This window comes from Methyloradius palustris, from assembly GCF_019703875.1.
GTDB classification, from domain to species: domain Bacteria; phylum Pseudomonadota; class Gammaproteobacteria; order Burkholderiales; family Methylophilaceae; genus Methyloradius; species Methyloradius palustris.
Map to the genome: position 1 here is coordinate 1205244 of NZ_AP024110.1, position 461373 is coordinate 1666616.

The window sequence follows — 461373 nt, forward strand, 5'->3', positions numbered from 1 at the left end:
GATTTTTACGCTTGCTGTTTGTTTACATTCTGATACACAATCGATTCATTCTAATCCGCCCAATGACGACATGATGAGTTTGCGTTTTCGCTTGAACCTGTTGATTGCTTTGCTGCTGCTCGTCTTTATGTCGGCGGTAGGTTTTGTGGTGATTAAGGGTATGCGAAGCACTATACAGGAGGGCGTTGAATCGGCTAATCGCGTTTCAGTGCAGTTGCTGGACACCGTGATTCTCAGTGCTTACCAAAACCCTGAATGGGGATTTCCACATGAAGTGTTACAACGCTTTTTGTATTCGCTTGGCCATGTGCGTAGCAGTGAAATCACGCTTGCTGACGTTCATGGGAATGTCCTCTATCAATCTCCTCATTCTACTTATCATTCCGACCAGACCCCGCCTGAGTGGTTCGCAGAAATGTTAACGCCAGAAAAAGAAGTGGTTGAGCGCCGCATCAAATTTGCCATCTTGACCATTACCTCTAACCCAGGCGGGGCAATACGTGAGGCTTGGGGCAGGTTCAAGAACTTGATGTGGATAGGCATCAGTTTTTTTGTGGGTTTGAATATCGTGGTGTACTGGATGCTAGGCCGCTGGTTGAAACCGATTCAGCCGATGTTGGTCGCCATTAACCAGATGGAAAAAGGCGACTTAAGCATACGACTGCCAAATTTTGATTTGCCTGAATTCTCGCAAATTGCGCATAGCTTTAACCAGATGGGTGAATCATTACAGGCCAGCACCGAAGAAAGCTACAGGCTAGCCTTGATCGTGAAACAGACTGCCGACGCCATCATGATTCACGACCTCAATGGCAATATTTCATTCTGGAACCCCGCAGCGCAGCGCATGTTTGGTTACGCGCCTGAAGATATTATCGGTAAGTCTGCCTCATTGCTCATGCCAGCCAATACTGAGGCTGAATTGGCCAAAGACTTGGCGACCATCGCAGGTAAAGAGAAAATTGAGCAGTACGATACCCAGCGCATAACGCGTGAAGGTGCTCTGAAAGACATTTCACTCTCTGCCGCCCCATTGATAGACCCCAGAACAGGTGCGGTGATCGGTGAGATATGCAGCATGCGCGACATCACTGAGCGCAAAGAGGCAGAAGCCGCAGCACAAGAATTGGAGGCTAACCGCCAATTAACACAACTGATACAGCGCCACATAGAGGATGAGCGCCGCAGCCTCGCGCGTGAGTTGCATGATGAATTGGGGCAATATGTGACTGCAATCAAGACTTTTGCGGTGGGCATTTCCAATAAAACTGAAACAAAAATGCCAGATATTGCGGCCAATGCACAAACCATAGTAGCCGCAGCGAATCATATCTATGACGGCATGCACAACATCATCCGCCAGCTGCGCCCTGGCTCGTTGGATAACCTAGGCTTGTCCGAGACTTTGCGTGACAGTATTAATATCTGGCAGACCCAGCATCCCGAGATTCAATACACTATTGAACTGAATGGCGAATTGAACGGTCTGGGTGAAACAGTGAACATCAATATTTACCGCATTGTGCAGGAGTCAGTCACCAATGCCTTGCGACATGCGCAAGCGACTGAGATTGCGATTAGCCTCAATAGAACTGATGACAATACGCTAGTGCTTGCCATCAAAGATAACGGGGTTGGCATGAATATCTGCAATGTTGATCAAACCCAGCATTTTGGCTTGCTCGGCATGCGTGAGCGCGCGCAGGCGCTGGACGGAAAATTTGCTGTGGATTCTGCACTTGAGCAAGGCTCTGTGATTACCGTGACTATTCCTGTGCAGCCAACGCAATCCATATAACAACAACTGAAACCTAAAGATACGAGTACAACAGATGAGTAATGTAATCAACGTGATGCTGGTCGATGACCATGCAGTCGTGCGCATGGGCTTCAAGATGCTGCTTGAATCAGCTTCTGATGTGAAAGTGGTGGCCGAGGCAGAGAATGGCGAGCAAGCCATTAAGCTGTATATGGAACATCATCCAGACGTTGTTGTGATGGACATCACCATGCCTGGTATAGGCGGTATGGAAGCTATCGAGCGCATTATGGCCAAAGATAACAATGCACGTATTTTGGTGCTCTCTGCACATGAAGATTCAGTGCACCCTAAGCGTGTATTAAATGCAGGTGCGTTGGGATACCTGACCAAGCGCAGTGCGCCAGAAGAGTTGATTAAAGCCATTAGAACTGTGGCAACGCGCAAACGCTATCTTGAAGCCAATATTGCCCAGCAAATGGCGATTCAGCAATTGTCGGGTGAAGCCAACCCAGTGGATGTACTTTCAGCTCGCGAGTTTGAGGTATTCATGGCGCTGGCAAAAGGCAAAACCACGAATGAAATTGCTGATACTTTGTGTCTTTCACCACGTACCGTTGGTACCCATCTTTACAATATCAAGCAAAAATTGAATGCCAATAACTCGGCTGAGATTGCGCTGATTGCAATGCGTTCGGGTCTTATAGACCCTTAAGAAGCCTTACTTGTAGGCTTGCGAAGCAACAACAGGGTTGTTGCTGTGACTAGTGACTAAACGTTGGTTACTCGGATTGCTAATTTGATAACGCGCGATACTCAGTTCTCCAGCCCCTGCAATTTCTACTACAGTGCGTTCTCCGCTTCTTAGTCGACCAAAACTTGGTGGTATCAGAAATACAATCTGTTGCTTGTTATCACCGTTAATCGCCCCAGTGCCGAGTTGCCAGCTTGCCCACTCATCTTGCGGCGGCAGGTTGGTGGCACCTAGCATGCGGGCTTTTTGTAGCACATCTTGTTTTTCATCGCCAATCAATAAATTCCAGAGCTCCACTTCAGCTAACTGGTTACCTTGGATTTTGTTGGTTCTTGGCGCTGTTTCTGCGAATTGGGTTTTGATGCTGTCTGGCACAGCTTCTTGAACAGGTTCTACTTTATTGAATCCAGCAGTGATGAATGCGGCCCAATATTTATCGGGCTGCCTGCTATTCATTTCTCTATCGCGGTCTGCTTGTGCTTCTTTGATTAGTTGCGCGTCATAAGCATCAGAGGTGGCTTGGCTGGCAACGCTTGATGCTAGCGAGCTAGCGATTTGTTGCGCGATTGGCCCACCTATACATCCAGAGAGTGAAAGGCTCACTATCAGCGCCAGAGCGAGTCTGGCCGCAGTTGTTTTTAAGCAATGTGTCAGCATAAAAGATAGCGGGGCTTAACCTGTACATTTTGAGCGCGGGAAGTGAAGATTATTCTTTCTTTAAGTGCTTGTCTATGTGAAACAAACGCTTAAATTAAAGATGGCTCAAAACTGTTGTATTTTTGCAAATGAGCGCTGTATTCGTGAGTGAGTAGGGCGCCAATAATCAGAGCTTAGGTGTAGCACGTACGCTAATAATGCCACTCAGGATAATCAGGCCAACCGCCAGCCAGCGATCAAGTGACAGGGTTTCACCCCAGAGGATAATTCCAAAAATACTGGCTAGTACCACTGTGGTGTAAGCCAAGCTACCTACTACCAGCGGGCTACCAGTTCGATAAGCCCGTGTTAAGGCCAGTTGCGCGATGGTTGCTGAGATACCTATGCCCAGCAACAAAGGTAAATCGCGCCAAGCCAGCCAGCTAAAATCATGCAACAGCATCCATAAAGCACCGCCGATGGTGCACACCAGCGTGAAATAAAATACCGTCCGCCAATCGGGCTCACCTGCGCGCCCAAGTTGCGCGACATGAATGTAAACAATACCCGCCAATATGCCAGATAGCAGTCCAGCGCCACCAGCAATCAACTCATCAATATGCAGGCTTGGCTTGAGTAGCAGAATGACGCCGATGAAGCCAATCACAATAGCCATGATCAGAATCTTTTTTGGCCGCTCATGCAGCATGAACGGCAAGAGGCTGGCCATGAATAAGGGGGAGGTATAGTTCAAAGTGACGGCTGTTGCTAAAGGTAGTTTGCCGATGGCATAGAAGAATAAAACCAGTGAGATGAAGCCAAGGATAGAGCGCTGCATGTGTTTGCCCATGATGGGCGTTGCCAGTGAAAGCCCACGAGCCCGCGTAATGGCAAAAATGAATACCAAGCCAAAGAACGAACGATAAAACACTAATTCAGGGCTGGAGAACTTGTGAGAACCGATTTTGACCAGCACGCCCATAATGGAAAAAAAGAATGCCGCTACCAACATCCACAAGCTGCCGAGTTTAAGTTGGTTGATGCGCCTGAAATAGCTCACAGATGTGGGTCAAGCTGCTTGCGCAGCCAGAGATGAAAATGCTCAAGGCCTGTTTCCATTGGGTGCTGATAGGGCCCGCGTTCATCTTCATTAATGGAAAATAAAGCTTTACGGCCATCATGCATGCGCTGGCAGATTTCTTCGTCTTCAAGCGCAGTTTCTTCATAGGCGGCTTGATGCGCCTCAACGAAGGCTTGCTCGAACAGTGAAATGTCTTCGGGATAGTAAAACTCCACAACATTGGTGCAAGCATCTACCCCTCGCGGAATGATGTGTGAAACGACCAGTACATTGGGGTACCACTCAATCATCAGGAATGGGTAATATACCATCCAGATCGCGCCGTATTTAGGTGTCGCGCCGCCTGTGTGTTCGAGCACCTGTTGTTGCCAGCGCTGATATGTTGGCGACCCTGACTTTTCTAATCCATGTTTCACACCGACTGTTTGCACGCTGTAATGCTCGTTGAACTCCCATTGCAGCTTATCGCAGTCTACAAATTGGTCGAGCCCAGGGTGAAAAGGGCCTACGTGGTAGTCTTCAAGATAGACTTCAATAAACGTTTTCCAGTTGAAAGCATACTCTTCAACTTTCACTCGATTCAGATGATAGCCAGTAAAGTCAAAGTCCTGCTTGCAACCAAGCTTGGCAAGGTCTTTGGCAATATCACGCTGACTGTCGAATAATAAGCCGTTCCAGTTTTGTAATGGGGATTTGTTCAGGTGCAGGCAAGGATTTTCATCAAAATGCGGCGCGCCTAATAACTCGCCCTGCAGGTTATAAGTCCAGCGATGCAAAGGGCAAACGATATGCTTGGCTGTGCCGCTACCATTGAGCATGATGGCCTGGCGATGTTTGCAGATGTTATTAATAAGGCTGATGTCCTTGCCATTGTTCACCAGCGCTTTTGCGTTTTGCATCCATTCCAGCGTATAAAAATCGCCTTGGTTTTGTGCCATCAGTGTATGGCCTGCATATTTGGGCGCATTGGCAAATAATACTTTTTGTTCCAATGCATAAATGTCGGCATCTACATACCATGCAACTGGCAATTGCGGCGCAGATTGCTGATGAATGCGGGTGACAGATGCGGACTGCTTGGATAGTATTGATGCCATAAATGCGGTAATTTTAGTAATGATTATTGGTGTGGATTTAAAAGCTGGAAATCATGATTTATTCACCATGATGGCTAAATGCTTAATGGGCATAAGATTTTGCCCGATTCGGATTTTTTTTCAAGTGATATTTCAAGCGAAATATTGGCTAATGCCAGTTTAATCCATGCGGCAAAATATCAAGCTGAAGCCTTGCGCTACTTGCCAAATAGAGGCTTTTGCTTTACCCTCAGCACTCTTGGCGAAACCTTAATTCTTTTGAATATTAAAGCTGAAATATGAAATTGATACGTCGCACATTTAATTATTTGCCAGCCATTAGCCGCAATATTGCGATTGGTTTGTCATAAAAGGTAATTAAGCTGCAACAGGCGGCAATTGCCGCCTTTTCTTTTTTTTGGCTGGCGAAGCTTAATTTGGTTAGCGCAGTGCTTTTATTAACACTTCAGTTTTTAACTGAGTTTATTGGGTAATATCAAACCAACAATGTCCGAACACTTAATGAATACTTACGCAAGGCAACCCGTAACCTTTGTTAAAGGCGAGGGCGTGTGGCTTTGGGATGACAAAGGCGAACGCTATCTGGATGCCTTGGCTGGTGTCGCAGTGAATGGCTTGGGCCATTCGCACCCTAAATTTGTGGCTGCCTTGGGCGCGCAGGTGTCCAAACTTATCCATGTGTCAAATAACTATCAGATTGCAGAGCAGTCGCAACTGGCTGATAAGCTTTGCGAAATTGCTGGCATGGATCGCGTGTTTTTCTGTAACTCAGGCTGTGAAGCTAATGAAGCCTCTATCAAGCTTGCGCGCTTGTATGGCCATCAAAAAGGCATAGAAGCGCCTGAAATCATAGTGATGGATAAGGCATTTCATGGCCGTACGCTGGCAACCTTATCCGCCACTGGTAACCGTAAAACGCAGGCTGGTTTTGAGCCGCTGGTGAGCGGGTTTGTCCGCGTACCTTTTGATGATCTTGAAGCCGTCAGGCAAGTCGCTGAGCATAACCACAATGTGGTGGCGGTGCTGGTTGAGCCTGTGCAGGGTGAGGGCGGCGTCAATATTCCGCATGACGCCAAGGCTTATCTGCAAGGCTTGCGTGAAATTTGCGATGCAAACGGCTGGTTGTTGATGCTGGATGAAGTGCAAAGTGGCATAGGCCGCACTGGCGCTTGGTTTTCCTTTCAGCACACAGGTATTACGCCAGATGTAATGTCTCTTGCCAAAGGTTTGGGGTCAGGTGTGCCGATTGGTGCCTGTGTAGCCAAAGGCAAAGCAGCCGACGTATTCACCTACGGCAAACATGGCTCAACATTTGGTGGAAACCCATTAGCTTCAGCTGCTGGCTTGGCAACTTTGAAGATCATCGAAGAAGAAGGTTTGCGTGACAACGCTGATATTTTGGGCAATTGGATCAATAAAGAATTTGCAAAACAGCTTGCTGGTATTGCTGGTGTTGTCGTCATCAGAAATGCTGGCTTGATGATTGGTATTGAGCTTGATCGCAGTTGTGGGGAATTAGTCAAAAAAGCCCTTGAATCTAAAGTGCTGATTAACGTGACGGCTGATACGGTTGTTCGACTGTTACCACCATTGGTGATAAGCCAAGCTGAGGCGCAGCATTTGGTTGATACCATTGCTGCCTTGATCAAAGATTTTTTGGCTAAATAAAGTTTAATTAACCCTACTGATTAAGTCATGTCGATTAAACACTATCTGCAATTCAAAGATTTCACCCGCGACGAGTACGATTACATCTTCGCGCGTGCGCGCTGGATCAAGCAGCAGTTCAAGACTTACCAGCAATACTGGCCGCTCACCGATCGTACTTTAGTCATGATTTTCGAGAAAGCTAGCACGCGTACACGGCTGTCATTTGAGGCGGGCATACAGCAATTGGGTGGCTCGGCAATTTACTTGAATACGCAGGATTCACAGTTAGGTCGCGGCGAGCCAGTGGAGGACGCAGCACAAGTCATCTCTCGCATGAGCGACATTGTGATGATTCGTACATTTGAACAAAGCATCATCGAGCGTTTTGCTGCTAACTCTCGTGTGCCAGTGATTAATGGCCTGACTAACGAATATCATCCTTGCCAGATTCTGGCGGATATTCTGACCTTTATTGAGCACCGCGGCCCGATTCAAGGCAAGACTGTGGCCTGGATTGGTGATTCTAACAACGTCTGTAATACCTGGTTGCAAGCGGCCGAAGTGCTAGATTTTAACGTGCATGTTTCTACGCCTCCTGGCTATGAAGTTGAGCCGGAGCGCGCCGGGCTGTATGGCCATGCCCATTATGAAGAATTCGCAGATCCAATGGATGCTGCTCGTGATGCCGATTTAGTGACCACTGATGTTTGGACATCAATGGGCTTTGAGGCGGAAAACGAAGAGCGCATGCGCGACTTTGCTGATTGGCAAGTAGATGCAGAAATGATGAAGGCCGCAAAAGCTGATGCCTTGTTCATGCATTGCCTGCCAGCACATCGCGGTGAAGAGGTCGCAGCAGAAGTCATTGATGGGCCACAGGCCGTGGTTTGGGATGAAGCTGAAAATAGGCTCCATATACAAAAAGCCTTGATGGAATACCTGTTGTTAGGACGTATTGAAAAGCCTTGATGGAAAGCGTTAGTTAGTTGTCGGATAATCAAGAATTAGATGAAGGCCGCAATAGAGGGGTAATTCATCATATATTGCCCGTATCAGCGACCATGGTCGGCGTATGCATGACGGTTATAGGTTTGATGCAACTGCTACCAAAAGGTGGTCAATGGTTAGACGATTTGATCGCGTTTGATAGCTTGGTATTCATCACCAGTGCTTTATTGTCATACACATCAATACGAACCAAAAGTAACACGGCGCAATTGGAGCGATGGGCTGACGTGGTGTTTATCGTTGGTCTGGTTATGATGGTAGGCATCAACTTCTTGCTGGCGTTTGATCTTTTAAAGCATTGATTTATTTAATATTATTATAGTTGAAGTGAATAATGGATAAAATTAACAAAGTAGTATTAGCATATTCAGGTGGCCTTGATACATCAGTCATTCTTAAGTGGCTACAGGATGTTTACCAATGTGAGGTAGTGACTTTTACTGCCGATATTGGCCAAGGTGAAGAGCTTGAACCAGCGCGTGAAAAAGCTAAAAAATTTGGCGTAAAAGAAATCTATATTGATGATTTACGCGAAGAGTTCGTGCGTGATTTCGTGTTTCCTATGTTCCGTGCGAACACGGTGTATGAGGGCGAATATTTACTCGGTACTTCCATTGCGCGCCCGCTGATTGCTAAACGATTAATTGAAATTGCGGCAGAGACTAATGCTGATGCAGTTTCGCACGGCGCCACTGGTAAGGGTAATGACCAGGTACGTTTTGAGTTAGGCGCTTATGCACTTAACTCTAATATCAAGATTATCGCGCCATGGCGTGAGTGGGATCTGCTCAGCCGTGAGAAATTGCTGGCGTATGCTGAAACCAATGGCATTCCTGTGGAAATGAAACACAAGCAAGGTGGCAGCCCATATTCTATGGATGCAAACTTGTTGCACATTTCTTTCGAAGGCCGCCATCTGGAAAACCCTGCCGCGGAAGCTGAAGAAGACATGTGGCGCTGGACGGTTTCACCTGAAAAAGCACCAGATGCCGCTGAGTACTTGGATATTGAATACCGAAATGGCGACCCAGTTGCATTAAACGGACAGGAAATGAAGCCACACGAATTGTTAGCTCAGCTTAACAAGCTCGGTGGTAAGCACGGTATTGGTCGCCTGGATCTGGTTGAAAACCGCTATGTGGGCATGAAGTCGCGTGGCTGTTATGAAACCCCAGGCGGTACGATCATGTTGAAGGCACATCGCGCAATTGAGTCTATTACGCTAGATCGCGAAGTCGCACACCTTAAAGATGACCTCATGCCGCGCTACGCTAGCATGATTTATAACGGATATTGGTGGAGCCCTGAACGTGCAGTGCTTCAAACCCTAATAGATAACACTCAAACGACCGTGAATGGTTGGGTGCGCTTGAAGTTGTATAAAGGCAACGTCATCGTCACTGGCCGTGATAGTGCAACGGATTCATTATTCGATCCAAACATCGCGACTTTTGAAGATGATAAAGGCGCTTATGACCAAAAAGATGCAGGTGGTTTTATCAAGCTGAATGCGCTGCGTATGCGCATTGCAGCGAATTTACGTAACAGAACCAAATAAGCAGTGTGCATTGCTAGCCTTGTTGGTATTGGCTTGCCTAGATATTATTGGGCAAATATTTAGCATTAATATTGCGGTCTTAGCCTAGCTGGCTAAGGCAGCATCTCAATCTGCACATCCCTGCTAGCACTGCGTCCTTTATCGTCTACAACGGTTAGATTGTGCCATCCTGATGTACTTGGCCTCCAAGGCTTGCCCCCACTATTCGCTGCTACATTTCCCAAGTAGTCTTTATCCGAAAACCAGTACAACAACCTTGCATCGCCGCTGGCGGTGGCTTGCAGGGCGATGGTTTCGTCGAGCCTCGAAAGCCGTAAGGTATAGCTGACTGAGCTCAGTGGTGAGGTAATGTGGGGTATATCGCCTTCCGTGTTTTGCGCATCGCTCCCGCAATGTGCAGTGGGTGGCGCCCGACGCGGCATGCCAGCCTCGCGGAACAGCCGCATCATGTCCGAAGGCCAGAATTCGAATATCTCCTGATGTGTGCTAGAACTGTCGTAAGGCGTGCAGGCAGCCTGGCCGGTCAGGTTGTTTATCATTACAGGTCTATGCAGCGTGCTGACCTTGATGGGGGATTTACCGGGGATGAACCAGGTAGATGCCAGCTGCGGGCACCAGGCATTGGGCAGGTCACCGCTGGCGGCGCACACGCTGACATGCTTTAAGGTGCGCGGTGGCAAGCGCACAGGGTCATGCTCAGTAGGCATGGTGATGGGCAGCGCATCGGTGATGCGAAAGAACAAGGGCGCGGCCGCTTCTATGCCGACGAATGCGGGGTTGGAAGCACCATCGAAATTACCTATCCATACCGCCAGCACATACGGCCCGGTCACGCCTACCGTCCACGCATCGCGGAATCCCCACGAGGTGCCGGTTTTCCACATGGTGGCCCAGCTACGGCCATTGGCGGCGGGGATGCCATCCGGGCGTGGGTTGGCGGCCAGCATGTCTAGCACTAGGTAGCTTGCTTCCGGGCTGATGAGTTGCATACCGGGCAAACTCTTGCTTGCTTCTTCATTAGCCAGATAGCGCAAGGGTTTGAGCTGCCCTTGATTCGCCAGCATGGTGTAGAGCGTGGCGAGCTCTTCCAAGGTCACTTCGCCACCACCTAATACCAGCGCCAGGCCATAGTGGTCTTCGGATTGCAGTTTAGTGATACCCGCATTTTTCATGAAGTCATACAGACTGGGTTGCTTGAGCTTGCTGGCGAGATACACTGCAGGGATATTACGGCTACGGATCAGCGCATCACGCGCCGTCACCGGGCCCACAAAACGCCCATCGAAATTCTCCGGCTGAAAAGGGCCGAAAGCCGTGGGTGCATCCTTGAGGATGGTCAATGGATGGATCAGTCCCTGATCCAGCGCCATGCCGTAGATGAAGGGTTTGAGCGTGGAACCGGGCGAGCGTTTACCCTGCGAACCGTTTACCTGGCCGTCGATCGAGGCATTGCCGAAATCGGCCGAGCCTTGTAGCGCAACGACCTGCTGGTTGCGCGTATCGACCAGCATGGCGACGGCATTGCGTATCCCGCGTGCGCTGTTTTGCGCCACGTATTGCTTCACTTGGCGCTGCAACAGCGCTTGCAAGCGAGGTTGCAAGGTGGTCTGGATAGTGCGGCTGTGAGTTGAGGAGGAATCCTGGTTATCCGCCAGCACCTGATCGACAAAATGTGGCGCGGCAAATGGCAGCTGATTCAGGCTGCGTAGAGGTACTGCCACATGCGCCAACTGTTCATCCGTCATACTACTAGGGTGGCTGGCTTTCCAGCGTTCAAATAAGCGCATTCTGGCCTGATCGAGCGAGCTGGTCTGGCTGGCATGGTGTTTGGGGCGCTGCGGAATGACTGCCAGCGTCAGCGCTTCCGGCATGGTCAACTTGTCTGCGGTCTTGCCAAAATAGATCAGGCTCGCAGCGCCCACCCCCTGGATATTACGGCCATACGGCGCCAAGTTTAAATAGGCCTCCAGAATGTCATGCTTGCTATAGCGAGCCTCCAGCCAAAGCGCTAGTGCCACCTGCTTGAACTTGCCACTCGGCGAGCGCGTATTCAAGCCATACACCAGCCGTGCCAGCTGCATGGTCAATGTCGAACCGCCCTGGCGGTTGCCCCCAGAGTAAGTCTGCCAAGCCCCGCGCAGCAAGGCTAAAGGGTTGACGCCGATATGCCAGTAAAACCACTGATCCTCCTGCAACTTAACGGCATCAATCAGCGTAGGCGACATCTGCTTGAGCGGCACCCACAGACGATATTGCTCATCAGCCGCGAGGGTTAGCCTGAGTAAAGAACCATCTGCTGCTAGTACCGCGGTGGAAGAGGGGGCGTAGGAGGAGAGTTGTGTATGCGGGAGGAAACGGATTATGAGTAATACGCCAACAAGAAATAATGCTTTAAGAAGATTTTTTCTTGGTTTTATATGCCACATATGTGTACAAAAGAATAAAAAGTTGCAGTTAGAAATCGCATATCTACTCTACCCAAACTAATTCCCTAGCCATTTCATTGTTGCGGCACTTACCAATTCGTAGGTGCAGTGCATACATATAATTTAATTCACTCAAGAAAGCTTTGAGTTTCCTAATATCGTAACTTGAATCAATTGTGGATGAGCCTTTTTTCATTTCAATAACTAATAAGTTACGGTCTTTTGTCCCGCGTTGATGAATAATGATGTCAGGAAAAACAGTCACTGCTTCGATATCATCATCAACAATAGCCATTCTTTCAGGTAACTGAAGACGTTTAACATCGAAGCCATCTCTGTTGTACTCACAGTCAACATCGTAATCAGGTAGTTCTGACATTAAATGAATTGCAAGCCGATGGGACATGCTTCGCTCACTGGAATCAATATCAAGAAGATATGCATCCAACTCAAAGAGTTTATCGAGTGCCCGGTTTATACAAATTTCTAATTCTTGTTTGGTCATTTAGCTATACAGCCTTAAGGCTTTGTAATCTCCAACTTACCACCAGCCCCACGCCCCTGTAGCTTGCGGTCATACATGCCCTCGGCAAACGGGGCAGGTATCTGGAATTTCCCAGCGTTAGTCGCCCTTACTCGATACACAAAGCTGCCGATATTCCGGCCTAGTGTGCCGTAGAGCACCACGCGGTCTTCGCGTATATCGGCGTATTCGGGTTGCCAGGTAGTGTAGTTGGCTTCGCCAAGCGGGGCTTGCCAAGTAGAGACATTGGCAGTTTCTCCGGTGCCTTCGCTGTAGCCTTCTTCGCCCTCGTTATATTGAGGGGTTTCTGTCGGTGTGCTTTCCGCACGGACATTGAGCACGGGCTCGATGCCGCCGGGCAGGATATCGACGATGGCGATTTGCGAGGCGTTGTCCCTGTCTGTGCTGCGGAAACTCAGCTTGACCAGGAACTCTTCGCCTACCTTGGCACTGACCAGCGGCTTGCCGTCTATCGTCGTGAATTCGCGCGAGATTTCCAGGCCATCGGAGCGCTTTTCTGTGGGCGGCGTTTTGTCATAGCCATTTTCTGAGAGCAGGTAGAAAGCGGGCAGGTCACTCTGTTTGCCAAATTGCAGCTTGGCCGCGTTGATTGAGACATTGCCTGTTTTGACGATGCCACCGGTAAGTGGCAGTGCGGTGCTGGTGCCGCCTTTGGTCAGCTCGGTGATGGTGAGCTTGTCAGCATCGTTACCGCCTGCCCTGGCATAGGCGTCAAAGCCCATGATGAGGTAAGCCGCTGAGAGCGAGTTGTAGCGGGTTTCCGAGACGGTCTCGCCCAGTTTGACCAGGACTTTTTCCGGGATGCCTTTAACCTTATCTGCGAAATGGCGCGAGATCAGGTAGATCATCTGTGCATCCTGCACAGTAGGGTCAAAATAGAAGTCATCTGCGGAATATGACTCGGTATCGCGATTCCATTTTTTGAGCGAGGCCCAATCCACCTGCTTGAGCAGCTTGGCTGCCAGTGCATCCTGCTGCATCAGCTTGTAGCTAGCTGCTAGGTAGCCTGCGGTGAGGTCTTGCGGCCATTGCTTGCTGTAGCGCTCATCTAGCTCTTTTTGCAGGGTCGCCAGCATGCCGCTGGTGACAATGCCCTGACGCGTGAGCAGGTAGATGGCATAGGCGCGGTTACGCACGCCGGAGAGGCCATTGCTGCCGCCCACGGCGTATTGCTGCAGCCATTGGTTGGCGCTGTTGAGCATGTCGGCAGGCACGGCCATGCCGCGGTCTTTGGCTTCCAGCAGGTAGTGGATAGCGTAGATGGAAGCGAAAGGCGATACCTGCATATTGGCCGACCACAAGCCAAAGCTGCCATCCTCGTTCTGGCGCTCGCGCAGGGTTTGCACCACTTTCTGCAAGTCGCCGCGCGTGACGGCAATATCCTGCTGGCTATTGAGCAGCAGGGCAGGGATGCCCTTGCTCACTAGCTGCTCCGTGCACGAGTACTGGTAGTTGCCCAGATAGCTGCTCAGGCCCTGTGCCCACACCAGCGGCGTGGTGGAGATACCAGCTTCTACCTTGCGCTTTTCTGCGTACAGGCTGCGGTTGATGTCCTGCGTCTTGCTGTCGCCGCTGAACTGGCCTGCGGTCAATAATGTTCTGAACGGCACGGCAGGGCGGATGCCCACTGTGTCGCTCGCCTTGCCCTGTTTGTCGCCAGTCGTCGCCACAAACTTGAGGTCGGCCGAACCCAGCACGTCGTTGGCACGGATACGGAACTCGGCTACGGCTTCCTGCTGTGGCGCGATATCCAGCGTCACTTTCTGCGCGGAAACCACAGCCAGCGCCTTGCTTGGCGCCATGCTCAGGCTCACAGGCGCTTTACCGCCGGCACCTCGCAGATTATTGAACACGCTGACGCTGACCATGAACTCATCGCCCGGCGATACGCTGACGGGAACATTTGGCGAAAGAATCAGGTCGCCGCGTGACTCCACGCCGCCATCGAACACCCCGATACGACCGGATGTCACCGCCACTGCGTAGATGTGCAGTTTGCCGTTGAAGCTATCCGGCACCTGGTATTGCAGTGTTTTACCATTAGCGCCGACGTCGATGATGCCGGACCAGTAGGCCACTGGCGGCTGACGTTTTTTCTTGAATGGGTTGAGGTGGCGACCCAGCATGGCATCGCCATCACCGCCAGGCGCAGCGGCATTAAGCAGGCGCTGGAACTCCGGCAGTATCAAGTCAAGTATCTGCGTGGTGCCAACCTGTAGCGCACGTTTCTGGAAGAAGAAACCGATAGGGTCGGGCTGCTTATAGCGTGCTACTTGTAAAATTCCCTCATCCACCGCAAACACCACCACACGAGCGGGTGACTGCGTGGAGACTTTCATCTCCAGCATCTGGCCCGGTTTGATGATGTCCGGCATGACGACCTTGATGGGCTCGCGCCGCGCGTCCATATTCACCACGAACGGCACCACGCCATAAGACAGCGGGCTCATGAATATTTCGTCGGAAGTCGGGTCACGCACGAACTGCACTGATACGTAGCCGTTGCCTTCGAAATCCTTTGGCAACGTGATCTTCTGTACCGAGCTGGTGGTTGTGGTCTTAAACCAGACATGCTGGTACACCTTGTCACGCTCAATGGTGATCAGGCCAGCACCCACGTAAGGCGCACGGATGCTGATCTCCATGGTGTCACCCGCCGTGTAGTCGGCTTTGTTGAGCGATAGCTGCAGCTCAGCGTTGCGCTCCAGCGAACGTGACAGGTTAGCCTGGCCGGCCACACTGTATTCGATGCGGTTAAGCTCCGCGCCTTCTGCATTCTTCAGCACCAGTGCAAAGTCGCCCGGTTCGCTGGTATTCAGTGCCAGTTCGGCACCGCCTGCAGGCAAGGTGTAGGGCGTGCTTTCACGCACGGTTTCCTTCTTGCGAGATTCGTAGTGGTAAGTACCGTTGGCTTGTTTGACCAACACGGAGACGAACTTGCGCTCTATCCATAACTGGGTGAGTTTGTCAGCAGCTACAGGCTTGAGGCTGCTATCGATGGCCAGCCAGTTGCTGTTACGCGGTGTTTTGAGCGGAATGTAGTTGAGTGCGCCATCGGTTTTCACGCCGACCAGGTAAGGTGCGGCTGAGACCAGTGTGGCGGCTTCGGCCGCGACGCTGCGCCCGCCAGCGGCTTCGAATACCTTGGCAGATAAATATAGGCGATAGGTCGCACGTGCAAAGCGTTGCAGGTTAAGGTTGATCTCGGCTTCACCGTTGGTGTCGGTGGTGGCTATCGGTAGTTTTTCGTTGAATGGCTCTTTCAGCTTGAACCTATCCTGGAAGGTGTAATCCTTGTATTTGGCAAAGGCGGGCAGCGATGGCGTGAGCGTCATTTCGGCTTCCACGCGCCTGTCGTTGGCCGGGCTGCTGAACAGGTGCATGGCCTTGATACGCGCCTTGGCTTCTTCCGGCTTGATCCAGCCTTCTACCACGTGGTCAGCCAGCGTGGCGGTGACCTTGATGCGGTCAGGCTCGAAATCGCGCACCTTGAAGCTGGCGCTGCCGATCTGTTGCTGGCGCTGGTCGTTGGTGACCAGGTAGATACCGACCTGGTAATCACCAGTGGCGGAAGTCTCACGACTGGCAAAATCAAAGCTCTCAAAACCGCTGGGGCTGAGTTTGATGCGTTGTTTGTAAACCGGTAAACCGCGTGGGTCGGTCACTTCGGCTTCCAGCGGTACGCCATCCAGTTCGCCGCTCCAGTTGGCAGTGCGCGCGATCATGGCGATATGGGCAGTTTCGCCGGGGCGGTAGATGCCGCGGTCAGTAAACGCATAGGCCGATAGTTGCTGACCGGAGATGGCATTGTCGATGCCGCCGATATCGAAGCGCGACAGGTTGAGCTGGCGGTCGTAGCGGTTGATGGGCAGGAAGGACATGTCACTGTCTTTAGTGACCAGATACATGATGGCCTGCTTTTCGCGCTTGAGGTCCCGCAGGTGGTCGAAATGCACGTGGCCGGTGGCATCGGTGGTCTGCGACATGGCGGGTTCGCCGTTACGGCCGATCACGTCGACCTTGGCGTTGGCGACAGGCTGACCGGTGGCGATGGATTGCACGAATACATCCTGGCTGCCATCCACACCCTGCTTGGCGATGATGCCTATATCGGTGACCAGGATAAAGCGCGTGTCCGGCGTAGCATCGACTTCGTTATCCGGGTTTTTGGGGTCATAGCCTTGCAGCTTGATCATGAACACGCCGCCGCTATGGCTGGATTTTTCGCGCAGGTATTTGCCGAAATCCAGGCTGTCATAGCTGGGCTTGCCGAATTCGCTTTCAGCCAGTGGGCGTTTTTCCTCAAAGCGTTCGACCAGGGTATCGAGCACATCATCGTAAACATTGGGCTGCGCGAAGCCGCTGTAATTCTGGTCCACCAGGTGATGCAGCTGGTTGGGCAGCATACGACCTATCTCGATCTTCACGCCATTGAGGCCACGCGTCATATAACCCAGCTTGCGCTCACCGCTTAATGACAGCAGGGCGCCCTGTGATAACAGCTTGACGGCTTTAGGGTAAGGCTGGACTTCGATCACGGCCAGCGCGGGGTTGCGCGATACATAACCGCCAAAGGCCTGCAAGCCAGCATCTACCTTGATATAGAGGCGACGGCCTACTGGCGCCTTGAATTTATAGCTATGCAACGCTGAGTATTCATCTTCACCCGCGACTGACTTCAAATCCACGGGCGTGGCAGTTGCCAGGATGTCCTTGGTGACTTCGGTTTCATACCAGCGATAGGCTTCGGTGCGATTCGCTTCTTCTGTCTTTGGGTTGAATTCCGGTAACAACCAGGCATGCACTTTGCCCGCCAGTGCGGTATCGCTGATATTGGCGCTACTGCCCAGCAATAGAATCTGCTCGGGCTCAAAGCGTTCGTTATCCACCAGCGTCATGCTGATGTCATTGACTCTCAGGCTGTAGAGCCCCGGTACGGTAATGGCTTTGCTGATCTCGTTTTCAGTCTTGTTGCCGCCGCGTGTCGTGCGCACCCCTTTATCCAGCTTGACGGTGAGCTCGGTGTCTTCCTTGGGGATGGAGAGCGGGGCAGAGTGAATGTAAGCGTTGAGCTTGAGTTTGTCATAGCTCACGGTGAATTTTGGCGCTTCGCCCAATCCAAGGAAATCCAGCCCGCCACCCAGCTTGATGCTGATACGGGCTTTTAAGTCATCGGCATCCACGGGGTGGCTAAAATGTACAGTAGAGACCAGTTTCTTCAGGTTGGGGTCTATCGGGTCCTGGTAGAAATCAGCCTGCTGGAACTCGGCGCTGAAAGGGGCGGTACGGAATTCAACATCGTAATCGTCCAGTTTTACCTGCTCGGCCAGCAGCTTCTTTTTATCCATGCTGACATCAAACTTGGCATCTACCGGCCAGTCTGCCTTGGGACGGAATACCAGTGTTTTTTCATCATCCCATGCCCATTCGCCCGCAATCTTGGGGGAGAGCTTGATGCCCTCGGTGACAGGCTTGCCGATCAGGTTGACTGGCGCCACTGACTCCGCAAAGGCGATCTGGAATGGATAGACGATAGGCTTGTTGTTCTCGTCATAAATAGTGACGCTGGGTGGTTTGACTTCATAAGCGGTCAACACGGGCTTGGGTAGCTGCTGATACCAGTGCCAGCCGAAGTAGCCGCCTGCGACGACGATTAGCACTGGCAGAATAGTGCTCAGGGCACGTTTGCGCGTAGCGAATACCCAGCCTGCACCTTGTTTAAGCTTGTTTGCCGACCATACTGACCAACGTGGTGCCTGCCATGACAATGAGCCAAAAAGCTGCTTGAATATCCAGCCTAAAATCACCCTGAATATGCCTGTCACCTTGAGAATTAGGCTGGCTATAAGATTCCAGATGATAAGAAGGCGAGCTGGCATGAGTAATCCCCTGATGTGTTTTTGGTTTTGTGGTGATGCGTTGTGGATTATTGCCTGAAACTTTAATTGGTGGAATAGCAATCGGTGGAATGGGTAAAAAATGGTTCTCGCATAAGTTTTCTGGGATAATGCAGAGCTAAAGGCTTAATTTAGAGCCAAGGCGGATTTCAAAGCCAGTCTATTAAATAATGAAGTAACTAAAGATGTTTGGAGGAGTTGTCATGGCCCAGTTTGATAATGTTAGTGTCAAGAAAAAAGCAAATGTGTATTTCGATGGAAAATGTGTCAGCCACACCGTGCTGTTCCCGAACGGAACCCGTAGCACGATTGGTGTGATTTTCCCTAGCTCATTGACGTTTAACACGGCTGCGCCAGAGCTGATGGAAATCAATTCTGGTATATGCAAAGTGCGTTTGCATGGTGAAGAAGACTGGAAAGAATACAAAACAGGTGAAAAATTCACCGTCCCTGGTAATTCCAGTTTTGAGATTGTAACGTTGGAAACGCTGGATTACGTTTGCCATTTCGAGTAAACGATACACCCTAGTTTTAGACTTAAGGAACCAACATGCCATCTTTTGATATTTCATCTGAAGTCGATATGGTCGCGCTGAAAAACGCGATTGATGTAGTTGCGCGTCAAATTACCAATCGCTATGACTTCAAGGGCACCAGTGCTAATGCGGAGCTGAATGAAAAAGACAGCCTGATTACCTTGCACGGCGATTCTGATTTTCAGCTGGATCAGATTAAAGACATCTTATTGCCAGCGATGGAAAAAAAAGAAGCCGATAGCGCCAAACGTCTGGATCATCAGGATGTGCAGAAAATCTCTGGTAACAAGGTCAAGCAGGTTCTCAAAATTAAAGCGGGCATTGATACCGAGTTGGCCAAGAAAATCGTCAAACTGCTGAAAGATAGTGGTTTGAAAGTACAAGCCAGTATTCAAGGCGATACGGTGCGAGTGACTGGTGCAAAGCGCGATTTGCTGCAAGATGCAATTGCATTTACCAAGAAAAGCATCACGGATTTTCCTTTGCAGTTTGGTAATTTCAGGGATTGACCCCAAATAGAGTTACCTAATAAATAGGGTTCACCCAATAGGTTTTTAAAATGGCAAAAACGCTTTACGACAAATTATTCGATAGTCATGTGGTGTCCGAAGAAAATGGCACCGCGCTGATTTATATCGACCGTCATCTAGTGCATGAAGTCACCAGCCCACAAGCTTTTGAAGGCTTGAAGCTGGCTGGCCGCAAGGTATGGCGGGTCAATTCCATACTGGCCGTGCCTGACCATAATGTGCCAACCACTGATCGCAGTAGCGGCGTGGCTGGTATTGCAGACCCTATTTCACGTTTGCAGGTACAAACGCTGGATGAAAACTGTGTAGATTTTGGCGTGACCGAATTCAAGATGAATGATCACCGCCAAGGCATCGTTCACGTGATCGGCCCAGAGCAGGGCGCTACCTTGCCTGGCATGACGGTTGTTTGTGGTGACTCCCATACCAGCACACACGGCGCTTTCGCGGCTTTGGCACATGGTATCGGTACGTCAGAGGTTGAGCATGTGATGGCCACCCAGTGTTTGGTGCAAAAGAAATCTAAAGCCATGCAGATCAATGTGGAAGGCAAGCTTGGCAACGGCGTTACTGCCAAAGATATTGCTTTGGCCATTATCGGCAAGATAGGCACTGCAGGCGGTACAGGCTATGCGCTTGAGTTTGCGGGCTCAGCCATTCGCGATTTGAGTATGGAAGGTCGCATGACCTTGTGCAATATGGCCATTGAAGCTGGTGCGCGTGCAGGCATGGTGGCTGCTGACCAAACCACTTTCGATTACATCAAGGGGCGTCCATTTGCGCCTCAAGCCGATCAGTGGGAAGCCGCGTTAACGTATTGGCGTACTTTGCATAGTGATGAAGGTGCAAAGTTCGATGCGGTCGTTAACCTTGATGCAACAACTATATTGCCGCAAGTGACTTGGGGTACCTCGCCTGAAATGGTGATTGATATCAATGGCAGCGTGCCAGACCCACAAAACGCGCCTACTGAAGTACAGCGCCATGATTGGGAACGTGCTTTGAAATACATGGGCTTGAATGCAAACACGCCTATTGCCGATATCACGATCGACAAGGTGTTTATCGGTTCGTGTACCAATTCACGCATTGAAGATTTACGTGCCGCCGCCAACATCGTCAAAGGCAAGCATGTGGCGCCTAACGTCAAGTTAGCTTTAGTCGTGCCTGGCTCTGGCTTAGTGAAGTCGCAAGCTGAAGCTGAAGGCTTGGATAAGATATTCATCGATGCAGGTTTTGAATGGCGCGAGCCAGGCTGCTCGATGTGCCTTGCTATGAATGCCGATCGCTTAGAGCCGGGCGAACGCTGTGCCTCAACCTCAAACCGCAATTTTGAGGGGCGCCAAGGTCAGGGTGGGCGTACACATTTGGTGGGGCCAGAAATGGCTGCTGCTGCTGCCGTAGCGGGGCATTTCGTTGACGTAAGACAGTTAATCAATTGAGGGGGTTAGTGAATGAATAAGTTAATTGCATTTTGCTTGTTGGGCTGTGTAATCAGTATTGCTGGCTGCAATACCATGTCTGGTTTAGGTAAAGATGTATCCAAGCTTGGCGACAAAATTGAGCAGAAGGCTGACGAGAAAAAGTAGTCATGGATAAATTTACCCAATTGACTGGTTTGGTTGCGCCATTAGATCGTGCAAATGTCGATACTGATGCCATTATTCCCAAGCAATTCCTGAAGTCCATCAAGCGTTCAGGCTTCGGCCCAAACGCGTTTGATGAATGGCGTTATCTCGACCACGGCGAGCCTGGCATGGATAACAGCAAACGCAAGTTGAACCCCGGTTTCGTGCTGAACCAGCCGCGCTATCAAGGTGTGTCTGTGTTGTTAGCGCGTGAAAACTTCGGTTGTGGCTCAAGTCGTGAACATGCACCTTGGGCGCTGGAAGATTTTGGTTTTCGTTCTATTATTGCGCCAAGTTTCGCCGATATTTTCTACAACAACTGCTTCAAGAATGGCATGTTGCCTATCGTCTTGCCGGCAGATGTGGTGGATAGATTGTTTGCGGAAGTAGAGGCTAATCCAGGCTATCAACTTAATGTCGATTTGCAAGCGCAAACCGTGACTACACCAAGTGGTGCTGTGCATCCATTTGAAGTTGATATGTCGCGCAAACATAATTTGCTCAATGGCTTGGACGATATTGGTCTGACCATGCAGAAACAAGATAGCATCAAATTATTTGAAGTAGCTCATAAGGCATCCCAGCCCTGGCTATTCAACTAGTTCTGGCGCACACAAAACATCGTTTTTTACCGTTAATTCAGGAAATTTGAAGGTTATGAAAATCGCAGTCTTGCCAGGGGATGGCATAGGTCCAGAAATCGTCGCTCAAGCGCTTAAAGTTCTAAAGGCATTAAATCTGAAATTAGATTTGAAAGAAGCACCAATTGGTGGTGCTGGCTATGATGCTGAGGGTGATCCTTTGCCAGATAGCACTTTGAAGCTGGCGCAAGAATCAGATGCCGTATTACTAGGGGCAGTCGGCGGCTGGCAATATGATACCTTGCCACGTGACAAGCGCCCTGAGCGCGGACTTTTACGCATTCGCAAAGAACTCAACCTGTTTGCCAACCTGCGCCCTGCATTGCTTTACGATGAATTGGCAGATGCTTCAACATTGAAGCCTGAAGTAGTTTCTGGCCTGGATATCATGATTGTGCGTGAGTTGACTGGTGACATTTACTTCGGCCAGCCGCGTGGCATTTCCACCTTGCCTAATGGCGAGCGCGAAGGTATCAACACCATGCGCTACACGGAATCCGAAATTCGCCGTATTGGCCATGTGGCGTTCAATATCGCCATGAAGCGTAACAAAAAGGTGTGCTCGGTAGATAAAGCCAACGTGCTTGAGACAACAGAATTGTGGCGCCAAGTCATGATTGAAGTGGCTAAAGAATATCCAGAAGTCGAACTCAGCCACATGTATGTCGATAACGCGGCAATGCAATTGGTGCGCGCGCCCAAGCAATTTGACGTGATGGTCACTGGTAATATCTTTGGCGATATTCTTTCTGACGAAGCTTCAATGCTGACGGGATCTATCGGCATGCTGCCATCAGCATCGCTGGATGCGAATAACAAGGGCATGTACGAGCCTAGCCACGGCTCTGCGCCTGATATTGCTGGCAAGGATATTGCTAATCCACTGGCGACCATACTTTCTGTCGCCATGATGTTGCGTTACACCTTCAATGATGAAGCTAATGCAGTGCGCATTGAAAATGCAGTGAAGAAAACGTTGTCTCAAGGTTATCGTACAGGTGACATTTATACAGAAGGCTGCAAGCGCGTGAAGTGCAGTGAAATGGGCGATGCAGTCACTGCCGCCTTGTAAATTTTAGAGAATAATCATGCTTAGAGTAGGTTTTATCGGTTGGCGCGGTATGGTGGGCTCAGTGCTCATCCAGCGCATGCGTGAGGAGCAGGATTTCGATTTGATCGAACCTGTATTCTTTACCACGTCTCAAGCAGGCGGTAGCGGCCCAGCTATTGGTAAAGAGATTCCCGCGTTGAAAGACGCCAAGAACATCGCTGAATTGAAGGCGATGGATGTCATTATTTCCTGCCAGGGAGGCGATTACACCACCGAGATTTTCCCGCAATTGCGCGGCGCAGGCTGGAAAGGTCACTGGATTGATGCGGCTTCTACCTTGCGTATGGAAAATGACGCGACGATCATTCTTGACCCAGTGAATTTGAACGTGATTCAGGGCGCGCTGGCAAATGGCGGTAATAACTGGATTGGTGGTAACTGTACCGTTTCCCTCATGCTGATGGCTTTGCACGGCCTATTCAAGGCTGACTTGGTCGAATGGGCAACTTCCATGACCTACCAGGCAGCATCGGGTGCGGGTGCGCAGAATATGCGCGAACTGCTCAAACAGATGGGCGAGGCGCATCGGGTTGCTTCTGATCTATTGTCAGACCCCGCTTCCGCTATTCTGGATATAGACCGTGAAGTCGCTGGCATTTTGCGCGATGAAAAATTCCCTACTGCGCATTTTGGTGTGCCGCTTGCAGGCAGTCTGATTCCCTGGATAGACAAAGATTTGGGCAATGGCCAGAGCAAAGAGGAATGGAAGGGGCAGGTTGAAACGAACAAGATACTTGGTCGCCAGTCACAACCTATCCCTATCGATGGTCTGTGCGTGCGCATAGGCGCTATGCGTTGCCATTCCCAGGCCTTGACCATCAAGCTTAAGCGAGATGTGCCGTTAGATGATATTAACGGCTTGCTTGCTGAGGCTAACCCTTGGGCAAAAGTAATACCAAACGAGCGCGAAATCAGCATGCAGCAATTAACACCAGCTGCAGTGACTGGTAAATTACATACGCCCGTTGGGCGTTTGCGCAAGTTGAGTATGGGTTCTGAATACTTATCAGCCTTTACTGTTGGCGACCAATTATTATGGGGTGCCGCAGAGCCATTACGTCGTATGCTGCGCATTTTGGTAGAACAATAAGTGTTGCATAGATATAGCGCTTAAATATAAAGTGTGGCATGAGCTTGCATCTGTAACTGATTGATGTTAATTTAATAATGCAACTATCATTAGTCGATAAGGGTTGAATGGTGCATAAGACGAAATTAAAGCGAATTTCGCTCGCAGTATGTTTTGCATTGATGTCTTTGGGGGCGGAAGCAGCTGGCTTAGGTAAGCTAACTGTACTATCTGGTCTTGGTGAGCCATTAAATGCAGAAATTGAGTTATTGGCGGCGGGCCCAGATGAGCTTTCTTCATTAAGTGCAATCATTGCACCAGAAGAAGCCTATAAAGTTCAAGGTATTGAACGCCCTGCGTTGCACAGTACAATCAAAATTGAGATCAAGAAAAGTCCAAGTGGCTCTGCTTATCTCAAGTTAAGCTCTAATCTGCCAGTATCAGACCCGTATCTTGATATGCTGATTCAAGTCGATTGGTCTAGCGGTCGTTTGTTGCGTGAATACACGCTGCTGCTTGACCCGCCAGGTTATTCACAGCCGCCTGTCAGTTTGCCATCAGCGAGCAAGCCAACCATTAGTAAGCCAGTTGTTGTATCACCTGCCAGTATGGCGGATGCTCCAGTAGCTACTTCAAGTAGTAAACCTGCAAAAGGGGCTAAAAAAAACAGCGCCGCTAGCGCTGCTCCAGTAGCTACGCAGGCAGATGCTCCGCCATCGGATGAATCTAAAGTAACAACAGCAAAAGGCGACACGCTTTACAGTATTGCCCGCAATGCAAATGTACAAAATGTTAGTCTGGATCAAGTCCTTGTTGGCATATACCAAGCTAACAAAGATGCATTCATTGGTAATAACATGAACCGTCTTAAAGTCGGTCAAATCATTCGCGTACCAAGCAGCACAGAATTAGCGGCAATACCGAAAGCAGAAGCCGCACAAGAGATCAAAGTTCAATCGTCCGATTTCCAGTCCTATCGCAATAAGCTGGCAGGCACGGTTGAAGCAGCCCCAGCAATGTCCGATGATGAAGGCAAGAAATCATCAGGCGGCAAAATCACTAAGGCTGCAGAAGATAAAGCCACTCCTGTACCAACCGCTCCAAAAGATGTAGTCAAACTTTCAAAAGGTGTCTCAGCTGATACCAAAGTGTTGCAAGATAAAGTGACTGGCTTGCAGGAAGAAGCAACGGCTAAAGAAAAGACCATCAAAGAATCAAACGACCGTGTCGCAGCGCTAGAAAAACAAGTTGCTGACATGCAAAAATTGCTGGTCATGAAAAATCAAGCCATGGCTGATGCGCAAAAAAATGCGGCTGCCAATGCGCCATCACCAGCATTGCCAAGCAAGCCTGAAGCTACCCCTGTGCCAACTCCAGCAGCGCCAGTCGTTGCGGAGCAGCCAGCCCCGGCGCCAGTAGAAGCACCAAAACCAGCAGTTCCTGCAGAAGCAGAGAAGCCAGTTGATACAACACCTGCCGCAGTGCCAGCACCAGAAAAGAAACCTGTTCCTGTTAAAAAGTTCACTCCACCTCCACCGCCAGTTGAAGAGCCAGGGTTGTTTGATGATGTCAACCTACCACTAGTGGGTGGAGCGGGCGGATTCCTAGCCTTGTTAGTAGGCGGTTGGTTGTTCTTGCGTAATAAGCGCAGGCGCAGTTTGGATGGTTTCGAAAAAGACATACTGACTTCTGGTGGTCTAAAAGCTAATACGGTTTTTGGTAACACACTTGGCGGTACGGTCGATAGCGGTGATACCTCATTCTTGACTGACTTCTCGCCAGGTACAGGCATGATCGACACGCATGATGTTGATCCAATCGCTGAAGCTGAAGTCTACATGGCCTATGGACGTGACTCACAGGCTGAAGAAATTCTTAAAGATGCTATTGTAAAAGAGCCGAAGCGCTATGAATTGCATCTTAAGTTGCTAGAGATGTACGCTGCACGCAAAGATTCATCAGCATTTGAAACGGTTGCTGGCGAACTGTATTCAACGCTAGGCACCACTGACCCAACATGGGCCAAAGTGGCTACGTTGGGCAGAAGTTTTGAGCCTGATAACCCTCTATATGAAGCTACTGAAGTGTCTGAGTCGCAAGAACTGGGCGTTTCTACCGCTGTTGCTGCAGGTTTAGTAGCAAGCGAAGTAGCTGTGGCATCTGAGTTGGCGGAAGATACTACACTTGACTTCTCACTAGATTCACCAGAAACCGACTCTGCTGAGACTTCAGCAGATGCAGTAGAAGATAATGTGCTGGATTTTGATATAGGGACTCCATCAGCTGAAGCTGAGGCAATTGCCGAGTCACATGCTTCGACGATGGAAATGCAAGCAAGCAAGGCTGAAGAAGACTTCAGTTCCGATGCATTTGATTTAGATATTGGCGAACCAGCAGAGAAACCTGCTGAAAGTAATGATGACTTGGATTTCCAGTTAGACTTACCTGAAGATGCCGCAACAGATACTGTGCAGCTCGATATGGCAAGCTTTGCGCCAGAAACCTCATTAGATATCGCTTCTGACGTTGTGGAAGAGCCAAGTCTCGACTTTGATAAGACCATGGTATTGGGCGTGCCAGATTTGGTAGAGGCTGAAAGTAGTCCTGAAATTGACTTTTCTGCCAATCAGATCAGTTTTGATCTGCCAGAAATTAAAGAGGCTGAGCCTGAAGTTCAGTCGATTGATGTTAGTGCAGAAACGTTAGATTTGCCTGAGATTGCTGAAGTCTCAGAACCTCTAGAGTTATCAGTACCAGACTTTGAGAAAACGACGATTACCAGCCTAGATGCTAATGAAATTGATTCCAGTGAAATTAATTTTAGTTCAGCAGAACAAGATCAGGCTTTCGATTTAGATTTGGATGTGGATTTTGCTAACCTTGAGACTGAAGAAATTACTGTGTCTGAGCTTGCTGAATCTGAGCCAGCTACAGTAGAGGATATTGCAGTTCCTGAGATTGATTTGTCAGGCATTAGCCTTGATTTGGATGCGGCGCCTGAACTATCAGATGCGATTGCAAGTTCAGAGTCATCTGAAGTAGATACCAAGCTGGATTTGGTGACTGCTTACATGGATATGGGTGATAACGAAGGTGCCCGTGAATTGTTGGATGAAGTGCTGAAAGAGGGCGGTGTGCAACAACGCTTAAAAGCACAGGAAATATTGAAGAGCCTGAGCTAATTAAACGCAATATTGAAAAAGCCGGGCTTAAGAGCCCGGCTTTTTTATTTTTCAAAGTACAAATAATAAATTAATGAACAGTGATCAAGAGGCTAAATAGATAATGCGGATCGCTTTATGTCTTGAATATGATGGCCAGCACTTCTGCGGATGGCAGAGTCAGCCTTCTGGCTGTGGCATACAGGATGCCCTTGAAAAAGCATTAGAAGTCTTAGCGTTACATAAAGTCAGGGTAATTGCAGCAGGGCGCACTGATACTGGCGTACATGCACTATCGCAAGTTGTGCATTTTGATACCGAAACTATGCGCGCCGAAGACTCTTGGGTGCGCGGTGTGAATGCGCACCTGCCTAAAACATTGCGGGTTCAATGGGCAAAAGAGGTCGATGCCAGGTTTCATGCGAGGTTTGATGCGCAGGCGCGCAGTTATCAATATTTATTGATTAACCAAGCAACAGCACCTGCAATCATGTCTGGTAAAGCGGGCTGGTTTCATTTTCCGTTGAATTTAAACCTGATGAGAGAGGCTACAGGTTATTTAATAGGGGAGCATGATTTCAGTGCTTTTCGGGCCGCAGATTGCCAAGCTAAGTCTCCAGTCAAACATTTATATAATGCAGATATACACGTCGATGGTACTAGCCTGATTTTTAGTTTCTCTGGCAATGCGTTTTTACATCACCAAGTGCGTAATATGATGGGTGCGTTGATATATGTGGGCAAAGGGAAGTATCCGCCAGACCACATCAAAACTTTGCTAGAAGCCCGCGATAGAACAGCTTCGCCACCTACATTTTCACCAGATGGCTTATATCTTACAGGCGTTAAATATGACCCCATTTGGAATTTGCCTAATACTCATCGTCAAATAAAGACCGTCATTTAGAAATTCAATACAAATGTGTGACAGCCATATAGCTTTCGGTTACGCTAGCCATCCTTATTGCAGTCGCAACATCAAATCAAAATGAGTCAACGAACACGAGTGAAAATCTGTGGCATTACGCGCTTAGAAGACGCCCTCTCTGCAATTGAGCAAGGTGCGGATGCTATTGGGCTGGTCTTTTATGCTGCGAGCCCGCGTCATGTCAGCATAGCTCAGGCAAAATCAATTGTTGAAAATTTACCGCCATTTATTACCACTGTAGGTTTGTTCGTGAATGCAACAGAAGCTGAGATTGTAAAAACAATTGAAGCTGTCGGACTCAATTTGATTCAATTTCATGGTGATGAAACCCCTGAGCAGTGTAAGCAATTTGCATTACCTTATATCAAAGCAATACGCGTCAAATCGGATACAAATTTGGTACAATATGAGGCTGATTTTGAAGACGCCAAAGCACTTCTGCTTGACACCTATACCGAAGGTTTGGTGGGTGGTACAGGGCAAGTATTTGACTGGTCTCTGATACCAAAAACATTACAGAAACCAATCATACTGGCGGGTGGTCTTAACTCACACAATGTCAGGCAAGCCGTCGAGCAGGTGCATCCCTATGCAGTTGATGTGAGTGGCGGTGTGGAAGCAAGCAAGGGAATAAAAGATGCAGCTAAAATCGCTGCATTCATACGAGGAGTAAACGATGCAGTTATATGACATGCCAGATGCGCGCGGCCACTTTGGGCCCTACGGTGGCACCTTTGTCGCAGAGACATTAGTTGAGGCGCTTGAAGAATTGCGCGTGATGTATGAAAAATATCGTCACGATCCTGAGTTCCTTGCCGAATTTGCCCATGACCTAAAACATTTTGTCGGTCGTCCAAGCCCTATTTATTACGCAAAGCGCTGGTCTGAGCGAGTAGGCGGTGCACGCATTTATCTTAAGCGTGAAGATTTAAACCATACTGGTGCCCATAAGGTCAATAATACTGTGGGCCAAGCTTTATTAGCTAAACGCATGGGTAAGCCTAGGGTAATTGCTGAAACAGGCGCAGGGCAGCACGGTGTGGCTACAGCGACGATTGCGGCGCGTATGGGCCTCAAGTGTGTTGTTTATATGGGTTCTGAAGACGTTAAACGTCAAGCGCCTAACGTATTTCGTATGAAATTACTGGGCGCTACTGTAGTGCCTGTCGAAAGTGGCTCCAAGACCCTTAAAGACGCTTTGAATGAAGCAATGCGTGACTGGGTCACCAATATTGCTGATACTTTTTACATTATTGGCACTGTTGCAGGCCCGCATCCTTACCCGATGATGGTGAGAGATTTTCAGTCTGTGATTGGTATTGAAGCCAAACAGCAGATGCAAGAGATGATTGGCCGCCAGCCAGATGCGGTATTGGCCTGTGTAGGCGGTGGTTCTAACGCCATGGGTATTTTCTACCCATACATCAATGAGAAAAATGTGCGCTTGATTGGCGTGGAAGCGGCTGGCCATGGAATTGAAACAGGCATGCATGCTGCGCCATTAACCGCAAATAGCCCGGTTGGCGTTCTGCATGGCAATCGTACCTATCTTATGCAGGATGAAGATGGTCAGATTATTGAAACGCATTCTATTTCTGCTGGTCTGGATTACCCTGGTGTAGGCCCAGAACATGCATGGTTGAAAGATATTAAGCGTGCTGAATATGTAGCCGTTACCGATGATGAAGCGATGGCCGCATTTCATAATTTGTGCAGAACAGAGGGCATTATCCCTGCGCTAGAAACCAGCCATGCGCTGGCTTATGCCGAGAAATTAGCTGCAACCATGTCGCCTGATCAGGTGATATTGGTGAATCTCTCAGGCCGTGGGGATAAAGACATCAACACAGTCGCAAACATCTCTGGCATTACGCTTTAATCTAAAATCATTAGTTATTTACACTCAAAAGTTTTCATTTCATGTCACGTATAAAAACATGCTTTGCCAATCTGAAACAAACAGGTAAAAAAGCACTTATTCCTTACATTACCGCTGGCGATCCACATCCAAAGCATACAATTGATTTAATGCATGCGATGGTTAAGGCTGGGGCAGATATCATTGAACTTGGCGTTCCATTTTCTGACCCAATGGCAGATGGCCCTGTGATTCAACGTGCCAGTGAGCGGGCTTTAGTACATAAAGTAGGTTTGCGCTCGGTACTTGGCTTTGTAAAAGAATTTCGTACGCAAAATGCGATTACCCCAGTAGTGTTGATGGGCTATGCGAACCCTATAGAAGCGATGGGTGTTGAGAAGTTTGCAGATATGGCGCAGTCTGCAGGTGTTGATGGCGTGCTAACTGTGGATTACCCACCAGAAGAATCTGTAGATTTCGTTACTCTGCTTAAAGCACGTGATATAGACCCTATCTTTTTATTATCGCCGACCACTGAGCCAAGCCGCATTGATACAATCGTGCATCAGGCCAGTGGTTTTGTTTACTATGTCTCCCTCAAGGGCGTAACTGGGGCAGGTAATCTGGATATCGCTGAGGTGGCCGATCGAGTTGCAGCAATTAGATTAAAGACTGATTTGCCAATTGGGGTAGGCTTTGGTGTGCGTGATGCAGCCACTGCTAAACTGGTTGGTAAAATTGCAGATGCTGTTGTGGTAGGTAGTCGCATGGTGCAGGCTGTTGAACAATCAACCGAAGATAATTTGCTGGAAAATGTAAGCACATTGGTTGCTGAGTTGCGCCGTGCCATTGACGAGATTTAATAAAGCTTGAAATCAACAATACATGCACGCAGTAATGAGAATGCATAAAGGATAAAGCATGAGCTGGTTACAAAAATTACTACCGCCCAAAATTAACCGCGCCGAAGGGCCGGGCAGAAAATCTGTACCTGAAGGTCTCTGGAGCAAATGTCCCTCATGCGAGGCTGTCCTCTATCGCACGGACTTGGAAAGTAATGCCGAAGTGTGCCCTAAATGTAGTTATCACAATCGCATTTCTGCACGGGCTCGCCTCCATCTTTTGTTGGATGAGGAAGGTAGGTTTGAAATTGGTGCTGAAGTACAGCCAATAGATCCACTAAAGTTTAAAGATACTAAAAAATATGCGGATCGCCTGAAATCAACACAGGCGGACGTGGGTGAAACCGATGCCCTGATTGTGATGCAAGGTAGTATGAATGCAGTGCCAGTTGTCATTGCTGCATTTGAGTTCAAGTTCATGGGCGGCTCTATGGGCTCTGTGGTCGGTGAACGATTTGTACGCGGCGTATTAAATGCCATTGAGAATAAAACACCGTTTATCTGTATCGCAGCGAGTGGCGGCGCACGTATGCAAGAAGGCTTGTTTTCATTAATGCAGATGGCGAAAACGAGTGCTGCGCTGACTGCGCTTAGTAAAGCTGGTTTACCTTATATTGCCGTACTGACTGACCCAACCATGGGCGGTGTTTCAGCGAGCTTTGCCATGTTAGGTGATGTGATTATTGCTGAGCCTCAAGCTCTGATCGGTTTTGCGGGCCCGCGTGTGATTGAGCAGACCGTACGTGAAACGTTGCCAGAAGGTTTTCAGCGCTCTGAGTTTCTGGTGGAGCATGGCGCAGTTGATATGATTGTTGACCGCCGTGAAATGCGCGACAGAATTGCTAAATTGGTCACTGGATTGATGCGCAAGCCTGCTATCACTACAACTTCTATTTAATCGACCATTCCTAACCCTCAAACGCTCGCTGTGGTATCACCTTCAAAGCTGCCAACTGACTTGGTGGGATGGCTCGCCTACATTGAAGCTCTGCATCCAAAATCCATCGCCATGGGCTTGGACCGTGTAAATAGTGTCAAGCAACGCCTGAATCTTACCAAGAAATTTCCAATTATTATCGTCGGCGGTACTAATGGCAAAGGCTCTACCTGTGCCATGCTGGAGCGCGTGTACAGTGCGGCTGGTTATCGAGTTGCTTGCTATACATCACCCCATCTATTGGCCTACAACGAGCGCGTACGCGTTGCTGAGAAGAACGCCAGTGATCAGGACCTATGCTCGGCGTTTGCTGCGGTAGAAGCTGCTAGGCAAGACACGGAACTCACCTACTTTGAATTTGCGACATTAGCTGCTTACTGGCATTTTACCCAGTCAACTATTGATATTGCCGTGCTGGAAGTCGGCTTGGGTGGCAGGCTAGATGCCGTGAATGTGTTTGATCCAGACTGTACCATCGTCACCAGTATTGATCTTGACCATATGGATTTTCTTGGCAATAACCGTGAAAGCATTGCCTATGAAAAAGCGGGTATATTTCGCAAAGGTATTACTGCTATTTGTGGTGAACCGAATCCGCCCCATACTCTTATTGAACATGCGGAAAAGATACAGGCTGATCTAAAACTGATTAATCAAGATTTTTCATTTCAGTCAAAGGGGCAGTCTTGGATTTACAGCGATTTGCTGGAAGAAGTCACGGACTTACCATTTCCAGCCTTGGCGGGAGACTTTCAGCTGTATAACGCCGCCTGTGTGATAGCGGCTGTACACGCCATGCAAGACCAGTTATTTGTTCCTATTGATCATATTATTGAGGGTTTGAAAACGGTTGGCTTGGCTGGACGTTTTCAGAAATTCAATCAGCAACGTACAGTGATTTTAGATGTCGCACACAATCCACATGCCGCTGCTGGCTTAGCACTTAATTTAAGTCAGAATGCTTGCAAGGGTCGTACGTTGGGTGTGTTTGCGATGTTGGCAGATAAAGATGTCAGCGGCGTCGTGGAGATACTAAATTCGAAAATTGACGTCTGGTATCTAGCTGGCATCAACCAAAAGCGTGGTGCGACTGCTCAACAGTTACAAGCAATCGTTCAAGAGCAAAGCAGTTCAGCTGAGGTACATAATTTTGTCGATACCACTGCGGCTTATCGACAAGCCTGTATCGATGCCACTGAAAATGATAGAATTGTCGTATTCGGTTCATTTTTCACAGTGGCCGATGTCATGAGAATGTTGCCCAGTGCTTCGTAGTTGTTTTATGGGCATGACGATAGCCCTAGTATAGCTATCGTAACGTTATATCCCGCCAAGAATTAGGACGATTTAGATGCCGCCAGACAATGTGAACGAGCAAGAAATCCAGTTTAAAAAGCGTGCGCGCAGGCGCTTGGTGGGTGCAATAGCCTTAGTTTTGCTGATGATCACCATCTTGCCGATGGTGTTAGATGACCACAGCAGCAAGCCGCCACAGCAAGAAATCGCGATTACTATTCCTAGCCAAGATGGCGAATTTACCTCCAAGATTGTGCCAATTGCACCTGAAACAGCGCCTTTAGAACAGCCGTCATCTAATAACCAGCAAGTGATTGAAACGCCAGTTGACCAGACAACGCTAGCTAAGCCCGAAACACCTAAAGTAGAAGCACCAGCTAAAACTGAAATGGATAGCCCAGTTAGTTTAACCACCACTGAAGCAGCGAAACCCACAAAGCCTGAACCTGCTGTAAGCAAACCACAGCCAATTAAAGAGCCTGTCAAAAAAGAAGTTGCAGTAAAAGTAGCACCAGTTAAGGCAGTGCCAGAAAAAGTGACTCCAGCTAAAGTCGCTGAAGACAAAACTGTGAAGCCAGCCAGTGTCGAAAAACCTGGCACATTTTCACTACAAATTGGCGTGTTCTCTGATGCCGCTAATGTCAAGCAGCTACAGGATAAGCTGGCCAGCCAAAACTTGAAGTCTTACACTGAAAAACTGCCAACACCAACGGGCGATAAAATCAGGTTACGTGCGGGACCATTCAAGACCAAAGCAGACGCAGACAAAGCCTTTAGCAAGGCAAAAGACGTTGGTTTAGTCGGCATGATTGTGGCGAATAAGTAGCATTGCAAACGTGTGAATCACGATGACTGCGTTTGATTATGTAGTGTTAGCTATTCTAGGTATCTCTATATTACTTAGCATGATGCGCGGATTCATAAGAGAAATATTGGCTTTAGCGGGCTGGATTGCAGCATTTTATATTGCCAGGACATACACCTTGCAATTTGCGGAATTGCTACCATCTAGCATACCAAGTGAGTCATTAAGATTTTTAGCTGCATTCGTTATTCTGTTTTTAGCTGCTTTGCTAGTTTGTAGTTTGCTGGCCATAGGGTTGTCGCAACTCTTCAAGACTATAGGTTTGAGCTGGCTAGACAGAGGCCTGGGCGCTGTTTTTGGAATTGCACGAGGCATAGTGATTGTTGGTGTACTGGTGCTATTGGCAGGATTAACCAGTGTGCCCAGAGATATTCGTTGGCGTAACGCAATGTTCAGTGCGCCTCTGGAAGCCATGGCGGTGAGTATTTTGCCCTGGTTTCCAAATGACATTGCAAAGCACATCAAATACGACTAAATTGGTTGGCAATTGATTCGTAAGCCAAGCAGTTTAGTGCCCAAGTTTTAGTGGATAGACCATCAGGCTTGGTAAACGCAGGTTTTAGTTATTAGGATGCTCACTTTATGTGTGGAATCATCGGTATTGTAGGTAAAAATCCAGTCAATCAATTACTTTACGATGGGCTGCTCGTGCTACAGCATCGTGGGCAAGATGCCGCAGGCATCGCCACCTGTGACGGCAATACCTTCTTCATGCATAAAAATAACGGTCTGGTACAAGATGTTTTCCAAACCAGACATATGCGGAGTTTGCATGGAAATGCTGGCATAGCACACGTTAGATATCCAACCGCAGGGTCATCTTCAGCGGCAGAAGCCCAGCCTTTCTACGTTAACTCTCCATTCGGCATTGTACTTGGCCATAACGGCAATCTGACCAATTCAGATCAACTCAAGCAAGAGATGTTTCGCCAGGATTTGCGCCACATCAATACCAGCTCAGATTCAGAGGTATTGTTGAATGTATTGGCGCATGAGATCGAGCATACAGCCCACAGTGCAGTGCTTGATACAGATGTGATTTTTGAGGCGGTAACAGGCGTCCACAAACGTTGCAAAGGCGCTTATGCGGTCGTAGCCATGGTGGCTAATTTTGGTTTGTTGGCATTTCGCGACCCTAATGGTATTCGTCCTTTGGTGATTGGCAAGCTTGAGTCGGCAAAAGGAGTTGAATACATTGTGGCCTCTGAAAGTGTGGCGCTTGATGTACTTGGCTTCAAGATGATTCGCGATGTAGAGCCAGGCGAGGCTATCTTTATTGATATGGATGGCAATTTCTTCTCTCGCCAATGCGCAGAAGCACCTAAGTTATCTCCCTGTATATTTGAGTATGTTTACCTGGCCAGGCCGGATTCAGTGATTGACCATGTGTCTGTTTACCAAACCCGTTTGCACATGGGCGAAAGTCTGGCGAAAAAGATTGCTGAAGAATGGAAAGACTTAAAGATTGATGTCGTTATCCCGATTCCGGATACCAGTCGCCCAAGCGCTCTGCAACTGGCCAACGCACTCAATCTCACATACCGCGAAGGTTTTATTAAGAATCGTTATATTGGCCGTACTTTTATCATGCCAGGCCAGGCTTTACGTAAAAAATCAGTACGACAAAAGCTCAACCCGATTGGCATGGAATTCAAAGGCAAAAACATATTGCTGGTTGACGACTCTATCGTGCGCGGTACAACCTCCAAGCAAATCGTACAGATGGCCCGTGATGCTGGCGCAAATAAAGTGTTCTTTGCTTCTGCTGCGCCTCCAGTCAGGTTTCCTAATGTCTATGGTATCGATATGCCGACGCGCGATGAATTGCTTGCAACAGGGCGCACTGATGCTGAAATCTGCGAAGAAATTGGCGCAGATGCATTGATCTATCAAGATTTAGATGCGTTAGTGCAGGCCGTGCAATTGAGCAACCCGGATATCAAGCAGTTTGACTGCTCATGTTTTGATGGCAACTATGTCACGGGCGATATTGATGAAAATTATCTCAACAATATTGAATCAGCCCGCGGTGATGGCCAGAAATCAAACAAGCCTGCCAACTCAAGTACCCAGCTTGATTTGAATCTGGTGACCGTCAAAGAGTATGAAGAAGAAGCTGCTTGACCACCTAAGTTACTGAAGCGTATTATTTGACGGGTATTATCTAAGCTAGGTTACAAAGCGCCGATTTGAGATTATTCAATTAACTCAGCTTGCGGGCGCATAATAAATACAGCTAAAGCGAGCCAAGAACCCGTTTTAGCAAATGCTATGGCGGGTTTTTTTTATGCCCGTGAATTTTGATGATTTTCAAATTTGATTTTATGGATAAGCAATAAGGATATATCGATCATGACACATGAATGGCAACCAGAAACTCTAGCTGTAAGGGCCGGTAGCGAACATACTGCCTATGGCGAGAATTCTGAAGCGATGTTTCTGACATCCAGCTTTGTATTCGAAAATGCGGCGCAAGCCGCTGCAAGATTTGGTGGGCAGGAGCCAGGCAATATCTATTCACGCTTCACTAACCCTACAGTGACCATGTTTCAAAATAAGCTTGCAGCACTGGAGGGTGCTGAGTCTTGCGTTGCCACATCATCTGGCATGGCCGCGATTCTGGCGGCTGTGATGGGCTTATGCTCGGCAGGCGATCATGTGGTTGCCTCGCGTAGTATTTTTGGTACATCGGTACAGTTATTTGCCAATATATTAACTCGCTGGGGTTTAGAAACGACCTTCGTTTCTTTGACGGACCCAGATGCCTGGAAAGCGGCAGCTAAAGCAAATACCAAGCTATTTTTCGTTGAGACACCATCAAACCCGTTGACCGAAGTCTGTGATATTAATGAGCTGGCTGATATTGCACATAATGCAGGTGCGTTGCTGGTTGTCGATAATTGTTTCTGCACCCCAGCTTTGCAGAAACCGCTCGATCTAGGTGCCGATATTATTATTCACTCTGCAACTAAATACATAGATGGGCAAGGGCGTTGCTTGGGCGGTGCGGTGTTGGGTAAAAAGGCAGTGATTGAGCCCGTTTATGGATTCTTGCGTACCGCTGGCCCAACCATGAGTGCATTCAATGCATGGGTGTTTCTGAAAGGTCTTGAAACCCTGCATGTACGTATGGAAGCGCATGCGCGCAACGCCCTAGCGCTAGCAACATGGCTTGAGCAGCAGCCTGGTGTTGAGCGTGTGTATTATCCTGGCCTTGCATCGCATCCGCAGCATGCGCTTGCGCTTAAACAGCAGAAGAGTGGCGGTGCCATACTGTCATTTGATGTGAAGGGTGGACAGCAAGCTGCTTGGCGCTTAATTGATGCTACTAAAATGATTTCAATCACGGCCAATCTGGGTGATGCTAAAAGCACGATCACACATCCGGCTACCACCACCCATAGCCGCGTCTCACCAGAGGCAAGAGCCGCTGCAGGTATCGGTGATGGTTTGGTGCGCATTGCGGTAGGCTTGGAACATATCGATGACTTGAAAGCTGACTTGGCATTGCTTACCCAGTAAGTTTGATACTTTAGGGTGTTTGATGTCGTCAAAGTATGGGATGATTGATAAATGCTTTTGCCACATTATTTATGAGTAAGTTACCTTTGTTCAATTAACTATCAGGAGTGTTGCCATGAGTTTGAAAGATGAGTATTTAGAGAAATTAAAAGTGCAATTAGATGAGTGGTCTGCGGATATTGATGTGCTTGAAGCGCGTGCGAAACAGGCTGAAGCTAATGCGCGCGTTAAATATGACCAGCAATTGACGATACTCAAAGCCAAGCGTGATGAGGCTAAAGCTAAAGTGGCTGAGATTCATGGTTCTACTGGCGAGGCTTGGCAAGAACTGAAAAAAAGTGGTGAAGAAGCTTGGGAAGTGCTCAAAAAAGGCTTTGAAGAAGCCCGTAAGAAATTCAAAGAATAGTCACAATATTACTGAGGAGAGATATCCATGAAGTCATCACTTATTATCGGCTTGTTGTTAATAGCACTAGGTGCTGCATCATTAGTGTACAAGCAGATTAGTTTTACTACCGAAGAAACTGTTGCCCAGATTGGCCCACTTAAGGCGACTGCGGAAACTGAAAAGAATATCCCTATCCCTGATATTTTGGGCGTGATTGCCATAGTCGCTGGTGTATTGGTGATAGTGATCGGCCGTAAATAACATCTAAGCAAGCAATAAAAAAACGGGGCTTCAAGCCCCGTTTTTTATTGCTAAATTGCTTAATCCAATTACAAGCTAGCTGCGTTTTCTGCCAGATATTTCGCCACACCTTCGGTCGAAGCATTCATGCCAGCCTTGCCCTTTTTCCAGCCTGCTGGGCATACTTCGCCGTGCTCTTCAAAGAATTGCAACGCATCAACAATACGTAGTGTTTCGTCAATGTCACGGCCTAGTGGCAAGTCGTTGATGACTTGGTTAACTACAACACCAGCCTTGTTAATCAGGAATGTGCCGCGATAAGCAACGCCACCTTCAGCTTCAACATCATAAGCTTTTACGATTTGGTGATTGATGTCAGCAATCATTGGGTAACCAACTTTGCCGATACCACCATTATTGACTGGCGTATTTTTCCAGGCTAAATGGGTGAAGTGTGAATCAATAGAAACGCCAATCACTTCAACACCGCGTTTTTTGAATTCTTCAAGACGATGGTCAAAAGCAATCAGTTCAGAAGGGCACACGAAAGTGAAATCCAGTGGCCAAAAGAAAATAACGGCTGGTTTACCTTTGATATGGGCATGAAGGTTGAATGATTCATTGATCGTGTTATCATCCAGTACGGCCGCTGCGGTGAAGTCTGGTGCGGGTTTACCTACGAGTACTGCCATGGTATTTCTCCTTTGGTATGTTATTGAATACGTGAAAACATCTTATGCCTGAATCAGGCGATAGCGTAAATTAACTTAAATTAATTTTCTAATCAATTCTTACTATAGTGCTGATTTATTATCGCTATGGGTATTTTGTATTCACTATTTTAAATGATATTTATGACAGGGTATTTACCATGTCAGCAAGCATGATTTGAGCGCTTTATCATGTTAAAATCATAGTCTTTAAGCCACTTCCGACAGAATAATTACATGGATCAGTTCGCAAAAGAAACCCTCCCGATTAGCTTAGAAGATGAGATGCGCCGTTCTTACCTTGATTACGCCATGAGCGTGATTGTAGGGCGCGCCTTACCAGATGTAAGAGACGGTTTAAAGCCCGTGCATAGACGTGTTTTATTCGCTATGCATGAGCTTAGTAATGACTGGAATCGACCTTACAAGAAGTCTGCTCGTATCGTCGGTGATGTCATCGGTAAGTACCATCCACATGGTGATACCGCTGTGTATGACACCATTGTTCGTATGGCGCAGAATTTCTCATTGCGCTACATGTTGGTGGATGGTCAGGGTAACTTTGGTTCGGTTGATGGTGATAACGCTGCGGCCATGCGATATACCGAAATCCGTATGTCACGTATTGCGCATGAGTTGCTTGCTGATATTGACAAAGAAACGGTAGATTTTGGGCCGAACTATGATGGCTCCGAGCATGAGCCGCTCATCATGCCTGCGCGCATCCCCAATCTGTTGATTAACGGCAGCTCTGGTATCGCGGTAGGTATGGCAACAAACATTCCGCCACATAACCTGCATGAAGTGCTGGATGCCTGTGTGGCCTTGCTGCAAAACTCAGATATCACAATTGATGAACTGATTGATATTGTGCCTGCACCTGATTTCCCAACCGCTGGCATTATCTATGGCACAGTTGGTGTGAAAGAGGGTTATCGCACTGGTCGTGGTCGTGTGGTGATGCGTGGTCGTACCCATGTGGAAGATATGGAAAAGGGCAATCGCCAAGCGCTGATTGTTGACGAGTTACCGTACCAGGTGAACAAAAAGACCTTCGTTGAGAAGATCGCCGAACTGGTCAACGAGAAAAAGATTGAGGGTATTTCTGATCTTCGTGACGAGTCCGATAAATCAGGTATGCGCGTGGTGATTGAACTCAAACGCGGTGAAGTGCCAGAAGTCGTTCTGAACAACCTCTATAAACAAACCCAATTGCAAGACACTTTCGGCATGAATATGGTGGCCTTATTAGATGGTCAGCCACGTCTGTTGAATCTCAAGCAGATGCTAGAGGCTTTCTTACGCCATCGTCGTGAAGTGATTACGCGCCGTACCGTATTTGAGCTCCGTAAAGCGCGCGAGCGTGGCCATGTGCTCGAAGGTTTGGCCGTTGCTTTAGCAAACGTTGATGACATGATTGCGATTATCAAAGCCGCACCAACGCCACCAGAAGCAAAGAAAGACTTGATGGCGAAGATATGGAAATCGCCAGTAGTAGAAGAAATGCTCAAGCGCGCGGCCATGGAGGCTTCACGCCCAGAAGGCTTATCTGTAGATTTTGGTTTAAGCCCTGATGGCTACAAACTATCTGACGTGCAAGCGCAGGAAATCTTGCAGATGCGTCTGCAACGCTTGACTGGTCTTGAGCAAGATAAGATTGTCAGCGAGTACAAAGAAGTGATGGATGTGATCGCCAATTTACTGGATATCCTGGCAAAAGCCGAGCGCGTAACACAGATGATTACCGAAGAGCTTGCCGCAATACGTCAACAGTTTGGCGACAAACGCCGCAGTGAGATTGTGCATAATGCGCAAGATCTATCGATTGAAGATTTCATCACGCCGCAAGACGTAGTCGTGACTTTATCGCACACTGGCTACATCAAATCGCAACCGCTCGAAGAATACCGTGCGCAAAAGCGCGGTGGCCGTGGTAAGCAAGCAGCAGCAACTAAAGAAGATGACTTTATCGATAAGATGTTCGTGGCGAATACCCATGATTACATTTTGTGCTTCTCCAATCGTGGTCGCGTGTATTGGCTGAAGGTATATGAAGTGCCACAAGGCAGCCGCATCAGCCGTGGCAAGCCTATTGTTAATTTGTTCCCGCTAGAAGAAGGCGAGAAAATCAACGCCATTCTGCCCGTCAAAACGTTTGATGAAGATCACTACATTTTCATGGCAACCGCTCAAGGTACAGTTAAGAAAACATCGCTGGTTGAATTCTCTAACCCACGCAAGTCGGGCATTATCGCGATCAATTTAGATGATGGTGATTACCTGATTGGCGCTGAAGTCACCAATGGCGCACATGACATTGTACTGGTTTCTAACGGCGGTAAAGCAGTGTGGTTTGACGAGGAAGATGTACGTGCTATGGGTCGTAATACCCGCGGTGTGCGTGGTATGAAGCTTGCCGCCAAACAGCAGGTATTGTCATTACTGGTAGCCGTAGATGACAAACAGACAGTATTGGTAGCCACCGAAAATGGTTATGGTAAACGTACTGTGCTTTCTGATTTTCGCCATTCTGGTCGTGGTACGCAGGGTGTTAAGGCAATCGCGATCAGTGAACGTAATGGTTTGGTAGTGGCTGCGCGCTTGGTCAATGATGAAGATGAAATCATGTTGATCACAACTGGTGGTGTGCTGATCCGTACTCGCGTGAAAGAGATTCGCGAGTTAGGCCGCGCAACACAGGGCGTAACGCTGATTAACCTGAGTGCAGGTGAAAAATTATCTGGCCTTGAGAAAGTAGTCGAAACTGACGATGTTGAAGCTGACGCTGATCCAGTATAGACATATCAATATTGCCTTGGCATCAATGACTCATTAGCAAAGTTACCGTATGACGCATATCTATAATTTCTCTGCAGGCCCTGCAGTATTGCCTAAAGAAGTGCTGATTCAGGCACGTGATGAGATGTTGGATTGGCATGGCTCTGGCATGTCCATTATGGAAATGAGCCACCGTGGCAAAGAGTTTATGGCCATTGCTGCTGAGGCTGAAGCTGATTTTCGTGAGCTATTAGCAATCCCTGCAAATTATAAAGTCCTGTTTTTGCAGGGTGGGGCCCACGCGCAGTTTTCTATGGTGCCACTCAATCTTTTGCGTGATAAAAAAACGGTGGATTATGTTGATACAGGTATCTGGTCGCGCAAAGCGATTGATGAGGCCGCAAAATATTGCCAGGTGAATATCGCGGCATCTTCTGCGGCAGATCATTACACCTATGCGCCAACGCAAGATGAATGGCAGTTGAACAAAAATGCTGCTTATGTGCATTACACCTCAAATGAAACCATAGGTGGCGTCGAGATGTTCTGGACGCCAGAAGTAAGCGATGTGCCGCTGGTGGCTGATATGTCGTCGCATATTCTATCTCGGCCGATAGACGTGAGTAAGTTTGGAATCATTTACGCAGGCGCACAAAAGAATATCGGTCCTGCAGGCCTGACCATCGTGATTATTCGTGATGATTTAATCGGCCATGCCAGCAGCTACACGCCTAGCATGTTCGATTATAAAATCCACGCAGACAATGGCTCTATGTATAACACGCCGCCAACCTATGGCATCTACATTGCAGGATTGGTGTTTAAAGGCCTGAAGGCAAAGGGTGGTCTGGCAGCGATGGAACAAGCCAATATTGCAAAAGCCGAATTGCTCTACGGCTACCTGGATAGCTCAGACTTTTACAGTTCGCCAATTGCGGTAGAAAATCGCTCACGCATGAATGTACCGTTTACGCTCAAAGACGCTAGTCTAGATGAATTGTTCTTGAAAGAGTCTCATCAGCAAGGCCTTTTGCAGCTTAAAGGCCATAAGTTAGTGGGCGGTATGCGGGCATCCATCTATAACGCAATGCCGATTGAAGGTGTGCAGGCATTGGTTGATTTCATGCAAGAATTCAAACGAGTGCACGGCTAATGACTATTAATCCAATGTGCCGCTAATAATAGAACTGATATAGTTGTGCCATGAGCGACTTACTTAAACAATACCGAGACCAGATTGACGCCATTGATGAGCAGATGCTAAAGCTCGTTAATCAGCGTGCGCAGCTTGCACGTGAGATTGGCAATGTTAAAAATGGCGGGCCGATTTACCGACCAGAGCGCGAAGCTCAGGTCTTGCGTCGCCTCACAGAGCACAATGAAGGCCCGCTATCTGGCGATGCAGTGACTGCGATATTTAGAGCCGTTATGTCTAATTGCCGCGCGCTTGAAAAAGAACTTTCCGTAGCATTTCTTGGGCCATTAGGCACATTCAGCGAAGAAGCTGCGAATAAGCAGTTTGGCGGTCTTTCAGCACCCGTGCAATGTAGTTCTATTGATGAAGTTTTTCGTATGGTTGAGTCTGGCCAGGTGGACTATGGTGTGGTGCCCGTAGAAAATTCCACAGAGGGCGCAGTTGGTCGTACGCTGGATTTGCTGATGGCTACCAAACTGAACATATGTGGCGAGATTGCCTTGCCCATCCATCATAATCTGCTCTCAAAATCAGACTCTGTCGACCAAATCAAAACGGTGTATGCGCACTCGCAATCACTTGCACAGTGCCATCAATGGCTCAATGCGCATCTGCCAAATGCAGATCGCCAACCTGTTGTGAGTAATGCCGAAGCAGCCAATATTGCTAAAAATAATACTAACGGTAGTGTGGCTGCAATAGCCAGTACGCGCGCTGCAGAGCTTTTCAGCCTGAACAATTTGGCTAGCAATATTGAAGATGACCCTAAAAACACTACACGATTCCTGATTCTGGCCACGCACGATGTCGCGCCTTCAGGTAAAGATAAAACTTCTCTGGTAGTGGCTACCAAAAATGTCCCCGGCGCTATTCTGGAACTATTAAAGCCTCTGGCTGACGAACAAGTAAGCCTGACGAAACTTGAATCACGTCCTTCAAAAATCGGCTTATGGGAATATGTATTCTTTGTAGATATTGAAGGGCATCATCAGGATGCTGCAGTCTCTAAAGCATTAAAAGAGTTAGAAGCGCGTTCTTCGCTACTCAAAGTGTTGGGTTCATACCCTGTCGCTATTATATGAACTAGCAACTATGAGTTAGTAAGTGGCTAAATGACACGCCCTAATGGCTGGCAATTAAACAAAAAAGAATGACTCTCTCTTTGCGAAAATTATTCTATGTCTACCATTAGAGATTTACTTCAAACTGCCAAACTCAAAAGTATCACGCTTACTTTTGCCAATAAGCGCTTAGAGCAGATATACCGTAGGCATGATTTAATCAGGCTGCGTCGTCAATCCAGAATAGCTTTATTGGTAGGGAGCATACTGTATGGCTCTTATATCATCATGGATTTTCTCTTCATTCCACCCCAGCATCTGATCAAAGCTCTGTACTTGCATACCATGGCAATGATGATTGCCTTCTCGGTTTTTGCGATCACTTTTACAAAGTATTTTAATAAACATCATCAACCATTGTTGATGATGACCGCTATTTTCGCTGGTTTATGCTTACTGGGCATCATGAGTTATTTGCCAGAAGCTTCCATCAGCCTGTTTTCTGCAGCGATTATTTTGCTTACCTTTTGGTGCCATTACTTCTCTGGTTTACGCTTTATTAATGCCACCGCAGTTGGCATTATCTTATTGATATTGTTTAATATAATGTTCAATAATTTGCAATTCTGGACTTTATTTAGCATCAATTACTTTGTAGTTTCGGGCAATATTCTGGGCAGTTTTGCCAGCTATATCGGTGAAAAACAGAACCGAATGTTGTTCCTACGAGAGCGAGAGCTTGATAGCGAAAGACGCTTACAACATGAACGTGCATTGCATGACAGGCTGACAGGTTTGCCTAACCGCGAGTTGCTGCAAGATCGGGTAGAGCAGGCAATTACCTTTGCCAGTCGTCAAGACCAAGTTAGTGCAGGTTTGTTTATTGACCTAGATAAATTTAAACCGATTAACGACATTCATGGCCATGCAGCGGGCGATTTTGTGTTGCAAGAAGTCGCTAGAAGATTGCAACATGTAGTGCGTGAAGCAGATACCGTGAGCCGACTAGGCGGCGATGAGTTTTTTATTCTTGCTGAAAATATACAAACAGAAGCTGCCGCTGTCACACTTGCCAATAAGCTCCTGCAGCAATTGCAACTGCCATTCAAGGTGAGTAATGAAATTACCATTGATGATGTCTCTGCGAGCATAGGCATATGCATGTTTCCATACAAGAATGTGACTGCTGTTGATGTCGTGAGACGTGCTGACCATGCAATGTACGATGTGAAAAATGCAGGTAAATCGGGAGTTTCAGTCGCCAAGATTATCTAACTTGGCTGTAGGTTTTTATAAAATGTACACTGAAATGTTAACATCTAGTTTTAAGGCGGCTTATGCCGCTTCATTTTTTTCTTGAGAGGTAGTTTGTGAGTAAGTTGTCAGAATTAGCACCATCGTATATCCGTTCAATTGCGGCTTATCAACCTGGTAAGCCGATTGCTGACTTGGCTCGTGAAATGGACTTGCAGCCCGAGCAGATTGTGAAACTCGCATCGAATGAAAACCCGCTAGGTGTTGGACCGAAAGCAGAGGCTGCGATGCATGCCGCATTGACAGATATTGCGCGCTATCCAGACGGTAATAGCTTTATTCTCCGCGATGCCGTCTGCGCGAAATTTAATGTAAAGCCCGATCAACTAATATTTGGTAATGGCTCAAATGACATTCTTGAGCTTGCTGCCCGTGCATTTTTAACAGCAGGGGATGAGGCAATTTATGCGCAACATGCCTTTGCTGTATATGCCTTGGTTACACAGGCAGTAGGTGCAAAAGGGGTGGTGATTCCAGCTAAAGAATATGGCCATGACTTGCCCGCTATGCTTGCAGCAATCACAGCAAAAACACGCATTATTTTTGTGGCGAATCCAAATAACCCGACAGGTACGCTGTTGCCTAAAGATGAGCTGTTCGCGTTTTTAAAGGCTGTGCCGAGCAATATTTTAGTTGTTCTGGATGAAGCTTATGATGAGTATCTATCTGATACGTACAAGTCTGAAGCGATTAAATGGCTAGCAGAATTCGATAACCTGATTATTTCACGCTCATTCTCCAAAGCCTATGGCTTGGCAGGTTTGCGTATAGGTTTTGGCGTTACATCTACCGATATAGCAGACATCATCAATCGCGTCAGACAGCCATTCAATGTGAACAGCGTCGCGCAAGCTGCTGCAGCGGCTTCATTAGAGGATGATGAGTTCGTTGAGCGTACCAGAGCGCTTAATCAGGCAGGCATGCTGCAAATCACTCGAGGTCTCACGCAACTTGACTTAGATTACATTCCGTCATTCGGTAATTTCGTTAGTTTTCGAGTGGCTAATACAAAAGAGGTGTATCAAAAGCTGCTGCAGAGCGGCGTGATTGTTCGCCCGATTGCTGCATATGAGATGCCAGAGTACCTGCGGGTGAGTATTGGGCTTTATTCTGAAAATGAAAAGTTCTTACAGGCGCTTAAAGCAATTCTATCTAGCTAAAAGTCTTGCTAGCTAAAAACTATGTACAAATTGCAGGCTAAACACATCCACCTGGTTATCGTATGCGCCACGTAATGTATCTTTAAGCGCACTAACGCTAGCATCGTTGGTTTTATTGAGGGTAGTCTCTTTCACAAAAACATGGCTGTAAGCTATATCAATGCTGTTGTCGTCACTTAATTTGTAATTGGCGCCTGCAGATAGCCAATAGCGGTCATTATCAGGAATACGTGGCGTGCGGTAGGTATCACTAACTGGGCTTTCATCATAAGCAATGCCAGTGCGTAATTTTAGGTGCTGGTTGTAATGGTAATTAGCCCCGAATGCGAGCCTGATTGTGTTACTCCAATTCTCTGCAGTATCCGCAGCTATGCTGCCAGAATCGCGCACTACGGTGAGATTTTTAAACTTCTTCCAGCCTACCCAAGTGATGTCAGCGAGCAGATCCCATTCTTCATTGAGTTGATGGAATAGTGAGGCGGATAAGCTATCTGGCGTGGTGAGTTTTGCGCTGATATTGCCATTAGGGAAACTTGTTGCCAATGCGCTAGGCACATTACTGAAGCCTATATTGCCATCTAAAGTCAAATGGACTTGAGAGCGGTAGGCTAGACCCAACCTTGTTGCGTTGTTTATCTGCCAGATTGCGCCTGTATTCCAGCCAATTCCCCAGCCATCACCATGAATGCTCGCGACGCCATCCCTGCTTTGTGGTGTGCCGCAGCCTAGTCCTAAACCAGTGCATAGTGTACCAAAATCAACTGCGCTACTCAGGCTAGCCTCTGCACGCATGGCTAAAATGCCAAAGCCTAAAGACAGCTGATCATTAGCCTTGAATGCAACAGAGGGATTGATGTTGGTGGTTTTGAGTTCTGATTTAATGGCTTGGTAACGACCCACCCAATCACTGTCATATTCAGTTTTAAGCCCGAAGGGTACGTTAATCCCCAAACCTATACGAATATCTGGTGTGATTGCATTAGTCAGGTAGAAGTTGGGAATGAACGTGAGGTCGCCAGCATCACCGCCATTATTGCCAGTCGTGCCAGCACCAAATGCAGTAGTTGAGCCATTGTTGTTAAAGCTAGCAGAAGGCAAGATAGCATGCGCCCCAATCACTAGCTGGTTATCAGGTAGATACGTCATGCCAGCTGGGTTCTGATATACCGTGCTGGCATCTTCAGCGCTTGCCGCGCCACCTGCATAAGCATTGCCACCAGCGCTAGCACTTTGCTCTATTAAGCCATAACCAGCAGCATAAGCTTGGCTAGTCAGCAGCCAACATGAAAATATGACGAACCGTATGATTGCGCTATTTTTCATCAATTGCCACTTCATCCCAAGCTGGTTTCTTGCATTAACCAATCTGCAATGCTGTGATCTGAAAGTTTGTTTTCGAAAGTGGCAATATCCATCGGTTTACAGAACATATAACCTTGATAAGCTCTACAGCCGATTTGCTGCAGAAATCTAAGTTGCTCAATCGTCTCAACGCCTTCTGCAATCACTTCAAGCTCCAAGCTTTTACCCATGGCAATAATCGTCTCAACAATCACTGCATTATCGTGTCTTTCCAGCGCATCTAATACAAAGCTTCTATCAATTTTCAGTTCATCTAGCGGGAGGCGTTTTAATACTGAAAGTGACGAATAACCTACGCCAAAGTCGTCCAGTGAGAGCGATACGCCAATCTGTTTTAATCGCTGCATCTTGCTGACAATGTCGTCAATATTCTGTAGCACCAAACTTTCTGTCAATTCAAGAACGAGCAATTTTGGATTGCAGCCACTCTCTTTAATGGCCGTTTCAACCTGTTTTGTAAAGCCTGGCTCACTAAATTGCAGGGCACTTACGTTTACTGAAAGCTTAAGCTCCGATTGAATTGGGAACTGCTCCCATTCTTTGAGTTGCTGGCATGCCTGCCTAAGCACCCAATTGCCTATTTGAATAATCAGGCCTGAAGACTCTGCAATTGGGATAAATTCAGCAGGTGACACCATGCCATGCTCGGGGTGTTGCCAGCGCAGTAATATTTCAGCGCCTTTAATTTGATAATTGTGATTCACTTGCGCCTGAAAAAAGAGCATCAACTGGTTTTTTTCAAGCGCCACAAACAGGTCATTTTTAAGGCTTGCTCTTAAATCCAGCTCTGGTTTGATACTGGTATTGAAAAACTTGAAGTTGTTCCTGCCCGCTTTTTTAGCCTCATACATGGCGGTATCCGCCTGTTGCAGGATGTCATCGACAGTAACATCCTGGCCTCGAAACAAGGTCACACCCAAGCTACAGGAGTTGTAATGATTGTATTGCCCAAGGTTAAAGGGCTGGTTGACGCATTTAATGAGCTTATGCGCAATATTGTGGCTTGCTTCAACGGCTTTCTGATAATCGTCACTGAGGTCTTCAATCATGATGACGAACTCATCACCACCTATGCGCGCAACGCTGTCGTTTTCCCGCAATGCATTTTGCAATCGTCCTGAAACCTCTTGTAGCAATAAATCACCTACGCCATGCCCCTTAGTGTCATTGAGTGTTTTGAAATCATCCAGATCAATAAACATGGCGGCACCATAGGCCCCAGTTCGCTTGCTACTCACCAGCGCTTGGTTGAGTCTATCTGTCATCAGGCGGCGATTAGGCAGGTTGGTCAGTGCATCAAAGAAAGCCAGGCGTTGAATCTCTTCCTGTGCTTTTACATGATCCGTAATGTCCTGAACGATTGAGGCAATACCAATTGGATTATTCTGGCTATCACGCAGTGTAGTATTAAACCATTCGCATTCAATCAAAGTGCCATCTTTCCGGATGTTGAGATTGCGCGAGCGTTCGCCACCAGAATCTGAAATCAAAGAGTTCATGACCTCATTCACTTGTTCTATGGCTACGTTGGGAATAATCAACTTGGCATGCTGATGAATGGCTTCGGCAGCACTATAGCCAAATATTTTTTCTGCAGCAGGATTCCAAGAGGTAAATCTGAATTCTGTATCGAACTCGATGACCCCCATGGGCGTCTGTTCGAGGTGCAGCTTTTGTTTTTGTGCCAGAGCCGCGATCGATTCTCGGCTTTTGTCTGCCACAATTTTCAGTCGGATATTATCGCCTATCATCCTGGTCAATCGGCTGCCTGAGACCGAAACATACAGCAGGAACAGCATGAGGAGGGCGCCCATCTGGAAGGAAATGCCCTTTGCCAGCAAGAAATTAGGCACGGTTAGCAAAATGATGCTGTAAACAAACCTTCTTAAAGTGACATCATCATAAGCAAAAGAAACTGAGGCGCCAGCAATGACACCAGCGATGGACATGACGAGAAAGGTTTGGTGTGCAATATCATGTGGTGCAAATAGTAGTAAGCCGATAATGCCCCAAGAGATGCCGCAACTGGTGGCAGCAATACGATAGCGTTTTAACCAGGGGGTATAGTCTGTGATTTCGTTTCTGGCTGCGGTCGTATGATAGGCAATGGCCAGCAGATAACGCCCAATATAAGTGGCAAAAATAGCTGTACTGGCAATCACAATACTTTTTTGATCAACGACTTGAGATTCAAAATTGATCAGAATGCAGGCGAGTATCAATTGCACAAACAGCATGTTGACGAATGCTGTCTTAAGATTGCTGGAATATAGGTTTTTGACTATTTCTGCTGTGAGTTCAGCATTATTGATTGTTGCTGAGTCTTTTGCTGCTGCAAGCAGACCATATTCAGCAAGTCCATTTTTTTGATTGTTATTATCTGCCAGCATGAGAATCCCCGCTCATCCTAATTTGATTGCAAACCAAATCTACCCCGTTTGCGAAAAGTATACTCTGTACTATTGCTATCATGATAATCATGAGTAGTCTTTACAAGTTTTCGCAGTGTTGCCAGATGCTGATTGCGCCCACAATGCGTCCACGTTATGAGTTTATTGAAATCATAACGGCTTAAACTTTCAACAATTAAGGAGATTCATCATGTGGACCAAACCAGAAGTTACAGAAATGCGTTTCGGCTTTGAAGTTACAATGTACGTTTGCAATCGTTAATTGATTGTCAGCTATCTGGCTATGGCTTAAACGGCATAGTCAGATCGAACGAAATAGGGTGACTGAGAGCCGCAAGCTCACAAGCACCCTATGTTTTTTGCATCAAAGGTTTAATCTATTGTTTTTGTTCATTGCTTAATCGAAAGTAGTTAGTTATTTATGCATATTCATGTTCTGGGTTCAGCAGCAGGTGGCGGTTTTCCACAATGGAACTGCAACTGTTTTAATTGTGATGGCCTGCGTAAAGGCACTATCAAAGCCACCAAGCGCACGCAGTCTTCCATCTGCGTGAGTGGTGATGGAGTTAACTGGGTATTGTTCAATACTTCGCCTGATGTACTCCAACAGATACAGGATTTCGCTCCCTTGCAGCCTGGCCGTGCCATCCGCGATAGCGGCATTGTCGGCATTGTGCTGATTGATGCGCAGATTGACCACACGACTGGCTTGCTGATGCTGCGTGAAGGCCAAGTGAAACGTGAGATTTACTGCACTGATATGGTGTACCAAGACCTGACCACTGGTAATCCACTACTGAATATTCTCGGGCATTACTGCGGTATCAATCGCCATGATGTGCCGCTCGATGGCACCACGTCATTTGAAGTGCCGGGTGCTGCTAATTTGCGCTTTACAGCCGTTGCGCTGAAGAGCGCTGCGCCACCATATTCCCCACACCGCAATAACCCGCACCCTGGCGATACCATCGGTGTGCTGATTGAAGATACTAAGACTGGCAAAAAAGCCTGGTATTCCCCAGGCCTAGGTGAGATAGAGCCACATTTGCCGCCATTCTTTGAGCAGGCTGACTGCATCATGGTCGATGGCACGTTCTGGACCAACACTGAAATGATTGATATGGGCCTGATGACGAAAAAAGCCCGCGATATTGGCCACAATCCACAATCGGGTGAAGCTGGCATGATGGAAGTGCTGTCAGCGTATCCAAAAGCACGTAAGGTGCTGATACACATTAACAATACCAACCCGATTTTAAGGGAAGATTCTGCCGAAAGAGCCGAACTGACCCGCCATGGTATCGAAGTTGCCTACGATGGCATGGATATTATCCTCTAGGAGAAGATGATGAATGCAGTCACTAATACAGATCTACCCTGGACTCGCGAGGAGTTTGAAGAAAAGCTGCGCGAAAAGGGTAAGGGCTACCATATCTACCATCCTTTCCATGTGATGATGTATGAAGGCAAGCTGACTAAAGAGCAGTTGCAATCATGGGTGGCCAACCGTTTTTACTACCAGATTGGTATTCCGCAAAAAGATGCCGCCATCCTTTCTAACTGCCCAGATAAAGAAGTGCGCAAGGAGTGGATTGTTCGCATTACCGACCACGATGGCGATGGTGTAAACGAAGGCGGTATTGAAGCTTGGATCAAGCTAGGGCAGGCGGTAGGCTTAACTCGTGAGGATGTGACTTCACTTAAATTAGTGAGCCCAGGCGTGCGTTTTGCGGTAGATGCCTATATTAACTTTGCACGCCAACGACCATGGCAAGAATCTGTTTGCTCGTCTCTCACTGAACTGTTTGCGCCGCATATCCATCAACAGCGCATCAGTTCCTGGCCGACGATGTATCCCTGGATCAAGGAAGAAGGTTTGGTCTACTTCAAAAAACGCCTGACCGAAGCCCGCCGTGATGTAGAGCAAGGCTTGGGCGTAACCCTGGACTATTTCAGTACCTCACGTGCAATGCAAGAAAGAGCGCTAGAGATTCTGCAATTTAAGCTTGATGTACTTTGGGTGATCGCAGATTCGATCATGCTTGCCTCAACAACAATAAAGGTTGAAGACCGTGACTACCTCCGTCAACCACGCTGATATTTATAAACTCGCTCGCCACTATCGTTTTCAGTGGGAAGAAGCGCAGCAATGCTATGTGCTACTTTTTCCTGAAGGCATGATCAAACTCAACGGCGGGGCAGGTGAGGTGATTAAACGCGTCGATGGTAACAAAACCGTGGGCGATGTTGTCCAAGAATTAGAAACTGCATTCCCAGATGTACCTGATATACAAAAAGACATTTTGGCGATGTTTGATCTGGCGGTAGAAAAAGCATGGCTAGAAAAGACCGATTAGTTATCAAAGCTAATCAGCAATTATAAGTAGCTAGCAAAAGCATAAGTAGTAACCCGAGGAGTAGCACAATGACACAAGCATCGTTAGGTGAATCAGTCGTACAAAAGGTAGTACATGCCCAGAACAATGGGGTGGACGCATCCAAGACCCATACCCAACCGCTCTGGCTGCTGGCAGAGGTGACCTATCGCTGCCCGTTGCATTGTGCTTTTTGCTATAACCCGACCGATTACGATAAACATACTAAAAATGAGCTGACCACTGAGCAATGGATAGATGCCTTGCGCGATGCACGCAAGCTGGGTGCTTTGCAGCTTGGAATTTCAGGTGGTGAGCCTTTGTTGCGCGATGATATTGAAGACATCGTCATTGAAGCACGCAAACTGGGTTACTACAGCAACCTGATTACTTCAGGTGTTGGCCTGACCGAAAAACGTATTACTGCATTTAAAGAAGGTGGGCTTGATCACATTCAGCTCTCCATGCATGACATCACTGAAGAAATTAATAACTTCATCACCAATACCAAAACGTTTGAGCTCAAGAAAAAAGTCGCCGCCATGATCAAGAATCATGGCTACCCGATGGTGTTGAACGTTGTGATTCACCGGTACAACATCGGCCATATTAAAGAAATCCTGGAAATGGCTGAAGCCCTGGGTGCGGATTATGTAGAGTTGGCGAATACCCAGTACTACGGCTGGTCATTGATTAACCGTAATCAGTTGATGCCGACTAAAGAACAGATAGACCATGCAGAAGCTGTGACCAATGAGTTTCGCGCTAAAGTCGGCAAGAAGATGCAGATTTTCTTTGTCGTGCCAGATTACTTTTCTGACCGTCCTAAAAAGTGCATGAATGGCTGGGGCGAAGTGTTCATGATTGTGACCGCCAATGGTGACGTATTGCCTTGCCACTCGGCGCGCGTACTGCCGAACATGCAGTTCCCCAACGTTAAAGAGCGCGGCCTTGAATGGGCATGGAAAGACTCTCCTGCTTTCAACAAGTACCGTGGTGACGATTGGATGAAATCACCATGCCGCACCTGTCCTGAAAAAGAAAAGGATTTGGGCGGCTGTCGTTGCCAGGCATTCATGCTAACTGGCGATGCTGAAAGCGCTGACCCAGTATGTAGCCTTTCGCCTAACCACCACATTATTGAAAAAGCGATTGAGGATTCAAAAAACCCTCAATTGCAGGCGCAGCCTATCGTGTTTCGTACTGATAAAAACTCTAAAAAGTTCGTCAATGACGAGTTGCCTGAACTCATTAAGGAGTTTCATGCATTGCCTTAACTCCGTTGAATAAGGCTATTCGTATGGTTTAATAAAGTGCGCATGCTGATAAAATTCAGTGTGCGCTTTTTATTTGATCGCGTTATCTAATCAGAAGTTATCCCACTCATGCATAAACACTCTCCGCTGTTGTTATCGATGGTGCTCGCCGCTCTTGCCGCGCTTGCGCCGTTTGCCATCGATACCTATTTGCCTGCGTTTCATGTGATGGCGCAAAGCCTGAATGGTACGAATCTTCAATTACAACAGAGCCTGACCGCTTATTTGTTGCCTTATGCGTTGATGACCTTATGGCATGGGCCTATCTCTGACTCAATTGGCCGCATCACCACCATCCGCTGGGGATTGGGGTTGTTTGCTTTAGCTTCCATTGGCTGCGCTTTTGCGTCCAATGTAGAAACGCTCTGGTTCTTCCGTGCGCTGCAGGGCATATCAGGCGGGGCAGGTAATGTGGTGGCAAGAGCAATGGTGCGTGACCTATTTGAAGGCGTTGCGGCGCAGCGTGTGATGGCGCAAGTGCAGATGTTGTTCGGCCTTGCACCTGCTATTGCGCCTATGATTGGTGGCTTACTACTCGGCATACATTGGCAGGCGATTTTTATCTTTTTATTCCTGTATGCCAGCGTGACACTATTTTCAGCGCATAAGCTCTTACCTGAAACAGTCCCTGTTGAAAAACGCCAGCCACTGTCTGCGACTAGAGTCTTTAGCAACTATCGTCAGTTATTCGCAGACATGGAGTTTGTAAAGCTGGTTGTGACTGTGGGCGCCAATTTCTCTGGCTTCTTTCTGTACGTGCTTGCCGCCCCCGTTTTCCTGATTGACCATCTTGGGCTTAACGAGCATCAGTTTGGTTATATGTTCATTCCAACCGTATGCGGCATGGTATTGGGTTCTTATCTGGCCAGGCAAACCGCTGGTAAATTTTCAACCTATAAAATTATCAGGTTTGCATACTGCTGGATGGCGGCTGCAATAATGCTGAATATATTCATATGCTGGCAATTACCTTCGAGTCCATTCTGGAATATTTTACCCATCGCGCTTTATAACGTTGGCATGGCTTTAACCACCCCCATACTCTCAATTGCTGCATTAGACAGATTACCCAAGCTAAGGGGCACAGCTTCTTCTGGGCAGGCATTCGTGCAAATGGTGCTTTCTACGGTATCTGCTGGTTTACTGATTCCGCTGATTTGGTTCAGTCCATTAGGCTTGGCATTTGGTATGGCTGGCTACTGCTTGCTGGCTATCTTGTGCGTCAGTAAAACCAAAGTGTGGAAAACTGCTCAATAAAAAAGGGAGCATAAGCTCCCTTGGTTTGCTGGCTAAACAGTTAAATTACTCTGCTAGTAAAGCGCGTTTACCTTTAGCGCCATTATTGGCATCAGCATCTGGCAGAGGTGTCTTTCTTGTTGTAATCGCAGGCCATAACTCAGCAAAGCGGGCATTTAGGGCAATGTATTCCTGCTGGTCTGCTGGTACATCATCTTCGGCGTAAATAGCTTCAGCTGGGCATTCTGCCACGCACAAGGTGCAATCAATGCACTCATCAGGATTGATGGCGAGGAAGTTAGGGCCTTCAACAAAGCAGTCGACCGGGCATACATCCACACAATCTGTGTATTTGCATTGGATGCAGTTTTCAGTCACAACATAAGTCATATTTAGTCCTTGAATTTCTTGAGTATTAGCTAATTTCGATATTTTAATGGAATTTACGCGCTTGATAAACGCCTATGCTTCAATCATTCCTGCACCGACTGTGTTATTGGTTGCTTCATCAATCAGGATGAATGCGCCAGTAGCACGGTTTTCTGTATAGGGATCAACCATTAATGGCTGTGCCAGCTTGAAACTGATGCGTGCAATATCGTTAGTGACCAAACCTTGCGCAGGTAGTTCTTCCAACGTATTCACATCAACCTTATAAGCGATTTCACCCACCTTAGCTTTGGATTCGCGTGTGGTGTGGCGAACGATATAGGTGCGTGCGGTGGAGAGAGGTGTTTCTGATAACCAGCATACCATGGCAGAGATTTGTTTTACTGGCTCAATTGACTGGCTGGATTTGACAATCATATCACCACGAGAGGTATCAATCTCGTCTTCCAGCAACAGGGTGATAGATTGTTCCGTAATGGCACTTGGGAGTTGCTCATCGCCAATCTGAATGGCTTTCACCTTTGAAGTATGGCCAGAAGGCAGCACTGTGACTTCTTCACCCACTTCAATTTCGCCAGACTCAATACGACCCATGAAGCCACGGAAGTCATGTAATTCAGGGTCGTCAGAAGCGTGTGGGCGGCAAACAAACTGAACTGGAAAGCGGAATGGTTCACCTTTTTCAGAATGTGCAGGCGGCGCTGATTCAAGAAACTCAAGCAGGGTAGGGCCTTGATACCAGTCCAAGCCATCGCCACGGTCAACTATCATGTCGCCATTCAGTGCAGACATAGGAATGAAGCTGATTTGGTGGCCAGCGCGATGCAAGCCAATATGCTCAGCAAATGCTAAATAATCTGCGCAAATTTTCTCAAATTCAGCTTGGTCGTAATTCACCAAGTCCATTTTGTTGATTGCCACTACGATATGGGTGATGCCAACCAGATGTGCCAAGTAAGAGTGGCGTCGTGTCTGAGTCAACACGCCTTTGCGAGCATCAATCAGGATAATCGCCAAATTAGCGGTGGAAGCGGCAGTCACCATGTTGCGAGTGTATTGCTCATGGCCAGGGGCATCGGCAATGATGTACTTGCGGGTACCCGTGCTGAAGTAGCGGTAGGCCACATCAATGGTAATGCCTTGCTCGCGCTCAGCTTGCAGGCCATCGGTCAGCAGAGACAAATCAACTGCTTCCATGCCGCGTTTTTTTGACGTGCGTTCAATCTGGGTCAGCGTATCAGCCAAGATGGTTTTGGTATCAAATAGCAAGCGGCCAATCAGCGTGCTTTTGCCGTCATCGACGCTGCCGCATGTCATGAAGCGTAAAAGGCTGTCGTTATCTGGTGTATTCATAGTGCTCATTAGAAATATCCCTCCTTCTTGCGCTGTTCCATCGAAGCATCGGAGGTTTGGTCATCAAGGCGTGTTGCGCCGCGCTCTGTAATAGTAGTAGTGGCAGTTTCCAAAACGATTTTGGCCACATTGTCTGAATCGCTGATGACAGGGGCAGTGCAGGTGATATCACCAACCGTACGGAATCGCACTTGCATATTGATAATTTCTTCACCAGGTTTTGGCTGGTTGATAACTTCACCACTTGCTAGCGGTACGTTAACCGGCATAATAGCGCCGCCGCGCATGACGATATCGCGTTGATGCGCAAAATAAATGCTCGGCAATTGCAGCTTTTCACGCTCGATATATTGCCAAACATCCATCTCAGTCCAGTTGGATATTGGGAAGGCACGAATATTCTCACCCTTGTGTGAACGTGCGTTATACAGATTCCACAATTCTGGGCGTTGGTTCTTAGGGTCCCACTGACCAAACTCATCACGGAAACTCATGATGCGTTCCTTGGCGCGAGCTTTTTCTTCGTCACGACGTGCGCCACCGATGCAGCAATCGAAACCGAATTCTTCAATCGCTTCCAACAAAGTGACTGATTGATGTTTGTTACGCGGCTCATCGGCTGACTTCAGCACGACACTGCCACGTTTCATAGAATCTTCAACAGAGCGCACAATCAGGCGCTCACCAAGCTCGGCAGCGCGCTGGTCACGGAAGTCAATGACTTCCTTGTAATTGTGGCCAGTATCAATATGCATCAGCGGGAAAGGGAAGCGACCTGGACGGAATGCTTTTTCAGCCAGCCTGAGGATACATAACGAGTCTTTTCCGCCAGAGAACAGCAGAACTGGATTGGAACATTGGCCTGCAACTTCACGGAGAATATAGATGGCTTCAGATTCAAGCCAGTCGAGATGGCTGAGAGTTTCTTTGGTTAACGAGGTCATAAACGGTTTCTAAAATTTCATCTCTTAAGTTATTTGGCGAAAACCAGATAACGGTTCACTCTAATATTTTTCTATTAGGACTTAACATGCAAGCCACATTCTTTTGATGCAGCGTCTTCCCACCACCAACGCCCAGCGCGAACATCTTCACCCATGGCCACAGCACGCGTGCATGGTGCACAACCTATACTGGGGTAGAAGGCATCGTGCAATTTGTTATATGGCACTTCATGCATACGGATATATGCCCAGACTTCTTTTTCAGTCCAGTCGGTCAGCGGATTATATTTTTCTAGGCCATTACCTTGGTCGAATTCACGGATAGGCAAATCGCTGCGAGTAGCCGATTGTTGCGCGCGCATGCCACTGATCCAGGCTTTTTTACCTTTTAGGGCGCGTCCCAATGGCTCAACTTTGCGCATATGGCAGCAGGCTTTGCGTAGTTCGATGGATTCGTAAAAGGCGTTGATACCTTTGGTCTGCACGTAATCTTCAACTGTGGCTGCCTGTGGGAAGAAAATCTTCAGCTTAGTGCTGTAGGTCTGTTCTACTTCAGCGATCAGGTCGTAGGTTTCAACGGGCAGGCGTCCGGTATCCAGCGAGAAAATCTCAATAGGCAGCTGTTCACGTAGAATGATGTCGGTCAATACCATGTCTTCCGCGCCCATGCTATTGGCGAAAGTGATGGCATTTGCGTCACCATGTTCTGCCACAGCAGCTTTCAATGCTATCAGTAATTGCGTGCGTTTCTGGTTGACCGATTCACGTAAGGCATCGGTCAATTCAGGACGGGTCGCTGGATTGCTGAAAGCAGGGCGTAGCATTGAGACTTCACCGTTCATAATGCTTAAACGTGCTCTCGATGAACTCGGCGCCACACTGGCTGATTATTATCAACCGCGCCTTGGTATGGTTCACTAAAGTCTTGCAGGCTGGCCAAAGCCTCTTCAGCCGAGCGATCTGCACGGATAAGGTAGCTATTGAAGCCACAGCGTTTCAGAAAAAATAACTGGTCGCGCAACACGTCGCCAAAGGCACGTAATGTATTTTTAAAGCCATAGCGTGTGCGCAGAAGATTGCCAATTGAGAAAATCCGCCCATCAGCAAAGCGCTCTACATGGATCGCTATCAACGGAAACACGTTTAAGTCTGGCTGGTTTTCAACTAAAGTTTCGAGCACTTCATGCGTGGCAAGCCAGATTCCGATTTCGCCATTCGCCAAACGAGCAGATAAGGCTTGTTTGCGAGCAATCCAAACAGTGAGTGGAATTAACACTTTGCCTGTTTGCGGGATTTCTGTTGCAGTGATTTGCTCATCGCTATAACTTGCTTCACCCGTGAGTTTGAATAAAACCACCTTACCCGCCTGCTTACGGACAACAGCCTCTTCAACGGTAGGTGGCGTCACCAACTGCCATGTATCTTCAACGATATTATGGTCTAGAATCAAGTTAGACATGAGCATCTGCCTTTTCAACAGCCTTGCCGTACACATGGGCTTTGAATGGCGGTATGCCGATACGGCGCACGGTGTCAATGAAGCGTTCTTCGGGCGTGCGTTCAGCGATATATACGTCAATTAGCTTCTGTACGACGCCTGGCATTTCTTCAGCGGCGAATGATGGTCCAATGACCGCGCCGATGCTGGCGTCATTACCTTGCTTGCCACCGATGGTGACCTGATACCACTCAGAGCCATCTTTATCTACACCCAGAATGCCGATATGGCCGACATGGTGATGCCCGCAAGCATTCATGCAACCTGAGATGTTGAGTTCAAGCTCGCCGATATCATGCAGGTAATCCAGGTTGTCAAACTGCATCTGGATCGCTTCAGCAATCGGGATGCTCTTGGCATTTGCCAGCGAGCAAAAGTCGCCGCCTGGGCAGCAAATAATGTCGGTCAGCAGCCCGATATTCGGGGTTGCCAGTTCATTGGCGCGGGCTGTTTCCCACAAGGCATAGACGTCACTCAATTTGACATCAGTCAGTATTAGATTTTGCTCATGTGAAACGCGTAGCTCGCCGAAACTGTAGGCATCCGCCAAATCAGCTACGGCAATCATCTGCTCAGAAGTGGCGTCACCAGGAGCTTTGCCATGTGGCTTCAGCGATAAGGTCACTGCACGGTAGCCTGATTTCTTGTGTGCATGCACAGACCGTTTAACCCATGCCGCAAAGGCCGGATTGCTGGCGATTGCGTTGTCAAAGCCAGCATCATGTGCAGGCAGGCTCTCGTATGGCATTTCAGTGAAGTAGGTGGCTACACGGCTCAACTCAGCTTCAGTGATGGTATTTGGGTTATCTTTCAGGTGCGCCCATTCGGCTTCTACTTGTTCGCGGAATTCATCAATGCCCAGCGCTTTTACCAAGATTTTGATGCGCGCTTTATAGGCATTGTCACGACGACCATGCAGGTTGTAAACGCGGATAATTGCTTCGCAATAGGTCAGCACATGTTGCCACTCAAGATGTTCACGAATCACAGAACCAAGGATAGGTGTACGGCCCAGACCGCCGCCAACCCAGACCTTGATAGCCATCTTGTTTTGTTCGTCGTAATAGAATTCGAGCCCGATATCATGGGCTTGCACAATTGCACGGTCTTGTTTTGTGCCTGATACTGCAATCTTGAATTTACGTGGCAGCAGGGCGAATTCTGGATGGAATGTGCTCCACTGACGCATGATCTCGGCCACAGCGCGTGGATCAATAATCTCGTCAGGGGCTACACCAGCAAACTGGTCAGTGGTGATATTGCGGATGCAATTGCCAGAAGTCTGGATCGCATGCATTTCAACCGTTGCAAGCTCTGCCAAGATATCTGGCACATCTTCGAGCTTTGGCCAGTTTAATTGCAGATTTTGACGGGTGCTGAAGTGGCCATAACCACGGTCATAGCGTTTGGAAATTTCGCCAAGCTTGCGCAACTGTGCGGATGACAAGGTGCCATAAGGCACGGCAATGCGTAGCATAGGCGCATGGCGTTGAATATATAGGCCGTTTTGCAGGCGCAAAGGGCGGAACTCTTCATCAGATAGCTCGCCAGCAAGATAACGGCGTGTTTGATCGCGATATTGGCTCACGCGCTCATTAACAATAGCCTGATCGATCTCGTCGTATTTATACATATTTGTGTTTAATTCTTGTTTTGTTAAATCTTAAAGCGAGGCAGTATTTTAATTGAAAACCCGCTTTGCTTCACGGTTTAATTATGTTGTAAGGTTTTAATTAAAGACAAGTTTAGTACCCACAAAAATCAGTATGCCTGCCAAGGCAATTCGTAACCAATGCTCAGCTACTTTAGAGCTCATATGGCTACCCAGATAAATACCTGGGATAGAGCCAATCAACAATGTGCCTAACAGGCCATAGTTGATAGTACCTAGCGATGCATGACCTAATCCTGCAACTAATGTCAGTGGCACTGCATGGGCAATATCGCTACCAACGATGGTGGTGATTTTTTCGCGTGGATACAACATGATCAACGCAGTAACACCAAGTGCCCCCGCACCGACTGATGTTAATGTCACCAGGGCACCAAGAATCATGCCCAGTAATATTGTGCCTGGCGCTACGTATTGTTCTGACAACCAACGCCCATTTTGCGCTAACTGCATCAGTTTATTGCGTAACAACACTGCGACTGAGGTCACAATCAGGGCAATACCGAGCCAGAACTTAATGGTTGATACCGCACTGCTAGATTGCACATCAATCGTTTTTAAAAACAGGATGGTTGCGATTGAGGCTGGAATGCTACCAGCAGCCAATAGCTTTACCATGCGCCAATCAATATTGCCCAGTTTGCCATGCGCAAAAATACCGACCGATTTAGTGAGCGATGCATACAGTAAATCTGTACCTACAGCCACGGCTGGCTTGATGCTGAAAAACAGCAGCAAAATTGGTGTCATCAATGAGCCACCACCTACGCCAGTTAAACCAACCAGAGCACCTACGATAAAACCTGCAACGATGTATCCGAATTCCACGTGGAGTATCCGATAAAAATTAATACGAAAATAAGGCCGCAATTATAGCAGCAGGTAAACAATATAATTAGAATATGTTATTGTGCATGTATAACTCGAAATTATAAGGATATGCAATATGAAGTTTCATCAACTTCGCTATATTCATGAAGTCGCCAAGCAGAATCTGAATATTTCTCAAGCTGCTGATGTTCTGCATACATCACAGCCTGGTGTTAGTAAGCAGATTCAATTACTAGAAGAAGAACTCAAACTCCAGATTTTTTTTCGTAACGGAAAACGCTTAATCGGCGTTACTGAGCCAGGCCAAATCATACTTGACCTGGCTGAACGCGTTATGCGCGAAATGAACAGTATCAGGAGTGTGGGTGAAGAATTTACCCAGAAGCAAACGGGCGCGCTGACCATTGCTACTACCCATACCCAGGCCAGATATCGATTGCCTATGGCAGTTAAAGCTTTTATGGAGCAATTTCCCGATGTGCGACTTACCATTCACCAGGGAAACCCAACGCAAGTGGCTGAGCAAGTGGTCTCTGGTGAGGCGGATATTGGAATTGCGACAGAATCTATCAGTGATTACGAGAAGCTTGTGTGCTTGCCTTGCTATGAATGGAATCGCTGCGTGGTCACGCCTCACGGCCATCCGCTTCTCAGCGATTTACCACTTACCCTCGAAAAGATTTCGCGTTTTCCATTAATTACTTACGACTTTGCTTTTACGGGTGGTTCCTTGGTAAGTCGTGTGTTTGGTAAAGAAGATTTAGAGCCTAACGTGGTATTAACCGCGATTGATGCGGATGTGATTAAAACCTACGTAGGGCTTGGTTTGGGCATTGGTTTGCTAGCGAATATGGCGTATGACCCAGTGCGCGATGCTAACCTGGCAGTGATAGATGCCAGCCATTTATTTCCACCCAGTACAACATTTTTGGGTTTCAGGCGCGATGCTTATTTACGTGGCTATGTGTATGACTTTATCAAGCTGCTTGCACCAGATTACGATCGCAGAGCCGTGAATGAGGCAATTAGGCTTAGTGAAGCCAGAATATAGTGAGGCCAGAATTTAACATGCACTCTGGATTCGCACGCAAGGCTATTGGTTGGCTGTTAATGCTTTCTATGGGGCTTATGTCCGATATAGCTCTGGCTGCCAGCGCAATGCCGAAAATTGATCCCAGCAGTGCCATTTATGAAGTGCCAGTTGAGTCTGGCGTCAGCTATGACGATGTAGTCTTAAGTCTTAAAACGGTTTCGGAGGGCATGAATTTTGTGAATCCCGCCAATTTCCCTATTGGCGAACACATGAAGAGCCGCGGGCAGAATCCGCAGGGAATATTAGAGGTGCGCGCTTTTTGTAATCTGGGGTACGGCGCTGAGATCATGCTGGATCACCCCGAGTTTGTGGTATTTGCGCCTTGTCGGATTGCTATTTATGAAAGGCAGCATCAGCTTTATCTTGCGATTGATCGACCCACTTACGATCTAAAAAGCATTAAAAACCCAACAGAGCGTGCACAAAAAGCTGCACAAGCTTTAGAAGATGCCCTGATTCAAATACTGGATAAAGCCCGTAAAGGCGATATTTAGCCAGATTGGTATGATCAATGTTTTGGGTAGGTGTCTTCTGCGGGTGGAAAGCGTTTACTAGAATTATCTGGCTTCGGTTTTGGGGTATCCACAGGATTGCTTGGGCTATGTTGTTGAGACGGATATGTCGGTAAATGTGAGCCATAGGTTGGCATGCCCTGATTATGAGGATACCCATAAAACCTGGGCGTTGGATTGCTATAAATCACAGGCTCTGGCTCTTTTACGCCACAGGCCGTCCGCATTAAACTGGTTTTAGCAGCAATTTCATTGCTATCTGGAAAGCCATCAGCTGCGGTTTGTAATGCCTGTTTTGCATTTTTGCAGTCGGAAGAGGCTGCTTTTTCTGCCATCAAATCAGCCTCTGTTCTGCCTTGCAACGCTTTCTTCTCTTCTTTTTGCGCCTGATTTACCCAGCCGCGCTGTTCATCAGTAGATGCCAATGCCGATGCCCGCACTAAATCTCCATTGGCAATGGCTGATTTCACGGCGCCATCCAGTTGCTTGTTCAATGCACTGATTTTGCCTTGCTGCTTTGGAGTTTCGGCAGGGTTATCTGACGCATCATTGTTATCAGCATCACGGTTGGTATCAATATCGGTAATCGTCTGCTGTGTATTCACAGCACAAGGTTTGTCCGAATACACCGTTTTTTTACCTGATTGGCATTTGTAAACTTCAGCGTATACGTTGTTAGCGCATATAGTCATCATTACCATTAAAAAAATGGAATAAATGCGGTAAGTATTTGAAATTTTGTGTAAATTCATATGTTGGTACGACCGAATCGACGCAGAATAATTCCGTTGCAATCTCTTATTAAGTCTTAATCTTGAATCCAGCTAATCTCATTGAGTAATCACCTGAATAGTTTAGAACGATTACGTTATAAAATCTCGTTTGCCATTATCAACAATTCATTTAGGCCATCATTTGCAGCGCATTACACAATCAGGTCAAGCCGAACAGACCATCAACAAATCCAGATTCATTGCCGCCGCCGATTATTGCGATAGTGAGCGTATGGTTGGGCTGGCCTTACGTCGCTTGGCCAGTGGTCATGCTGGAGCACATCATCTGGCTTATGCTTTTCGTATCAAAACCGACCAAGGCATAGTCCAGCGCTTTCACGATGCTGGCGAACCTTCGGGCACAGCGGGAAAACCAATACTGCAACTATTAGAAGGCAGGGATTTGGTGAATGTGTGTGTGGGTGTGATTCGATATTACGGCGGTATCAATCTTGGCACAGGTGGATTAGCGCGTGCCTATGGCGGCACGGCTAAACTCGCATTGGAAAACGCACATCATGCGCCTTATGTGGAAATGAGCAATATCACGCTGAAAATGGATTACTCACGTTTCGATGAGTTTTGTCGCGAGCTTGGTAAGCTCAATGGTGAAGTGCTGGATAAACAATTTGGCCAGCATGTAGAGGTGATTGCCTCTCTACCTGCCAGCCAAATTTCTTTGGTAATGCAGCGTTTTGCCATCGCCTAACGTTTGAATTTAAGAGACGCCATTAGGCGTCCCGCTTGAATGATAGGTTAGGTTTTGACGGTGTGAGCATAGACGCTACCAAATGTATTTATACAAATAACATTGCCTATAGGGACAAATAAAAAACCGTCCGCTTTGTCTGAGGCAACTCGCTGCTTTTCTTCAGGAACACCAACCCATAGCGGAACATCGGTTAAATAAAAAACTACCCCTTCAGCAGTAACTCTGGAAATAGATAAAGCATCTTCTACTTGTGAAAGATAAGCTAAAACCTGAGGTGTGTCTCGAAGTTGAATTTCAATCACTCCAATATCGTAAACCTGCTGCCAAGTTTCAACTTCAGCTAGACCAGACCTGTTTAGCCAATCAATTGTACTAACGACATCTTTTGTGTCTGGTGAGAATCGAGCTTTGATGGTCATAAAAACCTAACTTGTTAAGTAATTAAACCAGTACGAGGATTTCGCCTTTGCCCTCATTCGCAATATCGCCAGCATAACGTTGAACGCGGTTTTTGCTGATTTGTGCGAACTTGCTTGGCAGTGCTGCGAATGATTTGAACATCAAGTTCAGGTAGGGCAGGGTATGCGTGCCGCAGTCTTGGATGGTCGTATGCAGTGTTGGTTTTTGTGTCATCAGCACGGTGCCGCGGCGCATGCCATAGCCTATATATTCCCCAGCCGTGCCCAAGATGCCGATCGTGCCAGCCAGCATACGGGATGCGCAGTAGCTGCCAACATTGCCTTCAATCAGGATTAAACCGCGACGCATTTGGTCGCCAACTCGTTCGCCAGCATTGCCCGTGACAATTACAGTGCCACCTTTCATACCTTTACGGTCGCCGAAGTAAGCTGCACCAAGGAAATCGCCCACATTGCCATTGATGTGAATTAGTCCATCAGCCATGCCGCTTGCAGTGTAAGCATCGGCATTGCCATGCAGGGTGATTTCGCCTTTTTTCATCTGGAAGCCTAGGTACGAGCCGACATCGCCATGGATGGTGATGCGGCCAGTTTTCATGCCATGGCCGATTGAGTCCAGTTTCCCATTGCTGTTGTTGAATACGATGTCGCTGGCGTCATCGCCGCTAATGTCGAATACCTGATCTGTGCGCAATTGCACTTTGCCGCTTAGCAGCGATATTGCTGCAATATCAGCGACTGATTTGCCGGCCAAGGTATCTGGCGTCAGCGGACTTAAGTCTATGCGCTGCTGTGGCTGAATTTTCAGGGTAAAGGTTAAGGCGCTCATGCTGTTGCTCCCGCCAGATTGCTTAATGAATCATCTTCCATGATTTCGCGTAACTTGAAATGATAAGGGCCGAGCTTGCCGCCATAGTTGCCTGCAGATACACGCTTGATGCCGTTTTCAGCGCCAAGTGCACAGGCTGCTGCTATCCCAACGCGGGTAGCCTTGCGGATATCCAGTTCGGTCAAGCCATCAATCACGATTTCCATCACCGATTCAATCTCGGGTGAGAGTTCGGTCTTGGTAATGCCTTTGAGTGTTGGGCAGAAGGCATCATTGGTAGATGCAATTAGTGTTTTATATTTTGAGCCAACCTTGGAGCCAGAACGCACGACCCCGCCCGGGAAAGGCATGATGACATTCGGAATCTTCTTCATGGCTTCAATCGCTGCTTCACAGGCAGCCAGTGCTTGCGGTTGGGATTCAGCCAAGATCAAAAAGTTACCACCACCAACACTGCGTATCATGCCAGTAGTTTCTTCAGTGATGAACTCTCCATCCATCACTGGTACGCGCCAATAACGCTTGCCGCCGAATTTCTTGGAGATTTGGAAACCATCACCAAAGAAGCGCAGGTTTTTGCCAAGATTAATTCGAGTAATTTCTGGATAGCCGCTGTCGATGCCTGAGAATGCAGCTGCGGTAGGGCAAGTCAGCACACATTGACCAAGTCGCGTTTCTAGTTGCTTCATCAGCACAGCACTGCCCATGGCGAACATGAGGATGCTATAGCCTGGGCGACCATCTGGCGTCTCGTCACCACTTAGCTCGCGCTCAATAGCAGCTTCTACGCCGCAGGCGATTACTGATGTGGCAAAGCCCGTCATGGCATTCGCTGCATTGAATGCCCATTTATGGTTTTGTGCCGTGATAATAACGCGAGTGCCGCGCATGCCGAAGGCTTCGGCAAAGGTATCGTCGATTGATACACCGTTAATAATCATTCTGTTCTCTCCCGACGGCCTTCACAGGCATGGACTACAACACCGCCACGCCCACCTTCTGCGATTTCATCTTCACTCACTTTGAAGTTTTCCATATTCATGGTGTGGTACTTGTCGAAATATTTTTTGATCTCTTTTTCTATGCCGCGATCAAACTCTGGCTTCACGGTGTGCGTGTGGCCCCAAGTCACTTTAACGACTTCACCATTACGTACAACAAGCTCACCATCTTTGAACACGTAATCTGGTTTGGCAAACATGACTTCGCGGTCAGGATTATCGGTATACACCGTAATATCAGCCCCAGCCCCCGCGCCAAGATGGCCTCTGTCATGCAGGCCAACGAGCTTAGCAGCGCCAGCACGGGTCATGATGGCAATCTCATACAGGCTGTATTCACGGTCAATAGAAGCCAATGTACTCATACCTTGCGCATCCAAGTTGAGCCTAGCAAAGGTCTCGTTACGGAACGATTTATCCATCAGCAGCTTGATCAGGTGTGGATAACTGGTGAACGGTGCCCCATTTGGGTGGTCAGTGGTGAGGAAAATACGCCATGGATCATCACTGAGCAGGAATATTTCCAGGCCGATTGCCCATTGCAGCGCATTCACAAAGTTCTGGTCTTTATATTTGAATGGCACTACACCGCAACCGGCATCGCACTCGATGTCCATGATTACAGATTTACGCGGGCTACCAAGGCCAGCGTTGGCGTATTGGCGCATATTGTCGCCAGAGCAGGTCACAGTCTGGCCAAACAGAATCTGGCCAACGTCGGCAGAAACGTTCTTATGCTTGTTCAGGGCTTCGGCAATAACGGCTGCGCCCGAGGAGAATTTGCGGTCGCCTTCAGTACCATAGCTGTGGAACTGAATATGCGTCAGATGGACTGGATAACCTTCTACCGCGCCCATAGTCTTCAATGTAGTTTCTACGTTGCCAGGCACACCAAGATTGTTGCCGTGTACGTGCAGTGGATGTGGAATGCCGAGTTCATGCACCGCGCGTGAGAGGCTTTTAAGCACTTCACGCGGCGTTACCTGATAGTGCACATTCTGCTCATCTAGATCCAGTGCGCGCTGGTTAAATTTGAACGCGCTGATACCACCTGGGTTCACTACCTTGATGCCCATGGTCTGGCTGGCATGCAGTATCCAGGCGACATAGTCGTTGATCGCGTTCTGGTCCTGCTTGGCGGTGAGCATGCGCAGGAAGAAATCATCGCTGCCGATCATGGCGTAGCCGCCTTTGTCGATAATCGGCGTGTCGCCCATCTCTAAGTGCGACTGGCGAGCATTCACTGGCATCAGCGCTGGTTCAAAGCCTGCGGTATAGCCCATCTCGGCGTAGCGGTAACCTGTGGTCAAAGTCGATGGCGCTGCATGGCCGCAACCAGCACGGCAGAACTCGCTGTGAACGGCTGGGTCGGAGCGGTGGTCTTCTGGCAGCATCATGCGGGCAATATTGACCTTGCCACCACCAATGTGGGTATGCATATCAATCGCGCCAGACATCACGACCTTGCCGCGTATATCGTATTCCTGATTAATTGGTTCATCGTCACGCGGACGATCGACGATACGGCCGTCACGGATGTAGATGTCCATGACTTTGCCATCAACCTGGTGGGCGGGATCATAAACCTTGCCGCCGGTGAGTTTGGTTAACATATTTCTTATTCCTTAATTCCGCATCGTTCTAAAAAGCGCTTTAAGCGGCTATTAAACAGTGAGCACACCAGCTTCAATTGCTGAGAGCACTTCGGTCAGAGTGGGTAAGCCAGTTTCGCGCAGTTTTTTCAATGGCAGGGCAACCGAGCTATCGCTTCTGAATTGGGTGCCGGTAATATCCAGCCCTGGCGTTGCCACTGGGATGAATACAGCAGGCGTTTGCTTGAATTTCATCGCAGGATGGCCGATGACGATTGTGGGTACATCGGTTTCTGGCGGCAGGCGATCTGGGTTGTAACTATTGACCCAAATCATGATGTCAGCTTCATGCTCTTCTAGCATACGTTCGGTGCTGTAATGGTAAGGGTCATAATCAGGGTGCGCACGGCGGTAAGAGCTGCGAAACGGATAGCCGCTGATCCAGCTACTAGTGTTATAAGCGCCGACATCGCCATCATTGCCGCTCAAAGGCAAGCCAGATGAGCGGGTGGTCTGGTTCAGCTTTTCTACGGTGCCCGTAATATTCTGTATGGTCAGTTCGGCATGTTTGATATCTAGCGAGCTGGCCACCCACGCCATCACGCTGTATTTTGCTGCCTTCAAACGCTCTGCGAGTTTTTGTAAATCACTAACCGCGATGCCAGCGACTTCGGTTGCAACCAGATGCTTGCCGCTGACAAGCGCGCGCAGGGCGGCTGTGACTTCAGGTAGCCTGTCCATATCACAGGGTAATACTGTTGGTTTAACACCTTTGGGTGAAATGCCAGCAGAGGTATCAAGATTCTGCCCACCCAGATAGACCACTTCACGTGCAGAAGTATCCTGGTCAAACATGGATTCGCTATTCCAGATCATGCGTTCAAAAAAGCGTGAGAAGTAACTAACGATGTCGGTACCAACCACTACTAATAGATCAACACGGTTTCGCACTTCGGTCAGCGTGGTGACTTGCCAACCTGAGTTCTGAACAACATACAAGTTGCGCATGCTGCTTTTGCCATTCATGTGATCGATAGTCGCACTGGCTGATTCCGCCAGATTCATGACGGCGCGCATGCCCTGAATATCGGTGCTCAGGCCACTAATTAGGGGGTGTTTAGCCTTGCTCAGCAGTGCGATTGCTTCTGCAATAGCAGCCTTAAGATCGCTTGCTTGCCCTGCAATCTGCGGTTGACTGGGCTTGTACGGGCGCTCAAAAAATGCCACGCTTTTCGCACAGTTTTTCTTGACTACATTGAGTGAACCACTGGCGCTGCGCTCTATGCTCAAGTCATCACAGAGCAGACCACAGGCGGGGCAAGCCACGGCATTGATCGTGGCAGCTTCGGCAAAATTCTCCATGCTTTAAACCTTCTCGTGTTTCAGGCCTGGCTTGCGCTAAAGCCTGAATGATTGTGCGATATCTATGCTGATATCTGGTTATTGAATGCTTGAGTTTGGAGCTAAGTTTTAAGTGGTGAAACTCAAATTAATTGCGTTTTTACTCATGCATAAATCAGAAAATCATTATGCTGTTTTAGCAAAGCCTAAGTCAAGGCAAAGGCTAGCGCAATGACAGAAAATGCATCACATCATTAATATTGCAAAGCTCAATTTTAAAAGCAGCTTGGCTCGGCTACAATATCGCTTTTGCAGGACTAGGCACTTATGCTTCTGCTATATCTCGTACACGTCTATCAATCACAGGCTGAATTAAGACCAACTTCATGACTGCAGAAATACTCCCAAATAACCGCAATGGCGTACACGTGATAACCACTGCGCGCCTGCATATGGGGTTTTTCGATTTGAATGGCGGCTTAGGCCGCAAATTTGGCAGTATTGGCGTTTCACTCAGCGAGCCAGCCACTGAGTTGCAAGCCTTCAAGGCGGATGGCTTCAGTGTTGAGGGGCAGGCAAGCGCGCACCAAGCAGGTCAACGTGCGTTGAGCATGGCAAAGCATCTAGCAACATCCCTTGATTTAGAGGGTGGTGTGCATTTAAACATTCAGCAATTAATTACAGAGCATGCAGGATTGGGCTCGGGTACACAGCTCGCATTGGCGGTTGGTTTGGCAATGAGTCAACTCTACAGCCTCGATTTGACTATCAAGGATATTGCCTTGATGACGCAGCGTGGCGCACGGTCTGGTATAGGCTTGGGAACGTTTGCCGCTGGAGGCGTCATTATTGATGGTGGGCGCGCTGAAAAGACCGAGATCCCACCGGTGATTGCCCGCGCTGAATTCCCTGAAGAATGGCGCATTATCCTGATTTATGACCATGGCTTGCGCGGTGTGCATGGTAATCAGGAGGTCGAGGCGTTTCGAAGCTTGCCAGAGTTCTCCGCAGAGAGTGCAGCAAAGCTCTGTAGATATGTCTTGATGCAAGCGTTACCTGCCTTGGCTGAAAAAGATTTGCACAGCTTTGGCTTGGCCATTCGTGAGTTGCAACAGCGTACAGGTGATCATTTCGCGCCTGCGCAGGGTGGGCGCTATGCCAGCAAAAAAGTCAGCCAGATATTGGAGTGGCTGGAAACGCAAGGTGTGCAATGTATGGGGCAGAGTTCTTGGGGGCCTACAGGTTTTGCGATTTTTGCCGATGAACTCAAGGCGTCGCAATTGCTAGCGGACTTACAGAATAGATATACTGATAGCGATTTAGGCTTTATGCTTTGCAAAGGCCGCAATGAAGGGGCATTAGTCACCAGTTTTTAATTCTTTATTTGGAGTTGACTTGAAAACATCCGACAAGGATTTAAAAGCAATTCTAAACAAAACGCCAATTGTTGAGCGCAAGACAATTGCCAAGCAAAAATTTACTGCCAAAGAAAAACTTACTGAAAGAGGAGTAGTCATGGAAGGAACAAAAGTGGAAAAACCGTATATCTTGCATTTCATCACACCAGCGAAGAATGCAAGCCCATTTGACGTGAATATGGCGTATGACGCAGGTTATGACGCGATTGCCCAGTACACCAATGTGCAGCCAAATGAAGTGACTGGCTTGGTACAGGATGCAATTTTCTCACGAGGCCCACGCGGTGTTTGGCGCACGGGCATGTTGATTGGCGGTCGAGACGTAGATCTAGCCATGGACATGTTAGAGACTGCCAGAAAATCCATGGTGCCTCCATTTGAAATATCTGTATTTGCTGATCCATCAGGTGCATTTACTACATCTGCCGCAATGATGGCACGTGTTGAACAGCTGTTGGAAAAGCATTTTGGTGGCGATTTGAATGGTCGCAAGGTGAGTGTATTTGGCGCTACTGGGCCAGTCGGCGGCTGTTCAGCAGTGATTGCAGCTAAATACGGCGCTACAGTTGAATTAGTAGCGCATAAAACGCTTGCAGATGTGCAAGCTAAAGCTGACGCTTATAACGCTCGTTATGGAACAAATATTCAGTATGTGGACGGAAGTACTGACGAACTGAAACAAAAAGTTCTGGAAAATACAGATGTAGCACTATGCTGTGCTTCTGCTGGTGTGCGCGTATTAACCATTGATCTGATGAAATCCTCTAAGAGCCTTAAGGTAGTGGCCGATGTGAATGCTGTCCCTCCTACTGGTGCTGAAGGTGTGGGCGTCATGGCTGATGGTGTCTTAATTGAAGGTACCAATATCTACGGTATTGGCGCGCTGGCCATTGGCAATATCAAGTACCAGACTCAGCAACGCCTGTTCAAGCGCATGCTTGAAGGCCAGAGCCATGTTTACATTGACTTTATTACCGCGTTTGAGCTGGCTCGTAAAGATCTGGTATAGACGATTAGCAAACTGGCAATAGCGGCGGCTAATGCCCGCCCTTATGTAGTATCTGCATCGGCAGCAGGGCATACAGTGCTTGCTGCCGATGTTTTTGGTGATTGCGAAACGCGCGATGCTGCGCATGATGTGCTGGTGCTTGATTACCAGCATGGTGGATTTCTCGCGGAAGACATACACAGCAGGTTGCTACCTGCTATTGAAAGCTTTGCCCCAGATTATTTTCTGTATGGAAGTGGTTTTGAAGTCCAGCCCGACTTGCTTAATGAAATAGCAAGGCACACGCTAGTTTTGGGCAATACAGCGGATACAGTTGCCGCAATTAAAGACCCTGAAGAGTTTTCCAATGCTTGCCAGGCGTCAGCTATTTCTGTTCCTCAAATCATGCGCAATCCACCTGACAATAAGAAGGATGCTTGGCTAGTCAAACAAATTGGTGGCTCTGGCGGTATGCATATCAAGGGTTACAGCAATGACATGCACTTGATACCTCATGCACATGTTTATTATCAAAAACAATCGCCAGGTATTCCGTTTTCCTACCTGTTTCTGGCGAATGGCCAAGAGATCAAAACCGTATCATTCCAGCGCCAATTATTAGCGCCGCAGCTCGATATCTACTCTTATCGTTATGGCGGATTGGTTTATGGCATTGAGTTCTCTTCCGAATTGCAAAGGAGCATAGCGGACGCAGCGCTCAAGTTGACCAAGTGGTTTGGTCTTGTAGGTTTGAATAGCCTGGATTTTTTATTGCAAGATGAGTCTTTTGATGTGCTGGAAATCAACCCACGGCTGAGTGCTAGCTTCAGTCTCTATCCAGATGGCCCGGATTTACTCAGGATGCATATGTTGGCCTGTCAACGCCTTGATTTGGATTTGATGGGTTTCCCAGACCAGGAAGCCGCTTCAGAATCGATAATTCATCTGGTGGTATATGCCAAGCATGATCTGGTAATTCCTGCCCAGTTTGACTGGCCTCAATGGGTTATGGATAGGCCGCTACCAGGTTTCTTCGTGTTGGCAGACACACCATTATGTACCGTGTTGGCTTCTGCAGAAGATGCAATAAAATCAGAAAAACTGGCACGACAACGTGCGATAATATTGCAAGATGAATTGAGTCATTTCGCTACAAAGCGTAATTACAATAACTAGATAATTGTGGATGAAGGAGCCGTAAATGAGTGACGTGCAAATTGATAGTAGCAACTGGCCTAGTGTTAATAAACTAACTGCCCCTCTGGTGCAATATCTCGTGGACAATGCCGCCGCGTTGCGCGTTGGCGTAGAAAAGCATGCAACAGGTGCGACCATTATTGATGCGGGTATCAAATCAGCGGGCGGACTTGAAGTAGGGCGCCTAGTTGCGGAGATCTGCATGGGCGGCTTGGGTCACGTTAGTTTGCATAATTCGGCGACGTTTGCCCACTGGCCATGGATGCTATCTGTCCACTCGAATAATCCTATCCTCTCATGCCTGGGTAGCCAGTACGCTGGCTGGAGTCTTTCGCACGAAAAATTCTTTTCATTAGGTTCAGGCCCAGGCCGCGCCCTTGCTGGTCGTGAAGAGTTATATAAAGAGCTTGGATATAAAGATAAGTTTGATTCAGCTTGTCTGGTGCTTGAAAGTGATAAAGCGCCGCCGACTGAGGTGATTGAAAAAGTATCACGCGATACTGGTGTGGCGGCTGACAAACTAACCTTCATTCTGACCCCTACACGCAGTCTTGCTGGTAGCGTGCAAATCGTTGCCCGTGTACTTGAAGTCGCAATGCACAAAATTCACACCCTGCATTTCCCGCTGGATCACGTGGTTGATGGCATGGCCAGTGCACCAGTGCCGCCACCAGCCCCTGATTTCCTCATCGGCATGGGGCGCACCAATGACGCTATTTTGTTCGGTGGCCATGCGCATATTTTTGTTAAGGGGTCTGACGAAGCGGCGGCTAAGCTGGCTGTTGAATTGCCTAGCAGCTCTTCGCGTGATTATGGCCGCCCATTCGCTGAAGTGTTTAAGAGCGTCAATATGGACTTCTATAAGATTGACCCTCTGTTGTTCAGCCCAGCCGCTGTCACTGTAACTGCTGTCGATTCTGGCAAGAGTTTTGTTGGCGGTAAGTTAAACGAAAGTCTTATTGATCAATCATTTGGTTATTCTTCTTAATATACTGCTTTAATATTTAAGCATGAAGTTCTGAATTGAATAATCACCCTCTAAGCCATCGCGTTCCAGTTTTTACGGATGATCCGGGCTGGCACGGTAAACGCCTGCAAAAGGCGTTTGCCGTGCGCGGTTTTGAGGCGGTATTTGTTTCGCTCAAAGATTGCCAAATTTTACTCGATTCATCTCAAGAGCCTTCACAACCCATTATTCGCATCCCTGGTTTCGAACAGCAACTGCCGGATTATGCTTTTGTCCGTGGCGTCCCTGGCGGTACTTTGCAACAAGTGATAGTCAGGCTGGATATTCTGCATGCTATGAAAATGCTAGGTATCAGGGTCTATAACGATGGCCGTGCAATTGAGCGCACCGTCGATAAAGCCATGACCAGTTTTTTGCTACATTATCATGGCGTGGCAACCCCTGCGACATGGATATGCGAATCGCGGCAGCAAGCGCATGAGGTGATTGCAGAGCAGATTAATGCAGGCCACCAACTCGTGATCAAGCCTTTGTTCGGCTCGCAGGGCAAAGGCGTGCGTAAGCTTGTTGCTGGCGATAGCTTGCCTGTACCTATGGATGAACATGTTGATGGTCTCTATTACCTACAGCGTTATATCGATAGTGGGGAAGGCCGCTGGCACGATCATCGTGTTTTCATTATCAATGGCAAGGCCATCGGTGCCATGGTCAGGCGCGGTAGTAGCTGGGTCAATAACATGGCGATGGGTGCGCGTAGCGAAGCCATTGCCAATGCCACTGAACTCAATGAATTGAACACGCTAGCAGAATCTGCCGCCCGTGCAGTTGATATTGATTATTGTGGCGTCGATATTATCCGCGACCGTGATGGCAAACTTTATGTGCTGGAGGTTAATAGCATTCCCGCCTGGCGCGGTTTGCAAAGCGTGGTTGAGCTGGATATCGCGCAGGTGCTGGTTGATCACTTGCTGAATGTTGACCAGAGCAATAACGTGATTCCGCTCTATGCTTCTGCTTGACGCTAGAATAATGTCACTGGCTGATTTTGCAGTAGAAGTCGCTCAAGCTTATCAAGATGCCTGCCTTGCTGAATTAAGTGCGCTCAAGCCCGGCAATGTGCATATCTTTGCCGATGGCCACGGTATGGTGGTCAAAGATTTCATTCTAAGCGCTGAAGTTTCTGCATCAGTCATGGCGCAGCTAGATATTGGCGTAGGCCAGCGCATTAAGGCGGCCGTGCAAGCGACTTGGCAATCGGTTAACTGCAACACTAACCTTGGCATCATTCTCTTAGCTGCTCCTATGATTCAAGCCAGCCTGCTTGCTTATACAGATGGCATGCATTTATCGCTAAGGGAATCCCTAGCAAAAGTATTGCAAAACCTCAGCTTGGAAGATGCAGTGCTAGCCTATCAAGCAGTAGAGCAAGCTTCGCCCGCTGGTTTAGGTAATGCCGATGAACACGACATACACGCGCAACCCACTGTTACCTTGTTATCCGCCATGCAGGCTGCTGAGCAACGCGACTTGATAGCAAGGCAATACAGCAATGGTTTTACTGATATTTTTGATGTCGGCTTGGCGCAGTATGAATCAGCAATAGCGCGCTGGAATAATGAATCTTGGGCGGTGAGTGCGGTGCATCTGGCGTTTATGGCTGGCTTTCCAGATAGCCATATTGTGCGCAAATATGGCGCTAGCAAAGGCGCTGAAATTCAGCAGCGAGCGGCTGAATATTTATACGGCTTGCTGGAGCAAGAAAATCCAAAACTATATCAACGTGCTTTACTCGAATTTGACGCAGCGCTCAAGGCTGAAAGAATCAATCCTGGAACCAGTGCAGACCTCACTGTAGCCACAGTGCTCGCCAGTTACTTGCAAAATGTATTGAAGCAGGCTTAGCGACTCACTCCAGCCCGATTGCTTGCTTAGGGTATAGTAATCATCGATTTTCGGTTATACTCAGTGGATAGCTTAATAATCGTTTCATGAGTAGGAATTGGATTATTAGCTCATGAAATATCGTTGCCCATATCGCAACTCTATTTGCAGGCTGCATTCACATGCAACTCCCTCAAAAGGGGACTGTGCCTCAGCAAATAATCGTATTCATTCAAATATAGTTAATTTTGTTTATATAGATCGTTTAAGGAGCAGCATTAATGTCTAATCTGTTAGATCAATTGAAGGCCATGACCACTATCGTTGCAGATACTGGTGATGTTGAAGCTATTAAGTCTGTTAAGCCAGTCGATGCTACAACCAACCCATCTTTACTGCTTAAGGCAAGCACTTTGCCTCAGTACGCACACCTGATTGAAGAATCAATTGCTTATGCAAAAGCACAAGGTGGCAGCAAAGAAGCGCAAATCGAAAACGCAGCAGACAAGCTGGCAGTACTGATTGGTATTGAAATCTCTAAGGTTGTGCCAGGCCGTATCTCAACTGAAGTTGATGCACGCTTGTCATTCAATATCGATAAAATGGTCGCCAAAGGCCGCAAGCTGATTAAGTTTTACCAAGAAGCAGGTGTTGGTAAAGAGCGCGTGCTGATTAAGTTGGCTTCTACCTGGGAAGGTATCAAAGCTGGCGAGATTCTGGAAAAAGAAGGCATTCAGTGTAACCTGACATTGCTGTTCGGTTTTGGCCAAGCGCGTGCTTGTGCTGAAGCGGGCGTATTCCTGATTTCTCCATTCGTTGGTCGTATTCTTGACTGGTACAAGGCTAAGAATCCAGGCACCGAATACACACAGGAAACAGATCCAGGTGTGGTTTCAGTTCGTCAAATCTACGCATACTATAAAGAACATGGCTACAAAACAGTGGTGATGGGTGCTTCATTCCGTAACACTGGTGAGCTGATTGCTCTGGCTGGTTGTGATCGCCTGACCGTTTCACCTAATCTCTTGCAAGATCTGGCCGCTACCGAAGGTACTTTGGTTCAAGTACTAAAAGACGGTGGCGCAAAATCTGCACCTCCAGCAAGATTGACTGAAGAAGAGTTCCGTTTTGCGTTGAATGAAGATGCAATGGCTACTGAAAAGCTCGCTGAAGGTATCCGTGGTTTCGTAGTAGATCAAAATAAGCTTGAAAAAGCTTTGGCTGAAAAGCTGTAATACTGTTGACTTAAATAGCGCTGTATAATCATTGGTTTACAGCGCTATTTGTTTCGGTAGTAGTTTTAATGCAGCAATTTCAAATGTAGTCCCGCTGTGATGGAATCAACTCTTGAGGTTGACACAACATTTAGTTACAAATTAAGATAGATTTCCAACACATAAAGCAATTAACTTTTTAACCAAACTGGAGAAGTATCATGGCAAAACCATTAGTTCAAATGGCTTTAGATTCATTAGATTTTGACGCAACCGTAGCGCTGGCTACAACCGTTGCTCCACACGTAGACATCCTTGAAATCGGTACCCCATGCATCAAGCACAACGGTATCAAGCTTCTTGAAACTCTGCGTGCAAAATTCCCTAACAACAAGATTCTGGTTGACTTGAAGACAGCTGATGCTGGCTACTACGAAGCTGAGCCTTTCTTCAAGGCTGGTGCTGACATTGTTACCGTTCTTGGTATTTCAGACATCGGCACCATCAAAGGTGTAGTTGATGTTGCTAACAAATACGGTAAAGAAGCTCAAGTTGACTTGATCAATGTACCTAACAAGGCTGAAGTTGTTAAAGCTGTTGCAGCTGTTGGCGCGCACATCATTGGTGTTCACACTGGTTTGGATCAACAAGCTGCTGGTCAAACCCCATTCACCGACTTGGCTTTGGTTGCTGGTTTAAATACTGGCCTGAAGATCTCTGTTGCTGGTGGTGTTAAGCCTGCTACAGTTCGCCAAGTAGTTGATGCTGGTGCAACCATCGTTGTTGCTGGTGCTGCTATCTACGGTGCTGCTGATCCTGCTGCTGCTGCTGCAGAAATCACAGCATTGGCACGTGCTTAATTTTTAAGCGCATGTAGTGATACACAAAACCGACCCATATGGGTCGGTTTTGCTTTATGCCTATAATTCATCCTATTTTCATTTAATCAATTAATTAGAGGTTTCTATTATGTCTTCTCAGCAACTCATCTTAGATAAAATCACCAACGTGCTTAAAGCAACGCCAACCAATCTTGAAGCAGATTTGCTCAAGATTGTTGATGAAGCTGGTCGTATTTTTATCGGTGGCGCAGGACGTTCAGGTCTAGTTTCACGTTTCTTTGCGATGCGTTTGGTGCACAGTGGCTACAAAGTGAGTATGGTAGGTGAGATCGTTACACCAAGTATTCAAAGCGGTGATTTATTCATCGTTATTTCTGGTTCAGGCGAAACAGAAACCTTGTTGCCATTGGTTAGAAAAGCAAAATCACAAGGTGCAAAACTCGTTGTCATTTCCATGAAGGCTAAATCAACAATGGCTGACTTGGCTGACTTAGTAGTACCTGTTGGTGCTAACAATACAGATTTGTTCGCTAAAACGCATGGTATGCCGATGGGCACTACGTTTGAGCTTTCAACCTTGATCTTCCTTGAATCTGCTATCGCAACTTTAGTGGATCAGAAGGGTTTGACTGAAGAGGGTATGCGTGCGATTCACGCAAATCTTGAGTAATCTGGTTAAATCATATCATCGTCATATTAAATTGATAGATTAAGCAAATAAAACCGTAACTTACACATTATTCCGATGTGATAATTTACGGTTTTATTTTGGCTACTTTTATTGAGTACCACTTACATACTTAAGCCATGCGCAATTAATGTCATGTATTGAATATGGAATCGATTACCCTATAAAATTAGTCAGATATATGTAATAATCTAGCAAATTTTTCGCGGCTCAACGTTAAACAGACGGGAGCCTTTTTCGGCGGCGCTAATCAAGCAAAGCTACAATTGTTTCTATAATTCAACTTGTGGAAACTTAAATATTTGGAGAATGAAATGGCTGTTATTGATCGTGTTTTAGTGGGTGAGGCGCTTGTTATTGACAATCGTCCAGACGGCAGTGGTCTTGATCTTTTGAACGTTGCCCATATCGACCTGATCATCGGACCACGTGGTAGCGCAGCAGAAGATGCTTTTGTGCGTACACTGACCGATCAAAAAGAAGGTGTAAATGGCCTGTTGGCTGTTGTTGCTCCTAATCTGATGACCAAACCAGCAACTGTAATGTTTAATAAAGTAACCATTAAAAATGGTAAACAAGCAGTTCAAATGTTTGGCCCAGCGCAACGCGGTGTTGCAATGGCGGTGATGGATTGTGTTGCTGATGGCACCATTCCTGAAGCTGAAGCTGAAGATGTATTTATCTGCGTTGGCGTATTTATCGATCACAAAGCTGATATTGATGAGCGTATCCAAGAGTGGAATTATCAAGCAACTAAGCAAGCTATCAAGAGCGCTGTCGCTCGCGAGCCTAAGGTTGCTGATGTATTGAAGGCTTATAAAGAGTCATCACACCCATTCGCTGCAAAATAATTCAGTTTTAAACTGAGTTTAATAAATAACGCCTCTTTCAGAGGCGTTATTTATTTGTGCGAAGGGTTTTCAATTACCGCAGTAGGCTGGTTTCATTGATGCTCTTTTGATTGAGCAAGCCAGAGTGGATTGCGCTTGCAACAAGAGCGCCTTGGATGCCGAGTTTGTGGAGTTCTAACAAATCTTTTGCATGACGCACACCTCCTGCAGCATAGAAGTGATGCTGAGGATTCTTGATAACGAACTCGCTAAGTTTCTTAATGTCTGGCCCCAAGCCGCTGCCGACTTTGGGCAAACTCATAATAATCACATTTTTTGGCCACAATGAAGGCTCATGCAAAAGCGCTAATGGGCCGTGATAGCCGTCTTGCTTGAAGTCTAGGGACAATACGATCTCTTTGGCCGCATCATCTTTCATGATGGCGTGATAATCCGCTATATCTATCAAGCTTTCGGTGCCTACGACCAACCTGATGTCCAAATCAGCCCATACAAATGTGGCTTCAAGCACACTAAATCCAGCGTCTAACCAGATTTCCAACTTCGGGTAATGATGTTGAATTTCTGTGATGATCTGGAGATGGTTGCCGTGCTTTTGTATGGCATTCAAGTCAGCGATATACAGGCGATCAAATCGGTATAATCTCATTAGTGCATGCACAATATCCAGCGGCTCGCTTGAGTCGCATAATGTCGAGATGATAGCTTGATAGTTTTGCCTATCCCCAAGTTTGGCATGCACGACTTGGCCATCAAGTAAGTCAATGACAGGGATAATCTTCAATTGAATTCCATGAGTAAGGTCTGTGTTTGAAAATCTTTGTATGTGAATTTATCACTGGCGGTGGATTATACCGCGAGGCACTAACCGTATCGTTAGCGCTGGAAGGTGAATTGATGCGCGATGCATTGCTTCATGATTTATCAGAAATTGATTACGTTCAAGTGCTGACTACTTACGATGCTCGGCTTGCCATGCCAAATCAGGCTCACAAGGTGATACCTATATCCTTTAGAGATGATGTTTGGCAGTCTTGGCATCAATGTATTGCTGAGTCAGATGCAGTCTGGATCATCGCCCCAGAAACCAATGGCATATTGGCCAAACTTAGTGAAATGGTTGAACAGCAATATAAGAAATTATTAGGCTGTGGTTTGGATTCCATCAAAGTGGCAACCAGCAAATGTGCTACTTACCAAGCATTTGCTGCTGCAAATATTCCCACCATTCCAACGTATAAGTTTTCAGAGTTTAAAGATCAGCAACTAGGTCAGTGTGATGGTTGGGTGGCAAAGCTTGATGATGGGGCAGGTTGTGAAGATAGCGCCTATTTTAAAGATAGCCTCAAGTTGGTCGACTGGATAGAAGCTGGGGAAAGAACTCATAGTCATATTGTGCAACCCTATCAAGAGGGCACCGCGGCCAGTATTTCCATGCTTTGCAAGGATGGCAAGGCATGGTTGTTAAGTTGCAACAGTCAAAAAATTGAACTGGATAGAAAACACGATACAACTCCTTTTAGCTATGCTGGTAGCAGCATCAATGGCATGGCTAAGTATTGGCAAGCGTTTGATACCATCGCCCAGCAAGTGGCTACTGCCTTACCAACCTTGGCTGGTTATGTAGGCATAGACTTGATTGTGGATAATAGTGGCGAACACACTGAAGACCCCGCGATATACGTGCTAGAAATCAACCCACGCTTAACCACGTCTTATGTTGGCTTGCGTGAAGCCACAGGCGTCAATGTTGCAGCGCTTATACTCCAATTGTTCAGTGCAGACTTAGACTATAATCAATCTTTTACGCAGCCTTTTTCATTGCCCGCTATCTCGCGCAATATTGTGGATATTTCCCTTCATGCTTAATTCATCAGCTACACCGAAAACCATTCTAGGTTGGGATGTCGGTGGAGCACACCTGAAAGCAGCCCTAGTTGATGCTGATGGTGTTGCAATTCAGGTGATTCAGGTGGCTTGCCCGCTTTGGCGTGGCATTGATAAGCTTGAAGCCGCAATTGATCATATCCTCAGCCAGTTAAAACAAAAGCCTTCGAGCCATGTAGTTACCATGACGGGTGAGCTCGCCGATATATTTCCTGACCGCCATGCAGGCGTAGTCAACATTGCAGAATGCATGCAACAGCGTCTATCAGGTAATGTTAGTTTTTATGCTGGGCCAAAAGGCTTCGTTGATTTTTCGAGTATAAAAGCATCTGTACCTGTAATCGCGTCAGCCAATTGGCATGCCAGTGCCAGCTTTATTGCCAAAAAAGTTGAAGAGGGAGTTTTTATTGATATTGGCAGCACAACAGCCGATATTATTTTGCTTGCCAGCAACAGTCCGCAACATCGCGGATTTAGCGATGCTGAACGCATGCAATATGAAGAGTTGGTTTACACAGGCGTGATTCGTACGCCCTTGATGGCAGTCACGACGCAAATCCCATTCGCTGGCGAGTGGCGTAAGCTAGCCGCAGAGCATTTTGCAACTACAGCTGATGTTTACAGGTTAACTGGCGATTTGAACGAAGCTGAAGACATGGCAGAAACAGCCGATGGCACAGGTAAAACTCCACATGAAAGCGCACGCCGATTGGCGCGCATGATTGGGCAAGATGTGAGTGATGCCAGTATGGATGCCTGGCTTAGCCTAGCACTAGCATTTAAACACGAACAAATAGACAGCTTGAAGAGCGCAGTGCTACGCTCGCTCTCTCGCAATCTAATCTCTACAAACGCACCCATCATAGGCGCTGGCGCAGGTAGCTTTCTGGTGCGAGAACTGGCCAGGCAGCTAGATCGATCATATATAGAAAGCAGTAGCTTGGTTAAAGGTAACTCATCTGATGATCAGCGTTGGGCAGCGGTCTGCCTGCCAGCATACGCAGTGGCTGCTTTAGGCAGAATTGATTGATGGGCGCACTATTGAAACATCAAATAGCCTATACCAGCGACAGCGCTACTTTGTTTGCGCGCATTGTGCATATGCCCTGGGCCGTTTATTTAGATAGCGGGCAGCCGCAGAGCCAATATGGCCGTTACGACATCATGAGCGCTAACCCATTTATAACCATTACCTGCAAAGACGGTGGTACCGAACTCACAGACAAAACGGGTGTGCGGGTTTCTACTGATGACCCATTTACTATTCTTAAAAATATACTCAGCGCATTTCATATCGAAAACACCGAGTTGCCTTTTGAAGGCGGTGCGATAGGCTATTTTGCTTATGATCTGGTGCGCAGTATTGAAGTCCTCCCTGAACTTGCCTTGGATAGCGAAAACATTCCACAGATGATGGTCGGTATTTATGATTGGGCAGTGGTGGTCGATCACCGAGAGCAAAAGACCTGGCTAGTCAGCCATGAGTTTGATGCTGATACTCGAGAACAATGGCCTGAGCTATGCGAGCTATTTGATGTAGAGAGTCAGCCCGCTGAGCCAGAAAAAAAGAGCTTCAAAGTGAGCTCTGAGGTTAAATCCAATATGGATTTACCTACTTATGCAAAGGCATTTGTTCGTATTCAGCACTACATTCACGAAGGTGATTGCTATCAGGTGAACCTTGCGCAACGCTTCAGTGCACAAGCGACAGGCGATGCATGGCTGGCCTACCAGCACTTGCGCAAAATCAGCCCTGCGCCATTCCTCGCTTATATGCAGCTGCCCGAATTACAGATTTTATCTGCTTCACCAGAACGCTTCTTGCAGGTGAAGGGCGATCATGTTGAAACGCGGCCCATTAAAGGTACACGTCCACGATCGGCAGATAATACTCAAGATAAGCAAAATTCGGATGACTTGAAAGCCAGCCTCAAAGACCGCGCAGAAAACCTCATGATTGTTGATCTGCTGCGTAACGACATTAGCAAAACCTGCGTGATAGGTTCTGTAAAAGCAGACCGCCTTTTTGCGCTGGAAAGCTTTGCTAATGTGCACCATTTAGTCAGCACTGTGACAGGGCAATTGGCGCCAGACAAAACCGCCATAGACCTTCTAAAAGGCTGTTTTCCAGGCGGTTCAATCACTGGCGCTCCTAAGCTGCGTGCTGCGGAGATTATTGAAGAGCTGGAGCCAAACAAGCGCGGTGTTTATTGCGGGGCTATCGGCTATATTGGGTTTGATGGCAATATGGATACTAATATTGCCATACGCACTGCAGTTTACTCTAAAGGTGAGATTCGTTTTTGGGCGGGTGGTGGAATTGTTGCAGATTCGGAAATGCAAAAGGAGTACTGCGAAACCTGGGATAAAGCTTCATCTATGCTAGAGTTGATGCAGCATTTCAGTATCATTTAAGCGAGCTCTTATTAAGCAAATTGTTACACTTAATACATCACCGTAATACACTACAAAAACAATACAGAAAGGCTTTGCATGTGGATTGTTAAATTAGGCGGCAGCCTCTTGGGTTCGCCAGAGTTAAAGCAGTGGCTTGAAGTGTTCGCGCAGCACGGTGATGGCAAGATTGTGATTGTTCCAGGCGGCGGAATACTGGCCGATGCGGTCCATGAATCCCAAGTGATTAGTGGCTGTAGCGACGCAGTGGCACACCAGATGGCGGTGATGGCGATGGATCAATTTGGCGTACTTATGGCAGGCTTAAACCCCAAGCTAGTGACTGCTGAAAGTGAGCTTGAAATCGCGGAACGTGGCTGGCAACATCGCGCGATTGTTTGGCTACCCTCAAAAATGGTCTGTGCTGACGACACCATTCCCACTACGTGGCAGGTGACGTCCGATAGCCTCGCTGCCTGGCTGGCCAGCAAACTCAATGCAGAACATCTGATTCTTGTTAAATCGGAGCGCCCACAGGGCGTAGATCAAGTATCGCTTGAACGCCTGACTAAAGATGGTTATGTGGACGACCATTTTGGCGATTATATCGTCGGTAGAAACTTCAATACATGGGTAGTTGGCCGTCAGGATTACACAGCATTTAGCGAGAAGATTTCGGAAGAGATATTGGTTGAAACAGGTTTGCCCGTTCGATGTTCTTGGAACTAATGCTGGGAGTCTAATATGGCTGAGTCAAGCAATGAACGTACATATACTGAAGCGGAAATAAACACCAAGATCGCCGCTGAATTTCCACACTGGTATTTTGAAGATGGCTGGATACGTCGCAAATACAAAACCAGCGGATGGAAAGGAACGTTAATGGTGGTTAACACCATAGGCCACCTAGCAGAGGCAGCTTGGCATCACCCGGATCTCACCGTTTCTTATGCCTTTGTCATCGTGAAACTTTGCACCCATAGTGCTAAAGGGATTACTGATAAAGATTGGGAGCTGGCAAAAAAGATTGAAGATGTGATTCAATGGCAGCCAGGTAAAGATGGCGGTTCTTTGGAAGGTACGCCAAATGAGGACGCACGATTTAAATACATCAAATATGATAATTAATTGTTAATTATCTTCCCGTTTTTCAAATCTTCCGAAGTGCAACATAATCGTCGGCAAAATTAGTAAGTTGAGTATCGTCGAAGTGATCAACCCACCCACAATAATAGTTGCCATTGGGCCTTCAATTTCACGCCCTGGCTGACCGCTACCAGCGGCTAAAGGTAGCAAGCCTAGTGCTGTAACCAGTGCAGTCATTAAGATTGAAGGTAAGCGCTCTGATGCGCCTCTAATCGCCGTTTCCAGCCCCCAAATCATGTTCTCTTCATCCACCAAGTGTTGGTAGTGAGAAACTAGCATGATGGAGTTGCGTAGCGTAATGCCGAATAAAGTGACGAAGCCTACTAAAGAGCCGAGTGAAATCCAGCCGCCTGTGAACATAGCGGCAAGTACGCCGCCGATGAGTGCAAAGGGTAGGTTGGCAAAGGTTAATAAGAGGTTACGCAAGCGGCCAAATGCGATATACAGCATGAGGAATATGCCTACCCCTGCCAGCACGGAGTGGATAATCAAATCATCACGGGATTGCGCATCAGCCTCAGCTGCACCGGTAAAAGCCAGATAGTTGCCAGGAGCGAGCTGTACCTCTTGTTTAATCCGCGCTTTCATCTCATCGGTAAAGGTCTGGATGTCACGATCAACGATATTGGCAGTCACGGTTTGAATGCGCTTAGCGCCGGAGTGTAATATTTTGGAGCGGCCATTTTCCTGGCTGATATCCGCCACATCACTTAGATGTAGCACCTTGCCTTCGCTATTGATGATGGGCAATTTGCCGACTTGGGTAATATCTTGGCGCGAAGCTTTATCCATAACTACGCTCACACCAATCACGCGATTTCCTTGATACACCTGGGTTACAGGCACGCTTTCGTAAGCGGCACGTATGGTGTCTAGCATATCGGTAGCACTTAATCCATATTGCAGCATGCGCTCTTTGCTTAGCCTGATGACGAGTTGTGGCGTACCAGGCGGTGATTGCACCAGAATATCTTTAGCGCCTTTTATGCTGCCTAGTACACCCGCAATCTTTTGGGCATCGTAGTCCAGAGTGTCCAGGTTATTACCATAGATGTTGATGACGACTGAGGCGGCGTAGCCTGAAATGGTTTCTTCTATGCGTTCAGTCAGAAAAGTATTGATGGCAAAATTGACGCCAACGAAACCTGGTGGAGCGGGGCCGTCATCGTCATAACCCGAAATTTTCTCGCGTATTTCTTCCAGTATGCGTTTTTGTTCTTCACCTGAAAGCGTACCGATTTCAATCTCAAACTCGCTGTAATGCGTGCCAAAAGTATCCGCGCCATTCGGTGCGCGGCCTACCCACTGGGCTACGGAGCGCACACCTTTTATGCCTTTGATGACTTCCGTTACTTTTTTGCCTATGCGCAATGACTCCTGCTCCGAAGTGCCAGGCACGGCTGTCATGTGCATGATGTAATGGCCTTCGTACAGGTTGGGTATGAACTGGCTTTTGAATAAAGGCAATATGCCTAACCCAAGCGCAATCACCATCAGCGATGATGCAATGACCACTTTGTAATGTTTTTCAATACGGTACAGCCATTTGACATACACCTTTTTGATGGCACGTATCATCGGTGAGTCTTCGCTATCTAACTTGGCATTACCAAGCAGCAGGTAGCAGAGCGCAGGCGTGAGGGTCAATGCAACGCCTAAGGACGCGATAATCGCTGCAATGTATGCAAACCCCAAGGGGGCAAATAACTTGCCTGCAACGCCGCTTAGTGTGAGTAATGGGGCAAATACCATGGCCACAATCACGGTGGCATACACCACAGAGCTTCTGACCTCCATCGAAGCATTGAATACCACCTGATAAATAGGCGCTGGCACTGCCAATGACCGATTTTCGCGCAGCCGGCGGAAGATATTTTCTGTATCAATAATTGCATCATCAACTACTTCACCCAGCGCAATTGCCAGGCCACCCAACACCATGATGTTAAAGCCGATGTTGAACTGGTTTAAGACCACAATCGCGCTTAATAGCGAAAGAGGGATGGCGGTGGCAGAAATAAAGGCGGTACGGGCATTAAACAAAAAGAGGAACAGTATGCTGATGACCAATATTGAGCCAATCAATATGTCGGTCTGTACGCCACTAATGGCGGTTTCAATAAAGTTAGCTGGGCGGAAAAGGCCGCGATGCAAAGTGACATGCTCAGTTTTTAATGACGGCTCGAGCTGGGTTAAAGCTTTCTCAATGGCTTTTGTTACGCCATTAGTATTAGCACCCAACTGACCTTGAACCGATAGATAAACGCCAGTTTGGCCATTGATTTGCGCCGCACTAATTGAAGGCGCTGGCGCTTCGATAACAGTACCAATGTCTCCGAGCCTGATGGTTTGGCCATTACGATGAATAAGGGTGGTTTGCGCCAATTGTTGAGGCGTGAGTGACTGACCTTCGCTGTTAATGACAATGCGCTGGTTATTATTTTCGATGAAGCCTGCACCACGCACGCCTGTGGCTTTTTTAGTGGCATCCATCACATCTTGAAGCGACACGTTGTAACGGATCAATGCATCAGGATTCACCTGCACCTGGAACTGTTTGACCTCGCCACCGAACACATTGACATCAGCCACACCGGGTACAGCTAACAAATGCGGGCGTATCGTCCAATCGACCAATGTACGCAATTCCATCAGGGTGCGAGTTTTTGAGGTAATGGCGATACCCATCACTGTGCTTGCTGAAGAGGTCAGCGGTGTGATATTCGGCGTAATGCCTTGCGGTAGCTGATTACTCAGGGTGGTAAGGCGCTCTGCGACTACCTGACGATTGCGGTAAATGTCTGAGCCTTCTTTAAATGTCACGCTCACTACAGATAAGCCAGGAATGGACTGCGAGCGGATGACATCAATACCTACCGTGCCTGCAATACTATTCTCAATTGGTTGCGTAACAATGCTCTCGACTAGTTCGGCCGATAAACCTGGCGACTCGGTCTGAATGACTAATTGAGTGGGAGAAAACTCAGGGAATACATCCAGATTGCTATGGGTCAGGCTATAAATCCCATAAATAACAATCACCGCCGCAAGGCCGATAATGACACCACTGAAGCGAATGGAAAATCTGACGATGGCGGACATCATGATTCTGTTGCCCCTGCCGAATGAAAGATCAACTTATCCAAGTTAATCTCCGTTCTCATTTTTGATCTGATATTTAAATTCTTCTGATAGCAGTAACTGCGCGCCATTCACCACAATCTCATCTTGCGCTGTAATTGAGGTGACGCCTGCTGGATTAAACCAACCATCATCGGTTTCAGTATCTGCGCTCACTGGCTGGCGGCTGAAATGATCACTGTCTATTTTTTTATAAACCCATGCTTTGCCACCGTACCAAACAACAGCTGACTTGGGAATCAATACCCCAGATAGATGGCTGTTTTCTGCCAGATCCACCTTGATGCGCATACCAGCGCGCAAATCGTCGGCTGCGGCACGGTAGTAAAATGTTTTACCAAGACTACTATTATCTGTAGTGGGGGAAACAGAAACAAAGCTGGCGACAATCGATTTGGTTTGTGTGCCAGTCGGGGTAATGTTGATGGTGCTACCTGCTTTGGGGAGCGCGGCTGAGAAAGGTAGGGTGACTTGCACTAATACTTCTTGATAGCTCAATAAACCCTGAAATAAAGGCTTGGCTGGTTGTGCTGTGGCTTCAAGCGTTAGTGTTTCTCCCCAGCCTTGGCGTATGGTGTCGCGAATATTGTTCGCTGCATTTTCCGCGGCGGCGAGTTTGGCCTGGTCAGCCTTATACAAAGCCTCGGAGGCAATGACTGCGCGGTCTGATATGTTGTGGTTATCCTCATTTAATTTCGCCAGACGCTTGTATTCCTGCTGACTGTTGATGAGCGATGCACGTGCAAGCTCGGCATCTGCCGTTGCAGCAAAGTAGCGGCTGCGCAACTCAATCAGGGTATCGAGATTCACTACCGTGCCCAGCGCAGTCAATGTAGCTTGATGCTTGCTGGCCTTGGGTGTGCTGGTTGTGATGTCACTTTGTTTTTGTGTATCTGGGCTGAGAGTAACAACGGTAACACCAGATTCAGCACTGACGCGGTTAGGCGTTTCAATCTCTTCTTGTTGATCACGTGAATACGCTTCGTATTCATCTTTGCCGTAAAACACAATCACCCAGAACATCAAGATAATAATGAATGCCTGCAAACCAATAATAAGCGCTATTTTTCTATTCATAATTAAGTCCTAGCTTCTGTTACGGCTTTATGGCGTATTAGGAGTGGTCGGTTTTTGGGTGAGTGTTTCAATGTTGTCTGGCACTGTGTTTGTATCAGAGATTGGCTTCTGCAATACATCTTCAAGTGCAGCAGTAGCCCTTAGCGAGGTATATTCAACATTGATGATATTTTGGGTCGCCAACAAGTTTTCTAGTTTTGATGTTGCAAATTCAAGCCGGTCCGCATAGCCGCTATCAAACTGCTTTTGTATTTGTGATGTACGTGCTTCGCTATCTTTTTCTAGTTTTTCTGCTTGGTTTAATGTGGTGTATGCGGCTTGGTAAGATGCTTTAGCCTGTGCCAGATTAGTCAGTACATTTGCTTGTAAGACTTCAAACTGTGCCGCCTCAACCTCACGTAAAGCACGAGACTCTTCTATTAAGCCTTTATTTTTATTTATAAATGTCAACAGCGTATTAATCCCTAACGACCAGATGTTATCGCCTTGGTCATAGCTGTAGCCAGGTGACAGGGTAACGTCAGGATATTGCTTGCTGATTTCTAGCCTTAGTTTTGCTTCAGCCGCCGCATAGCGAGCAAGGGCTGCGCGAATGTCGAGTCGATTAAGCAGCGCGGTTTGCTGCATATCTGCGCTGGTTTGAGCATCAAAAGCCAATGCATGGTCATTGATGGCAAGCCTATCTAGTGTGAGCTGATTTAATGTTTCAAGACTAAGTCCAGCATTGCTCGCCAGCGCGACCTTCAATGCTGGCAGGTTATTCTGTTCGCTAGACAGTGCCTGCTGGGCTTTCAGCAGCAGCAAGCGCGCATTACTTAATTCAATGCTTGAGATCATGCCAGCCTCTAGCCTTGCTTGCAGCATGGCGACTATTTCGCTACGCAGGTCGACTTCTTTTTGCAGGATTTCTGTCAAGGCAACGGAGTTTTGGTAATCAATCAGGCTGTTGAATAAACGGCTACGCACTTGCCATGCGGTCTGTGCAATATCAATACGCGCGGCTTCAGATAAGCTAACCGCTCGATCTATCCTAGCCTGGCGCTTGCCTGCGGTTTCGACGGGAATGTCTATGGAGAGTCCATAAGTCCAGGGCGAGACACCACCATCGGTATTACTGTGTTTTTCTAGGTCGCCAGATATGCCGGGAATAGGGCGCTGCCCTGCAGAAATTTCACCCGCAACAGCAGCGCGCCATTGCGCGCGGGCTACATTGAATTGCGGATGAAAATATAAAGCGCTCAAAGTAAGCTCGCGCAAACCCCAGTGTTGAATCGGTATCTGTGCTTCGGGGTAGCCACTGGTGATTAAAAACTCGCGGAAAGCTGGGCTGTTGGGGTCATGGGCGAGGTAATTGGATGCCAGTTTTTCTGGCTGTAGCGGTTTTGGCTGATAAGTCTGAAAGCCACATCCAGCAGTCATGCCTGCTAGAAACAAAGTCATCCATTTGATGGATATTCTTTGATGCTTAGGCATGGCTATACTGCGGAATGGTTTTACTTACCCAACAATAGCCGCATGCACAGCATTGAGGGCATCTTGCAAAGTTTCTTCTGTCAGGCTGTTTATGCTTGTAGCTAGCAGCTCAGCGGCTTCAACAGTGCCTTGTGGTAAGTCGTGGCTATCTAGTTCAGCCACTAGGCCAGCGGCGGCGCCTGTGACTTTAAGTAGGGCATGGCGTTCTTTCATCAGCAATTCGACTTCTGAACGCAGCATGTTGATTTCTTCTTGATTGATAGAGCTTTGCATATCATTTTCTTTCGTAATCTTCTAGCGGCTATTAGGCCGCTAATGTAGTCGCATAACTAAATATATAGTCGGCATAAAATAGAAAGCTATCATCCTATCTTAGGTGGGCAGGCGTCAATGCTTAAATGATATTGGCAACAAGATTGCAGCTGCATGCCATTAGTTAAGCTGAATCTTGAATTTGCAGTTCTCTCAACATGCAGAATCAGTTATAATTCTTTGCTGCAATTTATTTAGAGTCATTACTAGTTAATGAATGATTCTAAAAATATACCTGCGAAAGTGGCGGAATTGGTAGACGCACTGGATTTAGGTTCCAGCGCCGCAAGGCGTGAGAGTTCGAGTCTCTCCTTTCGCACCATCTTAAAGTAATATGACCCCCCCTCAATAAGCCTATGCAAACTTCGGGTTATATTTACGCATCTGCTATGATAAAATCACTATTGATTTGGCTGGGCTTAAGTTTTAATTGTTAACACTTGTAATTAAAAGCTACGGCCTAATATCTGAATAAATAACCGTATGAGTCATCCATATTTCTGTGTGTTTGAAAAAACGGTTAATAGCGTCAATGTATTTGCATTCAATAAAAACTATTTAAAGTCATTTCGGGTCAATTTAACAACACACTATAAAAATTTGGTGGCGAAGTTCTGGCGACAAAATGTTAGTCCAACTTCGTAAAGCCAATTTTAGAAGATTTAAGGAATAAAGCATGGCTGCAACCGTTGAAACCATCAGTAATCTTGAGCGTCGCATCACTATTTCAGTGCCACTTAAACCACTTCAAGATGAAGTATCACAGCGTATTAACCGCTTGGCACGCACAGCTAAATTACCTGGCTTTCGCCCAGGCAAGGTGCCATTGAAGCTGGTAGAGCAACAATACGGTGCGCAAGTGCGTGATGAAGTCTTTTCAAATACCGTTGAGCGTACTTTTTCTGATGCTGTTGAAGAAAACAAGCTGCGCGTGGCAGGCTTCCCTAATATCGAGCACAAACCTTTTGGCGAAGCTGCTGAGGCCTTTGAATACACTGCAACCTTTGAAGTATTCCCTGAAATTAAAATCGGTGATCTAAGCAAGGCTAAGATTGAGCGCCCAGCGCTTGAAGTGGGTGAAGCTGATGTGAAGAAAACCATCGATGTGCTGGTTAAACAACGCGCTACTTATGAGCCTGTAAAACGCGCTGCAAAAAAGGGTGACAAAGTTGCTATCAAGTTGATTGCATCGATTGATGGCGCTGAAGTTGAACGCTCTGGCGATGAAGGCATCCAACTGATATTGGGTGAGGGCGGTCGAGTGCCTGAGTTTGATGAAAGCATCCTTGGCAATAAAGCAGGTGCCAGCAAAACATTTGAAATTAACTATCCTGCAGACCATAAGCCAGAGCAGTTGGCGGGAAAAACAGTGGCTTATGACGTAACTGTTGTTAGTGTTGAACAAGCTATATTGCCAGCATTAGATGCTGATTTCGCTCGCACCTTGGGTGTTGAAGATGGCGATGTTGAAAAGATGCAGGCTGAAATCAAACAAAGCTTGGAGCAAGAAGTTAGCAAACGTGTGCGTGCCAATGTTAAAGAACAGGTATTTAAAGCCTTGCTTGAGAATGTTGAAATTGAATTACCTAAAGCAATTATTAGTGCCGAAATTAATCGCCTGATGCAATCTACCAAGAATGATTTGGAGCGTCGTGGTGTAGATTTAAGCAATGTAACACTTGAACCTAGCATGTTTGAAGACCAAGCCAAGCGCCATGCAAGTTTGCGTTTGATTCTGTCTGAACTAGTTGTTAAGAATGAGCTGCAAGCCAACCCAGACCAGATCCGTGCAATGGTTGATCAATTCGCACAAAGCTTTGAGCGACCAGCTGATGTAGTACGTTGGTACTATGAAGATACCAAGCGTCTGGATGAGCCAGCAGCGTTAGCAACAGAAGAAAACGTAGTCACTTGGGTACTTGCCTCTGCAAAAGTCAGTGACAAAAAAGTCAAATTTGATGAATTGATGGGAAATGCTTAATGCAAATGCATAACAGTACAGAATCACAAAGCCAGTGGGAGCCACAAGGTCTAGGTTTAGTCCCTATGGTGATTGAGCAGAGTGGTCGTGGCGAACGTGCTTACGACATCTACTCGCGCCTGCTTAAAGAACGCGTTATTTTTCTGGTTGGCCCAGTGAATGATATGACAGCCAACTTGGTTGTTGCGCAATTGCTATTCCTTGAAGCTGAAAACCCAGATAAAGATATTTCGCTTTATATCAATTCGCCAGGCGGCTCTGTGACTGCTGGTATGTCGATTTATGACACCATGCAGTTTATCAAGCCTGATGTGAGCACCTTGTGTATTGGCCAAGCAGCCAGCATGGGCGCATTTTTGTTGGCCGCTGGCGCTAAAGGTAAGCGTTTCTGCCTGCCGAATTCACGCGTGATGATTCACCAGCCTTCTGGTGGTTTCCAAGGCCAGTCTAGTGATATTGAAATCCATGCAAAAGAGATCATGTATCTGCGTGGACGCTTGAATACTATTCTGGCGCACCATACTGGTAAAACCGCTGAAGAGATTGATCGTGATACTGAACGCGATAATTTTATGAGCGCAGATCAATCAGTGGCGTATGGCATGATAGACAAGGTGATTGCAAACCGTACTGATGCCGCATAACATGGCATCAAACATGCTAGTAAAAAGCTAGCAGCAATTATTAAGTTGTAAATTAATTTAGGGTTGAACTGGAACATACATGAGCGACAAAGCAGACAGCGAAAAATTACTTTATTGCTCGTTTTGTGGCAAAAGCCAGCATGAAGTCAGAAAGCTTATTGCAGGTCCATCCGTATTCATTTGTGATGAATGCGTTGATTTATGCAATGACATTATTCGCGAAGAAGTGCAGGGCGAAAATGGCCTAAAACCACGTGATGGTGGTTTACCTACCCCCAAAGAAATTTGTGACATTCTTGATCAATATGTTATTGGTCAATCACAGGCCAAAAAGAACTTGGCTGTGGCCGTTTATAACCACTACAAGCGCCTTGATCAATCAAAGGGTAAAGAAAAAGACGAAGTAGAGATCGCAAAAAGTAATATTTTGCTAATTGGCCCTACTGGTTCAGGTAAGACACTGTTGGCGCAAACCCTTGCTCGCGTACTTGATGTGCCTTTCGTCATGGCAGATGCAACCACGCTCACTGAAGCTGGCTATGTCGGTGAAGATGTAGAAAACATCATGCAGAAGTTACTGCAAAAATGCGATTACGATACTGACAAGGCACAGCGCGGTATTGTTTATATCGACGAAATTGACAAAATTTCACGTAAATCAGATAACCCATCGATTACTCGCGATGTATCGGGTGAGGGCGTGCAGCAAGCGTTACTCAAGCTGATCGAAGGTACTATCGCGTCAGTGCCCCCACAAGGCGGCCGCAAGCACCCAAATCAAGAGTTCGTGCAGCTTGATACCACTAATATCCTGTTTATTTGTGGTGGTGCATTCGATGGTCTGGATAAAGTCATTCGTCGCCGTTCAGAAAAAGGTGGTATTGGTTTTGGTGCGGAAGTTAAAAGCAAAGATGACGCAAAATCAATTGGTGAAGTACTACGTGAAGTAGAGCCAGAAGATTTGATTAAATTTGGTCTTATTCCTGAGTTTGTAGGGCGTTTGCCATCAGTGGCTACGCTTGAGTCTCTCGATGAAGAGGCTTTAATGAAGATTCTGGTTGAGCCCAAAAACGCATTGACTAAGCAATATGCCAAGCTCTTTAAAATGGAAGGTGTTGATCTTGAGTTTAGAGATTCAGCGCTGGAAATGATCTCTAAAAAAGCGTTGGAAAGAAAAACAGGTGCACGTGGTTTACGCTCGATTATGGAGCATTCATTGCTCGAAATCATGTTTGACCTGCCATCCATGCACAATCTGACTAAGGTTGTTGTGGATGAAGGTGTGATTACAGGCAACAATCCTCCTATATTGATTTATTCAGATGAGCCGCGTGTTGCAGAGTCTGCAAGCGGTACATAGCTTTTAACTCGTAGAATTGGCTTAATAGCTAATTCTACGAATCCAAGTAGTTAGATGTAGCAGTAAATGTAATTTGAGCGCTTACACTTGAAGCGCCAGTGTTTGCCCCCATTTTCTTAACATACGCGCATAGTATGTTGCTATGCGCGGCTAACACTGAAAGTTTTTCCATGACCGAGCCAACGCTACCCGTTTTCTCTTCAGAATCTGGATTGATGCCACTGTTGCCATTGCGTGATGTGGTCGTTTATCCTCATCTTGTTATCCCTCTATTTGTTGGTCGCGCCAAGTCTGTTAAGGCTCTAGAGCTTGCCTCTGAAAATGGCAAACAGATCCTGCTGGTTGCCCAGAAATTCCCTAATAAAGATGAACCTGACGCCTCTGATTTGTATGAGGTAGGCACCATTGCGACTGTTTTGCAGATGCTGAAACTGCCTGATGGAACAGTCAAAGTCTTGGTAGAAGGCGTTGATCGCGCAAAAGTTATTGAATTCGTTGAAACTCAGGATTGCTTTGCCGCACGTGCAGAGCGTATTGAAAATGCCACTGATGAAGACAGTGAAACGCAGGCTTTAATGCGCACTGTATTTACCCAGTTTGACCAGTACGTCAAACTGAATAAAAAAATTCCTCCTGAAATCCTGACTTCGCTTGCTACGATTGATGATGCAGGCAGGCTTGCGGATACTATTACCGCGCACCTTACCCTTAAGCTTGAAGAAAAACAGAGCATTCTTGAGATGTTCAGCGTATCTGAACGCTTGGAACATTTGTTGAGCTTGCTCGAAGCTGAGATCGATATATTGCAGGTTGAGAAACGTATCCGTGGCCGTGTTAAACGCCAGATGGAGAAAAGCCAGCGCGAGTATTACCTGAATGAACAAGTGAAAGCTATTCAGAAGGAACTTGGCGAACAAGATGAAAGTGCCGAGATTGATGATCTAGAGCGTCGCATCAAGCTCGCACACTTACCTAAAGATGCTACGGCTAAAGTTAACTCAGAGCTTAAAAAGCTCAAAATGATGTCGCCAATGTCTGCTGAAGCCAGTGTAGTCAGAAATTACATCGAAACTTTGATCAACCTGCCTTGGAAGAAAAAAACCAAGATCAGCAAAGATTTGTTGGCTGCTGAAGCTATTCTGGACGAGGATCACTACGGGCTGGATAAGGTCAAAGAGCGCATTATTGAGTATCTTGCTGTGCAACAGCGTGTTGATAAGCTCAAGGCGCCAATCCTTTGCTTGGTTGGCCCCCCTGGCGTTGGTAAAACATCGTTAGGCCAAAGTATTGCCAAGGCCGTGAATCGTAAATTTGTGCGAGTCGCCCTGGGTGGCGTTCGTGATGAATCCGAGATTCGTGGTCACCGCCGTACTTACATTGGATCAATGCCAGGAAAAGTGCTGCAAAGCATGGCTAAAGTTGCGGTGAAAAACCCATTATTCTTACTCGATGAAGTCGATAAGATGGGGCAGGATTTTCGCGGCGATCCATCTTCAGCATTGCTTGAGGTGTTAGATCCAGAGCAAAACCATACTTTTGTTGATCACTATGTGGAAGTAGAATATGACTTATCAGACGTCATGTTCGTCGCCACCTCTAACTCGTTGAATATCCCTGCGCCGTTATTGGATCGCATGGAAATTATTCGCTTGGCAGGGTATACAGAAGCCGAAAAAGTGAATATCGCCATGCGCTATTTGTTGCCAAAACAGCTCAAAACGAATGGCCTGAAAGAAAATGAAATTAGCGTTTCAGAGTCTGCCATTCGTGATGTAGTACGTTTCTATACCCGCGAAGCTGGCGTACGTAGTCTGGATAGAGAAATCTCAAAGATCTGCCGTAAGGTGGTTAAAGAGTTACTAACCGCCAAAGCTAAATCTAATAAAGCTGCACGTAAAATCGCAGTGACCCCAAAAAATCTCGATAAATATTTAGGGGTTCAGCGTTTTGATTATGGTGTTGCTGCTAAAGAAAATCAGGTAGGGCAGGTCACTGGCTTAGCTTGGACTGAAGTCGGCGGCGAGTTATTAACGATTGAGGCTGTTTTATTGCCAGGTAAAGGTAAGGCAATCACTACTGGTAAGCTTGGTGAAGTGATGCAGGAATCTATACAGGCTGCCATGAGCGTTGTGCGTAGTCGTGCGAAGCTGCTCGGTATCCCTGTCGATTTTTATGAAAAGAATGATATTCACGTCCACCTACCAGAGGGTGCAACACCAAAAGATGGCCCAAGTGCGGGTATTGGTCTTTGTACTGCTTTAGTTTCTATTTTGACCAACATCCCCGTGCGAGCAGATGTGGCGATGACTGGTGAAATCACTTTACGCGGTGAAGTCTTGCCAATTGGCGGATTGAAAGAAAAGCTTCTGGCGGCTCATCGCGGTGGTATTAAAACGGTATTGATTCCAGAGCAGAATCTAAAAGATTTGACAGAGATTCCTGACAATATTAAAGATCAACTTGAGATTCATGCGGTGCGCTGGATAGACGAGGTCTTGGAGTTTGCGTTGGAGAGAATGCCACACGCAGATGAGGCCTTGATCGTCCCAGTGCCAGAAGCTACTGATGGAAAAACTGCCGAATCTACAGTCATCACTAAACACTAAAGCAGAAATCAGCGGGAAAAGCCTTGACAGAGGCTTTCTCTGCTTGATATAAAGATTATCACAGGAGAGTCCTGTCACTTCAAATAATGTCCAAAGGGGATATACAGATGGCAAATAAAGCTGAATTGATTGATCAAATAGCAAAAGCTGCTGGCATTTCAAAAGCTGCGGCAGGTCGTTCTTTAGATGCAACAACTGCTGCAATTACCAAATCATTAAAAAAGGGTGACTTAGTTACCTTGATTGGTTTTGGTACATTCTATGTTGGTAAGCGTGCTGCGCGTAATGGCCGTAACCCACGTACTGGCGCAACTATCAAGATCAAGGCTGCAAATTCTCCTAAATTCAGGGCTGGCAAAGCGCTTAAAGATGCTGTAAACTAGCGTTCTTTCTTGATTGAGCAACTTGTTGTGAAATCAAGGCTGATGAAGCAAATGGGTGCTTAGCTCAGTTGGTAGAGCGTCGCCCTTACAAGGCGAATGTCGGCGGTTCGACCCCGTCAGCACCCACCAGTCATCAGTATGTAGTTACAGTATTTGAAGCATTCAAGTATTAGCTGCCAGCGTAGTTGTTATGCGCAAGTTTTAGGAGTGGTAGTTCAGTTGGTTAGAATACCGGCCTGTCACGCCGGGGGTCGCGGGTTCGAGTCCCGTCCACTCCGCCAATGATGTTTTCCAAAGGTGTTCAAAACCTTCCAGAAGCGTCCAAAAATTAACCCAGGAATCCCAATTTATCGGGGTCTCCTGGGTTTTTTATTTCCAATTCCGTCCAAATCATTCCATATATTTCCATATCTATCCGAGCAAATAATGTGTAACTTCTGAGGAAGTTACACATGGGCTACGGAAAGTTACCCGCGATGGTAAAAAGAATTACTGATGTTGAATGTCGAAATGCAATAAGCAGAAAAGGAGTGCGGAAACTATCAGATGGCGATGGTTTATATTTGCTCATCTATGAAACTGGAAAGAAGTATTGGAGATTTAGATACAAGTTGAAAGGTAAGGAAAATAGTTTAAGTGTTGGTGTTTATCCAAAAGTCAGTCTGCATAATGCCAGAATAGTTGCGAGGGAGTTAATGGAACTGATTACCTCCGGTATTGATCCTTCAGCGCATAGAAAGGCTATAAAAGAAAAAAAGTCAGTGACTCCAACTTTTCAAGAAGTTGGTACTGGGTGGCTAGAAAATAAGATGAAGACGAATGTTTGGAAATCTTCAAAACATGCAGATGATGTCCGTAGAAGACTCACCTTAAATATTTTTCCCCATATAGGTAAACGTCCAATTGCTGAAATTGATGGCCCAGAACTGTTAGCAGTCATAAAGCTGATTGAAAAACGCGGTTCAACTGATTTATCACACAAGATAAATGGTAATTGTGGTCAGATATTTAGGTATGGTATAGCCCATGGACTTTGTAAATATGATGTGTCAGCGGGCATTAGGGATGCCTTAATGCCGCACGTCAGCAAACACCAGCCAGCCGTTAAGCCAAATGAAACAAAGAAGCTCATACAGGCGATAGCAACCTATCATACGATAGGAGATGAACAGACTGAGCTAGCTTTAAAAATGTTGGCTCATACCTTTGTTCGCGCAAACGAATTTCTTGAGTCTGAGTGGACTGAATATGATTTTGAAAAAAGGGTATGGGAAATACCAAAAGAAAGAATGAAAATGGGAACGGATCATGTTGTACCACTAACTGATCAGACTATTTCATACCTAATACTCCTTAAAAAGTATTCTGATCGTAGTCGATACGTTGTCCCAAGTAACAATAAAAATAAAACAATGACGACTAATACTCCGTTATTTGCCCTTTACCGATTAGGGTACAAAAGCAAACAAACAGTACACGGTCTAAGAGCGATTGCCTCGACCATGCTAAATGAAATTGGATTTAATCCAGATGTCATTGAAATGCAACTTGCACATGTGGAGAGAAACAAGGTGAGAAAAGCATACAACAGAGCTTTATACCTCAAAGACAGAAAAGAGATGATGATCTGGTGGTCTTATTATTTGGAATGTCTTGAGAAGGATATTGAACCAGCGATGCCTTCATTTTATTCGGGCATTTGATATAGCCAAGCCGCATTTGCATATAATAGAGCAGTTAAGATTTTTAGGTTTCTTCAAGCTTAGTTAGATAATCAAGCATCTTAGCTTTACTCATGCTCCTAAAATGGCCGCACAGTATATGGGACAATTCGGATTGAGGAATGTCCAGAGCATCTGCCACTTGCGGCTTGCTCCACTTCCGTCTTTCAATCAATTCACCAATTTTAGTTACAAGCTGTGCTTTGAGTATCATGTCGCCTGCATCGGCCATACCCAAATCTGCGTAGACATTTTTGGAACCTTCTTCAATTTCGATCATTTATTCCTCCTTGAGCTAGACTAAACTTCATAAGCGTCTTTTTTACAGGCATTACAATCCGTAATAGGCTGCTATAGAATATCGCTCAAAAACCAAGCATAAAAAGCGAGCTAGTCATTGAGTCCAAATAATAATCAGCAGAGTGTGCATACTGCCTCAATATGCTCGTTTACTCAATTTAAGCGCATTACCGTTATTGTTATATTAGGCACTAATAGCTTATTTGCCCAGGCTGCCGACCTGATCGAAGTCTACCGCTTAGCCCAAACCAACGACCCCACTTTTGATTCAGCCCGCTATGCACTTCAAGCTGCTGAACAAAAGCTTCCACAAGCAAGAGCTGGCTTATTACCAGTCATTAATATCAACGGTAATGACAATGCCAACCATGCATCGACTGAATACAGTGCTGCTACAAGCACCACTCAGGTCAAACGTTCCACACAGTCTTGGGCATGGAATCTACAACTCACCCAGCCACTATTCCGATTACAAAACTATGTTGCCTACCAGCAATCTGAATATCTGGTTGCCCAGGCACATGCTCTGTATACCCAAGCGGAACAAGACCTCATATTAAGGCTGACCCAAGCCTATTTTGATGTGTTAGTGGCGGATGAAACGATTGCCGTTGCTGAATCACAAATGAATGCGGCTACGGAACAAATGGGGCAGGCTCAGGCAGGTTTTGAGCACGGTACTAATGCAATCACCGATGTGCATGAAGCCAAAGCCCGTATTGATCTTGCCCGTGCTCAAAAACTTGCCGCCCTCAATGATTTAGAAGCCAAACGTGCCGAACTGGAGAAGATTGTAGGTGAAGCTCCAGAGGCTCTAGCTTCACTCAAAGAAACCGAAATCATCCCCAAACCTCAACCTGAAGATGTTAACGCCTGGATTGACCAAGCGCGTATTAATAACCCCGCAGTACTAGCACCGGAAGCTGTTGTTAAAGCATCGGAGTCAGAAGTGAATCGTAACCGTGCTGAGTATTTACCCACTGTAGATATTGTTGCCTCCTACGGACAGAACTACACCTCAAACAACCTCACACTCCCCAGTGATTACTCCACCAATGCCACTACCAGCAGTGCAGGGGTGCAAGTGACAGTCCCATTATTTGCAGGCGGCTCCACCAACTCAAAAGTCATAGAGGCTATCGCCAACAAAAACAAAGCACAGGCACAATTGGAAACAGCTAAACGCCAAGCCGCTACCGACGCCCGTCAAGCATACTCTGGCATTATTAATGGATTAGCCCAGATAGAAGCACTGGAATCTGCTGTAGATTCCAGTGCCATTGCTGTTGAAGGCAACAAGCAAGGCTATAAATACGGCATCCATATCAATATCGATATCCTCAACGCGCAACGCCAACTCTACAGTGCAAAACGCGACCTCATTAAAGCCAGATACGACACCCTAATTCAGGGCTTAAAACTCAAAGCTGCGGTTGGCACGCTTGGTGAAGCTGACCTTAATAGCATCAATCAACTGCTTATCAAGTAACAAGCGCTGCACTAAAACAGCCATCTAAAGCTCGATTCTGGGCAGACTAGAAAATCAAAAATTGCATATAGGTTAAAAAAATTAACCTATAGTAAACAAATAATTAGAGAAAGAAATAATTATTGGTTTTGTAATACACATCAGCTACATTATCGGAAGTAATGAAATGTAAGGAAACTTGGTATTTTTTCAAGTGCTTACGCTAAAACAGAAGAAAATGTAAATTCATAGAAAGTAAAAGTTTGCATTTGACGAGGGCGAATCCTTGGGAGTGTGGCATAACAATTGCTGTTAGCTTTCCTCAACAAAGCCGTAATAACTACATAAAAAACGGTATAAATAAGTCAGTAAAACTTAATTATGATAGTCAGATAAATACTGACTTAACAAATATAAAACAGGCGTGCATTGTGAATCGCATGAAATATGAAGGTGGTCAAGTCGGGGTTAATGGCACCGCAGGTACTTCCGCCAACCTTGTCCACGGCGCCTTGATCACCTAATTTACTGACTATATTCTCCTTACTACAATTTAAATAGAGATGGAAACAAAGTTTATGAATTTTAAGCAGTTTTTTTATAAATATTTGGGTGAAGATGATTTAAGGAATCAATCACAGTCTAGTGATAAATATCATTCTCTAAAGTCTGGACAAACATTAAAAATGTCAGTTCTTTTGGGAGTTGGTTTTTATTTTTTAATTTATTTTATTTTAGGTAAAAACAATATTTATATTATTCAGCTTAAAAATGACTTTAGAAGTAGCCTGTTATGGGTAATTCCTCAAATGATTTTTTTTAGCTGCGCGCTTTTAATTATTCTAATTGGTGTTTTCTTTGGTAGTAAAGATGGTGAAGGCAAATATATTTATGAGAAGAAATATATTTGGATACCTGTGGTTTTGAAAGTAACAACAGTTATGGTAATGGCAACTTTAGGATTTTTAGTAGCGCTTTTATTTTTTAGATAAAAAATTTTAAAGCTAATCATTCAAAGAATAGGAAATATAAAGCATGGATTACCAAGATTTCGGAGATTTAGTAAATAATATAAATGGCATATTTGATGTTGCTAAATCAGCAAATACTCCAGGAAGAAGCGATGCTCAGCAAGCTGCTGATGCACTGGAAGCAGCTTCAGTTATATCCACGACAATGTCTTTACTTAGTACGTTTAATCCAATGATTCCAGGGTTCCCTCTCTCAAATGGAGCAATAAATTTATTAAATCTAGAGGCACAAGGGCGTCTGATGGATGAAGCAATAGCGTCTGGTGATCAAGAGGCTATTATTCAAACATCTTTAGATTTTGGTGCTGCTATAGCAGGAGCGCTAGGAAGTGTGCCCACTCCAATAGCTGGATATTTAAAAGTTATTAGCTTAGATTTTGCGGCTGCTTCTGCCCTCTATAAAAATCGCCAAGCAATAGAGGATTTTTTCCATGACTTAGTTAATCCTAATCCAGCTACCCCAAGTAAGCCCCCATTAATACCCATTCATTTGCCGATGGGAGATGCTGATGGGAATGGCATTCCCGATATACACGAAGGCCACTGGATAAATGTCAAAACCTCGTTCGACAATCTCGCCAACTCCCCGCAACGCAGCGACCCCTTCACCCTAGATTTAAACGGCAACGGCATAGACACCGTAGGCATCAGTACCACCAATCCCATTCTCTTTGACATAGACGCCGACGGCGTAAAAACCAGCACAGGCTGGATCGCTGCGACTGATGGTTTGCTGGTTCTGGACAGAAATGGCAACGACACCATAGACAACGGCCGTGAACTCTTTGGTGATGCCACCCTTAAAACCAACGGCCAACTCGCCGCTGACGGCTTTGACGCCATTGCTGACCAGGACACCAATCACGACGGCATCATCAGCAACCTAGACGCTAACTGGAACAACCTCCGCGTATGGCGTGACCTCAACCAGGACGGCATCAGCCAGGCCAACGAACTCGTCACCCTGAATAGCCTCGGTATTGCCAGCATCAATGTCACAGGCCAGGATCACAGTACGCTGCTGAATGATGGCAACGTCCTCGCCGACCTCGGCACCTTCACCTATGCCAATGGCACCAATGGTACCGCAGGCACCGCCGCCAATCTTGCTGATGTCAATCTGGTACAAGATACCTTCACCAGTCAGTTCACAGACCACATCCCCCTGACTACACAAGCAGCCACACTGCCTAACCTGCAAGGCAGTGGACAAGTACGCGATCTTCAAGAAGCCGCCAGCCTCTCACCAACACTTGCTAATTTGCTCACCCAGTTCGCTACAGCCAGCCGAGCCGACCAACATGCCCTGATGGATCAAATCCTCAAAGCCTGGTCAGATACCAGCACCATGGCGACTACCTTCACGGGTGCTTATGCTGGCCACACCCTTACTGTAGATATGCAAGCAGCTTATACGGGTCTAGCAGTGGGCAGCGCAGGTTACCAAGCCATGGCGGACAAACTCACCGTCATGGAACACTTCAATGGTAGAACCTACCAACCTATTCCTACGGGCACAGGTGCCGTCACGCTCACTCTTTGGCATGTCGCACAAGATTTACTCAACCAGAGTTACGATGTACTTAAACAATCGGTGTATCAAAGCCTGCATCAGGCCGCAATCTATGACACCCTAGTGAAACCTCTATTGGATGAAGTCCAACTCAGCATTACTGATGCTGGTATTTCATTAGATTTCACTGCTCTGAATGCCGACCTCAACGCTCGCATCACTGCGAATTCAACAGCAGGCATCCAGGATTTACTAGACTTCTACATTGGCACCAAAGACACCCTGAAAGACAGCGGATGGCAGGGGCAGCAGATGATCGTGGATTTCTTAGCGAGCCATACGATAACTCCTGATATCAATACGGCCCTGCTAGATGCAGGATTTTCTGTGAAAGGCTATACCGGCTGGAATAATGGCTATGGTTCAAGTGCAGATGACTTTATGGTGGCAGATGACCAGGCTGATACGCTGAATGGTGGGGCTGGAGATGATGCGTTATTAGGGATGGGGGGCAATGACCAGCTATCTGGAGGCGATGGCAATGACACACTAGAAGGCGGAGCTGGCAATGATGGCTTGGCTGGTAGTGAAGGCAATGATGTTTTACTGGGTGGCAGTGGTGATGACGGCCTCAATGGCGGAAACGGCAATGACACCCTGATAGGCGGGACTGGTAACGATTACCTGTTTGGTGGTGATGGTGCTGATGTTTACCAATTCAGCACAGGCGACGGTGCGGATTACATCCTTAACAGTGATGACGGCTATGGTGCAAGTGTAGACACCATTAAATTCACGGATGTGACCTCGACACAATTGAGATCAGTAGTGCGCAGTGGATACGATCTGATCTTGAATTATGGTACGAGCGACAGTATTACGGCAGGCAACCATTTCAACAATTCATTCTGGTCGATTGGCCAGGTACAGTTCAGCGACGGCGTGACCATGAACATGGCCCAGTTGTTCGAGGCCTATGCCCTCAACCTGACCGATGGCGCAGACAACGTCACTTTTAATGGTGCTACTAGTAACCTCCACATCTTGGGTGGAGATGGAAATGACCAAATATCAACGGGTTTGGGCAATGACACACTAGAAGGCGGAGCTGGCAATGATGGCTTGGCTGGTAGTGAAGGCAATGATGTTTTACTGGGTGGCAGTGGTGATGACGGCCTCAATGGCGGAAACGGCAATGACACCCTGATAGGCGGGACTGGTAACGATTACCTGTTTGGTGGTGATGGTACTGATGTTTACCAATTCAGCACAGGAGATGGTACGGATTACATCCTTAACAGTGATGACGGCTATGGTGCAAGTGTAGACACCATTAAATTCACGGACGTGACTTCGACACAACTCACTTCATTAACCCGTGTGGGCAATGATCTGGTCATCAACTACGGCGTCAGTGACAGCATTACGGCAGGTAACCATTTCGCAAATACATTCTGGTCGATGGGTCAGGTCCAGTTCAGCGACGGTGTCACCATGAGTATGGCGCAACTGTTTGCTGCCTATGCCATCAACCTGACCAATGACGCAGACAATGCTAGCTTTGGTGATATTAGTAATCTCCACATTCTTGCTGGAGACGGAAGTGATCGAGTCACAACGAGTTCAGGTAATGACACGCTGGACGGCGGGAATGGGGATGACATTCTGAGTAGCGCTGCTGGTAATGACATCTTACTGGGTGGCAGTGGCAATGACCAACTATCTGGAGGCGATGACAATGACACATTGATAGGAGGTACTGGCGACGACAATCTGAATGGCGGAAACGGCAATGACACCCTGATAGGCGGGACTGGTAACGATTACCTGTTTGGTGGTGATGGTGCTGATGTTTACCAATTCACCACAGGAGATGGTACGGATTACATCCTTAACAGTGATGACGGCTATGGTGCAAGTGTAGACACCATTAAATTCACGGATGTGACCTCGACACAATTGAGATCAGTAGTGCGCAGTGGATACGATCTGATCTTGAATTATGGTACGAGCGACAGTATTACGGCAGGCAACCATTTCAACAATTCATTCTGGTCGATTGGCCAGGTACAGTTCAGCGACGGCGTGACCATGAACATGGCCCAGTTGTTCGAGGCCTATGCCCTCAACCTGACCGATGGCGCAGACAACGTCACTTTTAATGGTGCTACTAGTAACCTCCACATCTTGGGTGGAGATGGAAATGACCAAATATCAACGGGTTTGGGCAATGACACACTAGAAGGCGGAGCTGGCAATGATGGCTTGGCTGGTAGTGAAGGCAATGATGTTTTACTGGGTGGCAGTGGTGATGACGGCCTCAATGGCGGAAACGGCAATGACACCCTGATAGGCGGGACTGGTAACGATTACCTGTTTGGTGGTGATGGTGCTGATGTTTACCAATTCAGCACAGGCGACGGTGCGGATTACATCCTTAACAGTGATGACGGCTATGGTGCAAGTGTAGACACCATTAAATTCACGGATGTGACCTCGACACAATTGAGATCAGTAGTGCGCAGTGGATACGATCTGATCTTGAATTATGGTACGAGCGACAGTATTACGGCAGGCAACCATTTCAACAATTCATTCTGGTCGATTGGCCAGGTACAGTTCAGCGACGGCGTGACCATGAACATGGCCCAGTTGTTCGAGGCCTATGCCCTCAACCTGACCGATGGCGCAGACAACGTCACTTTTAATGGTGCTACTAGTAACCTCCACATCTTGGGTGGAGATGGAAATGACCAAATATCAACGGGTTTGGGCAATGACACACTAGAAGGCGGAGCTGGCAATGATGGCTTGGCTGGTAGTGAAGGCAATGATGTTTTACTGGGTGGCAGTGGTGATGACGGCCTCAATGGCGGAAACGGCAATGACACCCTGATAGGCGGGACTGGTAACGATTACCTGTTTGGTGGTGATGGTGCTGATGTTTACCAATTCAGCACAGGAGATGGTACGGATTACATCCTTAACAGTGATGACGGCTATGGTGCAAGTGTAGACACCATTAAATTCACGGACGTGACTTCGACACAACTCACTTCATTAACCCGTGTGGGCAATGATCTGGTCATCAACTACGGCGTCAGTGACAGCATTACGGCAGGTAACCATTTCGCAAATACATTCTGGTCGATGGGTCAGGTCCAGTTCAGCGACGGTGTCACCATGAGTATGGCGCAGTTGTTTGCAGCGTACCCATTTAGTTTTACATTGACGACTGGTAACGACAATGTAAGTTTCGCTGGCTATGGTAGTGTTAAAGTCTATGCAGATGCTGGCAATGACACGATCATTGGCACCTCAGGCAACGACACCCTGGATGGAGGCACAGGTGCTGACTATCTCTACGGCGGTGCAGGCAACGACACCTACGTAGTGGACAACATTGGTGATGTTGTGTCTGAGAGTGCGAATGCAGGCATAGATACAGTGCAATCCAGCATTACCTACACCTTAACCGATAATGTCGAGAACCTCACCCTTACTGGCACCACAGCCATTAATGGCACGGGCAATGCCCTTGATAACTATCTTACCGGCAATAGCACTATCAACATCTTAACTGGTGGTGCAGGCAACGATACGTTAGATGGCGGTCTTGGTAACGATACTCTCATTGGCGGTATCGGCGACGATACTTATATCATTGATACTAAATATGATGTCATCACCGAGAATGCAGGTGAAGGTACTGACACCGTCCAAAGTAATTTTAGCTATACCATCGGCAACAATCTAGAGAACCTTACCCTGACAGGTACTGCTGCAATTAACGGCACTGGCAACAGCCTCAACAACGTGCTCATCGGCAACGCCAACTACAACGTCCTGGATGGAGGCGCCGGTGTAGATACCATGATTGGTGGATCAGGCAACGACACTTATGTGGTGGACAATGCAGGGGACGTGGTGATCGAGAATGCAGCCGAAGGTACGGATACTGTGCAATCCAGTATCACTTACACTCTTGGTGCCAATGTCGAGAACCTCACCCTGACTGGCACTCTCGCCATCAATGGCACTGGTAACGAACTCAACAACATCATGATCGGCAATAGTGCAGCTAACATCCTCATTGGCGGTGCAGGTAACGACAATATCAACGGCGGCACAGGCGCAGATACCTTAATCGGTGGCACTGGCAATGATACCTACGTGGTGGATGATGCAGGTGACGTAATCACCGAATACGATGCTGAAGGCACTGACCTTGTTCAATCCAGCATCAATTACACGCTGACTGCCAACGTCGAGAACCTCACCCTGACTGGCACTGCTGCGATTAACGGCACTGGTAACGAACTCGCCAATACCCTCACTGGCAACACAGCGGCCAACATCCTGAATGGTGGTGCTGGCAACGACACCCTTAACGGTGGTGCAGGGACTGACACGATGATAGGCGGCACGGGTGATGATACCTATATCGTGGATAACACAGGGGACGTCATTACAGAGAATGCAGGTGAAGGTACAGACAATGTGCAGGCTAGTGTTACCTACACACTCAGTGCCAATCTGGAGAATCTTACCCTCACAGGGACGGCAGCGATTAACGGTACAGGCAATGACCTCAACAACCTTCTGGTCGGTACTACTGCTGCCAACTACCTGCAAGGTGGGGCTGGCAATGACACACTCCAGGGTAATTATGGCTATGACACTCTGGATGGGGGCTTGGGAATCGATACGGTGACCTATGCGGGCACTTGGACAGGCATCCAGATCAATCTCGCTGCTGGCACTGCCACGGGAGGTGCTGCAACGGGTAATGTACTCCTCAATATTGAAAACATCATCGGTTCAGGTGCCAACGACCTAATCACGGGTGACGCAGGTAATAACGTACTTGACGGTTCTCTAGGGGCTGATACCCTTATCGGAGGACTGGGGGATGATATCTATTACCTGGATTCCACTGGGGATGTTGTCACAGAAAACGCCAACGAAGGCACTGACAGCGTATTCTCCACGTTTAGCTATACTCTGGGTGCCAATGTTGAGAATCTCACCATTATCTATAGTTCCAACCAGAATGCCACTGGTAACGAACTCAACAACATACTGACGACCACGCTGGGCAACAACACCCTGGATGGCAAAGCGGGTGCCGACACCATGAGCGGCGGTATCGGCAATGACACCTATGTTGTGGACAACGCTGGAGACCTCGTGATCGAAAACGCAGGTGAAGGCACTGACTTGGTTCAATCGAGTATCACCTACACCCTCACCGACAATGTTGAGAACCTCGCACTCACCGGTACTGCCAATATCAACGGCACAGGCAACACCCTCAATAACACGCTCACTGGCAATGCAGGCAATAACATCCTCGATGGTGGTTTAGGTGCAGATACCATGAGTGGTGGTGCAGGCAATGATACTTATATCGTCGATAATTTAGGTGACGTAGTGACTGAAGCTGCCAACGCAGGCACCGACACCGTCAATGTAGCCCTTGCCACGGTAGGCGGTACCTATACGGTGGTAACGAATGTCGAGAATGCGACCTTGATCAACACTGTTGCCTACAACCTCACTGGTAACTCTGGCAACAATGTCCTCATTGGCAACGCCAGCAATAACATCCTCAATGGCGTTGCAGGTGCTGACAGCATGTTGGGTGGTTTAGGTGACGATACCTATGTGGTCGATAATGTGGCCGACGTGGTTACAGAGTACGCAGGCGAAGGTACCGATACCGTGCTATCCAGCATCACCTACACCCTGGGCAACAACCTGGAAAACCTCACCCTCACTGGCACGGCTGCACTCAATGGGACTGGCAATAGCCTGGACAATGTGCTGACAGGTAACAGCGGTGCTAACAGCCTAACAGGTGGCGCAGGCAATGATACGTTCATCGGCGGCCTAGGAGCAGATACCTTAACGGGTGGTACAGGCAACGACACCTACCAGTTCACCCGAGGTGATGGCGCTGACACCATTGTTGAAAACGATGCTACTGCGGGTAATACTGACGTACTCAAATTCACCTCAGGCACCAGTTACGATCAGCTCTGGTTTAAACATGTGGCCAATAATCTGGAGATCAGCATTATCGGTACCACCGATAAGACCATCATCAAGGACTGGTACACAGCCACTGATAACCATGTAGAACAAATCACGACAGTGGATGGTAGCCATACCTTGCTGGACACACAGGTACAGAATCTGGTCAACGCCATGGCGGGATTAACCCCGCCAGCCGCTGGACAGACCACCCTGCCAGCAGCGTACCAGACCCAACTCGCACCGGTGCTGGCTGCTAACTGGTCGTAAATTCAAGTAAGAGTAAAGTAATATAAAAGATACAAAAGTAACTAGCAACAAATCATTACTTAAAGGGGAAACGGCAGGCCGACATCATCTCACACATGATGTCGGCCTTGCTTTGCATGAATGTCAGAACAAGAACCATCACAACCAAGACTAGAAGGCCCTGCGGCTTCATCGTCTGACCCGCAATCACGAGTCGCTATTGATACAGGCCTCTCATGCCTGCTATTGCTCGCCCGTTACCATGGGGTAGCCGTTGAAGGTGATCATCTTCGTCATGAGTTCGGTACTGAAGCAAAGCCGTTTGGTATTACTGAAATCCTGCTCGCAGCAAAAAAATATAAACTGACCGCCAAACAAGTCAGGGTTAGTCCAGATCGCTTAGAACGCACTCCCATGCCTGCGATTGCTATCGATCAGCATGGAGAATTTTTTGTCATTGCGCGATTGCAAGATGAACAAATACTGATCCATGATCCAGTGGAGGAACGTCCGCAGCTAATTGCGCTGGATGTATTGCAAGCAAGATGGTCTGGTGAACTGATACTGATTACTTCCCGTGCTTCTCTAGCCGCAGAACTATCCCATTTTGACTTTACCTGGTTTATTCCGGCAGTCATCAAATATCGTCATTTATTGCGTGATGTACTGATAGCCTCGTTTGCCTTGCAGCTATTTGCATTGGTGACACCATTATTCTTTCAGGTGGTGATGGATAAGGTGTTGGTACACCACGGCCTAAGTACGCTGGATGTGATCTGTTTTGGCTTGCTGATTGTATCGATATTTGAGATTGGGCTCTCAGCATTACGGAGTTATGTTTTCTCCCACACGGCCAGCCGTATCGACGTGGAATTAGGTGCCAAGCTATTCCGGCATCTACTAGCTCTACCTGTTGCATGGTTCGGAGCGCGTCGAGTGGGTGATGCAGTTGCCCGTGTACGAGAGTTAGAAAACATCCGCTCATTCCTAACGGGCAATGTCATTACTGTCATTCTGGATGTGCTGTTCTCAGTGGTATTCATTGCCGTGATGTTGTTTTACAGTGGTTGGTTAACTTTGGTCGTGGTCCTTTCCCTACCTTGTTACTTCATTCTTTCACTTGTAGCTACGCCGTTGTTACGAGCGCGATTGCATGAGAAATTCAATCGCGGCGCTGAGAATCAGGCTTTCTTGGTTGAGACTGTGACAGCGATGGATACAGTGAAAGCCATGGCTGTTGAACCCCAATTTACACGTCATTGGGATAATCAGTTAGCTGGCTATGTCTCAGCAGCTTTCAAGTCGAATGTAGTAGGCAGCCTAGCGCACGAAGGGGTGAACCTGATTGGTAAAATAGTTACAGTAGTGACCTTATGGATGGGTGCTCGCCTGGTAATACAAGGTGATTTAAGCGTAGGTCAGTTGATTGCATTTAATATGCTCGCCGGCAGAGTGGCTCAACCTATCATGCGTCTTGCACAACTCTGGACAGACTTCCAACAGGTAGGTATTTCCATGCAGCGTCTGGGTGATATTCTCAATACCCCTATGGAAGCTGGCCAAGCGAGTCGCATGAGTTTGCCGGCGATTGTAGGCCGAGTTGAGTTTGAGCGCGTGAGTTTTCGTTACCGCCCAGACGGGGCGGAGATATTGCGGGATATTTCCCTGATAGTTGATCCAGGGCAGATCATCGGTATTGTTGGCCGCTCAGGCTCTGGTAAAAGCACGCTCACTAAACTCATGCAGCGTTTGTACTCGCCAGAGAGAGGCAGGGTAATGGTTGATGGTGTTGACCTTGCATTGGCAGACCCAGTTTGGCTGCGTCGCCAAGTAGGTGTGGTGCTTCAGGAGAATATGCTGTTCAATCGTTCTGTTCGCGACAATATTGCATTGAGCGATCCTGGTACTTCTCTCGATAGGGTAATGGCGGCAGCCAAGCTTGCTGGCGCACATGATTTCATCCTGGAACTCCCTAATGGCTACGACACGCCAGTCGGGGAACATGGCGCCTCACTTTCTGGAGGTCAGCGCCAGCGCATTGCCATTGCCAGAGCCTTAATCACCAATCCACGTATCCTGATCTTCGATGAAGCGACCAGTGCCTTGGATTATGAATCTGAAAGCATCATCCAGAACAATATGCGCGAAATCTGTAAAGGTCGCACTGTGTTTATCATCGCGCATCGTCTATCTGCTGTACGACATGCCAATCGTATCGTGGTGGTTGAGCGTGGTCAGATTGTTGAATCAGGTTCTCATGATGAGTTATTACAACATCAGGCAGGTATCTATACCCGTCTTTACAAGTTACAGCAGGGCTGATTATGAATAATCGCTGGTTTGCCTTATTTAGCCGTTATGTCTCTGTGTTTAAAGCGGTATGGAAACAACGTTTTTCATTAGACAGTCCTAAGCGGATGACACATGAATCGGCATTTCTCCCTGCCGCCCTTGCGTTACAAGAAACACCAGTCTCACCGTTGCCGCGTATCCTTGCCTACCTATTGATATCGTTTGCGCTGATTGCATTAATTTGGTCTATCTTTGGTCAGATCGAGATTGTGGCTGTCGCTCAGGGCAAGATCATTGCCACTGGTCATACCAAAGTCATTCAGCCCTTAGAGACTTCAACTGTTAAGGCCATTTATGTTATTGATGGCCAGGCAGTCAAGGCTGGAGACCCATTGATTGATTTAGATGCGACTCAATCGGCAGCGGATCTTTCCCGCGTTACGGAAGATTTACTGACTGCAAGACTTGAAGCAGCACGTGCCCAAGCATTTCTGGATATAGTTCAAAGGCGTAAAGCCGCCAGTCTTTCTGTTGTAGGAGCTGATGCAGAACACCTACAGCAAATACGTCTCAGGCTAGAAAGTGACCTTGCTGAGTACCATGCAAAACTCTCGAAACTGGATGCCGAAATCTTGCAACATCAATCTGAGATACAAACCACGCAGGCATTGATAGCTAAACTAGAGCAAACACTGCCGATTGCCAAACAGCAGGCGGGTGATTATCAAAGTTTGCTGGATAACAATTATGTCTCCAAGCATGGCTACCTTGAAAAAGAACAAGCCATGCTTGAACAACAAGGTGACCTGGCTGCCCAACAATCACGTCTGAAAGAAATCAATTCAGCAATTGAAACTGCTAAAAGAGAACGCACGTCGTTCGTCGCAGAATCAGCAAGAGCACATTTCGATGCACTGAGTGATGCGCAGGTCAAGATTGGTCAATTGACCCAGGAAAAACGCAAGAATGACCAACGTAACAGATTGATGCGACTGACCGCTCCCGTAGATGGTGTTGTGCAGCAGTTAGTGATTCATACCATTGGTGGTGTCGTAACTCCAGCACAGGCATTACTCGCAGTTGTCCCGCGTGAAAATGCGGCTGAGATAGAAGCCAATGTGGAGAACAAGGATATAGGTTTTGTGACTGCGGGCCAGGAGGCTACGGTTAAACTGGAAACCTTCCCTTACACTAAATACGGGACTATTGAAGGCAAGGTCACCTTTGTATCCAATGATGCAGCCAATGACGAGAAAAAAGGCTTGATCTATCCAGTGCGTATCCTGTTGGCAAAATCACAGATGCGCATTGACAACAAACTCGTCAACTTAAGCCCAGGCATGGCCGCTACTGTAGAAGTCAAAATCGGCAAGCGGCGAGTCATTGAATATTTCCTGAGTCCATTGCTTCAGTACGCTAATGAGAGCTTAAGGGAGCGATAGGAACCTATTGATAAGTCCTATAGCCATTACTTTACCTCTGGCAAAGACTTGGCCATTGTCGTAATCATAATTGCCATCATGCTCAAACCCGTGGATTACAGAGCCAAGTCATACTAAATTATCAGGGAAATATAGATATTTTATGCATTCTTACAAGCTATTATTTCCAATATTATAAAATGTGTAAGATATCGGGTAACTTTTTATGGATAATTTAATTATCCTATATTAATCAATAATGTAAGAGTTATTTAAGGATGCCGTCCACTCCGCCAATGACACTAAAGCCTGTTAAGTCTTCGACTTAGCAGGCTTTTTGTTTTGTTCTTGCTGTATCAAGACTGATAAATATTTCCTTAAACACCCATGTTTTGCGCGAATTTTTAAAAGTATTCCAAAGCGGATTTATTTGTTTATATGCAGGTCAACTAAACTTCAATATTTTTCGTGTCAAATCTAATCCCAGCCTTACACTCCAAGCCTGTCCGCTCAAGTCTGAGTGTGGTATATTGCTTGGCTGAATTATTTGTAGTTGATGCGCAAAATCGCTATGAACTTTCTGATATATATGCTGTGTAATCACTAAATAAATATAAAGTTTAATGAGAGAGTAAAGTTATGTTGGATGCAATTCGTGAACATACCCAAGGCTGGTTGGCAAAGGTTATTCTTGCTGCCATTACCATTCCTTTTGCATTAGTTGGTATTGACAGCTATTTGAGGCAGGCTGGTTCAAATGTGCCGATTGCTAAAGTGGGTGAAGATACGGTTTCTGTGCAAGAGTACGGTAGTGCGCTGCAAAATTTAAGAAATCAGTTGATCTCCGAAGGAAAAACGGATCCATCCGTAATAGAAAAGCCTGAAGTGAAACAGTCGGTATTAGATCATCTGATTACTAATCATTTATTAAGCCAAGAAATCAAGCGCGCTAAATTCATCATTAGTGATGATCAACTAAGCCAATACATTATTGCTTTACCTGACTTTCAAGAGAATGGTAAGTTTTCTCAGAAGGTGTATGACGAGTTACTGGCTAGTAATCATTTAACGCCTTCAAAGTTCGAGGCGAAAATGCGCGCTGATTTACTTGCGCAGCAGGCACGTCAAGGCTTGGCGCGACTTTCCTACATGCCACAACCATTGCTTGAGCAAACATTAAAAACCGAACATCAGCAACGTGAAGTCACTACTGCTGAAATCAAGACTAATGATTTCGTATCGCAGGTGAAAATTGATCCAGCTGAGGTTACGGCTTATTACGAGAAACACAAAGAGAGCTTCCGCGTGCCAGAGCAAGTAAAGCTGGAGTTCGTGCTGATGTCAGTGACATCTCTGATTCCTGGTATTCAGGTGAGTGAAGATGAGGTAAAGAAGTATTACGAAGATAACGCTTCTAAATTCCAGGGTGATGAACAACGTCGTGCTAGCCACATACTGATTACGTTTGGTGTGAACCCGACCCCAGAGGCTAAAGCAGCAGCAAAGAAAAAGGCTGAAGATATCTTGGCTCAAATCAAAAAGAATCCAAAATCCTTCGAAGAGCTGGCTAAGAAATACTCTCAAGATCCAGGCTCTGCTGAAAAGGGTGGTGACCTTGGTTTGTTTGGGCGCGGCGCCATGGTTAAGCCATTTGAAGACACTGTTTATGCGATGGCCCCTGGCACTGTGAGCGATTTGGTTGAATCAGAATTTGGCTATCATATTATCAAGCTAACTGAGATATCTGGCCACGCGCAAGACTATGACACTGCAAAAGCCCAGATTAAAGCTGACATCATTTATCAGAAAGCCTTAGATAAGTTTGCTGAACAAGCTGAGAATTTCAATAATTTGGCTTATGAGCAATCAACCAGCCTCAAGCCTGTGGCTGATGCATTTGGCTTGCAAGTTCAACCAACGGGTTGGTTAAGTCGTGCAGATGGCGCTAAGTTCTTCAAGAGTGATAAGTTCATCAACAGCGTATTCAGTGATGAGGTGCTTAAAGAGCACCGTAACACTGAGGCTGTAGAGGTGTCGCCTAATAACCTTATATCTGCGCGCGTAGTTGATTACAAGCCAGCTGCACCACGTACTTTTGATGAAGTGAAGGGTGGTATTGAGGATTATCTTAAGCTGGAAAAAGCCGCCCAGCTTGCTGCTAAGGCTGGCGATGCAGCGCTTGCAAGCTTGCAACAAGGTAAAGAGGTTGCTTCACTTGAGTGGATTCCATCTGTGACTGTGGATCGCAAAGATGCACAAGGATTGACTGATTTAGCTATGTCCAACCTGTTTAAAATCAATACAAGCAAACTGCCTGCCTATGCGGGATTGGTGGACGGCAATAAGGGTTATTTGTTGGTTAAAGTAATCAAAGTAAATGATACTGCCGCAACAGATGACGCTGGCAAGAAAGCACAGGAGCTGGAGTTGAAATCAGCATTGGCTTCAGAGTATGTAGCCGCATATGTGAGTTCGCTGAAAGCTAAAACCAAGATCGAAGTGAATCAGCAACTGCTCAATGCAGGTACCTTGAATAACTAGTATCAGATAAGTCAGGGCAAAATAAAAAAGGCGGATTATCCGCCTTTTTTATTTTTAATTATCTGCTTAGTGTTTTAGTCTATAACACCCGCTGCGGTGATGTTCATGCCGCCATCAACGTAGGTGATTTCCCCAGTAATGCCAGAGGCCAAGTCGCTACAGAGAAACGCTGAAGCATTACCAACTTCTTCAATAGTGACATTACGGCGCAAAGGAGCATGCTTCACATTGAAGCCTTGCATCTTATCGAAGTCTGCAATGCCAGAAGCTGCAAGCGTTTTGATTGGGCCTGCAGAGACTGCATTAACACGAATGCCTTTAGGGCCAAGACTTTGTGCCATATAGCGTACATTAGCTTCTAAGCTCGCTTTTGCTACGCCCATGACGTTGTAGTTGGGCAATGTGCGTTCAGCGCCTAAATAGCTCAGTGTCAGCAGGCTTGCATTGCGGCCTAGCATCATCGGTAAGCCTGCTTTTGCGAGCGCAGCAAAGCTGTATGAGCTCACATCATGTGCAATGCGGAAATACTCGCGGGTGACTGCATCCAAGTAATCGCCATCCAGCGCGACTTTAGGTACAAAGGCTACGGAGTGAACAATGATGTCCAAGCCATCCCAGTGCTTAGCCAGCGCAGGGAATAGGGCATCTATTTGCGCATCATCAGAAACGTCACAGGGCAGCACGATATTTGAATCAAAATCAGCCGCCAGTTTGGTAACGCGGTCTTGAAACTTGTCTAGTTGATAGGTGAAAGCGAGCTCAGCGCCTTCACGCTTCATGGCTTCTGCAATGCCGTAAGCGATAGATCGGTTACTGAGTAGGCCAACGATCAAGGCACGTTTTCCAGCGAGAAATCCCATGTGTTACTTCCTTAAACTTAAATGATAATAATTATTTTGGTCTTATTTTCTTGGGTCAAGAGCGTCTCTCAGCCCTTCACCCAGTAAATTATACCCTAACACGGTAATCAGGATGGCGAGGCCAGGAAAGAGGGAAAGCCACCAGGCAAACTGGATGTACTCTTTACCATCGGTGAGTATGTTGCCCCATGAGGCCTGCGGCGCCTGCACGCCAAGCCCGAGAAAGCTCAAGCCGGATTCTACAAGCACGGCACTGGCAATGCCTAAAACTGAGCTGACGATAATCGGGGTGAGGCTATTAGGTAGAAGATGCGTAAATATCAGGCGGAAATCCCTAGCGCCTAGTGTTTCTGCTGCTAGCACAAATTCACGATTGCGCAAGCTTAGAAACTCAGCACGTACCAGACGTGTAACGCCCATCCACGATGTCAGCCCAATCACAATCATAATGTTCCAGATAGAGGGTGTTAAGAAAGCAATCACGGCCAGTATCAGGAAAAAGGTAGGAATAGAAAGCATTACGTCAACTAAGCGCATGATAGTAATATCAACGAAGCCTCTGTAATAGCCTGCAATCGCGCCCAGAACGATTCCAATAGCTGTGGCGATACCAACAGCAACAAATCCAACTAATAGTGATATACGCGCGCCAAACAGCATGCGTGAGAATACATCGCGCCCTAAACCATCGGTGCCCATCCAATGTTGCGTTGTGGGTGATAACAGAATGGCTTTCACATCAATCGCATCTGGGTCAAATGGCGCAATCAGTGGCGCCATAAATGCCAGTAATAGAATTGCGGCAATAATGATGAAGCCAGATAAAGCGAGTGGGTTGGCCAGCGTTTTGATCAGCGGGCTATTTTTCAGTACGCTACTTTTCATTGAACTACACCTCTGCGCACGCGTGGGTCAGCCCATGCATAAGCGATATCTGCAAATAGGTTGCCGAGTAATGTCAGTGCAGAGCCGATGGTTAGTATGCCCATGATGACGGGGAAATCGCGCATCATTACAGCGTCATAAAATAGCTTGCCCATGCCGGGGATTGCAAAGATGGTTTCTGCAATCACCGAGCCACCGATTAAACCTGGAATAGAAAGGCCTAAAATAGTAATCAATGGTAATAAGGCATTACGGAAAGCATGCCGATAAATCACTTTATGCTCTGAAAGCCCCTTGGCACGGGCCGTTGTAATGTAATCCTGATGCAATACATCGAGCATGCCATTCTTGACGAATAATGTGATGCCCGCTAACCCTGTGAGAGATGGAATGACTATCGGTAAGAATAAATGACGGCTGGTATCGTAAAGCTGCTCTAGCCAGCCCATATTTTGATGGTTGATGCTTTCAATACCAGAAATCGGTAGCCATCCATGAATCACGCCCAGCCAGTACATCAGTAATAGTGACAGCCAAAAGCCTGGTATAGAAAACCCAATAAACACAAATACGGTGATGGCACGGTCTTTCCATTTTGCGTGGTTGACCGCGGCAATAATGCCAAATGGTAGAGCTATCAGCACAGTAAGAATCAAACTGAATGTATTGATAATCAGCGTGATGGGCAGCGCTTCCTGAATCATACCTTTGGTGACATTGCCATCTTTGTCTTTGGTTTCCCAAAACACTGGCCGTTGGTGTGTCGCAAACGATGTTCCAAAATCGAGCGTGGCGATGCGCTTGATCCATAAGCCATATTGAACAATCACAGGTTTATCAAGATTGTAGAGTTCACGCAATTTTTGCCGTGATTCTTCGCTGGTCTTTGGGTTGAACGCGGCTTCAGTCGTGGTGATGTCACCTGGGGCCAAATGCATGATTAGGAAAGAAATCAGGCTGATGCCAACTAATAGTGGCACCATCCAGAATAAGCGTTTAAGGATATATTTCAACATAGCTTATTCACTTATTTCCTGGCGCATACTACCTTCAGGTCTTCTTAAGCTTGCAGGTATATACCAATCATAAGAGTTATGACCTATGCCCGCAGGCGGCGCTGGGTTGTCGATGCCTTTTACACGCTTGTGTATGGCAGGCAAACCATAGCCTGCAAAGAGGTAGACGATAGGGCTATCGTCATATAGCACTTTCGCAAATTCGTGATATATCTCGGTACGTTTTTCAGTATTCAGCTCTGTACGGCCTTGCTCAAGTAATTTATCTACTTCTGGGTTGCTGTAGCCGATGAAATTGAATTTGCCTGGTGCTTGCTGCGAAGAGTGCCAGATATTGAATTGATCAGGGTCTAGTGATAAGCCCCAACCTAAAACTACGACATCAAAATCACCAGTTTTAATAAAGCGGCCTACAAAACTTGCCCACTCAAGCGAGCGTATTTTGGCGTCAATGCCAATTTCTTTTAGGCGGCGTTGAATTAGTACGGCGCTCATCTCACGTTGCTTGTTCTGGTTAGTAAGAATCTCGAAAGCGAGTGGCTTGCCATCACGATCCAAAATTCCATCGCCATCATGGTCTACAAAGCCAGCATCATGAAGAAGTTCGAGCGATTTTTTAGGGTCATAAGGGTAGGGATGAAGGTCAGGGTTACTCCATCGCGTGCCTGGTTTATAGGGCGATGAAACTGGTTCTCCCAAGCCTAGTAGTACACCATCGATGATTTCCTGTTTATCAATCGCATAATTGATGGCTTTTCTGACACGTACATCGTCAAACGGCTTGTGTTTGAGGTTGAAGCCCATGTAGGTGTAGTTATTGCCGAGTTCTTTGTATAAGGCGATTTTTTTAGTGAGGTCTGGCCGTGAGGGAAATATGCGTGCGTATTGAATTGGGTTGAGATTCATCACATCTATATTGTCCGCGAGCAACTCGAGGAATTGCGAGGCAACATCAGGGATAAAGCGCGTGACAAGATGATCAATCTTCGCTTGGCCTTGAGTTGCAAGCGGGTTGCGAACCAGTGAGATGCGTTCGCCATTGCGCCAGCTTTCAAGCTTGTAGTAATGACTGCCAACAGGATTACGGGCAAAGGCAGTGGTATTGATATCTTGGTCTTTTAATAGGTGCTCAGGCAAGATTTGCAATCCAGCCCATGAATCTAGTGCTGGCGCATAAGGCTGTGAGTAGGTGACTCTAAAAGTCTGAGCATCAGGCGTTTCGGCTTTGCTCACTAGTTTGTAATCAGCGCCATACGGGGTGCGTGTGTGTTCATCGGTGACTAGTTTCCAAGTAAATAGCACATCTGCACTAGTGAGTGGCTTGCCATCAGACCATTTAAGATTGGGCTTCAAGGTAAATGAGATGGTTTTTTGGTCTGCTGAAACTTGCCACGATTGCGCCAGCTCACCTTGTAACTCCAGATTTTTATCGTATTTAAGTAAGCTATTAAATAGATTAGCAGCTACTGCAGAAGCAGCTGATTCGCCAGCAATCATGGCGATAAGCCCGCTGGGCTCGCCTGCCGTGGCATCAACCAATGTGCCGCCTGACTCGGTAGGCAGGCTTACATCATAGTTAATATCTTTCTCAGTAGCGCTTTTACTGCAGGCAATTAATAACAGGCTAGCTAGTAGCACAGCTATTGAACAGTATCTGTTATGCATGAGAGACATCAGCTAGAACTCAAGCTTCGTCTGGACGATTAATCGTGAGCTTTTCGCCTGGCGCAATACGTGAACCACTGATTCTATTCCAGCGTTGAATATCGTCACGCGCAACATCAAATTTTTTGGCGATGCTTTCCAACGTGTCTCCACGTTTAACCACGTACTGGATTTTCTTGCTGGCTTTTGCATTGGATTTTTGTGTATTTTTAGCTAGTTTCTGGGTAGTGCTAGTGTTCATTTTAACTACGCTCAATACCTGTCCTGGTTTGAGTTTAGCGGCTTTTAGTTGATTGTTTGCCATCAACTGTTTGCTGGTCATGCCATAGAGATTCGCGATTGACTGTAAAGTTTCTTTTGGCTTGACTGTGTGTTTGAGATTGCGGCTATTTTCTGCCTTGTCGTCCGCTACTTTTTGTTGATCATATTGATTGGCATTTTCTGAAGAGGCTATTGAGATGCCCGTTTGAGCGGTTCCCATAGGGACCAACAGTGGCATGGCGGTGCGCATTTTGTCTTTAACTGGTAAATCGTTAACGTCACGCAATTGGCTCAGATTGATACCGAATTTACGGGCGATATTATCCATGCGTTCGCCGCGTTTTGCGTGGTACGTTTGCCAGCTCACTAAAGGCTTGGTGTAGTTGGCAAGATTGACTTTGAAGGTGTCTGCAGCAGTGACAGGAAGTAGAATTTCATGATCACTACTATTGGCTGTGATGACAGGCCGGTTGTATTGAGGGTTGAGTGAAGAGAACTCATCGAAGCTGATTCCCGCCAATGTGGCGGCTAAATGTGCATCTATCTGTTGGGGTGCACTGACTTTAATAAAATATGGCTGATTGGCGATAGTCTGTATGCTGAGCCCAAACTCTTCAGGGTGCGTCATGATGTTCTTGATCGCTTGAAGCTTAGGTACATAATTCCTGGTTTCTGGCGGTAGTGGCAAGCTCTCGTAATCTGTAGGTAAGCCTTTTCTGCGGTTGCTCTCTATGGCGCGAGATACCGTGCCTTCACCAGCGTTGTAGGCCGCCAATGCGAGATCCCAAGTGCCAAACATGACATGCAATCTTTGCAGATAATTCAATGCCGCGTCTGTAGCTGCGGTTACGTTTCTACGGCTATCTACCCACCAGTTCTGTTTTAAACCAAAATCTTTGCCAGTAGAAGGAATGAATTGCCAGATACCGGAGGCATGGCTAGTTGAGTAGGCTTGCGGATTGTATGCACTTTCAACCATAGGCAATAGTGCGATTTCGGTTGGCATGCCACGTTTTTCTACTTCACCGACGATGTGGTAGAGGTATTTCTGGCTTCTATCCACCATACGCCTTACATATTCGGGGCGCGCTGCATACCAGGATTCATGCTTGGCGGTGAGTTCAGAATCGACTTCTGGCATATCGTAACCGCTGATAATGCGTTGCCATAAATCGGCAGAGATAGGGACTGGCGTATCTGAAGTATAAACAGAGGTATCGGGGAGGTAGCTTGTGGTTGCGTCATTCTGCAGGCTAGGGCTAAAGCCTAGCTTTGGCGTTGCATCGGCTGGGGTGTCGCCCACAACGGTGATTTCATCACCGACAACATTGGTATCGGCAAAAGTAACCTGGGGTAATACGAACAACAAGGGCAACAGCTTGAGCAGAAATTTCACAGACATCAGGCTTCTTCTCACTAAAATTCACCAAGATAGTAGCGAATATATTGCGCTAGCGTCAAGTAAAAATTTACTTGAAAAATAATATGTATCTATATGATTAAAAATGATTTCTCATTTCTCTTAGCTTTGTAAAAACTTCAATCTCATTGGCATTGGGCATATTGATTGCGTTCTTGAGTGGCATATCATCGCATCTCAAGAATGGATTGGTTACAAGCTCTAACGCTAATGTGCTTGGTAACGTCGGCAGCCCCGATTTTCTTGCTAAAGTGGTTTGTTGCTGACGTTCAACCAAGGCTTGATTCTCAGGGTCTACAGTCAATGCAAATCGAATGTTGTGCTCGGTATATTCATGGGTGCAATACACATTGATATGCGGTGGCAATGCGGAAAGCTTTTGTAAAGATTGGTACATTTGGATGGGCGTTCCCTCAAAAAGTCGTCCGCAACCTGCACCAAACAGGGTATCGCCACAAAATAGGGAATGTTCATCATGATAGGCGACGTGACCCAAAGTATGACCTGGTACTTCCATCACCTTTAGATTTAGGCCTATTGATGGGAGTGCAATCTCGTCTGATTCTTTCACTTCGTGATGAATAAAATTAAAATGCTCTTTGGCTGGCGCATAAACAATTGCTTGAGGGTTATCAGCAAGCAAGGCAGCAACACCATCAATATGATCTGAGTGATGATGCGTAATTAAAATAGCGTCCAATTTCAGTGCTTGCTGCTTAAGCACAGCCAATACTGGAGTTGCGTCGCCTGGGTCAATCGCAACAGCATGTGCGCCATTTTGTAATAGCCAGATATAATTGTCTTCAAACGCGGGGATGGGGAAGATTTTCAACATATGCTGATCATTTGTTTTAAGTGGGTAAATGTCAATAGATAATCAGACCAGCCCTGAGCAGGATTGGCTTAGCACTGCTCTTGGTATGTATTTGCAGAGCAAAGAGCAGGAACTGTTTGATGAAGCCGTCGCCAATATATTCGGCTTTAATGCGGTGCAGATAGGTTTGCTTGACATCGATTTGTTACGTAACTCCCGCATTCCATACGCATATCGTGCTGATGTGAATGCTGGCCTGTTGCGCTGTGATTCAACCCGGCTCCCATTTTTAAGTAATAGCATCGATTTGCTTGTGATGCCGCATGGGCTTGATTTTAGCAAATATGCCCATGAAACATTGCGTGAAGCTGAGCGCGTATTGGTTCCAGAAGGCTATGTCATCATAACTGGCTTTAACCCCTTTAGTAGTTGGGGCTTAAAGCGATTTTTGCTAAAGCGGAAGGGGTATCCGTGGCGTGCCAATTTCCTCACGTTGTTACGCATCAAAGATTGGCTGGCCTTGCTTGGTTTAGAGTTAGTCACAACGCGCATGGCCTGCTATTCACCACCATTTACCAGCCCGAAATGGCTGCAGAAATTCAGGTTCATGGATAAAATAGCAGGAAAGTGGTGCCCGATGATGGGCGGTGTCTACTTTCTGGTCGCCCAGAAACGAGTTGTGAATATGCGACTCATCAAACCAAAATGGAAAAAATCCAAATTAAAAGCACAACTGGCCACTGCACCACGACAAACTAGCCAGAAACAATCTCAAAACAGCATACATCCTGATGAAATAGTAAAAAATGACGGCGAATGAACACATAGAAATATACGCAGATGGCGCTTGTAAAGGCAATCCTGGACCTGGAGGCTGGGGCGCTTGGCTAGCGTTTGATGGGCGCGAGAAAGAATTGTTTGGTGGTGAAGCCATGACTACTAATAACCGTATGGAGCTCACGGCAGTGATTCGTGCACTGGAAGCCTTAAAAAGAACCAGTAAAATTAAAGTTTATACAGATTCTGTCTATGTGCAAAAAGGCATTACGGAGTGGATCAAAGGCTGGAAAATGCGCAACTGGCGGACAAGTGATAAAAAGCCCGTTAAAAATGATGATTTGTGGAAACAGCTTGATGTTCTTGCACAACAACACGAGATTGAGTGGATATGGGTCAAAGGACATGCTGGCAATGCAGGCAATGAGCGCGCGGATGCGCTGGCCAATCAAGGTGTCAATCAATTGTTGACGACACCATAGCCATCAATTTCTAGCTAATTATTCGACCTAAATTATTCGGACAAGCAAGATGAGACAAATATTCCTCGATACAGAAACTACGGGCTTATACCCAGCGCAAGGTCATCGAATTATTGAGATTGCCGGAGTTGAGGTAATAAACCGACGCATCACCCGTAATCATTTCCATGTGTACTTAAATCCAGATCGTGAAATTGACCCTGCAGCGCAAGAAGTGCATGGCATCACGCTCGAGTTTTTGCAGGATAAACCGCACTTTATTGATGTGGTTGATGAGTTTCTTGATTTCGTAAAAGATGGTGAGCTAGTTATTCATAACGCGCCATTCGATGTGGGCTTTCTGAATGCCGAGTTAGGCAAAATAGATCGCCCAAAGATTGAGACTTCAACGTGCAATATTATAGATACCTTGAAAATGGCTAAGGAGATGCGTCCTGGTCAGCGTAATAATCTGGATGCGCTTTGCCGTCACTTTGGCGTGAACAACTCAAAACGCACATTGCATGGTGCTCTGCTGGATGCTGAGTTGCTAGCAGACGTATACCTTGCCATGACACGCGGTCAGGAAAGCCTGATGATGGACATGCATGAATCATCAGTTACATTTGATAACGGCGCTACTCGGCTCGAAAACCATGTTTTTCGAGTTATCAAAGCAGAAGGCGATGATCTTATAGCCCACGAAGATTATCTAAAGGGGTTAGATAAAAATAGCCCCTCTGTATGGACGACAATCCAGAAACCGCAAGAAAGTACTGAATGACTGTACAACAATCGATATCAACTAATAAGAACACAATTTTAGTTACAGGTGGTGCGGGTTTTATAGGCGCCAATTTCTTACTAGATTGGATTGCTGCTGGCCTAGGCCAAGTAATTAACCTCGATAAGCTGACTTATGCTGGTAACCTTGAGAATCTGGCAAGTATTGAACAAAACCCGGCACATATTTTTATAGCAGGCGATATTGCAGATAAAGCATTGATTGCAAAATTACTAGCAGAGTATCAGCCTCGTGCAGTAGTTAACTTTGCTGCGGAGAGCCATGTAGATAGGTCTATTCATGGCCCAGAAGATTTTATTCAAACGAATGTAGTTGGCACTTTTCATCTGTTGGAAGAAGTGCGTGCTTATTGGGGTAAGTTGTCAGCACAAGATCAATCTACTTTTAGGTTTTTGCATGTGTCTACTGATGAAGTTTATGGATCGCTCGGCGCTGACGATACTCCTTTTACCGAAACCACTGCTTATGCGCCTAACAGCCCATATTCGGCATCCAAAGCAGCATCTGACCACTTGGTTCGCGCTTATCACCACACATACGGGCTACCAGTATTAACTACTAATTGCTCTAACAATTATGGTGCTTTTCAGTTCCCAGAAAAATTGATTCCACTGGTGTTAAATAATGCTTTAGCAGGTAAGCCTCTGCCGATTTATGGGAATGGCAGCAATGTACGTGATTGGTTGTACGTGGGTGATCATTGCAGTGCGATTCGTAGAGTATTGGCTGAAGGCAAAGTCGGCGAGGTTTATAACGTAGGTGGCTGGAATGAGAAAACCAATCTTGATGTAGTTCACACCTTGTGCGCTATTCTGGACGAATTAAAACCGAAAGCCTCGGGTAGCTATCGCGACCAAATTACTTTTGTCAAAGACCGTGCAGGCCACGACCAGCGTTATGCGATTGATGCGCGGAAGATTGAACGCGAACTAGGCTGGAAGCCAGAAGAAACGTTTGATACTGGCATTCGTAAAACAGTAGCTTGGTATCTTGAGAATCAGGAATGGGTAAGTCATGTAACCAGCGGTGAATACAGGCAATGGCTGGATAAAAACTATACGGAGCGGGCTGTATGAGAAAAGGCATTATCTTAGCGGGTGGCTCTGGCACCAGGCTTTATCCTGTAACGCAGGCAGTATCTAAGCAACTGTTGCCAGTGTACGACAAGCCCATGATTTACTATCCGCTTACCACACTGATGCTTGCTGGTATTCGGGATATCCTCGTGATTTCAACCCCTCAAGATACTCCTAGATTTGAGCAGTTGTTGGGTGATGGTAGTCAATGGGGTCTTAATTTGAGTTATGCAGTGCAGCCTTCGCCAGATGGGTTGGCACAGGCTTTTGTTATTGGGCGTGACTTTATCGGTCATTCAGCAACTGCGCTGGTGCTTGGGGATAATATTTTTTACGGCCGTGATCTTGGCCATTACTTAAAAATAGCAGACGAAAAATCTTCTGGGGCGACTGTATTTGCTTACCCCGTCAATGATCCTGAGCGTTACGGTGTAGTTGAGTTCAATGACAACGGGTTGGCTATTAGCCTTGAAGAAAAGCCAGAAAATCCAAAATCACGCTATGCGGTCACAGGGTTGTATTTCTATGATAACCAGGTTGTGGATATTGCGTCATCACTTAAGCCTTCTGCGCGTGGCGAGCTTGAAATTACCGATGTTAACAAGCATTATTTAGCGCAAGGAAACCTGAGTGTAGAGCGCATGGGACGTGGTTATGCATGGCTTGATACTGGCACGCATGAGTCATTGCTTGAAGCCTCCATGTTCATTCAAACCATTGAAAAGCGTCAGGGCCTGAAGATATCCTGCCCAGAAGAAATTGCTTACCGTCTCGGTTATGTCAGTGCAGAGCAGGTTGAAACGATTGCAGCCAAATACAAGAAAAACGAATACGGGCAATATCTATTAAGAATGTTAAAAGAAAAAGTGTACTTATGAATGTGATTAAAACCAATATCCCTGACGTGCTGATATTAGAACCTAAAGTTTTCGGTGATTCCCGCGGATTTTTTTACGAAAGCTTTAATGAGCATACATTTAATGAATTAACTGGCTTGAACAAAACTTTTGTTCAGGACAATCATTCTGGCTCAGCTAAAGGCGTGCTGCGTGGCATGCATTACCAAATTCAACAGCCTCAAGGCAAGTTGGTACGAGTAACCGCTGGTGAAGTATTTGATGTGGCTGTGGATCTACGGAAATCATCACCCACCTTCGGGTAGTGGGTGGGCGACTACCTATCGGGGGAGAATAAACGCCAGATGTGGGTGCCGGAAGGTTTTGCACATGGCTTTTTGGTGATTTCTGATTTCGCAGAATTTTTATATAAAACAACTGACTTTTACGCCCCTGAACACGAGCGTTGTATACGTTGGGATGATCCTGATCTTAATATAGATTGGCCGTTGAATGGCCAGCCCGCACTACCTGGCAAAGACAAGCTAGGGTTAAGTCTTGCTCAATCAGATGTGTTTGCCTGACACACCACTTAATGCAGCCATTTAAAAGAATATTGCTGACTGGTGTAAATGGTCAGGTAGGGCACGCGTTAAAAGCCAGATTAACGACTATTGGGGAATTAGTCGCATTAGATCGCTCTCAGCTGGATCTTGCGAATGCAGATGCTATTCGATCAGCAGTTCAGGCTATCAAACCTGATCTGATTATTAATCCTGCGGCATATACAGCAGTTGATATAGCGGAGTCACAGCCTTTACAAGCTCAAGCAGTTAATGCCATTGCCCCCGGCATCTTCGCTGAAGAGGCAGCAAAAATTAATGCGCTGTTAATACATTATTCAACAGATTATGTTTTTGATGGCTTAAAGAATTCCCCTTATGTAGAGGATGACTTGACCCAACCAGTTTCGGTTTATGGCAAGAGCAAGCTTGCGGGCGAAGATGCTATAAGAGCTGTAGGTGTTCCGCATCTTATTCTTAGAACTAGTTGGGTGTATGGCTCGTACGGTAAGAATTTTTTGCGGACTATTTTAAGGCTAGCCAGTGAGCGTGAGGGCTTGAAAATTGTTGCAGATCAGATTGGTGCCCCAACTTCTGCTGATGCTATTGCAGACGCTACGGTTACGATATTGCGAGATATTAAGAGTGGTCAATCCGGCACTTATCACTTAACCAACGCAGGCGAAACTAGTTTGTATGGCTTTGCGCAAGGGATTGTTGATACCTATGAGGGAATGCAAGCGGTAAAGGGCTGGCCTGACTTAAAAACCTATGTCAGCAATATCTTACCAATTACAACTTCAGAATATCCAACACCTGCTGCGCGGCCTGCTAACTCGAGGTTAAATTGCAGCAAGTTGAAACATGACTTCAATATTGAGTTAGCCGATTGGCGAGAGGCCTTGCTTGATGTGATGCATTCAGCTAACTTCAGGCCACAACAGTGAATGCGTATGTTGGCTATAAACCTAACGCATCAGCCCAGCTATTTGGGGTCTCATATAACCTTACACGTTCAAGCTTAAGGTGGTTGCCATAGGTGTCTTGGTAGGCATTGCTAAGTAGTTTGAATGCCTCGGCTGCCATGTTCTCAGCCGTTGGAACAGTGCTCATGACCACTGTTTTATGGTTGGGCAGGCTGTTCAAAAAACTGAGTACTTCTTGATCACCTTGGTACACCAGGAATGCGTGATCCCAAACATCCACAACCACACTGCGTGCGATGGCTTTGACATCAGAAAAGTCCATCACCATGCCATCTTCGGATGCAGATTCATTCTTGATAATATCGCCAGAAAGCGTGATTTCGATGGCATAGCGATGCCCGTGTAGATTGCGGCATTGGCTTTTATGGGATGGGATGCGGTGACCTGCATCGAACTCTAGGCGTGTAGTAATTTGCATAAGTCGAATTATATCAGCAGAGTCGCTGACTATCTGTCAATTTCGCCGACTAGGTTTTTGAAGTAAGTCCAGCGCTCAGAACTTACTTTTCCTTCATTGACCGCATTACTGATTGCACAATCAGGTTCTTTTAAATGGCGACAATTATTAAACCGACATTTACCTAGGTAAGGCCTGAACTCAATAAACGCATGCTCCAGCGCTTCAATGTCCAGATGATTCAAGCCAAATTCCTGCAGGCCTGGCGAATCAATCAAGTGGCTATTGGCATCCAGGTGGTAGAGGTGGGCTGCGGTCGTTGTATGTTTACCGCTGTCTAATACCGTGGACACTTCCTGTGTGCGTATCCCCAGCTCAGGCAGTAGCGCATTGGTAATGGTTGATTTCCCCATGCCTGACTGGCCGACCAATACGCTGGTGTGGCCTTGCAACAATGGTTTTAATGGAGAAATGTCTTCTTTTGCAGAGAGCGGTAGCACCTGATAGCCAAGACTAGAGTAGAGTGCCAGCCGCTGCATGGCCGATTCCTTATCCGCAATATCGCATTTGTTGAGCAGTATTAATGGCTTTACTCCAGCCGCTTCGGCAGCTATCAGGCAACGATTCAGCAACTCTTCATAAAAGCTGGGGCTTGTCGCCAGTACGATGACCATCTGGGTTACATTGGCGGCGAGAAATTTACTGCGGTAGGCATTGCTACGGTAAAGCAGGGTCTTGCGGGGGAGGTAACCTTCGATGACAGCTTCATGGGTGTCGGTGAGTTTCAGGTTGACGATATCACCGCATGCTAAATCTGTTTTTTTGCCACGCGTAACACAGCTGATTTCGCGTTTGGATGCAGATTCATCCTGTAATTCAACACCATAGCGTTTACCGTATGCAGCGACTACAAGCCCTGTTTGTGTTTCTCGCGTAGCCGCTTTCAATTATTTTTCAAACTTGTAGTAATTCTTATTGAGATAGCTGGCGACATTCAATTCTTCATCTTCAAACCATTTTAGATTGAGCATGGTACTGCAGAAACGAATCTGCGTAAGCAAACCAGATGAGGTTTTAACCTTTCGGTCTTCTCGGGTGTAGATTCCAGAGCCATCACCGCCAAAGCTGGATGCGTGGCAGGAGATGCAATTTTCGGCCACCATTTTTTTGCCAATATCAGGGTTGCCTTTGTCAAAAGGCAGTGCTTGTGCATTACTAACAATTAACATTGTGCAGAAAATGAATAGCAGTGATTTCAACATGGCAACCTCAATATCAGTTCGTTGACAAACCCAGTTACTTCATCATCACAGATAATTTTGCGATGCGAATGCTGGCTGGCGGATGTGAGTCATAAAACGCTGAATGCAGCGGGTCTGGTGTCAGTGTCGACGCATTGTCACGATACAGCTTCACCAAAGCCTCAATCAAGTGGTGTGCATCTGCATTTTGTGCAGCATAAGCATCTGCTTCAAATTCATTTTTTCTTGAATAGCTAGCCATCAATGGGCGCAAGAAAAACATGAACACCGGAGAAACCAACATGAACAGCAGTAAAGCCATGTAATTGCTTGGCTCAGTTACGCCCAGACCGTTATAAAACCAGGCTTGTTGCTGCAGCCAACCAAGCAAGGCAAGGCCGACAAAACTCATGAAGAACATGATCGCGATGCGTTTGATGACATGCTTATGCTTGAAGTGGCCAAGCTCGTGAGCTAATACGGCTTCGATTTCATCTGCATCCAATCTTTCCAGTAAGGTATCGAAAAATACAACACGCTTGCTTGAGCCAAAGCCCGTGAAATAGGCATTGCCATGGCTGCTGCGGGTCGAACCATCCATTACAAACAGGCCTTGTGATTTAAAGCCGCATTTTTTTAGTAATGATTCAATGCGGCTTTTTAGCGATTCATCAGACAGCGGTGTGAATTTGTTGAATAGAGGCGCGATGAATGTAGGGGCGATTGCTTGCATGAAAATGCTGAAGCCAATCAGCAATGCCCATAGGTAAAACCACCAGTTTGTGCCAGCGCTTTTCATCAGCCACAAGGCTGCAAAGAGTAGCGGTACGCCAATAACGAGAAACAGTAGATTGCCTTTGAGAATATCGATAAAAAATAACTTTGGCGTCATTTTATTAAAACCAAAACGCGCATCTACCACAAAAGATTTGTAGTAATCAAAAGGTAATTCAACAAGGCTGCTAATGAACAAGACGCTCAAGATCACAAACGCCCCACGCAAGACTTCCTGCTCAGGCAATGCCATACGCCAAGCACTGTCAATCAATTGCAAGCCGCCGCCTATTGTGAGTACCAGTAATAGGATGGTCTGAACCAGACCTTCAGTCAGGCCCAGTCTTGTTTTTGCGGATGAATAGTCAGCCGCTTTTTGATGAGCTTCTAGCGTAATATTTTGATCAAAAGCTTTAGGCACAGCTTGCCTATGTGCTTGCATAAAGCTGATATGCCGATTACCCAGCCAGATTTTGGTCAAGGTTGTTATGACTAATAAGCTTATAAATACTATGGTAAGGGTAGGTGTCATCATCATTCTTATTTTCGGTTAAACTAGTATGTTAATAGAAGCCTTAATCTATTTAAGGTTCACCAACATTCGCTCAACAGCATATTTTAATGGAAATCATTATGTCACAAGATAACAACAACCTCATCTGGCTAGATATGGAAATGAGCGGCTTACTGCCAGATACCGATAGAATTATTGAGCTGGCAGCAGTAGTGACCGATGCTAACTTGAATGTGCTTGGTGAATCTCCTGTGCTAGTTGTGCACCAAAGTGATGCGGTTCTGGATGGCATGGATGCCTGGAATAAAGGTACGCATGGTCGTTCAGGGCTAATTGATAAAGTGAAAACATCAACATTAGATGAAGCTGCTGCTTCACAAATCATGATCGATTTTCTGAAACCATTTGTAGGCGCTGGCAAATCGCCGATGTGCGGTAATTCTATCTGCCAAGATAGACGCTTCATGGCGCGTTACATGCCAGAGCTAGAAGCTTTTTTCCATTATCGTAATCTGGACGTCAGCGTATTCAAAGAGCTGGCAAGACGCTGGAAACCTACAGTTTATTCAGGGTTCAAGAAAGCCAGTAAACATGAGGCACTGGCTGATATCTATGAATCGATTGATGAGCTTAAATACTATCGCGAGCACTTCATTAAGCTTGATTGATTACTGCCTGATTTTGCCCGTGAGTGAGTTGCGGGCAAAAAAGTGGGTGCAATAAATGCACCCTAAGGGAGGAGAAGTAAAGCTTTTGAGAAAGCTCGTTAGTACATAAGCAGTTAATATGCCAACTTTTAGATTTATTTAAGTGTTTGTAGGTTAATTGAAGCAGATGACAGCTTCATGAAAAACTGATTTTTTAATGGCAACATTTGGCCTTGCGGATTAAGGCTGACCTAGCAGTTGTTTGTACAATTCCAGGTATTTGTGTGCACTTTCTTTCCAGCTTAAGTCCTTCTTCATTCCGTTGCGCTGTATTTGTTTCCATACCGTTTTATCTTTGTAATAGTACAAACTACGTAATGCTGAAGATAAAAGGTGCTGTGGACTCACACCTTGCATCACAAAGCCAGTGGCAGATTTTGATTCGACAGTGCTGTCGTTGGTGTCGGTGATTGAATCTGCCAATCCGCCTGTCTTGGTAACAATTGAAGGCGTTCCATAACGTAAACCATACATTTGGTTTAAACCACATGGCTCGAAGCGCGAAGGCATCATAAAGATATCTGCCCCCGCCATGATCTGATGCGACAGCTCTTCGTTATAACCTATAGTCACGCTCACATCTTCTGGGTAGCGAGTAGCCAAGCGCCTGAAGCCAGTTTGTAGTTCACGTTCACCACTGCCAAGCACAGCAAACTGTACTCTGTGTTTCAATAGTTCATCTGCGACTGCCAGCACCATATCAAGACCTTTTTGATTGGTGAGCCTGCTTACAATGCCAAATAATGGCACTGGCGCTTCTTGCCGCAAGCCAAGGCGCTTTTGTAGTGCTTGCTTCACTACATCTTTATTGGCAAGGTTTTTTGCGTTGTATGTTTTAACCAAGTGCGGGTCGGTAGCGGGGTTCCATTCTTCAGTTTCAATCCCATTCAGAATGCCATGCACTTCATGGCGCCTTGATCTCAGCAGGCCTTGCATGCCAAAGCCATAAGCTTCAGTCTGAATCTCATCAGCATAGGTTGGGCTCACCGTAGTAATCATATTGGCGTAATAGATACCAGCTTTGAGGAAGGACATCTGCCCATAAAACTCCATGCCATGCATCTGGTAGCTTTGCGCTGGCAAATTGAGCTTGGCTACCCAATCAGGCGAAAAGCAACCTTGAAAGGCGATGTTGTGAATGCTGAGCACAGATTTGGCGCATTTCACCCCCATATAGTGCATGTAGGCTGGCGCTAAACCTGTTTGCCAGTCATTGCAATGGACGATATCTGGTATCCAGTCTTTTAGTGGGCTCATACTTGAGCCTAATCTAGCGGCCACGTAAGACAGTATGCCAAATCTGAGGGGATTGTCTGGCCAGTCATGCCCGGCCGTGTCGTTATATGGCCCACCTTCACGCTGGTAGAGGCTTTCATTCACGATGACGATGACATTGATGTTTTTATCAGGCATGCGGCCTTGCATCAGGCGCACGCTACCTATGCCCGGCAAATTTTCCAAGATGGTCAGTGGTTGTAGCTCTACCAGGTTTTTCAATACCGCAGGGTAGCCAGGGATGAGTATTTTGACATCAGCGCCTGATTGGCTGAGTGAGTAGGGGAGAGAGCCGCTCACGTCAGCCAGACCGCCAGTTTTAATCAGTGGATAAGCTTCAGAGCTGACAAATAAAATGCGCAAGGTTGATCTACTTTATTAATGTTGGCTAATACGCTGGAGAAGCGCTTGTGTTAGCAATGTAGTTTAATTTTGAGACTTATCATACTGATGGCTAGCTTGCTAGGCAACTGGGCAAATTGTTCTAATCGCAGTAATTTAGCAATAAAGTCGGAAAAGAATTGATTTGTCAGGCTTTTCTTCTTATAATCACGGGCTTTTCACCACCTTGCTTTACCGCTGTCGCAAGCGGAAAGCTATAATCCAAAAGGAGTACACATGCGACATTATGAAGTAGTTTTTATCGTCCATCCGGACCAGAGCGAGCAAGTGCCTGCGATGATAGAACGTTATCGCACATTGGTTACCGCTAATGGCGGCGCAATTCACCGTCTTGAAGATTGGGGCCGTCGTCAATTGGCTTACCCAATCCAGAAAATCCACAAAGCGCATTACGTGCTCATGAACATTGAAGCCAGCCAAACCGTATTGGATGAACTTGAACATGCATTCAAGTTTAACGATGCGGTTCTACGTCATCTGACACTGGCAACCAAAGAGCCAGCAACTGCGCCTTCACCAATGATGAAAGAAGAGAAATCAAAATCATTGATGGGTAAAGAAGAAGTCGCTGTAGCGGTTGAGGCTGTTTAGTTTTAGTTGATTTTTAGGTGAGCGAGAAGCTGGTGACTAATCAATTAGTCATAACTGGTGAGATTGTGCAAATTGCAGAGTTTCGCTACACACCAGCAGGCATACCAGTGTTAAGTTTTGAAATCAGGCATGTGTCGGAACAGATGGAAGCCGACATGCAGCGCAAAGTGGAATGTGAGATGTCTGTAATCGCGATGGGAAAACTAGCGGAACAGATAAGAAACATAAAACTAGGCGAACTGGTTCAACTGACTGGATTTATGACCAAGCGCAGCCTGAAAAGTACACAACTGACTTTACATTTGAATACATTAGAACGAATTAATTAAAGGATTACTAACATGGCACGTGATATGTTTAAACGCCGCCGCTACTGCCGTTTTTCAGCAGAGGGCATTAAAGAAGTAGATTACAAAGATGTAGATCTGCTTAAAGATTTTATCAACGAAAATGGCAAGATCATTCCTGCGCGTATCACTGGTACAAAAGCAAGATATCAACGTCAGCTAACAACAGCTGTGAAGCGTGCGCGCTTCTTGGCTTTGTTACCATACACTGACAAGCACTAAGGAGATCACCATGCAAATTATTCTGTTAGAAAAAGTAGTGAATTTGGGTAGCCTTGGTGATGTTGTGAAGGTGAAAGACGGATACGGTCGTAACTTTTTGATCCCTCAAGGTAAAGCAAAGCGTGCTACCGAAGCCAATAAGGCTGAGTTCGCAGCGCGTCGCGTAGAACTTGAAAAACAACAAGCTGAGATTTTGGTTTCAGCACAAGCCCGTGGCGAAAAGCTGGCTGGCTTCGTGTTGCAAGTGACACAAAAAGCTGGTGTAGATGGTCGTTTGTTCGGCTCTGTAACTACTGGCGACATTGCTGAAGGCTTAACTGCTAAAGGCTTTGAAGTGGCTAAGGCTGAAGTACGCTTACCAGATGGTCCATTGAAGATTGTTGGTGACCATGCAGTGAGCATTGCCCTGCACCATGACGTAGTGGTAGATGTCACCATTACCGTAATTGGCGAAGCTTAATTATTAAGCTTTGAATTAAAAAAAGGCTGCTTAGGCGGCCTTTTTTATTGCCTGTTTTATTCGTTTTCAAAAACACAAGCATTCAAAACACAAGAATATTGAACCAGTTGTTATAATCGAATTTATGGCAGACGAATCCCTAGATGCATTAAAACTCCCCCCTCATTCAGTAGAAGCTGAGCAATCAGTGCTCGGCGGCTTACTGCTTGAAAATGAAGCGCTGGATAAAGTTGCTGACATTCTGTCGTCAAGCAATTTTTATCGGCACGACCATAGGCTGATATTTGAGCATATTGCTAAGTTGATAGAACGCAATCGGCCGGCAGATATTGTGACTGTCGCAGAGTCGCTGGAAAATGCAGCTGAGCTTTCTGCGGTCGGCGGTATTGCCTATCTCGGCGCATTGGCGCAAAACACACCAACCGCTGCCAATATTCGCCGCTATGCAGAAATCGTGCATGAGCGTGCAGTCATGCGCAAGCTTGTGGAAGTCGGTTCGGATATTGCTGAAAGTGCCTATAGTCCACAAGGGCGTGATGCGCAGCAATTGCTGGATGAAGCAGAAGCCAAGATTTTCCAGATTGCAGAGGGTGGTAAGCGTGCAACGGATGGTTTCATCGACATCAAAGTATTATTGCCACAAGTAGCAGACCGTATTGACCAGCTATTTCAGCGCGATAACCCTAGCGATGTGACAGGTGTTTCGACTGGATATACCGACCTTGATTCAAAGACATCTGGCTTCCAGCCTGGCGATTTGATCATTGTGGCTGGTCGACCCTCTATGGGTAAAACTGCTTTCTCACTGAATATTGCCGAGAATGTAGCGTTGGATAGTGGTTTGCCCGTAGCCGTATTCTCTATGGAAATGGCTGCCACACAGCTTGCTATGCGGATGATAGGTTCCGTAGGGCGCTTGGATCAGCACCGCATGCGTACTGGGCGCCTTGAAGATGAAGACTGGATCAAGCTGACTACCGCGCTTGGCCGCTTGAATGAGGCGCCTATCTTTATAGATGAGGGCGCAGGTTTAAGCTCATTTGACGTGCGCGCCAGGGCACGTAGATTACATCGCCAGTGTGGCAAGTTAGGCTTGATTGTTGTCGATTACTTGCAGTTGATGTCAGCACCTTCTGGTCGCCAGGGTGAAAATCGGGCTACTGAAATCTCTGAAATTTCTCGCTCACTTAAAGCATTGGCCAAAGAGCTGGATGTGCCAGTAGTAGCGCTTTCACAGCTTAACCGGAGCGTTGAGCAACGCCCTGATAAACGACCTGTGATGTCTGACTTGCGTGAATCCGGTGCGATTGAGCAGGATGCAGACTTGATCCTCTTTATTTACCGCGATCAGGTATATAACCCGGATAGTGAAGATAAAGGTACGGCTGAAATCATCATCGCCAAGCAGCGTAATGGCCCTATTGGTATGGTCAGACTATCATTCCTCGGCGAACACACGCGCTTTGAGAACTACGCCTCTGGTTCTGGCTACGATCATTAATTGCGCATGCGGCCAATTCTAGCCACAATTCATCTTGACGCTCTGCGCCATAATCTGGCGATTGTTAAAAAGATTGCTCCAAAGTCCAATGTCATGGCTGTCGTCAAAGCTAATGCGTATGGGCATGGCTTGTTGCGCGTGGCGAAGGGGCTAGCTGAAACAGATGGCTTTGCCGTACTTGGTATCAATGAAGCCATCAGCCTGCGCGAGGCAGGATACAAGCAAACAATTATGCTGTTGGAAGGCGTGTTTGAGGCAGACGAGTTGGAATTGGCCGCTCAGTGGGCTTTAAGCATTGTGGTACATAATGAACAGCAGATGGCAATACTTGAAAATGTAGTACTTTCACAGCCCATAGAAATTTTCCTGAAAATGAATACGGGCATGAATCGCCTTGGATTTAGGCCTCAAGTATATGCGACACAAATCCAGCGTTTATCAAAATTAGCGAATGTTAAGAACATAGTCATGATGACGCACTTCGCCGCTGCAGATGAAGATAGCGGCATTTCCGAAGCGTTAGCCAAATTCCATGAAGCAACCCAAACCTTTAGTTACCAGACATCCGTGGCTAACTCCGCTGCCTTGCTACGCTATCCAGAAAGTCATACGGACTGGGTTCGTCCAGGCATCATGCTGTATGGCGCTACTCCAGTTTCTGGTCAGGCAGCAACAAGTTTTGGTCTGAAACCTGCAATGCAACTGACTACCGAGATTATTGCCGTACAGACTTTACAAGCGGGCGAGAGTGTTGGCTACGGCCACACATTTACGGCAAAAGAATTGACGCGAGTGGGCATTGTCGCCTGCGGCTATGCAGATGGGTATCCCCGCCACGCGCCAAGTGGCACGCCAATTGCGATCAATGGCAAAGTCACCAAGACATTGGGCCGTGTTTCCATGGATATGTTGTTTGCTGACATTAGCGACATTCTAGAAGCTGATGTTGGCAGTGCTGTTGAATTATGGGGCGCGCAGGTTACTGTTGATGCAGTAGCCGAAGCCTCTGGCACAGTTGGTTATGAATTGTTGTGTGCCGTGGCTCCACGTGTACCTTTTGAGGTGATTGAAACGCATGGCTAAAGCAAAGACGATCTATACCTGCACCGAATGCGGCGGACAATCGCCCAAATGGCAAGGTCAATGCCCAAGTTGCATGGCCTGGAATACCTTGGTGGAGACGATTGCAGAGGCGCCTACCGTTAATCGCTATGCCTCTTTAGCGCCCACCGCTGGCTTACAGAAGCTATCAGAGGTTGAAGCTGCGGAAATTCTACGGCAACCTACAGGTATTAGTGAGTTTGATCGTGTGCTTGGTGGTGGGCTTGTACCAGGCGGCGTTGTTTTAATTGGCGGTGATCCAGGAATTGGTAAGTCCACATTGCTGCTGCAAACGCTCTGCCATGTGGGCAAGCAACGCAAAGCCCTATATGTGAGTGGTGAAGAATCTCCACAACAGATTGCCATGCGTGCTAGGCGGCTGGAGTTGGATGCAAGCCCAGTAGAATTGCTGGCCGAAATCCAGCTTGAAAAAATTCTGACCGTACTACAAACGCATAAGCCTGATATTGCCGTGATTGATTCGATTCAAACGGTATATTCGGAGTTATTGCAGTCTGCGCCTGGCTCTGTGGCACAGGTGCGCGAGTGCTCGGCGCAGCTTACGCGTGCTGCCAAGCAGTTAGGGATTACGGTTATATTGGTTGGCCACGTTACCAAAGAAGGTTCGCTGGCTGGGCCACGTGTACTTGAGCATATCGTTGATACCGTCCTCTATTTCGAGGGTGATCAGAACTCCAGTTTTCGATTGATACGCGCTTTCAAGAATCGCTTTGGCGCAGTCAATGAACTGGGCGTGTTTGCCATGACAGAGAAAGGTTTGCGCGAAGTCAGCAATCCATCAGCCTTATTTTTATCGCATCACGCGGAGCAGGTCGCTGGTTCTTGCATTACGGTAACGCAAGAGGGTACCAGGCCGTTACTCATTGAGATTCAGGCGCTAGTGGACGAAGCCCATGCGCCTAATCCTAAACGCTTGTGTGTAGGGCTTGAGCAAAACCGATTGGCCATGTTGTTGGCAGTGCTGCATCGCCATGCTGGCGTGGCCTGTTTCGATCAGGATGTATTTATTAACGCAGTTGGTGGGGTCAAGATAGCGGAGCCAGCAGTCGATTTGGCTGTGCTTTTATCTATCGTTTCTTCTTTAAAAAACAAATCACTAGATAACAAACTTGTTGTATTTGGTGAGGTTGGATTGGCGGGGGAAGTACGCCCTGTTCAACGTGGGCAAGAGCGCCTTAAAGAAGCCGCAAAACTGGGGTTTACCAAGGCTATTGTGCCTAAAGCCAATGCGCCCAAGCAGCCTATCAAAGGGATCGAAGTGATTGGTGTAGAACGTCTGGAAGAAGCTTTAAACCACTTACGGAATCATTAACTACTTCAAAGACCTACTTCAAACCTTGCGCTCAGACAGAAGGTTTAACCTCAAGCTGGTTGGCAGCAAGCTTCAGGCTTTTTGCTTCAAATATCTTACCGCTGATCCCTTTGCCATCTTTACCCATTAAAAAGTGATAAATCGGCATTGCGCTCTTGGTTTCTGGCAGGTCGTCATGCACCTCACCAGGGTGTGATTTCTTGCGTTGCGGTGTTTGAATTGCACCTGGGATTACCGTATTGAGCCGCAAATATGGAAATTTCTCTAACTCTGATGCCCATATTTTCATCATGTAATCGGCTGCGTGTTTACTGATGGCATGCATGCCCCAGTAAGCTGTTGGTTTGTTAGCGGCACTAGTGGATGTGAAAATTACAGAGGCGTCTGGCGATTCTTTCAAAAGTGGCAAACAGGCTTTAGTCATGGCGAATGGTGCGCTGACGTTGACGCGCATCATGCGTTCTAGCTGTTTGGTAGTTTGAATTTCCAGTGGGCTTAAATTATCAAAATGCGTGGCGTTATGCAAAATACCATCTAGGCGGCCTAATTGCTTGTAGATGGCCTCGGCCATGTTGGCATATTCCTGCTCCTCGGCTTTGTCGAAATCCATTACAAAGATGATAGGCTCGGGTGAATTTTGCACCAGAATTTCATCATAAACTTTTTCGAGTTTATCTAGTTTTCTGCCGACCAGAATCACAGTCGCGCCTTCTGCCGCAAAGCTTAGCGCGGCTACTCGGCCTAAGCCTTGACCAGCGCCCGTGACCATGATCACACGCTCTTGTAAATGCTGTGGTTTATGTTTATAGCTGGAAGTAGGGTATTTAACGGCGCGGGTGCTCAGCATGATCTGACTTTAGATAAGAGTAATACGATTAGACGGAAATGGTGTTGGTATGCTGAATGACAGCAATGCCTTGGCTAGGCAGTAAAAGCTCAATGCAAAAACCGAAAATTGCGATAAAAATACTGACGAAAAAGGCAGTCCAAAAGCCTGATAGCTTAAAGCCACTTACTAGTTTGGCTACGAGCATGATCATCAATGCGTTAACTATCAGGATGAAGAATCCCAAGGTCAGCAATGTTAAAGGAAATGTCAGTACAAGCATTATTGGCCGAATAATAGCGTTCACAAAACCAAGTAGCAGCGCGGAGATAAACAGTGAAGAACGGCTTGAGAATTTAACGCCTTTGAATATAAAGCTGGCAACCCACAAAGACAGGCTCATGATGGCCCAATGGATTAAAAAGTCAGATAAAGCAGGGCTCATTGCGTGCTACCGATAATGTAATTCGCACATTGTACGCCGCTACGGATAGCGCCCTCAATAGTAGCGGGGTAATCGCCAGCAGTGTAGTCACCAGCCAGATATAAATTAGGAATAACCGTGACTTGGTGCGGACGCAGGATATTGGCTTCACAAGAGAATGTAGCGCGTTTTTCAGCAATCACCTTATGCCACAAGGGTTGACCTAAATGTGGAAACGCAGCTGCCAGTTCATCAGCGACTGCAATGGCCAAAGCCTCTTGTGTAATCGCTTGATGCGATCCTTCAGCACTGACCACTACTGCTAGCAGACCTTGCTGGCCATATAGTTGACCACGATCAAATACCCATTGGCTGATGCCACCCGTTAATCCCTGCATTGGTGTAGCCAAGCTGGTATTTTCTGCATATTGCAGATAGACGGTATAGATGGGCTGGTAACTTAGTTGCTCAGTAAGTTGCCTACTTTCTGTATATTCACTCAGTTCACTGGTCAGGGTAGATAACCTGAATGGTGAAACCGCCATGACCACATGACTGTATTCAAGGCTTTCGCCCGCATCGGTAATCAAGGCAAAACCAGAGGTCGCTTTCAAAACCTGATTGATAGGCGCATGGGTTTTAACTGCACCGCCTTGTTGTTCGATGTAAGCAGCCAATGGGTCAGCGATGAGCGCAGACAGGTCGCAACGGGGCAGCAGCATGTCGCTATCCTGTTTTTTCCTGGCAAAGCTATCACGCAATACACTGAGGAAGACATTTGCACTGGCTTTGTTCAGCGGCGTATTCAGTGCTGCCAGGCATAAGGGTTCCCATAGTAATTGCACCAATCTGGCAGGCTGTGACTTTCGTGTGAACAGGCTTTCTAGGGTTTCATCATGTAGCAGGGTGAAGTTGGTTAGGCGCATCCAGACCATAAAACGAATCGCGGCAAAACGTTCGCTCCAGGACAATCCTTTTGCGCTTAGCAGGCCTGCCAGTATATGCAATGGTGCAGGCAACAAAGTGCAGGCTTTAAGCTCAAAAGCCCCATGCATAGTGAGTTGCAAAGGCAAGCGCAATAATGCGGTTGCCTCATCTACGCCAGCAAGTTTTAGCAAACACAGAGTTTCGCTGTAAGCGCCGAGCAGAATGTGTTGGCCATTATCCAGGCGCAGACCTTTCCAACTGAGGCCACGGGCACGACCACCCAGATGGGGGCTGGCTTCGTAAAGCGTGACGTTAATCCCGTTCTCTGCCAGTCTGCTTGCTGCGGCTAAACCTGCACAACCGCCACCGATGACGGCAACGCGTGCAGCTAGTTCTTTACCCATGTGATCCAGGCCAGCCATAGTTTACGTAGCGGGGTGAGTGAAGTACGTGAGTTGAGCACTTTTTGCGCACCATCCAGTTTGATTTCATCCAGCACCGCGCGATAGATGGCGGCCATGATCAAGCCTGTGCGCTGGGCTTTGCGGTCTTCCGCTGGCAATTGGTTGAAGGCTTTGTCGTAATAGCTTTCAGCTCTTGCAATCTGAAAGTCGAGTAATTGCTTAACCTTGTCTGATTCGTGTCCCTGCAGGATATCATGCTCGGTAACACTAAATTTCTCTAGCTCTTCCAGCGGTAAATAGATACGGTCACGGCGGGCATCTTCGCCTACATCACGCGTGATATTAGTCAGCTGGAAAGCTAGGCCAAGATCGTGTGCGTAGAGCAGGGTAGCAGGGTTGCTATACCCGAATATGGAGGCTGCAAGGATGCCAACAACGCTAGCAACGCGGTAACAGTAGACTTGCAGTTCGTCAAAATCGACATAACGGCTCTGGTTTAAATCCATCTCCATACCATCGATGATTTCCTGGAAATGCTGTTCTTGCAGCGCGTAACTTTTAACAGGCGTAGCTAGTGCTTTGGTGACGGGATGTTGCGGTTTTCCTGCATAGAGATTACTAATCTCGGCACGCCACCAAGCTAGTTTAGTGCGTGCGATGTCTATATCTTGGCATTCGTCGGCAATATCATCTACTTCGCGACAAAACGCGTAGAGCGCAGTAATCGCCTCGCGCCGCGGTTTTGGAAGAAACATAAAGCTATAGTAAAAACTGGAACCGCTAGCAGCGGCTTTTTGCTGGCAATATTCTTGTGGGGTCATTGGGCGATTATTTATTCATTAGCGTTTAGTGATGGCACGGTAACCCATATACAGCCAATCGCGAGTATTCAGTACAGGCCGTTGGCTGTATATATCGCCACGTGATTTATGGAGTTTATGCAAAATGCGCTCGCCACCCGCAATAATCATGCGCATTTCGAGGCCGATACGGCCTGGTAGCACCAGACCGAGGGGGGCGCCAGATTGCAGTAGGCGGCGCGCGCGATCAATCTCAAATTCCATAAACATGGGCCATGTGCCATGGGTCTCACCATTGGCGATCTGTTTCTCTGTCACTTTATATTTTTCCATTTCATCTAATGGAAAGTAAATGCGATCTTTTTTGTAATCAATGGCGACATCCTGCAGGAAGTTGATGATTTGCAAGGCGCTACAGATGGCATCCCCAAGGCCTATATTGCGGGGCGTTGCGTAGCCATACAAATGGAGAAGCAAGCGGCCAACCGGATTGGCGGAGCGGCGGCAGTAGTCAATGACTTCACCAAAGTTCTGGTAGCGGGATTTCACTACGTCTTGGCTGAATGCATCAAGTAAATCGTAAAAGGGTGCCAGGGGCAGATCGTATTCAGTGACCATGGCTTTAATCGCAGTAAACAAGGCGGATTCACTGGCTTGATTATTGGCGATTTTATCCAGCTCAAGTTTGAAACCATTCAATAATTCCAGGCGTTGCTCAGGTGTTAAATCGCCTTCATCAGCAAAGTCATCGGCTTGCCTGGCAAAGGCGTAAATCAGGCCGATAGGTTTGCGTAATCGCATCGGCAATAAAATAGATGCTACGGGGAAGTTTTCATAATGCGTACTAGCGAGTGCTAGGCTTGCTTGCGTGGCATCTTGATTTGCGGAGTTGGGGCTATTCATAATCGCGATAAGTATGCCATAAAGCTTGCTCCCAAGTTTGCCTGACGATGAGGATTTATCTGAACTTTACGTTACAATTCGGTTCTTTAAAGGTTTAGGAATAAGCATGCTAGGCATTATAGGCGGCACGGGTTTAACCCAATTAGCCAACCTGACGATCACAGGCCGTCAACTCATCCGCACACCGTATGGCGAGCCATCTGGCCCGCTCTTGTTTGGTGAGATGTGTGGTCATCCAGTGATCTTTTTGGCACGCCATGGTAATGGTCATACCATACCGCCACATGCTGTGAACTATCGCGCTAATATGTGGGCATTACAATCTGAAGGCGTGACTGATATCGTCGCTGTAGCCACTGTTGGTGGCATTCATGAGACCTTAAAGCCGAGTACGGTGGTAGTGCCAGATCAGATTATCGATTACACCCATGGCCGTAAAAATACGTTTTACGATGGCGTTGATAAATTGGTAAAACATATCGATTTTACTGAACCTTATAGCGAAAAACTAATAGACTTATGTAAACAGGCCGCTCAGCTAGCCAATGAATCATTAATCGATGGTGGAGTCTATGCCTGTGTGCAAGGCCCTAGGCTAGAAACAGCTGCAGAGATCAATCGGCTTGAACGTGATGGCGCAACGATGGTGGGCATGACAGGGATGCCGGAAGCAGTGTTAGCAAGGGAATTGGAAATCAACTATGCTGCAATTTGCCCTGTAGCCAACTACGCAGCAGGCCGCGGCAACAGCCTGCACGGTATTAAATATGAAGATATAGGCGCTGTGCTGGATGAAACCATGCATCGTGTACGAAACTTAATTGAACAGGTGGTGATTATTTATGGCCATTAAAACTGTATTACGCATGGGCGACCCTATCCTGTTACAAAGAGCGTTGCCTGTTGAATCATTCGACACACCAGAATTACACGCCTTGATTCAGGATATGGAAGATACCATGGCGCATATGGATGGTGCTGGTATCGCAGCGCCTCAGATTGGTGTGAGCTTGCGTGTGGTGATATTTGGCGTAGGCAAGAATCCGCGTTATCCCGATGCTGAGCAGGTGCCTTATACCGTTTTGATTAACCCCATATTAAGCCAAGTGGATAATGAAATGGATGAGGGCTGGGAAGGCTGCCTTTCAGTTCCTGGCATGCGCGGCGTAGTACCGCGGTTTACTAATCTGCGATACACGGGCTTTGACCAGTATGGAAACGTTATAGACCGCACAGTCAGTGGCTTCCATGCACGCGTTGTACAGCATGAATGTGATCATCTGGACGGCATTCTTTACCCAATGCGCATAGAAGATTTACGCACTTTCGGCTTCACTGATGTACTTTTTCCTGACATGGACATAGCCGATGACTGAAATGCTGTGCTAAAATGCTCGCCTTGGAAGTGTGGCCGAGTGGTTGAAGGCACTAGTCTTGAAAACTAGCGAGGGTGAGAGCCCTTCGTGAGTTCGAATCTCACCGCTTCCGCCAAACAAAAAATCTAGTCGAGTTAATCGACTAGATTTTTTTTGTCTAAATTTTCTGCTGGGCAGCATTATTCCTTCCACAGGCCGAATATCGCACAGCGTTTTAATGTCGGTATACTCAGCCTATCAAATTTACCAATCTTAAGTCGTATCCAACAATTTAATTTGGTTGATATTCAATATGAACGCATTGGAAACCACTAAAAGCGAAGCAGTATTATTTCTAACGCACGTTTGGAGTGAAGACTTAGCTAGAAGGTTTATCGCTATCAGGCAGGCTACTATAAATACGATGCAGTGCTATGTACTGGTCGATGCAGCCGATTCTGAAGTGCTGGATTCTTGGCGAAACTACTTAGGTAAATTGGGAATTGGCAGTCATATTTTCCTATTCGACGTTAATCAAATAGAAGCCAGCCTTGGATATGATTGCTTCATTAAAGGGAAGTTAGTTCCTGGGTCTGCGCATTATCCAGTGCTTAATTTTTGGAAGTCATTTAATTACGAGCGTTATTGGGTCATTGAGTTTGATGTGTTGCTTGCTGGTGAGTGGTCTTCTTTTTTTAAATTATTCGAGCACGATCAATCAGACTTACTCTTAAGTCATCTTACAACTTATGAAATGCAGCCAGCCTGGGGTTGGTGGGCTAGTGTTCGGGTGCCATTTAAAATATTAAGCAAAATTTCCAAGGAAGATTATAAGTTTCTACAAAAAGGCTTTTTCCCCATTTATAGAATTTCTCATCAAGCTTTAAGCGCCATTGATTCTGGTCACAGTGAAGGATGGCAAGGGCATTTTGAAGCAGTCTTGCCTACTCTTTTGAATAACAAGCAATTATCTATAAAAGATTTTAACGATGTTGCTGATTTATATTTCAAGGGACCTATTGGACCGAATGACGGCAATCCGCCTTTTTCAAGTTTGCGTTGGCGACCGGAAGTTGAACTCGATGAATTAAACGTATCAGTTGGATTAAAACTTTTTCATCCAGTTAAATCTTAAATATCCTAATTGCCGCGTGGCTGGATTAATAGGACGGTAATCAGCACCAAGATAACAACAAGCTGTTGCCAAAACAAACTGGCACTGCTGGTATGGCTCACAATAAAGCCCGCACACATAGGGCCTAAAGCTGATAGCGTAGTGTATATAATTGAGACCTGTCGCACACGATCGGTAATCTCACTGCCAGTACCTTGAAGAGTAGCCCACACCATGCCCAAGGTAAGCAAACCGCCACTCATGCCGCCAACGAGGAAAGCCATGATGGCAAGTGCTGATAAGTTATGCCCTCCCACAAGTACTACAATAACCGCGATCATGCCGAATGTTGCACATAGTTTCGCGGTGTAAATAACCTCTTTGTGGTCTGATAGCCAGCCTATCGGATACTGGCAAACCATGGCACCTATGCCCAGCACGGTGAGTAGCCATGCGGTATCTTTACTAGATAGTCCTATATCGCCGACATAAACAGGCAGCAGTGCCAGTAAGCTACCTTCTATCCAACCACCCAAGCCTGCGATTAAGCCTCCTAAGCCCAGCCAAAACATTAGGTTGAGGCGTAAGGTTTTCTTAATGGAGTGCTTGCTGGATTGCTTAGTATCTGCAACCGTTTCATCGACAGCTGTGATAGTGCTTGCAATGAATAGTGGTGGAATGGCTGTCATGCAAGCTGCCGCAGCCACCCAGAATGCGCTGGGCTTGCTGACGCCAAGTGCGACAATAATCATCGGCCCTGCTACTGAAGCAATTGCAATCAAGGTTTCATGAATGCCGATAATGCGGCCCCGAGCATGTTCTGGTGATAGGCGATAAAGCCATGTTTCATTGGCAATCCATCGTAAACCCAAGCCAAATCCCACGAGCGCTGATGGTAAAAGCCACCACTGAATCTCTAATGTTGGAATCAATACGAAACTGATGGCACTTACCACCAGGCCAAGAATCACGGTATTGCGATAGCCGAGCGAACGCGTCAATTGGCCTGCTGCGAGTAACCCTCCCAGCATGCCGAACCAGAAGGCTGCACTGGTCAGGCCAATCAGCTCTGGGGTTGCATGCCGGGCTTCTAATACGATAGGCAGTAGGGTTGTGCCAAGACCAAACTGGCCGATCTGGGACAAGGTCGAAACCGCATTAAGTGCGGCGATGCTGGTAGTGCGTTGTGCGGTGCTGAGATTTTGTGGAATATCGGGTTTTCTTAGTTCTTGAGCTCAATAACAAAGCCCCTCAGGCCAAAATCTGCTGGCCTGAAGGGCTTGTGAAGCTTACAGCAATTATTTCATGGTTGGCATGACAAACTCAGCACCTGTGCCTTTGTTGCTGGCTGGCCAACGCGAGGTGGTTGTTTTTAGGCGCGTATAAAAACGGATGCCTTCGGTACCGTAGATATGATGGTCGCCAAATAACGAGCGTTTCCAACCGCCAAAGCTGTGGAAAGCAATCGGCACAGGGATGGCCACATTGACGCCAACCATGCCAGCTTGAACTCGATGCGTGAATTCACGGGCTAATTCGCCATCACGTGTAAAAATCGCTACGCCGTTGCCAAACTCATGGTCATTGACCAGTTGTAGCGCCTCTTCAAACGTCTCTGCACGCACTATTGAGAGCACTGGGCCGAAAATCTCCTCTTTGTAGATGCGCATATCTTTGGTCACGTTATCGAATAAACAGGGCGCTAGAAAGAATCCTTGTTCATGCCCAGCATGGCTATAGCCGCGCCCATCAATGACCAGTTTCGCGCCTTCGGTGATGCCCAGGTCAACATACTCTTTTACTTTGGCATAGTGCTGTGGCGTGACTAGCGGGCCCATATCGGCTTTTTCATTTAAGCCTTGATCAATGGTGATGTCTTTCACTTTTTCCTGCAGTTTTGCAATCAATGCGTCGGCTGTATTGCCTACAGTCACCGCGACCGAAATCGCCATACAGCGCTCGCCGGCAGAACCATAGCCTGCGCCTATCAATGCATCAGCGACCTGATCAATATCAGCGTCTGGCATCACTACCAAGTGGTTCTTGGCGCCGCCCAGCGCCTGTACACGTTTGCCGTTCTTGGTACCGGTACTGTAGATATATTCGGCAATTGGCGTGGAGCCTACAAAGCTGATGGCCTGTATGCGTTTGTCTGTCAGCAATACATCCACTGCTTCCTTATCGCCATTCACCAGGTTGAACACGCCTGCAGGCAAGTCAGCTTCAGCAAGTAAATCGGCAAGCATTAGACTGGCACTTGGGGTCTTCTCGGATGGTTTTAGCACAAAAGTATTCCCCGTTGCCAATGCCATTGGGATCATCCACAGCGGTACCATGACGGGAAAGTTGAAAGGCGTAATGCCCGTCACTACGCCAAGTGGCTGGTGCATGCTATATGTGTCGATGCCAGTGCCGACCTGCTCGTTGTAATCGCCTTTGAGCAGGTGCGGCATGCCACAGGCAAACTCGACTACCTCGATGCCGCGCGTGACTTCTCCTCGCGCATCGCTGATGGTTTTGCCATGTTCCAGCGAGATTGTTTTAGCCAGCTCATTGGCATGTTCGTCAAGCAAGGCTTTGAATTTGAATAGAATGCGAGCACGTTTTAATGCTGGCGTACTCGACCATGCAGGAAAGGCCGCTTGTGCAGCGCTAATTGCATGATCTACCTCCACTGCTGTGGCATAGCTTAATTGCGCCTGCACTTCACCAGTTGCAGGGTTGTAGACATCACCAAATCGACTGCTAGTGCCTGCAACATGTTGGCCATTGATGTAGTGGCCTATTGTTTTTGCGCTCATTCCAGATGCTCCAATATTGGGTGGTTAATGTGTGCCTGATGCGATTGATGCATTGCCCAATCTTGCTCGTTTTTTAGGTAACGCGTGTGATCAAGCCCAGCATCACCCGCGGCTACAACGAATTTAATCGCATCGGCAATCGTACTGAAGATGCGGTCAATTTCATGTGGCTCGATAGTGAGCGGTGGCGATACGGCGATGATGTCGCCGGTATAGCGCACATGCACGCCCATCTCATAGCATTTCAGGTAGGTAGCGAAGGACATAGCACCAGGTTTTCCGGCAATCGCCTCGAACTCGATGCCAGCCACCAGCCCGATATTGCGGATGTCTTTCACCATGGGCAGGCCCTTCAGCGAATGTGCTGCTGATTCAAGCCTGCCGCTCAAGCTTGCTCCACGATCTTCCAGTTTTTCGTTGGCGAAGATATCCAGCGTGGCAATCGCAGCGGCACAGGCAATGGGGATGGCGCTATAGGTGTAGCCATGCGGCAATTCAATCGCGTTAGCGGCTGAGTTTTCCATGAAAGCATCATAGATTTCGCGCTTCACCGCGACTGCACCCATAGGAACCACGCCATTGGTCAGGCCTTTGGCGCAGGTAATGATGTCAGGGATCACATCAAAATAATCCGCACCGAACCTGGTGCCCAAGCGGCCAAAGCCTGTAATCACTTCATCAAATATCAGCAATATGCCGTGCTTGGTGCAAATCTCTCGCAGGCGCTTCAGGTAGTTTTTAGGTGGCACGATGACGCCTGCTGAGCCTTGCATCGGTTCAACAATCAGCGAGGCAATGGTTGCGGGGTCGTGCAAGGTCATGATGCGCTGTTCAAACTCGTTGGCCAGCGCGATACCGCCATCCTCAGGTACGCCCTTGGTGAAGGCATTGTTGACGATGTCTAGTGGGTGGCGGATATGGTCAACGCCAGCCAGTGCATTGCCAAAAGCCTTACGGTTGCCTGCAATGCCGCCCACTGCAATGCCACCAAAATTCACGCCATGATAACCGCGCTCGCGACCTATAAGCTTGTTGCGCAGCGGGTTGCCGCATACGCGATGGTAAGCCAGCGCGATTTTGAGCGCTGTCTCTACCGATTCAGAGCCAGAGTTGGTGAAGAATATGCGATCCAGCCCCGCAGGCATGTATTGCGCCACGCGTTCCGCTGCCTCAAACGCCAGTGGGTGGCTGGTCTGGAAAGCCGGTGCATAGTCTAGTGTGCGTAGTTGATTGCCGACTGCTGCGGCAATCTCTTCGCGACCATGCCCTGCAGGCACGCACCACAAGCCTGCTGTGCCATCCAGTATTTGGCGGTCATCCATGGTCGTGAAGTAATTGCCTTTTGCCGCTTTGAATAGACGCGGCATGGCCTTGAACTGTCGATTGGCTGTAAACGGCACCCAGTAATGATCCATATTGGGCAGTTTGATATTGGGCGTGGGCATGATGAAGGCCTTGAATAGCATTGAGTGAATGCAGCAAGTTTCGTAGTGTTCAGTATCTAGTGTCAAGACTGTATTTTTATCAATTTAAGTGATTGATTTAATTGGTGACGAACACATCACTGTTATTGTATATTTAACACTCTAAACACCTGAACAATTAGGCTTGAATATGGACATGGATATTGGGTTTCGCTTGCGCCTGATACGCTTACGGCACCAGTTTTCGCAACGCACGTTGGCAAAACGTGCTGGCGTGGCGAATGCCACTATTTCTTTGATTGAGTCGGGTAATACCAGTCCATCAGTCAGCGCCCTTAAGCGCATTCTGGCGGGTATACCCATGACGTTAGGTGAGTTCTTTTCCGATGAGTTGCCAGGCATGCAGAGTGAAGTCTTTTACCGAGCTGAAACACTGACCGAGATCAGCGGTGGCGAGGGCATCTCATACCGCCAGATTGGCTCGGCCAAGGCTGGCCATGCCTTACAAATCCTCTATGAAACCTACCAGGTGGGCGCAGATACTGGCATGATCATGCTACAACATGAAGGTGAGGAGGGCGGGGTGATTATTAATGGTCAGCTTGAGGTCACGGTAGGTGGTTCAACTCGCGTGCTTGGCGTTGGCGATGCCTATTATTTTAATAGCCGTGAGCAACACCGTTTTCGCAATGTAGGCAATCAGGTTTGTACCTTAGTCAGCTCATGCAGCCCACCTTCCTTTTAACACATCGTTTTTATCCAACCATTGGCAAAGCCTTTTTTATTGCTTTGCAGTTGGTAGCGTTCAATGCATTTGCTGATGGCTCTGATGAAGCAAGCGACATCCAATATAAATTAACAGTCTCTCAATATTCAGCCAAACAACTGAGTGCTACAGACATTAATCTGCGTGCCAAATTTGACCAGCAGTCAGCTTGGCTGGCTTATTACTCAGAAACTCCTGCAGACTTTAAGCAGGCCAGAGCTGGTTATGAGCGCGTAGATAAATGGGACTTGCTTAAGGCTGATTCCACTATTCAAGTCGCAGATTATGGATTTATAGGCGGTTCTCTAACGCTTGAGCTTGGTGGGGCCTTGCACGCCATCGTTGGCTATGGGCGAACCAATCTAAAACCTTACGACAATATCAATTTTGACCCCAATGACTCGATCACATACGGCGCAGGGTTTGAGTTTGAAGAGGGCAAAGACATTGCTTTATATCGAGTGAAAGATGACAGAGTCATGCCTGGGCAGCAGATTGATCATCTATTGCTCCATTATTCGGTAGCAGATAAGAACAAGCTGACACTGGATATTTTTAATAAAAGTGGCCCAGCAGATGCAGACGGTAAATCAATTGCCGGCACTGGCGCTGCCATTTCTGACGAGTGGGCAAAATATTTCATTCGCCTGGCGTATGACCCTAAAGTCAATTTTACGCAGAAGAATATGAGCAGAATATCGCTAGGATTTTACTTCTAGAAAAGTTTTTAATAATAGATAGTGGTGTAACGAAAGATAACTCTTATATAAGACATAACACACTAGACTTTGAGTAAAAGCATGCGATAAACTAAACGCTATGCAAGTACAAGCCTCTCAAGCCGCAAATCAAAAAACCGATAGCCAAACAAATAGCGCGCAACCTGATATGGCACAAGCCCATATAGGATTGCCTAGCTATCAGCCTTTGTATGAACAAATAAAAAAAATGCTCACCCAGAGCCTCATCAATGGCGAATGGGCGGCAGGCGCAGTGATTCCCAGTGAAATGGAATTGGCCAGCCGTTACCAAGTCAGCCAGGGCACGGTGCGCAAGGCTATTGATGCGTTGGTCGCAGATAACATCATGATGCGCCGCCAGGGTAAAGGTACCTATGTCGTTTCTCACGCAGAAGAGGGCGTAAAGGTACGTTTTTTGCGCCTGGCCGATGAAGATGGCGCTAAGATTTTTCCGCGTCACCAGTTATTGAGTTGCGAGCGAGCCATAGCCTCTAAAAGAGTTGCTGTGCGCTTGGGTATTGAAGTCGGTAGCCCGATTATCGAGATCAAGCGCTTATTGGTGCATGCCAGCCAACCACTGATTCTCGATCATATTGCAGTGTCAGCGGCTACGTTTACAGGGCTGGATAGCGCACAGATCAACGCCTATGGCGGCTCAATGAATAGCATGTATGAGCAGGCTTACGGCATCCGCATGGTGCGTGCCGAAGAGGCATTGAAAGCTGTGGCGGCCGATGAAACCTCATCGCAAGCACTAGGTGTGGCTTTAGATAGCCCATTATTGCAGGTGGAACGCACTGCTTATACCTACGGCGACAAACCTATCGAGTGGCGCTTGGGCTTGTGCCTGACAGATGCTTACCACTATCGCAGCGAGCTAGACTAAATGGCTGCCAAGCGCCCTAAAAACCTCAACTTATTCACTATTCGCTTGCCTTTACCAGCGCTGGTTTCCATCATGCACCGTGCTAGCGGTGCGTTTTTATTCCTATTGCTGCCTTTACTGCTTCTGTTGTTCCAACAAAGTTTGGCCTCACCAGATAGCTATGCTGAAGTGCATACCTTATTAAAAACGCCATTGTTCAGGCTGATTTATCTACTGATTATTTGGGCTTATCTACACCATGCACTGGCAGGTTTGCGTCACCTGGCGCTTGATGCACATTTGGGCTTGAACCTTAGATTTGCGCGTGCCAGCAGCATGAGCGTTCTGATTGTCAGCGGTGTGCTAACAGTATTAATGGCATTTTTACTATGGTAATGCGCCGTGGTCATGGTTTTGGTGACTGGATGTGGCAACGCCTGACAGCAGGCACCATGGCTGTTTACTCCGTGGTCGTGCTCATCTATTGGCTAGTCAGCCCTCCAATAGGCTTTGATGGATGGAAAGTCTGGTGTTCACCAATCCCATTCAGGACACTTAGCTTGCTGTTTTTCTGGGCACTCATGTATCACGCCTGGTTGGGGGTGCGCGAGATCATGATGGATTATGTGCATCATCAAGTGCTTAGATTGCGCCTCGAATGGCTGGTCAGGGTGGTTCTGGTTATTTATGCACTGTGGGCAACATGGATTGTGTGGAGTATTTGATGGCGATTGAAGTCCGAAAATTTGATGCGATTGTGGTGGGCGGTGGTGGCGCGGGTTTGCGTGCCGCATTGCAACTGGCTGATAGCGGGTTGAATGTTGCTGTGCTCTCCAAAGTATTCCCGACGCGTTCGCATACTGTAGCAGCTCAGGGTGGTATCGCCGCCGCGCTAAGTAATCTGGGGCAGGATGACTGGCACTGGCATATGTACGACACCATCAAAGGTTCGGATTATCTGGGTGACCAGGATGCCATAGAGTTTATGTGTAAAAATGCGGCCGATGCAATATATGAATTAGAGCATTTTGGCATGCCGTTTGACCGCCTAGATAACGGCAAGATTTTCCAGCGCCCGTTTGGCGGCATGACCCGCCATTACGGCGCAGAAGCCATTTCGCGCACCTGCGCCGTGGCTGACCGCACCGGTCATGCCATGTTGCATACGCTTTACCAGCGCAACGTGCATGCGCAAACGCAGTTTCTAATTGAATGGTTCGCGCTTGATTTAATCCGCGATGCAGATGGTGATGTATTGGGCGTCACTGCGCTAGAAATCGAGACCGGTAAAGTGGTCGCATTTCACGCCAAAGCTACGCTATTTGCTACGGGTGGCGCAGGCCGTATTTTCCATGCCAGTACCAATGCATTCATCAACACGGGTGATGGCCTAGGTATGACAGCCCGTGCAGGTTTTGGCTTGCAGGATATGGAGTTCTGGCAATTCCACCCAACAGGTCTGGCCAATGCTGGCGTGCTGATTACCGAAGGCGTGCGCGGTGAGGGCGGCTATTTGGTGAATTCCGAAGGTGAACGCTTCATGGAGCGCTATGCTCCAAATGCCAAAGATTTAGCTAGCCGCGATGTGGTTTCGCGCTCTATTGCCACTGAGGTGAAAGCAGGGCGTGGCATCGGTATAGATAGCCAGGCGGTTTGGCTAAAACTTGATCATCTTGGCGAAAAAGTCATCGACGCGCGTTTGCCTGGCATTCGCAATATCGCTATTAAATTTGCCAATGTAGATCCAGTGCGTGAACCTATCCCAGTTGTGCCGACTGTGCATTACATGATGGGCGGCATTCCTACGAACATTGATGGCCAAGTGGTTGATAACGGCAAAGTAGTGCAGGGCTTTTATGCAGTGGGTGAATGTGCTTGTGTGTCAGTGCATGGTGCAAACCGTTTGGGCTCAAACTCGCTGCTCGATTTAATGGTGTTCGGTAAAGCGGCTGGAAATCACATGGTGGAAAGTGCGCGCAATACTAGTCATAAGCCTTTGCCTGCCGATTATGCGGATGCAACAGAAGCTCGATTAGCCAGGTTGAATAATCAGCAGTCGGGTGAAAACGTGGCCGAGGTTGGCGATGCCATGCGTAAGGCCATGCAGGCGCATTGTGGTGTATTCCGCTTCCCTGAATTATTGGCAGAGGGCGTAGAAAAAATCATGCAAGTAGCAGCGCGTATTCCATATTTGGAAATCCAGGATAAAAGCCAAGTGTTCAATACCGCACGTGTTGAGGCGCTAGAGCTCGAGAATCTCATCGAAGTCGCAAAAGCCACCATGGTTTCTGCGCATACCCGCCAAGAAAGCAGAGGCGCGCATTGTCGCGAAGATTTCCCGAATCGGGATGATGAGCAGTGGCTAAAGCACTCGGTCTATTATCGCCAGAATAACCTTGTGGCTTATAGCCCGGTGCGTTTGCAGCCATTGACGGTGCCCTCTTTCCCCCTAGTTGCGAGAGTGTATTAAAAGTGGTGCGCGTATATTAAGGAGTTATGCGATGAAATTTTCAATCTACAGATTTAACCCTGATACCGATAAAGACGGCTACATGCAGGATTACGAGATCGAACTCGCACCTAACACGCGTATGCTGCTCGATGCAATATTGCAGATCAAAGCCTTGGACGACACATTAAGCCTGCGTAAATCCTGTCGTGAAGGCGTATGTGGCTCAGATGCCATGAACATTAACGGCAAAAACGGCCTGGCCTGCATGACAGCGGTTGAAGACCTCAAACAACCTATCGTATTGCGCCCCTTGCCGGGCTTGCCTGTAATACGCGATTTAATCGTCGATATGACGCAGTTTTTTGAGCACTACAACTCTATCAAACCCTACCTAATCAATAACGACCCTGTGCCAACTACTGAGCGTCTGCAATCACCTGAAGATCGTGCCAAGTTGGATGGTTTATATGAATGCATTATGTGCGGCGCCTGCACTGCGGCCTGCCCATCATTCTGGTGGAACCCGGATAAATTTGTCGGCCCAGCGGGCTTGCTGGCTGCTTACCGTTTTATTGCTGATAGCCGCGACCACGCTACCGAAGAACGTCTGGAAAACCTGGAAGACCCTTATCGGCTATATCGTTGCCATAACATTATGAACTGCGTGGATGTTTGCCCCAAAGGCTTAAACCCTTCAAAGGCGATTAACGAGATCAAGGCGCTTAAAGTGAAAAACCGCTTCAAGCAAGAAAAGTCGCCTGCAAAATAAATCTAATGCAAACCACGGTATACGAAGAGGAAGCAGCGCTTAGACGCATGGAGTGGCGCTGCCGACGAGGCATGCTGGAGTTAGATCTGCTCTTTACGCCATTTGTGAAAAACCATCTGCCCAACCTCAATCATGCACAAATTGCAGTGCTCGATGAGTTGCTGGACTTGCCAGACAATATTTTATGGAGTTTATTGAGTACGCAGCAAGATAATCACGAGACAGCCAAAAAACAAGTACTAGCAATGCTTGCAAGCAGTTGATTCAGCAGCCCGTTTAGATTCTTATAGTTTTACCATCACATGCCGTACGGCGCTGTAATCCTCAATTGCGTACATCGACATATCCTTGCCATAGCCAGACTTTTTCATGCCGCCATGTGGCATTTCAGAGACCAGCATAAAGTGGGTATTGATCCAGGTGCAGCCATATTGCAGCTCGGCTGAGACGCGCATGGCGCGGCCTACATCGGCTGTCCACACTGAGCTTGCAAGGCCATATTCAGATTCATTTGCCCACCCTAATACTTCGACCTCATCATCAAAACGTGTAATGGAAACTACAGGGCCAAACACTTCTTTGGCGACGATTTCATCGGTTTGTAAAGCGCCAGCGATGATCGTGGGTTCATAGAAAAACCCACGACCAGCGCGCGCTTTGCCACCTGTTGTGATTTCAATATGTTTTTGTGCGGCAGCACGGTCAACAAAGCCAGCCACGCGGCTGCGTTGACGTTCTGAAATCAGCGGTCCCATCTCAACACCTTCGTCATGCTGCTCACCCAGTTGAATACTGGAGGCGGCGGAGGTGAGCTCAGCCACTAGTTTTTCGTAGATGTTTTTGCCTGCGTAAATGCGGCATGCGGCGGTGCAGTCTTGCCCTGCGTTATAAAAGCCGAATGCGCGCACGCCATCAACCACGGCCTGTATGTCAGCATCGTCGAACACTATTACTGGCGCTTTGCCGCCTAATTCCAGGTGCGTGCGCTTCACGCTTTTGGCCGCAACATCCATGATTTTCTGGCCCGTAGAAATGTCACCCGTAATTGAAATCATCTGCACTTGTGGTTGTGAAATCATGGGCGCACCAACTGATTCACCACGCCCAGTAATGATGTTGACCACGCCAGCGGGAAAAATCTCGGCGATTAACTGGGCGAGTTTGAGCGATGTCAGAGGGGTCATTTCAGAAGGTTTTAGTACTACAGTATTGCCTGCAGCTAATGCTGGCCCTAGTTTCCAAGCAGCCATCATCAACGGGTAGTTCCACGGCGCGATAGAGGCTACGACACCTAAGGGGTCGCGACGAATCATGCTGGTATGGCCAGGCAGGTATTCACCAGCAAGTGAGCCAGTCATGTTGCGAATAGCCCCCGCGAAGAAGCGGAATATGTCGGCCACTGCAGGTATTTCATCATTAAGCGCAGCCAAGTAAGGCTTGCCACAGTTGAGCGACTCCAGCGTGGCGAAAGCCTCGGCATTGCTTTCTATGGCATCGGCAAGTTTGAGCAGCATGGTGGCACGGTCGCGTGGGGTGGTTTTTTTCCAGCTGGTAAAAGCCGTAGCGGCTGAGCTGGTTGCCAGTTTTATCTGGTCCATAGAGGCTTCATGGATAGTCGTCAGTAGCTCACCTGTAGCTGGATTGAGGATAGGTTCAGCGTTGCCTTCGCCACTGACAAACTGGCCGTTAATCAATAATTGCTTGGGGAAATCAATCATTTTCATCTCTCTTCAATAATCAGGTTAATGTTAACGGCTACTACCTTCAACGGTGCCTGTGCCACGGGTTAAATAATACGCTGCAATAATGGGCAGGGCGGTAATCAGCATCACCATCATCGCAACCACATTGGTAATGGCTGCATCACGCGGGCGACTGAGCTGGTTGAGCAGCCAGATTGGCAAAGTGATTTCATGGCCAGCGGTAAAAATAGTGACGATGAGCTCGTCGAAGGAGAGCGCAAAAGCTAATAGCGCACCTGCAAGTAAAGCGGTAGCGAGTTGCGGCAGGATAATGTAGCGAAACGTCGTACAACCATCGGCACCCAAATCCATTGATGCCTCTACCAAGCTATGCGGCATGCGCCTGAAACGGGCAATCACGTTGTTATAAATCATCACTACGCAGAACGTGGCATGGCTGACAATAATCGTCCACACCCCAGGGGTGATATCCAGCATATTGATGGCAGAAAGCAGGGCGATACCTGTGATGATGCCAGGTAGCGCAATGGGCAGAATCAGCATGGTGGTGATGGCTTCTTTACCGAAAAAACTTCGCCTGTAAAGCGCTGCGGCGGCCATCACGCCCATGATTAAGGCCATCAAGGTGGCGATGGTGGCTACTTTCAGTGAGAGCAGGATTGCAGCAATCACATCTTCACGTGCCAGTGCTTCATGAACCCAGCGCAAAGTGAAATGACTTTGACTGCCTTCACCTGTTAAAAAGGCATTTAAGAAAATAACCGCAATCGGAAAATGCAAAAAAACTAGGCCGCCATAAGCCAATGTTTTTAGCCACAGTGGAGCAGCGGCTTGTGCTTGATTAGAACGCATCAAAGGCTCCCATGCGTTTTGCCAAAGCCAAGTAAATAAAAATCAGCACAATCGGCACCACAGTAAACGCGGCAGCCAGCGGCATATTGCCGATAGAGCCTTGCATTGTGTAAACCATGGTGCCAATAAACAAGCCGCTAGGGCCAATAAGTTGCGGAATGATGTAGTCACCAAGCGTGAGCGAAAATGTGAATATGGAGCCTGCCACCACGCCAGGGAATACCAGTGGCAGTAAAATTTTACGGAAGGTCTGTGCAGGTTTGGCGCCCAAATCAGATGAAGCTTGCAACAGATTAGATGGCACACGTTCTAGCGCTGCCTGAATCGGCAAAATCATGAATGGCAGCCAGATATAGGTAAATACGATAAATCGACCAAGGTTAGATGTGGCAAGCGTGTTCCCACCAATGCTGGGAATTGCGAGCGTGGCATTAAGTAGGCTGAGTAAACCTAGATGATTAACCAGCCAGTACAAGATGCCTTCTTGCGACAGAATCACTGTCCACGCATAGGTTTTTACGATGTAACTGGCCCACATCGGCAACATCACCGCCACGTAGAAAAAGCCTTTTTCAGCGTGACTGCCGTAGCGTGTCATGTAATAAGCGATAGGAAAGCCAATGACTGCAGTGGCTAATGTGACGGAGACGGCCATGGTTAAAGTGCGCAGGATAATGTCGAGGTTAGTGGCATCGAACAGGCTGCGATAATTCTCCAGTGTTAAATCAGGTGTCACCGACATGCTGAAGCTGTCGAAGGTGTAAAAGCTTTGCCAAAGTAGGCTGAATAGTGAGCCTAGATAAACAACCCCGAACCAGAGCAATGGTGGGGTGAGCAGGAGCAGCAGAAACAGGGTGTTTCTGCGGTAGAGCATATTGGCGAGTGGGCGGGTCAGTTGCAGCATCCTTTATTCACCGTTTGTTTGGTAAAGCACGTTCATGCAGATGTTTCCAGTATCACCATGTGTCGTTGTGGCCAGCACAAATCAATGGTTTGGCCTATTTGAGGTAACGCTGTCTCTAATTCTTGGTGGCTGGCAATTACCATAGTTAATCTATGATCTGCGACAGCAACTTCAATTTTGCTATGAGCACCATGAAATTGAACATCTGTAACCGCCCCTGCCACTTGCATATACTTCTGGCTACTGTCTGGGTTGAGGCTGATATGTTCAGGGCGGATGGAGAAAGGCTGGCGGCTGCCAGTAATCTGCTCTGCGAGATCACCACTGACCACATTAGCCGTACCGACAAAATTAGCGACAAAGCTGGTTTTAGGTTGGGTATAGAGCTGGCGCGGGTGGTCAACCTGTTCGATTTTGCCGTGGTTAAACACAGCGACACGGTCAGACATAGATAACGCTTCACTCTGGTCGTGTGTCACGTAAATAAAGGTAATGCCCAGTTTTTTATGCAGGGTTTTCAGTTCTGACTGCATTTGTTCACGCAGTTTTAAATCGAGTGCACCCAAAGGTTCATCCAGCAATAACACCCGTGGTTTATTCACGATGGCGCGGGCTAAGGCAACCCGCTGCCGTTGTCCGCCCGAGAGCTCGCTTGGTTTGCGCTGGCAATAATCGGCTAGGGCAACCAGTGCCAAAGCTTCTTCTGCGCGCTTGATGCATTCTGCTTTAGCTACACCCTTCACCCGCAAGCCATAGGCCACGTTGTTGAGCACATTCATGTGGGGGAAGAGGGCGTAATCCTGGAATACGGTATTTACTGCTCGCTCGTAGGGCGGCGTGCCAGCAGCTTCTTTGCCAAAAATACGGATACTGCCAGCACTAGGTTGTTCAAAACCTGCAATCAGTCGTAAACAGGTGGTTTTGCCAGAACCGCTAGGGCCCAGCATGGAAAAGAATTCACCTTCAGCAATGGTGACTGAGACATTATCTATCGCCTTAACATTGCCGTAGTGACGGCTGATATTCGAAAACTCAACAGCAATACTCATGGGCTAAACCAAAAAGAATGAAAAGAAAAATCAGGAGTGGCTAAGCACATGATGGCCTAGCCTTTGCTCAATTCTTATTAGCGACCACCCATGATGGCTATAAAGTCAGTTGTCCAGCGGCTGTAGGGAACGCAACCTTCAGGCAGGGAGCATTTAGCTTGCGGGGTTTTCCAGAACTTGATTTCAGTAAAGCGGCTGAAACCATTGTCTGAGCAGAAGTCACTGCCACCCGGCGCTTTGGTTTTACACGCTGTTGGTACAGCAGGGTTAGAGCCAAACCATTCTGCCAAGCCAGATTGCAGGTTTGTATTGAGCGAATGTTCCATCCACATATAAGCGCAATTAGGGTGCGATGCTTTTGTAGCTAGCATGGTGGTATCTGCCCAACCTGTTGCACCTTCTTGCGGGATCACGGAAGCAATTGGTTGTTTTTCAGTCTTTAGGCCATTGACTTGATAAGGCCAAGCGCTGGAAGCGACTACGCCTTCTTTCTTGAAGTCGGTCATCTGCACAGTGACGTCATGCCAATATCTATGAGTCAGCGTTTTTTGCTGGCGTAGCAGTTTGAGCACAGCGGCATATTGTTTCTCGTTTAACTCATACGGGTCTTTAATACCCAGTGATGGGTCTTTTTTCATTAGGTAGAGCGCTGCATCAGCGATATAGATTGGGCCATCATAGGCTTGGATGCGGCCTTTGTTGGGTTTGCCATCAGGCAGGTTTTGTGGCTCGAACACCACAGCCCAGGATGTTGGCGCTTTCTTGAAGGCCTGTGTGTTGTACATAAGCACATTCGGGCCCCACTGATAAGGCACGCCATAGTGTTTGCCATCTACTGTGTGCCATGGCGCATCTTGTAAGCGGCTATCCACCGTGCCCCATGAGGGAATCAGGCTGGTATTAATTTCCTGTACTTTTTTGCCTGCAACCAAGCGCAGGCTGGCATCGCCAGAAGCAGTCACCAGATCATAGCCACCCTTATTCATCAGGGAGACCATTTCATCTGAGGTGCTGGCTGTTTTTACATTCACTTTACAGCCGGTTTCTTTTTCAAAGCCAGTAACCCAGTCATAAGTTTTATCTGATTCGCCACGTTCCAGGTAGCCAGGCCAGGCAACCACATCCAGCTTGCCTTCGCCTTTGCCAATTTTTGTGAGGGGTTCTGCCTGTGCATTACAAATGCCTGCAATCAGCAGTGCTGCTAAAACCTGATTCTTACGAACTAGCGCCATTTAAAAGCTCCCTGTTAGTTGTGGAAAACAGACTCAGACTGACTAAAATCACCAGCTACAAACCTTATTATTTTCTCAAATTGGTAATGCGGCAAGAACCATTTAGATTATTTCAATAGAGCCACTCCTTTTAATCGGCGATGCTTTCATCTAGCGGCAATGCAAAGCCTTCTTTTACTTCCTCCATCACGATGTAGCTTCTGGATTCCTGTGCGCCAGGCAGCGTGAGCAAAATATCGCCAAGTAACGTTCGGTAGTCAGTCATCTGCGTGATACGCGCCTTGATCAGGTAATCAAAATCCCCTGAAACCAAGTGGCATTCCAGCACGCTGGGAAGCTTGAGGATCTCTTGTTTGAATTTGTTGAAAATCGTGCCTGATTTGGTAGATAGCTTCAGCTCTACGAACACAAGCAGGGAGAGCCCAAGCGCGTGGGGATCAAGCCGTGCATGGTAGCCAAGAATCACGCCTTCTTTTTCCAGGCGTTTGACTCGCTCGCCACAGGGTGTGACAGATAAGCCAACTTTTTCAGCTAGTTCGGTAATGGGGATGCGTGCATCTTGCTGCAATACAGACAATATTTTTTTGTCGATACGATCAAGTTCACGAACTGCATGGGTACGTATGCGCATGATTCATCCTTTAATATGCATGAATACTTCTGTAAAAGACTATAAAACAATTGATTGCTGAAAAACAGAAATAATCACTGCTTATTACGTAAATTAAGTTTATTTAATCTACTAAAGTTAAATATTCAGTCAACTAGGCATGTAATGAGCAAATAAACTGTACTGATATTGCTGTAACTCAATTGGCTTGTGGAGATTTATCATGCGCATACTGGTTTTAGGGTCGGGAGTCGTTGGCGTAACGAGTGCTTATTATCTGGCACGCAAAGGTTTTGAAGTCACCGTGATAGATCGCCAGCCTGCGCCAGGGCTGGAAACCAGCTTTGCCAATGCAGGGCAGATATCACCTGGCTACTCAGCGCCTTGGGCAGCGCCTGGCATTCCACTTAAAGCTATGAAATGGCTATTTCAGCGCCATGCCCCATTTTCCATGAAGCCAGATGGCACCCTGTGGCAGCTTCAGTGGGCCTTAAAGCTATTGCAAAACTGTAATGCCGTCAGTTATGACATTAATAAGGAGCGCATGGTGCGCCTCGCCGAATATAGCCGCGACTGCCTGCGTGATTTGCGAGCTAGTACAGGCATTCAATATGAAGCCCGCACTCAAGGCACCTTGCAGGTATTCCGTACCCAGCGCCAGTTGGATGCAGCAGCAAAAGATATTGCCGTATTGAGCCGCATAGGTGTGCCTTTTGAGTTGCTGGATAGAGATGGCTGTGCCATTGCCGAACCTGCTTTAGATTTAGTCAAACACAAACTTACTGGCGGTTTGCGCCTGCCTGGTGATGAAACGGGTGATTGCCAGTTATTTACTGCACGGCTGGCGCAAGAAGCGCACAAGCTTGGTGTAGAGTTTCGCCAGAATGTTTCTATTAATCAATTGCTCACCAGTAATGGCAAACTCACAGGCGTTGAGATTAGTACCAATCAAGGCAAAGAAACGCTCACCGCCGATCAGTACGTGGTTGCACTCGGCAGTTACTCGCGGCAATTGATGCAACAACTAGCGATTGATATTCCTGTTTACCCAGTCAAAGGGTATTCACTTACCGTGCCTGTGGTGAATGCCGAGGCATCACCTGTTTCTACGGTAATGGATGAAACTTACAAAGTAGCCATCACCCGATTTGATAACCGTATTCGCGTGGGTGGCATGGCCGAATTGGCAGGCTTTGATTTGAGCTTGAACCCAAGGCGACGCAAAACGCTGGAAATGATTACCAACGACTTATTCCCCAATGCCGGTGATGTGCCCAATGCCACGCTATGGACTGGCCTGCGTCCTATGACGCCTGATGGCACGCCGATTATCGGCCGTGCATCTGCCAATCCACAACTAGATAACGTCTGGCTCAACACAGGCCACGGTACTTTAGGCTGGACTATGGCCTGTGGATCAGGCCAGGTATTGGCCGATATGCTTGCCCAGCATAAAACCGCCATTCGCAGTGATGATTTGGCGATTGGACGTTACAGTGCAAGCAAGCGCAGCAATAGCGAGCAGTCTGCTGCTTTTACATATCAAACAAAATAAACAATAAAGCCGCCTATGTCACGTCCTGCTATTGCTCATATTCGCCTCGATGCGTTTCGTCATAATTACCGCATCGCCAAACAGTCTCACGGCGGTAAGGCACTGGCTGTTATCAAAGCCAACGCTTACGGCCATGGGGCAATTCAATGCGCGCAAGCGATTGAAAATGAAGCCGATGGCTTTGCTGTAGCGGCGATAGAAGAAGCATTGCAACTGCGTGAGGCCAGGATAACAGCCCCCATTTTATTGCTCGAAGGCTTTTTTGAGGCTGCAGAGTTACCAGTTATCGTAGCGAATGATTTTTGGATAGTGATTCATCATCTCTGGCAGGTAGAGGTATTGCTTGAGACTGCTCTGGCAAAGCCGCTCAATGTCTGGCTTAAGCTAGATAGCGGCATGCATCGAGTAGGGCTGTCACCTGCTGATTACAGTGAGGCTTATTCACGCCTAAGCCAGCATGTTAATGTCGCCAAGCTTGTACTGATGACACATTTTGCCAATGCAGATAATTTGAATTCTGACCATACACAGCAGCAAGTCGCCGTTTTTCAAGAAACGATTACTGGCATGGGCAAGCTTTCTGCCGCGCTTTGCGAGACCAGCCTTGCCAATTCCGCAGGTATTCTTAGCTGGCCACAAGCGCAAGGCAACTGGTCACGCCCCGGCATTATGCTGTATGGCGCCAGCCCAGTATCAGAGCGGCTTACAGGGCAGGCGCTACGCGCTGTCATGCAACTCACATCACGCATTATTTCCATACGAAAAATCGCCAAAGGTGAATCTACCGGCTACGGCAGCATATTTACCGCCGAGCGCGATACTAAGGTTGGCGTGGTGGCATGTGGCTACGCTGATGGCTACCCAAGGTCTGCTACCACAGGCACACCAATCGCCGTTGACGGCCAAATGACGCGGCTGATAGGCCGTGTTTCTATGGACATGCTGTTTGTCGATCTCACAGATATACCAAACGCGGAGATTGGCAGCCAGGTAGAGCTATGGGGCGATCAAGTATCTGCCAATGAGGTTGCACAATCCGCAGGTACCATAGCTTATGAGCTGTTTTGTAATGTCAAACGGGTACAGTTTAAATATTCAGATGTGGGCTGAGAAATAAGTTTTTCTTATTTAACTCGTCACTACTAATTTAAGTGTATTAGATTGGTAGTGATGAGACTTCTTATGACAGCTATCGACCCTTAGCAGACACTTGAGTAAGTAAAGGAAGGGTTAGGTATTCATCAATGGCTCATCATTCCCTTGGTTACCAACTGCATAACTCTTACACGCCCCCAACGCGGTAATAATTTTAGCGAATACTCCAATAATTTTGCTAAAAATCCTGGGCGTACTGTTGTAGATTTACCTAGTGCGTTGAGAGTATCTGAGGCTATTGTCTTAGGATGAGCCGCAGCACCCATTTTCAGATTGGATCGCGTGCTGAAACCTGTATTAATTGGTCCAGGAGCAGAAGCATGCACATCCACACCGTATGGTGCTAGCTCTATATGCAAGCCTTCTGCTAATGTTTGAACATAGGCTTTCGTTGCTGCATAGTTTGCCATATTAGGCACACCTTGAAATGCCATAATTGAACTCATTAAAACAATTCCACCTTTTTTTTGAGTTGAGAATCTTTTTCCATAGTGATGGCTAAGCACTAGCAGGGCACGACAGTTAACATCCAGCATATTTAGCTCAGTTTGCAGATCCGCATTAATTAATGGCCCTGACGTGCCGTAGCCAGCATTCGCTATCAGTAAGCCAATATTCAATGCTGAAGTCGATTGCACCAGACTTTTTAATGCGGAAATCTCACTTAAATCTGCAGATATCACCATAGTCTGCACGTTAAACTCTTTCTTTATAGTTTCGGACAGGCGCTCAAGCAACTCAACTCTGCGTGCCACGAGTACTACATTTAAACCTCTTTCAGCAAGTGAAAGTGCCATTTCACGGCCAACACCTTCTGACGCGCCTGTAACTATTGCCCAGTCACCATACTTTTTCTGGAAAGCTATTTGTTGCTTTGTGTATTTGTTCATCATAATTCCCTTGAAGTTACGTAATGAGTTCTGGATATCGTTTTGAATAATTCTTATATAAAATTCGATTATTAAAATTTAGTTAAATTATTTTTGTGTGCTTAGTGCAACTAAATATTACCGTATAATAGTTACTATGTAATAAATAGTAACTATTATAATAATAGTTATATTTTAAATTGACAAGGGTTTTTGTGGACAATAAAACAGTGATAAAAGGTATCAGGTGCCCTGTTGCCAGAGCAGTAGAAGTTATTGGAGATAAGTGGGCGTCACTTATTTTAAGAGATCTTTTTATGCAAGGTCCTCGGCGATTTCAAGATTTCGCTGATTCCCTGCAAGGAATATCCCCCAACGTCTTATCAAGCCGAATAAAAAAATTACTGGAGTTGGATGTAATCAAAACTCAGCAGTATTCTGTACATCCGCCACGAAATGAATATGCTTTATCTGAAAAAGGAGAAGACTTGGGTGATGTTATTGCTGGACTAAGAGACTGGGGAATAAAACATACCCGTGATGAGTAGCTCTTAGGCTAGTCAAAACTTAAAACTCAAGATTAATATTGTGTTATTTGTCCTAATTACAACTCGGTTAAATATGAAGTGCTAGCGTCAGCTTTTGGCCGATAGCGGTCATATACAAATGCAGATAAACGACATCAGATCAGTTAATCTTTTGCCTGCCAAATCACATAAATCTTCTTGATTGCTTCCAACGTTTCCCAAGTGCCTTTGAAGCCTGCAGGTAAAACAAATGTGCTGCCTGCGCCAAACTCTTTTGCGTTGCCTGCTGCATCGGTTAAACGTACCCGACCTTCCAAAATGTAGCAGACCTCTTCTTCGGTGTAGTTCACGGTTTTGGCGCCTACGCTGGAGTGCCATATGCCTGCGAAAAACTGTTCAGTAGGGTCGGTGTAGTGGTTGAATGTCGTCATCTTTATTTCAACGTTGGCATCGCTGGAAATGCCTGTCACTACACGCTCTTGAGGCACCGTCCCGTATTCTGGCTCTACTGTATTCGTGGCAAAATCAATCACGTCATTGATGGTTTTTGTCATGTTTTTTCCTTATTTCAAATTAATTGCTAAGTTCGTTTAGGCATTCATCAAAGATATAGGCCAAACGCTTTACGTCATCTACGCTGGTGGCAGGACATACCAGCATCATATTATGGAACGGTGTTAGCAGTACGCCACGATTAAGCAGGTAAAGATGGATAGCGCTTTCAATAACGTCATTCTGTGCATTGCGTGCTTCCTCAGCATTGCTTGGTGTTGCTTCGCAGAATTGCAGCTCCAGACGAGCACCCAGGCGTGTGATGTTCCAGGGTAAGTCGTGAGATTTAATACTTGCGATCAATTGATCTTCTAGCGACTCAGCCAAGCCCAGCATATGCGCATAGGCTGCATCTGTGGCAACTTCCGTTAGCGTGGCATGGATTGCGGCGAGCGTCATCATGTTGCCAGAGAGGGTGGTGCCTATGCCAGAGTGCCCTGGTGGCGCTTGGTCTTTTGCTGCTTTCATTTGCTCGGCCATTGCGGCACTAAACCCATAAGCAGCGGCTGGCAGGCCACCTGCAATAGGCTTGCCGACAACTAAAAAGTCAGGTACTACACCGTGGTTTTTTGCCCAGCCACCACGCCCTGTAGAAATGGTGTGGGTTTCATCTAGCACCAGCAGCGTGCCATATTGCTGGGTGAGGTTACGCAAGCTTTCGATAAAGCCCGCTTTGGCAGGCACCATGCCGCAATTGGTGAGGGCGGGTTCGGTGAGCAGGCAGGCGATGTCACCTTTGGCTAGCTCGCGCTCAACTGTCGCAATATCGTTGAATGGCACGGCAACGGTGTATTGGCCCAAATCATATACTTGGCCGAGCAAGCTACTGCGGTTAATGGTTTTGCCAACCACGGCATCTACGATGGTTTCATTGCGCATGGTCATGTCTACCATGGCATCATCAAAAGTCCCGTGGTAACAGCCATCAAACACCAGCAGTTTTTTGCGGCCAGTGACCGCGCGTGCCCAGCGCAATACAAAGCGGTTGGCATCCGTTGCTGTAGTGGCTAGTTGCCAGTAGGGCAAGCCAAAGTGGTCAGCTAGAGCTTCGCCTACGTTGGGTGTGAGGCTTGATGGCAACATAGTGGTAAAACCTGCTGAAGCCTGCGCAGCAATCGCTTGTGCTAACGCTGGCGGGCAATGCCCAAACATGGCGCCTGTATCGCCCAAACAGAAATCCACATAATAAATGTCATCTACACATGTGAAGTGCGAACCCTGCGCATATTTCACAAACAAAGGCGCGGGTGTGCCCCAATCATTCATCCAGTGCATGGGCACACCATACAAAAAGTGCTCATTTGCACTTACGGATAACTGCATAGATTGCGGGTGCAGCCGCACGTAATCAGCGCGTTCATTTTCCAGCATCTGCTGGGCGTTATTGAAGAGTGTTTCATGTTGTAATTGCATAGGTTTGATTTCGTTTAATGTCTTTGTGCATGCGGTAAAGTGTGCAAAGTGGCTCTGGATATTTTTGCATATTGGTTCTATCAGGTATGCCAAAATATGCATTATCATCTTACCAATTTTCAAGCGAATGTTGATTGTTTTTAGTAGCCATTTTTATATGAGGTAATGCAATGGATCACGGATTTGCCTATGTGATGACAGGCGGTTTTTTAGGTGTGCCATTCAGCACAGATGGGCTTGCCAATAAGGCTTTTGGTGTTGCTGGCATCAGTTGGGATGGCAGCGTGACTAACCGCACAGGTGCTAGATTCGGCCCACGCGGCATACGCCAGGCCAGTCATATGCTGTGCGGCGATGAGCATCCATTTTTTGATACAACGCCTGTAGAAGATTTGGTTGATCTCGGTGATTTGTTATTGCCCAATACCAGCCTCGAAAGCATGCGCGCTGCGTTAATCCCGCAAGTTGCTTCATTACTGGCTAGCCAGAGTGTTGGACAACAAATGGTCTGGCTGGGCGGTGACCACTCTATTACTTTGCCGCTGTTGCGTGCCTATCATGCGCATTACGGGCAGCCTTTAGCTGTGATCCACTTTGATGCACATTGTGATACTTGGGAAAGCCATTTTGGCGAGCCATCTGGCCATGGCACATGGGTGTACGAGGCGATCACCGAAGGTTTAGTGATCCCTGAAGGCTTTGTGCAAATCGGTATTCGCTCCTCTGGCGAGCGCGCAGCAAGAGAGTATGTGAACGAGCAGGGCGGCCGTATCTACACAGGCCGTGAGTTGCGTGGTCGTGATGGCGCAGCCCTGCAAGACGTGATTGATGAAGTGCGCACGCGCATGGCTAAACTCGGGAACCCACCACTATATTTAACATTTGATATAGATGCCCTAGATCCAGCTTTTGCCCCAGGTACAGGCACGCCAGAGCCTGGCGGTTTGACCACGGCGCAAGCAATGACCTTGCTTGAGGCTTGGTATGACCTCAACTGGGTAGGCATGGATTGCACCGAGGTTGCCCCAGCTTATGACCATGCTGAACTCACTACTAATGCCGCAGCGAACCTGATCTGGACATGGTTGTGTGGCCGTATGTTGGCCAAGAGTGAAGGCAAAACCTACTAATGTCTGCTGAACTTAAATCTGTCGAACTGAAGCTCACGCAAAACTCCTACTACGCCGCCAGTGCCAACAGCGTGCCTGATTATCCGCAGCTATCTTCGGATATAGAGGCAGATGTTTGTATCGTAGGCGGAGGCTTTGCAGGCTTATCTAGTGCCATTGAGTTGGCTGATCGTGGTTACTCTGTGGTGGTGCTTGAAGCCAAACATATCGGCTGGGGCGCCAGCGGCCGCAATGGTGGGCAGATTATTGCAGGACTTGCTTGCGAGCAATCAGTCATCGAAAAAGCATTGGGATTGGAAGCCGCAAAAAAAGTCTGGGCGATGACCATAGAAGCGCTCGATTTAGTGCGCGAACGGGTGAAGCGATTCAATATTCAGTGTGATCTACAAGATGGTTTTTTAGGCGTTGCCGTTAACCCGCGCAAAAGCGCCAGCTTGCGGCTGTGGTTTGACGAGATGTCGAAAAAGTATAATTACGATACTGATGCCCAATGGATAGAGCCTACTAGTATTGGTGAATGGATAGACAGCCCTCGGTATCACAGCGGCTATTTTGATAAACGCTCTGGGCATTTACACCCGCTTAACTACTGCCTTGGTTTGGCTAAAGGCGCCGCGAGTCTTGGTGTCCAGATTTTCCAGAATTCGCCTGTGAAAACTATGCAAGAGGGTGAAACAGCCATATTGCAGACTGATAAAGGCCAAGTAAAAGCTAAATATGTGGTGCTCGCAGGCAATATGTATTTGCCAGAAGTCTCGCCAAAATTAGCGCCTAAGCTTAGCCGTAGAATCATGCCAGTTGGCACCTATATCATTGGTACTGAGCCTATTGAGCCTGAGTTGGCCGCTAGATTGATCCCAACCAAAGCAGCAGTGTGCGATACCAATTTTATTCTCGATTACTTTCGCTTTGCTGCCGACGCTGCATCACAAAAACAGCGCATGATTTATGGCGGGCGTGTCAGCTATAGCGCTATGACGCCGCCTAACCTGACCGCCACAATGCAGGCGCGCATGGCCGAGACTTTCCCACAGTTAGCCAATACTAAAGTGGAATACACTTGGGGCGGTTTTGTCGATATCACCATGAACCGCGCCCCAGATTTTGGCCGCATTGCGCCGAATGTGTATTACCTGCAGGGCTTTTCTGGCCATGGCGTGGCCCTCACTGGCATGGCAGGTAAGCTCGTTGCAGAGGCAATAGCAGGGCAGGCTGAGCGGCTGGATATGATGGCTAAAATCCCTCACCATGATTTCCCGGGCGGAAAATTATTGCGCATGCCAGCGCTAGTACTTGGTATGGCTTGGTATCAGTTACGAGATAAGTTAGGTTAAGTGATCTCTTTGCTGTAACTGTAAAACACTTCATCACGCACCCATCCTAACGATTCATATAGTGCTTGTGCTGGCAGATTGGTTTTGGCCGTGGTTAAGTCTAGCCTTGCGAAATCATGTTTGGCTGCGTATTCATGAGCAGCAATCATCAGTGCTTTGCCGGCACCACTTTTACGCACTGAGGGATCCACAAACAAATCGTAAAGTACGCCGATTCTGGCCGCGATCACGGAACAGAAACTGGGATAAATCTGGCAAAAACCAATAATCTTTTGTTCACTGTTTATCGCAACCAATATTGCCGAGTCTTTATTATTCAGGCGCTCTGTGACAAATTGCTCGGCGAGCCTTATATCTGATGCTTGCTCATAAAATACTCGGTAGGCGTTAAACAACGTGGCAAGTTGCGGCAGATCATCTGGTGAAGCTAAACGTATCGTTGTCATTTCGTGCTTGTTTTATTAATGACCAAAAGCTGCGGCTGGGTGATCTATCTTGCCATCGCCATAACTGCGTATCACCTCTGCAATCACTACCTGATAACCATCAAGCCAGTTAGCTTGCGCGGCTTTGGCCTCAAGGTGTTTGGGGTGTTGCATGAGCGTCTGTAAAGCTTCCAAACTTTGCCAGTAGTAAACATTGCAAATGCGACCAGTTGTGCTGTTTTCCCAGCTTTCCTCACCCAAGTATCCTGCCGATTGTTTAGCGATTTCAGCAATCGCTTCATCCAATGCATAAAAGCGCTCGTCATACTGTTTTTTGTCGAAAATAAAAGTGGCTGAGTACATCTAATATCCTTAAAACTAATTAAGTCGAGCTGCCTAAATTAAAACGATAAAATCGTCTATAAACATAAAAAATACTAATCAGTATGAGCGAGTTGACCTTAGCTAGAGTTCTGATTTAGCGCATGGCTTACCAGTGAACATTTCAGCTTCTTCTTCTTTAATTAGAGGAAGCAACCATTTATGAAGATATTCTAGGTTTAGTAATGGCGGAAAGTTGTTCTCAGACCAAGGATCTTGTTGCAGTGTTGCCATAGCAAAGGCCTCACAACTTCGACGTGGATGATGAAAAGATGTTGTTTGTCTGACGTTAGTGAAGATTCCATAATGCTGGCGGACAAAGAAGTCAAACCAACTTTGTTCTATGTCCTCTCGTGGCCTAATGTCTATGATGTCTATTTCTGCTAGCTCTCTAGTTGGATTCTCCATCCAGTTCTTGAGTAAAAGCGAACGTGCTTCGACATCAGTTATAGGTGCACTGTAGCCGAAAATAGTTACAAGATAAGCACTTTGCAGTGCCTGCTGTAACTGCTCCCATTCACTATGGATAAATGGATCAGCCGTATAGTCTTTATGCTTAACTGGAAACAGGAGGTTGCTCGGCCTCATAAGGTTGCCACATACAGAGCACCTTTGTTCAATGAAGCCACTGCGGCGATGTTCTGGACATGCGCCAACTTCAACATTGCCATGTAAAAAAAGAATTTTTGGTAATCGTCGGATAGAGCGATTTCGACGGAATGCTTGAGCTAGGAACGGATCCCAATTAAAAGTTGCAATTACGTCCTTTTCTCGTAAGGATAGTAATAGCAGATCGTAGAGTGTAACTTCCTCTGGCAATTGCATTCCAGCGAAGTAAGCATGGAGTTGATGTTCGAGTGTTCGAAGCAGTTCTGGCTTGACGTTTTCCGATGCTAAGCGGTCATATAAGGATTCAAAGTCCTCATATCCATCATGTACGCCATGTGCTGCCAACAATTCACCAAGGCCTACGATTTCAACAAGATTGCGCATAAGCGGAAGTTTGCGGCCGTTAGCATCACCAGATGGAAAAGCGGCAAGACTGGCACCTGCCCCTAGGATAATCAGGTGCGGAGCATGATTTATTTTGCGTTTTATGTCGAGTGGTGGAAGCGATGGCATTTAATTTCTATCATTCAAGTGAATGTTAAGGTGTGCGATTTTTCAGCCCAGCCTTAATCACATTAGCTAATACGTTTCCATATTTGCTAATGTTCTCAGTTGCTGCGTAGGCATAGCCAACAATCAAACCTTTTTCACGCTTTTCGCCTATGCCATAGTTGGAGAGCGGGTTGACACGTAAACCATGTTCGGCGGCCATAGTAGCTACGCGAACATCATCTACTTCTTGATCGAATTCAACTACCAAGTGTAAGCCAGAGTCGACAGGGGATAACCTGGCACCCACCTCAGCTACCGTAGCCAATGACTTTTGGAGTAATTTACGTCGCTCTGCATAAGTTTGCCGTAAGCGGCGAATATGGTTGGCGAAATGGCCTTCTTCGATAAAGTCAGCCAGAGCCGCCTGAATAACCACTTGCCCTGGGCGTTGTAGCTCATACAGGCCACTTTTAAAACTGGTGACCAGGTTAGGTGGAACAACCAGATAGCCCAAACGAATACCTGGATACATGACCTTTGAGAATGTGCCCATATAGAGCACGCGCGCATTCTGATCCATGCCTTGCAACGAAGAAATCGGGCGGCCTTCAAAGCGGAATTCGCTGTCATAGTCATCTTCGATAATCCATGCTTTGCGGCTTTCAGCATAATCCAGCAGCAAGCGGCGGCGGCCGTAGCTCATTACCATGCCTTTGGGGTATTGGTGAGATGGAGTGGTGTAAATCAGCTTTGGCGTTGCACGAAAATCTTTGGTGCTAGGCGCCATACCTTCGTTGTCGACTGATACAGGATGGAGTTGCAGACCATTCACTTCAAGCACACGCCGCGCGGCCCAGTAGCCAGGGTTTTCTATCCATGCTCGGTCACCATGGTCTGTGAGTAGTCGCGCGCAGAGGTCAATCGATTGTTGTGTGCCTGCGGTAATCAATACCTGGTCAACTGTCAGATTAACGGCGCGCGATACCCGCAGGTATTCTGCAATTGCCATGCGTAGTGGTAAATAGCCACCAGCATGACCGTAATCAAGCAGTGAAGGGTCGGGTGCGCGCCATTGACGATTAAGCAGTCGTCGCCACAGCATGGTGGGGAACTGGGAATAATCATCTTCACCAGGCGTAAAAGGCTGTACCTCATGGCTTTGCCTGTTGAGTGATCCCGCCGCAGCCTTACCTCGTCGCGAGAGGCCGGCATCATCTTGAGGTTTTGGTTCTATAGTAGCTGTAGAAATTGGCTTTTTTGAGAATCCGTCTGGCTGGTTATAGGCGACATAAGTACCACTGCCAGTCTGCGCAGCGACATAGCCTTCATCAAGCAGTTGCTCAAAAGCAGCGAGAATCGTATTGCGTGATACTGATAACTCATCTGAAAGGCTGCGTGTGGAGGGCAGTCGTGTGCCAGATGCCAACACGCCATCCGAAATCGCTTGCCTGATAGCCTCATAAATACGCCTGTGGGTGGGCATGCGTTTGGGGAATTTATTTTGGCTAAGTTGGGTTAACAGCCATTCAGAGAGTACTAATTGTTTCAATGAGGGAATCCTGTTACTGAGTGGCTATAAGATGTATCGTACTTAACTTAAGTGGTTCTATTAGAATAATCTAAATGGCTCTTGTAGCATTACCAATTTGAAGGAATAATACATTCACGAAACCTGTACTGCAATCAAATACCTTGTTTGCATAACCAACACAGAAGTGCGTTATCTAGAATCGGCTACGGCCAAACTATGAAGTCTATAAAACACAAACCAGTGGTGTTGCTACCAGCCGATGTTAAACATCAGGGTGAGCATCCTTTTCACATGGTGGGCCAGAAATATATTCTGGCAGTGGCTGAGGCAGCAGGTGCTTTGCCTTTGCTTCTCCCCTCTATTAGCGAACATATCGATTTGGAAGCGCTGCTAGAAACAGCGGATGGCATTTTGCTGACTGGCGCAGTTTCTAACGTGCACCCCTCGAATTTTGATCAAGAAGTACACAATCCAGAATTACCTTTAGACCCAGCGCGCGACGCGATTACCTTAAACTTGATTCGTGCTGCAGTGACTGCTGGCATTCCATTGCTTGCCATTTGCCGTGGATTTCAAGAAGTTAATGTAGCCTTCGGCGGTAGCCTGCATCAGGCCGTGCAAGAAGTGGCTGGCATGGCTGACCATCGCGAATCTAAAGACTTGCCTATTGATGACCAGTACGCGCCAGCGCATCCCGTTAAATTAGTTGCGAATGGCAAATTAGCCAATATCACAGGCCATGAACAAATCATGGTGAATTCCCTGCATGGGCAAGGGATTGATCGACTAGGTAAAGGATTGATTGCCGAGGCCTTTGCCCCAGATGGCCTGATAGAGGCTGTCAGCGTGGAGAATGCGCCAGCATTTACCTTGGCGGTGCAATGGCACCCTGAGTGGAAAGTGATGGAAAACCCAGTATATTTATCCATCTTTCAAGCTTTCGGCGATGCTTGCAGGGCAAGGGCTGCAGGCCAGATGAAAGCCAGGGGGCGAGCCGCGCCAGATTAGTTGGGAAACCCAAAATCAATTAAGCAAAGATACGAAAAATAATTAAATACAACAGAAAACTAAATAGAACAAAAAGTAGCGGAGTAAAAAATGACAACTGACTGTACCAATTTTAACCATGTAGACATGGATCGATGGCTGACTGAAAACAATGTCACCGAAATCGAATGCCTAGTACCCGATTTAACAGGCGTTGCCCGCGGCAAAATTTTACCTCGGGAGAAATTCACCACAGAGCGCGCCATGCGCTTACCAGAAGCTGTGCTGGGCGTGACAGTCACAGGTGAGTCGCCAGAAGGTCATGCTGGTTACGACAATGTATTCGGCTTTACCGATAAAGACATGGTGTTATTACCAGACCCAACCACGGTGCGCCTGGTTCCTTGGGCTGTTGACCCCACTGCGCAGGTGATTATGGATTGCGTAAATCATGACGGCTCACCGATTGACTTTGCCCCGCGCAATGTACTGCGCCGCGTTGCTGGCCTATATAAAGACATGGGTTTGACGCCGATTGTAGCGCCTGAGTTGGAGTTTTATCTGTTAGCCCGCAACACAGACCCTAACTTACCACTCACACCGCCAATTGGCCGTAGCGGCCGCTCTGAAACCAGCCGCCAGTTATATAGCATTGATGCAGTGAATGAATTCGACCCACTGTTTGAAGACATCTATGACTATTGCGGAATTATGGGCTTGGAGCTGGATACGCTGATTCACGAGTTCGGTGCAGGGCAAATGGAGATCAACTTTTTGCACGACGAGCCGATGCTGCTCGCCGACAAAGTATTCTTTTTCAAGCGCACACTACGTGAAGTCGCCATGCGCCATAACATGTATGCCACGTTTATGGCGAAACCGATGGAGCGCGAGCCTGGTTCTGCCATGCACATTCATCAAAGCGTGATCAATACCAAAACCAAGCAAAACATCTTCAGCAATGAAGACGGCACTGCATCACCACTATTTTTCAACTATATCGCTGGCCTGCAAAAGTACCTGCCTGCGGCAATGGCCATCTTGGCGCCTTACGTCAACTCATACCGCCGCATTGTGCGCGATGGCGCTGCACCTATCAATATTGAGTGGGGTTATGACAATCGCACGGTTGGCATCCGCGTGCCGATTTCTGACCCAGATGCACGCCGTGTTGAAAACCGCGTAGTGGGCGCAGATGCTAATCCATACCTAGCGATGGCGGTCACCCTTGCTTGCGGTTATCAAGGAATTATTGAGGAGCTGCAACCAACAGAAGTGACCACAGGTAGCGCCTATGCCTCTGATTACCAACTACCACGGGGCTTATCAGAAGCGCTGCGTGTGCTTGAAAATGCAAAACCATTACATGACGTGTTAGGAAAAAATTTCATCGACGTATATCTGGCAGTGAAAGAGACCGAACACGACGAATTCATGCGCGTGATCAGCCCGTGGGAACGCGAGCATTTATTGATGCATGTGTAAGCGATTAATTGACAGCGAATTATTAAGAATTGAGAACGCGATGACGACGACCAGTGAAATTCAAGCCACAGACTCAGCACACTATATGCACCCATTTACTGACCATAAAGGTCTGGCGGGCAAGGGTGCACGCATTATCACCAAGGCTGATGGCATTCATATCTGGGATTCTGAAAACAAGAAAATCTTTGATGCCATGTCTGGCTTGTGGTGCGTCAATGTTGGATATGGCCGTCAAGAGCTTGTGGATGCGGCTACCAAGCAAATGCAGGAGTTGCCTTATTACAACAGCTTTTTCCAGACCACTAACGTGCCTGCAGTGAAGCTGGCAGAACGCATTGTCGGCTTGGCAGGTGATAATTTTTCACATGTGTTTTTCAGTAGCTCTGGCTCGGAATCCAACGATACGAACATCCGTATGGTGCGCCATTACTGGGCAACATTAGGCCAGCCAGAGCGCAAAGTCATCATCAGCCGCAACAATGCATACCATGGCTCTACCATGGCGGGTGCTTCACTTGGCGGCATGAGCGGCATGCATGCGCAAGGTGGCTTACCAATTCCTGACATCGTCCACATTGAGCAGCCTTATCACTACGGTCTTGCGCCAACCAAAGATAAAGATGCTTTTGGTTTGGAAGCCGCGGGCTGGCTCGAAGCCAAGATTCTTGAAATTGGGGCTGATAAAGTCGCTGCGTTTATTGGCGAACCAGTGCAAGGGGCTGGCGGCGTGATTATTCCCCCTAAAACCTATTGGCCAGAGATCCAGCGTATCTGTGACAAATACGGCATTTTGCTGATTTGTGATGAAGTGATTTGTGGCTTTGGCCGTCTTGGCAAATGGTTCGGCTCAGAGTTACTCGGCGCTAAACCAGACCTCATGACATTTGCCAAAGGCGTCACTTCTGGCTACTTGCCACTGGGCGGTGTAGTGATAGGCAAACGTGTGGCCGATGTGCTGATTAATCAGGGTGGCGAATTCAATCACGGCTACACCTATTCGGGTCACCCTGTTGCTTGTGCTGTGGCCCTTGCCAATATTGATATCATTGAAAGCGAAGGCTTGGTAGATAAGGTGCTAAAAGAAACAGGGCCTTATCTTGCTGAACGCTATGCTGAGCTTGCTAATCATCCACTTGTCGGTGGAGCAGAAACTTGTGGTTTAGTCGCTGGTTTTGCCTTGATGAAAGATAAAGTAAACCATATCCCGTTTGATGAATCGCTAGAGGTAGGCATGATATGCCGTAATCACAGCTTCGCTAACGGCTTGATTATGCGAGCCGTTGGTGACCGAATGATTATTGCGCCGCCACTGTGCATTACCAAAGCGCAGATTGATGAAATGATGGTATTGATTACCGAAACACTAGATGCAACACTTGCAGACGTCACCAAGAATGGCTGGATGCATGACGATGCACCAAAAGTCGCTTACTCCTGATGATGTAATGGATTGATGCACCAATTAAGCATGTGTTATAGATTTAAAGACGCTAAATTCAATGAATTAGGGCGCTAATGAGGTGATTGATTCGGCATAAAAATTGCTCGAATTATAGGCAAAAAGCAGGCTAGTCAAACTGTTATTTGTTGTGATTACAGTTTGGATTTGCACTGAAATAGTGGCTAGTATCAAGCACAAGTTTTTAAAGTTCTCGAGAGCTGGTTAGGGATGGCGAGCTTGTATTATTCTATGTCGGCTTAATGCTAATGTTGTGCGTTAAGGCTAATGCAGCACATTAAGAAAAGACCTTAGGTTAAATCTTAAGGTTCTTGACACTTTTATCATCTATTTTGAAGGAGCACTTAGTATGATTTCACACTCTAAAAAACGGCTACCAAACAAGAAGCAGCTGATTGCCGTGATTGCCGCTGCCATTACTGGCCTAGGCATGATTTCAAGTACCTGGGCAGCAGAAGAAAAAATCCTCAACATCTATAACTGGTCTGATTACCTCGCTCCGGACACCATTCCTAATTTTGAAAAAGAAACTGGTATCAAAGTACGTTACGACGTATTCGACAGTAACGAAATTTTGCATGCCAAACTGGTAGCCGGTAAAACCGGTTACGACATCGTAGTGCCATCATCTAACTGGGCTAAATTGCAAATTGAAGGTGGTTTGTTCCAGAAGCTGGATAAATCACAGTTGTCTAACTACAAAAATCTAGACCCCAATATCATGGGACAAATAGCGAAGCTGGATCCAGGTAATACTTACTTGGTGGATTGGTTGTGGAGCTATGATACGGTTGGTATCAATGTAGATAAAGTTAAAAAAGCGCTAGGGGACACGCCTATGCCTGACAATATTTGGGATCTGGTATTCGACCCTAAATATGCTTCAAAACTTAAATCATGTGGTATCAATTTCCTAGATACAGCTTCAGATATATTCCCTATTGCATTGAATTATATTGGTAAAGATCCATACTCAAAAGATCCTGCTGATTATCAAGCAGCTTATGACATGCTCAAAAAAGTGCGTCCGTACATCAAGAAGTTCAACTCTGGTGGTGAAATCGAGGAGATGGCAAGCGGTGGTTCTTGTGCATCGCTCGGCTGGGCTGGCGACTTCAATTTGGCGCGTAAACGCTCAATTGAAAACAAGTCTCCACAAAACATCGTTGCTTTAGTGCCTAAATCAGGCGGGCTGCTATTTATGGACACGATGGCAATTCCTGCAGATGCAAAACATCCTGAGAATGCGCATAAGTTCATCAATTACATATTGAGGCCGCAAGTGCACGCTGGGTTAACCAATGCTGTTACTTATGCAAACCCTAATAAGGCTGCGACCCAGTACGTAGACCCTGAAATCAGGAACAACAAAAGCATCTATTTACCTGACGATGTTGTATCCAAGATGATTCCTCCAGGAAACGTAGACAACGCAACACGTCGTACCATGACTCGCTATTTCACACGTTTTAAAACAGGTGTTTAATATTTAAGTTGTATACGCAAAACACTGGCGAAAAAAATCAAAACCAGTGTTTTGCAGCTAGTTGTTGAATTGGTAAAGCAATCTCTAGTAATTATTGATAAGGGGTATCTATGACTTCAGCTGCAGCCGCCAACCCGGCAAGAACTAATCCAGTAAGGAAATTAAAACCTGAGGAATTATTGCGGGTTGAAGGAATTACCAAGGTGTATGACGGCTCAGTCAAGGCGGTGGACAATATATCGCTTACAGTCTCTACAGGTGAGATTTTTGCCTTATTGGGAGGCTCTGGCTGTGGCAAGTCCACGCTCTTGCGCATGCTGGCTGGATTTGAAACGCCTACTAATGGCAAGATATTTTTGGCAGGTAAAGATATTACCAACCTGCCACCTTACAAACGCCCCATTAACATGATGTTCCAGTCTTATGCCTTGTTTCCCCATCTTACAGTGTGGGAAAACATTGCTTTCGGATTGCGCCGTGATGACATGGCCAAAGAAGATATCGCTGAACGTGTGGAATCAATGCTCAGTTTGGTACAACTGGAAAAGTTCGCCAAGCGTAAACCACACCAGCTTTCTGGCGGCCAGCAACAGCGTGTGGCATTAGCCCGTAGTCTGGCAAAACGCCCTAAATTATTGTTGCTTGATGAACCCTTAGGCGCTCTGGATAAAAAACTGCGTGAAAAAACCCAGCTTGAGTTGGTGAATATTATTGAGGAAGTGGGCGTTACCTGTGTCCTAGTCACTCATGACCAAGAGGAGGCCATGACTATGGCATCGCGCATTGCGGTGATGAGTGAAGGCAGCTTTCTGCAAGTCGGTTCCCCAGATGAAGTGTACGAAATGCCTAACAGTCGTCAGGTGGCGGACTTTATCGGTAACGTGAATATTTTCGATGGCGTGATTGAGGTCGATGAACCTGACCATGTCACTGTCCGCTGTGAAGAGTGTGTGCATTATGTAGGGCATGGTATTAGTGGGAATACGGGCATGTCAGTAGGGGTGGCATTACGGCCTGAGAAAATATTATTAACGAAGGAAAAGCCTGAAGGCGAATTTAACTGGTGCGCAGGCGAAGTGATTGAAATTGTTTACTTTGGCGCGCATACCACTTATCACCTTAAGCTTGATAGTGGTCTGGTAATTAAGGCGCAGGAGCTGAATAACACGCGTGACCTGAGCTGTGGCCTGACGTGGGGCGACCGAGCATATGCGCATTGGAATGACATGGCAATGGTCGTTTTGACTCAATAAATTGACATCAAGCCCATTGAATTAAATCCAGCCACAAGGAACCAGTAATGAGCAAAATTTTAAGTTACCTGCGTAGTTACCGTCACGGACGCCAGTTCGTGATTAGTGTGCCGTATGTCTGGTTTATATTATTAGCCTTAGTACCGCTGATGATTGTGCTCAAAATCAGCTTGTCTGAAATGGAAGACACATCAGTATCTAGCATGATCAGCTGGGTGCAGGGCTGGCCTACTATCAAGCTCAGTTTTGGCAGTTACATATTCCTGACGACTGACCCGCTTTATTTCCAGACGTACATGTCTTCAATCAAGTATGCGCTGATCACTACCGTCATATGCTTGATCATAGGATTTCCATTCTCATACTTTATGGCGCGCTCACCCAAGCATTTACAGCCGATGCTGCTCATGCTCATCATGCTGCCATTCTGGACCTCTTTTTTGCTGCGCATTTACGCATGGAAAACCCTTCTGGTTAACAACGGCGTGATCAATAATATGCTGATAGCACTAGGTATCATCCAAGATCCCTTGCCGATGATGAATACCCCATTTTCATTGGTCATAGGCATGGTTTACTCTTACTTGCCATTCATGATACTTCCGCTTTATTCAAATCTATCCAAGCTCGATTTGCGTTTTCTTGAGGCCGCGGCAGACCTTGGTACCAGTCCATTCAAGGCATTCTGGCTCGTTACGATACCGCTTTCCAAAGCCGGCATCATTGCAGGCTCCATGCTGGTATTCATTCCAGCGGTGGGTGAGTATGTGATCCCCGAGCTGTTGGGTGGGCCGGATACCCTGATGATCGGTCGCGTGCTATGGGATGAGTTCTTTAGCAATAACGACTGGCCGATGGCGTCAGCAGTGGCCGTGGTGATGATCCTGTTGATATTGTTGCCGATGGCGCTTTTCAATAAATACCAGTCTGATCAAGCGGAGGTAAAAGCATGAACAAGGCCTTCGGTAAAGTTTGGATGATCGCCATTTATGTATTTTTATATCTGCCTATCATCACGCTAGTCATCTACTCATTTAACGACTCGCCACTGGTCACTGTGTGGTCGCATGCCAGCGTGAGATGGTATATCTCGCTGGCGAACGATGACGTGCTGATTTCCGCTTTGGGCTTATCACTTAAAATATCGTTCCTATCCGCGTTGATTTCCGTGTTTTTTGGCACGTTTACCGCGTTTGCCTTACACCGCTATAAACGCTTTATGGGGCGTACTCTATTATCATCAATGGCGAGTTCCCCTCTGGTCATGCCGGACGTCATTGTGGGGCTCTCCCTTTTGCTGATGCTAGTTTCTCTGCAGCACTGGCTTGGGTTTCCAGAACGCGGTTTGTTTACTATTCTATTAGGGCATTCCTTATTGGGGACGGCCTATGCTACGGTAGTGATCAGCTCGCGGCTGAGGGAAATGGATGGCAAGCTGGATGAGGCTGCCATGGATTTGGGCTGCCAGCCTTTTCAGGTATTCAAACTGGTAACCTTGCCTCTGTTACTACCTGCGATGGTTTCAGCATTCCTGCTAACGTTCACGCTTTCATTTGATGATGTAGTGTTGTCTTCATTTCTTTCGGGCCCTGGCTACTCAACTTTGCCCATGGTCATATTTTCACGTGCGCGTTTGGGTTTGAATCCTTCCATTAACGCAATTGCTACGGTCACTATTACCGTGGTGACCATTGCCGTGATTGCTTCAAGCTTTTATCAATCTCGTGCTGAAAGAAAACGCAAATTAGAGGTGGCACAGGCTTATAGCGATGCCAATCAATAATAGGCCATCGCAATTAAAACCAACCCAGATGTATTAACTATTTGGTTTTTCATCTGGCATTAATTGCGTTATACATTCACTTCATAAAAGCTATTCATCAATCGTAAAAAGTTCAGGGAAACTCATGTCTTTGCAATTAAATCACCCAACCCTATTAAAGCAAGCTGGCTGTTTATTGGCAGGGCAATGGGTGGCTGCAGATTCAGGTGAGACATTTGCCGTCACAAACCCAGCGAATGGCGAAATCATTACGCAAGTACCCATGATGGGGCGTGCAGAAACTGAACGTGCGGTTGTTGCAGCTCAAGCAGCACAGAAATCATGGAAAGCGCTTACTGCAAAACTACGGTCGGCCTATCTTGAACGCTGGTTCGACCTCATCATGTTGCACCAAGAAGACTTGGCCAAGTTACTGACAGCAGAGCAGGGCAAGCCATTAGCCGAGGCGCGTGGTGAAGTGGCTTATGGCGCGAGTTTTATTGAATGGTTTGGCGAAGAGGCCAAGCGTGTTTATGGTGAAGTAATTCCGTCACCTATGAATGACAGACGTTTGCTTGTGATTAAGCAGCCGATAGGAGTCACTGCTGCGATTACGCCCTGGAATTTCCCGATTGCGATGATCACGCGGAAAGCTGCACCAGCATTGGCAGCTGGCTGCACCATGATTATCAAGCCTGCAGAGCAGACGCCATTGTCAGCCTTTGCACTTGGCGTGTTAGCTGAGGAGGCGGGTATTCCGGCAGGTGTATTGCAGATTATTACTGGCGATGCCCGAGAGATAGGCGCAGTGCTATGTGAAAGCCCGATTGTCACCAAGCTTTCATTTACTGGCTCTACCGAGGTTGGCCGCATTTTAATGCGGCAATGCGCAGATACCATCAAGAAGCTATCGCTCGAACTCGGTGGTAATGCACCTTTTATTGTGTTTGATGATGCTGACCTAGATGCCGCCGTTGAAGGGGCTATGATTAGCAAGTTCCGCAATGCAGGCCAGACTTGTGTATGTGCCAACCGTCTGTTTGTTCAAGATGGTATTTTTGATGCTTTCGCCAAAAAACTGAGTGCCAAAGTCAGCCAGCTTAAAGTGGGTGAAGGTACATTGGCCGAAGTCACTCAAGGTCCATTGATTGATGACGCAGCGATTGAAAAAGTAGAAAGTCATATCGCGGATGCTGTTGCTAAAGGCGCTAGCCTGATACAGGGTGGCAAGCGTCATGCACTAGGCGGTACATTCTTCGAGCCTACAGTGCTTGCTGATGTAAGCCCCAGTGCCATGATTTTCCGGGAAGAAACCTTTGGGCCAGTCGCGCCACTATTTCGTTTCAAAACCGATGATGAAGTGATTGAACTGGCGAATCGTACTGAATTCGGCCTTGCGGCTTATTTCTTCAGCCGAGATATTGGCCGTATATGGCGGGTAGCAGAAGCACTTGAGTATGGCATGGTTGGGGTCAATACAGGCATGATCTCTAATGAAGTTGCGCCATTTGGCGGTGTGAAACAGTCAGGCCTGGGGCGCGAAGGCTCGCACCACGGTATTGATGAGTATCTGGAAATTAAATATGTATGTATGGCAGGGATTTAAGGAAAAACAATCATGAATGCGCCCACTCAACCACAAATAGATTGGCACGCTCGTGCCTCAGCTCTCAAGATCGATGGCCGGGCATTTATCGATGGCAAGCGCGTTAATGCGATAGATGGCAGCACTTTCGAGTGCTTATCCCCGATTGATAGTCGCAAGCTAGCAGATGTGGCAAGTGGCAAGGCGGCGGATATTGATGCGGCTGTCAGCGCTGCCCGTGCTGCATTTAATGACAGGCGCTGGGCTGGTTTATCGCCACGCGAACGTAAACAAACCATGATTCGGTTTGCTGACTTACTCATCAAGAATCGCGAAGAATTGGCATTGCTAGAAACGCTGGATATGGGCAAGCCCATCTCGGCAAGTCTTTCTGTAGATGTAAATTCAGGGGCTAATACTCTGCGCTGGTTTGGCGAAGCCATCGACAAGGTTTATGACGAAATCGCGCCAACCGCCGAGAATACATTGGCCATGATTACACGCGAGCCACTTGGCGTTGTAGGCGCGATTGTGCCGTGGAATTACCCTATATTGATGGCGTGCTGGAAGATTGCACCAGCCTTGGTTACAGGCAATAGTGTGGTTCTTAAACCTTCTGAAAAATCACCGCTAACCGCGTTGCGGTTGGGCGATTTAGCGCTAGAGGCTGGAATTCCTGCAGGCGTACTCAATGTAGTGCCTGGCTTTGGCCCAGATGCAGGCTCTCCACTTGCTATGCACATGGATGTTGATTGCATCGCCTTTACTGGCTCAACTGGGGTGGGCAAAAAGATTCAGGTGATGGCAGGGCAAAGTAATTTGAAGCGTGCATGGTGTGAATTGGGTGGCAAGTCACCCAATATCGTATTTGCCGATTGCCAGGATATGGATAAAGCAGCGGCAGCCTCAGCCGGCTCGATTTTTTATAACCAGGGTGAAAGCTGTAATGCACCGTCACGTTTGCTGGTCGAGCGTTCTATCAAAGATGAATTCGTCAAAAAGCTGCTGGCACAACTCGCTGATTATCAACCGGGCGATCCGCTGGATGCTAATACCAGTATGGGTGCGATGGTAGATTGCGGGCAGATGGAAAATGTCTTGAAATACATTGCCAGCGGCAAACAGCAGGGCGCCAAGCTCCGAGCGGGTGGTGAGCAAGTCATGACCAGTACGGGTGGCTTTTATATCAGCCCCACAGTGTTTGACGATGTGACCAATGACATGACCATTGCATCTGAAGAGATTTTTGGCCCTGTGCTATCTATCATGAGTTTTGATACCCAAGAAGAGGCTATCCGCATTGCCAACGATACTAATTATGGCCTGGCTGCTGCGGTATGGACGCGCGATATTTCAAGGGCACACCTGGTGGCGAAAGCGTTACGCGCAGGTACGGTGCATGTGAATAGCTATGATGAAGATGACATTACCGTGCCGTTTGGCGGCTACAAGCAATCGGGCAATGGCCGCGATAAGTCCCTGCATGCGCTGGAAAAGTATACTGAGCTTAAAACTACCTGGATAAAACTCTCTTGAATCAGGGGCGTGATATCTAACAGGCTAAGAATATAGCCGATTGAGGAAACCATCATGAATAAACTCACTGATCCAGTTATTAGTAATCAAGACTTGCATCAACGCCGTTTAGCAGCCACTCCGCGAGGCATAGGCGTGATGGCTGATTTCTTTATAGACCATGCCCTCAATGCTGAAGTGTGGGATGTAGAAGGGCGCCGCTATATCGATTTTGCAGGCGGCATTGCTGTACTCAATACAGGTCACAGGCATCCTAAATTAATCGCCGCTGTAGAAGCGCAGTTGCAGCGCTTTACCCACACTTGCTATCAAGTACTGCCTTATGAAAGTTATGTGACCTTGGCCGAGCGGATTAACAAGCTCACGCCTGGTACTCACGCTAAAAAGACTGCATTTTTCTCCAGTGGCGCTGAAGCTGCTGAAAATGCTGTAAAGATTGCACGTGCCAGCACAGGTCGTCCGGGTCTTATTGCTTTCTCTGGCGCTTTTCATGGTCGCACCATGATGGCCTGCGCACTTACGGGCAAGGTAGTGCCTTACAAAGTAGGGTTCGGTCCATTCCCCTCAGACGTATATCACCTGCCATTCCCAATTGATCTGCATGGTGTGAGCGTGGCAGACTCTATCCAGGCACTGCACACGCTTTTCAAGTCGGATATTGATCCCAAACGTGTTGCCGCCATCATGATTGAACCTGTGCAAGGTGAGGGTGGTTTCTATATTGCGCCACCTGCGTTGATGCAAGCGCTACGCAAAGAATGTGATGAGCACGGCATTCTGCTGGTATTTGACGAAGTGCAAACCGGGTTTGGGCGCACTGGAAAAATGTTCGCTGCGGAGCACTATGATGTCATCCCAGACATCATGCTGATGGCAAAAAGCCTGGCAGGGGGCATGACATTGTCTGCTGTCTGCGGCAAGGCTGAAGTGATGGATGGGCCTTTGCCAGGCGGCCTCGGTGGTACCTATGCTGGCAATCCCCTTGCCATTGCTGCAGCGCACGCCGTGATTGATATTATTGAAGAAGAGCAGTTGATTAAACGATCAAATGAACTGGGTCAAAAGCTCATAACGAGACTTAAAGTAGCGCAAGCCAAAGTGCCAGCATTGAAAGAAGTTCGTGGCTTGGGCTCTATGATTGCTGCAGAGTTTTTTGATCCAGTGACAAATGAGCCGTCACCAGATGCAGTAAAGCGTGTGCAACAAGCAGCGCTGGAGGAAGGCTTGATCCTGCTGACTTGCGGTGTATATGCCAACGTTATTCGCTTCCTTTACCCACTCACTACAGAAGATGCCGTATTCGATGAAGCCTTGGCAATTATTGATCGTGCGCTCACCAAAGCCTAATTTCCCTTAAGTAAAAAATGCAAACAAAAACAAATAAAAGTGCGGATATAGAAGCTGCAAAAATAGCCATGGCGAATGCCGGGGTGCATACCATCATTGCTCAGTTCGTCGATATTCATGGTTCAGCCAAGGGCAAATATATTCCGCTCTCGCACTTACAGGATATTCTTGATGCAGGCGCTGGCTTTGCCGGCCCATCAATCTGGGGTACTGGCCTGCCACGCAACGGTGCCAACTCGGAATATTACGGGCAAGGCGATCTTACAACCTTGCAGGCGCTGCCCTGGATGCCAGGTTATGCGCGCATCGTCTGTAATGGTGTGGTCGATGGAAAGCCCTTTGATCGTTGTTCGCGCCGATTACTCGCCAAGCAGGTCGCACGCCTTGCTGAACGAGGCTGGACATTAAATGTAGGGATAGAACCAGAATTTTTTCTGGTGACACAAGATGCCAACGGCCGCCCAGTGCCGGATGCGCAAGATACACTTGATAAGCCCTCATATGACCTCAAAGCTCTGGCACGAGTCCGTGATGTACTCAGGAATATTGAGTTGGGCTTAACGCAATGTGGTTTTGACGTATTCCAGATAGACCATGAAGATGCCAGTGGGCAGTATGAGTTGAATTATCATTACAGCGATGCACTGACTGCAGCTGATCGATTTATCCTGTTCAAAATGGCCGCAGATTATATTGCAGAAGAAGCTGGTCTTACTTTTACGCTCATGCCCAAACCGTTTGCTGATCGCCCAGGTAGCGGCTTGCATCTTCATTTATCATTGACTGATGCGCAAGGCAAAGCAGTCATGGCTGATAAAAACGATACGCACGGCATATCGCAAGTAGGGCGGCAGTGCATTGCGGGTTTGCTCGCACATAGCCCCGCATTGGCCGCTTTCCATGCGCCTACAGTCAACTCTTATAAACGTCTCGTTGTTGGCCGTTCACTTTCTGGCACGACTTGGGCGCCAGCTCATATTGCCTGGGGGTATAACAACCGTACTACTGTTGCTCGTGTGGTTGCTGGTCGCATAGAGTTCCGCCTGAGTGATGGCAGCAGCAACATCTATGCTGTGCTTGCATCGACGATTGCTGCCATGTTGGATGGGGTTGAAAAAAATCTTGTTCCGCCGACTCCAATTGATGAAGACATCTATGAATGGGATGAGGCTGAATTTGAAAAGCGAGGCGTAAAAACACTCCCCCAAACCATGGGAGAATCGCTTGCGGCACTAGGCGCAGACGAAGTGCTTACGAATGTGCTGGGTGCAGATTACGTTGCAGAGTATCTCGCGACTAAACAGCCAGAATGGATCGATTACTGTCGTTCAGTGAGTGATTGGGAATACAAGCGCTATCTCACTTGGCCTTAATTTCATGGTTTTAACTTAACCAATATTCCCTCAAGCCCTTAATTTACTTTAAAAAGTCTTACATTCCCTTACAGAACTACCCCTGCTTGCGCTGTCATAATCTATAACTATAAAACATAAAAAAGATGGCTATTGATATTTAAGGAGCAAGTATGAAAAAAGTACATTTGATTGCAGCATTGCTGTTTTCACTGGGCATTATGAGCAGTGGGGTTGCACTAGCAGACCACGGTCATTTTAGAGGTAATGTTGGTATCTACGTTGGGCCTGGGTTTGGACCTGGTTTTGGGCCGTATTACCCAAGGCCTTATTATCCATACTCGTATTATGACCCATACGTTTACGGTTATCCCTATTCACCGCCAGTCATCGTCACCCCTGCGCCTGTAGTGCAATCGCCACCCGTGTATATCGAACAGCAAACCCAGCAGCAGCCTGCGCCTGCACCTAGTCAATCCAGCGCGCCAGCTGATTATTACTGGTATCACTGCGATCAACCTGAAGGCTATTACCCATACATCAAAGAGTGTCCACAAGGCTGGACAAAAGTGACACCACAGCCACCTAAGTAAGATTTTGAACTAAAAATCGGTTCACATTATTTACTAACTCTTTGGAATGGAATGAGGTCAATCATGATAACAACGCGATCTAGTTATACGGTTATCGTAATATCGCTAGCGATGACGGCTTGCACCACTGTGCCTACAGGCCCAAGCCGCATGGCTTTGCCAGGCACGGGCAAGAGTTTTGAGCAATTTAATGATGATGATAGAACTTGCCGTACATACAGCCTGAACCAAAGTAATGGCGTTTCTGCAAATCAGGCGGGTAATGATAGTTTTGCTAAAAGTGCAGCCGTTGGCACGGCAGTTGGTGCTGTGTTAGGCGCTGCAGTTGGTGGTGGCGAGGGTGCTGCGATTGGTGCAGGTACTGGCTTACTAGTGGGTAGTGCAGCAGGCAGTGATGCGGCGGCAGACTCGTCATATACAGTGCAGCAGCGCTATGACAACTCCTATGTGCAATGTATGTATGCCAAGGGCCATAAAGTGCCCGTTTCAGCTAGTTTTGCTAGGTCAATAAGTTCAGCACCAAGCAATAATGCACCAGCACCAGTGAAGCCGCCAACACAATACTATCCACCACCTCCACCGAATTATTAAGAGGGGGAATTAGCTAATCCTTAGAATTGGCTTAGCAACTCATCTTCCAAGCGCTTGACGCTTTCTGCCTCAAGCTGTTTGCCATCTTTAGCTGAAATCATAAAACTGTCTTCTGCGCGGTTGCCCAAGGTATTAATTTTTGCTGTATGTAAATGTATGCCAAGGTTTAAAAACAAATGCGCTAGCTTTGATAACAAGCCTGGGCGATCAGCCATGATCACATTCAATATGTGATTGTTACTATTCTTGTCAGCACGGATGCTGATCTCGATCTTGAACGGCGTGTGCTTGACCTGACGGCTAACACGTCCCTGCAATGGGGTTTCAAGTGGACAACTATGATGAAGTTTTTGCGCTAGTTCAAACTCTATATAACTTAATACATCGCGATAACTTACAGAGTTATCCCCATAATTTGAAACAAGAAAACTGTCTATCGCATATCCATGTTGCGTGGTATGTATCTTGGCTTCAAGTATGTTGTAGCCGATGCGCTCAAAGAAGACGCAAATGCGTGCAAACAAGTCATCTCTGTCTTTAATATAGATCAGTGTTTGAATGCCGTCGCCAGCAGGGCTCAGCCTTGCTCGCACAATTGGTTGCTTGCTCTTAATGTGTGATAACAACAAGCGTGTATGCCAAGCGATTTCCTGGCTTTCATAACGCAAGAAGTAGTTCTTATCCAATTTTTTCCAGAAGGATGCATAGTCTTTATCGACCACACCATAGTGGCTAAGTGTCACGCGCGCATGTTGCTGGCGGCTAAGCATTTCTGCATCTACGCCGCCAATGTCACATTTTAGTAAGCGCATAGTGGTCAGAAATAGATTCTCCAGCAGCTTGGCTTTCCAGGCATTCCACACTTTGGGGCTAGTGCCGCGAATATCAGCAACGGTCAGCAGGTACAAGGCAACTAAATTACGTTCATCCTTAATGAATCTGGCAAAGCCTTCAATTACTGCTGGATCAGATAAGTCAGATTTTTGCGCAGTGCTCGACATCACCAGATGCGACTCAACCAGCCATGCGACCAACTCACTGTCTACTTTTGATAAGCCATGTGCTTTGCAGAATCTCAGTGCATCTACCGTACCTAAAGTGGAATGGTCGCCACCACGACCTTTGGCAATGTCGTGAAATATTGCCCCTAAATACAACAAATAGGGTGAATCAAATTCAGCGAAGAGTTTGCTGCACAAAGGAAATTCATGGGCGTGCTTGGGTAAAGCAAAACGGCGTAAATTGCGCAGCACGTTGAGGATATGCTCATCTACGGTATAAACGTGGAAGAGATCATGCTGCATTTGCCCAACAATTTTTCCGAACGCTGGAATATAGCTACCAAGTATGCCGTAGCGATTCATGCGTCTGAGGGCATGTGTGACGCCATTGGGTTGCTTCAATATATCCAGAAATAAGGTCTTATTTTTGGCACTTTGCCTGAAATCTCGATTAACCAGCTTTTTAACGCGGTGCAATGTGCGCAACAGGTTTGCGCTCATACCCGTCAATTCAGGGTGCTGCTCAAGTAATAAAAAACTCTCCAGAATCGCGCTAGGATTTTTTTGTAGCAACGTTGAAGACTTGGCTTCTAGCAACCCATTGCAAGCGTCAAATCGAGCATTGATTGGCTTGGTCTCATGCATGCTGGGGTAAATGCGCTCATGCAACAATTGCAACAGAATTTCGTTGATAAAGCTGACGAACTTGGCGCTACGGTAAAAGTCATGCATCAACTGTTCGCTGGCACGTTTTCGGCCTGAAGTTACATGACCAAGCTGCTTGGCCAAATCATTTTGGAAGTCGAATATTAGGCGATCTTCACGACGATTTGATAGGTAATGTAATCGAGCGCGTAACATTTCCAGATGTAACTCATGCCGCCTGATTTGCCGCGCCTCGGATTGGCTGATCAAACCTTGTTTAACTAATGCCCCCCAACTAGCACCCAAACCAAGACTGCGAGATATCCATAAGATATTCTGCAGGTCGCGTAGGCCGCCAGGGCTTTCTTTGATATTGGGTTCTAAGTTATAGGTGGTATCGTTGAAGCGAGCATGACGTTGTTCCTGCTCATGTATTTTGGCTTCGTAAAATGCGGTGACGTCTAGTGCTTTGCAAAACTTTGTCTTGAAATCTTGATACAATTTTTTATTGCCAGTAAGAAAGCGTGATTCAAGCAGATTAGTTTGTACGGTAATGTCTTTTTCAGCTTCAGACAGGCATTCGCTCAAGCTACGCACGCTATGGCCTACCGCAAGCCCAATATCCCAAAAAACACCTACAAGCGCTTCTATGCTGCTATCCATGGCATTTTGCAGGCGATCCGGCAGCAAAATGAGCAGATCAACATCAGAGTAGGGGAACAACTCACCACGACCATAACCGCCAACTGCAATCAGTGCTATCTCATCAGAAATGCTGAGTTGTGACCACAAATCACGTAACACATTATCAACAAGCGCTGACTGTAAACGCAGCAACTTGGCGGTATCAGCAGTGCTCTCAAAATGTGCCCGTAGCTGAGATTGCTGCTGTTGCAGATACTCGCGCCAGATTTTGGTTGAATACTCAGGAATGGCGTTGATCAAAGGCGCGGACATACTGGCAATCTATGGCGTGGTATTAATTAACTTAATGTGAGATCAATGCTGGTACGGCAGGGGTGCCAGCAGAAACGGTAAGCACTTCATAGCCAGTTTCTGTAACCAGTACGGTGTGTTCCCATTGCGCAGACAGGCTGTGATCTTTAGTGACAATCGTCCAGCCGTCACCGAGTTGCTTGATGTCGCGTTTGCCAGCGTTAATCATGGGTTCAATCGTGAATATCATCCCAGCTTGCAACTTCAAGCCGGCGCCTGGCTTGCCGTAGTGAAGCACCTGTGGATCTTCATGGAATTTTTTGCCTATGCCGTGACCGCAAAATTCACGAACAACGCTATAGCCACTTTTTTCGGCATAAGTTTGAATCGCGTGACCAATATCACCAAGGGTAGCCCCTGGCTTGACTTTGGCGATGCCTAGCCACATACAGTCATATGTGATCTCACACAAGCGCTTGGCCTGAATCGAGGGCTCACCCACATAAAACATGCGGCTGGTGTCGCCATGATAGCCATCACGGATGACGGTAATGTCTAAATTAACGACATCCCCATTCTTTAAGACTTTTTCACCTGGCACGCCGTGGCAAATTTGATGGTTTACCGAGGTACATATCGATTTTGGATAAGGGATATGACCAGGTGGCGCATAGTTAAGCGGGGCGGGGATTACCTTTTGTACATTCACCATGTAGTCATGGCAAAGCTTATCCAGCTCACCAGTCGTAATGCCGGGTTTTACATGCGGCGTGATAAAATCCAGTACTTCAGAAGCAAGCTTGCCAGCCACGCGCATTTTTTCAATATCGAGTTCGTTTTTGATGCTAATTGCCATAGTTTCTATACCTACAAGTCTTTAAGACCAAGGTTTTCCTTGAATTCAAACAGTCGCTTATGTTAACATATTGGTCTTATTTGACGGGCGTCTAGTTCATAAACAATTGGTTATTCGTAACGAATGGCTGGTCAAATGGATACCTGTTGAATATTTAACGCGCAATTTTGCGCAAATCTGCACATGTGCCCCGTACAGGGTGTCTGGCCAAGGCTGGATGTTGTTGGGCACATGGAAGCAATAACCCTTACTGGAGACTATTATGTCTGTAACTATGCGTCAAATGCTGGAAGCTGGAGTTCACTTCGGCCATCAAACCCGTTACTGGAACCCAAAAATGGCACCGTACATTTTCGGTGACCGCAACAAAATCCATATTGTAAACCTTGAAAAAACACTTCCGCTGTTTGAAGATGCGTTGAAGTTCGTGCGCCAACTGGCTGCAAACAAGGGTCGTATCCTGTTCGTGGGCACTAAGCGTCAAGCCCGCGATATCGTTAAAGAAGAAGCTGATCGTTCAAACTGTGCGTACGTTAACCATCGCTGGCTTGGTGGCATGCTGACCAACTTTAAAACGGTTAAGCAATCTATCAAGCGCCTGAACGACTACGAAGCTATGTTGCTAGATGGCAGCCTTGAGAAGTTCGGCAAGAAAGAAGCCCTTGGTTACAAGCGCGAAGTTGAAAAGCTTGAGCGTTCAATCGGTGGTATTAAAGAGCTTGGCGGTTTGCCAGATGCTATTTTTATCATCGACGTTGGCCATGAAAGTGGTGCTGTGACTGAAGCTGCTAAGCTTGGCATTCCAGTCATCGGCGTAGTTGATACTAACAACTCACCAGAAGGCGTTGCTTATGTAATCCCTGGTAATGACGATTCAAGCCGTGCGATTCGCTTATATGCCCGTGGTATTGCTGATGCAGTGCTTGAAGGCCGTAGCCAGTCAATTACTGAAATCGTTAAATCAGCTTCTGAAGAAGAATTTGTAGAAGTAGAAGAAGTTACTGCAGAGTAATCACCCTGCTTAAAAGGGGCGTGAGCCCCTTTTTTTGTACCTATCATTTGAGTTTAATCCATCTCTTAGTCTGTAATTGGCTAGAAGAACAAGTTGAGGAGTTATAAATGGCTGAAATCACAGCAGCAATGGTAAAAGAATTACGCGAGCGCACCGATGCGCCAATGATGGACTGTAAAAAAGCATTATCTGAAGCTGAAGCTGACATGACACGTGCTGAAGAGATTCTGCGTGTACGTTTCGGTAACAAGGCGAGCAAGGCCGCTGGCCGTGTGGCTGCTGAAGGCACCGTTGGCGTTAGCATTAGTGCAGATGGCAAGACTGGCGCTATCATCGAAGTCAACTCAGAAACCGATTTCTGTGCCAAGAACGATGATTTCCTGAGTTATGTAAATGAGTTGGCAGACATTGTTGCCAAGAATAAGCCTACTGATATTGCTGCTGTCGCTGCATTGCCTATGCGCGGCACAACAGCTGAAGATGTACGTACCCAATTGGTTGGTAAAATTGGCGAAAACATCACTCCGCGTCGTTTTGTCAGCATCGCTGCACAAGGTAAACTCGCTAGCTACGTACATGGCAGCAAGATTGGCGTGCTGGTTGATGTAGTTGGTGGCGATGATGTTTTGGGTAAAGATATTGCGATGCATATTGCAGCAGCCAAGCCAAAATCATTGGATGCAAGCGGTGTTGATGCTGCTCTGATCGAAGCTGAGCGTCGTGTTGCAATCGAAAAAGCGAAAGAAGCTGGCAAGCCTGACAGCATGCTTGATAAAATCGCGGACGGCACTGTGCAAAAATTCTTGAAAGAAGTTACTTTGCTGAGCCAGCCTTTCGTTAAAGATGACAAGCAAACCATTGAGCAGTTATTAAAATCTAAAGGCGCTTCAGTAGCTTCATTCACTATGTATGTGGTAGGTGAAGGCATTGAGAAGGTAGTAACCGACTTTGCTGCTGAAGTAGCTGCTGCTGCTAAAGTCTAAATTCTTATCGGAATCAACCACATGTACCCTGTAGATTGTTTACTTGGGCATATGGTTTAATCCGATAAGTAATGTAATGCAAACGTAAAACGATGATGGCTGGTAAAATAGCATCATCGTTTTTCACATGACCTTTAGAACGCAATTGCAGGAGCCACATGCCATCCCCAGCTTATAAACGTATCTTACTCAAACTGTCTGGTGAAGCCCTCATGGGTGACGACAGTTACGGCATCAATCGCGCCACCATTACCCGCATCGTTACTGAAATCAAAGAAGTTGTAGATCTTGGCGTGCAAGTGGCCGTGGTAATTGGCGGTGGTAATATCTTTCGTGGTGTAGCGCCAGCCGCTGAAGGCATGGATCGCGCAACCGCAGATTACATGGGCATGCTGGCTACCGTGATGAATGCTCTGGCCTTGCAAGATGCCATGCGCCACATAGGCTTGGTGAGCCGTGTGCAATCTGCCCTCAATATCGAACAAGTCGCCGAGCCTTATATTCGTGGCAAGGCAATCCGTTACCTAGAAGAAGGGCGCGTTGTGATCTTTGGTGCCGGTACTGGCAATCCATTCTTTACCACAGACACCGCTGCTGCATTGCGCGGCATGGAAATGAATGCCGAAATCGTACTCAAAGCCACCAAGGTAGATGGTGTCTATACCGACGACCCTAAAACTAATCCTGATGCCATGCGCTACAAAAGCCTGAGTTTTGACGAGGCCATTATTAAAAACCTGAAAGTCATGGATGCTACTGCGCTGACTTTGTGTCGCGACCAGAGCTTGCCTATCTCCGTGTTCAGCATCTTTAAGCAAGGTGCGCTCAAGCGAGTGGTGATGGGTGAAGATGAAGGTACTAAAGTATTACCTTAGCCTTTAGTAATTCTGTAAGGAGATTTTATGCTAGAAGATGTTAAGAAAAATGCAGACCAAAAAATGCAGAAGTCATTGGAATCATTGAAAAATGATCTGGCGAAAGTAAGAACTGGTCGTGCCCATACTGGCTTGCTAGACCATGTGATGGTTGAATATTATGGCTCAATGGTTGCAGTGAACCAAGTCGCCAACGTTACCTTGGGTGATGCCCGCACAATCAATGTGCAACCTTACGAAAAACCTATGATAGGTAAAGTCGAAAAAGCCATCCGTGATAGCGATCTTGGCTTGAATCCAGCAACCAATGGTGACCTGATTCGTGTACCGATGCCTATGCTCACCGAAGAGCGCCGCCGCGACTTAATCAAGGTGGTGCGCACCGAAGGCGAAAATGCCAAAGTCTCTCTCCGCAATGGGCGAAGAGATGCTAATGATGCGTTGAAAAAACTGATTAAAGACAAAGAAATCAGTGAAGATGAAGAGCGCCGCATGCAGGATGAAGTACAAAAGCTCACAGACAAATACGTGGCTGAAGTCGATAAGCTGTTGCAAGCCAAAGAAACTGAATTATTGGCTGTTTAACTTTGAATTATTCGACTTTCTCAAACATTCTTAGCTCGGTATATTAAGTGGCTTTTTTTAGCAGCTCCACGCGTGTTATCCCCATTATTGGCGAGATTCCTAACCATGTTGCAGTGATTATGGATGGCAATGGGCGTTGGGCTAAAAAGCGCTTTCTGCCAAGAATTGCAGGCCACAAACGCGGCGTTGATACCGTACGTGAGCTTGTTAAGCAATGTGCGACGATAGGCGTTAATTACCTCACTTTATTTGCTTTCAGTAGCGAAAACTGGCGGAGGCCTGCCGAAGAAGTTTCATTCCTGATGGGGCTTTTTATGGAAGCCCTGAATAGCGAGGTGAAGAAACTACATGAAAACAATATTCGACTGATCATGATCGGCGATCGCTCAAAATTTGATGCTGCCTTGATTGCACAAATTGATACTGCCGAACAACTCACACAATACAATACTGGCTTAACACTGACGATTGCCGCTAATTATGGTGGTCGTTGGGACATCATGCAGGCAATACACAAGCTGCAACAGCAACATCCAAAATTAGCCAATAGTTTTACTGAAGATGACTTAACGCCTTTTCTCTCAATGAGCTATGCACCTGAGCCAGATTTGTTTATTCGCACTGGCGGTGAGCAACGCGTAAGTAATTTTCTACTGTGGCAAATGGCTTATAGTGAGCTGTACTTTACCGACACTCTTTGGCCAGACTTTGATGAAGTCGCTTTTAAGCTCGCTATAGAGTCATACCAGCAAAGGGAGCGTCGATTTGGGCGCACTGGCGATCAGTTGTATGGCGAAGCCTCGCAAACAACAGATCGCTTGAAAGCCAATTAGCATGCTTAAAACGCGCATCATTACTTCAATTGTTCTTGTCCCTCTATTTTTAGCTGCGCTATTTCTATTACCCCCGTTATTCTGGACTCTACTTATGCTCGGAGTCATTGCGATAGGTGCGTGGGAATGGGGTGGCCTAATCAAGCTCAAGCGTGTTGCGCGCCAGACTTTCGTTGCCGCTACAGTAGTCATCGGCATCTCTATCATCATGCCAATCAATCTGGAAGTCGCACTACTACAAAGACAGGTTGTTCTATTTACTATTCTTGTTGCCGCAGTTTTTTGGGCATTATTGGTGCCATTGTGGCTAGGCGTTCGCCGGCCTATAAACAGTTTCTTGATTAACATTATTATGGGATGGCTGATTCTACTGGCAACTTGGCTTAGTCTCGTGATAATCCCGCTAAAGAGCCCTTGGGTATTGCTGGGTGTAATGGCTACCGTTTGGATTGCAGATAGTGCAGCTTATTTTGCAGGAAAACGCTTTGGCAGGCGTAAACTCGCAGCTTCGATTAGCCCTGGTAAGACTTGGGAAGGCGTAGCGGGCGCATTGTTGGCAGTCAGTCTGTACGGATTGATACTCTGCCAAACCTATCATCTTGATATGATATTAATCCCTGGATTATTGATTCTTACCGCATTAAGCGTGATTGGTGATTTGTTTGAGTCTTTAATGAAGCGCCATGCTGGAATTAAAGATAGCGGACGTATATTGCCAGGCCATGGTGGCATTTTAGACAGAATTGATGGCCTCACAGCTAGCCTGCCCCTGGCCGCAGTCTTTATTTACCTTACCGATTATTACGAGCTATGGATGCAATTGCGATGAGTGCACCTATTATACAGAACGTCACCATCCTCGGAGCAACTGGCACTATCGGTCTGCATACGCTGGACGTAATTGCACGGCATCCAGATCGCTTTCGCGCTTATGCATTAACTGCCAATACTAATGTCGATGTATTGTTTGAGCAGTGCCGGAAATTTGAACCAGTCTATGCGGTGATGCTGGATGAGCGCGCTGCAGATAGCTTAAAGACTAAACTGCAAATTGCAGGGTTGGTCACAGAAGTATTATTCGGCATGGATGCCTTGGAGTTCGTATCAGCACACCTCGATGTACATGCCGTAATGGCTGCTATTGTTGGTGCGGCAGGGTTGAAACCAGCCATTGCAGCCGCGGAATCGGGCAAACGTATTTTGCTGGCGAATAAAGAAACGCTGGTGATGTCTGGTAGCTTGTTTATGCAAGCCGTGGAAAAGGGCGGTGCGACTTTGCTGCCGATTGATAGCGAGCACAATGCAATTTTTCAGGTCATGCCTCAGCAGAAGTTTGCAACGCTTAAGAGCGGTGGCATTAAGAAAATACTGATTACTGCTTCTGGCGGCCCTTTCAGGAAAGCTACTGATGATGAGCTTAGTGCAGTAACAGTCAAGCAGGCATTGAATCATCCTAATTGGGTGATGGGGCCCAAAATCACAGTAGATTCCGCCACATTGATGAACAAAGGTTTAGAGGTAATCGAAGCCCACTGGCTGTTTAATGCGGCCCCCGAGCAAATTGAAGTCGTTGTGCATCCTCAAAGTGTGATCCACTCCATGGTCGAATATGTAGATGGCTCTGTATTGGCACAATTGGGTAATCCTGATATGCGTACGCCTATTGCCTATGCGCTTGGCTACCCTGAGCGAATTGAAAGTGGCGTGAGTTCACTCGATTTATTCAAAATCGCTAGACTCGATTTTGAAGAGCCCGACACTGTGCGCTTTCCCTGTCTGCGACTTGCTTTTGATGCGCTGAAAAAAGGTGGAACAGCGCCTGCGATACTTAATGCTGCAAACGAAATCGCTGTTGAAGCATTCCTGAACGGGAAAATTGGCTTTATGGGAATCCCACGAATCATTGAATCAGTGTTGAGCGATGCGACCATTTCTCTGGCATCTAGCCTGAGCACCGTGATAGAGGCCGATAAGCTTGCCCGCAAGGCGGCTAAAGAATGGATGCTCACCTACTCATGCTAACCGTTGTTTCTTTTTTAGTAACCTTAGGCATATTAATTACGGTGCATGAATATGGCCATTATCAGGTGGCTAGATGGTGTGGCGTGAAGGTATTGAAGTTTTCAATCGGTTTTGGCAAGCCATTATTCGCTAAAAAACTTGGCAATGATCAAACAGAATATGTGTTGGCTGCTTTGCCACTGGGTGGCTATGTGAAAATGCTCGATGAGCGTGAAGCGCCAGTTGAAGAACATGAGGTTTCACGTGCATTCAATCGCCAGCCAGTATGGAAGCGCATCGCCATTGTATCGGCAGGGCCTGCGGCTAACCTGATACTGGCTGTTTTGCTTTATTGGGTTATTTTCATGTCAGGCGTCACTGGTGTTAAGCCCATTATTGGCGATATTCCTCAAGATAGCCCCGCCGCGCAGGCTAGCATTAAATCTGGCGAATTAATTACCAGCGTGAACAATACCGCTGTCGCAAGCTGGCAAGATGTGCGTTGGGTATTAGTTCAGCAAAAACTTAAAAGTAATCATGTAGAGATTGAAGCCTCAATCAATGGACAGTCATATATTCATGAGCTATCACTAGATAGCATTACAGATAGCGACTTTGAGTCGGATTTTCTGACCAAGCTTGGTTTAACGACTTACCAGCCCGATTTGCAGCCTAAAATTGGCGATATTACGGCTGGTAGCGCTGCTGAAAAAGCGGGCATGAAAACCGGAGATTTAGTGCTCTCAGTCAATGACCAAGGCATTGGCCATTGGGAAAATTTTGTGAATGTCATACGCCAACATCCAAGTCAGCGCCTGGATGTGAAACTCGTACGTGACAATAAGACGATCAACCTTTTTGTTACGCCAGATGCTATTGATGATAATGGCAAACAGATTGGCCGTGTTGGCGCTGCCTACCAGGTTGATCCTGCAGTGATTGATCAATTTTTGGTTGATGTTAAATATTCACCACTCACTGCGTTATCGAAAGCGGCGGATAAAACCTGGGAAACTTCCATATTCAGTCTAAAAATGCTTGGCAGCATGCTGACTGGTGATGTCTCATGGAGAGGCTTGAGTGGACCCGTAACGATTGCTAGTTATGCTGGCCAAAGTGCACATATGGGTATTAAGGCTTTTATCGGGTTTCTCGCATTGGTCAGCATTAGCTTAGGTGTGCTAAATCTACTGCCTGTACCTGTGTTGGATGGCGGCCATTTGTTGTATTATATGATAGAGATTTTTAAGGGAAGCCCAGTTTCCGATAAAGCAATGGAAATGGGGCAGCGCGTTGGGTTTGCACTGCTAGGTTTGCTGATGGCATGCGCTTTTTATAACGATATCAATCGATTGATAACAGGCTGATTTTAATGAAGTTGAGTCATATGCTTAGATACATACCACTATTCTTTTTGGGCATGTATGCACTGTCAGCCATGGCGATAGAGCCTTTCGTGGTCAAGGATATCCGCGTCGAAGGTATTCAACGTACTGAAGCTGGTGCGGTGTTTAACTACCTACCAGTAAAAGTGGGCGATACCATGGATGACGAGAAAGCCACGCAAGCGATTAAAGCCTTGTATGGTTCTGGTTTTTTCAAGGATGTTCGTATTGAAGTCGAAAACGATGTACTGATTGTCTTAGTGCAAGAACGCGCGGCCATCGCTCAAATTACCTTTAGCGGTAATAAATCTTTCCCTAGCGATAAAATGAAAGAGGGGATGAAGCAGATTGGCTTGTCTGAGGGTCTGATTTTTGATAAATCGATGTTGGACAGGGCTGAGCAAGAAATCAAGCGCCAATATCTTTCACAAGGCAAATATGCCGCTACCGTAAAAACAGTAGTGAGTCCGTTAGAGCGCAATCGTGTTGCGATTGCCTTCCAAATTGAGGAAGGCGCTGTTTCTAAAATTCGTAGTATCAATATCGTTGGTAATCAAGCTTTTGAGTCCAAAGAGTTGCTCGAACAATTCAAATTAACTACACCAGATTGGATGACTTGGTGGAGTAAGAATGATCAATATTCCAAGCAAAAATTAACAGCTGATCTTGAGTCATTGCGCTCTTTCTACATGAACCAGGGTTACCTTGAATTTAATGTGGACTCAACCCAAGTTTCAATTACGCCAGACAAGCGCGATATTTACATCACCGTGAATATTACCGAGGGTGAAAAATATACCGTGACTGACGTCAAGGTGGCTGGTGAAATGCTGCTGCCAGAAGATGAAGCACGCAAATTAATCAGCGTACAAACAGGTGAATACTTTAATCGCCAGAAGGTGACTGAATCAAGCAAAGCAATTGGCGACAGACTTGGTAATGATGGATACGCTTTCGCTAACGTCAACGCCGTGCCGGAAGTCGATAAAGATAAGCATACCGTGGGTTTTACATTTTTCATTGACCCAGGTCGTCGTGTATATGTCCGCCGCATCAATATCACTGGAAATACCCGTACGCGTGATGAAGTATTACGCCGTGAAATGCGCCAGCTCGAATCAGCATGGTATGGCGCTGATAAAATCAATCGTTCTAAACAGCGTCTTGAGCGTTTGCAATTCTTCTCGGACGTTAACGTAGAAACGCCTGCGGTACCAGGTACAGCGGATCAAGTAGATTTGAATTTAAATGTAACGGAGAAATCTACAGGCAGCATTATGTTTGGCGCTGGTTTGTCCAGCGCTGAAGGCGTTGTATTGGGGGTTACCGTTAACCAAAATAACTTCTTGGGTACTGGTAATCGCGTATCTGCGCAGATCAATACTGGTCGTGTGAATACAGTCTACTCCTTGTCTTACACAGACCCTTACTTCACACCAGATGGTATTAGCCGTGGTTTTGATGTGTATCGCCGTGATGTTGATACTTCATATTTGGGCACAGGTACATACAAAACATCCTCATACGGTACGGGCGTGAAATTCGGTATGCCTATCAATGAGCGAGATTCATTGAGCGCAGGGCTGACTTTTGATTACACGCAAGTCAATCTGGATGCAACGAGTCCAGGCCAATATTTACTTTATTGTAGTGGTCAGTTGAATTGTGAAAATACGAGCTTGGCGCTTAATTTAGGTTGGGCACATGACACACGTGACAATGTTTTATTCCCGAATAATGGCGTATTACAGCGTGCTAACATCGAAATTGGCTTGCCTGGATTTGATCTGGAATACTACAAAGCTGAATATAAGCATTCATGGTATAAAGCACTCAGTAAAAACTTTACCCTCATGCTGAATGGTGAGGCAGGTTATGGTGCAAGTTACGGTAGCAAAGACTTCCCATTCTTCAAAAACTTCTATATTGGTGGCGTAAACTCGGTACGCGGCTTTGAAACAAGTGCAATTGGTCCGCGCCAACCTAACACGACCACAGGTACAACCTTTGCCACTGGTGGTACTAAACGCTTGCTAGGTAATGCGGAAATATACTTCCCTATTCCTGGGATGAAAGACGCTAAACAGTTACGTTTAAGTACCTTCATTGATGCAGGTAGTGTGTATGCAGCCGATCAGGATATTTCACTGAGCGATCTCAGGTTTTCAACTGGTCTGGGTGTTAGTTGGTACTCTCCATTTGGCCCAATCAAACTAGTGTTAGCAAAAGCACTTAACCCGAAGAAGTCGGCTGATGGCTTGGTTGATGATAGAACGCAATTACTGCAGTTCCAGTTGGGTTCGCAGTTCTAAAATTATTATTTGAAATATCAGGAGAATTAATTGAATCAATTATTCAGAAACCTATTGGTATTGGCCTTGTGCGCAGCCTCTTTAAATGCTGGTCATGCAATAGCTGCAGCTGGCGATATCAAGGTTGGTTATGTGCAAGTGGATAAGATTTTGCAAGAAGCACCTCAAACTGCAGAAAGTGGCAAGAAGTTGGAGAAAGAGTTTGGTCCGCGCAGCCAGGACCTTGATAAGTTACAAAAACAGATTAAAGATTTAGACGCATCTATAGATAAAGATGCATTAACACTTTCGGATACTGATAAACGTAACAGAGAGCGTGATTCAGCTAATATGAAAATTGAGTTTCAACGCAAACAGCGTGAATTGCGTGAAGATGTGAACTTGCGCAAGAACGAAGAGCTCGCTGCCTTGCAAGATCGTATCAACAAAGCGGTGAGCTCTGTCGCAGAAGCCGAGCATTATGACTTGGTGGTTTATGGTGGTGTCGCTTTTGCAAGTAAGCAGGTAGATATTACTGATAAGGTTTTAAAGTCATTGGGTAAGAAATAATTACCGCAGTTAGCCGATACGAATTAACAAAATTTACGATCTTAAGTAGCATGTCCAAGACTTATTCACTGCAAGAAATTGTATCTGTATTGGGTGGCTTGCTAGTTGATGGTAGCGATACAAGTATCAGTAGAGTAGCTTCAATTACAAATGCACAGCAGGGGCATATTACTTTCTTAAGAGAATCAAAGTACCGAAGCCAGCTTGCCACGACTAAAGCCAGCGCTGTTATTCTAAGCCCAGAGAATCAGGCGTTAACTCAATTACCTCGTATTGTCACAGATAATCCCTACGCTTATTTTGCACGTGTTTCAGAGTTGTTAAACTCTGTTGAAGTTTACGCAAAAGGGATTCACCAAACAGCAGTTATCGATGCTAGTGCTCGAGTGCCAGCATCCTGCGCTATTGCTGCAAACGTCGTGATTGGGTCAGATGTCATTCTTGGTGAGAATGTAGTCATAGGCAATAACTGCAGCATAGGCAGGGGTGTTGTGATTGGTGAAAACACTACACTACAAGCTAATGTCTCCGTTTATCATGATTGTATCTTGGGTAAACACTGCATCGTAGCTGCAGGTACGGTGATTGGTGCTGATGGCTTTGGTTATGCCAATTATGATGTTAAGTGGGTCAAAATCCCACAAGTGGGGCGTGTGATAATAGAAGATCACGTAGAAATAGGTGCTAATACCACCATTGATCGTGGCGCGTTGGATGACACGGTCATTGAAACGGGCTGTAAATTAGACAATCTGATACAGATTGGGCATAACTGTCGTATTGGCGAGCACAGCGTTATTGCTGGATGTGTTGGTATTGCGGGTAGTGCAGTGATTGGTAAACGCTGCAAAATAGGGGGTGCGGCCATGATATTGGGGCATCTCGAAATAGCGGATGATGTCACTATTTCACCAGGCAGCATGATTACCCGTTCGTTGACCAAAGCTGACACCTATACAGCACTCATGCCGTTTCAGACGCATGGTGAATGGCTGAAAACAGCGGCCAATATACGTCGAGTTGGGAACGTGAATGACAGACTTAAAGAATTAGAACGAGAATTAGCTAAAGTTAAATCTCAGCTAGACAGCACAAAGCCAGATTAAATTATACAAAACCGAAAAAGAATGAGAGAAAGCCATGAGTGACAAGGCAGTGACGAGCATGGATATCCATGAAATATTGAATCATCTACCGCATCGTTATCCTTTTATGCTGGTGGATCGTGTCATTTCTCTCGAATTGGGCAAAGAAATAGTTGCCATCAAAAATGTCAGCATGAATGAGCCATTTTTTCCCGGCCATTTCCCATATCATCCAGTGATGCCCGGCGTACTGATTGTAGAGGCCTTGGCACAGGCCGCGGCCATCTTGTCTTTTAAGACCATGGATACCAAGCCTAGCGATGACTCAGTCTATTACTTCGCTGGCATTGATAATGCACGATTCAAGAAACCAGTTTCGCCTGGTGATCAATTAGTCCTGAAAGTCAGTATTGACCGTGTATTAAGAGGTATTTGGAAATACAAAGGCCAGGCTTTGGTTGATGATGTTGTCGTGGCAGAGGCAGAGATGATGTGTATTTTGAAGGCCATCGAATAATTACTATGACCCAGGCAAAAATTCATTCTACAGCCATCGTAGACCCTAAAGCATCAGTTGATTCTAGTGTTGAGATCGGCCCTTATGCCATTATTGGCCCTAATGTAGAGATTGGCAGTGGAACAACCGTTGGTAGCCATACCGTTATAAACGGCCACACGAGCATTGGTAAAAATAACCAGATATTTCAGTTTTCATCATTAGGTGAAGCGCCACAAGACAAGAAATACAAAAATGAGCCTACACGCCTTGAGATAGGCGACGGCAACACAATTCGTGAGTTTTGTACGTTCAATCGAGGCACGATCCAAGATAAGGGTGTGACCAAGATTGGTAACAATAACTGGGTGATGGCCTATGTGCATATTGCTCACGATTGTGATGTTGGTAACAACACTATTCTTGCCAATAACTCATCATTAGCTGGCCATGTAGACATGCATGATTACGCCATACTGGGTGGTTTTACCTTGGTACACCAGTTCTGCAAAATCGGCGCCCATGTGATTACCGCTGTGAACACTGTCGTTTTTAAAGATATTCCGCCGTATGTAACAGCTGCTGGCTATGATGCTAAACCGCATGGTATCAACAGTGAAGGCCTTAAACGACGTGGATTTACACCAGAAGCTATGCTGCAAATCAAGCGTGCCTATAAAGCTTTATATCGTAATGGTTTGACCTTGGAAGAAGCGAAGCAAGAAATTGCCAAACAGCAAGCCAACTGCCCTGAGCTTGGTATTCTTCTTGAGTTCCTTAACCAATCTACACGCGGCATCGTCCGCTAACTTAAGCAGTCAGACTAAGTATGCCAACTATCGGAATCGTAGCCGGAGAAGCGTCTGGCGACTTGCTTGGCAGTCACCTTATTCGCGCACTAAAAAAACATAGACCTGATCTCGAATTTATCGGGATTGCAGGGCCTAAAATGATCAGTGAGGGTGCAACCTCATTATTCCCCATTGAAAAACTGTCAGTACGTGGTTATGTTGAGGTATTACGGCATTTGCCTGGCTTGTTAAAGATACGCAAGCAAGTATTCAAAAGCATACTAAATAGCCGTCCAGACCTGTTTATTGGGATTGATGCGCCAGACTTTAACTTTGCATTAGAGCGTAAACTAAAACGCAAAGGCATCAAGACGATTCATTATGTTAGCCCTTCAATCTGGGCTTGGCGTAAAGGTCGAATTGGCAAAATCAGGCGGGCAGTATCGCATGTACTGGCCTTGTTTCCCTTTGAGTCTGCAATCTATGAAGATGCAGGTATTCCTGTCTCTTACGTCGGCCATCCGCTAGCAGACATTATTCCGATCGAGCCAAATAAAGCAGATGCGCGCGAGCAACTCAAGCTTAAATCGCACCAATTGGTGATTGCTATGCTGCCAGGCAGCCGCCAAAGTGAAGTCAAGCAATTGGCTGATTTATTCGTTAAAACCGCCAGGCAAATGCTGGATGTCATGCCAGAGATTCAATTTCTCGTGCCATTGATTACACGCGAAACTAGAAAAATATTTGAGCAGGCAATCTACGAAAATCAGGGTGAAGAGCAATTGCCCATACAGATTTTATTTGGGCATGCACATCTAGCGATGGAAGCAGCAGATGCCGTGATCGTGGCCTCTGGCACAGCAACGCTTGAAGCAGCTCTGTACAAACGGCCAATGGTCATTACTTATCGCATGCCTTGGTTGAGCTGGCAAATACTCAAACGTATGAATTATTTACCGTATGTAGGGTTGCCTAATGTGCTTGCTGGCAGGTTTGTAGTGCCTGAGTTACTACAGAATGAAGCAACACCCGAAAAGATTGCAGATGCCACCATCAAGCTCCTAGAAGATAAGACTTTAGTCGAAGAAATACGAAAAGAATTCACTGATATACATCATAGGCTGCGGCAAAACACCGAAGAAAAAGCGGCCGCAGCTATTCTGGCTTATCTTCAATAAGTACGCATAAGGTCATCTTAAACAATGAACCAGTTTCATCTGATATGCGGCGTAGATGAGGCGGGTCGCGGGCCTTTAGCTGGAGCGGTCTATGCCGCAGCAGTGATACTTGATCCTGCAAAGCCTATCATTGGCTTGGCCGACTCTAAAAAACTTAGTGAAAAAAAGCGCGATTACTTGGCATTGCAGATCAAAGAGCACGCCTTGGCATGGGCAATTGCGAGCAGTAGTGTAGAAGAGATAGACGAGATTAATATCTTACAAGCCAGCTTGCTGGCGATGAAGCGTGCTGTGGAGCAATTGCATATCACGCCCCATAAAATTCTGGTTGATGGCCTGCATTGCCCAAAGGTTTCAATGGCGTCAGAAGCTATTGTCAAAGGCGATAGCAAAGTCGAAGCCATCTCAGCCGCTTCTATTTTGGCCAAGACTGCCAGAGATTTCGAATTAATCCAGCTTGATAAACTCTATCCAGAATATAACTTTGCCAAACACAAAGGTTATCCAACCGCTGAGCATATGCAGCGACTCATTCAATATGGAGTTTCTGCTGTGCACCGCCGCAGTTATGCGCCGGTGAGAAATCTACTCGCTCAACAGTAGAAATACGCAGAGCTGTTTATGCAGTTCTGGCAAAGTTGACTTTTTCCACACACTGATTGATTTACTCACAATAGACTCGCTATCCAAGCTGATATTGCATGCGATGCATAGCCTTGTATTTGGACTGCAATGCGCCAACAGGTCTTCGAGCATGTGTTGGTTGCGATAGGGTGTTTCAATAAAAATCTGCGTTTCATTATGCTTCTGTGAGTTTTTCTCTATTTCTTTGATGCGCTGGATACGCGCCGCCTTATCACTGGGCAGATAGCCCAAAAAAGTAAAGCGCTGCCCATTAAAACCCGATGCCATGAGGCTTAGCAAGATTGAAGAAGGGCCGACCAAGGGTGCTACACGTATGCCTTTGCTATGGGCTAGTGCCGCCAATCTAGCACCTGGGTCTGCGACACCTGGGCAACCCGCTTCAGACATTAGCCCGACATCTAATCCAGCTAATAACGGTGCTAATAAAGCAGCTAGTTCAGTTTCAATGGTATGTTCGTTGAGTGTTAGCAACTGAATCTCACGCACGGGCTTGACTGTTTTAATCAGCCCTAGAAAACGACGTGCTGTCTTTTCATTTTCTACGACAAAGGTGTCCAACTTTTGGGTAAGTGTGACGACTTCTGGCGGCAATACCTGCGCTAGATTATCTCCACCCAGCGTGACAGGGATTAGGTATAGCGTACCAAAAGCCATACTAATACTTCACTTGCACACGGTAAGTCAGCACAGCTTTGCCTTCAGCTGGTACGTCAACCTTCCAGATATTGGTATTGCTCGTGATTTTTTTACTGGGGAGACTCTCCTGGATAATCTTCCAGTCCGCAGGTATCGGCTCTTGCACAGTCACAGTCACGGTTTCTTTTTTAGCATTTTTCAGCACAATTTCATAAGCACTTTCATACAGCGCATTACCTTTAGCTGGATTAGGTAATCGCTTGAAGTCGGTCTGTTTTTTGTCTGCAGTTACATCAAAGCTATCGCCTAGCTTCAAACGGACTGTCTCATTTTTCGGTGTATGGTCAATCGAGTCCTCCCCAACAAACTGGGCGTTGCCAGCACTGTCTTTCTTATAAACACGCAAGATACCTTTTGGTAAAGGCATGCCAAGTTTTGAGGACTCTTTATTATCAAACTGGATAAATACACCAACCTTCATCTTCTGGCCAAGATCACCATAACTGGATTGATAATAATATTCAGAGCCTTGCAGCAGCAATTCTTTGCGCACAGGTACTGCGCTTGCACTCAGAAGCGTCACTTGCTTGGTCTGGTTCTCAGCTAAGTTGGTTGTTCTATCGAGGGTATAAAGATGGTATTCGAGCAGTGACTCTTCAGCCATCGGGGCTGCAGCATCCATTGCCATCTCTGTTTTTCGTCTAACCATTTCCATCATCACTGGGCGTTGCTCAACTACGCGATTAACATCACCAGCTACCAACTGCAGCTTGGCGTTGTTATAACTGGTGCCGCTGGTATTAGTGAGCGTGACCCAGCCAGACAAATCAAGTTTGTCTTCAGCAGGGTTAAGCTCTGCCACGTAATCTGCTTTCCAGCCTAACCCGCCTGTTAAATAGCTCAGTTCCACATTTTGCTCAGTAGCCGATTTACTATTTATTTGCATCACCAGTGTCGGCCTGTCACGCAGGTTGGCAGGAACATCGTTATAGACGATACGACCGGGCAGGCCAGTCTCTATGCGATCTGCCATTTTTAGCACAATGCCATTGTTAGCTGACAATACCTGTGCTTGCTCGCTGGTTTCAGTTCCATTACTTGGATTAGTTTTGATAATAGTGACATTCTTGCCCACGTATTTTTCGAGTAGCTTTTGTGGGGTCAGCAAATCAAAGTCGAAATTCTGCTCGAGCACATTAAAACTGTTGGGACTAGTCAAGCTACGCAATAACGCTGTTTCAGGACGAATTTGCGCACTAACATCACGAAAAGCCAAGCTGTTGCTGCCATTTTTAAGCTTTATCTTCCGCTGGTCTTTGACCAGTGCAAGATTGTCGTTGTATATCGTTACGGCAACTTCTTGCTGATCTTGCAGGGTGCTACGTGTTTCGTCTATATCGGCCGAAAATCCAGTGCCTGCATATAGCGTAGCTACTGCTACCAAAGTAATTTTTACGGTATTTTTAATCAGTGTTTGCAAGATATTCTCCCAGGAGATTGGTTGGTCTAGGCACAAAGCGTTACTTGCTAGACGATGGTAATGCCTTCGTTGATCAGCATATTAGTGAGTGCAATCAAGGGCAGGCCGATTAAAGCGTTCGGGTCACTGCCTTCCATTGATTTAATCAATGCGATGCCCAAACCTTCAGATTTAGCGCTGCCTGCACAATCATATGGCTGTTCTTTGAGTAGATAGTTTTCAATCTGTGCATCGGTTAGTGATCTGAATTCAACTAAATAGGGGATTACCTCAGCCTGCATGTGTTGAGTTTGCGCGTTATACAGGCAAAGTGCGCTGTGAAAGGTCACTTTGCGGCCACGCAACATTTGTAGCTGCTTGAAAGCCTTGATGTGTGAACCTGGCTTGCCAATCTGCAAGTCATCGATTGTTGCTACCTGATCGCAACCAATCACCAAAGCGTCAGGGTGAGTTTCTGCAACCTTGCGTGCTTTCAATTGAGCCAAACGCAATGCCGTTGCTTGTGCCGCCTCATTCGCTAAAGGAGACTCACCAATATTAGGCGAAACCACACTAAACGGTAATTGAAGTCGAGACAAAAGCTCGCGCCTAAACGGGGACGACGAGGCAAGAATAATTGCTTGGTTCATATGCTTTAATCTTCAAATTAAAAAGCCGATAGCAAATATGCCATCGGCTATCAATATTGCTGCTATTCAAGCGTGTATAAATTATTCAGGCTTGATTTCCAACAAAGATTCATCTGGAGTAACGGTATCGCCTTTTTTCACGTGCACGGCGACTACAATCCCAGTTTTAGGGGCTTGTATTTCGTTTTCCATCTTCATGGCTTCGATCACTAGCACAGGGTCACCTGCAGTGACTTTATCACCAGCTTTAACCTTCACTTCAACAATGCTGCCGGGCATGGCAGTCGTCACACAACCTTCATGTGATGGGCGAGGGCGACCGCTACTTGTAACCCCACCAGCTGTTTTTTTCTTGCCGCCTGATTTACTGCCTGAGACTTCAACCTCGCTCAAGGTTTCAACGATGACTTCTTCTCCTATACCATCAACTGATACATAGAATGGGCGCTGCTCTTCACCACGGTGACCGCTGCCAGTCAGCTTGATATGGAAGGTTTCACCATGCAGGGTGACATTGAATTCGTTCGGTGCGTAACGTGAAGCTGAAGTCGCAGCCGTTTCTTTGGTTAGCAAAGGTTCTGCTTTCAACGAACCCGCATTTCGTTCTTGCAGGAATGTTTTCGCCAAATCTGGGAACATTGCATAAGTCAGCACGTCTTCTTCTGACTTGGCCAAGCCTTCAACTTCGCTACTTAACTTTTCCATTTCATTGTCTAGCAAATCAGCAGGGCGGCATTCAATGACTTTTGCATCACCAACAGCAAGGTTTTTTATGTCAGCATTGACTGCGCTAGGCGCTTTGCCATACTGGCCTAGGAAATAATTTTTAACTTCATTGGTGATTGATTTGTAGCGTGCACCTGTCATCACATTCAGCACAGCTTGCGTGCCGACGATTTGTGAAGTCGGTGTGACTAGCGGAGGAAAGCCCAAATCTTCGCGCACGCGCGGGATTTCAGCCAGCACTTCATCCATACGGTCGAGTGCACCTTGTTCTTTAAGCTGGTTAGACAAATTTGAAATCATGCCGCCAGGTACCTGGTTCACTAGAACACGGGTATCAACGCCAGTGAACTCGCTTTCAAACTGCCAATATTTCTTGCGAACTTCGCGGAAATAAGCAGCGATTTCCTGCAACTTTCCAATATCTAAACCAGTATCATATTCAGTGCCTTTTAATGCTGCGACTATACTTTCGGTGGTTGGTAAGCTCGCACCTTCAGCAAATGAAGAAATGCAGCCATCAACAATCGCAACGCCATTATCTACAGCACGTAAAACTGACATGCTAGCCAAGCCAGATGTGGCGTGTGCATGTAAGTGAATTGGTAATTTAATTGCAGCACGTAAGGACTTAACTAGCTCACCAGTGATTTCAGGTGTTAGCAAGCTGGCCATGTCTTTAATAGCAATGGTATCGCAGCCAAAAGCTTCTAACTCTCTGGCCAGCGCGACGAAGTAGGGAATGTCGTGAACGGGGCTTGTTGTGTAGCTGATTGTACCTTCAGCATGCTTGCCTACTTTTTTCACGGCTTCAATCGAAACCTTGAGGTTACGCAGGTCATTCATCGCATCGAAAATACGGAATACATCCACGCCGTTATCTGCTGACTTCTGTACAAATGCACGTACGACATCATCAGAGTAGTGGCGATAACCAAGCAGGTTTTGCCCGCGCAACAACATTTGGATCTGACTGTTAGGCATGGCCTTGCGTAACTTCTTCAGACGCTCCCAAGGATCTTCTTTCAGGTAACGTACACAGGCATCAAAAGTAGCGCCGCCCCAAGCTTCAAGCGACCAAAAACCTGCGTCATCCAGTTTGCCAGCAATAGGCAACATGTCCTCTGTGCGCATGCGAGTAGCAATCAAAGATTGATGCCCGTCACGTAAAACTAGTTCTGAAACATGTACTTTAGTCATATCGTTAAATTATCACTTTAAGTTTTCAAAAACAAAATCAGGTTAAATACCTTCGTGTGCTGCAATCGCTGCTGATATCGCCGCAGCAATCAACTCACGCGGAAATTCTGTTGCGTAATTAATAAGTTCAGGATGCGATTCAACAAAACTGGTATCGAAATTGGCGGCTCTAAAATCAGGGTGTTTCAATATCTCCTGATAGTAGGGGATGGTTGTTTTCACACCGTAGACCACCATATCATTTAAAGCGCGACGCCCACGCTCCATAACGCCATCCCAACTCAAGGCCCATACTGTCAGCTTTGCGCACATGGAGTCGTAATAAGGCGGAATCACATAGCCACTGTACATGGCAGCATCCATGCGCACACCAGGGCCACCAGGTGCGTAATAGCGGGTGATTTTACCAAAGCTCGGCAAGAAATCATTCTTTGGGTCTTCGGCGTTGATGCGGAATTCCATAGCAAAGCCACGATAGCTCACATCAGACTGCTTATATTGTAGCTTCAGGCGATCCGCAATCCGGATTTGCTCTTGTACGATATCAATCCCAGTAATGCTCTCGGTAACTGTATGTTCTACCTGCAGACGTGTGTTCATCTCCATGAAATAGAAGTTGTTTTCAGAATCCAGCAAGAACTCAACCGTGCCCGCATTCTCATAACCCACGGCTTTGGCCGCTTTTACACCGAGATTGCCGATATATTCGCGTTGCGCTTTGCTTAATTGAGGCGAGGGCGCGATCTCAATGAGCTTTTGGTTACGGCGTTGTATGGAGCAATCGCGCTCAAACAAGTGGATTACGTTGCCATGACTATCGGCAAGAATTTGTACTTCTATATGGCGTGGATTAACTACGCATTTCTCGAGGAAGACTTCTGGCTTGCCAAATGCCTTGCTGGCTTCCGAAATAACGCGATCGTAATTACCAAGCAACTCTTTTTCATCATTGCAACGACGAATACCACGACCACCACCACCGTTGGTGGCCTTTAGCATGACTGGGTAGCCAATTTTCGCAGCTAGTTTACGCGCCTCTTCAAGGTCAGCAAGGTTACCTTCACTGCCTGGTACACAAGGAATGCCAGCCTTGATCATGGCATTGCGCGCCTGGATTTTGTCACCCATCTGGCGAATAACTTTGGCATCTGGCCCGATAAACTTAATGCCGCGGCGCGAGCATATTTCTGCAAGTTCAGGGTTCTCGGATAGGAAGCCATAACCAGGATGCAATGCATCACAGCCCGAAGCGACCGCCAGATTGACGATGTTATGTGCATTCAGATAGCCAACAACGGGGTCAGACCCAATGTTGTAAGCTTCATCTGCTTTTTTTACGTGCAATGCATGGCGATCTGCATCCGAATAAATGGCCACAGATTTAATGCCCATCTCTGAGCAAGCACGGACAATACGCACGGCGATTTCACCGCGATTAGCAACTAGAATTTTTTTGATCACACTACAGACCTGATTCTTTGACACGGCAATGAGCAAATTATATCATGCGCGCCTTGCCATCGCATCACCCAATAACGGCTGGCTGCGACTGTCGTTATTTTAAGCATCACTTAATTGTGTCTCCACTATAATGAGAGGCAATCCAATTTATATTGCTTGGCATGGGATCCAAATTTAAGTATCGCAACCACTAAATCACCTAGGCAAAACTGACCATGATCATTGATAACATTGAATTTGCGAGGAAATCTCTTGAATTTCATGATACAATCTCGGTTTTACAATTCAACCGCCTTGAAGATGTTCTTGCATCCAATAAAGGTGAGCTTGATTGTCGTTTGCTAGGTAAAGTGGCAATCGGGAATAGGCTGGAGCTTGAGTTATCAGTACGAGGCGTTTTGCAGCTGACTTGTCAGCGATGCCTAGAACCATTTGATTTTAATCTTGATATTACGTCCAGATTTATAGTGGTTAATGATGAAAGCGACATCCCGTCAGAAGAAGATGATCTGGAAGAGCACGATTATCTGATTGCTGACCCAAAAATGCAGTTATTTGAGTTAATTGAAGATGAAGTTTTATTAGCTTTGCCTCTAGCGCCTAAACACGCAGGTGAGGATTGTGGTGCAGATAGCATGATCGCGGCATTGAAGAAACCAAGCCCATTTCAAGCGTTGCAAAACTTAAAGAGCAAATAAAGCTTTTAATAAGTAGTAATAGAAAGTTAATAGGAGTTAATTATGGCCGTCCAACAAAACAAGAAGTCACCTTCAAAGCGTGGCATGCACCGTTCACACGATTTTCTGACCAACCCACCGTTGGCAGTAGAGCCTACAACAGGTGAAGTGCATTTGCGTCACCATATCAGTCCAAACGGTTATTACCGCGGCCGCAAGGTTTTGCCTGCCAAGGGCGAGTAAGCTAGATAAATAACAACGTCTAATCAGTTTCTGGTTAGACGTTTTTTTATACTTATAAAATCTTGACACAAGCAATTACCGTCGCTATTGATGCTATGGGTGGCGACCACGGTCCCCACGTCACAGTGCCAGCAGCGCTATCGGCACTTAAGCAGCATAGCGAAATCCATATTATTCTTGTTGGGCTTAAAGAAGCTATTGAAGCAGAGCTATCTGCCAACCATGCCGAAATAAGTTCACGTCTGCGCATTCATCATGCAAGCCAGCAGGTTGCCATGGATGAGTCACCACAAAGCGCACTCAAGAATAAAAAAGATTCATCCATGCGAGTTGCCATCAATCTGGTCAAAACTGGCGAGGCAAATGCATGCGTGAGTGCAGGCAATACTGGCGCACTGATGGCCACAGCACGTTTTGTGCTAAAAACCCTCCCAGGTATTGATCGACCAGCCATTGCAGCTGTATTACCCAATAAAAAAGGCATGACCTATATGCTAGATTTAGGGGCAAATGCGGACTGTACTGCCGAACATTTACTGCAATTCGCCATCATGGGTTCGACCCTAGTTTCCTGCGTAGAGAACAAACCACGCCCAACTATTGGTTTGCTTAATATTGGTTCTGAAGACATTAAGGGTAATGAGGTCGTCAAGCAAGCTGGTGAGCTACTAAGAGCCAGCCATCTTAACTTTTACGGAAACGTGGAGGGTGATGATATTTTCAAAGGCACTACTGATGTGGTCGTATGTGATGGCTTTGTAGGCAATGTTGCGCTCAAAACCTCGGAAGGCTTGGCAAGCATGATGGCCATGTTCCTGACACAAGAGTTTAAACGAAATGTATTTACTAAGTTAATGGCTTTGGCTGCCATGCCAGTGCTAAAAGCTTTCAAAAAACGCCTAGACCCAAGACGTTACAATGGCGCCAGCTTTTTAGGTTTGCGCGGTATCGTAGTGAAAAGTCACGGCGGGGCTGACATTTTCTCCTTCTCACATGCCATCAATACTGCAGTTGAAGAGTCCAGCAGCGGTGTTTTGCAAAAGATCACTGAGCAGCTAGAAATCGAACACCTGAAGCCAAGCACAAACAAACTGGAAGAAAGCACTTTGGAATTATCTGCTGCAAATACCACCGAATTGAAGGCCATCGCATGACGTTTGCACGTATCGCAGGTACTGGCAGCTATTTGCCCGAGCGGATTCTGACCAATAAAGAGCTTGAAGTTATGGTGGATACTTCAGATGAATGGATAGTATCTCGTACGGGCATTAAACAACGCCATATTGCAGCTGATAATGAATATGCCAGTGATTTAGCCCTGCACGCCGCGCGCAATGCCATTCAGTCTGCAGGCCTTAAAGCTGAAGATATTGATCTGATTATTGTCGCGACCACCACACCCGATCGCATATTCCCCAGCACAGCATGCTTATTGCAAGACAAGCTTGGCATATCCAATTGCCCTGCATTCGATATTCAAGCAGTCTGCAGTGGTTTTATCTATGCACTGGCAACAGCGAATAGCTTTATTAAAACTGGCTCTGCTAAATGTGCCTTGGTGATTGGCGCTGAAACCATGTCGCGCATTACTGACTGGACTGATCGTACCAACTGCATTTTATGGGGTGATGGCGCAGGCGCCGTCATACTCAAGGCTGATGCTGAGACTGGCATCATCTCTACCCATTTACATGCCGACGGCAGTTATAGTGGCTTACTGAACGTGCCGTCTGGCATCTCTCAACGCGAGGGCAGCAAAACCATCTACATGGAAGGTAACCCAGTATTCAAGGTTGCTGTGAATACATTGGATGCAATTGTTGATGAAACTTTAGCTGCCAATAATCTTGAAAAGTCTGATATTGATTGGCTGGTGCCGCATCAAGCCAATATCAGGATATTAAGTTCTACCGCCAAAAAGCTAGGTATGTCTATGGATAAAGTTGTGGTCACTGTAGATGTGCATGGTAATACATCGGCCGCCTCAGTACCGCTGGCGTTAGATGTCGCGGTGCGTGATGGCAGAATCAAGCGCGGTGAAACTATTCTCATGGAAGCCTTTGGTGGTGGCTTTACCTGGGGTTCTGTGTTGTTGAAATATTAGGCCGATAAACGGCTATTTTTGATAAGAGACGAAATGAGTTTTGCATTCTTTTTTCCGGGACAAGGTTCCCAATCTGTAGGCATGATGCAAGGGTTCGGCGATTCACGCGTGATTCGCGATACTTTTGTTGAAGCCTCTGATTTATTAAATACAGATTTCTGGCGCATGGCGACTGAAGCGAATGACGCCATTAATCAAACAAGTAATACACAGCCTTTGATGCTGACTGCTGGCATTGCCGTATGGCGTGCGTGGCAAAAAGAGGGTGGCAATCTACCCACCGCAATGGCAGGGCATAGCCTCGGTGAATATTCCGCACTGGTAGCCTCAGGTGCCATAAGCTTTAAAGATGCATTGCCATTGGTCCGTTTTCGTGCCGATGTGATGCAGTCTGCTGTTGCTGAAGGTGTAGGCGCGATGGCGGCAATACTGGGGTTGGATGACGACACAGTACGCGCAGTCTGTACAGAAGCAGCGCAAGGGCAAGTGCTTGAAGCGGTAAACCTTAATTCACCAGGACAGGTTGTGATTGCTGGCCATAAGGCAGCGGTTGAGCGTGGCATGGCGCTGGCAAAAGAAAAAGGAGCAAAACGCGCCTTGCCTTTGCCAGTCAGCGTTCCGTCTCATTGTGCATTGATGAAGCCAGCTGCCGAGGAGTTACGTGGCTACCTGCAAGATGTTGCTATTACAGCTAGTACCATACCAGTGCTGCATAATGCAGATGTCGCCTCTTACACTGACGCAGCCAAAATTAAAGATGCATTGGTGCGCCAACTCTATAGCCCTGTAAGATGGGTTGAGGCAGTTCAGTCGATTCGTCAGCAAGGCATCACTACAAGCGCTGAATGTGGTCCAGGTAAAGTACTCGCAGGGCTTACAAAGCGTATTGTGGATGATATGACGTGTGTTGCATTAATCAGTCAAGATGCGCTGGATGAAGCACAAACCCAATTTAACTCATCATTAAATCAATAAGAGATATTACATGTTACAAAACCAAATTGCGTTAGTCACAGGGGCAAGTAGAGGCATAGGCGCAGCCATTGCGCTTGAGCTCGCAAAGCAGGGCGCAACCGTGATAGGAACGGCTACTTCTGCGCAAGGTGCTGAAAACATTACTCAAGCCCTGCAGCAAGCAGGCTATGCTGGCGTTGGTATGGCACTTGATGTGAATGATCTGGCTCAGGTAGAAGCTACATTAAAAAGTATTAGCGAACATTATGGAGATGTCACAATTCTGGTGAATAATGCGGGCATTACACGTGATACCTTGTTGATGCGCATGAAAGATGAAGACTGGGATGCCGTACTGACGACCAATTTGAAATCTGTATTCCGGATGTCACAAGCCGTTTTACGCCCAATGATGAAAGCGCGTACTGGTAGAATCATCAGCATTTCATCTGTGGTTGGCCACATGGGTAATGCTGGGCAAACTAACTACGCTGCGGCTAAAGCTGGAATGGCGGGGTTTACCAAATCGCTTGCGGCAGAGGTGGGGAGCCGTAATATCACTGTGAATTGTGTCGCGCCTGGCTTTATTGATACGGACATGACCAAGGAGTTACCAGAAGCCATTCGTGAAGACCTTATGAAGCGTATTCCGCTTGGCCGTCTAGGGAAGGTTGAAGATATTGCTGCTGCGGTTGCCTTTTTGGCATCGCCATCTGCAAGCTACATCAGTGGAGAAACCATCCACGTCAACGGGGCAATGTACATGAGTTAATGGCTAACCAAATAGCCATTAAAGCTCAAATATAAATTGTAAGGTCGTAAATAGTTGAATCTGTTTTTTGAAATCCTCAGGACTTTTGTTAGAATAGCCTGAGCTTTGTAAGCTACATAACTTGAAAGGGAAATTAGATGTCTGACATCGAACTACGCGTTAAAAAGATCGTAACCGAACAATTAGGTGCCAATGAGGCTGACGTTAAGAATGAATCTTCATTCGTTGACGACTTGGGTGCTGATTCACTGGATACAGTTGAATTGGTCATGGCATTAGAAGAAGAATTTGATTGTGAAATCCCAGATGAAGATGCTGAGAAAATCACAACAGTTCAACAAGCGATTGATTACGTCAACGCCAACCTCAAGTAATTCTTTTATCTGACTATTCTCTGGGGATTGCTTCTTCTGACTTGTCTCCAAGAATTGAATAAGAAGTCATATTCTTTCGGTCAAGTTCTCTAGAAAATCGTTATGCAAAAACGCAGAGTAGTAGTCACAGGCCTGGGCGTAGTATCACCAGTTGGTATAGGTGTTGAAGCGTCTTGGTCTGACTTGATTGCCGGTAAATCCGGTATATCAAGAATCACCAAATTCGACCCTAGTGCTTTTTCTTCGCAAATTGCAGGTGAAGTAAAAGGGTTCGATGTCTCGCAATATCTACCAGCTAAAGAAGCACGTCGTATGGATACGTTTATCCAGTACGGCATGGCTGCTGGTATTGAAGCATTCAAAGATTCAGGCATCGTAGTCACTGAAGAAAATGCAGAGCGTATTGGTGTATCGATTGGCTCTGGTATTGGTGGCTTGCAACTGATCGAAGAAACTGATGCGGTGTATCAGGAGTCTGGTCCACGTAAAATTGGTCCATTCTTTATTCCTGGCACCATCATCAATATGATTTCAGGCAATCTCTCCATCATGTATGGCTTAAAAGGTCCGAATGTTGCGATTGTGACTGCCTGTACAACAGGCACACACTCTATTGGCGATGCTGCTCGCATGATTGAATATGGCGATGCCGATGTGATGATTGCTGGCGGTGCAGAAGCCCCGATTACGCGATTAGCCGTTGGCGGATTTGCCTCAGCACGTGCGCTATCTACTCGTAACGATGACCCCGCAACCGCTAGCCGCCCATGGGATCAAGACCGTGATGGTTTTGTCATTGGCGAGGGCGCTGGTGTGATGGTGCTTGAGGAATACGAAGCTGCCAAAAAGCGTGGCGCAAAGATTTATGCAGAGTTGATTGGCTATGGCATGAGTGCTGATGCTTACCATATGACGGCACCTAATATGGATGGTCCACGCAGATCAATGCGTAATGCACTTAATAATGCGAGTGTGAATGTCGATCAGGTGCAATATGTGAACGCGCATGGCACATCAACACCGCTTGGTGATAGCAACGAAACCAATGCGATCAAAGCAGCGTTTGGTGATCATGCGAAAAAATTGGTCGTTAACTCAACCAAGTCTATGACTGGTCACTTATTGGGTGGTGCAGGTGGATTGGAGTCCGTAGTCACAGTGCTGGCTATTCATCATCAAATATCGCCACCGACCATTAATATATTCAACCAAGATCTAGAATGTGATCTTGATTTCTGCGCAAATGTGGCACGTGACATGAAAATTGACGTTGCTGTTAAGAATAATTTTGGTTTTGGTGGCACAAACGGAAGTCTGGTATTTAAAAAATTGTAATCTAGACATGATGTTAGTCATGTTTATGAAACATTTAAATTAAATGCCCAAAAGTGGCCATAAAATTCATTGTTATGCACAGTAATGTGGCGTTTTACAAAATGATGACAGCTTAATTGTTTCTAAATCATAGAGTTAATGTAAGTTATTGATTAAATTAACTTTATTAAATTGCTTAATTTATAGCCAATTTAATAAAACCCTAATAGAAATCATCACTTAGTTAAACAATTCGACTTCTTTCCACAAAATTATCCACAGCTATTGTGGAAACAGTTTTAGTTGCTGTATAGATCAATATAGTTGGTAGAATCACACAATTGACGAGCACCGCAGCCACTATGACAGCCTCACAAACCAACAAGTCCAAACACGTTTTAATCAACGGCCAGCAAGATGAATCGCTATCTCCGTTTGATCGCGGATTTTCCTATGGGGATGGCGTATTTAGAACCTTGCCTGTTATTAAAGGGCATCCTGATAGCTGGCTAGATCATTATAAAAAGCTGATGTCGGATTGCCATGTACTAGGAATTGTCTGCCCAAGTGCAGAAATCTTGCTAAGCGATATAGAAAAGCTTATCCAGGCATCATCTTCAGAGCAATCAAAGAAACAAACCCCATCTAAAGAAACCCCAAGCTTTGTTATTAAAATCATCATTACCCGGGGCGAAAGTGAGCGTGGCTATGCCATGCCAGCATTGGCGCAACCTAGTCGGGTATTGATATGCTCCGATTTCCCAACTTATCCAGAATCAAGCTTTGTAGAAGGCGTAAAGTTACATTTGTGCAATTTACGACTCTCACATCAGCCCTTGCTCGCAGGAATAAAACATTTAAACAGGCTAGAGAACGTCATTGCACGTGCTGAGTGGCAAGACAGCAATATCATTGATGGTGTTTTGTTAGACGCGAATAATATGGTGATTGAATGTACCTCGAGTAATATTTTCGCCAGATTCGGTACTCAACTACATACGCCAGATTTAAGTAATTGTGGCGTCGCAGGGCTTACGCGCCAGCGCATACTTGAGCTTGCTGGCGATCTATCGTTGCAAAGAAGCGTTAGTAATATATCGCTAAGCCATCTCATGCAGGCAGACGAAATCATTATCTGCAACAGCTTGTTTGGCGCTTGGCAGGTGAGAGAGTTTAATCATCAACACTGGCCACAACTGCCCCTAGCGAACCAATTAAGAACGTTATTAAAGTCACCGCATGCGCACCATTAACCGATTATTGTCACTGGCGTTTCTGTCATTTTTATTGCTTGTAGCATGGATGATTTATTTTGCAATCACGCCCATTTCTATAAACACCGAGACTGTTGAGCTGGATTTAAAAGCAGGCAGTAGTCTGCGTAGCATCAGCCAGCAATTGACTGAAGAGGGCTTGTTAAAAGAGCCTTGGAGCTTTGTATTAATGGTACGAGCCTTTGGACGGGCAGGTGACATTAAAGCGGGAAATTATCTGATTGAAACGGGTACCACGCCATACAACCTGTTTGTCACGTTGACTAATGGCAATATATCGCAAGACAGCATGACCTTTATAGAAGGGTGGACCTTCGCGCAAATGCGCAATGCTCTGAATAACAATGAGTCAGTCAAACATCTGATTATGTCCAGCACTGACCAGGAAATCTTAGCTGAGTTAGGTGCAAACCAGACGATTCCCGAAGGATTATTTTTCCCCGATACCTATTATTTCAGCCGAAATACCACCGATAAAAGTATATTGAAGCGCGCATACCAAGCCATGCAAAATAAACTTGATGCAACTTGGCAAAATCGCGATGCCAACCTTCCATATCGATCGCAATACGAGGCCTTGATTATGGCCTCCATTGTTGAAAAAGAAACTGGAAAAGCCTCGGAGCGGCCTCAGATTGCTGGTGTGTTTATTAATCGATTGAATATGGGGATGCGTTTGCAAACCGACCCTACAGTGATCTATGGCTTGGGGGAGCATTTTGATGGAAATTTACGCAAACAAGATTTACTCAGTGACACCCCGTATAACACATATACGCGTGCTGGCTTACCACCAAGCCCAATCGCCATGCCAGGCTTAGCATCTATCGAAGCTGCCTTACATCCAGCCAAAACAAAAGCTATTTATTTTGTGGGTAAGGGCGATGGTAGCCACGCGTTCTCTGCTACATTGGCCGAACATAATCGCGCTGTGATGCAATACCAAATCAAGCCAAATAATAAACGATGAGCAGACACGGCAAATTTATTACGCTGGAAGGCATGGATGGAGCTGGTAAGAGCACGCATATTCCTGGCATCATCCAGCTACTTAAAGCGCGTGGCATTGAAGTAGTTTCCACGCGCGAACCAGGTGGTACAAGCCTGGGCGAAAAGCTACGTGAACTGCTGTTGCAAGAAGAGATGCAGCCAGAAACCGAAGCGCTATTGATGTTTGCAGCCAGGCAAGAACATCTGGCGCAGCTGATATTGCCAGCTTTAGCTCGTGGCGCTTATGTGGTCTCAGATAGGTTCACAGATGCCAGTTTTGCCTATCAGGCTGGGGGTCGTGGACTTGCCATTGAGAAGTTGCAAACCCTGGAGCATTGGGTACAAGCTGATTTACAGCCCGATTTAACCTTGTTATTCGATGTGCCAGTTGAGGTGAGTATCGCAAGATTGGCCACAGCAAGAGCACCTGACAAGTTTGAGCGTGAGTCAGCCGATTTTTTTACACGCATCCGCAATGCCTATCTCCAGCGCGCGGCCCAATACCCTGAACGTTTTGCAGTGATTAACGCCAACCGTAATATCGAAGATGTATGGCAATCGGTACACAATGTCATCACCACTATTTAGCCATGAGTTTACCTAATGACTCCTGAAAGTTTGTACCCTTGGCAATCGGCTTTATGGCAACAGTTGGCTGCCTCTCGCAATAAACTGCCTCACGCACTATTGCTGAAAGGGCAGGCGGGTTTGGGTAAGATGGATTTTGCTTTAGCGCTTAGCCAAGCTTTACTCTGTGAAACACCTAAGCCTGATGGCCATGCTTGTGGTCATTGTGCGAGTTGTGGCTGGTTCCTGCAGGGCAATCATCCAGACTATCGCTTGTTAACACCAGAACAAGCTGCGGACGATGAAGATGCTCCCGCTGCTAAAACGACTAAAACAAAGAAAACACAGATCCTGATTAACCAGGTGCGTGAACTTGGCAGTTTCTTTAGCCTTTCAAGCCATCGTGGAAGTGGATTACGCGTGGTATTGATACATCCCGCCGAGGCTCTGAATGATGCATCTGCCAATAGCCTGCTAAAAATGCTTGAAGAGCCGCCAGCAGACGTTATCTTTTTACTAGTGTCACATCAGCCACAGCGACTGATGGCCACCATCACGAGCCGTTGTCATAAAATTGATATGCCCAGCCCTAGCCACGAAGAAGCCGTTACATGGTTAACTGCGCAGGGCATCAAAGAGCCCACAGCAGTATTGGATTACGCTGGCGGTTCGCCACTAGCCGCAAAAAATAGCGTGGAAGAGGGCATCAGGCAATTGCCTGAGATTTTGCAAATGCTAGCAAAGGGTGAAAAGACTGATGCTTTCGCTCTAGCCACCACTTGTGTTTCACTGGGGATGGAAACTGCTGTCGTTGCTATTCAAAAATGGACTTACGATTTACTTTCATGCAAATTAACAGATCAAGTACGCTACCATGGTAGCCATCGCACAGCTTTGCAAGCCCTAGCCAAAAGCGTAAACTTGGGCTTACTGCTTGATTTCAACAAAAAGATGGATGAAGCACGTAAAGCAGCTAATCATCCGTTGAATAGCGAGTTACAGCTTGAAAGTATTTTTTTGCTATACACTCAATTATTTTCAACGCAACCACTTTTGAATAAGGCTAGGCATTGAGCACAGAACCGTTACCAATCGAAGCCGCTGCAAATTTAGCACCAAGCGCCCCCAAGCCTGGTGTATTGTCGCTGGCGATTAAAGAAAAAGCGGCTTTGTTTTCAGCCTATATGCCATTTATCAAAGGTGGTGGTTTGTTTATTCCTACCAATAAACCCTACAAAATCGGCGATGAAGTTTTCATGTTGCTAAGCTTGATTGAAGAGCCTACCAAGCTTAAAGTGGTTGGCCATGTCATCTGGATTACACCTGTCACGCAGGGTAATCGTCCGCAGGGCATTGGCGTTCAGTTCAGCGAAAAAGATGGTGGGACAGAAGCACGTAACAAAATCGAATCATTGCTCGGCGGCGCGCTCAAATCAACGCGCCCCACGCACACCATGTAATTTTAATTCGCCCGAGTATTTATATTCGGCAAATATAGGCAACAACATGCTGGTCGATTCACACTGCCATATTAATTTCCCTGAACTTGCCAATAATATGGATGCTTTGAGGCTATCCATGACTGAAAATAGCGTGGATTACGCGCTGTGCGTTTCAGTGACCTTGCAAGATTTCCCGCAAGTATTAAATGTTGCAGAGAGTTACCCGAATTTTTTTGCTTCTGTCGGAGTACATCCCGATTATGAAGATATGCCCTTAGTCACAGTAGATGAGTTAGTACATTTAGCTCAACATCCAAAGGTGATTGCGATTGGTGAAACTGGTCTTGATTATTTCAGGTTAACAGGCGATCTTGAATGGCAGCGCGAACGATTCCGCACCCATATCCGTGCGGCAATCCAGGCGCAAAAACCGTTGATCATCCATACACGTTCTGCGGCTGAAGATACGTTGCGTATCATGCAAGAAGAGCAGGTGGAGCAAATTGGCGGTGTGATGCACTGCTTTACTGAATCGCTGGATGTAGCAGAGCGCGCCATTGATCTTGGCTTTTATATCTCATTCTCAGGCATTGTAACTTTCAAAAATGCATTGGCTCTGAAAGACGTGGCCAAACATGTGCCGCTTGACCGCATGCTGGTAGAAACAGACTCCCCTTATCTGGCGCCTATGCCGTTTCGCGGGAAAATGAATCAACCTGCTTATGTGAAATATGTCGCTGAAGAAATCGCAAAATTACGTGGTATCGCATTTGAAGATGTGGCCAAGGCAACCAGTGAAAACTTCTTCCAGCTATTCAAGGCTGCAAAGCAGCTTAATTAAATCCAGATTAAATGCAGCTCACTATCTTAGGCGCTGGTTCAAGTGCGGGCACACCGGTTATAGGCTGTGGCTGCCTGACCTGCCTGTCTGATAATCCCAAAAACAAACGCACTCGCTGCTCATCGGCAATCACCATGCCCAATGGTGAAGTCATATTGATTGATACAGGCCCTGATTTACGCACGCAGGCACTACGTGAAAACTTGACGCGAGTTGATGCCGTGCTCTACACACATACGCACGCAGACCATCTACATGGCATTGATGATCTGCGTGCATTCTGCCAATTGCAAAAAAAGCAAATCCCCTTGTATGGTAAGCAAGATACGCTTGCACATATTTTGGCTAAATTTGGTTACACCATCCGTGATCCTGGCGATTTCTGGGAGCTGCCTGTACTGAGCTTGAACGAAATTGATCAAGCTTTTGAGCTGTTTGGCGTAACGATTACGCCTATACCAGTTAAGCATGGTCGTAGTGATATATTGGGCTATCGCCTAGGCAACATGGCGTATTTGACTGATGTTTCTGAAATCCCAGAATCTTCTCTAGCCTTGTTAAACAATCTTGATCTGCTACTGCTGGATTGTCTGCGCTATACAACACACTTTACCCACATTCATTTGGAACAAAGTCTGGCCTATGCCAGTCTTATCAAAGCAAAACAAAACTATCTGATTCATATGACCCACGATATTGAATACGAAGCTTTGTCTAGTGAGCTCCCCAATAACGTTCATGTAGGGTTTGATGGTCTTACGCTTGAGTTTTGAATAAGGAATCTTCTCCCAAGCGCTGATAGCTTAAAAGTGAGATAATCAACGGTTGTAAAAATGATTAAATTTTGAGGAAAAGCGAAAATCATGATTCAAATTAAAAAAACAACGATGTTCATGTTAATGATTGCATTTGTGGCAACGGCATTCCCTGCTTTTGCAGCAGATAATGCATCGAAGTCAGCCACTTATAACGAAGACCAGTTTTTAAATGCCTTCAGCGGTAAATCACGCAAGGTAATACTAGAAAAGCTGGGAACCCCCACCAAGAAAGAGCAATCAGTTAAGCCTTCTAATGCTATGAACGTGATTGGCCCCAAGATTGCCGCTGGTGATGCGGATACGCAAAAACCAGTCAATGTGGAAATGTGGTACTACAATGACTTAGTGCACTACGAACCTAAGAAAAAATACAAAACCACAGAGCTGACTTTTGTAAATGATCGATGCATGAATATTGCATTCTTCAACAATAAGTAATCATTACCATAATAAAAAAGCCGAACTCGATGTTCGGCTTTTTTATTATGTGCTTTAGCCTCATGAAAGTTTGGGCTGGCTTTCAGTATTAGTTACCCAGAAAATGCTGTCTCGTCTGAAAATATCTCAACCAGCGCATCGAACACTAGGCGAATCCTGTTCGGAACTGGCCCACGCTGTGGCCTGTACACATATAAATACCATGGTTCAGGGGCAAACTCTTCAAGCACTTGCTCTAGCTGTCCTTTGCGCATAGGCTCTTCGGAGAATGGTGTGGCAATCTGGGCATACCCGATACCATTAACAGCAGCCTCCAGCTCAGCCTCTGAATCATTCACGATAAACACTGGGTGGCGAGGCATGAATTGATGGCCTTGCGAAAAATGCCACGGCCAGGCGCGTCCTGATGAAGTATCAAGCAAGGCAATCGTCGGTAGGTCATACAAGTCGGCGATGGTCTTTGGTCTACCATACCGCGCTATGCAATCCGCTGTTGCTACGGTATGTAAATAGACCCTGTTAGTAGCCCTGGCGACAAAGCTGCTGTCTCTTAGCAACCCGACACGTATGCCCACATCTATCTTCTCATCAACTACATCGGTGATCATATCCGAGAGTCGCAGATCCAGCCTGATATTAGGATATTGGGCACGAATTCTCGCCATTGCTGGCACTACAAATTTGCGCCCTATGCTGACAGGTGAAGTGATACGCACGATGCCAGATATGTCATCGTCGAGACTTTGATCGTTGGATTTGAATATCTCATCAATGTTATAGATAATCGAACGAGAGTCTTCCAGTAGTTTTTCGCCATATTCGGTAATGCGAATCTGCCTGGTATTGCGGTGAAACAAAAGCTCGCCCAGGCTATGTTCTAGCTCCTTGATAGCTCGAGTAACGGCTTGAGGAGATACGCCCATACGGGCAGCGGCCTCCTTAAAGCTTGAGCTCTCTGCTGCTGCACAGAATATACGGATCATTTCCAATTTATTGAGCATGAGTTAAGCGCTTCATTCATTGCGTGGTCGATAGCTTTATTATTCCACAAAATGGAATTCTAAAATCGATACTTATGTCTTTGAGGATTAATCTAAGTTATCCATACTTACTTAAATTCAAATGCATCACCACCAAAAAGGGAAGTGCCATGTATCAAGTCAAAGGTTATGCCGCACAGAACGCAAAAACAGCATTAGCACCTTATAGTTTTGAGCGGCGAGAAGTTGGCCCAACTGATATAAAAATCGAAATTTTTTATTGTGGTGTTTGCCACTCTGACTTGCACCAAGCCCGTGATGAATGGGCGGCGAGCACTTTCCCCATAGTGCCTGGGCATGAGATTGTCGGGCGTGTAACCCAGGTTGGTAGCGATGTTAAATCGTTCAAAGTGAATGACTTGGCTGGTGTTGGCTGCATGGTGGATTCCTGTGGTGTTTGCCCTGATTGCAACGATCATCAAGAGCAGTTCTGTAATGATTTTGTATTAACCTATAACGGCCACGACAAACACACAGGCAAGCCAACCTATGGTGGGTTTTCAAACTCCATCGTCGTTGATCAGCGCTTTGTTCTGCATATTTCAGACAAGCTTGATCTTGCCGCCGTTGCCCCATTGCTTTGCGCAGGCATCACTACCTATTCACCACTACGCCACTGGAAAATTGGTAAGGGCGATAAAGTAGGTGTAGTGGGTCTTGGCGGTTTAGGCCACATGGCGGTTAAATTCGCGCATGCCTTTGGTGCACATGTGGTCTTATTTACAACTTCAGCGGGCAAAGCAGAAGATGCAAAACGACTAGGGGCTGATGAAGTCGTCATCTCAAAAAATCCAGATGAAATGAATGCACATACCCTGAGTTTTGATTTCATCTTGAATACCGTAGCAGCCCCACACAATCTTGATCAATTCATGACCTTGCTGAAGCGTGATGGCACTATGTGTCTAGTTGGTGTGCCTGATAGCCCACACCCATCGCCTAATATTGCCAACCTGATATTCAAGCGTCGTTCACTGGCTGGATCATTGATTGGCGGCATTAAAGAAACACAGGAAATGCTGGATTTTTGTGCTGAACACAACATTACTTCGGATATTGAGATTATCCCGATGAGTGGCATCAATAATGCTTTTGAACGTATGTTGAAAAGCGATGTGCGCTATCGTTTTGTCATTGATATGGCGACTATTTAAGGCAACCCAATCATCCACGATGAAACATATCGCCGCCATTATTTTGGCAGCAGGCAGTGCCAAACGATTTGGCTCAAACAAATTGCTTGAGCCAATGACTTTAGACGAAAGTACAATGCCAATGTTGGCTCATTCGATCAAGCCCTGGTTGCAGGTGTTTGATCGAATTAATATAGTCGTCAATGTTAATAGTGATGCTTTACAAAAAGCGGTATGCCAAGCACTGCCAGAAGCCGTAAACCAACTTAGATGGCTGGTATGTGAAAATGCAAACGCTGGTATTGGTGTTAGCTTGGGTTATGGCGTGAGAGAGAGTGTTGAAGCTGATGGTTGGCTGATAGGATTAGGTGATATGCCATCTGTGCCTGCAGCAGCGATTCGCGAAGTAAAAGAAGCACTTATCAACGGCGCTATGCTTGCAGCGCCTTATTACCAGAAAAAACGCGGACACCCTGTTGGCCTGTCAGCATCATACGGCAATGAACTGCAGCAATTAGAGCATGACAGCGGCGCAAAAGAGATTTTAGCTAGGGACCATGAGTTAATTAGCCATGTGAACTCAGACCAGGCAGGCATTTGTATTGATATCGACACAAGCGAAGACTTGTATTCATATCAAAAGCATTTACATTCAAATTCAAAAATCACGCATTAAAAATAAAGGAAAACCATGATCACCTTAAAAGTTAACGGCAAAGAACACGAGCTTGATGTGACTGATGATATGCCTATCCTCTGGGCAATTCGCGATGTGGTTGGCATGACAGGCACAAAATTTGGCTGTGGCATGGCGCTTTGCGGGGCATGTACTGTGCATTTGGATGGCGCACCGATACGCTCATGTGTAACACCAGTATCAGCGGCCAGTGGTAAGAACGTCACAACAATCGAGTCTGTGTCTGATACTGAGATAGGTAAGCGCGTACAAGATGCATGGATAGCAGAAGAAGTTGTTCAATGTGGCTACTGTCAATCAGGTCAGATCATGTCGGCCATCGCTTTGCTGAAAGATAAGCCAACACCAACGGATGCTGATATTGATAGCGCCATGTCTGGCAATATTTGCCGCTGTGGCACCTATGTTCGTATTCGTGCGGCAATTAAGCGCGCAGCTAATCCTGTGAAAGCGGAGGCTTAATCATGAATATGATTGATAAAGACTTAGTTGGCGCTAGTACGAGTGCTGTTAAATCTCCAGAACCAAGTAGCCTAATATCAGGCGGCGTAAATCGTCGTGATTTCTTGAAACTCTCGTCCTTATTCGGTGCGGGGCTGATGCTCCAGTTCAGCTTTATCGGCACTGGCTGCAGCAAAATAGGCGAGAAGTCTCAATTTACACCGAATGCATTTATCCATATTGATGAAGATGGCCTCGTAACCTTGGTCGCCCACAAAGTGGAAATGGGGCAGGGTACATATACTTCAATGCCTATGCTGATTGCCGAAGAGTTAGAGGTGGATGTTTCCAAAGTTCGTCTGGAACACGCTGCGCCTAATGAGAGCGCCTATAAAGACCCATTGCTTGGTGGCCAGATCACAGGCGGCTCAACTTCAGTACGTAGCGCTTGGAAACCTCTGCGTGAGGCAGGTGCAACAGCACGCATGATGCTGATTTCTGCGGCTGCACTTGAGTGGAAGGTCGACCCGAAATCTTGTATTGCCGAAAATGGCGAGGTGATTCATCCAGATAGTGGCCAGCGCTTAGGCTACGGCAAACTCGTTAATCAGGCTGCACGCTTGCCTGTGCCAGAAGTCATTGTTCTGAAAGACCCTAAAGACTTCAAAATCATCGGTAAACCAGTTCATAGACTGGATTCACCAGAAAAAGTGAACGGCAGCGCTCAATTCGGTATTGATGTGCAATTGCCAGACATGAAGATTGCAACGGTAGCAGCCAGCCCTGTATTCGGTGGCAAGCTTGCTAGCGTCGATGAAGATAAGGCGAAAGCAGTCAAAGGGGTGCGCCAAATCGTGAAACTGGATAATGCTGTGGCAGTCATTGCTGACCATATGTGGGCGGCTAAACAAGGCCTGGCAGCACTTGATGCCAAGTGGGAAGATGGCGCCAATGCTGGCTATACGACAGCCAGCCTGGTGCAAGACCTGGATAAAGCATCTAAAGGCGAAGCAGCGATTGCCGAGAACAAAGGCGATGCTGCATCTGTGCTTAAAGGAGCTAGCAAGAAGTTTGAAGCTATTTACGAGCTACCATTCCTGGCGCATGCCACTATGGAGCCGATGAATTGCACAGTACACCTGCAAAGCGATAGTTGTGAAATCTGGGTGGGCACACAAGTCCCTACGATTGCGCAAGGTGCTATCGCCCAACTGACGGGCTTACCTATAGAAAAAATCACGATTAATAATCACCTATTGGGCGGAGGCTTTGGCCGCAGGCTTGAGGTGGACTTTATTGTGCAGGCAGTTCAAATTGCCAAAGAGGTTGATAGCCCAGTTAAGGTTGTCTGGACACGTGAGGAAGACGTTCAGCATGATATGTATCGACCTTACTACTATGACCGTATCTCGGCATCATTAGATGACAAGAGCATGCCAGAAGCCTGGAATCACCGAATTACGGGCTCGTCCATCATGGCCAGGTTTTTCCCGCCAGCGGTTAAAGATGGTGTAGATCCTGATGCAGTCGAAGCTGCACGCGATTTGAAATATAACATCCCTAATGTACTGGTCGAATATGTGCGCCATGAGCCACCTTTTATCACCGCATTTTGGCGCGGTGTAGGCCCAACGCATAACGCATTTGTGGTCGAAAGCTTTATTGATGAGCTGGCTGCAAGTGCAAAGCAGGACCCGTTTGAATATAGGCGTAAGCTTTTAGTGAATGATACGCGCGCCAAAGCCGTGTTGGAGCTAGCTGCAGAAAAAGCCAATTGGAAGCAGCCTTTAGCGGCGACCAAAGAGGGCAAGGCAGGTAAAGGCATTTCATCACTATTTGCCTTTGGTAGCTATATGTCGTTGGTGGCTGATGTGATTGTGACGCCAGACAATGAAGTGTTGGTTAAACGTGTGGTGTGTGCGGTGGATTGCGGCATGGTGGTTAACCCAGACACAGTGAGAGCTCAATTAGAAGGTGGCGTAATATTCGGCATTACCGCTGCATTGTGGGGTGAAGTCACTTTCAAAGACGGCCGTACTGAACAGAGCAACTTCCACAACTATCGCTTGATGCGTATCAATGAAGCACCGATTGTTGAAGTATATGTGGTTGATAGCCATGAGAGCCCGGGTGGCTTGGGCGAGCCTGGCACATCAGCAGTGATGCCAGCTGTTGCTAATGCGGTATTTGCTGCTACAGGTAAACGCGTGAGAAAACTGCCGATTGTGAATAGCCTTAAAGCCTAGACACTTTAAAGTACTGGAAACCCAGGCAGGGCAAGGCTAAGTGGTCTTTGTAAGACATTGTCGGACAAAGACCACTATTATTTTCTGTCAATAGCTTGTATTATCGATTTATTCCTAAAAGGAAAGTAATACCGCAACCAAGACATAACAATGTTACAAGGAAGATAGTCAACAAGGCTAGATAGTCTAAAAAACTAGCATGGTTCACAAGACCTCATGTGTATTGGTTAATTTAATTAATATTTCTATAGAGGATTTAATCATGAACTTTACTAAAATAGATTACGTAAATGCTAAACGCCTATTGATCGGTACATCCCCAACAATAGGCTCATCAAATCACCATAACGACAAGCGATTACTCATGGCTTGTAGTGTAAGCCTCCAAAAGGCAAGCATCGCCCAAAGAGAGCTAGACTTAACAGCTAGCTTAGATGGTAAAAACAGCATTCAATAATCAATCTGATTATTTCAGCAGTACAAAAAAGCCAGTCATTATTGACTGGCTTTTTTCTTTCAGTTCAAACACATGCGCTTGCTTATTAAAGTTTAGTCTTATATCAATATCTTTCTCGCCTGCAGCTGGGTAGTTTGCCAGCCCAAGTGAGCGTAATAGCCCAGCGCAGGCTCATTTGCTATATCCACTAATAATTGAGCGCGAGTTGCGCCTTTGCTTTTTGCCCAGGCAATGGCTTCTGCCAGCAACTTCTTTCCCACTCCACTAGCTCGATAGGCTTGGCTGATAATCATGTCTTCAACCCATGCAGATGGCGCGCCTTGGGCAGTTGAGATCACCAATTGTGCGCTGACCATACCAACTGCCTGACCTTGTGAATCACGCACTACTTTAATAGTGCCTGTTGCTGGGCTCTCAATTAACATCTTTAAACCGCGAAATTGCTTGTCTGCGTCTGGCTTGAAGTCTTTCTCAATGCTAAATAGTTCGTTTAACAGCTCGATCAAAGCAGGGATGTCTGTGAGTTTGGCATTATCAAATTGAAGGCTATCCATTTCAGTCATCCTCAGCTTTCGGCATATCGTAATGAATCGTAGCCAGAAAACGAATGGGGGATTTGATATGTCTTTCAGGGCGATGTGGGACTTCACCACGGAAGGTGAGAGAATCACCAGGCTCTAATATGAAAGTTTCAGCACCGACTCGATACTCCACTGAGCCCTCTAACATATAGATGAACTCAGTACCCGCATGTTCAAAAGGTGAAAACTCTTCACCCGGGTCTTCAAGCGTAATCAGGAAGGGTTCAAATGTTTTCTGTGGGCCTTGGTTATAAGCCAGTAGCTGATAGGTATGGCCGCTGCGTGTGCCACGCCTGACAACCTCCATCCCCGTATCTTTTTTAACAAATTGAGCTGCGCTGATTGGCAGGTCATAGCCTTGGAATATCTTTGATAGCGAGATTCCCAGCGCATTAGCAAGCAGTTCAAGCGTCTCTATGCTGGTCGCTGACAAACCATTCTCTATCCTACTCAGCATGCCGCTACTGATGCCTACGCGCGATGAAACCTCACCAAGCGTGAGTCCATGCTGGATGCGTAACTTATAAAGTGTGCTTGCCAGATAACGGCCTATGGGTATTGCTTGACCATCTGAAGCTTGATTCTCATCAATTTCAGATAAGTTTTTATCATCTATTGTTGAATCTGTATTGGTTTGCGTATTTTTTTCGACCATATAGTATTTAAATAAGTGATTTAATCTATGAAATTCAATAATTAAGCTATTTTAGTCTATAACCAAACTGAGCTGCGGCAAAATATTTTCTGTTGTTGACATGGGTGCTGGGGTTTGATTAAATGATCAAAAGTTGCATATAGGTTAACTTTTTTAACCTATATGCAACTTTTGGGAAATATAAACCGAATTTTTGTGGAGCATGAATGCCATTTCGTTTGCTTAAATATGCGCTCAATCGTGAATACAAAGAACCACGATTTTTTCGCGACTGCCAAACACCTAAGAAATCTTATGATGCCATCATCATCGGCGGTGGAGGACATGGCCTAGCAGCAGCGTATTACCTGGCAAAAGATCATGGCATCACCAATGTAGCTGTATTGGAAAAAGGCTATATCGGCGGCGGCAATACTGGGCGCAACACAACGATTGTGCGCTCCAACTACCTGACTCCTGATGGCGTCAATTTCTACGATGCTAGCGTCAAGCTGTTTGAAGGTTTATCCGAAGAGCTGGACATCAACCTGTTTTACTCCAATCGCGGCCATTTCACGCTAGCACATACTGAATCAGCCATGCGCACCATGCGTTGGCGGGCCGAAGTTAATAAACACGTAGGCGTTAAAAGCAGGGTAGTGGGTACGGATGAGATATCAAAAGCCTGCCCACAGCTGGATATTAGTTGTAGTGGCAAAGCACCTATACAAGGCGCGCTCTATCACGAGCCTGGCTCAATCGCCCGTCACGATGCTGTTGCATGGGGTTATGCCCGCGGCGCTGACAGCCAGGGCATAGAAATATTCCAGAATACTGAAGTACAGAGCATTGATGTAAGAGATGGCAAAGTGCATGGCGTGCAAACCAACCGTGGCTATATCGCTACGGGCAAGGTGCTCTCTGCTGTTGCAGGGTTTACGCCGCGCATTTGCAAAATGGTCGATTTAAAAACACCTATCGTGATTCATCCATTACAAGCTTGTGTGAGTGAGCCAATGAAACCGTGGCTGGATACCATTCTGGTCTCAGGTAGCTTGCATGTGTATGTCAGCCAGTCATCTCGTGGTGAACTGGTCATGGGCGCATCGCTAGACCCTTATGAAGTCCACTCCACTAGATCGACCTTTGACTTCGTAGAAGGCCTGACGTCGCATATCGTAGACATGTTCCCATTCCTCTCCAACGTCAAAGTGGTCAGACAATGGGCTGGTATGGCGGATATGACGCCAGACTTTGCCCCTATCATGGGTAAAACGCCAATTGAAGGCTTTTACCTCGATGCGGGTTGGGGCACTTGGGGCTTTAAAGCTACGCCTATCAGCGGCAAAACCATGGCTGCCACCATGGCCAATGACAAAGCCCATGATTTGATTCACAGCTTCCGTCTTTCACGCTTTGAAGATTATGAATTAACAGGCGAGAAGGGTGCAGCCTCAGTCGGCCATTAATATGAAACTACTTAAATGCCCTATCAATGGCGTTCGACCTGTCAGTGAATTCATCTTCGGTGGCGAGTTTCGAGAGATGCCAGACCCATCCAAAGCCACAGACGCTGAATGGGCCGCCTACGTGTTTTATCGTGATAACGCACCTGGTATTAAAAAGGAATGGTGGTTCCACTCACCAAGCGGCACATGGTTTATCGCTGAGCGCAATACCGCAACGGATGAGGTATTGACCACTTATCTACTCGGCAAGAAGCAGGCAGAAAGCACCGTATGAGCATGCGTTTACCAAAACTATCAGGCGAGTGGATCAACCGCGAAAAGTCTTTGAATTTCACCTTTGAAGGCACCGAATACACAGGCTATGAAGGCGACACGATTTCTAGTGCGCTGCTGGCAAACGGTCAGAAACTATTAGGCCGCAGCTTTAAGTATCACCGCGCACGTGGCGTACTAAGCTTTGCTAACCATGACATCAACGCTTTAGTGACAGATGGCCTGGATACCAATATCCGTTCGGATGTTGTGCCTTTGAAAGATGGCCTGGTGATTAAAGCGGTGAATACCGATGGCGGCGTAAAAAAAGACCGTAACCGTTATTTTGAAATGCTTGCCCCATTATTGCCAGTGGGCTTTTATTACAAGGCATTTCACACGCCACGCAGGTTGTTTCCATTCTGGGAAAAGATCATCAGGAAAGCGGCAGGCTTGGGTATCGTCAATTTCAATTTTCCTCGCATCACCAAGCGCAAGCTGAATCAGCATTGCGATGTGCTCGTGATTGGCGCTGGCCCAGCGGGTTTATCTGCCGCTATTTACGCTGCTCAAGAAGGTTTGAGCGTGACAATTGTTGATGAAAACCAGCAAGCTGGCGGCGCGTTGAGTTATGACTTGGCTGGGGATCAATACAGTCAGACAAGGTCTGAATTGCTGTCAAAAATAGCTGAGCTCCCTAATATCAATATGCATGTAGGCGCTTATGCAGCGGGATATTACACCGATCATTTAATTCCTGTTGTCGGCATCAATGGCATTTCCAAGGTGCGTGCAAAATCTGTGATTGTTGCCAGTGGTGCATTCGAGCAACCGCCTGTGTTCCGCAATAATGATTTGCCTGGCGTCATGCTGGGGTCAGCAGCACAAAGGCTGATGTATCGGTATGGGGTCAAACCATTCAATACTGGCGTCGTATTTACCGCAAACAGCTATGGTTATCGCGTAGCGCTCGACTTAATCAATGCAGGTATTAAAGTTGCTGCGCTGGTTGATTTAAGAGCCAACGCCAGAGAGCCTTTGTCTGCCGAACTGAGCACCAAAGGCATTAATATCTACTCGGGTTACTGTGTTTATGAAGCTGTTCCAGACAGCGACAAGTCTGGCATCACCAGCGCACTAATATGCCCTTATAACGAGCAAACAAATGAAGCCAAGCCAGAAGATGCAATCGAGATAGCGTGCGATGGTATCGCCATGAGCGCTGGCTGGGCGCCTGCTGCAGGCTTGCTGTACCAGTCTGGCGCAAGTATGCGTTTTGATTACACCACGGAGCAATTCGTACCAGAAAAACTGCAAAAGGGTGTATTTGCTGCTGGCGCAGTCAATGGGGTATATGGCCTAGAGCAAACCTTGCTGGATGGCAGAAAATCCGCCCTAAATGTCATGGCCTATCTTGGTAAATCAGTCTCTCAAATTGATGACTCTAGCTTTGCTGCCGAAGCAATCGCAACTGTCAGCCACCCATATCCCATCATTGATCACCCTAAAGGCAAAAACTTTGTCGATTTCGATGAAGATATTCAGCTCAAAGACTTTATCAATGCAGCCAAAGAAGGCTTCGATAATATCGAGCTCATGAAGCGTTTTACCACGGTCGGCATGGGGCCCAGTCAGGGCAAGCATTCCAACATGAATGCCATCCGCATATTGGCAAAAATACGTGGCTTGCCTGTAGAGAAGGTTGGTACAACAACCTCGCGTCCATTCTTTCATCCAACCCCGTTTGGTCACTTGGGCGGACGCAGCTTTCACCCGCAACGGCTAACCTCGCTACATAATTGGCATGAGGGCGCAGGCGCTGTATTTGCAGATGTGGGCGCTTGGTCTCGCCCAGCTTATTATCCGAGGGCTGGCTTGAGTAAACAGGATGCAGTGCAGCAAGAAGCTATTGCAGTACGCAATAAAGCAGGGCTGATTGATGCTGGAACACTTGGCAAGGTCGAAGTCTGCGGCCCTGACGCTGCCATATTTCTTGAGAGCTTTTACACGGGTAGCTTTGCTTCACAGAAAGTAGGTACCACCCGTTACGCCATGCTGTTGGATGAGTCTGGCGTGATTGTTGATGACGGCCTCGCAAGCAGGCTACATCAAGAACTTTTCTACATCACCATCAGCACTTCAAACGCTGCTGCGGTGTATCGTGAAATGCAGCGATGGCTGCAAATCTGGCAACTGAATGCTGTGCTGATTAACGTCACAGGGGCTTATGGCGCTATGAACCTAGCAGGGCCGTTATCGCGTGATATTTTGTCATCGCTGACTACGCTCGATATTTCAGAGCAAGCATTTGCTTTCGGCGCTATTCAACAAACAGAGGTTGCTGGTATTCCAGCCCGTATCATTCGCTCAGGCTTTGTTGCGGAGCTAGCTTATGAAATCCATGTGCCTGCGGCTGATGCACCCGTTGTATGGAATGCCATTCTTGAAGCTGGTAAACATCAAGGCCTGCAATTATTTGGCACTGAAGCCCAGCGTTTATTGCGTCTTGAGATGGGGCATCACCTGCCAGGCCACGATACCGACGGCCTCACCAATCCATTTGAAATTGGCGCGGAATGGGCGCTGAAAATGGATAAGCCATTCTTCATCGGCCAGCGCAGTTTGCAGATTATTGCCAAAAAACCATTGACCAAGAAACTGGTGCCATTCACATTGGCCGCCGATTTTAATGGCGAGATGCCTCTGGATTGTAATCTGGTGATTGAGCAAGGCGAGATTAAAGGCCGAGTCACCAGTATTGCTTATAGCCCTGCTGCTAAGCGTGTGATCGGATTGGCTTACGTTGCCCCGCATCAGGCTGATACAGGCAATACCTTTGAAATCAGAACAGATAACGGCTCGCTGGTTAAAGCCACAGTGGGCACTACGCCATTCTTTAAAGCCGAATGAATATGATAGCAAGCACCAAAAAACAGGCATCCACTCAAGCAGACAAGAATCTGTTGGCTATTGCAGACGTCAGCCATTTCAAGCGCTTTGGAGTCAAGGGTGCGAAAGCTGCCGAATGGCTATCAGGGCAGGGGATAGCGCTGCCGGAGTCAAATAACAGCTGGTTAGAGACAAGCTCTGCAACTCTAGTAATGAGGCTGGGCAGTAGTGAATTTATGATTGAAAGCCAGGCAGCTGAAAACTTGCCCACGCTATCAAATTCAGACCAATTCGCTACCCCTGGCGTTTACAAAGTCCCGCGTGCGGATGCCGCATTCATCATTAGCGGCCAACAGGCATTGAACCTGCTTTCTGAGCTATGCACGCTTGATTTAGTAGGCGAATCATTAAGCGAAAACAAGTTGTTAATGACGCAAATAGCTGGCATCTCAGCCATTCTGCTTAAGCAGTCCATTAATGGCAAAGACGCGTATCGAATTTGGTGTGATGGCACATACGGCCATTACCTGTGGGAAACATTGCTAGAAATCGCAATGGAACTGGGTGGCGGGGCGTTTGAGTTTGATGCTCAAGCTTTTTAAGTTTTTTGAAAGACGAATGGAGGCACGTGCATGAAATCGTTAGCTGAGGCAAAAAAGTTCATTAAAGACAATGGCGTCAAATACATACTGGCGCAGTTTGCCGACATTCATGGAGTAGCCAAAGTAAAGTCTGTGCCGTCTGCACACCTTGAAGACATATTAACCGCTGGCGCAGGCTTTGCTGGCGGTGCGATCTGGGGCACAGGCATTGCACCTAACGGCCCAGACTATATGGCCGTGGGCGAGCTTGCCACGTTGGGCTTGGTGCCTTGGCAAACTGGTTATGCCCGCATCGTCTGCGATGGTCATGTGAACGGCAAGCCTTATGAATACGATGCACGTGTCGTGCTCAAAAAGCAGCTCGATAAAATGGCTAAAAAAGGCTGGACGTTCTATACGGGTCTGGAGCCTGAGTTCTCGCTGCTAAAACGCAATGAACATGGTGCTATTCAACCATGTGATGATACTGACCTGCTGCAAAAGCCTTGCTACGACTACAAAGGCATTACCCGCCAATCTGCCTATCTTGAAAAGCTCACCGAGTCGCTTTTGGCTGTCGGCATGGATGTCTATCAAATTGACCATGAAGATGCCAATGGCCAGTTTGAAGTGAATTACACCTATACCGACGCCCTGAAAAGCGCTGACAACTACATCATGTTCAAGATGGCAGCGAGTGAAATCGCCAACCAGATGGGCATGATCTGCTCATTCATGCCCAAGCCATTCAGCAATCGCCCAGGCAATGGCATGCACATGCATATGTCGATCGGTGATGGCAAAACCAAGAACATTTTTCACGATGACAGCGATAAAAACGGTTTGGGCCTTTCCAAGCTGGCTTATCACTTTCTGGCAGGCATTTTGGAGCATGCACCGGCACTCACCGCCATCTGTAACCCTTCCGTGAACTCATACAAACGCCTGGTAGTAGGGCGCTCATTGACAGGTGCTACCTGGGCGCCTGCTTATATCGCCTATGGCGACAATAACCGATCTACGTTAGTGCGCATCCCTTATGGCCGCCTTGAGTTCCGCCTGCCAGATGGTAGCTGCAACCCATATCTGGCAACGGCTGCAGTGATCGCCGCAGGTCTGGATGGCGTCAAGCGCGAGCTAAGCCCGGGCAAGCCACGTAGTGAAAATCTGTACGACTATTCACTGGATGAAATCCACAAACAAGGCATCGGCATATTGCCGCAAAACCTAGGTGAAGCCCTTACCGCACTCGAAAAAGACAAAGTGATTCGTGATGCGCTTGGCGACAAGCTTTCGCAAGAGTTTATCGACCTCAAACGCATGGAGTGGGTGGACTATCAACGCCATGTGTCGGATTGGGAAGTTAACCGTTACGTCGAATTTTATTAGGAGAAAAATACTTCGCTCACGCTAGCGGCGTTGCAAAAGACCTCGAAAATCCTCATTTACGCAAAAGTAAACTCCGGTTTTCTCAGTCTTCCACGCCTTGCTATCGAATCGCTCGGGTATTTTTCTAATGTTTTTTTGTAGTTAAGTATTAGGAGAAACACTATGTGTGGAATTGTAGGATTACTGGTGAAAAACCAGAGCATGCGCGCCAATATTGGCGGATTAATGATGCCTATGTTGATAGGCATGACAGAACGAGGCCCAGACTCAGCAGGCATGGCTGTTTTCACCGCGCCTGTGGCTGCGAATGAGCTTAAGTACAGTCTGTATGCGCCCTCTATGGAATTTAACTGGAAATTACTGGTAGAAGAATTTGGTAGTCATTTCACTAACAAGCCAAAACTATCCACCAAGGGTAATCATGCCATCGTGATTACCAGCGTTGCCTCGCAACAGGTTAAAACATGGCTCAAACAAAGCTACCCAAATGTGCATCTACTGTCTGTCGGCCATTCGATTGACGTCTATAAAGATACAGGCTTGCCAGCCGATGTGGCTGCCCGTTATGACTTACCCACGCTCAGCGGTACGCACTTGGTAGGCCACACCCGCATGGCGACAGAATCAGCGATTACGCCAGCGCATGCGCACCCTTTTACTGCTGGTGAGGACTGGTGCCTTGTGCACAACGGCTCGCTCTCCAACGCGCACAGCTTGCGCCGCAAACTGGAGCACGAAGGCATTACCTTTGAAACAGATAATGATACTGAAGCTGCTTGCCGCTACCTTGAGTGGCGGATGCGTGAAGGCGATGATCTGAAAGCTGCGCTAGAACATGGCTTTGAAGACCTGGATGGCTTTTACACCTTACTCATGGGTACCAAGACAGAACTTGCTTTGGTGCGCGATCCATTCGCCTGCAAGCCTGCAGTAGTGGCCGAGCACGATGACTATGTTGCCATCGCATCTGAATTCCGCTCATTGGCACATTTGCCAGACATCAAGAATGCACATGTATTTGAGCCTAGCCCCAAGGAAATGTACGTATGGAAAATATAACGAATTTTGATCTGGACACCACGCCATTGCGTGAGGTGAACCAGTTCCTGCATGGTGATTCATCAAAGCTAAACGGCCAGTGCGTCAAAATCCAGAACCCGAATGGCGCTCACAATATCGCTGTTGGCCTGAAAGCTGACGTTAAAGTGGCCATTCAAGGGCATGCTGGCTACTACGCCGCAGGCATGAACCAGTTAGCTACTGTAGTGGTTGAAGGCAGCGCTGGCACAGGCGTGGCTGAAAACATGATGTCTGGCTATGTGCATGTCAAAGGCTTTGCCTCCAATGCCGCTGGCGCCACTGCACAAGGTGGTTTGCTAGTCATTGATGGTGATGCAGGCCTGCGTTGTGGCATATCCCTCAAAGGCGCCGATATCGTTGTTGGCGGCTCTGTTGGTAGCTTCTCTGCCTTTATGGCTCAAGCGGGCAACCTCGTGATTTTGGGGGATGCAGGCGATGCCTTGGGTGACTCACTCTATGAAGTGCGTATCTTCGTGCGCGGCAAGGTGAAAAGCCTCGGCGCAGATTGCGAAGAAAAGCCAATGGATGACGAAGCAAAGAAAATCCTCACCGATCTGCTGCGTAAATCAGGCCATCAAGATGTGAGCCCCGATAGCTTCAAGCTTTTCGGCTCGGCCCGCACGCTTTATAACTTCCACGTTGATCATGCTGGAGCATACTAATGAGCGACTCTAAAGATAACAAACCCAAGCCTGCGCAGCCTGTTTCACAAACGCTGCCACATTTTTCAGCGACGTTTGATCCACAAACCATGTCGCAGATTCGCCGTGCGGCTGATACTGGCATTTACGATATTCGTGGCGCAGGCGCTAAACGTAAGCTGCCACACTTTGATGATTTGCTCTTTCTAGGTGCTTCAGTCAGCCGCTATCCATTGGAAGGCTACCGCGAAAAATGTGGTACTGATGTGGTGCTAGGTACCCGTTTCGCCAAGAAGCCAATTTATCTTAAAACTCCTGTAACCATTGCAGGCATGAGTTTTGGCGCGCTTTCTGGCCCAGCGAAAGAAGCGCTAGGCCGTGGTGCCAGTGCAGTCGGCACCAGCACAACCACTGGCGACGGCGGCATGACACCTGAAGAACGCGGTCACTCATCTATCCTGGTATATCAATACCTGCCTTCACGCTACGGCATGAACCCTGATGACTTGCGCAAAGCCGATGCCATTGAAGTGGTGATCGGGCAGGGCGCCAAGCCGGGTGGTGGTGGCATGTTACTAGGCCAGAAGATCAGTGCACGAGTAGCTAAAATGCGCTGCCTGCCAGAAGGTATCGACCAGCGCTCAGCCTGTCGCCACCCTGACTGGACAGGCCCTGATGACCTTGAAATCAAGATTGCAGAGCTACGCGAAATCACCGATTGGGAAAAGCCAATCTACGTAAAAATCGGCGCAACCCGTCCTTACTTTGATGTTGCCCTTGCGGTTAAATCGGGCGCTGATGTCGTGGTGCTGGATGGCATGCAGGGCGGTACAGCAGCCACGCAAGAGGTATTCATTGAGCATGTGGGCATACCAATCCTTGCCGCCATTCGCCCTGCCGTCAAAGCCTTGCAGGATTTAGGCGTTTATCGCAACGGTAAAAACAGCGTGCAATTGATTGTCTCAGGTGGCATCAGGAATGGTGCTGATGTAGCAAAAGCATTGGCACTAGGCGCAGATGCTGTTGCAATCGGTACAGCTGCCTTGATTGCGCTGGGCGATAACGACCCACGCTATGAAGAGGAATATCAGGCGCTAGGCTCTACTGCAGGCGCTTATGATGACTGGCACGAGGGCCGCGACCCAGCAGGCATCACCACGCAAGACCCAGAGCTGGCAAAACGGCTGGACCCAGTAAAAGCAGGGCGCAGATTATCCAATTACCTCAACGTGATGACCATGGAAGCCCAAGTCATTGCCAGGGCCTGCGGTAAATCTCACCTGCATAACCTGGAGCCAGAAGACTTGGTAGCCCTAACCATAGAAGCCTCGGCCATGGCAAAAGTACCATTGGCGGGTACAACCTGGATACCGGGCGTCACCCAGTTCTAGTAAAGCAAAGTATCGTTTTACAAAATTGCCGTACATGAATAAGCTTGGTTAATCGAATTAACCAAGCTTATTCCATTTTATGCAACCTATTCCCAATCCGCTAATTCCTATTTCCATTATCACTGGCGCAACTGATAGTGGAAAAACATTAATATTAAATCAATTACTTAAAGAGACTAATTTAAGTGATACCTTAGTTATTTATAGTGAATCAGACCTCAGCAATATTCATCATCCGCTGGTGGTTTTTAGCCTGGAAGAATCTCAAATAAGCGAAACCACTTTTTGCAAATGCTGCAATCTGCGGAGCGATCTGCAGAAAACATTACGTGATGTCATCTGGCGGTTTGCACGTGAAGGCAAGCGTATTTTTAACCGCGTGATTATTGAAACAAAAGGGCTTGCGGACCCTGCTGCCATTATTCACACATTAATCACTGATGACTTCATTCAAGCCCATTATCAGCTTGATTCCATAGTTACCGTCATCAATCCAGCCAATGGCATGAAAATGCTGGATCAACACCCCGAGTTGATCAAACAAGTCGCTTTTGCCAATAGCATCGCAATCAGTCATTCAGAGTCAGGCAATACAAACCATTTAGGCGATTTATTGAATAGGCTTAATGGTATTAACCCAGCAGCTTCAATTATTCAGCTTATGCAGCCTGCAGATATTCAAAATCTCAATATCTTTTGCCAAAACGCCCAAAATCGTGAAAATCAGCTAGTAAAAACGCTAAATTGGCTAGAATCGCTTTCTAAGCCATTAATTGCTGATAAGCAAGGTGACGGTATTCAGGCATTTGTTTTTTTCATCGAAAAACCTGTAGATAAATCACTTTTAAACGACTGGCTCGATTTATTGCTCAACATTAAAGGTGCTGACATATGGCAACTTAGTGGAGTAGTTAATTTTGTTGGGGAAGCTGTGCCGACTATTATTAATGCAACGCAACACATAATGCAGCCACATCAAACTTACTCAGCATGGCCAACAGAAGATCACCAAACCAAAATTGGATTCATTACCAAAGGAATAGGTGCTGATGTAATAGAGCAGACGTATCAAGCAATGGCAAATACCAGAAACCCTGATTGAGACAAAACCAAGTGCATTTTTTATTTAACATAATATACATTATGCGAAGTAATGTATATTAATTATGGCGTGATATTTCAAAGAAAAATACTATGGTTGAATTCTCAAGTGTACTTACATCATCGGGGAATACTGAATCTGAACGATATTTGGTGCGTCTTGCAAAGAAGGCTTTTTTGTCTCTATGGAGCTATCCGAATTTGTATACAGATGAAGGACGCCATGGTAACGGGAACGGTAAAGAGCTATGTGATCTTTTAGTTGTATTTGGAAATGACGTCATTCTATTTTCCGACAAAGCATGTAAATTCACAGCCCATGAAAACATTAATGTAGCCTGGAGTCGCTGGTATCGACGTGCAGTTGAAAAGTCGGCTAGACAGTTAAGTGGTGCAGAATCTTGGATAAAACGTTTTCCTAACAAAATATATTTAGATTCGAATTGTAAGGCGCCCTTACCCGTTAAATTACCAAAAGAGACGGACATACGAATTCACTTAGTCGCAGTTACTAGAGGGGCAAGTGAATACGCAGAATCCTATTGGGGTGGTGGAAGTTCAGGTAGTCTTTTTATAGATACCAAACTTGTTGGAGATGATCATAAGAATTCCCCATTTCGAATTGGCTGGGCACTCTCAAATAAACGACTTGTTCATGTTTTCGATGAAACGACGCTAGATATTGTTCTTGGTGAATTGGACACAATATCTGACTTCATTTCTTATTTAACTAAAAAAGAAGAGCGTTTTACTACACCTGGTTCAGACTTTCTAATCCCCGGAGAGGAGGAGCTAGTCGCCTTCTATTTGCAACATTATGACTTTAGGCGTGAAGAATATTATTTCCCAGTAGTTCCTGAAGATGCGCTGGTAGTCCTGCAAGAAGGGGGTTGGCGCCGACTAAAAAAAAGCCGTCAGTATCAGGCACGTTGTGAAGAGAATGAAATAAGTTATCTGTGGGATACATTAATCGAATTTCAAAATGACCACATTCTAGCGGGAAGCGCGGAAGCACTAATCGGCGACTCCAACCCAGTTATGTACGAACGTATTATGCGTATGATGGCAGAAGAAAATAGGCTATCTAGAAGGTCTTTGGGAGAAAGTATTAATCGAGCAAATAGTATTAATGAACCTGGGAAGCGCTTTACTCGTACGATTTTCAGTGCGTCTCGTGAAGGTCGTGCTTACATTTTCATGACAATGCCTAGACCTGAAGAATGTAATCAGGAAGAATATCTTGAGCTTAGAAGAGGCGACATACTTCTCTATGCATATGGTTGCAAATTAAAGTTTGAAAAAATTAAGGAAATAATTGGTATCGCCTTCGCGCCAGGACAAGAAATCTTAACCTCAGTCGACTATTTTTTAATAAACTTTGGTGAGGCTCCATTTGACGAGGAATTTGCTGACGAGGTTAAACAACGTATATCAGATGCTGAAATGTGGAGCCCTATAGCAACTAAATGGAGTTCGATACGCCCTATCCCCTTCCCTTACAACGTAACCATCTTTGAAAAAATTATTTTTTGGACTAGATTAAGTTTATATAGATGTCGGAATTATGTTTCGCAACTGATGCGCCGGTTGAAGTGGTAAGCCATCTGCCAAACAATAATACGGAGATGTGAATAATGAGAACGCTTGTAGAAAGTGTTATTGCGATTAGCTTTACATGGCTGCTATGGTCCATGTTCATTGGTGCTGACCGACGAAGTGTCAAAAGAAAAGGCAAGAATAGGGACATCAGCGATATGGGCAAGTTGATTGAAGCATGTGATGGCAACCGCGGAAAGGCTGAGCGGCTGATTATGGAAGAGATGCGAACACGCGGTGCAATGACAAAAAACTCAGCAGCAAAACTTGTGCTTGAGCGATTAGAGAAAGAAACAGAAGCCTCGCAAATTACCACTTAATTTGAGTAAAATCCTCTATCACTGGCTGTAAATCTCTCACAAACCAGTACAAAACACCCATCCCCTACTCCTTCCACACCCGCATCAATGCTTGTTATATGCACCATCACCGTGCAAAGTTCCTCAAAATAAACATATTTTAGTGCATAAAATAAAATTAAGAATATACTAGCCCGCAGAAGTGTTCTTTAAGTAACTTACTTTAAGAAGGATCTATCATGCATCCAATTACTTTGTTTACGCTCTTCTTCAAGCCTACTGCCGGTTGGCAGAGGTTGATTAAAAGTCAGCCGACTATCTATCGACTGTACCTTCTTCACGTCATTCCGTTTTCCATCATCCCTGCTTTAATGATCTACCTGACTGGCGGAAAGCATGGCCTGCTATTCCTGAATCTATTGCCAGATGACAAGCTTAGGGTGGTTGCAGTTATTTTCTTTGTGATTCAACTGGTGGTGGTGCCCATCATGGCGGTTATCATCCGGCAACTTGCCGAGGTTGCGCAAATACACCCCACATATGGTGATAGCTTCATACTCGCCGCAGTAGCCCCTACCCCGCTTTGGCTGGCACCAATTTTCCTGTTCATCCCAGACATTTACGTAAATTCAGTTGTCATCACCGTAGCCATGATGGCTGCCGTTGGTTTGATGTATTTCGGCATACCAACGATCTTCAGGATTAAAGACAGTGGCCAGAGCTTTCTGTTCTTTGGTGCAGTTTTGATGGCAGGGCTCATGGCCTGGGTATTTATGATGGTCTGTACCTTGGTGATTTGGGGTAGCGTGCAAAATTTACACTTCACTCATTGAGCTAGATATTGATCAATTAAACAGCAGGTTAGAAGTTATTTTCTCTTTAATCACTTGAGGTTGTAGTGTTTTGATGAATTGTAAATTTATTGATACAAATATTTTTTTGTGTAATATTTTGAAACAAATAGATTAGCGTTTTAAATTTCAGTCAGTATTTGCTTCAAGATTTACGTAGTTGACCAGATTCTTCGATGTATAAGCCGTTCAACAGAAACGGTTACTGGAGGAAGAGATATGGCTTCAAACGTAGTTGATTTTAGCTTTATTGCACGTCCCAATTGCTCCTTGTCCACGAGGGGCATGCTGAGCCTTGTTGCGCTCATTACTCTGGTTTCCCTCACAATTGCAGTCGTCTTCACCATTATGGGCGCATGGCTCATATTGCCTTTTGCTGGCCTTGAGCTAGCTGCGTTGGCTTACGCCTTTTATTTCATACATTGCCACTCTCATGATTACGAGTCCATTCGCATCGAGGAAGATCAAGTGGCCATTGAGAAGCACGATTACAAGATCACCAATCGCATCATATTCCAACGTTATTGGGCGCAAGTCCTGTTGCAGGATTTACCCAATGGCGAACAGTCATTGTTCTTACGCTCGCACGGCAAGAAGGTTCAGCTTGGCGAGAGTTTGATGAACAACGAGCAGCGACAGCAATTGGCGCGGCAATTAAAACAGTTGGTTGGCAGTGCTTATTAAACAAGAGGAGTAGGCATGGTGATGCAATTAATAAAAAAAATCAGGGGCTGTATAACCTTGATATTGGCAGTTTTGATGTTCGCGCCTTTAATAGCGCACGCAGATTACTCATGGAATTTCCCCAAACCCGCAACGCCAATGGCCCTGGATACGCTACAAGTCCATAATAAATTCATGATCATAGTGATGGTAATTTTTGTGGTGGTGCTGGGCATCATGATTTATTCCATTGTCATGCATCGCAAAAGCAAAAATCACCCCGCAGGTACATTTACTGGCCCTACTACGCGCAGCCAGATTATTTGGACGCTAGTGCCCTTTGTGATTCTGCTCTATATCGACTTTATCTTGATGGGCATACCGGCATATCACAGTGTTGTGGCTATGGAGGATACGAAGACAGGCGCTGAGATGGTCATCAAGATCACTGGTTCTCAATGGCGTTGGCAGTATGAGTATATGGACGGCGATGCCAAAGGCATCAGCTTCGTTAGCAACCTGATTACCCCGCAAGACCAGATTGATAACAAAGCTACGAAGAACAAAGAATACTTGCTGGAAGTAGATAACCCGTTGGTGCTGCCCACAGGCAAAAAAGTACGGGTGTTGCTGACTTCTACCGATGTGATTCATAACTGGTGGGTTCCAGCTTTTGGTGCCGCGCGCGATGCAGTACCTGGGTTCTTGCGTGAAACATGGCTAAAAATTGATGAGCCTGGCACCTTCCGCGGGCAATGCAAAGAGCTGTGCGGTAAAGGCCATGGCTTTATGCCGGCGGTCGTAGTCGCTAAAAATGAAGATGACTTCAAACAATGGGCAGTCGCTAAGAAACAGGAAATTGCGGCGGCTGGTGCTGGTGCTGATAAGACGTGGACGCAAGCAGAGTTGATCGCCAATGGTAAAGCGGTTTACGAGAAAAATTGCGTTGCTTGCCACCAGGTTACTGGCATGGGATTGCCACCGACATTCCCTGCCCTTGCTGGCAGCAAGATTGCAACCGGGCCGATTTTTGATGCAGATGGCAAGCTGATCAAGGATGGTCATTTAGACCGTGTATTCAATGGCAAAGGCGTGATGCCCGCCTGGAAAAGCATACTCAATGACACGGAAATCGCCTCAGTCATCACGTATGAACGCAACTCTTTTGGTAATCATGTAGGCGATATGCTTCAACCAGCTCAGGTCAAGGCACTGCGATGAGCCGCTTAGCCAAGACCAATTTCAAACAAACATTTGATACACAGATTTCAAGGAGTAGACCATGAGTTACGGCGCTGCAACACACCACGATGATCACCAGGAACACCCAACCGGCATCATGCGCTGGTTGACGACTACCAACCATAAAGATATCGGCACCATGTATCTAACCTTCTCGCTGACCATGTTCATGATTGGTGGCGCGATGATCATGGCTGTGCGTGCGGAGTTGTTCCAGCCAGGCTTGCAGTTGATGAGGCCTGAGTTTTATAACCAGCTAATCGGTGTGCATGCACTAATCATGATCTTTGCGGCGCTGATGCCCGCAGCTACTGGCTTTGCCAACTGGATGCTACCGCTGCAAATAGGCGCGCCAGATATGGCTTTGCCGCGATTGAATAACTGGGGTTTCTGGTTATTGCCACCTGCCGCAATTTTACTCACCCTGCCCTTTACGCTGGCCTTATTTGGCATTGGTGATGGTGCGATTGCCACTGGCTGGACATTCTATGCGCCGCTCTCAGTGCAAGGTGGCATAGGCGTGGACTTTGCGATTTTCGCTGTACACATACTAGGTATCTCATCAGTAATGGGCTCGATCAATATCATCGTCACCATATTCAACATGCGCGCACCTGGCATGACCATGATGAAACTGCCTTTATTCGCATGGGGCTGGCTGATTACCGCATTCCTGTTGATTGCAACCATTCCAGTATTGGCAGGCGCTGTCACCATGCTGCTGACAGACCGCCACTTTGGCACCCACTTCTTTGACGCAGCTGGCGGCGGCGACCCAATTATGTTCCAGCATTTATTCTGGTTCTTCGGGCACCCTGAGGTTTATATTCTGCTGCTGCCAGTGTGGGGCTTTATACCGCAGATTCTTTCCACATTTGCCCGCAAACCGATTTATGGCTACAAGGCACAGGTCTATTCGCTGTGTTTGATTGGCATACTCTCAGTTGTAGTCTGGGCACACCATTTCTTCACTGCTGGCATGCCTGTGCCCGCCCTGCTCTATTTTATGTATAGCACCATGGCGATTTCCCTGCCTTTGGCTGTGCTCTTCTACTGCTGGATTGCCACCATCTGGAAAGGCTCAATGACCTTCGAGACGCCTATGTTGTTTGCAGTTGGCTGGATCATATTATTCGGTATTGGTGGCCTGACAGGCTTGGTGCTGGCTGATGTGGCGGCTGATGCCCAATATCATCATACCTATTTTGTGGTGGCGCATTTCCACTACACGCTGTTTGCTGGCGGGATTATGGGGATTATGGCTGGTGTTTATTACTGGCTGCCGAAGATGACAGGCCATATGTATAACGAACGGCTAGGCAAAGTACATTTCTGGCTGACGGCTATTTCGTTCAACCTGACCTTTATTCCGCAATTCTTCTTGGGATTAGCTGGCATGCCACGCCGCATCCCAGATTACGCTTTGCAATTTGCTGAATTCAACATGATTTCATCGATCGCGGCATTCGCCCTTGGGCTGGCGCAGGTGCTGTTTGTTTATAACATCATCACTTGTGTTCGAGGTGGCAAGAAAGCTACTGACAAAGTATGGGAAGGCAGCAATGGCTTGGAGTGGACATTGCCATCACCCCCGCCTTACCACACCTTTAATGAGCAGCCGGTCATTAAGTGATTAAGCCGCGTCAGATGGGATTAGTGATCATGCAATGGATGAATTAGACACAGATAAGCAATCGGCGGCCGAGAATAGCCGCCTGCAAAATAGACGGTTAGGGTTTAAGTTGTTGTGGCTGGTAGGCGCTGCGCTTCTGTTCGCTTTTGCCTTGGTGCCACTTTATAACGTGATGTGCAACCTCACGGGGTTTAACGGCAAAACGAACACCGTTGCTGCAGATGCACATCCAAAGTTAGACAGCACACGTTGGGTGACGGTGAGCTTTACCAGTACTGTGATGCCTGGTTTGGCTTGGGATTTTTACCCTAAACAATCAAGCATCAAGATGCACCCAGGAGCAATTGAAACAGTTTTTTTTATCTCAAAAAATGTAACGAATGAAGTAGTGACTGGGCAAGCAGTACCTAGTGTGAGCCCAAGTCAGGCATCGCTGTATTTCAAGAAGATTGAGTGCTTCTGTTTTAAACGGCAATCTTTAGCACCAGGGGAGACGAAAGAGATGCCAGTGAGTTTTTACTTAAGTCCAGATTTACCAAAAGACATAGATGCGGTAACGCTTTCGTATGCCTTTTACAACGCAATCAAACTGAAGAATTAACCAGTCATTAGCAGTAATTAACAATATTAATCCAGGTAAATAACCTGGGCTTAGAGGAGCGAGTGCATGTCCACATCTACACCAACACATGACAAATATTTTGTCCCTACCCCCAGCCTGTATCCAGTCATTTTATCTGCCGGCCTATTGCTACTGGCTTCAGGTTTTATCTTTAGTATCAATCAACATACCGCTGGTAAATGGATGATGATTGCTGGCACTGTGTTAATTGTTGGCATGATATTCAGGTGGTTTGGCAAAGTCATCGCTGAGAGCCAAGGCGGTATGTATAAATCTTGGGAAGACAAATCCTTCCGCTGGGGCATGGTGGCATTTATCTGTTCTGAGATCGCCTTTTTCGGGGCTTTTTTTGGTGCCCTGTTCTTTACTCGTGTGATATCAGTGCCCGAGCTGGCGAGTTTTGACCCGCATTTCACGATGTATAAAGACTTTCTCCCAACCTGGCCATCTGCTGGCCCAGGCGGCAATGTGCTTGGCCACGAATACAAGTCAGCACAATTCACGCCTATGGGCGCATGGGGCATTCCAGCGATCAATACATTGATACTGTTGACCTCTGGGGCTACCGTCACTTGGGCACATTGGGGCTTGCTCAAGAACAATCGCAAACAGTTGGTGATTGGACTATTTCTAACCATCATCCTAGGCCTCAGCTTTATCTCGCTACAGGCCTTTGAATATCACCATGCCTACACGGAGCTTGGCTTAACGCTTGGTGCAGGGGTCTATGGCAGTACCTTTTTCATGCTCACGGGCTTTCATGGCTTCCATGTCACGCTTGGTACCATCATGTTGATTGTGATTCTTGTGCGCAGCATGAAAGGCCATTTCACGCCTGAACATCACTTTGGTTTTGAGGGAGTTGCCTGGTATTGGCACTTTGTAGATGTGGTCTGGCTAGGCTTGTTTGTGTTTGTTTACTGGCTCTGAGATAAACCAGTCCTTATGTAGGCGGATGGCCAATTACGCCAGTGTAGAAGCCAACCATCAACAGAACGAATAAGAACAAGGAAAGTGAAATACGGATAGTCAGGGCTTTTGCAGTGCGCTCGCTATCACCCTTTTTAACTAGAGAAAATAATGCATAAAACAGGCTACCCACAATGAGTAACAGCATGAAAATAATCAATAGCTTGATGATCATGATTTTCTCCGTCTTGAATTTGATCTAAGTATGTGTCGCATCAGCTTATTTTGCAATTCTGATTCGCAGGTTACTGATTGTTAGGGTATCAGTTTAAACCTAGCTTGCTGGGTGCATTGGTGACGATATGCTGTATTCCGATTTTTATTAAACTTGGGTTATGGCAATACCACAAAGCCCAACAGAAACAAGCGCTGCAAGATAGCTATGACCAGTACCTGCATGCTGATCCAGTTGAAATTCCAGAGCTGATAGCAGAACCCGAAAGCTGGCGCTATCGGCAGGTAAAATTGACAGGTACTTATGAAACCCGATACCAGATTTTGCTGGATAACCAGGTGAATAATGAACAAGTAGGCTATGACGTCATTACCCCTTTGCATATCAGCAATACGGATCGCTACGTGCTGGTAGATAGGGGCTGGATACCCGCGCAAGATGACCACAGTACTCTGCCTGCCATTGACACGCCAGCGGGCGAGCAGCAGGTGGTCGGGCAAGTATGGTTGCCTTCCAGCAAGTTTTATTCGCTAGATGGGCCGATTGCTGGAGCTAAGCCTGATTGGCAGATGTTATGGCAGAACATGGATATGAAGCGTTATTCAGCAAGCACACCTTTAAAGCTTAGCCCGGTTGTGATTCGCCTTGATGCAGCAAGCCAGGCAGGTGGGTTTAAGCGCGAATGGCAACAACCTGCCGAACGCATAGGCATGTATCTGAGTTATGCCTATCAGTGGTTTGGTTTTGCAGTCGCTGCTGTGGCGATCTATTTATTTGTCAGTTTCAAGAAAATATCCACGCCGCCAGCGCAAGCACAGACAGATTTGGAATAAAACATGAATGCCTCGATGAGCAATGATCTGACAAAAAGCGAGCCGCCTCAATCGCATGGGCGCTGGATGCTTTTAATGCTGCTGATTGTGTTTGTTACGCCCGTGTTGATGGTGGTAGCCATGCATCATTTCGACTGGCATCCACAAGGGAGCAGCCATGGCCAATTGATTACCCCAGCCCGTTTGTTGCACCCAAGTGATCAACTAGTAAATGCCGATAACGTCAACATTAAAGCCGGATTCCTGCTGGATAAATGGAGCATGGTGTATATCGCCGATGACTGCGCTGAAGACTGTGTGGCTCACCTGCATACCATGCGGCAACTCCAGGTTTCCATGGATAAAGATATGGGCCGTTTGCAGCGGATTTTACTGACGAACTCACAAAATGTCCCTGCAATTCAAAAGCAGTACCCTGACCTATTGATTCTGAGCAAGCCACAAAGTGCACTAATTGAGTTCCGGCAACAGTTTGATTTATCAGAAGCTGCTGCAGGCAGCTCTAACCAGATTTATCTGGTGGATCCGCTTGGTAATCTGATGATGTACTTTCCCAGCAACTTGCCACCAACAGAGATGCGCAAAGACCTGGTGCGTTTACTGGCTTATGCCTGGGCAGGCTAATATGAATAGAACAAGATGAGCAACGAACAAGCTGCATTCTGGTTCAAACGCCTGGTTGGCTTGACGGTCTTGCTGGCGCTAAGCGTGGCAGTGCTTGGTGCTTATGTACGCCTATCTGATGCTGGCTTGGGTTGCCCAGACTGGCCAGGCTGCTATGGGCAATTAACTGTACCGCAAAACGAAGCGAATACCACTCAAGCGCAATTAGCTTTCCCTGATAAGCCAGTCGTCGTGCACAAAGCCTTGAAGGAAATGGCACACCGTTATCTAGCAGGCACATTAGGCCTATTGATCGCTGGATTGTTTGTCCTGGCCTGGCGCGGCAAGCACTATTTGCGCGTATCACTTTGGCTGCCCGCATTGGTGGTATTCACGGTGGTATTTCAGGCACTGCTTGGCATGTGGACAGTCACCCTGGCACTGAAGCCACTGGCCGTTTCTGCGCATTTGCTGGGCGGCATGACTACGCTAGCACTATTAGTCTGGATAGCGCACAGACATTGGGGAAAGTACTCATCGCATTTAGTGCCAGAGGGTTTAAGGCTGGTTATACGCGGCGCTTTGCTAATTATTTTCATGCAGATATTCCTCGGCGGCTGGACCAGCTCAAATTATGCTGGCCTCATCTGTGCTGACTTCCCCACTTGCAATGGCAGTTGGTTACCCGCGACCGACTTCAGCACGGCCTATCACTTAATGCGCAATCTAGGCCAGGATATGAACGGCAATCCTTTATCACTAGAGGCACTGACCACGATTCAATGGGCACACAGGTTTGGCGCGCTGGTGACCCTGCTATATATCGGCAGTTTGGCTTTGCAATTGATCAAATTGCCTCAGCTAAAGGTATTGGGAATTAGCCTGATAAGCCTGCTATGCCTGCAAATAGTATTAGGTATTAGCAATGTATTGCTACACCTGCCCTTGCTATTGGCGGTAGGCCACAATTTAGTGGCCGCGCTATTAGTCATCAGTTTGGTTGTACTGAATTCAAAAATAACCGACTAAAAAATCACTACTTAAGTTAACAAAGACAGTGAGTTAACAATAAAGGAGAAAAAGATGGCGAATGTCTTGGTAATGAATGTGCAGGAGTTGAGCGTGAATTTTCGCTCGTTCTTTGTACTGTGCAAACCTCGGGTAAGCGCACTGATTGTATTTACCGCTATGATAGGCATGTTTCTCGCCACCCCGCACATGGTGCCGCTAGGTTTATTGTTGGCAGCCACAATCGGCATCGCGATGGCATCTGGCTCTGCAGCTGCCTTTAATTGCCTGATTGAGCAAAGTATAGATGCGAAGATGGCGCGCACCAAGCAACGCCCTTTGCCCAGTGGCCAAGTTAACTCACTCCAGACCTTTATTTTCGCGACGACTGTTGGTTGCATAGGGCTGAGTATCTTATATGCGTTCGTTAACCCACTGACCATGTGGCTGACCTTAGGCACTTTTGTAGGCTATGCTGTGATTTACACAGTATTTCTCAAGCCAGCAACGCCGCTGAATATCGTGATTGGTGGTGCTTCTGGCGCTATGCCGCCGATATTGGGCTGGGCAGCAGTAACTAATAGTATTTCGCCAGAGTCGCTGATTCTGTTCATGATTATCTTTGCCTGGACGCCACCGCACTTCTGGTCACTCGCCCTTTATAGACGCCATGAGTATGCGAAGGCGGGTGTCCCCATGCTGCCAGTGACGCATGGTGAGGCCTTCACTTTGCTGCATATACTGCTTTACACCATTATCCTCGTGACCATCTCAATACTGCCTTTCACGCTAGGTATGAGCCATCTTATTTACCTAGTTTCAGTAATAATGCTCGATGCTATTTTCATGGCTTATGTGATTGCTCTATACAGGAATTATTCACATGAATTATCTCGCCGTACCTTCCGTTACTCAATTTTGTACCTGACCCTGCTGTTTCTATCATTACTTCTGGATCATTATTGGGCAGTCAGTTTTTAGGAGTAACGAAATTAAGCCTGGCATGGATTAAAGTTTGATTCAAAAGGTACGTTAAAGATATGTAGCCACGGGGAAATAAGAAGAGGCTACAGCTCCCTAGAACCCTGACATTTCCAGTTTGTCAGGGTTTTCTTTTTATAGCGGGAAGAATAAACAAAAAAGACCGCAATTGCGGTCTTTTTTATGTAGCTCAACGCTATTTTTCACCAGTTACACTAGTGAGACCTAAGCCAAACATGGTGGAATACTGTTTATGGTTAACAGAATTCCACCATCACTTAACTGGCTAATAGATAAACGGGCGAGATTGGCTGGAGATATCCAGCGAACTAACAAAGCACTATTAAAAGTGCAGCATTTGGTTAGTAAATTACGAGAGTTAGAAACAGCACTTGAAGCAGTTGATAGGTCTCTTCAATTGCATGAGATTCAAGTTGATGTTGAAAATATCAAACCTATCCGTTCACATCAAACACCAAAACTAAAATTTCAACATGGTGATATTAGCCATCTTGTATTGATGCATTTGAGATCTCAGAAAAACAACAGTCCTATAGCCAAGCATCGTATTTGTCTTCGGGCAGTATCACCACCATACGTTTCTCATCTTCTGCTATGGGTATCACAATTGTTGCTTGGGTTGTATATAATCTGGTTGTAGCGCGGCTGCCTCAGTACACAGAACCGTCATATATTGAGTCAATGGCGTCATTTGGTGAAGGTTTCCCATTTATCTTTCTTGGCTGGCGCTGGATTCAGCTGGCATTTGGTAATAAAAATGCCTAACCCATCATTCAAGCGTGCCCCTTAATTCAAACGTTAGGCTCGTATGTCAAAGACCCACAAACCAGGCCCTGATTTTGACGCGGTGATGAGACTGCAGGCTGAACTCAAAAGCGAATCACCGCGCGGGGTTGTGCTGATTGCAACAGCCATGTTGGAGGAGGCATTGATAGAGTTACTACTTGCCTTTCTCATTCCAAATCCGTCCTCATCAGACACGTTATTTGATGGCCCCAATTCACCATTTGGATCATTTAGCGCAAAGATCGATGGCGCCTATAGGCTTGGTCTAATCAGCGACAAGTTTTGCCGTGATCTGCACATTATCCGCAGGATAAGAAATGATGTTGCACATCAACCCCAGCGTTTCCAATTCGAAGACGCGAGCCCAAAAGGCCGCATTGAGTCCTTGTCAAAATCGCACGGAATTTATGATAGAAGTCCGAACTGGATCAAATCGACGGGCCTCCCGTCTTGCCGGGATCAGTTTCTTGAAGCGGCATCGTGGATGCTGTTCTTTCTATCGGCAGAACGCCCCCGAGTTAAAGCGATAGCTCCAACTACACAGGAGTTTGGTTATCGCGCTACGATGGATTCGGAAAGTGGCTTGCCCGATTAAGCCTAACCCTTCGGTCAAGCGGACCGCCCAACGGCTACGCCGTTGCGTACCCTCCGCGCTGCGCGCTCCGGCGGCCGCTTACCTCCAACGTTAGACGGTACAGTACAACACCATGCCCAAAATTGACCCGAACCTCCTCTTCTTTGGCAACTTCGTCGATGGGTCTTCTCGCCTCAACGACCTTGAACAGTTTCGCGAACATGCGGAGGGGTTTCTTCAACGCGAGCGAATCTACTTTGAAGAAGAGGCACACCCAGATATAGAACGGGAGTTTCTTCCTCTGTTCGCCGAGACCTTCCCGCCAATTCTTCATTCGTCAATCATCATCTCGACCGCAATTCTCTTAGAGCAAGAGCTTCGCGGCTTCTCCAATGCATTAATTGAAGCTTTGAATCTGAAGTTGAAATTTAACGATCTTTCTGGTTCAATCTTTGAGAAATTCAGGACCCTAGTTTCAAAAGTAGCTAACCTGAGCCTTGATCAGACAGCAGTGCGATGGGATGACACCATCGGACTATTCGAGATTCGAAATTGTCTGGTGCATGCGCACGGCCAACTATCTGAGTTTCAGCGCGCATCCACGATACGAGCGTTCTCTGCAAAATATGGCACACCGGAGTGTGATGATTCGACAATGACAGTAGATGCGAGAACATCTCAGTTGGCCCTAGAAATTACCTCTACCTTTCTTGAGGGCATCTACTCCTTGGCCATCGAGCGCTTTCCCGGTGACTATGGACCTTTACGGAAGCGCCTAGGTGCCGTCTAACCCATCATCAAGCGGGACAACTAAATGGCTGCTAAGGCTCGCTAAGAGCCATTTAATACTTATGTGAAATATTTGGCACTTTTATTAATTAAGCTTTATCAGCGATTCATCTCACCCTACAAGGGCTTTTCATGCGCCTATCGTGTTCATACGGGAAGGTCTAGTTGCTCAGCTTTAGGTTATCGCTCTATTCGCCTTCTCGGTTTTTGGTCTGGATTATTTGTACTGCGCGAACGAATAAAGAAGTGTGGTATTGCTCATCGTCGTTATTCAGGACGTACTATTGCTTTAAATAAGCAAGCTGGATTTCTTGACCTGTCTTGTGACTTGCCGTGTGATGTACCTTCCTTTGACATTCACCATTGTCATATTGGCGACGCATGCGATATTGCCAACTTCTCATCCTGTGATTGTGGGGATTGGGGATCAAGAAGGAAAAAAAGTGATGAGCAATGGGTACATATTCCACCCAATGTTAAGCTATAACCAGGCGTACATATTAAATGGCTGCTTTGGGTCGTTTAATTATCGGTGTGAATATTTAGAAAGCTTAAAACCTTCAGGATGAATGGAGGCAATCAGATTCAAAGTATTAGCCATATAGGTGAACAATTCCAAAGTAATCTTATCGACCTCATCTGGATCTATAGCTTCCAAGGCAGGCAATTGCACACTGATCTTTTTGTAGTGGCCAGCAGCATTGTTCCGGATTATTTTTAATTTATCCCACTCATTGAAATGGCTAGTGAGTCTTTTGCGGAAATCCGCGATTTCGTTTGCAGGATAAAACAGTTGTTCCTCACCCAGGTCTTTATTCATTTCAGTGACGTAATTCTTCAAATCCTCATTGATGGTTCTCACATCAAAATGATTTTGGAATTCTACCAATCTCAAGAGCAATCCTTTATAGGCTAATTTTCTGGCGAACCCTACTGGTTTTAGAGCGCTGATGTTCGCTACTTCAAAACTTATATCGGTAATGAATATAGCGCATTGAATGCATATCTCTACCCATTTCGCTAGGATAGGGTGAAGCCCATCTCTGTAGAAATCATAGTACTGGTTCAGCAGTGCCGAAGCATTCTCATAATTTCCCCGCCACTGGATTGCAGCCTGTTCGGTTTCAATCGACATTATAGTATTGCTAGTAGCAGCCACCTGATTCATGAGTTAATAACTGCGATACTGTCCAACGACTATCCCGAATATCTCAAACCCATCCTTAGGCTTGATGGTCACGAAGTCTGGATTGGCTGGTATCAATGTGAACATGTTGCCTTCCTTGCCAAGTGTCTTCACCGTGAAGACATTATCGACAATGGCTACAACGATATCGCCGATGTTAGCCAATGGCCGTTTTTCCACTACGACTGTATCTCCGTCCAGAATGCCGGCATTCTTCATTGAGTCACCACGTACTGGAATCAATATCGTGACTGAGGGTTTGCGGATCAGGATGTCATCAACACTGACGTGTTCGACACCTTCATCATAGGCCTCAGTCAAAGCGCCAGCTTGAACTGTGCTATGTGCAAGCGGACGTTCAAAGAAGCGACGGCCTGGGATAAGTTTTTTGTCTGGCGCCACGTCAAGAAATCCCATTAACTTCAGTCTGGCAACGAATTTCGAAATCGTATTCTTGGATTTCAATCCAAGCAGCTCACACATAAAACTGAAACTTGGCAACGCACGGTTAACAAGCAGTTACTCGCCAATTTTGGTGCAGAGGTCTTCGGCAAAAAGAATCTTTCAAATTTACCTAAGTACATGCGTGAGGATTATATTCAGCACAATCCACTTGTTGGACAAGGTTTGACTGGGTTCAAGCACTTTTTTGCGGATTGGTTTATTGCTGTTCCAGACTGGAACTACACTCTGACCAAGATCGTGGCTGAGGGAGATACTGTATGGGCATACGGTACCTATTCAGGAACTCAGAAAGGGGATTGGTTAGGAATACCAGCAACGAATAAAAGTTATAGCATTACCGCAGTAGATATTTTCCGTATTCAGGATGGAAAACTTGCAGAGCACTGGGACGTGATTGATGTTTACGGGTTATTTAAGCAGCTTGGTGTTATTCAATAGTGTGAGTCGTTTTTTACGATTGGGGCTTAGATGATTAATAACCATTTAAGCCTCTAGTTTGGCACTGTAAGCAACGAGGTTCAAAACGACCCATAGCAGCCAACTAGACTTAATTAAACAAGTTCATCGACGTTAAGTGGAGTCGTTCCCATTTTAAGGCACTCATTAGCACATTTTCGACAGGCATGCGCACAGAGCTGGCAATGCTCGGCGGGGTGCTGTGCACATTCCTCTGCGCATGCGATGCAGATTTCTGCGCAGTCCTGACAAACTAATTGAAGCATCTGGCTATCCCGCGCCAAAAAACCAACTGCTAGTCGACAAAATGATGCGCAGTCCGTAGCGGCCAAAATAGCGTCACGTAGGTAAGCAGCATTCTCCTCGCCAAGGCAAGCAACAACACAAACATCACACGCTATTGCAGCTTTGTTACATAAATCAATACAAGTACTATGTTGTTGTGCAGTGACCATTTGCGTACCTTTTGATGATTAAATCTGAAATGAAAATTGTGTACCGTAAAAGTAATGCGCTAGAACTGGGATGGATACCTAGATTTTCCATGGAAATTACGATTTAAGATATTTCCATATCAGTTAACACTTTAAATTTCAGTTCGAAATCTTTAGCTGGAATTGGTTTAGAAAATAAATAACCCTGACCATAGTCGCACCCAGAAAGCACTAATAGGTTTAGCTGCTCCTGCGTTTCAATTCCTTCCGCGATGACTTTCATACCGAGCTTATGTGCCATTAATATGATGACCTCACATAATGCTAAGTCAGATGGACTGCTACATATATTATTGGTGAAGGATTGATCAATTTTCAGATAATCCATTTCAAATTTGCGCAAGTAAGCCAATGATGAATAACCTGTTCCGAAGTCATCAATCGCAATCTGAATGCCTGCTTCCCTGTATTCGTTCAGTTGATTAATCACATCGGTTTTTGCATCCAGTAATAACCCTTCGGTAATCTCAATCACGATGCTATTACCTGGCAAGCCAAGTGTTGCCAAATAATCCAGCCATCCCGTGTGCTTTATGCCACCTTTGAACTGTACGGGTGATTTATTGATACTGATCTGAAATGTCGGCCGTACTTCTCTCCACATAGCAGCTTGCTGGGCCGCTTCTTCAAACACCCAGTTGCCGATGTCTATGATCAGTCCTGTACTTTCTGCGAGCGGGATAAAATCCACAGGGCTTACCATGCCACGTACTGGATGTATCCAACGAATCAGGGCTTCTGCTTTATGCACATCCCCAGTAATCAAATCGACAATCGGTTGGTAATAAAGCTTGAATTCGTTCTTTTGTAATGCGCTACGCAGATCATTCACAAGGTGCATACGTTTAGTGGCGACCTCTTGCAGCGAGGCTGTGAAATAGTTGTAACGGTTACGCCCTAGCAATTTAGCGGCATACATTGCCTGATCTGCATTACTTAGCAAGACTTCTACATCGGTACCATCCTCAGGGTAGGTACTAATGCCGATACTGCCAGTAATAAACACCTTGTCATTGCCCAATTGAAATGGTTGGGCTAGTTTGAAAAGCAATGCTTCAGCCGTCAGCTCAGCGGTAAATTCAGCATCTAGGTTATTCAATACAATTGTGAATTCATCGCCGCCTACGCGCGCCACCGTATCAGTAACACGAACACAACTGCTCAAACGCTCACCAACCTCCTTTAGTAGTTGATTACCAATGAGATGGCCCAGCGTGTCATTTACTTCTTTGAACTTATCCAAATCCAGATACATGAGGGTAATCGATTGGCGTAGCCGCTTTGAGCGTTTAATATCTAAGGCGAAACGATCCAGAAACAATGCCCGATTTGGTAGCTGGGTGATCTGATCATAATTAGCTAACTGAAAATATTTCTCTTCAGACAGTTTACGTGCAGTGATATCAGTGTGAGTACCAATCACCCTAATTGGTTTACCTCCCAAAGCGCTACTGAACAACATGCCTCTGCTGAGCACCCATCTCCATGATCCATCAAAGCATAGCAAACGAAATTCAGAAGTTAAGACTGACATTTTCCCAGAGATAAAATCGTTGATGTTCTGACGAGCCAACTCTAAATCTTCTGGATGGATTAATTTTTGAGCATTTTCTAAGTCAGTATCGAGCATCTGCTCTGAATAACCAAACATCTCTTTCCAGCGCACAGAGCGGATCACTTGATTGGTTTCTAGATCCCAATCCCATACCCCGTCACCTGGACCTTCCAGTACAAATTTCCAATTTTCAATACTTGAATTTAGCGAGAGCTGAGTTCTGGTTTGCTGCAATGTCTTACGAACCAAGAAATAAAGTAGAAAGGCTGTAATCAGTACATTCGCTATTCGTTTGTAATGCACGTAGCTGGCAAAACTATTCGTGTTTGGAAGTAAGTAGACAAACATGGGATCGCTAAAAAGTATCCAAAGTATTCCAACTAATATATAGAGGGAAACTATTCTTAAAGCGAATTGACGGTGTTTGTTTGTTTTGACTTCAGGGAATAAATTCACTGCACAAATCCTTTCAGGCTTTAGTACAGCAATTCCCAATAGACCTATCTAAAGCAGCCTAAAATAATGACTAGACAAATCTAAATAATTTTGAAATTACGCATGTCACAGTGATGATTAAACTATAAAGACAAAAGAGCGGCTACCACATATTAATTGTACAGTATGTTCGATACCGAACATATAAAACCATAAAATACATCTCGCTGATATTGTTGGGAGACAAAGTTAGCTGAATTCGCTTAAATTAAAAATCAGTATTGATGGAATTCTGACTGAAGCATTTAGAGTCTTTAAATGTCTGCTATTGGCCGAAAGCGGAAATTGGAAGTTTTAAAAAAATAGGCAGACTCATTCAATTAAGCGCTATCTTCTATGAAGCAGTCGTCTTGTTTTATAAGTATTGCTGAATAAAGATGACTTCCTAGACGTTTGCCTAATTTTTGATTTTCAGACAACACCACCATAGGCAATGACACTCAAGATTCTTAGAACTTCACCTTTACCATTAGGCTGCTGCAATATTTTTGCAGGCGTGGTGCCCAAGGATCAAAGCTCTGTATTAAGCCATTTGTTGGCTTTTTCATCAGAGCCAAAAGCAATCATTCTGGCTGCTTTGACTTCGGAATCTGTTGGTGGAGTATTGGGCATCATTTTTGAGTATCTTGAACAACTTCGCTCATCATCTGTTGCCTAAAACAAGGTTGTCTTTTTCAAGAGCTTCCCTTTAGGAAGAAACGGCGTAGCTTGCTCTCGTATCCATTTGATATCAGCGCTAGTTAATGGTCCATCGTCAGGCTCGTAAGATACGATACGAGACTCGTTGATTGACTCCCCCTTATCAAGCGCTTGAGCAATCGCCCTGCCACTGGCGAAAAAGTCTTCTGTGGTTTCTTCGATGATTTTGGTCTTCATATTTTCTATTACATGGAAATCTATTAATCTAGCTTAGCTAAATATGAATAAAAAGTCTTGTGTAACAGGTGAAAAAGGGCGTAGCTCAAATTTAAATCAACGCTTTTTAATATTGTTTTGAATATCGTTAATCACCTTGGCAGCCCATTCTTTGCCACCCAGACCAAAAGCCAAGGCTAGCGCCAGGAAGATTGCGCCAAACACAATCACAAATAATGAAGTCAGCAATTGCGTGCCAATATCCAGTTGCTCAAGGGCAACGAATAAAGCAAATATCTGGATGCCGTATTCCACTGAGGTGCTGATCGCCAATGCCCCTTCTAGCTTGATGCTGTGCAACCAGGCGAATACAAGGCGGTTTACAAAGCGGGCAAGCAAAGTACCAAATATAAGCACTAATATTGCAACAATGATTCTTGGCAGGTAATTGGCCAAGTGATGCAGCATTTGCGCAACTTCGGTCAGGCCGAGGATATTGGCGCCTGTGATGATGAATAGCAGTATGACCAGCCAATACACAATGTGGCCAATAATGGCACTTAATGTAAGGTCAAATTCGCCATGCTCTAAAAAGGCTTCTAACCCTGAACGATCTGCAAATTTATCGAAATTCGCTAGCTCTAACACACGCTTGACAGCAATACATGCCAATTTGGCGCAGATCCAGCCAAATATCAGGATAATGACAACGGCTAGTAACTTAGGGAAAAACGTAACGACCTGACCCCAAAATTGATTTATAGATGCAAGAAATACATCAATCTGATATTGCATTATGACCTCCTATGTTTGATGCGGGCTGCTGAGACTACCCCTTAGAATAAAACCTTGAGAATAAACTCTGCACAATTAATTATTAACTACTTCTCGTGCCTTAGATGCTTAAACTTATTCTGTATCAAAACACAGACTACCGCAATAAAATTACAGTAAATATCTACTAAATTACATTAGTATATTTCATTAATTTAATGATTATATTAACTATATTTTAATAAATAAAATAGAAATTAAAATGCAAACAGCCACATAAAATCAAGTTTTATGTGGCTGTTTATCAAGATATACCAGCAGATTATTCGACTTAATCCGCCCCCTTATCCAATTAACTTCGGCTAACGTTGAACGCTTATTAGATGTTTACTTCTTTAAGCGTTATCGCTTGATCTTGATACAAACCAGGCAATACCTTCTTTAAATTATTCACTTTCGGTATGTCATTAATCACTATGTACGGATAGCTTGGGTTATTCACCAAAAAGTCCTGATGGTAATCTTCAGCTGGGTAAAACGCTTTCAAAGGGTCAACGCGCGTCACTATTGGGCTGCGGAATAACTTTGCCTTATCTAGTTGGGCAATATAGGCAACTGCGATCTTTTTCTGAGTATCGTCTGCATAAAATATATTTGAGCGATATTGCGTGCCGCTGTCTGGGCCTTGGCGGTTAAGCAAGGTTGGATCATGCGCCACTGAAAAATAGACTTGCAAAATCTCACCATAACTGACCACCTTAGGGTCAAAAATCACCTGCACAGATTCAGCATGGCCTGTAGTACCTGTACTCACGCTGTGGTAATCCGCTTTTGACTGGTCACCGCCTGAGTAGCCTGAAAGCACTTTGCGAACGCCATGTACGTGTTGATATACGCCCTGCACTCCCCAAAAACAACCACCCGCCAATACTGCGGTTTGCAATGCGCCTGCAGCTTTTGGGTTATCCAAAGTAGGCAATGGTATAGCTACTGCTGGTTCTACCGCTTTGGCTGACTGCAAAACACCCAGGAAAAGCGCGCTGCATATAACTGCCACGATTAAAGTCGTGGTACTGAATCTCTTAAAAAACATGATTTGTCTCCTAAACTGCTTGTTTGTTAATTAGGCTGCAATAAAACGAAGCGAGGCTGAGTTCATGCAATAGCGCAGGCCTGTGGGTTTGGGGCCATCGTTAAATACATGGCCGAGATGTGAGTCGCAGCGCGCACATGAAACGGCTGTGCGGGTGAAGCCGAAGCTGCTATCGGTCGTTTCTACCACGTTGATGGATGAAAGTGGCTTCCAATAACTTGGCCAGCCAGTACCTGAATCAAACTTAGTTTGTGCATCAAACAAGGCAGTATCACAGCAGATGCAACGATAGATACCTGCAGCATGGTTATCCCAATACTTGCCTGTAAATGCGCGCTCAGTACCCGACTCACGGGTAACGTAATAAATCTCGGATGGCAACTGTTTGCGCCATTCAGCCTCGGTCTTAACGACACGAGCGACCTCTACCTTACCTTGGCTTTTGCCCGCATCGGAGAAGTTTTCTATAGTGAGCGTGGCGCTGGGTTTAGCAGTAGAAGTAGCGGCGATGACGCCAGTAGAAACTGCGGATGCGGCTAACAGACCCAGGCCTGCAGTCTTGAAAAACAGGCGACGCTTATTTAAGGCATCTAATAATGGGTGTTCAGTACGGTTTTTTTGATTTGCATGCATGTTGCTCTCCAGTGAATTACTAGTGCTTTAAGCCTATTCGCTTAAAACTTAGTCGCCAGAGAGTGAGTTGCCTTACAAACTAATCAACTTATTCTCTCTAGCTGCATAATCGGGCGATATGAGTGCTAGAGAGCTAAGCACGGTATTTAGTTCTGGTTTGTGCTACAGGTGCTTACTTGGGAAGAGCCTTGAGTGCGCTACTGATTTGTTCACTCAGCCCTTTTGCACCAATATCAGAGCTGATTTTCTGCGCATCAAGCAGGAGCGGTTTAGCATCTGCTGGTTTTTGATTAGCGATTTTGTTTAATGCCAGGTAATACTCAGACTTGGCCTCCCAATAGGCGCCGCCATTATCTCTGCTTAACTTGAGGGTTTTATTGATGTATTTTTCGGCATTTACATAGTTACCCGCCGTTGTATAAATGGCACCTAACTCCAGACCTGCATTGGCATATTGATCCAAATCGCCAGCTTGCTCTTGCATCAGGTACGCCTTGATTTGATACTCTATCGCCTTGTCATAATTTGCCATTAACTTATAAGTAGCAGCTATACGCTCAAAGCCATCTGCACGCTCATTATCATTAGCAGCAAGCTTGCTGCCAGCAAGGTAACTATCTAAGCCCTTCTGCAATTGATTGGCTGCTAAAAAATTGTCACCAAGTAAATTCAGGTTGGTGCGCTCAAGGTAATTGTTTTTCTCAGATTGGCTAATTGCCAGACTTTTTTCATAAGTGGATTGCGCTTCGCTATATTGCTTAGTATTTTTTTGCACGTTACCGATGAGGGTTAAGGCAATAATATGTTCAAGTGGGATTTGAGATAAGGCCTCTGCTGAATTCAGTGCTGCAAGCGCTTCTTGATATTGCCCCAAGACATTAAGCGCGCGGCCTTTGCAGAGTAGCGCTGCACGACTGTCTTTGTCTTGCGCGAGCACTTTATTTGCAGACTCTAATGCGGTATTGGCTTCATCTTCTGCAAAAGCCTTATTACAAACGCTAAACTGGCTGGCGGTGTCACTCGAGCTCTCTGCAGCATAGGTGTTAACTGAGAGAAAACCACTGCAAACAAGAAAACTCATCAAGGCAAAACGTGAAAACATACGATCTCCAGAAATTTATGATTATTAATTGTGGGGGGTTGTAACTATGGTCTATATGACTGAGCGCTGGTGGACAAGTTTAGCTAAGTAACTCTAATAACGCAGATTCATCAATAATGATGACACCCAGCTCTTCTGCTTTGGTTAGTTTGCTGCCCGCCTCCGCCCCTGCTACTACATAGTCTGTTTTTTTGGAGACGCTGCCGCTGACTTTGGCGCCAGCCGCCTCCAGCATTTCTTTTGCTTGGTCACGTGAGAGTGTCGGCAGAGTACCCGTCAGCACAAAGGTCTTGCCAGCCAACGCACCTGAAGTACTTGATGTACCTGCGCTATCTTGCCAGTGAATGCCTGCCGCAATGAGTTTTGCAATGACTTCACGGTTATGGCTTTCAGCAAAGAATTGCTCAATCGATTCCGCAACGATCGGCCCAATATCAGGCACTTGTTGCAGGCTATCAATATCAGCATCAAGTACCGCATTGATATTGCCATAGTAGCGCGCTAGGTCTTTAGCAGTAGCTTCGCCAACATTGCGTATGCCAAGCCCATAGATAAAGCGTGCCAGTGTGGTTTTCTTGCTGTGATTAAGGGCATCAATAATGTTCTGCGCAGACTTTTCAGCCATGCGATCAAGGCTCGAGAGCGTGGACAAATCCAGGCTATAAATATCGGCCAGACTATGTACTAAGCCAGCATCAACCAGTTGATCCACCAGCTTCTCACCCAAACCCTCTATATCTACCGCACGGCGCGAGGCAAAGTGCAATATGGCCTGCTTGCGCTGGGCTGGGCAGAACAGGCCACCAGTACAACGCGCTACCGATTCATCTTCTTGGCGTACTACATGGGAACCACATACAGGGCATGCGTAGTTAATGGATGCTAGCAGATTGAATTTGATACTAGCCGCAGGGCGTTTTTCCAGTACCACACTGACGACTTCAGGGATCACATCCCCTGCCCTGCGCACGCTAACGGTATCGCCAACCCGCACATCTTTACGATCAATCTCGTCCTGATTATGCAGCGTAGCATTCGTGACGGTAACGCCGCCCACAAACACTGGGGTTAATCTGGCAACTGGCGTAATCGCCCCTGTACGACCAACTTGCACTTCAATCGCCTGCACTACAGTCAAGGCTTCTTGCGCTGGAAACTTATGCGCAATCGCCCAGCGCGGTGCGCGCGACACAAAACCCAATTCATTTTGCTGATTGAATGCGTTGACCTTATACACCACCCCATCAATATCAAATGGCAACGCATTCCGCTTGTTACCTATGGCCTGATAATAGCTGAGCAGCCCCTGTAAACCCTTCACCGTAAGGCGCTCAGCACAGACAGGCAGTCGCAAGCTTTCGAGATAATCCATAGCGCTACTATGCGTAGTTAATACAGGCACGCCTTCTGCGGCGCCCAATCCATAAGCGAAGAACGTGAGTGGTCGGCTAGCCGTAATTTTTGGGTCTAACTGGCGCAGGCTACCAGCCGCCGCATTACGTGGGTTGGCAAACAGCTTTTCACCTCGTGACTCTTGGTCACGATTCAGCTTTTCGAAGTCACGCTTTAATATCAAAACTTCGCCACGCACTTCCAGCAACTTCGGCGGCTTATCAGTCATCAGCTTTTGAGGGATGGCGCGAATGGTACGCAAATTATGAGTGACATTTTCGCCTGAATAGCCGTCACCACGGGTTGCGCCCTGCACAAACACGCCATCTTCATAACGTAAAGTCAGCGCTAAACCATCAAACTTGGGCTCTACCGCGTAATTGACTTCTTCAATGCCCAAGCTGTCGCGAATGCGTTTATCAAAAGCCGCCAATTCGCTTTCTTCAAACGCATTGTTGAGGGAAAGCATAGGCGTATTGTGGGTAACGGAATCAAACGCCTTCAAGGCCGCCCCACCTACGCGCTGGGTGGGTGAATCTGAAGTGATCAGGTCTGGATGATGGGTTTCAAGCGCTTGCAGTTCGCGAAACAGCCTGTCGTATTCGCTGTCTGGCACGCTAGGCGCATCCAGTACGTAATATTGATAATCGTGATGACGAATCTCATCACGCAAAGCGTTTATCTGTTGCTCAATACTGACAGGTGCGGAATCTGAGAACAGGCTTGTTTGCTCATTCCCAAGATTTGGGTTGCTGGTGACCATTGTTGAGAATAACTATGAGAACAATCTAAGCGCACATGGGCTGCCAGGCACTACGCCGCGCGTGACCATTTGCGCATGAATAACCTTGAGTTGCTGGCGGATGCGCTCTATTTGCAACTCGCCAATCGGGCGCTGGTTATCATCTACCAGAATAGCATTCAGGCCATGACTCATCTGGCGGGCAACCAATACCATCTGGTTAAATATTTCGCTGCAATTTTTCACGCGCGGAATATCCAGCTGAAAACTGACACCACGAATCACTGTAGTACGCAAAATTTCGGGGCTGAATAGACTGCCATCCTGATTGACCAAGGAGAACAATCGATGGCCATCTGACTCATAATGGAAGCCACCATCTTCACCCAATACCATGCCACTGGCTTCCGCCAGGCCTCTGAACTTGGTGCCAGTAAACGGGCCACTTTCGCCTTGCACCAGATGGAACCCGACCAGTTTATCGACATCGATACAAAACTGATCTAGATCCTGCGCATAATTCAGTGGGTCTGGGCTGCCATGCCATTCAACTTGTGCGGCCAGTTCAAGCCCAATTTGGTCTATACCACTCTGGAAACGATTAAGGGTCTGATGGCTAACTGAGCCAGCCCTGTCAGCCAGCTGAAGGCTGCATGCCACAAGCTTGAAGTCGGTCATCTCTTCTTCTCGTGTGAGCAAGCGCCAATCATTATCTAAATCTTGCCCATAGGCATAGACCGCTTTATCTACGTCAGCAAAAGAGAGGAAGTAATCTCGCAATTTAAGGCCAGAGAGAGGCTCGCGCAAATACAGAAGTGCCGTAAGATCGATCGGGTGGTAAATAGTCTCAGGCAATGAGACATTTGCATACTCTGGCTCATCAGCAACAGGTTGGCTCACCTGACTCGCAGGTGGCTGATAGGGTTTGCGAGCTGGCACTTCGGTAGCAACTGGAGCTCCAGAAATACCAGATTCTGTAAAGCCAGACTCAGCTATTAAATCGCTGGTATCTTCCTCTTCGTAAACTGCTGCTGGCTCTGCCAATGCTACTTTAGGCAATTCAATTTCTTCTGCTATAGGCTTAGCAATATCATCTTCAAACTCCTGCAGTGCAGAGACGGCTCTTGCGACTGCAGAGTCATCATTGATGTAGGCATCAGGCACAACAGGCGTTTCTAGTGGCTGGTATGTGCGGCGGCTGATGTCTGGCGATCTGGCATCGTCATCGGTTAGCACAGCATCGGTATCGATATGAAACTCATCCATCAGCACATCGCGCTTAGGTGTCTCAAAACGCTGTGACGTTTCATTCTTTAGGCGCCGTTCTTGCCACCAGTTAAACGCAATCACCGCAAGGATGATGATGACGCCAAGCAAGATTAAAAGTAGTTTCAGGTCATTCATTTTTAAGGCTCATTTAAAGAGATTGTTAAACAAGAATCTCTTGATTCATCTGTAAGGCGGCTTCGATATCAACTTCTACAATACGCGAAACGCCAGATTCCTGCATGGTAACGCCAATCAGCTGCTGCGCCATCTCCATAGTGATTTTATTATGGCTGACAAATAGGAACTGCGTGCGCTCGGACATTTTTTTCACCAGATTGCAAAAGCGCTCAGTATTACTGTCATCCAGCGGGGCATCCACTTCATCCATCAAGCAGAATGGGGCTGGGTTGAGCCTGAATAGCGCAAAAACCAAGGCCAAGGCAGTCAGCGCCTTTTCGCCACCAGAAAGCAGGTGGATGGTACTGTTTTTCTTGCCTGGTGGCTGGGCAAATACTTGCATGCCTGTATCCAGAATCTCTTCGCCCAGCAACTCAAGCTTGGCTTGGCCACCGCCAAACAGGGTGCTGAACAGCTCACCAAAATTCTTGTTTGCCTCATCAAAAGTATGCTGCAAGCGAGTGCGGGTTTCGCGATCTATACGCTTGATGGCATCTTCTAATGTGGCCATCGCCTCTTCCAGATCAACTGCCTGACTATCAAGATAGGTCTTGCGCTCACGCTCACTGGCAAGCTCTTGAATAGCAGCAAGGTTAACGGCGCCCAGCTCTTCTATTTGGGTCACTATTGTTGCAGTATTGCGCTCAAGATCAGGTACTTTAAGGGATGGTGGTAATTGCTCGGTTAGATTGGCCTCATTAAGACCAGTCTCCTGCAACGATGCCTGGCATTGCTCAAAATATAGTCGGGCTTGCTGTTCCTGCAGGCGCGATTGCTCAAGCTTATCGCGCAGTGGATGCAATTGCTGCTCAGTCGTCATGCGGCTACGTTCCTGAGTTTGCAGTTCAAGCTCGGTACCAGCCATTGAATTACGGGATTGTGCCAGAGCTTCTTCTCGCTGTTGTTTGGCGGTGAGCGCTTTCTCAAGATTGGCTTTCAGGCCTTCCATCTTGGCGGCTTCAAGCATAGCTGCAGATTCGTCTTTACGCATAAGTAACGATTTTTTTTCTTCACCTAAAGAATTAATTTTACTATTTATCTCATTGATATTATTTAATATTAATTTACTCTCGAATACGTGTTCTTGTGCAACGCGCTCAGCCTTTTGTAATTCAGTACGCAGGCTATTTAAAGCGCCTTCCGCACGTTGCCGTTCAGCCAAGGCTTGTTCGCGCTCACGCTGCAGGCCGCCTAAAGACTGCTGAATGCTCTCAACTGCATTTTGCTTTTGCGTCTGTTCAGTCTGCTGAGTGGTCAGGCGCAGTTGCAATGATGCTTGCTCGGATTGCAAGCCAGCTTTACGGTCCAGCACATGCTGGCGCTGCTGTTGCAAGCGCTGGATATCCAGATTCAATTGATGTTGCGATTGTGTATTGGTTTTAAGCTGCTGCTGAGACTGCTGATAGTTCAGACGTAATTCCTGCAGCCTTTGTTCTGTCTTGCTCAAGGCTTCAATACTGGCTTGCAGGCTTTGCTTTAATGTTGGCGTTTTTTCTTGCAAGGCTTCCAGCTCACGCTGTCGCTCAAGCACGCCATGCAAGGCTGATTGGGCGCCGTACACAGCCAGACTGTGACTGGTATAAATATCGCCCTGCTGATTCACCAAGACTTCGCCTGGTTTTAATTCACTACGCAGGCTACCTACATCAGCCTGATTTTCTAGCAGGTAAACATTGGCTAGCCAATCACTCAAAGGCCCATTCAAGCCATTGTCGTTGATTTCGACAATGCTCTTAATGGTCTTTAAATCAGATAGCGCTTTTGAGTCATTCGCCGCCTCACCTACCTGACAAATCGTCAAAGCTGATGGTGGCCTGCTATTAAATGCGAAACCAGAAGCATCATTACTTACCAAGGCATTTAGACGTGCCCCAAGAACGGCTTCCAGAGCGGTTTCCCAGCCTGTTTGAATACTGATTTTTTGCCATACACGCGCCGCATCAAACAACCCTTCTGCTTTCAACCAACCTTCAAGCTTGGATTCATGACCAAGTGCTTGCTGAATCTTGTTAAGGGAAGCGATTTGCGCGTCCGTCTGCGCCAGGAGACGTTCTTCTGACAGTTGGACATCACGCAGGGATTTAATCTCACCCAGCAAGCTTTGCTCTTGTGTACGGATTGCATTCAGGCTTTTATCAAGCTCGGCAATAACTGTTTGCGTATGTTCGTAGGTGTTTTGCTTTTCTAACAGCTCAGCATCATTAGGCAATTGCAGAGAAGATTGCTCAGCCTCGAGGCGTTGCAAACGCTGCTTAATATCAGCAACGGCACGCCCCAGATGCTCTGCATTGGTTGTTTCAATACGTATTGACTGCTCGGCTTCACTTAACTGGCGTTGAGTAGCTGAAAAACGCTGCTGCGCCGCCACATGTGCACGTTCGGTTTCTGGCAATGCCTGCTTAGCTAATTGCAACGCATTGCTAGAAGCCGCGACCAGCTTCTCAGCATGTTCTTTTTGTTGCAGTAGTTGCTGCAGGTTTTCTTCAAAGCTCACGCCTTGCAATTGTGTTTTTTGCGATTGCAATTCAATTTGTTGCAATTGCGCCAGCAAGCGTTCGCGCGCCTCGTGAGTATGTTTCACTTGCTGCTCTAAGTTGGAAACTTCAGCATTGGTTTCGTAATATTGGGCTTGTGCCTGTTGCACAGCCTCACTAGCGGCATAGTGTTGCTGGCGCAGGCTTTCCACTGTACTTTCAGCTTTGCGCAATGCAGCCATCTGCGCCTCAAGCTCATTGACTAGCTTCTCAACCTGGCGCTGGGTTTTCTCCCAGCTAGCACCTGCATCACGCTTTTTAAGTAGCCATAGCTGGCCTTGTGCAAGCTTCAAGGCCTCTTGCAGTCGATGATACTGCTCTGCCACCAACGCTTGAGATTCTAGGCGGGTAATCTGCTTTTCCATCTCACTGCGCACATCTTGCACACGGGTGAGGTTTTCGCGGGTATCACGCAGGCGTAGCTCGGTTTCGCGACGGCGTTCTTTGTATTTTGAAATGCCTGCGGCTTCTTCAAGGAAAACCCGCAATTCATCTGGCTTGGCTTCAACAATCCGTGAAATCGTATTCTGGCCGATGATGGCGTAAGCACGGCCACCCAAGCCTGTGCCAAGAAATAAGTCGGCGACATCACGGCGGCGTACTGCGGTGTTATTGATGTAGTAGCTGGAACCTTTGTCGCGCTCAATCACGCGTTTAACGGAGATTTCAGCATATTGTGACCATTCGCCTGCGCTTTGGTCACTGAGGCCACCCAAGCTGTTATCGAATACGAGTTCAACGCTAGCACGCGATATGGGTTTGCGATTGGCAGAGCCGTTAAAAATAACGGCATCCATCGAGTCACCGCGCATCTCTTTGGCACTGGACTCACCCAGTACCCAGCGGATGGACTCCATCACGTTAGACTTACCACAGCCATTGGGGCCAACCACGCCGACACGCTGCCCGTGTATGTGCATTGTTGTGGGATCAACGAAGGATTTGAATCCAGCTAGCTTAAGATGAGTAAGACGCAATTTTCAGAGTGATCTAGTTAGAGTTTTCTAGTGACAAGAATTCGCTAGTGATTAGCAAGCTAGTATAATAATGGTCTTATTGATGCATTTTACGAAAAAGTATTGTCTTTTGCATCGTCTTCTTTGATTTATACGGTAGCCCATATGTCTAGTCAACCCAGCAAAGCCCTTGAAACCTTCGACAACCCAAAGCCTGAGCGCGATTTTCATATTCATATGGAAATCCCGGAGTTCACATGTTTGTGCCCTAAAACAGGCCAGCCAGACTTTGCCGTGCTATATCTGGACTATATTCCAGACCAAAAATGCGTAGAACTCAAAAGCCTCAAGCTGTATATGTGGTCATTTCGCGATGAAGGCTGCTTTCACGAAGCCGTTACCAATCGTATTTTAGATGATCTGGTTGCAGCAACTGAGCCAAAATTCATGCGCCTGACTGCTAAATTTTATGTGCGTGGCGGCGTATTCACCAATGTAGTTGCAGAACACCGAAAAGCTGGTTGGCAAGCGTTACCAAGAGTTGATTTAACACAGTTTGAACAGCAATTTAATATACGCGGTTAACATCCCTGCATATACGCTCAATAGCCCCGAAATTAGCTAGCATTCGAAGAATCACATTGACAAGCGAAGCTGCTCTCATTATTATGGCGCAACTTTTTCGGGGGTATAGCTCAGCTGGGAGAGCGCTTGCATGGCATGCAAGAGGTCAGCGGTTCGATCCCGCTTACCTCCACCAACTGACCGGTGACCCGAAATAAAAGATTTATGCGTTGTTTTAAGTTTCAGAGTGTTTAGTACTTAAAATAGCTGCAGTTTTGATGTATAATTTTACCTCTATGTCCCCATCGTCTAGAGGCCTAGGACACCTCCCTTTCACGGAGGCGACCGGGGTTCGAATCCCCGTGGGGACGCCATTCACTGATAAGTTATTTGTTTTGAATAACTTATCGAATAGCGTAAAAAAAAGCAGTGTCACTTCATGTGTCACTGCTTTTTTTATGCCTATCATTTCATGGTCTCGTAACAGCTCGGTACAGTCTTTAATTCCAAGAGCTTTACAAGTTGTTATTTCTTACATAAAGATAAGCATTCTCCTACAGCGTATTTTCTTCAAAAGATTATGATTGAGTTAATTATGTCTTCGTAAAAACCTCTTTAAGAACTAATAGAACTGGGTATCAAGCATGTCAATTACTATAATGAGCCCATCCTTGGAATGTTTTGTGCAACATAACTAAACCATACTCACTGATTTATACCGACCTTGCACAGCCTACACCTATCTTTCGAAGCGTTTTCTCGCCAGTCCAGTGAATGGAAAGCCCATGTATTGGGCGGCATTGCTTTCTCTGATGCTAGAAACCAAGCAGGCTCTGAAATAGCCAACTTTCCCTTTGCGCTGGTGAATATGCCTGTGCTCGAAGGTGGTGGTTTAGCTAGCGAGATATGGATGAGTGATCACAAGGTGCGCCATGCGCAACGTGGCCTGATTCGTTATAGCTACGACGAAGATACACTGTTTGGTGTATTGCTTATGCCCCAGACTGGGGCGTTGGAGCAAATAACTGAATCTGCATTCGCCCAGATATTTTCATTGCTTGAAGGTCGTGGCTATACCCATATTTTCCGTTTCTGGAATTATCTTGCTGATATTAATGGAGGCGATGATGAGGATGAAAGCCTAGAGCGTTACCGACAATTCAATCTTGGGCGACAGAATGCTTTTGTTGCCAGTGGGCGTGAGGTGAGTGGTAATCTGCCAGCGGCCTGTGCCTTAGGAACAGCAGATGGTCCATTGACGATTGCATTTATGGCTGGCCGCACACCAACCTTGTCCATTGAAAACCCAAGGCAAATGAGTGCTTATCAATATCCTGAGCAATATGGCCCACGTAGCCCCAGCTTTTCGCGGGCTAATCTTGTGTCCTTAAGTGATGCAGCGCATGAGCTAACAGACACTGATCAAACCTTGGCGCAACAGAAACTGCTGTTTATTTCTGGCACAGCTAGCATTGTCGGTCATGAAACACGCCATCACTCCGATGTTGCAGCGCAAACTTGTGAAACTCTGGTGAACATTGAGGCCGTGATTCACGAAGCCAACAAAAAGACCTGTACTGGCGAATTCAGCATGACCGACCTTTTTTACCGTGTTTATGTGCGCCACCCAACTGATCTACCTGCGATCCGCGCTGAAATGGAGCATGTACTTGGCCATTCATTCAAAGCGGTTTTTGTGCAGGCGGATATCTGCCGCAAAGACCTCTTGGTTGAAATTGAAGCTACTGCGGTTAGTACGATACGTTTACCAGAGGAGCAATATGCTTGAGTCAGGGTTGATCGTCGTCTACGACTATCTCGTGCTTTATCTGGGCTTAATCTGGCTTGGCCTATTGTGCTTGGGCTGGACCATCATCGCCACACTGCTTTACCCCTTATTGCCCAAACATCTTTCTCGCTCATTGGGGCGCAAGGTGATTATGGTAGGCTTTCGCACCTATCTTGGCAGCCTGAGTCTTTCGCGCCGCTGCAATTTTGACCTTAGAGCTCTGGATGCTTTGCGCGACCAGCCGCCCATGATTATCGCGCCCAACCACCCCAGCCTGCTGGATGCCGTGATGGTGATCTCACGTTTGCCGAATGTGTCATGCGTAATCAAGTCTGAACTGATGAACAATGTTTTCTTGGGGGCTGGCGCACGTTTTGCCCATTACATTCCCAATGAGTCGATACGCAAAATGGTGGCGTTGGCGATTCAGGATTTTAAAAATGGCCAGCATTTACTGTTATTCCCTGAAGGCACGCGTACCACGCGCTGCCCTATCAACCCGCTCAAGGGCAGCATTGCTCTCATCGCATATCAGGCACAAGTGCCTGTGCAAACAGTGTTGATCGAAACCGACTCTGCTTATCTGAGCAAAGGCTGGCCATTGTTTCGCAAGCCTACCTTGCCATTGCATTACAGAGTTCGCCTTGGCAAACGTTTTGATCCACCAGAAAACACTCAGCGCTTGATGGCTGAGCTTGAACACTATTTTGCTCACGAGCTTATTCAAGATTCTGCATTTCTTCCTGCTGGTTCTTTGAGCCCTAGCACCACTTACGCCTCAGCCCAGCCCTCAGGACATCAGCTATGACCACTGCATCCACTACCCATATCGTACTGATCCCCAGCTATAACCCTGGTATCAAGGTGTTTGAAACCGTGCGGGCTGCACGTCAATATTGGAACCCGGTTTGGGTGGTGATTGATGGCAGTACCGATGGTTCAGTTGATGGGCTTAAGGCGATGGCAGAAGAAGACCCTAGCTTACGCATTATTCATCTGGAACAAAATAAAGGTAAAGGTTCTGCTGTATTGCACGGCTTTGAAATAGCGCAGGCCGAGGGTTACACGCATGCGCTGACTATGGATTCTGATGGCCAACACCCACCAGACCTTATCCCTGCATTCATGGCGAAATCCATTAGCCAGCCACAAGCCATGATATTGGGCATGCCGCTGTTTGATGCCAGTGCGCCTATGATCAGGGTGAAAGGACGCCAGTTATCAAACTGGTGGGCGAATGTGGAAACTTTATGGGCTGGCATAGGCGATTCGTTGTTCGGATTCAGGATTTACCCGATAGCGCCCTTGTGTGAAGTGATGCATAAGCAGCGCTGGATGCGCCATTTCGACTTTGATCCAGAAGCGGTCGTCCGACTCTGTTGGCATGGGGTGAAGCCGATCAATATCTCAGCCCCTGTTTTATATTTCCGCGCAGATGAAGGCGGTGTTTCGCACTTCCGCTATCTCCGCGATAACATCTTGCTAACCTGGATGCATAGCCGGTTACTGCTAGGCTTTCTAATGCGCTTGCCATTATTAGTCATACGGCGACTGCAAGCCCGCTCATCAGCACAAGCTGAAAGACTAACTTAACTCGAAAACTGGTTTAGTTAAAAAAACAGCTTAGCTAAATCATGCCGCCATTGATGGAAATAATCTGGCCAGAAATATAGGCAGCCTGTTCTGAAGCCAAAAAACCAATAAGGTCGGCCACTTCTTGCGGTGTACCCGCACGTTTCATGGGCACCATACGGGCGATCTGCTCAGCTGGGAATGTCTCTTTGCTCATCGCTGTTTCAATAATGCCTGGTGCAACTGCATTTACCGTAATACCACGGCTAGCGACTTCTTGAGACAGCGACTTGGTCGCTGCGTTGAGTGCGCCTTTGGCTGCGGAATAATTAACCTGGCCGCGATTACCAGTAATGCCAGAAATAGATGAGACATTAATAATGCGACCCCAGCGGCTATGAATCATCGGCATCAATAGTGGTTGGGTCACATTGAAAAATCCGTTCAGCGAAACATCTATCACCCGATGCCATTGATCAGGGCGCATGCCTGGCATGACTGCATCGTCATGAATGCCAGCGTTATTGACTAATATCTGGATGGGCTGGTCTTCGATCAAAGGCAGCAAGGCTTTGATAACTGCGGCGCTATCCGTCACATCAAAACTCAATGCCTGGGCACTACCGCCCTGCTGGCTGATTTCTTCAGAGAGTTGCTGGGCAGTTTGTAATCCATGGTTAGCATGGATGAAGACATGGTAACCATCTGCTGCCAAGCGGCGACAGATCGCAGCCCCTATCCCACCGCTACCGCCGGTCACCAGTGCTTTTTTCATGCTATTTCTCCAAAATTTGATACCAGCGAGTCGGCATTCACAACAACCGTGGCGCGGCCATCCAGCAGTAATTTGCCATCGGCACTGATGCTAAATTGGTAAAGGATATTATTTTCATTGCGTGTGATGCAACTGGCTGTCACTTCAAGATCGGCCACAATGTCATCTAGGCGCGCTACATGCAATTGCGTGCTCCTGACACTAACCAGGTATCCTATTCGCGGCGCTACACCATCGGCTGGTGCCAGCAAAGCACCATGTACCGCCATCGCCTGTGCTGCATATTCAATGCCACATGCAGCACCTAACTGGTTGTAAGCGCGCAAGGGATTGTCAGTAAGTCGATGGCTACTGGCCTTGCACTGAATATTATCGCTATCCCAACTGCTTACGCTCTCCAGCAAGCACATGCTGCCCTGATGCGGAATGTGGCTGGCAATCCAGGCGTGGTCTAGCATATTTGGCTTTCGGTCGGTTCGACCTTTAGTGCCAGACGGCTATCATCCAGATAATCTAGCACCACACTCGTTGGTTTACCCATGGCGATGGCCGCTAGCAAAGGCAGGCCGCGTGCAGCAGGGATAGCCAAACGAATGGCTTCCAGAGTGGTGTCTGGCAATTGGTCGGCGATGGCATCAGTGATACTCAGTGTGATCTTGGCGAGCGTTTGCGGGCTTGGTTCTGGTGCCAACACCAGAGCAATTCCCAGTGAATCGTAAATCTTGCGTACGCTATACATAGGCTCGGGGTAGTTGGTATCGGCTGCTACCAATACGCAGCGCGTTTGATCAATACTGACTTGGCTCATGGCTTCCAGCAGCCCAGCACCAAAGCTGGCATCGTGCGCACAGAGTACTGAAGATGGCGTCATGGCGCCAGTTGCGATACTGCAATAACCAGAAGCCGCGTTATGCACAGAGTTATGGAAACGCGTAGGCGAAATTTGCCTATCATCAGAAGCGAGCATTTCGTTGATGGCATGGCAGTTATAACCATCGCCATTGGATAAGGTAAATACGCTAGGTAGACTTGCCGCATCAAGCTGAGCAGCATTAATAGCCTCTAGCATTATAGCCAGACTCAGTTTGATGATATCGCCACTACGCCTTCTTTCTGGTGCTGGAAGTAGCATCGGCGGCGGCAATACTGTTTTACTGGGTTCGTAAGGCTGTTTGCCCGTGAGCAAAAGCTGGCTTGACGGCCAGTCATTAAAGCTAGGCCCAAGCAAGCCTATACCCTCAATATAGGCGCTGAGTGTCACTGGGTTACTGTTGTTCATGCCTGATTCACTCATGATTAATTCGCCCGCCCAAACACCAGACTACAGTTAGTACCACCGAAACCAAATGAATTACTCAGCACACGCGATACTTTCTGCTCACGGTTCTCAAGCAAATAGTTCAGGCCCAGAGCTGGGTCTAATCCTCTTGTATTTAATCCTGCTGGCATTAAGTCGTGCTGCAGCGCCAAGGCAGAAATAACGGCCTCCACGCCGCCTGCAGCGCCCAAGGTATGCCCTGTGGCACCTTTGGTCGAACTGCAAGGTGTGTTGCTGCCAAACACCGCTTGCACAGCTTTACTCTCAGCCGTGTCATTGCTCTGGGTCGCGGTGCCATGCAGGTTAATGTAATCAATATCAGCCGCTTCTAAGCCAGCCATTTTCAGTGCGCCCTCCATCGCCATCTTTGCGCCCAAGCCTTCTGGATGCGGTGAAGACATATGATAGGCATCGCTGGACTCACCAATGCCGAGTAACAATACCGCGTCATTTTCTAGGCTATCTGGCACGCGCTCCAGCAAGGCGAAAGCTGCCGCCTCACCAACCGAGATGCCATCACGCCCACTATCGAATGGGCGGCAAACCTGTTTGGATAAAAGTCCCAGCGAGTTGAAGCCATATAAGGTGGTCAGGCACAACGTATCTACTCCACCAACCACCGCTGCATCAATCAGGCCAGTTTCTATCATGCGTCGGGCGGAACCGAACACCTTGGCACTGGATGAACATGCAGAGGATATCGCCACCGCAGGTCCCTTGAGGCCGAAATACTGGCGCGTAAAATCAGCGACTGAAAAGGTGTTCTGGGTTTTGTCGTAAACAAAATCTGGCGGTAAAGCGCCAGTTATAGGGTCTAGGCGTCGATAAGCCAATTCTGTTTGTAAAATGCCTGAAGTGCTAGTACCCATGAATACGCCAATGCGCGATGCCCCATATTTGGCAACGGCTGCTTTGACTGCCTCGGCAAACCCGTCCTGCTCCAGCCCGAGTTGCGCCAGGCGGTTATTGCGGCAGTCAAAAGCCTCTAGACCAGCTAGCATATTCGTCTTATCGACCGCAGGCACTTCGCCGATAAAAGTGGGCAAATCCACCGTATCAAAATTACACGGGGTCAGGCCAGATCGTTGCTCACGCATAGAAGCCAGCGTTTGCTGCACGCCACGGCCAATCGCGCTAGTGACAGTGAAATGGGAAAGTAATAATGGCTTCAAAAGCAGTCTCTAGTCGTTAAATACAGTTTAAGAAATAGATTGGACATCAGCTTGGCGCAAGGTGACAAACTTCAGTTTCAAGATTTTGGCTGCTGTTAATACGGTAGGCAACACTGCGATAAGCACTGGTATATTATCCGCACTGCGCGCGGCATTACCATCGTGCAATAACAGGATAGCACCTGGCTGTAAACCGCTTAACAGCTTGTTTTTCACATTGTCGACGTTGCTCACCCTGGTATCAAAAGCGCGTACCGACCAGCTGACCAGGCGCAAGCCCAGCTTGGCCAATACCGGCTCCAGAAACGGATTACGTAACCCAGCTGGCGCCCGAAAGAATTTCGGTGTTTGACCGGTGATGGTGCTTAACGTGTTCTGCGCAGTCTGTAATTCACGCTCAAACCCAGCCAGACCCAGTAGCGAAAAGTTATGCCGGTGTTTTTGGCTATGGTTCTCGATGGCATGCCCACGGCGCACAATCTCTCGGCAAAGATCGGGGTATTTCAATGCTTTAATGCCGATACAAAAAAAAGTCGCTTTTACCCGATACTTGTCAAGTATATCCAGCACCTGTGGCGTCACCACAGGGTCGGGACCATCATCAATCGTCAGTGCGATTTCATTTCTGGCGATGGCTGCTGCTGGTAATGTTGTCCAGTTCTCGCCCAACCAATGACTGCGTGGCCATAAACCTATCAGCATGATGGCGAGATGGTTTGCAATCAAGGCACCCACCACCCACTGCCAGTAAGTTGGATAGACGATCAGCATTAACAAAGACCAAAGATGGATGGCAAAGGTCACCCGTATAAAGCGGGTGGGTTGCCATGGCCGTGAATGATTCTGCTTAATCACTGCTGTTCACCTTGCAATTGGGGAGATTCGCTTAATGATTCCTGCATGAATTGGCGATCCAGAAAATTCTGCCACAATTGCCGCCATACCGCCCATTCATGACCTCCAGCTATGCTATCAACATGTGCTGGCGGTAATGCTGTCGCCATCATGCGGTGACCTGCGGAAAAGCGGTCATCCTGGCCAATTCCTAGATGTATTGGTATGTTGATAGTGGCACTCTCTTTCAGCCAGCGCCAAATGCGGCGTTCGGTATCGAGTGTTGTAACAGCCTCTGGAGACCAACTGGCTAAACCACCCGCCGCCATTATTTCATTGGTGATCATGCGATTACCCGGATATGGTGCCATTAAAAACATACCCGCAATCTGGTTGGGATAGCTCTCCGCATAAGCCATGGCAAGATATCCGCCGATGGAAATACCAGCTAGCCAGACCGCTTGGCCAGCGGCTAGCGCAGGCTGAACCAACTGGGTATGAATTTCAGCAAGCAGACTATCATCGGCTACCTGATTAAACGGCAACTCCAGCATGGCGACATCCATCGGCAACTGCTGATCTCGCAAGGCACTAACAAAACCATAAGCGACAAAATCCTCTGGCATGCCGTAAGCGCCCGGCAACAGAATCAGCAGCGCAGGTGCTAGCTGGTCATGCGGATAAAGATCAGTCAGTATGCGCATGGTTTTTCCTGGCGAATATGGCTGAAAATATCAAGGCAAGAATGACGCCAGGAGCAACCGTCATCCCCATGGCCTGCAATACTGGCACTGTAGAAAAGCCGAGCAGGCCAAACCCAATCACGGTTGCAATATTCGCGAACAGCAAGGAGGCAAAAGTACACGGCGCCATCTTGGGAATGGCATCAGCCTGATCAAAAAACAGGGCATAATTTGAGCCGATAGCGACGACCAATAGCAAACCGATCAGGTGCAGGATAATCAACTGCACTCCGCATAATGCCAGCCCAGCAGTGACCGTAATAACGGCAGCGGCCAGAGGTAAGATGATACGCCCCACCCTGCTAGGTGAACGCAGTACCACGAGTAGCAGAACGATGATGGCGAGCAATCCGAGCAGAGATAGCACAATGGCTTCATTCAAATAGGTGCTATAGAGCTTGTTCGATTCGGCCTTCAGATCAACAAATAAGGCGCCAGCCACAGCGCTTTCACTTAGGGCAGAACGGATGCTGTCTGCATTGATTTCACCGCCTTCTGGCGCGGTCAAAGGTAGCAAAGCACTCCAGTGTTGACCCTTGTTAATCAACAACGCATCAGCGGCCATCGCCATTGAGGTATGTTCAAGATCAGCCCGCTGCAGCAAAGCTTGTTCACGTACGGCTGCAACATCGGCTAGAAACGGAGCAAAGCGGTCTGCATGCACTGGTAACCCCTCTACCGCCTGTGCCAGCCTTGCTGATAAAACCTCGTTAGCAGGCAAACTGGCTTGCCGCGCACGCTGAGTGCTAAGGCTAGGCAAATAGCGCGCAGGGCTCTCAAAGCTCGCCAACTGGCCTTGCTCCACTAGCGCTTGCAGCGGTACCGATACCTGCTCGGCGGCTTGCAGTACCGACTCCTGGCTATCGCCAGAAACAACTACCAGATAACGCACATCGGGTGCGCCCAGGTTGCTGCGCAAGCGTTTATCCAGCGCTTGGTCAGCAGCAGAAACAGGGCTTAATGAGGCAAGTTCGTGATTCCATAAATGTGCCCGATGGCTATAAACAATGACGCATGCGGCCAGCACCAGAATCAGTACATAAGCCCTGAAAGCGGTTGCATGCTTTGCCTGACGAGATAGCCACTGATCGATACGGCTAACATCGTGGATACGGAAATCTCTCGGCAGTAAATATGGCAAGACGAAACGGGTCATGGTGGCGGCGGCAAGCAAACCAGTGATGGCATACAAACCAAGTTGTGCCAGCCCAGGAAAGCCTGAGATTAATAGCGAAGCGAAGCCAAAAACAGAGGTCAGCACCCCGAGACGTACTGTTGGCCAGGATTGCTGTACCCAATGCTGACGGCTGGCTTCAGTCCGACTGCCCTGCTCTGACTGCATGAAAAGATAGATCGAGTAGTCCACCGCCTCGCCAATCAGTGCGGTGCCAAAACCTAACGTAATGCCATGCACCACTCCAAAACCAAGACTGACGGTAGCAATGCCCGCAAGTGCACCAGTAATCACCGGCAGCATACCCAACAACAATGCGGTCAGTGAGCGGTAAAGCAGGTAGAGCAATAGCGCAATCAGCAATGAGCTGATGACAAATATCAACCTGACCTGTTTTTTAATGCTGTCGCGTGCGCTTACTGAAAATACGCCAGGCCCTGTCATTTCCAGTGTGGCTGATGTCGCGGTTGAAGCATGGGCAAAGCTTTGTTGGATAAGCTGCATCGCCTGTTTTTGCGCATCGGTATCCGAGCCTGAAGCGCGTGTTTGCAATAAGAGTAATGCAGTCTTGCCATCTTGCGAGGCCCAAGCACCATCAAGCAGTTGCGGGTGATGGCCATTATCCAGCTGCTGTAATAGTTGCACCATTTCCCCAGTCGGGTCATGCGGCAACAGCGACTTAACCAGCAAACCAGCGGGAGATGCCAGTAGGTCTACGCTATCGCCTATGGCTGCATGTAAACCAGATACGCTAAACCTTTCGGGAGTGACCGTATCACTCAACAGGTAACGGTTATTAAACAGGTAGGCACGGTCACGTGCGGTATTTACTGGCTCGCCATTGTTCACACTGACAAAGCTTGGGTCGTTACGCAACTGTTGCGCTAAAGCTTTAGAAATTTTCGCACGGCTGGCTTCATCAGTGCCTTCAATCCCGACCAGTATTAATCTCGATACCAAGCCATCACGCAACTGATCCATCAATAACTGCTGTTCAGCAGTAGGTGAACGTGGCAGGAATGCTGACAGGTCAGCGCTAAACGAACTGCGGCTGATAATACCGATACATGCCAAGATGAAGACCAGCCACAGCACAATGGCTGTTCTGGCAGGCTTTAAGAGTGTAGTGCTTAGCATGCGTTATGGACTCTGGGCATCATTGCGTGGCGAGCTTTTCGATGGTCATGACTGAGCTATCGCCATCTGCTTGGATAATCTGGATAGTACGTAGGTCGCCATTCGTGCCATTGATACGGATGCTCTGCACGATTTTTTTCATCTTGTCGTCTATCGGCATCAGCAGCAAGGTCCAGTCTTGCGCCTCACCTAGCAAACTCAATTGGTAAGTCTGTTGCAGCGCCTTGCCGTCACCCGCCAACGTACCGCGTATGCTATCTATAAAAGCTGCTACCTCTGGATAGTCTTGCAATTGCAGACGATGCTTCTGCTTGCCTCGCTCCAGCGTCAGCGTTCCACCATCTAGGATCATAGTTTCGAGCTTGGGCTTTAAGGTACGCTTTTCCAAGTGGTCTGGCGCGGTATAAAACAACTCGCCAGACGACTCAACTGGCTGATCTAGCATGGCGATGGATTTTTTCTCGATAAAACGGGCATGCCCATTGCGATTTTTTGCCAAGGTCTGCATGAGTTGCTCAATATTCCAGCCAGCTTCTACTTCAGCTGCTTGGGGGCTAGTCAAACTCAAAACTAGACTACAAACCATGGTTGCATTGACAAGCCAACGCAATATTGACGAGGAATGATATGGCATATGTTTAGCTCTCATTGCGTACTCCTGGCTGTGCAGGCCGCCAGAAATCAAAGAAATTGAACCAGTTATAGGGCGTCTTGCGGCAGTGATGTTCGATCAGGCTGGCATAAGTGGTGATTGCATTCTGTATAGTGATAGCACGTTGCCCTGTGGGAATATCGGAAAAGTCTGCCAAAGGTTGAAAATGGATCTGGTAACGGTTACCGCCCAGATAAACCCCGGCCATGAACATCACTGGCCTGCGCAACAAAGCCGCCATGCGAAACGGCCCATTGGGAAACAAGGCCACATCGCCAAGCAGATTGATTGGCGTCATGATCTCTTCACCCAGCGTGCGATCGGCCAACATGCCAACCACCGTGCCATCATCGAGCCGTTCACGTACTTTGAGCATGGAATCGATATGGCCTAGGCCAATGATGTCCTGCCCCGCTTCGGGATTAATCGCAGCAAGCATCGCATTGATCTTCTGCGCATTCTCTTCATGCATAGTCATGGCGACACGCAGATCGGGGATCTGCCGACCTATGGCGCGAATCACCTCGAAACTACCCATGTGCGCGCCCATGAGAAAAAGGCCATTACCTTCAGCAAGCTGCTGGCGGATGGCTTCTGTGCCGACAATTTCAATATCGAACAAATCAAAACGCTTGTTAATCAGGTAAATACGGTCATGAATGGTAGAAGCAAACCAGAAGAAATGACGGTATAAATCAAGCCAGGTAGCTGGACGAGCCAATGCGCGGTTCAGATATTCACGCGATGCCTGACGGTTTGCGCTGGAAAACAACAGAAAATACGCGCTGATTGGATGCAAGAAAAGCCTGCCGACTGAACGCCCCATCTTCAGCGATATCCAGCTCATGATGCGTAGCAGCGACATATTGCTACGCTCTCTGGATGCAAGCCAAAGTTGTGTTTCTGCTTGTTTGGTATGCGGTTCGGTCACAAATATGGTTTCAGTGAGTTCAAGATAAGGGATTCAAAACGATAGACCCTGTGACAATTTTGCGTATTCCCGCCAGTACATCAAACCGAATCGCCCCATTGGCTTGGGTTTCATAGTCAATCACAGCAGACTCGCCTGGTTTTAAGGGGCTGAGAAATTTAACCGCATTGATCTGGCAGCTCTCTAGTGGTTGGCCGCTTGCTAGCATTAAGGCATGCAATACTTCATCAAGCAAAACCACACCAGGTAGGATGGGTGTGCCAGGGAAGTGACCAGCAAAAGCGGGATGGTCGGCGGCGATGAGGAGCTCAACTTGCGCACTCATGCGACCTGCTTCCCGATTTCAGCTTCGATTAGTGTTTTCAGTGATTCACGTGGCAGCTTGCCTGTGCTGTTACGCGGCAATGCATCTACAAATATTAAACGTCGAGGTAGAAATACGGCATCCATACGCTCACGCAATGCCTGCATGAGCACTTGCAGATCAAGCGTAGGCGCTACCACGCAGGCCACTAGGCGGGTAACGTGGTCATGCGATATCTCATCTGGCATGAAAAAAGCACCATCTAGCACCCCGGGGATTGAATTCAATAAATGATTCAGGCTGGCGAGTGAGCCGCGTTTGCCTGCGATGTTAATGATGTCGGACGTGCGCCCGCACAGCAGAAAATGGTTCTCTCGTGTGGTTTCAATCACATCGTTCAATGGCACGGGGACTTCTATGTGCGCGCCTGTCGCCCATATATCGGCGCCGCGCTGTGTAAGCTGTACACCTGGCAATAACTGCCATTCATCACTTTGCGTTGGGCGGCGACTGGCAACCTGACCAGTCTCGGTACTACCGTAGATTTCAATTAATGGGCACTGGGTTTTTGCTTCAATGGCCAATGCCAACTGGGGCGACAGCGGTGCTGTCGCCGAGACTACAAGAGCTAATTCGGCTACGTCTAGTTCAGACTCCAGCAACAAACGCATATGCACAGGCGTAGAAACCAGCACTCGCGGTGCAGGGAGCGCCTCAATAGCTTCGCAGATATCAGCAGGATAGAACGGATGCCCACTGACCAATGCATTGCCACTTTGTAACGCCACCATCACTGTTGATTCAAGCCCATACATATGCTGCGGCGGAACCGTACCGAGAATTGCATAAGAACGATCACTGAGTAAACCCAACCGCTCTGCTTCTGCCCTGACATTACGTACCAGGGCACCCCAGCATTTGGCATGAGGCAATGGCCGACCAGTGGTACCAGAGGTGAATAGAATCGCGACTTGCTGCAACGCGTCTATCTCTGGTATTTCTCTCTTTGCTAATTCTTTTGGCTGAATATCACGCTCTGCTGGGTAACGCATCAGTGGTAAATCAATCGTGCAATTGGCACTGTCATGCAGGCAAAATACGTCTGGCGCAAAATCCTTGAGTTGCCTTACCATTTCTGGCGTGTGATTGGGCGGCAACAGGCTGACTTTTCCGCTAACAATGGCTGCCGCCAAGCCGACTGTGAAGTGATAACGGTCATGGCATATATTCAGTAGATAATTACCAGTCGGCATGATCGCAGCAAGTTGTGCGACATCGTCCAAAAACTGCGCAACTGTAATTGCAACGCCTTTGCGCCATGCAAGTATTTCATTGACTGACTGATGACTGACCAGAGGGTACTGGGTTGGCGTATTTGAGTGACTCATCAATTCATTGGCCACGTGCAGAAGCATTGCGATAGGCACGCACCGCATCAAGAATATGCCCAGATGGCACATCGGGTAACGCAATTCGGCGTGCCAGATATTCAAGCGCAAACATGAGCGCTGTCAAAGGCAGAATCAGGAAGTTAGCAAAAATGGACCAAGTTGTTAATGGCGCCATGAAAAACAACAGGGTTGAGATCGCTGCCATCAAGCCAAAGAAAATCACCCAGGCGATAGTGACCATATGAGCGTAATGATGGTGTCCAGGTGAGAGCGGTCCATGCATCATGCTGGCAAACTCAACACAGAGTGGAGTGCGGCCAGACAACAATGTGCGCGCGAATGTAGCCATTAGCATGATTTGTAAACTGACATCCTGTACCCAGAAAATAAACCCTGTATGGCGGGCGATTAAAGGCCACGCCAGCCAGGTAATAATAAGGGTGGAAGTAAGTAATAAGATGCCAGCAATGCGAGATGCGGAATGTGCGGCCATTGCCAGACTGATAGCGAGTATCGGCAGAACAGCCAAGATAACGCCTAAAGTGCTGGGCTGCCCGCTAGCATTTACGTAATGTACCAACACTGCATAAATCAAGAACATGGCCGCAATGCCAACGAAACGGGCAATACGGTTTAATTCAAGCATTAACGCGTTCTTTGCTTGGCGACGTATTCGGTCAGATTACCTAGAGAGCTGAAGATTTCATGATTGCCCTCGTTATCAGCTTTTAATTGCAAGCCATAACGTTTAGAGACAACAAGCGCGACTTCAAGAATATCGATGGAATCAAGTCCCAAGCCATCCCCATAGAGTGGGGAGTCAGACTTGATTTCCGTGGCTGCAACATCCAGATTTAATGATTGAACCATCAATTCCGCAATTTCTAGCTGAAGAGACGTACCGCTTAAAGAAGTTGCCACATTAGTTTCTTGCATAATTTTATTTAATTTTTCAGTAAATTTTTTAATTAGGGTTTGCGTTTATTGGCGGTAATGAGTGGTCTTTAACTTATATTGCAATGTTCAAAAGCAATTATAAATAAAAAACGTATTTCCCCTATTAGTAGCGAGCCTAAATTTGAGTAAGAAACATCCTACATGGGACTAATCTCTCGTATCTTAGCGACGAACAAGATATTTCTATTGTTTATGCATAACTTTATTTTCACTTTGGGTATGATGCTTAAAACTAAATAACAGGCTAGATATGGCATTGAATAAGCTTCAACGTATAGGAATTGGGTGCTCAATTTTGTGGATTATCGGCATCACGCCCTATTATGCCAAATTGGAATTACAGACGATTGAAAAAGTGGGCGCTGAACAATATGCTCAATGCATGAACACGCCTAGCGCAAGAGCTGATTTTTGCAACCGAGAAGATGATATTTACAAAGCCAGCTTTAACGATGATCAACTGGTATCGAATGCGGCTTATCATTCCCTATTTCAGGTTGCAGTCGCATGGTTGCTGGGCTTTGGACTATTGCGCTTATACAGGCGTATGAAGGGACCCAGAAGCTAGAGACTGAGAGCAAATAAAAAGGGACGCGTTTGCGTCCCTTTTTATTTAATTAAATCAGACTTCCATATTTTTGCCTCTGTACCAAGTCACAAAAAGCGATACTATCCAGAGCAAAGCCTTGAAGGTATTCATCACTGGTATCAAGCTCCAGAACATATTACCAAGCACTTGCCTGCACAGCATATTCTTAAAACAGGTAGTTTTATAGATTGTTGATAGCATGCAAATGCCTAGCGATACGAAATAGATAATCAGGTAGTTGTAACTCATGGCTTATTAGCTATTTTGCGCTTATCTTGCTACAGATAAGCCTATACGTAATTGGGTATCGTGATCCTGATTGTATTCCAGCAAGGTTTCACCATAGCCAGAGAGCAATTGCAGATGCAGGAATGTACCAGTTCGAGCGAATATCTTGTCGCTGATCGGGTAAGACATATCTATTTGGCCAGATGCATATCCACCCGTTCCTTGACGGTATAAACCTGCCAGAATCAAACCATCTTCGCGGCCATAGCGGGCTTGCCAGTCGACATAGCCACGATATTTTTGAATATCCGGGTTGTCACTTTTTTCAATGTAGTCATAAAACTTTGGCTGCAAGGTCAGGCGTTTGCCATTGGCAAGGTCTATATTCCAGATCGGGCGTACAAACCCGATATTGAGTGATCTTGAATCGACCCCCGCTTGGCCGTTTGATTCATGCTCCAGGCCAGCTTTCCATTCATCTGGCATTAAACCTCGCCCAGAAGTTGTCCACTTGTAATAAAGGCTAGGCCGATAGCTTGTATCTTTAAACGGGCTAGATCGCCCCCCGATATCCCATATACTGGTCTGCGTGTAAGCAAAGTACATATTGCTTAAAAATGGAGCATATTGTGCCATGGCACTGTCTGGATCAAATGGTCGATATTTGAAACTGATCTGGAATCGCGCATCAAAATCGCGTTCTGCATTAGACCCTACAATAAAATATATAGGCTCATTCGCTGATAAAGGTGGCTCTTCACCTGGCTGTGCAATGACTACTTTTGGTAGCCCAGCGTCTTGAAGCTTTTCTGGATTGCTGCCTGGCGTAGTTGCAGCTACTTCTAAATGACTGATTTCATCATCACTGCTCGCAATCACAACTAAGCGATTTGAGGCTTGATCAGATAATTCGGAACGCACAACGCCAACAAACTTCTCTTTTGGTACGCCAGCATAAATATGCCTGACATCATCTGGCTGCTTGGCAGCAGCGACCAACTCAACTTCTTCAGTGAGGCCGCTGCCAGAAAGTTTAAGGTGCAACTTCTCTGGCCAAGCGGCAACGCTTGCAGGCTTAACCACTTCAACAGTGATCTTTTGCCCTGTGTTGATCGCCTCAGTTTGAGTGGCTATCAACCATTTATCTGCTGCCTGGCTAGTTAAAGGGATCGTTAAACTAAATAATATGGAGTAATGAATTGCCCATTTGGTGTGCATGCCTGTCTTTCATAGCGAATTTAATTCTGTCTATTTTGCCACAGTAGTTTCAGGCAATGCATAAACCACCAAACTATCCCCTGCTTTGTAGCCAAATATCGAGTTACCGCCTGCAGCCACCGCAATATATTGAACACCATCAATTTCATAGCTAATTGGTGGCGCATTCACACCAGCATCATTTTTAGATTGCCAGAGTAAGTCGCCATTAGCCGCATCAAAGGCATCAAAATTACCGTTGCCTTCGCCTGTGAATAACAAACCACCTGCGGTGATTAGTACACCGCCCACCATGGGTTGCTCGATCTTTTGTTGCCAGGCAATTTTACCGTTACTTAAATCGATTGAAGACAACACACCCCAACGTGGCTCATCTGCTGGCTCTGATGACGCATAGCGAATACCTGGGTTGCCATCTTTGGGTGGTGCTTCGTGCAAGGTGTATTTAATTGGGGCATGAATGCCAGCCACGTAAGCACGTTGCTTGGTTTGATCAATTGCTGAAGGCGACCAGTTCGAACCGCCCAATATACCAGGGTAAAGCGTTACACCTTCAGTTGTGGCTTTGGCAAACAGATTATGCTGCGGCACAAAGGCTTCAGACTTCATCAGCAATTTACCAGTCAATCGATCATTGACGTAATACCAGCCAGTCTTACCTGCTTGCCCCACGGCAGGAATGTGCTTGCCGTCATGCACCCAGTCAAACAACACTGGTGGGCTTGCCAGATCGTAGCCCCAAACATCATGCGGCACTTGCTGGTAATGCCAGCGTAACTTGCCTGTTTCAACATCCAGGGCTACCAGTGAAACTGTGTAGAGATTATCTCCAGGGCGCGAAATATCGTTCATTTGGGGAGACGGGTTACCGATGCCAAAGAATAACAAGCCGCGCTGGGTATCAATCGCTGGCGTCGTCCAGGCCGATCCACCACCAAAACGCCACGCATCTTGATATTGAGCAAACGTCGCCTTTTCATTATCAAGATCACGATTCAGGTTAACGCCATCGGAGGTTGTTGGTGTAAATGTGCCCTCCCAGCCTTTTGCTGGAATCGTATCAAACTGCCATACGCGTTTGCCTGTATTCACATCAAAAGCGGCCAGAAACCCAGGGCGACCATAGCGGCCAGTCACACCAATCACTGCGCCGAGCGGTGCATCTGCTCTCGGGTTATCAATATGCAGCCCATATCCCACACCCGTAATACCGACAATCACTTTGCCTTTATAAACCACAGGTGCCATGGAGATGCCGATACCAGTACCACCAGAAGTTTTCTTGTGGCTATTTGGGTCATCTTGATCTAGCGATTCCTGACCTTCAGTCAGCACGGCAGCATCAACTGCATTGATATCCCATACTACTTTGCCTGTTTTTGCATCGAGTGCGATCAAGCGAGAATCTACGGTACCAATAAACACTTTGCCATTGCCCACCGCTACACCACGGTTAGCGGGGCCACAGCACATTTGCCAGTCTTTACGTCTGTCGTGCTCATAACGCCAGAGTTGTGCCCCTGTTTTTGCATCCAGCGCCACCACGTGGTCATAGGGCAGCGAGAGATACATCACGCCATCGACCACAATCGGTGTGGCTTGAAAGCTAGCATTTACCCCGCTTTTAAATGTCCAGGCTTTAGTGAGGTCTTTAACATTCCCTGTGCTGATCTGGGTAGAGGGCGCAAAGCGCTGGTTGTTGTAATCCCTGCCGAAGCTTGGCCACTCTGCAGAGCTTGGGCTGGTAATATTTTTAGTTGTGGCATCTGGGCTGGCCGCATGAGCTGCAGTGATGGCTGAACCACCCAAGCATAGCGCCAGCATTAGAATTTGGCTTACAAGCTCATACAATCTGTTATTTGTCTTCATTGTTTTCATCCTCTCAATCATTTTTTATTCAGTAATACTTTTGTGACTCAAAATATCTATTAACATTTTTTCTCAATGTTCATTCTAGCTATATACTGATGTGTATAGAATAATAGCCAGTTTTAGTGGGTTCTGTATATCCTAATTAGTTGACATTTTCACAACATCCACACAATATTCATAAAAGAACCTTAACCTAAGCCAACTAAAAACAAGCCATGGCCCAAGAAAATTCATCCCCTGCTTATCTTGCCGAACTACTTTCTAAAGTGGGTTTGGGAGATCGCGCCGCTTTTAGTTCACTTTATCAAGCAACATCCGCGAAACTATTTGGCCTCGCCTTACGTATATTGCTTAGAAGAGATTTGGCAGAAGAAGCTTTGCAAGATGCATTTGTCAAAATTTGGCATAACGCAGAAAGCTTTAACCCTGAAAAAGCTGCTGCCATGACTTGGATGACAACCATTGTGCGCAATCGCTGTTTGGATGTATTACGGGCATCACCGCATGAAGCGCAACTAGCAGAAGAGCAGAGTTTTGATGATTGGGCGTCTGAAGACTTAGGCCCACTTGCAGAAATAACAGCATCAACTGAAGCAAAGGCATTAATGAACTGCATGAGCCACTTAGCACCATTACAACGCCAAACCATTGCTATGAGCTACTTTCATGGCTTGGCGCATGAGCAATTGGCACAGCAGCTGGTTCAACCACTAGGTACGATCAAAACCTGGATTAGGCGTGGCCTGCAAGTGCTAAAAAACTGCCTGACAACGGCATAAATTAGAAGAGAATTGAAAACCAGACAATAGCATGAGATACGACGACCCAAATTTAAGAGAAATGCTGGCAGCTGAATATGTGCTGGGCACGCTACGTGGTGCGGCACGCAGGCGTTTTGTCAGGATACTCTCAGCTCGTATTGATTGGCAGCAATCGGTTGAGTGGTGGACAAATCGCATCAACTTGATTGGGTTAACGGTTACTGAAGTAAAACCATCAACTAAGGTATGGAAAGCGATTGAAGCTAGAGTCTATGGCGCAAAAATCGCCTCAAAATTATCTTGGTGGCGCAACTTGGCAGTTGTATCGTCACTGCTAGTGGTAGCCCTAACCTTTACTTTAAGCAATAATTTATTGCAAAAACCTGTTGAGCCTTTAGCGACGCAGGTGGCTTTGCTAGCCAATGAAGAGGCCAAGCCTGGCTGGATATTAAGCTATAACAAAAACGCCAAAGGTGAAACTACACTGCATGCGACTGCACTGGTCAGCTTGGCACCGATTAGCAAAAAATCGTACGAGCTATGGATATTACCGCCAGACAAATCTGCGCCTATCTCACTGGGCGTTTTACCTAATACTGGCGATAGCCAGATTCAACTGCACGCCACATTAGCCAAGTTAGCCAAAGAAGGCACTTTAGCCGTCACGCTTGAGCAATTGGGCGGCTCACCTGACGGTAAACCTAAAGGGCCGGTGGTATATCAAGGCAAACTCGCGCAAATTTAAAATATTCAGATTTTTATTCAAAAAAAAGCGCACCTAAAAATGCGCTTTTTTTGTTTTATTGAATCTAAAAAACTTTTACTGCGTATATGTAATCAATGAACGGAATAGTTCGACTTAACAATGACTCAATAAAGGGAATACATAGTCATGCAAGTAACTAATTTAGCGATCAATTGGTCTGAACGTGGTCTTGTGCCAGATTACGCAATACGGGCAGGCATACGCCGCTTGGTAAAAACACGGCTTAAGGAAATCTCAGCATCCGATTGCGAAACAGGCGCAGATATTGAAAGCCGTTTCGTTGCGCACATGAATAAATCGCCAATCGCGCCTTTGCCAGAAATGGCCAATGCACAGCATTATGAAGTCCCAGCTGATTTCTTTCAGTATTGCCTGGGAAAACATCGCAAATACAGCTCATGTTTCTGGACAGAAGACACCAAAACGCTAGATGAAGCCGAAGCACTCGCGCTAAAAATCACCTGTGAACACGCAGGCATCAAGAACGGACTCAAAATTCTGGAACTTGGTTGCGGCTGGGGCTCGCTGACCCTGTGGATGGCAGCACAATATCCTGATAGTCCAATCACAGCAGTCTCAAACTCACATTCCCAGCGCGAATATATTACTGCGGAAGCCAATAAACGCGGCCTGTTCAACGTGGAGGTGATTACCCGCGACATGAACGAATTTGAAGCCCCAAGCCAGTATGACCGAATTGTATCGGTCGAGATGTTTGAGCACATGCGCAACTATCAAAAGTTGTTTGGCAAAGTGCATGATTGGCTGGTACCTGGCGGCCGCTTCTTTATGCATATATTTGTCCATCGGCTAACGCCCTACGCCTTTGAGGTTGCTGGTGACGATGACTGGATGAGCCAATTCTTCTTCTCTGGCGGCATTATGCCGAGCGATGATCTACCGCTGCGCTTTCAGGACAAACTCAAGATCAAGCAACTCTGGCGTTGGAACGGCACGCACTATGCAAAAACAGCCAATGCGTGGCTGGCCAATATGGATGCCAATTACGACAAGATCAAGCCTATTTTAGAAAGCACTTACGGCGCACAAGACACGGAGATTTGGCGCAACCGCTGGCGCATTTTCTATATGTCTTGCGCTGAGTTGTTTGGCCTTAAGAATGGCCAGGAATGGTGGGTAACGCATTACCTGTTTGAAAGGCCTGCTGACTAACATGGGCAAACTCTGGATCAACATCTTAGGTTTTCAAGTGGCATGGTTTGCTTGTGTCTTGGGCGCGGCCAATGGCTTACCTTGGCTAGGCCCCCTGGCGACATTACCTGTGGCGGCGCTTCATCTGTTTCAAGCCAAGGCAAAACGGGCTGAATTACTGTTGATGCTATTTACGGTCACTGTGGGCAGCGTGTTTGATCAATCATTACTCACCGCTGGCTTGATTCACTACCCACAAACAACCATGCCTGAGTACCTGCTACCGCTGTGGATGCTCGCTTTGTGGTTAGGCTTTAGTACAACACTCAATGTCAGTTTGCGCTGGATGCGCCAGCATGTGGCAATCGCATCGCTATTTGGCTTGATTGGCGGCCCACTGGCCTATATCAGTGGCCAAAAATTAGGCGCGATGCAACTGCTTGAATTTAATACTTTGATGATAGTACTCGCCATAGGCTGGGCGCTTATAGTCCCTGCCCTGCTTCTGATTTCAACCAAGTTAGATGGCTACGCAGAAACAAATGACGGAGCGGCTCATGTTTGATGCACATGCATATTTCATGGCATTAGGCGCAATCAGCCTGTTTGCGTTCGTGGGTTGGATAATCTGCACCTTGAGAAGCAACGTCACATTAGTGGACAGCATGTGGAGTTTGTTTTTTCTAATTGCAGCAATTGTTTACTCACAACAAGCCGAAGCTGTTTCAGAAAGAGCTTCTGTGATCATCCTGCTGGTAGTCATTTGGGCGCTGAGATTATCCATCTATCTCACTTGGCGTAACTGGGGCCCGCATGAAGACCATCGCTATCAAGCCATACGCAAGAATAATGAGCCTAACTTCTGGATTAAAAGCCTGTATATCGTATTTGGCTTGCAAGCGGTACTGGCCTGGATCATCTCGTTACCACTATTAGGCGCAATTCACGCTACCAAGCCGATGTTCTGGTTAGATTTTGTGGGTATCGCCCTCTGGTTGCTTGGCTTTCTATGGGAAAGCATAGGCGATTGGCAACTGGCAAGGTTCAAGGCGCAAGCCAGCAACAAAGGCAAAGTCATGGATACTGGCCTATGGCGTTTTAGCAGGCACCCAAACTACTTTGGCGAATTTTGTATCTGGTGGGCTTATGGATTGATAGCTCTGGCTGCAGGTGCTTGGTGGAGTTTGCCAGCCCCACTATTGATGACATTCATGCTACTCAAAGTCAGTGGCGTGGCGCTGCTGGAAAAAGACATAGGCGAGCGACGCCCAGCATATGCCGACTATATCAAGCGTACTAATGCGTTTTTGCCTTGGTTACCCAGAAGTAAATGAGCGAGAAAGAATCATGAGAAAACTCACACTATTTTTAGCGTTCATCCTGATCTCCCAAACAGCCTCTGCTGAAGAATGGGCATTTAACGTATTTCTGGATAAAAAACCTATCGGCGAACATACGTTCACCATCAATGAAGCACGCGACACATTGACCAGCAAGGCTAAGTTTGATGTGAAGCTGCTATTCATCAATGCCTACAATTATCTGCATGCTAGCAATGAGACATGGCAAGGCGATTGCCTGACAAGCATTGATGCCAACACCAATGACAATGGCGAAAAAAGTGTGGTGACTGGCAAGCTAGAAGGCCAGAACTTTATTTTGAATACGCCAAAAGGCAAACAAACCCTGCCCGCTTGCATCATGACTTTTGCTTACTGGAACCCAAAGATGTTGGGCCAGAGCAAATTGCTTAACCCGCAAACGGGCGACTATCTGGATGTAAAAATCACGCAAATAGGTAAAGAACAAATCGAGGTGCGGGGTAAATCGATAGATGCCGAGCATTACAACGTGATCGCCAAGAAAATGAACATTGATCTCTGGTATTCGCCAGATAAAGAGTGGCTGGCTTTGCGATCTACCACGCCCGAAGGCCGCATCATTAACTACAAGCTCAAGTGAATAATATGATGAATAAAACTAACCTAAAACTTCGTAAGCTGACCATTGCCTTATGCGCCGCATTGCTTAGTGGATGCGCCACGACAAAGCTGCCTGACATCAAACCAGTACCAAACGTTGAGTTGTCCAGATTCATGGGTAGCTGGTACGTGATAGGCGTGATACCGACGTATATTGAAAAAGAAGCTTACAACTCAGTTGAGTCTTACAAGCTTGACGCAGATGGCACGATTGCGACCACCTTCACCTTCAACAAGGGCGCATTCGAGGGTCCTGTAAAAACCTATACGCCACGTGGGTTTGTGGTTGAGAACACCAACAATGCAGAATGGGGCATGCGGTTCATCTGGCCAATTAAAGCGGAATACAAGATCGCTTATCTATCCGCTGATTACGGTCAAACCATCATCGCCCGCAATGCGCGTGATTATGTCTGGATTATGGCGCGCACGCCTGTAATTGCTGATTCAGAATACAAAACCCTTACAGACTATGTTGCAGGCTTGGGCTACGACATCAGCAAGCTACAAAAAGTACCGCAGCAATCATTGAACGACAGAAACAAAGCTAAAGGAAAATAATGCAAGTATCGAACAAACATTCGATTTTTACCCGACTCACTCGCTGGCTTGATAGCAGCCTTGTACCCGAAGTAAGTGCGGCAGATGCCAATCAGAAACAAGTAGATTGGCTGCGGGTATTGCCTTTTGTATTGATGCATCTCGCCTGTTTATCAGTCATCTGGGTAGGCTGGAGTGCCTTTGCCGTCGGTTTTGCGATTACGCTGTACGTGCTAAGAATGTTTGCCGTCACAGGCTTTTACCACCGCTATTTTGCGCATAAGGCGTTTCGCACATCGCGCTTCATGCAGTTCTTATTTGCCGTGTTAGGTGCCACCTCTGTGCAGCGCGGCCCTTTGTGGTGGGCGTCACACCATCGCCATCACCATGCCTATTCTGACCGCGACGAAGATGCGCATTCACCAGTGCGCCACGGTTTTTTCTGGAGTCACTTGGGCTGGTTTTTATCCAATACGCATTTTGCGACCAAACATGAGCGGGTAAAAGACTTCACTAAATTCCCGGAGCTGATGTTTCTTGATCGCTTTGATGTATTGGTACCGATTTTCTTCGCGCTATCAATCTATGGTTTCGGCAGCCTGCTTGAGGCCTATGCGCCAGAACTCGACACCAGTGGCCTGCAGTTGCTGGTCTGGGGCTTTGTGGTCTCGACTGTAGTGCTTTATCACGCGACGTTCAGCGTCAATTCACTTGCGCATGGCTGGGGTAACAGAAGATATGCCACCAAAGACCAAAGCCGTAACAATCTTATTATTGCGCTGTTTACCCTTGGTGAAGGCTGGCACAACAACCATCACCATTTCCCGGGTTCGGCCAAGCAAGGCTTTTACTGGTGGGAAATTGATCTTACTTTCTACGGCCTGAAAGCCTTGGAAGCCTGCGGCCTGATCTGGGATTTACGTGCCGTTCCCAAGCATATTCGCGAAGCACACCAGGTTGAAGCAACCTTATGAAAATCGCCATCATCGGGTCAGGTATTGCTGGCAATACGCTCGCTTACCATTTGCATAAAGATCACAAGATTACGGTGTTTGAAGCAGGTAGCTATATTGGCGGTCATACCCATACCCACAATATCGTTCATGAAAAACGTGAATATGCAGTAGATACTGGCTTCATCGTCTTCAACGACCGCACTTACCCCAATTTCATTCATATGCTAGAAGAGCTGGGCGTGGCGTGGCGCGCAAGCAATATGAGCTTTAGCGTGAAGTGCGAAAAGTCGGGCTTTGAATACAACGGCACTACGCTGAACTCACTGTTTGCGCAGCGCCGCAACCTCTTTCGCCCTTCTTTTTATCGCATGATAGGCAATATATTGCGCTTCAATAAAGAGTCGCTGGCATTGCTTGAAGATGGCGCTGAAATCAGATTAGGCGATTATCTGAAGCAAGGTGGCTATAGCCAGCAGTTTATTGACTATTACATCATCCCCATGGGCTCTGCTATCTGGTCAACTGACGCCAAGCAAATGCTTGAATTCCCTGCGCGTTTCTTTGTCAGGTTCTTTCACCACCACGGCATGCTCTCTGTGAGTAATCGGCCTGAATGGCGCACCATTGCTGGTGGTTCAGCACGCTATGTAGAAGCGCTAACTGCAGGCTTTAAAGACAATATCAGGCTGAATACACCTGTCGCAAAGGTACGCAGGCTCAAGCAATCAGTGAGAGTAACGCCAGTGGGTGGCGTTGAAGAAAGCTTTGACTGGGTATTTTTTGCCTGCCACAGCGATCAAGCGCTGACTATGTTAAGCGATGCGACCGAGGCTGAACGCGAGATTCTTGGCACTATCCCCTACCAAGAGAATTCAGTCTTTTTGCATTACGACCAAAGTCTGCTGCCTAAACGCAAACTGGCTTGGGCTGCGTGGAACTACCATGTCACCCCTACGCCGACTGATCGCGTGGCAGTGACTTACAACATGAATATCTTGCAGGGCTTGGAATCAGAACAACGATTGCTAGTGACGCTTAATCACACCAAAGGCATCAACCCAGCAAAAGTGATCAAGCGCCTGACTTATCATCACCCTGTTTACACAACGGCTGGCGCTGCTGCCCAAGCCCGCCATGCAGAAATTAGCGGTACAAACCGTACGGCTTATGCGGGTGCTTATTGGCGTAACGGCTTTCATGAAGATGGCGTGATGAGTGCGTTAAAAGCGCTTGAACATTTCAATGCAGCTACTCAAGCAAAGGTCGCTTGAAATGCAAAGCGCGATTTTCACAGGCTGGGTGAGGCATCGCAGATTTCTGCCTGTGGAACATGCTTTTCGATATCGCATTTACATGATGTTTCTTAATCTGGATGAATTGCCAAGGCTATTTGGAAAAAGTTGGCTGTGGTCTGCCAAGCGCCCTAATCTCGCTTGGTTTAAGCGTGACGATTACTTTGGCAATCCTGAACAATCCCTTAAAACATCGATTGAAGAACTAGTATTGCAAAAAACTGGGCAACTGCCAGCAGGCCCCATTTGTTTGCTGACTAACATGCGTTATTTCGGCTACTGCTTTAACCCTGTCAGCTTTTATTACTGCTTTAAGACTGATGGTAAGACTTTGCAAGCAATTGTCGCCGACATCACCAATACGCCTTGGAAAGAACGGCATGCCTACGTGCTGGATTGCACTAAAGAAACCAGCATTAACAAGTTGCAACGCTTTAATTTCAGCAAAGAGTTTCACGTATCGCCGTTTATGCCTATGGATATTGAGTACGACTGGCGCTTTTCAACGCCAACCGATCAACTTAACGTTCACATGCGTAATTTAAGGGGTGGCAGCAAGATGTTTGATGCCACCATGGCACTAGAGCGCAAGCCCATCAACAGTCTCAATTTAGCCTGGGTGTTGTTGGCTTACCCTTTCATGACACTCAAAGTTATTTTCGCTATCCATTGGCAGGCCTTATGGCTCTGGTTGAAAAAAGTGCCCTTTATTAGCCATCCCCAAAAAATCAGTGCAGATCATCATTAAGCACATATTTTAAGAAATACAGGAGTTCCCATGAAAAACAGTCAAACCAGCAATGCTTACAACCAAAACTATCAATTAGATACCCCGCCCACGCTTAAAAATCTCAAACGGAAACAGCGATCAGGCTGGTTGCAAAATATCGCACGCAATCTTGTGCTGACACGGCTGCAGTCTCTAGCGGTCGGCAAACTGACCATCGTTGAAGATGAGCAAAGACATGAGTTCGGCAAAGATGGTGGCTTGAGTGTGACGATCAATGTGCATGATGCGCACTTTTATGGAGAGATTGCCTTCGGCGGCTCAATTGGCGCAGGTGAAGCCTATATGCTGGGCTATTGGACGACCAACAACCTGACCGACCTGATACGCCTGATGGTGCTCAACCAGCAAATGATGGATACCCTTGAAGGTGGCCTAGCCTGGCTGGCGAAGCCAATACTAAAGGGTTTGCATTGGATGAACCGCAATACCGAAGATGGTAGCCGTCGTAATATCGCGGCGCATTATGATCTTGGTAATGACATGTTTCAGTTGTTTCTCGACCCCACCATGATGTATTCCTCCGCCATTTTTGACCATGCAGACATGACGTTGGAACAAGCTTCCAAAAGCAAACTAGAGCGCATCTGCCAGAAACTGCAATTATCGCCGAATGATCATTTGCTTGAAATCGGCACTGGCTGGGGCGGGTTTGCCATTTATGCTGCCACGCATTATGGGTGCCAAATCACCACGACCACCATATCAAAAGCCCAGTTCGATCTAGCCATTGAGCGCGTAAAAGCCGCTGGATTAAGCGATAAAATAACTATTTTATTAAGCGATTACAGAGACTTGCAAGGACAATTTGATAAACTGGTTTCAATAGAAATGATCGAGGCTGTGGGTCACCAGTTCTACGATACTTACTTCGCCAGTTGCGCCCGACTTTTAAAGCCAGAGGGCATGATGTTGCTACAGGCGATTACGATTGCAGATCAGCGTTACGAAGCCGCCAAGAGTTCAGTGGATTTTATCCAGCGCTATATTTTCCCTGGCAGTTGCATACCATCGGTGACTGCGCTGCAAGACAGCATTACCCGCGCTTCTGACTTGCGCCTGTTCAATCTGGAAAATATTGGCCCGCACTATGCCCGTACTTTGGCAGAGTGGCGCATTAATTTTTTCAAGAATATTGATGGTATCCGCAAGCTAGGTTATTCAGAGGAATTCATCAAGATGTGGGAATTCTATCTATGCTATTGCGAAGGCGGTTTTGAGGAACGCGCGCTAGGCGATGTGCATATGTTGCTAGTGAAACCCAACAACAGAAGGTCAGCATTGCTGAACCAGCTTAGCCACCTAGTTCAGTAACGCTGGGCTGAGAGTTGCTAAGCGGCGATTTCAACCCTGTTACGCCCTGCCTCTTTCGCCTGTAACAGCGCGTTATCAGCATTTACTACGAGTTGGTTAATATCCACCGTCTCAGTTGAAAAATCTGCGCTCGCCAAACCCAAGCTGATCGTACATTGAACGTCCTCGTCGCCAGATTTGATACTGGCTTTACTCACCGCTATACGTAATCGTTCCGCTAGTTTTACGGCATCCTTCTGTGAGGTGTTCGGCAAGATAGCCAGGAACTCTTCGCCACCATATCGGCCAACAGAATCATAGGATCGCAATTGATTGCGCAAGGCTTTAACGACTGAAAGCAGAGCAGCATCGCCCACAGGGTGGCCATGCACATCATTGATTTTCTTGAAGAAGTCGATATCAATCATCAAGATGGAAATCTGCGTTTTCTGGCGAAGACCTAAGTCAGCTTCGCGCTTCAAAATATCTTCAATCGCCCCGCGATTCCAGATATTGAGCAACGAATCCATCATGCTGTTACGGCGTACTTCATCTAACTCAAGCAGCAGGTTACGCATGGCCGTACTTAAACCACGGGTGGCGAATACTGATTCTATCCAGTAACCAATCGCATCCAGCGTTTGCCTGTCATCTTCGGTGAAAGTACGCGGTTCGTGGTCCACAATACAAAGCGTGCCAACGATATGATCTTCTGTATTCCGCAATGGGCGGCCTGCATAGAAGCGAATATTCATCTGCTCACACACATAAGCGTTATCGAAAAAACGCTCATCTGTTTGTGCGTCTTCTACCACCATCATTTCGCCAGTGAATACAATGTGGCCACAGATTGATACATCGCGAGGCCCTGAGTTAATGTCTAACCCTACTTGCGATTTAAACCATTCATAGTCATCCGCGACGATAGAGATGAATACAACGGGTACATTAAATATCTTTTGTGTCAGGCGGGCTATGCGGTCAAATACCTCTTCTGCTGGGGTATATAGAATCTGCATTTTTTTGATAGAGGCAAGACGTTCAGCCTCGTTTGCAGGGATAGGCGCTTTCGTCATAAAAAAGATTCTTTAAATCGAATGTTAATTGGTTAATATACCATGCCGCGCAAGACTTTTGGCCTTAAGCAAGCATCCTGAAAGCACCATGAACAGCAAATCCGCGGACATTTTACAAGCCAATGATCCTCAATTGGAATGGAAAGAGCAGCAGCCTTTTTCTGGTCGGTATGGCGATGTCTATTTTTCCAGCGACAGCGGGCTGGATGAGAGCCGTTATGTATTTCTCACGCAGAACCATTTGCAGGAGCGCTGGCCAAGATTAAATGACGAAGTATTTACCATTGCTGAAACAGGGTTTGGCACAGGACTTAATTTTTTGTGTGCCTGGCAGCTATGGAATGAGATTGCGCCAGCAGGGGCAAGTCTGTATTTCATTAGCTTTGAAAAATATCCCATCGCCTTACCAGACCTGAAAAAAGCGCTAGCCCTCTGGCCGCAACTACAGACATTGAGCAAGGAGTTATGCCAACAATACCAATGGATAACGCCGGGCTGGCACAGGCTGATATTTGATAATGGCCGCGTCACGCTGACTTTAATCATCGGGGATATCGCGGATACCCTGCCTTTAGTTAAAGCCAAGGTAGATGCCTGGTTTCTTGATGGCTTTGCGCCTGCTAAAAACCCAGAGATGTGGCAACCCGTTATATTTGAGCAGATGGCGCGGCTATCCGCACAGAGCAGCACGTTTGCGACTTTCACCAGCGCAGGAATAGTAAAGCGCGGCTTATTGGATGCTAGTTTCAATGTAAACAAGATTTCGGGCTATGGCCGAAAACGTGAAATGCTGGCTGGTGTAATGCCGAATCACTCTGGCAACTCAAACAGGCCGAAGGCAAGCGGACAGCATGCAATCGTGATCGGTGCAGGTATTGCTGGCGCTGCAAGCGCTTATGCATTGGCCAATCGCGGCTGGCAAGTGATCTTGATAGACCGACATTCAGAGATAGCGCAAGAGGCTTCTGGTAACCCAGTAGGCATCATCTACCCACGCCTCACAGGGCAAGATACGGCCATGCATAAGCTGGCATTAGCTGGCTACCTGCATACCATCAGGTTAATACAATCACTAAATCTGAGCGCCAATGACTTTAATGCTTGTGGTGTGCTGCAACTGGCATTCGATGCCCAGGAGCTCAAGCGCTGTCTAGCCGTAGCGGCCCGCAATCTGCCCGAAACCATCGCACGTTATGTTGATGATATACAGGCAAGTGAATTGGCTGGCACTGCATTATCCCAACCCGGGCTATTTTTCCCCGCAGCTGGTTGGGTAAACCCTGTGGCTTTATGCAAAGCACTGACTAACAACAAATTGATTCACAAAGTTTTAAATTGCGACATTCAAGCAATTAAAAAAATAGATGGTAGATGGCAAGTATGGTCTGGCAATCAACATGGCGAGCAATTAGAAGCTGAAGCACCTGTATTGATTCTAGCCAATTCAAATGAGGCAGATCAATTCGGCATAAGCTCCAACTTAAGCTTACAGGCAGTGCGTGGCCAAATCTCTTTATTACCCCATCAAGCTGGAGCAAAAGACATCAAAACGGTCATTTGTACTGATGGCTACGTCAGCCCTTCCGCCAATGGTCAAAATGCGCTCGGGGCAACATTCAGCCCAAATGATATTGCGCTTGATGTACGCGAGACAGATCATTTGGCCAATCTCAACATGCTCAAGAAAATGGCACCACAGTTCTACCAAGATGCACAGACTGAAATACTATCTATCAGTGGCCGCGCTGCGTTACGCGCTGCAACTATCGACTACTTGCCGATGGCAGGGCCATTACTCGATCATGATGCCCTCACAAAACATCCGCCAAGATACAACGTCAATGCCTCAAGCCTGCCCTGGTTAGAAGGTGTTTATGTCAACGCAGGCCACGGCTCTAAAGGCCTGACTCACGCTTCCATCTGCGCAGAAATGATTGCTGCTAGCATATGCGGTGAACCTGCTCCCGTGGATTCAAAACTATTGGCTGCCCTAGATCCTAACCGTTTTCTTTTGCGCAAAATGGGGCTGAAAGCGTTGGTGCAAGGTTTGGCGGCATACCCGCCTCTGCATTAAACTATAGGCTATGAATCAAACCCCATTAAGTGTTCAAGCACAGTACCAAAATGCCCTACGTTTACATCAGACTGGCCAGTTAGCCAAAGCTGAGGTTTTGTATCGTGAGCTGCTTAATACTCAACCAACACATCCTGATACGCTGCACTTGTTAGGTGTGCTTTGCCATCAAACGGCACGGCATATTGAAGCAGTTGAGAAAATTGGGACAGCTCTGCAACTTGTGCCGAATAATCCAGGCTACCTGAATAATTACGGCTTGGCACTGCGCGCTGCTGGCCGCTTGGACGAGGCCGTTCAGTGTTATCAACGTGCGTTGCAAATATCGCCAGATGATCCAGACTTACTCACCAATTTAGGCAATCTGAATGTCTCGCTCAATCGATTTGATGAGGCGATTGGATGCTATCGCCGCATATTAAAATACTACCCGCAAGATGCAGATACCCGAGAAACGCTATGCTATGCCCTTAGCAAAGCAGGTATCCAACAACAACTAGCTGGCCTCTACGCAAAAGCTGAAGCTAGCTACCTTGAGGCTTGCAAGCTAAAACCGAGCGATGCCGCGCTGCACTACAACTTAGGCAATGCACAACGTGAGTTGGGCAAACCTAAAGAAGCTGAATCTAGCTATAGAAAAGCGCTGAAACACTCTCCCGATGATGCTGATATTCATAATAATTTGGGCAACGTATTGCGCGAACTAGGTCAACTAGATGCCGCAATTGCGAGTTACCAGACAGCATTCAGCCTTAACCCAACGCTATACCACGCCAAAGTGCATCTAGTGCATCAAAAGCAACACATCTGCGACTGGCAAGGGCTGGACGATGACATCAAACAAATTCGCCACTGGGTAAACATCCAGCCTACCGCGCAAATATCACCATTTGCTTTTCTCTCCATGCCAGGTAGCACGCCAGGCGAGCAAAAGTTATGTGCTGATCAATGGGCTGCAAATCGCCTCACACCTATGCTTAAGCTCAAAGAGTCACTGAATTTCAAGCATACCCATACGGGTGACAAACTACGTATAGGCTACCTCTCAGCAGACTTTCGCCTGCACCCATTGGCCTCGCTCATTAGCGAAATGATTGAATTACATGATAAGCAAGCTATTGAAAGCTTCGCCTATTCTTACGGCGTTAATGACAACAGTGCTGAGCGCCAGCGCCTCATCAAAGCCTTCGACCATTTTGTAGATATCCGCACACTCTCACAGCAAGCGGCAGCTGAAAAAATACATGCAGACCAGATTGATATCCTCATTGATCTTACAGGCTTTACCCAGAGCAGCCGCACCAGTCTTGTAGCATTACGCCCTGCCCCAATCAACGTCAGCTGGCTCGGCTTTCCTGGCAGCATGGGTAGCTTGGCAGGTGTGCCGCTGTTTGATTACTTGATCAGCGATGGCTTTATTACGCCACCTAATGCATCCGCGAGCTACGCTGAAAAACTTGCTCTATTGCCGAGTTGCTACCAGGCAAATGATAGCAAACGCCCTGTCGCGCAAACACCTACACGCCAACAAGTTGGGCTACCTGCAGATGCTTTTGTATTCTGCTGTTTTAACCAGAGCTTCAAGATTTTGCCTGAGATATTTGATGTGTGGATGCGGTTGCTACAGAAAGTGCCTGATAGTGTGCTGTGGTTGCTCGAATGTAATCCGCTAGCCAAGGCCAACTTGAAACGCGAAGCAACAGCGCGTGGAGTGAAAGCAGAACGGCTAGTGTTTGCGCCACGCATTCCTATGGCTCAACATCTGGCACGCCATTCACTGGCGGATTTGTTTTTGGATACCCTGCCCTACAATGCACATACTACGGCCAGCGATGCGCTGTGGATGGGCTTGCCAGTATTGACTTGTGTAGGCGAATCTTTTGCCTCTAGAGTGGCTGGCAGCTTGCTGCATGCGGCTGATCTGACAGAGTTAGTAACTAAGAGTCTGAATGAATACGAAGAAAAAGCGTTAATGCTAGCCACCAACCCTGATCAATTGGGTGTTATCAAGAAAAAACTGGGGATAAAAAACAGGGAATTAGGGCTGTTCAATACCGCGAAATTCACGCGCGATATTGAACAGCTTTATCAAGATATATGGCAAAACTACAGCCAGCAATAATACTTACTGCCTGCCACTACCAGGAATCGCGCTACTCAACATCGCCATCGCTGCGATACTTATATCAGCCACCAGGATTGATTCCAAACCACCCATCTGATTCAAGATTGGCAGTGATACCGTTAAGCAAAAGTCTTCAGTAGCAGTAGAAAGATAAATACTGGAGATATACGGTTCCATGCTTTCATTAACTGCACTGTAATAAGCCTGTGCGCTGCGATCTACGCCTGCACCGCCGGCCTTGATCTTGCCGTACATATTCGGGTTAATCCAGTTTGGGTAACGCTGTATGCCGTTTGAATAGAGCTCGAAGACTACCTCAAAGAATGGGTAGTCGGTAAAGCAGCTATCCATGCAGTGCGCATCTTCTGAACGACGATATTTGAGTAATGACTTAAGTGCCTCGAGTGCACGAGCTTGCCAGTCGGAGTGAATGTCCTGCTCTGGCAATACCAGTTTTGGCGTGTCGGCCTCAACCACCACAATACTGCCTATCGTCGATTTACCTATTTTCTTCAGGTAAGCAGCACGTTCAGCAGCGGCAACGCTGTTTGAAAGCCCGCCTTGGCTACCATTGACTACTGCGATTGAAATACTGGCAACAGGGTGTTCAAGACCATCTTCCGTTGTAAAGAATCCACGCTCAAGATCGGCCGCATCATACAAATGGCTGGCGAGATCTTGAAAATGGTTAATCACATCCAGTAATCTGGCTTCAAGCTTTGGATCACTATGGTCAAGAATCAGCACGAAATCATCGCCGCCGATGTGGCCGACCAGAATGCCCGTACCGCCTTGAAATTCTTGCCTGACAATTTCAGATAGCAGGCGAATCATGGCATCACCACGAATGAAACCATATCGATCGTTGTAAGCCTTGAAATGATCAAGGTCGATATAAACCAGCTCAGTATCAGGATTATTACGGATACTGATATCGAGCGACTGCCTTAATGTTGGGCCAGTAGTGAGTTGTGTCAGCGGATGCAGGCTACCAGTACTCATTTTGCGGCTGATCAGTTGAGCCATGATTTCCAGCGGCTGCAAGATACCGATATAAACACCATCATCTGACACCATGATCCAGGGTTCTGCATCGCCGCGCTCAAGATACAGCCCGCGTGCCAATAATGACGATGGCGTGCGTTGGTTAATCATTTTGGGTAACGCTTCACAATAAGCGCCTAGAGAGCTCTGTTTTTGCGAAAACACCTTGCCGCGGCGCAGCAGCCCGATTGGGCGTAAATTATCGAGCACCACGGCAATTTCAGTATCTGTATTTTCGATGAAAATCTCTCGTGCCACATGCACAGGCGTGTTGACCTCAATGGTCAAACCGCGCGTGACAAATTCAGCAATACGGAACTCATCTGGAATATGCGAACGATGCGATTCATCACGTTTAGGTAGATCTGCAACGGCGGAAGATGGCCTGCTTTGTGGCTTGGCAAAATAATAACCTTGCGCATACACCAGCCCTAAATCCTGGCAATAGTTAATATCCTCAACCCGCTCCAGGCCTTCTGCCACGACTGTGCAGCCTAAACGCTGCGCCATGGAGATAATGGCTTCAAGCAATACTGTACGCACCCTGCTGCCTTGGGCCTCATGCACAATCGTTCTATCGATCTTAATAAAATCAGCACGCACCGCGGCAAGGGTACGTAAGCCATTAAAGCCAGAACCCATATCATCAAGCGCAATACGCAAGCCATGCGCACGGATGGCATCACAAAAGCGTGCCAGTAATTCAGGTGACACCTTTTCGCTCTCTACAACTTCGATGACGACATCCCGTTTTTCAATGCCATATTTGGAAAGTGCCTCAAGTATCGGGCCAAGCCAATCTTTATTCATGATGGTCTGGGGCAATACATTGATGAAAATAGGAACGCCAGGCGCGATAGATTTTGCTTTACCTGCCAAGGCTAATTGCTGGCAGGCAATATCAAGTTCTTCACTGCGCTTGAGTTGGCCTGCTAACTTAAATGACTCTTCGCCATTCAGCAGGTTGCCATCTGGGTCTTCAATGCGGCATAAGGCCTCGTAGCCAAATATTTTACCATTCTGGGTGAAATCGACGATCGGTTGGAAGAACATTTTCACATGCGATTGCAGGTCGTCTAACAGCCAAGCATGCCTGCGACGCGCATAAAAAGTACCGAATGGCATAATGCCAGCCATGATTGCAGCTGGCTCAGCTGCGCTAGCATCAGCCGCTACCATGACAAAAGATTCTGCCAAAAGCTGTTCAGGCAATGCGCCCGACAATTGATCTAAGGTTTGAATGAGTGATTTTTCGTCATTAAAGTCGAAAGTGAAAACAGATTTTTCATTGTTTTGAGCAAACTTGATATTCAGTCCATCAAGGGCTGATGTCTGGTCAATGGTATGTAGGTATAGCTTCATAAATGGCCTTATTTATAGTGCTTTATTTGTATTATATTAAATGATGCAAGGCTCATGCCATGGCTGCTAACTTAATCATTACAACATATTAAACACGTAGCGCATTATTTTAGTGCAATCTCTTTCCACGGCAAGCCATTCTGAGCACTATTTCAAGGCATATTCACAAGCCCTCAGTCTTGATTTGTATCATTAAGAGATTGATTTTACTCAATCATCATTGTGTGAATGATTGTGGTAAAGTTTGCATAAATAATCAGGGAATAAAAATATGGCTGCGATAGACATCACCCCCGTACTCAAATTTATGGTGGAGAAAAATGGTTCTGACCTGTTTTTTAGTACAGGCGCTGCCATCCACATTGATATTGAGGGTAAAACACTCGCAGTCAATAACCAAGTGATGAGCGCTGGCATGGTTAAGGAAATCGCCTATGCGCTGATGAGCCCTGCACAAATACAGGAGTTTGAAACCACGCTAGAAATGAATTTTGCCTACAGCGTGGCTGATATTGATGAAGCGCGCTTTCGCGTGAATATCTTCCGCCAGCGTGGTGATGTGGCGATGGTTATTCGCTGTATCAAGGCCATCATTCCATCCTTTGAAACACTTGGCCTGCCCAATATTCTTAAAGACTTAATTTCACGTCAGCGCGGGCTTATTCTGGTGGTAGGCTCTACTGGGTCGGGTAAGTCAACCACACTCGCCTCGATGATTGATCATCGCAACGAAACGACCACAGGGCATATTCTTACGCTTGAGGACCCGATTGAGTTCATCCACAAACATAAAAAATCTATCGTGGATCAACGTGAAATCGGTATCGACACTCACTCTTTTGATAATGGCCTGAAGAATGCCATGCGCCAATCACCTGATGTGATTCTGATTGGAGAAATCCGTGATATGGAGAGCATGAAACATGCAATGACATACTCGGAAACGGGGCATTTATGCCTTGCCACATTGCACGCCAACAATGCCAACCAGGCGATTGAACGCATCATTTCGTTCTTCCCGCCTGAAGGTAAAGCAGGTTTATTGCTGGGCTTGTCTATGAACCTCATCTCGGTCGTATCGCAAAGGCTGGTCGTGGGCATACACCCAAAACGCGCGGCGGCGGTTGAAGTGCTGATCAACACCCCTTACATTTCAGAATTAATACTCAAACAAAAATTAGATGAAATCAAAGAAGTAATGGCAGACAGCAATGACATTGGCATGTGTACGTTTGACCAGTCGCTGTTCAGGTTATTCAGCAACGGTAAGATCACTGAAGAAAGTGCGCTGGCTGCCGCTGATTCACGTAATGATCTATCACTCAAAATGAGGTTTGCTGCAGAAGGGGCAAAAGGTGGTGGCTTCGGTGCATAGAAGTCAGTAGCACTTGGAGGTAAGTAGCAGAAGTATCGCGGTTTTCAACAATATCAATAAGGGGGCTTTAAAATGACATTCGGGGAATCAATCAAGACTTGTTTTGGCAAATACGCTGACTTTACAGGGCGTGCATCACGTTCTGAGATTTGGTGGTTTATCTTATTTACTTGTTTAGTCAATCTAGCACTATCGAGGGTCAGTCCAATAGTAGGCATGATATTCGGTCTAGCCGTATTTTTGCCATCTATCGCTGCTGGGGCAAGGCGATTACACGATACTAATCGCACTGGTTGGTGGCAGTTGCTGTACATACTCCCAATAATAGGCGTGATTATCGTCATTGTATTTTTAGTGCTGGAAGGCGAAACCACTGACAATCAATACGGCGAACCGCCGATTATTGATTACAGCTAGCATTAGCAAAAACGCGGTAATAAAAACGGGGCGCTAAGCCCCGTTTTTATTTGGCATTCTCTAATCTGGCTGCATACAAAGCCGCTGCCACAATAAATCCTCCGCCTATCCATTCATGTACCGCCATCTTCTCGCCAGCTAGATAATACGAAGCAATCGCCGCCACCACTAACTCAAACAGGAATATCACCGATGCCCGAGTCACAGGGATGTGCGTAATGCCATATTGCACAAGCAAGGTAGCTGCCATCAATAGCAGTGCAATACATATCATTACAAGCCAATTCAGCAGGCTAAAGAATCCAGGGCTCGGAAAAGATAATGGTTGAAACGGCATAAATGCCAGCGCCATAAAAATCACGCCCAGCCACACCGCCATTGATTTTGCAGGAATACTCAAATTGGTAGATTTACGCGTAATGACATTGGTCAGCGCAAAGCCTATACCAGATGACAGCGCCATCCATTCCGCAGTGTTATTGGGCAAAGGCAATGCGCCAGGCTGCCAGAGCATGATGAATGCGCCAGTCAGTGAAACGGCAATCACCGTAACTGCCTTAATATCGGCACGTTCTTTAAGCCAAAAATGCGCGAGAATCAAAGTCCATAAAGGTGATAGATAGAACAACAACATCACCCGCATCACCTCGCCATCAATCACGGCCAACACGTAGCTGAGATTGGTCCAGCCAGCAACAACCGCCAATAGCAGAATGATTTTTGGTTGCTTGAAGACATACGGCCATTGACGCGCGAAAATCACACAGCCAATCGCTACTGCAATCAAGTAAGTATAAAAACTTGATGCGACACCCGAGACCCCAGCCTCTTGCATCAATCGGTATGGATACCAGATGATGCCCCAGCAAATCGCGCCAAAAAGCAGGCCAAAAATGGCTATTCCTTGCTTGTTACTCTTCACAACAATCATCTTTCTCAATGGGCACTCAAAACGTGCATCGTTATATCACAAAGGCTAAAAATTGGCTTGAATAAAGGCTTGCTGACATTGGTTGATTGCCATGGCTTGATTTATAATTCAGGCATGAACGAGAACCTAGATAAGCTACAGCCCTACCCCTTCCAGCGCTTGCGCGATCTGTTTCATGGCATCACGCCAAATCAGCAGTTGAAGCCCATTAATCTCTCAATTGGCGAGCCTAAGCATGAGACACCGTCACTCATTAAAAATGCGCTAGTTGACCACTTATCTGGCTTATCAACTTACCCTACAACCGCAGGCATTCCTGAGTTAAGGCAGACCATCGCAGCCTGGATTGCACGGCGCTACCAAATACATGCCCCAGATGCTGAAAAAGCCATCATTCCCGTCAATGGTAGTCGTGAAGCCTTGTTTGCTTTTGCACAGGCGTTGATCAACCCAACTTGCCCGCAAACACCGATTGTGATTTGCCCCAACCCGTTCTACCAGATTTATGAAGGTGCAGCTTTTCTAGCAGGTGCTGAGCCTTATTTCCTTAACACATTGCCTGAAAATAACCATGCAATGGATTTTGCCAGCGTGCCAGAAAGCATCTGGCTGCGTACTCAACTGGTCTATGTCTGTTCGCCAGGCAATCCGTCTGGCAAGGTCATGAGCTTGGAACAATGGAAAGAGCTATTCACGCTATCTGACCAATATGGCTTCACCATTGCAGCAGACGAGTGCTACTCAGAAATCTATTTTGAAGAAAAGCTGCCGCCACTAGGCGCACTGCAAGCCGCACGCATGCTGGGTCGCGACTTCACACGGCTGGTAGTGTTCAGTTCACTTTCCAAGCGCTCAAACGTTCCAGGCATGCGCTCAGGCTTTGTAGCGGGCGATAGCAAGATACTGGAGAAATTCCTCATTTACCGCACCTATCATGGCTGCGCGATGAGCCCAGCGATTCAACATGCCAGCATTGCAGCGTGGAATGATGAAGCGCATGTAGTAGAAAATCGCAGGCTATATGCCGAGAAATTTCAGCGCGTATTGCCCATGCTGCAAGATGTGCTCAATGTGCAGAGGCCAGATGCCGCGTTTTACCTGTGGGCAAGAACACCGATTTCAGACAGGGAATATGCCATTAAACTCTACCGTGATTTAAACATCACCGTGCTACCTGGCAGTTATCTGGCGCGCGATGCGCATGGCACAAATCCAGGCAAGAATTTTATTCGCATGGCACTCGTCGCGCCGCTTGAGGAATGTATCGAGGCGGCAAAGCGTATTAATAATTACGTGCTGGATTAGCGCTATTAATATCTAAACTAATTAATTAGATATTAACCACAATCGGTTGTTTTATATAAAATTAGGTAATTATATACTTGACTGTACAAGAAAGCACTCATCTAGTAAAATACTAACCATTATTATTTAACACGCAATAGTGGTTAGTATGTTCCAGCAATTTGATTCTCTATTAGATTTAGTTACTACATTTTCAGATGAAAAGAAATGTGTAAATCACTTCAGGTTAGTAAGATGGCCTACAGGTGTTAGTTGTCCCCATTGTGGTTCTACTAAAGTCTATACACTCAATAATGGGACGCATAAATGTGCTGAACCATTATGTAATGAAAGATTTAGCGTTAGGTACGATACTATTTTTGAAGATAGTAAAATTAGTCTGCAAAAATGGTTCATGGCAATATACCTAGTAACTAGTCATAAGAAAGGTATCTCCAGTTGCCAGTTAGCAAGAGATATTAAAGTTACTCAGAAAACAGCCTGGTACATGTTGCACCGTATCCGTACTGCAATAGCAGTAGATTATCCTACTAAGCTTAGTGGCACTGTAGAAATTGATGAGACATATGTAGGTGGCAAAGAAAGATTTAAACACCGTAGTAAGCGTACTAAAGGTTCACAGGGCTATGGTTCTGCTAATTCCAAGGTAGTAGTACTGGGGATGGTTGAACGCGAAGGTAAGTTAAGGTTTGATACTATCAAGGCAGCTACTACTGAACATATCAAGCCAATTGTTGAAGCTAATGTATGTACTACTGCTAAAGTGAATACTGATGAAGGTAAGCAGTATAATTGGATGGATACTAACTATGATCGATCGTTAGTAAATCATGGTGTAGGTGAATATGTGAGTGGTATTAACTACACCAATACGATTGAAGGTGTATTTGGACACTTGAAACGATCCATAATCGGCGTGTACCATCAGACTAGCAGGAAACATATAAAGCGTTACTTGGATATGTTTGCATGGCGTTGGAACTTGAAGAACGTACCTGAAGGCCAGCGCGTAAATGAATTATTGAAAGCTACTGTAGGGCGTAGGTTAACTTACAAAGCTTTGATCAGCAGTGAGGTATCGTATGGAAAATAAAAAAGAACTACAGATTGATTTTAATGAGGCTTTACGGCGAATAGCCAATACTCCCAAAGCGGTAGTTTCTGAGGAGGCCTTGAAATTGACCGAAAAACAGAAGTATAATAAAAAAGAGGCAACTAAAAAGCTGCCTCTACCCGCTAAAAGCGGTGACTAAAATATTATAAGTAAGCGAAACTTTTGATACGCCTGCTCAGGGCATTGATACATATTAACCTCCTTTCTCTTGCTTGCTGCTTGGATTGGAAATAGAAAGCCTCAGGTGATTGCGTCACTTGGGGCTTTCGCCTTTTATAGCCAGTCTTTAATAAGCCTTTTACGTTGTGCAGGTTTGTAATACTGGCCAACTCCACGCTTCTGCAATTTTCCTGCTTTTACTAATTCTGACAGCACGGTATTAATTGTTGCTTTGGTTGTATTCACTTCTTCTGGTAAATCATCAAAAACATCTGATACTGTAAGAGTTGAACCATCGTCAAAAATATTCATTACATGAACACGGATTGGCGTCTTCTTAGCTGGCTTAGGCTCAGATTGATTATCTGAATCTGTTTCCTGTAACACTTCGATTGCAATAAGCACCTTTTCATACTTAGCATTTAAGTCTCTAAGCTGCTCACGAATATGCCGCAGTTTATTTTCATAAATTGCTTTAATCTTTTCCAGATTTTCAATTGAAGATGAAGTACCCATGAGAATTATTTTATACTAAATATTTAGTATATGTCTAGTCCATTTTTATTAGATAGTAGACTAATTACCTATCTTATCAGTATCACCCATTGGCTTTCTATTAACTCCATTAGTACCAGCATACGTTTGGTTAGTAGTTTTCTTAGTTTGACTACTAGCTAGCTTCACACCTGGAATGCTATTAAGTTCATCGTAAGCCATAGCTACTAAGTAATCATCTACTAGTTCTGCACCTTGTAACTGGAAATGTGCGTACACAACTTTCATTTGTCCACCACATACTTTAACCAAGTTATCTACTATGTTCTGCTGATCACGCATTCCATTAGCTAGAAATGCTTCAGCAGTAGTATGCATACAATACCTAGCCTTAATATCTGCCCTATTTAGCATTTCAGCTTGTACGTTCTCATCCCTGTTGTATTGCAAATCTTCGGCATAAACATAGTTACTAGCTAGTAATAAAGTTAGTAACGCATAGTGGATTTTCATCTTAGTAACCCTTCCAGACTTAATTAAAGTAAATACAACTATATTAGTTGTATTTCATCTTTAAAAGTCCTTCTAGTCAACACTCAAATAGTCAACTATCCAAGGGATTGGAAGACGTAAATGAACACACTAGAAGAAGCTGCTTTAGCTAAAAAGATAGGTCAGATAATTTCTACTAAGAGAGAAAAGCTAGGAATGACGCAGGGGCAACTGGCAGAGAAGCTAAACATTGGGTATGAAGCAGTATCACGTATTGAACGTGGAAAAATAATACCTAGCGTTACTAAGTTGTATGACCTGGCTAGTATCTTTAATTGTAAAGTCAGTGACTTCCTAGACGCAGCAAGTCATAGGTCAACTGATCAAGCTGAATACATTGCTGGCTTACTTAGTAACTTGTCTGAAGCAGACAGGAAAATGATAGTGGAAGTAGTAGAGACTATAGCAAGTAGGTTAACTAATTAAGTTAGTAAGGGGAGTTACTAATGAGGATAACTATTAAAACATCCATCAAGGATTTCTACACTGATCTTAAAAATCAGAATATAGAAGGACTGACTGTAAAAGCTGTAACCAAGGATTCTTTAGCGGATATTCCAACGCCATATGTTACTTTTATAGTGATTGTGGCCGCTGGAGTGACTTTAGAGTTATTTAAGGTATGGCTTAACAAGAAACTCAAGACTGAAGTTAAAGAGCATACCGTGATAAATGGCAATCAAGTAAACATAGAAAATCTTAATATCACTGTTATTGATAATTATCTGGTGGGTGACCATCATGACGAGGATGGTCAGTCCAAGACTGATTAAATTGTAGGTATCTTTTTTCATTTTATAAATTCCTCAGTATAGATAACTCATATATACAGAAAACAATGAGGAATTTATAAAATGCTAGTGAAACTCTCTTTAACCGACTTACTGATTAGTCAGTACAGTCAAGTATATAATTACCTAAAATTATTAATTGAATCTAATACGACTTCATTCATTGCTGGATTCAGGCAATCCACCTCAACAATATCATCCATACCGCGCAACCATGTCAATTGACGCTTGGCCAATTGGCGCGTTGCGGCAATGCCCTTCTCCCTGAATTCAGTCTTATCCACCTTACCATCCAGAAACTCCAGCGCTTGGCGATAGCCCACACAACGCATGGCTGGCGATTCATGGCTTAAGTCTGGGTATTGTTTGCGCAATCGCTGTACTTCATCCAGAAAACCCTGCGCCAGCATGGCGTCAAAACGGTCTGCTATGCGCTGATGCAATACAGCGCGATCACTCGGCACCAACGCCAGCTTGAGCAGGCGATATGGCAAAGCCGTCTGCTCAGTCTCTTTATACAAGGCCGACATCGGCTTACCGCTTAACTCAAACACCTCCAGAGCGCGCTGTATGCGCTGCGCATCAGTCGTTTTAAGACGCGCGGCGGTTTCTGGGTCAACTTGCGCCAACTTCTCGTGCATCGCAGGCCAGCCTATTGCTAAAGCCTCTTCATCAAGGCGCTGACGCACTTCTTGGTTAGCTTCTGGCAATTGGCTCAACCCACTTTGCAAGGCATTGAAATACAACATGGTACCGCCCACCAAAAGTGGTATCTTGCCGCGTGACGTAATGTCAGCCATCAATGCCAATGCGTCTTTTCTGAAATGGGCTGCGGAGTATGTATCGGTGGGATCGATGAGATCAATCAGATGATGCGGCGCTTTTGCCAGCGTTGCTGCATCTGGCTTTGCTGTACCGATGTCCATGCCTTTATAGACCAGTGCAGAATCAACGCTGATGAGTTCAATTGACAAGTGTTGTAACAGCTCGACAGCAAGGCCTGTTTTGCCACTGGCGGTTGGGCCCATGAGAAAAATTGCTGGTTTAAATTGACTCATACAAGAAGCGAGTTAATATCCTCTAGATGCAATATAACGATCTATTGTTATATTTTGTTTGCCAGTAAGACTCTGAAAGTTTGTAACTACCCGATCAATTATTTGGCTAGCTGAATCTCTTGTAATTGAAATGCTCTCGCCATCTTTGAAGTGTTTTAAATGATTTCGGTAATAATTAGCATCATCTATTATTTCTTTTTTAGCCCACTTTTCGCCCATTGTTTTACCAATAAACAATACGGTATCGGCATAGTTATCTAATTCACTTTTTTTACCTTGCCTATTTAAGAGCTCACGAATCAGCTCATCACTGGCTCCAGCTAGAGTAATAGCAGAAATATAATCACCTTCATCAAGATATAGCCTTGCAGCTTGCTCAAGTTGATGCTCAGCTATCTCTAATTTTGAATAAAAAGGTATTTGATCGACATCTAAATCTAAAGTGTATGTATATTTTTCCAAGTTACTTACCCCTCATAAACATCTTGTCCAAATCGCTCATGCTGACTTGAAACCAAGTCGGGCGGCCATGATTGCATTGGCCTGAGCGTTCGGTGGCTTCCATGTCACGGAGTAACGCGTTCATCTCGGGGATGGTCAGGTTGCGATTGGCGCGCACGGCGGCGTGGCAGGCCATGGTGCCTAGCATTTCGTTACGGCGCTCGGTGAGTGCGCGGCTGGCACCGTATTCTCGTAAATCTTTCAATACGTCACGGGCGAGGGCTACAGCGTCAGCATCTTGTAGCATCACTGGGACGGCGCGGACCGCGAGCGTAGTGGGTGACAAAATTGCCAGATCAAAACCTAGTTGGGCTAAACCGCTGCCCTGCTCGCTTGATTGTTGCTCTTGTACTGTAGCGACTTCCAGCCTGTCTGCATTGAAGCTAACAGGCAGCAACAGAGGTTGCATGGGTACAAAGCTGGTATCAAGCGCAGCCTTGAGTTTTTCATACATGATACGCTCGTGTGCGGCGTGCATATCAACGACGACTAGGCCCAGACTGTTTTGCGCGAGCACATACACGCCATGAATCTGGGCGACGGCAAAGCCTAGCGGGAAATCCTGGGAATCGTAATTTGGCGAAAAAGGAGCATCGCTGGGAGCCTCATGGATATTGCCTCCCAGAGCATTGGCATTTTGCGCGCTATTGCCTTGCAAGCCAGCATTGCCGAATAGCGTTTGGTAAAAATTGGGAGCTTCGTTAGCACGCAAGTCAATCTGCGACTGAAACGTGGGGTAACTGGCGGCATTGCCAAAGGTTGGACTAAATGGATTCGTTGGCGCCTGACTTGCTGTGACCAGGTTTGAAGCGCCTGTGGGCGTTGCCAATGCCTTGTGCAACGCGTGGAAAACAAAGCGATGTACTGCCTGACCATCCCTGAAACGCACTTCTGTTTTAGATGGATGCACATTGACATCCACCAGGCTGGTATCCAGCTCGAGAAACAGCACAAACGCTGGGTGACGGTCATGATGCAACACATCTTGGTAAGCCTGACGAATAGCGTGCGAAATCAGCTTATCGCGGACGAAACGGCCATTCACATACACATATTGCGTATCGCGCGCATTGCGCGAGAATGTAGGCTTGGCGGCCATGCCCCACAGGCGCAAGCCAGCGGCAGATTCATCTAGAGCGAATGATTCAGCAGAAAACTCTGCGCCAAGTATCTCGCCAAAACGCTTTTGCGGATCTGCGATGTTTAAACGCGCGAGCGCCCTGCCATTATGCTGCAACATGAAAGCCACATCTGGCCGTGACAGCGCTACGCGGCGGAATGCCTCTTCGCAATGGCCAAACTCGGTGCCTTCTGTTTTGAGGAATTTACGGCGGGCGGGTGTGTTGAAATACAAATCATGCACTTCAACTATTGTGCCGATACCTAGTGCAGCAGGCTCGATTGCTGATATGGCGCTACCTTCAGACTCAATGCGCCATGCATGGTGGTCATCTTGATAGCGGCTGATGATTTGGGTGCGGGAGACAGAAGCAATACTGGCCAGTGCCTCGCCACGAAAACCTAGGCTGGCGACGGCCTCGAGATCATCCAGCGTAGCGATTTTACTGGTGGCATGGCGGGTTAATGCGAGAGCGAGGTCATCTTTAGCGACACCAGTGCCGTTATCCGCCACGCGCAATTGTTTGACCCCGCCATTGAGCAAGGTCACAGTAATGTCAGTGCTACCAGCATCTAGGCTGTTTTCTAGCAACTCCTTGAGCGCGGAGGCTGGGCGCTCAACGACCTCGCCAGCGGCGATCTGGCTAATGAGTTGATCGGGGAGTAAACGGATTGCGGGCATGCGAATAATCTAGGTAAAAGTGGCTGTTAAGCCATTTTACCTGCACTGACTTGATAGTTGTTACAACAATCAATGCTAGAGAAATACTGATTTATGCATTTTCGTCATTCCCGAGAAAGCGGGAATCTATTTTAATAAAATACATGGATACCCGCTTTCGCGAGTATGACGGATAAATCAGCTTATAACGCCCAGTTACAGCCCGTCAACGAATCTCAGATTGTATTTTTTGGCACCTGAGTTACTGGTTTCGGCATCTGCACCAAACTTGGTCGCTAGCAACTCTACTGGGATAACGACAGGCTTTTCTGCCAGCAATTCATCAGCTTTGGCGAATAAGGCCTCAGCCACTTTGCCTGCCAGATGGGCTTTGCGGCCATCTTCATGGTTAAATGAATCAAAAATGCCAAAGGTGGTTTCAGTAAATTTCAAGGCATACCAAGTGATGGTTTCTGGCTCATCTTTGAGCAGAAATACGGCGGATTTTAAAAACTGTTCAAGCTCTTTAGCCTTCTCTGGCTTGGCTTCGAGGCGGACATACAATGCTACTTTACTCATGAAATGCTCCTGATTAATTTTGTAAATTAATATTGATTACTCACTCTTGTACGAGTTTTGATTTTGCAAGGGGTGGGTTGCTCGCAAAATATTTTTTAATACCAGCAAGAATCGAACCTACTAACTTTTCCTGATAGTCATCATCATTGAGCTTGCGTTCTTCATCAGGGTTACTGATAAAAGCCGTTTCAACCAAGATAGATGGAATATCAGGGGACTTCAACACAGCAAAACCGGCTTGCTCCACACTGCCTTTGTGCAGTGAATTGATCTTGCCAATATTGCCCAGTACGGCTTTACCTAGCTTCAAGCTATCATTAATGGTGGCAGTTTGGGATAAATCTAGTAGCGTACGGGCTAAGTACGGGTCTTTATTATCTAAACTTACGCCACCAATCAAGTCTGACTCATTTTCCTTGTTTGCCAAATATCTTGCAGATGCGCTGGTAGCGCCACTTTCAGACAAGGCAAATACTGAAGAACCTTTTGCATCTGGTCGTACAAAAGCGTCTGCATGTATTGAGACAAACAAATCAGACTGTAGTTTGCGCGCCTTGACTACTCGACCATGTAATGGGATGAAATAATCGCCATCGCGGGTTAACACACCGCGCATATTAGGCTCGGCATCAATCGCGGCTTTGAGCTTTTTAGCCACTGCTAACGTGATATTTTTCTCGTATGAGCCATTCGCACCGCGCGCACCTGGGTCTTCACCACCGTGGCCAGCATCAATCGCAATGGTGATTAGTCGGATGTTATTTTTATTGAGTGCTGGCTTATCTGCCGGACTGTTATTACCAATTGCATCTGGTACGGCAACCACAGTTTTAGGTGGGATTGCCTTATTATCTGGCGACTTATCGGCTACTTTATTTTCGCCTGTTTTATTTTCATTGGCCTTATTATCAGGCTTGATTGTGTCAGGTTTAAGAACCACTTGCGGCAAGATTTCAGAGGGCGAAGTGGCTGGCTGGTTAGTAGTAGTCGCTGGAATGGTAGGCTCTATATTGACGTTGTTGGACATTTGCAGATCAGGCAAAGTCACAGCCTCACTTGGTTTTTCACGCTGCTGCACCATCGTCATCAATGGATCAACCGCGGGGTAAATATCCAGCACCAGCCTGTATTTGTAATCACCGGCAGGCTGCAGTGAGAATATCTGTGGCTTGATTTCTGACTTAAGATCAATGACCAACCTGACAACGCCAGGCTTGAAATTGGCGACGCGTACCTGTTTTATGTATGGGTCATCTGTGAGTATTTTGTCAGACAAGGCTTTTAAGGTTGGGCCAAGTTCAACATCATCCAGATCAAGCACTAGGCGGTCTGGATTCTTGAGCATGATCATTTTCTGATCTATTGGTTTGGGGGATTCAAGCGTGATACGGGTGTAATCTTCAGCAGGCCAGACGCGGGCGGCGGTGATGCTGATGGCGGCTTGAGCTGCCTGGCAAAATAGTCCAAGCAGCACAGTTATCAATAAGATTCGTAAACCAGCGCTATTCATGTACCAAAGTATTCATTGAAAACTGCTTCATATATTCGGATTAAAACGGGTTAACAAGGCGGCTCCAATAGCACTATTTGAGCGTAGTGTTAATTTCCGCCCCGCTTCATACACTTGCAGCAAAAGCTCAATATCTGCTGCTGGCAATAACTCGCCTGCCTTCTCCGGCCATTCTACCAAGCATAATGAAGATGGATTGAAATAATCTCTAAAGCCCGCTGCATCCCATTCCTCTGGGTCTATAAAGCGGTAAAGGTCAAAGTGGTAAACATTCAGCGAACCGCCAGATAATTGCACCTGATACGGTTCAACCAAGGTGTAAGTCGGGCTTTTAACTTTGCCTGCATGCCCGAGTTGATGCAGCAAACCCCTGACCAATGTTGTTTTGCCTGCACCTAAATCGCCATGCAAATAAATGCTTAGGCCTGGCACCAACACTTTTGCTATTTCTGCCCCACATTTCAAGGTAGCCGCTTCATCGGCCAATTTGATTGTAATATCATGCGTCATATGGCTCACACTCATAAAGATTTACAGGCATTAGCAACAGACATCAAAAACTGGGGTGTTGAGCTTGGCTTCAACCAGATCGGCATTACCGATACTGATTTGTCGGCTGCTGGCGCTGAACATCAGGCATGGATTGCAAAAGGCTTTCATGGTGCTATGGATTATATGGCAAAACATGGCGATAAACGAAGCCACCCTGCTGATTTAGTGCCCGGCACGGTACGTGTGATTTCGGCGCGTATGGATTACCAACCGCCTGCCACGCGCGATAGCCTAGAAGTCATGCAAGATGGTGAGCAGGCGTTCATATCACGCTATGCCTTGGGCCGTGATTATCACAAGGTCATGCGCAATCGCTTGCAAAAACTATCAGCCCGTATCGCCGACCACATAGGCGAATTTGGATACAGGGTATTCACCGATAGCGCCCCTGTCATGGAAGTTGCTCTGGCTGAAAAAGCTGGGCTGGGCTGGCGCGGCAAGCATACATTGCTGCTGAATCGTGATGCGGGTTCGTGGTTTTTTCTGGGTGAAATCTATATCGATTTGCCTTTGCCGATAGATACACCAACAACCAATCATTGCGGGTCATGCAAGGCCTGCATTGATGTCTGCCCAACGCAGGCAATTGTGGCGCCTTATGAAGTAGATGCACGGCGCTGCATCTCTTACCTGACCATAGAGCTTAAAGACAGCATCCCCGAATCACTCAGGTCTTTAATTGGCAATCGTGTATATGGCTGCGATGACTGTCAACTGACTTGCCCCTGGAATCGTTTTTCGCACATCACGCAAGAAGAGGATTTCCATGTGCGTAACGGTCTAGACAACATCACACTAGCCGAACTTTTTAGCTGGACTGAAGCCAACTTTAAGCAGAAGCTGGCTGGTAGCGCGATATACAGGATTGGCTATGAACAATGGCTGCGCAACCTTGCTGTTGGGCTTGGTAATGCGCCTTCAACACCTGCTGTACTAGCGGCCTTAAATAGCCGCATTGATGATGCCTCAACCTTGGTGAAAGAACATGTTGAATGGGCGTTGAATCAACACAATATCGCGCAGTAAATTCATATGCTTATCTGTATAATCCTGCCACCCTCACCCCATTAAAAACATCTTAATAAAAGCACGCAAATTGTTAAACACTTTAGCTACAAGCCTGCAATCAAGCTATAAAAAGCTACCCGACCTGAATTTCAGAATACTCAGCTTAGGTCTGCTGGCACTCATTGCGCTCTTTATTGCCATCACTTTCGACCAGCATGGCATTAGTAACGATGAAGAAGTGCAGCATGTCTATGGTCGCCTGCTGTTGCAATTTTACAAGTCAGGCTTTGTTGACCAGGATGCGTTTCACTACCGAAATTTGTATCTATACGGTGGATTCTTTGACCTGATCGCTGCCGCGCTTGAGCACATTCTGCCAATCTGGGTGTGGGATATGCGCCATCTGCTATCAGCCTTGTTTGGGCTTGCTGGCATCGTTGCCTCTTACAAAATCGCACGTATTCTGGGTGGCGAACGTGCAGGTTTTATCACGGTTGTATTGTTGGCGATTACGGGCGCATGGTCTGGCGCCATGTTTACCCACACCAAAGACATCCCCTTTGGCACCTGCATGGTGTGGGCTTTGTATTACACGATATTAATTGCCCAGCAATTACCAAAACCTAAACTCAGCATTAGCATCAAGTTGGGCATTGCCATCGGTTGTGGCTTGGGCATGCGCATAGGCGGTGTATTTGCCGTGTTTTACCTGTTGATGATGATAGGTGTGGCAGGTTGGGTTTCAGGCAGCACGATTCGCGAGCGCATTTATTTTTGGTTTAGCTGTATCAAACCGCTTATACCAGCGGCGATTGTGGCATTTGTCTTGATGGCACTCTTTTGGCCTTGGGGCGTGATGGCGCCTGATCATCCATTAGAGGCCGCCAAAGCGTTCTCGCACTTTGCTTTCAATATGCTCACCGTGATGGATGGCGAGGTCATGAAAATCGGCCAGGTACCACGGGAATATTTGCCTGAATATCTGTTTGTGCGCTTACCCGAGATGTTTCTATTAGGTTTGGTAAGTGCTGTTGTTATTTTTGCACTGAGATTCAGCCTGGTTAAAACCAACCGGTTCGATGACAAGCATCCGCTATTTATAGGATTCATAAGTGTATTTACCGCAGCGGGTTTTCCACTTGCCTTTATATTGCTGGACAAACCGGCGCTCTATAACGGCGTTCGTCATTTCACGTTCATACTGCCGCCCTTGGCGATTATTGCCGCCTTGGGCATCCACTTTGCAATCAACGCATTAAAGTCTTTTCCTAAATTACGGCTAGGGTTCATAGCGGTTTGCTGGCTGCTGGTCATTAACACCAGTTGTGTACTGATACAGTTGCACCCTTACGAATACATCTATTACAACTACTTTGCTGGCGATTTGTCAGATGCAGAAAAGGAATGGGAAGGCGATTACTGGTCTAGCAGCTTGCGTGAAGCCTCGGATATGTTGGAAGATAAAGTCACCGAAATGGCCAAAACAGACCCCAGTATAGATGCGCATCTCAAACAAAAGCCTTACACGGTTGCTGTATGTGCAGAAGCTTTACAAGGTAGTGCCTATCTGGATCATCGCTTTGTAGTGACCTCAGATTGGGTAAAAGCGGACTTCTTTATTTCCAGCACCAATATGAATTGCGATAAAGTACTTAAAGGTAAAATCATCGGTGAGGTAGAACGGATGGACGCGATACTGGCAGTCGTCAAAGATAGGCGTGATCTGCCAGCAGCTTTGCGTCAACCGCGGCCTGCACCTAAATAACATTCGTGAATACACTCTATGTCTGATACTCCATTGAATCAATCCAGCAACAGACCGCAAAAAGATCCGCTGATTAGCGTGATAGTCCCTGCGTTCAACGAAGCAGGTGCAATTCAAACCACACTGCAAAACATTGCCATTCAGTTAGCCAAGCTAAGCCCCAATTGGGAAATTGTGGTGATTGATGATGGCAGTAAGGACAATACTGCCGATCTTGTAAAAGCAGTATCAACCAAGCTGAATACAAGCCTGGTGAGGTTCTCGCGTAATTTTGGTAAAGAATATGCCATCACCGCTGGCCTAGAATACGCACAAGGTGATGTAGTGATTTGCATGGATGCAGACGGCCAGCATTCTTCAGAATTACTCACGCAGATGCTTGAAAAATGGGGTGAAGGCTATGACATGGTCTATGCCGTGCGGCAAGATCGTGAAGTGGAATCCCAATTCAAACGCTGGGGCTCCAAGGTGTTTTACAGGGCAATTGGCTTAGGCGGCCAGATTCATATCCCACGCGATGCGGGCGACTTTCGTTTGATGAATCGCAAAGTGGTTGATGCGCTACGCTCGCTGCCAGAACGCAGCCGCTTCATGAAAGGTATTTACGCTTGGGTTGGCTACAAGTCTATCGGCATCCCCTATACACCCTTACCTCGCATACATGGTGAAAGTACCTTCTCACGATTACGCTTGATTGGTTTGGCGTGGACAGGCATTACCAGCTTTTCTGTAATGCCACTAAGGTTGGCAAGCGCCGTTGGTGGTTTGTTGGCATTATTCGCTTTTTTGTATGGCACATCTGTTGTTGTCGACAAGCTATTTTTTGACGAATCTGTACCAGGCTGGCCTACAGTGATCGCCAGCATCATGTTCTTTTCTGGGGTACAACTCTTGTTTATTGGCATATTAGGCGAATATCTTGCCCGTATTTATGATGAAGTTAAAGGGCGTCCATCGTATATCGTAGCTGAGCATGTGGTACCTCAATCTAAAGCCTTGGTAACCAGACCAAAAGCAACAAAATCTAAAAAGGCTCCCGCCCAATCAGAAAAAAGCAGCACTGACCTTAAGTGAAAGTATCCACCGTGAATCACTCGCGCTCTATTTCATGGTTTGGCATTATTGGCAGCCTTGCCGCGCTTGTGCACTATTGCGTAGCCGTTTCACTTGAAGGTTTTGTACATATTAGCCCTGCCTACTCGAATATCGCAGGTTTTGTGCTAGCTTTTCCTGTGAGTTATTTCGGGCACAGCAAACTCTCATTCGCTAATCATCAAAGCACTCATCAGCAGGCATTGCCAAAATTCTTTGCAGTGGCTTTAGCTGGATTTATTGCTAACCAGATATTAGTGCTTAGCTTGATGTATGTATTCAAGCTACCCTTCTGGCTTGTGTTGAGCGTAGTAATGGTCATCGTTGCAATTAGCTCATATCTGCTGAGCCGCTTCTGGGCATTCAAATCAAAATGAGCAATGGCATGAAACCCATCATCATCAGTGCCGATGATTTCGCCCAAAGCGCTGCGATAGATACCGCCATCATTGCACTTATTCAGCAAAAAAGACTTTCGGCTACATCCTGCCTAACACTGAGCCCAAGATGGTCAGAAACTGCAAAATTAATCACGCCAGAGATTCGCCAACTTGCGGATATAGGCTTGCATCTGGACTTCACCCAGTTTGCGCAAACGGCCCGCAAACCGCTTGGTGTACTCATCATTAGAAGCCTGCTGCGTAGCCTTTCCAAGAAGGTAATTACAGCCAACATTCATCAGCAACTAGACCAGTTTGAACAAGCGCTCGGCGCAGCACCAGACTACATAGATGGCCATCAGCATGTGCATCAATTACCGCAAATTCGCGATGCCTTGCTCGAAATCGTCATCAAACGCTACGGCACTCAATTGCCTTGGATACGCATTGCCGCCCCACCCGTGCAATTTGGCTTTAAAGGCCAAGTGATTGGATTGTTAGGCTCTGATGCATTAAAGAAGAAAGCTGAAGCATTGGGCTTAAAATGTACAACCCAGCTACTAGGCGTATATGGTTTCGATGGAGACATTGCAGACTACCGCGCGAATTTTGAACATTGGCTAAATTACGCCCAGCACGCTACACCAACCCATCACATCGCGTTCATGTGCCACCCAGCAATAGATTCTAGCGACAAACAATCTGATATTGACGACCCTATTCTGAATGCCAGAATCCGCGAATACAGTTTTTTTGAAAACAATGATTTTGTAGAAATACTGACACGACACAATCTATCACCTGGTCGTGGCAGTGATTTTTTATAGCCACGCCATAAAACTAAAAAGCCCATAAATGGGCTTTTTTCATATCCAAAGGCTGCAATTAACTATTCGGTAGCGGCTTTACTTGGTGCCTTGACGACAGGTTTAACTACCTTCTTAACTGGGGCTACAAGTGAGGCTGTCATCACGCAGTTCTCAATACCGTAGATGCCACCGTTATCATCTGATTCAAAATAAAGCTTACGGAAACTCCAGTGGCCTTGTGCATTCTTTTTAATGGTGGCGATACCAGTGCTATGTTCTGAATTTCGCTTGTCCGAAAGATTAAAGCTGATGGCTAAGCGATTACCGTCTGCTACGGCTTGCCCACGATAAATCACTGAATTCTCAGTTTGGGTATCAAAATAATAAGCGCCGAATGTGCCGTAACTGCTTACACGGTTGATACGCATCGTAACGCTTACTTCGTAGTCACCGACTTGGTCGTTGGTGCCTTTACATGCATATTCACCACTATAGTTGATACCCTTAAATACTGGCTTTTCATCATCTGGCTTAAGTCCAGCAGCTTGTACAACGTTTGATAATGTAAAGATACTTACCAATACTGCAAACAACAGTTTTTTCATGCGGGCTTCTTTAAAAATTATTCAAAAATATTCAGTTATTGTAACGCGAAGCTGGCACAATATTGTTATTCATTTTTTAAATGCTTTTGCGCTGCTTTTACCATGGCCTGACTGAAGTTAAGCCGAATTTATTCAAATAGAATTATATCTGCGCTTCTGTGATCGCATCGAACCATTCTCAAATATTGTTTAGGGATTTATGACTCAAGCTGGCACTAAGCCTTTGTGGCGTAATGTTTTTTTTAATGCCATTGTATTAATTTTGCTAAGTATTTGGTTGTGGCAGCAAAATCAGCGAGTCAGCCTGATCAAGCCAGCAATGCCAGCCGATGGAAAACTACAGTGCGTTTCTTACGCGCCATATTATGGCAAAGACCAGACGCCATTTATCGCCAGCACCCACATTAGCAAAACCCAGATTGATGCAGATTTAAAGGTATTAGCGCAGCGCTTTGACTGCGTACGTATCTACTCTGTAAGCCAAGGCTTGGATTATGTGCCTGAGGCAGCAGCCAAGCTTGGTATGCATGTTTATCTGGGGGCGTGGATAGGCCGCTTAGCCATAGATAACAATAAAGAGTTAAATCTTGCGATTAAAGTCGCCAACGAATACCCAGACACGGTCAAAGCATTGATTGTAGGTAATGAAGTGTTGCTGCGAAAAGAGCAAACCGAGGTAGGCTTAGCCGCCCTTATAGATCAGGCGAAAGCACAAACCAAAGTGCCCGTGACGTATGCCGATGTATGGGAGTTCTGGTTAAAACACCCCAACCTGGAAAAGTCAGTCGATTTTGTCACTGTGCATATATTGCCTTACTGGGAGGATGATCCACAGCCGATTGAGCATGCAATCAATCACGCCAGCATTGTTATGGATAAACTCCACGCCAGCTTTTCCAAGCCAATACTGATAGGCGAAACAGGCTGGCCATCAGCGGGACGTCAACGTGGAACCTCAATTCCCAGTTTGGTAAACGAGGCACGTTATCTGCGCGAATTCTTGCAAACCGCTGAAGATAAAGGCTGGCAATACAATATGATTGAAGCGGTAGACCAGCCTTGGAAGCGCAATCTTGAGGGCACCGTAGGTGGTTATTGGGGGCTTTACGACACTGATTTGCAGCCAAAATTTGATTTCGCTAACGACCTTAGCGAACGTAAAGATGGCTTTACTCCACTATATATGGGCCTGACAGGCTTGTTGGTGTTTGTCGGTTTATCGGCATTCGCTGGTGAAAAGCGCCTGAGCGCTTACATCAGCCATGCCTTGCTAGGCGCATCAGTCGGGGCACTTGGTGTTATTCAGTTGGATTATCTAGTCATCGTCAGCCGCGACTCGATTGAGTGGCTAGTATTAGGCGGCTTAGCCTTATTAGGCACTCTCATCACCATGAGCATGCCTTTTCTAATGCAGGTAAAATACAGCACCAAATTTCTGAATACCTTGCAAAAAGCCTTATTCTTGATAGCTGCCAGCGCAACGTTGACCAGCGTGCTGTTAGTTGGCGATGGCAGATATCGTGACTTTCCGCTCACGCTGTATGTATTACCTGTACTACAACTCTCCATCGGGTTTTATCTTGCTAAAATCAAGGTAAGCACTGAAAGCGTGATTTATTACAGTATGAATGGTCTCAGTATCGCTACTGCCAGTATATTCATCGTAATGGAGCCACATAATCCGCATGGCTATTATTGGCTGGGCATAGTCTTATTGATTGCTTATGCAACCCTACCCGACCACAAACGCATTGCTTCAGAATAACGATTAAGCATTACAACAGGATTAGATACTAGAAAACATGACCACCTTTATTAAACGCTATTACGCAGCACTCCTTTTTGCACTAGCCATCGCATTAGCGCACTTTGGTGTATGGGCGATTGCCAACCGCGCCCAGGCTTTGATTGATGCCCCGCTTATCGTCAATGGTTTTGCTTATAGTGGTTTTCAGGTCAACCAAAGCCCATTTGAAAAACAATTCCCCAGTACGGCAGAGCTGGCAAGAGACCTACACATACTCTACCCACTGTCCCACCGCATCCGAACCTACAGCTCACTTGAAAACTCTGAAGTCGTTGCGCTGGCATCGAACATTGGATTTAAAGTCACCGCGGGTGCTTGGCTTGGAGCCGATAGTCTTGCTAATCAGCGTGAAATTGAAGCGTTAAAAGCAAAAATTGCCAACTATCCACACATAGAGCGCGCAATCGTTGGTAATGAGGTGTTGTTGCGTAACGATATGCCCGTAGAGCAACTGATTACCTATCTCGACCAAGTGCGAGAAGAGAAAAAAGTACCCGTTTCCACTGCAGAACCTTGGCATGTGTGGCTTAAAAACCCTGAGTTGGTCAAACATGTGGACTACATAGCCGTCCACTTATTGCCTTACCACGAAGGCGTACCAATCGACCAAGCCGTCAATTACTCGCTAGATCGCTACCAAGAATTGATGGACACATACCCACGCAAAAAAATCGTGATTACCGAAATTGGCTGGCCTAGCCGTGGCCCTGCGATTGGTGCCGCAGTTGCCTCACGCGTGAATCAAGCGCAATTTGTACGTGAGTTTCTGGCAAAAACAGCTTATAAAAACTATGACTATTACTTGATGGAGGCTTTCGACCAGCCTTGGAAAGTCAAGCTGGAAGGCTGGGCTGGCCCTTATTGGGGCATGTTTGACGCAAACCGTCAGCCCAAATACTCACTTCATGGCGCAGTACCAAAAGACACACGTTGGATCAAAAAGGTTACTTGGGCGACGGCCATCGCTTTCTTGCCAATATTGTTCATAGCAATCCGCTTTAGGCATTGGGGCATAGGTGGTCGTATCTCCATGGCGATCTTGCTGCAAGCGTGTATCACTACGCTAGTGGTGGCATGGAACCTACCCGGGGACTACTACTATACATTCCGTGACATCATCATATTGATTGCATTGATTATAGGCATGATGATGACCTCCGCCGTGCTCATGATCTATGGCGTAGAGTTCAGTGAAGTCATGTTCAAGGGTAACTGGCGCCGCGCTTATAAGCGCGCTGTGGCTCTACCCAGCAACCAAGAGCTGTTTGTATCAGTGCATCTGGCCTGCTACAACGAACCGCCAGCCATGGTGATTGCGACTATTGAGAGCTTGAGCCAGCTTGATTACAAAAACTTTGAAGTGATTGTGGTAGATAACAACACTAAAGATGAAGCACTTTGGAAACCAGTTGAAGCCTATGTTGATAGCCTGCCTGCTAACTTCCGCTTTTTCCATCTACCAAAATGGCCAGGCTTTAAGGCTGGTGCACTCAATTTCGCATTAAAAGAAACAGACCCGCGTGCAGAAGTGATTGGTGTAGTAGATGCCGATTATGTGGTCACACAGGATTGGCTAGGCGCTTTGGTGCCGCACTTCTCAGATACCAAAGTAGCCGTGGTACAAGCGCCACAAGCCCATCGCGACTGGGAAAACAACTTTTTCCGCCGCATGAGTAATTGGGAGTTTGAAGGCTTTTTCAAGATTGGCATGCATCACCGCCATGAGCGCAATGCGCTGATTCAGCACGGCACCATGACCCTTGTACGCCATCAATCGCTCAAAGACGTTGGTGGCTGGTCTGAGTGGTGCATATGTGAAGACACCGAGCTAGGCTTGCGCCTGCTTGAGCGTGGCTACGAGCTGCGCTATATCGATGAAACCTTCGGTCGCGGCCTGACCCCAAGCAATTTCGACGCGCTTAAATCACAGCGCTTCCGCTGGGCATTTGGCGCCATGCAGATTCTCAAACACCATCTGCCTAAACTTTTGGGTGATTCCACCCTCAGCTTTGGTCAACGCTATCACTTCTTGACTGGCTGGTTTGGCTGGATGGGCGACGCACTGCAACTCTTCTTCACACTAGGCTCAATCGGCTGGACAGTCGCTATGCTGCTCTTCCCAAAAGCGTTCAGCTTGCCAGTAGCCATCATGCTGACCCCTGTTCTGTGCTTCCTGGTGCTAAAAGGCGCACTAGGCCCTGTGCTTTACCGCAAGACCATGAATTGCAGCTGGACTGATATTTTTGGCGCATCACTTGCCAGTCTTGGCCTATCTCACGCCATTGCACGCGGCATTATGATGGGCATCATACAAAAGCGTGGCGTTTTCAAACCCACAGCCAAGGGCAAAAGCACGAGCAGTAAACTGGTGATATTGAACCCGATTCGTGAAGAAGTAGCCCTGCTACTCGGCCTCATCGCATCAGCGCTCGCGATGCTTTTGACACGGGGCTTCAACAACATTGATGCCCAACTCTGGGTAACTATGCTGACCTTACAATCATTGCCTTATATCAGCACTTTGGCTTGTCAGATCATTGCGCAACTGCCTGATAGTAAAAAACAATAGTCTCAATAAAAAAGAACACCCATCCGAAGTTAAAAGAATAACTTTGGATGGCTTGGCAATAATCAGTAGAATTTCATCTGCAATAAATGTCTGCATTCGCCCAATAGAGGCCATTTCAGCCTCCGATCGATCATTTCTCACTACCAGGATTTTGGCATAGCCTCTATCAGGTAATCCACAAAAGCTCTGACCTTATTGGTGATGGCATGCTTATCACGGAAACAGGCATAAAACTCCAACGGAACACTGTCAGACTGGATGGATGTAGGTTCTGATGAGACTGGCTGAAATAGCGCGACTAATGCGCCTTTCTTAATTTCACTATTTGCGATAAATGTTGCAAGTCGGGCAATACCTGCCCCTTGAATGGCGAGAGTTCCAAGAGAGTCGATATCGTTGCACACAATACTGGGTTTGATCTCTGGTTCATAACGCAGGCCATTTTTAAGAAAAGCCCAATTCAAAAGACGCCCATCTACGGGAACTCTAAATACTAAGCAGTCATGCTCTAGCAACTCCTTAGGTTCTTTCGGAAGGCCTTTTCGCTCAAGATAGGATGGAGATGCACAAAAAAGCACTGGCACCGTTGCAATCTTTCTTGCAACAAGTCCAGGTTCTAGTTGCTGCTTGAAGCGGATACTGACATCAATATCTTCAGATACATGATCCGCGTTTCCGTCCGACAGAATGATCTCCACGGAGACATTGGGGTACATACGAGTAAAAGCCGGAATAAGTGGCATCAATACATGTCGACCAAAGGCAACTGAACAACCAATTTTGATGCGCCCTTGAGGCTGGCCTTGAAATTCATCTATAGCGGATTGCGCCTTGGCCAGGCTCTCAACGATATCACGTACCTGCAAGTAATAAACTTCACCACTTTCAGTCAAGGCGAGTTTACGCGTTGTTCTTGTCAGCAAACGCGTTCCAAGAGATTTTTCTAGCCGTTGAATGTTTTGGCTAGCGGCTGCGGGTGTGATTCCCTGGAGGCGCGCCCCAGCAGCGATACTTCCTCCTTGCACGGCTTTCACAAAGCTCTCAATACTTCTAAGTGTATCCATATGACTATCGAATAATTAATCCAGTCGATAGTTTATCCATATAGTGTTTAAACAATCAATCCTCTATTGAAGAGTCAAGTAAATCCCTATAGTGGCATCCTCGATTGGAGGTATTTATGAACAATTTAAATAAAATCCCACATCAGTTTACTCCGTATGTTTTTGCTTTTTTTATGGCAGGGATTATGGCGTTTTTAATGTCTATGGCCATAGTAGCTACAAGTACTGGCATTCAGCATGGCTATTCAATTAGAGTTATTCACTCTTATGGTCTAGCCATGCCCGTCGCATTTGTTTGCGTGTTGATCGTTAGGCCAATTGTAATTAAGTTGGTAGCAGTTTTTGTGAAGAAGCCTGGGTGATGGCTGAGAAATAGCGGCTTCTGCACCATGTTTAACATTTGATGGAGAGAATTATGTATGCAATCACGGGAATTACAGGTCAAGTGGGAACTGCGCTGGCTAACGTACTTTTGGATGACAATCAACAAATCAGAGCAATCGTTAGGAGTGGTGAGAAAGGCAATCCATGGAAAGCTAAAGGTGCTGAAGTTGCAATCGCTTCAATGGAAGATCAGCATGCTTTAGCTGACGCCTTCAAAGGCGTGGAAGCAGTATTTATTTTACTACCACCTTACTTTGATCCTGCGCCAGGATTTCCAGAAGCGCGTGCGCTGATCTCTAACATCAAGCAAGCGCTGGACATTGCAAGGCCAAATAAAGTAGTGTGCCTTTCCACAATAGGTTCCCAAGTAAGCCAACCCAATCTACTGAATCAGCTTGGAATCATGGAAAAGGAATTAAGTACTTTATCCATACCTATCACATTTCTGAGAGCTGCCTGGTTTATGGAAAATGCCGCATGGGATGTAGAGCCTGCCAAAACGACCGGAACAATCCCGAGCTTCCTGCAACCACTCGATCGAAAGATACCCATGATAGCTACTGCAGATATTGGTACGGTTGCAGCAAAGCTACTTCAACAGTCGTGGAATGGAGTACGTATTGTCGAGTTACAAGGCCCTGAGTTAGTGAGTCCAAATGATATTGCTGCGGCATTCGCTCAATGTTTGGACAAATCAGTCGTGATGGAGAGTGTTCCAAGAGCAAACTGGGAAGGTTTATTCAAAGCACAGGGAATGCAGAATCCAACCCCAAGAATACAAATGCTTGATGGATTTAATGAAGGATGGATTAAGTTCGAGGGTGGTTCAGCTGAGCAAGTAAATGGCCAGACTTCCTTAAAAACAGTGATTGGTACTTTGCTGCAAAAATAGTAGTAATTCTACCGACATGCCAACAGAGGTATTCTGGCATGTCAGTTTTTGATCGGTGTTTGTTGATTGAGAGTGGCATTAATTATCAGGCAAGTGCTCATTCAAATAATGCCTAAAATCATTTATTCCTAATGGAATATTTTGAGACATCAGCTGAAATGACCGAATAAAATTACCTGAAATTGTTTATCTGCGAATTGCAGTATAAGCGTATTGAGGTAATCATTTAATGTCCACCATGGGTCGGTAGCAGCCATTCTATTACTATCTCTACCCTACTTATTTTATAGGACTAAAACTTAAATAGTTCTACGCTCAATAAACAGGCTATTACCGCTGATTTTCTTAGCCTGTTTCTTCGCCGAGGCTATGGCAGTAGAGACCTCATGGTGACTATTTAAAGTATAAGGCTCTACCTTAACGGCGCCAATAGAGAGGCTAACGAACGGGTAGTACATTTTATTGCCGACCCTATCCTCGGCTTCTATACCATTTCGGGCTTTGTCGGCTTCATCATAGAAATCAGGCATTGCCGCTTCTAATCGACTCAATATTTTTTCGCAACGGCTTTGCCAGTCTTCGCTCTGGAAAATCAGGATAAAATCATCGCCGCCCACATGGCCGACGAAATCAAGCTCGCTATCTACCTCTTCATTCAATAGCTTGCCTGTGTATTGAATCAGCTCATCGCCACGCCTGAAACCATAGACATCATTAAACGGTTTAAAGGTATCGAGATCGCAATAGCAGGCAAAAAACGGCACCTTGGCCTCTATCAGGCGATCCATATGCTCACTGATGGGCACGTTACCTGGCAAAAGAGTCAGTGGATTGGCATACCTTGCTGCATTGAGCTGCATTTGTGTGATTTCACGCAGCAAATCATGTCCACTGCCCATGCCCCTATACTCTCCAGCTTCGGTGATCATGAAGCCATTAGATAGATGATGCGGCTCCATATGGGTAATCAACTCGCTGAGCACATGCAGGCTGATGCTCTGCTCTACAATCAATGGTTTTTTATCCATGAATTTATGGCAAGAACGTTTGCCATAAAGCTCTCTGGTATAGGGTTTGGCAAATTGATCAATGACGTTATAACGGCTAATTAAGCCAACAGGTTTTCCTTCATCTACCACTGGCAAAGCATAGAGTGCTGGGTTGCTTTTAAAGCGGGCATAGACCTCGTCATTGGTGGTTCTTGGATTCACAGGCAAGACGTATTTAATCAGGCTGCTGATATTGCCGCGTTTCTGCAATGGCAAACCATTCGACAGGTAAACTCTGACTGCATTTTTATGCAAAATGCCATGCAACTGTTCGGGGATCTGCTCTACCGTTTTAGCTTCTGGGTAACCGAGCAGGTAGCCCTGGCCATATTGAATCTTCAAGTCTTTGATCACTAAAAGCTCGGCTTCAGTTTCAATACCTTCAGCAATCACCTTGGTGCCAGAATTTTGTGCAATCTGCTGTATTGAGCGCACAAATTGCATCTTCACTTCATCGTCATTGATGCCTTGAATAAAGTGTTTATCAATCTTCACGTAATCTGGCTTAAGCTCAGACCACAAGCGCAAATTTGAGAAACCTTCCCCCAAATCATCCATCGCAATCTCAAAACCCATATTGCGGTAATGCTGCGCGGCATGGCACAAAATATCGTAGTCAAAACCAGGGCCGCTCTCCGTGAGCTCAATAATCACATTATGTGGATCTAGCCCCAATTTATGGATATAGGATAGCGTTGCGCCTTTGTTGGCATTGGGTTGTTGTATCAGAGAGGCTGGGCTGATATTGAGGAAAAGCTTGTTGCTGTTTCTGGTTTTAGCAAACGACTCAAGAACGATTTGGCGACTTAGATGCTCCATCTCAAAATCCAGATGGTTGAGTTCCGCTTCTTTAAACAGCGCTAAAGGTGAATGCAGGTCAGTGTTCACTGGGCCACGAATCAAGCCCTCATGCCCGTAAACGCAAATCTGGTTCAAATCGACAATCGGCTGGAATACGGCAGAGAGTAAACGCTGCTGCAAGATTGATTGCACTTGCGGGATCATGGTGTTTCTAACTAGTCGTGGTCCTGTAGGTTCAAGTTTTACCACCATATGCTCTGAGAATGAGGTCGTCTGGCTATCATTTGAATCGCTAATAATTGGATCAGTCAGGTATAAATGCATATTTTCACCCCAACCTCCAAGGTGAATTTTATGTGCGGACTGGTAGTTAAAGCTCATCGTCGTAATCTCCCTAATTGGCAGAGACTACGCCGCGATAATGACAGCCATGTTACATCAGCGATATTGCAACACAGGTGACAAAAACTAGAACTTTAGGATTTCTGCTCGGCTAATAAAGCTGCGCCTACGATACCAGCAATATCGCCTGTAGTAGAAATAGTGACTGCGACTTTATCTCGCAATACAGGGATTAAGTCCTGCGCCAAGGTATGAAAAAAACTTGATTGCATGAGTGGCCAGGCATTGATTAATCCGCCACCAATAATGGTTTGACCAACATCCACCACTTTAAGAATGTGTGCCAACACAGTGGCTAGTGATTCCCCAGCTAAATCAAAAGCAGCAATCGCAGCTTCATCACCAGCATTAGCATGCAGTGCAATCTCGCCAGTGGTGAGCGTAAGCCCTGTAGTTGCGTGATAGCTATGCACAACACCTGAAGCTGAAGCATATTGCTCCATGCAGCCATGATTGCCGCAGCCACAAGGCCGACCATTCGGCTCAAAAATGATGTGCCCTACTTCCATGGCAAAGCCATGCTGACCAGGAAATGGCTGATTGTGGTAAATGAGACCACCACCAACGCCAGTGCCTAAGCCAAGATAGATCATATTTTCGGTGGGCTTATCAGATAAACGAAACTCGCCATAAGCAGCGGCTAAAGCATCGTTCTCCACAATCACAGGCTTACCAATCGCGCGGGATAAATCACCAGCAAGATCAACGTCAAGCAAGCCAGGCAAATTAGGTGACTGCTTTACCTTGCCTGTTACAGGGTCTATGAAACCAGGAAAACCAATCCCTATCGCACTAACTTGCGGGTACGCTGCTAATACTTCAAGCAGGTACTGACTGGTTATTTGTATGATTTTTTGCCAGGCAATGTCAGGCGCATTTTCAGCACAAAGCCCTGAAAAATCAGCATGCATGCGCCTTTCATGAATGACCTGCAGCCCATCTACCACGCCAATCCGCAGATTAGTCCCGCCTATATCAATCCCAATCAGCATATTCTGTATTTGTTCTAATTGTCAGTAAAAGGCTGGCTTATTGAACCGTTAACTTGATTTCAATTTTGCTTTTGAGTTGCTTGGCATCCCACTCTAATTCCAGTGTCAGCGCCTGCATGATCTTCTCAAAACCAGCCTCAGATTGTGAAACACTGTAGTGTGGATGGCTCGTGATATCGCAATCTACATTGGTATCTAGTTGCACTACACCGCCTAGCACTTCGTCTTCCAAACTCAACGCATTAAGCTGTTTGAAATGATGCAACTCACCAAAGCCGCCAGGAATGTCATCACCAATGCGGAAGCGCCCTGCAGGGCCATTGCAACTCGGCATGGCAAGGTTGATTTCCACCTTGAATTTACCTTTTACTGCCTTGCTGGTTTGGTAATGCACAATCAGGGTTTTACCGTTGAGGTGTATGGTTTTCTGCAACTCGGTTTCCGCGACAGTAGCGACGAAATCCATCGATTTTGCACCTGTGGTTTGCGGCCGACGATAACTCACAGGAACGACTCGGTCATCACTAATCAGAAAATCGCAGAACATGGTCTTGCGATACGCATCTGTCGCCATGTCTTCTGGTGTAATTACATCCTTGAACATCACGCGCTCATGAGGGTTGGCAATGCCTTCACCCGTATGGTGTCCGTCTGACTGTTCATGTACCTTGCGGTGATAATGTTCGGCCTGGCGAGTTAAAGTATCACCAAAATTATGGTGTAGTTTGTAGCTATCGAATTCGCAAATCGAGGCTGTGCCATCAAGCCTGGCAACCACTTGTAGCTGATTATTTCTCAAGAATAACTCGTCAAAACCATCAAGGTCCAAATCCACCCATTCTTTAGCTGGGCGCTCGCTGACTTGGTCAAGCATGGCTTCAAGCTTGATGATGGCGTTATAGATAGCGCGCCTTAAATGGGGCAGATACAAGCCGCCAAACAAGCCGTGCCAATAGGCATCATTCGCTTGAGATTCAAATAAAGCATCTTCCATCGCCTGAGTCTTTTTATTCTCAGGCATGGCGTGATAGCGCGCCGAGAGCGACAACATGCGCTTGTGCATCCAATTAGATTCTGGATAGCGCATAAAGAAATTGCGCCAGATACCGCCACGGATATAAGGCTTAGTTTGTTCGTAGCGGTTATTGTATTTTTCCTGTGCGACCAAATCAGCATAGTTATGCGATGCTGGCACAGGCAATGTCCACTCGTTCATTTCTATGTAGGATGCCGTTGGCAGATAAACCACGCCACGCGTCTTGGCCATGGCATGATAATCGCTGTAGCGCATGGGTTTGATGATGGATGAATTGAGTACGCCCTCAATAAAGTCTTTTAACCAGCCGCGTTCATAGACCCATTCGTAGGTTTCAGGCCAGATACCAAATTTTTCAATGTCATCAAAATAAATTGCAGCGGCGGATTTACTCTCGTCTGCCAACTCTTCCAGATAAGCCACTACCTCGTGTGCGGGTGAAAATGGCAGTCTGTAACGCAAGGCTTCAGAAATCGGGAATAGGTCAATCTGGCGACCATCTTCTTCCGTACTGAAATAGCCATCAAGTTCATGACTGTATTTGCCTGTGCACATAAAGTGGTAATCATCCACCGTGACATACTGTATGCCTGAATCAGCCAGTGATGGCACCACTGTAGATTCCCATACGCGCTCTGTCAGCCACGCGCCCTGTGGTGTTTCATCAAATTTCTTATTGAGGTAATGTGAAAGCTTAGTGATCTGGCCTACCCTGTCACGAGTAGGGATAGAGGCCAACACGGGTTCAGTAAAGCCTGCGCCAAAGAGCTCAGCCTGGTCACGTGCGACCATTTCTTTGAGCAACGCCATATCTTCAGGATATTTTTCCAGCATGTATTCAAGCAGCCAGCCACTGATGTGAATGGCAAAGCGGAACGCTGGATACTGATACAGAACCCTTAAGAACGGGCCATAACATCTAACATGCGCATCATCTAGCACACTTTCAAAATTACCTACGGGTTGGTGCGCATGAACACCGAGTAGTAATGCAACTGTTTTAGCCAAAATCCTGCTCCCAGCAGTTTATTGATTGTTATTACGAAACATATTCTAGATACGACATTTACACTAACCTCTACTCCTGCCCCCGCCTCATCGTCCCACCGACCGCGGGGTGGCCGCTACCCACGCTAATCGCATGATTGAGGATTTCAGGAATCGGCTTTTTAAGCAGGCGATACAAATTGCTGAGGTTACGGCGGTAAAGGCGATCAAAACTATCCACACTAACGGATGAATTGTAATCACCGAACCACCAAAACCAGTCAGAGCCCTCGCATATTGCCAGCTGCAGTTCACAGTTTTTGACTTCTTCAGGCTCCAAGAATCCTTTTTCCATCACATGGTCATAGACTTTTTTAGCTTCGCACAGCAAATCCCAGCCATGATTTTTTTCAGTGCTACCTATCCAAGTGCTGAAACTGCCATATACCCAGCTACCAGCGGCTATCGCGGGTAATGTAGTTAACTCACCCTGTACTCTAGCTGACTTGCCGACCAGGTCACTGAATGTCGTCATCTCAATATCAGGATGATTAGCTAGAGCCGCGTAAAGCTCACTTAAAAAATAATAGGCGTTATAAGGGAAATACTCCCAGGCATTCTCGCCATCCAGAATCACGCTCACAATACGGCTTTTATCGGTAGTATTGGCCTGATGAATGCCCTCAAGCGTGCCCACAAAATCAGCTACCGCCTCACTTGCGTGCAACTTTGAATATTCAAAACCGATTTTGTCTGAGAGATGATCATCCCGAAAGAAGCAGACAATCTCATCTGTATCATTAGCCACTCGATATGGCTGATATAGATAATCATCTTTATGCGGCATTTCATAATTTTCAAACGATTTATACAGGCTGTTTGCCAGCACGCCCTGCCCTGTTGCTGCCCATTTGACGTCATGTTCAGCGAGCAATAACAGCGCAGCATGTGAAACGCCGCCCTCGGCTGGCCACATACCAACTGGATATTCACCAAATCGTTCTTTGTGCGAATCTTTAGCAGCTTTTATGTGGGCTTGGGCTCTGACTTTACCACCAGGATATTGCGGGTGATGCGGCAAAGGTGCATACGGCATGGCATCACGCGTGGACTTGAAATCAAGGAGTAAAGGCAGGATCGGGTGAAAATGCGGCGTGCTTGATATTTCTATCTGCCCGCTTTTTTGCAGTTTTTTGTAGCGTGGAATCAGGTCAGCAATCAGTTCGCCAATCAACTTGAAGAAATCAATGCGCTCTTGCAGGCTGAAACATTGGCCCTTTAGCATGAGCGCTTGCACAAAAGTATTATTGCGGCGAATACTCTCACCCGTCCAGGCTAGGTGATACCAGACCAGCAAATCAGCAAAATACTGGTCGGACAAATAACTGAAAGCCTCTTCGCCATTTGATTCCAGTGCCTTGGCCATATTGTATAGCGCCTGGTAATGCGGAAAAGGCGTGAGCATTTTCTCGTGATTACATTTGAAACAGCTATCAATAATGAACTGGCGCTGCTCTTTAGAAATGCCATGCAAATCATCTTCTGCAAGCAAGGCTAGCAGAGGGTCGGCTATTTTGTTGGTCTGGAATTGCGCAACGTAATCTTCGAGCTGATCAAGCAATACAGGCACAAAGTTGAATGTGGCGCGTGCTGCAGAATTAGCCTCAAAGTGATAGGCCATGTCGGTGTAATCTTTAATCGCGTGCAGATATGTCCAAGGCAGCACATATTCGCCAGTGAGCGTATCGCGATAATCTGGCTGATGCATATGCCAGTAAAGATTAAAGTAAAGTTTGGGGAGTGCTGATGTCATATTTACCCTTAAAACTCAGAATTCCCTGCTGCAACCCTACTTATTTTGCAGCGATTAGCGCGCCTGATGCAGTGACTGGCCCAGCATATCAGGCGTCACCAATGTGATGCCTTTTTCACTGACATAGAAACGTTTTCTATCCAGCTCTGGATTAACGCCTATCTCCATGCCGTCCGGTATGCGTGCACCTTTATCGACGACGACTCTTTTAAGCGTGACATACCGGCCAATATCCACTTTAGGCAAAATCACCGAGCCTTCTATATTGCTGTAACTGTTAACGCGTACATCAGAGAACAGCACCGATTGTTTTACTTTTGCCCCACTGATAATGCAACCGCCAGATACTAGAGAGTCAGTTGCCAAGCCACAACGGTCTTCGTTATCAAAAACAAACTTGGCTGGCGGCAGCTGCTCTTGATACGTCCAGATTGGCCATTGCCTGTCATATAAATTGAGTTCAGGAACCACTTTCGTCAATTCCATGTTCGCTTCCCAATAAGCATCAACTGTACCAACATCGCGCCAGTAATAGTTGCCATCGGCTGCGCCAACGCAGCTATCAGTGAATCTATGGGCATGTACTCGGTATTTTTTAATCAGGTAAGGAATGATGTTTTGCCCGAAATCGTGCACTGAGTGCCTGTCGTCTGCATCACGAATCAATTGTTCATACAAAAACGCGGCGTTGAATACGTAGATGCCCATACTTGCCAGCGCCTGGGTAGCATCCCCTGGAATGGTATTAGGCTGATCTGGTTTCTCCTGAAACTCAACTACGCGATCAGACTCGTCTACGCTCATCACACCAAATGACTTAGCTTCTTCAACCGGCACATTGATGCAAGCAACCGTCATATCAGCTTTACTGCGCACGTGGGACGCTAGCATCTGGCCATAATCCATCTTGTAGATATGATCGCCTGCCAATATCAACACATACTCGGCGCCTGTATTACGCAAAATATCCAAGTTCTGGAATACTGCATCTGCCGTGCCTTTGTACCATTCTTCTTGGATGCGTTGCTGGGCAGGTAACAACTCGACGAACTCGTTGAATTCACCGCGCAAAAAGCCCCAGCCACGTTGAATATGTTGCATCAAGCTATGGGATTTATATTGGGTGACCACACCGATGCGGCGTACCCCGGAGTTCATGCAATTAGATAGAGGGAAATCGATAATGCGGAATTTGCCACCAAATGGCACAGCTGGCTTCGCACGCCAGTCTGTCAGGGCTTTTAGCCGGCTGCCTTTACCGCCAGCCAAGATCAGGGCAACGGTATTCTTGGTGAGATTGCTGATAAAACGCGTTGAAGTCGTGTCTTGTGACATGCTAACTACTCCTCATTTAGAGATTGACATTGCATCGATGCCAATCTAGCCTCTACGAGCCATTTGTATGTATTGCCTATACAAGTCATTATAGACAGGATAATCAATGCTAATCTAGCTAAATTCATCGCTGTCGTAAAAATATTTGAGATTCAATATTGTGGAAAAATCCCTACAAAACGAGCACGTATCTAAAATTCTTAACGCAAAGGATTATGATCCTTTTGCTTATCTTGGTTTGCACCAGAATTCAGGCACACACCAGAATTTGGATCAAAAAACTGGCAAGCACATCTTTCGTGCGTTTTTGCCACACGCTTCAAAAGTGTGGATTAAAACTGTGCAAGACTGGCAGCCACTGGTCAAAATCCATGCCGACGGCTTATTCGAATTAAACACAAATATTGAACCTGACAGACCTTGCTTGCTGAAAATTGAACAAGGTGACGTCACTTATGAGCAACATGATGTCTATTCGTTCCCACCCTCTTTATCTAACGACGATTTATATTTGTTCGCAGGCGGGCGACTAAAGCAAGCCTATAAGACATTTGGCGCCCATGCATTTCAATTACTTGGGGTAAACGGGGTGCGCTTTGTTGTGTGGGCACCCAATGCCGAGCGCGTCAGCGTAGTTGGCGACTTTAATCGCTGGGATGGTCGCATGCATCCCATGCGCATGCATGGCTCTAGCGGCGTTTGGGAAATATTTATCCCGCTATCGCAGCCTGGCGTGCATTCTGAGGCGCTATACAAGTTTGAGATTCGCAATCGTCATACAGGGCAAGTGGTAGTTAAAACCGACCCTTATGGCCTGAGTTTTGAGCTGCGGCCTGGCACTGCCTCTAAAATCACACTATCTGGGCAACACAAGTGGCAAGACCAAGCTTGGCTGGAGAAGCGTGGCAATGCTGACTGGCTACACGCACCATTTAACTGCTATGAAGTGCATTTAGGCTCATGGAAACGTAATGCTGATGGCGACTTCCTGAGTTATCGAGAATCTGCAGATCAGCTTGTGGCTTATGCCAGTGACATGGGCTATACCCATCTTGAACTGCTGCCGATCACAGAACATCCACTGAACGAATCATGGGGCTACCAGACCACAGGCTATTTTGCGCCCACCAATCGTTTCGGTGCACCTGATGATTTCCGTTATTTTATTGACTGCTGCCACCAGGCCAATATAGGCGTTATTCTTGATTGGGTGCCTGGGCACTTTCCTAAAGATAGCTGGGCATTAGCCAAATTCGATGGCACGGCACTATATGAGCACCCTGACCCACGCCTCGGTGAGCACCAAGACTGGGGCACCTATATTTTCAATTACGGGCGCAATGAAGTCCGTAACTTTTTATTAGCAAACGCCTATTACTGGCTGTCAGAATTTCACATTGATGGCTTGCGTGTAGATGCCGTAGCCTCAATGATTTATTTGGATTACTCACGCAAGCATGGTGAATGGCAACCCAACAAATTCGGCGGACGTGAATATCTTGAAGCGATTGATTTTCTCAAGCAGCTCAACCTCATGGTGCATGAAGATTTCCCTGGTGCATTAACGATTGCTGAAGAGTCAACGGCTTACCCCATGGTATCTCGCCCTGTGTATATGGGCGGCATGGGTTTCTCCATGAAATGGAACATGGGATGGATGAACGACACCTTAAGTTATATCAAAAATGATCCGATTTACCGTCGATACCAACACAACAAACTGACTTTCGGGCAGGTATATGCCTACACCGAGAATTTTGTATTGCCGTTTTCACATGATGAAGTCGTACACGGCAAACATTCCCTGCTCGATAAAATGCCAGGCGATGCATGGCAGAAGTTTGCCAACGTTAGGCTGTTGCTGACCTACCAAATGACTAGCCCAGGCAAAAAACTCAATTTCATGGGCAATGAGTTTGCGCAAGGCCGAGAGTGGAATGAAAATGCCTCACTAGACTGGCATCTGCTTGATACGCCTTGGCATCAGGGCATTAAGTTGATGCAACATGACCTCAATCATCTGTATAAGAATCTGCCAGCACTGTACGACCAGGATTTTGAATCTGATGGCTTCAGATGGATAGACTGCGATGACGCTGCGCAGTCTATCCTCAGCTTTGTGCGCAAAGCACGCGATGGCAGCTTTGTGATTGTTGTGATCAACTTCACCCCTGTGCCTAGAAGCCAATATCGTATAGGTGTACCCGCAAAAGGCGAATACAAAACCATATTCAATAGCGATGCTGAATATTATGGCGGTAGTAACTTTGGTGATGGCAGCTTGCTAAAAAGTGAAGCAAACAACTGGATGGGCTATAATCATATCATCAGATTGAATTTACCGCCGTTGGCTGGCATTATTCTGCAAGCAGAAAATGTAAAGTTTTAAAATAGCGCTCTTCTCATTAACAAATAGCAGTCATTAACCGATAGCTCAGGCCGATTAAATTAGCATGCCAAACCCAACAACACTGCCTGTATGGCAAAAACTCTGCGCTCATTATCAAGAAATCCTCCCGCAACATATGCGGGATTTATTTGCCCAGAACCCTAAGCGATTCGAAGAGTTTTCCCTTGAATCTACAGGTTTATTGTTCGACTACTCCAAACATCGCATTACGCATGAAACCATGGGGCTATTATTTGAGTTAGCCCGTGAAGCCAACATTGAGTCCTGGCGTGACCGCATGTTTTCTGGTGAGAAAATCAATTTCACGGAAAAACGGGCTGTACTGCATACAGCACTGCGTAACCGCAGCAACAAGCCTGTATTGGTAGACGGAAAAGACGTCATGCCTGAAGTCAATCGCGTACTGCAGCAGATGCGTAGCTTCAGTGAACGTGTGCGCAGTGGCCAGTGGCTAGGTTATACAGGCAAGAAGATTACCGACATCGTAAACATCGGTATCGGCGGCTCTGATTTGGGTCCTGTCATGGTGTGTGACGCACTAAAACCATATGCCAGCAAAGACATTCGAGCGCATTTCGTATCAAATATTGATGGCGCACATTTAATTCGCGCCTTGGAACAATGCAACCCAGAAACTACGCTATTCATCGTAGCCTCTAAAACATTCACCACTCAAGAAACCATGACCAATGCGCAATCAGCACGCAAATGGTTTTTACAAAGCGCAGTAGATCAAGCGCATGTAGCCAAACATTTCGTCGCCCTCTCGACCAACGCAAAAGCGGTCAGTGAGTTTGGTATTGATACCGCCAATATGTTCGAGTTCTGGGATTGGGTAGGCGGTCGTTACTCACTATGGTCTGCGATTGGATTGTCTATCGCCATCTATGTTGGCATGGATAACTTTGAAGATTTACTCGCTGGTGGCCACGAGATGGATGAGCACTTCAAAACTGCGCCGCTCGAGCAAAGCTTGCCCGTCATCATGGCCTTAATCGGCATCTGGTATAACAATTTCTTCCATGTCGATACCACAGCCATACTGCCCTACGATCAAGGCATGGCACGCTTTCCAGCATATCTGCAACAGGCAGATATGGAGAGTGATGGTAAGTTCATCGACCGTGAAGGCAAACGTGTTAACTACAAAACAGGCTCTGTCATCTGGGGCGAAGCTGGCACCAATGGTCAACATGCGTTCTATCAGTTGATTCATCAAGGCACGCAAATCATCCCATGCGACTTTTTGATGCCCATGCATAGCCACTATAAAGTGGGTACCAACGGCAATACGCACCACAAAATCTTGCTGGCTAACTTTTTAGCGCAAACACAATCCTTAATGCTTGGCAAAACTACAGAGCAAGCACGTGCAGAGCTAGAAAAACAAGGATTGAGCGGAGAAGCATTAGAAACATTGTTGCCGCACAAAACCTTTGAAGGCAATCGCCCTACCACTTCGATTCTGTTCGACACGTTGACCCCAAACACACTGGGCAAGTTAATTGCACTCTACGAGCACAAGATTTTTGTGCAAGGCATGATCTGGAACATTAATTCGTTCGATCAATGGGGAGTAGAATACGGTAAGCAGATTGCGCAGGAGATATTGCCGCAACTGACCTCTGCTGACGTAGTCACTGATTTTGACAGCTCAACCAATGGCTTGATCAACTACACAAAGTCTCACCAGATTTAATTAGCTGATGTAATAAAGCAAAAAGCCTTAAGCAATATTGCTCAAGGCTTTTTTAGTTATTACTGGGTACGTTTAATGTAACTTCATGCTGCCCAAAAAGCTGCCGCTCATCACAGCATTGGTCATCGAAGCGCCGATGCGTTTGGCAAACTTATCAGCAAAGCCTTCGTGGGTAGTAAAGTCCACAATGTTGTCTTGTTTAATCACTTCACGCGCCACATATTCAGTGCTGCCGTAACCATCAGCCAATCCAAGTTCAATACTGGTCTCACCACTCCAGAACAGACCTGAGAATATCTCTGGTGTTTCTTTCAAGCGACTACCACGGCCTTCACGTACGACTGCAATAAATTGGTCGTGGATTTGATCCAGCATCTTCTGGGCAAATTCTTTGTGCTTAGGATTCACTGGTGAGAATGGGTCAAGTATTGCCTTGTTTTCTCCAGACGTCAGCAATCTACGCTCAACACCGACTTTATCCATAATGCCTGTAAAACCAAAACCATCCATCAATACGCCGATTGAACCAACAATGCTGGCCTTATCCACATAAATCTTGTCTGCAGCCACAGCGATGTAATACCCGCCAGAGGCGCATATATCTTCAACCACGGCGTAGATAGGAACAGTCGGGTGCAATTTACGCTGACGCTTGATTTCGTCATTAATCATACCGGCCTGTACAGGGCTACCACCAGGGCTGTTAATTCGTAAAATCACGCCCTTGGTATGTTTATTTTCATAGGCAGACTGCAGGCTGGAAATCACATTTTCCGCGTTGACTTCATCACCACTGCCAATCACGCCTTGAATATCAATCACCGCGGTATGGTCGGTTTTAGTGCCTGAATCGCTGCCGATCCAATCCATTGCGTAGAAAAAGAGTAGGAACAGGTATAAAAATCCGAGGGATTTAAAGAATATCCCCCAACGTCTTCTGGTTTTTTGCTCACGCAAAGAGGCAAAAGCCAGTTTTTCCAATGTTTGACGTTGCCATTCAGATTCTCGTGCGCTTGTATCGTTATCAGACATGCTTTACTTTCTTTGATATAACTTGTTGTTTAGTAAAATTTTTACGACTTAAAATCCTACATTAAATCGGTTATTAATAGAATCAACATCTAATAGGATATTCCCATTCTCTTCAGACACATTGAGTTTTTGCAATCTTTTACCTTTGCATGGACCCATCACGCAATGGCCTGTTTGAGGCTGATAATGCGCGCCATGTGTTGCACAGAGAAGATAATCCTTACCTAAATCAAAAAAATCACCTTCATTCCAGTCCAACTCAATCGGCACATGTGCACATTGGTTCACATAGGCATAAACTTGATTATCAAACCGCACGACAAAACCACTCACATGCTCACCCAATTCTGGCAGGTCAAAAAGCAAGCCATGCGTGCGCTCTTCAAGCGCGGCACTTTGGGCAATTATGCGTGTGTGGTCAGCCATTGATTGACCTTGTGAAACTCATCAAAATGCGCCAGTGGCTTAAATGGTAAAAGGCTATTTAATGGGTGGGCGCCATACGTCACACCAAGGCTAGCCACCCCTGCATTCTCAGCCATTTGCAAATCAAAACTAGTGTCGCCGATCATTAGGGTGCGATCTGGCGTTGCATCCAACACGTCCATTAGCTGTAATAGCATTTCAGGGTGGGGTTTGGAGTGGCATTCATCCACACAGCGCGTCGCGCCGAAATATTGACCCAAACCACTATTGATCAAAGCGCGATTCAATCCGCCTCTGCCTTTGCCTGTGGCCACACCAAGTTTGAAACCTTGGGCATGCAGTACAGGGATGGCTTCAGCCACACCATCGAACAACACAATCTGGTTCTCACCCGCGTTGTAATGCACGTTGTACCTAGCGACCAGTGCTTGCAGTTTTTCCTCTGGAATTTCACCAACTAAGCGGATTAGCGCTTCGCGCAAACCAAGGCCGATAATGCCTTTCACTGCTTCTTCGGTAGGTTGTGGCAAGCCAACCTCAAGGCTGGCATTGCGGATTGCGTTGATGATGAGTTGGTTAGAGTTGGCGACTGTACCATCCCAGTCAAATACTATTAAATCGAATCTTTTAGGCATTATTCTGAGCTATTTCTTTACTTAAGTTTTTATCGAGAATTTGAATAAATTTGACTAACTCTGGTGGCAAAGGTGCTACCAGCTTGAGCTTTTCATTATTCAGCGGGTGGCGAATGCTGGTGACTTCAGAATGCAGAAACATACGTTTCAACCCCCGCTTGTGCAGCACCTTGTTAAAAGCAAAATCACCGTATTTAGGGTCGCCAGCAATAGGAAAGCCAAGATGCGCCAGTTGCACACGCAATTGGTGGGTGCGCCCTGTAATCAATTGCGCCTCTAGCAAGGTAAATTCACCATAGCTTTTGCGCAAATGAAAGATTGTTTCAGATTCTTGGCCATCATCCTGAACAGAAACACGGCGCTCTCCATTGGGCAGTACATACTTCTGTAGCGGCAATACGACACGCTTCTTTTTTTCGGTCCAGTCGCCATGCACTAACATTACATAGCGCTTATCCATGTAGTTGCCACGCATGGCTTCGTGCAGGGCAACCAAGGCACTACGTTTTTTAGCCAGCATCAATACGCCAGAAGTCTCTCTATCCAAGCGATGCACCAACTCCAGAAACTTGGCATGCGGCCGCTCTAACCTGAGCTGCTCGATCACGCCACGACTGATACCACTGCCACCATGCACCGCAAACCCTTCTGGCTTGTCAATCACCAGCATGGCGTCGTCTTCAAAAATGATGGATTGCTCAAATTTGGGGGTAATGTTTTTAGGGCTGACCACATCTTCTACTGTGGCGCTGGTACGAATTGGGGGCACCCTGACCAGATCATCCATGGCCAAACGATAAGTAGCATCAATTCGTTTTTTATTTACGCGTACTTCACCGCTGCGCAAAATGCGGTAAATATGGCTTTTTGGTACACCTTTCAGCGTTTTGCACAAAAAATTATCAATGCGCTGCCCTGCTCCACCCTCATCCACCGTAATCATTGCTGCACTTGCGTCACTGATTACGTTACTAATTTTGCTTAAATTTATCATCTCGCCTATACTACATAACTCTTGAACTAAATGCGCTAAGCGCTTATTCAAGAATTGATTGTTCTCTGAAAAAATACCTTGGTTAATCTCGCTCGCCAAACAAAATATGTAGCGATTTTTGTAACAAACTAATTGCGCTCAAGCCGCTGCAGCAAGTTTTGCAAATATTAATGTTTGCAACATAAAGCAGGGCAAGGATTTGCTGGAAATACTGAATTTTAGCCGATAATTACGGTTAATCCGAATTAGAATTAACTAACAGAATAAACGCACTGGGGATTTAACCAAACAGCTCACGAGAAATTCGTTAACCAATTCAAGCTGATACCAATATTTGGTATCAGTATTTTCTAAAGTAGCACTCACTGAATTAGCCTTAATGGCGATGATTATTAATGATGGTTGTTAATAAGGGTGCACTAAAAGAAATAGGTCATAAAGATGGCCAAGCTGTTGATGAAACACCCTAAACATGCAATCTGTAAAAGTAAAATTTAGAAGCTAGCAAGCCCTCCCTGTAGCCTGAATCAGGATGCAAGAACCCGCTATGAGCGCGGGAGCCTTAAATGAAACGCATGTTATTTAATGCAACGCAATCTGAAGAGTTGCGCGTTGCCATTGTCGATGGACAAAAACTGATTGACCTTGATATTGAATCCGCTGGTAAAGAACAGCGCAAAAGCAATATCTACAAAGGCATCATCACCCGTATTGAACCCTCCCTTGAAGCCGCATTCGTTAACTACGGCACTGATAGACACGGATTTTTGCCATTTAAAGAAGTGGCTCGCGCCTACTTTTTAAATAATGTAGATGGTGGCCGCGCCCGTATTCAGGACGTATTAAAAGAAGGCCAGGAACTCATTGTTCAGGTTGATAAAGATGAACGCGGCAATAAAGGCGCAGCGCTCACCACTTTTATCTCACTGGCTGGCCGCTATCTAGTCCTGATGCCAAATAACCCTCGTGGTGGTGGTGTTTCACGTCGTATCGAAGGTGAAGATCGCAATGAATTGCGCGATGTCATGGCGCAACTTGAAGTACCTAACGGCATGAGCATCATTGCCCGTACCGCAGGTATTGGCCGCAACTTTGAAGAACTGCAATGGGATTTAAATTACCTGTTGCAACTGTGGACTGCGATTGAAGGTGCATCCACCATGCAAAGCGGCCCTTTCCTGATCTATCAGGAAGGCAGCTTGGTGATTCGCGCTATCCGCGACTACTTCCAGCCTGATATTGGCGAAATCCTGATTGATACGCCTGATATTCACGAACAAGCCATTCAGTTCATGAATCACGTGATGCCTGGCAATGTGCCACGCGTCAAACTCTATAGCGATGAAATTCCATTATTCTCACGCTTCCAGATTGAGCACCAGATCGAAACTGCATTCTCTCGTGAAGTACGCTTACCTTCTGGCGGTGCCATTGTGATTGACCATACTGAAGCCCTGGTTTCAGTGGACGTTAACTCAGGCCGCTCTACCAAGGGTGCCGATATTGAGCAAACTGCGTTCAATACCAACCTTGAAGCCGCGGAAGAAGTCGCTCGCCAGTTACGTTTGCGTGACTTGGGTGGTTTGGTTGTCATCGACTTTATTGACATGGAAAACCAGCGCAACCAGCGTGATGTTGAAAATCGCCTACGTGACGCCCTGCATTACGACCGTGCACGTGTACAAACCGGCAAGATTTCACGCTTTGGTCTATTAGAGCTGTCACGTCAGCGCTTACGCCCTAGCTTGGGTGAATCTAACCATATTCCATGTCCGCGCTGCCATGGGACTGGTCATATCCGCGGCATAGAATCTACAGCCCTGCACATTTTGCGCATTACGCAAGAAGAAGCCATGAAAGAAAACAGCGCCATCATTCAGGTTCAATTGCCTGTTGAGGCTGCGACTTTCCTGCTGAATGAAAAACGTGCGGATATCCATAAGATTGAAGAACGTATGGGCGTACAAGTGGTGTTGATCCCTAATATCCACATGGAAACGCCTAACTACAATATCGTGCGCATTCGCCATGATGACGTGACGGAAGAAACCTCACGCGCCAGCTACGAAATGGTTGAGCTACCAAGCGAAACTGAAGAAACTGCTGCCAACAAGCAAGAAGCTAAACCAGTGCGTGTTGAAGCTGCTGTTAAAGGTATTACACCTGCATCTCCTGCGCCAACTATTGCTGAAAAAATCATTCCGGCAGTGTCACTCTTCGCCCGTATCAAGAACTGGTTTGGTACTACACCAGCTACCGTTGAAGAAACACAGGCTGAAACTAATAGAACACGTGACGCCAACCGCAACAACAGAGGTGGCCGCAATAACCGCAATAACCGCAATGGCCGCAGTAACGAGCGCACTGGTAATGATCGTAATGGTGCTGAACGTACTAATGCTGACCGCGCACCAAACCAACGGCCTGCTGCGGATCGCCCAGAGCGCAATGCGGGGAATCAAGACAGAAACCAGCAACGCAACCAGGAACCGCGCCAGAATCAGAACCCACGTTCTGAAAACCAGCGCCCTGAAAGAGTTGAGCGTGAAAAAGCGCCACAGAATGCTCAAGCTAACGTGCAAACGCCCGCACCTACTGAGTCAGGTGAGCAGCCTCAACAACAAACACGTTCTGGACGTCGTGGTCGTAATGGTCGTCGTGATCGCACACCACGTCCTGAAAACCAGCAGCGTGATAGTCAGACGCAAATGGCCTTTGAACCAAATGCCATTGAAGCTCCAAATGTCGTTGAAGCTGCTGCACCTACGACTGTTGCGAATTCAGTGCCTGAGTATCAAGGTAATGTAGAAGCCGTACTGAATACCATTACGCAAGATAACAATATTGTTGAGACCAAGGTTTCTGAAGTGACAATCGTTGAAACTCCTGTAACTCAGGCGAAAGTCGATGCGGGCACTAATGATGTAGCTTCAAAAAGTACAACCGCAGAAAAATCAGAACCAGCGATTGCAATTGAAGCAGATCAGGCCGAAGCAACTAATGCTGATGAAAAATCAGATAAGAAGCCACGTAATCCGCGCCGTCGCAAGCCTGCTCAGGCCAAACCAGTTGACCTTGCCGCAAGTGGCTTGCAATTGGTAGAAACCAAAGCTGATAACATTCAAGTCACTGCGGCTCCAGTAGCGCAAGAGACAGCGAAAAAACCACGTAAATCAGCAGCATGGCAACAAAAAGCTGCTGAAGGCAGCCAGGATGAGCCATTGGTGATTGTACAAACACAGAAGTAAGGTAGTGTAATAATAGCAAGAAGAACAAAAGCCCTAGTTACCTAGGGCTTTTGTTTTTGATAACTGTGTCAATGGATTACAACAACATAAGATCAAACCATTCAAACATGCAAAAAGAATTCATCTTGACCGAAGCGCTAACAACCTTACACAAGGTATTTGGTTACAGTGAGTTTCGCGGCAAGCAGCAAGCTGTAGTCGAGCATGTTTGCTCGGGTGGTGATGCATTGGTATTGATGCCTACAGGCGGCGGTAAATCTTTATGCTATCAGCTACCTGCCCTATTGCGTGATGGCTTGGCCATTGTAGTTTCCCCCCTCATAGCCCTGATGCAAAACCAGGTAGAGGCCTTGCAGCAACTAGGTATTGAAGCCGCTTATCTAAACTCGAGCCTGAATGCAGAAGAAACCCAGCGCATAACTTCGCAGGTGCTTGCAGGCCAGACCAAGATTTTATATGTGGCGCCTGAGCGCTTGATGGTTAATAGCTTTTTAAGCCTGTTACAGCAAGTCGATACTCATGTGCGCCTCGCGCTGTTTGCTATTGATGAGGCCCATTGCGTATCGCAATGGGGGCATGATTTTCGGCCTGAATATCGCCAGCTCACTATCCTGCATGATCGGTTTCCGCATGTGCCACGCATCGCCCTAACAGCCACAGCAGATGCGCCTACCCGTGCAGAGATTGTAGAGCAGTTATCGCTCGAAAATGCAGAGCAGTTCGTTTCCAGTTTTGACCGTCCCAATATTCGATACCGCATCACCCAGAAAAACAATGCACGGCAACAGTTACTGCATTTTCTTGAAACAGAACATTCTGATGATGCGGGTATCGTCTATTGCCTGTCACGTAAAAAAGTAGAAGAGACTGCAGCCTGGCTGAAAGACCAAGGCTGGAAAGCCCTGCCCTATCACGCAGGCCTCGATAGCAAAATACGTGAAGCCAACCAGCGCAAGTTTTTGCAGGAGGAAGGCGTCGTTATGGTTGCGACCGTAGCTTTCGGCATGGGCATAGATAAACCTAACGTGCGCTTCGTGGCGCATCTCGACATACCTAAAAGTATGGAAGGCTATTATCAGGAGACGGGGCGTGCTGGGCGTGATGGCTTGGGTGCCAATGCGTGGATGACCTATGGATTAGGCGATGTAGTCTCCATGCGCCAGATGCTGGATTCTGGCGATGCGCCAGAAGAACGCAAACGCGTAGAACGACAAAAGCTTGATGCCCTACTTGGCTTCTGCGAATCCACTAGCTGTCGCCACCAGACCTTGTTACGTTATTTCGGCGAGGAGCATCCTGGTGATTGTGGTCAATGCGATAACTGCCTGACCCCTGTGGATACTTGGGACGCCACACAAGCCTCACAAATGGCGCTCTCTTGCGTGTATCGCACAGGACAACGCTTTGGCGTAGTGCATTTAATTGATGTGTTACTTGGCAAGAACACGCCAAGAATTGAGCAATTCGGCCATCAGCAACTGAGCACGTTTGGTATAGGCAAGGCTTTAACTCAAACTCAGTGGAGCAGCATCTTTCGGCAATTGGTCGCAGTTGGATTTCTTGAATCAGACATTACGTCTTATGGGGGACTAAAGCTGACCGAATTAGCAAAACCAGTATTGCGCAGCGAGCAGGAAGTCTGGTTAAGACGAGATGTTGAAGTTACCCAAAGAAAAACCAGCAAGGCCGAGCGTGCGTCACGCAGCAAAGAAGCTTACGCAGGCGCTAATGAAGATCCACTGTGGCAAGCACTCAAAGATAAAAGAATGGAGCTGGCAAAAGAGCAAGGCGTGCCTCCTTACCTGATTTTCCATGATAGTACCTTACTGGAAATACTAAACCAGAAACCACAAACGCTGGACGATCTGGCAAAGATCAGTGGTGTTGGTCAGGCTAAATTACTGCGGTATGGAGATGCATTTCTAGAGGTACTGGCAGATTAGGCAATATTAAAAAATTGCTAGTCACTTACTAAAACTTGGTTGATAAATGCGAGGCATGTATCAACCAAAGAGTGACTTGCTTAGATCAGTTTGACAAGGCCCTTCATCATCATGGCATGGCCAGGGAAAGCACAGAAAAACACATAACTGTCTTGCGCATTCAGTTTGCTGGTCGCGAATTTTGTTGTTGTGCTTTCACCACCACCAATAATTTTAGTAGAGGCAATCACACGTGCATCGCTAGGCTTCAAATAGTTATTATCTGCACCTGCAGCGCTTCCATCTTCAAGCACACCAGCCTGATCTGCTGCTTTTGCCACCACCACATTATGTCCCATGATATTTTTAGCCAATTTGCCTGAATGGCTTAGCTTGATAGTGAACTCTTTACAGCTTTTTTTCACTTCAATCGTTTTGGTGCTGAAAGTCATTGCATCGGTTGCATCAATCGCAACTTCACAATCTGCCGCTTGAGCCTGTGGGGTAACGATTAGGCCGCCAGCTATAAATGCAGTCACTGCGAGCATAGACATTAAGATTTTATGAGCCATGTTATTTCCTTTATATAAACCATTGATATTAATAATCCCAAACCACAAATGGGAATGATTCTCATTATATGCAACTGTTATAGTTCAGGCAATATGTATTGTGCTCAAGGAAAATGAAGGATCAGTTCTAGGAAATTTCGTCTGGCACATCGGCGCCATAGAACTTAGCTTTAAGTTTTTTAAGCTGGTCGCGATAATCGGCTGCTTTTTCAAACTCAAGATTCTTGGCACTATCGTGCATGGCTTTTTCTATGCGCTTGATCTCTTTGAGTATCTGCTTCTCGCTCAACGCTTCGTAGCTGGCTTGGTCTTGTGCGGCTTTGCGTTCACGCTTGGCGTCGTCTATGTCGTACACGCCATCAATAATGTCCTTGATACGCTTAGTCACACCGCGCGGCACAATGCCATTGGCTTCATTAAAAGCCATTTGCTTGATGCGCCTGCGAGATGTCTCATCCATAGCAGCTTTCATTGAGCGCGTGATTCTATTAGCGTAAAAAATCACCTTACCGTTAAGGTTACGTGCCGCACGACCCGATGTTTGAATCAATGAACGCTCTGAACGTAAAAAACCTTCTTTATCGGCATCCAGCACAGCAACCAGTGATACCTCTGGAATATCCAAACCTTCGCGTAACAGATTGATACCAACCAGCACATCAAATTCGCCCAAGCGTAAATCGCGAATAATCTCCACACGCTCAACCGTATCAATATCAGAATGTAGGTAACGTACTTTCACGCCATGCTCAGAGAGATAATCCGTCAAATCTTCCGCCATTCGCTTGGTCAGCGTAGTGGCTAACACACGCTCTTTAACAGCTACGCGCAGCTTGATTTCGGACAGCAGATCATCCACCTGCGTATCTGCAGGTTTAACCGTGATTTCAGGGTCAACCAAACCAGTTGGTCGGGCAACTTGCTCAACCACTTGCTGCGTATGCGCAGCCTCGTAATCAGCAGGTGTTGCTGAAACGAATATGCACTGGCGCATGATCTTTTCAAACTCTTCAAACTTGAGCGGACGATTATCAAGCGCAGATGGCAGGCGGAATCCGTAATCCACCAGGTTTTCTTTACGCGACCTGTCGCCTTTATACATGCCACCTACTTGCGGCACAGTGACGTGGCTTTCATCGATAATCATCAATGCATTTTCAGGCAAGTAATCAATCAACGTAGGTGGTGGATCTCCTGGGTTACGGCCTGATAAATGGCGCGAGTAGTTTTCGATACCCTTGCAGAAGCCAATCTCATTCAACATTTCCAAGTCAAATCGTGTGCGCTGCTCAATACGTTGCGCTTCTACTAGCTTGCCAGTCTTGATATAAAAATCGACACGGTCACGTAGCTCAGCCTTGATCTTTTCCATAGCGCGAATCGTCGTCTCGCGCGGCGTGACATAGTGGCTGGATGGATAAACCGTATAGCGCTGGATTTTCTGGAAAATCTGCCCTGTCAACGGGTCAAACATGGTCAGCGATTCGACTTCATCATCAAACAAAGAAATGCGGATGGCTGTCTCAGAGTTTTCAGCTGGGAATACATCAATCACATCGCCACGCACTCGGAATGCGCCACGCGAAAAATCAAAATCGTTGCGGTCATACTGCATGCCGACCAGCCGCTGAATGATATCGCGTTGCGGAATCTTCTCGCCTTGTGTCAGGTGCAGCACCATGCCGTGGTAATCAGTCGGGTCGCCAATACCGTAAATGGCCGAAACCGTGGCCACGATAATACTGTCTTCACGCTCCAATAATGCCTTGGTAGCAGAGAGACGCATCTGCTCAATATGTTCATTGATGCTGGAATCTTTTTCAATGAACAGATCACGAGAAGGCACATAAGCCTCAGGCTGGTAGTAATCGTAATACGAGACGAAATACTCCACCGAATTGTGCGGAAAAAACTCGCGAAACTCTGAATATAACTGTGCAGCCAGCGTTTTATTGGGCGCCATCACAATCGCTGGGCGGCCGATTCGAGCAATGACATTGGCAATCGTATAAGTCTTACCAGAGCCCGTTACCCCGAGCAAAGTCTGGAATTTCATGCCTTGCTCTATGCCCGCCGTGAGTTTCTCAATGGCTTGCGGCTGGTCGCCTGCGGGCTGGAATGGTTGATGTAGTTTGTACAGACTATTGGGGAAAGTGACGATCATTCAAAGCCTTTGGATTAAGCATTCATTCTAACAGGGCGAGTCGCGAACTTTGCCCATAATTTTAGTGTCTAGGTTAACGTTACATCATAGCTATAAAGCATAGATGGCGGCGCATTGTGCTTAAGCAAGCAGCTAGCCAACATTATTATAATAATGACTGATTTCGAGGAAAACCATGCGATATTTCATCTTGTTTGTAAGCGTTACTAGCCTGCTTTTATCTGCCCTGATTCAGCCAGCAATGGCGTTCGAGCAAGATAAATTAATGGGCTCATTTTTCTCTATCGTATTAGTGCGCGGCTATAACACCAATGGTAGCTTGGCTTATGGGTCGGGCGTGGTGGTTGGTGACAACAAGGTACTCACCAATTGCCACATATTCCGCCAAACCAAAGAGCCTTGGATCTCACGTGGGGATGAAACATTTACCATCAGCGGCATTCAGGCTGATCGCAACCATGATTTATGTCTTTTAACCACAGAAGGCTTGCCAACCAAGCCAGTAGAATTAGGCAGTAGCGAAGGCCTTAAAAAAGGCCAAGAAATCATCGCAATCGGCCATTCTGGCGGCAGCCCTAACCCCATTACTTCAGTTGGCACCATCAAATCCGTTTACCCATTAGATCATGGCAACATCATCCGCAGCACTGCACGATTTGGCTTGGGGGCAAGTGGAAGTGGCCTGTTTGATAACGAAGGTCATTTAATTGGCATCAATACTTTCAAAACCATAGGTCATCACTCCTACTTCTATGCCTTACCGATTGACTGGCTTGCCAGCCTGCAAAACCTGCCCATGGAAAAGAACTTTCTGATTGAAGGCAAAACATTCTGGGAGGCTGAAGAAAGCGATAAACCGTACTTCTTGCAGATTGCTATCCCTGAATTACAAGGCGACTGGGGCAAGCTTGATGAAATTGCCACCAAGTGGATTAAAGCAGAACCCAATAGTACCGAAGCCTGGTATGAAATTGGTTTTGCGCAGGAGAATCTTGGGCAGCAAGATGAAGCCATGAAATCTTATCAAAAAGCAATAGCCATCAACTCATTGAATAGCGACGCTCTATTCAGGATAGGGATGATTGCCTCGAAAAAAGGCGATCAAAAAGAAGTGAACGCCATCAAGCTTGCACTGCAAGATATTGATAAAGATATCGCACAAGAGTTTGACACTGCAATCACCTGCAAAGAGCCCTGCCAATAAGGTTGGATATTGAGCTTAGTGAATCTTTGGGTTGGCAGATAAGCATCTGGATATTAAGAAAAAACTGCAGTTTTTAGTTTCTTATCAGTGGTTTTGCGCGTAAAATCGCATGTTTTTTACCGTACCCTTTGGTTATATAGTCGATATATAGCCAGCCGCCCTAAGGATAGCCATTTTGGAACAGTTCGATATCACCCTCTCAGACCGCGTTCAAACCATCAAAGAATCCCCCACCCTTGCAGTCACAGCACGTGCTGGCAAGCTCAAGGCTGAAGGCAAAGACATCATCGGTCTGGGCGCTGGCGAGCCAGATTTTGATACACCGCAACACATTAAAGATGCCGCCAAGAAAGCCATTGATCGCGGCTTTACCAAATACACCCCTGTTGCAGGTATTCCAGGCCTGAAAAAAGCCATTGTCACCAAATTCAAGAACCAGAATGGCCTCGAATACACAGAAAAAGAAGTTATCGTCGGTGTAGGCGGCAAGCAATGTATTTTCAACCTAGCGCTTGCTGTGCTCAACCCGGGTGATGAAGTCATTGTCCCTGCACCATACTGGGTTTCGTATGCAGATATCGCGCTGGTAGCGGGTGCGAAACCAGTTATTATCCAGTGTGGTATTGAGCAAGGTTTCAAATTACTACCCGCGCAACTTGAAGCGGCGATTACGCCAAAAACTAAGCTGTTCATGATCAACTCACCATCTAACCCTACAGGCTCTGTCTATACCCTGGCAGAATTAAAGGCCTTGGGCGAAGTGTTGAAAAAATACCCGCATGTGCTGGTAGCCACTGATGACATGTATGAACACGTGAACCTCACAGGCGAAAAGTTCTACAACATACTCAATGCAACGCCTGAGTTAAAGCCTCGCTGCATCGTGCTCAATGGTGTATCTAAAGCTTACTCAATGACAGGCTGGCGCATTGGCTATGCCGCTGGCCCTGCCTATATCATCAAGGCCATGGAGATACTGCAATCGCAATCTACCTCCAACCCAACATCTATCTCACAAGTAGCCGCACAAGCCGCGCTTGAAGGCCCGCAAGACTGTATTACACCGATGGTAGAAGCATTCATCGAGCGCCATGAATACGTGGTCAACCGTTTTAACAGCATGCAGGGCTTAAACTGTATTAAAGCAGGCGGTGCATTCTATGCCTTCCCAGATGCACGTGTTGCCATCAGTAACCTGTTCAAAGCAGGCAAGATCAGCACTGAAAACGATATGGCACTCTCAGAATACCTACTTGAAAAAGTGGGCGTAGCTGTGGTGCCAGGCTCTGCATTCGGCGCTGAAGGTTATTTCCGTATTTCGTTCGCCACTTCAATGGAAAACCTGGTGAACGCATTAGATAGAATTGATAGTGCGTTAAGCGTTTAGATATCTAGATCACTGTTTGTAAAATAAAAAGCCAGCATTTGATGCTGGCTTTTTATTTTGAATCTATTGCATGCAAAAACCTTACGCTATACTTTATATGATTAATTCATACAGAAAGTTCTTAACTTTGCTTAAATATGACGCTCGTTTTTACGACGATTATCTAAATCTAAAAATTCCAGGCGTTTTATGGTTGTCGATGATCTATGGTTTAAGACACATCATATTTTTAGCCGCATACAAATTGATGCCAGCAGAAGTGTTATCGACGGATTGGCTTGCTGTTCAACTTAGTCCAGCGCTAATTTTTCTGGATATTCCAGCTTTAATGGTTCTATTATCGACTGGTCACAGATTGCCAGAAGCACATAAGATCATGCGTTTAGTCTGGTTGAACGGTAGAAAGCTGCTTCTATGTTCATACTTGGGCTCAATTTTACTTTTCACATACTTAAATTTTGATTTAATCCAGAAATTCACATTTGAGAATTTAAGCTTGATTTTTAGTGTGCTTATATTTGATATCGTCATTTCACTTTATTTATATAAATCAAATTTAACTAAAGATATATTTAATGAATTTCCTGAGGAAGCAAAAAAATGAAAAGAGCCAGCACCTAGACACTAGCCTTCTCGTATCCGGCTCACCATGAGTGGTTTAAAAATAGAGATGATAGTTCTCAATGTATCAAAGGGTTACGTGAAAACGTAACCCTTTTTTGTTTGGGTTTCAAAAAAAGAAAATTATAAACCCTCTCTTATGTGCGGTATCGAACAGAACACAATCAAATAATCATGTTAAGAAGTAGATGTTGAAAAGCAATTAAGAGCGTAGTTTTCTAAGAGTGCCAATCTATTCAGCCTCATCATCATGAATAAACCGTCGTTCTGACATCCAATATAGCGTATACCTATTCTTGGCTCTCATTCATCGGGATGTAACTTCTGCGGCCGCTATACATTAGCGAACCGTAAGCAATGATTTGAAACTGAGAGGATTAGCTTGAGTACTCAAAGTTCGCCAAGAAAAAGATGTGGCAAATACATTTTTGTGATCTCAGCTCTAATCATACTCATGGCGCTCAGCGTACTCATTGGCTGGCATGCGCATATCGGCGGTGCTGTTCAAGTTTTTCAAGACTTTATTCCCATGCAATACAACGCAGCACTATGCTTTATTGCGCTTGGAATAGGCGGCATCAGCCTCTGCACTCATAGGCGATTGCCACTCTTGATTTGTGGGGCATTCATTAGCTTGATGGGTCTGGCAGTCATAGTGGAATATGCGACGGGACTTTCACTCGGCATCGACACCCTTTTCTTCTCCCCTTGGGATATCACGCCATCCAACGCCCCAGGGCGAATGCTACTCACCACTGCAGTCAGTTTTATAGTGGCAGGCAGCGCACTATTCATTATCGCCATACGCAATCAGGCTTATGGAATGTTTGGCATTCTCAATTCAGTCACGCTGAGTTTGGCGCTCACTTCGCTTATCGCTTATACATTCCACATAAGCACCGTATTCATATTTAGCCTTAATTTACAGATGGCACTCAATACGTCTCTGGCAATGTTTGCTTATGGTCTGGCTATGCTTCACTACGCATGGAAGCATGCTGAATATGGCGCAGACGGACTCCCTAATTGGTATGCGGGTATCGGCATAAGCCTGTTACCACCGCTTTTGGTTGGCGTGAGTGCACTATTACCTGAGCAATCATGGCGCGTAATCTCCCTGGGAGCATTGTTTGCCACGCTGGGCGTTGGGTTTATTACGCTGGCAATACGTTGGCTCACAACGGCGAAAATATCCTACAAGGGCATGCTCATGATTGTGATGCCGCTAAGCCTGCTACTGACCTTTGTAAGCCTGGTTGCGCATATCAAACACGAGAGTGAATCAATGCAAACGCTGACGATACACTCCACTGAGGTGATTAACACATCACAGGCACTAGTCTCGCAAATCATCGATACAGAAAGCAGCGTGCGAGGCTACATGATCACGTGCGATGCATCTTTTGTTGAAGCTTATCCAGCGACATTGCAGTCCATCGCACAAATCACGCAACACCTGCTTAATCTGGTTAGTGACAATCCACAACAAGAACTCAGTGCACAAAGAGTAGCGCAAGCGGCTGTGGAAAGAATGGACTACCTGAGCTACGTCATAGCCTTGATCAAAACAGATAATAAAAAGCAGATTGAACGGGAAATCGTTTCAAGAAAAGGCGTTGATCTGATGAAAAAGTTGCGCGCCGAAGTCGCTAGCTTCTCTCAAGAAGAGCTACGTTTGGGCACAGCACGTCGGCAAGCTCTAGAAACTTCATGGCAAAGATTAAGCTGGTTGCTGGTTTCGGGCACAACTGCAGCCATTCTCTTATCTTCAATTTTGGCACTTTCTTTCAGCGGCAGTTTAAGCAAGCGCCTGCAGCAACTGCGCAACAATGCAAACAACCTGGCCACAGGTAAAGCACTTGCGGCACCGCTCACGGGTAGCGATGAGATTGCCGAACTAGATCAAGTGTTTCATGACATGGCGGATTCACTCAATCAAGCAGCCAAGCGTGAAAATACAGAACGCATTCTCGATTGGCACACTATCGATGTCAGGCATACCGAGGCGTTACTTAAGGCAGGCGCCCTACAAAATGCTATTTTCAACAGCGCCAATTTCTCAAGTATCGCCACCGATGCCAAGGGTGTGATCCAGATATTCAACGTGGGTGCAGAGCGCATGCTCGGTTACACCGCCGCCGATGTGGTAAATACCATCACCCCCGCCGATATTTCTGACCCGCAAGAAGTCATTATTCGCGCCGAAGCCTTAAGTCTAGAACTTGGCACCACCATCACACCTGGGTTTGAAGCTCTAGTTTTCAAGGCCTCGCGCGGCATAGAAGACATTTACGAGCTCACTTATATCCGTAAAGATGGCAGCCGATTCCCTGCCGTCGTTTCGGTAACAGCCCTGCGCGACCCGCAGGATGCAATTATTGGCTATCTGTTGATAGGTACCGACAATACTGCCCGCAAACAGGCTGAAGAAGCACTGCTGAAGGCTGGCGCTTTGCAAAATGCCATATTCAACAGCGCCAATTTTTCCAGCATCGCGACTGATGCCAGAGGCGTTATCCAGATATTCAACGTGGGTGCCGAGCGCATGCTGGGCTATACCGCAGCCGAAGTGGTGAATACCATCACCCCTGCTGACATCTCTGATCCACAGGAAGTGATTGCACGTGCCGAGGCCCTGAGCCTGGAGCTTGCCACCACCATCACACCAGGGTTTGAAGCCCTGGTATTTAAAGCCTCGCGCGGCATAGAGGATATTTACGAGCTTACGTATATCCGCAAAGATACCAGCCGCTTCCCAGCCGTAGTCTCGGTAACTGCGTTGCGCGATGCGCAAGAGCGCATCATTGGCTACCTGCTGATCGGTACTGATAATACGGCGCGCAAACTGGTAGAAGCCGACCGTGCATTGCTTGATCAACGTCTGCGAGACCAGCAGTTTTATACACGCTCGTTGATCGAATCAAATATCGACGCGCTGATGATGACCGACCCGCAAGGCGTAATCTCCGATGTGAACCAGCAGATGATAGAGCTCACCGGGCGCACGCGCGATGAGTTGATAGGTGCCCCTTCCAAGAATTTCTTTACCGACCCCGTCAAAGCTGAAGCTGCCATCAAACGTGTGCTCACCGAAAACAAGGTGAGTAACTATGAGCTCACAGTGCGCGCGCAAGATGGCGAAGAAACCGTAGTTTCATACAATGCCGCCACTTTTTACGACCGTGAGCGCAAGCTACAAGGCGTATTTGCCTCGGCGCGCGACGTGACTGAGCGCAAGCGCATAGACTTGGCACTGCAAGAGAAAAATGTCGAGCTTGAGCATGCTACCCGCATGAAATCGGTGTTCCTGGCCACTATGTCGCATGAATTGCGTACGCCTCTTAATGCGATTATTGGTTTTTCCGAAGCACTCAAAGATGGCCTGGCAGGCAGTATGGATGAGACACAGCTTGAGTATATAGGCGACATTTTCAGCAGCGGGCAGCATCTGCTCTCGCTTATCAATGACATCCTCGATTTATCCAAGGTTGAAGCCGGCATGATGACGCTTGAGCTGGAACCCACCGATCTAAACTGGTTGTTATCTAACAGCCTGACCATCGTCCGCGAAAAAGCCGCAGCGCACGGCATCAGCCTTGAGCTTGAAATAGGCGATGATTTGCTTTTGCCCGACACGGCGCTGGAGTCAGAGTTGCCTCAGCTCGATATGCGCAAGACCAAGCAGATCGTCTATAACTTGTTATCGAATGCTGTGAAATTCAGTGCCAAAGGTGGGCATGTAGCACTGCATGCACATCGCGTTGCCCGCAGTGCGGTAGGCAGTATGGATGGTAATTGGCCTGTACACGGCTTTGCGCTGGCAGATAACCTCGAAGATAACCAACAAGATAGTAAGTACAGCGAATTTCTCGAACTCAGCGTGAGTGATAACGGCATCGGCATCAGCATCGAAAACATGAGCAAACTGTTTCAGGCCTTTACCCAGATTGATAGCAGCCTCGCGCGTAAATTTGAGGGAACAGGCCTGGGGTTGGCCATGGTTAAACAGCTGGTCGAATTACATGGAGGCACAGTGGCTGTTGCCAGCGAAGAAGGCAAAGGCTCGCACTTTGCTGTCTGGCTACCTCTGCGCACAGCATCATAGGGACTCAATGGCCAATATACTCATTATTGAAGACAACCCGGCCAACATGAAACTGGCTTGCATGTTATTACGCAATGTAGGCCATACCTTGCTGTGTGCTGTAGATGCCGAAACTGGGCTGACATTAGCGCGCGCAGAGCAGCCAGACTTGATTCTCATGGACATCCAACTACCTGGCATGGATGGCTTGGCAGCAACGGTCATACTCAAACAACACCCTTCCACCGCTGCCATCCCTGTGATTGCGCTCACGGCAATGGCCATGAAAGAAGATGAGGCAAAGACCAAAGCCGCTGGTTGTGACGCTTATATCGCCAAGCCCATACGCTACAAGGAGTTATACAGTGTGGTGAATTCCTTACTGAATAGTGATAAGAAGTCCGTTTAGAACTAAAGGCAGAGCACCATAAACTCCACCCATAAAATCTTCTAAAGGAGATGTCATGACTAGTCCCAACGCCACCATACTCATCGTTGACGATGAGCCGCAGAATTGCAAACTACTATCTGCAATGCTGAAGCCAGAGGGCTATCTGACCATATGCGCCAATAGCGGCTTACAAGCGCTATCATTGATTGCAAGCAACCCACCAGATCTGATTTTGCTCGACATCATGATGCCAGAAATGGATGGCTACCAGATGACAGCCATACTCAAGGCCGACCCCAGCACCGCCAACATCCCCATCATCATGGTCACCGCACTTAGCGACCAAAGTGCCTGCCTTGCTGGCCTGAAAGCGGGCGCCGAAGAGTTTCTCAGCAAACCCATAGACCGTACTGAAATGTGGCTAAGAATACGTAACCTATTACGCTTGAAAGCCTTTGACGATTTTCTGCAGAACCATAATGCCTTGCTGGAGCAGCAAATACAGGAGCGCACGGCAGACCTAAAGCGTTTTCGCCTGGCAATGGACGCAACGACCGACGCCATTACGCTGGTAGATCGTGCCACCATGCACTATGTTGAAGTGAATGCCACGGCTTGCAATATGCTGGGTTACACGCGAGAAGAGTTGCTCAAAATTGGCCCTTCACACATAGGTGCAGGCGCACCAAAAGAGCTGGCTAGGGAATACGATGGCGTAATTAATGGGCACAGCAAGTTTGAATTAAAAGAGACTCAGCTTAGGCGTAAGGATGGTTCTGAAATTCAGGTAGAAATATATCGCCATGCACAGCGGTCTGGCAATGAGTGGATTATTGTTGGTGTAATACGCGACATCACAGAACGCAAAGAAGCAGAGAGACGAATGCATCATCTTGCGCACTATGACCCACTCACCGGCCTGCCTAACCGCACCCTGTTCTACGAAATGCTCAGAAAAACATTGACCCAGGCCATTGAAAGCAAATGGCTGGTCGCCGTATTGTTTGTCGATATGGATCACTTTAAAAATGTGAACGATACATTGGGGCATATGGTGGGCGACGAACTACTCATTGAGTTCAGCAACCGATTGGTGCAATGTGTGCGCATTCGCGATACGGTCGGTCGTATGGGCGGAGATGAGTTTGCGCTTATCCTCACCATGGAAGACGACGAACTAGGCGCCACCGTAGTCGCTAACAAAATACGCGATGCACTGCGTGAGCCCTTCTACCTTAGCGGCAATGAAGTGACCGTGACAGCCAGTATTGGTATCACCCTGCACCCCAATGATGCCTCTGACGCGCAAACCTTGCTCAAATATGCTGACACGGCCATGTACCGCGCCAAGCATGCAGGCCGTGACACCTACCGCTTCTTTACTGCGCAAATGAATGTAGATGTATTGGCACGCCTTGAAATGGAAAAAGCCCTGCGCAAAGCCATTGAAAATGAAGAGTTTGAGCTCTACTACCAACCCAAGGTGTACCTTAAAACTGGCCGCATTACTGGCGTTGAAGCCTTAATCCGCTGGAATAGACCCGGGCATGGCATGGTGTCTCCACAATTTTTCATTCCAGTACTGGAAGATACAGGACTGATAGTACGTGTAGGCAGTTGGGTGATTGCCACAGCATGCAAGCAAATCGCGCTATGGAGGCAGTCTTCAGTAGGTGCGCTACAAATATCGGTGAATGTTTCTGGGCAACAGTTTGTAGAAGGTGATCTTGATGGCGATGTGATTAGCGCCCTCACTGAAAATGATATTCCACCCCATCTGCTCGAGCTCGAGTTAACCGAGAGCTCGATGATGGTCAATACCGAACGTACCATCGCTATTTTGGATAAACTGAAAAAACTAGGGGTACAGATTTCAATTGACGACTTTGGCACTGGCTATTCAAGCCTCGCCTATTTGCGCCGCTTTCCCATAGATAAACTAAAGATCGACATCGCCTTTATTCGAGACATCACACACAACGCCGACGATGCCGCCCTGGCCTTGACCATCATTCGCATGGCGCATGGGCTCAAGATGGAAGTCATCGCCGAAGGGGTAGAAACCATCGGCCAACTGGCCTATTTGCGACACTACCGATGCGATCACATCCAAGGCTACTATTTCAGCCCGCCAGTAACCGTAACAGAACTAGAAAAAATGCTACTCAGTGCAAAGCGCATGGCCGCGCCAGCACTACCATGGAATATGTACACGGTTCAGAGTGCGTTAAGCGTTTAGATATCTAGACCACTGTTTGTAAAATAAAAAGCCAGCATCAGATGCTGGCTTTTTATTTGGCCAATATTTGAATCACCTATAAAGATTCACAAGAATGCTGCCGTTAGTCTAGTTAGGTATATTTGTGTTGTAACTTTGTAAGAAGCGAGGCTACTGTGGCTATATCATCTGTAACTAATGGGTACTCTAATCTTTTAAATAGTGTGTATTCCACGTCTGGAACTTCTACCACCACTACTTCAACGGATACTGATATATCGTCAATCCTGAATCAAATTGAATCATCTGCCAGCTCGTCTGTAACTTTAAATAGCACCGCCACTAATCCAGCAACTCAAACCTATACAGCGCAAGGCTTATTACAGCAAATCAATGCAAGCAAATTGAGTAACGACAAGCTGCTGTTTGGCGACAACTCCAGTACCGACTCTTCTACTGATAATAGCTTGCCTGCTGAGCTTGCTGGCCTTACATCACAATTGAATGGCACTGCGACTGATACTACTGCCTCTCAAGCTACCATAGATTTAAATGCAGATTGGGCAACAACATTAAAATCCAACCCGTCTATGGCGCCTGTACTTGTTCAGAATGAAATTAATAAGTCGTTGGTGTCAATATTTAATACCAAAGAGTAATTAATATCACTCGATTTTGAAGTCTGTTTCGGCCAAATATTCTGACATAAAAAAGCCCCACTATGATGTGGGGCTTTTTTATGGCTCACCAAAACTGACGAATCAGGTAACTGGATTCTGACTATCCTGATTAACTCCTAACGACCCATTAATGACAAAAACATTTGGGCGATTACATATGAGAAGAAAATAGCCAAAAACAACCCACCGATGGCAATGGAGCCTAAAAACAAGCTATTTTTTTGAAAGTAACGCAGCATGATTAATGACGAACAAATACCAATGAAGCAGATGAAAGCGCCGAGCAATATTGATGAATATTGAAATATAACTCTGTGGTCGTATGATATGTGAGGGTTATTTATTAGTTTATTATCAACAGAAAGACCATATATCCAGCCGCTAACTGCAATAAACCAACCCAAAACACTCGTACTTAAGCACAAAAATGAAGGGAGATTAAATTCTGAATTTTTCAAAATAACTCCATAAGAAATAATGTCTTCTTTCGCCCCTAGCGGACATATACGATTTATCTTAGCCCGCTTGAATGATTGGATACTATGGGCTTAATATACCCCATGAGATATAAGCTTGGCGGTTGTAGTACCCAAGCCCATCAACAGGATAGGTTTGATTGTTTATGCTAAATTGATCAATTGCATCAACTATTGGTTCTTTCTTAAATGGAATATGAATAACTCTGGCATTTCTATTGTTAATTCGTGTTGCTAATGCTTGAGGCCAGTAACTAGATAAAAGATTTGGCGCCATAATCTAGTCGAAATTTGGATAAACTGCAATGATAGGTATATTACAGGTGTCTATTGCATGTGAAATTTCAAATGGTACCCAATCTGTATCATTTTTAGTTGTTTCTGTAAGGATTAACAGCATATGTTTTGAGTTATTAAGCCTCGTTACTAACGCTCTACGAAGAGTTTCTCTTAATGACGTGTCTCGTACTGCTGATGTTTTTTCATGACTATTAATTAAATTAAATTCAATACTTTTATTAGAACTCCACATTTTGAGAGTGTTGTAGTATTTAATATCTGACGCTGTTGGGTCGCTTGTATTGTTAGCGTGAAAAGCTACGTATGTTCCATTACGATATGCCATTACTTTCTCTTTCAGTATTTACGGACATAACTTTTGTCAACGGACTAAACTCTAGACAAAAAATAGCTCTAAATATAAGAATCTAGAACTTGATTTAGATGATCTTTGATATCGTATAAATTCACTTTAAAATTATCTGCATCTTCAGATCGAATTACGATAATCAATTTTCCTGTAAATTTACCCAAAATTGATGTCTTTATAAAAGACTCCGCCATTATAGATATTATCTTTTTTCGGGATTGGTTAATTCGACCTCTACCTGTGCCGATTACTGGCAGAACCAGCTCCTGCAATTCACCTTCGTCCCTTACATGCTTCCAAAGACCTGCTAGAGCTTGCTCAATGTCGTCTAGGGTAGTTGAAGCATTCCCTTGCGAGTTTAATTCAGACATCGCATTCAAGTAAAAAGCTTTACCATGGGTGTTAATAGTAATTGTGGTGCCCATTGGGTAGGGTTTTGATAATTGCAATTTGTTCAACTCATAATTAATTTTGTTAATCAGCTCATTCTGATTACCAGTAAAGTATTTAGAAGTAAACTGACCCTGCAAGCTATTATGCGCAATCTTGCCACCAGCAACATCTGCTTCAAAGATAGTATTGGTGCTCACCATAACTGCGCCACTTACTTCGAATAAATCATCGATTCTTACTTCCAAGTTAATATCTATACTTTTAAATTCCAACAAAATTGATTTAATTGGACGGCGTATCAAAATAGATATAACAACTGATAATATAAAAAAAATCACAAAAGCGTAGGCTCCATACTTATCTTTTGTATATATGCTGAAAAAATCAAGTGATTCAGCTATGAGATAGATTCCCCCATAAATGGCGAGAATTGATTCGATTCCAGCGCGGGATATGAATATATATTGCCAATAAGCTTTGCTAAAAACCGTATTAAAAAAATATTTAATGTTTTTCATCTAATGTCTCAAATATGTCTTGATCTATATCTCGTTTTTAATACGCTCAATTAACTAATGATAAGAAGCGACCTCCCCCGTTCATGTAACACGGGGAGTTATAAATACATTGTTTAATATGAGAATAGTAGCAGAAGTAAATTTTTTATGTCTATCAAGGAGATAGCACAGAGTGTGGGATATTAGAAATAGCGGGCAACAAAAAAGGCACTCATGATGAGTGCCTTTTTAGGTTTTGTCTGGCTCCTCGACCTAGGCTCGAACCTGCGACACACGGATTGAGTAATTGCCGTTGCCCAATCAATACCGCAGTGACTTAATGCCTGATTCTCGGGTATCCAATCCTGGGGATATATTTTTGCGGTCAGGGAGTTTTTCGGCGGGGATCTCAGGCGGGATAACAATCGTGTCCTTTTCGGTAGGTACTGGCTCAGGTCTTTTCACGCCATCAGAATCTGTTGAGCACGGTTTATTATCTATTTTCACCTTATCGCAGGGCATCATCGAATCATCTGGCGTCACGATTGCCGCCCACGATAGACTAAAAATGCTTGAACCAAGCGCAAGCATGATGCCGAAAAGGCTATTTATAAGAAATTTATGCATGATTTTACTCCCGCTTATTGGGGCTCAAGTACGTTCGGCTTGGCCGAATTAGCCAAATAGACTGATTAAAGGGTATGTGGAGACTGCGCAACCCACTGCCTCCACATACTCCCAATCATTAATCCAGAAAATGTGTTCCGAAGAGATTTACCACGATAGCAAAACCGCTAAACAGGTAGATCAAGCCTTGGACTGAGGCTGAAATGAGCCATTGGCGGAATCTGGTAGATTCTTCTTCGGATGTATCGGACTGGTGCAATATATAGATTGAATTTTGATGTTCGTTTGTCATCTCAAACTCCTAATCAATATCTACAGGAGTTCAAAATATCAAAGCAGTATCAACGCAACTATCGGAAGTAGGATTAATCGTCTGTCAGAAATATGCTCTATTAAAGTAAGCAGTTTCTTACTGTGGATTATGAAATTTTAAGCTGGGGCCAGCTCAGGTCTCTAACCAGTAAAACCCTAATGCAGGTACAGTCAAAAACTCTTCCGCCAAGCTGAAGTTGTCTCCCGTGTACAAATCTTTAACTGTGTCATAAGGCAAAAACCCTTTTTTGCGCAGCTCGTGAATATTCAAATTTTGCGGATTCGCATCGAAATTGCAGATCACCAATACACGTGAGTATTTGTTGATCAGGTCAAATCGTGAGAACACGAATAAATGTGGGTTATCTACCGCCAGCAACTCACGATTGTTGTGGTCAGCAAATGCGGTCAGCTCCTTGCGTACGGAAATCATCTTTTTTAATGCGCTGAAAATCAGGTTTTCTGGGGTGCCCGGTACTTTCCTCAGCTCGACCTTTTTCCAGTTCATATTTGGCCTGTGTACCCAGCGGCTATCTGTTTTTTTGTATTCGTCATCGAGGTAGGATTTGTCATTGAGCACACCAACGGCGTCACCGTAGTAAATAAGGGGAATGCCGCCAAATGCCAGCATTACGCTGTGTAACAGGTCTATGGTTTTGATGCTGTTCTGGATGGCTTCTTTGTCACCGCTTTCCAAGGCTGATTCCAAGCCAGATAAAGAGGCCAGTGAGCCAGCGATTCTGGCGTCGCCAGTTTTTTTGTTAATGCCAAATGCCACGCCTCTAGCGATGGATGATTTGTGATTATCGGTATAGTAATTAACGAGAAAATTGCGATGTGATTTAGGGTCGTACCCAGCAAGACGGATATCGTTATCATCAAAGCCGAGCCCGATATCGTCATGACAGCGTACGTAATTAAGCCAAGTCGCACGCTCCAGCTTCATCGGAATACTCTGTATGCCCAGATTCAATAGCGCTGTCTTCTTGGTTGCTACTGCATCCCAGAGCAGAGCCATGAGGGTTGCGTTGTAGGCAATCTCACATTCTTTGGCATTGATCGCGTCTTCACCAAAATACTTGATCACTTCCACTGGCGCGACGATGGCCTCTGCGATGAATAGCACACCAGGCGCTGTGACTTGGCAGCAGTCTTTCATCAATTGCAGTATCAAATGTGCTTCACGTTGGTTCTGGCAAGTGCTACCGATTTTTTTCCAGAGAAAGGCGACAGCATCTAGGCGAATAATATCCGCGCCACGATTGGCCCAGAATAAGATGATGTCCACCATTTCGATAAACACTTCTGGGTTCTTATAGTTGAGATCCCACTGAAAATCATTGAAAACCGTCATCACCCATTTGCCCATTTTTTCATCCCAGGTGAAGTTTCCAGGTGAGGTCTCGGGGAATACTTCTGGCATGCTTTCTTCGTACATATCAGGTATCTCGCGGTCATCGAAGATATTGTAGTAATCCTGATACTTCTGCTCACCTGCGCGCGCTTTTGTCGCCCACTCATGCTCATTGGAGGTGTGGTTAACCACCACATCCAGCACTAGCAACATCTCGCGCTTTTTCATGGTTTTGACCAAGTTTTCAAGGTCTGAAATATTGCCGACTTCGGGATTGATCTTCCTGAAATCCCTGACGGCATAGCCGCCATCACTTTTACCTTTGGGGCAATCGAGAATAGGCATGATGTGTAGGAGGTTGATGCCTAGGTCCTGCAGATAATGCAGCTTGGTCTGCAGACCGTTGAGATCGCCAGCAAATTCCTTGCAATAGATCGCATAGCCCGCCCACTTTTGGTTGAGGAACCAGTCATGGTCTTTTTCTCGCGCAAAATCCAGTTTTCTCAATTGCTGCGATCTTGCGATATAGGATTGCGTCAGCGTCTTTACTAGCTGATGCAGCTGTTGTTTGAAATCATCGCGCTGACCATAGAGTTGGTGAAACAGCGAATAGATCGCATAAAAATTCGCCCCGAGGCGGATATAAAAATGCTGCAGGTTCTTGTCTTTTATCTCGGATTCTAGCTTGGTCAGAATGTCATTGAGTTGCGAATGGGAAACTTGTTCATACATCTCGATACTCCTTGTTACTACTTATTATTCCGGACTGGTATTCAGAACCCTTTTAAATCCAAGGCATGGTTAAACTCATCATCGTAGTGTTCTATGCCTTCCAGTATTCCCGCCGCGTAATGGGCTTTTGAGAAATAAATTTGTTCCTGGTTTTTCAGAATATCCAGCTCTGCACTATGGTTGCCGACAACGATGGCCAAGGTATCGCCAGCGAGCATTTCTATGTCATTACCAGAGTCACCAGCGACTAGAAAGCTTTTCAGGGGTAGATCCCACTTGTAAGCCAAATAGCGGATGGCATGGCCTTTGGAAGCACGGATCGGCAATACATCAAGAAACTCATCATGCGAATAAATCAGGTTGGCGTGCAGTTTAAGGCTGTGCAGGTAATCGTAAATCTCACTGAGTGGCGGAATCTGCCCGGGTTTTGCGAAGTAACTTAGCTTGAATTCACGCTGGGTATTGTCTGGTTGCAAACTGATGTCAGTGAATTTCAAGAAAGCCTCTGCCAGGCTATCGCGCCGCCATAAGTGGCGGATATGCGCCGACCAACCAATATCGGGCACCAGCTTTTTGCCATAATAGATTTCAGCGCCTACCGAGGTGATCATCACATCTGGAATCTTTACCCTATGCTTATTAAGTACGTTTACTGTGCTCTCTATGGACCTGCCAGTGGCGACGCCAAATGCCACGTCTTTCTGGTGTTCTGCAATCCAGTCAGTGACTTTATCTAGGGATACCTTGTCGCCTAGCAAAGTGTTGTCGATATCGCTGATCAAGGCCATCTGCGCCAGAGGGATGGAAGTTCTTTCGCTATTGAGGATGCTGGCTTGTTGCCTGCGCAAACGCTTTTTATCCTTGTTCAGCACCCGACGGATTTCCTTCAGATATTTTTTCACATGGGCAGGCCAGCTATAGTGGCGATAGACGCCGTTTACACCGTTTTTGGAAAATAAACGCCATTGCTTTTTGTCCTGTAGTACCTGCAACAAGGTTTGTGCAATCTCGTTACTGTCCAATGTATTGGTGAGAAGACCATTGCGGCAATTGGCCACAATATCCCTTGGGCCACCATCATCGGGAGCAACAATAGGTAAGCCACTGGCAGCCGCCTCAATGAGCGTCAGGCCAAAGGGTTCGGTAAAAGCTGAATTGACGAATACGCCTTTTCTGCGAGCTACCAAGCGGTAGAGTTCGGGCACGTCTTCTTGCGGTATGTATTTGGGTAGCGCGACTTTGCCCCAAAGGTCATAAAGATCAATATCCAGCAGCAGATCACCCATGACTTTATGCTGCGCTTCTTCCAACTCACGGATGTCTTTACGTGCACCAGCAACAATCAGCAGATTGGCCATGGCCTGCAATTGAGGGCTTTTGCCATAGGCCTCAACCAGACCTTTGAGGTTTTTTCTGGTCTCAGGCCGACTGATGGCAAAGATGATTGGTTTCTCTGGCTCAGCGAGAAATTTATCAACGGCCTGCTGTGCGCTTGAGGCGATCTTTTTGCGCCCTGGCGGTGAAAATCTGGAAGTGTCAGTGCCTGGTGAGATCACACTGAATCGGGTATCGGCAACATTGGTGTATTGGCCGTACTGCTCATCTATTTCCTGGCGTGTGCTGGTGATAACTAGTGAGGCATGTGCAAGTATGGATTCTTCAGTGCTGATTCTCTCTTCAAAATTAAACTGCTTTTCAACGGCATGCAGTTTTCGACCGCTGGCGACCAACCGCTCACGTTTTGCCCTGCCCAGCGAATGACCAGTGTGCACTAGCGGTATGCCTAGCAATAAGGATAATTGCTGGCCTACATAACCGGCATCGGCGTAATGGGTATGAATCAGGTCAGGCAGGCGCCCCTGCTGTTTAATAAAGTGCAGGCATTTATCCACTGCTTGGTTCAGATGCAGCCAGAGCAACTCCTTGCGGATATAGCGTTTGGGGCCAAAAGGCAGGCGTACGATGCGCGCGCCATTGCCTAGTTCTTCTTCAGGTTTTGCATAGTCTGGAGACACTGAATCGTCTTCAATCAGGCGGGTGAGCAAATCCACCTTTTCTACATCTGGGTGTTCGGCCAGATGCTTCGCCAGCTCGACCACATAGGTGATCTGGCCACCAGTATCGGCATCACGTCCCAATTCCAGATCCTTGCCGCGTATCAACCCATGCATACTGATCATCAGTATGTAGATTGGGTGTTCTGATTTCGGCTGTTTTAATCTGGTCTCTGGCAGCATCATAGCGACCATTCGTGGCTAAAGCGCGTATAGAAATCGAGCGATTGCGGAGCAGCGCCACGAATGCCGCATATGGCCGAGGCGAACTGATTGGCACGCTGTAGGGTTAGCAGCATTTCCCAGCCCGACAGTAAACCGAGGATGAATACAGCAGCAAAGGCATCGCCAGCCCCTACGGTATCAACTAGCGGCTGGCCAATTTCTTCTGGGCCAGTACTGAGTAGTTTTCTCTCTTCATCAAGCATCCAGCAACCTTCAGCACCATTGGTGACGACCACTTTACCAATCTCAAACTCGTCAGCCAGCAAGCGCGCTATTTGTGGTTTGTCTGCTCCCTGTAATTTAAAATACTGAGCAATCACATCAAGCTCATCCTCGTTCATCTTGAGGATATCAGTGCGCACCAGAGAGCGTTTAATGGTGTGCTTGTTGTACCAGGGCTTGCGTAAATTAATATCAAGAAAGCGTGGCGATTTGCCATCGCTGAGGAATTTATCTAACGCCAACTTGGACTCCATGCCGCGCTGCGCCAGAGTGCCGAAATAAGTCAGCTCTGGTTTCAGCGCCATGGTGATCATATGGGTCAAACCCGCATGAATATGGTCATAAGCTTGGTCTGGTAATATTTCATAACGGTGATTACCGTTTTCCAGTATTACTTTTACCTGTCCTGTCGGATAGAACGGGCCATTTTGCACGCCAGAAATATCCAACCCCAACCTGTTCATTTCTAGCATCAACTCATCGTGCAATGCATCATGACCTGTTCTGGTAATAAGCACTGGATGAAGTTTGAAAGCCTTCAGATGCCTGGTGACATTGAACGGTGCGCCGCCCAATATAGTCTGGTCAGGGAAAATGTCTGCGAGTATCTCGCCGAACAAAGCGACCACCCTGCCCGACTGACTCTGACTTGTTGCTTCGTTTTGCACCGATATGCCTCCTGGGTTTCATGATTTATTCAGCACAGAGATGCATGCTACAGACCATATATCAGGGCGGAAGCAAATATCGCTTCTATGCCCTGATGCTTTTACTCTCAAGACTCATTACCTGTTGCACTGCCATGGCTACGCAACCAGGCAATGATTTTCAGCAATTCATCCGGTGTGATGCCATTGGCTGGATCAGTCGGATCCATCAGGCCTTTGCCCTTAGCGCCCATGCCGCCATTAGTGCCGTGCCAAATAGTCTCAAACATGCCTTTGTTGGTCGCATCCTTAGGATAGCGGAAATCAGGGCCAGTAAGTGCTGGACCTACTTGCCCGCCAGCATCAGCACCGTGGCACTGCGTGCATGAATAGAGTTGGAATGTCTTCTTGCCCTGCTTGATCGCATCATCATTACCTACATAAGGGTTCTTACCTGTCTTCAGGAATTCCTTGGCAGCTGGAGTATCAAACAATTCCGGTTTGATCTCTAATGGCGAACCATCCTGCGTGGTGACAAACTTGATCATCTCACCACCCGCAGCTGCAGCGCCTTCCTTTTTACAGGCAATTAATCCGACAACAACTAATAATGCAATCAAACTCAGGTTTAATGTTTTTTTCATTTCTTCATCCTCTATCAAGTTATAAATTAAAAACAGTAGATTATTTTTCTATGGTTCGAGTCTCTGGCTTTTGATTGATAACTGAAGCTTCAGCATTCCACTTCAGAATATCCGTATGCCAACTAGTAATTTAGCTTCCACTAGTACTTCCATTAAATGAGAGCCTAAATTCATTATGATTTTCCGAGAGTAAACATCCATCGGCTCAGTCTGATATGGCTGTAGGAAATGTCCTAAAGGTCAGCACTTTTCATATTTCAAGGCCGTATTTCTTGTAGGAATTACACTGATATGCATGCCAAAAAAACAGGACTAGGCTGAAGCTTGTTCCTAATTCTGGAGAGAAAAGTCATGGCTAACTTTACTTCTGTTCGAGATTTTTTAAACACGGGGAGGCATCATGCTAGATGAATTCCTGCAGCAGCAGATACAGCAAAAAATTAAGGATTTCCCAGTTTCCATTCATTGGGGAACCCATAGCATCATTCCATCGACTACCAGCAAAGTTGCCATTAATGTAAGAAATCCCAGGGCATTGATGACCTTGGCACATCCAACACTGGGTGGGCTGGCACGTGCTTATGTTGAAGAGTGGCTGGATTTTGAAGGTAGTGCACAGGACATCATGTCGCTAGGCCAAGCCTATTGCAATATCGATGCGGGTAAAGACGCGCAGTCTAGCGATGCCTGGATGTGGTGGCGCCATACCCGTAATCGTGACCGCAAAAACATTAGTTACCACTACGATGTCTCCAACGACTTCTACAATTTATGGCTGGATGAGGCCAAGGTCTATTCTTGCGCCTATTATGAAAATGGCACAGAACACATCGACCAGGCGCAAGCCAAAAAGCTGGATCATATTTGTCGAAAACTGATGCTGAAACCGGGTGAACGTTTCCTGGACATAGGCTGTGGCTGGGGAGCGTTAATGCTGAAGGCTGCTGAAGAGTATGGCGTAGAAGCTTGGGGCATCACACTCTCGCAGAACCAGTATGACTATGTGGTTGAACAAATTGCAAAACGAGGGCTAGGTGGCCGCGCACATGTGCAACTGATGGATTATCGCGATCTGCCTGCTGAGCTACCGTTCGACAAGATTGCCAGCGTTGGCATGTTTGAACACGTAGGCAAGCGCAATCTGCGCGAGTATTTCGACAAGATTTATAGCCTGCTGAAACCCGATGGCTTGGTGATGAACCACGGCATTACCTTCGTTGAGCTGAATAGTGGCGGGCTTGGTAGTGGCATATCCGACTTCATCGAAGACTATGTGTTCCCGGGTGGTGAGCTTACGCATATTTCCACAGTCACTGAAGAGTTATCCGCAGCCGGACTTGAACCTCTAGATATCGAAAATATGCGTATACATTACGGAAAAACGCTCTGGGAATGGGTGACTCGTTTAGAAGCGAACAAGACGGAAGCAATCCGGCTGATCGGTGAAAAAAACTACAGGATATGGCGTATCTACATGGCTGGCTCAGCGTTTTCATTTGATCATAACTGGCTTGCCCTGTTTCAGGTGGTAGCTGGGAAGTCGAAAGAAAATGGCAGTCTAGCTTACCCATTCAATCGTAATCATATCTACCAATAAATGTATGGAGAACAAACATGACGGGTACCGACACTACTTCACGCGAGCTTGAATTAATCCGCATCATCGATGCCTCCCCCGAAAAATTATTCATGGCTTGGACTGAGCCAGCACTGCTTAAACAATGGTTTTCTCCTGCGCCGTGGACGGTAACTAAAGCCGAAACCGATGTGCGAATTGGAGGTTGCAACCTGATTGTCATGCGCAGTCCAGAAGGCGATGAATTTCCCAACCATGGCGTTTATCTCGATGTGGTCAAAAACGAGCGCATCGTATTTACTGATGCTTATACTGAGGCTTGGCAGCCATCACTCAAGCCTTTCATGACAGGCATCATCACCTTTGAGGCGCTAGGCGAAAAGACTAAATATACCGCCCGCGTGTTGCACTGGAGTGTGGCTGACCGTGAAATGCACGAGAAAATGGGTTTCCACGAGGGCTGGGGCCTGGCCACTAATCAGTTGGAAGCACTGGTCAGCCGACTCTGAATCTACGGCATGTGCTATAGAAGCATGAGTCGCGAATCATGCTGCTGCTAATCTCACTAAGCCATCATTAATTACTTCTTCTAACCCGAGTTTCTTCTGGGAGTCATAGATGAATATCTGGCTACAAAACAATTCCTTTCTTAGTATCCCTGCTTATCAATGGTTAGTGGCGCTTGTAATCACGCTGCTTGCCTTCTTTGCTATGCATGCCCTATGGCAAGTGTTGCTAAAAAATCTGACTGCGATGGTACAAAAAACCACCTCCTCCTTAGATGATATTTTTGTTGAGGTATTGGGCAGCACGCAGAAACTGACGCTGACGTTATTCGCAATCTTGATCGGCATGCATTTTCTCGAACTACCTGCAAAATGGGAAAGTCGTCTCGACCACATCTCCTTCATTATCATTGGTGTCCAGATTGCGATTTGGCTGAGCAAAGGCATCACTGTCTGGTCACGATTGCAGTTGACCGAGAAAGATGGGCCAGTGCCAAACCCAGTGATTACCTCCATGCTAAGTTGGGTATTCAAGGCCGTTATCTGGTCAATTATTTTTCTGACCATACTGGCTAATGTTGGCGTCAATATCACGGCTTTTGTTGCCAGCTTGGGCGTGGGTGGCGTAGCGGTAGCACTGGCTGTACAAAGTATATTAAGCGATCTGTTCGCCTCCTTGGCGATAGGCTTGGATAAGCCATTTGTGATCGGCGATTTTGTGGTGTTTGGAGATGTTGCAGGCAGTATTGAACGTGTTGGATTGAAAACTACACATATTCGTAGCATCAGTGGCGAGCAAATCGTCTGCAGCAATACCGAGCTGTTGAAGAACACAATCCACAACTACAAACGGATGTCGGAGCGGCGGGTGGTCTTTAGTTTCGGTATCACCTACGATACCCCGCCAGCCACTATTGCCCAGATTCCTGATGTAGTCAAAAAAGCTATAGAGCAATCAAGCGATACGCGCTTTGATCGGGCGCATTTTAAAGAATTCGGCGCCAATGCCCTGAATTTTGAAGTGGTTTATTTCATCACGTCTAGCGACTTTAACCTGTACATGGATATTCAGCAGACGATAAATCTATATCTGATGAGCGAGTTTCAGAAGATAGAAGTTAAGTTCGCATTGCCAGCAGTCACATTAAACACTTCGAATCTAGATGTATTAATTACAACACCAATCCCTCAAGGGAGAGGACTTTCGCTTCCATGATCTTCTTCATACCTGGGCTTCCTGGCAGCGTCAGGTGGGCACCAGTTGTGATGAACGCAAGGATTTAGGTGGCTGAAAAACTAGGTCGATGGTGGATCGTTACGCAAAGTTTGTAACTGAGAATCTGGCGTTTACTGCTTCCAGAATTGAGCAAGGTAAGGATGGCTCTAACGTGGTGGAATTGTCACGTTCAGTAAATGAAAAAGGCCAGCACCTAAGCGCTAGCCTTCTTATATCTGGCTCCTCGACCTGGGCTCGAACCAGGGACACACGGATTAACAGTCCGTTGCTCTACCGACTGAGCTATCGAGGAATCGGTGAAGGCGTGATAATAAAGGCTTAGGGCGCTTTGGTCAATTGAAAAATGAGTTTAGACCATAGAAATAAGTGGCTTTTTAACTTGGTTGATTAGCTAGCATTTTTCTGGCGAGTGAGCCGACATCGCGCACCGCTTGCTCGATTGAGGGCGTCCATTGGTGGCTAAAATTCAGGCGTATGTAGTTGATCAACTCTTTTTTACGTGTGAATAGCGGGCCTGGGGCGATGGAGATGCCTTTTTCAAGACATTGCTGGTAGAGGTTGAGCGAATCAATCGCTTCAGGTAATTCTAGCCACACCACATAGCCACCCGTTGGCGTGGAGATTTGAGTGCCTTGGGGAAAGCTATCTTCAATGGCTTTGCGCATCAGCACGTAGTTGCATTTAAGCGCGTGGCGCAGGTTTTTAAGGTGTTGTTCGTAGCTATCGCGCTTCATGAATTTGGCAATGGCAATCTGCGGGGCGGATGGAATAGAAACGCTATTCAGGAACATGAGCTTTTCTACATCGCGGCGGTATTTGCCTGCAAGCGTCCACCCTACTCTGTAGCCTGGGGCAAGCGACTTGGAGAATGAAGCGCAGTGCAATACCAGGCCTTGCTGGTCATAGCTCTTGGTGAGCTTGGGTATCTCGTCACCAAAATAAAGCTCTTGGTACACGTCATCTTCAATCAACGGGATCTGTTGCTGCGCCAGCAAATCAACCAGCGCCTTTTTCTTTGCATCTGGCATCAAGGCGCCGAGTGGATTCTGGAAATTGGTGGTGAGCAACAGTGCACCGACTTTCACGTTTTGAATCAAAGCCGCCAGCGCATCAAGCTCTATGCCCTCTGTGGGATGCGTGCGCACTTCTGCCACTTTCATGCCCATGCGCTCAACGGCGTGGGCAAGTGCATAGTAGCCAGGGGATTCAAGCGCAATGGTATCGCCCGGCTTGGCAACGGCTTGCAGGCACAGATTGATGGCCTCAGTAGCGCCGTGGGTGATGATGATGTCACGCGGCGAAACATCGAGGCCATGCTTGAGGTAACGCTTTGCGATCTGCTGGCGCAGGCTTTCGTTGCCGGGCGGTAGGTCATTCAGCACGCCCCACTCCGCTTCATCTGAATTCAGCGTGGTTTCGTAGCGATGAATAGCTTTTACCGGGAACAAGTGCGCATCAGGAAAAGGCGACCCCAGCGGAATGGTGCCGAATTCACGTATGGATCGTAATGTAGAGAGCACAAGCTCTGCATGCGAAAGATTGAATTCGCGCCGTGGCGTTTCGCGCTTGCTGGCGGCTTTACGCGGTGAAACGTAATAGCCTGACTGCGGGTGGCTATTGATTAAACCATCGGCCTCTAGCAGCTCATAGGCTTTGAGTGCAGTGCTGATACTGACATTGTATTTTTGGCTGGCTTGCCGCAGTGAAAATACTTTGTCACCCGGCCGCAGCACGCTCTCATCAATCAATGCGCGAATGCGCGCGGCTACTGAGACATAAAGCTTCATTTGGGTATATGTAAGAGGCAGTGACGATAACAGCCCTTAATATAACGTATTGCTAATTGGTGTGTGGGTTAAATCTGTGGGGATTAGCGAAAGTATTACTTTTAGAATCGCGGCTAAAGGCTAGAGCTAGCCTCGGGAATACTCAGGCGGCTTGCGAATCTTCAAGCTCAAAAGCCGAGAGTACGAGTTGTGTTGTCCAGCGCCCAGCATCATCGCAATGCACAGTCACCAAGCCATGACTTTCAAGCAAGGTGAGGTAGCGCTGCAATGTGCTCATGCGCACGTTTAAACGCTTGCAGAGTGCAGCCATGGGGATAACTTCGCGGCCTTTACGGGTTTCAAGCTGCATCTCTAGCAAAAGCTGCGGAATTATATTCATCTGCACTTGTGTCTCTACTGGAGCCACAAGTTCTTCAGCAACGGGTGCTTGATTTACAGGCATATCAGACACTCGCATGATATTTCTCGATCAATACTGGGACAGATTTTGAAGTTGGGGTATGCGATCTATCGGCCACGCTCTCGAGAGGTACCAGATTGTTGGTTTCTGGGTAATAGCCACCCAAACAACCTTGCGGAATGTCGTATTCCACCAACATGAATTTATCTGCGCGGCGTGTTACACCGTCATCCCACGTGCTGACCAGATTCACAAACTCACCAGCTTTCAAGCCTTTAGCGGCTAAATCTTCAGCATTGATAAACACCACGCGACGCTCACCGAAGATGCCGCGATAGCGGTCATTCAAGCCGTAAATAGTGGTGTTGTATTGATCGTGCGAGCGTGTGGTCATGAGCTGGAATACATTATCGCCATGAATCTTGCGCGCATTGTGAATCGGCAAATCACGCGGAATGCCATGTACTTTAAACTCGGCTTTGCCTGATTCAGTGATCCAGACGCGTTCGCTTGATGGCACTGGCAAGCGGAAGCCGCCAGGTACTTTAATACGTGCGTTGTAATCGGCAAAATCAGGCAAGGTGCGTGCAATATCATCACGAATGCGCGCGTAATCTTCAATGTACCAAAGCCACGGTGTTTTGCTGTTTTTAAGGGTGGCGTGGGCAATACCAGAAACAATGGCCGGCTCTGAGCGTATGGTTGGTGAGGCTGGCTTATTCATGCCGTAAGAGGCATGCACCATGCTCATAGAATCTTCAACCGTTACCCCTTGCGGACCTGTTGCTTGCTGGTCAACTTCTGTGCGACCCAAGCAAGGCAAAATCAAAGCCGCTTTGCCATGCACCAGATGGCTACGATTCAACTTGGTAGTGATTTGAACGGTGAGGTCACAATTGCGCAAGCCTATCCAGGTTTGGTCAGTATCAGGCGTCGCAATCGAGAAGTTGCCGCCCAGACTGACGAATACTTTAATCTCGCCGCGTAGCATGGCCTTGATGGCAGCCACAACGTCATGACCTTCTTCACGTGGTGGCTCAAAGTTATAAACAGCAGCGATACTATCAAGGAATTTTTGTGCGGGTTTTTCGTAAATACCAACAGTGCGGTTGCCTTGAACATTGCTGTGGCCGCGCATTGGGCATAAGCCCGCGCCAGCCTTGCCGATGTTGCCACGGAGCAACATCAGGTTAGTAATCATCTGGATAGTGGCGACTGCATGCTTGTGCTGGGTAATGCCCATACCCCAAGTAGAAATTACGCGCTGGCCTTCTACATAAATCTTTGCCACAGATTCAATATCAGCAAGGCTCACACCAGACTCTTCAACGATCACATCCCAGTTTTCTGCGTGAATATCTTGCACTAATTGCTCAATGCCAACGGTGTGTTGCTCAATAAAATCCACATCAAGAATACGTTTCGCACCTGCAGCTTTGGCTGCATCGTCCCACTCCAGCACAAATTTGATAATGCCTTTTACCAAGGCAAGATCACCGCCCAGCTTGGGCTGTATGAACGTGCCGCTGATCTTGGTGCCGGACATCGTCACCATTTCCACAATGCTTTGTGGGTCTGCAAATCGCTCCAGACCACGTTCACGTAACGGGTTGATTGATACGATTTTCGCACCACGTTTAGATGCTTCACGCAGCTCACCCAGCATGCGTGGATGATTGGTTGCAGGGTTATGACCAAAGAGTAATAAAGTATCAGTGTGCTCAAAGTCTTCAAGACTCACGCTACCTTTTCCGATGCCCACCATCTCAGGCAAGCCTACGCTGGTAGACTCGTGGCACATGTTGGAGCAATCAGGGAAATTGTTGGTACCAATCACGCCTGCGACGACTGGGCCGCTGTGAATGCCAATCCGCATTGATAGTTTTTTACCTGTGGTGGTGGAGACTTCGTTTAATACCTCTTGGATTTCCAACGCCATATTAGCAATCGCTGTTGCGTGATCATGGCGTGAAACAGGTACACCACCCACCACCATGTATGAATCACCAATCGTTTTGATTTTTTCTAGCTTATGTTTAATGGCAAGTTCATCAAACTTGGAGAAGACCTGATTCAGCAGATCAACCAGCGCACTAGGTGGCATATCAGCCGACAAGCCTGTGAAATCAACCATGTCAGCAAACATGATAGTGGCAGAATCGTAATGATCGGCGATTCTTAGATCATTGTTTTTAAGGCGTTCTGCAACAGAGCCTGGGAATATACTAAGCAAGAGCTGCTCTGAGCGGGCTTTTTCGAACGCTAGCGCTTCAAGCACCTTGGCTTTTTGCGATTGAAAATAGCGCATTGCCACATACATGACCGTAGAAAATCCGAGTAGATTGATAACAAAAAAATCATCTTTTAAACGTGTAGGGATAGGCAATGCGTTGCTGGCAAATACACTGTTAAGTAGCCATGAAACAATGGCTAAAGCCATGAAGAGCATAAACCATGGGCTGGATTGACGAGCCCCTAATATCATCAAAGCACCAACTGGTGAAAGCAACGCCCAGATGGCCACACCACTTGATGCAGCAAAACCACCAATCAGCCATTGCATAAAAAACGGCATGACCAGCAACATGACGAGCTGGGTAAAAACAATATAATCGAATTGCTTTAAACGATAAAAAACCAGCAGGCTAACATACGAAAAAATAATATAGACATAAGGGACTGCCGCCATAAATGCATAGGCTTCACCCAGGCTAGATAAGGTGAATATCCAAAAGATACAGATAAGACTCTCAGCAAACATCAGTAGAGACAGCACTGCGCGCCCAAGGGAATCGGCAGAAGGTTCGTTGAATATATCTACCGAGGCACGCAGATCACCAATAGAAGAAAAAGGCAGGAGTTGTTTCAAAGCTGTTTACGTTTCTATTTGTTAGTTTTTATGTTGTTAATTTTGATAGCCACAAACTATGAATGACTATATCGCATGCTTGCGTTTTAAGCCATAGTTGAGCAAATAAGCCATTAAGCAAGACAGGCATGGTCACCAACTCCATTAACTGCGAAAGCGTGACTTGAGGTAAAATACAGTTTGGCGGGCCTCCCCGCATTGTAAGATAGCCAACCTGGTCAGGTCCGGAAGGAAGCAGCCACAGTTATTGAAGCAAGTGCCGGGGGTTGGGCTCGCCTCTTCACCGTTTAAATCTCGCCTTTATTACCTAGAAATCTGATACTGACGAGTGAGCGCTTTTCGGCTAAAGTTGAATCTTGTTAAATCTAAGCTATTTCATTAAAGACATTGCCGCATGAGCTATCAAGTGCTTGCCCGAAAATGGCGTCCTAAACTGTTTGAATCCCTGGTTGGGCAAGACCATGTAGTGCGCGCCCTGACTAACGCACTTGAACAAAAACGCTTGCACCATGCCTATCTATTCACAGGCACGCGTGGCGTTGGCAAGACTACTATCGCACGCATATTAGCTAAATCACTCAATTGCGAAACTGGCATTACGGCCAAACCCTGTGGTGTTTGCGCGGCTTGTGTCGGTATTGATAACGACCACTTTATTGACTACATCGAAATCAACGCGGCTTCTACTCGCGGCATTGATGATGTGCGCTCTTTGCTTGAGCAAGCCACCTACGCCCCCACGCAAGGCCGCTTTAAAGTTTTCATGCTTGATGAGGTGCACCAACTCACCAAAGAAGCTTTCAACGCTTTATTAAAAACGCTTGAAGAGCCACCAGCACACGTTAAATTCATTCTCGGGACAACAGACCCACAAAAAGTACCTGTGACGGTTTTATCACGTTGCCTGCAATTTAATCTGCGCCAAATGGCAGGGTCATCCATCATTGACCACCTAAAAACCGTACTTACCCGAGAAAATATACCGTTTGATAACGTAGCATTGCAACTGATAGCGCGCGGAGCAAATGGCAGCATGCGTGACGCGCTGTCGCTGCTAGACCAAGCCATTGCATATGGTGGCAATAAAGTAGATCAACAGGAAGTGCGCGCGATGCTTGGCGCTATAGATCAAAGCTATTTGTTCGAACTGTTGCATGCGTTGATTGATGCTGATGGCGCCAAATTGATTGCACAGGCTAAGGCAATGGAACAACGCAGCCTTTCGTTTGACACGGCTTTGAGTGACCTCGCCAACTTACTGCAACAGACTGCTATTGCGCAAACCGTGCCAGACACTATTGCCGAAGATTTGTCTGAACGTGCCATGCTGCTTGATCTGGCAGCCCGATTATCGGCTGAAGAAATCCAGCTTTATTACCAGATTGCATTATTAGGCCGCCGCGATTTAGGTTTGGCGCCTGATGAGTTTGCAGGCTTCACCATGACTTTGCTACGCATGTTGGCATTTGCGCCTGGATCTACTTCGCAAGCGCCAGAAGCAAGCCAAAAACCAGTTGCAAGCACATCTTCAACTGTTGCCCCCCCTGCGCAAGAAAGCAAGAGCACATCAATTCCAGCAACTACGGTTCCGCCAACAGCCATTGTAGAAACAGCTGTTGAAGAAAGCGCATCATTATTAGCCCCAGCACCTCATGCACAAACGTTCGATGGTAACTGGCGCGCATTGGTCGAAGAGCTCAAACTAGGCCTAGCGCGTGCATTGGCACACAATTGCGAACTCATCAGTTTTGATGAGTTTAATATGCATTTATCAGTCGCAAATAGCCAAAAACATTTACTGGAATCTACCTACCAAGAAAAATTGCGTAGTGCGATCCAGCAATATTTTGGCAAGAAAATACAGCTACATTTTGTTATCGGCGGCGGTGAAAACACCCCTGCTCAACAAATCACGCAGGAAAAAGCCGCACTGCAATCGCATGCGCAAACCGCTATTGAAGAAGATGATTTTGTGCAGGCTTTAGTCAAAGATTTTGGCGCACAGATTATCCCAACCAGTATAAAACCATTGCAGTAAGTGAATTAAACAACTGATTAAGACTGAGGAGACATCATGATGAAAGGCGGCCTAGGCAACCTGATGAAACAAGCGCAAAACATGCAAGAAAACATGAAACGCGCGCAAGCTGAATTAGCCAATGTTGAGGTAGAGGGCATTGCCAGCAACGGCTTGGTTAAAATCACCATGACCTGTAGAAATGAAGTAAAGCGCATCAAGATTGATGATGCATTGTTATCAGACGACAAAGAAATGCTGGAAGATCTACTCGTTATCGCAATCAATGATGCAGTCCGCAAAGCAGAAGCTACCTCACAAGAACGTATGGGTGGTTTGATGGCCGGTTTGCCTATCCCACCAGGTATGAAACTCCCATTTTGATGGGTTCATTTAGCATATCAGCTAATTATTGATGCGCAATCCGCCAGCATTAGAACAATTGGTTGAGTCTTTACGCTGCTTGCCAGGCGTGGGTCCAAAATCTGCACTGCGCATGGCCTATCACCTGCTGCAGCGTGATCGCAAAGGTGCCAGTGGCTTGGCATTAGCATTGGATAACGCCCTGCAAGTAGTCAGCCACTGCGGCTCATGCAATACGTTTAGCGAACAGCCACTATGCCCGCTATGCGCATCCACCGACCGCGATAGCCGCTTATTATGTGTCGTTGAAATGCCAACCGACCTCATGATGCTGGAGCAAACGCAGGCATTTCGCGGTAAATATTTCGTATTGATGGGCAAGCTCTCACCGCTAGATGGCGTAGGCCCACGCGAAATTCATCTGGATAAACTCATCAAGCGAGCACAAAACAACATTGTTGAAGAAGTTATACTCGCCACTAACTATACTGTTGAAGGTGAAGCCACAGCACACTTCATCAGTGAGTTACTGCGCTCACGCGGCCTGAAAGTCAGTCGTATTGCTCGTGGACTGCCTATGGGTGGTGAAATTGAGCATGTAGATAGCAGCACGCTGGCGCAAGCCATGATGGAACGCCGTCTTGTTGGTTAATCTAGCCAGTTAAATAGTTTTAACTTAATAAATAATGAAAAAAGTAGCTTGCGCGTTAAGTTGGCATACTTGGGAGACAGAAACCCGAGGTTATCTGTTTGAAGGCAGCGTTTACCCCCTAAAAGTGAGAACCTGCAAGTATTGTGGGATCAAACAGCATGAAGTGCTTGATACAGAAAACATGACGGCTAGTTGGGCTAAAAGCGCCAGTACCGAATCTGGTTCGCTTTAAATTAGTAGATAAATTGCATTAAGTCTTTTGGCTCATTGATATAAAAATCACCGCCCCATGTTTCAGCATGGTCTGAAGGCTCAATATAGCCATATAAGGCCACGACTGTTTTCATCCCTGCGGCTTTACCTGCTTCAATATCACGTGCAGCATCGCCTACGTAGATGCAGTCATTCGCTTTAACACCTAATTGCTCACAAGCAAGGTTCAAAGTATCGGGATACGGCTTGGGGCGAGGCGCATCATCACCGCTTATCACACAGCCTGCGCGTTTATCCAAGCCTATAGCGTCTATCAGGCGTTGAGTAAATCGCTTAGGCTTGTTAGTAACAATGCCCCACTGATGACCACTAGCTTCAATCGCAGCCAATAAATCCGCCATACCTTCAAATAAAGTTGGTGATGTTAGGAATACTTCATCATACAAATTCAAATACTCGACTCGCATGGCATCAAATGAGGCATGTTCGGGTGTTAACCCAAACCCAAGCTTTAATAGCCCTTTGGAACCATGCGATGCATGAGGCCTGATGGCAGATATCGGCAATGCTGGGTAGCCATGTCGCTCTAACTGGATATTGAGCGCCAATCCCAAATCTGGGGCAGTATCAACCAACGTACCATCAAGATCAAACAGTACAACGCGTGGATTTAAGGCCATATTTAGGTCAAAGCCTTATTTAGTCGCATGCAATATGTAATTCACTGAGACATCAGTTCCCAACCAATAACGTTTAGTCAGTGGGTTGTAACTCATGCCTTTGAAAGTCTCCACAGATAAGTCTGCATGGCGCACCCAGGAGGAAAGCTCGGATGGCTTGATAAACTTTTCATATTCATGCGTACCACGAGGCAGCATATTCAAAACGTATTCAGCGCCGATCACAGCGAATAGATAGGCTTTAGGATTACGATTAATGGTAGAGAAAAATACTTGTCCGCCCGGCTTCAACAAACGCGCGCAAGCAGCCACTATAGCTGCGGGGTCTGGTACATGCTCCAGCATTTCCATACAGGCCACTACATCAAAACTTTCTGGTTGCTGCTGCGCCAATTCTTCCACTGAGATGAGTTGATAATTGACTCTTGCACCTGTTTCCAAAGCGTGCAATTTGGCAACATTGAGCGCTTTTTCGCCCAAATCTATGCCTGTGACATCCGCGCCTTTTATCGACATGGATTCAGAGAGAATACCGCCCCCGCAGCCCACATCAAGCACTCGCTTACCTTTTAAGGCCACAATTTCGTTGATGAAGTTAAGTCTTAATGGGTTAATCTCATGCAAGGGCTTGAATTCACTATTCGCATCCCACCAACGGTGCGCCAGCGTCGCGAATTTTTGCAGCTCTGCTGCATCCACATTTTCTTTTTTTGATTCTGTCTGACTGAGTTCCATGTATTATCCTGTTGGCGCTTCGCCGTCTAATTATTTATATTGTTGCAACCTGCCATGCCATAGCGCATTAATTTCTCTCAATTCAGCAGGCTCTATATTGGCAAAAATACCTTCTTGATCACCCAGTTTTTGGTAGCGTAAATCGCCACCTACCCAAACATGGCTCACATGCTCACGTCCCAATGTATACACCAGATGCGATATTGGGTCATAGCAAGGTAATGTCTCGGGTGATTTTATTTTAACAGCAGTTAAGTCTGCTAATTTATTGACCTCGATAGAGCCAATCTGTTCATCCAAACCTAATGCACGTGCTGCATTCAGTGTCGCCATTTGCAAAGCTTGCGCAGCGGGTACAGCAGTAGCATCTGCTGTTACTCCTTTTGCCAATAATGCAGCTAACCGCATTTCAGCAAACATGTCTAAGCGATTATTACTGGCTGCGCCGTCTGTACCTATGCCCACATTTACTTGCTGCTCAAGCAATGCTTTCACTGGGGCAATACCGCTTGCCAGTTTCAAATTTGATGCAGGGCAATGGGCAATGTGGCAACCATATTCATGCAACATCTTGATTTCAGCATCATCCAGATGCACACCATGTGCCGCATAAAAATTAGGACCCAGCACGCCTAGATCAGCCAATCTACGAAGCGGTCTCACCCCATACTGAGTGATACTTTGCGCAAGTTCATCCTGAGTTTCATGCAAATGTGTATGAATGCTTAAACCCAGCTGTTCGGCATAAGTAATAATTTTTTCAAAGCTGCTATTAGAGACTGTGTAAGGAGCATGCGGTGCCAGGCTTGCGCTAAGCAAGGGCTTGCCGCGCCAACTATCGCGACTCTCTAGACCTTTTTGTAAATAATCATCCGCGTCACTAGCATAAGGGGTCGCAAAATCCAGCACGACCAAGCCCAAGTTCGCACGCATACCAGCCTGCAAAGCAGCCTCAGCAGTAGCTTGTGGATAAAAGTACATGTCACTGAAACACGTAGTCCCGCCACTCAGCATTTCAGCACATCCGAGTAAACTGCCATTATGTACAAACTGTGAACTCAGCATTTTGCTTTCAACTGGCCAGATATGCTCATTCAGCCATGTCATCAAAGGTAAATCGTCTGCCAGACCACGCATTAAGGTCATAGCACTATGCGTATGCAGATTGATTAAACCAGGGATTAAGATATGCTCATTGAGATCAATGGTATGCTCAGCATCGTATTTTTGTCTGGCAGATTCGGTAGACAAAACATCAATGATTCGACCATCTTTGATGATGACTGATTCATGTTCAAGCACTTGATTCTGCGGTACAACTGGCACAATCCAGCGCGCTTCAATGGCTAAATCTGCTTTAATTTCTGCTTGGTTAATCATCATCGTTACTATCAAAAATACTCAATTGTATTAATACCTATCATAAAGCATCTATCTCAATAGCTTGCACAAATCTTGGGCATAAAAAAGCCCCGCAATGCGGGGCTTTTTAAACAACTCGCTATTACTCTGCGCGTTGTACTTCGATTTCTACTACTACACGACGGTTAGGTTGCAAAGCTTCGATTAGCTTCTTGCCACGTAAACCTTTAACTTCAACTGCTGGCTCGGCTTCACCCTTACCAACTGCGTGTAAACGGCTTTCTTCAATACCTTGGCTAACCAAGTATTTTTTCACTGAATTAGCACGACGCTCTGAGAGTTTTTGGTTGTAACCAGCATCACCGATTTTATCGGTATGACCAGTAATCAACACCAATTCAACTTCTGGATGCGCTTTCATCTTTTCTACAACATCAGAATCAAGAATCTTCTTACCGTCTTCTTTCAATACATCTTTGTCGAAACCGAACAACACTTCAGCTGACAAAGTCACTTTTTCGAAAGCTGGTTCTGCTGGGCCTACTGGAGCAGCTTCTTCAGCTACAGCGGCAGCTGGTGTTGGCTCTGGCATTGGCTCTGCAGCAGCAACTTGCTTAGGCGCACCAAATTTGAAGATTGCACCAAAGTTTAAATAGGTATTACCAATAGTTTCATCTGTAAATGCAGGAGAGGCATCTGCCTTGCTCCAAACGTAACGTACGTCAGCTTGCAAACCAAAAGTATCTGTAATCAGATATTGTGCACCCAGACCTACGTTAGCAGCCCATGAGGTTTTGTTTTGTCCAGAGTATCCAGCGCCACTGTAATCAACGTCGTTTTGTGCTAAACCTAGACCAGCAACAACGAATGGACGGAATTTTTCACGGCTAAACAGATAAAGCGCATCTACACCTACCAGTGTTTGTTTGTATTTACCACTTACGCCAGCTGCTTCAGCATCAACGCGCGCGAAACTTGCACCAATTTGAACATCCCAATGCTCGCTGAGTTCTTTACCAAACTTGAGAGATACTCCTGGACCCCAATCTTCGGTAGATAAATCATTGTCTGCATGCATAGCTGAAATACCTGGCAATGCATACCAAGAGCCTTCATAAGCTTCATCTGCTGAAGCATTAAATGCTGCAACTGCTAAAACACCCGCGACAGCCAAGCTAATCAAGTTTTTGTTCATTGGTATAACTCCGTAATTAATAACAATTGATTCCCCAAGGCAAATAATACGCAAAGCCCCTGTCTGACGCAACGGCAAACATTATCACCTGATTGATACTTCACGCATTTGTAACACTGTGTTGTTTTTATGCAACAGGATATTGATAGTTTTTAGCTTTTGCTCGCTTAGTGTACATTTACGGTCATCTTGCTCACATAATCCGCCGCGAAAGCCAAGGTAATCCGCACCTATATTTTTGAGTGTTTCAATATGCTCAAACCTCAGTGACCCTGCCAAGCCGACAAACAGACCCAAAGTTTTAGCTGCTTGTACAAAATCGACCAATTCTGCTAGTGCCACATGGTCCGTTAAATTTTTACCATTTTTAATTGCTGTATCTAGCATTACTCCGTAAAAATTGGATGCTTTTAAGACTCCCAACAATGAAATATCAAGTGCATTTTCAGCAAAAACCACAGCAACAATCTTGATCTCACTTGCCAAAGATTGGCCAATTGCTTCAATACAGGCGATCTGCTTTGGTGATGGGAATAAGCCAATTTTGACTATATCCACACCCGTGTTTGCAGTTTCTCTGATTTTTGCCAGCAATAATTCAGGTTGCATAGGTAGGTCGCCTATTGTTGCGCTGCTTATTTTTTGACCATCTAACTTTGCAACAATGTCTTCAATATCACCTATAGTTAAGGCGCCCAATGCTCCCTCTACTGGATTTTTAAGGTCAATGATATCGCCGTAATCTATAGCTAATAATGCTTCTTGGGCATCTTTGACGCTCACGAGTAACTTAGTCATGCAAGGTTATTCCCTGAGATTTCAGCCTTATGATTTTCTATACGCTCAACAAGCCACCCCCAGGCCTCAAGCTCGCGCGGCCCAGCTGTTTTATCAATCGCAATCTGCAGATAAGCCATTTCTGATTCTATTTTCTCTATCGGTAACATATGTAATCGGCTCACCAATACCGAAAGTTCAACTACAGCGGCTTGCGCACGATTAAAACCTTTAAATGGTTGATGATTCACTTCGTGAACGACTCGAAAATAGAGTTCTGGCCTGGTCTCATGATCCTTGATTTCTATAAGCTCTAATTCTCTATGTGCCAATGCAGCATTGAGATAAACGCCATTAATCATATTGGCTGGTAACGTTGGCCAGTATCGTTTTCCGACAAAAGCGCCAGCGAATATGCGCACATCATCAACCAGATTCAGCACAGCTGATTTCGTGCGCATCAGGTTATCGAGGGTTTGCGATGGCTTGAATGGCGCAATCAGGATTAATCCATTGCGTTCACGAATCCCAAATGGTGCAATGTATGGCTGGCCTTGCTCGTCAAGCGAGGTAATGATGGTTTCGTAAATCATTTTAGAGCTAGTCATTTTTAGTCTTTTTAACGCTTTTTTCTTTCAGCGAAGCATCACGATGCGCCATGCGGTCTTCTGGCTTTTTCTCATGCGTCGCTATCCCCCAACGTAATTCCTCGTCTTGGTTGTATCGTTTTTTAAGCTGCCATGCGATCTGCGCACGCGCCAGCTCTACGCCAAGGTAGAACGCATGTGAGGCATCATCATCCACCTTTAAACATTGGTAAAGCGCGAAAGGATCTGTTGATTGGAATATGCCATCGCGATTAAAGATATGCACGCCATCTTCACTCACTTGTATGCGAAAACTTGGATCTTTGATTTGTGCTGCAATTTCCTGGATTTCTGCTGCCGTGTAGGTAAATGGGCGCCTGTCATGCAAGCCCAATAAACCATCACTGTAATCTCGCGGCAAACGTCGATCTTCACGTGCAGCAAACATCACACGCCTTGCGATATCAGCCTCTGCGACCGCATTCACAGCATGCGGGCTAACTGAGGTGGCTAAGACGGCATTAATATTAAGCTCACTGATAATACCGAATAAAATCGCGTTGATACCCGTAGTATCAGCATCAGTAAGCTCAGTAAGATTACCCACGCCCATCATAATTTGAATTTCAGGGTAATGTTTCCGTAAACGCTGGTAGCGAACGATCGACTGGGTAAAGCCGAAGGGAATAGGGTCAAGTATCGCATCCGCAATAAAAGGCTTCCCTTTAGCTTGCATGGCATCAATCGCTCGATATAAAGATGGCAAGCTACCGACTTTTGCAGGAATCAGAATGGGCGTTGAAGCGACTTCATCGGCAATCCATAAGGTTTTTTCTGTGAGGCTTAAAAGATAATCTGCACCCGCCTTACCAGCCAGCAATAAATCATCGTTATTGAGGGAATCAACGCTGACTTTAAAACCTTGAGATTGTAGTGCCTGAATGGCATCGACCAAATGTGGAAATGGTGTGTTAGGTAAGCAACCAAGGTCAATGACGTTAGCACCCTGCTTTTTGTAATGCTCTGCACGCGCAACGATGCCTTCCAAGGTGAGCTCGGGCGCCTCTACGATTTCAGCAAAGATTTTTACGTCATACATGGAGATGTCCGGCGCCTTGCCGCCACGGCCAAAAAACTGCGGTAAATCTTTCAAGTCTTCAGGGCCTCGTTCTACGGGAATCCCATATTTCTCTTCCAGAATACGCAAATCTCCGCGGCATAAGCCAGGCACCAGCAATTTATCAGCATCGCCGACATCGTTTAATCGGCGAACAATCAATTCTGGCGTCATCAAGGCTGCAACAGAAACACCAATTTGGGCGACTCTGTATTTGAAATCAAGGCCTTCGGCAGAAGCTTGCATGCCTTCAAGCACTTTGTGCAGGCTTTTTTCGGCAAGCTTGCCAGTTAAAAAGAGGAGGCTCTCAGCCATGCTAATCTGGCCTGGATAGCCGCATTGAGTTGCAAGATGTCAGCTGCGACTGTGGTCTGTTCAAACGTCTTCAGCTTTTCCATATTCTCGAGATCAATAGCGCGTGGGTATACTTTAACCATATTCTCATGCGGTGCTTCGGATTCAATTTCAGGGGCGGTATCACAGGCAAACACAATGGTTGGCACCCGACATTTTCCAGCTTGCGCAAATACATTGGTCACGAGCGTATCGGAAATACCATAGACCATTTTGGCAACAGTATTCGAAGTGGCTGGCGCTACCACCACCGTATGGTAATTACCTTGGTAGAAGAACTCGACTGGCACTGAGCTGGCAGTTTTGTCCTGATATACACGCGCAACATGATGTTCATAACCATACTGCTTAATGATCTCAGCCGCTGCTTTACTCAGGAATAAATCGACATTCTCTAGCGGCTCGATAAGCTCAAGACATTCCCTAAGATAATGCCCTGAACCCGTAATTGCCCATGCCAAGCGCTGTTGTAAGATCGGCTTCACAAAAGACTATGCGAATGGATGGCGTAAAACGATAGTTTCATCACGTTCTGGGCCAGTGGAAACGATATCAACAGGCACGCCACACAACTCTTCCAGACGTTTGAGATAAGCACGTGCGTTCTGTGGCAAGCCGTCCCAAGTGTTCACACCAAAAGTGCTCTCTGACCACCCTTGCAATGTTTCATAAATTGGCTTGCAGCGCGCGACATCTTCAGCACCAACGGGCAGCATATCCGTGACTTTCCCATCCAGCTCGTAGCCAGTGCAAATATCCAGTTCGGCGATACCATCCAACACGTCCAGCTTGGTAATGCACAAACCAGTAAGTCCATTGATACGGGCTGAGCGACGCAGTGCACCAGCATCAAACCAGCCACAACGGCGTTTTCGCTTGGTCACAGTACCAATTTCACGGCCTTTGTCAGACATCTGGAATCCAGGTGAATCAATACAGTCGATATCCAGTTCGCTCGGGAACGGACCGCCGCCAACACGGGTAGTATAGGCCTTGGTAATACCCAACACATAATGCAGCATATCCGGGCCAACGCCTGAGCCTGCTGAGGCCTGACCAGCCACACAGTTAGATGAAGTGACGTAAGGGTAAGTGCCGTGATCGACATCCAGCAAAGTACCCTGTGCACCTTCAAACAGAAGGTTCTTGCCTGCTTTATGAGCATCATAAAGTGCGGCCGAAATATCAGTCACTAACGGACGTATATGTTCAGCACGTGATAATGCTGAATCCAGCTGTTGCTGAAAATCCACTGCTTCAACATTGAAATACTTGGTCAGTACAAAGTTATGGTAATCCAGCACTTCAGCCAGCTTTTCAGCAAACCGCTCTGGGTAGAACAAGTCATACACACGCAATGCGCGACGGGCGACTTTATCTTCGTAAGTCGGGCCAATGCCCTTGCCCGTAGTACCGATTTTCTTGTCACGTGCAGCTTCTCGCGCGTTATCCAGTTTGACGTGATAATCCATAATCAGCGGGCAACCAGGGCTGACTTTCAGGCGGCTGCGAACTTCGATACCTTCTTTTTCCAGACCTGCGATTTCGTATAACAAGTGTCCAGCATCCAGCACTACGCCGTTGCCGATAAAACATTCAATGCCTTCGCGAACGATGCCTGAAGGTACAAGATTGAGTTTGTATTCACGCTGTTTTGCACCCTGGCCAATAACCAAGGTATGCCCAGCGTTATGGCCGCCCTGAAAGCGCACTACCCCTTGGGCATGATCGGTGAGCCAGTCAACGATTTTGCCTTTTCCTTCATCTCCCCACTGCGTGCCGATAACGACGACATTTTTTGCCATAAATGAACTCTATTTAATAATATTTATAAATGATTAACGGATGATCGTTTTAAAACTAGCTGACCAGTTCAGGTGCTGCAACCACTTGCCATTGCTGGTCTTTTTTGACTAACTTTCTGTCGCAATTCAATTCTGAGCGATGCGCTTCATGACCTGGTAATTCTTGTACTACCACGTGTCCTTCTGCGCGCAGTGCTTCAATCTTATTAGCTAACGCCACATCCATCTCGTATGGCGCAAAAATACCTTTCGGTAGCTCTGCGAGAGGCAATGCAATTACGATGCCGCGTAAATCAAGGCTAAAGCCAGTAGCTGGACGCGCACGCCCAAACACTGAGCCGACTTCATCATAGCGACCACCCAATGCCAAAGGCCCAGTATAGCCTTGCGCATAGGCAGCAAACACCATACCACTGTGGTAGTGGTAGCCGCGCAATTCAGCCAGATCAAAGCTGACATTCGCATTCATATCAGCCAGCTTCTCACTGACTTGCCTTAAATCACTCAGCGCTTGCGTGATAGGCTTGGTAGATGGCAAATACTTCTGCGCATCCTCAAGAATCTCACTACCGCCATTCAACTCAGTTAGCACGCACAAGGCATCACGTGTAGCCTTATCAAGACCTATAGCAAGGTCACTCACTGCAGATTGATCTTTGCTCTGCAAGGCGCCATAAAGCGCTTGCTCCAACGACGGTCTAATATTGGATTCACGTACTAAATGCCTGAAAATACCCACGTGACTAAAATCAATATGTAACGATTCTACGCCTGCGGCCTGCAGCGCCTTGATCATCAAACGCTGGATTTCAATATCACTCTCAACACTTGCGTGACCAAATAATTCTGCACCAATCTGCAATGGCTCACGCGTTTGAGCAAGACCATCTGGATTGGTTCTTAGCACACTACCTGCATAACATAAACGGGATACGCCTTGATTATTTAGCATGTGCGCATCAATGCGAGCAGCTTGCGGCGTAGTATCGGCGCGCACGCCCATCAAGCGGCCTGTCAGTTGATCAACCACCTTGAATGTTGCCAGATCAAGGTCATGCCCAACGCCTGTAATCAGCGATTCTAGATATTCGAGTAGCGGTGGAATGACATATTGATAGCCATGCACTTGGAATAAATCCAGTAGGCGACGGCGAAGCAACTCAATACGAGCAGCTTCGGCTGGCAGTACGTCTTCTATATATTCGGGGAGTGTCCAGTTACGCATATTGTTATTTTAATTGGCTAAAAAATGATGGGCAAACATGATGATACCCAAACCTACCAACATTGAAAGCAATCCAACAAATCTGAGTTGACCGTCTTTCAATGTCATCATGCGTTCAAATGTTTGCCGCCAGGCCTTTGGCGCGAGTAATGGAAGCAAACCTTCAAGCACTAACATCAAGCCAATAGCGACTATCAATGTAGTGCTCATAGGTTAATCTCTTTATCTAAAACTGCTTAAACAGTTTATTTCTTAACACTTATTTTTTGCCGCTGGAATTACGCATGTACTTAAAAAAGTCTGACGTCGGCTCTAACACCAATACATCGCTCTTGCTTTTGAAGCTACTACGATAGGCTTCAAGACTACGATAAAAAGCATAAAACTCTGGGTTTTTACCATAAGCATTCGCATAGATTTCAGAGGCTTTGGCATCGCCAGCACCTTTAGTATCCTGCGCTTGGCTATAAGCTTCAGCAATAATGACTTCACGTTGTTTGTCGGCATCCGCACGTATCTTTTCAGCAGCGCCCGCACCTTGTGAGCGCAATTCATTAGCTACGCGCTTACGTTCGGCTTCCATACGCTGATAGACAGATTCGCTAACTTCTTGCGGCAAATCCACACGTCTTAAGCGTACATCCAGCACTTCAATACCCATCTGACGCGATTCACGGTCGGCACTTTGTTGCAGAATCTCCATGATCTTGCCGCGCTCACCTGAAACCACTTCGTGAATCGTGCGTTTACCAAACTCGTCTCTCAGACCTGAGTTCACAGTTTGCGATAAACGACGTTCTGCTGCTAACTCATCGCCTTTAAGAGAAACATAGTATTTAGCAGGGTCGACAATGCGCCATTTGACGAATGAATCAACCAGTACATTTTTCTTTTCGCTGGTTAAAAAGCGGTCAGGCTCAACCCAGTTTAAAGTCAAAATACGGTTATCAAAATATTTCACATTATCAACAAATGGCATCTTGAAATAGAGGCCAGGTTGCTTTTTCACAGCAACAATCTCACCCAGTCTGAATACCAATGCATATTCACGCTGATCTACAGTAAATGCCGATAAGCTGATGAGCAAAATCGCAGCAATAATACCAATTAAAACAGTACCTATACTTTTCATAATCTTGGCCCTATTCCTTATCTTGTCTCACGGTCACGGCTGCGGAAAGCGTCACGTGAGCGCAATGAATTGCTGTCTATTTCGGGCATTACTGTGTTTGGCGGAACACTAGGTGCGGCGGCTGCACCAACGGTAGCCGAATTAGTAGTGTTCATGAGCTTATCCAAAGGCAAGTAAAGCAGGCTATTGCCGTTTTTCTGGTCAACAATCACCTTGCTTACGCTAGATAAAATCTGCTCTTGGGCATCAATATATAGACGCTGACGAGTCACCTCTGGAGCACGCTGATATTGAGTCAGCACCTGCTCAAAACGGCTGGCATTACCTTTGGCTTCGTTCTCCACACGCAATTTGTAACCCTGCGCTTCTTCAAGCAGTCTTGCTGCAGTGCCACGCGCTTTAGGAATCACATCATTGGCGTAAGCCTGCCCCTCATTCTTTTGGCGCTCTAAATCTTGACCTGCTTTAACAGCATCATCAAAAGCCGCTTGCACCTGCTCAGGTGGCTGCGCATTTTGCATGGTCACGTTAACCACGTTAATACCTGTTTTATAGCGATCAAGGATTTCCTGCATGATCGCTTTGGCGCGAACAGCGACTTCTTCACGGCCTTCATATAAAGCAAAATCCATTTTGCTTTTGCCGACGATTTCACGAATAGCGGTTTCAGCCACACCGCGCACAGAGTCTTCAGCTGAGCGATTGTTGAAAAGGTTATCTTCAACACTTTTCAGGTTGTACTGCACGGCAAACTGGATATCAATGATATTTTCATCATCGGTCAACATCAACGACTCACGCAGCTCCTTGCTCCTTGATGAGCGGCCTTCAGCCGTGCGGTAACCCACTTCAACCGTGCGCACTTGTTCCATGTTCACCACAGTGACGCTCTCAATCGGATAAGGCATGTGCCAGTGCGGGCCTTCAGCAGTGGTTTCAACATGCTTACCAAAGCGCAACACTACACCGCGTGAACCTTGGTCAACGATGTAAAAGCCTGTGGCAAACCAAACAATCGCGACCAGCGCAATAATAGGTAGTATCGGCAAGTTTTTGCTGTCAAATTGGGGCGGTTTATCGCCGCTGTCTTTTTTACCAAAAAGCGCATTGATCTTGCGTTTAAACTGACGCAATACCTCATCCAAATCGGGTGGGCCTTCGTTATTTCGATTGCCCCAACCGGGATCATTAGCCATAACTTACTCCGAAAAAATCAAATCAAAAATTATATAACGACGCTTGCATCTAGCTGCGGCGCAGAGAGTTGCTGACGCAAGTACTGATAATGTTCAATCAATACCTGCCTGATCAAATCCAACCCTTCACCTGTTCTTGCTGACACTCTAACTTTGCTAATTCTACCATACTCATCTCGCTCCAACCCTGCTGGCAAGCCTGCTCTATCTATCTGATTGAGCACCAACACTTGGGGCACATCGGCTGTGCCGATTTCATTCAGCACCTTGTTGACTTCTACTATCTGATCTTCGCGATTGTCACTTGCGGTGTCCACAATGTGCAACAACAGGTCAGCCTGCACAGCCTCTTCCAAGGTTGCACCGAAAGCTTCAACTAGTGCATGGGGAAGATGTTTAATGAACCCAACGGTATCAGATAAAACTACAGCGCCAGCCTCTGGAATATAGAGCTTGCGGGTTGTGGTATCCAAGGTAGCAAACAGCTGATTTGCTACATAGACTCCTGATTGCGTCAAACGATTAAACAAAGTGGATTTCCCCGTATTCGTGTAACCGACCAAGGACACTGTCATGACACCAGAGCGTTTACGTGAACGCCGCTGCATACCACGCTGCTGTTTCAGCTTACTGAGTTTCTCACGTAATTGTTTCACGCGTATTCTCAGCATGCGCCTGTCTAACTCCAGCTGGGTTTCGCCTGGGCCGCCACGCACACCGATACCGCCCTTTTGGCGTTCCAAGTGAGTCCAGCCACGCACTAATCTTGTTGATAAATGTTCAAGCTGAGCAAGCTCTACCTGTAATTTACCTTCATGGCTTTGTGCACGTTGGGCAAAAATATCAAGAATCAATCCCGTACGATCAGCTACTCGCGCTTCAAGCATGCGCTCAAGATTACGTTGCTGTGAGGGGCTTAAATCATGATTAAAAACCGCTACTTTGGCTTCAGCATCCTGCATCATTTGCTTGAGCTCATCGGCCTTACCCGAACCTATGAACAACTTGGCATCAGGCTTGGCACGACGACCTTCAAGCGTACCAACGATATTCATACCAGCACTGATAGCGAGCTGCCTGAGCTCCTGCAGACTCTCTTCGTAATCTGGCTCACCAAAATCAATACTGACCAGAATGACGGCGTCACCACCCACTGGTCGATCAAGCATGAGTTTTAAACTTCAAAGATAGAATTATTCTTCAGCGCTGTGGCTAGCAGGAAGGGTAACTGCCCTACCAGGCACAATGGTTGAAATGGCGTGTTTATACACCATTTGAGTGACTGTGTTTTTTAGCAGAATGACATACTGGTCAAAAGAATCCACCTGACCTTGCAATTTAATACCATTCACGAGGTAGATAGAAACTGGCACATGCTCTTTACGCAAAGCATTTAAAAATGGGTCTTGGAGAGTTTGCCCTTTTACGTTCATTTTTTGCTCCTTTTCTATGGAGTTATTATCAGTTATGAAGCTTTATCAGCCGTTATGCGATGATGTTATTCAACCTTTGTGGGGCTGATTATTTGCAATACAAGTGATGCACAGAATAAAAGACCTGTAACACCTAATATTACTCATCGCATGAGTACGACTATATGAATATCAGTTTGTTCTAAAAATTTCACAAAATATGTATCAATGAGTATCAGTGAATTTTTTGATGCGGGAAATGACCTCATCACGCCCCAATAAATACATGACAGCATCAATACTAGGCGACTGCGCATTACCTGTCAGCATGACACGTAATGGCATGGCAATTTTCGGGAATTTGAGTTCATGCTCTGTGACTACTTGATTGATCAGAGCATGAATAACCTCGACTGACCACTCCAAACTAGCCAACTGATCTGCCATTGTTTTAATTGCGGGCAAAATATCAGAGGTGATGTGCTTGATAGCAGCCGCTTCGTCCACGGCAGGCATGTGATAAAAATAGGCAATGCTATCAGCAAGTTCGTTCAGCGTATTAGCACGATCGCGATATAGATCAATGACTTTCTGCAAATCTGGCGATGAATTACCCACACCCACAAAAACAGACTTTGACGCTAACCGTTTTGTAATATCAGCGGCCAAGTAGGCTAGATCAGCTTGTTTAATATAGTGTGAATTCAACCAATTCAATTTTTCCGTATTGAATTGCGCAGCTGAAGGCGTGATGTGGTCAAGGTCAAACCAGGCACAGAACTGATCCATACTAAAAATCTCGTCATCCCCATGCGACCAGCCCAAGCGTGCCAGGTAATTCAATACAGCCTCTGGCAAATAGCCATCTTCATCATATTGCATGACGCTTACTGCACCATGACGCTTGGAAAGTTTTTGGCCATCATTTCCAAGAATCATAGATAAGTGCGCATATTGCGGAATATCCGCACCCAAGGCATGCAACATATTGATCTGGCGCGGCGTATTGTTGACATGATCATCCCCACGAATCACTTGGGTAATGCCCATTTCCCAATCGTCAACCACTACACAAAAGTTATAAGTGGGCGTGCCATCTGCACGCGCAATAATCAGGTCATCCAATTCCTCGTTCGAGATATTAATCTCGCCTTTGACCATATCCTGCCAGTTGACCATACCCGTTTGTGGATTTTTAAAGCGAATTACAGGAGGAATGCCTTCCGGAATAGGCGGCAATGATTTTCCTGCCTCTGGCCGCCAACGACCATCGTAACGTGGCTTCAAGCCCTGTTGCATTTGGCGCTCACGCAATGCTTCGAGCTCCTCCTTGCTGCTGTAACAGTGGTAAGCCTTGCCTTCATTGAGTAACTTCTGGATCACCTCTTTGTAGCGCTCCATGCGCTGCATCTGATAGAACGGACCTTCATCCCAACTCAGCCCCAGCCACCCCATGCCATCCAATATCGCCTGTACAGCTTCTGGAGTTGATCTGGCAACGTCGGTATCTTCAATGCGTAAAATAAACTGGCCTGCATGCTTGCGGGCATATGCCCATGAAAATAGCGCGGTACGAGCACCCCCTATATGTAAAAAACCAGTGGGGCTTGGTGCAAAACGAGTACGAATTGTCATTGAACTGAGGTGTTTACTAAAAGCATAATTTTATCATGTCACAGAGAATTAATATCTTTAATACTGTCTCACTTAATATCCAAGCTTAATGAGCACTTGCAGGGATATTTCGATAAGCCTTCATGACTCTATAAATGTTGAGATTTGTACGAATTCGTTTTAATTCTAACAAGTAACAATGATAGTTCTGACTGGGGAATGCACAGTGCAAGGCATTCATAAGGTATGTTTACAGCAATCTAGCATAAGTATTTAATATCTAAATGTTTTTACATCTAAAATTAATTCAGGCATGATTCTAGCTAGATATTATTATGACATTTGAAAAATAATGTAATAAAAATAACGATGAATTACGGGAACGAGTGGTGAATGAAGTCAATTTTTAACAAGCTGATTACCAAACCAGCCAAAGATCCAATTGCCGATTATTTAATTTGGCTGAATGATCTGGGTAGTCTGGATGAAATTACTGCGCTCCAAACAACGACCAAGCATCTCACCAAGTTTCTGGAAGATGACCGATTTAGCGTTGAATCCCGCTTCAACATCTTGATGAAGATTGATGAATTCAATCATCCATTTATCGAAAATATCATGCTGCAATATGCCAAGTTTGAAAACTTGCGCCCTGAGCTTGAATTACGCATCTCTGAAACTGCCTACTATTATCAGCGTCAATTGTTTCTCAACTATCGCAAGCAGATAGAAAGATCAGAAACTCAGGACACCATGCAGTTTGCATGGAACCAGCGCGAAATATTGTTCGCGCGTGCCATGCAAGCAGCTTTTGCCATGATTAAGCTACGCTACTTCAGGCACCAGCCTGTGCCTGATGCTGCCTGGACGCAGATATATAGCCTGTATAAATTAGCTGAAGATGAAAATCTGCTAGATAAATCCATCAGGCTATATGAAGACACAGGCAGCACCTCAATTTCAACTATGTTGGTTCAAGCATCAATGTTGGACTCACTTGATCATTCCAACATGAAGCGGCAAGACATCAATCTGATCTGCCAGTTATTGAGAAAGCTGGTTCCAAGTATCAATATCAGCAAAAACTATGATGAGAAATCTTTTCTATTTTATATAGACCTCAGCATTGATAAAGGCGCAAAGCGGGTAAGAAATTTCACCCCTACGCCTAACTGTAGATACTGGAATATGGAAGGTATATCACTTTCCATTGAGTTGCTGACCAACTCCACCAATATCAAGCAATCACTGGAAAGCCTTTCGCTACCAGACTTATACGGCGCACCATCACTGATGGAAGTGATCAATCATCTTTATACAGAATGGTCAAAAAGTGGCTATAAACGTCAGCGTAGAAAAGAAGAGAGAAAGTCGACATTACGCACTGCCGCTGTGACTTTTGGCATTGAAACCATCTGTAGCCAGATGAAATTTATTGCCAATAAAAAAGCCATGCGTAATACACAACTTGATAGTGTAAAGACCTTTGAAGAGCGTCTACAGTCGCATTCACTGAGCAAAAATATGCCGACCACCTTAATGCCCTACTCAGTTGGTGGACAATGGACTATTACTGATGAAAGTACAAAAGGCTATGGAGCAGTGGTCAGCAAGGAGTTATCTGCGAGCATCAAGCCTGACATGCTGATTGGCCTGACACTTGATGAACAACGCGAATCAGTGGTTATTGGTGTGATTAAAGGCATCAAGATGCTGTCAAACGGCCAGACCCATGTGGGCGTTGAAGTGTTTTCCAAGCAGGCATCCTTGGTACAAGTGACTAAAACCGATAATGCAGAAGATAATTTCGTTACGAAATCAGAACGGCCAACGCTTAATGTGAATGGCTTTCAGGGCTTGTATCTTGCAAAAGAAGCTGGAGTAACTGAAACGCCCTCTGTGTTATTACCTAGATTGCGCTTTGTGCATCATTCGTTTTACGAAATCAGCAATATGACTAAAAAGGTAGTGTTTAAGCTCGGCACACCAACAGAAGCTAAAGATGACTGGGCAAAAGTACCACTAACAAGCGTGAAATAGCCTCCAAAGGCTATCCCACCCTTGTTGAGTCTTATTGCTTTGCGACAGCTTGCTGCTGCGGATCTTTCCAGCCACCGCCCAATGCCTTGAATAAATCCACACTCGCACTCAAACGTGACTGACGGCTCTGAATATAAGCCAATGCCGCATCGTTATAGGTACGTTGTGAATCTAGTACATCCAAGTAACCTGAGTAGCCTGACTTATAGCGATTCTCGGCAATCATCAGTGCGCGTTTCGATGCATCTTTGCTGGTTTGCAAAGCGGCTTCTCTCTCGGCAGTACGGCTTAATGTGACCAATGCATCGCTGACTTCTTTAAATCCAGTCTGGATTGATGATTCGTATGAAGCCAGAGCCTGCTTCTGCTTAGCAGTTGCCTGATCCACCCTGGCATCTAAACGACCAGAATCAAAGATAGGCAGGTTAAGGCTTAAACCACCAGTCCAGATGCGCGCTGCAGATTTCAACACATCACTCAAATCAGCACTCTGGCCGCCGTAATTCGCAGTCAGCGAAATCGTCGGGAATAACGCAGCTTTAGCCACACCAATATTCGCATTTGCTGCAATCATAGAGGCTTCTGACTGACGAATATCAGGCCGCGCAGCCAGTAAGCTGGATGGCAATCCCACGGGCGGAATCGGTGGGATTGGCAAGCTATCTAGTGTGCCTGCTGGAATTGTTAACGCTAGGTCGCCAGTAAGCACCGCTAGTTGATGTTCAGCGATATCGCGCTGCCTTTTAAGTTCAGCCACTTGCGCAACCAGATTAGAGCTTGCAACTTGTGCTTGCTCAACATCTAGCCCAGAAGAGACGCCACCTTGCAGGCGACGTTTGGTTAACGCCAGACTTTCTTCACGGCTCTTTAAGCTGTCTTCCGTCAATGCAGTTTGCGCTTCAAGGCTGCGCAACAACAGATAATTACTAACCACCAGCCCCTTAAGGGAGAGATCAACCGTATCTTTGGCATAACGTGTAGATAAAGCCTGCGCGCGTGCTGACTCTTTCAAGCGACGTAAACGACCCCAGAAATCGAGTTCAAAATTAGTGCCAATCTGGCCACTGAAGTTGTTTCTCACTGGCGGCACCGATGAAGGTAATGGCGTTGCACCTAACTGAGAAATACGCGAACGACTACCACTGCCATCGAAATCTATCTCAGGGAATAAAGCAGCACCAACCTCACGCAAATAGGCGTCAGACTCTTCAACCTTGGCCACAGCCAGTTTGATATCGGTATTATTTTTGAGTGCTTTTTCTACTAATTCATTAAGCACTGGGTCCTGATACAGTTGCCACCAAGTGCTTGATACTTCAGCTTCATTCGAAGCTTGGACAGGTTCCACCGCGCTGTACTGCGGTGGCACATTAGCCTCTGGTCTCTTGTAATCAGGCCCGACCATCATGCAACCTGGCATTAGGGTCGCGATTACTGCCAAATGAGCAATCTTAAAACGCGGCATCATACCGTTTCCTTTTCGTGATCATCATGATGATGTCTTGTACTATTTTTACCCGTGAGCCAAGTGAAGAATAGCGGGATAAAAATAGTCGCAATAAATGTAGCGAGCAACATGCCGCCAAATACACCAGTACCCATAGAGCGACGCGCTGCCGAGCCTGCGCCTGTGGCTACTACTAGTGGCACGATACCCAGAACGAATGCCATGGATGTCATCACAATCGGGCGGAAGCGTAAGCGTGCAGCTTCAATCGCAGCCTCCATGATAGGCATGCCCTCTTCCAGTTTCTGGCTAGCAAACTCTACAATCAGAATGGCGTTTTTAGCGGCCAAACCAACCAGCGTAATCAGCCCGATCTGGAAGTAAATATCGTTTGGCATACCGCGAATCAATACGGCCAGCAAAGCACCGGTTAAGGCAAATGGAACAGCCATAATCACAGCCAGTGGCAAAGCCCATGTTTCAAACTGAGCCGCCAAAATCAAGAACACCATAATGATGGCAAAGCTGAATGCAAATATTGCAGCTGAACCCGTGCGTTTCTCTTGATAAGCCTGGCCTGTCCATGCCACTTGATATCCATCTGGCAAGTTTTGCTTAGCAATTTTCTCAACCAACTTGATGGCATCACCTGAACTTACACCAGGGGCGCCGCCACCCAGTATTTTGGCTGACAGCAAGCCGTTGTAGCGTTCAAGTTGCTCTGCACCGACAATACTGCTGGTTTTGCTCAACGCGGAAAGCGGTATCATGTTGCCCGTATTTGAGCGCACATATACTTTGCCTAAGTCATCCGGTTTCATGCGGTATTGCGCATCCGCTTGCAATTGCACACGATAGGTACGGCCTGCCAGATTGAAGTCATTCACATAGAGCTGGCCCATCGTGCTCTGCAGGGTGTCGTATACATCGCTCACTGCAACGCCTTGTGAGATCGCTTTCGCTTCATCAACCTCGACAAATAATTGCGGAACTGTTGGGCGGAAGAAGGTATTGATGCCTGCAAGCCTAGGCTCTTGTTTCAGCGCACCAATAAAATCAGTTACCACGCTAAGCAAGTTCATAGGATTAGAGTCGCCACGGCTCTGTACGTATAACTCAAAGCCACCTGAGTTGCCAAGCCCACGAATAGCGGGTGGATTAAACGCAATAGCCAAACCATCTGGCTGCTGCATACCGATTCCAAACAGCTGCCCAACAATATCGTCAGCAGTTGCCTTACGTGCAGACCAATCTTTCATCCGCACGAACATGGTTGCAGCACTGGTTTTATTACCGCCACCAATCAAATCGAAACCATTGATGACGAACTCGGTAGCCACTCCCTCACGCTGTGAAATTGCAGAGCGCACTGCCTCCATGGTTTTGGTGCTGCGAGCCAGAGTTGCGCCGTCAGGCATGATCACGGCTGTCACCACATAGCCTTGATCTTCAGGTGGTACAAAACTGCCTGGCACTCGGATGAAAAGCACAATGGCAACGACGATAATTGCGCCAAATACGATCGCCCCAATAATCCGATGATGCAAGGTTAAAGTCACGGTGCTTTTATAAAAGTTAGTGAGCTTTAAAAAGCGATCGTTAAATGGTTTGAAGAATTTTGATTCTTTGTGCGTAGGTTTCAGCAGAATTGCACACAGTGCTGGTGTAAGCGTCAGCGCCACCATCCCTGAAATCACCACCGCGACAGCAACTGTGACAGCAAACTGGCGATACAACTCACCCGCAATACCACCTAGGAATGCCACTGGCACAAACACGGCGCACAAGACCAACACAATCGCCACAACCGCACCCGCAACTTGCTCCATAGATTTAATGGCGGCTTTGATTGGCGTTAACTTTTCTTCTGCCATCAGTCGCTCGATATTCTCGAGCACAACAATGGCATCATCCACCACAATCCCGATGGAAAGCACCATGGCAAAAAGCGTCAAAGTATTGATTGAGAAGCCGAACAGCCACAACCCTGCAAATGTACCTATCAATGAAATAGGCACAGCAATCAAAGGAATCAGGGTGGCGCGCCAGTTTTGCAAGAACAGGAATACTACAAGCACTACCAGTACCATGGCTTCACCCAAGGTCTTGACCACTTCTTCAATAGAGGCTTTAACGAAATCACTGGTGTCGTAAGGAATACGGTAATCCATGCCTTCAGGAAAGCGCGCCTTCAACTCTTCAAGCTTGGCTTTAATAGCAGTTGCTGTATCTAACGCATTGGCTCCCGTCTGCAAGAAAATGGCCAAAGCAACACCAGGCTGACCATCCAGCGTACTGCTTACGTTATAAGTTTGTGCGCCCAACTCAATGCGAGCAACGTCTTTAAGACGCAACACACCACTTGGGCCATTCGCCTTGATAATAATATTGCCAAATTCCGAAGGATCAACAAGACGGCCTTTAGCTGTCACTGTATAAACAATTTGCTGATCTTTAGGGGCAGGATCCTGACCTATCTTGCCCGCAGCATATTGCGCATTCTGGGCCTGAATAGCCGTTGATATATCGGTAGTACTAATACCAAGCTGCGCCATACGGTCTGGCTTTAGCCAAACACGCATTGCATAATCTTGCCCACCAAAAATGGTTACATCGCCCACACCCTTGATGCGCTTCATTTCATCGACCACGTTCAAGGTAGCGTAGTTACTCAAGTACAGTGGGTCGAATTTTTTGCTCGGTGAAATCAACATCGCTGCCATCAGGATGTCATTAGAACGCTTTTGGACGATCAGCCCAGTACGTCTCACTTCATCTGGCAACCGTGGTGTAGCGATATTGACGCGATTGCTGACGTTAAAAGTAGCTTGATTAACATCAGTACCTTGTTCGAAGGTAGCTGTAATAGTCAAAGTGCCGCTTGAGTCTGCGCTTGATTGATAGTAAAGCAAGCCTTCAACACCGCTCAACTGCTCTTCAATTGGCGCAGCTACTGTTTTAGAGAGTGTTTCAGCACTTGCACCTGGATAAGTTGCCGTTATCAGCACTGTAGGCGGAGCAATTTGCGGATATTGTGCAATCGGCAGTTTCATTGCCGCAGCGAGCCCTGCCAGCACGACAATAATCGACAATACTGAGGCAAAGATAGGGCGTGTAATAAAGAATCTAGTCATGATAATACCGCTTTATGATTGCTTGGCAGGTTGTGCTGATGGCGCGCCAGCTGGTGCTTCACCAAATGGATGCGGCGATACAGGTGCACCAGGACGTAGCTTGATAATGTTATCTACAATCACTTTATCGCCAGCTTTCAGACCATCCAGAATAATCCAATCGGTACCTACCCAATCACCAGGCACAATCGTGCGCACTGTGGCTTCATTCTTTTCGTTCAGCACATATACAAATTTACCCTGTGCAGCAGAAGAAACCGCCGCCTGAGGCACCAGGAATACACCATCGTGCGAACCTGTAGTAATTCGGGCACGTACAAACTGGCCAGGCAACAAACGTTTATCGCTATTCTCAAATGTAGCGCGCAACTGCTGCGTACCTAATGCAGGGTCAATCTGACTCGCAGCAAAATTGAGCTTGCCCTTCTGCATATATTGGCTGCCATCTGGCATGATCAATTCAACTTCTTTAACTGTCTTGTCACTTAAATGACCACCTAGTTTGGCTAACTCACTATCAGAAAAACTAAATCGTACCCAAATCGGTGAGAGTTGAACCAAAGTCGTTAACAGGCTAGTATTTGCAGAAACCAATGCACCTTCAGAAAACTGGAAGCGCCCGGAAATACCGCTTACTGGCGCAGTCACGGTGGTGTAAGAAAGATTCAGCTCAGCTTCACGCACACTTGCCTCACTTTGTAGCAATGAAGCTTTGGCGACATCATTATCAGAAAGTGAATTATCGTATTCACGCTGACTGATAGATTGAGTGGCAAGCAAGTTTTTTAATCTAGCTTCTTCGCGTTCGGTCTGCTCAACTTTAGCTTTTTGCTGTGCTAAAACAGCACGGGCTTGCGCCAAGGCAATTTGATAAGGCACAGGATCAATCTGGAACATTGCCTGGCCAGCTTTCACTGACTCGCCCTCTTCATAAAGGCGTTTAAGCAAGATACCGCCAACACGTGGACGTATCTCAACTTCTTTTGCACCCTCAGTTTGTGCCACAGCTTCTGCACTGACCGGCACACTGGCAGGTTGAATTTCTATCACACTGACGGGCATTGGTGGCATTTGGCCGCCAGCTTGGTCTTTTTTACCGCAGGCAAAAAGCGTGAATGCCACAAGCCCCAGCATAAGTATTGATACTGGCTTTTTAATGACGCTCACTTCGCGATTACCAGATTGTTTTTGATTATGATTGCGGAACATTGCCATGCGTAACTCCATGTCTAATATATAGATTTACTTGCTTACATTCTTGAATGTATGTATATTATATACAAACATGATTGTATGTAAACAATAATTTTTCGAATAAATACGATACGACTTTAAATGGACAACTTTTAAAACATGGTACGTAAAACTAAAGAAGATGCCGAAGTAACACGCCTGCGCATTATTGATGCAGCCCGCGAGGTGTTCCTTGTACGTGGCGTTAGCCGAACCACAATAGAACAAATCGCAACACAAGCCAATGTCACTCGCGGCGCAGTATATTGGCATTTCAACAATAAAACTGAATTGTTCCAGGCCATGCGCGAGCAAGTTTTTTTGCCGCTGATTGATCTGATTGATGATGCAGTATTAAACGAATCTACAGGGGATCCGTTAAACAGCATAGAACAATACTTCTGCGGCATTATTCAAACTTTAGAACAGTCAATAACTACACAACAGACATATGAAATCATGATGACAAAATGTGAATATGTTGAAGAACTTGCAGAAGTTCTGCAACAGATATTAAGCACATGTCAAAATATTGTACAAAAACTTGAAACTATCTACGCGCGTGCAGCCGCTAAAGACCTACTTAACAGCAATCACCACCCTGCCCAACTTGCCTTAGACACCCACTTGTTTTTTGTAGGCTTACTCAATATGTGGATAAAAGACACTGAATGCAAATATATCAGAGATAACGCTATTGATATCATTCGCCACCATGTACAAATGAAACGTAAGTAATCATTCTATCTTCTTGCTAAGTTTTTGGCTTACGAAGCACTTTGGACCTCGATACCTAACTCAGTTAAACACCAAAGCACCATCAACAGACCGCACTTCTTTAGTGCATGTTAGTCATTAGATTAACTTCAGCCTTAAAAAGGCTACTTCAAATTTTCTGAATCTTCAAGCTTTCAGTACTCAATATCAAGCTGGCCTAAAGTTTGCTCTAAATCTATCGTTCTCTTCAGTTATAGCTCATGAATACTTATATCTAAGAAAGTGGCCTTTAATGCGATTGCGCATCGCTCCCCGAATTCCAGAAGACCAATTTGTTAGTACAGGCGCCAATTCTTTTATTGTTGATTGGCTAAAAAACCGTGAAATCGTGCTGGATTCGCTCCTGCGCAACCTTGACGGCATGGCTTACTGTTGTCTGAATGATGAGCATTGGTCAATGATTTTTGTGAGTGAAGGCTGCACACGATTAACAGGCTATTACACCAAGGATTTACTGGATAACGGGAAAATCTCATACGAAGAATTGATACTGCCTGAAGATCGTCAGTTTGTACGAGAATCTGTCGCAACGGCCACCGCTAACCACCAAAGATTCAGTATCGAATATCGCATTAAAACACTAGACGGCAGTATCCGTTGGGTGCTCGAACGCGGCACAGGCATATTTAACAACCAAGGTGTGCTAGAAGCGCTGGAAGGGTTTATTCAGGACATTACCATACGCAAAAATAGTGAATATGAACTGCAACAGGCAGAAAAACGCTATCGCAGTATTTTTGAGAATACCGTTGAAGGCATTTTCCAGACTAGCCCTGAAGGTCGTTACCTGAACGCAAATCCATCGTTGGCGAGAATTTACGGGTATGAATCAGCTGAGGATCTGGTGTCTTCGTTGAATAATATTGAAAAACAGCTATATGTGAATCCGGGTATTCGTCAAGAGTTCGCCGAATTCATGCACTTGCACGGACGTGTGACCGATTTTGAGGCAGAGGTATATCGTGCGGATGGCAGCGTGATCTGGATTTCAGAAAACGCGCGCGAGGTAAAAGACGAGGCTGGTAAGTTACTCTATTACGAAGGCACAGTAGAAGACATTACACAGCGGAAAACATATAGCGAGCTTATCCAGTATCAAGCAACGCATGATGACCTGACGGGCTTACCCAATCGTGCCCTGCTCAAAGATCGATTGCAGCAGGCGATCAATAGTAGTGAGCGAAGTTACAGTCAGCTTGCAGTTGTGTTTGTTGATCTGGACCAGTTTAAAGATGTGAACGACAGCATGGGCCACCATGTAGGCGACAAATTGCTGATATCAATCGCCAACCGACTTGAGAGCTGTGTGAGGGAAAGCGACACCGTCTCTCGCCCAGGCGGCGATGAGTTTGTGTTGGTACTCTCAAACCTGAATGGATTAGATGCGCTGAGCCACACGCTACAGCGCATACTGACCATCACAGCCAACCCATGCGTGATTGATGGCCGTGAATTTGTGGTCACCTGCAGCATTGGAATCAGCATGTATCCTGAAGATGGAAAAGACTCGGAAACCCTGCTTAAAAATGCGGACACCGCGATGTATAAAGCCAAGCATGCGGGTAAAAACAATTTCCAGTTTTTTACCAAAGAGCTAAATGCTTCTTTAGTAGAGCGCCTTGAGCTTGAATACAGCATGCGACAAGCATTGTTGCACGATGAGTTCGTTCTGCATTTTCAGCCTAAACTTAGTTTTAAAACAGGCAAACTCACTGGAGTTGAAGCCCTAATTCGCTGGAACAGCCCGACACATGGCTTGATTCCACCAACCAAATTTATCCCGATCGCTGAAGAAACGAACCTGATTGAAAACATTGGTAGCTGGGTATTAGAAAAATCTTGCGAACAGTTAATAAAACTATATAAAACCACTGGCGTACGACTACCAGTTTCAATCAATATCTCGCCCAGACAGTTTTACCAGAAGCAATTAATACCGATGATTCAATCAGTGTTATCTAGAACTGGCCTGAGCCCTGACCTGCTAGAAATTGAAATCACTGAAGGTACACTGATTGAACATACTTCAAACTTCACAGAGATTCTTAAGAACCTGAAATCTCTTGGGATCAAACTAGCCATCGATGACTTTGGCACAGGCTACTCCAGCATGGGTTATCTCAAGAACTTCCCCATTGATAACCTGAAAATTGATAAGAGCTTTGTCATGGAGTTGGAAGAAGACATAGCCAATGAAGCCATTTTAAAAGCCATTGTCGCGCTTGGGCAAAACCTAGGCTTGAATGTCATCGCTGAAGGGGTAGAAACCCGCTATCAATATGACTTTTTGATGTCTATAGGCTGCAATGAAATGCAGGGCTACTTATTCAGCAAACCAGTGCCAATGGATCTGCTTGAGCTGATTGTGGATGCTGATCAGAAAAAACAATAAGTTCCGAGTATCAAAGCGCTTGTATCCTGAGATTGCTGGCGCTATGATGCGCTAAATACCAGCGTTAAGGAGTCTTGTGGATATTCATACAGGTGAAATTTACGGCAAACAAACGCCAAGTAAATTTGTGATGTATAGCGTGCTTAAAGTCAGCAAGCTAATTGTGACCCTTCAAAATATAGACAACCCACTCAGCCAATTTGAAACGACTGCAGAAAAGTTAAGTGGCGCTGGTTACATCAGGATTAGCCAAACGCCTTATATCGATACACAAGCACCCAAATCTAAAAAACGCAAAGCTGCATCAAAGAAGCCTAATCGGTGCCCTTACACTTTAGATTTTCTTGAATCACGTGCTGATAGCGAAAAGCCACAACCAATATTCAAAGACTTATTTTCCGAAGCTGCCCTGCCCACCTAAGCAACGCTAGTTAGTCACGATTAGGCGCCGAAGCCCATAAATCGTGGCCGTCAGACTTAATGATTTCCGCCTCAACCAAATCACCAGGCACTAAACCTTCAGCGCCCGACAAATAAACCACACCATCTATCTCTGGCGCATCTGCACTAGTACGGCCAATCGCCACATCACCATCAATCTCATCAACCAGCACCATTTCGATACGGCCTATTTTCTGTTCCAACTTCTTGGCACTAATGGCCTCTTGCACTTGCATAAAGCGGGCTAAACGCTCCTGTTTCAAAGTCTCTGGCACATGGTTATCTAATTGGTTAGCTGCCGCGCCATCTACAGCCGAGTAAGCAAAACAACCTACCCTGTCTAACTGTGCTTCTTCAAGAAAAGTTAATAGCGTTTCAAAGTCTTCATCAGTCTCGCCAGGGAAGCCAACAATGAAGGTACTACGTATGGTGATATCTGGGCATACATCACGCCAGGCTTTAATACGTGCCAGATTATTTTCACTACTAGCTGGGCGTTTCATAGCTTTTAGAATACGCGGGCTGGCATGCTGAAATGGCACATCAAGGTAAGGCAATATAATGCCATCAGCCATCAATGGAATGATCTCATCCACATGTGGGTATGGATATACATAGTGCATACGCACCCAAACACCTAATTCACCCAGCGCACTAGCAAGCTCTGTCATGCGAGTTTTAATCGGGCGGCCGTTCCAGAAGCCTGTGCGGTATTTCACATCTACACCATAAGCACTGGTGTCTTGTGAAATCACCAGCAACTCAGCAACACCTGCATTCACTAGGTTTTCAGCCTCTTGCATCACATCACCAATCGGGCGGCTCACTAGGTCGCCACGCATTGATGGAATAATGCAGAAGCTACAGCGGTGGTTACAGCCTTCTGATATTTTCAGGTAAGCATAATGCTGAGGCGTTAAACGTATACCTTGTGGCGGTACTAAATCGCTGTATGGGTCATGCGGCTTTGGCAAGTTGGCATGCACTGCGCTCATCACTTCCTCCAGCGCGTGTGGGCCAGTTACAGCTAGTACGCTAGGATGGGCATTCTTCACCACACCACTTTTTGCTCCCAAGCACCCAGTCACAATCACCTTGCCATTTTCGGCAAGCGCTTCGCCAATCGCATCTAACGATTCTTCAACCGCGCTGTCTATAAAACCACAAGTGTTTACCACCACGATATCTGAATCTTGGTACGACGCCGAAATTGCATAACCTTCAGCGCGTAATTGGGTAAGAATACGTTCAGAGTCAGAAGAAGCTTTAGGGCAGCCCAAAGAGACAAATCCTACTTTTGGGATGGGAGATTTAATCATTTAATTCACTTTATTGAAAAATACATTGATTTAATTAACTTTAATTTAGTCTGACTCGAATCAGCCATTGCCAGTTAATCACTTTAGCTGGATAAAGAGCGCACCGCCCATCGTGAATGCATTAGCAATTCTGGATTGATTTGCATAGACGAAATCGTCGCCAACTTTTTTCGGCCCATCACCATACGCCCACATATAATCGTCGAAGATGATCCAACCGCCATCAACCACGAATTTTCCCCAAGAGTCGATATCGGTCTTCACTGTGTCATACGAATGATTACCGTCAATGTGTAGAATTGAGACTTTCCCCACATAACGTGTCGCACCAAAGTACTCAGAACTGACAACACGATCTTCGGAATAGCACCTTGCGCCGTCTTTCGAAACCATACGCAGATAGTTAATGTGTTTTGCATTAAAGGGGAGCAAGCCAATGCAAAAAACGTTAAAGGCTTCATCTGCATCCACTTTTACCGATAAACTATCCACAATCTTTTCGTTCTGAAGGAGACCTGCATTACTCCATGGATCGACGCACAAAAGATTTCCGATTTGGAAATGCTGTGCTAACCACGACAATATAAATGCTGACTTCCCCCACCAACTGCCAATCTCAACGATATCCCCTTTGACTGAATGACGTGCAATTTCTAGCAGCACATGCAACTTCTCGTCATCACACATACCTGGTATCAGGTCGGTATAGCGGCACAACCCTGCCAATTCAACAATGCTAGGCATCGGATATGTCGCTGGAGTTATCGAAAGAGCTAATGGCTTCTCCACAAAACTCTCGGCTTTTTTTAGTGCAGCCCGATAGCCTCCCAGCACCTCGTCCACAGGCGATATGTTCGCCAATACAACATCTGGCGCCAAGCGACTCAGATGTTGCGCAAGATAGTCCCAGATCACGAAATTAGGAGTATAGACTTCTCCAATGTAGGACTCAGCGATTAACCTTTGCAGGGCTTCGTCGAAAGTCGGGTCAGTCACATAAGGTAACCATGCCCAAGTGGGATATAGTTCGCGCGCAGGGTCATAAGCTAGTGACGACGCACCGATGACTTCGCGATCCTGCTCATATGCATTTAATTTGTTGAGGTAAGCGACAGAACGTGGCATACCACCTGGAAAGATAAGGACAGATTTATGAGCCATGACTCAATCTCTGGGTTCGATATTCATATTGATGATTTTTTATTTCACTTATTTCTTGGTTAAAATTTCTAATCATTATTAAACCTCTTCAATACTTTCATGTAATTTAATTCATCAATATCGAGTTCTGGATGCAAATGAGGTCTAGACTTCAGCCGAAATAGAACTCGCAAGTATCACCGTAAAATATTGCGAAGATAGTTTGTGGAACTCCGGGGGAATTAGGCTAACGCCATAACATTGGCACGGGGATTGGCAAACTGACTCTATAATTTTTACTTATAGCGTGCAAATAGAATAGATACTTGAACAAAAACTTGGATAAATTTTACCCAGCTCATAAATTCCATCTAAATATTTATCATCAATAATGTTGGCTTGCAAAGCTTTATCCATTTGAAAATTAGCTAAACCCTTAAACAATAATCCACCACGGTGAAAAGTTTTTAGACCCGCGACTCTTATATCAAAATTTAGCGTATCAAAAGAGTATGTCCTGCGATGTCCGTGCACCCACTCAGGCTTTGTCACTGAGTTGTTTGTTTCAATTAAGCCCATAAAAACCGCAATTTGACGAGAAGGTGCATCAGCATTTGGCACTACTATAAACAAGCGCCCATGATCTGATAATAAACTCTTAATTTTAGTGAGCGCTAATACTGCATTGTCTAAATGCTCTAAGGTATTTATAAGAAATATTGAATTAAACTTCTGGGTAGTATCCAAGTCCTCTATAGTAGAGTTTATAAATTTAATGTCCTTCCTTACTCGGGATTGTGTCACCTTCATGGCTTCAGACGAGGCTTCAATGACAGTAATATCTGGAAAATACTTTTCTAATACTACTGTTGAATCCCCTTCGTAGCAGCCTATTTCTAAAGCAGGGCCATCTAAAAAAAATGGAACAAATTCTTTCATCATATAATCTCTGACTATCCCATCAAAGTCATAGTTATACTTTTTATCTTCTAGCGATATCGCTTCTTTATTAAAATCGCGCACTCTTCAGAACCTTCCGTGTTCAAATTAAATGGTCTTAAACTAACCTTGGTTAGAATGATATAAACGATGTTCTGGCTTCTGGTACCACTCGCTTAATGAAGTTGGTACCCGTGAATTGTAGCCCAATACTTGTCTTGTTAATTCTGACAAAACATGCCCATAAGTCTCGCCTAGCAATCTCGCATAATCCATTTGCGGCTTAATAAAAGCTGGCCCATAACTAAGCGTAAGAGCCACTCTATTTTTCTCAGTTACATTCAAGCCAGCACGATGCCAGAGATATGAATCAAATAACACAACTGTTCCAGCCCGACCTAACAATTGAACATAATTTTCGTTAAAAAACTCTTCATCCGGGGGCTCTGAACTTCGATGGGAGCCCACTAATACTTGAGTTGCACCATTTTCTTCAGTAAAGTCATTAAGCATCACCAGCATATTTATTCTGAAATGATATTCTGGAATAAACGTTCTAGTATCACGATGAATATTATGTACATAATTCAATTTTTTAGGCAGTCCACCTACTGGATTACAAGCATGTAATATATAGGGAGCGTTATTGAAATACAGATTCAAATATTCATGAAAAAGATGTTTATCAATAAAACTATCAATACTGTCTTGAGAACCAACTGAATGATGCGCAGTGCCATCACCTAATGCATTAATTCCCGCCTTAATTTGATATTGCTCACATATATCAACCCACTTTAAACAGTCGTTATTCAGGCGCTGAATAAAGTCATCGGATAAAGTGTTAGTAAAAACACAATACCCATGAACATCCATATTCTCTTTGAATAGCGCTAAATTCATCAAACACCTAGCTCCTGTTTTTAAAGTTGGGTAATACCGAGTCTCAACCGCATCATAATTTCTAAATCATCAGTCTGCGCTATTTCAAAATTGCATTTCTTGTAAAATGTAATTGCTCTCAAGTTTTCTTTGTCAACGCTTAGCTGGACTGACATCAGCCCAGTTGTATTTAAATATTGAATACAGCTTTGCATTAACTCTCTAGCAACGTGCTTACCCTGCCATGCTGGTAATACACTAATATTGGTAATGAAAGCGTGTTCTTGTCCATTGCAATAGACGGCTAGCAATCCAATCAATTTATTGAGTTCCCAAGCTTCAAAACGATATGCTAAATCCACAATCTTCTGAGCATATCCATGAATATCAACTTTACTCGACAGCCTGTTTAGAAACTCTTCATCACATAACCTTAAATGCATTTCTATGTCATTCGGGATAGAAGTATTTGTCAAATAGGTAACCGAGCTGTTCATGATAGGTTATACATTCAAAAAACATCAAATAAATTCATAATGCGTTGTAAGCCATTTTATTAAAGTTTCTTTCGAATTAAACATCATGCAATCAATCATAGAAAGCCAAGGTATAAAATTATTTTCGAATTGTTTGTATTCCGTGATATTTGATTTAATAAACTTCAATGCTATACCTTTCTGAAAAAAGTCATCTTTACCATATAACTCCACTCCCCCGATAGCATTAATATATTGTGATGCTCCCAATGATTCACAGATTGCAAATACTTTAGCTGTACCCTTCAGCTCATGGTCGATATCTAATGTAGAAGAAATAACAATTTTGGTATCAATTTCTAGATACTCACAAATTGAAACTACTGAGTAATAAATGAAATTAAATAAATTTTTTTCTTGGTAATTTATTATTTTTTCTAGCAAAGGAAGGGTCTGATAAAAGTATGGGGCTTTACTGTAAGCATTAGAAAGTTGATTTAACAGCTTACTTGCATCAAAACTCTCAGATATAAACCTTTCACTTATATTTAAAAAATCAGAATCGCTTTTTAAAGGCAGACTAAATAACTCATCTTTTCCATTTCTGAAGTAACGATTACGGTTTATCCAGCCTTTTTTGGTGTACTTGATATTGTCATAAATAACAAATACGTCTACTGCGGCAATCAGCTGAAAATAGCCGATATATGGCAGAAAATAAGGTTGCATGATCGCTAATTTCATAGGCTAGCAATACTCATGTTAACCCCGAATAAGATTAACGATACGTTCAATATCTTGCATCTCAAGCTCAGGGTAAATAGGTAGGCATATAACCGAATTCGCTGTTTGATGAGCCACCTTTAAATTAGCAAAAGCGGCCGAAGGCATACCTCTATACATCGGAAATTCGCTAATTAGAGGATAAAAATAGCGTCTGACATAAATGCCTGCGTCGTGCATTTTTTGATAAAGCTCATCACGGCTAAATGGGTAGTCTTGGCTTAACAGAATAGGAAAGTACGCATAGTTTGCGGTTTTTTCACCTGTGTTTTGTAAACAGGAAATGCCAGAAATTCCTTGTAAAAGCTGACGATACATTGCATCTACAACCTTACGCTTTTGCAAGGCGCTATCTATATCTTTTAGTTGTAACAACCCCATGGCGGCATTAATTTCGCTCATTTTTCCGTTAATCCCTGCTGCCACGACTGTCACTTCATCGACAAAACCAAAGTTTTTTAAGTGGTCTATACGCTGTTTGGTTTTTGCATCATGGCAAACAATGGCACCACCCTCAAAGGTATTGAATACCTTGGTAGCATGAAAGCTCAATACAGATAAATCACCATAATTGAGCAAGCTGCCTGTTTGTGTTTGTACGCCAAAGGCATGTGCTGCATCGTAAATCACCTTCAGATTGTAGTTATCAGCTATCTTTTGTATGGCTTCCACATCGCATGGATGCCCGTAACAATGCACTGGCATGATGGCAGTAGTCTGGGGGGTGATTGCCGCCTCAATCTTGGCCGGATCAAGATTTAGTGTAATTGGATCGATATCGACAAAAATGGGCTTAATACCATTCCAGAGTAATGAGTGGGAGGTCGCAACAAATGAGTATGGAGTGGTGATGACCTCGCCATTGATTCGCAAAGCTTGCAATGCTGTAACCAACGCGATAGTACAGTTGGTGAACAGGCAGATGTGCTCTACGCCTAGATACTTACAAAGTTCTTTTTCCAACTGCTGGTGGAAGGGACCTCCATTGGTTAGTATCTTGTTGTCCCAAATTTGTTGCAAGTAAGGGACGAACTCTTCCAATGGAGGCAATGTTGGCCTAGTAACGAAAATATTTTCTTTTTTCACTTGTTACTCACCTCAGAATTTACTATTAACCCAGTGTTTTTCTCATTCCACCTAAACTCGCCCTAATTTAGCATTAAGGTATGTAGAATTATTATGCAGCATTTTCTCTGTGTTACATAAGCGTTAGATAGTTCAGCAAAAATGAGTCGCTTTAGTCTTGGCATCTCCACCAATCTAATTGTCAAACTCTTTGCTTTATCAAATATCATACGTTTAGTTTAAATCTATTTATGATGCTATCTATACCATGTGCTGAGCTTCCTCAAGTAAAAGAACAGCGATGCAAAAGTCTCATTATTTGCCACTTCAAAAAATATCTAATAACTTTAAATCATTATAGGGTTAGATAGACTTAGGAATTTGCAATCTTGATTTGATAATTCACTGCAGGTAAGTCACGTACAGACTTCATTATTTGGGATAAGCTATGTAGACATATAACTAAACGTAAACTATCGCATAGACATATTTTACGAACGATGATTGACATCTTGCAATCGGTAGATGAGGCTTAACAATCATTCTGGTGAGCCGCGCAGATTATGTGCCAGTTGACTAAGCTCATGTATTAATTACCACAAGGTCTTAACTTCTTGCCACGGTGTAAATGAATGGCCTTTAGCGCGTAATCACGTAAAATACTCTTAGATGATTTGGGGAACCTAATCATGCAAAACCGACTTAGGGGGATGAACGATCTAATCATTTCATTCACTTTAAATTGATAACTACGTTGATCTAATTATGTATATCGTTGCAATCGCCTGGATGTATATCACCCTACTCATGGCAGCAACAGAAAAAAGCATGACTGCTGGCGTGCTTACTTTTGTTTTTTATGGCTTACTACCTTGTTTACTATTTATCTGGCTATTCAGCACGCCCCAACGTAAACGTAACAAAGCCCGCAGAGAAGCTGAAATACCGAGTAATTTAAACAAAAGCTCCAAGCCAATACTCAGTGAGCCAGATAGACCCAACACCAAGACCGATTAACACAACTTGTTGGACCGTCGCTTTAAGCTCCGTACGTTTATGCAAACCAGGTATCAAATCAGCCACCGCCACATAGATCATGCTGGCAGCAGCTAAGCCCAGTATTGTAGGGATTACGCCCTGAATTGACTGAAATGCAAAATAAGCAATGACACTGCCAACAACGGTTGCAAGTGTCGATAAAAGATTGAACAACAATGCCTGTTTTTTAGTGTATCCAGAATGCAAAAGAATGAGAAAATCACCGACTTCTTGCGGGATCTCATGCGCGATAATCGCCAACGCGGTGACCAAGCCTACCTTGATATCGACCATGAATGCTGCACTAATCAAGATGCCATCCACAAAATTATGGAAGGTATCACCAACCATAATCATCATGCCACTTCGCCCGCCGTCATGATGGTGATCAATTGAATGGTCATGGGCATGTGTAGCATGCGCTTCACATTCATCACCATGGCAATGACGCCATAACACGAGCTTCTCCAACACAAAAAACAGTAAAATACCTGCTAATATAGTAGCAGCCATATTTTCGATACTGCTTGCCACATGAAAAGCGTGCGGCAGAATCTCAAGAAACACCGCCCCGAGCAAAGCACCAATCGCATAGCTCACTAGCATAGGAATCCATGCTGGCCGCGCACTCAAAGCAAAGAACGCCGCAGCAAGAACACTAAGCACACCACCTGCAAGTGTTGAAAGAAAAATAATCAGCAATATCGACATAGGGCACAATTATACGGGATAAGCTGTTGCCCTCGTGAATTCAAAGTTTATTGTAAATATAGGCAAGAAAAAGGCATTCTATTCAACCCATGAATTTATATTTTTCATGTTAGTATTTTTATAATTAACTGGTGATTAAGGATTTTTATGAGTGCCATACTTTATGTATATGCTGCCAGCATGTCTGATGCGTTGAGTGGTGGTGGCAATGCTTTCGGGCGCTATTTTGAGGAGCAAGGATACGAGTTTATCAGTTTGAATTTAGCGCTTCCTGAGGCAAACAATCAGCTGGTTCCTATACTCTCAACAGGTGAAATTGAATTTGTGTTTTCTCCAATGGCTTATGCTGCAGATTTGATGGCAACGGATGAAAATGGAAAACAAATCAACATATGGACGGCTTTCAATGTACCTTTCATCTCACTGAACGGAGATACTCCTGCATACTTCTTTGATAGACATGTCAACATCGCTCCCAACTTCGCAACGCTTTACTGGTTTCAAGAGCACTACGCGTTAAGAAAACAGTTGCCGCAACTTCAAGGAGTGATTGGATTATTTCAACCTTGTGTAACGGATGCAATTCCTTTGGAGGAGATTGACTTCAAAGTCAAAGAGAATGGAAAATTATTTTTCCTTAAAAATGGCAACGATCCAGAGGCTCTAAAAAAGCTATGGGTTAATACCCTATCACCGACCATTTCAACCATGCTACTTGACCTAGCTAGTGAGCTTGAAAGCCAGATGCACACTCCGCTGGGACATAATATAGATGGTTTAGTGATGGGGTTTTTCGAGGGTAAAGGCTTCGATCTCGACAACTTCAGTCAAATCCGATTATTTTTTGACGCTCAACTTGATGATTATCTGCGGCGAGCCAAAAGTACTTTTATGGGTAAAGTACTCGCCGATTTTCCCGTTGTCATTCAAGGCGAAAACTGGGAGCATGTAGACTTTTCTGGGAAACGTTGTGAGTATATTCATGGCGGAAATTATTATAAGTCTCGTGAACAATATAAAAATGGACTTGGCATTATTGATATGTCACCTAATACCTCATCCGCATTCCATGATCGTCCAACAAGAGCTTATGGTGCCCACACCTTATGCATTACTAACGAGCAACAGTGTTTGGAAGACACCTTCGATAATCATGAAGAAGTCAGCTACATATTTGAGAAAGAAAGTCTGCAATCTAGAATCGAAGAAGTGCTAGCGCACCCTAAAAGGTATGTTGAAATGGGAGCTGACATGGCTAGGGTCTTTAATGATAAATATCCCAAAGAACGTACAGTTAAATCATTAGTTGATCTTGCATCCTTGATTCGCTTAGGAAGCCGCTCTGATAGGATTATAATGCAGGACTTTTTTGTCTGGCCACCAACCAAAATTTAGCGCAGTTAAGATGTGACAGCTATTCAAACCAGATAAGAGTAGCCATGCGCCCTGTATCACCATCTCTTCGAAACGAGAAAAATCGTTCTTGGTCTGTATGGGTACAATAATCGCCACCATAAATCTGGGTTACTCCTAGATTTATCATACGTAAGCGTGCCAGTTGATAAATATCAGCGAGCCATTTATCTTTAGTGTTCAGTTGAACAAACGCTTGCGCTGAATCGGTATAAAGCTGGAGGAAGCCATCATAAACATCTCGCCCTACTTCGAATGCAGTTGGTCCAATAGCCGGGCCAAACCATGCATATAGATGGCGTGGTTCAATATCTAATGCGTTTATGGTGGACTCGATCACACCATACAGCAAACCTTTCCAGCCTGCATGGATTGCTGCGACTGCGGTACCTGCCTCATCACACAGTAATATTGGTAGGCAGTCTGCTGTCATCACAGCACAGACCACATTCTTTTGTTTTGAATACGCTGCATCAGCCTCTGGTAAGCAAGACGTCAGCGCAGCATTCACCGCAATCGTGCTATGTGTTTGCTTTAGCCATAGTGGTTCAGTAGGCACAAATGGATTCAGTAATTGCCTGTTTCTTGCAACGGTGAGCGCATCGTCACCAACATGATCGCCAAAGTTAAGGCTATCGTACGGGCTTTGGCTTAAACCGCCAGTACGTGTGGTTTGCAATGCTTTGATATTGGCTGGTGCTGGCCAATTGGGGATAATAAAGTTGGACTCATTCAATGTCGTCATCTTCAAGCTCCTCTAATATTTCATCAGACTCCTCATCAGCTTCATCATCGTCAAAAGCATAGATAACATTGTCGTCATCGGCATACTCATCTTCAACAACAGGCTCTTCATAGCGCATAGCTTCAAGCAAGGCTTTCATGTCCTGTGCAAGTTCAATTTGCCATTCCATCGCCTCACCTGTTTCGGGATGAATTAAACCCAGCTTGATTGCATGCAGTGCTTGTCGATTGAATTGGGGTAAGGCTTGACGTAGCGTATGCGTCATCGCGCGCAAAGGAATAATGCCGCGCATACCATACACAGGGTCACCAACCATTGGCGCTAGCAAATGCTGCATATGGACACGAATCTGATGGGTGCGGCCTGTCTCCAAGATACAGCGCAAATAGGTATGCACTGCAAAACGCTCCAAGACTTCATATTGCGTCACTGCAGGTTTTCCGTTGCGATTCACCGCCATTTTGGTACGTGAACGTGGATGACGGCCTATAGGCTGATCGACTTTGCCATTGCGCCATATTTGCCCCCAGACGATGGCGCGGTATTCACGTTTCACAGTACGTGCCTGAAGTTGGCGTACCAGACTAGTTTGCGCAGCAAGCGTTTTGGCCACTACTAATAAACCACTGGTGTCTTTATCGAGCCTGTGCACGATACCTGCCCGTGGCAAGTCTTTCACCTGCGGCACGTGGTAAAGCAGCGCATTAAGTAAAGTGCCTTGCCAGTTACCGGCGGCTGGATGAACAACCAAGCCTGCAGGTTTATTAATCACAAGCAAATGATCATCTTCATAAACAATGTCCAGAGGTAAATCCTCTGCCGCAAATGCGTTGTCTTCTGGCAATGCTTGCAGTGTGATTTCGATCCGCTCCCCGCCCCACACCTTAATCTTGGAAGTCGCGGCTTGATTATCCAAAGTCACCGCGCCTGTTTTTATCCAGCTTTGCAGGCGTGATCTGGAATACTCTGGCATGAGCTTTTGCAATGCCTGATCAAGGCGTAAACCACCTAAATCTTGTGGAATAATGAGAATGGTAGGAGCGGTTTGGGTCATCGGTTATAATCTATGAATCTTAGTGAATTGGTAAATTGGACTTGGGTTATGAATCTTAATTTCAGTAAAGTCAGCATGCGAAAAAATAATATTGCTAAGCATAGTTTAGCCTTTATTGCGGGTCTATGTCTGACTGCTTGGCTTACAGGTTGCGCCATTTTTGGTGACCCTACGCCGATTGATGAAACCAAGGGCTGGACTGCAGACCGCATCTACACTGAAGCCGAACTAAAAATGAAAGACCGCGATTACGAAAAAGCCATCAAGTATTTTGGTGTGCTCGAATCACGTTTCCCACATGGTCGTTATGCTACGCAAGCACAATTAGAAGTCATTTACGCTCATTATAAGAAGAACGATCCTACTTCGTGTATGGCTGCTGCCGACCGTTTTATCAAGTTGCATCCTAATCACCCCAATATTGATTACGCTTATTACATGAAAGGCTTAGCAACATTTAATGAACGTGGCGTTATCGAGAAACTGACCAAGCAAGGTATTAGTGATCGCGACCCTAAAACACTGCGCGAATCATTCCTGTCGTTAAAAGACTTAGTTACGCTGTATCCAAACAGCAAGTATGTGCCTGATGCGACTCTACGCATGACCTATTTGGTCAACTCACTGGCAGAACACGAACTGCATGTTGCCCGCTACTACATGAAGCGTCAGGCTTATGTTGCAGCACTTAATCGCGGCAAATATGTACTGGAATACTACCCAGATTCAACCAGCGTAGAAGAAGCGCTTGTCATCATGATTAGTGCCTATGACTTGCTGAGCATGGATGACTTGAAACAAGATACATTACGCGTTCTACAAACCAACTACCCAGAGAGCAAAATGCTTGGATCTGCGGTACCTAGTGACAAACGTGTATGGTGGAAATTCTGGGAAAGTCTCTATTAATATAGACTCAATTCAATAAACCCAAATAAGCCAGCCAACAAGCTGGCTTATTTTTTAGCTCTCGCTTTGTTATTAGCGCGCGGCTTAGTTACTCGTACGATTGGCTTTCTAACCAGTTTTTTAGCGCCAGTTTTTTCTGCATCTGGATTATCTCTCGCTTCACTTCTGGCCTTCAATTCAGCACGTTGTGCTGTTTTACGGCGACGCATACTGACAATACCCTCGCCTGGCTTTGGCTTATCATCATCTGTAGCAAAAGGGTTATTGCCCTGTTTGAACTGCACGCGTAATGGCGTACCTGTCAGCTGAAAAACCTTGCGGAATGTGCCTTCAAGAAAACGCTTGTAGCTATCCTTAACGCCATCCACATGGTTACCATGAATAATCACAATCGGTGGATTGCTACCACCCTGATGCGCATAGCGAAGCTTTGGGCGTATACCTTTGCTGATTGGTGGTTGATGCTGCGTAGTCGCTTCAATCAATACACGAGTCAATTGAGGTGTAGATAATTTGGCCATTGCTGCTTTAAATGCGCCATCGACTGATGGAAATAACTCAGCCAAACCCTTGTTCTTCAACGCGGAAATATAGTGAAACTTGGCAAAGTCGAGAAACTGCAGTTTGCGGTCAATTTCGCGTTTAATCCAGTCTTTCTCGTCATCTTTAAGGCCATCCCATTTGTTGATAGCCACGACTAGGGCACGGCCACTATCGAGTATATAAGCCGCCACGTGGGCATCTTGTTCAGTAATGCCCTCTTGCGCATCAACGACTAGAATCGCTACATTAGCTTCTTCAATCGCCTGCATGGTTTTCACCACAGAGAATTTCTCGATCGCCTCAAACACTCTGCCACGCTTGCGCACACCAGCGGTATCAATCAATGTGTAATGTTTTCCGCCGCGTTCAAGATCAATATGGATAGAATCGCGCGTGGTGCCTGGCTCATCAAAGGCAATTACGCGCTCTTCACCAAGCAAAGCGTTTACCAGCGTGGATTTACCCACGTTTGGACGACCAACAATGGCAATCATGGGCACGCGGTCACTATTTGAGATTTCTTCGCGCTCAGGCTCGCCGAATGGCTCAAGCGCGAGCTCAACTAGATCACGAACACCTTCGCCATGTGCTGAAGATATTGATAATGGATCACCCAAGCCTAATTCATGGAACTCAGCTGAGACGATTGCCCTCTGCATACCTTCAGTTTTATTCACTGCCAACAATACAGGGCGCTGACTTTTACGGAGGCGGTCACCAATTACTTTATCTTGCGGTGTCAGGCCTTGTCGACCATCAACCAGAAAGATAATGACATCAGCTTCATCAATCGCCAGTAAAGTTTGGCGCGCCATCTCTTTTAATATGCCAGACTCAGCGGTTGGTTCAAAACCACCAGTATCTACCACTAGAAACGGTTTATCTCCGCCTATGCCACGACCATAATGGCGATCACGAGTGAGCCCAGGAAGATCGGCCACTAAGGCATCACGACTTTTGGTTAAGCGATTAAAAAGAGTAGATTTGCCGACGTTTGGTCGGCCAACAAGCACGATGGTAGGTAACATATTTTATTTGGCTGCAATGGCGTTCAAGCCAAGCCTATTTAAGTGAGATGGCATATAAGCCACCATCTCTGGTCTGCGCTAGCAGTCCGTTGGTACCAAGAGCGACTAATTGTGGCATCACTGGGCTTTTTTCAAGCTGTATCCGTCCAGAGAATGAACCATCTTCACGGTCCAGTAAGTGAACATAACCTTCAACATCACCAATGGCAATAACACCACCCATAGGTAACGGTGCGCTTAATTGACGATTGAGTAAATCACCTTGGCGCCAGAAAGTCTTACCGCTTGCATAGTCTAGTGAATAGACTGAACCTGTTGCATGAGAGACATATACACGGCCATCATCTGCATTAATACCAGTGTAGCTAGATATATCACGACTCCAGCCTATACGGCCTGATGCGCGGTCAATTGCACTGATTTTTCCTTGGTAAGCTACAGCATAAATTACGGAACCATCAACGACAGGCAAGCTGGTGATGTCGGCAATCCGTTCAATCTCGGTAGTACCTTTTGGTTGAGCAACAGTTGCCTCCCAAATAACTTTGCCGTCTTCAACGCGCAGCGCAATCAACTTACCGCCTGCAAAGCCAGCATAGGCAGCTCCGCTATCAACAACAATCCCTGCGCTACTTCGCAGACTTAAGGTTGGCGTAGTACGTTCATAAACCCATTTGCGCTTACCATCGAGGGTGTTCAGGCCAAAAATGCGGCTGTCACCGCAACGCACAACTACAGTCTCACCTGATACCTGGGGCGCGCTGAGCACTTCACTGCTGACTTTTGATTTCCACAACAATTTACCTGATACATCATAAGCAATGACATAACCGCCAGAGGAGCCCACCAACACTAGTTTTCCACCTAAGCCAACACCGCCTGACAACTTCTCACCAGCATTGACTTTCCAAGCTTGCTTGCCAGTAGCGGCATCAAATTTGAATATCTCTCCATCGCCACTGGCGGCATAGACAGCGCCATCTGCTGTGGCTGGTAGGAAATCAAACTGCTCAGCTTTTCCTAGTTGCGCTTTCCACACAACTTTGGGGGTAACTGTCGCTTTAATTTCGCTTAATTCAGCAGGTGGTTCCGCGACTTGCCGACCAAAAAGACGCTCTGAAATATCAGATTTCATATCGGTGATTGATGTGCATGCCCCTAAGCTTAATGAGGCTAAAATGCACAAAAGCAGCAAGATACGCTGCTTGGAAAATTCAATTGATTGCAACATTAACTTCCCAACGACTCTAGCTTGTGCTCGGTAAAGTGGTAGTAGCGACCTTCAGCATCTAGCTTGCTAAGCGCTTCTTGATAGGCTGTGCGCGCCTCATCTTTTTTGTTTTGTGCAACCAGAATATCGCCCTTGAGATCAGCATAGAGGCCATCAAAACCTTCATCATGCTTGGTGGCTAGGGTTTTCAAAGCCTCGTCATAGCTTTTTTCTTCAAATTGAACACCCGCAAGTTGAAGGTTAGCGATTGCCTGAATCTGAGACTCTTTAGCATTCTGCGCTGCCCAGGCTAATTGCGCCTTGGCGCTTTTTGTATCGTTTAGGGTCAGATTAGTCACAGCTACCGTTAATGCGGCCCGACCTGCATATGGCGTTGATGCGTAATGATCCATCAAATCAGCAGAAATCGTCTGGATTTCCTTAGTATCTTTAGGGTCAAGCTTGATCAAAGCTTCGTATTTAGTTGAAGCCTCGGTAGATTGCTTGTGCTGATAATATGCCCAGCCTTTATAGGCTACCAAAGCAAGCACAATCACCAGCAATGCACTTGTTAGCAGGTTACCGTAAGTGTTCCACCAAGTCTTCAATGCATCTAACTGCTCTTGTTCTTCTAAATCGAGTGCCATACCATTCCTAATTGATCAATAATTCAAAACTAATGTTTAAATGATTTCATTACTAAGCATGCAACTCTGTCGCGTGTTTGCGACCAGGAATTGCTTGCAGTAAATTTCGTGTGTAATCCTGTGTTGGTGATTGATAAATATCGATCACACTACCCTGCTCTACCACTTTGCCTTGGTGCATCACCGCCACATCGTCTGCGATATGCCTGACAACGCGCAAATCATGGCTGATAAAGATATAACTCAAGGCCATTTCCGCTTGTAACTCTTTTAACAAGAGCAAAATCTGCGCTTGTATTGAAACATCTAGTGCAGACACTGGCTCATCGCACACAACCACTTTAGGCTGTAATACTAGTGCACGCGCAATCCCGATACGCTGGCGTTGCCCTCCTGAAAACTCATGCGGATACTTTTGCATATCTGCTTCAGACAAACCTACACGCTTTAGCATTTGCACCACTTTACTTTGCTGCTCGGTGCGGCTGCCCATATCATGAATCAGTAGGCCTTCACCCACAATCTCGCCAATACGCATGCGGGGATTCAGCGAAGCAAACGGATCCTGAAAAATCATCTGCAAATGTTTGCGCATGCTACGCAGGCTGCCAGCGGAAAGTTTAGCCAGATTTTCACCTTGGAAAATAACTTCGCCGCTATCCAAGGGCTGCAATTGTAACAGACAACGTGCCAAGGTGGATTTACCGCTACCTGATTCACCGACAATTGCTAGCGTAGTCCCTGCACGTAAAACGATACTGACATTATCAAGAGCCTTGATTTCACTCGTCGCCATGCCAAATTTTCCACTGCGCTGGCTAAAAGTCTTAACAAGGTTGCTCGCTGTAAGAATCAAGTCGGTCATGCAGGTATGCTCGCTTTTATTTCATTTAGCCAGGCATAATCAATAGGCTTGAGCGGCTTTTTGCCTTCTGCATCAGGCACACAATCCAACAAGGCTTTGGTGTAGGGGTGCTGTGGGTTACGCAAAACAGCGGTCACAGAGCCTTGCTCAACGACTTCTCCACGAAACATGACAACAACATCATCTGCAATATCCGCCACCACGCCAAAATCGTGGGTAATCAGTAGCATCCCCATATTCATGCGGGTTTTTAGGGTATCAAGCAACTGTAGTATTTGCGCTTGCACAGTGACATCTAGCGCCGTTGTCGGTTCGTCTGCAATCAGCAAGGCTGGTTCGCAGGCTATGCTCATGGCAATCATCACCCGCTGGCGCTGGCCACCTGATAGCTCATCTGGATAGCTGTTGGCACGATTGGCTGGAATACCCACTTGTTCCAACAAGCTGGCTATTTTTTCTTTTAATGCACGGCCATTCAAGCCAAGATGCACCGTTAATGTTTCACCAATTTGGTAGCCGACGGTCAATACTGGATTAAGCGAAGTCATTGGCTCCTGAAATATCATACCGATCCGTTTTCCACGAATCTCGCGCAGCGCTTGATTGCTGAGCTGGCCAATGTCTTGCCCTTGAAACATGATCTGGCCTGATGTTTTCGCCAGTTGGGGCGATAGCAGGGACATGATAGAAAGCGCTGTTAGACTTTTACCACTGCCAGATTCACCGACGATACACGTAGTTTTACCTGACTCAAGCGTCAAAGAAACACCATTCACCAGCAGCTTTTGTGGCGCTGCTTTAGGCGTAATGGTTAAATTCTTGATATTGAGTAATTCGCTCATCTTTATGATTATTTTATTAATGATTGCTTTATTAAGCTGTGAGTTTCTCTATAGCCTGCAATATAGTCAGCTTTTGCTGTTCGCCAGCCTCGGTCATGGGTTTAATTGTGATGACGCCTGCATTTACTTCGTCTTCACCCAAGATAATGGCGAATCGTGCCGCACTTCTGTCAGCCTTCTTCATCTGCGATTTAAAACTACCGCCGCCCGCATGTAAGATGATGGACAGACCTGCGTTCCGTAAAGTTTCAGCAATGCCAAACGCCTGTTGTTCTGCAGCCTCACCAACATTGATCAGGTAAGCATCTGCGCTGTGTTTTGCTTCGATTCCATATTCTTGCATCAGCAAGATAACACGCTCTAGACCTATGCCAAATCCACATGCTGGCGTACTTTCACCGCCCAAACGCTCTACCAGGCTATCGTAGCGTCCACCACCAGCAATCGTGCCTTGGCTGCCGAGTTTGGTTGTGACCCATTCAAATACGGTGCGGTTGTAATAATCAAGACCGCGTACAAGTCTGGTATTGAGCTTGAACGGTACACCCGCGTTTTCTAGCAACTGGCAAAGCTTTTGGTAATGCGATAAGGACTCACTGCCAAGTTGATCAATCAACTTGGGTGCAACCTCTATCATGGCTTGCATGGCGGGATTTTTACTATCCAATATGCGCAGTGGATTGGTATGCAAGCGACGCTTTGCATCGGCATCCAACAACGCATCATGTTGTTCAAAATAGCTGATTAATGTTTGACGATATTCAGCACGCTCAGCTGTATCACCTATGGTATTGATCTGCAGTTCAACATCTTGCAAACCCAATTCACGCCATAAACGCGCAAGCATGATGATCTGCTCAGCATCCACATCAGGGCCTGTAAAGCCGAAAGACTCGACACCAATCTGGTGAAACTGCCGTTGACGGCCTTTTTGCACGTTCTCATGGCGAAACATCGGACCCGTGTACCAAAGACGCTGTGGGCCGTTGTATGTGAGGCTGTGTTCAACTACGGCACGCACGCAGCCTGCCGTACCTTCTGGCCGCAAGGTCAGCTTATCGCTATTGAGTTTGTCTTCCCAAGAATACATCTCTTTTTCGACTATATCCGTATGCTCGCCAACGCTGCGGATAAACAAATCGGTAGGCTCAACAATCGGCAAACGGATATTGCGATAACCATACTGGGCAAGCACGCGGCGAGCTGTATCTTCGAGCTTGTGCCATAGAGCGGTTTGCTCAGGGAGTATGTCGTAAAAACCTTTAATACTCTGGAATTTACTACTTGTAGATTTAGATTGTTCTGACATGTTGATACTTTGAGTATGACGTTAAGAACGTCTTAGGAGATGGCTTTAAGCGGTATGGTTTTATATTCTTTTATTGATGTTGGCAACGTATGCGCTTGGCGTAGCTTGCCGCCTTCTACATAATTCTTTTGTACATAATTTTCAACAATCACCTGAAACTCCTCTGCGATTGCATCACCTTTAAGGGTGACTGTTTTTTCACCATCGACAAATACAGGGGCAACAGGGGTCTCACCCGTTCCAGGTAAACTGATACCGATATTGGCAAGCTTGGATTCACCAGGCCCGTTCACCACACAGCCCATCACGGCCACACTCATGGTTTCTACACCAGGATATTGGCTACGCCAGATGGGCATCTGTTCTCGTAAATAGCGCTGTATTTTTTGTGCTAATTCCTGGAAATATGTGGATGTAGTACGGCCACAGCCAGGGCAAGCAGTCACGAGCGGCGTAAATGAGCGTATGCCCATGGTTTGCAGAATTTCCTGGGCAACTACCACTTCAGTAGTGCGTGACTCACCTGGCTGGGGCGTCAGTGAGACGCGGATAGTATCGCCTATGCCTTGCTGCAATAACAATGAAAGCGCTGCTGTAGAAGCGACGATGCCTTTTGAACCCATACCGGCCTCAGTCAAACCCAAGTGCAAGGGATAATTGCAGCGCGCGCCAAGGTCGCCATACACTGTCACTAAATCCTGCACATTGCTGACTTTGCATGAAATGATGATTTTGTCTGATGCCAAGCCAATCGCCTCAGCCTGTGCTGCGCTTTCAAGTGCGGATTGAATCAAGGCCTCACGCATTAAGGCATCGGATGATAGCGGGTTGGCAGACTGCGCATTTTCGTCCATCATGCGTGCCATTTTTTCTTGGTCCAGACTGCCCCAATTCACACCAATACGCACAGGTTTATTATATTGAATCGCGGTTTCTATCATTGCCGCAAACTGCTCATCACGCTTGGAGCCTTTACCCACGTTACCTGGATTGATGCGATATTTGGCAAGCGCTTCGGCACAATCAGGATATTGCGCTAGTAGCTTGTGGCCGTTGTAGTGGAAGTCACCAATCAATGGCACATTGCAACCCATAGCATCTAACTTGCGACGAATTAGGCCCACTTGCGCCGCGGCTTCTGGGGAATTCACTGTAATGCGAACAAGCTCAGAACCTGCTTGCCATAGCTCGAACACCTGACGCGCAGTACCGTCAGCGTCAGCCGTATCCGTATTCGTCATGGACTGCACGACAACAGGAGATTCGCTACCTACAAGCACATGGCCAATAGCAACTTGCTGGCTTTGTCTGCGAGGAATAGTTGAAAACTGGCTCACCATTACTCCAGCGTTAAACGAACAACATTAAGTTTGTTATAGGGTGTGAGATCAATCGCTTTATTATTAACTTCAAGAAGCGTGCCGTTGGCATTGCCAATGACCAGCTTTGCGGGAGGGCTCACTTCAATTTTTTCCTGGCCACCAGGCTGCCCTGTTTTGTTTAACACTTCTTTGTTATCCGCATCTAGCACGCTCACCCAGGTTGGTTCAGTAAATGTAAATCGAACTTTAAGCACAGGCTTGGCTGAAGCAGGAACAGTAGATGATGTTTGACTCTGACTGCTTATTGGTAGGACAGGTGCATTGACCACAGGAGCAGGTACTGATGTTGGCAGTTGACTTACAGGCTTGGCTGGTTGGTTGCTGGTAGCGGTAACTGTTTCAACAGGTTTTTCTGTCGCTGTAGCAGAGTTTGACGCAGGTGTTGGCAATGACTTGTCTGCTGAGTTAACTTCCACAGGAACTGTCTCTACAGGCGCAACCACTTCAGCTGCAGCGTCGCGCTCAGCCACAGGCAAAGCTGGCTCTGGCATAGGTTCATCAGTAGCAACTTGGCCTTGCGTTGTATCTTCTGCCTGCGCAAGTGGCTGGCTCACTGGCTGTTGCTGCGCAACCACATGAAAATAATCCATGTATATCACCCACAACCCGATTAAAAGCAGGATAACTAAACTGGAAACGATATATTTTTTCCATACTGGTTTTTGGGTGCTGGTGATTAAAATATTGGCAGATTTTATAGTGAGGGAATGATTGGTTTGGCCTGATGCATGTGCCTGATAGACAAGTAAAAGAGGCTCAGAATCAACCTCAAGCAAACGCGCATAATTACGGATAAAACCACGTGTCATGGTTGCTGCACTTGGCAAGACTGAAAAATCGTCATTCTCCAGCGCCTGAATTTGATGCACACTCAAACGCAAACGGCTAGAAATGTCTTCTATACTCAGCTTTTTCTGCTCTCGCGCCGCTTTTAATACAGCACCACATGCTGGCGCTGTTTGCGCTAACGATTCAGTCTGTTCAGCAGATGTCGCAGTCTCTGTCATTATTGCTGCCCTGAAAGTAATGCCTTGCTTTGTTCTGAATTTGGATATTTTTTTCTAAGAAGCAAGGCATAGCTAGCTTCTGCATTTTTATCACCCATGACTCGTGCAATGCGTATACCAAGCCATAAGATTTCAGGACTCGGGTTATTAGAGAGTGAGTTTTGCAAGGTGTCAGAGGCGAGCCCCACCTGCCCACGATTGAATTGAATCAAAGCCAATTGATAAGCCGCCTGAGACAGAATAGGCTGCGCGATAATTGCTTTTTGCAGATAGATTTCTGCATTTTTCTCATCATTTTTTCTTAATGAACAAAAGCCAGCATTCATATAGGCCATGCCAGGCGTGGTATAGAGCGGATTACTCACCGCTTCCATGAATTGCCTAATTGATTCATCAATGCGACCACGTGAGCATAGAAATGAACCGTAATTATTATGCGACTCGGAATTATTAGGCTCTAACTGCAGAGACTTCTTGAAGCTTGCATCTGCTTTCGCATCTTCTTTCAAGGCGCCGTAAACCAAGCCAAGGCCGTTATAAGCATAGGCATAACTGGAGTCTATCCTGACAGCCTCTTTGAACTCCTCAAGCGCGATAGAAAGTTGGTTTTGTGCATAATATCCAGCGCCCAATTCCGTATGTATCCTGGCTCGTTCCTGACTGTCTGATTCTACCCCACCCGCATATTCACGCGCTTTTTCAGGGGTGCTAGAGCAAGCAGCTAATAATAAAATACAAGCTGAAATTAAAATCTGAATTGCTAAGCGCTTCATGCAGCATTCTCCAAATGAATTTTATGAGTCAAGCGCTGCCCTGCCAAACGTTGTTCGGTACGTTTTGTTTTGTCTTGTACTTTGCCCGCCAATTGACCACAAGCAGCATCTATATCATCGCCACGGGTTTTGCGGGTTGTTACCACATGGCCTGCCTGCATCAATACATCTCTAAAGCGGCGAATATTGTCTGGCGTTGAAGTACCGTAACCGCTATCAGGGAATGGATTGAAAGGTATTAGATTGAATTTGCAAGGAACGTCTTTAACGATTTCCAACAGCTGTTTTGCATGTGTCAGGCTATCGTTAATGCCATCAAGCATGACATATTCAAAAGTTACGAAATCACGCGGCGCTTTTTCCAGATAGCGCTGGCAGGCCTCCATCAGTCTGGCAATTGGATATTTCTTATTGATCGGTACAATTTCGTCACGCAATGCATCGTTAGGCGCATGCAACGATACGGCTAGCGCGACAGGACAATCGTCGCGCAGTTTGTCCATTGCAGGCACCATGCCGGAAGTAGAAACCGTCACACGCCGACGACTCAAGCCATAAGCTGTGTCATCCAGCATGATATGCAAGGCCGTTACAACGTTTGTGTAATTAGCGAGTGGCTCGCCCATGCCCATCATGACGACATTACTGATAATACGGTCATCCTTCGCCAGCAATCCATAATCAGCATCTTGGCGCAGAGACTGATTGGCCAGCCATAACTGCCCGATGATTTCTGAAACATTCAGATTACGGTTAAAACCTTGGCGCCCAGTTGAGCAGAATGTACATTCAAGCGCGCATCCGACCTGCGATGAAATACACAATGTGCCGCGCGCATCTTCAGGGATGAATACAGTTTCTATGCCATTACCAGCGCCCGTATCTATCAACCATTTACGTGTTCCATCATTGGAAATCTGCTCGATTTGCACGGTAGGTGGGGTGATGTTGGTTTCGCGCGCAAGTTTTTCACGGAGAGGTTTGGCAATGTCGGTCATCTGTTCAAAATCAAGTACGCCAAACTGATGCATCCAGCGCATCAACTGCTTGGCGCGAAAAGGCTTCTCACCGATACTTTCGAAGTAATCGGTCAGTTGTTGCTTGTCGAAATTGAGCAGATTGACTGACATTTAACCTAGTTTTGCAGCGAGATTAACGGCTGTAAACGTTTGATGAAGCAAAGAAGTAAGCGATCTCGTTAGCTGCGTTTTCAGCTGAATCACTACCGTGCACAGCGTTAGCATCAATACTATCTGCAAAATCAGCGCGGATCGTACCAGCAGCGGCTTCTTTAGGATTGGTAGCGCCAAGCAGGTCACGATGTTTCAATACTGCGTTTTCGCCTTCAAGCACTTGAATCACTACTGGGCCGGAAACCATGAATTTCACCAGATCAGCAAAGAATGGACGTGCCTTGTGCACAGCGTAAAAGCCTTCAGCATCAGCTTGTGAAAGCTGAACAAGTTTTGAAGCAATAATCTTCAAACCAGCATCTTCAAAACGGGTATAGATTTTACCGATGACATTTTTTGCAACTGCATCAGGTTTGATAATAGAAAGGGTACGTTCAACAGCCATGATTACTCCAAAAGTTAACACTACGAAAAGACCGATAAAATAACATTTTAGCGACTTAAAATAAACCTTTACCTTGATTTAGCCTGACATAGGCCTATACGGCTGGGATTGCAAGCAGATTACGCTGACGACGTGCTTCGTATAAGCAAATTCCACTCGCGACTGAAACATTCAAGCTTTCAACACTCCCAAACATGGGAATGCTGACCAGCGCATCACAGGTTTCAGCGGTCATGCGGCGCAGACCTGTACCTTCTGCGCCCAACACCAGCGCCACTGGGCCTTCAAATTTGGTGGTAAATAGGTCATTCTCTGCTTCCGCTGCTGCGCCAATGATCCAAACACCAGCTTCTTTCAGGTCGCGCAGGGTTCTAGCTAAATTCGTGACTGCGATAAACGGCACAGTTTCAGCAGCACCGCAGGCAACCTTACGCACTGTGGCGTTCAGGCCCACAGCACGGTCTTTAGGCGCAATCACCGCATGCACACCCATTGCATCTGCGACACGCAAACAGGCGCCTAGGTTATGCGGATCTTCCACGCCATCCAACACTAAGAAGAATGGCGGTTCTGTTAAGTCTGACTCCAGAATATCGTGAATATCTTTATAGGGAATCGGCGTATCGACTACTTTTGCGATAACGCCCTGATGACGTCCATTAGCGCCAGCCATACCATCTAAACGGCTACGCTCAACTTGCATCAGGCGTACACCTGCGCCATCAGCCAGACTCAATAAATCTTTCATCCGGGCATCTATTCGATCACGGTCTATCAATATCTCCTGGATACTGGCTGAATGTTGCCGCAAGCGGCTTAATACGGCATGAAAGCCAAATAAAATACGTGCGTCACTCATTATCTACTAGTTACTTTCTTTGCTTTTTGATTGGTTGTTTTCTTGGGTTTGGCCGTACTTGCAGGCTTTGCTTTAGAAACAGGTTTTGCCTTGGACGAAACTTTAGCGCCTGAAGATTTGGGACTTGCCGATTTAAGGTTTATTGATTTATTTCTCGGAGAATTAGCATTTGCAGAAGCAGATTTAGATCGGGCTGCTGATCCGGGCTTAACAACGGCTGACTTGCTGTAAGGCGAACTATTAGCTTGAGCTACATCATCCGTATCTTCGTCTGAAGAAGTTTCATCTCCTTTAGGCGCAAGTACAAAGTCAATTTTACTGGTTTCGAGGTCTACGCGGCTGACTTTGATGCGCAACCTGTCACCCAGGCGGTAACGCACGCCAGTGCGTTCGCCAGCCATTTCGTGACGCGCTTTATCGTAATTGAAATAGTCGTTACCCAATTCAGTAACGTGCAGCAAGCCTTCCACATAAATGCCATCCAGCGCGATAAACAGACCAAAGCTGGTAACGCCGGCAACGGTACCCTCGAACACTTCCCCAATTTTGTCTTGCATGTAATAGCACTTGAGCCATGCATTGACATCGCGGGTGGCGTCATCTGCCCGGCGCTCGGTCATGGAACAATGTTGTCCCAGCGCATGCCAGTCGCCCGCATTATATTTTTCACCATTCAATACTGCCTTGATGGCGCGATGGATAATCAAGTCAGGGTAACGACGTATCGGCGAAGTAAAGTGTGTATAAGATTCATAAGCCAGGCCAAAATGGCCAATGTTATCCGGGCTGTAAACCGCTTGCTGCATCGAGCGCAATAATACCGTTTGCAACAATTGCTCATCAGGACGACCCTTGATTCTTGCCAGCAACTTACCGTAATCCTTGGCATGCGGCGTATCGCCACCACCTACGCCAAAGCCAAATTCGCCCATAAATGTACGCAGAGCTTCCAGTTTTTCGGGTGTTGGGCCTTCGTGGATGCGGTATAAAGCTGGATGGTCGTTTTCCTTGAGAAAGTCTGAAGCGCAGACGTTAGCCGCCAACATGCATTCTTCGATCAAGCGATGTGCATCGTTACGACTCGTGGCTTCAATGCGATCAATCTTGCCATTCTCGTTAAAAATCATGAGTGTTTCTTGACTATCAAACTCAATCGCACCACGCCTTTCACGCGAAGCCAGCAGGACTTTGTAAAGGGCATACAAATGCTGTACATGTGGCATTAACCAGTTGAATTCTTTTGCCAATTCGCCTTCTGGCTCGCTTAGCATTTCAAATACTTTGGTATAAGTCATCCGCGCTTTTGAAAGCATGACTGAAGGATAGAATTTGTAATGTTTTACTGTTCCCATCGCATCAATCTGCATATCACAGACCATGCATAAGCGTTCCACGTCAGGGTTAAGCGAGCATAGGCCATTGGAAAGTGCCTCTGGCAACATGGGGATTACGCGACGGGGGAAATACACTGAGTTGCCGCGGTCAAAAGCCTCTTTATCTAAGGCGTCGCTCGGCTTCACATAAAAACTCACGTCAGCAATTGCAACGACCAGTCGCCAACCTTTACCTTGCGGCTCACAAAAAACGGCATCATCAAAGTCACGTGCAGTTTCACCATCAATCGTAATCAGTGGTAATTCGCGCAAATCAATACGCCCCCGCCAATCTGACTCTTGTACCAAACGCGGGTATTTCTCGGCTTGCGCAACAGCAGCCCTTGGGAATTCATAAGGCAGTTGGTGTTTGCGCAATGCAATTTCGATTTCCATGCCTGAATCAGCATAGTTACCAAGTATTTCAATCACCTTGCCTATAGGCTTGGCATAGCTGGAAGGTTGCTCAATCAGCTCTACCACAACAACTTGACCAGGCTTAGCATTCATATCTTGCCCAGGTGGAACCAGAATATCCTGATTGATTCGTTTGTCTTCCGCAGAAACCAATGTAACGCCTTGCTCGCGAATCAAACGCCCAACGAGCTTATTGGTGGCGCGTTCCAGCACTTCAACAATCTTGCCCTCAGGACGGCCACGGCGATCAATGCCAGCCTGACGCACCATGACACGGTCACCATGCATCACTTGTGACATTTCCTTAGGACTCAGGAAAATATCTTCACTACCGAGTTTTGCTTTGTCGTCTGGAATCAAGAAACCGAAACCATCCGCATGGCCGACGACTTTACCCGCTATTAAATGGAGCTTCTCGGCTACACACAAGGCACCTTTGCGGTTACGCATCACTTGGCCTTCACGCTCCATGGCGTTCAGGCGACGATTGAATATTTCCTGCTCATCTACACCAATATCCAGCAGATGGTATAAATCCTCCACCTTGAGAGGTACGCCCTGTTCTACCATGGTGTCCAGAATAAATTCGCGGCTAGGCAATGGGTTGGCGTAATTACTTGCCTCTCTTTTAGCGTGCGGGTCTGCCTGGCGACTAGTGCTAGAAAAACTCACTGGCACACTAAATGGGCTTGTTTTTGCCTTAACTGGGTGGGAACGTACTGATTTTGAAGGCTTAGTACTGCCTTTAGTGCTTTTACTGGCTGTTTTGGTTCTGTTATTTTTCGTTGACAAAGTATCTCTTTCCTATAGAATTTGCGCTCTTCATCAAGCCTGTATTGCAAAGCTTGTATTGTAGCCCAGATGGCGGAATTGGTAGACGCGCACGGTTCAGGTCCGTGTGCCTTCGGGTGTGGAGGTTCGAGTCCTCTTCTGGGCACCATCTAGTTGATTTAATTTAGAATTATTAGAACTCAATAATTTCCATCGCGAAAATATATTCTAAACATATATTTTTTCACTTTTAATAATTATCCCACTAATACCTACTGATATTATATAAATATGTCATAGCAATTATTATTGGGTAGTAATTAACAAATTGCTTCATATCCTGCCGTACAAACACCCATAAAATCAATTGTAAGGAACAAGGCATTATCACGACCAATATTTACGTAATATTAAGTAAATATTACGTTTAGAGGATATTTTCGCAAGTTAAATATTCAGATAACCAATTGATTAATTATAAATAAATGAAAATATGATATTACTGAGCTGCAAACAAGCCAGTATTTTAGTTTCTACATCGCTAGACCGCAGCTTGTCATTGCGTGAGCGTGTGAGCCTACGTCTACATTTGACGATATGTGATGGGTGTACCCGCTTCAGTCAACAACTGCATGCTATACGTGTATTTTTACGAAAAAGAGTATCAGTGATAGAGGCAGATACTGAATTGCATCTCTCTAAAGATGCAAAAATACGTATTGCTGAAGCCATACAAGCGCATTCAGAATAATTATAAAAGAATCAATCTATTAGTTCTTTATGTATCTGAAGATAGCGTTAACTAAAGGAATAGCTAACCCGAATCCTACCCCGAGCAAAACGATGATATTCAGATGATCGCGAATGACTGGAATATTACCGAAGAAATACCCCCCTAAAATAAGCACCAGAACCCAGAGTGCGGCGCCAACCGCACTAAATAGCTGAAATTTCCGATAGGTCATATTAGAAAATCCCGCAATAAAGGGGGCAAATGTTCGGCATATCGGGATAAAAAGGGAAACAAGAAATGTGACAGCACCATGTTTCTCATAAAACGCATTGGTTGAATCTAGCGCATGACGATTTAGCCATTTGTAATCATGAGTCACGATTTTTCTGCCAAGCAGGTTGCCAAGCCAGTAGTTAAGATTACTCCCCAATACCGCTGCAATAAAAAGTAAGCCCATCAACACCCAAAGTTTGACTGCGCCAGTAGCGGCCAAAGCCCCGCTTATAAATAAAAGTGGATCACCAGGCAAGAAAAACAAGGCAAGTATCGCCGTCTCTGAGAATACGATCGCAAACAATATGGCATATATAGCTGCGCCGTATTGAACGATGATCGCGTTTAGAAACTGGTCTAAATGTAGAAGTGCATGAACGAGTTCCAAATATCTACCCCTCTATAATTAATGAGCTCGGCAATCACAAGTGCCTCATTAAAATGGCTGCTATATCGAAAATATTTGATAGCTAGCCATTAGCTACGAATCCAGTTATATACTCAGTAGCAATAAAAACAAAACTATTTAATATATAAAATAATCACCTAATCTGGTTAAACTATGGAGCTGACATGATGATGTCAGCTTTTTAGCTTAGTACAATATTCACGAAATTATAGTCTTTGCTTGGAAGCCTTAAATCATTTTAAGTTTGTACAGGAGCAAATTATGACCACTCTCAGACTCGGCGATATCGCCCCAGATTTCACACAAGAATCCAGCGTTGGTCCCATTTCATTTCACCAATGGCTGGGCGATAGCTGGGGTATCCTTTTTTCACACCCTTCTGACTTCACGCCAGTGTGCACCACAGAGCTCGGAGCTACGGCAAAACTGGCAGACGAATTCAAAAAACGTAATGTCAAAGCCATTGCGCTATCGGTAGACCCTGTTGATTCCCACTTAAGCTGGATTAAAGATATTAACGAAACACAATCAACCACAGTCAATTTTCCTATCTTGGCGGATGCAGATAAGAAGGTTTCTAATCTCTACGATCTGATTCATCCGAATGCAAGCACCACCGCAACCGTACGATCAGTATTCGTGATTGATCCGAATAAGAAAATTCGTCTAACGCTGACTTACCCAGCAAGCACAGGCCGAAATTTCGATGAAATTCTGCGCGTGATTGATTCGTTGCAACTCACTGAATATCATAGTGTAGCGACGCCAGCAAACTGGAAAGATGGCGACGATGTAGTGATTGTGCCTTCAATCACAGACCCTGAAGTATTAAAAACCAAGTTCCCTAAAGGTTTCAAGGCAATCAAGCCTTATTTACGCCTGACACCGCAACCTAACAAATAAAGGCACGAATGAGCATAGCGCCTCTGTATAACTGCACTGCGAGTGTTGAACAATAATGCCTGCAATGCCAGATTGGTTTTATTGGGCGCTACTCTCAGCGCTGTTTGCCGCGATGACTGCCATCTTCGCCAAAATTGGCTTGGGTGGCATCAACTCAGACCTTGCTACTTTAATCCGTACTTTCTTTATCCTTTTCGTACTCGCAGCCTTTGTTTACTTCACTAAAGCTTGGTCCAACATTTTTGTGATATCCGCCAAATCTTGGGTTTTCCTGTTTTTATCGGCAATTGCCACTGGTGCTTCATGGGTCTGTTATTTTAGAGCACTCAAAATCGGCGATGCGACCAAAGTGGCGCCTTTAGACAAACTTAGTCTAGTAATGGTGGCCATTTTTGCAGTTATTTTTCTGGGTGAACGACCCGGCTTATACAACTGGCTGGGGATTTTAATGATTGCTGCTGGAGTGATTCTGATAGGAATCAAGGCATAATCCACAACATTCAAATTATCAAAAGACAGAACATCTCATGACAACATCACCACAGACTATAGAGTTTGAACTACGTAATGAATACGTCGAGTTGTGTAATCTACTAAAGCTGGTTGGCTTGGCCGATAGTGGTGGACGCGGAAAAGTCATGGTAGCAGAAGGATTGGTAAAAGTTGATGGGGTTCTGGAAACGCGTAAAACAGCGAAAATCAGAGCTGGGCAGATTGTTGAATTAGGAGACACTCACATTCACGTTGTATCTCCTATTTCATCATAAAGCAGCTGGCAAAAGTTTTAGCTTCTAAAACCGCCGTCTTCGAGCACAAACCATTGCGGATTCAAACCAGCCAATGGAGCACGCAGTTTATCCAACTCGCTTGCTGATCCGTGTACTTCCAGACGAAAAAGTTTGGACATTGTAAGAGCCTGCTGCAGTAAAGTACCAACGTTATCCAAATGAGCTAATAAGGCAGCGGCATCAACGTAGCCTTCACGGCAATGAGCAACAAGCCCACTAAAAGAAAATGCGTAAAACAGGCAACCTGTCTCGCTTTTTGTCTGCTCCACGAACGTTTTGGTCAACGCCTTGAATTCATTTAATTTGTCAGCCTCAACTTCAAAATATGGAACTAAGGTACAACAAGTATCCGCTTTCATGTGACGTCTCCTAATATGCTTTTTTATTTATATCAACTTTGAACACCAAAACCACAAAAAACGGTTAATACATCAATCATTAAGGGCATAAATGGCAGGTAAATTGCGCCACCAGCCATATACATCCATACCACATCCAAATACATATCGATTAGGTACGGTTAGGCCAACAAAATCTGCTTGTACTGGCTTTGCGTGACCTAGTTCTTTTTCAGTCAGTACAGCTATTAAAACTTGCTTGGCGCCTAATTCAAGGCACTTAGCTTTGATAGCTGCCAAAGTATGTCCTTCGTCCAAAATATCATCCAGCAATAAAACTGTACGGCCAATCACATCATCACCAGGAGTGACTTTCCACAACACTTCTTTACCAACAGTTTGGTTATGATAGCGGCTTGCTTGCACATAATTAAACTCAAGCGGAAATTGTAACTTCGGTAGTAATTGACCCGAAAATACAACTGCACCGCCCATCACCGAAATTATAAGCGGTTGTTTATCATGAAGAACCTCTGTCAGCTCTAGTGCCAATCTATCAATTGCCGCCCCTACAGCATCTGCGGTATGAATCAGGCTTGCGCTGGCAAGCATATTCTCGGGGTTAATTGCCACTGGCTGCCAGATAATAGGTAGATTAGGTGATCGATTGTTTTAGAATGCGTAAATAATCTAGAAACTCTCCACCAATTTCAGGATGGCGCATCGCAAATTCGACGTTTGCTTTCATGTAGCCAAGCTTGCTGCCACAATCATAACGGGTACCCTTGAATCGATAGGCAAGCACTTTTTCATATTGCATCAAGGCTGCAATACCGTCGGTCAGTTGAATCTCGCCGCCTTTGCCTGGTTGTACATTCTCAAGGCAATCAAATATTTTTGGCGTCAATATATAGCGGCCAATCACTGCCAGAGTAGAAGGTGCATCAGCTGGCTTTGGTTTTTCAACAATGCCTTTCAGTTGCAATATATCAGTCGCAATTTTGCTGGCATCGACAATCCCATAGCTCGCGGTTTCACTAGGTAATACATCTTCAACACCGAGTATGCTGCTGCCATATTCTGCATACACATCTACCATTTGCTTCATAGCAGGTGGATTTCCATCTACCAAGTCATCCGCAAGTATCACAGCAAAGGGCTGATCACCCACTACTGGTTTAGCACAGAGCACTGCATGACCTAATCCCAGCGCTTCTGATTGACGGATATAAATGCACGAAACGCCTTTAGGCAAAATGCCTCGCAACGTGTCCAAAATTTCGGTTTTACCACGTGCTTCCAGTTCCGCTTCTAATTCATAGGATTTATCAAAGTGATCAGGAATAGACCTTTTATTACGCCCTGTAATAAAAATGAGTTCTGTAGCACCTGCCGCAATCGCCTCTTCAGCAGCATATTGCATGAGCGGTTTATCAACAATAGGCAACATTTCTTTAGGGCTGGCTTTGGTAGCTGGCAAAAATCGTGTGCCCAGACCGGCAACGGGGAAAACGGCTTTAGTAATCTTTTGCAATTTTTAAATCCCTTAGTATTTCTTTATTTAATTGGAAAATTATTAATGTGTTATTTGATTAATTTGGCATATTTTAATGCAGTGTAGATGAGCGTGGCGCCAATTGCACCATAGCATCAATCTTATGGCTCTCCGCTTGGTTGGCATTTATATCGCCAGTATATTCTTCCACCCACATTTTCAACTCTTCTTTTATCTTTGGCTCATCGGTTGAAACAGTTGATTCAACCCACTTAATCAAGGCTTTTACCCAAGCCTTATCGGCTGAACGAGCAACGGCAATACGAAGCTTTTCATGCGGCGTAGGCAGCGTATGCTCATCATCGGCAAGCAACTCTTCATAAAGCTTCTCGCCTGGACGAAGACCAGTATATTGAATTTCGATTTCATTTTCATTAAGGCCAGATAGCCTGATCATATCCAAGGCCAGATCAGCGATACGAACAGGCTCACCCATATCCAGTACAAAAATCTCAGCGCCAGTGCCCATTAAACCAGCCTGCATCACCAACTGCGCAGCCTCAGGAATCGACATGAAGTAGCGGGTAATCTCTGGATGAGTCACAGTAACTGGCCCGCCCTTCGCAATCTGCTCCCTGAATTTTGGAATCACGCTGCCACTACTACCCAACACGTTACCAAAACGCACAATCACAAATCGAGTGTTGATTGCTCTTGCTGTCTGCGCATCTTGCAAACCCTGGCAAACCATCTCAGCCAACCGTTTGCTTGCACCCATCACATTAGTAGGGTTGACAGCTTTGTCAGTAGAAATCAGTACGAATTTTTCCACATCAAGCTCTTTGCATACTTTAGCTAAGGTATAAGTCCCCAAGACATTATTGGCAAGCGCTGCGGCAACGTTCTCTTGCTCCATCAAAGGCACATGCTTATATGCCGCCGCATGGAAAACGACTGAGGGTTGGTATTTCTCCAAGAGCAATTTCAGGCGCTTTTCATTCTTTACGTCCCCAATCACATAAATGGATTGCACTTGTGGGAAACGCGCCTTGAACTCTTGCTCTATTGCGTATAAGGCATACTCAGATATATCAAAACATATGAGTAAGTCTGGTTGGTATTTTATTATTTGACGGCAAAGCTCAGCACCTATTGAGCCGCCAGCGCCAGTCACCATGACGACTCGGCCTTCTATCATGGCATGCAAACCATCATCGTTCAGGTGCACTGGCTCACGCCCCAGCAAATCTTCAACCTCGACCCGACGAATTTGCGAAACAGTGACTTTACCGCTTAATAAATCATCAAACGCTGGTACCGTGAGTACGGTTAAGTGATTAAAATTAGCAAGGCTAACAGCCTTGCGCCTTGCCTGGTGATTTGCAGAAGGCATCGCAACAATTACATTAGAAACATTCAACGACCTTGCAATCTCAGGCAATTCAGTAATACCGCCCAATACCTTAACACCTAAAAGATACCTTCCTTTGATTGCAACATCATCATCCAGCATACCCACCACACGCCATTCTTCACTTCGCATCAAGTCCTTTACCAACGCTATTGCTGCCTCACCTGCACCCAGAATAATCACCGGCTCCCCTTGAGACTGGCTGCTCCCGTAAAGCGTATGTTCCTTCCAAGAGCGATAAGCAAAACGCCCACCACCCATAATCAGGACCAATAAAATTGGGTCAAGAATTAATACCGATCTGGGAACGACACCATGTGGCTTAAGCATAATTAGAATAGCCACAACACCCAACATACCTAGGAAGACTGCAATCAATATGCGTTTCAAGTCTGGCAAGCTAGCAAAACGCCATATGCCTTTATAGAGGCCATAAGCAATAAACATTACACTTTGCAGTGGAACAGCCCATAGCATGATCTGCTGCAAGGCCAAACTGAACTCAGACGGAATGTTAAAATTGAATCGCAGATTATATGCAAGTATCCAAGAAATTAATGCAGCAAAAATGTCATAAGCAAACGCCGAAAATGAACGCCATTCTATAGGTAGCTTGATTTCTGTAATGGGATTCACTGGTTTTAATTTTTTCATCTGAGCGTTACTTGAGTACGGATTACTATTTTACCGAATGACTGTTGCAGCATGCTGAAATTGTTTCCAGCGATCATCAATGAGCAACACGATAATGCCATAGATTACTATCCAAATTGAAAGCCCGGTCACTAGTTCAATCCACTGACATTGATTGAGTATCAAAGCAGATATAGCTACTGAAATCATCAGAATATATTCATAAATTGCAGTTTTTCTGTGTCCCCAGCCCATTTGCACAAGATGCTGATAATAGTGGGAGCGATGAGCTTGCCATACATTCTCTCGACGACAAGCACGCTTAAACAAAGTGACCGTTGCATCAACTATAAAAGGTGAAAAAACAAGAATAGGGAACCAGACAGCCCATAAGCCATGTTGCCAACCATAAAAGCCGATTGAGGCAGCCAGAAAACCAAGTGGAATTGATCCACAGTCTCCCATAAATATCTTGGCCGGGTGGAAATTGAAAATAAGAAAAGATAAAGCAGCGCTAGCCAGGGAAGCGCTCATTAAAACAGTCTGGTTGTCATGGGCTACATAGGCGGCTAGCGCATAAGTCCCAAAACCAATAAATGCCATACCGCCTGCAAGGCCATCTGAGCCATCCATGAAGTTATAAAGATTTACCATCCATACCATGCAGAAAAGAGTTAAGACATATAACCACCAAGGCAGGCTTATGCCAAAGTAATAAAGAAAAAAAATTGAGGCGATTATCTGAATCAGGAAACGCCATTTAATAGACAAGCCCTTAATATCATCTAGCAACGAGTTCAATACCAAGATTAAAGCCAATGCCGACCAAAGCCATATATGTGCATATAAAACCCAAGTCAACAATACACCAGCCATAATGGCCAAGCCGCCAGACCGTGGAATAGACTGATGATGCAAAGATCGCTGGTTGGGTATATCCAGAATGAGATTTTTCAAACCAGTTTTCAATAGGGAAAGCAATATGGCAAATGTCAGCAGAAAACTGATAATAGACGAGATAAACATATGCCTAATTTTTAATAGACTTAAACCAATCGACAGTTTCAGCAAGACCCTGTTCAATCGTATATGGGGGAGACCAGCCTAGATCGCGACGTATTTTTCTACTATCAATCTGGAGAGATTGAGTTAGCCTCTCAATTGCTGCTGACTTACCTAATAGCTTACTTAGCCAGTACATAATGAGTAAATTAAAATTTATCATCCAGACAGACCTACCAAAGGACATAGCTATTAAACGACATAACTCTGGCGTGGAAACATCATAACCATCACTAAGCAAGTAAGTTTCCCCTGCTGCCTTTTCATGTATAGCACACTGGACTAAAGCATCCACCAAATTCTCGACATACAGCATGCTACGTTTATTATTAATACTACCGAATGGCAAAGGCACCCTTCGGTCAATCAATTTCATAAGATTAAGAAAGTTTGCTTTTACTCCAATGCCGTAAATAAGTGGGGGGCGAACAATCACTATTTGCATACCTGTTCGAATAGAAACCGCCCTTAATGCCTGCTCTGTCTGCCATTTCGAAATGCCGTAAGGATCTTTCGGATTCGGTGCATCCAATTCAGTAAACGGATGGCTATGTGTATATTCACCATTCACTTTAATACTACTGATATATACAAATCTTCTTACGCCTGCCTTTGCTGCCTGCACTGCCAAATTGACAGTAGCATGCAGATTTACCTCCTGAAAAGCAGTCAATGAGTCATTCGACAATTCATTCATTACATGAACCCGCGCGGCAAGATGAACAATAATTTCGATATCATGCAAGTAAACTGACCAATCGGTCTCTGCATTAACGCAAGGAACAATAATTTTATTAGCATGTGAGGCTATCGGCTGATCACTCCGCACGATCGCTTTAACATTATATCCATCAGCTACTAATCTTCGGATAAGTCTACTGCCGACAAAACCGTTTGCACCTGTTACTAGAAATCTCATTATTAGCGAAGTTTCAATTGCCAATATACTGCTGAAGAAAAAAATTGCAGCATGCTACTTAGATGCCAAATGAGATATTTAAGCTTATGGTGACTACTACGTCTTGCGTAATGAATTATCTGTGATTGCGGAGAAACAACGACTTTATGTCCCCCAAGTCGTAATCGGGCACATAAATCAACGTCTTCATAATACAGAAAGTATTTTTGATCGAACCCATTGAGCTTTTTGAACATATCATAACGGAACATCATGAACATCCCAGCGACCCAATCAGGAAATATGGCCTCAATTCCTACCTCATAGTCATTTACTTGAGACATTCCAATTACTTTCCCCAGTATTTTTAGTGGGGTTGGAAACTTGCGCATGCTATCTTCCAAACGCCCACTTTCTCCAATTACAGTGGGTGCAGCTAATCCAATAGATTTATCTTCCAATAAATGAAGTAGATGCTCAAATGGATTTTCATTGATTCTTATATCGGGATTGAGAACACAAAAGTATTCACCTTTTGCTCGAGTGAAAGCTTGGTTATGATTCTCTGCAAATCCTTTAGGTTTAGAATTATTAGTGATAACTATAGGAAAAGAATATTCAATAAGATCTAATTCTAGATTCTCGGGTAAATTAATTGTAAGTAAAATCTCGATAGAGTTTTCTTTACAGTTTTCTTTTATATCTTGTAAAAGTAATTTGACCAAATGGCCTTGCAAGTGGCTCACAATTGAAATTGATATAGTATTAGCTTTGCTAAACAGAGGGTCTTTCATTTTTTTAGTCTACAAACACTATATCTAAATTTTTCTGTAAACAGCTATTAAACAATATTGCCTGATCAAACGTGAAAAAACGTCACTTTTAAAGAAAAAAGGAATAGAAAAAGAATTGAGAAATTGCCACCTCACATCAAGCCCTTTTAAATCAATTGAGTCGTAGAACTTTTTATGGTCAATATCAGAATTAAAACCACGGATACCAGGGACTACAATAACAAGACCTCCACCCTGCCTAGTTATCCGATAGCATTCATCTAGTGTCTTTTGCGGGTCTTCTATATGCTCTAGTACGTTATCAAGTACACAACAATCAAATTGACTATCTGATATAGGAAATTTCCCATCAATATTAATCAATTCGGCACGCATACCTTTTGACTTGCAATAATCAATAGCAATAGGATTAATATCTAAGCCTTTAACTGTATTGGGAAATGACCCCAATAGCCCACTACCTATTCCAGACCCTATTTCGATCACATCTTTTCCAAAAAAACGGGCACTAATAAATATAATTGGTGATGAGAGATATTTTTTATAAATACTCCCGAGAATACTAATTTGCTTTAAATGTGAAAAATATTTTTCATATTCATTAGAGTTTTTTATTGTCTTTTTCAATTTGAAATTTTCTAAGCGGCACTAGGCGTTTTAATTATTAGAGTTAGTCGACAACGCTTTCTCGAGCGCTTCTAGGTATTGATGTGAGGTTTTCTCATCTGGCTCTAAATATGTCCCCTCACTCCACTCGTTCCAAGCGTTAAGAAAAATGAAGTTTTGAGGTAACTTTCTCTCACTCATTGTCCCAACTAATTTTTTCATCCAAAAATAAAATCTCTCAGGTGTAGCCCCTCTAAAAATTGTGGCTCTTTTTTTGTAACGCGCCGTATTATCCCAATCTACGAATGCTCCTGGATAAGTAGTTAATTTATTGTCAGGCCGAATCTCTACAATATGCTGCCATGCTTCCTCATAATTATGAAAAGTTAGTTCTTTAATAAATTTTGCTCTTAAACCTCTCAGCAAATCTTGATATTTCTCAGGCAAGCTTCTAACCAATTTAAATAGCTGTGAATGTCGGATTGATCTTGTATTGTATGAAGGAGAACCAACCGCCTCAAAAGGCTGAAATTGGAATATAGCATCGAATGAATTTAAACAATCGCTATTAGGTAGTTCGTATTGCTTCTGAAAAATAAAATATAGTCCCGGCAGACCATCTTTTACAGCAAGCTCACGCCAATAAGCCAACATTCCATCAATCTTCTCTATACGTTGTGGTCTATAAATAACAAAGACAGGTTTACCATCCACTTTAATTGCCCTAGGGTCTTTCCAGGCTTTAATCAAATAGTCATAGTGTTTTTTCCAACTATGTTTAGTCGCAGGATGCGTTTGTTGGATAAGAATGTGATGATCACGACCATCCCATCTTTTTGACCAAGTCTCATTCGCCCATGACAAACAAAAAGGGAAATCCAACTCCTTATTTTCCAACATTAAGTTAGTAGGGGTTTCAAGCAATTGTTTGCCATCAAACCAGTAATGATAGTGACAAAATCCATGCACACCATATTGTTGGGCCAGATTAATCTGCCAGCGTAATGTCTCTAGTTCAGACTGATCGTAATAATTGTTTTTAAGCGGAATACGTGGCTGATGATGCCCATCATATTGCGGAACTCCAGATTTAACATTATCCCAATCGGTAAACCCTTTACCCCACCATTCATCATTTTCAGGTATTGCATGTAGTTGTGGGAAATACATTGCAATTAACTTTATTGAATTATCTGGCGCTTCTATATTTTGTTTTCGAGAAATACCCATTACCAGCACCCTAGACTTACTACTTATATTGAACCTTGAATACAAACTTCAACTCAAGCCTGAGTTTATGTAGTTCATTATTTATGATTAATTAAGATTTTTTGACGAAATATTTATGACGTAGCTGGTATAGTTTTAGTAATTTTTTATATATACCATCACTAAGATATAAGCGTAAAAACGCTCGTGTTGAATCCATGAAAGTAGGCGTTTGAGGAATAACTGCCATTTCAATTAGATTGATTGGTTCGCCAGCATTCCCAACTGGTACAGCCTTTACAATCACTTGATATATCAATCCAAAAGGATTTTTTGCAAGTGCATCGCGCAATTCTTTTGATGTTTTTGCCCAACGCTTTGAAAATTCAGTATGTTCAGGATTTCGAACAACAAATTCAGCATGCACAATTTTCATTCCAGCATCTTCAAAAAGTTTTTGTATATTTTTAATACCAAAAAAGCGTATATGTGTTCGATCTAACAAACCAAAATCCAGATATTCAAAGTCTTCATCAAACAGGCAAGCATGCACTACTGAATGACCAGCATGTGGTAAAGATATAACCATATAACCATCTTTATCCAGTAGCTCCTTGATAGATTTCAAGACTTTCAAAGGTTCATAAACATGCTCTAATACATCTGCGGCAACAACCACCTCAAACTGCTGATTATTTTTTAATACTTTTGGCCAAGAAGCATCATTCAAATCCGCCTGATGAACTTCTTCACATATAGAGGCTAGCTTTTTAATTGATTCTTGATCAATATCTAAGGCAGTGACCTTGCATTTTGATACACCAGCTAGAAGCTTTGTAATTGATCCAGGCCCACACCCTATTTCTAGAACGCGCTTACTCTCCCCCACAATCCTTACAACGCGAGCAGGCCCACTATCTGCGTCTAATGCAACCCTATATTCGTATTTATGCCGATCACTTGCCATGCATTATCCTTGAGATTTTTTGTAAAGTTTAAATCTAGATTTGCGCTGAACTACACGTTTAATTGATAACTTTTTCCCACACATTAGTTTCAACATTAAATTTCTTCAGAATTTGAGCTGGAACTCCAGCAGCAATCGCCATCTCTGGGATATCCTTTGTTATCACTGAATTAGCGCCGATTACCGAACCACTGCCAATTTTCACTGGGCCAACGATCACTACATTATCTCCAAGCCATACATTATTTCCGATAATGACAGGGCCCAAAGAAACCAATTTTCTTGCTATTGGTGACTCTTGGGGATTGCTTTGCTCAATTCCTTTATACGATCCATGGTTATGATCACTAATATAGACACTACTACCAAACAAACAATCATCACCAATTTCTATTTTATTTATAGCTGAAATATGCAATCTGTCAGCAGCATAAAAACGATATCCAATTATTATTGATGGCGAGAATAATTGTGCATTATATTTAAAAACCGCCTCAATCCAGGCTTGCTTTTTTATCGATGCCAGCCCCTTAACCACAATTCCATTACTACCCGATACGCGTGACCCAGAACCTAGACATGAATTAGGCCACCCAACTACTTTTGCCGACAAGATGCTAAATGCAATATTTACTAACTCTTTAATTACCTTAATTATCGCTGCAAGTGAACGCTCATTACTCGAAGACTTCAATACATATCGAACATTTCCAAACACGAAACGCAAAAATGACATCACGATATAACCATAACCTTATTAATCATTTTTTATACCAACCTTGTACCAAGAACACGCCGAAGTATATTTAAGAATTGGTTATAACGAAATGCCAAGAATAATGGAAGCTTAAGAAGAGGAAATAAAAAAATATAATATCTCCAATTACTATCAAATATTTTGCTTAGGCTAAGCCCAATATTGCTTTCAATAAATTTACTAGATTTCATTCTAATTTCCAAAACAAACCCAGGGAAAAAATTTACAATAGTTCCATTCACAATGGATTGAGCTTCTTTAGGCTTATCAAATAGAATTCGGCGGGAAATGGTTTGTAGATTTTCGCCAAAAACTTTAATTAAACTATATCCTTCAGTATTCCCACCTTTTGCAGCCACGATCCAGTCCTGTAGAAAAATAAAAATTTTTCCATGAATTAATTGTGGCAAAACCCAACTGAGCTGAACTAGTTTGGTACCCATCAATTCGTTTCTATACTCTCTGCCAATTCCGCTCCGCACAATTAAACCTGAAAGATATGTCAGCATTACATTTGTTTGCTTTGTAAATTCAAATGAAGTTTTATATCTTATTTCCCCATGCTTTTTATTTCCAAAAACTTTTTCTTCATAATCATTTATAAACCAATAGTTGTTTACATATAAAAGATCAACATCTTGCGAGGAAATTGCATTCAATACTTTGTTTAATCCATAAGGCAAAAGCACATCATCGTCACCAAAAATCCATACATAGGGGCTTTTAGCAGACTCGTAACATTGAATAAAATTGAAATCCATACCCATATTATTAGCATTCTTTATAGACTCTAATCTCCCAAGAAAAATACTTTTATATTTTAATATGACCTCCGATGTATTATCTGTAGAAGCATTATCCGATATAAAAATTGTGACTAGCCCTTGCTCATGCTCGGTTAATCTAAAAAACTCATTTTTTATTCTTTCCAAACAAAATGTTAAAAGCTCACATCTATTATATGTTGGAATAGCGATGGTCAATAATGGCTCATTACTCAGAATCATTAATATCTTTCAGTGACTTACAAAATTCTTGAGCAATCTAATTAAAAGACGAAAAAGTATCGATGTTGGGCATTAAAATTAATCACTCACTATTAATTAATAGGAAAGCGAAAGAGTCGAGCTCTTATCGTCCCCAAAACTATTCGAAGAATACTAAATGAAATGTGAGCATCAAAAATTAATTTTCTGATGCTATAGTTGCCTGAGAAATAAAGGTTTTTTCGTGAAAAATCTTTATAAAAATATAAGCCAATAGACAATAACTCTGCCAGATATACATCCCTAGATTCCATATCATAATGAAGACATAAATACTTATTCTCCATTAGAGCTTTATACCCAAAAGTTGCAGCAAGTATATTTCGAGTAAACACATCAATCACTAGCATATCTTTTTCCTGCCTTCTAAGCGCTAGAGAATTAATATGAGTTGTATAATTCAAAGCCACTTTTAGTCTACCCTCAGGAGAATAAAAAGCTTCTTTTGATTTTCCACTAGCATTATAAGATTTATGTTTAGCGGCTACTTCTGCAGTTTCAGTAATAAATACTTTGTTGTGGTAAATTGCGCCATCGCCCAATGTACAAAGCTCTGCGAAAATAAAATCCAATGCAAACACATCGACGAATCTAAAATCTGAAAATCTCTCAGTGTGATTAATCAACTTCAAAAATTCATTCTTAAAAAAATACCCTGTTGGATGATTTCCTTTGTACGCTACATTTTTTATTGCGAGAATCCCTTTGGAAAATATTTCAGGCAGAGATTTATTTAATGAATTAAGCTCACAAAAACCGCAACTAATATTTGTATGTTGCAAAAGAAATGATTTAAATTTAGTTATTTGATTGGCAATTAAATTATCTTTATCAGTTGAAAATACTAAATACTTTCCCCTTGCCTTATTTAAGACATTTAATCCATTGTACAAACCACCCATATTTTTCTCGTTACTAAAAAGTAACAGTCTTTCATCATTAATTGATTTGAGAATAGTTAAAGTATCATCAGTAGAGCAATTATCTAATACAACAACTTCAATATCGGCGTCACTACAAGAAAGGATATTTATAACTAAAGCATAAACACTTTGAGCCCTATTGTAGGTAGGAATACAGAAACTCAACGCTATTTCAGTCATTGATCAATCCATTTGTTTGATATATTTTACCGTCTCGCATTTCAATAATATGCGTACAGTTTTTAACTGTAGTAAGTCTATGGGCAATAATAAATATAGTAATGTTTTCACTTAAATTTTCGATAGCGTTCATAACAAATTGTTCAGTCTCATTATCTAATGCGCTGGTTGCCTCATCAAATATGATAATGTCTGCCTCCTTATATAGAGCACGAGCAATACCAATTCGTTGACGCTGTCCTC

General features: G+C 46.3%; 427 protein-coding genes, 8 tRNA genes, 1 other RNA gene and 2 pseudogenes (1 of these 438 cut by a window edge). 245 read left to right on the forward strand and 193 right to left on the reverse strand.

The genetic code is table 11. The annotated features are described in order from the left end of the window. The first annotated feature begins 73 nt into the window (after window positions 1-73). Both ZMTM_RS05790 and ZMTM_RS05795 read left to right on the forward strand, forming a co-directional pair. On the forward strand, window positions 74-1798 hold the full coding sequence (locus tag ZMTM_RS05790; protein WP_221765601.1) for a PAS domain S-box protein: 1725 nt from the start codon (window positions 74-76) through the stop codon (window positions 1796-1798). A gap of 34 nt (window positions 1799-1832) precedes the next feature. Beyond that, window positions 1833-2474: a response regulator gene (locus ZMTM_RS05795; protein ID WP_221765351.1), complete on the forward strand. Its 642-nt coding sequence runs from the start codon at window positions 1833-1835 to the stop codon at window positions 2472-2474. A 6-nt stretch (window positions 2475-2480) separates the two neighbouring features. Here ZMTM_RS05795 and ZMTM_RS05800 read toward each other — a convergent pair whose 3' ends face one another. From ZMTM_RS05800 to ZMTM_RS05810, 3 genes are all read right to left on the reverse strand, one after another. Further along, a complete protein-coding gene (locus ZMTM_RS05800) occupies window positions 2481-3116 on the reverse strand; it encodes a hypothetical protein (RefSeq protein WP_221765352.1) in 636 nt (211 codons plus the stop codon). A gap of 220 nt (window positions 3117-3336) precedes the next feature. Beyond that, window positions 3337-4209 (reverse strand): DMT family transporter, encoded by an 873-nt coding sequence (locus tag ZMTM_RS05805; protein WP_264081921.1) that lies wholly within the window; start codon window positions 4207-4209, stop codon window positions 3337-3339. Next, on the reverse strand, window positions 4206-5327 hold the full coding sequence (locus ZMTM_RS05810; RefSeq protein WP_221765353.1) for an aromatic ring-hydroxylating oxygenase subunit alpha: 1122 nt from the start codon (window positions 5325-5327) through the stop codon (window positions 4206-4208). The genes ZMTM_RS05805 and ZMTM_RS05810 overlap by 4 nt, the downstream gene beginning before the upstream one ends. A 78-nt stretch (window positions 5328-5405) precedes the next feature. Here ZMTM_RS05810 and ZMTM_RS05815 point away from each other — a divergent pair, with 78 nt between their 5' ends. From ZMTM_RS05815 to ZMTM_RS05835, 5 genes are all read left to right on the forward strand, one after another. Continuing rightward, a complete protein-coding gene (locus ZMTM_RS05815) occupies window positions 5406-5609 on the forward strand; it encodes a hypothetical protein (protein WP_221765354.1) in 204 nt (67 codons plus the stop codon). 204 nt (window positions 5610-5813) lie between these two features. Beyond that, window positions 5814-6995 (forward strand): aspartate aminotransferase family protein, encoded by a 1182-nt coding sequence (locus tag ZMTM_RS05820; RefSeq protein WP_221765355.1) that lies wholly within the window; start codon window positions 5814-5816, stop codon window positions 6993-6995. Window positions 6996-7022: 27 nt separating this feature from the next. Then, entirely contained in the window at window positions 7023-7946 is a 924-nt protein-coding gene (gene argF, locus ZMTM_RS05825) for an ornithine carbamoyltransferase (protein ID WP_221765356.1), read from the forward strand. A gap of 17 nt (window positions 7947-7963) precedes the next feature. Then, window positions 7964-8287 (forward strand): hypothetical protein, encoded by a 324-nt coding sequence (locus ZMTM_RS05830; RefSeq protein ID WP_225907112.1) that lies wholly within the window; start codon window positions 7964-7966, stop codon window positions 8285-8287. Window positions 8288-8319: 32 nt separating this feature from the next. Next, a complete protein-coding gene (locus ZMTM_RS05835; protein ID WP_221765357.1) occupies window positions 8320-9543 on the forward strand; it encodes an argininosuccinate synthase in 1224 nt (407 codons plus the stop codon). A 92-nt stretch (window positions 9544-9635) separates the two neighbouring features. Here the strand turns inward: ZMTM_RS05835 and pbpC are convergent, their stop codons facing one another. Genes pbpC through ZMTM_RS05850 form a run of 3 tightly spaced genes read right to left on the reverse strand, consistent with a single transcriptional unit; the run spans window position 9636 to window position 18392 of the window. Beyond that, on the reverse strand, window positions 9636-11969 hold the full coding sequence (gene pbpC / locus ZMTM_RS05840; RefSeq protein WP_221765358.1) for a penicillin-binding protein 1C: 2334 nt from the start codon (window positions 11967-11969) through the stop codon (window positions 9636-9638). Window positions 11970-12012: 43 nt separating this feature from the next. Next, entirely contained in the window at window positions 12013-12474 is a 462-nt protein-coding gene (locus ZMTM_RS05845; protein WP_221765359.1) for a hypothetical protein, read from the reverse strand. Between the two features lie 14 nt (window positions 12475-12488). Beyond that, a complete protein-coding gene (locus ZMTM_RS05850; protein ID WP_221765360.1) occupies window positions 12489-18392 on the reverse strand; it encodes an alpha-2-macroglobulin family protein in 5904 nt (1967 codons plus the stop codon). Between the two features lie 221 nt (window positions 18393-18613). Here ZMTM_RS05850 and ppnP point away from each other — a divergent pair, with 221 nt between their 5' ends. The 20 genes from ppnP (at window position 18614) to ZMTM_RS05950 (ending at window position 38043) form a co-directional block, all read left to right on the forward strand. Further along, complete coding sequence (gene ppnP, locus ZMTM_RS05855; protein ID WP_221765361.1) at window positions 18614-18925, forward strand: pyrimidine/purine nucleoside phosphorylase; 312 nt, start codon at window positions 18614-18616, stop codon at window positions 18923-18925. A 35-nt stretch (window positions 18926-18960) separates the two neighbouring features. Next, window positions 18961-19455: a YajQ family cyclic di-GMP-binding protein gene (locus tag ZMTM_RS05860; RefSeq protein WP_221765362.1), complete on the forward strand. Its 495-nt coding sequence runs from the start codon at window positions 18961-18963 to the stop codon at window positions 19453-19455. Between the two features lie 50 nt (window positions 19456-19505). Further along, entirely contained in the window at window positions 19506-20918 is a 1413-nt protein-coding gene (gene leuC, locus ZMTM_RS05865; protein ID WP_221765363.1) for a 3-isopropylmalate dehydratase large subunit, read from the forward strand. Window positions 20919-20930: 12 nt separating this feature from the next. Beyond that, window positions 20931-21065, forward strand: coding sequence for an entericidin A/B family lipoprotein (locus ZMTM_RS05870; protein ID WP_221765364.1), 135 nt, complete (start codon window positions 20931-20933; stop codon window positions 21063-21065). A 2-nt stretch (window positions 21066-21067) separates the two neighbouring features. Next, the gene (gene leuD / locus ZMTM_RS05875) at window positions 21068-21706 is read left to right on the forward strand and encodes a 3-isopropylmalate dehydratase small subunit (RefSeq protein ID WP_221765365.1); all 639 of its coding nucleotides are present in this window, start codon (window positions 21068-21070) and stop codon (window positions 21704-21706) included. A gap of 55 nt (window positions 21707-21761) precedes the next feature. Continuing rightward, window positions 21762-22817: a 3-isopropylmalate dehydrogenase gene (leuB, locus tag ZMTM_RS05880; protein WP_221765366.1), complete on the forward strand. Its 1056-nt coding sequence runs from the start codon at window positions 21762-21764 to the stop codon at window positions 22815-22817. A gap of 16 nt (window positions 22818-22833) precedes the next feature. Then, window positions 22834-23946, forward strand: a complete 1113-nt coding sequence (gene asd / locus ZMTM_RS05885) for an aspartate-semialdehyde dehydrogenase (protein WP_221765367.1) — start codon at window positions 22834-22836, stop codon at window positions 23944-23946. Between the two features lie 161 nt (window positions 23947-24107). Then, window positions 24108-27107, forward strand: coding sequence for a FimV/HubP family polar landmark protein (locus ZMTM_RS05890; protein ID WP_225907113.1), 3000 nt, complete (start codon window positions 24108-24110; stop codon window positions 27105-27107). A gap of 103 nt (window positions 27108-27210) precedes the next feature. After that, window positions 27211-27993, forward strand: coding sequence for a tRNA pseudouridine(38-40) synthase TruA (truA, locus tag ZMTM_RS05895; RefSeq protein ID WP_221765369.1), 783 nt, complete (start codon window positions 27211-27213; stop codon window positions 27991-27993). Window positions 27994-28074: 81 nt separating this feature from the next. Further along, window positions 28075-28704 carry a phosphoribosylanthranilate isomerase gene (locus ZMTM_RS05900; protein WP_221765370.1) on the forward strand — a complete coding sequence of 210 codons (630 nt, stop codon included), beginning with the start codon at window positions 28075-28077 and terminating at the stop codon, window positions 28702-28704. After that, a complete protein-coding gene (gene trpB / locus ZMTM_RS05905) occupies window positions 28691-29893 on the forward strand; it encodes a tryptophan synthase subunit beta (protein ID WP_221765371.1) in 1203 nt (400 codons plus the stop codon). The genes ZMTM_RS05900 and trpB overlap by 14 nt, the downstream gene beginning before the upstream one ends. Window positions 29894-29934: 41 nt before the next feature. After that, on the forward strand, window positions 29935-30735 hold the full coding sequence (trpA, locus tag ZMTM_RS05910) for a tryptophan synthase subunit alpha (RefSeq protein WP_221765372.1): 801 nt from the start codon (window positions 29935-29937) through the stop codon (window positions 30733-30735). Between the two features lie 58 nt (window positions 30736-30793). Continuing rightward, the gene (gene accD / locus ZMTM_RS05915; RefSeq protein WP_221765373.1) at window positions 30794-31672 is read left to right on the forward strand and encodes an acetyl-CoA carboxylase, carboxyltransferase subunit beta; all 879 of its coding nucleotides are present in this window, start codon (window positions 30794-30796) and stop codon (window positions 31670-31672) included. 30 nt (window positions 31673-31702) lie between these two features. Further along, a complete protein-coding gene (folC, locus tag ZMTM_RS05920; RefSeq protein ID WP_225907114.1) occupies window positions 31703-32986 on the forward strand; it encodes a bifunctional tetrahydrofolate synthase/dihydrofolate synthase in 1284 nt (427 codons plus the stop codon). A 76-nt stretch (window positions 32987-33062) separates the two neighbouring features. Beyond that, window positions 33063-33833 carry an SPOR domain-containing protein gene (locus tag ZMTM_RS05925; protein WP_221765374.1) on the forward strand — a complete coding sequence of 257 codons (771 nt, stop codon included), beginning with the start codon at window positions 33063-33065 and terminating at the stop codon, window positions 33831-33833. Window positions 33834-33855: 22 nt separating this feature from the next. Beyond that, a complete protein-coding gene (locus tag ZMTM_RS05930; protein ID WP_221765375.1) occupies window positions 33856-34347 on the forward strand; it encodes a CvpA family protein in 492 nt (163 codons plus the stop codon). A gap of 107 nt (window positions 34348-34454) precedes the next feature. After that, a complete protein-coding gene (purF, locus tag ZMTM_RS05935; RefSeq protein WP_221765376.1) occupies window positions 34455-35996 on the forward strand; it encodes an amidophosphoribosyltransferase in 1542 nt (513 codons plus the stop codon). Between the two features lie 228 nt (window positions 35997-36224). Beyond that, a complete protein-coding gene (locus tag ZMTM_RS05940; protein ID WP_221765377.1) occupies window positions 36225-37394 on the forward strand; it encodes an O-succinylhomoserine sulfhydrylase in 1170 nt (389 codons plus the stop codon). Between the two features lie 115 nt (window positions 37395-37509). Further along, window positions 37510-37800 carry a sll1863 family stress response protein gene (locus ZMTM_RS05945; protein WP_221765378.1) on the forward strand — a complete coding sequence of 97 codons (291 nt, stop codon included), beginning with the start codon at window positions 37510-37512 and terminating at the stop codon, window positions 37798-37800. Between the two features lie 27 nt (window positions 37801-37827). After that, complete coding sequence (locus ZMTM_RS05950; RefSeq protein WP_221765379.1) at window positions 37828-38043, forward strand: hypothetical protein; 216 nt, start codon at window positions 37828-37830, stop codon at window positions 38041-38043. A gap of 68 nt (window positions 38044-38111) precedes the next feature. Here the strand turns inward: ZMTM_RS05950 and ZMTM_RS05955 are convergent, their stop codons facing one another. Next, window positions 38112-38714 carry a peroxiredoxin gene (locus tag ZMTM_RS05955; protein ID WP_221765380.1) on the reverse strand — a complete coding sequence of 201 codons (603 nt, stop codon included), beginning with the start codon at window positions 38712-38714 and terminating at the stop codon, window positions 38112-38114. A 255-nt stretch (window positions 38715-38969) separates the two neighbouring features. On the opposite strand from ZMTM_RS05955, the gene gyrA reads away from it, so the two are divergent. The 5 genes from gyrA to hisC all read left to right on the forward strand — a co-directional run bounded on the left by gyrA (window position 38970) and on the right by hisC (window position 46240). Then, window positions 38970-41531 (forward strand): DNA gyrase subunit A, encoded by a 2562-nt coding sequence (gene gyrA, locus ZMTM_RS05960; protein WP_221765381.1) that lies wholly within the window; start codon window positions 38970-38972, stop codon window positions 41529-41531. Between the two features lie 49 nt (window positions 41532-41580). Then, window positions 41581-42663, forward strand: a complete 1083-nt coding sequence (gene serC, locus ZMTM_RS05965; protein ID WP_221765382.1) for a 3-phosphoserine/phosphohydroxythreonine transaminase — start codon at window positions 41581-41583, stop codon at window positions 42661-42663. A gap of 50 nt (window positions 42664-42713) precedes the next feature. Beyond that, entirely contained in the window at window positions 42714-43787 is a 1074-nt protein-coding gene (gene pheA / locus ZMTM_RS05970; protein WP_221765383.1) for a prephenate dehydratase, read from the forward strand. A 96-nt stretch (window positions 43788-43883) separates the two neighbouring features. Next, complete coding sequence (locus ZMTM_RS05975; RefSeq protein WP_221765384.1) at window positions 43884-45041, forward strand: GGDEF domain-containing protein; 1158 nt, start codon at window positions 43884-43886, stop codon at window positions 45039-45041. A 104-nt stretch (window positions 45042-45145) separates the two neighbouring features. Further along, on the forward strand, window positions 45146-46240 hold the full coding sequence (hisC, locus tag ZMTM_RS05980) for a histidinol-phosphate transaminase (RefSeq protein WP_221765605.1): 1095 nt from the start codon (window positions 45146-45148) through the stop codon (window positions 46238-46240). 12 nt (window positions 46241-46252) lie between these two features. On the opposite strand, the gene ZMTM_RS05985 is transcribed toward hisC, so the two are convergent. Both ZMTM_RS05985 and ZMTM_RS05990 read right to left on the reverse strand, forming a co-directional pair. After that, the gene (locus ZMTM_RS05985; RefSeq protein WP_221765385.1) at window positions 46253-47563 is read right to left on the reverse strand and encodes an OmpP1/FadL family transporter; all 1311 of its coding nucleotides are present in this window, start codon (window positions 47561-47563) and stop codon (window positions 46253-46255) included. 11 nt (window positions 47564-47574) lie between these two features. After that, window positions 47575-49992 (reverse strand): putative bifunctional diguanylate cyclase/phosphodiesterase, encoded by a 2418-nt coding sequence (locus ZMTM_RS05990; RefSeq protein WP_221765386.1) that lies wholly within the window; start codon window positions 49990-49992, stop codon window positions 47575-47577. Between the two features lie 211 nt (window positions 49993-50203). Between ZMTM_RS05990 and pqqA the strand changes: the two genes are divergently transcribed. The 6 genes from pqqA (at window position 50204) to ZMTM_RS06020 (ending at window position 54961) form a co-directional block, all read left to right on the forward strand. After that, a complete protein-coding gene (pqqA, locus tag ZMTM_RS05995) occupies window positions 50204-50275 on the forward strand; it encodes a pyrroloquinoline quinone precursor peptide PqqA (RefSeq protein ID WP_081774944.1) in 72 nt (23 codons plus the stop codon). Window positions 50276-50434: 159 nt separating this feature from the next. Beyond that, window positions 50435-51352, forward strand: a complete 918-nt coding sequence (gene pqqB / locus ZMTM_RS06000; RefSeq protein ID WP_221765387.1) for a pyrroloquinoline quinone biosynthesis protein PqqB — start codon at window positions 50435-50437, stop codon at window positions 51350-51352. 9 nt (window positions 51353-51361) lie between these two features. Continuing rightward, on the forward strand, window positions 51362-52111 hold the full coding sequence (pqqC, locus tag ZMTM_RS06005; RefSeq protein ID WP_221765606.1) for a pyrroloquinoline-quinone synthase PqqC: 750 nt from the start codon (window positions 51362-51364) through the stop codon (window positions 52109-52111). Continuing rightward, a complete protein-coding gene (pqqD, locus tag ZMTM_RS06010) occupies window positions 52086-52370 on the forward strand; it encodes a pyrroloquinoline quinone biosynthesis peptide chaperone PqqD (protein WP_221765388.1) in 285 nt (94 codons plus the stop codon). Before pqqC ends, pqqD begins: the two co-directional genes overlap by 26 nt. 68 nt (window positions 52371-52438) lie before the next feature. Beyond that, a complete protein-coding gene (pqqE, locus tag ZMTM_RS06015) occupies window positions 52439-53665 on the forward strand; it encodes a pyrroloquinoline quinone biosynthesis protein PqqE (protein ID WP_221765389.1) in 1227 nt (408 codons plus the stop codon). A gap of 108 nt (window positions 53666-53773) precedes the next feature. Further along, the gene (locus ZMTM_RS06020) at window positions 53774-54961 is read left to right on the forward strand and encodes a multidrug effflux MFS transporter (RefSeq protein WP_221765390.1); all 1188 of its coding nucleotides are present in this window, start codon (window positions 53774-53776) and stop codon (window positions 54959-54961) included. 45 nt (window positions 54962-55006) lie between these two features. On the opposite strand, the gene fdxA is transcribed toward ZMTM_RS06020, so the two are convergent. From fdxA to ZMTM_RS06055, 7 genes are all read right to left on the reverse strand, one after another. Further along, window positions 55007-55330 (reverse strand): ferredoxin FdxA, encoded by a 324-nt coding sequence (gene fdxA, locus ZMTM_RS06025; protein WP_221765391.1) that lies wholly within the window; start codon window positions 55328-55330, stop codon window positions 55007-55009. A gap of 72 nt (window positions 55331-55402) precedes the next feature. Then, window positions 55403-56683 carry a sulfate adenylyltransferase subunit 1 gene (locus tag ZMTM_RS06030; RefSeq protein WP_221765607.1) on the reverse strand — a complete coding sequence of 427 codons (1281 nt, stop codon included), beginning with the start codon at window positions 56681-56683 and terminating at the stop codon, window positions 55403-55405. A gap of 8 nt (window positions 56684-56691) precedes the next feature. Beyond that, window positions 56692-57627, reverse strand: a complete 936-nt coding sequence (cysD, locus tag ZMTM_RS06035) for a sulfate adenylyltransferase subunit CysD (RefSeq protein WP_221765392.1) — start codon at window positions 57625-57627, stop codon at window positions 56692-56694. Window positions 57628-57701: 74 nt separating this feature from the next. Then, window positions 57702-58469 carry a phosphoadenylyl-sulfate reductase gene (locus ZMTM_RS06040; RefSeq protein WP_221765393.1) on the reverse strand — a complete coding sequence of 256 codons (768 nt, stop codon included), beginning with the start codon at window positions 58467-58469 and terminating at the stop codon, window positions 57702-57704. A gap of 5 nt (window positions 58470-58474) precedes the next feature. Beyond that, window positions 58475-59086, reverse strand: coding sequence for a DUF934 domain-containing protein (locus ZMTM_RS06045; RefSeq protein WP_221765394.1), 612 nt, complete (start codon window positions 59084-59086; stop codon window positions 58475-58477). Then, on the reverse strand, window positions 59079-60758 hold the full coding sequence (locus ZMTM_RS06050; protein ID WP_221765395.1) for a nitrite/sulfite reductase: 1680 nt from the start codon (window positions 60756-60758) through the stop codon (window positions 59079-59081). The genes ZMTM_RS06045 and ZMTM_RS06050 overlap by 8 nt, the downstream gene beginning before the upstream one ends. Before the next feature lie 96 nt (window positions 60759-60854). Beyond that, complete coding sequence (locus ZMTM_RS06055; RefSeq protein ID WP_221765396.1) at window positions 60855-61625, reverse strand: sulfite exporter TauE/SafE family protein; 771 nt, start codon at window positions 61623-61625, stop codon at window positions 60855-60857. A gap of 118 nt (window positions 61626-61743) precedes the next feature. Between ZMTM_RS06055 and ZMTM_RS06060 the strand changes: the two genes are divergently transcribed. Both ZMTM_RS06060 and ZMTM_RS06065 read left to right on the forward strand, forming a co-directional pair. Beyond that, window positions 61744-62679 (forward strand): CysB family HTH-type transcriptional regulator, encoded by a 936-nt coding sequence (locus tag ZMTM_RS06060; protein WP_221765397.1) that lies wholly within the window; start codon window positions 61744-61746, stop codon window positions 62677-62679. Between the two features lie 77 nt (window positions 62680-62756). Next, window positions 62757-63215, forward strand: a complete 459-nt coding sequence (locus tag ZMTM_RS06065) for a DUF302 domain-containing protein (RefSeq protein WP_225907116.1) — start codon at window positions 62757-62759, stop codon at window positions 63213-63215. Window positions 63216-63229: 14 nt separating this feature from the next. On the opposite strand, the gene ZMTM_RS06070 is transcribed toward ZMTM_RS06065, so the two are convergent. Beyond that, window positions 63230-63838 (reverse strand): hypothetical protein, encoded by a 609-nt coding sequence (locus tag ZMTM_RS06070; protein ID WP_221765399.1) that lies wholly within the window; start codon window positions 63836-63838, stop codon window positions 63230-63232. A gap of 310 nt (window positions 63839-64148) precedes the next feature. Here ZMTM_RS06070 and ZMTM_RS06075 point away from each other — a divergent pair, with 310 nt between their 5' ends. Further along, complete coding sequence (locus ZMTM_RS06075) at window positions 64149-64715, forward strand: IMPACT family protein (RefSeq protein ID WP_221765400.1); 567 nt, start codon at window positions 64149-64151, stop codon at window positions 64713-64715. A 47-nt stretch (window positions 64716-64762) separates the two neighbouring features. Here the strand turns inward: ZMTM_RS06075 and ZMTM_RS06080 are convergent, their stop codons facing one another. From ZMTM_RS06080 to ZMTM_RS06100, 5 genes are read right to left on the reverse strand one after another with little or no spacing between them, the layout of a single operon-like run. Then, window positions 64763-65137 (reverse strand): hypothetical protein, encoded by a 375-nt coding sequence (locus ZMTM_RS06080; protein WP_221765401.1) that lies wholly within the window; start codon window positions 65135-65137, stop codon window positions 64763-64765. 22 nt (window positions 65138-65159) lie between these two features. Beyond that, entirely contained in the window at window positions 65160-65966 is an 807-nt protein-coding gene (locus ZMTM_RS06085; RefSeq protein ID WP_221765402.1) for a formylmethanofuran dehydrogenase subunit C, read from the reverse strand. Next, window positions 65963-66907, reverse strand: a complete 945-nt coding sequence (gene fhcD / locus ZMTM_RS06090) for a formylmethanofuran--tetrahydromethanopterin N-formyltransferase (protein WP_221765403.1) — start codon at window positions 66905-66907, stop codon at window positions 65963-65965. The genes ZMTM_RS06085 and fhcD overlap by 4 nt, the downstream gene beginning before the upstream one ends. Continuing rightward, on the reverse strand, window positions 66904-68580 hold the full coding sequence (locus ZMTM_RS06095; RefSeq protein WP_221765404.1) for a formylmethanofuran dehydrogenase subunit A: 1677 nt from the start codon (window positions 68578-68580) through the stop codon (window positions 66904-66906). The genes fhcD and ZMTM_RS06095 overlap by 4 nt, the downstream gene beginning before the upstream one ends. Before the next feature lie 51 nt (window positions 68581-68631). Next, window positions 68632-69921 carry a formylmethanofuran dehydrogenase subunit B gene (locus ZMTM_RS06100; RefSeq protein ID WP_221765405.1) on the reverse strand — a complete coding sequence of 430 codons (1290 nt, stop codon included), beginning with the start codon at window positions 69919-69921 and terminating at the stop codon, window positions 68632-68634. A gap of 365 nt (window positions 69922-70286) precedes the next feature. Between ZMTM_RS06100 and ZMTM_RS06105 the strand changes: the two genes are divergently transcribed. The 10 genes from ZMTM_RS06105 (at window position 70287) to fae (ending at window position 79946) form a co-directional block, all read left to right on the forward strand. Then, on the forward strand, window positions 70287-71276 hold the full coding sequence (locus tag ZMTM_RS06105) for a beta-ribofuranosylaminobenzene 5'-phosphate synthase family protein (RefSeq protein ID WP_221765406.1): 990 nt from the start codon (window positions 70287-70289) through the stop codon (window positions 71274-71276). Window positions 71277-71430: 154 nt separating this feature from the next. After that, the gene (locus ZMTM_RS06110; RefSeq protein WP_221765608.1) at window positions 71431-72327 is read left to right on the forward strand and encodes an NAD(P)-dependent methylenetetrahydromethanopterin dehydrogenase; all 897 of its coding nucleotides are present in this window, start codon (window positions 71431-71433) and stop codon (window positions 72325-72327) included. Window positions 72328-72402: 75 nt separating this feature from the next. After that, window positions 72403-73482, forward strand: a complete 1080-nt coding sequence (locus tag ZMTM_RS06115; protein WP_221765407.1) for an ATP-grasp domain-containing protein — start codon at window positions 72403-72405, stop codon at window positions 73480-73482. A gap of 25 nt (window positions 73483-73507) precedes the next feature. After that, window positions 73508-74491, forward strand: coding sequence for a methenyltetrahydromethanopterin cyclohydrolase (mch, locus tag ZMTM_RS06120; RefSeq protein WP_221765408.1), 984 nt, complete (start codon window positions 73508-73510; stop codon window positions 74489-74491). A gap of 35 nt (window positions 74492-74526) precedes the next feature. After that, the gene (locus ZMTM_RS06125; protein ID WP_221765409.1) at window positions 74527-75489 is read left to right on the forward strand and encodes an ATP-grasp domain-containing protein; all 963 of its coding nucleotides are present in this window, start codon (window positions 74527-74529) and stop codon (window positions 75487-75489) included. A 10-nt stretch (window positions 75490-75499) separates the two neighbouring features. Beyond that, complete coding sequence (locus ZMTM_RS06130; protein WP_221765410.1) at window positions 75500-76372, forward strand: triphosphoribosyl-dephospho-CoA synthase; 873 nt, start codon at window positions 75500-75502, stop codon at window positions 76370-76372. A gap of 260 nt (window positions 76373-76632) precedes the next feature. Beyond that, entirely contained in the window at window positions 76633-77586 is a 954-nt protein-coding gene (gene tal, locus ZMTM_RS06135) for a transaldolase (RefSeq protein ID WP_221765411.1), read from the forward strand. Between the two features lie 200 nt (window positions 77587-77786). Next, window positions 77787-78425 carry a 3-hexulose-6-phosphate synthase gene (gene hxlA, locus ZMTM_RS06140; protein WP_221765412.1) on the forward strand — a complete coding sequence of 213 codons (639 nt, stop codon included), beginning with the start codon at window positions 77787-77789 and terminating at the stop codon, window positions 78423-78425. 109 nt (window positions 78426-78534) lie between these two features. After that, entirely contained in the window at window positions 78535-79077 is a 543-nt protein-coding gene (gene hxlB / locus ZMTM_RS06145) for a 6-phospho-3-hexuloisomerase (RefSeq protein ID WP_221765413.1), read from the forward strand. Between the two features lie 332 nt (window positions 79078-79409). Then, window positions 79410-79946, forward strand: coding sequence for a formaldehyde-activating enzyme (gene fae, locus ZMTM_RS06150; protein WP_221765414.1), 537 nt, complete (start codon window positions 79410-79412; stop codon window positions 79944-79946). Window positions 79947-80019: 73 nt separating this feature from the next. On the opposite strand, the gene ZMTM_RS06155 is transcribed toward fae, so the two are convergent. Further along, on the reverse strand, window positions 80020-80730 hold the full coding sequence (locus ZMTM_RS06155) for a HisA/HisF-related TIM barrel protein (protein WP_221765415.1): 711 nt from the start codon (window positions 80728-80730) through the stop codon (window positions 80020-80022). A 26-nt stretch (window positions 80731-80756) separates the two neighbouring features. Here ZMTM_RS06155 and ZMTM_RS06160 point away from each other — a divergent pair, with 26 nt between their 5' ends. The 5 genes from ZMTM_RS06160 (at window position 80757) to ZMTM_RS06180 (ending at window position 85355) form a co-directional block, all read left to right on the forward strand. After that, on the forward strand, window positions 80757-81815 hold the full coding sequence (locus tag ZMTM_RS06160; RefSeq protein ID WP_225907117.1) for an ATP-grasp domain-containing protein: 1059 nt from the start codon (window positions 80757-80759) through the stop codon (window positions 81813-81815). Beyond that, entirely contained in the window at window positions 81808-82863 is a 1056-nt protein-coding gene (locus ZMTM_RS06165) for a hydantoinase/oxoprolinase family protein (protein WP_221765416.1), read from the forward strand. Before ZMTM_RS06160 ends, ZMTM_RS06165 begins: the two co-directional genes overlap by 8 nt. Continuing rightward, window positions 82863-84248 (forward strand): aminodeoxychorismate synthase component I, encoded by a 1386-nt coding sequence (gene pabB / locus ZMTM_RS06170; RefSeq protein WP_221765417.1) that lies wholly within the window; start codon window positions 82863-82865, stop codon window positions 84246-84248. The genes ZMTM_RS06165 and pabB overlap by 1 nt, the downstream gene beginning before the upstream one ends. 78 nt (window positions 84249-84326) lie before the next feature. Further along, window positions 84327-84956, forward strand: a complete 630-nt coding sequence (locus tag ZMTM_RS06175; protein WP_221765418.1) for an amino acid kinase family protein — start codon at window positions 84327-84329, stop codon at window positions 84954-84956. Between the two features lie 15 nt (window positions 84957-84971). Further along, complete coding sequence (locus ZMTM_RS06180) at window positions 84972-85355, forward strand: 4a-hydroxytetrahydrobiopterin dehydratase (RefSeq protein WP_221765419.1); 384 nt, start codon at window positions 84972-84974, stop codon at window positions 85353-85355. 3 nt (window positions 85356-85358) lie between these two features. Here ZMTM_RS06180 and ZMTM_RS06185 read toward each other — a convergent pair whose 3' ends face one another. Genes ZMTM_RS06185 through ZMTM_RS06200 form a run of 4 tightly spaced genes read right to left on the reverse strand, consistent with a single transcriptional unit; the run spans window position 85359 to window position 91337 of the window. Then, entirely contained in the window at window positions 85359-88478 is a 3120-nt protein-coding gene (locus ZMTM_RS06185) for an efflux RND transporter permease subunit (protein WP_221765420.1), read from the reverse strand. Window positions 88479-88520: 42 nt separating this feature from the next. Further along, window positions 88521-89591, reverse strand: a complete 1071-nt coding sequence (locus ZMTM_RS06190) for an efflux RND transporter periplasmic adaptor subunit (RefSeq protein ID WP_221765421.1) — start codon at window positions 89589-89591, stop codon at window positions 88521-88523. 27 nt (window positions 89592-89618) lie between these two features. Continuing rightward, on the reverse strand, window positions 89619-91064 hold the full coding sequence (locus ZMTM_RS06195) for a TolC family protein (protein WP_221765422.1): 1446 nt from the start codon (window positions 91062-91064) through the stop codon (window positions 89619-89621). 24 nt (window positions 91065-91088) lie between these two features. Then, window positions 91089-91337 carry a hypothetical protein gene (locus ZMTM_RS06200; protein WP_221765423.1) on the reverse strand — a complete coding sequence of 83 codons (249 nt, stop codon included), beginning with the start codon at window positions 91335-91337 and terminating at the stop codon, window positions 91089-91091. 276 nt (window positions 91338-91613) lie between these two features. On the opposite strand from ZMTM_RS06200, the gene ZMTM_RS06205 reads away from it, so the two are divergent. The 9 genes from ZMTM_RS06205 to ZMTM_RS06245 all read left to right on the forward strand — a co-directional run bounded on the left by ZMTM_RS06205 (window position 91614) and on the right by ZMTM_RS06245 (window position 100053). Continuing rightward, a tRNA-Leu gene (locus ZMTM_RS06205) sits at window positions 91614-91698 on the forward strand. Window positions 91699-92052: 354 nt separating this feature from the next. Then, window positions 92053-93357, forward strand: a complete 1305-nt coding sequence (gene tig / locus ZMTM_RS06210; RefSeq protein ID WP_221765424.1) for a trigger factor — start codon at window positions 92053-92055, stop codon at window positions 93355-93357. Continuing rightward, entirely contained in the window at window positions 93357-94001 is a 645-nt protein-coding gene (gene clpP / locus ZMTM_RS06215; protein ID WP_318840544.1) for an ATP-dependent Clp endopeptidase proteolytic subunit ClpP, read from the forward strand. The genes tig and clpP overlap by 1 nt, the downstream gene beginning before the upstream one ends. 79 nt (window positions 94002-94080) lie before the next feature. Beyond that, window positions 94081-95361, forward strand: coding sequence for an ATP-dependent Clp protease ATP-binding subunit ClpX (gene clpX / locus ZMTM_RS06220; RefSeq protein ID WP_221765425.1), 1281 nt, complete (start codon window positions 94081-94083; stop codon window positions 95359-95361). A 170-nt stretch (window positions 95362-95531) separates the two neighbouring features. Continuing rightward, window positions 95532-97967: an endopeptidase La gene (gene lon / locus ZMTM_RS06225; RefSeq protein ID WP_221765426.1), complete on the forward strand. Its 2436-nt coding sequence runs from the start codon at window positions 95532-95534 to the stop codon at window positions 97965-97967. 107 nt (window positions 97968-98074) lie between these two features. Continuing rightward, window positions 98075-98350 (forward strand): HU family DNA-binding protein, encoded by a 276-nt coding sequence (locus tag ZMTM_RS06230; protein ID WP_221765427.1) that lies wholly within the window; start codon window positions 98075-98077, stop codon window positions 98348-98350. Window positions 98351-98403: 53 nt separating this feature from the next. After that, window positions 98404-98479 (forward strand) — tRNA-Val (locus tag ZMTM_RS06235). Window positions 98480-98554: 75 nt separating this feature from the next. Next, window positions 98555-98631 (forward strand) — tRNA-Asp (locus ZMTM_RS06240). Window positions 98632-98802: 171 nt separating this feature from the next. Continuing rightward, the gene (locus tag ZMTM_RS06245) at window positions 98803-100053 is read left to right on the forward strand and encodes a tyrosine-type recombinase/integrase (protein ID WP_225907118.1); all 1251 of its coding nucleotides are present in this window, start codon (window positions 98803-98805) and stop codon (window positions 100051-100053) included. A 43-nt stretch (window positions 100054-100096) separates the two neighbouring features. On the opposite strand, the gene ZMTM_RS06250 is transcribed toward ZMTM_RS06245, so the two are convergent. Further along, window positions 100097-100351 carry a helix-turn-helix domain-containing protein gene (locus tag ZMTM_RS06250; protein WP_221765428.1) on the reverse strand — a complete coding sequence of 85 codons (255 nt, stop codon included), beginning with the start codon at window positions 100349-100351 and terminating at the stop codon, window positions 100097-100099. 117 nt (window positions 100352-100468) lie between these two features. Here ZMTM_RS06250 and ZMTM_RS06255 point away from each other — a divergent pair, with 117 nt between their 5' ends. From ZMTM_RS06255 to ZMTM_RS06350, 6 genes are all read left to right on the forward strand, one after another. Next, a complete protein-coding gene (locus ZMTM_RS06255) occupies window positions 100469-101860 on the forward strand; it encodes a TolC family outer membrane protein (protein WP_225907119.1) in 1392 nt (463 codons plus the stop codon). A gap of 557 nt (window positions 101861-102417) precedes the next feature. Beyond that, window positions 102418-102831 (forward strand): hypothetical protein, encoded by a 414-nt coding sequence (locus tag ZMTM_RS06260; protein WP_221765429.1) that lies wholly within the window; start codon window positions 102418-102420, stop codon window positions 102829-102831. Window positions 102832-102874: 43 nt separating this feature from the next. Further along, window positions 102875-110689: a calcium-binding protein gene (locus tag ZMTM_RS13425; RefSeq protein WP_318840545.1), complete on the forward strand. Its 7815-nt coding sequence runs from the start codon at window positions 102875-102877 to the stop codon at window positions 110687-110689. 120 nt (window positions 110690-110809) lie between these two features. Next, entirely contained in the window at window positions 110810-112990 is a 2181-nt protein-coding gene (locus ZMTM_RS06340) for a type I secretion system permease/ATPase (RefSeq protein WP_221765430.1), read from the forward strand. A gap of 2 nt (window positions 112991-112992) precedes the next feature. Continuing rightward, window positions 112993-114402, forward strand: a complete 1410-nt coding sequence (locus ZMTM_RS06345; protein WP_221765431.1) for an HlyD family type I secretion periplasmic adaptor subunit — start codon at window positions 112993-112995, stop codon at window positions 114400-114402. Between the two features lie 618 nt (window positions 114403-115020). Further along, the gene (locus ZMTM_RS06350) at window positions 115021-116922 is read left to right on the forward strand and encodes a SurA N-terminal domain-containing protein (RefSeq protein ID WP_221765432.1); all 1902 of its coding nucleotides are present in this window, start codon (window positions 115021-115023) and stop codon (window positions 116920-116922) included. 74 nt (window positions 116923-116996) lie between these two features. On the opposite strand, the gene ZMTM_RS06355 is transcribed toward ZMTM_RS06350, so the two are convergent. The 6 genes from ZMTM_RS06355 to gloB all read right to left on the reverse strand — a co-directional run bounded on the left by ZMTM_RS06355 (window position 116997) and on the right by gloB (window position 123864). Beyond that, entirely contained in the window at window positions 116997-117782 is a 786-nt protein-coding gene (locus tag ZMTM_RS06355; protein WP_221765433.1) for an enoyl-ACP reductase FabI, read from the reverse strand. 42 nt (window positions 117783-117824) lie between these two features. Continuing rightward, entirely contained in the window at window positions 117825-118667 is an 843-nt protein-coding gene (locus ZMTM_RS06360) for an ABC transporter permease (protein WP_221765434.1), read from the reverse strand. Continuing rightward, window positions 118664-119683, reverse strand: a complete 1020-nt coding sequence (locus ZMTM_RS06365; protein WP_221765435.1) for an ABC transporter permease — start codon at window positions 119681-119683, stop codon at window positions 118664-118666. Before ZMTM_RS06365 ends, ZMTM_RS06360 begins: the two co-directional genes overlap by 4 nt. Window positions 119684-119686: 3 nt before the next feature. Beyond that, a complete protein-coding gene (locus ZMTM_RS06370) occupies window positions 119687-121348 on the reverse strand; it encodes a peptide-binding protein (protein ID WP_221765436.1) in 1662 nt (553 codons plus the stop codon). 19 nt (window positions 121349-121367) lie between these two features. Continuing rightward, the gene (locus tag ZMTM_RS06375) at window positions 121368-123011 is read right to left on the reverse strand and encodes a LysM peptidoglycan-binding domain-containing protein (RefSeq protein ID WP_221765437.1); all 1644 of its coding nucleotides are present in this window, start codon (window positions 123009-123011) and stop codon (window positions 121368-121370) included. Window positions 123012-123108: 97 nt separating this feature from the next. After that, entirely contained in the window at window positions 123109-123864 is a 756-nt protein-coding gene (gloB, locus tag ZMTM_RS06380) for a hydroxyacylglutathione hydrolase (protein WP_221765438.1), read from the reverse strand. A 28-nt stretch (window positions 123865-123892) separates the two neighbouring features. Here gloB and ZMTM_RS06385 point away from each other — a divergent pair, with 28 nt between their 5' ends. The 7 genes and pseudogenes from ZMTM_RS06385 (at window position 123893) to rfbD (ending at window position 129308) form a co-directional block, all read left to right on the forward strand. Next, on the forward strand, window positions 123893-124663 hold the full coding sequence (locus ZMTM_RS06385; RefSeq protein WP_221765439.1) for a class I SAM-dependent methyltransferase: 771 nt from the start codon (window positions 123893-123895) through the stop codon (window positions 124661-124663). Continuing rightward, window positions 124650-125102, forward strand: a complete 453-nt coding sequence (gene rnhA / locus ZMTM_RS06390) for a ribonuclease HI (protein ID WP_221765440.1) — start codon at window positions 124650-124652, stop codon at window positions 125100-125102. The genes ZMTM_RS06385 and rnhA overlap by 14 nt, the downstream gene beginning before the upstream one ends. Window positions 125103-125151: 49 nt before the next feature. Beyond that, entirely contained in the window at window positions 125152-125865 is a 714-nt protein-coding gene (dnaQ, locus tag ZMTM_RS06395) for a DNA polymerase III subunit epsilon (RefSeq protein ID WP_221765441.1), read from the forward strand. After that, complete coding sequence (rfbB, locus tag ZMTM_RS06400; protein ID WP_221765442.1) at window positions 125862-126962, forward strand: dTDP-glucose 4,6-dehydratase; 1101 nt, start codon at window positions 125862-125864, stop codon at window positions 126960-126962. Before dnaQ ends, rfbB begins: the two co-directional genes overlap by 4 nt. After that, entirely contained in the window at window positions 126959-127840 is an 882-nt protein-coding gene (rfbA, locus tag ZMTM_RS06405; protein WP_221765443.1) for a glucose-1-phosphate thymidylyltransferase RfbA, read from the forward strand. The genes rfbB and rfbA overlap by 4 nt, the downstream gene beginning before the upstream one ends. Next, a pseudogene (gene rfbC / locus ZMTM_RS06410) lies at window positions 127837-128382 on the forward strand (dTDP-4-dehydrorhamnose 3,5-epimerase). The gene rfbA and the pseudogene rfbC overlap by 4 nt, the downstream one beginning before the upstream one ends. 11 nt (window positions 128383-128393) lie before the next feature. After that, window positions 128394-129308: a dTDP-4-dehydrorhamnose reductase gene (rfbD, locus tag ZMTM_RS06415; protein WP_221765444.1), complete on the forward strand. Its 915-nt coding sequence runs from the start codon at window positions 128394-128396 to the stop codon at window positions 129306-129308. Between the two features lie 13 nt (window positions 129309-129321). On the opposite strand, the gene queD is transcribed toward rfbD, so the two are convergent. From queD to ZMTM_RS06435, 4 genes are read right to left on the reverse strand one after another with little or no spacing between them, the layout of a single operon-like run. Next, window positions 129322-129765 (reverse strand): 6-carboxytetrahydropterin synthase QueD, encoded by a 444-nt coding sequence (queD, locus tag ZMTM_RS06420; RefSeq protein ID WP_221765445.1) that lies wholly within the window; start codon window positions 129763-129765, stop codon window positions 129322-129324. 29 nt (window positions 129766-129794) lie between these two features. Continuing rightward, window positions 129795-130691: a ribosome small subunit-dependent GTPase A gene (gene rsgA, locus ZMTM_RS06425; RefSeq protein WP_221765446.1), complete on the reverse strand. Its 897-nt coding sequence runs from the start codon at window positions 130689-130691 to the stop codon at window positions 129795-129797. Further along, window positions 130692-131006 (reverse strand): cytochrome c, encoded by a 315-nt coding sequence (locus tag ZMTM_RS06430; protein ID WP_221765447.1) that lies wholly within the window; start codon window positions 131004-131006, stop codon window positions 130692-130694. Between the two features lie 34 nt (window positions 131007-131040). Further along, the gene (locus ZMTM_RS06435) at window positions 131041-132291 is read right to left on the reverse strand and encodes a M48 family metallopeptidase (protein WP_221765613.1); all 1251 of its coding nucleotides are present in this window, start codon (window positions 132289-132291) and stop codon (window positions 131041-131043) included. A 101-nt stretch (window positions 132292-132392) separates the two neighbouring features. Here ZMTM_RS06435 and orn point away from each other — a divergent pair, with 101 nt between their 5' ends. Then, complete coding sequence (orn, locus tag ZMTM_RS06440; protein WP_221765448.1) at window positions 132393-132941, forward strand: oligoribonuclease; 549 nt, start codon at window positions 132393-132395, stop codon at window positions 132939-132941. Between the two features lie 219 nt (window positions 132942-133160). Here the strand turns inward: orn and glgA are convergent, their stop codons facing one another. Then, window positions 133161-134618 (reverse strand): glycogen synthase GlgA, encoded by a 1458-nt coding sequence (gene glgA / locus ZMTM_RS06445; protein ID WP_221765449.1) that lies wholly within the window; start codon window positions 134616-134618, stop codon window positions 133161-133163. Window positions 134619-134873: 255 nt separating this feature from the next. Between glgA and rpsF the strand changes: the two genes are divergently transcribed. From rpsF to radA, 7 genes are all read left to right on the forward strand, one after another. Next, entirely contained in the window at window positions 134874-135248 is a 375-nt protein-coding gene (gene rpsF, locus ZMTM_RS06450; RefSeq protein WP_221765450.1) for a 30S ribosomal protein S6, read from the forward strand. Between the two features lie 32 nt (window positions 135249-135280). Continuing rightward, complete coding sequence (priB, locus tag ZMTM_RS06455) at window positions 135281-135577, forward strand: primosomal replication protein N (RefSeq protein ID WP_318840546.1); 297 nt, start codon at window positions 135281-135283, stop codon at window positions 135575-135577. 12 nt (window positions 135578-135589) lie between these two features. After that, window positions 135590-135817, forward strand: coding sequence for a 30S ribosomal protein S18 (gene rpsR / locus ZMTM_RS06460; RefSeq protein WP_013442287.1), 228 nt, complete (start codon window positions 135590-135592; stop codon window positions 135815-135817). A 10-nt stretch (window positions 135818-135827) separates the two neighbouring features. After that, window positions 135828-136277, forward strand: a complete 450-nt coding sequence (gene rplI, locus ZMTM_RS06465; RefSeq protein ID WP_221765451.1) for a 50S ribosomal protein L9 — start codon at window positions 135828-135830, stop codon at window positions 136275-136277. Between the two features lie 124 nt (window positions 136278-136401). Then, window positions 136402-137778 carry a replicative DNA helicase gene (gene dnaB, locus ZMTM_RS06470; RefSeq protein WP_221765452.1) on the forward strand — a complete coding sequence of 459 codons (1377 nt, stop codon included), beginning with the start codon at window positions 136402-136404 and terminating at the stop codon, window positions 137776-137778. A gap of 6 nt (window positions 137779-137784) precedes the next feature. Beyond that, entirely contained in the window at window positions 137785-138861 is a 1077-nt protein-coding gene (gene alr / locus ZMTM_RS06475; RefSeq protein ID WP_221765453.1) for an alanine racemase, read from the forward strand. Continuing rightward, complete coding sequence (gene radA, locus ZMTM_RS06480) at window positions 138854-140212, forward strand: DNA repair protein RadA (protein WP_221765454.1); 1359 nt, start codon at window positions 138854-138856, stop codon at window positions 140210-140212. Before alr (ZMTM_RS06475) ends, radA begins: the two co-directional genes overlap by 8 nt. A gap of 31 nt (window positions 140213-140243) precedes the next feature. Here radA and ZMTM_RS06485 read toward each other — a convergent pair whose 3' ends face one another. From ZMTM_RS06485 to hpnC, 5 genes are read right to left on the reverse strand one after another with little or no spacing between them, the layout of a single operon-like run. Further along, entirely contained in the window at window positions 140244-141059 is an 816-nt protein-coding gene (locus ZMTM_RS06485) for an SDR family NAD(P)-dependent oxidoreductase (protein WP_221765455.1), read from the reverse strand. A 28-nt stretch (window positions 141060-141087) separates the two neighbouring features. Continuing rightward, window positions 141088-141483, reverse strand: coding sequence for a phage holin family protein (locus ZMTM_RS06490; protein WP_221765456.1), 396 nt, complete (start codon window positions 141481-141483; stop codon window positions 141088-141090). Then, the gene (hpnE, locus tag ZMTM_RS06495; RefSeq protein WP_221765457.1) at window positions 141480-142793 is read right to left on the reverse strand and encodes a hydroxysqualene dehydroxylase HpnE; all 1314 of its coding nucleotides are present in this window, start codon (window positions 142791-142793) and stop codon (window positions 141480-141482) included. The genes ZMTM_RS06490 and hpnE overlap by 4 nt, the downstream gene beginning before the upstream one ends. Continuing rightward, window positions 142778-143614, reverse strand: a complete 837-nt coding sequence (gene hpnD, locus ZMTM_RS06500) for a presqualene diphosphate synthase HpnD (RefSeq protein ID WP_221765458.1) — start codon at window positions 143612-143614, stop codon at window positions 142778-142780. Before hpnD ends, hpnE begins: the two co-directional genes overlap by 16 nt. 18 nt (window positions 143615-143632) lie before the next feature. Continuing rightward, entirely contained in the window at window positions 143633-144496 is an 864-nt protein-coding gene (hpnC, locus tag ZMTM_RS06505) for a squalene synthase HpnC (protein ID WP_221765459.1), read from the reverse strand. A 106-nt stretch (window positions 144497-144602) separates the two neighbouring features. On the opposite strand from hpnC, the gene ZMTM_RS06510 reads away from it, so the two are divergent. The 4 genes from ZMTM_RS06510 (at window position 144603) to ZMTM_RS06525 (ending at window position 146986) form a co-directional block, all read left to right on the forward strand. Then, window positions 144603-145349 (forward strand): S-methyl-5'-thioinosine phosphorylase, encoded by a 747-nt coding sequence (locus tag ZMTM_RS06510; protein ID WP_221765460.1) that lies wholly within the window; start codon window positions 144603-144605, stop codon window positions 145347-145349. Further along, window positions 145339-145872, forward strand: coding sequence for a peptide deformylase (gene def / locus ZMTM_RS06515; protein WP_221765461.1), 534 nt, complete (start codon window positions 145339-145341; stop codon window positions 145870-145872). The genes ZMTM_RS06510 and def overlap by 11 nt, the downstream gene beginning before the upstream one ends. Before the next feature lie 25 nt (window positions 145873-145897). After that, window positions 145898-145987 (forward strand) — tRNA-Ser (locus tag ZMTM_RS06520). A gap of 177 nt (window positions 145988-146164) precedes the next feature. Next, window positions 146165-146986: a hypothetical protein gene (locus ZMTM_RS06525; protein ID WP_221765462.1), complete on the forward strand. Its 822-nt coding sequence runs from the start codon at window positions 146165-146167 to the stop codon at window positions 146984-146986. Window positions 146987-146991: 5 nt separating this feature from the next. Here the strand turns inward: ZMTM_RS06525 and ZMTM_RS06530 are convergent, their stop codons facing one another. From ZMTM_RS06530 to ZMTM_RS06540, 3 genes are all read right to left on the reverse strand, one after another. Continuing rightward, a complete protein-coding gene (locus ZMTM_RS06530) occupies window positions 146992-148176 on the reverse strand; it encodes an MFS transporter (RefSeq protein WP_318840547.1) in 1185 nt (394 codons plus the stop codon). A gap of 87 nt (window positions 148177-148263) precedes the next feature. After that, window positions 148264-149766, reverse strand: a complete 1503-nt coding sequence (locus ZMTM_RS06535; protein ID WP_221765464.1) for a CoA-acylating methylmalonate-semialdehyde dehydrogenase — start codon at window positions 149764-149766, stop codon at window positions 148264-148266. Further along, window positions 149763-151211: an aminotransferase class III-fold pyridoxal phosphate-dependent enzyme gene (locus ZMTM_RS06540; RefSeq protein ID WP_221765465.1), complete on the reverse strand. Its 1449-nt coding sequence runs from the start codon at window positions 151209-151211 to the stop codon at window positions 149763-149765. The genes ZMTM_RS06535 and ZMTM_RS06540 overlap by 4 nt, the downstream gene beginning before the upstream one ends. A gap of 169 nt (window positions 151212-151380) precedes the next feature. On the opposite strand from ZMTM_RS06540, the gene ZMTM_RS06545 reads away from it, so the two are divergent. The 8 genes from ZMTM_RS06545 (at window position 151381) to ZMTM_RS06580 (ending at window position 157045) form a co-directional block, all read left to right on the forward strand. Next, window positions 151381-151935 carry a cupin domain-containing protein gene (locus ZMTM_RS06545; RefSeq protein ID WP_221765466.1) on the forward strand — a complete coding sequence of 185 codons (555 nt, stop codon included), beginning with the start codon at window positions 151381-151383 and terminating at the stop codon, window positions 151933-151935. After that, complete coding sequence (locus ZMTM_RS06550; RefSeq protein ID WP_221765467.1) at window positions 151914-152675, forward strand: hypothetical protein; 762 nt, start codon at window positions 151914-151916, stop codon at window positions 152673-152675. Before ZMTM_RS06545 ends, ZMTM_RS06550 begins: the two co-directional genes overlap by 22 nt. Before the next feature lie 169 nt (window positions 152676-152844). Beyond that, window positions 152845-153582 carry a GntR family transcriptional regulator gene (locus tag ZMTM_RS06555; RefSeq protein ID WP_221765615.1) on the forward strand — a complete coding sequence of 246 codons (738 nt, stop codon included), beginning with the start codon at window positions 152845-152847 and terminating at the stop codon, window positions 153580-153582. After that, the gene (gene sdhC / locus ZMTM_RS06560; protein WP_221765468.1) at window positions 153583-153957 is read left to right on the forward strand and encodes a succinate dehydrogenase, cytochrome b556 subunit; all 375 of its coding nucleotides are present in this window, start codon (window positions 153583-153585) and stop codon (window positions 153955-153957) included. Beyond that, complete coding sequence (sdhD, locus tag ZMTM_RS06565) at window positions 153951-154286, forward strand: succinate dehydrogenase, hydrophobic membrane anchor protein (RefSeq protein ID WP_221765469.1); 336 nt, start codon at window positions 153951-153953, stop codon at window positions 154284-154286. Before sdhC ends, sdhD begins: the two co-directional genes overlap by 7 nt. Further along, on the forward strand, window positions 154286-156031 hold the full coding sequence (gene sdhA / locus ZMTM_RS06570) for a succinate dehydrogenase flavoprotein subunit (RefSeq protein WP_221765470.1): 1746 nt from the start codon (window positions 154286-154288) through the stop codon (window positions 156029-156031). The genes sdhD and sdhA overlap by 1 nt, the downstream gene beginning before the upstream one ends. 31 nt (window positions 156032-156062) lie before the next feature. Next, window positions 156063-156782, forward strand: a complete 720-nt coding sequence (locus tag ZMTM_RS06575) for a succinate dehydrogenase iron-sulfur subunit (protein ID WP_221765471.1) — start codon at window positions 156063-156065, stop codon at window positions 156780-156782. A 5-nt stretch (window positions 156783-156787) separates the two neighbouring features. Beyond that, on the forward strand, window positions 156788-157045 hold the full coding sequence (locus ZMTM_RS06580) for an FAD assembly factor SdhE (protein WP_221765472.1): 258 nt from the start codon (window positions 156788-156790) through the stop codon (window positions 157043-157045). Window positions 157046-157066: 21 nt separating this feature from the next. Here ZMTM_RS06580 and ZMTM_RS06585 read toward each other — a convergent pair whose 3' ends face one another. From ZMTM_RS06585 to ZMTM_RS06610, 6 genes are all read right to left on the reverse strand, one after another. Beyond that, window positions 157067-158500: a gamma-aminobutyraldehyde dehydrogenase gene (locus ZMTM_RS06585; RefSeq protein ID WP_221765473.1), complete on the reverse strand. Its 1434-nt coding sequence runs from the start codon at window positions 158498-158500 to the stop codon at window positions 157067-157069. A 30-nt stretch (window positions 158501-158530) separates the two neighbouring features. After that, complete coding sequence (locus ZMTM_RS06590; protein ID WP_221765474.1) at window positions 158531-159337, reverse strand: ABC transporter permease; 807 nt, start codon at window positions 159335-159337, stop codon at window positions 158531-158533. Continuing rightward, a complete protein-coding gene (locus ZMTM_RS06595) occupies window positions 159327-160241 on the reverse strand; it encodes an ABC transporter permease (RefSeq protein WP_221765475.1) in 915 nt (304 codons plus the stop codon). The genes ZMTM_RS06590 and ZMTM_RS06595 overlap by 11 nt, the downstream gene beginning before the upstream one ends. A gap of 32 nt (window positions 160242-160273) precedes the next feature. Further along, a complete protein-coding gene (locus tag ZMTM_RS06600; protein ID WP_221765476.1) occupies window positions 160274-161290 on the reverse strand; it encodes an ABC transporter ATP-binding protein in 1017 nt (338 codons plus the stop codon). A 77-nt stretch (window positions 161291-161367) separates the two neighbouring features. Next, window positions 161368-162522, reverse strand: coding sequence for an ABC transporter substrate-binding protein (locus ZMTM_RS06605; protein ID WP_221765477.1), 1155 nt, complete (start codon window positions 162520-162522; stop codon window positions 161368-161370). A 130-nt stretch (window positions 162523-162652) separates the two neighbouring features. Continuing rightward, entirely contained in the window at window positions 162653-163153 is a 501-nt protein-coding gene (locus ZMTM_RS06610; protein ID WP_221765478.1) for a winged helix-turn-helix transcriptional regulator, read from the reverse strand. A 202-nt stretch (window positions 163154-163355) separates the two neighbouring features. On the opposite strand from ZMTM_RS06610, the gene ZMTM_RS06615 reads away from it, so the two are divergent. Both ZMTM_RS06615 and alr (ZMTM_RS06620) read left to right on the forward strand, forming a co-directional pair. Further along, window positions 163356-164687, forward strand: coding sequence for a D-amino acid dehydrogenase (locus ZMTM_RS06615; protein WP_221765479.1), 1332 nt, complete (start codon window positions 163356-163358; stop codon window positions 164685-164687). 15 nt (window positions 164688-164702) lie between these two features. Continuing rightward, window positions 164703-165797: an alanine racemase gene (gene alr / locus ZMTM_RS06620; RefSeq protein WP_221765480.1), complete on the forward strand. Its 1095-nt coding sequence runs from the start codon at window positions 164703-164705 to the stop codon at window positions 165795-165797. Window positions 165798-165928: 131 nt separating this feature from the next. Here the strand turns inward: alr (ZMTM_RS06620) and ZMTM_RS06625 are convergent, their stop codons facing one another. After that, window positions 165929-166735 carry an SDR family NAD(P)-dependent oxidoreductase gene (locus ZMTM_RS06625; RefSeq protein WP_221765481.1) on the reverse strand — a complete coding sequence of 269 codons (807 nt, stop codon included), beginning with the start codon at window positions 166733-166735 and terminating at the stop codon, window positions 165929-165931. A gap of 191 nt (window positions 166736-166926) precedes the next feature. Here ZMTM_RS06625 and ZMTM_RS06630 point away from each other — a divergent pair, with 191 nt between their 5' ends. Further along, window positions 166927-167259 (forward strand): winged helix-turn-helix transcriptional regulator, encoded by a 333-nt coding sequence (locus ZMTM_RS06630; RefSeq protein WP_221765482.1) that lies wholly within the window; start codon window positions 166927-166929, stop codon window positions 167257-167259. Window positions 167260-167402: 143 nt separating this feature from the next. Here ZMTM_RS06630 and ZMTM_RS06635 read toward each other — a convergent pair whose 3' ends face one another. Together ZMTM_RS06635 and ZMTM_RS06640 are read right to left on the reverse strand one after the other, a co-directional pair. After that, window positions 167403-167792: a cupin domain-containing protein gene (locus ZMTM_RS06635; protein WP_221765483.1), complete on the reverse strand. Its 390-nt coding sequence runs from the start codon at window positions 167790-167792 to the stop codon at window positions 167403-167405. Window positions 167793-167811: 19 nt separating this feature from the next. Next, window positions 167812-169203, reverse strand: coding sequence for an aspartate aminotransferase family protein (locus ZMTM_RS06640; RefSeq protein WP_221765484.1), 1392 nt, complete (start codon window positions 169201-169203; stop codon window positions 167812-167814). A 170-nt stretch (window positions 169204-169373) separates the two neighbouring features. Between ZMTM_RS06640 and speB the strand changes: the two genes are divergently transcribed. Together speB and ZMTM_RS06650 are read left to right on the forward strand one after the other, a co-directional pair. Further along, window positions 169374-170333, forward strand: a complete 960-nt coding sequence (gene speB / locus ZMTM_RS06645) for an agmatinase (protein WP_221765485.1) — start codon at window positions 169374-169376, stop codon at window positions 170331-170333. Next, window positions 170333-171667, forward strand: coding sequence for an NAD(P)/FAD-dependent oxidoreductase (locus ZMTM_RS06650; protein WP_221765486.1), 1335 nt, complete (start codon window positions 170333-170335; stop codon window positions 171665-171667). Before speB ends, ZMTM_RS06650 begins: the two co-directional genes overlap by 1 nt. Here the strand turns inward: ZMTM_RS06650 and ZMTM_RS06655 are convergent. The 4 genes from ZMTM_RS06655 to pdxR form a co-directional block, all read right to left on the reverse strand. Then, window positions 171664-172113 carry a GNAT family N-acetyltransferase gene (locus ZMTM_RS06655; RefSeq protein WP_221765487.1) on the reverse strand — a complete coding sequence of 150 codons (450 nt, stop codon included), beginning with the start codon at window positions 172111-172113 and terminating at the stop codon, window positions 171664-171666. The genes ZMTM_RS06650 and ZMTM_RS06655 overlap by 4 nt on opposite strands. Window positions 172114-172128: 15 nt before the next feature. Then, window positions 172129-172455 carry an antibiotic biosynthesis monooxygenase family protein gene (locus ZMTM_RS06660; RefSeq protein ID WP_221765488.1) on the reverse strand — a complete coding sequence of 109 codons (327 nt, stop codon included), beginning with the start codon at window positions 172453-172455 and terminating at the stop codon, window positions 172129-172131. Window positions 172456-172557: 102 nt separating this feature from the next. Beyond that, window positions 172558-173595 (reverse strand): hypothetical protein, encoded by a 1038-nt coding sequence (locus ZMTM_RS06665; protein WP_221765489.1) that lies wholly within the window; start codon window positions 173593-173595, stop codon window positions 172558-172560. A 25-nt stretch (window positions 173596-173620) separates the two neighbouring features. After that, window positions 173621-175123 (reverse strand): MocR-like pyridoxine biosynthesis transcription factor PdxR, encoded by a 1503-nt coding sequence (gene pdxR / locus ZMTM_RS06670; RefSeq protein WP_221765490.1) that lies wholly within the window; start codon window positions 175121-175123, stop codon window positions 173621-173623. A 198-nt stretch (window positions 175124-175321) separates the two neighbouring features. Between pdxR and ZMTM_RS06675 the strand changes: the two genes are divergently transcribed. The 13 genes from ZMTM_RS06675 to ZMTM_RS06735 all read left to right on the forward strand — a co-directional run bounded on the left by ZMTM_RS06675 (window position 175322) and on the right by ZMTM_RS06735 (window position 190544). Continuing rightward, on the forward strand, window positions 175322-176113 hold the full coding sequence (locus tag ZMTM_RS06675) for a gamma-glutamyl-gamma-aminobutyrate hydrolase family protein (RefSeq protein ID WP_221765491.1): 792 nt from the start codon (window positions 175322-175324) through the stop codon (window positions 176111-176113). A 90-nt stretch (window positions 176114-176203) separates the two neighbouring features. Continuing rightward, entirely contained in the window at window positions 176204-177577 is a 1374-nt protein-coding gene (locus ZMTM_RS06680) for a glutamine synthetase family protein (RefSeq protein WP_221765492.1), read from the forward strand. Window positions 177578-177617: 40 nt separating this feature from the next. After that, the gene (locus ZMTM_RS06685; protein WP_221765493.1) at window positions 177618-179018 is read left to right on the forward strand and encodes an aspartate aminotransferase family protein; all 1401 of its coding nucleotides are present in this window, start codon (window positions 177618-177620) and stop codon (window positions 179016-179018) included. A 370-nt stretch (window positions 179019-179388) separates the two neighbouring features. After that, window positions 179389-180525 (forward strand): polyamine ABC transporter substrate-binding protein, encoded by a 1137-nt coding sequence (locus tag ZMTM_RS06690; protein ID WP_221765494.1) that lies wholly within the window; start codon window positions 179389-179391, stop codon window positions 180523-180525. A gap of 110 nt (window positions 180526-180635) precedes the next feature. Then, the gene (locus ZMTM_RS06695; protein WP_221765495.1) at window positions 180636-181778 is read left to right on the forward strand and encodes an ABC transporter ATP-binding protein; all 1143 of its coding nucleotides are present in this window, start codon (window positions 180636-180638) and stop codon (window positions 181776-181778) included. Window positions 181779-181825: 47 nt separating this feature from the next. Further along, on the forward strand, window positions 181826-182731 hold the full coding sequence (locus tag ZMTM_RS06700; RefSeq protein ID WP_221765496.1) for an ABC transporter permease subunit: 906 nt from the start codon (window positions 181826-181828) through the stop codon (window positions 182729-182731). Beyond that, window positions 182728-183561 (forward strand): ABC transporter permease, encoded by an 834-nt coding sequence (locus ZMTM_RS06705; protein WP_221765497.1) that lies wholly within the window; start codon window positions 182728-182730, stop codon window positions 183559-183561. Before ZMTM_RS06700 ends, ZMTM_RS06705 begins: the two co-directional genes overlap by 4 nt. 124 nt (window positions 183562-183685) lie before the next feature. After that, on the forward strand, window positions 183686-185146 hold the full coding sequence (locus ZMTM_RS06710; protein ID WP_264081923.1) for an NAD-dependent succinate-semialdehyde dehydrogenase: 1461 nt from the start codon (window positions 183686-183688) through the stop codon (window positions 185144-185146). Between the two features lie 12 nt (window positions 185147-185158). Next, on the forward strand, window positions 185159-186661 hold the full coding sequence (locus ZMTM_RS06715) for an aldehyde dehydrogenase (RefSeq protein ID WP_221765498.1): 1503 nt from the start codon (window positions 185159-185161) through the stop codon (window positions 186659-186661). 54 nt (window positions 186662-186715) lie between these two features. Continuing rightward, window positions 186716-188008 carry a 4-aminobutyrate--2-oxoglutarate transaminase gene (gene gabT, locus ZMTM_RS06720; protein WP_221765499.1) on the forward strand — a complete coding sequence of 431 codons (1293 nt, stop codon included), beginning with the start codon at window positions 186716-186718 and terminating at the stop codon, window positions 188006-188008. Between the two features lie 17 nt (window positions 188009-188025). Next, entirely contained in the window at window positions 188026-189381 is a 1356-nt protein-coding gene (gene glnT / locus ZMTM_RS06725; RefSeq protein WP_225907120.1) for a type III glutamate--ammonia ligase, read from the forward strand. Window positions 189382-189533: 152 nt separating this feature from the next. Continuing rightward, on the forward strand, window positions 189534-189953 hold the full coding sequence (locus ZMTM_RS06730; RefSeq protein ID WP_221765500.1) for a hypothetical protein: 420 nt from the start codon (window positions 189534-189536) through the stop codon (window positions 189951-189953). A gap of 63 nt (window positions 189954-190016) precedes the next feature. After that, a complete protein-coding gene (locus ZMTM_RS06735; RefSeq protein WP_221765501.1) occupies window positions 190017-190544 on the forward strand; it encodes a YMGG-like glycine zipper-containing protein in 528 nt (175 codons plus the stop codon). A 20-nt stretch (window positions 190545-190564) separates the two neighbouring features. On the opposite strand, the gene ZMTM_RS06740 is transcribed toward ZMTM_RS06735, so the two are convergent. Both ZMTM_RS06740 and map read right to left on the reverse strand, forming a co-directional pair. Continuing rightward, window positions 190565-193147 carry a [protein-PII] uridylyltransferase gene (locus ZMTM_RS06740; RefSeq protein WP_221765502.1) on the reverse strand — a complete coding sequence of 861 codons (2583 nt, stop codon included), beginning with the start codon at window positions 193145-193147 and terminating at the stop codon, window positions 190565-190567. A 31-nt stretch (window positions 193148-193178) separates the two neighbouring features. Continuing rightward, complete coding sequence (map, locus tag ZMTM_RS06745; RefSeq protein WP_221765503.1) at window positions 193179-193982, reverse strand: type I methionyl aminopeptidase; 804 nt, start codon at window positions 193980-193982, stop codon at window positions 193179-193181. Window positions 193983-194244: 262 nt separating this feature from the next. Between map and rpsB the strand changes: the two genes are divergently transcribed. The 15 genes from rpsB to rnhB all read left to right on the forward strand — a co-directional run bounded on the left by rpsB (window position 194245) and on the right by rnhB (window position 208670). Next, window positions 194245-194994, forward strand: a complete 750-nt coding sequence (gene rpsB, locus ZMTM_RS06750) for a 30S ribosomal protein S2 (RefSeq protein WP_221765504.1) — start codon at window positions 194245-194247, stop codon at window positions 194992-194994. 107 nt (window positions 194995-195101) lie between these two features. Next, a complete protein-coding gene (gene tsf, locus ZMTM_RS06755) occupies window positions 195102-195977 on the forward strand; it encodes a translation elongation factor Ts (protein WP_221763166.1) in 876 nt (291 codons plus the stop codon). 158 nt (window positions 195978-196135) lie between these two features. Then, complete coding sequence (pyrH, locus tag ZMTM_RS06760; RefSeq protein WP_221763167.1) at window positions 196136-196852, forward strand: UMP kinase; 717 nt, start codon at window positions 196136-196138, stop codon at window positions 196850-196852. Between the two features lie 27 nt (window positions 196853-196879). Beyond that, the gene (gene frr / locus ZMTM_RS06765) at window positions 196880-197437 is read left to right on the forward strand and encodes a ribosome recycling factor (RefSeq protein ID WP_221763168.1); all 558 of its coding nucleotides are present in this window, start codon (window positions 196880-196882) and stop codon (window positions 197435-197437) included. Window positions 197438-197484: 47 nt separating this feature from the next. Continuing rightward, window positions 197485-198270, forward strand: a complete 786-nt coding sequence (locus ZMTM_RS06770; protein WP_221763169.1) for an isoprenyl transferase — start codon at window positions 197485-197487, stop codon at window positions 198268-198270. A 1-nt stretch (window position 198271) separates the two neighbouring features. Beyond that, window positions 198272-199099 carry a phosphatidate cytidylyltransferase gene (locus tag ZMTM_RS06775; protein ID WP_221763170.1) on the forward strand — a complete coding sequence of 276 codons (828 nt, stop codon included), beginning with the start codon at window positions 198272-198274 and terminating at the stop codon, window positions 199097-199099. Next, window positions 199096-200292, forward strand: coding sequence for a 1-deoxy-D-xylulose-5-phosphate reductoisomerase (gene ispC / locus ZMTM_RS06780; RefSeq protein WP_225906966.1), 1197 nt, complete (start codon window positions 199096-199098; stop codon window positions 200290-200292). The genes ZMTM_RS06775 and ispC overlap by 4 nt, the downstream gene beginning before the upstream one ends. Further along, the gene (rseP, locus tag ZMTM_RS06785; RefSeq protein WP_221765618.1) at window positions 200286-201638 is read left to right on the forward strand and encodes an RIP metalloprotease RseP; all 1353 of its coding nucleotides are present in this window, start codon (window positions 200286-200288) and stop codon (window positions 201636-201638) included. Before ispC ends, rseP begins: the two co-directional genes overlap by 7 nt. Before the next feature lie 5 nt (window positions 201639-201643). Continuing rightward, window positions 201644-203968 (forward strand): outer membrane protein assembly factor BamA, encoded by a 2325-nt coding sequence (gene bamA, locus ZMTM_RS06790; protein WP_221763172.1) that lies wholly within the window; start codon window positions 201644-201646, stop codon window positions 203966-203968. Window positions 203969-203998: 30 nt separating this feature from the next. Next, on the forward strand, window positions 203999-204517 hold the full coding sequence (locus ZMTM_RS06795) for an OmpH family outer membrane protein (RefSeq protein WP_221763173.1): 519 nt from the start codon (window positions 203999-204001) through the stop codon (window positions 204515-204517). A 50-nt stretch (window positions 204518-204567) separates the two neighbouring features. Then, a complete protein-coding gene (gene lpxD / locus ZMTM_RS06800; RefSeq protein ID WP_221763174.1) occupies window positions 204568-205623 on the forward strand; it encodes a UDP-3-O-(3-hydroxymyristoyl)glucosamine N-acyltransferase in 1056 nt (351 codons plus the stop codon). Window positions 205624-205657: 34 nt separating this feature from the next. Next, on the forward strand, window positions 205658-206119 hold the full coding sequence (gene fabZ / locus ZMTM_RS06805; RefSeq protein WP_221763175.1) for a 3-hydroxyacyl-ACP dehydratase FabZ: 462 nt from the start codon (window positions 205658-205660) through the stop codon (window positions 206117-206119). 5 nt (window positions 206120-206124) lie between these two features. Beyond that, the gene (gene lpxA / locus ZMTM_RS06810; RefSeq protein ID WP_221763176.1) at window positions 206125-206907 is read left to right on the forward strand and encodes an acyl-ACP--UDP-N-acetylglucosamine O-acyltransferase; all 783 of its coding nucleotides are present in this window, start codon (window positions 206125-206127) and stop codon (window positions 206905-206907) included. 20 nt (window positions 206908-206927) lie between these two features. Beyond that, the gene (gene lpxB, locus ZMTM_RS06815) at window positions 206928-208067 is read left to right on the forward strand and encodes a lipid-A-disaccharide synthase (RefSeq protein ID WP_221763177.1); all 1140 of its coding nucleotides are present in this window, start codon (window positions 206928-206930) and stop codon (window positions 208065-208067) included. 24 nt (window positions 208068-208091) lie between these two features. Continuing rightward, the gene (rnhB, locus tag ZMTM_RS06820) at window positions 208092-208670 is read left to right on the forward strand and encodes a ribonuclease HII (protein ID WP_221763178.1); all 579 of its coding nucleotides are present in this window, start codon (window positions 208092-208094) and stop codon (window positions 208668-208670) included. Here the strand turns inward: rnhB and ZMTM_RS06825 are convergent. From ZMTM_RS06825 to ZMTM_RS06845, 5 genes are all read right to left on the reverse strand, one after another. After that, window positions 208653-209366 (reverse strand): SAM-dependent methyltransferase, encoded by a 714-nt coding sequence (locus tag ZMTM_RS06825; protein ID WP_221763179.1) that lies wholly within the window; start codon window positions 209364-209366, stop codon window positions 208653-208655. The two genes, rnhB and ZMTM_RS06825, sit on opposite strands and share 18 nt — an antisense overlap. A gap of 1 nt (window position 209367) precedes the next feature. After that, window positions 209368-210792, reverse strand: coding sequence for a DUF4139 domain-containing protein (locus ZMTM_RS06830; RefSeq protein WP_404804704.1), 1425 nt, complete (start codon window positions 210790-210792; stop codon window positions 209368-209370). Between the two features lie 83 nt (window positions 210793-210875). Further along, window positions 210876-211457, reverse strand: a complete 582-nt coding sequence (locus ZMTM_RS06835; protein WP_221763180.1) for a Maf family nucleotide pyrophosphatase — start codon at window positions 211455-211457, stop codon at window positions 210876-210878. Window positions 211458-211538: 81 nt separating this feature from the next. After that, the gene (oadA, locus tag ZMTM_RS06840; RefSeq protein ID WP_221763181.1) at window positions 211539-213380 is read right to left on the reverse strand and encodes a sodium-extruding oxaloacetate decarboxylase subunit alpha; all 1842 of its coding nucleotides are present in this window, start codon (window positions 213378-213380) and stop codon (window positions 211539-211541) included. A 42-nt stretch (window positions 213381-213422) separates the two neighbouring features. Continuing rightward, the gene (locus ZMTM_RS06845) at window positions 213423-214841 is read right to left on the reverse strand and encodes an acetyl-CoA carboxylase biotin carboxylase subunit (RefSeq protein ID WP_221763182.1); all 1419 of its coding nucleotides are present in this window, start codon (window positions 214839-214841) and stop codon (window positions 213423-213425) included. 215 nt (window positions 214842-215056) lie between these two features. Between ZMTM_RS06845 and ZMTM_RS06850 the strand changes: the two genes are divergently transcribed. The 16 genes from ZMTM_RS06850 (at window position 215057) to ZMTM_RS06925 (ending at window position 227649) form a co-directional block, all read left to right on the forward strand. Next, complete coding sequence (locus ZMTM_RS06850; RefSeq protein ID WP_221763183.1) at window positions 215057-215539, forward strand: YceD family protein; 483 nt, start codon at window positions 215057-215059, stop codon at window positions 215537-215539. Between the two features lie 42 nt (window positions 215540-215581). Beyond that, a complete protein-coding gene (rpmF, locus tag ZMTM_RS06855) occupies window positions 215582-215761 on the forward strand; it encodes a 50S ribosomal protein L32 (RefSeq protein ID WP_221763184.1) in 180 nt (59 codons plus the stop codon). 62 nt (window positions 215762-215823) lie between these two features. After that, the gene (gene plsX, locus ZMTM_RS06860) at window positions 215824-216915 is read left to right on the forward strand and encodes a phosphate acyltransferase PlsX (protein ID WP_225906968.1); all 1092 of its coding nucleotides are present in this window, start codon (window positions 215824-215826) and stop codon (window positions 216913-216915) included. Further along, window positions 216912-217865 carry a beta-ketoacyl-ACP synthase III gene (locus ZMTM_RS06865; protein ID WP_221763185.1) on the forward strand — a complete coding sequence of 318 codons (954 nt, stop codon included), beginning with the start codon at window positions 216912-216914 and terminating at the stop codon, window positions 217863-217865. The genes plsX and ZMTM_RS06865 overlap by 4 nt, the downstream gene beginning before the upstream one ends. 33 nt (window positions 217866-217898) lie before the next feature. Continuing rightward, window positions 217899-218840: an ACP S-malonyltransferase gene (fabD, locus tag ZMTM_RS06870; RefSeq protein WP_221763186.1), complete on the forward strand. Its 942-nt coding sequence runs from the start codon at window positions 217899-217901 to the stop codon at window positions 218838-218840. Between the two features lie 10 nt (window positions 218841-218850). Then, the gene (fabG, locus tag ZMTM_RS06875) at window positions 218851-219591 is read left to right on the forward strand and encodes a 3-oxoacyl-ACP reductase FabG (protein ID WP_221763187.1); all 741 of its coding nucleotides are present in this window, start codon (window positions 218851-218853) and stop codon (window positions 219589-219591) included. 137 nt (window positions 219592-219728) lie between these two features. Continuing rightward, a complete protein-coding gene (gene acpP, locus ZMTM_RS06880) occupies window positions 219729-219965 on the forward strand; it encodes an acyl carrier protein (RefSeq protein ID WP_221763188.1) in 237 nt (78 codons plus the stop codon). 102 nt (window positions 219966-220067) lie between these two features. Then, window positions 220068-221300, forward strand: a complete 1233-nt coding sequence (gene fabF, locus ZMTM_RS06885; protein ID WP_221763189.1) for a beta-ketoacyl-ACP synthase II — start codon at window positions 220068-220070, stop codon at window positions 221298-221300. Between the two features lie 341 nt (window positions 221301-221641). After that, window positions 221642-222532, forward strand: a complete 891-nt coding sequence (gene pabC / locus ZMTM_RS06890; RefSeq protein WP_221763190.1) for an aminodeoxychorismate lyase — start codon at window positions 221642-221644, stop codon at window positions 222530-222532. Beyond that, complete coding sequence (gene mltG, locus ZMTM_RS06895) at window positions 222519-223523, forward strand: endolytic transglycosylase MltG (RefSeq protein ID WP_221763191.1); 1005 nt, start codon at window positions 222519-222521, stop codon at window positions 223521-223523. Before pabC ends, mltG begins: the two co-directional genes overlap by 14 nt. Then, window positions 223520-224131 (forward strand): dTMP kinase, encoded by a 612-nt coding sequence (tmk, locus tag ZMTM_RS06900; protein ID WP_221763192.1) that lies wholly within the window; start codon window positions 223520-223522, stop codon window positions 224129-224131. The genes mltG and tmk overlap by 4 nt, the downstream gene beginning before the upstream one ends. A gap of 15 nt (window positions 224132-224146) precedes the next feature. After that, window positions 224147-225184, forward strand: coding sequence for a DNA polymerase III subunit delta' (gene holB, locus ZMTM_RS06905; RefSeq protein WP_221763193.1), 1038 nt, complete (start codon window positions 224147-224149; stop codon window positions 225182-225184). Next, the gene (locus ZMTM_RS06910; protein ID WP_225906969.1) at window positions 225181-225570 is read left to right on the forward strand and encodes a PilZ domain-containing protein; all 390 of its coding nucleotides are present in this window, start codon (window positions 225181-225183) and stop codon (window positions 225568-225570) included. Before holB ends, ZMTM_RS06910 begins: the two co-directional genes overlap by 4 nt. Window positions 225571-225616: 46 nt before the next feature. Next, window positions 225617-226393 (forward strand): TatD family hydrolase, encoded by a 777-nt coding sequence (locus ZMTM_RS06915; protein WP_221763194.1) that lies wholly within the window; start codon window positions 225617-225619, stop codon window positions 226391-226393. An 11-nt stretch (window positions 226394-226404) separates the two neighbouring features. Then, window positions 226405-227166 (forward strand): MBL fold metallo-hydrolase, encoded by a 762-nt coding sequence (locus ZMTM_RS06920; protein ID WP_221763195.1) that lies wholly within the window; start codon window positions 226405-226407, stop codon window positions 227164-227166. A gap of 90 nt (window positions 227167-227256) precedes the next feature. Continuing rightward, window positions 227257-227649: a hypothetical protein gene (locus tag ZMTM_RS06925; protein WP_221763196.1), complete on the forward strand. Its 393-nt coding sequence runs from the start codon at window positions 227257-227259 to the stop codon at window positions 227647-227649. 92 nt (window positions 227650-227741) lie between these two features. On the opposite strand, the gene ZMTM_RS06930 is transcribed toward ZMTM_RS06925, so the two are convergent. Further along, the gene (locus ZMTM_RS06930) at window positions 227742-228650 is read right to left on the reverse strand and encodes a LysR family transcriptional regulator (protein ID WP_221763197.1); all 909 of its coding nucleotides are present in this window, start codon (window positions 228648-228650) and stop codon (window positions 227742-227744) included. Window positions 228651-228799: 149 nt separating this feature from the next. Here ZMTM_RS06930 and ZMTM_RS06935 point away from each other — a divergent pair, with 149 nt between their 5' ends. The 5 genes from ZMTM_RS06935 to ZMTM_RS06955 all read left to right on the forward strand — a co-directional run bounded on the left by ZMTM_RS06935 (window position 228800) and on the right by ZMTM_RS06955 (window position 233663). Beyond that, window positions 228800-229843 (forward strand): NAD(P)-dependent alcohol dehydrogenase, encoded by a 1044-nt coding sequence (locus ZMTM_RS06935; RefSeq protein ID WP_221763198.1) that lies wholly within the window; start codon window positions 228800-228802, stop codon window positions 229841-229843. Between the two features lie 19 nt (window positions 229844-229862). After that, entirely contained in the window at window positions 229863-230498 is a 636-nt protein-coding gene (locus ZMTM_RS06940; RefSeq protein WP_221763199.1) for a nucleotidyltransferase family protein, read from the forward strand. Window positions 230499-230513: 15 nt separating this feature from the next. Then, window positions 230514-230981 carry a (2Fe-2S)-binding protein gene (locus tag ZMTM_RS06945; RefSeq protein WP_221763200.1) on the forward strand — a complete coding sequence of 156 codons (468 nt, stop codon included), beginning with the start codon at window positions 230514-230516 and terminating at the stop codon, window positions 230979-230981. A gap of 2 nt (window positions 230982-230983) precedes the next feature. Further along, window positions 230984-233206, forward strand: a complete 2223-nt coding sequence (locus ZMTM_RS06950; protein ID WP_404804657.1) for a xanthine dehydrogenase family protein molybdopterin-binding subunit — start codon at window positions 230984-230986, stop codon at window positions 233204-233206. Between the two features lie 262 nt (window positions 233207-233468). Next, window positions 233469-233663, forward strand: coding sequence for a hypothetical protein (locus ZMTM_RS06955; protein WP_221763201.1), 195 nt, complete (start codon window positions 233469-233471; stop codon window positions 233661-233663). Between the two features lie 98 nt (window positions 233664-233761). On the opposite strand, the gene ZMTM_RS06960 is transcribed toward ZMTM_RS06955, so the two are convergent. Further along, window positions 233762-234217, reverse strand: a complete 456-nt coding sequence (locus ZMTM_RS06960; protein WP_221763202.1) for a GNAT family N-acetyltransferase — start codon at window positions 234215-234217, stop codon at window positions 233762-233764. A gap of 1 nt (window position 234218) precedes the next feature. Next, window positions 234219-234899, reverse strand: coding sequence for a helix-turn-helix domain-containing protein (locus ZMTM_RS06965; protein WP_221763203.1), 681 nt, complete (start codon window positions 234897-234899; stop codon window positions 234219-234221). Between the two features lie 206 nt (window positions 234900-235105). Here ZMTM_RS06965 and ZMTM_RS06970 point away from each other — a divergent pair, with 206 nt between their 5' ends. From ZMTM_RS06970 to ZMTM_RS07050, 17 genes are all read left to right on the forward strand, one after another. After that, window positions 235106-236347, forward strand: coding sequence for an FAD-dependent oxidoreductase (locus ZMTM_RS06970; RefSeq protein ID WP_221763204.1), 1242 nt, complete (start codon window positions 235106-235108; stop codon window positions 236345-236347). A gap of 1 nt (window position 236348) precedes the next feature. Continuing rightward, window positions 236349-236621 carry a sarcosine oxidase subunit delta gene (locus ZMTM_RS06975; protein WP_221763205.1) on the forward strand — a complete coding sequence of 91 codons (273 nt, stop codon included), beginning with the start codon at window positions 236349-236351 and terminating at the stop codon, window positions 236619-236621. Further along, entirely contained in the window at window positions 236618-239509 is a 2892-nt protein-coding gene (locus tag ZMTM_RS06980) for an FAD-dependent oxidoreductase (RefSeq protein ID WP_221763206.1), read from the forward strand. Before ZMTM_RS06975 ends, ZMTM_RS06980 begins: the two co-directional genes overlap by 4 nt. 2 nt (window positions 239510-239511) lie before the next feature. Then, complete coding sequence (locus ZMTM_RS06985) at window positions 239512-240090, forward strand: sarcosine oxidase subunit gamma (protein WP_221763207.1); 579 nt, start codon at window positions 239512-239514, stop codon at window positions 240088-240090. 30 nt (window positions 240091-240120) lie between these two features. Next, window positions 240121-241458 (forward strand): type III glutamate--ammonia ligase, encoded by a 1338-nt coding sequence (gene glnT / locus ZMTM_RS06990; RefSeq protein ID WP_221763208.1) that lies wholly within the window; start codon window positions 240121-240123, stop codon window positions 241456-241458. A 162-nt stretch (window positions 241459-241620) separates the two neighbouring features. Beyond that, window positions 241621-242517 (forward strand): class II glutamine amidotransferase, encoded by an 897-nt coding sequence (locus ZMTM_RS06995; protein ID WP_221763209.1) that lies wholly within the window; start codon window positions 241621-241623, stop codon window positions 242515-242517. Next, window positions 242505-243200 (forward strand): GltB/FmdC/FwdC-like GXGXG domain-containing protein, encoded by a 696-nt coding sequence (locus ZMTM_RS07000; protein ID WP_221763210.1) that lies wholly within the window; start codon window positions 242505-242507, stop codon window positions 243198-243200. Before ZMTM_RS06995 ends, ZMTM_RS07000 begins: the two co-directional genes overlap by 13 nt. Continuing rightward, window positions 243200-244570: an FMN-binding glutamate synthase family protein gene (locus ZMTM_RS07005; RefSeq protein ID WP_221763211.1), complete on the forward strand. Its 1371-nt coding sequence runs from the start codon at window positions 243200-243202 to the stop codon at window positions 244568-244570. Before ZMTM_RS07000 ends, ZMTM_RS07005 begins: the two co-directional genes overlap by 1 nt. A gap of 79 nt (window positions 244571-244649) precedes the next feature. Continuing rightward, window positions 244650-245672: a CobW family GTP-binding protein gene (locus tag ZMTM_RS07010; RefSeq protein WP_221763212.1), complete on the forward strand. Its 1023-nt coding sequence runs from the start codon at window positions 244650-244652 to the stop codon at window positions 245670-245672. Between the two features lie 92 nt (window positions 245673-245764). After that, entirely contained in the window at window positions 245765-247270 is a 1506-nt protein-coding gene (locus ZMTM_RS07015; protein ID WP_221763213.1) for a hypothetical protein, read from the forward strand. Between the two features lie 35 nt (window positions 247271-247305). After that, on the forward strand, window positions 247306-247587 hold the full coding sequence (locus tag ZMTM_RS07020; protein ID WP_221763214.1) for a hypothetical protein: 282 nt from the start codon (window positions 247306-247308) through the stop codon (window positions 247585-247587). A 218-nt stretch (window positions 247588-247805) separates the two neighbouring features. Next, window positions 247806-248399 (forward strand): Yip1 family protein, encoded by a 594-nt coding sequence (locus ZMTM_RS07025; RefSeq protein WP_221763215.1) that lies wholly within the window; start codon window positions 247806-247808, stop codon window positions 248397-248399. A gap of 237 nt (window positions 248400-248636) precedes the next feature. Continuing rightward, a complete protein-coding gene (locus ZMTM_RS07030; protein ID WP_221763216.1) occupies window positions 248637-249101 on the forward strand; it encodes a DUF2244 domain-containing protein in 465 nt (154 codons plus the stop codon). Between the two features lie 15 nt (window positions 249102-249116). Next, window positions 249117-250301: a cytochrome c oxidase subunit II gene (coxB, locus tag ZMTM_RS07035; protein WP_404804658.1), complete on the forward strand. Its 1185-nt coding sequence runs from the start codon at window positions 249117-249119 to the stop codon at window positions 250299-250301. Between the two features lie 61 nt (window positions 250302-250362). After that, entirely contained in the window at window positions 250363-251955 is a 1593-nt protein-coding gene (gene ctaD, locus ZMTM_RS07040; RefSeq protein ID WP_221763218.1) for a cytochrome c oxidase subunit I, read from the forward strand. A 34-nt stretch (window positions 251956-251989) separates the two neighbouring features. Then, complete coding sequence (locus ZMTM_RS07045; RefSeq protein WP_221763219.1) at window positions 251990-252556, forward strand: cytochrome c oxidase assembly protein; 567 nt, start codon at window positions 251990-251992, stop codon at window positions 252554-252556. 66 nt (window positions 252557-252622) lie between these two features. Then, window positions 252623-253507: a cytochrome c oxidase subunit 3 gene (locus tag ZMTM_RS07050; RefSeq protein ID WP_221763220.1), complete on the forward strand. Its 885-nt coding sequence runs from the start codon at window positions 252623-252625 to the stop codon at window positions 253505-253507. Window positions 253508-253520: 13 nt separating this feature from the next. On the opposite strand, the gene ZMTM_RS07055 is transcribed toward ZMTM_RS07050, so the two are convergent. Continuing rightward, window positions 253521-253721 carry a twin transmembrane helix small protein gene (locus tag ZMTM_RS07055; protein ID WP_221763221.1) on the reverse strand — a complete coding sequence of 67 codons (201 nt, stop codon included), beginning with the start codon at window positions 253719-253721 and terminating at the stop codon, window positions 253521-253523. A 77-nt stretch (window positions 253722-253798) separates the two neighbouring features. On the opposite strand from ZMTM_RS07055, the gene ZMTM_RS07060 reads away from it, so the two are divergent. The 8 genes from ZMTM_RS07060 (at window position 253799) to yidD (ending at window position 259803) form a co-directional block, all read left to right on the forward strand. Then, on the forward strand, window positions 253799-254554 hold the full coding sequence (locus ZMTM_RS07060; protein ID WP_221763222.1) for an SURF1 family protein: 756 nt from the start codon (window positions 253799-253801) through the stop codon (window positions 254552-254554). Window positions 254555-254557: 3 nt separating this feature from the next. Continuing rightward, window positions 254558-255178 carry an SCO family protein gene (locus tag ZMTM_RS07065; protein WP_221763223.1) on the forward strand — a complete coding sequence of 207 codons (621 nt, stop codon included), beginning with the start codon at window positions 254558-254560 and terminating at the stop codon, window positions 255176-255178. 15 nt (window positions 255179-255193) lie between these two features. Next, entirely contained in the window at window positions 255194-256186 is a 993-nt protein-coding gene (locus ZMTM_RS07070; protein WP_221763224.1) for a COX15/CtaA family protein, read from the forward strand. Window positions 256187-256240: 54 nt separating this feature from the next. Then, window positions 256241-257146, forward strand: coding sequence for a heme o synthase (gene cyoE, locus ZMTM_RS07075; RefSeq protein WP_221763225.1), 906 nt, complete (start codon window positions 256241-256243; stop codon window positions 257144-257146). 253 nt (window positions 257147-257399) lie between these two features. Then, the gene (locus tag ZMTM_RS07080; protein WP_221763226.1) at window positions 257400-257807 is read left to right on the forward strand and encodes a hypothetical protein; all 408 of its coding nucleotides are present in this window, start codon (window positions 257400-257402) and stop codon (window positions 257805-257807) included. Between the two features lie 168 nt (window positions 257808-257975). Next, complete coding sequence (locus ZMTM_RS07085) at window positions 257976-258548, forward strand: hypothetical protein (protein WP_221763227.1); 573 nt, start codon at window positions 257976-257978, stop codon at window positions 258546-258548. 112 nt (window positions 258549-258660) lie between these two features. Further along, window positions 258661-259317, forward strand: a complete 657-nt coding sequence (locus tag ZMTM_RS07090; RefSeq protein ID WP_221763228.1) for a hypothetical protein — start codon at window positions 258661-258663, stop codon at window positions 259315-259317. Window positions 259318-259389: 72 nt separating this feature from the next. Then, window positions 259390-259803, forward strand: coding sequence for a membrane protein insertion efficiency factor YidD (yidD, locus tag ZMTM_RS07095; RefSeq protein WP_221763229.1), 414 nt, complete (start codon window positions 259390-259392; stop codon window positions 259801-259803). 39 nt (window positions 259804-259842) lie between these two features. Here the strand turns inward: yidD and ZMTM_RS07100 are convergent, their stop codons facing one another. Both ZMTM_RS07100 and ZMTM_RS07105 read right to left on the reverse strand, forming a co-directional pair. Further along, window positions 259843-260451 (reverse strand): hypothetical protein, encoded by a 609-nt coding sequence (locus tag ZMTM_RS07100; protein ID WP_221763230.1) that lies wholly within the window; start codon window positions 260449-260451, stop codon window positions 259843-259845. Window positions 260452-260487: 36 nt separating this feature from the next. After that, window positions 260488-260919, reverse strand: a complete 432-nt coding sequence (locus tag ZMTM_RS07105) for a LexA family protein (RefSeq protein WP_225906971.1) — start codon at window positions 260917-260919, stop codon at window positions 260488-260490. A 33-nt stretch (window positions 260920-260952) separates the two neighbouring features. On the opposite strand from ZMTM_RS07105, the gene ZMTM_RS07110 reads away from it, so the two are divergent. After that, window positions 260953-261405: an ester cyclase gene (locus ZMTM_RS07110; protein ID WP_221765623.1), complete on the forward strand. Its 453-nt coding sequence runs from the start codon at window positions 260953-260955 to the stop codon at window positions 261403-261405. A gap of 113 nt (window positions 261406-261518) precedes the next feature. Here the strand turns inward: ZMTM_RS07110 and ZMTM_RS13545 are convergent, their stop codons facing one another. Together ZMTM_RS13545 and ZMTM_RS07120 are read right to left on the reverse strand one after the other, a co-directional pair. Beyond that, window positions 261519-261878, reverse strand: a complete 360-nt coding sequence (locus tag ZMTM_RS13545; protein ID WP_221763232.1) for a four-helix bundle copper-binding protein — start codon at window positions 261876-261878, stop codon at window positions 261519-261521. Window positions 261879-261981: 103 nt separating this feature from the next. Next, window positions 261982-263820, reverse strand: a complete 1839-nt coding sequence (locus ZMTM_RS07120) for a putative bifunctional diguanylate cyclase/phosphodiesterase (RefSeq protein ID WP_221763233.1) — start codon at window positions 263818-263820, stop codon at window positions 261982-261984. Between the two features lie 580 nt (window positions 263821-264400). On the opposite strand from ZMTM_RS07120, the gene ZMTM_RS07125 reads away from it, so the two are divergent. Continuing rightward, entirely contained in the window at window positions 264401-264625 is a 225-nt protein-coding gene (locus tag ZMTM_RS07125; protein ID WP_221763234.1) for a hypothetical protein, read from the forward strand. Here the strand turns inward: ZMTM_RS07125 and ZMTM_RS07130 are convergent. From ZMTM_RS07130 to smc, 8 genes are all read right to left on the reverse strand, one after another. Beyond that, a complete protein-coding gene (locus ZMTM_RS07130; RefSeq protein WP_221763235.1) occupies window positions 264622-264843 on the reverse strand; it encodes a hypothetical protein in 222 nt (73 codons plus the stop codon). The genes ZMTM_RS07125 and ZMTM_RS07130 overlap by 4 nt on opposite strands. A 96-nt stretch (window positions 264844-264939) precedes the next feature. Beyond that, on the reverse strand, window positions 264940-265617 hold the full coding sequence (locus tag ZMTM_RS07135; protein WP_221763236.1) for a mechanosensitive ion channel family protein: 678 nt from the start codon (window positions 265615-265617) through the stop codon (window positions 264940-264942). A 358-nt stretch (window positions 265618-265975) separates the two neighbouring features. Continuing rightward, the gene (gene msrA, locus ZMTM_RS07140; RefSeq protein WP_221763237.1) at window positions 265976-266689 is read right to left on the reverse strand and encodes a peptide-methionine (S)-S-oxide reductase MsrA; all 714 of its coding nucleotides are present in this window, start codon (window positions 266687-266689) and stop codon (window positions 265976-265978) included. A 30-nt stretch (window positions 266690-266719) separates the two neighbouring features. After that, complete coding sequence (msrB, locus tag ZMTM_RS07145; protein WP_221763238.1) at window positions 266720-267322, reverse strand: peptide-methionine (R)-S-oxide reductase MsrB; 603 nt, start codon at window positions 267320-267322, stop codon at window positions 266720-266722. Between the two features lie 172 nt (window positions 267323-267494). After that, window positions 267495-268424, reverse strand: a complete 930-nt coding sequence (locus tag ZMTM_RS07150) for a tetratricopeptide repeat protein (RefSeq protein ID WP_221763239.1) — start codon at window positions 268422-268424, stop codon at window positions 267495-267497. A 79-nt stretch (window positions 268425-268503) separates the two neighbouring features. Continuing rightward, complete coding sequence (gene ligA / locus ZMTM_RS07155) at window positions 268504-270579, reverse strand: NAD-dependent DNA ligase LigA (protein WP_221763240.1); 2076 nt, start codon at window positions 270577-270579, stop codon at window positions 268504-268506. Between the two features lie 12 nt (window positions 270580-270591). Beyond that, on the reverse strand, window positions 270592-271962 hold the full coding sequence (locus ZMTM_RS07160) for a cell division protein ZipA C-terminal FtsZ-binding domain-containing protein (RefSeq protein WP_221763241.1): 1371 nt from the start codon (window positions 271960-271962) through the stop codon (window positions 270592-270594). A 25-nt stretch (window positions 271963-271987) separates the two neighbouring features. Next, entirely contained in the window at window positions 271988-275515 is a 3528-nt protein-coding gene (gene smc / locus ZMTM_RS07165; protein ID WP_221763242.1) for a chromosome segregation protein SMC, read from the reverse strand. 144 nt (window positions 275516-275659) lie between these two features. Between smc and queF the strand changes: the two genes are divergently transcribed. From queF to ZMTM_RS07195, 6 genes are all read left to right on the forward strand, one after another. Continuing rightward, window positions 275660-276079 carry a preQ(1) synthase gene (gene queF, locus ZMTM_RS07170; RefSeq protein ID WP_221763243.1) on the forward strand — a complete coding sequence of 140 codons (420 nt, stop codon included), beginning with the start codon at window positions 275660-275662 and terminating at the stop codon, window positions 276077-276079. A gap of 99 nt (window positions 276080-276178) precedes the next feature. Next, window positions 276179-276254, forward strand: a tRNA-Ala gene (locus tag ZMTM_RS07175). A 102-nt stretch (window positions 276255-276356) separates the two neighbouring features. Further along, a tRNA-Glu gene (locus ZMTM_RS07180) sits at window positions 276357-276432 on the forward strand. Window positions 276433-276782: 350 nt separating this feature from the next. Next, window positions 276783-277847 (forward strand): chorismate transformation enzyme, FkbO/Hyg5 family, encoded by a 1065-nt coding sequence (locus ZMTM_RS07185; protein WP_225906972.1) that lies wholly within the window; start codon window positions 276783-276785, stop codon window positions 277845-277847. Further along, window positions 277840-278655 (forward strand): lysophospholipid acyltransferase family protein, encoded by an 816-nt coding sequence (locus tag ZMTM_RS07190; RefSeq protein WP_221763244.1) that lies wholly within the window; start codon window positions 277840-277842, stop codon window positions 278653-278655. Before ZMTM_RS07185 ends, ZMTM_RS07190 begins: the two co-directional genes overlap by 8 nt. Then, window positions 278652-279440 carry a glycosyltransferase family 2 protein gene (locus ZMTM_RS07195; protein WP_221763245.1) on the forward strand — a complete coding sequence of 263 codons (789 nt, stop codon included), beginning with the start codon at window positions 278652-278654 and terminating at the stop codon, window positions 279438-279440. The genes ZMTM_RS07190 and ZMTM_RS07195 overlap by 4 nt, the downstream gene beginning before the upstream one ends. 34 nt (window positions 279441-279474) lie before the next feature. On the opposite strand, the gene fabG (ZMTM_RS07200) is transcribed toward ZMTM_RS07195, so the two are convergent. The 13 genes from fabG (ZMTM_RS07200) to ZMTM_RS07260 form a co-directional block, all read right to left on the reverse strand. Beyond that, on the reverse strand, window positions 279475-280194 hold the full coding sequence (fabG, locus tag ZMTM_RS07200) for a 3-oxoacyl-ACP reductase FabG (protein WP_221763246.1): 720 nt from the start codon (window positions 280192-280194) through the stop codon (window positions 279475-279477). After that, complete coding sequence (locus ZMTM_RS07205; RefSeq protein ID WP_221763247.1) at window positions 280191-280652, reverse strand: 3-hydroxylacyl-ACP dehydratase; 462 nt, start codon at window positions 280650-280652, stop codon at window positions 280191-280193. The genes fabG (ZMTM_RS07200) and ZMTM_RS07205 overlap by 4 nt, the downstream gene beginning before the upstream one ends. Then, on the reverse strand, window positions 280646-281488 hold the full coding sequence (locus ZMTM_RS07210) for a beta-ketoacyl synthase chain length factor (RefSeq protein WP_225906973.1): 843 nt from the start codon (window positions 281486-281488) through the stop codon (window positions 280646-280648). The genes ZMTM_RS07205 and ZMTM_RS07210 overlap by 7 nt, the downstream gene beginning before the upstream one ends. 2 nt (window positions 281489-281490) lie before the next feature. Further along, window positions 281491-282684, reverse strand: coding sequence for a beta-ketoacyl-[acyl-carrier-protein] synthase family protein (locus ZMTM_RS07215; RefSeq protein ID WP_221763248.1), 1194 nt, complete (start codon window positions 282682-282684; stop codon window positions 281491-281493). A 27-nt stretch (window positions 282685-282711) separates the two neighbouring features. Beyond that, window positions 282712-283539, reverse strand: coding sequence for a polysaccharide deacetylase family protein (locus tag ZMTM_RS07220; protein WP_225906974.1), 828 nt, complete (start codon window positions 283537-283539; stop codon window positions 282712-282714). Further along, on the reverse strand, window positions 283536-284222 hold the full coding sequence (locus ZMTM_RS07225; RefSeq protein ID WP_221763249.1) for an alpha/beta fold hydrolase: 687 nt from the start codon (window positions 284220-284222) through the stop codon (window positions 283536-283538). The genes ZMTM_RS07220 and ZMTM_RS07225 overlap by 4 nt, the downstream gene beginning before the upstream one ends. After that, window positions 284206-286572 (reverse strand): MMPL family transporter, encoded by a 2367-nt coding sequence (locus tag ZMTM_RS07230; protein ID WP_221763250.1) that lies wholly within the window; start codon window positions 286570-286572, stop codon window positions 284206-284208. Before ZMTM_RS07230 ends, ZMTM_RS07225 begins: the two co-directional genes overlap by 17 nt. 19 nt (window positions 286573-286591) lie before the next feature. Next, window positions 286592-287134 carry a LolA-related protein gene (locus tag ZMTM_RS07235; protein ID WP_225906975.1) on the reverse strand — a complete coding sequence of 181 codons (543 nt, stop codon included), beginning with the start codon at window positions 287132-287134 and terminating at the stop codon, window positions 286592-286594. Between the two features lie 76 nt (window positions 287135-287210). Then, the gene (locus tag ZMTM_RS07240; RefSeq protein WP_225906976.1) at window positions 287211-288155 is read right to left on the reverse strand and encodes an LpxL/LpxP family acyltransferase; all 945 of its coding nucleotides are present in this window, start codon (window positions 288153-288155) and stop codon (window positions 287211-287213) included. Window positions 288156-288174: 19 nt separating this feature from the next. Beyond that, complete coding sequence (locus ZMTM_RS07245) at window positions 288175-288480, reverse strand: hypothetical protein (RefSeq protein ID WP_221763251.1); 306 nt, start codon at window positions 288478-288480, stop codon at window positions 288175-288177. Next, entirely contained in the window at window positions 288477-289847 is a 1371-nt protein-coding gene (locus tag ZMTM_RS07250; protein WP_221763252.1) for an AMP-binding protein, read from the reverse strand. The genes ZMTM_RS07245 and ZMTM_RS07250 overlap by 4 nt, the downstream gene beginning before the upstream one ends. A 4-nt stretch (window positions 289848-289851) precedes the next feature. After that, the gene (locus ZMTM_RS07255) at window positions 289852-290496 is read right to left on the reverse strand and encodes a COG4648 family protein (RefSeq protein WP_221763253.1); all 645 of its coding nucleotides are present in this window, start codon (window positions 290494-290496) and stop codon (window positions 289852-289854) included. Next, on the reverse strand, window positions 290496-290771 hold the full coding sequence (locus ZMTM_RS07260) for a phosphopantetheine-binding protein (RefSeq protein WP_225906977.1): 276 nt from the start codon (window positions 290769-290771) through the stop codon (window positions 290496-290498). The genes ZMTM_RS07255 and ZMTM_RS07260 overlap by 1 nt, the downstream gene beginning before the upstream one ends. Before the next feature lie 286 nt (window positions 290772-291057). Here ZMTM_RS07260 and ZMTM_RS07265 point away from each other — a divergent pair, with 286 nt between their 5' ends. Continuing rightward, complete coding sequence (locus ZMTM_RS07265) at window positions 291058-291375, forward strand: hypothetical protein (RefSeq protein ID WP_221763255.1); 318 nt, start codon at window positions 291058-291060, stop codon at window positions 291373-291375. A gap of 54 nt (window positions 291376-291429) precedes the next feature. Here ZMTM_RS07265 and ZMTM_RS07270 read toward each other — a convergent pair whose 3' ends face one another. From ZMTM_RS07270 to ZMTM_RS07280, 3 genes are read right to left on the reverse strand one after another with little or no spacing between them, the layout of a single operon-like run. Beyond that, window positions 291430-291645 carry a hypothetical protein gene (locus ZMTM_RS07270; protein ID WP_221763256.1) on the reverse strand — a complete coding sequence of 72 codons (216 nt, stop codon included), beginning with the start codon at window positions 291643-291645 and terminating at the stop codon, window positions 291430-291432. Between the two features lie 21 nt (window positions 291646-291666). Continuing rightward, window positions 291667-292842, reverse strand: coding sequence for a phospholipase A (locus ZMTM_RS07275; RefSeq protein ID WP_221763257.1), 1176 nt, complete (start codon window positions 292840-292842; stop codon window positions 291667-291669). Window positions 292843-292872: 30 nt separating this feature from the next. Next, window positions 292873-294711 (reverse strand): pyrroloquinoline quinone-dependent dehydrogenase, encoded by a 1839-nt coding sequence (locus ZMTM_RS07280; protein ID WP_221763258.1) that lies wholly within the window; start codon window positions 294709-294711, stop codon window positions 292873-292875. Between the two features lie 218 nt (window positions 294712-294929). Here ZMTM_RS07280 and ZMTM_RS07285 point away from each other — a divergent pair, with 218 nt between their 5' ends. The 11 genes from ZMTM_RS07285 (at window position 294930) to ZMTM_RS07335 (ending at window position 304264) form a co-directional block, all read left to right on the forward strand. Next, complete coding sequence (locus tag ZMTM_RS07285) at window positions 294930-295493, forward strand: sigma-70 family RNA polymerase sigma factor (RefSeq protein ID WP_221763259.1); 564 nt, start codon at window positions 294930-294932, stop codon at window positions 295491-295493. 31 nt (window positions 295494-295524) lie between these two features. Then, window positions 295525-296220 carry an anti-sigma factor gene (locus tag ZMTM_RS07290; RefSeq protein ID WP_221763260.1) on the forward strand — a complete coding sequence of 232 codons (696 nt, stop codon included), beginning with the start codon at window positions 295525-295527 and terminating at the stop codon, window positions 296218-296220. A 147-nt stretch (window positions 296221-296367) separates the two neighbouring features. After that, entirely contained in the window at window positions 296368-297414 is a 1047-nt protein-coding gene (locus ZMTM_RS07295; RefSeq protein ID WP_221763261.1) for an SAM-dependent methyltransferase, read from the forward strand. A 1-nt stretch (window position 297415) separates the two neighbouring features. Then, on the forward strand, window positions 297416-297958 hold the full coding sequence (locus ZMTM_RS07300) for a DUF2878 domain-containing protein (RefSeq protein WP_221763262.1): 543 nt from the start codon (window positions 297416-297418) through the stop codon (window positions 297956-297958). Beyond that, complete coding sequence (locus tag ZMTM_RS07305; RefSeq protein ID WP_221763263.1) at window positions 297951-298727, forward strand: DUF1295 domain-containing protein; 777 nt, start codon at window positions 297951-297953, stop codon at window positions 298725-298727. Before ZMTM_RS07300 ends, ZMTM_RS07305 begins: the two co-directional genes overlap by 8 nt. A 13-nt stretch (window positions 298728-298740) precedes the next feature. Further along, window positions 298741-299355, forward strand: a complete 615-nt coding sequence (locus ZMTM_RS07310) for a DUF6134 family protein (RefSeq protein ID WP_221763264.1) — start codon at window positions 298741-298743, stop codon at window positions 299353-299355. Between the two features lie 5 nt (window positions 299356-299360). After that, window positions 299361-299936 (forward strand): lipocalin family protein, encoded by a 576-nt coding sequence (locus ZMTM_RS07315; RefSeq protein WP_225906978.1) that lies wholly within the window; start codon window positions 299361-299363, stop codon window positions 299934-299936. Next, complete coding sequence (locus tag ZMTM_RS07320) at window positions 299936-300889, forward strand: acyl-CoA desaturase (RefSeq protein ID WP_221763265.1); 954 nt, start codon at window positions 299936-299938, stop codon at window positions 300887-300889. The genes ZMTM_RS07315 and ZMTM_RS07320 overlap by 1 nt, the downstream gene beginning before the upstream one ends. Then, window positions 300886-302142 carry an NAD(P)/FAD-dependent oxidoreductase gene (locus ZMTM_RS07325; RefSeq protein WP_221763266.1) on the forward strand — a complete coding sequence of 419 codons (1257 nt, stop codon included), beginning with the start codon at window positions 300886-300888 and terminating at the stop codon, window positions 302140-302142. Before ZMTM_RS07320 ends, ZMTM_RS07325 begins: the two co-directional genes overlap by 4 nt. 1 nt (window position 302143) lies before the next feature. Then, window positions 302144-302911, forward strand: coding sequence for a DUF1365 domain-containing protein (locus ZMTM_RS07330; protein WP_225906979.1), 768 nt, complete (start codon window positions 302144-302146; stop codon window positions 302909-302911). A 30-nt stretch (window positions 302912-302941) separates the two neighbouring features. Next, the gene (locus tag ZMTM_RS07335) at window positions 302942-304264 is read left to right on the forward strand and encodes an SAM-dependent methyltransferase (RefSeq protein WP_221763268.1); all 1323 of its coding nucleotides are present in this window, start codon (window positions 302942-302944) and stop codon (window positions 304262-304264) included. A 17-nt stretch (window positions 304265-304281) separates the two neighbouring features. On the opposite strand, the gene ZMTM_RS07340 is transcribed toward ZMTM_RS07335, so the two are convergent. Continuing rightward, a complete protein-coding gene (locus ZMTM_RS07340) occupies window positions 304282-305319 on the reverse strand; it encodes a sensor domain-containing diguanylate cyclase (RefSeq protein ID WP_221763269.1) in 1038 nt (345 codons plus the stop codon). 88 nt (window positions 305320-305407) lie between these two features. On the opposite strand from ZMTM_RS07340, the gene mnmC reads away from it, so the two are divergent. Both mnmC and ZMTM_RS07350 read left to right on the forward strand, forming a co-directional pair. Beyond that, window positions 305408-307393, forward strand: coding sequence for a bifunctional tRNA (5-methylaminomethyl-2-thiouridine)(34)-methyltransferase MnmD/FAD-dependent 5-carboxymethylaminomethyl-2-thiouridine(34) oxidoreductase MnmC (gene mnmC, locus ZMTM_RS07345; protein ID WP_221763270.1), 1986 nt, complete (start codon window positions 305408-305410; stop codon window positions 307391-307393). A 10-nt stretch (window positions 307394-307403) separates the two neighbouring features. Then, window positions 307404-309515, forward strand: coding sequence for an O-linked N-acetylglucosamine transferase, SPINDLY family protein (locus tag ZMTM_RS07350; protein WP_221763271.1), 2112 nt, complete (start codon window positions 307404-307406; stop codon window positions 309513-309515). A 3-nt stretch (window positions 309516-309518) separates the two neighbouring features. Here ZMTM_RS07350 and ZMTM_RS07355 read toward each other — a convergent pair whose 3' ends face one another. Continuing rightward, on the reverse strand, window positions 309519-311924 hold the full coding sequence (locus tag ZMTM_RS07355; RefSeq protein WP_221763272.1) for an EAL domain-containing protein: 2406 nt from the start codon (window positions 311922-311924) through the stop codon (window positions 309519-309521). Between the two features lie 271 nt (window positions 311925-312195). Between ZMTM_RS07355 and ZMTM_RS07360 the strand changes: the two genes are divergently transcribed. Together ZMTM_RS07360 and ZMTM_RS07365 are read left to right on the forward strand one after the other, a co-directional pair. Then, window positions 312196-313299, forward strand: a complete 1104-nt coding sequence (locus ZMTM_RS07360) for a PilT/PilU family type 4a pilus ATPase (protein WP_221763273.1) — start codon at window positions 312196-312198, stop codon at window positions 313297-313299. Window positions 313300-313371: 72 nt separating this feature from the next. Further along, the gene (locus tag ZMTM_RS07365; RefSeq protein ID WP_221763274.1) at window positions 313372-313716 is read left to right on the forward strand and encodes a DUF805 domain-containing protein; all 345 of its coding nucleotides are present in this window, start codon (window positions 313372-313374) and stop codon (window positions 313714-313716) included. 46 nt (window positions 313717-313762) lie between these two features. Here ZMTM_RS07365 and ZMTM_RS07370 read toward each other — a convergent pair whose 3' ends face one another. Next, window positions 313763-314647 (reverse strand): DMT family transporter, encoded by an 885-nt coding sequence (locus ZMTM_RS07370; protein ID WP_221763275.1) that lies wholly within the window; start codon window positions 314645-314647, stop codon window positions 313763-313765. Window positions 314648-314761: 114 nt separating this feature from the next. On the opposite strand from ZMTM_RS07370, the gene dapC reads away from it, so the two are divergent. The 3 genes from dapC to ZMTM_RS07385 all read left to right on the forward strand — a co-directional run bounded on the left by dapC (window position 314762) and on the right by ZMTM_RS07385 (window position 317205). Then, complete coding sequence (dapC, locus tag ZMTM_RS07375) at window positions 314762-315952, forward strand: succinyldiaminopimelate transaminase (protein WP_221765630.1); 1191 nt, start codon at window positions 314762-314764, stop codon at window positions 315950-315952. Window positions 315953-316100: 148 nt separating this feature from the next. Beyond that, on the forward strand, window positions 316101-317045 hold the full coding sequence (locus tag ZMTM_RS07380; protein ID WP_221763276.1) for an IS1595 family transposase: 945 nt from the start codon (window positions 316101-316103) through the stop codon (window positions 317043-317045). After that, on the forward strand, window positions 317035-317205 hold the full coding sequence (locus ZMTM_RS07385; protein ID WP_221763277.1) for a hypothetical protein: 171 nt from the start codon (window positions 317035-317037) through the stop codon (window positions 317203-317205). Before ZMTM_RS07380 ends, ZMTM_RS07385 begins: the two co-directional genes overlap by 11 nt. Before the next feature lie 134 nt (window positions 317206-317339). Here ZMTM_RS07385 and ZMTM_RS07390 read toward each other — a convergent pair whose 3' ends face one another. Then, window positions 317340-317741 (reverse strand): BlaI/MecI/CopY family transcriptional regulator, encoded by a 402-nt coding sequence (locus ZMTM_RS07390; protein WP_221763278.1) that lies wholly within the window; start codon window positions 317739-317741, stop codon window positions 317340-317342. Window positions 317742-317801: 60 nt separating this feature from the next. After that, on the reverse strand, window positions 317802-318233 hold the full coding sequence (locus ZMTM_RS07395) for a hypothetical protein (RefSeq protein ID WP_221763279.1): 432 nt from the start codon (window positions 318231-318233) through the stop codon (window positions 317802-317804). A gap of 120 nt (window positions 318234-318353) precedes the next feature. Here ZMTM_RS07395 and ZMTM_RS07400 point away from each other — a divergent pair, with 120 nt between their 5' ends. Beyond that, on the forward strand, window positions 318354-318698 hold the full coding sequence (locus ZMTM_RS07400; RefSeq protein ID WP_221763280.1) for a helix-turn-helix domain-containing protein: 345 nt from the start codon (window positions 318354-318356) through the stop codon (window positions 318696-318698). A 20-nt stretch (window positions 318699-318718) separates the two neighbouring features. Further along, window positions 318719-319045, forward strand: coding sequence for a hypothetical protein (locus ZMTM_RS07405; RefSeq protein ID WP_221763281.1), 327 nt, complete (start codon window positions 318719-318721; stop codon window positions 319043-319045). Window positions 319046-319185: 140 nt separating this feature from the next. On the opposite strand, the gene miaA is transcribed toward ZMTM_RS07405, so the two are convergent. From miaA to tsaE, 6 genes are all read right to left on the reverse strand, one after another. Continuing rightward, window positions 319186-320121: a tRNA (adenosine(37)-N6)-dimethylallyltransferase MiaA gene (miaA, locus tag ZMTM_RS07410; RefSeq protein ID WP_221763282.1), complete on the reverse strand. Its 936-nt coding sequence runs from the start codon at window positions 320119-320121 to the stop codon at window positions 319186-319188. Window positions 320122-320133: 12 nt separating this feature from the next. After that, window positions 320134-320583, reverse strand: a complete 450-nt coding sequence (locus ZMTM_RS07415) for a hypothetical protein (RefSeq protein WP_221763283.1) — start codon at window positions 320581-320583, stop codon at window positions 320134-320136. Between the two features lies 1 nt (window position 320584). Next, the gene (gene mutL, locus ZMTM_RS07420) at window positions 320585-322423 is read right to left on the reverse strand and encodes a DNA mismatch repair endonuclease MutL (protein WP_221763284.1); all 1839 of its coding nucleotides are present in this window, start codon (window positions 322421-322423) and stop codon (window positions 320585-320587) included. 195 nt (window positions 322424-322618) lie between these two features. Further along, a complete protein-coding gene (locus tag ZMTM_RS07425) occupies window positions 322619-322981 on the reverse strand; it encodes a putative quinol monooxygenase (RefSeq protein ID WP_221763285.1) in 363 nt (120 codons plus the stop codon). A gap of 40 nt (window positions 322982-323021) precedes the next feature. Beyond that, window positions 323022-324491: an N-acetylmuramoyl-L-alanine amidase gene (locus ZMTM_RS07430; RefSeq protein WP_221763286.1), complete on the reverse strand. Its 1470-nt coding sequence runs from the start codon at window positions 324489-324491 to the stop codon at window positions 323022-323024. Window positions 324492-324518: 27 nt separating this feature from the next. Next, window positions 324519-325001 (reverse strand): tRNA (adenosine(37)-N6)-threonylcarbamoyltransferase complex ATPase subunit type 1 TsaE, encoded by a 483-nt coding sequence (gene tsaE / locus ZMTM_RS07435; RefSeq protein ID WP_221763287.1) that lies wholly within the window; start codon window positions 324999-325001, stop codon window positions 324519-324521. Here tsaE and queG point away from each other — a divergent pair, their 5' ends adjacent. The 5 genes from queG to ZMTM_RS07460 all read left to right on the forward strand — a co-directional run bounded on the left by queG (window position 325002) and on the right by ZMTM_RS07460 (window position 330115). After that, window positions 325002-326069 (forward strand): tRNA epoxyqueuosine(34) reductase QueG, encoded by a 1068-nt coding sequence (gene queG / locus ZMTM_RS07440; RefSeq protein ID WP_221763288.1) that lies wholly within the window; start codon window positions 325002-325004, stop codon window positions 326067-326069. It abuts the gene before it with no gap. Window positions 326070-326139: 70 nt separating this feature from the next. Continuing rightward, window positions 326140-327816 (forward strand): ArnT family glycosyltransferase, encoded by a 1677-nt coding sequence (locus tag ZMTM_RS07445; protein ID WP_225906980.1) that lies wholly within the window; start codon window positions 326140-326142, stop codon window positions 327814-327816. Between the two features lie 18 nt (window positions 327817-327834). Then, the gene (locus ZMTM_RS07450; protein WP_221763289.1) at window positions 327835-328890 is read left to right on the forward strand and encodes a glycosyltransferase family 2 protein; all 1056 of its coding nucleotides are present in this window, start codon (window positions 327835-327837) and stop codon (window positions 328888-328890) included. Further along, complete coding sequence (locus ZMTM_RS07455) at window positions 328887-329285, forward strand: GtrA family protein (protein WP_225906981.1); 399 nt, start codon at window positions 328887-328889, stop codon at window positions 329283-329285. The genes ZMTM_RS07450 and ZMTM_RS07455 overlap by 4 nt, the downstream gene beginning before the upstream one ends. An 8-nt stretch (window positions 329286-329293) precedes the next feature. Next, window positions 329294-330115, forward strand: coding sequence for a ChbG/HpnK family deacetylase (locus tag ZMTM_RS07460; RefSeq protein WP_221763290.1), 822 nt, complete (start codon window positions 329294-329296; stop codon window positions 330113-330115). A 62-nt stretch (window positions 330116-330177) separates the two neighbouring features. Here ZMTM_RS07460 and ZMTM_RS07465 read toward each other — a convergent pair whose 3' ends face one another. Further along, a complete protein-coding gene (locus ZMTM_RS07465; protein ID WP_221763291.1) occupies window positions 330178-330702 on the reverse strand; it encodes a hypothetical protein in 525 nt (174 codons plus the stop codon). A 199-nt stretch (window positions 330703-330901) separates the two neighbouring features. Here ZMTM_RS07465 and ZMTM_RS07470 point away from each other — a divergent pair, with 199 nt between their 5' ends. Together ZMTM_RS07470 and ZMTM_RS07475 are read left to right on the forward strand one after the other, a co-directional pair. After that, the gene (locus tag ZMTM_RS07470) at window positions 330902-332467 is read left to right on the forward strand and encodes a glycoside hydrolase family 17 protein (RefSeq protein ID WP_221763292.1); all 1566 of its coding nucleotides are present in this window, start codon (window positions 330902-330904) and stop codon (window positions 332465-332467) included. Window positions 332468-332504: 37 nt separating this feature from the next. Beyond that, window positions 332505-335078, forward strand: a complete 2574-nt coding sequence (locus ZMTM_RS07475; protein WP_221763293.1) for a glycosyltransferase — start codon at window positions 332505-332507, stop codon at window positions 335076-335078. A gap of 140 nt (window positions 335079-335218) precedes the next feature. On the opposite strand, the gene ZMTM_RS07480 is transcribed toward ZMTM_RS07475, so the two are convergent. Continuing rightward, a complete protein-coding gene (locus ZMTM_RS07480) occupies window positions 335219-336142 on the reverse strand; it encodes a LysR family transcriptional regulator (protein ID WP_221763294.1) in 924 nt (307 codons plus the stop codon). Between the two features lie 116 nt (window positions 336143-336258). On the opposite strand from ZMTM_RS07480, the gene ZMTM_RS07485 reads away from it, so the two are divergent. Both ZMTM_RS07485 and ZMTM_RS07490 read left to right on the forward strand, forming a co-directional pair. Next, window positions 336259-336504 carry a DUF2798 domain-containing protein gene (locus ZMTM_RS07485; RefSeq protein WP_221763295.1) on the forward strand — a complete coding sequence of 82 codons (246 nt, stop codon included), beginning with the start codon at window positions 336259-336261 and terminating at the stop codon, window positions 336502-336504. 53 nt (window positions 336505-336557) lie between these two features. Then, window positions 336558-337418 carry an NmrA family NAD(P)-binding protein gene (locus ZMTM_RS07490; RefSeq protein ID WP_221763296.1) on the forward strand — a complete coding sequence of 287 codons (861 nt, stop codon included), beginning with the start codon at window positions 336558-336560 and terminating at the stop codon, window positions 337416-337418. A 299-nt stretch (window positions 337419-337717) separates the two neighbouring features. On the opposite strand, the gene ZMTM_RS07495 is transcribed toward ZMTM_RS07490, so the two are convergent. From ZMTM_RS07495 to glgC, 5 genes are all read right to left on the reverse strand, one after another. After that, window positions 337718-339649, reverse strand: coding sequence for a GGDEF domain-containing protein (locus ZMTM_RS07495; RefSeq protein ID WP_225906982.1), 1932 nt, complete (start codon window positions 339647-339649; stop codon window positions 337718-337720). 95 nt (window positions 339650-339744) lie between these two features. Then, window positions 339745-340662 (reverse strand): ROK family protein, encoded by a 918-nt coding sequence (locus ZMTM_RS07500; RefSeq protein ID WP_221763297.1) that lies wholly within the window; start codon window positions 340660-340662, stop codon window positions 339745-339747. A gap of 37 nt (window positions 340663-340699) precedes the next feature. Next, window positions 340700-342706, reverse strand: a complete 2007-nt coding sequence (locus ZMTM_RS07505; RefSeq protein WP_221763298.1) for an alpha-amylase/4-alpha-glucanotransferase domain-containing protein — start codon at window positions 342704-342706, stop codon at window positions 340700-340702. A gap of 70 nt (window positions 342707-342776) precedes the next feature. Then, window positions 342777-344498: a glycoside hydrolase family 57 protein gene (locus ZMTM_RS07510; protein ID WP_221763299.1), complete on the reverse strand. Its 1722-nt coding sequence runs from the start codon at window positions 344496-344498 to the stop codon at window positions 342777-342779. A gap of 54 nt (window positions 344499-344552) precedes the next feature. Then, complete coding sequence (glgC, locus tag ZMTM_RS07515; protein ID WP_221763300.1) at window positions 344553-345833, reverse strand: glucose-1-phosphate adenylyltransferase; 1281 nt, start codon at window positions 345831-345833, stop codon at window positions 344553-344555. Window positions 345834-345993: 160 nt separating this feature from the next. Here glgC and glgB point away from each other — a divergent pair, with 160 nt between their 5' ends. Together glgB and pgi are read left to right on the forward strand one after the other, a co-directional pair. Continuing rightward, window positions 345994-348222: a 1,4-alpha-glucan branching protein GlgB gene (glgB, locus tag ZMTM_RS07520; RefSeq protein WP_221763301.1), complete on the forward strand. Its 2229-nt coding sequence runs from the start codon at window positions 345994-345996 to the stop codon at window positions 348220-348222. 64 nt (window positions 348223-348286) lie between these two features. Continuing rightward, on the forward strand, window positions 348287-349942 hold the full coding sequence (gene pgi / locus ZMTM_RS07525) for a glucose-6-phosphate isomerase (protein ID WP_221763302.1): 1656 nt from the start codon (window positions 348287-348289) through the stop codon (window positions 349940-349942). Between the two features lie 72 nt (window positions 349943-350014). Here the strand turns inward: pgi and ZMTM_RS07530 are convergent, their stop codons facing one another. Genes ZMTM_RS07530 through ZMTM_RS07545 form a run of 4 tightly spaced genes read right to left on the reverse strand, consistent with a single transcriptional unit; the run spans window position 350015 to window position 353029 of the window. Continuing rightward, a complete protein-coding gene (locus tag ZMTM_RS07530) occupies window positions 350015-350974 on the reverse strand; it encodes a S49 family peptidase (RefSeq protein ID WP_221763303.1) in 960 nt (319 codons plus the stop codon). A gap of 48 nt (window positions 350975-351022) precedes the next feature. Further along, a complete protein-coding gene (locus tag ZMTM_RS07535; protein WP_221763304.1) occupies window positions 351023-351400 on the reverse strand; it encodes a Rieske (2Fe-2S) protein in 378 nt (125 codons plus the stop codon). Beyond that, entirely contained in the window at window positions 351379-352035 is a 657-nt protein-coding gene (locus ZMTM_RS07540; protein WP_221763305.1) for an HAD-IA family hydrolase, read from the reverse strand. Before ZMTM_RS07540 ends, ZMTM_RS07535 begins: the two co-directional genes overlap by 22 nt. Continuing rightward, complete coding sequence (locus ZMTM_RS07545; RefSeq protein WP_221763306.1) at window positions 352028-353029, reverse strand: RluA family pseudouridine synthase; 1002 nt, start codon at window positions 353027-353029, stop codon at window positions 352028-352030. Before ZMTM_RS07545 ends, ZMTM_RS07540 begins: the two co-directional genes overlap by 8 nt. Before the next feature lie 566 nt (window positions 353030-353595). Between ZMTM_RS07545 and ZMTM_RS07550 the strand changes: the two genes are divergently transcribed. Next, a complete protein-coding gene (locus ZMTM_RS07550) occupies window positions 353596-356277 on the forward strand; it encodes an Rne/Rng family ribonuclease (RefSeq protein ID WP_221763307.1) in 2682 nt (893 codons plus the stop codon). A 125-nt stretch (window positions 356278-356402) separates the two neighbouring features. After that, window positions 356403-358220, forward strand: a complete 1818-nt coding sequence (recQ, locus tag ZMTM_RS07555) for a DNA helicase RecQ (RefSeq protein WP_404804659.1) — start codon at window positions 356403-356405, stop codon at window positions 358218-358220. An 80-nt stretch (window positions 358221-358300) separates the two neighbouring features. Here recQ and azu read toward each other — a convergent pair whose 3' ends face one another. Further along, entirely contained in the window at window positions 358301-358771 is a 471-nt protein-coding gene (azu, locus tag ZMTM_RS07560) for an azurin (protein ID WP_318840474.1), read from the reverse strand. A 127-nt stretch (window positions 358772-358898) separates the two neighbouring features. Beyond that, window positions 358899-360935 (reverse strand): excinuclease ABC subunit UvrB, encoded by a 2037-nt coding sequence (uvrB, locus tag ZMTM_RS07565; RefSeq protein WP_221763309.1) that lies wholly within the window; start codon window positions 360933-360935, stop codon window positions 358899-358901. 175 nt (window positions 360936-361110) lie between these two features. On the opposite strand from uvrB, the gene ZMTM_RS07570 reads away from it, so the two are divergent. The 7 genes from ZMTM_RS07570 (at window position 361111) to ZMTM_RS07600 (ending at window position 371499) form a co-directional block, all read left to right on the forward strand. Continuing rightward, window positions 361111-362139: a trypsin-like peptidase domain-containing protein gene (locus tag ZMTM_RS07570; RefSeq protein WP_221763310.1), complete on the forward strand. Its 1029-nt coding sequence runs from the start codon at window positions 361111-361113 to the stop codon at window positions 362137-362139. A 175-nt stretch (window positions 362140-362314) separates the two neighbouring features. Then, window positions 362315-363526, forward strand: coding sequence for a pyridoxal phosphate-dependent aminotransferase (locus ZMTM_RS07575; RefSeq protein WP_225906983.1), 1212 nt, complete (start codon window positions 362315-362317; stop codon window positions 363524-363526). Window positions 363527-363596: 70 nt separating this feature from the next. After that, window positions 363597-364130, forward strand: coding sequence for a DUF2919 family protein (locus ZMTM_RS07580; protein ID WP_221763311.1), 534 nt, complete (start codon window positions 363597-363599; stop codon window positions 364128-364130). Window positions 364131-364601: 471 nt separating this feature from the next. Further along, window positions 364602-368252 carry a PAS domain S-box protein gene (locus ZMTM_RS07585; protein WP_221763312.1) on the forward strand — a complete coding sequence of 1217 codons (3651 nt, stop codon included), beginning with the start codon at window positions 364602-364604 and terminating at the stop codon, window positions 368250-368252. Window positions 368253-368259: 7 nt separating this feature from the next. Further along, window positions 368260-368640 (forward strand): response regulator, encoded by a 381-nt coding sequence (locus ZMTM_RS07590; protein WP_221763313.1) that lies wholly within the window; start codon window positions 368260-368262, stop codon window positions 368638-368640. A 55-nt stretch (window positions 368641-368695) separates the two neighbouring features. Beyond that, the gene (locus ZMTM_RS07595) at window positions 368696-370861 is read left to right on the forward strand and encodes an EAL domain-containing response regulator (protein ID WP_221763314.1); all 2166 of its coding nucleotides are present in this window, start codon (window positions 368696-368698) and stop codon (window positions 370859-370861) included. Between the two features lie 155 nt (window positions 370862-371016). Then, complete coding sequence (locus ZMTM_RS07600; RefSeq protein ID WP_221763315.1) at window positions 371017-371499, forward strand: hypothetical protein; 483 nt, start codon at window positions 371017-371019, stop codon at window positions 371497-371499. 137 nt (window positions 371500-371636) lie between these two features. Here ZMTM_RS07600 and ZMTM_RS07605 read toward each other — a convergent pair whose 3' ends face one another. The 9 genes from ZMTM_RS07605 to ZMTM_RS07645 form a co-directional block, all read right to left on the reverse strand. Continuing rightward, complete coding sequence (locus ZMTM_RS07605) at window positions 371637-371978, reverse strand: hypothetical protein (RefSeq protein WP_221763316.1); 342 nt, start codon at window positions 371976-371978, stop codon at window positions 371637-371639. Between the two features lie 298 nt (window positions 371979-372276). Further along, window positions 372277-372621: a TIR domain-containing protein gene (locus ZMTM_RS07610; protein WP_221763317.1), complete on the reverse strand. Its 345-nt coding sequence runs from the start codon at window positions 372619-372621 to the stop codon at window positions 372277-372279. 68 nt (window positions 372622-372689) lie between these two features. Next, the gene (locus tag ZMTM_RS07615) at window positions 372690-373556 is read right to left on the reverse strand and encodes a macro domain-containing protein (protein ID WP_221763318.1); all 867 of its coding nucleotides are present in this window, start codon (window positions 373554-373556) and stop codon (window positions 372690-372692) included. 300 nt (window positions 373557-373856) lie between these two features. Further along, window positions 373857-374162: a hypothetical protein gene (locus ZMTM_RS07620; RefSeq protein ID WP_221763319.1), complete on the reverse strand. Its 306-nt coding sequence runs from the start codon at window positions 374160-374162 to the stop codon at window positions 373857-373859. A gap of 118 nt (window positions 374163-374280) precedes the next feature. Continuing rightward, window positions 374281-374454: a hypothetical protein gene (locus ZMTM_RS07625; protein ID WP_221763320.1), complete on the reverse strand. Its 174-nt coding sequence runs from the start codon at window positions 374452-374454 to the stop codon at window positions 374281-374283. Between the two features lie 153 nt (window positions 374455-374607). After that, window positions 374608-376560: an alpha-amylase family glycosyl hydrolase gene (locus tag ZMTM_RS07630; RefSeq protein WP_221763321.1), complete on the reverse strand. Its 1953-nt coding sequence runs from the start codon at window positions 376558-376560 to the stop codon at window positions 374608-374610. 41 nt (window positions 376561-376601) lie between these two features. Further along, a complete protein-coding gene (locus ZMTM_RS07635) occupies window positions 376602-378800 on the reverse strand; it encodes an HAD-IIB family hydrolase (protein WP_225906984.1) in 2199 nt (732 codons plus the stop codon). Continuing rightward, window positions 378797-379729 carry a carbohydrate kinase family protein gene (locus tag ZMTM_RS07640; protein ID WP_225906985.1) on the reverse strand — a complete coding sequence of 311 codons (933 nt, stop codon included), beginning with the start codon at window positions 379727-379729 and terminating at the stop codon, window positions 378797-378799. The genes ZMTM_RS07635 and ZMTM_RS07640 overlap by 4 nt, the downstream gene beginning before the upstream one ends. A 107-nt stretch (window positions 379730-379836) precedes the next feature. Continuing rightward, window positions 379837-380352 carry a c-type cytochrome gene (locus ZMTM_RS07645; protein WP_221763322.1) on the reverse strand — a complete coding sequence of 172 codons (516 nt, stop codon included), beginning with the start codon at window positions 380350-380352 and terminating at the stop codon, window positions 379837-379839. 400 nt (window positions 380353-380752) lie between these two features. Here ZMTM_RS07645 and ZMTM_RS07650 point away from each other — a divergent pair, with 400 nt between their 5' ends. The 4 genes and pseudogenes from ZMTM_RS07650 to ZMTM_RS13515 form a co-directional block, all read left to right on the forward strand. Further along, complete coding sequence (locus tag ZMTM_RS07650; protein ID WP_221763323.1) at window positions 380753-381949, forward strand: SAM-dependent methyltransferase; 1197 nt, start codon at window positions 380753-380755, stop codon at window positions 381947-381949. 17 nt (window positions 381950-381966) lie between these two features. Beyond that, entirely contained in the window at window positions 381967-382437 is a 471-nt protein-coding gene (locus ZMTM_RS07655) for an SRPBCC family protein (RefSeq protein ID WP_221763324.1), read from the forward strand. A gap of 109 nt (window positions 382438-382546) precedes the next feature. After that, on the forward strand, window positions 382547-383650 hold the full coding sequence (locus ZMTM_RS07660; protein ID WP_221763325.1) for a mechanosensitive ion channel family protein: 1104 nt from the start codon (window positions 382547-382549) through the stop codon (window positions 383648-383650). Then, window positions 383631-383840, forward strand: a pseudogene (locus ZMTM_RS13515) (site-specific integrase); the annotation flags it as partial. The gene ZMTM_RS07660 and the pseudogene ZMTM_RS13515, both read left to right, overlap by 20 nt. Window positions 383841-383887: 47 nt before the next feature. On the opposite strand, the gene ZMTM_RS07665 reads toward ZMTM_RS13515, so the two are convergent. The 4 genes from ZMTM_RS07665 to ZMTM_RS07680 all read right to left on the reverse strand — a co-directional run bounded on the left by ZMTM_RS07665 (window position 383888) and on the right by ZMTM_RS07680 (window position 388727). Beyond that, window positions 383888-383963: transfer RNA gene (locus tag ZMTM_RS07665), tRNA-Asn, on the reverse strand. 82 nt (window positions 383964-384045) lie between these two features. Further along, window positions 384046-385458: an aminotransferase-like domain-containing protein gene (locus ZMTM_RS07670; protein WP_221763326.1), complete on the reverse strand. Its 1413-nt coding sequence runs from the start codon at window positions 385456-385458 to the stop codon at window positions 384046-384048. 142 nt (window positions 385459-385600) lie between these two features. Beyond that, the gene (locus ZMTM_RS07675; RefSeq protein ID WP_225906986.1) at window positions 385601-385900 is read right to left on the reverse strand and encodes a hypothetical protein; all 300 of its coding nucleotides are present in this window, start codon (window positions 385898-385900) and stop codon (window positions 385601-385603) included. Window position 385901: 1 nt separating this feature from the next. Further along, a complete protein-coding gene (locus ZMTM_RS07680; RefSeq protein WP_318840475.1) occupies window positions 385902-388727 on the reverse strand; it encodes an FdhF/YdeP family oxidoreductase in 2826 nt (941 codons plus the stop codon). Window positions 388728-388909: 182 nt separating this feature from the next. On the opposite strand from ZMTM_RS07680, the gene ffs reads away from it, so the two are divergent. The 4 genes from ffs (at window position 388910) to recR (ending at window position 391759) form a co-directional block, all read left to right on the forward strand. Further along, an RNA gene (gene ffs, locus ZMTM_RS07685) (signal recognition particle sRNA small type) lies at window positions 388910-389007 on the forward strand. Window positions 389008-389121: 114 nt separating this feature from the next. Beyond that, the gene (gene dnaX, locus ZMTM_RS07690; protein ID WP_221763327.1) at window positions 389122-390765 is read left to right on the forward strand and encodes a DNA polymerase III subunit gamma/tau; all 1644 of its coding nucleotides are present in this window, start codon (window positions 389122-389124) and stop codon (window positions 390763-390765) included. Between the two features lie 36 nt (window positions 390766-390801). After that, a complete protein-coding gene (locus tag ZMTM_RS07695; protein ID WP_221763328.1) occupies window positions 390802-391128 on the forward strand; it encodes a YbaB/EbfC family nucleoid-associated protein in 327 nt (108 codons plus the stop codon). 31 nt (window positions 391129-391159) lie between these two features. Then, window positions 391160-391759 (forward strand): recombination mediator RecR, encoded by a 600-nt coding sequence (recR, locus tag ZMTM_RS07700; protein WP_221763329.1) that lies wholly within the window; start codon window positions 391160-391162, stop codon window positions 391757-391759. A gap of 233 nt (window positions 391760-391992) precedes the next feature. Here the strand turns inward: recR and ZMTM_RS07705 are convergent, their stop codons facing one another. The 16 genes from ZMTM_RS07705 to gltX all read right to left on the reverse strand — a co-directional run bounded on the left by ZMTM_RS07705 (window position 391993) and on the right by gltX (window position 407184). After that, complete coding sequence (locus ZMTM_RS07705; protein ID WP_221763330.1) at window positions 391993-392652, reverse strand: HAD family hydrolase; 660 nt, start codon at window positions 392650-392652, stop codon at window positions 391993-391995. A gap of 15 nt (window positions 392653-392667) precedes the next feature. Continuing rightward, entirely contained in the window at window positions 392668-393387 is a 720-nt protein-coding gene (gene ubiG / locus ZMTM_RS07710; RefSeq protein WP_221763331.1) for a bifunctional 2-polyprenyl-6-hydroxyphenol methylase/3-demethylubiquinol 3-O-methyltransferase UbiG, read from the reverse strand. Between the two features lie 30 nt (window positions 393388-393417). Further along, window positions 393418-394767 (reverse strand): TRZ/ATZ family hydrolase, encoded by a 1350-nt coding sequence (locus tag ZMTM_RS07715; RefSeq protein ID WP_221765640.1) that lies wholly within the window; start codon window positions 394765-394767, stop codon window positions 393418-393420. Between the two features lie 124 nt (window positions 394768-394891). Continuing rightward, window positions 394892-395944: an OmpA family protein gene (locus ZMTM_RS07720; RefSeq protein WP_221763332.1), complete on the reverse strand. Its 1053-nt coding sequence runs from the start codon at window positions 395942-395944 to the stop codon at window positions 394892-394894. 84 nt (window positions 395945-396028) lie between these two features. Continuing rightward, window positions 396029-396727, reverse strand: coding sequence for a (5-formylfuran-3-yl)methyl phosphate synthase (locus ZMTM_RS07725; protein WP_221763333.1), 699 nt, complete (start codon window positions 396725-396727; stop codon window positions 396029-396031). Between the two features lie 11 nt (window positions 396728-396738). Further along, the gene (locus tag ZMTM_RS07730; RefSeq protein ID WP_221765641.1) at window positions 396739-397314 is read right to left on the reverse strand and encodes a DUF447 domain-containing protein; all 576 of its coding nucleotides are present in this window, start codon (window positions 397312-397314) and stop codon (window positions 396739-396741) included. A 7-nt stretch (window positions 397315-397321) separates the two neighbouring features. After that, window positions 397322-398740, reverse strand: coding sequence for a DUF6513 domain-containing protein (locus ZMTM_RS07735; protein ID WP_221763334.1), 1419 nt, complete (start codon window positions 398738-398740; stop codon window positions 397322-397324). After that, window positions 398716-399264, reverse strand: a complete 549-nt coding sequence (locus ZMTM_RS07740) for a flavoprotein (protein ID WP_404804660.1) — start codon at window positions 399262-399264, stop codon at window positions 398716-398718. The genes ZMTM_RS07735 and ZMTM_RS07740 overlap by 25 nt, the downstream gene beginning before the upstream one ends. Window positions 399265-399270: 6 nt before the next feature. Beyond that, complete coding sequence (locus ZMTM_RS07745; RefSeq protein WP_221763335.1) at window positions 399271-400584, reverse strand: adenylosuccinate synthase; 1314 nt, start codon at window positions 400582-400584, stop codon at window positions 399271-399273. A 55-nt stretch (window positions 400585-400639) separates the two neighbouring features. After that, window positions 400640-401809 (reverse strand): ATP phosphoribosyltransferase regulatory subunit, encoded by a 1170-nt coding sequence (locus ZMTM_RS07750; protein WP_221763336.1) that lies wholly within the window; start codon window positions 401807-401809, stop codon window positions 400640-400642. A gap of 9 nt (window positions 401810-401818) precedes the next feature. Next, window positions 401819-402019 (reverse strand): DUF2065 domain-containing protein, encoded by a 201-nt coding sequence (locus ZMTM_RS07755; protein WP_221763337.1) that lies wholly within the window; start codon window positions 402017-402019, stop codon window positions 401819-401821. A gap of 49 nt (window positions 402020-402068) precedes the next feature. Further along, entirely contained in the window at window positions 402069-402941 is an 873-nt protein-coding gene (gene hflC, locus ZMTM_RS07760) for a protease modulator HflC (RefSeq protein WP_221763338.1), read from the reverse strand. A 17-nt stretch (window positions 402942-402958) separates the two neighbouring features. Further along, complete coding sequence (gene hflK / locus ZMTM_RS07765) at window positions 402959-404137, reverse strand: FtsH protease activity modulator HflK (protein ID WP_221763339.1); 1179 nt, start codon at window positions 404135-404137, stop codon at window positions 402959-402961. Between the two features lie 29 nt (window positions 404138-404166). Further along, window positions 404167-405306 (reverse strand): GTPase HflX, encoded by a 1140-nt coding sequence (gene hflX / locus ZMTM_RS07770; RefSeq protein WP_221763340.1) that lies wholly within the window; start codon window positions 405304-405306, stop codon window positions 404167-404169. Between the two features lie 24 nt (window positions 405307-405330). Then, on the reverse strand, window positions 405331-405570 hold the full coding sequence (gene hfq / locus ZMTM_RS07775; protein WP_221763341.1) for an RNA chaperone Hfq: 240 nt from the start codon (window positions 405568-405570) through the stop codon (window positions 405331-405333). Window positions 405571-405774: 204 nt separating this feature from the next. After that, window positions 405775-407184 (reverse strand): glutamate--tRNA ligase, encoded by a 1410-nt coding sequence (gene gltX / locus ZMTM_RS07780; RefSeq protein ID WP_221763342.1) that lies wholly within the window; start codon window positions 407182-407184, stop codon window positions 405775-405777. A 372-nt stretch (window positions 407185-407556) separates the two neighbouring features. Between gltX and ZMTM_RS07785 the strand changes: the two genes are divergently transcribed. Beyond that, window positions 407557-409203, forward strand: coding sequence for a hypothetical protein (locus ZMTM_RS07785; protein WP_221763343.1), 1647 nt, complete (start codon window positions 407557-407559; stop codon window positions 409201-409203). Between the two features lie 31 nt (window positions 409204-409234). Here ZMTM_RS07785 and ZMTM_RS07790 read toward each other — a convergent pair whose 3' ends face one another. The 3 genes from ZMTM_RS07790 to ZMTM_RS07800 are packed head-to-tail and all read right to left on the reverse strand — an operon-like array spanning window position 409235 to window position 414999. Then, the gene (locus ZMTM_RS07790; protein ID WP_221763344.1) at window positions 409235-410671 is read right to left on the reverse strand and encodes an efflux transporter outer membrane subunit; all 1437 of its coding nucleotides are present in this window, start codon (window positions 410669-410671) and stop codon (window positions 409235-409237) included. Continuing rightward, window positions 410668-413784 (reverse strand): efflux RND transporter permease subunit, encoded by a 3117-nt coding sequence (locus tag ZMTM_RS07795; protein WP_221763345.1) that lies wholly within the window; start codon window positions 413782-413784, stop codon window positions 410668-410670. The genes ZMTM_RS07790 and ZMTM_RS07795 overlap by 4 nt, the downstream gene beginning before the upstream one ends. A gap of 12 nt (window positions 413785-413796) precedes the next feature. Then, on the reverse strand, window positions 413797-414999 hold the full coding sequence (locus tag ZMTM_RS07800) for an efflux RND transporter periplasmic adaptor subunit (protein WP_225906989.1): 1203 nt from the start codon (window positions 414997-414999) through the stop codon (window positions 413797-413799). 138 nt (window positions 415000-415137) lie between these two features. Here ZMTM_RS07800 and ZMTM_RS07805 point away from each other — a divergent pair, with 138 nt between their 5' ends. The 3 genes from ZMTM_RS07805 to ZMTM_RS07815 all read left to right on the forward strand — a co-directional run bounded on the left by ZMTM_RS07805 (window position 415138) and on the right by ZMTM_RS07815 (window position 418607). Then, window positions 415138-415755 (forward strand): TetR family transcriptional regulator, encoded by a 618-nt coding sequence (locus ZMTM_RS07805; protein WP_221763346.1) that lies wholly within the window; start codon window positions 415138-415140, stop codon window positions 415753-415755. Window positions 415756-416026: 271 nt separating this feature from the next. Then, window positions 416027-418186 carry a putative bifunctional diguanylate cyclase/phosphodiesterase gene (locus ZMTM_RS07810; RefSeq protein ID WP_221763347.1) on the forward strand — a complete coding sequence of 720 codons (2160 nt, stop codon included), beginning with the start codon at window positions 416027-416029 and terminating at the stop codon, window positions 418184-418186. A gap of 76 nt (window positions 418187-418262) precedes the next feature. Continuing rightward, on the forward strand, window positions 418263-418607 hold the full coding sequence (locus ZMTM_RS07815; RefSeq protein ID WP_221763348.1) for a hypothetical protein: 345 nt from the start codon (window positions 418263-418265) through the stop codon (window positions 418605-418607). Between the two features lie 10 nt (window positions 418608-418617). Here ZMTM_RS07815 and rimO read toward each other — a convergent pair whose 3' ends face one another. The 8 genes from rimO to ZMTM_RS07855 all read right to left on the reverse strand — a co-directional run bounded on the left by rimO (window position 418618) and on the right by ZMTM_RS07855 (window position 426980). Next, window positions 418618-419946 (reverse strand): 30S ribosomal protein S12 methylthiotransferase RimO, encoded by a 1329-nt coding sequence (gene rimO, locus ZMTM_RS07820; RefSeq protein WP_221763349.1) that lies wholly within the window; start codon window positions 419944-419946, stop codon window positions 418618-418620. Window positions 419947-420024: 78 nt separating this feature from the next. Then, the gene (locus tag ZMTM_RS07825) at window positions 420025-421107 is read right to left on the reverse strand and encodes a class I SAM-dependent methyltransferase (RefSeq protein ID WP_221763350.1); all 1083 of its coding nucleotides are present in this window, start codon (window positions 421105-421107) and stop codon (window positions 420025-420027) included. 279 nt (window positions 421108-421386) lie between these two features. Then, window positions 421387-422109 carry a class I SAM-dependent methyltransferase gene (locus ZMTM_RS07830; RefSeq protein WP_221763351.1) on the reverse strand — a complete coding sequence of 241 codons (723 nt, stop codon included), beginning with the start codon at window positions 422107-422109 and terminating at the stop codon, window positions 421387-421389. Window positions 422110-422148: 39 nt separating this feature from the next. Next, complete coding sequence (locus tag ZMTM_RS07835) at window positions 422149-422928, reverse strand: phytanoyl-CoA dioxygenase family protein (protein ID WP_221763352.1); 780 nt, start codon at window positions 422926-422928, stop codon at window positions 422149-422151. Window positions 422929-422948: 20 nt separating this feature from the next. Next, a complete protein-coding gene (locus tag ZMTM_RS07840; protein WP_221763353.1) occupies window positions 422949-423404 on the reverse strand; it encodes a GNAT family N-acetyltransferase in 456 nt (151 codons plus the stop codon). A gap of 24 nt (window positions 423405-423428) precedes the next feature. Then, on the reverse strand, window positions 423429-424127 hold the full coding sequence (locus ZMTM_RS07845; protein WP_221763354.1) for a WbqC family protein: 699 nt from the start codon (window positions 424125-424127) through the stop codon (window positions 423429-423431). A gap of 18 nt (window positions 424128-424145) precedes the next feature. Continuing rightward, complete coding sequence (locus ZMTM_RS07850; RefSeq protein ID WP_221763355.1) at window positions 424146-425252, reverse strand: DegT/DnrJ/EryC1/StrS family aminotransferase; 1107 nt, start codon at window positions 425250-425252, stop codon at window positions 424146-424148. Window positions 425253-426185: 933 nt separating this feature from the next. Continuing rightward, on the reverse strand, window positions 426186-426980 hold the full coding sequence (locus ZMTM_RS07855; protein ID WP_221763356.1) for a ZIP family metal transporter: 795 nt from the start codon (window positions 426978-426980) through the stop codon (window positions 426186-426188). 147 nt (window positions 426981-427127) lie between these two features. Between ZMTM_RS07855 and ZMTM_RS07860 the strand changes: the two genes are divergently transcribed. Then, window positions 427128-428375: a glycosyltransferase family protein gene (locus ZMTM_RS07860; protein WP_221763357.1), complete on the forward strand. Its 1248-nt coding sequence runs from the start codon at window positions 427128-427130 to the stop codon at window positions 428373-428375. Window positions 428376-428394: 19 nt separating this feature from the next. On the opposite strand, the gene pgeF is transcribed toward ZMTM_RS07860, so the two are convergent. Both pgeF and rluD read right to left on the reverse strand, forming a co-directional pair. Next, window positions 428395-429138, reverse strand: coding sequence for a peptidoglycan editing factor PgeF (gene pgeF / locus ZMTM_RS07865; protein WP_221763358.1), 744 nt, complete (start codon window positions 429136-429138; stop codon window positions 428395-428397). After that, window positions 429122-430192 carry a 23S rRNA pseudouridine(1911/1915/1917) synthase RluD gene (rluD, locus tag ZMTM_RS07870; protein ID WP_221763359.1) on the reverse strand — a complete coding sequence of 357 codons (1071 nt, stop codon included), beginning with the start codon at window positions 430190-430192 and terminating at the stop codon, window positions 429122-429124. The genes pgeF and rluD overlap by 17 nt, the downstream gene beginning before the upstream one ends. 75 nt (window positions 430193-430267) lie before the next feature. On the opposite strand from rluD, the gene ZMTM_RS07875 reads away from it, so the two are divergent. Beyond that, window positions 430268-431101, forward strand: coding sequence for an outer membrane protein assembly factor BamD (locus tag ZMTM_RS07875; RefSeq protein ID WP_221763360.1), 834 nt, complete (start codon window positions 430268-430270; stop codon window positions 431099-431101). A gap of 47 nt (window positions 431102-431148) precedes the next feature. Here ZMTM_RS07875 and der read toward each other — a convergent pair whose 3' ends face one another. From der to rnr, 13 genes are all read right to left on the reverse strand, one after another. Next, a complete protein-coding gene (gene der / locus ZMTM_RS07880; protein WP_221763361.1) occupies window positions 431149-432672 on the reverse strand; it encodes a ribosome biogenesis GTPase Der in 1524 nt (507 codons plus the stop codon). Between the two features lie 34 nt (window positions 432673-432706). Beyond that, window positions 432707-433903 (reverse strand): outer membrane protein assembly factor BamB, encoded by a 1197-nt coding sequence (bamB, locus tag ZMTM_RS07885; protein ID WP_221763362.1) that lies wholly within the window; start codon window positions 433901-433903, stop codon window positions 432707-432709. After that, window positions 433903-434529, reverse strand: a complete 627-nt coding sequence (locus ZMTM_RS07890) for a YfgM family protein (RefSeq protein WP_221763363.1) — start codon at window positions 434527-434529, stop codon at window positions 433903-433905. The genes bamB and ZMTM_RS07890 overlap by 1 nt, the downstream gene beginning before the upstream one ends. A gap of 52 nt (window positions 434530-434581) precedes the next feature. Beyond that, window positions 434582-435394: an ATP-binding cassette domain-containing protein gene (locus ZMTM_RS07895; protein WP_221763364.1), complete on the reverse strand. Its 813-nt coding sequence runs from the start codon at window positions 435392-435394 to the stop codon at window positions 434582-434584. Further along, a complete protein-coding gene (locus ZMTM_RS07900; RefSeq protein WP_221763365.1) occupies window positions 435391-436236 on the reverse strand; it encodes an ATP-binding cassette domain-containing protein in 846 nt (281 codons plus the stop codon). The genes ZMTM_RS07895 and ZMTM_RS07900 overlap by 4 nt, the downstream gene beginning before the upstream one ends. Before the next feature lie 31 nt (window positions 436237-436267). Beyond that, entirely contained in the window at window positions 436268-437545 is a 1278-nt protein-coding gene (gene hisS / locus ZMTM_RS07905) for a histidine--tRNA ligase (RefSeq protein WP_221763366.1), read from the reverse strand. Window positions 437546-437577: 32 nt separating this feature from the next. Further along, window positions 437578-438885, reverse strand: a complete 1308-nt coding sequence (gene ispG / locus ZMTM_RS07910) for a flavodoxin-dependent (E)-4-hydroxy-3-methylbut-2-enyl-diphosphate synthase (protein ID WP_221763367.1) — start codon at window positions 438883-438885, stop codon at window positions 437578-437580. Continuing rightward, window positions 438885-439934: a RodZ domain-containing protein gene (locus ZMTM_RS07915; RefSeq protein WP_221763368.1), complete on the reverse strand. Its 1050-nt coding sequence runs from the start codon at window positions 439932-439934 to the stop codon at window positions 438885-438887. The genes ispG and ZMTM_RS07915 overlap by 1 nt, the downstream gene beginning before the upstream one ends. Further along, a complete protein-coding gene (gene pilW / locus ZMTM_RS07920) occupies window positions 439934-440707 on the reverse strand; it encodes a type IV pilus biogenesis/stability protein PilW (RefSeq protein WP_221763369.1) in 774 nt (257 codons plus the stop codon). Before pilW ends, ZMTM_RS07915 begins: the two co-directional genes overlap by 1 nt. Further along, a complete protein-coding gene (gene rlmN, locus ZMTM_RS07925; RefSeq protein WP_221763370.1) occupies window positions 440704-441837 on the reverse strand; it encodes a 23S rRNA (adenine(2503)-C(2))-methyltransferase RlmN in 1134 nt (377 codons plus the stop codon). Before rlmN ends, pilW begins: the two co-directional genes overlap by 4 nt. 22 nt (window positions 441838-441859) lie before the next feature. Beyond that, on the reverse strand, window positions 441860-442285 hold the full coding sequence (ndk, locus tag ZMTM_RS07930) for a nucleoside-diphosphate kinase (RefSeq protein ID WP_221763371.1): 426 nt from the start codon (window positions 442283-442285) through the stop codon (window positions 441860-441862). Between the two features lie 94 nt (window positions 442286-442379). Next, window positions 442380-443144, reverse strand: coding sequence for a 23S rRNA (guanosine(2251)-2'-O)-methyltransferase RlmB (gene rlmB, locus ZMTM_RS07935; protein ID WP_221763372.1), 765 nt, complete (start codon window positions 443142-443144; stop codon window positions 442380-442382). Continuing rightward, on the reverse strand, window positions 443144-445612 hold the full coding sequence (gene rnr, locus ZMTM_RS07940; protein WP_221765644.1) for a ribonuclease R: 2469 nt from the start codon (window positions 445610-445612) through the stop codon (window positions 443144-443146). Before rnr ends, rlmB begins: the two co-directional genes overlap by 1 nt. A 177-nt stretch (window positions 445613-445789) precedes the next feature. Between rnr and ZMTM_RS07945 the strand changes: the two genes are divergently transcribed. Together ZMTM_RS07945 and ZMTM_RS07950 are read left to right on the forward strand one after the other, a co-directional pair. Then, a tRNA-Leu gene (locus tag ZMTM_RS07945) sits at window positions 445790-445874 on the forward strand. A gap of 324 nt (window positions 445875-446198) precedes the next feature. Continuing rightward, on the forward strand, window positions 446199-446456 hold the full coding sequence (locus ZMTM_RS07950) for a zf-HC2 domain-containing protein (protein WP_221763373.1): 258 nt from the start codon (window positions 446199-446201) through the stop codon (window positions 446454-446456). A gap of 19 nt (window positions 446457-446475) precedes the next feature. Here ZMTM_RS07950 and ZMTM_RS07955 read toward each other — a convergent pair whose 3' ends face one another. Then, complete coding sequence (locus tag ZMTM_RS07955; RefSeq protein ID WP_221763374.1) at window positions 446476-447099, reverse strand: VTT domain-containing protein; 624 nt, start codon at window positions 447097-447099, stop codon at window positions 446476-446478. A gap of 282 nt (window positions 447100-447381) precedes the next feature. Between ZMTM_RS07955 and ZMTM_RS07960 the strand changes: the two genes are divergently transcribed. Genes ZMTM_RS07960 through ZMTM_RS07970 form a run of 3 tightly spaced genes read left to right on the forward strand, consistent with a single transcriptional unit; the run spans window position 447382 to window position 448790 of the window. Then, window positions 447382-448023, forward strand: coding sequence for a peroxiredoxin (locus ZMTM_RS07960; protein WP_221763375.1), 642 nt, complete (start codon window positions 447382-447384; stop codon window positions 448021-448023). A gap of 55 nt (window positions 448024-448078) precedes the next feature. Further along, window positions 448079-448513 carry an EamA family transporter gene (locus ZMTM_RS07965; RefSeq protein WP_221763376.1) on the forward strand — a complete coding sequence of 145 codons (435 nt, stop codon included), beginning with the start codon at window positions 448079-448081 and terminating at the stop codon, window positions 448511-448513. A gap of 37 nt (window positions 448514-448550) precedes the next feature. Further along, window positions 448551-448790: an RNA-binding S4 domain-containing protein gene (locus tag ZMTM_RS07970; protein WP_221763377.1), complete on the forward strand. Its 240-nt coding sequence runs from the start codon at window positions 448551-448553 to the stop codon at window positions 448788-448790. A gap of 17 nt (window positions 448791-448807) precedes the next feature. On the opposite strand, the gene ZMTM_RS07975 is transcribed toward ZMTM_RS07970, so the two are convergent. The 14 genes from ZMTM_RS07975 to ZMTM_RS08040 form a co-directional block, all read right to left on the reverse strand. Then, window positions 448808-449170, reverse strand: a complete 363-nt coding sequence (locus ZMTM_RS07975; RefSeq protein WP_221763378.1) for a putative quinol monooxygenase — start codon at window positions 449168-449170, stop codon at window positions 448808-448810. Window positions 449171-449242: 72 nt separating this feature from the next. Next, window positions 449243-449761 carry a hypoxanthine-guanine phosphoribosyltransferase gene (locus ZMTM_RS07980; RefSeq protein WP_221763379.1) on the reverse strand — a complete coding sequence of 173 codons (519 nt, stop codon included), beginning with the start codon at window positions 449759-449761 and terminating at the stop codon, window positions 449243-449245. 43 nt (window positions 449762-449804) lie between these two features. After that, entirely contained in the window at window positions 449805-450683 is an 879-nt protein-coding gene (gene galU, locus ZMTM_RS07985) for a UTP--glucose-1-phosphate uridylyltransferase GalU (protein WP_221763380.1), read from the reverse strand. Between the two features lie 73 nt (window positions 450684-450756). After that, window positions 450757-452709, reverse strand: a complete 1953-nt coding sequence (locus ZMTM_RS07990) for a polysaccharide biosynthesis protein (protein WP_221763381.1) — start codon at window positions 452707-452709, stop codon at window positions 450757-450759. A 30-nt stretch (window positions 452710-452739) separates the two neighbouring features. Then, window positions 452740-453657, reverse strand: coding sequence for an MraY family glycosyltransferase (locus tag ZMTM_RS07995; RefSeq protein WP_225906991.1), 918 nt, complete (start codon window positions 453655-453657; stop codon window positions 452740-452742). 61 nt (window positions 453658-453718) lie between these two features. After that, the gene (locus ZMTM_RS08000) at window positions 453719-454693 is read right to left on the reverse strand and encodes a UDP-glucose 4-epimerase family protein (protein WP_225906992.1); all 975 of its coding nucleotides are present in this window, start codon (window positions 454691-454693) and stop codon (window positions 453719-453721) included. Then, window positions 454672-455442, reverse strand: coding sequence for a glycosyltransferase (locus ZMTM_RS08005; RefSeq protein WP_221763383.1), 771 nt, complete (start codon window positions 455440-455442; stop codon window positions 454672-454674). Before ZMTM_RS08005 ends, ZMTM_RS08000 begins: the two co-directional genes overlap by 22 nt. A gap of 24 nt (window positions 455443-455466) precedes the next feature. After that, the gene (locus tag ZMTM_RS08010) at window positions 455467-456069 is read right to left on the reverse strand and encodes a class I SAM-dependent methyltransferase (protein ID WP_221763384.1); all 603 of its coding nucleotides are present in this window, start codon (window positions 456067-456069) and stop codon (window positions 455467-455469) included. Between the two features lie 30 nt (window positions 456070-456099). Continuing rightward, on the reverse strand, window positions 456100-457278 hold the full coding sequence (locus ZMTM_RS08015) for a glycosyltransferase WbsX family protein (protein WP_221763385.1): 1179 nt from the start codon (window positions 457276-457278) through the stop codon (window positions 456100-456102). A 91-nt stretch (window positions 457279-457369) separates the two neighbouring features. Continuing rightward, on the reverse strand, window positions 457370-458224 hold the full coding sequence (locus ZMTM_RS08020; RefSeq protein WP_221763386.1) for a class I SAM-dependent methyltransferase: 855 nt from the start codon (window positions 458222-458224) through the stop codon (window positions 457370-457372). Window positions 458225-458282: 58 nt separating this feature from the next. Then, window positions 458283-458960 (reverse strand): DapH/DapD/GlmU-related protein, encoded by a 678-nt coding sequence (locus ZMTM_RS08025; RefSeq protein ID WP_225907138.1) that lies wholly within the window; start codon window positions 458958-458960, stop codon window positions 458283-458285. A 32-nt stretch (window positions 458961-458992) separates the two neighbouring features. Continuing rightward, on the reverse strand, window positions 458993-459964 hold the full coding sequence (locus ZMTM_RS08030) for a glycosyltransferase family 2 protein (protein WP_221763388.1): 972 nt from the start codon (window positions 459962-459964) through the stop codon (window positions 458993-458995). A 116-nt stretch (window positions 459965-460080) separates the two neighbouring features. After that, window positions 460081-461130 (reverse strand): glycosyltransferase family 2 protein, encoded by a 1050-nt coding sequence (locus ZMTM_RS08035; RefSeq protein ID WP_221763389.1) that lies wholly within the window; start codon window positions 461128-461130, stop codon window positions 460081-460083. Then, window positions 461123-461373, reverse strand: the 3' end of a protein-coding gene (locus ZMTM_RS08040; RefSeq protein ID WP_225906993.1) for an ABC transporter ATP-binding protein. It continues 1438 nt past the right edge of the window; only the last 251 of its 1689 coding nucleotides appear in the window; its start codon lies off the right edge, out of view; the stop codon is at window positions 461123-461125. The genes ZMTM_RS08035 and ZMTM_RS08040 overlap by 8 nt, the downstream gene beginning before the upstream one ends.

Coding starts and splice junctions, on each gene's coding strand:
- ZMTM_RS05790 (WP_221765601.1), top strand. CDS start 74: ATGAGTTTGCGTTTTCGCTTGAACCTGTTGATTGCTTTGCTGCTGCTC.
- ZMTM_RS05795 (WP_221765351.1), top strand. CDS start 1,833: ATGAGTAATGTAATCAACGTGATGCTGGTCGATGACCATGCAGTCGTG.
- ZMTM_RS05810 (WP_221765353.1), bottom strand. CDS start 5,327: ATGGCATCAATACTATCCAAGCAGTCCGCATCTGTCACCCGCATTCAT.
- ZMTM_RS05815 (WP_221765354.1), top strand. CDS start 5,406: ATGCTTAATGGGCATAAGATTTTGCCCGATTCGGATTTTTTTTCAAGT.
- ZMTM_RS05820 (WP_221765355.1), top strand. CDS start 5,814: ATGTCCGAACACTTAATGAATACTTACGCAAGGCAACCCGTAACCTTT.
- argF (WP_221765356.1), top strand. CDS start 7,023: ATGTCGATTAAACACTATCTGCAATTCAAAGATTTCACCCGCGACGAG.
- ZMTM_RS05835 (WP_221765357.1), top strand. CDS start 8,320: ATGGATAAAATTAACAAAGTAGTATTAGCATATTCAGGTGGCCTTGAT.
- pbpC (WP_221765358.1), bottom strand. CDS start 11,969: ATGTGGCATATAAAACCAAGAAAAAATCTTCTTAAAGCATTATTTCTT.
- ZMTM_RS05845 (WP_221765359.1), bottom strand. CDS start 12,474: ATGACCAAACAAGAATTAGAAATTTGTATAAACCGGGCACTCGATAAA.
- ZMTM_RS05850 (WP_221765360.1), bottom strand. CDS start 18,392: ATGCCAGCTCGCCTTCTTATCATCTGGAATCTTATAGCCAGCCTAATT.
- ppnP (WP_221765361.1), top strand. CDS start 18,614: ATGGCCCAGTTTGATAATGTTAGTGTCAAGAAAAAAGCAAATGTGTAT.
- ZMTM_RS05860 (WP_221765362.1), top strand. CDS start 18,961: ATGCCATCTTTTGATATTTCATCTGAAGTCGATATGGTCGCGCTGAAA.
- leuC (WP_221765363.1), top strand. CDS start 19,506: ATGGCAAAAACGCTTTACGACAAATTATTCGATAGTCATGTGGTGTCC.
- ZMTM_RS05870 (WP_221765364.1), top strand. CDS start 20,931: ATGAATAAGTTAATTGCATTTTGCTTGTTGGGCTGTGTAATCAGTATT.
- leuD (WP_221765365.1), top strand. CDS start 21,068: ATGGATAAATTTACCCAATTGACTGGTTTGGTTGCGCCATTAGATCGT.
- leuB (WP_221765366.1), top strand. CDS start 21,762: ATGAAAATCGCAGTCTTGCCAGGGGATGGCATAGGTCCAGAAATCGTC.
- asd (WP_221765367.1), top strand. CDS start 22,834: ATGCTTAGAGTAGGTTTTATCGGTTGGCGCGGTATGGTGGGCTCAGTG.
- ZMTM_RS05890 (WP_225907113.1), top strand. CDS start 24,108: ATGTCTTTGGGGGCGGAAGCAGCTGGCTTAGGTAAGCTAACTGTACTA.
- truA (WP_221765369.1), top strand. CDS start 27,211: ATGCGGATCGCTTTATGTCTTGAATATGATGGCCAGCACTTCTGCGGA.
- ZMTM_RS05900 (WP_221765370.1), top strand. CDS start 28,075: ATGAGTCAACGAACACGAGTGAAAATCTGTGGCATTACGCGCTTAGAA.
- trpB (WP_221765371.1), top strand. CDS start 28,691: ATGCAGTTATATGACATGCCAGATGCGCGCGGCCACTTTGGGCCCTAC.
- trpA (WP_221765372.1), top strand. CDS start 29,935: ATGTCACGTATAAAAACATGCTTTGCCAATCTGAAACAAACAGGTAAA.
- accD (WP_221765373.1), top strand. CDS start 30,794: ATGAGCTGGTTACAAAAATTACTACCGCCCAAAATTAACCGCGCCGAA.
- ZMTM_RS05925 (WP_221765374.1), top strand. CDS start 33,063: ATGCCGCCAGACAATGTGAACGAGCAAGAAATCCAGTTTAAAAAGCGT.
- ZMTM_RS05930 (WP_221765375.1), top strand. CDS start 33,856: ATGACTGCGTTTGATTATGTAGTGTTAGCTATTCTAGGTATCTCTATA.
- purF (WP_221765376.1), top strand. CDS start 34,455: ATGTGTGGAATCATCGGTATTGTAGGTAAAAATCCAGTCAATCAATTA.
- ZMTM_RS05940 (WP_221765377.1), top strand. CDS start 36,225: ATGACACATGAATGGCAACCAGAAACTCTAGCTGTAAGGGCCGGTAGC.
- ZMTM_RS05945 (WP_221765378.1), top strand. CDS start 37,510: ATGAGTTTGAAAGATGAGTATTTAGAGAAATTAAAAGTGCAATTAGAT.
- ZMTM_RS05950 (WP_221765379.1), top strand. CDS start 37,828: ATGAAGTCATCACTTATTATCGGCTTGTTGTTAATAGCACTAGGTGCT.
- ZMTM_RS05955 (WP_221765380.1), bottom strand. CDS start 38,714: ATGGCAGTACTCGTAGGTAAACCCGCACCAGACTTCACCGCAGCGGCC.
- gyrA (WP_221765381.1), top strand. CDS start 38,970: ATGGATCAGTTCGCAAAAGAAACCCTCCCGATTAGCTTAGAAGATGAG.
- serC (WP_221765382.1), top strand. CDS start 41,581: ATGACGCATATCTATAATTTCTCTGCAGGCCCTGCAGTATTGCCTAAA.
- pheA (WP_221765383.1), top strand. CDS start 42,714: ATGAGCGACTTACTTAAACAATACCGAGACCAGATTGACGCCATTGAT.
- ZMTM_RS05975 (WP_221765384.1), top strand. CDS start 43,884: ATGTCTACCATTAGAGATTTACTTCAAACTGCCAAACTCAAAAGTATC.
- ZMTM_RS05985 (WP_221765385.1), bottom strand. CDS start 47,563: ATGAAAAATAGCGCAATCATACGGTTCGTCATATTTTCATGTTGGCTG.
- ZMTM_RS05990 (WP_221765386.1), bottom strand. CDS start 49,992: ATGCTGGCAGATAATAACAATCAAAAAAATGGACTTGCTGAATATGGT.
- pqqB (WP_221765387.1), top strand. CDS start 50,435: ATGCATATTCATGTTCTGGGTTCAGCAGCAGGTGGCGGTTTTCCACAA.
- pqqC (WP_221765606.1), top strand. CDS start 51,362: ATGAATGCAGTCACTAATACAGATCTACCCTGGACTCGCGAGGAGTTT.
- pqqE (WP_221765389.1), top strand. CDS start 52,439: ATGACACAAGCATCGTTAGGTGAATCAGTCGTACAAAAGGTAGTACAT.
- ZMTM_RS06020 (WP_221765390.1), top strand. CDS start 53,774: ATGCATAAACACTCTCCGCTGTTGTTATCGATGGTGCTCGCCGCTCTT.
- fdxA (WP_221765391.1), bottom strand. CDS start 55,330: ATGACTTATGTTGTGACTGAAAACTGCATCCAATGCAAATACACAGAT.
- ZMTM_RS06030 (WP_221765607.1), bottom strand. CDS start 56,683: ATGAATACACCAGATAACGACAGCCTTTTACGCTTCATGACATGCGGC.
- cysD (WP_221765392.1), bottom strand. CDS start 57,627: ATGACCTCGTTAACCAAAGAAACTCTCAGCCATCTCGACTGGCTTGAA.
- ZMTM_RS06040 (WP_221765393.1), bottom strand. CDS start 58,469: ATGAACGGTGAAGTCTCAATGCTACGCCCTGCTTTCAGCAATCCAGCG.
- ZMTM_RS06045 (WP_221765394.1), bottom strand. CDS start 59,086: ATGTCTAACTTGATTCTAGACCATAATATCGTTGAAGATACATGGCAG.
- ZMTM_RS06050 (WP_221765395.1), bottom strand. CDS start 60,758: ATGTATAAATACGACGAGATCGATCAGGCTATTGTTAATGAGCGCGTG.
- ZMTM_RS06060 (WP_221765397.1), top strand. CDS start 61,744: ATGAAGTTTCATCAACTTCGCTATATTCATGAAGTCGCCAAGCAGAAT.
- ZMTM_RS06065 (WP_225907116.1), top strand. CDS start 62,757: ATGTCCGATATAGCTCTGGCTGCCAGCGCAATGCCGAAAATTGATCCC.
- ZMTM_RS06080 (WP_221765401.1), bottom strand. CDS start 65,137: ATGACCATCAAAGCTCGATTCTCACCAGACACAAAAGATGTCGTTAGT.
- ZMTM_RS06085 (WP_221765402.1), bottom strand. CDS start 65,966: ATGAGCGCCTTAACCTTTACCCTGAAAATTCAGCCACAGCAGCGCATA.
- fhcD (WP_221765403.1), bottom strand. CDS start 66,907: ATGATTATTAACGGTGTATCAATCGACGATACCTTTGCCGAAGCCTTC.
- ZMTM_RS06095 (WP_221765404.1), bottom strand. CDS start 68,580: ATGTTAACCAAACTCACCGGCGGCAAGGTTTATGATCCCGCCCACCAG.
- ZMTM_RS06100 (WP_221765405.1), bottom strand. CDS start 69,921: ATGGAGAATTTTGCCGAAGCTGCCACGATCAATGCCGTGGCTTGCCCC.
- ZMTM_RS06105 (WP_221765406.1), top strand. CDS start 70,287: ATGACTGCAGAAATACTCCCAAATAACCGCAATGGCGTACACGTGATA.
- mch (WP_221765408.1), top strand. CDS start 73,508: ATGAGTGACGTGCAAATTGATAGTAGCAACTGGCCTAGTGTTAATAAA.
- ZMTM_RS06130 (WP_221765410.1), top strand. CDS start 75,500: ATGTCACTGGCTGATTTTGCAGTAGAAGTCGCTCAAGCTTATCAAGAT.
- tal (WP_221765411.1), top strand. CDS start 76,633: ATGTCTAATCTGTTAGATCAATTGAAGGCCATGACCACTATCGTTGCA.
- hxlA (WP_221765412.1), top strand. CDS start 77,787: ATGGCAAAACCATTAGTTCAAATGGCTTTAGATTCATTAGATTTTGAC.
- hxlB (WP_221765413.1), top strand. CDS start 78,535: ATGTCTTCTCAGCAACTCATCTTAGATAAAATCACCAACGTGCTTAAA.
- fae (WP_221765414.1), top strand. CDS start 79,410: ATGGCTGTTATTGATCGTGTTTTAGTGGGTGAGGCGCTTGTTATTGAC.
- ZMTM_RS06165 (WP_221765416.1), top strand. CDS start 81,808: ATGCTTAATTCATCAGCTACACCGAAAACCATTCTAGGTTGGGATGTC.
- pabB (WP_221765417.1), top strand. CDS start 82,863: ATGGGCGCACTATTGAAACATCAAATAGCCTATACCAGCGACAGCGCT.
- ZMTM_RS06175 (WP_221765418.1), top strand. CDS start 84,327: ATGTGGATTGTTAAATTAGGCGGCAGCCTCTTGGGTTCGCCAGAGTTA.
- ZMTM_RS06180 (WP_221765419.1), top strand. CDS start 84,972: ATGGCTGAGTCAAGCAATGAACGTACATATACTGAAGCGGAAATAAAC.
- ZMTM_RS06185 (WP_221765420.1), bottom strand. CDS start 88,478: ATGATGTCCGCCATCGTCAGATTTTCCATTCGCTTCAGTGGTGTCATT.
- ZMTM_RS06190 (WP_221765421.1), bottom strand. CDS start 89,591: ATGAATAGAAAAATAGCGCTTATTATTGGTTTGCAGGCATTCATTATT.
- ZMTM_RS06195 (WP_221765422.1), bottom strand. CDS start 91,064: ATGCCTAAGCATCAAAGAATATCCATCAAATGGATGACTTTGTTTCTA.
- ZMTM_RS06200 (WP_221765423.1), bottom strand. CDS start 91,337: ATGCAAAGCTCTATCAATCAAGAAGAAATCAACATGCTGCGTTCAGAA.
- tig (WP_221765424.1), top strand. CDS start 92,053: ATGGCTGCAACCGTTGAAACCATCAGTAATCTTGAGCGTCGCATCACT.
- clpP (WP_318840544.1), top strand. CDS start 93,357: ATGCAAATGCATAACAGTACAGAATCACAAAGCCAGTGGGAGCCACAA.
- clpX (WP_221765425.1), top strand. CDS start 94,081: ATGAGCGACAAAGCAGACAGCGAAAAATTACTTTATTGCTCGTTTTGT.
- lon (WP_221765426.1), top strand. CDS start 95,532: ATGACCGAGCCAACGCTACCCGTTTTCTCTTCAGAATCTGGATTGATG.
- ZMTM_RS06230 (WP_221765427.1), top strand. CDS start 98,075: ATGGCAAATAAAGCTGAATTGATTGATCAAATAGCAAAAGCTGCTGGC.
- ZMTM_RS06245 (WP_225907118.1), top strand. CDS start 98,803: ATGGGCTACGGAAAGTTACCCGCGATGGTAAAAAGAATTACTGATGTT.
- ZMTM_RS06250 (WP_221765428.1), bottom strand. CDS start 100,351: ATGATCGAAATTGAAGAAGGTTCCAAAAATGTCTACGCAGATTTGGGT.
- ZMTM_RS06260 (WP_221765429.1), top strand. CDS start 102,418: ATGAATTTTAAGCAGTTTTTTTATAAATATTTGGGTGAAGATGATTTA.
- ZMTM_RS13425 (WP_318840545.1), top strand. CDS start 102,875: ATGGATTACCAAGATTTCGGAGATTTAGTAAATAATATAAATGGCATA.
- ZMTM_RS06340 (WP_221765430.1), top strand. CDS start 110,810: ATGTCAGAACAAGAACCATCACAACCAAGACTAGAAGGCCCTGCGGCT.
- ZMTM_RS06345 (WP_221765431.1), top strand. CDS start 112,993: ATGAATAATCGCTGGTTTGCCTTATTTAGCCGTTATGTCTCTGTGTTT.
- ZMTM_RS06350 (WP_221765432.1), top strand. CDS start 115,021: ATGTTGGATGCAATTCGTGAACATACCCAAGGCTGGTTGGCAAAGGTT.
- ZMTM_RS06355 (WP_221765433.1), bottom strand. CDS start 117,782: ATGGGATTTCTCGCTGGAAAACGTGCCTTGATCGTTGGCCTACTCAGT.
- ZMTM_RS06360 (WP_221765434.1), bottom strand. CDS start 118,667: ATGAAAAGTAGCGTACTGAAAAATAGCCCGCTGATCAAAACGCTGGCC.
- ZMTM_RS06365 (WP_221765435.1), bottom strand. CDS start 119,683: ATGTTGAAATATATCCTTAAACGCTTATTCTGGATGGTGCCACTATTA.
- ZMTM_RS06370 (WP_221765436.1), bottom strand. CDS start 121,348: ATGCATAACAGATACTGTTCAATAGCTGTGCTACTAGCTAGCCTGTTA.
- ZMTM_RS06375 (WP_221765437.1), bottom strand. CDS start 123,011: ATGTCTGTGAAATTTCTGCTCAAGCTGTTGCCCTTGTTGTTCGTATTA.
- gloB (WP_221765438.1), bottom strand. CDS start 123,864: ATGTTGAAAATCTTCCCCATCCCCGCGTTTGAAGACAATTATATCTGG.
- ZMTM_RS06385 (WP_221765439.1), top strand. CDS start 123,893: ATGTCAATAGATAATCAGACCAGCCCTGAGCAGGATTGGCTTAGCACT.
- rnhA (WP_221765440.1), top strand. CDS start 124,650: ATGACGGCGAATGAACACATAGAAATATACGCAGATGGCGCTTGTAAA.
- dnaQ (WP_221765441.1), top strand. CDS start 125,152: ATGAGACAAATATTCCTCGATACAGAAACTACGGGCTTATACCCAGCG.
- rfbB (WP_221765442.1), top strand. CDS start 125,862: ATGACTGTACAACAATCGATATCAACTAATAAGAACACAATTTTAGTT.
- rfbA (WP_221765443.1), top strand. CDS start 126,959: ATGAGAAAAGGCATTATCTTAGCGGGTGGCTCTGGCACCAGGCTTTAT.
- rfbD (WP_221765444.1), top strand. CDS start 128,394: ATGCAGCCATTTAAAAGAATATTGCTGACTGGTGTAAATGGTCAGGTA.
- queD (WP_221765445.1), bottom strand. CDS start 129,765: ATGCAAATTACTACACGCCTAGAGTTCGATGCAGGTCACCGCATCCCA.
- ZMTM_RS06430 (WP_221765447.1), bottom strand. CDS start 131,006: ATGTTGAAATCACTGCTATTCATTTTCTGCACAATGTTAATTGTTAGT.
- ZMTM_RS06435 (WP_221765613.1), bottom strand. CDS start 132,291: ATGACACCTACCCTTACCATAGTATTTATAAGCTTATTAGTCATAACA.
- orn (WP_221765448.1), top strand. CDS start 132,393: ATGTCACAAGATAACAACAACCTCATCTGGCTAGATATGGAAATGAGC.
- rpsF (WP_221765450.1), top strand. CDS start 134,874: ATGCGACATTATGAAGTAGTTTTTATCGTCCATCCGGACCAGAGCGAG.
- rpsR (WP_013442287.1), top strand. CDS start 135,590: ATGGCACGTGATATGTTTAAACGCCGCCGCTACTGCCGTTTTTCAGCA.
- rplI (WP_221765451.1), top strand. CDS start 135,828: ATGCAAATTATTCTGTTAGAAAAAGTAGTGAATTTGGGTAGCCTTGGT.
- dnaB (WP_221765452.1), top strand. CDS start 136,402: ATGGCAGACGAATCCCTAGATGCATTAAAACTCCCCCCTCATTCAGTA.
- alr (WP_221765453.1), top strand. CDS start 137,785: ATGCGGCCAATTCTAGCCACAATTCATCTTGACGCTCTGCGCCATAAT.
- radA (WP_221765454.1), top strand. CDS start 138,854: ATGGCTAAAGCAAAGACGATCTATACCTGCACCGAATGCGGCGGACAA.
- ZMTM_RS06485 (WP_221765455.1), bottom strand. CDS start 141,059: ATGCTGAGCACCCGCGCCGTTAAATACCCTACTTCCAGCTATAAACAT.
- ZMTM_RS06490 (WP_221765456.1), bottom strand. CDS start 141,483: ATGAGCCCTGCTTTATCTGACTTTTTAATCCATTGGGCCATCATGAGC.
- hpnE (WP_221765457.1), bottom strand. CDS start 142,793: ATGGGTAAAGAACTAGCTGCACGCGTTGCCGTCATCGGTGGCGGTTGT.
- hpnD (WP_221765458.1), bottom strand. CDS start 143,614: ATGACCCCACAAGAATATTGCCAGCAAAAAGCCGCTGCTAGCGGTTCC.
- hpnC (WP_221765459.1), bottom strand. CDS start 144,496: ATGAATAGCCCCAACTCCGCAAATCAAGATGCCACGCAAGCAAGCCTA.
- ZMTM_RS06510 (WP_221765460.1), top strand. CDS start 144,603: ATGCTAGGCATTATAGGCGGCACGGGTTTAACCCAATTAGCCAACCTG.
- def (WP_221765461.1), top strand. CDS start 145,339: ATGGCCATTAAAACTGTATTACGCATGGGCGACCCTATCCTGTTACAA.
- ZMTM_RS06525 (WP_221765462.1), top strand. CDS start 146,165: ATGAACGCATTGGAAACCACTAAAAGCGAAGCAGTATTATTTCTAACG.
- ZMTM_RS06535 (WP_221765464.1), bottom strand. CDS start 149,766: ATGAGCGCAAAAACAATAGGCCACTACATCAATGGCCAACATGTTGCA.
- ZMTM_RS06540 (WP_221765465.1), bottom strand. CDS start 151,211: ATGCCCACGCCCAATATCAAACTGCCCAATATGGATCATTACTGGGTG.
- ZMTM_RS06545 (WP_221765466.1), top strand. CDS start 151,381: ATGGACATGGATATTGGGTTTCGCTTGCGCCTGATACGCTTACGGCAC.
- ZMTM_RS06550 (WP_221765467.1), top strand. CDS start 151,914: ATGCAGCCCACCTTCCTTTTAACACATCGTTTTTATCCAACCATTGGC.
- ZMTM_RS06555 (WP_221765615.1), top strand. CDS start 152,845: ATGGCACAAGCCCATATAGGATTGCCTAGCTATCAGCCTTTGTATGAA.
- sdhC (WP_221765468.1), top strand. CDS start 153,583: ATGGCTGCCAAGCGCCCTAAAAACCTCAACTTATTCACTATTCGCTTG.
- sdhD (WP_221765469.1), top strand. CDS start 153,951: ATGGTAATGCGCCGTGGTCATGGTTTTGGTGACTGGATGTGGCAACGC.
- sdhA (WP_221765470.1), top strand. CDS start 154,286: ATGGCGATTGAAGTCCGAAAATTTGATGCGATTGTGGTGGGCGGTGGT.
- ZMTM_RS06575 (WP_221765471.1), top strand. CDS start 156,063: ATGAAATTTTCAATCTACAGATTTAACCCTGATACCGATAAAGACGGC.
- ZMTM_RS06580 (WP_221765472.1), top strand. CDS start 156,788: ATGCAAACCACGGTATACGAAGAGGAAGCAGCGCTTAGACGCATGGAG.
- ZMTM_RS06585 (WP_221765473.1), bottom strand. CDS start 158,500: ATGATTGATTTCCCCAAGCAATTATTGATTAACGGCCAGTTTGTCAGT.
- ZMTM_RS06590 (WP_221765474.1), bottom strand. CDS start 159,337: ATGCGTTCTAATCAAGCACAAGCCGCTGCTCCACTGTGGCTAAAAACA.
- ZMTM_RS06595 (WP_221765475.1), bottom strand. CDS start 160,241: ATGCTGCAACTGACCCGCCCACTCGCCAATATGCTCTACCGCAGAAAC.
- ZMTM_RS06600 (WP_221765476.1), bottom strand. CDS start 161,290: ATGAGTATTGCTGTTGAGTTTTCGAATATCAGCCGTCACTACGGCAAT.
- ZMTM_RS06605 (WP_221765477.1), bottom strand. CDS start 162,522: ATGGCGCTAGTTCGTAAGAATCAGGTTTTAGCAGCACTGCTGATTGCA.
- ZMTM_RS06610 (WP_221765478.1), bottom strand. CDS start 163,153: ATGCGCATACGTACCCATGCAGTTCGTGAACTTGATCGTATCGACAAA.
- ZMTM_RS06615 (WP_221765479.1), top strand. CDS start 163,356: ATGCGCATACTGGTTTTAGGGTCGGGAGTCGTTGGCGTAACGAGTGCT.
- alr (WP_221765480.1), top strand. CDS start 164,703: ATGTCACGTCCTGCTATTGCTCATATTCGCCTCGATGCGTTTCGTCAT.
- ZMTM_RS06625 (WP_221765481.1), bottom strand. CDS start 166,735: ATGATGAACAAATACACAAAGCAACAAATAGCTTTCCAGAAAAAGTAT.
- ZMTM_RS06635 (WP_221765483.1), bottom strand. CDS start 167,792: ATGACAAAAACCATCAATGACGTGATTGATTTTGCCACGAATACAGTA.
- ZMTM_RS06640 (WP_221765484.1), bottom strand. CDS start 169,203: ATGCAATTACAACATGAAACACTCTTCAATAACGCCCAGCAGATGCTG.
- speB (WP_221765485.1), top strand. CDS start 169,374: ATGGATCACGGATTTGCCTATGTGATGACAGGCGGTTTTTTAGGTGTG.
- ZMTM_RS06650 (WP_221765486.1), top strand. CDS start 170,333: ATGTCTGCTGAACTTAAATCTGTCGAACTGAAGCTCACGCAAAACTCC.
- ZMTM_RS06655 (WP_221765487.1), bottom strand. CDS start 172,113: ATGACAACGATACGTTTAGCTTCACCAGATGATCTGCCGCAACTTGCC.
- ZMTM_RS06660 (WP_221765488.1), bottom strand. CDS start 172,455: ATGTACTCAGCCACTTTTATTTTCGACAAAAAACAGTATGACGAGCGC.
- ZMTM_RS06665 (WP_221765489.1), bottom strand. CDS start 173,595: ATGCCATCGCTTCCACCACTCGACATAAAACGCAAAATAAATCATGCT.
- ZMTM_RS06675 (WP_221765491.1), top strand. CDS start 175,322: ATGAAGTCTATAAAACACAAACCAGTGGTGTTGCTACCAGCCGATGTT.
- ZMTM_RS06680 (WP_221765492.1), top strand. CDS start 176,204: ATGACAACTGACTGTACCAATTTTAACCATGTAGACATGGATCGATGG.
- ZMTM_RS06685 (WP_221765493.1), top strand. CDS start 177,618: ATGACGACGACCAGTGAAATTCAAGCCACAGACTCAGCACACTATATG.
- ZMTM_RS06690 (WP_221765494.1), top strand. CDS start 179,389: ATGATTTCACACTCTAAAAAACGGCTACCAAACAAGAAGCAGCTGATT.
- ZMTM_RS06695 (WP_221765495.1), top strand. CDS start 180,636: ATGACTTCAGCTGCAGCCGCCAACCCGGCAAGAACTAATCCAGTAAGG.
- ZMTM_RS06700 (WP_221765496.1), top strand. CDS start 181,826: ATGAGCAAAATTTTAAGTTACCTGCGTAGTTACCGTCACGGACGCCAG.
- ZMTM_RS06705 (WP_221765497.1), top strand. CDS start 182,728: ATGAACAAGGCCTTCGGTAAAGTTTGGATGATCGCCATTTATGTATTT.
- ZMTM_RS06710 (WP_264081923.1), top strand. CDS start 183,686: ATGTCTTTGCAATTAAATCACCCAACCCTATTAAAGCAAGCTGGCTGT.
- ZMTM_RS06715 (WP_221765498.1), top strand. CDS start 185,159: ATGAATGCGCCCACTCAACCACAAATAGATTGGCACGCTCGTGCCTCA.
- gabT (WP_221765499.1), top strand. CDS start 186,716: ATGAATAAACTCACTGATCCAGTTATTAGTAATCAAGACTTGCATCAA.
- glnT (WP_225907120.1), top strand. CDS start 188,026: ATGCAAACAAAAACAAATAAAAGTGCGGATATAGAAGCTGCAAAAATA.
- ZMTM_RS06730 (WP_221765500.1), top strand. CDS start 189,534: ATGAAAAAAGTACATTTGATTGCAGCATTGCTGTTTTCACTGGGCATT.
- ZMTM_RS06735 (WP_221765501.1), top strand. CDS start 190,017: ATGATAACAACGCGATCTAGTTATACGGTTATCGTAATATCGCTAGCG.
- ZMTM_RS06740 (WP_221765502.1), bottom strand. CDS start 193,147: ATGTCCGCGCCTTTGATCAACGCCATTCCTGAGTATTCAACCAAAATC.
- map (WP_221765503.1), bottom strand. CDS start 193,982: ATGGCAATTAGCATCAAAAACGAACTCGATATTGAAAAAATGCGCGTG.
- rpsB (WP_221765504.1), top strand. CDS start 194,245: ATGTCTGTAACTATGCGTCAAATGCTGGAAGCTGGAGTTCACTTCGGC.
- tsf (WP_221763166.1), top strand. CDS start 195,102: ATGGCTGAAATCACAGCAGCAATGGTAAAAGAATTACGCGAGCGCACC.
- pyrH (WP_221763167.1), top strand. CDS start 196,136: ATGCCATCCCCAGCTTATAAACGTATCTTACTCAAACTGTCTGGTGAA.
- frr (WP_221763168.1), top strand. CDS start 196,880: ATGCTAGAAGATGTTAAGAAAAATGCAGACCAAAAAATGCAGAAGTCA.
- ZMTM_RS06775 (WP_221763170.1), top strand. CDS start 198,272: ATGCTTAAAACGCGCATCATTACTTCAATTGTTCTTGTCCCTCTATTT.
- ispC (WP_225906966.1), top strand. CDS start 199,096: ATGAGTGCACCTATTATACAGAACGTCACCATCCTCGGAGCAACTGGC.
- rseP (WP_221765618.1), top strand. CDS start 200,286: ATGCTAACCGTTGTTTCTTTTTTAGTAACCTTAGGCATATTAATTACG.
- bamA (WP_221763172.1), top strand. CDS start 201,644: ATGAAGTTGAGTCATATGCTTAGATACATACCACTATTCTTTTTGGGC.
- lpxD (WP_221763174.1), top strand. CDS start 204,568: ATGTCCAAGACTTATTCACTGCAAGAAATTGTATCTGTATTGGGTGGC.
- fabZ (WP_221763175.1), top strand. CDS start 205,658: ATGAGTGACAAGGCAGTGACGAGCATGGATATCCATGAAATATTGAAT.
- lpxA (WP_221763176.1), top strand. CDS start 206,125: ATGACCCAGGCAAAAATTCATTCTACAGCCATCGTAGACCCTAAAGCA.
- lpxB (WP_221763177.1), top strand. CDS start 206,928: ATGCCAACTATCGGAATCGTAGCCGGAGAAGCGTCTGGCGACTTGCTT.
- rnhB (WP_221763178.1), top strand. CDS start 208,092: ATGAACCAGTTTCATCTGATATGCGGCGTAGATGAGGCGGGTCGCGGG.
- ZMTM_RS06825 (WP_221763179.1), bottom strand. CDS start 209,366: ATGGCTTTTGGTACGCTATACCTAATCCCTGTCACGCTGGGTGGAGAT.
- ZMTM_RS06835 (WP_221763180.1), bottom strand. CDS start 211,457: ATGAACCAAGCAATTATTCTTGCCTCGTCGTCCCCGTTTAGGCGCGAG.
- oadA (WP_221763181.1), bottom strand. CDS start 213,380: ATGACTAAAGTACATGTTTCAGAACTAGTTTTACGTGACGGGCATCAA.
- ZMTM_RS06850 (WP_221763183.1), top strand. CDS start 215,057: ATGATCATTGATAACATTGAATTTGCGAGGAAATCTCTTGAATTTCAT.
- rpmF (WP_221763184.1), top strand. CDS start 215,582: ATGGCCGTCCAACAAAACAAGAAGTCACCTTCAAAGCGTGGCATGCAC.
- ZMTM_RS06865 (WP_221763185.1), top strand. CDS start 216,912: ATGACGTTTGCACGTATCGCAGGTACTGGCAGCTATTTGCCCGAGCGG.
- fabD (WP_221763186.1), top strand. CDS start 217,899: ATGAGTTTTGCATTCTTTTTTCCGGGACAAGGTTCCCAATCTGTAGGC.
- fabG (WP_221763187.1), top strand. CDS start 218,851: ATGTTACAAAACCAAATTGCGTTAGTCACAGGGGCAAGTAGAGGCATA.
- acpP (WP_221763188.1), top strand. CDS start 219,729: ATGTCTGACATCGAACTACGCGTTAAAAAGATCGTAACCGAACAATTA.
- fabF (WP_221763189.1), top strand. CDS start 220,068: ATGCAAAAACGCAGAGTAGTAGTCACAGGCCTGGGCGTAGTATCACCA.
- pabC (WP_221763190.1), top strand. CDS start 221,642: ATGACAGCCTCACAAACCAACAAGTCCAAACACGTTTTAATCAACGGC.
- mltG (WP_221763191.1), top strand. CDS start 222,519: ATGCGCACCATTAACCGATTATTGTCACTGGCGTTTCTGTCATTTTTA.
- tmk (WP_221763192.1), top strand. CDS start 223,520: ATGAGCAGACACGGCAAATTTATTACGCTGGAAGGCATGGATGGAGCT.
- holB (WP_221763193.1), top strand. CDS start 224,147: ATGACTCCTGAAAGTTTGTACCCTTGGCAATCGGCTTTATGGCAACAG.
- ZMTM_RS06915 (WP_221763194.1), top strand. CDS start 225,617: ATGCTGGTCGATTCACACTGCCATATTAATTTCCCTGAACTTGCCAAT.
- ZMTM_RS06920 (WP_221763195.1), top strand. CDS start 226,405: ATGCAGCTCACTATCTTAGGCGCTGGTTCAAGTGCGGGCACACCGGTT.
- ZMTM_RS06925 (WP_221763196.1), top strand. CDS start 227,257: ATGATTCAAATTAAAAAAACAACGATGTTCATGTTAATGATTGCATTT.
- ZMTM_RS06930 (WP_221763197.1), bottom strand. CDS start 228,650: ATGCTCAATAAATTGGAAATGATCCGTATATTCTGTGCAGCAGCAGAG.
- ZMTM_RS06935 (WP_221763198.1), top strand. CDS start 228,800: ATGTATCAAGTCAAAGGTTATGCCGCACAGAACGCAAAAACAGCATTA.
- ZMTM_RS06940 (WP_221763199.1), top strand. CDS start 229,863: ATGAAACATATCGCCGCCATTATTTTGGCAGCAGGCAGTGCCAAACGA.
- ZMTM_RS06945 (WP_221763200.1), top strand. CDS start 230,514: ATGATCACCTTAAAAGTTAACGGCAAAGAACACGAGCTTGATGTGACT.
- ZMTM_RS06950 (WP_404804657.1), top strand. CDS start 230,984: ATGAATATGATTGATAAAGACTTAGTTGGCGCTAGTACGAGTGCTGTT.
- ZMTM_RS06955 (WP_221763201.1), top strand. CDS start 233,469: ATGAACTTTACTAAAATAGATTACGTAAATGCTAAACGCCTATTGATC.
- ZMTM_RS06960 (WP_221763202.1), bottom strand. CDS start 234,217: ATGGATAGCCTTCAATTTGATAATGCCAAACTCACAGACATCCCTGCT.
- ZMTM_RS06965 (WP_221763203.1), bottom strand. CDS start 234,899: ATGGTCGAAAAAAATACGCAAACCAATACAGATTCAACAATAGATGAT.
- ZMTM_RS06970 (WP_221763204.1), top strand. CDS start 235,106: ATGCCATTTCGTTTGCTTAAATATGCGCTCAATCGTGAATACAAAGAA.
- ZMTM_RS06975 (WP_221763205.1), top strand. CDS start 236,349: ATGAAACTACTTAAATGCCCTATCAATGGCGTTCGACCTGTCAGTGAA.
- ZMTM_RS06980 (WP_221763206.1), top strand. CDS start 236,618: ATGAGCATGCGTTTACCAAAACTATCAGGCGAGTGGATCAACCGCGAA.
- ZMTM_RS06985 (WP_221763207.1), top strand. CDS start 239,512: ATGATAGCAAGCACCAAAAAACAGGCATCCACTCAAGCAGACAAGAAT.
- glnT (WP_221763208.1), top strand. CDS start 240,121: ATGAAATCGTTAGCTGAGGCAAAAAAGTTCATTAAAGACAATGGCGTC.
- ZMTM_RS06995 (WP_221763209.1), top strand. CDS start 241,621: ATGTGTGGAATTGTAGGATTACTGGTGAAAAACCAGAGCATGCGCGCC.
- ZMTM_RS07000 (WP_221763210.1), top strand. CDS start 242,505: ATGGAAAATATAACGAATTTTGATCTGGACACCACGCCATTGCGTGAG.
- ZMTM_RS07005 (WP_221763211.1), top strand. CDS start 243,200: ATGAGCGACTCTAAAGATAACAAACCCAAGCCTGCGCAGCCTGTTTCA.
- ZMTM_RS07010 (WP_221763212.1), top strand. CDS start 244,650: ATGCAACCTATTCCCAATCCGCTAATTCCTATTTCCATTATCACTGGC.
- ZMTM_RS07015 (WP_221763213.1), top strand. CDS start 245,765: ATGGTTGAATTCTCAAGTGTACTTACATCATCGGGGAATACTGAATCT.
- ZMTM_RS07020 (WP_221763214.1), top strand. CDS start 247,306: ATGAGAACGCTTGTAGAAAGTGTTATTGCGATTAGCTTTACATGGCTG.
- ZMTM_RS07025 (WP_221763215.1), top strand. CDS start 247,806: ATGCATCCAATTACTTTGTTTACGCTCTTCTTCAAGCCTACTGCCGGT.
- ZMTM_RS07030 (WP_221763216.1), top strand. CDS start 248,637: ATGGCTTCAAACGTAGTTGATTTTAGCTTTATTGCACGTCCCAATTGC.
- coxB (WP_404804658.1), top strand. CDS start 249,117: ATGGTGATGCAATTAATAAAAAAAATCAGGGGCTGTATAACCTTGATA.
- ctaD (WP_221763218.1), top strand. CDS start 250,363: ATGAGTTACGGCGCTGCAACACACCACGATGATCACCAGGAACACCCA.
- ZMTM_RS07045 (WP_221763219.1), top strand. CDS start 251,990: ATGGATGAATTAGACACAGATAAGCAATCGGCGGCCGAGAATAGCCGC.
- ZMTM_RS07050 (WP_221763220.1), top strand. CDS start 252,623: ATGTCCACATCTACACCAACACATGACAAATATTTTGTCCCTACCCCC.
- ZMTM_RS07055 (WP_221763221.1), bottom strand. CDS start 253,721: ATGATCATCAAGCTATTGATTATTTTCATGCTGTTACTCATTGTGGGT.
- ZMTM_RS07065 (WP_221763223.1), top strand. CDS start 254,558: ATGAATGCCTCGATGAGCAATGATCTGACAAAAAGCGAGCCGCCTCAA.
- ZMTM_RS07070 (WP_221763224.1), top strand. CDS start 255,194: ATGAGCAACGAACAAGCTGCATTCTGGTTCAAACGCCTGGTTGGCTTG.
- cyoE (WP_221763225.1), top strand. CDS start 256,241: ATGGCGAATGTCTTGGTAATGAATGTGCAGGAGTTGAGCGTGAATTTT.
- ZMTM_RS07080 (WP_221763226.1), top strand. CDS start 257,400: ATGGTTAACAGAATTCCACCATCACTTAACTGGCTAATAGATAAACGG.
- ZMTM_RS07085 (WP_221763227.1), top strand. CDS start 257,976: ATGTCAAAGACCCACAAACCAGGCCCTGATTTTGACGCGGTGATGAGA.
- ZMTM_RS07090 (WP_221763228.1), top strand. CDS start 258,661: ATGCCCAAAATTGACCCGAACCTCCTCTTCTTTGGCAACTTCGTCGAT.
- ZMTM_RS07100 (WP_221763230.1), bottom strand. CDS start 260,451: ATGTCGATTGAAACCGAACAGGCTGCAATCCAGTGGCGGGGAAATTAT.
- ZMTM_RS07105 (WP_225906971.1), bottom strand. CDS start 260,919: ATGGGATTTCTTGACGTGGCGCCAGACAAAAAACTTATCCCAGGCCGT.
- ZMTM_RS13545 (WP_221763232.1), bottom strand. CDS start 261,878: ATGGTCACTGCACAACAACATAGTACTTGTATTGATTTATGTAACAAA.
- ZMTM_RS07120 (WP_221763233.1), bottom strand. CDS start 263,820: ATGTTTGTCTACTTACTTCCAAACACGAATAGTTTTGCCAGCTACGTG.
- ZMTM_RS07125 (WP_221763234.1), top strand. CDS start 264,401: ATGACACTCAAGATTCTTAGAACTTCACCTTTACCATTAGGCTGCTGC.
- ZMTM_RS07130 (WP_221763235.1), bottom strand. CDS start 264,843: ATGAAGACCAAAATCATCGAAGAAACCACAGAAGACTTTTTCGCCAGT.
- ZMTM_RS07135 (WP_221763236.1), bottom strand. CDS start 265,617: ATGCAATATCAGATTGATGTATTTCTTGCATCTATAAATCAATTTTGG.
- msrA (WP_221763237.1), bottom strand. CDS start 266,689: ATGTTTTTTAAGAGATTCAGTACCACGACTTTAATCGTGGCAGTTATA.
- msrB (WP_221763238.1), bottom strand. CDS start 267,322: ATGCATGCAAATCAAAAAAACCGTACTGAACACCCATTATTAGATGCC.
- ZMTM_RS07150 (WP_221763239.1), bottom strand. CDS start 268,424: ATGTTTTCACGTTTTGCCTTGATGAGTTTTCTTGTTTGCAGTGGTTTT.
- ligA (WP_221763240.1), bottom strand. CDS start 270,579: ATGGTCACCAGCAACCCAAATCTTGGGAATGAGCAAACAAGCCTGTTC.
- ZMTM_RS07160 (WP_221763241.1), bottom strand. CDS start 271,962: ATGAATGACCTGAAACTACTTTTAATCTTGCTTGGCGTCATCATCATC.
- queF (WP_221763243.1), top strand. CDS start 275,660: ATGTCTAGTCAACCCAGCAAAGCCCTTGAAACCTTCGACAACCCAAAG.
- ZMTM_RS07190 (WP_221763244.1), top strand. CDS start 277,840: ATGCTTGAGTCAGGGTTGATCGTCGTCTACGACTATCTCGTGCTTTAT.
- ZMTM_RS07195 (WP_221763245.1), top strand. CDS start 278,652: ATGACCACTGCATCCACTACCCATATCGTACTGATCCCCAGCTATAAC.
- fabG (WP_221763246.1), bottom strand. CDS start 280,194: ATGAAAAAAGCACTGGTGACCGGCGGTAGCGGTGGGATAGGGGCTGCG.
- ZMTM_RS07205 (WP_221763247.1), bottom strand. CDS start 280,652: ATGCTAGACCACGCCTGGATTGCCAGCCACATTCCGCATCAGGGCAGC.
- ZMTM_RS07210 (WP_225906973.1), bottom strand. CDS start 281,488: ATGAGTGAATCAGGCATGAACAACAGTAACCCAGTGACACTCAGCGCC.
- ZMTM_RS07225 (WP_221763249.1), bottom strand. CDS start 284,222: ATGCGCATACTGACTGATCTTTATCCGCATGACCAGCTAGCACCTGCG.
- ZMTM_RS07230 (WP_221763250.1), bottom strand. CDS start 286,572: ATGCTAAGCACTACACTCTTAAAGCCTGCCAGAACAGCCATTGTGCTG.
- ZMTM_RS07245 (WP_221763251.1), bottom strand. CDS start 288,480: ATGAGTGCGCAAGTTGAGCTCCTCATCGCCGCCGACCATCCCGCTTTT.
- ZMTM_RS07250 (WP_221763252.1), bottom strand. CDS start 289,847: ATGAGTCACTCAAATACGCCAACCCAGTACCCTCTGGTCAGTCATCAG.
- ZMTM_RS07255 (WP_221763253.1), bottom strand. CDS start 290,496: ATGCTTGAATTAAACCGTATTGCCCGTTTCGTTGGCATTGCGGCCATG.
- ZMTM_RS07265 (WP_221763255.1), top strand. CDS start 291,058: ATGGCATTGAATAAGCTTCAACGTATAGGAATTGGGTGCTCAATTTTG.
- ZMTM_RS07270 (WP_221763256.1), bottom strand. CDS start 291,645: ATGAGTTACAACTACCTGATTATCTATTTCGTATCGCTAGGCATTTGC.
- ZMTM_RS07275 (WP_221763257.1), bottom strand. CDS start 292,842: ATGCACACCAAATGGGCAATTCATTACTCCATATTATTTAGTTTAACG.
- ZMTM_RS07280 (WP_221763258.1), bottom strand. CDS start 294,711: ATGAAGACAAATAACAGATTGTATGAGCTTGTAAGCCAAATTCTAATG.
- ZMTM_RS07285 (WP_221763259.1), top strand. CDS start 294,930: ATGGCCCAAGAAAATTCATCCCCTGCTTATCTTGCCGAACTACTTTCT.
- ZMTM_RS07290 (WP_221763260.1), top strand. CDS start 295,525: ATGAGATACGACGACCCAAATTTAAGAGAAATGCTGGCAGCTGAATAT.
- ZMTM_RS07295 (WP_221763261.1), top strand. CDS start 296,368: ATGCAAGTAACTAATTTAGCGATCAATTGGTCTGAACGTGGTCTTGTG.
- ZMTM_RS07300 (WP_221763262.1), top strand. CDS start 297,416: ATGGGCAAACTCTGGATCAACATCTTAGGTTTTCAAGTGGCATGGTTT.
- ZMTM_RS07305 (WP_221763263.1), top strand. CDS start 297,951: ATGTTTGATGCACATGCATATTTCATGGCATTAGGCGCAATCAGCCTG.
- ZMTM_RS07310 (WP_221763264.1), top strand. CDS start 298,741: ATGAGAAAACTCACACTATTTTTAGCGTTCATCCTGATCTCCCAAACA.
- ZMTM_RS07315 (WP_225906978.1), top strand. CDS start 299,361: ATGATGAATAAAACTAACCTAAAACTTCGTAAGCTGACCATTGCCTTA.
- ZMTM_RS07320 (WP_221763265.1), top strand. CDS start 299,936: ATGCAAGTATCGAACAAACATTCGATTTTTACCCGACTCACTCGCTGG.
- ZMTM_RS07325 (WP_221763266.1), top strand. CDS start 300,886: ATGAAAATCGCCATCATCGGGTCAGGTATTGCTGGCAATACGCTCGCT.
- ZMTM_RS07330 (WP_225906979.1), top strand. CDS start 302,144: ATGCAAAGCGCGATTTTCACAGGCTGGGTGAGGCATCGCAGATTTCTG.
- ZMTM_RS07335 (WP_221763268.1), top strand. CDS start 302,942: ATGAAAAACAGTCAAACCAGCAATGCTTACAACCAAAACTATCAATTA.
- ZMTM_RS07340 (WP_221763269.1), bottom strand. CDS start 305,319: ATGACGAAAGCGCCTATCCCTGCAAACGAGGCTGAACGTCTTGCCTCT.
- mnmC (WP_221763270.1), top strand. CDS start 305,408: ATGAACAGCAAATCCGCGGACATTTTACAAGCCAATGATCCTCAATTG.
- ZMTM_RS07350 (WP_221763271.1), top strand. CDS start 307,404: ATGAATCAAACCCCATTAAGTGTTCAAGCACAGTACCAAAATGCCCTA.
- ZMTM_RS07355 (WP_221763272.1), bottom strand. CDS start 311,924: ATGAAGCTATACCTACATACCATTGACCAGACATCAGCCCTTGATGGA.
- ZMTM_RS07360 (WP_221763273.1), top strand. CDS start 312,196: ATGGCTGCGATAGACATCACCCCCGTACTCAAATTTATGGTGGAGAAA.
- ZMTM_RS07365 (WP_221763274.1), top strand. CDS start 313,372: ATGACATTCGGGGAATCAATCAAGACTTGTTTTGGCAAATACGCTGAC.
- ZMTM_RS07370 (WP_221763275.1), bottom strand. CDS start 314,647: ATGATTGTTGTGAAGAGTAACAAGCAAGGAATAGCCATTTTTGGCCTG.
- dapC (WP_221765630.1), top strand. CDS start 314,762: ATGAACGAGAACCTAGATAAGCTACAGCCCTACCCCTTCCAGCGCTTG.
- ZMTM_RS07380 (WP_221763276.1), top strand. CDS start 316,101: ATGTTCCAGCAATTTGATTCTCTATTAGATTTAGTTACTACATTTTCA.
- ZMTM_RS07385 (WP_221763277.1), top strand. CDS start 317,035: ATGGAAAATAAAAAAGAACTACAGATTGATTTTAATGAGGCTTTACGG.
- ZMTM_RS07390 (WP_221763278.1), bottom strand. CDS start 317,741: ATGGGTACTTCATCTTCAATTGAAAATCTGGAAAAGATTAAAGCAATT.
- ZMTM_RS07395 (WP_221763279.1), bottom strand. CDS start 318,233: ATGAAAATCCACTATGCGTTACTAACTTTATTACTAGCTAGTAACTAT.
- ZMTM_RS07400 (WP_221763280.1), top strand. CDS start 318,354: ATGAACACACTAGAAGAAGCTGCTTTAGCTAAAAAGATAGGTCAGATA.
- ZMTM_RS07405 (WP_221763281.1), top strand. CDS start 318,719: ATGAGGATAACTATTAAAACATCCATCAAGGATTTCTACACTGATCTT.
- miaA (WP_221763282.1), bottom strand. CDS start 320,121: ATGAGTCAATTTAAACCAGCAATTTTTCTCATGGGCCCAACCGCCAGT.
- mutL (WP_221763284.1), bottom strand. CDS start 322,423: ATGCCCGCAATCCGTTTACTCCCCGATCAACTCATTAGCCAGATCGCC.
- ZMTM_RS07425 (WP_221763285.1), bottom strand. CDS start 322,981: ATGAGTAAAGTAGCATTGTATGTCCGCCTCGAAGCCAAGCCAGAGAAG.
- ZMTM_RS07430 (WP_221763286.1), bottom strand. CDS start 324,491: ATGAATAGCGCTGGTTTACGAATCTTATTGATAACTGTGCTGCTTGGA.
- tsaE (WP_221763287.1), bottom strand. CDS start 325,001: ATGACGCATGATATTACAATCAAATTGGCCGATGAAGCGGCTACCTTG.
- queG (WP_221763288.1), top strand. CDS start 325,002: ATGGCTCACACTCATAAAGATTTACAGGCATTAGCAACAGACATCAAA.
- ZMTM_RS07450 (WP_221763289.1), top strand. CDS start 327,835: ATGTCTGATACTCCATTGAATCAATCCAGCAACAGACCGCAAAAAGAT.
- ZMTM_RS07460 (WP_221763290.1), top strand. CDS start 329,294: ATGAAACCCATCATCATCAGTGCCGATGATTTCGCCCAAAGCGCTGCG.
- ZMTM_RS07465 (WP_221763291.1), bottom strand. CDS start 330,702: ATGAAAAAACTGTTGTTTGCAGTATTGGTAAGTATCTTTACATTATCA.
- ZMTM_RS07470 (WP_221763292.1), top strand. CDS start 330,902: ATGACTCAAGCTGGCACTAAGCCTTTGTGGCGTAATGTTTTTTTTAAT.
- ZMTM_RS07475 (WP_221763293.1), top strand. CDS start 332,505: ATGACCACCTTTATTAAACGCTATTACGCAGCACTCCTTTTTGCACTA.
- ZMTM_RS07480 (WP_221763294.1), bottom strand. CDS start 336,142: ATGGATACACTTAGAAGTATTGAGAGCTTTGTGAAAGCCGTGCAAGGA.
- ZMTM_RS07485 (WP_221763295.1), top strand. CDS start 336,259: ATGAACAATTTAAATAAAATCCCACATCAGTTTACTCCGTATGTTTTT.
- ZMTM_RS07490 (WP_221763296.1), top strand. CDS start 336,558: ATGTATGCAATCACGGGAATTACAGGTCAAGTGGGAACTGCGCTGGCT.
- ZMTM_RS07495 (WP_225906982.1), bottom strand. CDS start 339,649: ATGAGCTTTAACTACCAGTCCGCACATAAAATTCACCTTGGAGGTTGG.
- ZMTM_RS07500 (WP_221763297.1), bottom strand. CDS start 340,662: ATGCTGATTGGGATTGATATAGGCGGGACTAATCTGCGGATTGGCGTG.
- ZMTM_RS07510 (WP_221763299.1), bottom strand. CDS start 344,498: ATGACATCAGCACTCCCCAAACTTTACTTTAATCTTTACTGGCATATG.
- glgC (WP_221763300.1), bottom strand. CDS start 345,833: ATGTCACAAGACACGACTTCAACGCGTTTTATCAGCAATCTCACCAAG.
- pgi (WP_221763302.1), top strand. CDS start 348,287: ATGCCAAACCCAACAACACTGCCTGTATGGCAAAAACTCTGCGCTCAT.
- ZMTM_RS07530 (WP_221763303.1), bottom strand. CDS start 350,974: ATGTCTGATAACGATACAAGCGCACGAGAATCTGAATGGCAACGTCAA.
- ZMTM_RS07535 (WP_221763304.1), bottom strand. CDS start 351,400: ATGGCTGACCACACACGCATAATTGCCCAAAGTGCCGCGCTTGAAGAG.
- ZMTM_RS07540 (WP_221763305.1), bottom strand. CDS start 352,035: ATGCCTAAAAGATTCGATTTAATAGTATTTGACTGGGATGGTACAGTC.
- ZMTM_RS07545 (WP_221763306.1), bottom strand. CDS start 353,029: ATGATAAATTTAAGCAAAATTAGTAACGTAATCAGTGACGCAAGTGCA.
- ZMTM_RS07550 (WP_221763307.1), top strand. CDS start 353,596: ATGAAACGCATGTTATTTAATGCAACGCAATCTGAAGAGTTGCGCGTT.
- azu (WP_318840474.1), bottom strand. CDS start 358,771: ATGGCTCATAAAATCTTAATGTCTATGCTCGCAGTGACTGCATTTATA.
- uvrB (WP_221763309.1), bottom strand. CDS start 360,935: ATGATCGTCACTTTCCCCAATAGTCTGTACAAACTACATCAACCATTC.
- ZMTM_RS07570 (WP_221763310.1), top strand. CDS start 361,111: ATGCGATATTTCATCTTGTTTGTAAGCGTTACTAGCCTGCTTTTATCT.
- ZMTM_RS07580 (WP_221763311.1), top strand. CDS start 363,597: ATGCAAAAACCTTACGCTATACTTTATATGATTAATTCATACAGAAAG.
- ZMTM_RS07585 (WP_221763312.1), top strand. CDS start 364,602: ATGGCGCTCAGCGTACTCATTGGCTGGCATGCGCATATCGGCGGTGCT.
- ZMTM_RS07590 (WP_221763313.1), top strand. CDS start 368,260: ATGGCCAATATACTCATTATTGAAGACAACCCGGCCAACATGAAACTG.
- ZMTM_RS07595 (WP_221763314.1), top strand. CDS start 368,696: ATGACTAGTCCCAACGCCACCATACTCATCGTTGACGATGAGCCGCAG.
- ZMTM_RS07610 (WP_221763317.1), bottom strand. CDS start 372,621: ATGGCATATCGTAATGGAACATACGTAGCTTTTCACGCTAACAATACA.
- ZMTM_RS07615 (WP_221763318.1), bottom strand. CDS start 373,556: ATGAAAAACATTAAATATTTTTTTAATACGGTTTTTAGCAAAGCTTAT.
- ZMTM_RS07620 (WP_221763319.1), bottom strand. CDS start 374,162: ATGCATAAATTTCTTATAAATAGCCTTTTCGGCATCATGCTTGCGCTT.
- ZMTM_RS07625 (WP_221763320.1), bottom strand. CDS start 374,454: ATGACAAACGAACATCAAAATTCAATCTATATATTGCACCAGTCCGAT.
- ZMTM_RS07630 (WP_221763321.1), bottom strand. CDS start 376,560: ATGTATGAACAAGTTTCCCATTCGCAACTCAATGACATTCTGACCAAG.
- ZMTM_RS07635 (WP_225906984.1), bottom strand. CDS start 378,800: ATGATGCTGCCAGAGACCAGATTAAAACAGCCGAAATCAGAACACCCA.
- ZMTM_RS07645 (WP_221763322.1), bottom strand. CDS start 380,352: ATGAAAAAAACATTAAACCTGAGTTTGATTGCATTATTAGTTGTTGTC.
- ZMTM_RS07650 (WP_221763323.1), top strand. CDS start 380,753: ATGCTAGATGAATTCCTGCAGCAGCAGATACAGCAAAAAATTAAGGAT.
- ZMTM_RS07655 (WP_221763324.1), top strand. CDS start 381,967: ATGACGGGTACCGACACTACTTCACGCGAGCTTGAATTAATCCGCATC.
- ZMTM_RS07660 (WP_221763325.1), top strand. CDS start 382,547: ATGAATATCTGGCTACAAAACAATTCCTTTCTTAGTATCCCTGCTTAT.
- ZMTM_RS07670 (WP_221763326.1), bottom strand. CDS start 385,458: ATGAAGCTTTATGTCTCAGTAGCCGCGCGCATTCGCGCATTGATTGAT.
- ZMTM_RS07675 (WP_225906986.1), bottom strand. CDS start 385,900: ATGCCTGTAAATCAAGCACCCGTTGCTGAAGAACTTGTGGCTCCAGTA.
- dnaX (WP_221763327.1), top strand. CDS start 389,122: ATGAGCTATCAAGTGCTTGCCCGAAAATGGCGTCCTAAACTGTTTGAA.
- ZMTM_RS07695 (WP_221763328.1), top strand. CDS start 390,802: ATGATGAAAGGCGGCCTAGGCAACCTGATGAAACAAGCGCAAAACATG.
- recR (WP_221763329.1), top strand. CDS start 391,160: ATGCGCAATCCGCCAGCATTAGAACAATTGGTTGAGTCTTTACGCTGC.
- ZMTM_RS07705 (WP_221763330.1), bottom strand. CDS start 392,652: ATGGCCTTAAATCCACGCGTTGTACTGTTTGATCTTGATGGTACGTTG.
- ubiG (WP_221763331.1), bottom strand. CDS start 393,387: ATGGAACTCAGTCAGACAGAATCAAAAAAAGAAAATGTGGATGCAGCA.
- ZMTM_RS07715 (WP_221765640.1), bottom strand. CDS start 394,767: ATGATTAACCAAGCAGAAATTAAAGCAGATTTAGCCATTGAAGCGCGC.
- ZMTM_RS07720 (WP_221763332.1), bottom strand. CDS start 395,944: ATGAACAAAAACTTGATTAGCTTGGCTGTCGCGGGTGTTTTAGCAGTT.
- ZMTM_RS07730 (WP_221765641.1), bottom strand. CDS start 397,314: ATGATTTACGAAACCATCATTACCTCGCTTGACGAGCAAGGCCAGCCA.
- ZMTM_RS07735 (WP_221763334.1), bottom strand. CDS start 398,740: ATGGCTGAGAGCCTCCTCTTTTTAACTGGCAAGCTTGCCGAAAAAAGC.
- ZMTM_RS07745 (WP_221763335.1), bottom strand. CDS start 400,584: ATGGCAAAAAATGTCGTCGTTATCGGCACGCAGTGGGGAGATGAAGGA.
- ZMTM_RS07750 (WP_221763336.1), bottom strand. CDS start 401,809: ATGCGTAACTGGACACTCCCCGAATATATAGAAGACGTACTGCCAGCC.
- ZMTM_RS07755 (WP_221763337.1), bottom strand. CDS start 402,019: ATGAGCACTACATTGATAGTCGCTATTGGCTTGATGTTAGTGCTTGAA.
- hflC (WP_221763338.1), bottom strand. CDS start 402,941: ATGAAAAGTATAGGTACTGTTTTAATTGGTATTATTGCTGCGATTTTG.
- hflK (WP_221763339.1), bottom strand. CDS start 404,137: ATGGCTAATGATCCCGGTTGGGGCAATCGAAATAACGAAGGCCCACCC.
- hflX (WP_221763340.1), bottom strand. CDS start 405,306: ATGCTTGATCGACCAGTGGGTGGTGACGCCGTCATTCTGGTCAGTATT.
- hfq (WP_221763341.1), bottom strand. CDS start 405,570: ATGAACGTAAAAGGGCAAACTCTCCAAGACCCATTTTTAAATGCTTTG.
- gltX (WP_221763342.1), bottom strand. CDS start 407,184: ATGACAATTCGTACTCGTTTTGCACCAAGCCCCACTGGTTTTTTACAT.
- ZMTM_RS07785 (WP_221763343.1), top strand. CDS start 407,557: ATGAAGTCAATTTTTAACAAGCTGATTACCAAACCAGCCAAAGATCCA.
- ZMTM_RS07790 (WP_221763344.1), bottom strand. CDS start 410,671: ATGATGCCGCGTTTTAAGATTGCTCATTTGGCAGTAATCGCGACCCTA.
- ZMTM_RS07795 (WP_221763345.1), bottom strand. CDS start 413,784: ATGACTAGATTCTTTATTACACGCCCTATCTTTGCCTCAGTATTGTCG.
- ZMTM_RS07800 (WP_225906989.1), bottom strand. CDS start 414,999: ATGGCAATGTTCCGCAATCATAATCAAAAACAATCTGGTAATCGCGAA.
- ZMTM_RS07805 (WP_221763346.1), top strand. CDS start 415,138: ATGGTACGTAAAACTAAAGAAGATGCCGAAGTAACACGCCTGCGCATT.
- ZMTM_RS07810 (WP_221763347.1), top strand. CDS start 416,027: ATGCGATTGCGCATCGCTCCCCGAATTCCAGAAGACCAATTTGTTAGT.
- rimO (WP_221763349.1), bottom strand. CDS start 419,946: ATGATTAAATCTCCCATCCCAAAAGTAGGATTTGTCTCTTTGGGCTGC.
- ZMTM_RS07825 (WP_221763350.1), bottom strand. CDS start 421,107: ATGGCTCATAAATCTGTCCTTATCTTTCCAGGTGGTATGCCACGTTCT.
- ZMTM_RS07835 (WP_221763352.1), bottom strand. CDS start 422,928: ATGAATTTAGCGCTATTCAAAGAGAATATGGATGTTCATGGGTATTGT.
- ZMTM_RS07840 (WP_221763353.1), bottom strand. CDS start 423,404: ATGAACAGCTCGGTTACCTATTTGACAAATACTTCTATCCCGAATGAC.
- ZMTM_RS07845 (WP_221763354.1), bottom strand. CDS start 424,127: ATGAAATTAGCGATCATGCAACCTTATTTTCTGCCATATATCGGCTAT.
- ZMTM_RS07855 (WP_221763356.1), bottom strand. CDS start 426,980: ATGTCGATATTGCTGATTATTTTTCTTTCAACACTTGCAGGTGGTGTG.
- ZMTM_RS07860 (WP_221763357.1), top strand. CDS start 427,128: ATGAGTGCCATACTTTATGTATATGCTGCCAGCATGTCTGATGCGTTG.
- pgeF (WP_221763358.1), bottom strand. CDS start 429,138: ATGACGACATTGAATGAGTCCAACTTTATTATCCCCAATTGGCCAGCA.
- rluD (WP_221763359.1), bottom strand. CDS start 430,192: ATGACCCAAACCGCTCCTACCATTCTCATTATTCCACAAGATTTAGGT.
- ZMTM_RS07875 (WP_221763360.1), top strand. CDS start 430,268: ATGCGAAAAAATAATATTGCTAAGCATAGTTTAGCCTTTATTGCGGGT.
- der (WP_221763361.1), bottom strand. CDS start 432,672: ATGTTACCTACCATCGTGCTTGTTGGCCGACCAAACGTCGGCAAATCT.
- bamB (WP_221763362.1), bottom strand. CDS start 433,903: ATGTTGCAATCAATTGAATTTTCCAAGCAGCGTATCTTGCTGCTTTTG.
- ZMTM_RS07890 (WP_221763363.1), bottom strand. CDS start 434,529: ATGGCACTCGATTTAGAAGAACAAGAGCAGTTAGATGCATTGAAGACT.
- ZMTM_RS07895 (WP_221763364.1), bottom strand. CDS start 435,394: ATGACCGACTTGATTCTTACAGCGAGCAACCTTGTTAAGACTTTTAGC.
- ZMTM_RS07900 (WP_221763365.1), bottom strand. CDS start 436,236: ATGAGCGAATTACTCAATATCAAGAATTTAACCATTACGCCTAAAGCA.
- hisS (WP_221763366.1), bottom strand. CDS start 437,545: ATGTCAGAACAATCTAAATCTACAAGTAGTAAATTCCAGAGTATTAAA.
- ispG (WP_221763367.1), bottom strand. CDS start 438,885: ATGGTGAGCCAGTTTTCAACTATTCCTCGCAGACAAAGCCAGCAAGTT.
- ZMTM_RS07915 (WP_221763368.1), bottom strand. CDS start 439,934: ATGACAGAGACTGCGACATCTGCTGAACAGACTGAATCGTTAGCGCAA.
- pilW (WP_221763369.1), bottom strand. CDS start 440,707: ATGAAGCGCTTAGCAATTCAGATTTTAATTTCAGCTTGTATTTTATTA.
- rlmN (WP_221763370.1), bottom strand. CDS start 441,837: ATGTCAGTCAATCTGCTCAATTTCGACAAGCAACAACTGACCGATTAC.
- ndk (WP_221763371.1), bottom strand. CDS start 442,285: ATGGCTGTTGAACGTACCCTTTCTATTATCAAACCTGATGCAGTTGCA.
- rlmB (WP_221763372.1), bottom strand. CDS start 443,144: ATGAGTGACGCACGTATTTTATTTGGCTTTCATGCCGTATTAAGCCGC.
- ZMTM_RS07950 (WP_221763373.1), top strand. CDS start 446,199: ATGATATTACTGAGCTGCAAACAAGCCAGTATTTTAGTTTCTACATCG.
- ZMTM_RS07960 (WP_221763375.1), top strand. CDS start 447,382: ATGACCACTCTCAGACTCGGCGATATCGCCCCAGATTTCACACAAGAA.
- ZMTM_RS07965 (WP_221763376.1), top strand. CDS start 448,079: ATGCCTGCAATGCCAGATTGGTTTTATTGGGCGCTACTCTCAGCGCTG.
- ZMTM_RS07970 (WP_221763377.1), top strand. CDS start 448,551: ATGACAACATCACCACAGACTATAGAGTTTGAACTACGTAATGAATAC.
- ZMTM_RS07975 (WP_221763378.1), bottom strand. CDS start 449,170: ATGAAAGCGGATACTTGTTGTACCTTAGTTCCATATTTTGAAGTTGAG.
- ZMTM_RS07980 (WP_221763379.1), bottom strand. CDS start 449,761: ATGCTTGCCAGCGCAAGCCTGATTCATACCGCAGATGCTGTAGGGGCG.
- ZMTM_RS07990 (WP_221763381.1), bottom strand. CDS start 452,709: ATGAAAAAATTAAAACCAGTGAATCCCATTACAGAAATCAAGCTACCT.
- ZMTM_RS08005 (WP_221763383.1), bottom strand. CDS start 455,442: ATGAAAGACCCTCTGTTTAGCAAAGCTAATACTATATCAATTTCAATT.
- ZMTM_RS08015 (WP_221763385.1), bottom strand. CDS start 457,278: ATGGGTATTTCTCGAAAACAAAATATAGAAGCGCCAGATAATTCAATA.
- ZMTM_RS08020 (WP_221763386.1), bottom strand. CDS start 458,224: ATGGCAAGTGATCGGCATAAATACGAATATAGGGTTGCATTAGACGCA.
- ZMTM_RS08025 (WP_225907138.1), bottom strand. CDS start 458,960: ATGTCATTTTTGCGTTTCGTGTTTGGAAATGTTCGATATGTATTGAAG.
- ZMTM_RS08035 (WP_221763389.1), bottom strand. CDS start 461,130: ATGACTGAAATAGCGTTGAGTTTCTGTATTCCTACCTACAATAGGGCT.